Origin of the sequence: Sphingomonas sp. (assembly GCF_041661825.1) — a bacterium.
Taxonomy (GTDB): Bacteria; Pseudomonadota; Alphaproteobacteria; order Sphingomonadales; family Sphingomonadaceae; genus Sphingomonas.
This window is the reverse complement of sequence record NZ_JBAZTU010000004.1, coordinates 341,553-759,703: the sequence shown is the minus strand read 5'-3', so window position 1 is coordinate 759,703 and position 418,151 is coordinate 341,553. Positions and strand designations below refer to the sequence as shown.

At 65.8% G+C, this 418,151-nt stretch carries 425 protein-coding genes, 4 tRNA genes, 1 pseudogene and 1 riboswitch (1 of these 431 only partly in view); of the genes and pseudogenes, 205 read left to right on the top strand and 225 right to left on the bottom strand.

Annotated features, from left to right (window positions below; all coding sequences use genetic code 11):
* Positions 1 to 158 (bottom strand): annotated as a pseudogene (locus WC729_RS22330) (5-aminolevulinate synthase); the annotation flags it as partial.
* 214 nt (positions 159 to 372) lie between these two features.
* On the opposite strand from WC729_RS22330, the gene WC729_RS22325 reads away from it, so the two are divergent.
* Positions 373 to 567 carry a hypothetical protein gene (locus tag WC729_RS22325; protein ID WP_372856624.1) on the top strand — a complete coding sequence of 65 codons (195 nt, stop codon included), beginning with the start codon at positions 373 to 375 and terminating at the stop codon, positions 565 to 567.
* Here WC729_RS22325 and murI read toward each other — a convergent pair.
* Positions 545 to 1,339, bottom strand: coding sequence for a glutamate racemase (gene murI / locus WC729_RS22320; RefSeq protein ID WP_372856623.1), 795 nt, complete (start codon positions 1,337 to 1,339; stop codon positions 545 to 547). The two genes, WC729_RS22325 and murI, sit on opposite strands and share 23 nt — an antisense overlap.
* Positions 1,340 to 1,500: 161 nt before the next feature.
* On the opposite strand from murI, the gene plsY reads away from it, so the two are divergent.
* The 3 genes from plsY (at position 1,501) to topA (ending at position 5,898) form a co-directional block, all read left to right on the top strand.
* On the top strand, positions 1,501 to 2,085 hold the full coding sequence (plsY, locus tag WC729_RS22315; RefSeq protein WP_372856622.1) for a glycerol-3-phosphate 1-O-acyltransferase PlsY: 585 nt from the start codon (positions 1,501 to 1,503) through the stop codon (positions 2,083 to 2,085).
* The gene (gene dprA / locus WC729_RS22310) at positions 2,078 to 3,178 is read left to right on the top strand and encodes a DNA-processing protein DprA (protein ID WP_372856621.1); all 1,101 of its coding nucleotides are present in this window, start codon (positions 2,078 to 2,080) and stop codon (positions 3,176 to 3,178) included. The genes plsY and dprA overlap by 8 nt, the downstream gene beginning before the upstream one ends.
* A 152-nt stretch (positions 3,179 to 3,330) precedes the next feature.
* Positions 3,331 to 5,898, top strand: coding sequence for a type I DNA topoisomerase (gene topA, locus WC729_RS22305; protein WP_372856620.1), 2,568 nt, complete (start codon positions 3,331 to 3,333; stop codon positions 5,896 to 5,898).
* Between the two features lie 108 nt (positions 5,899 to 6,006).
* Here topA and WC729_RS22300 read toward each other — a convergent pair whose 3' ends face one another.
* From WC729_RS22300 to WC729_RS22285, 4 genes are all read right to left on the bottom strand, one after another.
* Positions 6,007 to 6,411: an MAPEG family protein gene (locus WC729_RS22300; protein ID WP_372856619.1), complete on the bottom strand. Its 405-nt coding sequence runs from the start codon at positions 6,409 to 6,411 to the stop codon at positions 6,007 to 6,009.
* 63 nt (positions 6,412 to 6,474) lie between these two features.
* Positions 6,475 to 6,771, bottom strand: a complete 297-nt coding sequence (locus WC729_RS22295; protein WP_372856618.1) for a hypothetical protein — start codon at positions 6,769 to 6,771, stop codon at positions 6,475 to 6,477.
* Between the two features lie 199 nt (positions 6,772 to 6,970).
* Positions 6,971 to 7,339 (bottom strand): VOC family protein, encoded by a 369-nt coding sequence (locus tag WC729_RS22290; protein WP_372856617.1) that lies wholly within the window; start codon positions 7,337 to 7,339, stop codon positions 6,971 to 6,973.
* 90 nt (positions 7,340 to 7,429) lie between these two features.
* Complete coding sequence (locus WC729_RS22285) at positions 7,430 to 7,843, bottom strand: VOC family protein (RefSeq protein ID WP_372856616.1); 414 nt, start codon at positions 7,841 to 7,843, stop codon at positions 7,430 to 7,432.
* 121 nt (positions 7,844 to 7,964) lie between these two features.
* Here WC729_RS22285 and WC729_RS22280 point away from each other — a divergent pair, with 121 nt between their 5' ends.
* Entirely contained in the window at positions 7,965 to 8,432 is a 468-nt protein-coding gene (locus WC729_RS22280; protein ID WP_372856615.1) for a MarR family winged helix-turn-helix transcriptional regulator, read from the top strand.
* A gap of 29 nt (positions 8,433 to 8,461) precedes the next feature.
* On the opposite strand, the gene WC729_RS22275 is transcribed toward WC729_RS22280, so the two are convergent.
* Complete coding sequence (locus WC729_RS22275; protein ID WP_372856614.1) at positions 8,462 to 9,142, bottom strand: YdeI family protein; 681 nt, start codon at positions 9,140 to 9,142, stop codon at positions 8,462 to 8,464.
* Positions 9,111 to 10,316 (bottom strand): FAD-dependent oxidoreductase, encoded by a 1,206-nt coding sequence (locus tag WC729_RS22270; RefSeq protein ID WP_372856613.1) that lies wholly within the window; start codon positions 10,314 to 10,316, stop codon positions 9,111 to 9,113. The genes WC729_RS22275 and WC729_RS22270 overlap by 32 nt, the downstream gene beginning before the upstream one ends.
* Positions 10,317 to 10,362: 46 nt before the next feature.
* Here WC729_RS22270 and WC729_RS22265 point away from each other — a divergent pair, with 46 nt between their 5' ends.
* Positions 10,363 to 10,839: a MarR family winged helix-turn-helix transcriptional regulator gene (locus tag WC729_RS22265; RefSeq protein WP_372856612.1), complete on the top strand. Its 477-nt coding sequence runs from the start codon at positions 10,363 to 10,365 to the stop codon at positions 10,837 to 10,839.
* Between the two features lie 10 nt (positions 10,840 to 10,849).
* Here the strand turns inward: WC729_RS22265 and panC are convergent, their stop codons facing one another.
* Complete coding sequence (panC, locus tag WC729_RS22260) at positions 10,850 to 11,683, bottom strand: pantoate--beta-alanine ligase (RefSeq protein WP_372856611.1); 834 nt, start codon at positions 11,681 to 11,683, stop codon at positions 10,850 to 10,852.
* A 101-nt stretch (positions 11,684 to 11,784) separates the two neighbouring features.
* On the opposite strand from panC, the gene WC729_RS22255 reads away from it, so the two are divergent.
* From WC729_RS22255 to WC729_RS22230, 6 genes are all read left to right on the top strand, one after another.
* The gene (locus WC729_RS22255) at positions 11,785 to 12,579 is read left to right on the top strand and encodes a division plane positioning ATPase MipZ (RefSeq protein ID WP_372856610.1); all 795 of its coding nucleotides are present in this window, start codon (positions 11,785 to 11,787) and stop codon (positions 12,577 to 12,579) included.
* Positions 12,579 to 12,833: a J domain-containing protein gene (locus WC729_RS22250; protein ID WP_372856609.1), complete on the top strand. Its 255-nt coding sequence runs from the start codon at positions 12,579 to 12,581 to the stop codon at positions 12,831 to 12,833. Before WC729_RS22255 ends, WC729_RS22250 begins: the two co-directional genes overlap by 1 nt.
* Before the next feature lie 69 nt (positions 12,834 to 12,902).
* Positions 12,903 to 14,285, top strand: coding sequence for a phosphoglucomutase/phosphomannomutase PgmG (pgmG, locus tag WC729_RS22245; RefSeq protein WP_372856608.1), 1,383 nt, complete (start codon positions 12,903 to 12,905; stop codon positions 14,283 to 14,285).
* A 78-nt stretch (positions 14,286 to 14,363) separates the two neighbouring features.
* Entirely contained in the window at positions 14,364 to 15,125 is a 762-nt protein-coding gene (locus WC729_RS22240; RefSeq protein WP_372856607.1) for an exonuclease domain-containing protein, read from the top strand.
* 98 nt (positions 15,126 to 15,223) lie between these two features.
* Positions 15,224 to 16,732, top strand: a complete 1,509-nt coding sequence (locus tag WC729_RS22235) for an ATP-binding protein (RefSeq protein ID WP_372856606.1) — start codon at positions 15,224 to 15,226, stop codon at positions 16,730 to 16,732.
* A complete protein-coding gene (locus WC729_RS22230; protein ID WP_372856605.1) occupies positions 16,733 to 17,182 on the top strand; it encodes a response regulator in 450 nt (149 codons plus the stop codon). It begins immediately after the preceding gene.
* A 2-nt stretch (positions 17,183 to 17,184) separates the two neighbouring features.
* On the opposite strand, the gene WC729_RS22225 is transcribed toward WC729_RS22230, so the two are convergent.
* The 4 genes from WC729_RS22225 to WC729_RS22210 form a co-directional block, all read right to left on the bottom strand.
* Positions 17,185 to 18,192, bottom strand: coding sequence for a histone deacetylase family protein (locus WC729_RS22225; protein WP_372856604.1), 1,008 nt, complete (start codon positions 18,190 to 18,192; stop codon positions 17,185 to 17,187).
* 285 nt (positions 18,193 to 18,477) lie between these two features.
* Complete coding sequence (gene nhaA / locus WC729_RS22220) at positions 18,478 to 19,704, bottom strand: Na+/H+ antiporter NhaA (protein ID WP_372856603.1); 1,227 nt, start codon at positions 19,702 to 19,704, stop codon at positions 18,478 to 18,480.
* Between the two features lie 157 nt (positions 19,705 to 19,861).
* The gene (locus tag WC729_RS22215) at positions 19,862 to 20,344 is read right to left on the bottom strand and encodes an N-acetyltransferase family protein (protein ID WP_372856602.1); all 483 of its coding nucleotides are present in this window, start codon (positions 20,342 to 20,344) and stop codon (positions 19,862 to 19,864) included.
* A 10-nt stretch (positions 20,345 to 20,354) separates the two neighbouring features.
* Complete coding sequence (locus tag WC729_RS22210; protein ID WP_372856601.1) at positions 20,355 to 21,938, bottom strand: lysine--tRNA ligase; 1,584 nt, start codon at positions 21,936 to 21,938, stop codon at positions 20,355 to 20,357.
* A gap of 51 nt (positions 21,939 to 21,989) precedes the next feature.
* Between WC729_RS22210 and WC729_RS22205 the strand changes: the two genes are divergently transcribed.
* The 3 genes from WC729_RS22205 to WC729_RS22195 are packed head-to-tail and all read left to right on the top strand — an operon-like array spanning position 21,990 to position 25,873.
* The gene (locus WC729_RS22205; RefSeq protein WP_372856600.1) at positions 21,990 to 22,562 is read left to right on the top strand and encodes a Uma2 family endonuclease; all 573 of its coding nucleotides are present in this window, start codon (positions 21,990 to 21,992) and stop codon (positions 22,560 to 22,562) included.
* 48 nt (positions 22,563 to 22,610) lie between these two features.
* Complete coding sequence (locus WC729_RS22200) at positions 22,611 to 25,313, top strand: ATP-dependent DNA helicase (protein ID WP_372856599.1); 2,703 nt, start codon at positions 22,611 to 22,613, stop codon at positions 25,311 to 25,313.
* A 17-nt stretch (positions 25,314 to 25,330) separates the two neighbouring features.
* Complete coding sequence (locus WC729_RS22195) at positions 25,331 to 25,873, top strand: histidine phosphatase family protein (RefSeq protein ID WP_372856598.1); 543 nt, start codon at positions 25,331 to 25,333, stop codon at positions 25,871 to 25,873.
* Positions 25,874 to 26,031: 158 nt separating this feature from the next.
* On the opposite strand, the gene WC729_RS22190 is transcribed toward WC729_RS22195, so the two are convergent.
* Complete coding sequence (locus WC729_RS22190) at positions 26,032 to 26,565, bottom strand: DUF177 domain-containing protein (protein WP_372856597.1); 534 nt, start codon at positions 26,563 to 26,565, stop codon at positions 26,032 to 26,034.
* On the bottom strand, positions 26,562 to 27,068 hold the full coding sequence (locus tag WC729_RS22185; protein WP_372856596.1) for a ubiquinol-cytochrome C chaperone family protein: 507 nt from the start codon (positions 27,066 to 27,068) through the stop codon (positions 26,562 to 26,564). Before WC729_RS22185 ends, WC729_RS22190 begins: the two co-directional genes overlap by 4 nt.
* 114 nt (positions 27,069 to 27,182) lie before the next feature.
* On the opposite strand from WC729_RS22185, the gene WC729_RS22180 reads away from it, so the two are divergent.
* A complete protein-coding gene (locus WC729_RS22180; protein ID WP_372856595.1) occupies positions 27,183 to 27,674 on the top strand; it encodes an outer membrane protein assembly factor BamE in 492 nt (163 codons plus the stop codon).
* Between the two features lie 155 nt (positions 27,675 to 27,829).
* Positions 27,830 to 28,336, top strand: a complete 507-nt coding sequence (locus WC729_RS22175; RefSeq protein WP_372856594.1) for an RcnB family protein — start codon at positions 27,830 to 27,832, stop codon at positions 28,334 to 28,336.
* Positions 28,337 to 28,415: 79 nt separating this feature from the next.
* Here WC729_RS22175 and pbpC read toward each other — a convergent pair whose 3' ends face one another.
* Positions 28,416 to 30,512: a penicillin-binding protein 1C gene (gene pbpC, locus WC729_RS22170; RefSeq protein ID WP_372856655.1), complete on the bottom strand. Its 2,097-nt coding sequence runs from the start codon at positions 30,510 to 30,512 to the stop codon at positions 28,416 to 28,418.
* A gap of 151 nt (positions 30,513 to 30,663) precedes the next feature.
* Complete coding sequence (locus WC729_RS22165; RefSeq protein ID WP_372856593.1) at positions 30,664 to 36,462, bottom strand: alpha-2-macroglobulin; 5,799 nt, start codon at positions 36,460 to 36,462, stop codon at positions 30,664 to 30,666.
* A 189-nt stretch (positions 36,463 to 36,651) separates the two neighbouring features.
* Here WC729_RS22165 and WC729_RS22160 point away from each other — a divergent pair, with 189 nt between their 5' ends.
* The 6 genes from WC729_RS22160 (at position 36,652) to WC729_RS22135 (ending at position 44,454) form a co-directional block, all read left to right on the top strand.
* A complete protein-coding gene (locus WC729_RS22160; RefSeq protein WP_372856592.1) occupies positions 36,652 to 37,566 on the top strand; it encodes a sulfite exporter TauE/SafE family protein in 915 nt (304 codons plus the stop codon).
* Positions 37,567 to 37,601: 35 nt separating this feature from the next.
* Positions 37,602 to 38,339, top strand: coding sequence for a TIGR02186 family protein (locus tag WC729_RS22155; RefSeq protein WP_372856654.1), 738 nt, complete (start codon positions 37,602 to 37,604; stop codon positions 38,337 to 38,339).
* A gap of 193 nt (positions 38,340 to 38,532) precedes the next feature.
* Positions 38,533 to 39,429: a hypothetical protein gene (locus WC729_RS22150; RefSeq protein WP_372856591.1), complete on the top strand. Its 897-nt coding sequence runs from the start codon at positions 38,533 to 38,535 to the stop codon at positions 39,427 to 39,429.
* 129 nt (positions 39,430 to 39,558) lie between these two features.
* Positions 39,559 to 41,565 carry a LodA/GoxA family CTQ-dependent oxidase gene (locus tag WC729_RS22145; protein ID WP_372856590.1) on the top strand — a complete coding sequence of 669 codons (2,007 nt, stop codon included), beginning with the start codon at positions 39,559 to 39,561 and terminating at the stop codon, positions 41,563 to 41,565.
* Positions 41,549 to 42,655: an FAD-dependent monooxygenase gene (locus WC729_RS22140; RefSeq protein WP_372856589.1), complete on the top strand. Its 1,107-nt coding sequence runs from the start codon at positions 41,549 to 41,551 to the stop codon at positions 42,653 to 42,655. The genes WC729_RS22145 and WC729_RS22140 overlap by 17 nt, the downstream gene beginning before the upstream one ends.
* 125 nt (positions 42,656 to 42,780) lie before the next feature.
* Complete coding sequence (locus tag WC729_RS22135) at positions 42,781 to 44,454, top strand: ATP-binding protein (protein WP_372856588.1); 1,674 nt, start codon at positions 42,781 to 42,783, stop codon at positions 44,452 to 44,454.
* Between the two features lie 289 nt (positions 44,455 to 44,743).
* Here the strand turns inward: WC729_RS22135 and WC729_RS22130 are convergent, their stop codons facing one another.
* A complete protein-coding gene (locus tag WC729_RS22130) occupies positions 44,744 to 45,559 on the bottom strand; it encodes a DUF2306 domain-containing protein (RefSeq protein WP_372856587.1) in 816 nt (271 codons plus the stop codon).
* A gap of 82 nt (positions 45,560 to 45,641) precedes the next feature.
* On the opposite strand from WC729_RS22130, the gene WC729_RS22125 reads away from it, so the two are divergent.
* On the top strand, positions 45,642 to 46,655 hold the full coding sequence (locus tag WC729_RS22125) for an AraC family transcriptional regulator (RefSeq protein WP_372856586.1): 1,014 nt from the start codon (positions 45,642 to 45,644) through the stop codon (positions 46,653 to 46,655).
* A 6-nt stretch (positions 46,656 to 46,661) separates the two neighbouring features.
* On the opposite strand, the gene WC729_RS22120 is transcribed toward WC729_RS22125, so the two are convergent.
* Positions 46,662 to 48,131, bottom strand: coding sequence for a M23 family metallopeptidase (locus WC729_RS22120; RefSeq protein WP_372856585.1), 1,470 nt, complete (start codon positions 48,129 to 48,131; stop codon positions 46,662 to 46,664).
* Positions 48,132 to 48,394: 263 nt separating this feature from the next.
* Between WC729_RS22120 and WC729_RS22115 the strand changes: the two genes are divergently transcribed.
* The 6 genes from WC729_RS22115 (at position 48,395) to WC729_RS22090 (ending at position 54,037) form a co-directional block, all read left to right on the top strand.
* Complete coding sequence (locus WC729_RS22115; protein ID WP_372856584.1) at positions 48,395 to 50,896, top strand: helicase-related protein; 2,502 nt, start codon at positions 48,395 to 48,397, stop codon at positions 50,894 to 50,896.
* A complete protein-coding gene (locus WC729_RS22110; RefSeq protein ID WP_372856583.1) occupies positions 50,889 to 51,200 on the top strand; it encodes an RNA-binding S4 domain-containing protein in 312 nt (103 codons plus the stop codon). The genes WC729_RS22115 and WC729_RS22110 overlap by 8 nt, the downstream gene beginning before the upstream one ends.
* A 102-nt stretch (positions 51,201 to 51,302) precedes the next feature.
* Entirely contained in the window at positions 51,303 to 51,644 is a 342-nt protein-coding gene (gene fdxA, locus WC729_RS22105) for a ferredoxin FdxA (protein ID WP_372856582.1), read from the top strand.
* 228 nt (positions 51,645 to 51,872) lie between these two features.
* Entirely contained in the window at positions 51,873 to 52,406 is a 534-nt protein-coding gene (locus WC729_RS22100; RefSeq protein ID WP_372856581.1) for a CarD family transcriptional regulator, read from the top strand.
* Between the two features lie 114 nt (positions 52,407 to 52,520).
* On the top strand, positions 52,521 to 53,273 hold the full coding sequence (locus WC729_RS22095; RefSeq protein ID WP_372856580.1) for a head GIN domain-containing protein: 753 nt from the start codon (positions 52,521 to 52,523) through the stop codon (positions 53,271 to 53,273).
* 53 nt (positions 53,274 to 53,326) lie between these two features.
* Positions 53,327 to 54,037 (top strand): head GIN domain-containing protein, encoded by a 711-nt coding sequence (locus tag WC729_RS22090; RefSeq protein WP_372856579.1) that lies wholly within the window; start codon positions 53,327 to 53,329, stop codon positions 54,035 to 54,037.
* Here the strand turns inward: WC729_RS22090 and WC729_RS22085 are convergent.
* Entirely contained in the window at positions 54,034 to 54,438 is a 405-nt protein-coding gene (locus WC729_RS22085; RefSeq protein ID WP_372856578.1) for a DUF1489 family protein, read from the bottom strand. The genes WC729_RS22090 and WC729_RS22085 overlap by 4 nt on opposite strands.
* Before the next feature lie 24 nt (positions 54,439 to 54,462).
* Entirely contained in the window at positions 54,463 to 55,863 is a 1,401-nt protein-coding gene (mgtE, locus tag WC729_RS22080) for a magnesium transporter (RefSeq protein WP_372856577.1), read from the bottom strand.
* Positions 55,864 to 56,165: 302 nt separating this feature from the next.
* On the opposite strand from mgtE, the gene WC729_RS22075 reads away from it, so the two are divergent.
* Entirely contained in the window at positions 56,166 to 56,621 is a 456-nt protein-coding gene (locus tag WC729_RS22075) for a peptidylprolyl isomerase (protein ID WP_372856576.1), read from the top strand.
* 40 nt (positions 56,622 to 56,661) lie between these two features.
* On the opposite strand, the gene WC729_RS22070 is transcribed toward WC729_RS22075, so the two are convergent.
* On the bottom strand, positions 56,662 to 57,552 hold the full coding sequence (locus WC729_RS22070) for a LysR substrate-binding domain-containing protein (protein WP_372856575.1): 891 nt from the start codon (positions 57,550 to 57,552) through the stop codon (positions 56,662 to 56,664).
* A 334-nt stretch (positions 57,553 to 57,886) separates the two neighbouring features.
* On the opposite strand from WC729_RS22070, the gene WC729_RS22065 reads away from it, so the two are divergent.
* Positions 57,887 to 60,181: a CDC48 family AAA ATPase gene (locus tag WC729_RS22065; RefSeq protein ID WP_372856574.1), complete on the top strand. Its 2,295-nt coding sequence runs from the start codon at positions 57,887 to 57,889 to the stop codon at positions 60,179 to 60,181.
* On the opposite strand, the gene WC729_RS22060 is transcribed toward WC729_RS22065, so the two are convergent.
* The gene (locus tag WC729_RS22060; protein ID WP_372856653.1) at positions 60,110 to 61,417 is read right to left on the bottom strand and encodes an MFS transporter; all 1,308 of its coding nucleotides are present in this window, start codon (positions 61,415 to 61,417) and stop codon (positions 60,110 to 60,112) included. The two genes, WC729_RS22065 and WC729_RS22060, sit on opposite strands and share 72 nt — an antisense overlap.
* Before the next feature lie 44 nt (positions 61,418 to 61,461).
* Positions 61,462 to 61,785, bottom strand: a complete 324-nt coding sequence (locus tag WC729_RS22055) for an antibiotic biosynthesis monooxygenase (protein ID WP_372856573.1) — start codon at positions 61,783 to 61,785, stop codon at positions 61,462 to 61,464.
* Positions 61,786 to 61,922: 137 nt separating this feature from the next.
* Here WC729_RS22055 and WC729_RS22050 point away from each other — a divergent pair, with 137 nt between their 5' ends.
* Positions 61,923 to 62,537 carry a class I SAM-dependent methyltransferase gene (locus WC729_RS22050; RefSeq protein ID WP_372856572.1) on the top strand — a complete coding sequence of 205 codons (615 nt, stop codon included), beginning with the start codon at positions 61,923 to 61,925 and terminating at the stop codon, positions 62,535 to 62,537.
* A gap of 3 nt (positions 62,538 to 62,540) precedes the next feature.
* On the opposite strand, the gene WC729_RS22045 is transcribed toward WC729_RS22050, so the two are convergent.
* Complete coding sequence (locus WC729_RS22045; protein ID WP_372856571.1) at positions 62,541 to 63,719, bottom strand: phosphatidylserine/phosphatidylglycerophosphate/cardiolipin synthase family protein; 1,179 nt, start codon at positions 63,717 to 63,719, stop codon at positions 62,541 to 62,543.
* Positions 63,720 to 63,834: 115 nt separating this feature from the next.
* On the opposite strand from WC729_RS22045, the gene rpoZ reads away from it, so the two are divergent.
* A complete protein-coding gene (gene rpoZ / locus WC729_RS22040; protein WP_272624204.1) occupies positions 63,835 to 64,179 on the top strand; it encodes a DNA-directed RNA polymerase subunit omega in 345 nt (114 codons plus the stop codon).
* A 78-nt stretch (positions 64,180 to 64,257) separates the two neighbouring features.
* Here rpoZ and WC729_RS22035 read toward each other — a convergent pair whose 3' ends face one another.
* Both WC729_RS22035 and WC729_RS22030 read right to left on the bottom strand, forming a co-directional pair.
* Entirely contained in the window at positions 64,258 to 64,941 is a 684-nt protein-coding gene (locus tag WC729_RS22035; RefSeq protein WP_372856570.1) for an RlmE family RNA methyltransferase, read from the bottom strand.
* Positions 64,938 to 65,972, bottom strand: a complete 1,035-nt coding sequence (locus WC729_RS22030) for a Ppx/GppA phosphatase family protein (RefSeq protein ID WP_372856652.1) — start codon at positions 65,970 to 65,972, stop codon at positions 64,938 to 64,940. The genes WC729_RS22035 and WC729_RS22030 overlap by 4 nt, the downstream gene beginning before the upstream one ends.
* 183 nt (positions 65,973 to 66,155) lie before the next feature.
* Here WC729_RS22030 and WC729_RS22025 point away from each other — a divergent pair.
* Positions 66,156 to 66,229, top strand: a tRNA-Gln gene (locus WC729_RS22025).
* Positions 66,230 to 67,183: 954 nt separating this feature from the next.
* Here WC729_RS22025 and WC729_RS22020 read toward each other — a convergent pair.
* The 7 genes from WC729_RS22020 to WC729_RS21990 all read right to left on the bottom strand — a co-directional run bounded on the left by WC729_RS22020 (position 67,184) and on the right by WC729_RS21990 (position 74,365).
* The gene (locus WC729_RS22020; RefSeq protein ID WP_372856569.1) at positions 67,184 to 67,342 is read right to left on the bottom strand and encodes a hypothetical protein; all 159 of its coding nucleotides are present in this window, start codon (positions 67,340 to 67,342) and stop codon (positions 67,184 to 67,186) included.
* A 264-nt stretch (positions 67,343 to 67,606) separates the two neighbouring features.
* The gene (locus WC729_RS22015) at positions 67,607 to 68,368 is read right to left on the bottom strand and encodes a GntR family transcriptional regulator (RefSeq protein ID WP_372856568.1); all 762 of its coding nucleotides are present in this window, start codon (positions 68,366 to 68,368) and stop codon (positions 67,607 to 67,609) included.
* A 216-nt stretch (positions 68,369 to 68,584) separates the two neighbouring features.
* On the bottom strand, positions 68,585 to 69,994 hold the full coding sequence (locus WC729_RS22010) for an alpha/beta hydrolase family protein (protein WP_372856567.1): 1,410 nt from the start codon (positions 69,992 to 69,994) through the stop codon (positions 68,585 to 68,587).
* Between the two features lie 109 nt (positions 69,995 to 70,103).
* Positions 70,104 to 71,120, bottom strand: a complete 1,017-nt coding sequence (locus WC729_RS22005) for an SMP-30/gluconolactonase/LRE family protein (protein WP_372856566.1) — start codon at positions 71,118 to 71,120, stop codon at positions 70,104 to 70,106.
* 52 nt (positions 71,121 to 71,172) lie between these two features.
* Positions 71,173 to 71,481, bottom strand: coding sequence for a hypothetical protein (locus WC729_RS22000; protein ID WP_372856565.1), 309 nt, complete (start codon positions 71,479 to 71,481; stop codon positions 71,173 to 71,175).
* 47 nt (positions 71,482 to 71,528) lie between these two features.
* Positions 71,529 to 73,436 carry a PQQ-binding-like beta-propeller repeat protein gene (locus WC729_RS21995; RefSeq protein WP_372856564.1) on the bottom strand — a complete coding sequence of 636 codons (1,908 nt, stop codon included), beginning with the start codon at positions 73,434 to 73,436 and terminating at the stop codon, positions 71,529 to 71,531.
* The gene (locus WC729_RS21990; protein WP_372856563.1) at positions 73,433 to 74,365 is read right to left on the bottom strand and encodes a cupin domain-containing protein; all 933 of its coding nucleotides are present in this window, start codon (positions 74,363 to 74,365) and stop codon (positions 73,433 to 73,435) included. The genes WC729_RS21995 and WC729_RS21990 overlap by 4 nt, the downstream gene beginning before the upstream one ends.
* 210 nt (positions 74,366 to 74,575) lie before the next feature.
* On the opposite strand from WC729_RS21990, the gene WC729_RS21985 reads away from it, so the two are divergent.
* The 3 genes from WC729_RS21985 to WC729_RS21975 all read left to right on the top strand — a co-directional run bounded on the left by WC729_RS21985 (position 74,576) and on the right by WC729_RS21975 (position 77,870).
* On the top strand, positions 74,576 to 75,835 hold the full coding sequence (locus WC729_RS21985; RefSeq protein ID WP_372856562.1) for an MFS transporter: 1,260 nt from the start codon (positions 74,576 to 74,578) through the stop codon (positions 75,833 to 75,835).
* A 68-nt stretch (positions 75,836 to 75,903) separates the two neighbouring features.
* The gene (locus WC729_RS21980) at positions 75,904 to 77,094 is read left to right on the top strand and encodes a CaiB/BaiF CoA transferase family protein (RefSeq protein ID WP_372856561.1); all 1,191 of its coding nucleotides are present in this window, start codon (positions 75,904 to 75,906) and stop codon (positions 77,092 to 77,094) included.
* A complete protein-coding gene (locus WC729_RS21975; protein WP_372856560.1) occupies positions 77,091 to 77,870 on the top strand; it encodes an enoyl-CoA hydratase in 780 nt (259 codons plus the stop codon). The genes WC729_RS21980 and WC729_RS21975 overlap by 4 nt, the downstream gene beginning before the upstream one ends.
* 201 nt (positions 77,871 to 78,071) lie before the next feature.
* On the opposite strand, the gene WC729_RS21970 is transcribed toward WC729_RS21975, so the two are convergent.
* The 8 genes from WC729_RS21970 to WC729_RS21935 all read right to left on the bottom strand — a co-directional run bounded on the left by WC729_RS21970 (position 78,072) and on the right by WC729_RS21935 (position 88,391).
* A complete protein-coding gene (locus WC729_RS21970) occupies positions 78,072 to 79,559 on the bottom strand; it encodes an NAD-dependent succinate-semialdehyde dehydrogenase (protein WP_372856559.1) in 1,488 nt (495 codons plus the stop codon).
* Complete coding sequence (locus WC729_RS21965) at positions 79,559 to 80,797, bottom strand: iron-containing alcohol dehydrogenase (protein ID WP_372856558.1); 1,239 nt, start codon at positions 80,795 to 80,797, stop codon at positions 79,559 to 79,561. The genes WC729_RS21970 and WC729_RS21965 overlap by 1 nt, the downstream gene beginning before the upstream one ends.
* A 61-nt stretch (positions 80,798 to 80,858) precedes the next feature.
* The gene (locus tag WC729_RS21960; protein ID WP_372856557.1) at positions 80,859 to 81,248 is read right to left on the bottom strand and encodes a cytochrome c family protein; all 390 of its coding nucleotides are present in this window, start codon (positions 81,246 to 81,248) and stop codon (positions 80,859 to 80,861) included.
* A gap of 87 nt (positions 81,249 to 81,335) precedes the next feature.
* A complete protein-coding gene (locus WC729_RS21955) occupies positions 81,336 to 82,628 on the bottom strand; it encodes an MFS transporter (protein WP_372856556.1) in 1,293 nt (430 codons plus the stop codon).
* Entirely contained in the window at positions 82,625 to 84,001 is a 1,377-nt protein-coding gene (locus WC729_RS21950) for an amidohydrolase family protein (RefSeq protein ID WP_372856555.1), read from the bottom strand. The genes WC729_RS21955 and WC729_RS21950 overlap by 4 nt, the downstream gene beginning before the upstream one ends.
* A 59-nt stretch (positions 84,002 to 84,060) precedes the next feature.
* A complete protein-coding gene (locus WC729_RS21945; protein WP_372856554.1) occupies positions 84,061 to 84,264 on the bottom strand; it encodes a hypothetical protein in 204 nt (67 codons plus the stop codon).
* Positions 84,265 to 84,332: 68 nt separating this feature from the next.
* Positions 84,333 to 87,419: a TonB-dependent receptor domain-containing protein gene (locus WC729_RS21940; RefSeq protein WP_372856553.1), complete on the bottom strand. Its 3,087-nt coding sequence runs from the start codon at positions 87,417 to 87,419 to the stop codon at positions 84,333 to 84,335.
* 375 nt (positions 87,420 to 87,794) lie between these two features.
* Positions 87,795 to 88,391 (bottom strand): TlpA family protein disulfide reductase, encoded by a 597-nt coding sequence (locus tag WC729_RS21935; protein ID WP_372856552.1) that lies wholly within the window; start codon positions 88,389 to 88,391, stop codon positions 87,795 to 87,797.
* Positions 88,392 to 88,410: 19 nt separating this feature from the next.
* On the opposite strand from WC729_RS21935, the gene argH reads away from it, so the two are divergent.
* From argH to WC729_RS21910, 5 genes are read left to right on the top strand one after another with little or no spacing between them, the layout of a single operon-like run.
* Positions 88,411 to 89,781, top strand: coding sequence for an argininosuccinate lyase (argH, locus tag WC729_RS21930; RefSeq protein ID WP_372856651.1), 1,371 nt, complete (start codon positions 88,411 to 88,413; stop codon positions 89,779 to 89,781).
* On the top strand, positions 89,778 to 90,023 hold the full coding sequence (locus tag WC729_RS21925; RefSeq protein ID WP_372856551.1) for a hypothetical protein: 246 nt from the start codon (positions 89,778 to 89,780) through the stop codon (positions 90,021 to 90,023). Before argH ends, WC729_RS21925 begins: the two co-directional genes overlap by 4 nt.
* 4 nt (positions 90,024 to 90,027) lie before the next feature.
* Positions 90,028 to 91,290, top strand: a complete 1,263-nt coding sequence (gene lysA / locus WC729_RS21920; RefSeq protein ID WP_372856550.1) for a diaminopimelate decarboxylase — start codon at positions 90,028 to 90,030, stop codon at positions 91,288 to 91,290.
* Positions 91,275 to 92,057, top strand: a complete 783-nt coding sequence (locus WC729_RS21915) for a bifunctional precorrin-2 dehydrogenase/sirohydrochlorin ferrochelatase (RefSeq protein ID WP_372856549.1) — start codon at positions 91,275 to 91,277, stop codon at positions 92,055 to 92,057. The genes lysA and WC729_RS21915 overlap by 16 nt, the downstream gene beginning before the upstream one ends.
* Positions 92,054 to 93,010 (top strand): zinc transporter ZntB, encoded by a 957-nt coding sequence (locus WC729_RS21910; protein ID WP_372856548.1) that lies wholly within the window; start codon positions 92,054 to 92,056, stop codon positions 93,008 to 93,010. The genes WC729_RS21915 and WC729_RS21910 overlap by 4 nt, the downstream gene beginning before the upstream one ends.
* 78 nt (positions 93,011 to 93,088) lie before the next feature.
* Here WC729_RS21910 and WC729_RS21905 read toward each other — a convergent pair whose 3' ends face one another.
* The 19 genes from WC729_RS21905 to WC729_RS21815 form a co-directional block, all read right to left on the bottom strand.
* The gene (locus tag WC729_RS21905; RefSeq protein ID WP_372856547.1) at positions 93,089 to 93,685 is read right to left on the bottom strand and encodes a response regulator; all 597 of its coding nucleotides are present in this window, start codon (positions 93,683 to 93,685) and stop codon (positions 93,089 to 93,091) included.
* A 79-nt stretch (positions 93,686 to 93,764) separates the two neighbouring features.
* The gene (fliS, locus tag WC729_RS21900; protein ID WP_372856546.1) at positions 93,765 to 94,160 is read right to left on the bottom strand and encodes a flagellar export chaperone FliS; all 396 of its coding nucleotides are present in this window, start codon (positions 94,158 to 94,160) and stop codon (positions 93,765 to 93,767) included.
* Positions 94,157 to 95,593: a flagellar filament capping protein FliD gene (fliD, locus tag WC729_RS21895; RefSeq protein WP_372856545.1), complete on the bottom strand. Its 1,437-nt coding sequence runs from the start codon at positions 95,591 to 95,593 to the stop codon at positions 94,157 to 94,159. The genes fliS and fliD overlap by 4 nt, the downstream gene beginning before the upstream one ends.
* Positions 95,594 to 95,664: 71 nt before the next feature.
* Positions 95,665 to 96,792: a flagellar type III secretion system protein FlhB gene (gene flhB, locus WC729_RS21890; RefSeq protein ID WP_372856544.1), complete on the bottom strand. Its 1,128-nt coding sequence runs from the start codon at positions 96,790 to 96,792 to the stop codon at positions 95,665 to 95,667.
* Entirely contained in the window at positions 96,792 to 97,571 is a 780-nt protein-coding gene (gene fliR, locus WC729_RS21885; RefSeq protein ID WP_372856543.1) for a flagellar biosynthetic protein FliR, read from the bottom strand. The genes flhB and fliR overlap by 1 nt, the downstream gene beginning before the upstream one ends.
* On the bottom strand, positions 97,568 to 97,837 hold the full coding sequence (gene fliQ, locus WC729_RS21880; protein ID WP_372856542.1) for a flagellar biosynthesis protein FliQ: 270 nt from the start codon (positions 97,835 to 97,837) through the stop codon (positions 97,568 to 97,570). The genes fliR and fliQ overlap by 4 nt, the downstream gene beginning before the upstream one ends.
* Before the next feature lie 5 nt (positions 97,838 to 97,842).
* Entirely contained in the window at positions 97,843 to 98,709 is an 867-nt protein-coding gene (gene fliP / locus WC729_RS21875; protein WP_372856541.1) for a flagellar type III secretion system pore protein FliP, read from the bottom strand.
* Positions 98,706 to 98,960, bottom strand: a complete 255-nt coding sequence (locus tag WC729_RS21870) for a flagellar biosynthetic protein FliO (protein ID WP_372856540.1) — start codon at positions 98,958 to 98,960, stop codon at positions 98,706 to 98,708. Before WC729_RS21870 ends, fliP begins: the two co-directional genes overlap by 4 nt.
* A 6-nt stretch (positions 98,961 to 98,966) precedes the next feature.
* Entirely contained in the window at positions 98,967 to 99,257 is a 291-nt protein-coding gene (fliN, locus tag WC729_RS21865) for a flagellar motor switch protein FliN (protein WP_372856539.1), read from the bottom strand.
* The gene (locus WC729_RS21860; protein WP_372856538.1) at positions 99,254 to 100,198 is read right to left on the bottom strand and encodes a flagellar motor switch protein FliM; all 945 of its coding nucleotides are present in this window, start codon (positions 100,196 to 100,198) and stop codon (positions 99,254 to 99,256) included. The genes fliN and WC729_RS21860 overlap by 4 nt, the downstream gene beginning before the upstream one ends.
* Positions 100,199 to 100,204: 6 nt before the next feature.
* On the bottom strand, positions 100,205 to 100,813 hold the full coding sequence (fliL, locus tag WC729_RS21855; RefSeq protein ID WP_372856537.1) for a flagellar basal body-associated protein FliL: 609 nt from the start codon (positions 100,811 to 100,813) through the stop codon (positions 100,205 to 100,207).
* Positions 100,814 to 100,830: 17 nt separating this feature from the next.
* Positions 100,831 to 101,919, bottom strand: coding sequence for a flagellar hook-length control protein FliK (locus WC729_RS21850; RefSeq protein ID WP_372856536.1), 1,089 nt, complete (start codon positions 101,917 to 101,919; stop codon positions 100,831 to 100,833).
* A 38-nt stretch (positions 101,920 to 101,957) separates the two neighbouring features.
* On the bottom strand, positions 101,958 to 102,377 hold the full coding sequence (locus tag WC729_RS21845; RefSeq protein ID WP_372856535.1) for a hypothetical protein: 420 nt from the start codon (positions 102,375 to 102,377) through the stop codon (positions 101,958 to 101,960).
* Positions 102,370 to 103,698 (bottom strand): FliI/YscN family ATPase, encoded by a 1,329-nt coding sequence (locus tag WC729_RS21840; protein ID WP_372856534.1) that lies wholly within the window; start codon positions 103,696 to 103,698, stop codon positions 102,370 to 102,372. The genes WC729_RS21845 and WC729_RS21840 overlap by 8 nt, the downstream gene beginning before the upstream one ends.
* Before the next feature lie 8 nt (positions 103,699 to 103,706).
* Positions 103,707 to 104,447 (bottom strand): flagellar biosynthesis protein FliH, encoded by a 741-nt coding sequence (locus tag WC729_RS21835; protein ID WP_372856533.1) that lies wholly within the window; start codon positions 104,445 to 104,447, stop codon positions 103,707 to 103,709.
* Complete coding sequence (gene fliG, locus WC729_RS21830) at positions 104,440 to 105,447, bottom strand: flagellar motor switch protein FliG (protein WP_372856532.1); 1,008 nt, start codon at positions 105,445 to 105,447, stop codon at positions 104,440 to 104,442. The genes WC729_RS21835 and fliG overlap by 8 nt, the downstream gene beginning before the upstream one ends.
* Positions 105,444 to 107,165 carry a flagellar basal-body MS-ring/collar protein FliF gene (gene fliF, locus WC729_RS21825; RefSeq protein WP_372856531.1) on the bottom strand — a complete coding sequence of 574 codons (1,722 nt, stop codon included), beginning with the start codon at positions 107,163 to 107,165 and terminating at the stop codon, positions 105,444 to 105,446. The genes fliG and fliF overlap by 4 nt, the downstream gene beginning before the upstream one ends.
* A gap of 3 nt (positions 107,166 to 107,168) precedes the next feature.
* On the bottom strand, positions 107,169 to 107,528 hold the full coding sequence (fliE, locus tag WC729_RS21820; protein WP_372856530.1) for a flagellar hook-basal body complex protein FliE: 360 nt from the start codon (positions 107,526 to 107,528) through the stop codon (positions 107,169 to 107,171).
* Positions 107,525 to 108,805, bottom strand: a complete 1,281-nt coding sequence (locus WC729_RS21815; RefSeq protein ID WP_372856529.1) for a sigma-54 interaction domain-containing protein — start codon at positions 108,803 to 108,805, stop codon at positions 107,525 to 107,527. The genes fliE and WC729_RS21815 overlap by 4 nt, the downstream gene beginning before the upstream one ends.
* A 441-nt stretch (positions 108,806 to 109,246) precedes the next feature.
* Here WC729_RS21815 and WC729_RS21810 point away from each other — a divergent pair, with 441 nt between their 5' ends.
* Positions 109,247 to 110,056 (top strand): flagellin, encoded by an 810-nt coding sequence (locus tag WC729_RS21810; RefSeq protein ID WP_372856528.1) that lies wholly within the window; start codon positions 109,247 to 109,249, stop codon positions 110,054 to 110,056.
* A gap of 118 nt (positions 110,057 to 110,174) precedes the next feature.
* Here WC729_RS21810 and WC729_RS21805 read toward each other — a convergent pair whose 3' ends face one another.
* On the bottom strand, positions 110,175 to 110,852 hold the full coding sequence (locus WC729_RS21805) for an ArsR/SmtB family transcription factor (protein ID WP_372856527.1): 678 nt from the start codon (positions 110,850 to 110,852) through the stop codon (positions 110,175 to 110,177).
* 71 nt (positions 110,853 to 110,923) lie between these two features.
* Here WC729_RS21805 and WC729_RS21800 point away from each other — a divergent pair, with 71 nt between their 5' ends.
* Positions 110,924 to 111,232 (top strand): NIPSNAP family protein, encoded by a 309-nt coding sequence (locus WC729_RS21800; protein ID WP_372856526.1) that lies wholly within the window; start codon positions 110,924 to 110,926, stop codon positions 111,230 to 111,232.
* On the top strand, positions 111,229 to 111,618 hold the full coding sequence (locus WC729_RS21795) for an antibiotic biosynthesis monooxygenase (RefSeq protein WP_372856525.1): 390 nt from the start codon (positions 111,229 to 111,231) through the stop codon (positions 111,616 to 111,618). Before WC729_RS21800 ends, WC729_RS21795 begins: the two co-directional genes overlap by 4 nt.
* Here the strand turns inward: WC729_RS21795 and WC729_RS21790 are convergent.
* From WC729_RS21790 to WC729_RS21755, 8 genes are all read right to left on the bottom strand, one after another.
* Positions 111,566 to 112,312, bottom strand: coding sequence for a FliA/WhiG family RNA polymerase sigma factor (locus WC729_RS21790; protein WP_372856524.1), 747 nt, complete (start codon positions 112,310 to 112,312; stop codon positions 111,566 to 111,568). The genes WC729_RS21795 and WC729_RS21790 overlap by 53 nt on opposite strands.
* Entirely contained in the window at positions 112,309 to 114,390 is a 2,082-nt protein-coding gene (gene flhA, locus WC729_RS21785) for a flagellar biosynthesis protein FlhA (protein WP_372856523.1), read from the bottom strand. Before flhA ends, WC729_RS21790 begins: the two co-directional genes overlap by 4 nt.
* Before the next feature lie 4 nt (positions 114,391 to 114,394).
* Entirely contained in the window at positions 114,395 to 115,267 is an 873-nt protein-coding gene (locus tag WC729_RS21780) for a lytic transglycosylase domain-containing protein (RefSeq protein WP_372856522.1), read from the bottom strand.
* 259 nt (positions 115,268 to 115,526) lie between these two features.
* On the bottom strand, positions 115,527 to 115,856 hold the full coding sequence (locus WC729_RS21775) for a flagellar protein FlgN (RefSeq protein WP_372856521.1): 330 nt from the start codon (positions 115,854 to 115,856) through the stop codon (positions 115,527 to 115,529).
* Positions 115,843 to 116,139, bottom strand: a complete 297-nt coding sequence (gene flgM, locus WC729_RS21770; RefSeq protein ID WP_372856520.1) for a flagellar biosynthesis anti-sigma factor FlgM — start codon at positions 116,137 to 116,139, stop codon at positions 115,843 to 115,845. Before flgM ends, WC729_RS21775 begins: the two co-directional genes overlap by 14 nt.
* Positions 116,140 to 116,206: 67 nt before the next feature.
* Positions 116,207 to 116,743 (bottom strand): flagella basal body P-ring formation protein FlgA, encoded by a 537-nt coding sequence (locus WC729_RS21765; RefSeq protein WP_372856650.1) that lies wholly within the window; start codon positions 116,741 to 116,743, stop codon positions 116,207 to 116,209.
* Between the two features lie 53 nt (positions 116,744 to 116,796).
* Positions 116,797 to 117,330, bottom strand: a complete 534-nt coding sequence (locus WC729_RS21760) for a flagellar motor protein MotB (RefSeq protein WP_372856519.1) — start codon at positions 117,328 to 117,330, stop codon at positions 116,797 to 116,799.
* On the bottom strand, positions 117,327 to 118,025 hold the full coding sequence (locus tag WC729_RS21755; RefSeq protein WP_372856518.1) for a motility protein A: 699 nt from the start codon (positions 118,023 to 118,025) through the stop codon (positions 117,327 to 117,329). Before WC729_RS21755 ends, WC729_RS21760 begins: the two co-directional genes overlap by 4 nt.
* Positions 118,026 to 118,273: 248 nt before the next feature.
* Here WC729_RS21755 and flgB point away from each other — a divergent pair, with 248 nt between their 5' ends.
* The 15 genes from flgB (at position 118,274) to WC729_RS21680 (ending at position 131,413) form a co-directional block, all read left to right on the top strand.
* Positions 118,274 to 118,630 carry a flagellar basal body rod protein FlgB gene (flgB, locus tag WC729_RS21750; RefSeq protein WP_372856517.1) on the top strand — a complete coding sequence of 119 codons (357 nt, stop codon included), beginning with the start codon at positions 118,274 to 118,276 and terminating at the stop codon, positions 118,628 to 118,630.
* Position 118,631: 1 nt separating this feature from the next.
* Positions 118,632 to 119,042, top strand: a complete 411-nt coding sequence (gene flgC / locus WC729_RS21745) for a flagellar basal body rod protein FlgC (protein WP_372856516.1) — start codon at positions 118,632 to 118,634, stop codon at positions 119,040 to 119,042.
* A gap of 2 nt (positions 119,043 to 119,044) precedes the next feature.
* Complete coding sequence (locus WC729_RS21740) at positions 119,045 to 119,725, top strand: flagellar hook assembly protein FlgD (RefSeq protein WP_372856515.1); 681 nt, start codon at positions 119,045 to 119,047, stop codon at positions 119,723 to 119,725.
* 26 nt (positions 119,726 to 119,751) lie between these two features.
* Complete coding sequence (locus WC729_RS21735) at positions 119,752 to 121,017, top strand: flagellar hook protein FlgE (RefSeq protein WP_372856514.1); 1,266 nt, start codon at positions 119,752 to 119,754, stop codon at positions 121,015 to 121,017.
* A 26-nt stretch (positions 121,018 to 121,043) separates the two neighbouring features.
* Positions 121,044 to 121,787 (top strand): flagellar basal-body rod protein FlgF, encoded by a 744-nt coding sequence (gene flgF / locus WC729_RS21730; RefSeq protein ID WP_372856513.1) that lies wholly within the window; start codon positions 121,044 to 121,046, stop codon positions 121,785 to 121,787.
* Between the two features lie 12 nt (positions 121,788 to 121,799).
* Complete coding sequence (flgG, locus tag WC729_RS21725; RefSeq protein WP_372856512.1) at positions 121,800 to 122,588, top strand: flagellar basal-body rod protein FlgG; 789 nt, start codon at positions 121,800 to 121,802, stop codon at positions 122,586 to 122,588.
* Positions 122,589 to 122,599: 11 nt separating this feature from the next.
* Positions 122,600 to 123,277: a flagellar basal body L-ring protein FlgH gene (locus WC729_RS21720; protein WP_372856511.1), complete on the top strand. Its 678-nt coding sequence runs from the start codon at positions 122,600 to 122,602 to the stop codon at positions 123,275 to 123,277.
* A gap of 14 nt (positions 123,278 to 123,291) precedes the next feature.
* The gene (locus tag WC729_RS21715; RefSeq protein ID WP_372856649.1) at positions 123,292 to 124,386 is read left to right on the top strand and encodes a flagellar basal body P-ring protein FlgI; all 1,095 of its coding nucleotides are present in this window, start codon (positions 123,292 to 123,294) and stop codon (positions 124,384 to 124,386) included.
* Entirely contained in the window at positions 124,383 to 124,730 is a 348-nt protein-coding gene (locus WC729_RS21710; protein ID WP_372856510.1) for a rod-binding protein, read from the top strand. The genes WC729_RS21715 and WC729_RS21710 overlap by 4 nt, the downstream gene beginning before the upstream one ends.
* Complete coding sequence (gene flgK / locus WC729_RS21705; RefSeq protein ID WP_372856509.1) at positions 124,727 to 126,073, top strand: flagellar hook-associated protein FlgK; 1,347 nt, start codon at positions 124,727 to 124,729, stop codon at positions 126,071 to 126,073. The genes WC729_RS21710 and flgK overlap by 4 nt, the downstream gene beginning before the upstream one ends.
* 8 nt (positions 126,074 to 126,081) lie before the next feature.
* Positions 126,082 to 126,993 carry a flagellin gene (locus WC729_RS21700; protein WP_372856508.1) on the top strand — a complete coding sequence of 304 codons (912 nt, stop codon included), beginning with the start codon at positions 126,082 to 126,084 and terminating at the stop codon, positions 126,991 to 126,993.
* A 105-nt stretch (positions 126,994 to 127,098) separates the two neighbouring features.
* Positions 127,099 to 127,962, top strand: coding sequence for a flagellar motor stator protein MotA (motA, locus tag WC729_RS21695; RefSeq protein WP_372856507.1), 864 nt, complete (start codon positions 127,099 to 127,101; stop codon positions 127,960 to 127,962).
* 3 nt (positions 127,963 to 127,965) lie between these two features.
* A complete protein-coding gene (locus WC729_RS21690) occupies positions 127,966 to 128,871 on the top strand; it encodes a flagellar motor protein MotB (RefSeq protein WP_372856506.1) in 906 nt (301 codons plus the stop codon).
* The gene (locus tag WC729_RS21685) at positions 128,868 to 130,268 is read left to right on the top strand and encodes a glycosyltransferase (RefSeq protein WP_372856505.1); all 1,401 of its coding nucleotides are present in this window, start codon (positions 128,868 to 128,870) and stop codon (positions 130,266 to 130,268) included. Before WC729_RS21690 ends, WC729_RS21685 begins: the two co-directional genes overlap by 4 nt.
* Before the next feature lie 5 nt (positions 130,269 to 130,273).
* Positions 130,274 to 131,413, top strand: coding sequence for a GNAT family N-acetyltransferase (locus WC729_RS21680; protein WP_372856504.1), 1,140 nt, complete (start codon positions 130,274 to 130,276; stop codon positions 131,411 to 131,413).
* Here WC729_RS21680 and WC729_RS21675 read toward each other — a convergent pair.
* The 4 genes from WC729_RS21675 to WC729_RS21660 all read right to left on the bottom strand — a co-directional run bounded on the left by WC729_RS21675 (position 131,313) and on the right by WC729_RS21660 (position 137,459).
* Complete coding sequence (locus WC729_RS21675; protein WP_372856503.1) at positions 131,313 to 133,028, bottom strand: hypothetical protein; 1,716 nt, start codon at positions 133,026 to 133,028, stop codon at positions 131,313 to 131,315. The two genes, WC729_RS21680 and WC729_RS21675, sit on opposite strands and share 101 nt — an antisense overlap.
* 9 nt (positions 133,029 to 133,037) lie before the next feature.
* Complete coding sequence (locus WC729_RS21670; protein ID WP_372856502.1) at positions 133,038 to 134,795, bottom strand: hypothetical protein; 1,758 nt, start codon at positions 134,793 to 134,795, stop codon at positions 133,038 to 133,040.
* Between the two features lie 78 nt (positions 134,796 to 134,873).
* Positions 134,874 to 136,094: an argininosuccinate synthase gene (locus WC729_RS21665; RefSeq protein WP_372856501.1), complete on the bottom strand. Its 1,221-nt coding sequence runs from the start codon at positions 136,092 to 136,094 to the stop codon at positions 134,874 to 134,876.
* Positions 136,095 to 136,133: 39 nt separating this feature from the next.
* A complete protein-coding gene (locus tag WC729_RS21660; RefSeq protein WP_372856500.1) occupies positions 136,134 to 137,459 on the bottom strand; it encodes an MATE family efflux transporter in 1,326 nt (441 codons plus the stop codon).
* 71 nt (positions 137,460 to 137,530) lie between these two features.
* Between WC729_RS21660 and WC729_RS21655 the strand changes: the two genes are divergently transcribed.
* Complete coding sequence (locus WC729_RS21655; RefSeq protein WP_372856499.1) at positions 137,531 to 137,944, top strand: DUF1801 domain-containing protein; 414 nt, start codon at positions 137,531 to 137,533, stop codon at positions 137,942 to 137,944.
* On the opposite strand, the gene WC729_RS21650 is transcribed toward WC729_RS21655, so the two are convergent.
* Genes WC729_RS21650 through WC729_RS21640 form a run of 3 tightly spaced genes read right to left on the bottom strand, consistent with a single transcriptional unit; the run spans position 137,935 to position 140,693 of the window.
* Positions 137,935 to 139,176: a class I SAM-dependent methyltransferase gene (locus WC729_RS21650; protein ID WP_372856498.1), complete on the bottom strand. Its 1,242-nt coding sequence runs from the start codon at positions 139,174 to 139,176 to the stop codon at positions 137,935 to 137,937. The genes WC729_RS21655 and WC729_RS21650 overlap by 10 nt on opposite strands.
* An 18-nt stretch (positions 139,177 to 139,194) precedes the next feature.
* Entirely contained in the window at positions 139,195 to 139,956 is a 762-nt protein-coding gene (locus tag WC729_RS21645) for a molybdopterin-dependent oxidoreductase (RefSeq protein ID WP_372856497.1), read from the bottom strand.
* Positions 139,953 to 140,693 (bottom strand): cytochrome b/b6 domain-containing protein, encoded by a 741-nt coding sequence (locus WC729_RS21640; RefSeq protein WP_372856496.1) that lies wholly within the window; start codon positions 140,691 to 140,693, stop codon positions 139,953 to 139,955. Before WC729_RS21640 ends, WC729_RS21645 begins: the two co-directional genes overlap by 4 nt.
* A 559-nt stretch (positions 140,694 to 141,252) precedes the next feature.
* On the opposite strand from WC729_RS21640, the gene WC729_RS21635 reads away from it, so the two are divergent.
* Entirely contained in the window at positions 141,253 to 141,873 is a 621-nt protein-coding gene (locus WC729_RS21635; protein WP_372856495.1) for a DUF6445 family protein, read from the top strand.
* On the opposite strand, the gene WC729_RS21630 is transcribed toward WC729_RS21635, so the two are convergent.
* From WC729_RS21630 to WC729_RS21615, 4 genes are all read right to left on the bottom strand, one after another.
* Positions 141,864 to 142,622, bottom strand: a complete 759-nt coding sequence (locus WC729_RS21630) for a sulfite exporter TauE/SafE family protein (protein ID WP_372856494.1) — start codon at positions 142,620 to 142,622, stop codon at positions 141,864 to 141,866. The two genes, WC729_RS21635 and WC729_RS21630, sit on opposite strands and share 10 nt — an antisense overlap.
* Complete coding sequence (rlmN, locus tag WC729_RS21625) at positions 142,615 to 143,799, bottom strand: 23S rRNA (adenine(2503)-C(2))-methyltransferase RlmN (RefSeq protein ID WP_372856493.1); 1,185 nt, start codon at positions 143,797 to 143,799, stop codon at positions 142,615 to 142,617. Before rlmN ends, WC729_RS21630 begins: the two co-directional genes overlap by 8 nt.
* 72 nt (positions 143,800 to 143,871) lie before the next feature.
* Positions 143,872 to 144,378 (bottom strand): hypothetical protein, encoded by a 507-nt coding sequence (locus tag WC729_RS21620; RefSeq protein ID WP_372856492.1) that lies wholly within the window; start codon positions 144,376 to 144,378, stop codon positions 143,872 to 143,874.
* A gap of 63 nt (positions 144,379 to 144,441) precedes the next feature.
* Positions 144,442 to 145,392 carry an NAD-dependent epimerase/dehydratase family protein gene (locus WC729_RS21615; protein ID WP_372856491.1) on the bottom strand — a complete coding sequence of 317 codons (951 nt, stop codon included), beginning with the start codon at positions 145,390 to 145,392 and terminating at the stop codon, positions 144,442 to 144,444.
* Between the two features lie 90 nt (positions 145,393 to 145,482).
* Here WC729_RS21615 and WC729_RS21610 point away from each other — a divergent pair, with 90 nt between their 5' ends.
* A complete protein-coding gene (locus WC729_RS21610) occupies positions 145,483 to 146,361 on the top strand; it encodes a LysR family transcriptional regulator (protein ID WP_372856490.1) in 879 nt (292 codons plus the stop codon).
* Between the two features lie 51 nt (positions 146,362 to 146,412).
* Here the strand turns inward: WC729_RS21610 and WC729_RS21605 are convergent, their stop codons facing one another.
* Positions 146,413 to 146,892, bottom strand: coding sequence for a hypothetical protein (locus WC729_RS21605; protein WP_372856489.1), 480 nt, complete (start codon positions 146,890 to 146,892; stop codon positions 146,413 to 146,415).
* Positions 146,889 to 147,545 (bottom strand): histidine phosphatase family protein, encoded by a 657-nt coding sequence (locus tag WC729_RS21600; RefSeq protein ID WP_372856488.1) that lies wholly within the window; start codon positions 147,543 to 147,545, stop codon positions 146,889 to 146,891. The genes WC729_RS21605 and WC729_RS21600 overlap by 4 nt, the downstream gene beginning before the upstream one ends.
* Before the next feature lie 137 nt (positions 147,546 to 147,682).
* Between WC729_RS21600 and WC729_RS21595 the strand changes: the two genes are divergently transcribed.
* The 9 genes from WC729_RS21595 (at position 147,683) to WC729_RS21555 (ending at position 157,428) form a co-directional block, all read left to right on the top strand.
* Positions 147,683 to 148,294, top strand: coding sequence for an outer membrane protein (locus WC729_RS21595; RefSeq protein ID WP_372856487.1), 612 nt, complete (start codon positions 147,683 to 147,685; stop codon positions 148,292 to 148,294).
* Positions 148,295 to 148,438: 144 nt separating this feature from the next.
* The gene (dnaN, locus tag WC729_RS21590) at positions 148,439 to 149,551 is read left to right on the top strand and encodes a DNA polymerase III subunit beta (RefSeq protein WP_372856486.1); all 1,113 of its coding nucleotides are present in this window, start codon (positions 148,439 to 148,441) and stop codon (positions 149,549 to 149,551) included.
* Positions 149,548 to 150,450, top strand: a complete 903-nt coding sequence (locus tag WC729_RS21585) for an alpha/beta hydrolase (RefSeq protein WP_372856485.1) — start codon at positions 149,548 to 149,550, stop codon at positions 150,448 to 150,450. Before dnaN ends, WC729_RS21585 begins: the two co-directional genes overlap by 4 nt.
* A gap of 51 nt (positions 150,451 to 150,501) precedes the next feature.
* Complete coding sequence (locus WC729_RS21580) at positions 150,502 to 151,287, top strand: Coq4 family protein (RefSeq protein WP_372856484.1); 786 nt, start codon at positions 150,502 to 150,504, stop codon at positions 151,285 to 151,287.
* Between the two features lie 53 nt (positions 151,288 to 151,340).
* Complete coding sequence (recF, locus tag WC729_RS21575) at positions 151,341 to 152,411, top strand: DNA replication/repair protein RecF (RefSeq protein WP_372856483.1); 1,071 nt, start codon at positions 151,341 to 151,343, stop codon at positions 152,409 to 152,411.
* An 84-nt stretch (positions 152,412 to 152,495) separates the two neighbouring features.
* Entirely contained in the window at positions 152,496 to 153,266 is a 771-nt protein-coding gene (locus tag WC729_RS21570) for an OmpA family protein (protein WP_372856482.1), read from the top strand.
* A gap of 107 nt (positions 153,267 to 153,373) precedes the next feature.
* A complete protein-coding gene (gene gyrB / locus WC729_RS21565; RefSeq protein WP_372856481.1) occupies positions 153,374 to 155,863 on the top strand; it encodes a DNA topoisomerase (ATP-hydrolyzing) subunit B in 2,490 nt (829 codons plus the stop codon).
* Between the two features lie 25 nt (positions 155,864 to 155,888).
* A complete protein-coding gene (locus tag WC729_RS21560; protein WP_372856480.1) occupies positions 155,889 to 156,638 on the top strand; it encodes a class I SAM-dependent methyltransferase in 750 nt (249 codons plus the stop codon).
* A 31-nt stretch (positions 156,639 to 156,669) separates the two neighbouring features.
* Positions 156,670 to 157,428, top strand: coding sequence for a class I SAM-dependent methyltransferase (locus WC729_RS21555; RefSeq protein ID WP_372856479.1), 759 nt, complete (start codon positions 156,670 to 156,672; stop codon positions 157,426 to 157,428).
* 94 nt (positions 157,429 to 157,522) lie between these two features.
* On the opposite strand, the gene WC729_RS21550 is transcribed toward WC729_RS21555, so the two are convergent.
* The 5 genes from WC729_RS21550 to WC729_RS21530 all read right to left on the bottom strand — a co-directional run bounded on the left by WC729_RS21550 (position 157,523) and on the right by WC729_RS21530 (position 161,391).
* Positions 157,523 to 158,068: an AAA family ATPase gene (locus tag WC729_RS21550; RefSeq protein ID WP_372856478.1), complete on the bottom strand. Its 546-nt coding sequence runs from the start codon at positions 158,066 to 158,068 to the stop codon at positions 157,523 to 157,525.
* Between the two features lie 8 nt (positions 158,069 to 158,076).
* Positions 158,077 to 159,006: an electron transfer flavoprotein subunit alpha/FixB family protein gene (locus WC729_RS21545; protein WP_372856477.1), complete on the bottom strand. Its 930-nt coding sequence runs from the start codon at positions 159,004 to 159,006 to the stop codon at positions 158,077 to 158,079.
* A complete protein-coding gene (locus WC729_RS21540; protein WP_372856476.1) occupies positions 159,003 to 159,749 on the bottom strand; it encodes an electron transfer flavoprotein subunit beta/FixA family protein in 747 nt (248 codons plus the stop codon). The genes WC729_RS21545 and WC729_RS21540 overlap by 4 nt, the downstream gene beginning before the upstream one ends.
* Before the next feature lie 47 nt (positions 159,750 to 159,796).
* The gene (gene sucC / locus WC729_RS21535; RefSeq protein WP_372856475.1) at positions 159,797 to 160,996 is read right to left on the bottom strand and encodes an ADP-forming succinate--CoA ligase subunit beta; all 1,200 of its coding nucleotides are present in this window, start codon (positions 160,994 to 160,996) and stop codon (positions 159,797 to 159,799) included.
* 83 nt (positions 160,997 to 161,079) lie between these two features.
* Entirely contained in the window at positions 161,080 to 161,391 is a 312-nt protein-coding gene (locus WC729_RS21530) for a hypothetical protein (protein WP_372856474.1), read from the bottom strand.
* Positions 161,392 to 161,442: 51 nt separating this feature from the next.
* Here WC729_RS21530 and WC729_RS21525 point away from each other — a divergent pair, with 51 nt between their 5' ends.
* The 3 genes from WC729_RS21525 to WC729_RS21515 are packed head-to-tail and all read left to right on the top strand — an operon-like array spanning position 161,443 to position 163,098.
* Positions 161,443 to 161,955: a sterol desaturase family protein gene (locus WC729_RS21525; protein WP_372856473.1), complete on the top strand. Its 513-nt coding sequence runs from the start codon at positions 161,443 to 161,445 to the stop codon at positions 161,953 to 161,955.
* Complete coding sequence (locus tag WC729_RS21520; RefSeq protein WP_372856472.1) at positions 161,956 to 162,348, top strand: hypothetical protein; 393 nt, start codon at positions 161,956 to 161,958, stop codon at positions 162,346 to 162,348.
* A 33-nt stretch (positions 162,349 to 162,381) separates the two neighbouring features.
* On the top strand, positions 162,382 to 163,098 hold the full coding sequence (locus WC729_RS21515) for a sulfite exporter TauE/SafE family protein (protein WP_372856471.1): 717 nt from the start codon (positions 162,382 to 162,384) through the stop codon (positions 163,096 to 163,098).
* Positions 163,099 to 163,463: 365 nt separating this feature from the next.
* Here WC729_RS21515 and WC729_RS21510 read toward each other — a convergent pair whose 3' ends face one another.
* Both WC729_RS21510 and WC729_RS21505 read right to left on the bottom strand, forming a co-directional pair.
* On the bottom strand, positions 163,464 to 164,399 hold the full coding sequence (locus WC729_RS21510) for a ribose-phosphate pyrophosphokinase (RefSeq protein ID WP_372856470.1): 936 nt from the start codon (positions 164,397 to 164,399) through the stop codon (positions 163,464 to 163,466).
* A 100-nt stretch (positions 164,400 to 164,499) separates the two neighbouring features.
* A complete protein-coding gene (locus tag WC729_RS21505; protein WP_372856469.1) occupies positions 164,500 to 164,901 on the bottom strand; it encodes a DUF1761 domain-containing protein in 402 nt (133 codons plus the stop codon).
* An 89-nt stretch (positions 164,902 to 164,990) separates the two neighbouring features.
* On the opposite strand from WC729_RS21505, the gene gltX reads away from it, so the two are divergent.
* From gltX to WC729_RS21460, 9 genes are all read left to right on the top strand, one after another.
* Entirely contained in the window at positions 164,991 to 166,316 is a 1,326-nt protein-coding gene (gene gltX, locus WC729_RS21500; protein ID WP_372856468.1) for a glutamate--tRNA ligase, read from the top strand.
* A gap of 282 nt (positions 166,317 to 166,598) precedes the next feature.
* Positions 166,599 to 167,264, top strand: a complete 666-nt coding sequence (locus WC729_RS21495; RefSeq protein WP_372856467.1) for an energy transducer TonB — start codon at positions 166,599 to 166,601, stop codon at positions 167,262 to 167,264.
* Positions 167,265 to 167,358: 94 nt separating this feature from the next.
* Complete coding sequence (locus WC729_RS21490) at positions 167,359 to 167,706, top strand: hypothetical protein (protein WP_372856466.1); 348 nt, start codon at positions 167,359 to 167,361, stop codon at positions 167,704 to 167,706.
* Positions 167,703 to 168,680, top strand: coding sequence for a bifunctional diaminohydroxyphosphoribosylaminopyrimidine deaminase/5-amino-6-(5-phosphoribosylamino)uracil reductase RibD (gene ribD, locus WC729_RS21485; protein ID WP_372856648.1), 978 nt, complete (start codon positions 167,703 to 167,705; stop codon positions 168,678 to 168,680). Before WC729_RS21490 ends, ribD begins: the two co-directional genes overlap by 4 nt.
* Positions 168,680 to 169,288 carry a riboflavin synthase gene (locus WC729_RS21480; protein WP_372856465.1) on the top strand — a complete coding sequence of 203 codons (609 nt, stop codon included), beginning with the start codon at positions 168,680 to 168,682 and terminating at the stop codon, positions 169,286 to 169,288. The genes ribD and WC729_RS21480 overlap by 1 nt, the downstream gene beginning before the upstream one ends.
* The gene (gene ribB / locus WC729_RS21475; protein WP_372856464.1) at positions 169,275 to 170,438 is read left to right on the top strand and encodes a 3,4-dihydroxy-2-butanone-4-phosphate synthase; all 1,164 of its coding nucleotides are present in this window, start codon (positions 169,275 to 169,277) and stop codon (positions 170,436 to 170,438) included. The genes WC729_RS21480 and ribB overlap by 14 nt, the downstream gene beginning before the upstream one ends.
* On the top strand, positions 170,438 to 170,857 hold the full coding sequence (gene ribH / locus WC729_RS21470; RefSeq protein ID WP_372856463.1) for a 6,7-dimethyl-8-ribityllumazine synthase: 420 nt from the start codon (positions 170,438 to 170,440) through the stop codon (positions 170,855 to 170,857). The genes ribB and ribH overlap by 1 nt, the downstream gene beginning before the upstream one ends.
* Positions 170,858 to 170,864: 7 nt before the next feature.
* Positions 170,865 to 171,371 carry a hypothetical protein gene (locus tag WC729_RS21465; protein WP_372856462.1) on the top strand — a complete coding sequence of 169 codons (507 nt, stop codon included), beginning with the start codon at positions 170,865 to 170,867 and terminating at the stop codon, positions 171,369 to 171,371.
* Between the two features lie 60 nt (positions 171,372 to 171,431).
* Positions 171,432 to 172,811 (top strand): cytochrome P450, encoded by a 1,380-nt coding sequence (locus tag WC729_RS21460; RefSeq protein ID WP_372856461.1) that lies wholly within the window; start codon positions 171,432 to 171,434, stop codon positions 172,809 to 172,811.
* Positions 172,812 to 172,815: 4 nt separating this feature from the next.
* Here WC729_RS21460 and WC729_RS21455 read toward each other — a convergent pair whose 3' ends face one another.
* On the bottom strand, positions 172,816 to 173,904 hold the full coding sequence (locus WC729_RS21455) for an alkene reductase (protein ID WP_372856460.1): 1,089 nt from the start codon (positions 173,902 to 173,904) through the stop codon (positions 172,816 to 172,818).
* Positions 173,905 to 173,961: 57 nt separating this feature from the next.
* Between WC729_RS21455 and WC729_RS21450 the strand changes: the two genes are divergently transcribed.
* The 6 genes from WC729_RS21450 (at position 173,962) to WC729_RS21425 (ending at position 179,887) form a co-directional block, all read left to right on the top strand.
* Complete coding sequence (locus WC729_RS21450; protein ID WP_372856459.1) at positions 173,962 to 174,891, top strand: DMT family transporter; 930 nt, start codon at positions 173,962 to 173,964, stop codon at positions 174,889 to 174,891.
* 15 nt (positions 174,892 to 174,906) lie between these two features.
* Positions 174,907 to 175,572 (top strand): COQ9 family protein, encoded by a 666-nt coding sequence (locus WC729_RS21445; RefSeq protein WP_372856458.1) that lies wholly within the window; start codon positions 174,907 to 174,909, stop codon positions 175,570 to 175,572.
* A 66-nt stretch (positions 175,573 to 175,638) separates the two neighbouring features.
* Complete coding sequence (locus tag WC729_RS21440) at positions 175,639 to 175,893, top strand: ferrous iron transport protein A (RefSeq protein WP_372856457.1); 255 nt, start codon at positions 175,639 to 175,641, stop codon at positions 175,891 to 175,893.
* Between the two features lie 12 nt (positions 175,894 to 175,905).
* Entirely contained in the window at positions 175,906 to 177,765 is a 1,860-nt protein-coding gene (locus WC729_RS21435) for a ferrous iron transporter B (protein ID WP_372856456.1), read from the top strand.
* 11 nt (positions 177,766 to 177,776) lie between these two features.
* Positions 177,777 to 178,316: a single-stranded DNA-binding protein gene (ssb, locus tag WC729_RS21430; protein WP_372856455.1), complete on the top strand. Its 540-nt coding sequence runs from the start codon at positions 177,777 to 177,779 to the stop codon at positions 178,314 to 178,316.
* A gap of 23 nt (positions 178,317 to 178,339) precedes the next feature.
* Positions 178,340 to 179,887 (top strand): PAS domain-containing protein, encoded by a 1,548-nt coding sequence (locus WC729_RS21425; RefSeq protein ID WP_372856454.1) that lies wholly within the window; start codon positions 178,340 to 178,342, stop codon positions 179,885 to 179,887.
* On the opposite strand, the gene WC729_RS21420 is transcribed toward WC729_RS21425, so the two are convergent.
* The 6 genes from WC729_RS21420 to WC729_RS21395 form a co-directional block, all read right to left on the bottom strand.
* A complete protein-coding gene (locus WC729_RS21420) occupies positions 179,874 to 180,284 on the bottom strand; it encodes a response regulator (protein ID WP_372856453.1) in 411 nt (136 codons plus the stop codon). The genes WC729_RS21425 and WC729_RS21420 overlap by 14 nt on opposite strands.
* A 61-nt stretch (positions 180,285 to 180,345) precedes the next feature.
* Entirely contained in the window at positions 180,346 to 180,933 is a 588-nt protein-coding gene (gene metW, locus WC729_RS21415) for a methionine biosynthesis protein MetW (RefSeq protein WP_372856452.1), read from the bottom strand.
* The gene (locus WC729_RS21410; protein WP_372856451.1) at positions 180,930 to 181,151 is read right to left on the bottom strand and encodes a hypothetical protein; all 222 of its coding nucleotides are present in this window, start codon (positions 181,149 to 181,151) and stop codon (positions 180,930 to 180,932) included. Before WC729_RS21410 ends, metW begins: the two co-directional genes overlap by 4 nt.
* Before the next feature lie 116 nt (positions 181,152 to 181,267).
* Entirely contained in the window at positions 181,268 to 181,693 is a 426-nt protein-coding gene (locus WC729_RS21405) for a GNAT family N-acetyltransferase (RefSeq protein ID WP_372856450.1), read from the bottom strand.
* Positions 181,690 to 182,808, bottom strand: coding sequence for a homoserine O-acetyltransferase (locus WC729_RS21400; RefSeq protein ID WP_372856449.1), 1,119 nt, complete (start codon positions 182,806 to 182,808; stop codon positions 181,690 to 181,692). Before WC729_RS21400 ends, WC729_RS21405 begins: the two co-directional genes overlap by 4 nt.
* A gap of 60 nt (positions 182,809 to 182,868) precedes the next feature.
* On the bottom strand, positions 182,869 to 184,422 hold the full coding sequence (locus WC729_RS21395; RefSeq protein WP_372856448.1) for an FAD-dependent oxidoreductase: 1,554 nt from the start codon (positions 184,420 to 184,422) through the stop codon (positions 182,869 to 182,871).
* Between the two features lie 105 nt (positions 184,423 to 184,527).
* Here WC729_RS21395 and WC729_RS21390 point away from each other — a divergent pair, with 105 nt between their 5' ends.
* Complete coding sequence (locus WC729_RS21390) at positions 184,528 to 185,436, top strand: prephenate/arogenate dehydrogenase family protein (RefSeq protein WP_372856447.1); 909 nt, start codon at positions 184,528 to 184,530, stop codon at positions 185,434 to 185,436.
* Between the two features lie 2 nt (positions 185,437 to 185,438).
* On the opposite strand, the gene WC729_RS21385 is transcribed toward WC729_RS21390, so the two are convergent.
* The 4 genes from WC729_RS21385 to ftsE are packed head-to-tail and all read right to left on the bottom strand — an operon-like array spanning position 185,439 to position 188,249.
* The gene (locus WC729_RS21385) at positions 185,439 to 186,125 is read right to left on the bottom strand and encodes a lysophospholipid acyltransferase family protein (protein ID WP_372856446.1); all 687 of its coding nucleotides are present in this window, start codon (positions 186,123 to 186,125) and stop codon (positions 185,439 to 185,441) included.
* Positions 186,122 to 186,658 (bottom strand): YdcF family protein, encoded by a 537-nt coding sequence (locus WC729_RS21380; RefSeq protein ID WP_372856445.1) that lies wholly within the window; start codon positions 186,656 to 186,658, stop codon positions 186,122 to 186,124. Before WC729_RS21380 ends, WC729_RS21385 begins: the two co-directional genes overlap by 4 nt.
* Entirely contained in the window at positions 186,655 to 187,548 is an 894-nt protein-coding gene (locus WC729_RS21375; RefSeq protein WP_372856444.1) for a cell division protein FtsX, read from the bottom strand. The genes WC729_RS21380 and WC729_RS21375 overlap by 4 nt, the downstream gene beginning before the upstream one ends.
* Positions 187,545 to 188,249, bottom strand: a complete 705-nt coding sequence (gene ftsE, locus WC729_RS21370) for a cell division ATP-binding protein FtsE (protein WP_372856443.1) — start codon at positions 188,247 to 188,249, stop codon at positions 187,545 to 187,547. Before ftsE ends, WC729_RS21375 begins: the two co-directional genes overlap by 4 nt.
* Positions 188,250 to 188,426: 177 nt before the next feature.
* Between ftsE and WC729_RS21365 the strand changes: the two genes are divergently transcribed.
* Positions 188,427 to 189,134: an MJ0042-type zinc finger domain-containing protein gene (locus tag WC729_RS21365; protein WP_372856442.1), complete on the top strand. Its 708-nt coding sequence runs from the start codon at positions 188,427 to 188,429 to the stop codon at positions 189,132 to 189,134.
* Here WC729_RS21365 and WC729_RS21360 read toward each other — a convergent pair.
* Positions 189,085 to 190,473 carry an MATE family efflux transporter gene (locus tag WC729_RS21360; protein ID WP_372856441.1) on the bottom strand — a complete coding sequence of 463 codons (1,389 nt, stop codon included), beginning with the start codon at positions 190,471 to 190,473 and terminating at the stop codon, positions 189,085 to 189,087. The genes WC729_RS21365 and WC729_RS21360 overlap by 50 nt on opposite strands.
* 115 nt (positions 190,474 to 190,588) lie before the next feature.
* On the opposite strand from WC729_RS21360, the gene WC729_RS21355 reads away from it, so the two are divergent.
* The 6 genes from WC729_RS21355 to WC729_RS21330 all read left to right on the top strand — a co-directional run bounded on the left by WC729_RS21355 (position 190,589) and on the right by WC729_RS21330 (position 196,414).
* Positions 190,589 to 190,675, top strand: a tRNA-Leu gene (locus WC729_RS21355).
* A 191-nt stretch (positions 190,676 to 190,866) separates the two neighbouring features.
* The gene (locus tag WC729_RS21350; protein ID WP_372856440.1) at positions 190,867 to 191,943 is read left to right on the top strand and encodes a type III polyketide synthase; all 1,077 of its coding nucleotides are present in this window, start codon (positions 190,867 to 190,869) and stop codon (positions 191,941 to 191,943) included.
* Entirely contained in the window at positions 191,940 to 192,626 is a 687-nt protein-coding gene (locus WC729_RS21345; RefSeq protein WP_372856439.1) for a methyltransferase domain-containing protein, read from the top strand. The genes WC729_RS21350 and WC729_RS21345 overlap by 4 nt, the downstream gene beginning before the upstream one ends.
* Complete coding sequence (locus WC729_RS21340; RefSeq protein ID WP_372856438.1) at positions 192,605 to 193,735, top strand: NAD(P)/FAD-dependent oxidoreductase; 1,131 nt, start codon at positions 192,605 to 192,607, stop codon at positions 193,733 to 193,735. Before WC729_RS21345 ends, WC729_RS21340 begins: the two co-directional genes overlap by 22 nt.
* A 4-nt stretch (positions 193,736 to 193,739) precedes the next feature.
* Positions 193,740 to 194,162, top strand: a complete 423-nt coding sequence (msrB, locus tag WC729_RS21335) for a peptide-methionine (R)-S-oxide reductase MsrB (protein ID WP_372856437.1) — start codon at positions 193,740 to 193,742, stop codon at positions 194,160 to 194,162.
* Positions 194,163 to 194,260: 98 nt separating this feature from the next.
* On the top strand, positions 194,261 to 196,414 hold the full coding sequence (locus tag WC729_RS21330; RefSeq protein ID WP_372856436.1) for a PBP1A family penicillin-binding protein: 2,154 nt from the start codon (positions 194,261 to 194,263) through the stop codon (positions 196,412 to 196,414).
* Here WC729_RS21330 and WC729_RS21325 read toward each other — a convergent pair.
* The 3 genes from WC729_RS21325 to WC729_RS21315 are packed head-to-tail and all read right to left on the bottom strand — an operon-like array spanning position 196,390 to position 198,124.
* Positions 196,390 to 197,064: a M48 family metallopeptidase gene (locus WC729_RS21325; protein WP_372856435.1), complete on the bottom strand. Its 675-nt coding sequence runs from the start codon at positions 197,062 to 197,064 to the stop codon at positions 196,390 to 196,392. The two genes, WC729_RS21330 and WC729_RS21325, sit on opposite strands and share 25 nt — an antisense overlap.
* Positions 197,061 to 197,495 carry a YcgN family cysteine cluster protein gene (locus WC729_RS21320; protein WP_372856434.1) on the bottom strand — a complete coding sequence of 145 codons (435 nt, stop codon included), beginning with the start codon at positions 197,493 to 197,495 and terminating at the stop codon, positions 197,061 to 197,063. The genes WC729_RS21325 and WC729_RS21320 overlap by 4 nt, the downstream gene beginning before the upstream one ends.
* Entirely contained in the window at positions 197,492 to 198,124 is a 633-nt protein-coding gene (locus tag WC729_RS21315; protein WP_372856433.1) for an SCO family protein, read from the bottom strand. Before WC729_RS21315 ends, WC729_RS21320 begins: the two co-directional genes overlap by 4 nt.
* 84 nt (positions 198,125 to 198,208) lie before the next feature.
* On the opposite strand from WC729_RS21315, the gene WC729_RS21310 reads away from it, so the two are divergent.
* Positions 198,209 to 198,811 carry an ankyrin repeat domain-containing protein gene (locus tag WC729_RS21310; RefSeq protein WP_372856432.1) on the top strand — a complete coding sequence of 201 codons (603 nt, stop codon included), beginning with the start codon at positions 198,209 to 198,211 and terminating at the stop codon, positions 198,809 to 198,811.
* Here WC729_RS21310 and WC729_RS21305 read toward each other — a convergent pair.
* From WC729_RS21305 to WC729_RS21255, 11 genes are all read right to left on the bottom strand, one after another.
* On the bottom strand, positions 198,808 to 199,302 hold the full coding sequence (locus WC729_RS21305) for an MmcB family DNA repair protein (protein ID WP_372856431.1): 495 nt from the start codon (positions 199,300 to 199,302) through the stop codon (positions 198,808 to 198,810). The two genes, WC729_RS21310 and WC729_RS21305, sit on opposite strands and share 4 nt — an antisense overlap.
* A 72-nt stretch (positions 199,303 to 199,374) precedes the next feature.
* Complete coding sequence (locus tag WC729_RS21300; RefSeq protein WP_372856430.1) at positions 199,375 to 200,001, bottom strand: cell wall hydrolase; 627 nt, start codon at positions 199,999 to 200,001, stop codon at positions 199,375 to 199,377.
* A gap of 195 nt (positions 200,002 to 200,196) precedes the next feature.
* The gene (locus WC729_RS21295) at positions 200,197 to 200,538 is read right to left on the bottom strand and encodes a DUF1491 family protein (protein ID WP_372856429.1); all 342 of its coding nucleotides are present in this window, start codon (positions 200,536 to 200,538) and stop codon (positions 200,197 to 200,199) included.
* Entirely contained in the window at positions 200,535 to 201,005 is a 471-nt protein-coding gene (locus WC729_RS21290; protein ID WP_372856428.1) for a PaaI family thioesterase, read from the bottom strand. Before WC729_RS21290 ends, WC729_RS21295 begins: the two co-directional genes overlap by 4 nt.
* Positions 200,992 to 201,459 carry a PTS sugar transporter subunit IIA gene (locus tag WC729_RS21285; protein ID WP_372856427.1) on the bottom strand — a complete coding sequence of 156 codons (468 nt, stop codon included), beginning with the start codon at positions 201,457 to 201,459 and terminating at the stop codon, positions 200,992 to 200,994. The genes WC729_RS21290 and WC729_RS21285 overlap by 14 nt, the downstream gene beginning before the upstream one ends.
* 71 nt (positions 201,460 to 201,530) lie before the next feature.
* Positions 201,531 to 202,118 (bottom strand): ribosome hibernation-promoting factor, HPF/YfiA family, encoded by a 588-nt coding sequence (gene hpf, locus WC729_RS21280; protein WP_372856426.1) that lies wholly within the window; start codon positions 202,116 to 202,118, stop codon positions 201,531 to 201,533.
* Positions 202,119 to 202,170: 52 nt separating this feature from the next.
* Entirely contained in the window at positions 202,171 to 202,863 is a 693-nt protein-coding gene (gene dnaQ, locus WC729_RS21275) for a DNA polymerase III subunit epsilon (protein ID WP_372856425.1), read from the bottom strand.
* 8 nt (positions 202,864 to 202,871) lie between these two features.
* Positions 202,872 to 203,477 carry a dephospho-CoA kinase gene (gene coaE / locus WC729_RS21270; RefSeq protein WP_372856424.1) on the bottom strand — a complete coding sequence of 202 codons (606 nt, stop codon included), beginning with the start codon at positions 203,475 to 203,477 and terminating at the stop codon, positions 202,872 to 202,874.
* 4 nt (positions 203,478 to 203,481) lie between these two features.
* A complete protein-coding gene (locus tag WC729_RS21265) occupies positions 203,482 to 204,294 on the bottom strand; it encodes a shikimate dehydrogenase (RefSeq protein WP_372856423.1) in 813 nt (270 codons plus the stop codon).
* Positions 204,291 to 204,887: a nucleoside triphosphate pyrophosphatase gene (locus tag WC729_RS21260; RefSeq protein ID WP_372856422.1), complete on the bottom strand. Its 597-nt coding sequence runs from the start codon at positions 204,885 to 204,887 to the stop codon at positions 204,291 to 204,293. Before WC729_RS21260 ends, WC729_RS21265 begins: the two co-directional genes overlap by 4 nt.
* Entirely contained in the window at positions 204,884 to 205,693 is an 810-nt protein-coding gene (locus WC729_RS21255) for a pyruvate, water dikinase regulatory protein (RefSeq protein ID WP_372856421.1), read from the bottom strand. The genes WC729_RS21260 and WC729_RS21255 overlap by 4 nt, the downstream gene beginning before the upstream one ends.
* A 343-nt stretch (positions 205,694 to 206,036) precedes the next feature.
* Here WC729_RS21255 and hemE point away from each other — a divergent pair, with 343 nt between their 5' ends.
* From hemE to WC729_RS21230, 5 genes are all read left to right on the top strand, one after another.
* Complete coding sequence (gene hemE, locus WC729_RS21250) at positions 206,037 to 207,062, top strand: uroporphyrinogen decarboxylase (RefSeq protein ID WP_372856420.1); 1,026 nt, start codon at positions 206,037 to 206,039, stop codon at positions 207,060 to 207,062.
* Positions 207,059 to 207,511, top strand: coding sequence for a CopD family protein (locus WC729_RS21245; protein WP_372856419.1), 453 nt, complete (start codon positions 207,059 to 207,061; stop codon positions 207,509 to 207,511). Before hemE ends, WC729_RS21245 begins: the two co-directional genes overlap by 4 nt.
* A gap of 168 nt (positions 207,512 to 207,679) precedes the next feature.
* Positions 207,680 to 208,936: a transcription termination factor Rho gene (gene rho / locus WC729_RS21240; RefSeq protein ID WP_372856418.1), complete on the top strand. Its 1,257-nt coding sequence runs from the start codon at positions 207,680 to 207,682 to the stop codon at positions 208,934 to 208,936.
* Between the two features lie 110 nt (positions 208,937 to 209,046).
* Positions 209,047 to 209,340, top strand: a complete 294-nt coding sequence (locus WC729_RS21235; protein WP_372856417.1) for an antibiotic biosynthesis monooxygenase — start codon at positions 209,047 to 209,049, stop codon at positions 209,338 to 209,340.
* A complete protein-coding gene (locus tag WC729_RS21230) occupies positions 209,337 to 209,984 on the top strand; it encodes a YjbE family putative metal transport protein (RefSeq protein ID WP_372856416.1) in 648 nt (215 codons plus the stop codon). The genes WC729_RS21235 and WC729_RS21230 overlap by 4 nt, the downstream gene beginning before the upstream one ends.
* Positions 209,985 to 210,053: 69 nt before the next feature.
* Here WC729_RS21230 and WC729_RS21225 read toward each other — a convergent pair whose 3' ends face one another.
* Positions 210,054 to 210,755, bottom strand: coding sequence for a dienelactone hydrolase family protein (locus tag WC729_RS21225; protein ID WP_372856415.1), 702 nt, complete (start codon positions 210,753 to 210,755; stop codon positions 210,054 to 210,056).
* Positions 210,756 to 210,894: 139 nt separating this feature from the next.
* On the opposite strand from WC729_RS21225, the gene WC729_RS21220 reads away from it, so the two are divergent.
* From WC729_RS21220 to WC729_RS21195, 6 genes are read left to right on the top strand one after another with little or no spacing between them, the layout of a single operon-like run.
* Complete coding sequence (locus tag WC729_RS21220; RefSeq protein WP_372856414.1) at positions 210,895 to 211,119, top strand: DUF6489 family protein; 225 nt, start codon at positions 210,895 to 210,897, stop codon at positions 211,117 to 211,119.
* Positions 211,120 to 211,125: 6 nt separating this feature from the next.
* Positions 211,126 to 212,406 carry a tRNA uridine-5-carboxymethylaminomethyl(34) synthesis GTPase MnmE gene (mnmE, locus tag WC729_RS21215; RefSeq protein ID WP_372856647.1) on the top strand — a complete coding sequence of 427 codons (1,281 nt, stop codon included), beginning with the start codon at positions 211,126 to 211,128 and terminating at the stop codon, positions 212,404 to 212,406.
* A 55-nt stretch (positions 212,407 to 212,461) separates the two neighbouring features.
* Positions 212,462 to 214,303: a tRNA uridine-5-carboxymethylaminomethyl(34) synthesis enzyme MnmG gene (mnmG, locus tag WC729_RS21210; RefSeq protein WP_372856413.1), complete on the top strand. Its 1,842-nt coding sequence runs from the start codon at positions 212,462 to 212,464 to the stop codon at positions 214,301 to 214,303.
* On the top strand, positions 214,300 to 214,914 hold the full coding sequence (locus WC729_RS21205) for a 16S rRNA (guanine(527)-N(7))-methyltransferase RsmG (protein WP_372856412.1): 615 nt from the start codon (positions 214,300 to 214,302) through the stop codon (positions 214,912 to 214,914). Before mnmG ends, WC729_RS21205 begins: the two co-directional genes overlap by 4 nt.
* Entirely contained in the window at positions 214,911 to 215,702 is a 792-nt protein-coding gene (locus tag WC729_RS21200; RefSeq protein WP_372856411.1) for a ParA family protein, read from the top strand. The genes WC729_RS21205 and WC729_RS21200 overlap by 4 nt, the downstream gene beginning before the upstream one ends.
* Entirely contained in the window at positions 215,699 to 216,607 is a 909-nt protein-coding gene (locus WC729_RS21195; protein ID WP_372856410.1) for a ParB/RepB/Spo0J family partition protein, read from the top strand. The genes WC729_RS21200 and WC729_RS21195 overlap by 4 nt, the downstream gene beginning before the upstream one ends.
* Positions 216,608 to 216,648: 41 nt before the next feature.
* On the opposite strand, the gene holA is transcribed toward WC729_RS21195, so the two are convergent.
* The 4 genes from holA to WC729_RS21175 are packed head-to-tail and all read right to left on the bottom strand — an operon-like array spanning position 216,649 to position 221,140.
* On the bottom strand, positions 216,649 to 217,662 hold the full coding sequence (holA, locus tag WC729_RS21190; protein WP_372856646.1) for a DNA polymerase III subunit delta: 1,014 nt from the start codon (positions 217,660 to 217,662) through the stop codon (positions 216,649 to 216,651).
* A 7-nt stretch (positions 217,663 to 217,669) separates the two neighbouring features.
* Complete coding sequence (gene lptE / locus WC729_RS21185) at positions 217,670 to 218,167, bottom strand: LPS assembly lipoprotein LptE (RefSeq protein WP_372856409.1); 498 nt, start codon at positions 218,165 to 218,167, stop codon at positions 217,670 to 217,672.
* Positions 218,164 to 220,689 carry a leucine--tRNA ligase gene (gene leuS, locus WC729_RS21180; protein ID WP_372856408.1) on the bottom strand — a complete coding sequence of 842 codons (2,526 nt, stop codon included), beginning with the start codon at positions 220,687 to 220,689 and terminating at the stop codon, positions 218,164 to 218,166. Before leuS ends, lptE begins: the two co-directional genes overlap by 4 nt.
* A gap of 13 nt (positions 220,690 to 220,702) precedes the next feature.
* Positions 220,703 to 221,140: a DUF3576 domain-containing protein gene (locus WC729_RS21175; RefSeq protein ID WP_372856407.1), complete on the bottom strand. Its 438-nt coding sequence runs from the start codon at positions 221,138 to 221,140 to the stop codon at positions 220,703 to 220,705.
* 226 nt (positions 221,141 to 221,366) lie between these two features.
* Between WC729_RS21175 and WC729_RS21170 the strand changes: the two genes are divergently transcribed.
* A complete protein-coding gene (locus WC729_RS21170; RefSeq protein WP_372856406.1) occupies positions 221,367 to 222,077 on the top strand; it encodes a porin in 711 nt (236 codons plus the stop codon).
* Here WC729_RS21170 and WC729_RS21165 read toward each other — a convergent pair.
* A complete protein-coding gene (locus WC729_RS21165; protein WP_372856405.1) occupies positions 222,050 to 222,568 on the bottom strand; it encodes a thiamine phosphate synthase in 519 nt (172 codons plus the stop codon). The two genes, WC729_RS21170 and WC729_RS21165, sit on opposite strands and share 28 nt — an antisense overlap.
* A gap of 70 nt (positions 222,569 to 222,638) precedes the next feature.
* Here WC729_RS21165 and WC729_RS21160 point away from each other — a divergent pair, with 70 nt between their 5' ends.
* Positions 222,639 to 223,304, top strand: coding sequence for a YggS family pyridoxal phosphate-dependent enzyme (locus WC729_RS21160; protein ID WP_372856404.1), 666 nt, complete (start codon positions 222,639 to 222,641; stop codon positions 223,302 to 223,304).
* The gene (locus WC729_RS21155; protein WP_372856403.1) at positions 223,304 to 223,966 is read left to right on the top strand and encodes an HAD family hydrolase; all 663 of its coding nucleotides are present in this window, start codon (positions 223,304 to 223,306) and stop codon (positions 223,964 to 223,966) included. The genes WC729_RS21160 and WC729_RS21155 overlap by 1 nt, the downstream gene beginning before the upstream one ends.
* Here WC729_RS21155 and WC729_RS21150 read toward each other — a convergent pair.
* The 5 genes from WC729_RS21150 to WC729_RS21130 form a co-directional block, all read right to left on the bottom strand.
* Positions 223,963 to 224,397 carry a hypothetical protein gene (locus tag WC729_RS21150; protein WP_372856402.1) on the bottom strand — a complete coding sequence of 145 codons (435 nt, stop codon included), beginning with the start codon at positions 224,395 to 224,397 and terminating at the stop codon, positions 223,963 to 223,965. The two genes, WC729_RS21155 and WC729_RS21150, sit on opposite strands and share 4 nt — an antisense overlap.
* Position 224,398: 1 nt before the next feature.
* Positions 224,399 to 225,460: a GTP cyclohydrolase II gene (ribA, locus tag WC729_RS21145; RefSeq protein WP_372856401.1), complete on the bottom strand. Its 1,062-nt coding sequence runs from the start codon at positions 225,458 to 225,460 to the stop codon at positions 224,399 to 224,401.
* A complete protein-coding gene (locus tag WC729_RS21140) occupies positions 225,457 to 226,245 on the bottom strand; it encodes an exodeoxyribonuclease III (RefSeq protein ID WP_372856400.1) in 789 nt (262 codons plus the stop codon). Before WC729_RS21140 ends, ribA begins: the two co-directional genes overlap by 4 nt.
* 228 nt (positions 226,246 to 226,473) lie before the next feature.
* A complete protein-coding gene (locus tag WC729_RS21135; RefSeq protein ID WP_372856399.1) occupies positions 226,474 to 227,088 on the bottom strand; it encodes an outer membrane lipoprotein carrier protein LolA in 615 nt (204 codons plus the stop codon).
* Positions 227,089 to 227,154: 66 nt separating this feature from the next.
* Positions 227,155 to 229,449, bottom strand: coding sequence for a DNA translocase FtsK (locus tag WC729_RS21130; protein WP_372856398.1), 2,295 nt, complete (start codon positions 229,447 to 229,449; stop codon positions 227,155 to 227,157).
* 125 nt (positions 229,450 to 229,574) lie between these two features.
* On the opposite strand from WC729_RS21130, the gene WC729_RS21125 reads away from it, so the two are divergent.
* Positions 229,575 to 230,792, top strand: a complete 1,218-nt coding sequence (locus WC729_RS21125) for a UbiH/UbiF/VisC/COQ6 family ubiquinone biosynthesis hydroxylase (protein WP_372856397.1) — start codon at positions 229,575 to 229,577, stop codon at positions 230,790 to 230,792.
* A gap of 8 nt (positions 230,793 to 230,800) precedes the next feature.
* A complete protein-coding gene (locus tag WC729_RS21120; RefSeq protein ID WP_372856396.1) occupies positions 230,801 to 231,322 on the top strand; it encodes a hypothetical protein in 522 nt (173 codons plus the stop codon).
* A 16-nt stretch (positions 231,323 to 231,338) separates the two neighbouring features.
* Here the strand turns inward: WC729_RS21120 and WC729_RS21115 are convergent, their stop codons facing one another.
* Both WC729_RS21115 and WC729_RS21110 read right to left on the bottom strand, forming a co-directional pair.
* The gene (locus WC729_RS21115; RefSeq protein WP_372856395.1) at positions 231,339 to 231,977 is read right to left on the bottom strand and encodes an LON peptidase substrate-binding domain-containing protein; all 639 of its coding nucleotides are present in this window, start codon (positions 231,975 to 231,977) and stop codon (positions 231,339 to 231,341) included.
* Complete coding sequence (locus WC729_RS21110; RefSeq protein ID WP_372856645.1) at positions 231,974 to 232,870, bottom strand: tetratricopeptide repeat protein; 897 nt, start codon at positions 232,868 to 232,870, stop codon at positions 231,974 to 231,976. Before WC729_RS21110 ends, WC729_RS21115 begins: the two co-directional genes overlap by 4 nt.
* A 313-nt stretch (positions 232,871 to 233,183) precedes the next feature.
* On the opposite strand from WC729_RS21110, the gene WC729_RS21105 reads away from it, so the two are divergent.
* Positions 233,184 to 233,258: transfer RNA gene (locus WC729_RS21105), tRNA-Gly, on the top strand.
* 49 nt (positions 233,259 to 233,307) lie between these two features.
* On the opposite strand, the gene WC729_RS21100 is transcribed toward WC729_RS21105, so the two are convergent.
* Both WC729_RS21100 and WC729_RS21095 read right to left on the bottom strand, forming a co-directional pair.
* Complete coding sequence (locus WC729_RS21100; protein WP_372856394.1) at positions 233,308 to 233,859, bottom strand: methylated-DNA--[protein]-cysteine S-methyltransferase; 552 nt, start codon at positions 233,857 to 233,859, stop codon at positions 233,308 to 233,310.
* An 81-nt stretch (positions 233,860 to 233,940) separates the two neighbouring features.
* Positions 233,941 to 234,231, bottom strand: a complete 291-nt coding sequence (locus tag WC729_RS21095) for a CsbD family protein (protein WP_372856393.1) — start codon at positions 234,229 to 234,231, stop codon at positions 233,941 to 233,943.
* Positions 234,232 to 234,376: 145 nt separating this feature from the next.
* On the opposite strand from WC729_RS21095, the gene WC729_RS21090 reads away from it, so the two are divergent.
* The gene (locus WC729_RS21090) at positions 234,377 to 234,562 is read left to right on the top strand and encodes a KTSC domain-containing protein (protein ID WP_372856392.1); all 186 of its coding nucleotides are present in this window, start codon (positions 234,377 to 234,379) and stop codon (positions 234,560 to 234,562) included.
* 6 nt (positions 234,563 to 234,568) lie between these two features.
* On the opposite strand, the gene WC729_RS21085 is transcribed toward WC729_RS21090, so the two are convergent.
* Positions 234,569 to 236,224, bottom strand: coding sequence for an FAD-dependent oxidoreductase (locus tag WC729_RS21085; protein ID WP_372856391.1), 1,656 nt, complete (start codon positions 236,222 to 236,224; stop codon positions 234,569 to 234,571).
* Between the two features lie 85 nt (positions 236,225 to 236,309).
* Here WC729_RS21085 and WC729_RS21080 point away from each other — a divergent pair, with 85 nt between their 5' ends.
* On the top strand, positions 236,310 to 237,110 hold the full coding sequence (locus WC729_RS21080; protein WP_372856390.1) for a DUF72 domain-containing protein: 801 nt from the start codon (positions 236,310 to 236,312) through the stop codon (positions 237,108 to 237,110).
* 257 nt (positions 237,111 to 237,367) lie between these two features.
* Here WC729_RS21080 and WC729_RS21075 read toward each other — a convergent pair whose 3' ends face one another.
* The 3 genes from WC729_RS21075 to hemC are packed head-to-tail and all read right to left on the bottom strand — an operon-like array spanning position 237,368 to position 239,839.
* On the bottom strand, positions 237,368 to 238,231 hold the full coding sequence (locus WC729_RS21075; protein ID WP_372856389.1) for a hypothetical protein: 864 nt from the start codon (positions 238,229 to 238,231) through the stop codon (positions 237,368 to 237,370).
* Between the two features lie 22 nt (positions 238,232 to 238,253).
* Positions 238,254 to 238,925: a uroporphyrinogen-III synthase gene (locus tag WC729_RS21070; protein WP_372856388.1), complete on the bottom strand. Its 672-nt coding sequence runs from the start codon at positions 238,923 to 238,925 to the stop codon at positions 238,254 to 238,256.
* On the bottom strand, positions 238,922 to 239,839 hold the full coding sequence (hemC, locus tag WC729_RS21065) for a hydroxymethylbilane synthase (protein WP_372856387.1): 918 nt from the start codon (positions 239,837 to 239,839) through the stop codon (positions 238,922 to 238,924). The genes WC729_RS21070 and hemC overlap by 4 nt, the downstream gene beginning before the upstream one ends.
* Positions 239,840 to 240,062: 223 nt before the next feature.
* On the opposite strand from hemC, the gene tsaD reads away from it, so the two are divergent.
* From tsaD to WC729_RS21045, 4 genes are read left to right on the top strand one after another with little or no spacing between them, the layout of a single operon-like run.
* On the top strand, positions 240,063 to 241,097 hold the full coding sequence (gene tsaD, locus WC729_RS21060; protein ID WP_372856386.1) for a tRNA (adenosine(37)-N6)-threonylcarbamoyltransferase complex transferase subunit TsaD: 1,035 nt from the start codon (positions 240,063 to 240,065) through the stop codon (positions 241,095 to 241,097).
* The gene (locus WC729_RS21055; RefSeq protein ID WP_372856385.1) at positions 241,094 to 242,071 is read left to right on the top strand and encodes an NAD(P)H-dependent glycerol-3-phosphate dehydrogenase; all 978 of its coding nucleotides are present in this window, start codon (positions 241,094 to 241,096) and stop codon (positions 242,069 to 242,071) included. The genes tsaD and WC729_RS21055 overlap by 4 nt, the downstream gene beginning before the upstream one ends.
* Complete coding sequence (locus tag WC729_RS21050) at positions 242,071 to 242,601, top strand: DUF1697 domain-containing protein (protein ID WP_372856384.1); 531 nt, start codon at positions 242,071 to 242,073, stop codon at positions 242,599 to 242,601. The genes WC729_RS21055 and WC729_RS21050 overlap by 1 nt, the downstream gene beginning before the upstream one ends.
* 30 nt (positions 242,602 to 242,631) lie before the next feature.
* The gene (locus WC729_RS21045) at positions 242,632 to 242,925 is read left to right on the top strand and encodes a hypothetical protein (protein WP_372856383.1); all 294 of its coding nucleotides are present in this window, start codon (positions 242,632 to 242,634) and stop codon (positions 242,923 to 242,925) included.
* On the opposite strand, the gene WC729_RS21040 is transcribed toward WC729_RS21045, so the two are convergent.
* Positions 242,922 to 243,089, bottom strand: a complete 168-nt coding sequence (locus WC729_RS21040) for a DUF1674 domain-containing protein (protein WP_372856382.1) — start codon at positions 243,087 to 243,089, stop codon at positions 242,922 to 242,924. The two genes, WC729_RS21045 and WC729_RS21040, sit on opposite strands and share 4 nt — an antisense overlap.
* A gap of 63 nt (positions 243,090 to 243,152) precedes the next feature.
* Here WC729_RS21040 and WC729_RS21035 point away from each other — a divergent pair, with 63 nt between their 5' ends.
* Genes WC729_RS21035 through purH form a run of 4 tightly spaced genes read left to right on the top strand, consistent with a single transcriptional unit; the run spans position 243,153 to position 248,506 of the window.
* A complete protein-coding gene (locus WC729_RS21035; protein ID WP_372856381.1) occupies positions 243,153 to 244,448 on the top strand; it encodes an RsmB/NOP family class I SAM-dependent RNA methyltransferase in 1,296 nt (431 codons plus the stop codon).
* A 41-nt stretch (positions 244,449 to 244,489) separates the two neighbouring features.
* Complete coding sequence (rpe, locus tag WC729_RS21030) at positions 244,490 to 245,152, top strand: ribulose-phosphate 3-epimerase (protein ID WP_372856380.1); 663 nt, start codon at positions 244,490 to 244,492, stop codon at positions 245,150 to 245,152.
* On the top strand, positions 245,149 to 246,882 hold the full coding sequence (locus WC729_RS21025) for a heparinase II/III family protein (RefSeq protein WP_372856379.1): 1,734 nt from the start codon (positions 245,149 to 245,151) through the stop codon (positions 246,880 to 246,882). The genes rpe and WC729_RS21025 overlap by 4 nt, the downstream gene beginning before the upstream one ends.
* Before the next feature lie 40 nt (positions 246,883 to 246,922).
* Positions 246,923 to 248,506: a bifunctional phosphoribosylaminoimidazolecarboxamide formyltransferase/IMP cyclohydrolase gene (gene purH, locus WC729_RS21020; RefSeq protein WP_372856378.1), complete on the top strand. Its 1,584-nt coding sequence runs from the start codon at positions 246,923 to 246,925 to the stop codon at positions 248,504 to 248,506.
* 3 nt (positions 248,507 to 248,509) lie between these two features.
* Here the strand turns inward: purH and WC729_RS21015 are convergent, their stop codons facing one another.
* From WC729_RS21015 to WC729_RS20995, 5 genes are all read right to left on the bottom strand, one after another.
* Positions 248,510 to 250,027 (bottom strand): lipopolysaccharide biosynthesis protein, encoded by a 1,518-nt coding sequence (locus WC729_RS21015; protein WP_372856377.1) that lies wholly within the window; start codon positions 250,025 to 250,027, stop codon positions 248,510 to 248,512.
* Entirely contained in the window at positions 250,024 to 252,777 is a 2,754-nt protein-coding gene (gene polA / locus WC729_RS21010) for a DNA polymerase I (RefSeq protein WP_372856376.1), read from the bottom strand. Before polA ends, WC729_RS21015 begins: the two co-directional genes overlap by 4 nt.
* Positions 252,778 to 252,844: 67 nt before the next feature.
* A complete protein-coding gene (bla, locus tag WC729_RS21005; protein ID WP_372856644.1) occupies positions 252,845 to 253,975 on the bottom strand; it encodes a class A beta-lactamase in 1,131 nt (376 codons plus the stop codon).
* A 250-nt stretch (positions 253,976 to 254,225) separates the two neighbouring features.
* Positions 254,226 to 255,812 (bottom strand): L-aspartate oxidase, encoded by a 1,587-nt coding sequence (nadB, locus tag WC729_RS21000; protein WP_372856375.1) that lies wholly within the window; start codon positions 255,810 to 255,812, stop codon positions 254,226 to 254,228.
* 95 nt (positions 255,813 to 255,907) lie between these two features.
* The gene (locus WC729_RS20995; protein ID WP_372856374.1) at positions 255,908 to 256,831 is read right to left on the bottom strand and encodes an ABC transporter ATP-binding protein; all 924 of its coding nucleotides are present in this window, start codon (positions 256,829 to 256,831) and stop codon (positions 255,908 to 255,910) included.
* A gap of 105 nt (positions 256,832 to 256,936) precedes the next feature.
* Here WC729_RS20995 and WC729_RS20990 point away from each other — a divergent pair, with 105 nt between their 5' ends.
* The 8 genes from WC729_RS20990 (at position 256,937) to WC729_RS20955 (ending at position 262,907) form a co-directional block, all read left to right on the top strand.
* Positions 256,937 to 257,170 (top strand): zinc-finger domain-containing protein, encoded by a 234-nt coding sequence (locus tag WC729_RS20990; protein ID WP_372856373.1) that lies wholly within the window; start codon positions 256,937 to 256,939, stop codon positions 257,168 to 257,170.
* 19 nt (positions 257,171 to 257,189) lie between these two features.
* Positions 257,190 to 258,620: a metalloprotease TldD gene (tldD, locus tag WC729_RS20985; RefSeq protein ID WP_372856372.1), complete on the top strand. Its 1,431-nt coding sequence runs from the start codon at positions 257,190 to 257,192 to the stop codon at positions 258,618 to 258,620.
* A gap of 90 nt (positions 258,621 to 258,710) precedes the next feature.
* The gene (locus WC729_RS20980) at positions 258,711 to 259,241 is read left to right on the top strand and encodes a dihydrofolate reductase family protein (RefSeq protein ID WP_372856371.1); all 531 of its coding nucleotides are present in this window, start codon (positions 258,711 to 258,713) and stop codon (positions 259,239 to 259,241) included.
* A gap of 9 nt (positions 259,242 to 259,250) precedes the next feature.
* Positions 259,251 to 260,192 (top strand): DUF5996 family protein, encoded by a 942-nt coding sequence (locus WC729_RS20975; protein ID WP_372856370.1) that lies wholly within the window; start codon positions 259,251 to 259,253, stop codon positions 260,190 to 260,192.
* A gap of 38 nt (positions 260,193 to 260,230) precedes the next feature.
* On the top strand, positions 260,231 to 260,782 hold the full coding sequence (locus WC729_RS20970) for a pyridoxamine 5'-phosphate oxidase family protein (protein ID WP_372856369.1): 552 nt from the start codon (positions 260,231 to 260,233) through the stop codon (positions 260,780 to 260,782).
* Positions 260,782 to 260,985 carry a DUF2007 domain-containing protein gene (locus tag WC729_RS20965; RefSeq protein ID WP_372856368.1) on the top strand — a complete coding sequence of 68 codons (204 nt, stop codon included), beginning with the start codon at positions 260,782 to 260,784 and terminating at the stop codon, positions 260,983 to 260,985. The genes WC729_RS20970 and WC729_RS20965 overlap by 1 nt, the downstream gene beginning before the upstream one ends.
* A gap of 144 nt (positions 260,986 to 261,129) precedes the next feature.
* The gene (locus WC729_RS20960) at positions 261,130 to 261,468 is read left to right on the top strand and encodes a P-II family nitrogen regulator (protein ID WP_372856643.1); all 339 of its coding nucleotides are present in this window, start codon (positions 261,130 to 261,132) and stop codon (positions 261,466 to 261,468) included.
* A gap of 14 nt (positions 261,469 to 261,482) precedes the next feature.
* Positions 261,483 to 262,907 (top strand): ammonium transporter, encoded by a 1,425-nt coding sequence (locus WC729_RS20955; protein ID WP_372856367.1) that lies wholly within the window; start codon positions 261,483 to 261,485, stop codon positions 262,905 to 262,907.
* Between the two features lie 92 nt (positions 262,908 to 262,999).
* Here the strand turns inward: WC729_RS20955 and WC729_RS20950 are convergent, their stop codons facing one another.
* From WC729_RS20950 to recQ, 7 genes are all read right to left on the bottom strand, one after another.
* On the bottom strand, positions 263,000 to 263,176 hold the full coding sequence (locus tag WC729_RS20950) for a hypothetical protein (RefSeq protein WP_372856366.1): 177 nt from the start codon (positions 263,174 to 263,176) through the stop codon (positions 263,000 to 263,002).
* 49 nt (positions 263,177 to 263,225) lie between these two features.
* Positions 263,226 to 264,815: a GMC family oxidoreductase gene (locus tag WC729_RS20945; RefSeq protein WP_372856365.1), complete on the bottom strand. Its 1,590-nt coding sequence runs from the start codon at positions 264,813 to 264,815 to the stop codon at positions 263,226 to 263,228.
* Between the two features lie 108 nt (positions 264,816 to 264,923).
* A complete protein-coding gene (locus WC729_RS20940; protein WP_372856364.1) occupies positions 264,924 to 265,835 on the bottom strand; it encodes a sterol desaturase family protein in 912 nt (303 codons plus the stop codon).
* 9 nt (positions 265,836 to 265,844) lie between these two features.
* The gene (locus WC729_RS20935) at positions 265,845 to 266,234 is read right to left on the bottom strand and encodes a hypothetical protein (protein WP_372856363.1); all 390 of its coding nucleotides are present in this window, start codon (positions 266,232 to 266,234) and stop codon (positions 265,845 to 265,847) included.
* Entirely contained in the window at positions 266,231 to 266,659 is a 429-nt protein-coding gene (locus WC729_RS20930; protein WP_372856362.1) for a TIGR01244 family sulfur transferase, read from the bottom strand. Before WC729_RS20930 ends, WC729_RS20935 begins: the two co-directional genes overlap by 4 nt.
* Before the next feature lie 31 nt (positions 266,660 to 266,690).
* The gene (locus WC729_RS20925; protein WP_372856361.1) at positions 266,691 to 266,990 is read right to left on the bottom strand and encodes a hypothetical protein; all 300 of its coding nucleotides are present in this window, start codon (positions 266,988 to 266,990) and stop codon (positions 266,691 to 266,693) included.
* Positions 266,987 to 268,753 (bottom strand): DNA helicase RecQ, encoded by a 1,767-nt coding sequence (gene recQ / locus WC729_RS20920; protein WP_372856360.1) that lies wholly within the window; start codon positions 268,751 to 268,753, stop codon positions 266,987 to 266,989. Before recQ ends, WC729_RS20925 begins: the two co-directional genes overlap by 4 nt.
* Positions 268,754 to 268,857: 104 nt before the next feature.
* Here recQ and WC729_RS20915 point away from each other — a divergent pair, with 104 nt between their 5' ends.
* Positions 268,858 to 269,142 carry a GNAT family N-acetyltransferase gene (locus WC729_RS20915; RefSeq protein WP_372856359.1) on the top strand — a complete coding sequence of 95 codons (285 nt, stop codon included), beginning with the start codon at positions 268,858 to 268,860 and terminating at the stop codon, positions 269,140 to 269,142.
* A gap of 3 nt (positions 269,143 to 269,145) precedes the next feature.
* Here the strand turns inward: WC729_RS20915 and WC729_RS20910 are convergent, their stop codons facing one another.
* Positions 269,146 to 270,963 carry an ABC transporter ATP-binding protein/permease gene (locus tag WC729_RS20910; RefSeq protein ID WP_372856358.1) on the bottom strand — a complete coding sequence of 606 codons (1,818 nt, stop codon included), beginning with the start codon at positions 270,961 to 270,963 and terminating at the stop codon, positions 269,146 to 269,148.
* Between the two features lie 95 nt (positions 270,964 to 271,058).
* On the opposite strand from WC729_RS20910, the gene WC729_RS20905 reads away from it, so the two are divergent.
* Entirely contained in the window at positions 271,059 to 271,289 is a 231-nt protein-coding gene (locus WC729_RS20905) for a hypothetical protein (RefSeq protein ID WP_372856357.1), read from the top strand.
* A gap of 60 nt (positions 271,290 to 271,349) precedes the next feature.
* A complete protein-coding gene (locus WC729_RS20900) occupies positions 271,350 to 271,748 on the top strand; it encodes a hypothetical protein (protein WP_372856356.1) in 399 nt (132 codons plus the stop codon).
* Here WC729_RS20900 and WC729_RS20895 read toward each other — a convergent pair.
* Genes WC729_RS20895 through crtY form a run of 6 tightly spaced genes read right to left on the bottom strand, consistent with a single transcriptional unit; the run spans position 271,737 to position 276,633 of the window.
* Positions 271,737 to 271,952 (bottom strand): hypothetical protein, encoded by a 216-nt coding sequence (locus tag WC729_RS20895; protein WP_372856355.1) that lies wholly within the window; start codon positions 271,950 to 271,952, stop codon positions 271,737 to 271,739. The genes WC729_RS20900 and WC729_RS20895 overlap by 12 nt on opposite strands.
* Before the next feature lie 48 nt (positions 271,953 to 272,000).
* Positions 272,001 to 272,948 (bottom strand): phytoene/squalene synthase family protein, encoded by a 948-nt coding sequence (locus tag WC729_RS20890; RefSeq protein WP_372856354.1) that lies wholly within the window; start codon positions 272,946 to 272,948, stop codon positions 272,001 to 272,003.
* Positions 272,945 to 273,526 carry a TIGR00730 family Rossman fold protein gene (locus WC729_RS20885; RefSeq protein WP_372856353.1) on the bottom strand — a complete coding sequence of 194 codons (582 nt, stop codon included), beginning with the start codon at positions 273,524 to 273,526 and terminating at the stop codon, positions 272,945 to 272,947. Before WC729_RS20885 ends, WC729_RS20890 begins: the two co-directional genes overlap by 4 nt.
* A gap of 4 nt (positions 273,527 to 273,530) precedes the next feature.
* On the bottom strand, positions 273,531 to 273,974 hold the full coding sequence (locus WC729_RS20880) for a T6SS immunity protein Tdi1 domain-containing protein (RefSeq protein WP_372856352.1): 444 nt from the start codon (positions 273,972 to 273,974) through the stop codon (positions 273,531 to 273,533).
* Positions 273,971 to 275,452, bottom strand: coding sequence for a phytoene desaturase (locus tag WC729_RS20875; RefSeq protein WP_372856351.1), 1,482 nt, complete (start codon positions 275,450 to 275,452; stop codon positions 273,971 to 273,973). Before WC729_RS20875 ends, WC729_RS20880 begins: the two co-directional genes overlap by 4 nt.
* Positions 275,449 to 276,633: a lycopene beta-cyclase CrtY gene (crtY, locus tag WC729_RS20870; protein WP_372856350.1), complete on the bottom strand. Its 1,185-nt coding sequence runs from the start codon at positions 276,631 to 276,633 to the stop codon at positions 275,449 to 275,451. Before crtY ends, WC729_RS20875 begins: the two co-directional genes overlap by 4 nt.
* 93 nt (positions 276,634 to 276,726) lie before the next feature.
* Here crtY and WC729_RS20865 point away from each other — a divergent pair, with 93 nt between their 5' ends.
* Complete coding sequence (locus WC729_RS20865) at positions 276,727 to 277,509, top strand: hypothetical protein (RefSeq protein WP_372856349.1); 783 nt, start codon at positions 276,727 to 276,729, stop codon at positions 277,507 to 277,509.
* Positions 277,510 to 277,525: 16 nt separating this feature from the next.
* Here the strand turns inward: WC729_RS20865 and WC729_RS20860 are convergent, their stop codons facing one another.
* The gene (locus tag WC729_RS20860) at positions 277,526 to 278,140 is read right to left on the bottom strand and encodes a glutathione binding-like protein (protein WP_372856348.1); all 615 of its coding nucleotides are present in this window, start codon (positions 278,138 to 278,140) and stop codon (positions 277,526 to 277,528) included.
* Positions 278,141 to 278,228: 88 nt separating this feature from the next.
* Here WC729_RS20860 and WC729_RS20855 point away from each other — a divergent pair, with 88 nt between their 5' ends.
* The 8 genes from WC729_RS20855 (at position 278,229) to WC729_RS20820 (ending at position 286,251) form a co-directional block, all read left to right on the top strand.
* The gene (locus WC729_RS20855; protein WP_372856347.1) at positions 278,229 to 278,807 is read left to right on the top strand and encodes a TetR/AcrR family transcriptional regulator; all 579 of its coding nucleotides are present in this window, start codon (positions 278,229 to 278,231) and stop codon (positions 278,805 to 278,807) included.
* A 30-nt stretch (positions 278,808 to 278,837) separates the two neighbouring features.
* Positions 278,838 to 279,659, top strand: a complete 822-nt coding sequence (locus tag WC729_RS20850; protein WP_372856346.1) for a sterol desaturase family protein — start codon at positions 278,838 to 278,840, stop codon at positions 279,657 to 279,659.
* Positions 279,595 to 280,020, top strand: a complete 426-nt coding sequence (locus WC729_RS20845) for a DUF2141 domain-containing protein (RefSeq protein ID WP_372856345.1) — start codon at positions 279,595 to 279,597, stop codon at positions 280,018 to 280,020. Before WC729_RS20850 ends, WC729_RS20845 begins: the two co-directional genes overlap by 65 nt.
* A gap of 68 nt (positions 280,021 to 280,088) precedes the next feature.
* Positions 280,089 to 280,946 carry a MipA/OmpV family protein gene (locus WC729_RS20840; RefSeq protein WP_372856344.1) on the top strand — a complete coding sequence of 286 codons (858 nt, stop codon included), beginning with the start codon at positions 280,089 to 280,091 and terminating at the stop codon, positions 280,944 to 280,946.
* A 188-nt stretch (positions 280,947 to 281,134) separates the two neighbouring features.
* Positions 281,135 to 282,112 carry a ferritin-like domain-containing protein gene (locus tag WC729_RS20835; protein ID WP_372856343.1) on the top strand — a complete coding sequence of 326 codons (978 nt, stop codon included), beginning with the start codon at positions 281,135 to 281,137 and terminating at the stop codon, positions 282,110 to 282,112.
* A 35-nt stretch (positions 282,113 to 282,147) separates the two neighbouring features.
* Complete coding sequence (locus WC729_RS20830; protein WP_372856342.1) at positions 282,148 to 283,191, top strand: ferritin-like domain-containing protein; 1,044 nt, start codon at positions 282,148 to 282,150, stop codon at positions 283,189 to 283,191.
* An 80-nt stretch (positions 283,192 to 283,271) separates the two neighbouring features.
* A riboswitch (TPP riboswitch) is annotated at positions 283,272 to 283,380 on the top strand.
* Positions 283,381 to 283,420: 40 nt separating this feature from the next.
* A complete protein-coding gene (gene thiC / locus WC729_RS20825; protein WP_372856341.1) occupies positions 283,421 to 285,316 on the top strand; it encodes a phosphomethylpyrimidine synthase ThiC in 1,896 nt (631 codons plus the stop codon).
* 365 nt (positions 285,317 to 285,681) lie between these two features.
* Positions 285,682 to 286,251: a DUF2199 domain-containing protein gene (locus tag WC729_RS20820; protein ID WP_372856340.1), complete on the top strand. Its 570-nt coding sequence runs from the start codon at positions 285,682 to 285,684 to the stop codon at positions 286,249 to 286,251.
* Positions 286,252 to 286,346: 95 nt separating this feature from the next.
* Here WC729_RS20820 and WC729_RS20815 read toward each other — a convergent pair whose 3' ends face one another.
* The 4 genes from WC729_RS20815 to WC729_RS20800 all read right to left on the bottom strand — a co-directional run bounded on the left by WC729_RS20815 (position 286,347) and on the right by WC729_RS20800 (position 288,743).
* Positions 286,347 to 287,045 carry a hypothetical protein gene (locus WC729_RS20815; RefSeq protein WP_372856339.1) on the bottom strand — a complete coding sequence of 233 codons (699 nt, stop codon included), beginning with the start codon at positions 287,043 to 287,045 and terminating at the stop codon, positions 286,347 to 286,349.
* Positions 287,032 to 287,685, bottom strand: coding sequence for a Panacea domain-containing protein (locus tag WC729_RS20810; RefSeq protein WP_372856338.1), 654 nt, complete (start codon positions 287,683 to 287,685; stop codon positions 287,032 to 287,034). Before WC729_RS20810 ends, WC729_RS20815 begins: the two co-directional genes overlap by 14 nt.
* Entirely contained in the window at positions 287,678 to 287,971 is a 294-nt protein-coding gene (locus tag WC729_RS20805) for a BrnT family toxin (RefSeq protein WP_372856337.1), read from the bottom strand. Before WC729_RS20805 ends, WC729_RS20810 begins: the two co-directional genes overlap by 8 nt.
* A gap of 118 nt (positions 287,972 to 288,089) precedes the next feature.
* Positions 288,090 to 288,743 (bottom strand): hypothetical protein, encoded by a 654-nt coding sequence (locus WC729_RS20800; RefSeq protein ID WP_372856336.1) that lies wholly within the window; start codon positions 288,741 to 288,743, stop codon positions 288,090 to 288,092.
* A gap of 193 nt (positions 288,744 to 288,936) precedes the next feature.
* Between WC729_RS20800 and WC729_RS20795 the strand changes: the two genes are divergently transcribed.
* Complete coding sequence (locus tag WC729_RS20795; RefSeq protein ID WP_372856335.1) at positions 288,937 to 289,677, top strand: hypothetical protein; 741 nt, start codon at positions 288,937 to 288,939, stop codon at positions 289,675 to 289,677.
* An 11-nt stretch (positions 289,678 to 289,688) separates the two neighbouring features.
* Positions 289,689 to 289,817 (top strand): hypothetical protein, encoded by a 129-nt coding sequence (locus WC729_RS20790; protein ID WP_372856334.1) that lies wholly within the window; start codon positions 289,689 to 289,691, stop codon positions 289,815 to 289,817.
* A 62-nt stretch (positions 289,818 to 289,879) separates the two neighbouring features.
* Here WC729_RS20790 and WC729_RS20785 read toward each other — a convergent pair whose 3' ends face one another.
* The 5 genes from WC729_RS20785 to WC729_RS20765 form a co-directional block, all read right to left on the bottom strand.
* Complete coding sequence (locus tag WC729_RS20785; RefSeq protein WP_372856333.1) at positions 289,880 to 290,146, bottom strand: Txe/YoeB family addiction module toxin; 267 nt, start codon at positions 290,144 to 290,146, stop codon at positions 289,880 to 289,882.
* Entirely contained in the window at positions 290,143 to 290,391 is a 249-nt protein-coding gene (locus WC729_RS20780) for a type II toxin-antitoxin system Phd/YefM family antitoxin (RefSeq protein ID WP_372856332.1), read from the bottom strand. The genes WC729_RS20785 and WC729_RS20780 overlap by 4 nt, the downstream gene beginning before the upstream one ends.
* 225 nt (positions 290,392 to 290,616) lie before the next feature.
* A complete protein-coding gene (locus WC729_RS20775) occupies positions 290,617 to 291,003 on the bottom strand; it encodes a hypothetical protein (protein ID WP_372856331.1) in 387 nt (128 codons plus the stop codon).
* A gap of 410 nt (positions 291,004 to 291,413) precedes the next feature.
* The gene (locus WC729_RS20770) at positions 291,414 to 291,830 is read right to left on the bottom strand and encodes a hypothetical protein (RefSeq protein WP_372856330.1); all 417 of its coding nucleotides are present in this window, start codon (positions 291,828 to 291,830) and stop codon (positions 291,414 to 291,416) included.
* Positions 291,831 to 292,181: 351 nt separating this feature from the next.
* Entirely contained in the window at positions 292,182 to 293,690 is a 1,509-nt protein-coding gene (locus WC729_RS20765) for an alpha/beta hydrolase (protein WP_372856329.1), read from the bottom strand.
* A gap of 100 nt (positions 293,691 to 293,790) precedes the next feature.
* Between WC729_RS20765 and WC729_RS20760 the strand changes: the two genes are divergently transcribed.
* From WC729_RS20760 to WC729_RS20750, 3 genes are all read left to right on the top strand, one after another.
* The gene (locus tag WC729_RS20760; protein WP_372856328.1) at positions 293,791 to 294,306 is read left to right on the top strand and encodes a MarR family winged helix-turn-helix transcriptional regulator; all 516 of its coding nucleotides are present in this window, start codon (positions 293,791 to 293,793) and stop codon (positions 294,304 to 294,306) included.
* A 146-nt stretch (positions 294,307 to 294,452) separates the two neighbouring features.
* Complete coding sequence (locus WC729_RS20755) at positions 294,453 to 294,908, top strand: D-Ala-D-Ala carboxypeptidase family metallohydrolase (protein ID WP_372856327.1); 456 nt, start codon at positions 294,453 to 294,455, stop codon at positions 294,906 to 294,908.
* Positions 294,909 to 295,054: 146 nt separating this feature from the next.
* Positions 295,055 to 296,554, top strand: a complete 1,500-nt coding sequence (locus WC729_RS20750) for a tyrosinase family protein (protein WP_372856326.1) — start codon at positions 295,055 to 295,057, stop codon at positions 296,552 to 296,554.
* 108 nt (positions 296,555 to 296,662) lie between these two features.
* On the opposite strand, the gene WC729_RS20745 is transcribed toward WC729_RS20750, so the two are convergent.
* On the bottom strand, positions 296,663 to 297,247 hold the full coding sequence (locus WC729_RS20745) for an outer membrane protein (RefSeq protein ID WP_372856325.1): 585 nt from the start codon (positions 297,245 to 297,247) through the stop codon (positions 296,663 to 296,665).
* Between the two features lie 176 nt (positions 297,248 to 297,423).
* Here WC729_RS20745 and WC729_RS20740 point away from each other — a divergent pair, with 176 nt between their 5' ends.
* Complete coding sequence (locus WC729_RS20740; protein ID WP_372856324.1) at positions 297,424 to 297,831, top strand: VOC family protein; 408 nt, start codon at positions 297,424 to 297,426, stop codon at positions 297,829 to 297,831.
* 86 nt (positions 297,832 to 297,917) lie between these two features.
* Complete coding sequence (locus WC729_RS20735; RefSeq protein ID WP_372856323.1) at positions 297,918 to 298,340, top strand: nuclear transport factor 2 family protein; 423 nt, start codon at positions 297,918 to 297,920, stop codon at positions 298,338 to 298,340.
* Positions 298,341 to 298,346: 6 nt separating this feature from the next.
* Here WC729_RS20735 and WC729_RS20730 read toward each other — a convergent pair whose 3' ends face one another.
* On the bottom strand, positions 298,347 to 298,775 hold the full coding sequence (locus tag WC729_RS20730; protein WP_372856322.1) for a VOC family protein: 429 nt from the start codon (positions 298,773 to 298,775) through the stop codon (positions 298,347 to 298,349).
* 87 nt (positions 298,776 to 298,862) lie between these two features.
* Here WC729_RS20730 and WC729_RS20725 point away from each other — a divergent pair, with 87 nt between their 5' ends.
* Entirely contained in the window at positions 298,863 to 299,315 is a 453-nt protein-coding gene (locus WC729_RS20725; protein ID WP_372856321.1) for a hypothetical protein, read from the top strand.
* On the opposite strand, the gene WC729_RS20720 is transcribed toward WC729_RS20725, so the two are convergent.
* A complete protein-coding gene (locus WC729_RS20720) occupies positions 299,312 to 300,004 on the bottom strand; it encodes a peptidoglycan-binding protein (RefSeq protein ID WP_372856320.1) in 693 nt (230 codons plus the stop codon). The two genes, WC729_RS20725 and WC729_RS20720, sit on opposite strands and share 4 nt — an antisense overlap.
* Between WC729_RS20720 and WC729_RS20715 the strand changes: the two genes are divergently transcribed.
* On the top strand, positions 299,984 to 300,772 hold the full coding sequence (locus WC729_RS20715; protein WP_372856319.1) for a 2'-5' RNA ligase family protein: 789 nt from the start codon (positions 299,984 to 299,986) through the stop codon (positions 300,770 to 300,772). The two genes, WC729_RS20720 and WC729_RS20715, sit on opposite strands and share 21 nt — an antisense overlap.
* On the opposite strand, the gene ung is transcribed toward WC729_RS20715, so the two are convergent.
* From ung to WC729_RS20685, 6 genes are all read right to left on the bottom strand, one after another.
* Positions 300,662 to 301,363, bottom strand: coding sequence for a uracil-DNA glycosylase (gene ung / locus WC729_RS20710; RefSeq protein ID WP_372856318.1), 702 nt, complete (start codon positions 301,361 to 301,363; stop codon positions 300,662 to 300,664). The two genes, WC729_RS20715 and ung, sit on opposite strands and share 111 nt — an antisense overlap.
* Before the next feature lie 32 nt (positions 301,364 to 301,395).
* Positions 301,396 to 302,079, bottom strand: a complete 684-nt coding sequence (gene nth / locus WC729_RS20705; protein ID WP_372856317.1) for an endonuclease III — start codon at positions 302,077 to 302,079, stop codon at positions 301,396 to 301,398.
* Positions 302,080 to 302,131: 52 nt separating this feature from the next.
* A complete protein-coding gene (locus WC729_RS20700; protein WP_372856316.1) occupies positions 302,132 to 302,440 on the bottom strand; it encodes an alkylphosphonate utilization protein in 309 nt (102 codons plus the stop codon).
* Between the two features lie 3 nt (positions 302,441 to 302,443).
* The gene (locus tag WC729_RS20695; protein WP_372856315.1) at positions 302,444 to 302,572 is read right to left on the bottom strand and encodes a hypothetical protein; all 129 of its coding nucleotides are present in this window, start codon (positions 302,570 to 302,572) and stop codon (positions 302,444 to 302,446) included.
* Positions 302,573 to 303,078: 506 nt separating this feature from the next.
* Complete coding sequence (locus WC729_RS20690) at positions 303,079 to 304,119, bottom strand: GGDEF domain-containing protein (RefSeq protein WP_372856314.1); 1,041 nt, start codon at positions 304,117 to 304,119, stop codon at positions 303,079 to 303,081.
* Between the two features lie 128 nt (positions 304,120 to 304,247).
* The gene (locus tag WC729_RS20685) at positions 304,248 to 305,333 is read right to left on the bottom strand and encodes a phospholipase A (protein ID WP_372856313.1); all 1,086 of its coding nucleotides are present in this window, start codon (positions 305,331 to 305,333) and stop codon (positions 304,248 to 304,250) included.
* A gap of 88 nt (positions 305,334 to 305,421) precedes the next feature.
* Between WC729_RS20685 and hisN the strand changes: the two genes are divergently transcribed.
* Positions 305,422 to 306,204: a histidinol-phosphatase gene (gene hisN, locus WC729_RS20680; protein WP_372856312.1), complete on the top strand. Its 783-nt coding sequence runs from the start codon at positions 305,422 to 305,424 to the stop codon at positions 306,202 to 306,204.
* Between the two features lie 9 nt (positions 306,205 to 306,213).
* Here the strand turns inward: hisN and WC729_RS20675 are convergent, their stop codons facing one another.
* Positions 306,214 to 308,391 (bottom strand): AsmA family protein, encoded by a 2,178-nt coding sequence (locus WC729_RS20675; protein WP_372856311.1) that lies wholly within the window; start codon positions 308,389 to 308,391, stop codon positions 306,214 to 306,216.
* Positions 308,392 to 308,548: 157 nt separating this feature from the next.
* Between WC729_RS20675 and rpmI the strand changes: the two genes are divergently transcribed.
* The 7 genes from rpmI to WC729_RS20640 all read left to right on the top strand — a co-directional run bounded on the left by rpmI (position 308,549) and on the right by WC729_RS20640 (position 315,745).
* Positions 308,549 to 308,752 (top strand): 50S ribosomal protein L35, encoded by a 204-nt coding sequence (rpmI, locus tag WC729_RS20670; protein ID WP_272623764.1) that lies wholly within the window; start codon positions 308,549 to 308,551, stop codon positions 308,750 to 308,752.
* Between the two features lie 17 nt (positions 308,753 to 308,769).
* Positions 308,770 to 309,135, top strand: coding sequence for a 50S ribosomal protein L20 (gene rplT, locus WC729_RS20665; protein WP_272623763.1), 366 nt, complete (start codon positions 308,770 to 308,772; stop codon positions 309,133 to 309,135).
* A gap of 72 nt (positions 309,136 to 309,207) precedes the next feature.
* On the top strand, positions 309,208 to 309,699 hold the full coding sequence (locus WC729_RS20660; protein WP_372856310.1) for a GNAT family N-acetyltransferase: 492 nt from the start codon (positions 309,208 to 309,210) through the stop codon (positions 309,697 to 309,699).
* Positions 309,696 to 310,778 carry a phenylalanine--tRNA ligase subunit alpha gene (gene pheS, locus WC729_RS20655; RefSeq protein WP_372856309.1) on the top strand — a complete coding sequence of 361 codons (1,083 nt, stop codon included), beginning with the start codon at positions 309,696 to 309,698 and terminating at the stop codon, positions 310,776 to 310,778. The genes WC729_RS20660 and pheS overlap by 4 nt, the downstream gene beginning before the upstream one ends.
* The gene (pheT, locus tag WC729_RS20650) at positions 310,775 to 313,138 is read left to right on the top strand and encodes a phenylalanine--tRNA ligase subunit beta (protein WP_372856308.1); all 2,364 of its coding nucleotides are present in this window, start codon (positions 310,775 to 310,777) and stop codon (positions 313,136 to 313,138) included. The genes pheS and pheT overlap by 4 nt, the downstream gene beginning before the upstream one ends.
* Before the next feature lie 142 nt (positions 313,139 to 313,280).
* Positions 313,281 to 314,156 (top strand): aldose 1-epimerase family protein, encoded by an 876-nt coding sequence (locus tag WC729_RS20645; RefSeq protein WP_372856306.1) that lies wholly within the window; start codon positions 313,281 to 313,283, stop codon positions 314,154 to 314,156.
* Between the two features lie 17 nt (positions 314,157 to 314,173).
* Positions 314,174 to 315,745, top strand: a complete 1,572-nt coding sequence (locus tag WC729_RS20640; RefSeq protein ID WP_372856304.1) for a peptide chain release factor 3 — start codon at positions 314,174 to 314,176, stop codon at positions 315,743 to 315,745.
* A gap of 153 nt (positions 315,746 to 315,898) precedes the next feature.
* Here WC729_RS20640 and WC729_RS20635 read toward each other — a convergent pair whose 3' ends face one another.
* Complete coding sequence (locus tag WC729_RS20635) at positions 315,899 to 317,143, bottom strand: spinster family MFS transporter (protein WP_372856302.1); 1,245 nt, start codon at positions 317,141 to 317,143, stop codon at positions 315,899 to 315,901.
* Positions 317,144 to 317,343: 200 nt separating this feature from the next.
* The gene (locus WC729_RS20630) at positions 317,344 to 319,716 is read right to left on the bottom strand and encodes a TonB-dependent receptor (RefSeq protein ID WP_372856300.1); all 2,373 of its coding nucleotides are present in this window, start codon (positions 319,714 to 319,716) and stop codon (positions 317,344 to 317,346) included.
* Positions 319,717 to 319,840: 124 nt separating this feature from the next.
* On the opposite strand from WC729_RS20630, the gene WC729_RS20625 reads away from it, so the two are divergent.
* Positions 319,841 to 320,500 (top strand): TetR/AcrR family transcriptional regulator, encoded by a 660-nt coding sequence (locus WC729_RS20625; RefSeq protein WP_372856298.1) that lies wholly within the window; start codon positions 319,841 to 319,843, stop codon positions 320,498 to 320,500.
* A gap of 327 nt (positions 320,501 to 320,827) precedes the next feature.
* On the opposite strand, the gene WC729_RS20620 is transcribed toward WC729_RS20625, so the two are convergent.
* The 5 genes from WC729_RS20620 to rpmF form a co-directional block, all read right to left on the bottom strand.
* Complete coding sequence (locus WC729_RS20620; protein WP_372856296.1) at positions 320,828 to 321,199, bottom strand: MerR family transcriptional regulator; 372 nt, start codon at positions 321,197 to 321,199, stop codon at positions 320,828 to 320,830.
* A 7-nt stretch (positions 321,200 to 321,206) separates the two neighbouring features.
* Positions 321,207 to 321,506 (bottom strand): integration host factor subunit alpha, encoded by a 300-nt coding sequence (locus WC729_RS20615; RefSeq protein WP_372856294.1) that lies wholly within the window; start codon positions 321,504 to 321,506, stop codon positions 321,207 to 321,209.
* A gap of 112 nt (positions 321,507 to 321,618) precedes the next feature.
* Positions 321,619 to 322,581, bottom strand: coding sequence for a beta-ketoacyl-ACP synthase III (locus tag WC729_RS20610; RefSeq protein ID WP_372856292.1), 963 nt, complete (start codon positions 322,579 to 322,581; stop codon positions 321,619 to 321,621).
* Complete coding sequence (gene plsX / locus WC729_RS20605; protein WP_372856290.1) at positions 322,578 to 323,609, bottom strand: phosphate acyltransferase PlsX; 1,032 nt, start codon at positions 323,607 to 323,609, stop codon at positions 322,578 to 322,580. The genes WC729_RS20610 and plsX overlap by 4 nt, the downstream gene beginning before the upstream one ends.
* A gap of 29 nt (positions 323,610 to 323,638) precedes the next feature.
* Positions 323,639 to 323,818 (bottom strand): 50S ribosomal protein L32, encoded by a 180-nt coding sequence (gene rpmF / locus WC729_RS20600; protein WP_372856288.1) that lies wholly within the window; start codon positions 323,816 to 323,818, stop codon positions 323,639 to 323,641.
* Between the two features lie 201 nt (positions 323,819 to 324,019).
* Here rpmF and WC729_RS20595 point away from each other — a divergent pair, with 201 nt between their 5' ends.
* Complete coding sequence (locus tag WC729_RS20595) at positions 324,020 to 324,460, top strand: MAPEG family protein (RefSeq protein ID WP_372856286.1); 441 nt, start codon at positions 324,020 to 324,022, stop codon at positions 324,458 to 324,460.
* Between the two features lie 47 nt (positions 324,461 to 324,507).
* On the opposite strand, the gene WC729_RS20590 is transcribed toward WC729_RS20595, so the two are convergent.
* Entirely contained in the window at positions 324,508 to 325,167 is a 660-nt protein-coding gene (locus WC729_RS20590) for an MBL fold metallo-hydrolase (RefSeq protein ID WP_372856284.1), read from the bottom strand.
* An 83-nt stretch (positions 325,168 to 325,250) separates the two neighbouring features.
* Between WC729_RS20590 and pabB the strand changes: the two genes are divergently transcribed.
* The 4 genes from pabB to msrA all read left to right on the top strand — a co-directional run bounded on the left by pabB (position 325,251) and on the right by msrA (position 329,251).
* The gene (gene pabB / locus WC729_RS20585; protein WP_372856282.1) at positions 325,251 to 327,044 is read left to right on the top strand and encodes an aminodeoxychorismate synthase component I; all 1,794 of its coding nucleotides are present in this window, start codon (positions 325,251 to 325,253) and stop codon (positions 327,042 to 327,044) included.
* Positions 327,045 to 327,076: 32 nt separating this feature from the next.
* Positions 327,077 to 328,276, top strand: a complete 1,200-nt coding sequence (locus tag WC729_RS20580) for a pyridoxal phosphate-dependent aminotransferase (RefSeq protein ID WP_372856280.1) — start codon at positions 327,077 to 327,079, stop codon at positions 328,274 to 328,276.
* Positions 328,277 to 328,371: 95 nt separating this feature from the next.
* On the top strand, positions 328,372 to 328,521 hold the full coding sequence (locus WC729_RS20575; RefSeq protein ID WP_372856278.1) for a hypothetical protein: 150 nt from the start codon (positions 328,372 to 328,374) through the stop codon (positions 328,519 to 328,521).
* 64 nt (positions 328,522 to 328,585) lie between these two features.
* Positions 328,586 to 329,251 (top strand): peptide-methionine (S)-S-oxide reductase MsrA, encoded by a 666-nt coding sequence (msrA, locus tag WC729_RS20570; RefSeq protein ID WP_372856276.1) that lies wholly within the window; start codon positions 328,586 to 328,588, stop codon positions 329,249 to 329,251.
* Here the strand turns inward: msrA and pdeM are convergent.
* On the bottom strand, positions 329,248 to 329,907 hold the full coding sequence (gene pdeM / locus WC729_RS20565) for a ligase-associated DNA damage response endonuclease PdeM (RefSeq protein WP_372856274.1): 660 nt from the start codon (positions 329,905 to 329,907) through the stop codon (positions 329,248 to 329,250). The genes msrA and pdeM overlap by 4 nt on opposite strands.
* 171 nt (positions 329,908 to 330,078) lie before the next feature.
* On the opposite strand from pdeM, the gene WC729_RS20560 reads away from it, so the two are divergent.
* Complete coding sequence (locus WC729_RS20560) at positions 330,079 to 331,962, top strand: potassium transporter Kup (RefSeq protein WP_372856272.1); 1,884 nt, start codon at positions 330,079 to 330,081, stop codon at positions 331,960 to 331,962.
* Between the two features lie 60 nt (positions 331,963 to 332,022).
* Positions 332,023 to 332,397: a hypothetical protein gene (locus WC729_RS20555; RefSeq protein ID WP_372856271.1), complete on the top strand. Its 375-nt coding sequence runs from the start codon at positions 332,023 to 332,025 to the stop codon at positions 332,395 to 332,397.
* Between the two features lie 7 nt (positions 332,398 to 332,404).
* Here WC729_RS20555 and WC729_RS20550 read toward each other — a convergent pair whose 3' ends face one another.
* The 5 genes from WC729_RS20550 to WC729_RS20530 all read right to left on the bottom strand — a co-directional run bounded on the left by WC729_RS20550 (position 332,405) and on the right by WC729_RS20530 (position 338,913).
* The gene (locus tag WC729_RS20550; RefSeq protein WP_372856269.1) at positions 332,405 to 333,817 is read right to left on the bottom strand and encodes a M20/M25/M40 family metallo-hydrolase; all 1,413 of its coding nucleotides are present in this window, start codon (positions 333,815 to 333,817) and stop codon (positions 332,405 to 332,407) included.
* A gap of 26 nt (positions 333,818 to 333,843) precedes the next feature.
* A complete protein-coding gene (locus WC729_RS20545; RefSeq protein ID WP_372856267.1) occupies positions 333,844 to 334,800 on the bottom strand; it encodes an aspartyl protease family protein in 957 nt (318 codons plus the stop codon).
* Between the two features lie 31 nt (positions 334,801 to 334,831).
* Positions 334,832 to 335,755, bottom strand: coding sequence for a retroviral-like aspartic protease family protein (locus WC729_RS20540; RefSeq protein WP_372856265.1), 924 nt, complete (start codon positions 335,753 to 335,755; stop codon positions 334,832 to 334,834).
* Between the two features lie 78 nt (positions 335,756 to 335,833).
* Positions 335,834 to 338,221 carry a ligase-associated DNA damage response DEXH box helicase gene (locus tag WC729_RS20535; RefSeq protein WP_372856642.1) on the bottom strand — a complete coding sequence of 796 codons (2,388 nt, stop codon included), beginning with the start codon at positions 338,219 to 338,221 and terminating at the stop codon, positions 335,834 to 335,836.
* A gap of 20 nt (positions 338,222 to 338,241) precedes the next feature.
* On the bottom strand, positions 338,242 to 338,913 hold the full coding sequence (locus tag WC729_RS20530; RefSeq protein ID WP_372856263.1) for a hypothetical protein: 672 nt from the start codon (positions 338,911 to 338,913) through the stop codon (positions 338,242 to 338,244).
* 54 nt (positions 338,914 to 338,967) lie between these two features.
* Here WC729_RS20530 and WC729_RS20525 point away from each other — a divergent pair, with 54 nt between their 5' ends.
* The gene (locus WC729_RS20525; protein WP_372856261.1) at positions 338,968 to 339,966 is read left to right on the top strand and encodes a ligase-associated DNA damage response exonuclease; all 999 of its coding nucleotides are present in this window, start codon (positions 338,968 to 338,970) and stop codon (positions 339,964 to 339,966) included.
* A gap of 10 nt (positions 339,967 to 339,976) precedes the next feature.
* Here the strand turns inward: WC729_RS20525 and WC729_RS20520 are convergent, their stop codons facing one another.
* The 9 genes from WC729_RS20520 to WC729_RS20480 all read right to left on the bottom strand — a co-directional run bounded on the left by WC729_RS20520 (position 339,977) and on the right by WC729_RS20480 (position 346,245).
* Positions 339,977 to 340,258 (bottom strand): hypothetical protein, encoded by a 282-nt coding sequence (locus WC729_RS20520; protein WP_372856259.1) that lies wholly within the window; start codon positions 340,256 to 340,258, stop codon positions 339,977 to 339,979.
* Between the two features lie 166 nt (positions 340,259 to 340,424).
* Positions 340,425 to 340,718 (bottom strand): putative quinol monooxygenase, encoded by a 294-nt coding sequence (locus WC729_RS20515; protein ID WP_372856257.1) that lies wholly within the window; start codon positions 340,716 to 340,718, stop codon positions 340,425 to 340,427.
* 19 nt (positions 340,719 to 340,737) lie between these two features.
* Entirely contained in the window at positions 340,738 to 341,145 is a 408-nt protein-coding gene (locus tag WC729_RS20510) for a hypothetical protein (RefSeq protein WP_372856255.1), read from the bottom strand.
* The gene (gene rpoN, locus WC729_RS20505) at positions 341,142 to 342,641 is read right to left on the bottom strand and encodes an RNA polymerase factor sigma-54 (RefSeq protein ID WP_372856253.1); all 1,500 of its coding nucleotides are present in this window, start codon (positions 342,639 to 342,641) and stop codon (positions 341,142 to 341,144) included. The genes WC729_RS20510 and rpoN overlap by 4 nt, the downstream gene beginning before the upstream one ends.
* 5 nt (positions 342,642 to 342,646) lie before the next feature.
* The gene (lptB, locus tag WC729_RS20500) at positions 342,647 to 343,423 is read right to left on the bottom strand and encodes an LPS export ABC transporter ATP-binding protein (RefSeq protein WP_372856251.1); all 777 of its coding nucleotides are present in this window, start codon (positions 343,421 to 343,423) and stop codon (positions 342,647 to 342,649) included.
* A 158-nt stretch (positions 343,424 to 343,581) separates the two neighbouring features.
* On the bottom strand, positions 343,582 to 344,112 hold the full coding sequence (locus WC729_RS20495) for an LptA/OstA family protein (protein WP_372856249.1): 531 nt from the start codon (positions 344,110 to 344,112) through the stop codon (positions 343,582 to 343,584).
* 6 nt (positions 344,113 to 344,118) lie between these two features.
* Positions 344,119 to 344,757, bottom strand: a complete 639-nt coding sequence (lptC, locus tag WC729_RS20490; RefSeq protein WP_372856247.1) for an LPS export ABC transporter periplasmic protein LptC — start codon at positions 344,755 to 344,757, stop codon at positions 344,119 to 344,121.
* A 41-nt stretch (positions 344,758 to 344,798) separates the two neighbouring features.
* Positions 344,799 to 345,419, bottom strand: a complete 621-nt coding sequence (locus WC729_RS20485) for a ribonuclease D (protein WP_372856245.1) — start codon at positions 345,417 to 345,419, stop codon at positions 344,799 to 344,801.
* A gap of 31 nt (positions 345,420 to 345,450) precedes the next feature.
* Complete coding sequence (locus WC729_RS20480; protein WP_372856243.1) at positions 345,451 to 346,245, bottom strand: TerC family protein; 795 nt, start codon at positions 346,243 to 346,245, stop codon at positions 345,451 to 345,453.
* Between the two features lie 198 nt (positions 346,246 to 346,443).
* Between WC729_RS20480 and WC729_RS20475 the strand changes: the two genes are divergently transcribed.
* Together WC729_RS20475 and WC729_RS20470 are read left to right on the top strand one after the other, a co-directional pair.
* Positions 346,444 to 347,259 carry a cold-shock protein gene (locus WC729_RS20475; protein ID WP_372856241.1) on the top strand — a complete coding sequence of 272 codons (816 nt, stop codon included), beginning with the start codon at positions 346,444 to 346,446 and terminating at the stop codon, positions 347,257 to 347,259.
* Positions 347,260 to 347,402: 143 nt separating this feature from the next.
* Positions 347,403 to 347,909, top strand: a complete 507-nt coding sequence (locus tag WC729_RS20470) for a thioredoxin family protein (protein WP_372856239.1) — start codon at positions 347,403 to 347,405, stop codon at positions 347,907 to 347,909.
* A gap of 156 nt (positions 347,910 to 348,065) precedes the next feature.
* On the opposite strand, the gene WC729_RS20465 is transcribed toward WC729_RS20470, so the two are convergent.
* Entirely contained in the window at positions 348,066 to 348,899 is an 834-nt protein-coding gene (locus WC729_RS20465; protein ID WP_372856237.1) for an EamA family transporter, read from the bottom strand.
* A gap of 377 nt (positions 348,900 to 349,276) precedes the next feature.
* The gene (locus tag WC729_RS20460; protein ID WP_372856641.1) at positions 349,277 to 350,872 is read right to left on the bottom strand and encodes a cisplatin damage response ATP-dependent DNA ligase; all 1,596 of its coding nucleotides are present in this window, start codon (positions 350,870 to 350,872) and stop codon (positions 349,277 to 349,279) included.
* A gap of 84 nt (positions 350,873 to 350,956) precedes the next feature.
* On the opposite strand from WC729_RS20460, the gene WC729_RS20455 reads away from it, so the two are divergent.
* Positions 350,957 to 351,784, top strand: a complete 828-nt coding sequence (locus WC729_RS20455; protein WP_372856235.1) for a metallophosphoesterase — start codon at positions 350,957 to 350,959, stop codon at positions 351,782 to 351,784.
* Position 351,785: 1 nt separating this feature from the next.
* Here WC729_RS20455 and WC729_RS20450 read toward each other — a convergent pair whose 3' ends face one another.
* The 4 genes from WC729_RS20450 to WC729_RS20435 form a co-directional block, all read right to left on the bottom strand.
* Positions 351,786 to 351,971: a DUF1328 domain-containing protein gene (locus WC729_RS20450; protein ID WP_372856233.1), complete on the bottom strand. Its 186-nt coding sequence runs from the start codon at positions 351,969 to 351,971 to the stop codon at positions 351,786 to 351,788.
* Between the two features lie 56 nt (positions 351,972 to 352,027).
* On the bottom strand, positions 352,028 to 352,525 hold the full coding sequence (locus WC729_RS20445; RefSeq protein ID WP_372856231.1) for a Dps family protein: 498 nt from the start codon (positions 352,523 to 352,525) through the stop codon (positions 352,028 to 352,030).
* Positions 352,526 to 352,624: 99 nt separating this feature from the next.
* Positions 352,625 to 353,191, bottom strand: coding sequence for a TMEM165/GDT1 family protein (locus WC729_RS20440; RefSeq protein WP_372856229.1), 567 nt, complete (start codon positions 353,189 to 353,191; stop codon positions 352,625 to 352,627).
* 9 nt (positions 353,192 to 353,200) lie between these two features.
* On the bottom strand, positions 353,201 to 353,518 hold the full coding sequence (locus WC729_RS20435; RefSeq protein WP_372856227.1) for a hypothetical protein: 318 nt from the start codon (positions 353,516 to 353,518) through the stop codon (positions 353,201 to 353,203).
* 166 nt (positions 353,519 to 353,684) lie between these two features.
* On the opposite strand from WC729_RS20435, the gene rpmG reads away from it, so the two are divergent.
* Positions 353,685 to 353,852 carry a 50S ribosomal protein L33 gene (rpmG, locus tag WC729_RS20430; protein ID WP_034157855.1) on the top strand — a complete coding sequence of 56 codons (168 nt, stop codon included), beginning with the start codon at positions 353,685 to 353,687 and terminating at the stop codon, positions 353,850 to 353,852.
* Between the two features lie 93 nt (positions 353,853 to 353,945).
* Here the strand turns inward: rpmG and WC729_RS20425 are convergent, their stop codons facing one another.
* On the bottom strand, positions 353,946 to 354,308 hold the full coding sequence (locus WC729_RS20425) for a response regulator (RefSeq protein WP_372856225.1): 363 nt from the start codon (positions 354,306 to 354,308) through the stop codon (positions 353,946 to 353,948).
* Positions 354,309 to 354,348: 40 nt separating this feature from the next.
* On the opposite strand from WC729_RS20425, the gene WC729_RS20420 reads away from it, so the two are divergent.
* The 12 genes from WC729_RS20420 (at position 354,349) to WC729_RS20365 (ending at position 367,539) form a co-directional block, all read left to right on the top strand.
* Positions 354,349 to 354,621 carry a DUF3572 family protein gene (locus tag WC729_RS20420; protein WP_372856223.1) on the top strand — a complete coding sequence of 91 codons (273 nt, stop codon included), beginning with the start codon at positions 354,349 to 354,351 and terminating at the stop codon, positions 354,619 to 354,621.
* Positions 354,618 to 355,241, top strand: coding sequence for an HAD family hydrolase (locus tag WC729_RS20415; RefSeq protein ID WP_372856221.1), 624 nt, complete (start codon positions 354,618 to 354,620; stop codon positions 355,239 to 355,241). The genes WC729_RS20420 and WC729_RS20415 overlap by 4 nt, the downstream gene beginning before the upstream one ends.
* 82 nt (positions 355,242 to 355,323) lie before the next feature.
* Positions 355,324 to 355,791, top strand: a complete 468-nt coding sequence (locus WC729_RS20410) for a RidA family protein (protein WP_372856219.1) — start codon at positions 355,324 to 355,326, stop codon at positions 355,789 to 355,791.
* Positions 355,792 to 355,853: 62 nt separating this feature from the next.
* On the top strand, positions 355,854 to 357,425 hold the full coding sequence (locus WC729_RS20405; RefSeq protein ID WP_372856217.1) for a TnsA endonuclease N-terminal domain-containing protein: 1,572 nt from the start codon (positions 355,854 to 355,856) through the stop codon (positions 357,423 to 357,425).
* 1,029 nt (positions 357,426 to 358,454) lie between these two features.
* Positions 358,455 to 359,282 (top strand): hypothetical protein, encoded by an 828-nt coding sequence (locus WC729_RS20400; RefSeq protein ID WP_372856215.1) that lies wholly within the window; start codon positions 358,455 to 358,457, stop codon positions 359,280 to 359,282.
* A complete protein-coding gene (locus WC729_RS20395; protein ID WP_372856213.1) occupies positions 359,279 to 359,863 on the top strand; it encodes a phosphoribosyltransferase family protein in 585 nt (194 codons plus the stop codon). Before WC729_RS20400 ends, WC729_RS20395 begins: the two co-directional genes overlap by 4 nt.
* A gap of 11 nt (positions 359,864 to 359,874) precedes the next feature.
* A complete protein-coding gene (locus WC729_RS20390) occupies positions 359,875 to 360,513 on the top strand; it encodes an MBL fold metallo-hydrolase (protein ID WP_372856211.1) in 639 nt (212 codons plus the stop codon).
* Positions 360,514 to 361,149: an HAD family hydrolase gene (locus WC729_RS20385; RefSeq protein ID WP_372856209.1), complete on the top strand. Its 636-nt coding sequence runs from the start codon at positions 360,514 to 360,516 to the stop codon at positions 361,147 to 361,149.
* A gap of 39 nt (positions 361,150 to 361,188) precedes the next feature.
* On the top strand, positions 361,189 to 362,502 hold the full coding sequence (locus tag WC729_RS20380) for a hypothetical protein (RefSeq protein WP_372856207.1): 1,314 nt from the start codon (positions 361,189 to 361,191) through the stop codon (positions 362,500 to 362,502).
* A 156-nt stretch (positions 362,503 to 362,658) separates the two neighbouring features.
* Entirely contained in the window at positions 362,659 to 363,744 is a 1,086-nt protein-coding gene (locus WC729_RS20375) for a hypothetical protein (protein WP_372856205.1), read from the top strand.
* 50 nt (positions 363,745 to 363,794) lie between these two features.
* On the top strand, positions 363,795 to 364,397 hold the full coding sequence (locus WC729_RS20370; protein ID WP_372856203.1) for a hypothetical protein: 603 nt from the start codon (positions 363,795 to 363,797) through the stop codon (positions 364,395 to 364,397).
* The gene (locus WC729_RS20365) at positions 364,363 to 367,539 is read left to right on the top strand and encodes a hypothetical protein (protein ID WP_372856201.1); all 3,177 of its coding nucleotides are present in this window, start codon (positions 364,363 to 364,365) and stop codon (positions 367,537 to 367,539) included. Before WC729_RS20370 ends, WC729_RS20365 begins: the two co-directional genes overlap by 35 nt.
* A gap of 150 nt (positions 367,540 to 367,689) precedes the next feature.
* Here WC729_RS20365 and WC729_RS20360 read toward each other — a convergent pair whose 3' ends face one another.
* The 4 genes from WC729_RS20360 to WC729_RS20345 all read right to left on the bottom strand — a co-directional run bounded on the left by WC729_RS20360 (position 367,690) and on the right by WC729_RS20345 (position 373,313).
* On the bottom strand, positions 367,690 to 368,595 hold the full coding sequence (locus WC729_RS20360) for a hypothetical protein (protein ID WP_372856199.1): 906 nt from the start codon (positions 368,593 to 368,595) through the stop codon (positions 367,690 to 367,692).
* Positions 368,596 to 368,633: 38 nt separating this feature from the next.
* Entirely contained in the window at positions 368,634 to 372,020 is a 3,387-nt protein-coding gene (locus WC729_RS20355; protein WP_372856197.1) for a DEAD/DEAH box helicase, read from the bottom strand.
* On the bottom strand, positions 372,013 to 372,813 hold the full coding sequence (locus WC729_RS20350; RefSeq protein WP_372856195.1) for a hypothetical protein: 801 nt from the start codon (positions 372,811 to 372,813) through the stop codon (positions 372,013 to 372,015). Before WC729_RS20350 ends, WC729_RS20355 begins: the two co-directional genes overlap by 8 nt.
* Positions 372,814 to 373,124: 311 nt before the next feature.
* Positions 373,125 to 373,313 carry a hypothetical protein gene (locus WC729_RS20345; protein ID WP_372856193.1) on the bottom strand — a complete coding sequence of 63 codons (189 nt, stop codon included), beginning with the start codon at positions 373,311 to 373,313 and terminating at the stop codon, positions 373,125 to 373,127.
* A 373-nt stretch (positions 373,314 to 373,686) separates the two neighbouring features.
* On the opposite strand from WC729_RS20345, the gene WC729_RS20340 reads away from it, so the two are divergent.
* Together WC729_RS20340 and WC729_RS20335 are read left to right on the top strand one after the other, a co-directional pair.
* Entirely contained in the window at positions 373,687 to 375,813 is a 2,127-nt protein-coding gene (locus tag WC729_RS20340) for a hypothetical protein (RefSeq protein ID WP_372856191.1), read from the top strand.
* Positions 375,814 to 376,205: 392 nt separating this feature from the next.
* A complete protein-coding gene (locus tag WC729_RS20335) occupies positions 376,206 to 378,014 on the top strand; it encodes a hypothetical protein (RefSeq protein WP_372856189.1) in 1,809 nt (602 codons plus the stop codon).
* A 331-nt stretch (positions 378,015 to 378,345) separates the two neighbouring features.
* Here the strand turns inward: WC729_RS20335 and traA are convergent, their stop codons facing one another.
* Positions 378,346 to 381,300 (bottom strand): Ti-type conjugative transfer relaxase TraA, encoded by a 2,955-nt coding sequence (traA, locus tag WC729_RS20330; RefSeq protein ID WP_372856187.1) that lies wholly within the window; start codon positions 381,298 to 381,300, stop codon positions 378,346 to 378,348.
* A gap of 170 nt (positions 381,301 to 381,470) precedes the next feature.
* Here traA and WC729_RS20325 point away from each other — a divergent pair, with 170 nt between their 5' ends.
* Positions 381,471 to 381,797 carry a conjugal transfer protein TraD gene (locus tag WC729_RS20325; RefSeq protein ID WP_372856185.1) on the top strand — a complete coding sequence of 109 codons (327 nt, stop codon included), beginning with the start codon at positions 381,471 to 381,473 and terminating at the stop codon, positions 381,795 to 381,797.
* A 16-nt stretch (positions 381,798 to 381,813) separates the two neighbouring features.
* Positions 381,814 to 382,047: a conjugal transfer protein TraD gene (locus WC729_RS20320; protein ID WP_372856183.1), complete on the top strand. Its 234-nt coding sequence runs from the start codon at positions 381,814 to 381,816 to the stop codon at positions 382,045 to 382,047.
* An 8-nt stretch (positions 382,048 to 382,055) separates the two neighbouring features.
* Here the strand turns inward: WC729_RS20320 and WC729_RS20315 are convergent, their stop codons facing one another.
* The 4 genes from WC729_RS20315 to WC729_RS20300 form a co-directional block, all read right to left on the bottom strand.
* A complete protein-coding gene (locus WC729_RS20315) occupies positions 382,056 to 382,502 on the bottom strand; it encodes a hypothetical protein (RefSeq protein WP_372856181.1) in 447 nt (148 codons plus the stop codon).
* Positions 382,503 to 382,529: 27 nt separating this feature from the next.
* On the bottom strand, positions 382,530 to 383,456 hold the full coding sequence (locus WC729_RS20310) for a HEPN domain-containing protein (protein WP_372856179.1): 927 nt from the start codon (positions 383,454 to 383,456) through the stop codon (positions 382,530 to 382,532).
* A gap of 92 nt (positions 383,457 to 383,548) precedes the next feature.
* Entirely contained in the window at positions 383,549 to 383,815 is a 267-nt protein-coding gene (locus tag WC729_RS20305) for a sigma factor-like helix-turn-helix DNA-binding protein (protein WP_372856177.1), read from the bottom strand.
* A complete protein-coding gene (locus tag WC729_RS20300; RefSeq protein WP_372856175.1) occupies positions 383,812 to 384,735 on the bottom strand; it encodes an ArdC family protein in 924 nt (307 codons plus the stop codon). Before WC729_RS20300 ends, WC729_RS20305 begins: the two co-directional genes overlap by 4 nt.
* A gap of 257 nt (positions 384,736 to 384,992) precedes the next feature.
* Here WC729_RS20300 and WC729_RS20295 point away from each other — a divergent pair, with 257 nt between their 5' ends.
* Both WC729_RS20295 and WC729_RS20290 read left to right on the top strand, forming a co-directional pair.
* Entirely contained in the window at positions 384,993 to 386,108 is a 1,116-nt protein-coding gene (locus WC729_RS20295; RefSeq protein WP_372856173.1) for an IS110 family transposase, read from the top strand.
* Between the two features lie 644 nt (positions 386,109 to 386,752).
* A complete protein-coding gene (locus WC729_RS20290; RefSeq protein WP_372856171.1) occupies positions 386,753 to 386,956 on the top strand; it encodes a helix-turn-helix transcriptional regulator in 204 nt (67 codons plus the stop codon).
* A gap of 55 nt (positions 386,957 to 387,011) precedes the next feature.
* On the opposite strand, the gene WC729_RS20285 is transcribed toward WC729_RS20290, so the two are convergent.
* From WC729_RS20285 to WC729_RS20260, 6 genes are all read right to left on the bottom strand, one after another.
* A complete protein-coding gene (locus WC729_RS20285; RefSeq protein WP_372856169.1) occupies positions 387,012 to 392,765 on the bottom strand; it encodes a DUF4011 domain-containing protein in 5,754 nt (1,917 codons plus the stop codon).
* A 58-nt stretch (positions 392,766 to 392,823) separates the two neighbouring features.
* Positions 392,824 to 396,306, bottom strand: a complete 3,483-nt coding sequence (locus tag WC729_RS20280; protein WP_372856167.1) for a class I SAM-dependent DNA methyltransferase — start codon at positions 396,304 to 396,306, stop codon at positions 392,824 to 392,826.
* 187 nt (positions 396,307 to 396,493) lie between these two features.
* Positions 396,494 to 396,781, bottom strand: coding sequence for a helix-turn-helix domain-containing protein (locus WC729_RS20275; protein ID WP_372856165.1), 288 nt, complete (start codon positions 396,779 to 396,781; stop codon positions 396,494 to 396,496).
* 32 nt (positions 396,782 to 396,813) lie between these two features.
* Positions 396,814 to 397,206: a type II toxin-antitoxin system RelE/ParE family toxin gene (locus tag WC729_RS20270; protein WP_372856163.1), complete on the bottom strand. Its 393-nt coding sequence runs from the start codon at positions 397,204 to 397,206 to the stop codon at positions 396,814 to 396,816.
* A 153-nt stretch (positions 397,207 to 397,359) separates the two neighbouring features.
* Positions 397,360 to 398,583 (bottom strand): tyrosine-type recombinase/integrase, encoded by a 1,224-nt coding sequence (locus WC729_RS20265; protein WP_372856161.1) that lies wholly within the window; start codon positions 398,581 to 398,583, stop codon positions 397,360 to 397,362.
* 227 nt (positions 398,584 to 398,810) lie between these two features.
* A tRNA-Leu gene (locus WC729_RS20260) sits at positions 398,811 to 398,897 on the bottom strand.
* 98 nt (positions 398,898 to 398,995) lie between these two features.
* Here WC729_RS20260 and WC729_RS20255 point away from each other — a divergent pair.
* From WC729_RS20255 to gltB, 5 genes are all read left to right on the top strand, one after another.
* Positions 398,996 to 399,925, top strand: coding sequence for a complex I NDUFA9 subunit family protein (locus WC729_RS20255; RefSeq protein ID WP_372856159.1), 930 nt, complete (start codon positions 398,996 to 398,998; stop codon positions 399,923 to 399,925).
* A gap of 56 nt (positions 399,926 to 399,981) precedes the next feature.
* On the top strand, positions 399,982 to 400,785 hold the full coding sequence (locus WC729_RS20250; protein ID WP_372856157.1) for an undecaprenyl-diphosphate phosphatase: 804 nt from the start codon (positions 399,982 to 399,984) through the stop codon (positions 400,783 to 400,785).
* 162 nt (positions 400,786 to 400,947) lie between these two features.
* Positions 400,948 to 402,390 carry an NAD(P)-dependent oxidoreductase gene (locus WC729_RS20245; protein ID WP_372856155.1) on the top strand — a complete coding sequence of 481 codons (1,443 nt, stop codon included), beginning with the start codon at positions 400,948 to 400,950 and terminating at the stop codon, positions 402,388 to 402,390.
* A complete protein-coding gene (locus WC729_RS20240) occupies positions 402,387 to 403,211 on the top strand; it encodes a DUF2059 domain-containing protein (RefSeq protein WP_372856153.1) in 825 nt (274 codons plus the stop codon). The genes WC729_RS20245 and WC729_RS20240 overlap by 4 nt, the downstream gene beginning before the upstream one ends.
* Entirely contained in the window at positions 403,211 to 407,743 is a 4,533-nt protein-coding gene (gltB, locus tag WC729_RS20235; protein ID WP_372856151.1) for a glutamate synthase large subunit, read from the top strand. The genes WC729_RS20240 and gltB overlap by 1 nt, the downstream gene beginning before the upstream one ends.
* A 133-nt stretch (positions 407,744 to 407,876) precedes the next feature.
* Here the strand turns inward: gltB and WC729_RS20230 are convergent, their stop codons facing one another.
* Entirely contained in the window at positions 407,877 to 408,236 is a 360-nt protein-coding gene (locus WC729_RS20230) for a hypothetical protein (RefSeq protein ID WP_372856149.1), read from the bottom strand.
* Between the two features lie 41 nt (positions 408,237 to 408,277).
* Between WC729_RS20230 and WC729_RS20225 the strand changes: the two genes are divergently transcribed.
* Both WC729_RS20225 and WC729_RS20220 read left to right on the top strand, forming a co-directional pair.
* Entirely contained in the window at positions 408,278 to 408,955 is a 678-nt protein-coding gene (locus tag WC729_RS20225; protein WP_372856147.1) for a glutathione S-transferase family protein, read from the top strand.
* 99 nt (positions 408,956 to 409,054) lie between these two features.
* Positions 409,055 to 409,753, top strand: a complete 699-nt coding sequence (locus WC729_RS20220) for a DUF72 domain-containing protein (RefSeq protein ID WP_372856145.1) — start codon at positions 409,055 to 409,057, stop codon at positions 409,751 to 409,753.
* Here the strand turns inward: WC729_RS20220 and pepN are convergent.
* Positions 409,750 to 412,347, bottom strand: a complete 2,598-nt coding sequence (gene pepN, locus WC729_RS20215; protein ID WP_372856143.1) for an aminopeptidase N — start codon at positions 412,345 to 412,347, stop codon at positions 409,750 to 409,752. The two genes, WC729_RS20220 and pepN, sit on opposite strands and share 4 nt — an antisense overlap.
* Before the next feature lie 124 nt (positions 412,348 to 412,471).
* Here pepN and WC729_RS20210 point away from each other — a divergent pair, with 124 nt between their 5' ends.
* Positions 412,472 to 414,133, top strand: coding sequence for a M28 family metallopeptidase (locus WC729_RS20210; protein ID WP_372856141.1), 1,662 nt, complete (start codon positions 412,472 to 412,474; stop codon positions 414,131 to 414,133).
* Positions 414,130 to 414,969, top strand: a complete 840-nt coding sequence (locus WC729_RS20205; RefSeq protein ID WP_372856640.1) for an NAD(P)-dependent oxidoreductase — start codon at positions 414,130 to 414,132, stop codon at positions 414,967 to 414,969. Before WC729_RS20210 ends, WC729_RS20205 begins: the two co-directional genes overlap by 4 nt.
* Here the strand turns inward: WC729_RS20205 and WC729_RS20200 are convergent.
* Both WC729_RS20200 and WC729_RS20195 read right to left on the bottom strand, forming a co-directional pair.
* Positions 414,879 to 415,796 carry a DMT family transporter gene (locus tag WC729_RS20200; RefSeq protein WP_372856139.1) on the bottom strand — a complete coding sequence of 306 codons (918 nt, stop codon included), beginning with the start codon at positions 415,794 to 415,796 and terminating at the stop codon, positions 414,879 to 414,881. The two genes, WC729_RS20205 and WC729_RS20200, sit on opposite strands and share 91 nt — an antisense overlap.
* A gap of 71 nt (positions 415,797 to 415,867) precedes the next feature.
* Positions 415,868 to 416,869, bottom strand: coding sequence for a low specificity L-threonine aldolase (locus WC729_RS20195; protein WP_372856137.1), 1,002 nt, complete (start codon positions 416,867 to 416,869; stop codon positions 415,868 to 415,870).
* Between the two features lie 299 nt (positions 416,870 to 417,168).
* On the opposite strand from WC729_RS20195, the gene WC729_RS20190 reads away from it, so the two are divergent.
* Positions 417,169 to 417,621 carry a DUF1003 domain-containing protein gene (locus tag WC729_RS20190; protein ID WP_372856135.1) on the top strand — a complete coding sequence of 151 codons (453 nt, stop codon included), beginning with the start codon at positions 417,169 to 417,171 and terminating at the stop codon, positions 417,619 to 417,621.
* 4 nt (positions 417,622 to 417,625) lie between these two features.
* On the opposite strand, the gene WC729_RS20185 is transcribed toward WC729_RS20190, so the two are convergent.
* Positions 417,626 to 418,151, bottom strand: partial view of a transglycosylase domain-containing protein gene (locus tag WC729_RS20185; protein ID WP_372856133.1) — the final stretch only. It continues 1,574 nt past the right edge of the window; 526 of the gene's 2,100 nt are visible here — the last part of the coding sequence; its start codon lies beyond the right edge, outside the window; it ends in the stop codon at positions 417,626 to 417,628.

Genomic DNA, 418,151 nt, shown 5'->3' with positions numbered 1-418,151 from the left:
TTATGCCCGGCAAAGCAGCGCGCGTTGGGGAACGCACCCTTGTTGCGCAGGATATCGATGAAGACGCGATATCGGCCTTCGACATGCAGGCGGTCAATCGCCTGGGTGAAGATGCGCGAGTAGTCCACTCCCCGCAGCGCCGTTCCGTCCGCTTCCATGCCGGCCGCACTAGCGCGCGGCGCCAGGGATTTCCAGCGTTTTACGTACCCAAGATGTGCCCGAACCGGTGGGAAAAGCGATGGGCCGCTTAGCTTCGCTCAAGCGCGCCGCGCCGTTTCATGCTATGATGCGCCATCGCCGGGCCGATTGCCGCGAGCCTGCCCGCGACCGAGAGACGCAATGCGCTCCCGCTTGATGCATGGAGCTTTGATCATGACCAACCACGTTCCAAGTGACGGAAAACAGGACTATTTTGCACGCCGGGCAGCGCAGGAGCGCGAGCTTGCCGGGCGGAGCGCCGACCGTTCGGCGCGCCACGTCCATCACGAGCTGGCGAGTCGTTATGCCGTGCTGGCCGAGTCGGTCGAGGTGACGGTCGAGCAGCCTAGAGCGTCTCAACCCGCATAAGGCCGTAGCGCGCGAGCGCCGGGACGAGCGCGCCATGATCGGCATGGCCGGTGAACACCGCGACTCCGTCACCCGGGCTGTCCGGCCATGACTGGCCCTGGGTGAGATACGCGACTCGGCGCGCAATCCCTTCCGACCCGTCGACGAAACGCACCGCATGCGGCGCGGCGGCGGCCAGTTCCTCGACCACCAGCGGGAAATGGGTGCAGGCGTTGACGATCACGTCGATCCGATCGCCGCCGGGCTGATCGAACAGGCCGGCGAGGATCGCACGGTAGCGATCGGCCGATCCATCCTCCCCGCGCAGCTTCGCCTCGGCGAGCTGGACCAGTTCGGCCGAACCGTGGCGCACCACCAGGCAGTCGGCGGCAAACCGCGCCGCAAGGTCGTCGACATAGGGCTGGCGCACCGTCGCATCGGTGCCGAGCACGCCGATTGCGCGGGTCTTGCTCAACGCCGCGGCCGGCTTGATCGCGGGGACGGTGCCGACGATCGGCAGGTCGAGCGCGGCCCGCACCGCGGCCAGCGCAATGGTCGAGGCAGTGTTGCAGGCAATGACGATCAGCCGCGGATGGTAGCGTTCGGCCAGCCGGCCGAGCAGCGCGGGCACGCGCGCCGCGATCTCCGCCTCGGTCTTGGTGCCATAGGGAAAGCCGGCCGAATCGGCGACATAGACAAAGGGGGCGCCGGGCAGCAGCGCGCGGGTCGGCCCAAGCACGGAAAGGCCGCCCACCCCGGAATCGAAGAACAGGATGGGCCGCGTATCCGTCACAAGCGCGATGTAGCGCGGGCGCCGGGTTTGACAATGCTCCGGTACTTGAACCCGGGCGGGGCCTGCCCGACCTAGAGAGAGGTTGTTGGCGGCCCACCCGGATCGGGCTATGCTGACGGGCGATGGGGGGCTGATCTATCTTGCCGACCGAATATGTCTGGATGGCGCCGGCTGGCGCGCTGCTGCTCGGCTATCTGCTGGGCTCGATTCCGTTCGGGCTGATCCTGACCCGCGCGTTCGGCGCCGGCGACCTGCGCCAGATCGGATCGGGCAATATCGGCGCGACCAATGTGCTGCGCACCGGGCGCAAGGGCCTCGCGGCGGCGACCTTGCTGCTCGACGCAGCCAAGGGCTTCGCCGCGGTGACGATCGTCGAGGCGCTATGGCCGGGCAGCGGCGTGCTCGCCGCGGCGGCGGCATTCCTCGGCCATGTCTATCCGGTCTGGCTCAAATTCCGCGGCGGCAAAGGCGTGGCGACGATGATGGGCATCGTGCTCGCGCTCTACTGGCCCTGCGCTATCGTCTATGCCGTGGTCTGGCTCGGCCTGCTCGCCCTGCTGCGCTTCTCTTCGCTGGCGGGCATTACGGCTGCGTTCAGCGCGCCGCTGAGCGCCACCTTCTTTTCCGAGTTCGACATCGTCCTGCCGCTGCTCGCGCTGGCGCTGCTGGTGCTGTGGAAGCACCGCGAGAATATCGAGCGGCTGCTGAACGGCACGGAGCCGAAGGTCGGCGCGAAAAGTGCGTGACGATCCGCCGCGCACCGTCGCGGCCGCGGTCGCGCGCCTCCGGCTGATCCGCACCCCGCAGATCGGCCCCGTCACCTATCGCCAGCTGATCGAGCGCTTCGGCGACGCCGCGACCGCGATCGACGCGCTTCCCGAACTCGCGGCGCGCGGCGGCGGCAAGGCGCCCGTCGTCGCGCCACCCGCGATCGCCGAACGCGAGCTGGCGACCGCGGCGAAACTCGGCGCACGTCATGTCTTCATCGACGACGCCGATTACCCGGCGCTGCTGGCCGAGCTGGACGACGCGCCGCCCGCCATGATGGTGCGCGGCGATATCGGCCTGGCACAGCGCCCGACGATCGCGATGGTCGGCGCACGCAATGCGTCCGCAGCGGCATGCCGGTTCGCGCGGCAATTGGCGGTCGAGCTGGGCCGCGAGGGCGTGACCGTGGTGTCGGGCCTGGCGCGCGGCGTCGACACCGCTGCCCATGTCGGATCGATCGACAGCGGGACGATCGGCGTGATCGCGGGCGGCATCGACATTGCCTATCCGCCCGAGAACGCCGCCTTGCAGGAAGCCGTCGCCACGCGCGGCCTGCTGATCGCCGAGCAGCCGCCCGGCACCGAACCGCGGGCGCGTCACTTCCCGTATCGCAACCGGATCATCGCCGGCCTGGCGCAGGGGACGGTGGTGGTCGAGGCAGCCCCGAAATCCGGATCGCTGATCACCGCACGGCTGGCCGGCGAGATGGGACGCGAGGTGATGGCGGTCCCCGGATCCCCGCTCGACCCAAGGGCGCAGGGCTGCAACGGCCTGATCCGCGAGGGCGCGACGCTGATCCAGTCGGCCGCCGATATCCTCGAACTGGTCCGTCCGATCGACCCGCGCATGGTGCGCGCGCCCGGATCGCGCTTCGGCGGGCCGCCGCCCGAGGATGTCACTGACACGCAACGGCTGGAAGTGAGCGGGCTGCTCGGCCCGGTGCCGGTCGCGATCGACGAGCTGATCCGGCAATCCGGGCTCGCCTCGATGATCGTCCAGACGGTATTGCTCGAGCTTGAACTGGCCGGACGCCTGGAGCGCCATGCCGGCGGGAGAGTGAGCTTGATTTGACGCCAACGCCCAACCAGATTCCATCGGATCGATTCAAACGGCTGGAAGTTTCGCTATCCCGAGCCCAACCCCGAGATCGCCCGCCGACCGCTTGACGCCGCCCCGCACACCTCTCCATCCTCGCGCGTACACGTAAGGACGCCTTAAAACCCATGCAGCTTGTCATCGTCGAATCGCCCGCCAAGGCGAAGACCATCGAGAAATATCTGGGATCCGACTATCGCGTTCTCGCGAGCTACGGCCATGTCCGCGACCTGCCGGCCAAGGACGGATCGGTCGATCCCGACGACGGCTTTTCCATGGAATGGGAGAATTACGCCGACAAGTCGAAGCAGCTGAAAGCGATCACCGACGAGGCGAAGAAGGCCGACCGACTGATCCTCGCGACTGACCCCGATCGCGAGGGCGAGGCGATCAGCTGGCATGTCCAGGAAGTGCTGCGCAACCGCAAGGCGCTGCCCAAGGAAGTCGAGCGCGTCACCTTCAATGCCATCACCAAGGCGACGGTGACCGAGGCAATGAAGCATCCGCGCGAGCTGGATACCGACCTGATCGACGCGTACCGGGCGCGCCGCGCGCTCGACTATCTGGTCGGCTTCACGCTGTCCCCGGTGCTGTGGCGCAAGCTGCCCGGCGCCAAGTCGGCCGGGCGCGTGCAATCGGTGGCGCTGCGTATCATCGTCGACCGTGAGCGCGAGATCGAAGCGTTCCGGGCGCAGGAATATTGGTCGGTGACGGCCGATATGGAGCAGGACGGCACGCCCTTCACGGCGCGTCTCGTCACCTTCGAGGGCAAGAAGCTCGATCGCCTGTCGATCGGCGAAGAAGGCACGGCGCTCCGCGCCAAGGCCGCGGTCGAGGAAGGGCGCTTCAGCGTCCAGACCGTCGAGGTCAAGCCGGCCACGCGCAACCCGCCGCCGCCCTTCACCACCTCGACCCTGCAGCAGGAGGCGTCGCGCAAGCTCGGCTTCTCGGCCGATCATACAATGCGCATCGCCCAGGGCCTCTACGAGGACGGCGCGATCACCTATATGCGCACCGACGGCGTACAGATGGACTCGTCCGCCATTTCCGCCGCGCGGAAAGCCATCGCGGATCGCTATGACGCGGGGTATGTGCCCGATAAGCCGCGGCTCTATCAGACCAAGGCCAAGAACGCCCAGGAAGCCCATGAAGCGATCCGCCCGACCGATTTCGGCAAGGACAAGCTCGGTGGCGGCGACCATGCCCGGCTCTACGACCTGATCTTCAAACGTGCGCTGGCCAGCCAGATGGCGTCCGCGCGCATGGAGCGCACCTCGGTCGAGCTGACCGACGGTTCGGGGCAGACCAGCCTGCGTGCGACCGGCCAGGTCGTGCTCTTCCCCGGCTATCTCGCGCTGTACGAGGAAGGCACCGACGACAGCGCCGACGAGGACAGCCGCCGCCTGCCGCGCATGCGCGAAGGCGATGCGCCGGCCAAGAAGGCGGTCAATGCCGAGCAGCATTTCACGCAACCGCCGCCGCGCTTCTCCGAAGCGTCGCTGGTCAAGCGCCTGGAGGAGCTCGGCATCGGGCGCCCCTCCACCTATGCCTCGATCATCAAGACGCTGAAGGACCGCGCCTATGTGCGGGTCGAGAAGAACCGCTTCTTCGCCGAGGAGAGCGGGCGGCTGGTGACGGCATTCCTCGAGCGCTTCTTCGAGAAATATGTGGGGTATGATTTCACCGCCGGGCTCGAGGACGAGCTCGACGAGGTCTCGGGCGGCCGCGCCCAGTGGCAGGCAGTGCTCGAATCCTTCTGGAAGGATTTCAAGCCGCGCACCACCGAAGTGATGGAGCAGAAGCCGTCCGAAGTGACCGCCGCGCTCGACAAGTTCCTCGAACCCTATCTTTTCCCGGCCAAGGCGGACGGCGGCGACCCGCGGCTCTGCCCGAATTGCGGCCAGGGCCATCTGGCGCTGCGCGGCGGCAAGTTCGGCGCGTTCGTCGCCTGCTCCAATTATCCGGACTGCAAATTTACCCGCCGCTTTGGCCAGCCCGGCAGCGAGGGGGACACCGGCGATACCGGCCCCGAGGTGATGGGTCAGGACCCGGAGACGGGTGCAGAGGTGACCAAGCGCAGCGGACGGTTCGGACCCTATGTCCAGCTCGGCGATGGCAAGGAGGCGAAGCGCGCCTCGATCCCAAAGGATGTGCCGGGCGAGGATTTCGGGCTTGATTGGGCGCTGAAGCTGCTCAGCCTGCCGCGCACCGTCGGCACGCATCCGGAAAGCGGCAATCCGATCACCGCGTCGATCGGCCGCTATGGTCCCTATCTGGCGCATGACGGCAAATATGCCCGCCTTACCTCGACCGCCGAGGTGTTCGAGACCGGCATGAACGCCGCCGTGGTCAAGCTGGCCGAAGCCGCCGCCGGCGGTGGACGTCCGCAGCGCGGCAGCCGCGAGCCGCTCAAGGTGCTGGGCAAACACCCCCGCACCGAGGCCGAGATCAAGCTGATGGAAGGGCGGTTCGGCCCCTATGTCACGGACGGCGAGACCAATGCGACCCTGCCCAAGTCAGTCCAGCAGGACCAACTGACGTTGGAGGAAGCGGCCCAGTTGATCGATGCGCGCGCCGCCGCGGCGCCGGCGAAGAAGGGCAAGAAGAAGCCGGCGGCGAAAAAGGCCCCGGCCAAGAAGGCGGCGCCCAAGGCAGCAGCGAAGAAGGCGCCCGCCAAGAAGGCTGCCGCTAAATAACCGTCATGCTGGACTCGTTCCGGCATCCATCGTCCCGCACGACCTTCGGCCGATGGAGGTGCGGAACGATGAATCCCGGAACAAGTCCGGGGTGACGAAGTGTGTGGATCAGCCCATGTCGGGCATCAACACCCTGACCGCGAGCCAGACCGCCAGACCGAGCAAGGTCAGCAGCGTGACGACGATACCGATCGAGCGTGCGGGCTTGGGCGGTCCCGGCGGGTTGAACAGGCCGATGGCGTTGAGCAGGCGCGCGCCGACAAAAGCGGCGGCGGCGATCGATAGGGCGGTGGGATTGGCCCCGCCGCTTTCGAGCAGGGCGATCAGGATGATCCCGACCGGCGCATATTCGGTGAGATTGCCGTGCGCGCGGATCGCGCAATTCAAATCGTGCTGGCCGGCATCGCCGTACGCCGCACTGTGCTTCATGCGCATCCGGATCGTCGTGATCGACAGAAAGACCAGCAGCAGCGCGAGCGCGGCCGCGGTGAGCGCGGTGATCGTGAGTTGCATTGCCCCCCTCCTTATCGTTGCGGAGGCGGTTCTATTCCTTTTGTCAAGAAGCGTCGATCCGGATCAGGCCGCGCGACGCGACGTCAGATGGAGCCAGGCACGCGCCGCCTTCTGCGCCTCGGCAATCTCGCGCGCGGTCATGTCCTCGGCGATTTCGCTGCGGCAGGCCTGGGCTGCCTCGCTGCCCGCGACCGCGGCCAGGTTGAACCATTTATGCGCCTCGATCAGATCGACATCGATGCCAGCGGCGCCGCTCGAATAGACCATGCCGAGATCGTAGAACGCGTCCATGTCGCCAAGCGCCGCATCGGCCAGTCGGCTGTCGATGAGGAACTGCGCATTCTTCAGGCTGCTGCCCATGATCTTAACCCCTGTTAACCATCCCTGTCGGACGACCTTGGGGCGAAGACTTCAACAAATGGTTAACATCGGTTAGGCATGAATACGACCCCAGAAAGGGAGCAGGCGCCGGTGAGAACCGCCGCCGTCGCCCATCTTGCTTCATTCGCTACCTTTTTCATGACGCTGACCCCGCTCAGGCGGTTGGCGTGGCGTTGTCTTAGGCCTGGGTCAAAAGCTCGAGCAGGTGGCCATCAGGATCATTGAAATAGAAACCGCGACCGCCGTGGCGCTCGTAGATTTCCCCGGACCTCCCCCGCCCAGGATCAGCCCAGTAAGGCTGACCAGCCTTCCTGATCTGGTCGAGCCCGAAATCAAAATCGTCATCGCTGACCAGAAATGCATAATGCTGCGGCGCGACATCGCCGTCCTTGGCCATGAAGTCCAAGGCGACGCCGTTTCCGAGTTGCACGACCATGAAGTGGAGCACGGATTCGGCGGGTGGTAGCCTGAGGATATTCGTCAGGAAGGCGGACGATGCGCGATTGTCGCGGCACCAGACGATCGTGTGATTGAGTTGAGCGGTCATGAGATCGATCCTCGCATAACGCACCGGAAGGAGAAGGCACCATGGGACCTGGCCTTCTCCACCAGTGGCCGATGAAAGTCGCCGTTGGCGTCAGCCGGTCGCACCGTCCGCGGCAGCCATGTCCATCCACATTGCTTCCCAGACATGTCCGTCGAGGTCCGCAAAGCTGCGATTATACAGGAAGCCGAGATCCTGCACGGGGTTGATGTCGACCGTGCCCCCATGCGTGGCGGCCGCCTGGTTCATCGCATCCACGGCGTCACGGCTGTCGCAGGAAACGGCGAGCATGACTTCGCTGGATGTAGCGGGCGCGATCGGACGGCTCGTGAACATGTGCCATTTGGCGTGCGTCAGGAGTGCGACGATGATGGTGTCCGAGAGAATCATGGACGCGGACGTCTCGTCGCTGAACTGCTGGTTCTTGGTAAGCCCGATCGCTTCATAGAATGCCGTCGCTTTTGCCAGATCGGCCACCGGCAGGTTCACGAAAATCATTCTGGACATCACTTTCTCCTTCATTTGGCTGCTGCGCTACGCTACTGTCTTGCTGCAATGTTAGTAGACGCAATGTATCTTAATGTCAAGAGACATTGCGTCGAGAGGAATACAGATGGATCGTGCTGAGATGGCGGTTGAACAATGGGGACACGAACGCCCCGATCTCCCGGCGCTGCCGATGGCGATTTTCGGTCGCCTCTCGGATGCGTCGGAACGCGTCCTGCGCGATCATATGAACCCCCTTTTCGCAGACGCCGGGCTTCAGCCCGGGGAGTTCGACGTGCTCGCAACGCTGCGGCGTTCGGGTGAGCCCCATATGCTCTCACCGACCACGCTCTATGAGGCCTTGATGATTTCCTCCGGGGGCATGACCAACCGGCTCGATCGGCTCGAGCGGGCAGGCCTTGTCGAGCGTCGCCCCGATCCCAACGATCGTCGCGGCAAGCTGATCGCGCTTACCGACACCGGCAAGCGCGTGATCGACGAAACTATCGGCCGCCACGTCGCCAACGAAGAACGGCTGCTCTCGGTGCTGACGCCGCTCGAACAGGAAACGCTCAATGCTCTTCTCAAGAAGCTCATCACGGGGCTCTAGCCAGGCATGTCGGGCGTAGAGCGCCGCTATCATCCGGGCTTGCTGTATTTCCAGAAGCGACCCTTGCCGTCGGCTATCCACGCCAGCGCTTCCTCGATGCGCTTGTCCCGGGTTGCGTCGGTCTTCGCTTCGCCGATCCAGACATTATATTCCTTCTGAAACGACGGTGACCTGCTTTCGAAAATGGCTTTGACCTGTGGATTTTCCGCGAGCCTTTCGGAAAAGGCTTCGGGAATGCCCACCGCCTTCGGGCCCTCGGACTTTCGCTGCGGCAGCTTTATGCCCTGCTCGTTGAGCGCCATCGCCTCTTTGATCCAGGCAGTGAGGTCGCCGTCCGAAGGCAGGTCGGCCACATTGGTCAGCTTGCCCATGAAGCGCTTGGCCATTGGCAGATCGGCGTTGGCCTTGAGCCGCGCGTCGCTCATCAGGGCGTCTTTCCAGAAACTGAAGGAACAGTGTCTTTTGTGGGCCGCGAAGATGCACATCATCTCGCCGCGATAGTCGAAATGGGGAATGCCCCATTTCAGCTCCTCGATGATCTCCGGGCAGGTCGCATGAAGCAGAGCGCGGAGATGGGCGAGAATTGACATCGCGAAGGGCTCCGCATTTTCGAGATAGGCATCGATCTTGGGAGAGTGGTTGGGCTTGGACATGAGCTGAGTTCCTTCCAGTCCTTGATCAGAATGAGGCTTTGGCCAGAGGGTTGGCATCGACACGGAAGCTGAACAGTTTGCGCCCGCTGCGAATCCCGATCCGGACGAAAACCGGCAGGATTAGGTCTCGAACCCGTTGGCCGAACCACGATGCCGGCCCCTTTTGCGACCTGTTCCGCGCGGTGATCCGGACCACGCGCTCGACGCGGCCGCGCCGGAGGTCTTCGAAACGATGGAAGGCCTGGCCGAGCTCCGCTTCATCATGCAGGCATGCGGCCAGCACGATTGCATCTTCGATTGCCATTGAGGCGCCCTGGCCGGCGTGCGGGCCGACCGCATGGGCGGCGTCGCCAATCAGAACGACGCGGCCTTTCGACCAGCGCGGCAGATTGGGCATATCAAATACGGGATAGGATCGTTCGAGCCTGCCGACGTGCCTTAGGATTCTGGCGTTTGGATCGGGATCGCCGGCGTGAAGGCTACGAATGAAAGCGGCGAATTTTTCGGGATCGGCTTGCCTGCCGCTGCCTGGATGATCGGCGAAGTAGGAATTGAACCAGTAGACCGGGCCCGAACCTTCCTTGATGTAACCGAAAAAGGCGCTGTTGCCGAAGGTCATCCGCATCAGACCGCCGGTCGACGGCACATCAGCGTCCACCACACCTCCAGTTCCAACCACCCCGGTAAACCGGGGCGCGGGATACTCCGGAAAGACATGTTGGCGTACCGTCGATCTCAGGCCATCAGCGGCCACGACGCACATCGCGTCAAAAGCACCAGCATGCTCCAGTTGGACCGTCGCTCCGTCCGGCCGGCTTTCGACCCCGTTCACACGGTCGCCAAATCGGACCTGGATTCCGCATGCGGCGGCCCTCTTCAGCAGAATCGCCGCCAACGCCCCGCGCCGCAACGTGATGCTCGGCGCACCGAATATGTCGGCGTGATCGCGTTGATCGGCGATCGCGAGCGACTTGCCGCGTCCGTTGAGCAACTCCAGCCCCGTGGTATCGATCCCGGCCGCGATGACATCGTCGCAACAGTCGATCGCCCGCAGGCCATTCATCCCATTTGGCGCCAGTGTCAGGAATTCGCCCTCGCACCGTATCGCGTCCGACGTTCTCTCCTCGAAAACAGTCGGCCGAAAGCCCAGCTTTTTGAGTCGGATCGCCAGGACGAGTCCGGCAACGCCGGCGCCGCAAACCGCTACTTCCAATCCCTCTGCCGCACTCATTGACGGAATCTCGATTTTTTGATATAACGATTATCAGATTATACGAATGTCGAACTATATGTCAACAAAGCCTACCGAAGAGCTGATAATCGCGCTCGGATTTGCCATTTCGCGCTGGCAGGATTCAGTCGAAGACTTCGACGGCGCCGTAGGCGAGATCTATGGATTGAGCGCGGCCGAGCGACGCTGCCTGAGCTCGGTCAGTCATGGACCTCAACCGGCAAATGCCATCGCGAAGGACGTCAACCTGACGCCGGCGGCCGTCACGACGCTGATCGATCGGCTCGAGAAGCGCGGTTTCGTTCGACGTCAATCCGACCCGCACGACAGGCGCCGGGTCATGGTGGCAGCGGCGGAGAAAACCGAAGAACTGACCCGACAAACCTACCAACCCGTCTTCGAAGCGGGCGCAGCGCTACTCGAGAACTACTCGATGGAGGAGATGGCGCTGATCCGGAAATTTATCGAGGAAGTGACCGCGATGCAGATATCTCAAACCAATGCCTTGCGGCACAGAAAGTAGAAATCTCCGATCAGACCGCGATATTGTCGATCAGGCGGGTCGTGCCCATCTTCGCCGCGGCCAGCAGGCGGCGTGGGCGATCCGCATCCGGGCCTTCCCGCAGCGTTTCGGCATCGACCAGGGTAACATAATCGATCTCGAAGCCGGCGGCGGTCAGCGACTCCCGCGCAGTGGCCAGCACCGTCTCGATATCGTCGCCCTTTCCGATGCCCTTCGCCGCAACGCCGAGCGCCCGCGGCAGTGCGACCGCCCGGCTGCGCTGATCGTCGTCGAGATAGACGTTGCGTGACGAGAGCGCGAGGCCGTCATCCTCGCGCTGGGTGGGCAGGCCCATGATCTCGATCCCGAAATCGAGATCGGCAACCATGCGGCGGATCACCGCCAGCTGCTGATAATCCTTTTCGCCGAACCAGGCGATGTCGGGCCGCACCTGGTTGAACAGCTTCGACACGACGGTCGCGACTCCGTCGAAATGGCCTGGCCGGGCGGCACCGTCGAGCCCTTCACTGACGCCGGCGACCGAGACGTTGGTCGCGAAGCCATCCGGATACATCACGTCGACCGGCGGCATCCACAGCAGGTCGCACCCCGCCTCTTTCAGCATGCGCGTGTCGGCGGTCTCCTTGCGGGGATAGCGCGACAGGTCCTCGTTCGGGCCGAACTGCTTCGGGTTGACGAAGATCGACGCCACGACGCGTACGCCGGGGCGCTTGGCCGCCTCGATCAGCGCCATATGGCCGGCGTGAAGCGCGCCCATGGTCGGAACCAGCGCGATCGCTGCTCCTCCCTCACGGAATTCTGCAATCCCGGCACGGAGCAGATCGAGGTGACGGATGGTTTGCACGCGTGATGGGCCTTCGATAAGGACGGGTAAGGACGGGGCGGGCCTTCTATGGGGGGCAGCGCGACCGATCAATACGGCCAATCATCAGGGACACGAGCGACTTGTCGACGGTTGCACAGAAGCCACATATCATCGTGTTCGCCAACGAGAAGGGCGGGACCGGCAAGTCGACGACTGCCGTCCATGTCGCGATCGCGCTGCAGGCACGGGGTGCGAAGGTCTCCGCGTTCGATCTCGACCACCGCCAGCGGACGACAGGCCGCTATCTCGACAATCGCCAGGCGACCGCCAAGCGGACCGGCCGCGAGCTGAACACTCCCCGCCACGCGACGCATGACGGCGAGAGCCTGGCACGCTTCACCGAGACGCTCGATGCCCTTTCCGAAGGCGCCGATTTCCTGGTGATCGACACGCCGGGCCGCGACGACCGCTTCGCGCGGATGGCAGCGCAAAAGGCCGATACCCTGGTCACGCCGATGAACGACAGCTTCGTCGATTTCGACCTGATCGGCCAGGTCGACCCGGTGACCTACAAGGTGACTCGCCCGAGTTTCTATGCCGAGCTGATCTGGGACGCGCGCAAGGCCCGCGCCAAGGCCGACGGATCGACGATCGACTGGGTCGTGCTGCGCAACCGCGTCCAGCATATCGAGGCGCGCAACATGCGCCGCGTGTCCGAGGCGCTCGATCAGCTCGCCAAGCGGGTCGGCTTCCGCATCATTCCGGGGCTCGGCGAGCGCGTGATCTACCGCGAGCTGTTCCCGAAAGGCCTGACCATGCTCGACGCCCGCGAGTTCGGCGAGATGGGCCTGGCCCATGTCGCGGCACGCCAGGAGCTGCGCGAGATGATGGCGGCGCTTGGCCTGCCCGAGCCCGCGATGCCGCTGTTCGCCTGATGGCGAAGATCCTCTTCATCGGGCTGGTGCTGTTCGGCGTCTGGCTGCTGCTGCGCAAGACCGCACCGACGCCGCCGATCGACGAGAAGGAGGCACGCGCCATCCTGGGGGTCGACCGTACCGCCGATGCCGAGGCGATCCGTGCCGCGCATCGTCGCCTGGTCGCGGCCGTCCACCCGGACCGCGGCGGATCGACCGAACTGGCGCGGCGGATCAACGCCGCGCGCGACGTGCTGCTCAAAAAGCGCGACTGACCTTTCCTTACAATGAACTTTCCGGGCGCTCGCCTATTGGGCGCTCGAACAGCTTGAACCGGAGGACCGATGACGCACCGCTTCGACCCCACTTCCCTGCGCGAATATGACATCCGCGGCATCGTAGGGAAGACGCTCGGCCCGGCCGATGCGACTGCGATCGGCCGCGGCTTCGCCACGCGCGTGCGCCGTGCCGGCGGGACGCGGGTGGCGGTCGGCTATGACGGCCGCGTCTCCTCGCCCGAGCTGGAGGCAGCGCTGATCGCCGGCCTGACCGCGAGCGGCGTCGATGTCGTGCGGGTCGGCATGGGGCCGACGCCGATGCTCTATTATGCCGAGGCGATCCTCGAAGTCGACGGCGGCATCCAGATCACCGGCAGCCATAATCCGGGCGATTACAATGGCTTCAAGATGGTGCTGCAGCATCTGCCGTTCTTCGGCGCTGATATCCAGGACCTGGGCAAGCTGGCCGAGGAAGGCGACTGGGAAGAGGGCGAAGGCGCCGTCTCCGACTTCTACATCGAAGACGATTATGTCGGCCGGCTGATGGCGGGCTATGCCGGCGGCGCCTATCGGATCGGCTGGGACGCGGGCAACGGCGCGGCCGGGCCAGTGATCGAGAAGCTGACCAAGCTGCTGCCGGGCGAACATCATTTGCTGTTCACCGAGGTCGACGGCACCTTCCCCAACCATCATCCCGATCCGACCGAGGAAAAGAACCTCGCCGACCTGAAGCGCCTCGTCGCCGAGAAGCAGCTCGATTTCGGGCTCGCCTTCGACGGCGACGGCGACCGGATCGGCGCGATCGACGGCCAGGGCCGAGTGATCTGGGGCGACCAGCTCCTGTCCATCCTCGCCGAGCCGGTGCTGAAGGAGCTGCCCGGATCGACGATCATCGCTGACGTGAAGGCCAGCCAGGCGCTGTACGACCGGATCGCCGAACTGGGCGGCGAGCCGCTGATGTGGAAGACCGGGCACAGCCTGATCAAGATGAAGATGAAGGAGACGCAGTCGCCGCTCGCCGGCGAGATGAGCGGACACATCTTCTTCGCGCATGACTATTACGGGTTCGACGACGCGCAATATGCCGCGGTGCGGCTGATCCGCGCCGTGCACATGATCGGCAAGTCGATGACCGAGATCCGCGGCGCCATGCCGGCGATGGTCAACACGCCCGAGATGCGCTTCCAGGTAGACGAGAGCCGCAAGTTCGCGGTGGTCGACGAAGTGCTCGACCGGCTCGAGGCCGAGGGCGCCGAGGTCAACCGCACTGACGGCGCGCGAGTCAATACGGTGGACGGCTGGTGGCTGTTGCGAGCGTCCAACACCCAGGACGTGCTGGTCGCGCGCGCCGAGGCGAAGGATCAGGCCGGGCTCGACCGGCTCATGGCAATGATCGATGCGCAGCTTGCCGCCAGCGGGATCGTGCGCGGGGAACAGGCGGGGCACTAACTGTTTTCTCCCCTCCCCTGAAGGGGAGGGGCGTTCAAGAGACTCGCATTCCGCCTCTCAAACCGCCACTTAAGCGCGATGCCTCCCCCTCAACCCCAGCTTATCCGTGTCGTCGATCTCGAAACCACCGGGCCGGCGCCGCCGGCGCACGGCGTGTGCGAGATCGGATGGCAGGATGTCGTGCTCGGTGCCGATGGGCGCTGGGAACTCCATGGCGAGGGCGGCAGCCGGCTGGTCAATCCGGGCCGGCAGATCCCGCCGATCACGCAGGCGATCCACCATATCCTCGACGAGCAGGTCGCCGACGCGCCTTATTGGCACGATGTCGCGCGCGCGGTGCTCGATCCCTGGCCGCGCCGGCTGGCGCTCGCCGCGCATCGCGCCGATTTCGAGCAGCAATATTGCACCCCCGCGCTCACCCGCAACGCCGACTGGGTATGCACCTGGAAATGCGCGATGCGGCTGTGGCCGGATAGCCCGAGCTTCTCCAACCAGGTGCTGCGCTACTGGCGCAAGCCCGAGGGGATCGAGCATGAGCGCGGCCTGCCGGCACACCGCGCCTTTCCCGATTCCTATGTCACGGCCTTTCACCTGCGCGACATGCTCAACCAGGTCGGGCTGCCGCAGCTGATCGAATGGTCCAATCTGCCGGGCCTGTTGCCGCGCGTCCGCCAGGGGCCCGATCGCGGCAAGGACTGGCGCGAGATCGAGGACGAATCGCTCGCGCGTTTCCTGGGCGACCGCGATATCGATGTGCGCTTCACCGCCGAGACCGAGCTGGCGCGGCGCCGCGGCGGCGGCGCGGTCGGACGGACGACCTTGCAGGGCGCCTTGTTCTAGCATCATTCCCCGATCGCAACGACCTTGATAAATGTGGCACGACTGGTGCTGGCGTTCCCGGATTTGCGAATCTAGAAACACGCATGGTCGAAAAGCCGATGTTCGAAGGGATCGCCCGGCGGTTCGGGTGGGCCGACCAGTCGATGGGCCGATTCCTCATCGGGTGCATGGTGATCGGCTTCGCCAGCCTGATGGCCGCCGGCATCGCGGCGATCTGGTCGACCGGGCACAACCAGGAGCATATTCGCGCGGTCAACCACACCTATGAGGTGCAGCTGGCCATCGCCCGCGCCAACATCCTGGTCGAACAGGCCGAATCGGTGCGGCGCGGCTATGTCATCGCGCGGCAGCCGGAATATCTGACCAGCTACAAGACCATCGCCGCGCAGATTCCCGATGCCCTGCGGCAGATCGACCTGCTGACCGCCGACAATCCGCGGGAAAAGGCCAATCTCGCCCGGTTGCGCCGGCTGGTCGCGGCGATCGAGCAGCGCCGCGACATCACCAACGCGCTGGTCGAGGCCGGGCGGGTCGACGAGGCGATCAGCGCCTTCACTGACGAGACCACCGCGCGCCGGATGCGCGGCATCCGCGACCTCGGCAAGGCGATGGAAGGCGAGGAGCAACGGCTGCTCGCGATCCGCGATGCCGAGCAGCAGGCGAGCGTGCGGACCTTCTATACGACGATCGGCGTTGCCGGGGCGCTGCTGCTGTTCGTCGCCATGGCATCGCTGCTGACCATCCTGCGCTACACCCGCGACCTCGCCGCCTCGCGCGACGCACTGCGCGACTTCGCCGAATCGCTCGAGGAGCTGATCGCCGAGCGCACCGCCGACCTGACCCGCGCGAACGAGGAGATCCAGCGCTTCGCCTATATCGTCAGCCATGATTTGCGCGCGCCGCTGGTCAACGTCATGGGCTTTACTGCCGAGCTGGACGCCGCCGCTGCCGCGATCACCACGATGATCGACCACGCCGAGACCGAGGCGCCGGCCGTCGTCAGCGAGCAGGCCCGCACCGCCGCGCGACAGGAGCTGCCCGAGGCGATCCGCTTCATCCGCACCTCGAGCGAGAAGATGGAGCGGCTGATCAACGCGATCCTGAAGCTGTCGCGCGAGGGCCGCCGCATCATCGTGCCCGAACGGATCGAGATGAACGCCCTGATCGGATCGGTCGGCGCGAGCCTGCAGCATCTGATCGACGACCGCGACGCCCGCCTCGTGATCGAGGGCACGCTGCCCGACATCGTCAGCGACCGGCTGGCGCTCGAGCAGATTTTCTCCAACCTGATCGAGAATGCGGTGAAATATCTCCGTCCGGGCCGGCCGGGGCTGATCGAGGTACGCGGCGAGCGGCATGGCGGACGCGTGACCCTGGAGGTCAGCGACAATGGCCGCGGCATCGCCCCTGCCGACCATCGCAGGGTGTTCGACCTGTTCCGCCGATCCGGGAATCAGGACCAACCGGGCGAAGGCATCGGTCTGGCGCATGTCCGTGCCTTGGCGTACCGGCTCGGCGGCGTTATCGACGTCCGGTCGGACATCGGAAAAGGCGCGACATTTCGTCTGTCGCTCCCGGCTACACTTTCCGAGGGACAGGGGAATTAGATGAACGATCACCACTCAGTCGGCATCGTGATGATCGAGGATGACGAAGGTCATGCGCGGCTGATCGAGAAGAACATCCGTCGTGCCGGCATCCTCAACGAGATCGTCCATTTCACGGACGGCACGCGGGCGATCGATTACCTGTTCAACCATGAGAAGGGCCCGGCGCTGGGCGGCCCGGCGCTCGTCCTGCTCGATCTCAACCTGCCGGACATGAGCGGCGCCGACATTCTGACGAAGATCAAGGGCGCGCCGGCGCTGCGGCGCACCCCCGTGGTCGTGCTGACCACCACTGACGACAAGGTCGAGATCGAGCGCTGCTACGATCTCGGCGCCAACGTCTACATCACCAAGCCAGTCAATTACGAAAGCTTCGCCCAGGCGATCCGGCAGCTCGGCCTGTTCCTGTCCGTGATCAAGGTCCCCGACGCGGAAACCCAGCAGGCCTGAGGTCAGGCCGAAAAGCCGGAGAGCAGGCTGGCGACATTGCCGCCGAGCGCGTCGACGGCATATCCACCCTCCATCGCGATCACCGTCGGCCAGCCCCGTACGGCGATATCCCGGCCGAGCACCGCATAGTCGGCGGTCGCGAGCCGGAAAAAGGAGATCGGATCGCCATCCCAGGTGTCCGCGCCGAAGCTGACGATCAGCAGGTCCGGCGCAAATCGGGCGATCGCATCGAGCGCGGCGGTTTGTGCGGCCCGGAACGCATCGATCCCCGCCCCTTGCGGCAATGGCAGGTTGAGCGTGGTGCTTTCCCCCGCCCCTTCCCCGGTCTCGTCGGCATGGCCCCAGAAAAAGGGATAGTCAGTCGCCGGGTCGGCATGGATCGACGCGTAGAAGACGTCGCCGCGCGTCCAGAAAATGTCCTGCGTGCCGTTGCCGTGATGATAGTCGATATCGAGGATCGCCACCCGATCGGCCCCGGCATCGCGCGCGGCCTGGGCGGCGATGGCAGCAGTGTTGAGGTAGCAATAGCCGCCAAGATAATCGGCGCCCGCATGATGGCCGGGCGGACGGCACAGGGCGAAAGCGGCGCGATCCCCGCCGTGCACCGCATCGAGCGCGGAGAGGACCGATTGCGCGCTCCAATAAGCGGCATCCCAGGTCTCGGCGGTCAGCGGGGTCGAAGCGTCGAGGCTGTAGCGGCCAGCCAGCGCGTCGATCCGGTCGAGCTTCAGCGCGCGCCTTGCGACGATCGGCCAGATATAGCCGATCACGTCGCCCGGCCGCCCCGCCGCAGCCCAGCGCGCCGGCCCATGCTTGAGGAAATCGAGATAGCCCGCGTCATGCACGGCGCGGATCGCAGCGTCGCCGTGATCGACAGGCGCCTCGACGCCGAGCGTTTCGGCGATCGCCTCGGCCCTTACCGGCCGTTCCGCATAGTCGGTGAAGCCGCCATTGTGCAGCTCCTTCAGCGGCGCATGGGCGAGCTGGCGGGGATCGAAGAAACGACGCATCCGGCCTTGTCGCGCGACACCGGGATCGGCGCAACCGGATCCAAACAGCGACTCGGCTTTTCCGCTATTTAGCCGCCACATTTTTCTTCCGCTGTTATGTTGGATTTTCGTGCCGGATTCCTCGCCTGTTCACAACGGGTTAGGCGGCGTTTTCCCTGTTACGCATAACAGCGGAAAAAGTGGCCACAAACACCGCGTTTTTTCCGCTGTAACACCCGGAAAACACCGTTCGATTTCAATCGACCATGAGAAGGAGCAGGCCGGAGAGCCGGCGGTTCGATGCTGTCATGATCCTTGCCGCGGTTGAATCAAGACGGCGGTACGGGAGCCGGCAAGATACAGCACGACAAACCCGACCACCGCCGACAGGATCGATCCGGCCAGCACGCCGATCTTCACCTCGTCCATGATCGCGGCGTTGCCGGGGAAGGCGAGACCGCCGATGAACAGGCTCATGGTGAAGCCGATCCCGGCGAGCAGCGCGACGCCGTAGACCTGCGCCCAGCTCGCTCCGCCGAGCGGCCCGGCCAGCCCCATGCGAACCGCGAGCCAGATACTGCCGAAAATGCCGATCTGCTTGCCGAAGAACAGCGCGAGCGCGATGCCCAGCACCAGCGGCTCGACCAGGATCGACGGGCCAAGGCCAGCCAGCGACACCCCGGCATTGGCGAAACCGAACAGCGGCACCACCGCATAGGCGATCCAGGGATTGAGCGCGTGTTCGAGCCGGTGAAGCGGCGAATCGTGATGATCGGGCGCGCCGGGGGAACGGCGGATCGGGATCGTCATCGCCGCAACCACGCCGGCAATGGTCGCGTGCACACCCGACATCAGCACCAGCAGCCAGAGCAGGGCGAAAGCGACCAGATAGGGCCAGAGCCGTACCACACCGAAGCGGTTCATCGCGGCCATGGCGCCCGCGACGATCGCTGCGCCGGCGAGCGCCAGCAGCGACAGGCCATGGCTGTAGAAGACGGCGATGATCGCGACCGCTCCCATATCGTCGACGATCGCGACGGTGGTCAGGAACAGCTTGAGCGACGCGGGCACGCGCGGACCGAGCAGCGCCAGCACGCCGATGGCAAAGGCGATGTCGGTCGCGGCGGGGATCGCCCAGCCGGCGCGCAGATCGGCCGCGCCGCCGGTGATGGCGAGATAGAGGATCGCCGGGCAGATCATGCCGGCTGCCGCGGCGATGATCGGCAGGCGCCGTCGCTCCGCGCTGGCGAGCTGGCCGTCGACCAGCTCGCGCTTGATCTCGAGCCCGACGAGCAGGAAGAACAGCGCCATCAGCGCATCGTTGATCCAGAGATGGACCGTCATCGGCCCGATCGCCGGGGCGAGCACTGGCCCGGTCTCGACGTGCAGCAGATGGAAATACTCATGGGCGAGCGGCGAGTTCGCGGCGATCATCGCCAGCGCGGCCGCCGCGATCAGCAGGATTCCGCCGGCTGCCTCATTGGCGAGGAAATCGCGCAGGACTGAGGCGGGGGATCCTCTTTTTCCGGCCATCTGCGCGTTCCTTTCGGGAAAGGGTATGGCGGTTTCGACGGTCAGCTAGCAAGCGGAAGCGGCAACAAATCTCCCTCTCCCGTTGTGGGAGAGGGAAGGAGGAGCGAAGCGACGGGAGGGTGAGGGGGAGTGAGGCTCGAGACACGGAGAGGGAATTTTAGAGCGAGCGGAACATCACGAACGCATCGACGAACCCGTGTGTCGGATGCTCGAAGGCAAGTGGCAGTGTGCCGACGATGTCGAAGCCGAGCGACTGCCAGAGCCGCACCGCCCGTGTGTTGCTGCTCACCACGAAGTTGAACTGCATCGCCCGAAAGCCACGTAGCCGCGCATGATCGAGGGAATGTTCGGCCATGGATCGCGCCAGGCCGCGCCCCTGCGCGTCGGCATGAGTCATATAGCCGCAATTGGCGACATGCCCGCCGCCCCCGGCCTGGTTCGCCCGGAGATAATAGGTGCCGAGCACCCGGCCGTCCTCCTCGGCGACGAACACCTGCTTGTCGGCGCCGAGCCAATAAGCGAGCGCATCGCCCCCCGGCATGGCGCGGTCCAGCGCATAGGTTTCGCCGGCACGGATGACCGGGCCGATGATCGACCAGATCGCCGCAGCGTCCTCGGCTTGGGCCGGCCGGATCAGCATGAGTCCTCCGTTACCGCGCCAGCGCCTCGGCGATCAGCTTGCGGCTGTTCTCGATGCCGTAGAGCGCGATGAAGCTGCCCATGCGCGGGCCCTGGCTCGAGCCGAGCAAGGTCTCATACAGCGCCTTGAACCAGTCGCGCAGATTCTCGAACCCGCCGGTCTTGCCGATCTCATAGACCAGATTCTGGATCTCCTCGGCGCTCGCTTCGGGCGGCAGCGCGGCGAGATCGGCATCGAGCTGCTGCAGCGCTGCCACTTCCACGCCTTCGGGCGCGCGGCGCTGAAGCGTCGGGGCGACGAAGTCGCGGCCATAAGCCAGGGCGTGCCCGATCAGCCGGTCGAGCTCGGGATAGGCCTCGGGCGTGGCATCGGGCACGTAATTGGAGAGATAGCTCCACACCTGTTCCTTGGTCGCGTCACCCATCACCCCGACCAGATTGAGCAGCAGCCCGAAGGTCACCGGCAGCTCGCCCGTCGGCATCTTGCCGTCATGGATGTGATGGACCGGGTTGCCGAGCTTCTCCTTCAGCTCCTGCGCGGCATAATTGCCGCGGAACTGCCAATAGTCGTCCACCGCGCGCGGGATGACGCCCATGTGCAGCGACTTGGCCTTTCGCGGCTCGCGGTAGATGTAGAAGGCGAGGCTCTCCTCCGGACCATAGGTCAGCCAGTCGTCGAGGCTGAGGCCGTTGCCCTTGGACTTGGAGATCTTTTCGCCCTTTTCGTCGAGGAACATCTCATAGGTGAGGCCTTCGGGCGGACGGGCGCCGAGCACGCGCGTTATCTTCGACGCCTGAGTGACGCTGTCGATCAGGTCCTTGCCCGACATCTCGTAATCGACCTGAAGCGCGGTCCATCGCATCGCCCAATCGACCTTCCATTGCAGCTTGGCCATGCCACCGAGCGCCGATTGCTCGATCCGGTCGCCCTCGTCCATGAAGGCGATGATCCCGGCCTCGGCGTCGACCACTTCGACCGGCACCTGGAGCACGATCCCCGATTTCGGGCTGATCGGCAGGATCGGCGAATAGGTCGCGGCGCGTTCGGCACGAAGCGTGGGGAGCATCACGTCCATGATCGCCTGATAGCGCTGCAGGATCAGCTTCAAGGTCGGATCAAAGCGGCCCGAGGCATATTCGGTGGTCGAGGACAGGAACTCGTAATCGAAGCCATAGCGATCGAGGAAATCGCGTAGCATCGCATTATTGTGGTGCGCGAAGCTTTCGAACTTCTCGAACGGATCGGGCACCCTGGTCAGCGGCTTGCCGAGATATTCGGCCAGCATCGCCTTGTTCGGGACATTGTCCGGCACTTTCCGCAAGCCGTCCATGTCGTCCGAAAAGGCGACGAGGCGAGTCGGGGTGTCGCTGAGCGCGTGGAAGGCGTTGCGTACCATCGTCGTGCGCAGCACTTCGTTGAAGGTGCCGATATGCGGCAAGCCCGAGGGGCCGTACCCGGTCTCGAACAGCACCGGCGCACCCTGCTTGCCGTCCGGATAGCGTTTCAGCAGCTTGCGCGCCTCTTCGTACGGCCAGGCTTTGGACTCGAGGGCGGCGGACTTGAGGTCGGCGGGGCGGAGTTCGGGTGCAGTCATGCGGGCTCTTTGCCGATTTGGCAGCCGCGCCGCAAATGCTATACTCGCCTCGTGACGCTGATCGCTCCCCTCAATGTACCGCAGCCGGTCAAACTCCGGATCGAGGACTATGAGTTGCTGCTGCGCGCCGGCACCTTTTCCCATCTTGCGAAGACCGAGCTGATCGAGGGGGTGATCGTCGAGATGAACTCGCAGTACCGGCGCCATTCCTTCGCAAAAAACGAACTGACCTATCGACTGCGCCGCGCGCTCGAGGCGCTGGGCTCCGCCTATTCGGCGCAGAGCGAAACGACGGTCGCACTCCCGCCTTATGGCGCACCCGAACCCGACGTCGTCCTTACCAGCGCCCCACAGGGCGACGGTTATGTCCCGCTTGAGTCGGTCGCGCTGCTGATCGAAGTGTCGGACAGCACGATCAGCTACGATCTCGGCACCAAAGCGGCGATGTATGCGATGCACGGCATCCCGGAATATTGGGTGGTCGACCTGCCGGCGGCGCAGATTCATCAGCTCTGGCAGCCGATGGAAGGCAGCTATCAAAATAGCCGCTCCGTCGCCGTGGGTGAGCCGTTGCAGAGCGTGACGCTGGCTGACCTGACGATCGAGACGAACGGAATCCTCTAAACGGCCTCGTGCCGTTGCCATTTCGTTCCATTCGCGCGATGGGATGGTGTGGCCCCGCTCCCCCACCCCGCGCTGCATGCCAGCCATAGCGGCATCTGGATCGCCGACGCTGACGGCACCCGGCCGATCGGGCGCGGCGAAGCGATCCGGATCGCAGCGGATACACCGGTGATCGTGCTCAACGCGCCGCTGATCGCCCAGCGGCTGGGCTATGCCGACCTGTCGGGGCTCGACGTGCTCGAGCTGTTCGCCTTTCTCCGCCCGGCGCGATTCATGGTGCCGACGCCGCGTGGGCTGGCGCGCGAAACCGGGCTGGAGGCGCCCGCGACCGACGCCGAGGTCGCCGCCTTCCTGCGCAGCGCCGCCGAAAAGCTGCTCGACCTGACCTCGGCCGACTGGCCCGAGCGCGAAGGGGCCTGGACCACTGCGCAATCGCTGTTTCGGCTGCGCTGGACCTGGGCACCGGTGGTGGCGGATCGGCTGGCGAAACCTGCAACCGCGGAGCGCTGGCTGTTTTCGAAGCTGCCCGAATGGTCCGAAGTAGCGCCGCGCCCGGCGCCGCGCACCATTACGCTCGACCCGGAGGAAACCCAGGCACGGCTGGCGCACCTGACCGGCAATGGCGCGGAGCAGCGTCCGGGCCAGCGCGCCTTTGCCCAGGCAGCGATGGAAGCGTTCGGCCCGCGCATGGTGCGCGACGCCCCGAACATGGTGCTGGCCGAGGCGGGCACCGGTATCGGCAAGACGCTGGGCTATCTCGCCCCCGCCTCGCTCTGGTCCGAAAAGGCCGGCGGCGCAGTGTGGGTGTCGACCTTCACCAAGGCGCTGCAGCGGCAATTGGGACATGAAAGCGCGCGGCTGTTTCCCGATCCGGAAGTCCGCAAGGCCAAGGTGGTGACGCGCAAGGGACGGGAGAATTATCTCTGCCTGCTCAATCTGGAGGACGCGCTGCAGGGCGGATTCGCCGGGCGCGCCGCGATCCTGGCGCAGCTCGTCGCGCGCTGGGCAGCGTATAGCGCCGACGGCGACATGGTCGGCGGCGATCTGCCCGGCTGGCTGCCCACTTTGTTCCGCCGCAACGGATCGACCGCGCTGACCGACCGGCGCGGCGAATGCGTCTATGCCGGCTGTCCGCATTACCGGAAGTGCTTCATCGAGCGCGCCGCCCGGGCGAGCGCCGAGGCCGATATCGTCATCGCCAACCATGCTTTGGTGATGGTCAATGCCGCGCGCGGCCGCGAGCTGGCGACGCGGCCGACCCGTTATGTGTTCGACGAGGGACACCATATCTTCGACGCGGCGGATTCGATGTTCTCGACCGCACTGACCGGGCAGGAGACGATCGAGCTGCGGCGCTGGATCCTCGGCCCCGAATCGGGCGGGCGCGGGCGACGACGCGGGCTTGCCGCGCGATTGTCCGATGTGGCGAGCTATGATGAGGGCGGCGGGATCGCCATTGCCGAGGCGATCAAGGCAGCGGGCGCGCTCGCCGCGGACGGCTGGCTGCAGCGGCTGAGCGAAGGCGCGCCGTTCGGGCCGATCGAGACCCTGCTCGCGGCGGTGCGTGGCCTCGCTTATGCCCGCGCCGAAGCGCAGGGCGATGCCGGCTACGGTCTGGAGACCGAGCTTGCCGAGCCCGACGCCGCGCTGATCGAGGCGGCAGCACCCGCCGCGCATGCGCTGGACGCGCTGGTGCGGCCGCTCGTCACCCTTGGCCGGCGGCTCGAGGCAGTGCTGGCCGAAGCGCCCGACTGGATGGACGGGCCGGCGCGCGCGCGAATCGAAGGGGCGATCGCCTCGATCGGCTGGCGGGCGGAGACGGTCGCGGCCTGGCTGTCGCTGCTCGCGCGGATCGGCGGACCGGCGACGCCCGATTATGTCGACTGGCTGGCGGTCGACCGGATCGAGGGCCGCGAGTACGATATCGGCCTGCACCGCCACTGGCTCGACCCGAGCAAGCCCTTTGCCGAGACGGTGCTGAAACAGGCGCATGGTGCGCTGGTCACTTCGGCGACGTTGCGCGGGGGCGGCGACTGGGACGTGGCCGAGGCGCGGACGGGCGCCCAGCATCTGATCCGCGGGGCGAGCCGGTTCGAGGCGATCAGCCCCTTCGACTATGCGTCGCAGGCCGAAGTGTTGATCGTGACGGACGTGAAGCGCGGCGACATGGGGGCGCTGGCCAATGCCTATGCGCGGCTGGGTGTCGCGTCCGGCGGCGGCATGCTGGGGCTGTTCACCGCGATCCGGCGGCTGCGCGGGGTACATGCGCGGATCGCGGACCGGCTCGCGCGCGATGGGCTGCCGCTCTATGCCCAGCATGTCGATCCGATCGATACGGGGACTTTGGTCGATATCTTCCGCGACGATGCCTCCGCCTCCCTGCTCGGCACCGATGCGCTGCGCGACGGCGTCGACGTGCCGGGCCGGTCGCTGCGGCTGGTCGTGATGGAAGGCGTGCCCTGGCCCAAGCCGACCGTGCTGCACGCCGCGCGGCGGCTGGCGGGCGGCGGCAGCGCCTATGACGACCGCATCGTGCGGGCGCGGCTGGCGCAGGCGTTCGGTCGGCTGATCCGGCGCGCCGACGATCACGGCATCTTCGTCCTGCTCTCCGCGGCGATGCCGTCGCGGCTGCTGACCGCCTTTCCGCCGGGCGTGACGGTGTCTCGCGTGACCCTGGACGAAGCGGTGGTGCGCGCGGGCCGTCTTCCTTCTGTCAGCCATGTGGGGCATGAGGCCCGCGAGGAAGCCTGACGGAGACGCTTGCCGGGATGAAGACGCTGACGCTCCTTCGCCATGCCAAATCGGGCTGGGACGATCCGGTGCTGCGCGATTTCGATCGGCCGCTCAACGGCAAGGGCAAGCGTGCCGCCCAGCTGGTCGGGCGCAACTGGCGAACCATGGGCCTGCGCTTCGACCAGGTCGTCGCCTCGCCCGCGGTGCGCGTGATGGAGACGATCGAGCAGGTCGCGACCGGATATGGCGCGGCGCTGGCGCCGGCCTGGGACCGGCGCATCTATCTCGCCTCGGCGACAACCCTGCTCGACGTGATCCATGAGCTGCCCGAGGGCGCCGATACGGCGCTGCTGATCGGGCATAATCCCGGGCTGGAGGATCTGGTGCTGCTGCTGGTGCCCGATTCGGACGAGCAGCCGCTGCGCGACGATGTCGAGGTGAAGTTCCCGACCGCGAGCACGGCGCAATTATGTTTCGAGGTCGAATCGTGGCGGGACGTGACGGCGGGCGGTGCGTCGCTGGCGCTGTTCGTGCGGCCGCGTGATCTCGATCCAAGCCTGGGGCCGGATCAGGGTTGAGCTGACGAATACCCTATTGTCGTCATGCCGGACTCGTTCCGGCATCCACCGTTCCGCACGACCTACCGCTGCTGAGAGCATGCGGGTCGGTGGACCCCGGAACAAGTCCGGGGTGACGGCGTGTTTGGTGAAGCGGCATTGCTGAATGGCAGGCGCCGCTACTGCTTCTCCATCTTCTCCTTCAGACTAGCCAGGCCGGCCAATGCGCCGAGCGGCTTCGCCTCTTCCTCGCTGATCACACCCGCCTCCTTCAGCACCGCCGCCGCATTGGGGCCGCGCGGGAAGGGATCGAGCGCGAGCGCCATGGTCTCCGCCGCCGCCTCGCCGAGATCGATCGCGGCGCCATCGAAGCTCATCGTGTCGAGCGCGTCCTCGCTGAGCTCGATCTCGTCGCCTTCAGGCTTGTCGCCGGCGACGAAGCGCAGCGCGACGGGTTCGTCGACCGAAACGGGCAGCGGATCGTCCGTGACGACGCAGGCCTGAACCAGTTTCGCCACCACTTTCCCGCGCGCAACGACGCCGGCGGCATCGCGGCGCAGGCGGAAGGTCCCGACCAGCCGGTCGATCGACTTCAGCCCGAAGCGCGACGCGAGGGCCGCCCGCTCCTCGGCAGTGGCGGAGATGGTGATCTCGCGTTCGCCCTCGCCGATCGTATCGATTCGCTCGAGCCGGGAGAATTCGGGTGCCGTCACGGCAGCTGACCGGCGAGCAGGGCGCCGGTCGGCGTCGCTGCCAGCGACTCGCGCAAGGCAAGCAGCGAATCGCGCGCATGAGCGAGCGCCGCCGCATCGGGCGCCGCGCCGCGATAGAGGTTGCGGACCAGCGCTGCGTCCAGCTCTGCCGGAGTCGTCGCATCGCGAAAGGCGCCGAGCCGGCCGCCGAGCATGCTCATCATCTTGCCGATATGCTTGCCGACGACGATGTCGCCGATGCCGATCTCGCGGAGCTGCCCGTCCATGTCGTCGACGAAACGCTCGGTCAGCTTCGCGCTGGGGCCGGCGGCGACGGGATCGCCCTCCAGCCGCAGCAGGACGAAGGAAAGGACCGTGGCGACCATGTCGAACCGGCCGTCGATCGTGTCGGGAACCCCGCCCGCTTCGTACCAATGGGGCTGGCGGGCGCGCACGATGACCTCGTTATAGAGCGGCAGCGCCTCCTCATCCCGGCTACCGAACAGCTTCGCGATCCATTGCACGTCTCAAGGTCTCCCGCGCGTGCCCTTGTTTGGCCGCGTTCATCCGCATATTGAGGCTGGCGGCGCATGATGCAATGCACTCGCGTTGCCGCGTCGGCGTGCCTGGAGAGTATGATGAGTGTGATTTCCGCCCGCTTGATGATGGGCGCCGCCCTGGGCCTCGCGACGATCGCCGCCGGTGGCTGCACGCCGCTGCGCATGCACCAGGGCTATGTCGTCGATGTCGACCTGGTCAATTCGGTCCAGCCGGGTGTCGACAACCGCCAATCCGTGCTCCAGGTGCTGGGCAAGCCGAGCTTCGCCAGCCAGTTCAACCAGGGCGAATGGTATTATATCGCCCGCGACACACGCAATTTCGCTTACAACAACCCCAAGGTGACGAGCCAGACGACATTGCGCGTCAGCTTCGACGCCAAGGGCAATGTCACCGCCGTGAACCGCACCGGCGCCGAGCAGATCGCGAAGATCAGCCCGTCGGGCGAGAAGACCCCGACGCTCGGCCGCAAGCGCAGCCTCTTCGATGAGCTGTTCGGCAATATCGGCACGGTCGGCGCTGCCGGCATGGGCCCTCCGGGTGGCGACAGCGGCGGTCGCGATACGCCGTAATCCGGCGTTTTTCGCGGTCTCGGGCGGAACCTGCCGCCTTCCCATTCTTTCTATCGCCTGACTGGGTGGTTCGCACCCCGTTCAGCGCGACTCGGCGAAAAGAGTCGCGCGGCAACACCCCCTTCGGGTGTTTCCGGGAGAGAATGGAGAATATCATGCGTAAATTGATCATCCTGACGCTGATGGCCGCGACGGTGCTGCCGACGACGGCGATGGCGCAGTCGAACCGCGAAGTGCGCCAGGACCGGCGTGAGCTTCGCCAGGAACAGCGCGAGTTGAACGATGCCCATCGCCGTGGCGACCGCGGCGATATCCGCGACGAGCGCCGCGACGTCCGCGGGGCCCGTCAGGAGCTGCGCGAGGACGTTCGCGACCGCAACCGCCGTTGGGGCCGCAACGACTGGAACGGCTATCGCAACCAGAATCGCGCGCTCTATTCGCGCGGCAACTGGCGCGCCCCGTTCCGCTACAATGCGTTCCGTCCGGGCGTGCGTATCGGCGCGAGCTATTACGGCCCGCGCTATTTCATCAACGATCCGTGGCGCTATCGCCTCGCGCCGGTCGGCTACAACCAGCGCTGGGTACGTCACTATAACGATGTGCTGCTGGTCGACACCCGCCGCGGCGTCGTGATCGACGTGATCCGCAACTTCTACTGGTAAGAAGATCGTCACGGCCCGGGCGGCGATGTCGCCCGGGCACGGCCGCGTCCGCCTACGGGTGGGCGCGGCCGTTGTCGTTTCAGCGGATGGTGAAGAGCACCTGATCCACCACGCGGCCGCTGATATCGATCAGGCGCAGCCGGTGCTGGCCGGGCGCGGCGAGGATCTGGGGCTGCGAATCGGCTGCGCCCAGATCGCGCTTGTCGAGCAGCAGGCGGTGCGCGGTGACCTCGCCCGAGACCCCGACCGCGAGGCGTTGGCGATCGGGCGGGATATCCGGGTCGATCGCATAGACGCTGCCCGCGACCGGATTGGTGATGCGCGGCCGGCGCGCGGCCTGGGGCGCGGCGGCGACTTCCGTTTGCGCGGTGCCGGTGAGGAAATATTCGAGGCGCGGCTGCTCGACATGGTTGGCGAAGCGGATCGCGCGCTGCTCGATGCCCGCCGGACGCGGCGGCGCCACCACCTTGCGGTCGCTGTTCAGCGCCAGCATCAGATCGCGCCAGACCGGCGCCGCACCGCTGGTGCCCGAGACGGCGCGCATCGGATCGCCCTCCAGATTCCCGACCCAGACCGCCACCGTGTAACGATCCGAAAAGCCGATGCACCAATTGTCGCGCATCGCCTTTGACGTGCCGGTCTTCACTGCCGCCCAGAAAGGGAGGCGCAGTGCCGAATCGAGGCCGAAGGTCGCGGCGCGGGCATTGGGATCGGCCATCATGTCGGCGACCAGCCAGGCGGCCTGGGGCGTGGTGACCTTGCGCGGTGCTTCGTGCGGCGCGTCGGCGGTGAGGCGGAGCGGCGACCAGCGGCCGCCATTGGCGAGGCTGCGATAGGCATCGGCCTGTTCAAGCAACGTGACTTCCGCCGAGCCGAGCGCGAGCGAGAAGCCGTAATATTGGCCGTCCTCGGTCATACCGCGATAGCCGCTGTCCCAGAGCCGGTCGCGGAACGGATCGACCCCGACCAGCAGCAAGGTGCGCACTGCGGGCACATTGAGCGACCCGGCCAGCGCCGAGCGCGCCGAGACCTGGCCCTTGAAGCCGCGATCGTAATTCTGGGGCACGTAGAGGCCGGAGGCGGTGTCGAGCTGGACCGGCGAATCCTCGAGGATCGAGGCGGGGGTGAGATAGCCCTTCTCGATCGCCTGGGCATAGAGAAAGGGCTTCAGGGTCGAGCCCGCCTGGCGATAGGCATTGGCGCCGTCGACCGACCGCGCGGTCGAGGCGCCGCCGATGCCGCCGACATAAGCGAGAACGTCGCCGCTCTGATTGTCGAGCACCACCACTGCGCCATCGCGGGCACGGGCGCCGCCCAGGCCCTGGAGCTGGCGCTTCAGCGCGGTGATGGCGAATTGCTGGATGCGCCGGTCGAGCGTCGTCCTGATGCGCAGGCCCGGTTTCCGGAGCAGGCGATCGGCAAGATGCGGGGCGAGGCCGGGGTCGAGCGCGAGGCTGCGCGTTGGGCCGAGCATCGAGGCGGCCTCGCCGGCGAAGCGGGTGCAGTCCTTTTCGTGCGACAGCGCGCAGGCGCGGCGCGCGACCCTGGTCGAATCGGCCTGGGGATCGGGCAGCAGCGCGGCGAGCAGCAGCGAATCGTCGCGGGCGAGCGCATCGGGCGTCTTGCCGAACAGGCCGAGCGCGGCGGCCCCGATGCCCTGCGCCTCGCCGCGGAAACCGGCGAGGTTGAGATACCCCTCGAGGATCTGGTCCTTGGTCCAGGCGCCCTCGAGCGCCCAGGCCGCGCGCATCTGGCGGATCTTGTCCCACCAGCGCCGCGAGCCCGGCGCGGCGAGATCGGGCGCGAGATAACCTGCAAGCTGCATGGTGATGGTGCTGGCGCCGCGAGCCCGCTCCCCTTGCGCCTTATCGCGCGCCACGCCGACCAGCGCGAGCAGGTCGACGCCGCCATGGCCGAAGAAGCGGCGGTCCTCGGCGGCGACCAGCGTTTCGCGGGTGACGGCGGAGACCTTATCGAGCGGCGTCCAGCCGAGCCGGCGCGCGGCGAAATCGACGCGAGCGCTGTCGATGAGATTGCCGTCGCGGTCGTAGAGCCACGCTTCAGACGGGTGCCAGGCAGTGCGGACCTGGACATAACCGGGGAGTGGTGGCGGCAGGGTGACGTAGTCCAGGCTGGCATAGATCAGGGCGACCAGGCCGATGCCGGCGAAGGTCATGCCGGTCCTTGTGCGCAGTGCCGCCCACCACCGTTCGGGCTGAATTTCCCGCACCCTCGCCTTCGCCTTCCCGACCCGGTCGAGAAGGTAGGAGCCGCCCTTCGACAGGCTCAGGGCGAACGGCGATGGTTGGTCGGGCTCTCCCATCCGGTCACCGCTGCGCCACCGTCATCGGCGCATTGGGCAGCTGGGCGCGGATCGCGGGTGAATACATCGCCTCGACCCGCGACGGCGGCAGGTTGAACCGGCCCGCGCCGTTGAGGCGGACCAGATAGCTGACCGTCAGCTTGCCCTTGGGCAGCCAGGAGAAGAAAGCGCGCCACGAATCATTGCCGCGCTCGATATAAGCGAGCTGGGCGCCGACCTCGACGTTCCAGAGCTTGCCCTCGCCATCCTGCGCGACGAAATCGAAGCCGCCGCCATCGCTGCCTTGATCGGCGAGGATCTTCGACTGGCCGCCGAGATCGCCGATGATGGTGCCGCCGGCCGGGACCGGATCGTCGATCACCACCCAGTTGCGCTCCGCCGTCGCCTCGACCGTGATCGTCACCTTCACGACATCGCCCCGCGTCAGCACGCCCTTGGTGCGCGCCTGCACCACATCGAGTTTGCGCGACATGCGATAGCCCGCGTTGAGCGGCTTGGTCAGCGGCACCGCGGCCGAGACCGAGACGCTCGCCCAGGGGCCCGCGCCGCCCGATTGCGACAGGCGCAGCGGGGTCTGGGCGGCGGGGAGCGGGAAGCTTGCCTGGCGCAGGTCGACGGTGAGCGGCCACGCCTTGGAGATGGTGCGGCTGCCCAGCACGAGCGAGGTCGTGCCGGCGATCGCCTCGGCCGGGTAGAGCGTCGCGAACTTGCGCGCGGCGACGGTACCCCAGGCATTGGCGGTGGTCGTGTCCCAATGGCCGCGGACCTGGCGCAGCGAGACGCCGACCATCATCTTCGGCGCATCGTCCTGCCAGCCGGGCCGGCCGAGCGTGGCGAGCAGCGCCTTGATCGAGGCCTCGTCGCTCGACGACATCAGCCACCAGGCCGAGCTCGACGCATCGGTCAGGTCGAGCCGCGTGCCCTCATAGGCAATGCGCGACCGGATCACCGCTTCGGCCGCTGCTTTCAGCGCCGTGCCGTTGGCGAGGCCGGGGACCTTGTCGAGCGCCATCAGATAATCCGCGACGCTCGCCGTCGGCATCTCCTTGGGGGTGATGCTGATCTGGCCGAGCATCGCCGGCGTCGCCGCGCCGGCCCGGGCCAGCGCAGTGAAGGCAGCGACCTTCTCCAGGCGAACATCGCCATAGGTCTCGTGCCGCAAGCGGCCGTCAAGCACTGCCTTCAGCCCCTCGATCATGCGCGTGCGCGACGCCTCGGGGATCGGCAGGCCGGCGTCCGCGGTCAGCGACAGGACGTAGGCGGTGAGGATCTCCGAGCCCTCGAGCGTGTCCGACGGCCAGAAACGCAGCAACCCGTCCGACGCCTGATAGGTCGGGATCGCCCCGGCCAGCGCCGTCCAGCCCGCCGAATCGCCCAAGGCGACGATCCGCGACAGGCGCTGTTCGAAACAATCATAGGGATAGGCCGACATGAAGGCGCGCACCCCGGCGAGCGGCGGGGCGAGCGTGTCGTCGAGCTTGATATCCACCGTGCCGCGACCCGGCAGCGCGCCTGCGGGTGGGGCAATGGGGATCATCGTGTCGGTACCGACCCGGGTCAGCGTCGCCGCCCAGACCTCGACGGGCACCGCCGGGATGACGTCCTGGTTGACCGTCAATTTGTCCACTGCCTTGCCGTCTTCAGTCCTGGCACTGACCTGCCAGCGGAGGTTGGTGACATTGCCGGGGGCCGTGAGATTCCAGGCGACCGGCGTCGCGCCGCCCGCCGGGATGATCACGGTCAGCGGCTTGCCCTGCGCGACACGCGGGGTGACGTCGACCGTGGCGGTGACCTTCATCGGCTTGTCCGAGCCGTTTCGGAGCGTGAAGCCCGCCGCGAAATAATCGCCGGTGCGCACCAGAGGCGGGATACCGGCGAAGATCGACAGGTCCTGCGCGGTCCTGACGCTCGCCATGCCGGTGCCGAACAATTGCGCGCCGTCAGTGGCGATGGCGACCAGCTTGAACGAGGACAGGGCGTCGCTGAGTAGGACGGGCACACGGGCATGGCCCTGCGCATCGAGCGCGACCCGGCCCTTCCATAGCAGCACCGGCTGGAAATTCTCGCGGTTGAGGCCCGACATGTCGTTGCCGCCGCCGCCGCCGGCTTCGACTGCCTTGCGACCGTAATGGCGCTTGCCGACGACCTGCATCTGCGCGGTCGAGGTGAGCACCGAGAGCGAGCGTTCGCCCATCATCGCGGTCAGCACGTCCCAGCTTTCATTGGGCGCGAGCTGGAGGATCGCCTCGTCGACCGCGACGAAAGCGACATCGGCGGTGGCCGCCGGCTTGCCGTCGGGACTCTTCACCTGGACATCGACCTGCGCGGTGTCGCGTGCGGCATATTTCTCCTTGTCGGCCTTGACCGCGACCTGGAGCTGATGCGCCTCCCAGCCGACCTTCACCTTGGTCATGCCGAGGCGGTACGCGGGCTTGGCGAGGTCGACCAGCGCGGTCGGCTCGGGCGCCGCGGGGGGCCCGCTGGCAAGGCCGAGGCTCTGGGCGATGCCGTGGATCCAGCTCCAGAAGCCGCCTTCGACGCGCCCGCGCACCGCCATGACCGACACGAACACATCGGGCGCGTAGCTACCCGGCATCTTGACCTCGACCACCGGATCGGTGCCCGACAGGGTCGTGACATAAGAGGAAAGCACGCCCTCGCGCTCGACGGTGACCAGCGCCGTCGCCTCGCGGAACGGCATGCGGACCTGGAAGCGCGCGGTTTCGCCGGCCTTATAGGCAGTCTTTTCGGGCACGACGTCCATGCGGTCGCCATTGTCGCCGCCGAACCACCAGTCGTCGTCACCGGCGAGCCAGACCGAACGGGTGGCGCGCGCGACATTGCCATTGGCGTCCGTCGTCGTCGCGACGGCATAGACCTCGCCCGAGACGCCGGGATCGGCCTTGCACTGGGCAAGCCCCTGCGCGTCGGTCGTCGCGGTGCAGGTCCCCGCAAGCTTCTCCGTCTTCATCTGGTTGTCATAGGCGTAGAAACCGCCGATCAGCCGGCGCCGCGCGGTCAGGATCTTGCGGCTGTACAGCGCGACCGAGATCTTCTGGTTGGCGATCGGCTTGCCCGAGGTGTCGAGCGCGACGAAACGCAGGCGCAGATCGTCCTGCTTCATCAGCCAGCCATCGGTCTTGACCCCGACCTGAACCGCCGAGGGGAAGATCGGGATGCGGCGCGATGCGGTCAGCACCTCGCCATTCGCATCCTGATAATCCATCTCGACCAGCATGTCGGTCGCGCCGTCGAGCGCCTGGGGCACCTCGATCACCGATTTGGCGGTGCCGTCGCCGCCAAGCGTGGCGGGCAGAGTCTGGGTCGGCGGCAGCGGGGTCTGTTCCTCCTCGCCGTCGCCGTCGAGCGGCTTGGTGCCTTCCTGCACCGCGTTGCCGCCGAAGCTGTAGCCGTCATAACCCTCGGGCGTGGTGCTTCGCCCGAAATAGCCGACACGCAGGTCGACCGGCAGGTTGGAGGCGCCGCCGCCCGAAAGATAGCCGACGAACAGGTCGAGCGGCAGCGTCTTGGGCCTGACCGCGGCTTCCTTCGGCCCAGTCACCGTCGCGCGCATGGTCGGCAATTTGTGGACGTCGACCTTGAACGATTGCGACGTGTAGATCGTCTTGTCGCCGACGATCACCTGCAAATCGTAATCGCCCATCGGCGCGCCCTGCGGGGCGGTCCAGCTCGATTCGCCGATGCCATTGGCATCGATCTTGAGCGGCATGTCGAACTGGGTGTCCGACCCGCGATGCGACAGGCGAAGCGTTCCTTCCAGCGCCGGCGCCATGCCGAAGCCCGCACCGATCGACGTGCGCAGGATATGCTTCATGTTGATCGTCTCGCCCTGGCGGAGCAGTGCGCGATCGAACACGGTGTGGAGGATGTCGCCCTTGGCCTCATAGCCATAGGGCAGGTCGAAATCATACGGCCGGATGCCGTCGCCCCATGCGGTAAGGGTGAAGCTGAAATCCTCACCCTCGCGCGCCGAGACCATCAAAGGATGCGAGCTGCCGCTTTCGCAGCTGCCATAGGTTTCCGGCTCGGGCAGGCCCTGCGGCACGAACACGCCGCCGCTGGCATCGGTGGTGCCGCGCGCGAACTGCTCGCCGGTGCAGCTGTCGGTGATGCGCACCGTGGCGCCGGCGACGGGCTTGCCGGTGTCGAGCCGGGTCACCCAGGCAAGGCTCCGCTCCCGGCCCCATTTGAAATGCACCGCCATGTTGGTGACGAGCGCCGCCGAGGCGACGTAGCGCGGTGCCTTGCGCCCGAGCAACGCCTGGCCGAGCACCGGGCTGGCCAGCTCCACCACATAGAATCCGGGCTTGCCGAGCGGGATGCCGACGACCTCGAAATCCTTGCCCTTGCCAGGCAGGCCGACCTGGAGCGGCGCACCGCCGGCATCAGCGAGGATCGACTTCGAGCCGGTGTCGTTGATCGTGACCGATTCCTTGCCCTGTTTCTCCTCATGGCTCGCATAATCATCGGCATCATCGACCGTACGCAGCCATTCGGCGACCTTGCCGTCCGATCCGTCGACGCGCAGCGACTTGCCTGCGATCGCCGTGCTGAGCCCCTGGAGCGAGGGCTCCACATTGCGGACGGTGACGGGCAGCACGCCCTGTTCCTTCGCCTCGAGGATGCCGAAGGGGGCGGCGAACTTCACCAGCGGCGGCGCCTCGTCGAAACGCACGTCGAGCGGGAAGCGCTCGGCATTGGCCAGCACGCGCCCACTCTCGTCCTTGACGTCGGCGGGCAGGGTCAGCTTGGCGGCGGTCGCCGGCGGCAAGGGCGCGGAGAAAGTGATGTCGCTGATCGTCGCTTTCTTCTTCTCGTCCTTGTCGAACACCGGCGCGATCGCCTTGCCGTCAGCGGTGGTGATGCGGATCTGCTCCGCCAGGCTCATCGCGATCGGCGCGGTGAAGCGGACATGCGCTGCCTCGACCGGGCTGCACCCCGCCTGCGCATTGACGCGCGAGCATTCGAAGCGCGCGGTGAAGGGTTTGCGCACGGTGTAATCGAAGCGCTGATCGGTGCCGGCGAGCTTGCCGCCTGCGCCGGCGATGTTCGCGCCCCAGACGAGCGCCATATCGCGGCCCGGGGGCAGCGGGCGGCGGCATTTCAGCGCGGTGACCGTGGCAAAGGCTTTCTGCTTGTCGGCCGCGTCGGTCGGCACCGTCGCGGGCAGGCCGGCACTTTCCAGGAAGCTGCGGACGTTCCAATTGTCAGTCCCCATCTCGCCCAGCAGCTTGCCGGGGAGGTCGGCCGCAAGCACGTCGACCGGGATCTTCTCGCCGATGCCGTCGACGGCGCAATAGGCATTGGCGCCGATCGAGGCAGCGGTGGCGGGCATGTTGGCGGCGACGAGGAAGACCTGGTCCTCCTCGATCTCCCCGCCATATTGTCCAGGCATCACGGCGCGCGCGACCGGGCCGCCGGCATCGACCTTGAATTCCTGCTGGCCGGTGACGGCGTAGCCCGACACGCTCTTCAACCCGCTCTTCACCGCAAAACTACACGTCGTGCCGCCGGGCAGCCCGCTGCCGAATTCATAGACATAGGTCTGCGGATCGACCCAGCGCCCCTCGCCCTCGACCGCGCAGGTGACGCCGAATGGCGACGGTGCGCGCGGGTCGCCGAGCGGCACCATCGGCTGGCTGAAGCGCGCAGTGAAGGACCGGATCGAGCCGCCATCCCCGACGCCGGGGGTCGCCATCACGACCTGGGGGCTGTTGTCGCCGAGCGCGGCGACGGGGGCGACCGCCAGAGCGAGGAGTGCCAGACGCAGTGCGAGCTTCATCGAACTCTCTCCCGGAAGTCGACCACAGGCTAAGGCGCGATACGGGTTCAAGTCCAGCCGGAAGTAACGGCCTCATGACGCCAAATACCGGACATCCCTGCCGCCATTTGCCGCGAACCGCCGGCAACGAGCCATATTCTCGGCCTTTCGCTTTCCGCGGCGCGCCGAACAGGATATCCGCCTTGGGCAATGGACATCTATCTGCCCATCGCCAATCTCTCGGTGAACGCGCTCGTCATCGTCCTGCTCGGCGGGGGTGTCGGGCTGCTGTCCGGCATGTTCGGGGTCGGCGGCGGATTCCTGACCACACCGCTGCTGATCGTCTACGGCATCCCGCCGACCGTCGCCGCGGCCTCCGCCGCGAGCCAGGTGACCGGCGCGAGCGTGTCGGGCGTGTTCGCGCATATCCGGCGCGGCGGGGTCGATACCAAGATGGGCGGCGTGCTCGTCGCGGGCGGCCTGGTCGGGTCGCTCTTCGGTGGCTGGCTGTTCAAACTGCTCCAGGCAAGCGGCCAGATCGATACGGTGATCGCCATCGTCTATGTGCTGATGCTCGGTTCGATCGGCGGGCTGATGGCGCAGGAAAGCTGGACGGCGATCCATGCCAGCCGTACCGGCGCGCCGCCGCGCCCGCGCAAGCGCCGGCACCATCCGCTGGTCGCGGCGCTGCCGCTACGGACACGCTTCTACCGTTCGGGCCTGTACATCTCGCCGCTCGCACCGCTGCTGCTCGGCTTCTTCGTCGGCATCCTGACCATGCTGCTCGGTATCGGCGGCGGCTTCATCCTGGTGCCGGCGATGCTCTATCTCCTCGGCATGACCACGCAGGTCGTGGTCGGCACCTCGCTGTTCCAGACCCTGTTCGTCACCGCGATGGCGACGATGGTCCATGCCACCACGACAAAAGCCGTCGATATCGTGCTGGCCGCCTTGCTGCTGCTCGGATCGGTCGCGGGCGCGCAGGTCGGCGCGCGGTTCGCGACCAAGGTGAAGCCGGAATATCTGCGCCTCGCGCTCGCGGTCATCGTGCTGCTCGTCGCCTTCCGCATCGCACTCGGCCTGGGCTGGCGCCCGGACGAAATCTATTCAGTTGAGCTGTCGTGAAAAGATTGCTCCTTCTACTGCTGGTCCCGCTGCTGATGGGCCAGACTAAACCGGCGACCCAGCCCAAGCCCGTGCTAGTCCCCGACGTCTCCCAGCGCGATATCGAAATCGCTTACAGCTTCACCGGCGCCGAGTTGCTGCTGTTCGGGGCGATCCTCTATCCCGGCGGGCGGCTGCCCGATGACGACAAGCCGACCGATATCGTCGTGGTGGTGAAGGGGCCGGTCCAGTCGATCCTGGTGCGCGAGAAGGAGAAGGTGGCGGGCATCTGGGTCAATGCCGCCCGGCTACGCTATCGTTCCGCCCCGAGCTTCTACGCGATCGCCTCGTCGCGGCCGATCGCCAGTCTTGTCGATGAGCGGACTCAGGCGATCTACGAGTTGGGCCTGAACAGCCTGCAGCTCTCCCCGGCAAGCAGCGCGCCCACCGAGGAACAGGACCGATTCGCGCGCGGGCTGGTCGACCTCAAGCGCCGCTCCGGCCTGTATTTCGAAGCGCCCGGCGCCGTGGAGATCACGGACGGCGTGCTGTACCGTGCCCGCGTGACCATTCCGGCGCGCGTACCGGTCGGGCGCTTCACGGCGGAAACCTTCCTGATCCGCGACGGTCGCGTGCTGGCGGCGGCAACGCGCGATATCGACATCCGCAAATCGGGCTTCGAGCGTTTCGTCGCGCGCTCGGCCGACCGCTGGTCCTTCACCTACGGGCTGACCGCCGTCGCGCTGTCGATCCTGTTCGGGTGGACCGCGGGATGGGTGGCGCGGCGTTTCTAGAACGGAATTCGGGTCAGGCCAGCCCAGGTCGTCACCCGGGATTTGGTCCGAGATCGCCGAATCGACCTGAACGGCCGCGTTGGGCGCATTTGCGCCTCGCTGTTGCGGCTATGCGGCGAGCAGATAATTGTGTGGTAATTTCCAGACGAGGGTTACGCTGCTTGCTTATCGCCGAATCGGGGGAGAGTCGAAAATGCGCCTTTCGGTGGAAGAAATGGACGCGATTCTGCTCGCAAATATCGACCTCCTGAAAAACGATGCCGATGCGGTAGCACTTGAATTCGATGTCGCAGAAGATGGAGATGTTCAAGGATTAGTACTCGTCCATCGTGACCCCGCCAAGAAATCATCTTCATTCCTAAGTTTGGCAAAAACGATTTCCGGGTTCGCTTCCCTGCCGCTTCGCATCGAGCAGGGGGAGGTACCGAATGAGGAAATCACCACCATCGATGTCGAGCCCTTGCACCGGGAGGCCCTACTTGCAGCTAGAGCGGGCCTGGCTGGCACGAGAGTTTGCGAAGGCGGTGGCTGCGGCACGCTTTGCTTGTCGGGCGGGAGCATTTCTCTTTTGCATGAAGGGAGGAGCTGCGGGACCGACAAGCGATTCCTTCTTTCGAACTCGCATGTCTTTCACCGATCCGGGGGCACCGTGAACGCCGCGGGCGAAGCGATCGGCATCGTGTCGTGCGTGTTCGACCTGGAGGCCGAAACAACCTTCGACGCTGGCGTTGCCGAGGCCAATGAAAGAGTACCACCAGAAAACGCATTCAAGGTGTTCAACCCAGAAGGCGCACCCTTGGAGATCAGCGGACTGAGAACGGCTCAGTTGGGCATGCCCATTGCAAAGATGGGGATGGTTTCCGGATGGACGGAAGGCAGGATCGGCTCGCCCACGATCACGCGCGTTGAAGGTCACAATGCGCTGTATCCGAGCTGGAAAGCGACTTACCGCTCGCGGGCCGGTGATTCGGGGTCGCCGATCCTGTTCGAGGACGTCGACGGGAAATGGTACCTTGTCGGCATTCACTTCTCATCGGGTCCGAGGTTCCAGTCTTGGAACAATGTCGAGATTTCGGTGTCTCGCGATTGAAACCCCGCCGCGGAACTACTGAATCAAATACCTGACGCAGCCCGGCCCGACTGCCCTCAAAATGGTCGCTTATGCGATGTCACCCCTGCCCCGGCGCGGTTATGCTGAAACCGTGGCGGGGGAATGGCGATGGCGAAACTGAAATCGAGCAGCGATCGTAGGGCGGGTGCGGTCGACCGGACCGTGGTGCGCGCGGCGATTCATCCGGCGATCGGGATCGCGCGGATCGGCGACAGCAAGACCGAGTATTTCATCGGGCCGGAAACCATCGCGCCGCCGGGTCCGGACACCCCGCCCGAGACCTGGCGCGACAAGAAGGGCGCGATCAAGCGGCAGGCAGCCCGCTTCCGTCTCTATGGCTATAACGCCGCGGGCGAGGTGGTTCGCGAGCTGACCCCCGACACTGCAGAGATCGTTTGGACCGCGCACCTCGCGAACCGCAAGGCGCAGTGGTATCAGTTCCAGTACGCGCTCGACATTCCCGAGGCGGTCAATGCCTCCGACAACCAGTTCTCGCTGCGCAACCGCAAGGTGAAGGACCGCAGCGGGCTGGCGATCGATCCGGGGCCGCGCAGCATCTCTGGCTGCGACATTTCGGGCGGGCCCGACCATGCGTTCGACACGGGCACTTTCAAGGCAGCGGCCAAGCAGCCGGTGGTCGTGCCGCTCGGCGAGATCCGCACCGACGCCGCCGGCCGGCTGATCATACTGGGCGGGACCGGCGAATCGGCCTCGCCGACTCATGCCCCGGTGTTCGATCCGGCCAATCCGCCGAGCTTCAACAATGCCGATGACTGGTATGACGACACGTCGGACGGACCGGTGACCGCCACTGTCTCGATCGACGGCAAGCCGATTCCGGTCGAATCGGCATGGGTGGTGGTGGCACCGCCCAATTACGCGCCCGGCGTGATGAGCTGGCGCACCATGTACGACCTGATGTGCGACGTGTCGGTCGAGGCGGGCCTGATGACCATGCCCGACACGCCCTCCTTCGCCCGTGACATCCTGCCCATCCTCAACCGGCTGACCGGGCTGCAATGGGTCAACAAGGGATTCGCCGCCTATTTCGGCAAGGGCGCGCCGATGGATTTCACCAACCACGATCTCATCGCCAAGCTGTCGCACAAGCCGGCCGGCACGCGCGACGATCCCTATGGCGAGTTGCGCCTCGCCATTCTGCACAGTTTCCGCCCGAACAAGCCGCTCGTTGCCGAACCAGTGAGCTGGCCGCATATCTGGCCGTGGATTTATGGCGATGCGTTCGGCAGCTTCCCTGCGAACAGCACGGGCAACATGCTGCCGATGACGGGGCTGCAGGAAGGGCTGCTGCGCCGCTGGGCGGCGGGGCATTTCATCGCCGACTGGCCCGAACAGGCGCCGCCGGCGGTGTTCGAGACGATCCCGCTGGCCGAGCAGCCGGGGACGCTCGACCGCGCGGCGCTCGATTATTGCCTGGCCGACACGTTCCATCCGGGCTGCGAGATGACCTGGCCGATGCGCCATGCCAGCCTTTATTCGGCCCCGTTCCGCATCCGCGCGCGGCCGGCGGGCGAGTCCGAGCCGAATTACGGCGCGACCTTGAATCCGGTCAACGTCGCTTTGGTCAACGGCCCGCTCTACGCGCAACCGCCCGGCGGCCTGACGCGCTGGATGGCGGTTCCCTGGCAGGGCGACACGGCCTTTTGCCGATCGGGGTACGACCCCGATTTCGACCCGTATCTGCCGACCTTCTGGGCGGCGCGCGTGCCCAACCAAGTGCTGACCGCCGAGGATTACGACGTGGTGATGGACAGCTCGCTCCCCCGCGAACAGCGGCTCGCGGCCTATCAGCGCCGTGCCAACTGGCTCCGGGCGATCGACCAGGCCAGCACGCCCGATGTGATGCTGAAGATGATCGCCCAGTTCGGCGAGCTGGGGATCGTCGAGGCGCGACCGGGCATTGCGGATGACCCCGATTTCCCGGAAATCATCCATGTCGAGACGCTGGCCGCGGGGAAGCTGAGGAAGGGCGCGCTCAAGGCCACCGCCCTGCTGGCCGAGCTCGACCGGCCGCTCACCCGACTCGAGAAAGCGGGCTGGGCAAGCCACGAGCAGTTCGAGGCGTTCCGGTCGGTGCGTGTCCATCGCGAGTGACGGCAGCGGCCCGCGTCGCGTCGATATATTGGTGGCGGGGGCAGGGCCGGCCGGATCGGTCGCCGCGCTCGAACTGGCGCGGGCGGGGCTTTCCGTGCTGGTCGCCGACCGGCTAGGGCCGGCGCCATCGAAGATCGGCGAGACGCTGCCGGGCGCAGCGATCCGGCTGCTGCATCGGCTCGAGCTGGGGTCGATCGCCCAGACAAATGACGTCACGGGTCATTGCCATGTCGGCGGCACGCTGACCGCGTGGGATTCCGCGACGATGATCGCGAGCGATGCCATGGCCGACCCCTATGGCGCCGGCATCCGGCTCGATCGCGCGCGATTCGACGCAGCGTTGCGCCAGGCGAGCCTGGATGGCGGGGCGGCATCCCATTCGGCCAACATCTCGACGCTTGAGCGCGCGAGGGAGGGCTGGACCGTCGGGCTCGACGATGGTCGGCAGATAACAGCGTCCTGGCTGGTCGATGCCACCGGCCGGCGCGGCAAGCTCGCACGGCTGATCGGCACGCGGCGGCGGCGCCACCGCGCACTGGTCGCCGTCTATCGCTACGGCCGCCCGACGTTCAACGCGGCGCTCGACCGCACCATCATCGAGGCGCGACCGAACGGCTGGTTCTATGCCGGGCAGCTGGGGGACGGGCGCTGGGCCTTCGGTTTCCACACCTCGCCCGAAGAGGCTGCTTTGCTGCGACGCGACCCGGCGCGGTGGGACGCGATCCTGCGCGAGGCGCCAGGCCTGACCGCGTTGCTCGGCGAACCCCGGTTCGATCCCGGCCTGGTCTTTCGCGATGCGCGCGACGGCGGTCTCGCCTCGCCGGTCGGGGAAGGCTGGGTGGCGTGCGGGGATTCGGCGTTGAGCTTCGACCCGATCGCCGGGCAGGGGCTGTTCAATGCGCTGCGATCCGGCATGGCCGCCGCGCGGTACGTCGTCGCCGCGATCGCAGGGGAATCCGGGTCCGGTTACGCCGCCGAACTCGCCCAGGTCGCTTCGGTTTACACCGAGCGGCGCCGGGCCCTGTACGACGCGCAGCGGCGCTGGCCCGATGCACCGTTCTGGCGTTTCCAGCGCGACGAGCCCTTGTAGCCACGGATTTCCAACCGAATCGGATATAGTCTTTCGGGAATCCGGCGCCTCGAAAAGGCCGGCACACCCAATATTTACCTGTCGTCGGCATAGCTCGGATGAATGACACCGGGGGAAACCGAGGAATGACCGAGATGCTGGGCAGCCAGGCTTTCGAAAGAGCAGCGCCCGCGAGTGCCGGCGTCGCCCTGCCTGACGCGGCGGGCGAAGCCATCGGGTTCGTGTTCGAGATCGCCGGATCGAGCAGCCAGGTGATGCTCGACGCGCGCGCGCTGGAGACCGCGTCGCGGCACAGCGACCCGGTCGCGGCCAGCGCCGGGCAGGTCGGCACCCAGATCAAGATGCGCGTCGGCAATGCCTGGTTGATCGCCAATATCCGGTCGCTGAGGCTGGCCGACGGATCGAACGACCGCATCGCCGCGCAGGTCGATTTCCTGGGCGAGGGCGACGAGGAAAGGCTGACCGGCAAGCTGTACAAATTCCGCCGCGGCGTGACGCGGTATCCCACCCCCGGCTGCCGCATCTACCCGGTGACCACCGCCGACCTGAAGCAGATCTATGCCGCGGACGACCGCGCCAATATCGAGATCGGCACCGTTTATCCGACCAAGGACATCCGCGCCGCGCTTTATATCGATGCGATGCTCGGCAAGCATTTCGCGCTGCTCGGATCGACCGGTACCGGCAAGTCGACCAGCGCCGCGCTGATCCTTCACCGCATCTGCGAGCTCGCGCCGCAGGGTCATATCGTGATGGTCGATCCGCACGGCGAATATGGCGCCGCGTTCAAGGACAACGGCGCGATCTTCGACGTGTCCAACCTGCAGATGCCGTACTGGCTGATGAATTTCGAGGAGCATTGCGAGGTGTTCGTCACCTCCGGCGGTTCGGAGCACCAGATCGACGCCGATATCCTAGCCAAATGCCTGTTGATGGCGCGCGCCAAGGGCCGGCTCGGCCAGGAGATTTCCAAGCTGACGGTCGACGCGCCGATCCCGTATCTGCTGAGCGACCTGACCAATTTGATCCAGCTCGAAATGGGCAAGATGGACCGGGCCGGCGACACCGCGCCCTATCTGCGGCTCAAGACCAAGATCGAGGAGATCAAGGCCGATCCGCGCTATGGCTTCATGTTCTCCGGCATGCTCGTCGCGGACACGATGGCGGGTTTCATCCAGCGCATCTTCCGCCTGCCCGGCGACGGCAAGCCGATCTCGATCATCGACGTGTCGGGCGTGCCGTCCGAAATCACCTCGGTGGTGGTCGCGGTGCTGAGCCGGATGGTGTTCGACTATGCGATCTGGTCGCGCGGCGAAGCGCAGCGCCCGATCCTGCTCGTCTGCGAGGAAGCGCACCGCTACATCCCCAATGAGCGCAACGCCGACAATTCGTCGGTCGGCAAAATCCTCAGCCGGATCGCCAAGGAAGGCCGCAAATATGGCGTGTCGCTTGGCCTGATCACGCAGCGACCGTCGGATCTGGCGGAAGGCGTGCTGTCGCAGCTCGGCACGATCATCTCGATGCGCCTGAACAACGACCGCGACCAGGCGTTCGTCCGCGCGGCGATGCCCGAAGGCGCGCGCGGCTTCCTCGATTCGATCCCGGCGCTGCGCAACCGCGAATGCATCATCTGCGGCGAAGGCGTCGCCATCCCGATCCGCGTCTCGTTCGACGGGCTGGAAGAGAATAAGCGCCCGGCCTCGGAAGATCCGCTCTTCTCCGAATTGTGGCGCGAAGTCGGCAACGAGGACCAGATCATCAGCCGCACCCTGAAGCGCTGGCGTTCGCAGGGGCGGTAGGGGTCCGTACTCACTACCCGCAATGGCCGTGATCGCCCGGAGAGAGGCGCTGGCAAGGAAGGTTGCGCCGTCGCGGGCTGGTAGCCCGCGCAAGCAGCCTGACGCCGCCAGCACCTCTCTCCGGGCGACCCCTTCGGGGCGGGCGGCTTTTGGCGTGATGCGGCGTCGCGCGCCAAGAGTCCTTTGGGGTCACGATGGAAAGCCATCGTTCCCTCCTTGCTCCTTGCCTCACGCCAAAATCCGCTCCGTCACGGCCGTTGCGGGTAGTGAGTACGGACCCTCGGCAGCCTCAGGTCAGGCGCGGCAGCCACATCCCCATCGCCGCGCCGAAAATCCCGATCGCCGTACCGAGCGTCAGCAGGGCCAGCACGGTCGCCATGGCGTAGCGGCCTGGCGCCGAGCCGCTATCCTGCGCGCGTAGATAGAGTTCGAGCAGGGCGAGCGGCACGAGATAGCAGCCGAATGCCCAGAAGCGCACGAACGGGCCGTCGAACCCTTTGCCGCCGATACCGACCGGCCCCTGGTTGAGCAGGATCCAGCACATCATCCCGACGCGGAAGAACCACACGCCGCTGACCAGGATGAAACTGCGCAGCGCCCAGCGACGATGCGCGGCGATGCGGCGGGCGCGCGCCAAACGCCACGCCGAGACAGCGGCGATCAGGATGAGCACGCCGTTGATGCTGATGCCGACCCGCATCGCCGCACCGCCCGCGGTACCGCGAGTCCAGACCATGTAGATGCCGGTCAGGCTGATCACGATCGCGGTGAGGATGTAGAGCCGCCCGTTCCAGCGATGAAGGGGCAGGAACCGGGTACGAATCCAGGGAAGAAGCTGAAGCGGGCCGCCGATGGTGATGACTGCCGCCAGCAGCAGATGCGCGGCGAGTGCGACATTGCCGATGGCGCCGCCCGCGACATAGCCGCCGACCAGCACGTCGTTCCATCTGGCGAAATCGCCCTGCGCGGCGGCCCCGCCATAGAAACCGGCGATATAGAGGACGAACAGCCATTGGCCGAGCATTGCCGTCAGGAACCAGGCGGTGCCCGAGGCCCGCAACGCTTTGGCGGCGGTTGCAGCCTGAGTCTTGTTCGGTTCTTCCATCCACCGGGCTTTAGTCCGCCCCGGATTCCGGGCACATGACGCCGGAGATCAGAAACATGGCTTTGCGTTGCAGGGAGGGGAGATGGCCGAACCCACCGTATCGGCGGGCTATGCCGGCAATCTGATGCAGTTCGCGGTGGCGAAGGGCGCCGACGCGGCGCTGCTCGGCGAGCGATCGGGCATCACGCCGGACGATTTGGCCGATCCCGACAATCGCGTGCCGATGGCCCGCTATGTCGCGTTGATGAAGGCGGCCAGGGAGCTGTGCGACGCCCCCGCCCTGGCGCTGGACCTGGGCGCGGAAAAGGATTTCAAGGAAATCTCCGTCGTGGGACTGATCTGCTACGCCGCGCCGACCATGGGCGCGGCGCTGATCGAGCTGAACCGCTTCAGCCGCCTGACGGCCGAGGTCGACATTCCGGTGGACGGCGGGCGATTCCAGCTCACCCCGATCGACGCGGAATTATGGCTGGTCGACATGCGCAGCGACCCGAACGCCTTTCCCGAGATGACTGAGGCGACCTGGTCACGCTTCATTTCTGAGACCAGCCGGCATTTCCCCGACGCCCCCTTTGCCAAGGCAGTCCACGTCACGCACGACGCGCCGGGCCACGCCCCGGATTACGAACGCGTGCTGAAGGTGCCGGTGACCTTTGGCAGCGACAAGAACGCGATCATGATCGATCCGTCCTGGCTGTCGATCGAGCTGCACCAGCCGAACCGTTATGTTTTCGGCGTGCTGAGCGAGCATGCCGACCGCCTGCTGAAGGGCCTGGAAAAGGCGACGACGATCCGCGGACAGGTGGAAAGCCTCGCGATTCCGCTGCTCCACACCGGCGACCTGGCCATGGACGATATCGCGCGGCGGATGGGGATGAGCCGTCCGTCGCTCTATCGGCGGCTGAGGGAGGAGGGTGTCAGCTTCGAAGCGCTGATCGATGATCTGCGTCATCGCATGGCGCTGCATTATCTGGGCGGCCGGAAAGCATCCGTGAACGAAACCGCCTATCTGGTCGGCTTTTCTGACCCGAGCTCCTTTTCGAGAGCGTTCAAGCGCTGGACCGGATCGAGCCCGCGTAACCGGAAATCCGGCTGACCGGGATCAGTGCGCGCCGGGCTTTACCGCCATCAGATTGGCATAGCGTGCCTTGAACGCGCGGAGCGCATCGCCGGAGAGTTGCGCCAGGCTGGAGAAGGACATGGACCGCGGATTGACCGCGATGCCGTTCTTCCACACTTCCCAATGGAGATGCGGACCGGTCGAGAGGCCGGTCGAGCCGATATAGCCGATGACCTGGCCGGCCGCGACGCGCGTGCCGGGGCGCACCGCGATGCGACTCATATGGCCATAGCCGGTGCCGATGCCGCCACCATGCGCCAGCTTCACGAAATTGCCGTACCCCGCGTTGCGCCCGGCAAAGGCGACGACGCCCGCCATCGCGGCATGGATCGGTGCGCCATAAGGAGCGCCGATATCGAGCCCCTTGTGCATGCGGGTGAAGCCGAGCAGCGGATGGCGGCGCAGGCCGAAGGTCGAGGTGATATGCCCGGCAACGGGCATGCCCATGGTGCCGCGCCGCTCATACTGGCCCGACGCCTCATACCATTGGCCGTCATTCCATTTGATCAGCTGAGTCTTCTTGCGGCCCTGATCGAGCCCGGCGAACATCAGGCTGCCGATCTGGACTTCGCCGGTCGCGGCGCGGGCCTGTTCGACGATGATGTCGAAGGTGTCGCCGGCGCCGACATCGCGGCCGACCGAGAGCCGCGTCGCCATCGCCTTGATATAGGATTCGACGATCTTGGCGGGGACACCGGCAGCGCGGGCCGAGCGATAAAGGCTGCGGCCGGCCAGGCCCTGGAAACGGGCCGGCGTGTGATCGATCACGATCGGGTGGCGGGTCAGGACGAGGGCGCCATTCACGCGCGACACGCTGAGATTGAGGTCGAAGCGCGCGCGGAACGACAGGAGATCGAGCGGCCGCGCGACATCGCGAGTCGGGCGGCGCCCGAGCGTCATGTCGATCGGCGTGCCCGGCTTGATGTCGCCAAGGCCGACCGCGCCCGAGACGAGGTTGGCCGCAGAGGACGCATCGCCTTCGGACACGCCGGCGCGCTGGAGCACGCGGGCGAAGCTGTCGCCATTGCCGAACAGGGTGGTGAGATCGATGATCGGGCGTTCGGGCGTTTCGGTGAGCGGCGCGACCAGATCGTTCGCCGCCATGTGCCGCCCGGTATCGGCACCCCAGGCGAGCGGGGCGATCGATTGCGCGCGCGCCTCGTCCCAGTCGGTGCCTTCGAGCGCGGGTGGCGCGACACCCGGAATCGTCGTGTCGAAGCTCGGTGCGAGCATCCAGGTGGCAGTGCAGAGCGCGGCGCAGGTCGCAGCGCCACGCCACCAGTCGACCGAGCCAATCTGCGATCCGAGATCCGGCGCCCAGTCGATCCGCGCGATCGCGTCGCGCAGACGATCGATCGTGCGCGGTTCGGCCAGCGGCACGATCGCCCGGCCGAACGACAGGGTTGCGGTGCCACCCGCCTGATCCGATCCATGGTCACTGCGCAAAAACAAAGGCTGTTCGCCCCCAAGGTCGCGGCGCCGTCTGAAAAAAGAACCCCCCGGCGCGAGGTCAAATGACTGTGGCGATATTCTCCTAAAGTCAAATTAAGGAATGTTCCGGGGTGGGACTCGCACGGCGAAACGTGGCCGCGCTGCGACAACCCGCCACAGGCATTGAGGATTCACCAAATCCGTCAAGCATTCGATATGGTTAGCGCAGATTCCGATCGTGGCAGGTTGCGCCCGCGCGATCGGCACGCGATGTTGGTCGCACGATGAGGCGTGACAGCGAACGTCCGGTCACTGCGGTGCTGGGGCCGACCAATACCGGCAAGACCCATTTGGCGGTCGAGCGGCTGTGCGGCCATTCGAGCGGCATGATCGGCTTTCCGCTGCGGCTGCTCGCCCGCGAGGTCTATGACCGGGTGGTGAAGATCAAGGGCGCGAACCAGGTCGCGCTGATCACCGGCGAAGAGAAGATCGTCCCGAAGGACGCCCGCTGGTTCCTGTGCACCGTCGAAAGCATGCCGGTCGACCGCGACCTCGCCTTTGTCGGGATCGACGAAGCGCAATTGGGTGCCGATCCGGAGCGCGGGCATGTCTTCACGGATCGCATCCTCCGCGCGCGAGGGCGCGAGGAGACGATGATCCTTGGTTCCGAGGCGCTTCGGCCGATGCTCAAGGCGCTGGTGCCGGGGATCGACATCCTCAACCGGCCGCGTTTCTCGACGCTCAGCTATGCCGGTGCGCGGAAGATTTCGCGGTTGCCCAAAAGGTCAGCGATCGTCGCCTTTTCGGCCGAGGAGGTCTACGCGGTCGCCGAGATGCTGCGGCGGCTGCGCGGGGGCGCGGCGGTGGTGATGGGCGCGCTATCGCCGCGCACGCGCAATGCGCAGGTCGCGATGTTCCAGGCGGGCGAGGTCGACTATCTCGTCGCGACCGATGCGATCGGCATGGGGCTCAACATGGACGTGGCGCATGTCGCCTTTGCCAGTCTCGACAAGTTCGACGGGCATCGCCAGCGCCGGCTGACCGTGGCGGAGATGGCGCAGATCGCCGGACGCGCGGGCCGGCACCAGCGCGATGGGACCTTCGGTGCGCTGGTCGAGGAAGGCCCGGGCGCCTTCACCCCGGAGGAAGTGCTGGCGATCGAGGAGCATCGCTTCCCACGGCTCGACTTTCTCTATTGGCGCGACGGCGACCCCGACATGGCGAGCGTGGATGTGCTGATCGCCAGCCTGGAGACGCGGCCGACCGAGCGCGTGCTGCGCGCCGCGCCGCAATCGACCGATCTCGCCATTTTGAAACGCCTCGTCGAAGAGGGTTGGGTGCGCGACCGGGTGCGCTCGCCCGCCATGGTCAAACGGCTCTGGGCGGCGGCAGGGTTGCCCGATTTCCGCAAGCTCGGCGTCGATCCGCATGCGCGTTTCGCCGGGCGGGTGTTCGGGCATCTTAGCGAAGGTACCGGCCATATCCCGCACACCTGGTTCGCCGAGGAAATCGCCCGGCTCGACAACGTCGCAGGCGATGTCGAGACCCTGGCCGGGCGGATCGCGGCGGCGCGAAGCTGGGCCTATATCGCCAACCGGCCGGACTGGCTGGCCGACCCGACGCATTGGGCGGCGCGGGCGGCGGCGGTGGAGGAACGGCTGTCGGACGCGCTGCATCTCAGCCTGACTCAGCGCTTCGTCGACAAGCGCACCACGATGCTGCTGCGCCAGATCGGCGCCGACAAGGCTGCCCTGCCCGTGACGATCGGGCCCGAGGGCGAAGTGATGGTCGAGGAGCACGCGATCGGGCGGCTTGACGGCTTCCGCTTCAGCGTCGCGGCCGATGCGCGGCACGGCGACAAGCGGCTGTTGCTCGCCGCCGCCGAGCGCCGGCTCGGCGACGAGCGGGCGCGGCGGGGCGAGACACTTGCGAGGGCCGAGGATGCGGCGCTGGCGATCGACGACAGCGCGCGGCCGGCGATCCTGTGGGAGGGGCTGAAGGTTGCCGACCTCGCGCCCGGCCCGTCGCTGGCGCGGCCGCGCGTGAAGCTCGATCGGTCGCTCGATTGCCTCGAACGCGGGCTGCAGGCCCGGGCGCGATCAAGGCTGGAAGAATGGCTGGCCGGCCAGATCGCCCGGCGCCTGCCGGGGCTGGTCGCACTCGACGCGGCGCAGCGCGATCCGGCAGCTACGCCGCCGCTCCGGGCGGTCGCGGCGGCGCTGGTGGGCGCGGGCGGAATCGTTGCGCGTGGTGGGATCGATGCCGCGGTGGATGCACTCGACGCGGGCGCCCGCAAGCGGCTGAGGGTCATCGGGGTGACGATCGGCGCGCTCGACCTGTTCGATCAGCGGCTGCTCAAGCCTGGCCCCGCGCGCTGGCGGCGGATGCTGATCGCGGCACAGGCCGAGAGCGCGCCGGGTGCCGCACCGCCCGACGGCGCAAGCGTGCTGGCACGCGGTGCGCAGGGCGCGACGCTCGCGGATGGCTATCGCCCGCTCGGCAACCAGGCGGTGCGGGTCGACCTGGCGGAACGCATCGCCCGTGCTGCACATGATGCGCGCGCCGGACGCAAGCCGTTCGCGCCCGATCCGGCGCTCGCCACGTCGATCGGCGTGACGCCCGAGACGCTGGCACGGCTGATGGCAGCGCTCGGTTTCCGCACCGCGCCGGCGCAGGAAGGCGCGCCGCGCTGGGTGTGGCGCGGGCTGACCCGCGCCAGGGTGGCCCCGCCGCCGCGCGACAATGCCTTTGCCGCCCTTGCTGGCCTTCGGTCCACGCATGGCTAGCGGCGCGGCTGACGGCGCGACGATGCGGCTCGACCGGTTCCTCTGGTTCATCCGCCTCGCCAAAACCCGCAGCGCGGCCCAGAAGATCGCCGGCGAAGGCCGGTTGCGGCTCGATGGCCGGGCGGTCGACCGGGCCCATGCCAATGTGCGCGTCGGCAGCGTGATCGCCTTCATGCAGGGCATGCGGGTACGCGCGATCCGGGTCGAGGCATTGCCGGCGCGGCGTGGGCCAGCACCCGAAGCACAGGCCTGTTACACCGACCTTGTCATTGAGAACGTCTCGCATCAGGCTTCGAGCGATTGACGACGGCCACGGCCGGGCATAGCAGACGGGTCGTTTCGTCGGACCTGATCGGTCCGGGGGCGTTTCGTCGGACCCTTGGCGTTCCGAACTGGGGAGTATGCAATGACCTACGTCGTCACCGATGCCTGCATCAAGTGCAAGTACATGGACTGCGTCGAGGTCTGTCCGGTCGATTGCTTCTACGAAGGCGAGAACATGCTGGTGATCAATCCCAGCGAGTGCATCGATTGCGGCGTGTGCGAGCCCGAATGCCCGGCAGAGGCGATCCTGCCCGATACCGAGAATGGTCTCGAGAAATGGCTCGAGCTGAACAACACCTTCTCGTCGCAATGGCCCAACGTCACGCGTAAGAACGACCAGACCCCGACGGACGCCGACGAGCACAAGGGCGAAGACGGCAAGTATGACAAATACTTCTCGCCGGAGCCTGGTTCGGGCGACTGATCGCCGCCTTTTTAGTCGTTTCCGTACTATTTTTTGCGGGGGCGACCCGCAATGGGCGTACTGCGTCTGGTAATTTTATTACGACTCTGCTACATGATGTAGGACGGAGGCGCGGATTCGCGTCATCCGGCTGGAGACGTTTAAATCAACATCCCCTTATCGCGCGCACGCAGCCCCGCTGCCGCCGCGCACCCTCAGGGGAACCAGTCCACGGAAAGGCTCAACGGAATGGCTGCCAAGGCGCTGTCCTTCGACGTCGGCGATTATGTCGTTTACCCCAAGCACGGCGTTGGCCGTGTCATCGAACTGCAGCGGCAGGAAATCGCCGGCATGCAACTCGAACTCTATGTTCTCCGTTTCGAAAAGGAGCGCATGACGCTCCGCGTGCCGACCAACAAGGCCGAGAGCGTCGGCATGCGCAAGCTGTCGTCGGACAAGACGCTGCGCGAGGCGCTCGACACGCTGACCGGCAAGCCGCGCGTGAAGCGTACCATGTGGTCGCGTCGCGCCCAGGAATATGAAGCGAAGATCAATTCGGGCGACCTGGTGTCGATCGCCGAAGTGGTCCGAGATCTGTTCCGCGCCGACGACCAGCCCGAGCAGAGCTATTCGGAGCGTCAGATCTTCGAAGCGGCGACCAGCCGTCTCGCACGCGAACTCGCGGCGATGGAGCAGGTCGACGAGCCGACCGCTCAGGAAAAGATCCTGGAGATCCTCCGCAAGGCGGCGGCGATCCACAACAAGGACAAGGCCCCCGCCTGATCGCGGGAGCATACTCCAGACGGGAGGGGCGGCCGGCGACGGTCGCCCCTTTTCGTTTGGGTTGCGTATCCCGCCTTGGTGTGTTATTAAACCAATACACACAAGGAGACTATCATGCGCTTCGTTGCCCTGATCCTGGCCCTGCCGCTGACGGCGGTTCCGCTCGCGGCTTGCTCGTTCACGTCGAGCGGTGAAGATTCGAAACCCGGTATCGCCGGGTCGGGCAGCGGTACCACCCGCAGCTACTCGGTGGCCGATTTCACCGGCGTCGAGCTGCGCGGCTCGGACGATGTCGATGTGCGCGTGGGCACCGGCTTTTCGGTGCGCGCCGAGGGGCCGTCGGAACAGCTCGACAAGCTCAAGATCGAAAGGGTCGGCGATACGCTGCGGGTCGGCCGGATCAACGGCAACAGCTTCAGCTGGGGCAGCGGCGACCATAAGGGCGTGAAGATCTTCGTGACGATGCCGCGCATCGCCGAGGCAAGCATCGCCGGATCGGGCGACATGGCGGTCGACCGGGTCGAGGGCCAGAGCTTCAACGGCTCGAGCGCTGGTTCGGGCAATCTCGAGGTCGCGGCGATCAATGTCGAAACGGGCAAATTCTCGATCGCGGGATCGGGCGACATCGGCCTGAAAGGCAGCGCCAAGAAGCTGACCATCGATATCGCCGGGTCGGGCGGCGTCGACGCGCCGGGCCTGACCGCCCAGGGCGCAGAAGTGTCGATTGCCGGATCGGGTAGCGTGCGCGCCACGGTAAAGGGCGGTGCCGCTGTGTCGATGATGGGATCGGGCGATGTCGATCTTGGCCCGGACGCCAAATGCGCGACCTCCAAGATGGGGTCAGGCGATGTGCGCTGCGGTAGCTGAGCTACGTATACGCCGCTCTTGCCTGAACGCGTGATTGGGGCGATGCCGGGCGGATGATCCGCCTCCTGCCCGCGCTCTTCCTGTTGCTCCTGCCCGTGTCGGCCGGCGCGGCCGATCGGACCTATTCGATCGGCAGCTTCGACCGGGTCCGCGTCGAGGGCCCGTTCCAGGTGCAGCTCCTGACCGGCAAGTCGCCCGGCGCGCGCGCCTCGGGCGAGACGCGGGTGATCGAGAGCCTCGACATCAGGGTCGAGGGGACGACGCTGATCATCCGTGCCGGCATCAACGGCTGGGGCGAGCAGCCCGTCGCAGGCAACAAGGGCGCGCCGGTGATCACCGTGTCGAGCCTGGCGATCCGCAGCGCGATCGTGATCGGCGGCGGGCGACTGAGCGTCACCGGCCCCGTTCGCGGCCAGCGCATCGACCTGTCGGTGAGCGGCAGCGGTGCGATCGACGCCGGTGCGATCCAGGCCGACCAGTTCAACGCGACGATGCTCGGATCGGGCAGCATGAAGCTGGGCGGCCGCGCCGCCAAGGTTCAGCTGACTGCCAATGGGACGGGCGGGATCGATGCGGCAGCGCTGACCGCCAGCGACCTGATCCTGCTGCTCGACGGCCCGGGCGAGATGCGCGCGACCGCCCGCTTCACGGCGAAGGTCACCACCACCGGCCTGGGCGCCGTCACCGTCTATGGCAGTCCGGCCTGCACCGTGAAGGCAGTGGCGGGCGGCCCAGTGAGCTGTGGCAAGCTGCCAGCGCCTTAAATCAGGCCCAGTCCGGCGAGCTTGCCCATCAGCGCGGCGGGCATCTGATCGCCCACCACCATATCGCCGTCGAGATCGGCGGGCGCATCGGCATCCTCGAGATAGCGCCAACCCTGGTGCGCGCGCTTGGGCCGGGCCTGGGTGAGGATCAGCTTCGGATCGATATGAATCGCGACGCGTCCGCCTTCCGCGTCGCCGAAATGAAGGATCGGGGAGCGGGCGATAAGCTGATGCTTGATGATCCAGAACAGCGAGCCTTGCCCCGCAATCTCCTCGTGCCTTTTGGGCAGATAGCGCGTGGTCAGGAACACGGGGCCAGCCTCCGCACGCAGCAGCAGCCGCTCGGCGAGATGGTCGACTCCCGTGGCGGCAAACGCGACTTTCGTCATATGCAGCGGCATTTCAGGTATTTGGGAGGCCGGGGCTCAACCGCCAAGGCCCCATAGGGTGGCAAGGCCGAGGAACGAGAAGAATCCCATCACATCCGTCATCATCGTGACGAACACCGCCGAGGACACCGCCGGATCGACCCCGGCGCGTTCGAGCCCGACCGGGACCAGCACGCCGGACAGGCCGGCGATCAGATTGTTGATCACCATCGCCATGGCGATGACGATGGCGAGATCGGCATTGCCGAAGATGAGATAGGTGCCGAGCCCGATCAGCACGCCGAGCATCGAGCCATTGGCCGCGGCGATGGTAAATTCGCGCATGATCATGCGCTGCGTGTTGGAACTGGTCAGCTGATTCGTGGCAAGGGCGCGCACCACCACCGCGAGCGTCTGCGTACCGGCATTGCCGCCCATACCCGAGACGATCGGCATCAGCACCGCGAGCAAGGCGAATCGCCCGATCTCGCCCTGGAACAGCCCGACCACCGAGGCGGCGAGCATCGCCGTGCCGAGATTGACGGTCAGCCAAGTGATTCGCGTGCGCACGGTCAGCCGGATCGGCTCGTTGATGTCGCCCTCGCCCGCGCCGGACAGGCGCAGGATATCCTCACCGGCCTCTTCGGAGATGATGTGGACGATGTCGTCGACGGTGATCATGCCGACCAGCCGCCCGCCCGAATCGACCACCGCGGCCGAGATCAGCGCATATTTCTGGAAGCGCAGCGCGACCTCCTCCTGGTCCATATCGACCGGAATCAGGGTCTGCTCGCGCTTCATCACATCAGCGATCGAGACGGTGCGCGGGGTGCGCAGGATCCAGGAGAGCTGGCAGGTGCCGACCGGCTTGTGCGCGGGATCGACGACGAAGATCTCCCAGAAATCGGTGGTCAGCTCCTCATGGCCGCGCAGATAGTCGATCGCGTCGCCGACGCTCCAATGCTCGGGCACCGCGATCAGCTCGCGCTGCATCAGGCGGCCGGCGGATTCCTCGGGATAGGAGAGCGCTTCCTCGATCGCGGCGCGATCGTCGGGGTCGAGCGCGCGGAGCACGGCGCGCTGGTCGTCCTCCTCCATGTCCTCGATGATCGCGACCGCGTCGTCGGTATCGAGCTCCGAGGCAATGTCCGCGACTTCGTGCGGCTCGAGCGCGTCGATCAGGTCCTCGCGGACATAATCGTTCATCTCGGCGAACACATCGGCGTCGAGCAGGTCAGTGATCGCCTTGGCGAGATCGGCGCGCTCTTCGTGCGGCGTCAGCTCGAACAGATCGGCGATGTCGGCAGGGTGGAGCGGCTCGACCAGGGCGCGCGCTGCCTCGGTATCGCCCTGCTCGACCGCGTCGAGCACGGCGCGGACGAACTCTGGCTTCAGCCGGTCATCCTCGTCGAGCTGCTGTCCCTCGGTGTCCTGCTGGCTCAGTTCGGTCTCGCTCATCCTGACCTCCCAAAGCCCGTGCGACGGCCCGGCTCTACCCTCGCGCGGCGCCAAAGCCAAATCAACATGACAGCATTTGTAACGGGACCGAAATCCAGGTTTCGCTTACCCGGTCCATGGCTCACAGCCGGACGGAAGGGGTTCGAAATGCGACCCCGGGCCTCTTCCGTCTCCGGGCCTGCGCTCAGATAGACACGCCCCCGTGTGAGCGCGGGCCCGCCCCATTCCGGCGCCAGCTGCCATTGCGGTTCTCGAAGACGGCCCCTAGGTGCGGGGACCATTTTCTTCAGGAGCCCTCCCACATGGCCGATTCCCCGGAAACCCTTACCCTGACCCTCGACGGCGGCGACGTGACGATCAAGCTGCGTCCCGATCTGGCGCCGCAGCATGTCGCGCGCATCGTCGAGCTCGCCAATGACGGCTTTTACGACGGCGTCGTCTTCCACCGTGTGATCCCGGGCTTCATGGCTCAGGGCGGCGACCCCACCGGCACCGGCATGTCCGGATCGGACAAGCCCAATCTGGCTGCGGAATTCTCCAAGGAACCGCATGTGCGCGGCGTTTGCTCGATGGCGCGGGCGCAGAGCCCGAACAGCGCGAACAGCCAGTTCTTCATCTGCTTCGACGATGCGCGCTTCCTCGACAACCAGTACACCGTGTGGGGCGAAGTGACGTCCGGCATGGAGCATGTCGACGCACTGCCCAAGGGCGAGCCGCCGCGCGAGCCGGGCAAGATCGTCAAGGCACGCGCTGCCTGATTTTCAAAAGCCCCTCCCCTTCGGCGGAGGGGCTTTTTTTTTATACCGCCGGGTCGCCGATCGTTTCGATCAGCCAGTCGTGGAATAGCCGCACCGGCCGTTGCGCGAGCGCACGGGGGCGGCAGGCGAACCAATAGCTGTACGGGCTCTCCACCTCGATATCGAACAGCTTGACCAGCCGCTCGTCATGCGCGTCCTCGAAATGGCTTTCGTGCATGAAGGCGATGCCGAGACCCTGCGCTGCCGCCTCGAGCATCAACGCGCCCGAATCGAAATGATCGATTGCCAGCGGCTCAAGATCGTCGAGCCCTGCGGCGCGACGCCAGGCCGTGAAGGTGTCGGGCATGTCGCGGTGGACCAAAGCGGTGAGGCCGGCGAGTTGTTTCGGTTTGGTGATGGGATCGGCGCGCTCGACCAGGTCGCGCGCGCCGATGACGTAGACCGAATTGCGATCGAGCCTTTTGCCGTAGAGCGCCGGATCGATCTCCCGCGCCAGGGCGATCACGGCGTCGAGCCCGTCGCCCAGCCGGGCGAGCCCGTGCGCCGCGGTATCGATGTCCAGATGCAGCTCCGGGTGCTTGGCGCGCAACTCCCCGAGCCGCGGGAACAGCCGCTGCGAAGCGAACAGCGGCAGGATGCCGAGCCGAAGCCGCAACACGTCGGTACCGCTGGTCATCACTTCGACTGCGTCGGACAGGCTGTCGAGCGCAGGCGCGATCTGGGCGATCAGGCGTTCCCCATCGGCATTCAGTACAACGGCCTGGTGGCGGCGATCGAACAATGGCTTGCCGATGAAGCGTTCGAGCGCCTGGATTCGACGGCTTAGCGCAGGCGGGGATAGCGCCAGTTCCTGCGAGGCGGCCTTGATCGAGCCGAGGCGCGCAACCTGCACGAATGCCTCGATTGCGGTCAGCGGCGGCAATCTGCGCATGATCGAAGCGCTCCCTTCACGCCAGCATTGTGCGCCGCGTCATATACCCTGTGTTCCAAATCTACCATCGTCCCTCGTGCGATTGCCAGCATTGATTGCAGTAAACGCAATTGCACCGACTCTTTTCGCACTTGCAGCATAAACCGCAGCGCAGCATATAGAGCAGGCCTTTCAGGCATCCTCTCCTAAAACTTTCAAGGCCGGCCCCACGGGGTCGGCCCTTTTTTTGTCTGCTTCCAGTGGCTTACCCGAAGCAGACAACCCACCCCCTCGTATCTGCGGAACCACGATCCTATCTCGCGCGCTCAACGTCGAGTTCTCGAGGGGATCATACATGGCCGATGGCGAAGCGCCCGTTCGGAAATTGCAGGTGGCGAATGCCAGGCCGGAAGACAGCGGCCGGGGCCTGGCGCATATGCCGCGCGCGCTGATGGCGGCGCTGGGCATCGGCGAAGGCGACGTGATCGAGATCGTCGGCAAGTCGACCACCCCCGCGCGCGCCGTTGCGCCTTATGCCGAGGACGAGGGCCTGGAGATCATCCGCATCGACGGTCTGCAGCGCGCCAATGCCGGTGCCGGCTCGGGCGATTTCGTCGAGGTACGCAAGGTCGAATCCAAGCCGGCGACGCGCGTGGTGTTCGCCCCCGCGCAGCAGAATCTGCGCCTCGAAGGATCGTCCAACGCGCTGAAGCGCACTTTCTTCGGCCGGCCGCTGACTCAGGGCGATGTCGTCGCTACCGCCGGGCAGCAGCGCGTCGACAATATGCCGCCGGGTGTTCAGCAGTTCTTGCGCGCGCCCGCCTATGCGCTGCAGGAGATTCGCCTCGCGGTGATCGGCACGACGCCCAAGGGCGTCGTGCATGTCGACGAGAATACCGAGATCGAGCTGCGGCCCGAATATGAGGAGCCCAAGGAGGCCCGCCGCGCCGATGTGACCTATGACGATATCGGCGGCATGGGCCCGACGATCGACCAGCTGCGCGAGATGGTCGAGCTCCCCTTGCGCTATCCCGAACTGTTCCAGCGCCTGGGCGTCGATCCGCCCAAGGGCGTGTTGCTGCACGGGCCGCCCGGCACCGGCAAGACGCGTCTCGCGCGTGCTGTCGCCAATGAGAGCGCAGCCGAATTCTATCTGATCAACGGCCCCGAGATCATGGGCTCGGCCTATGGCGAATCCGAAGGCAAGCTCCGCCAGGTGTTCGAGGAAGCGGCCAAGAATGCGCCCTCGATCGTGTTCATCGACGAGATCGATTCGATCGCGCCGAAACGCGGGCAGGTGTCGGGCGAAGCGGAGAAGCGCCTCGTCGCGCAGTTGCTGACCTTGATGGACGGGCTGGAAGCGCGCGCCAATGTCGTGGTCATCGCCGCGACCAATCGCCCCGAGGCGATCGACGAGGCGTTGAGAAGGCCGGGCCGGTTCGACCGCGAGATCGTCGTCGGCGTGCCGGACGAGCGTGGCCGCCGCGAGATCCTGGGTATCCACACCCGCGGCATGCCGCTGGGCGACAAGGTCGACCTCAACGAACTGGCGCGGACCACGTACGGCTTCGTCGGCGCCGATCTCGCCGCGCTGGCGCGCGAGGCGGCGATCGAGGCAGTGCGCAAGATCATGCCGCGCCTGAACCTGGCCGAGGGCACCATCCCGCCCGAAGTACTCGATACGCTTGCCGTGACGCGTGAGGATTTCCTCGATGCGCTGAAACGCGTCCAGCCGAGCGCGATGCGCGAGGTGATGGTGGAGGCGCCGCGCGTCCGCTGGGAGGATGTCGGCGGGCTCGACAAGGCGCAGGCGCGCCTGAAGGAAGGCGTCGAGCTGCCGCTGAAGGACCCCGACGCGTTCCGCCGTCTCGGCATCCGCCCGGCCAAGGGCTTCCTGCTCTATGGCCCGCCCGGCACCGGCAAGACGCTGCTGGCCAAGGCAGTCGCACGCGAGGCGGAGGCGAATTTCATCGCCACCAAATCCAGCGACCTGCTGAGCAAATGGTACGGTGAATCGGAGCAACAGATTGCCCGGCTGTTCGCCCGGGCACGGCAGGTGGCACCCTGCGTGATCTTCATCGACGAGCTCGATTCGCTGGTCCCGGCGCGCGGCGGGGGGCTCGGCGAGCCCCAGGTCACCGAACGGGTCGTCAACACGATCCTGTCCGAGATGGACGGGCTCGAGGAGTTGCAGTCAGTCGTCGTGATCGGTGCGACCAACCGGCCGAACCTGATCGACCCGGCATTGCTGCGGCCGGGCCGCTTCGATGAGCTGGTCTATGTCGGCGTGCCGGACAAGGCAGGCCGGCGGCGCATCCTGGCAATCCAGACCGGCAAGATGCCGCTCGCGGCCGATGTCGATCTCGACGAAATGGCGAGTCGCACCGAGCGCTTCACCGGCGCCGACCTGGAGGATCTGGTCCGTCGGGCCGGTCTCGTCGCGCTGCGCCAGTCGCTATCCGCCGCCGAAGTCACGATGGCGCATTTCGAGGAAGCGCTGGCGGATTCGCGCGCCTCGGTGACCCCGGACATGGAACGCGAATATGAGCAGATGGCAGCGCGGCTGAAGCAGGAAGCCTCAGCCATCCAGCCGATCGGCTTCATCAACCCCGGGCAGCTTCGCCCCCATGGGCCGAAGGGCAGCGACTAAGGGGTCCCGCAGGGCGAACCAGCAATAGCCCAGCAGAAGGATGAGCGCGGCACCCGCTGTCAGATAGGGCAGCGCGTGCTGCGCCTCATAGAGCCCGACCCCGATCGACGGCCCGAGCACGAAGGAGGCGCCGTTGATCGAGGTGACCTTGCCGGCGACCGATCCCTGCGCGGCATGCCCGACCGCCAGCGATGAGCCGGCGGTGAAGCCGGGCCGGGTGAACCCGAAGCCGATCGACGCCAGCGCATAAGCGGTCGCGATGCCGTAGAGCGAGGTCGCGAGACCAGTCAGCGCGCATCCCATCGCGCCGATGACCAGGCCGACCAGCATCAATTGCCGCGGCTTCATGTCGAGCAGCGGGATGATGCCCCATTGCACCAGCAGGGCCGCGCCCGCGCCCATCATCAGAACGATGCCGGTCGGCTGGAGCGCGTCGACCGGGGCCAGGTGCAGCCGGTCGATGACGAGGAAGCCGACTGCCTGGCTGGTCATCGCCTGCGCATGGCCCATCACCAGCCCGGCGATCATCCAGGCGCGGACGCGCGGATCGAAATAGCCGACGCGCTCGCTATGCGGCTCGATCGCGGCCGTGATGCTGGCGCCGGTGCTCTGCCCGCCGATCGAGGGATAGGCATTGGCCGCGCCGCCATGCGTGCCGGGCTGCGGCGTCCGGTCATTGGGCAGCCGCTTGAGCACGGCGATGTAGATGCCGACCGCGAACAGGGCGAAGATGAAGGCGGGGCCGGCCAGCCCAATTTCGACTGCGCCGATGCTGCCGAGGATCAGGAACGGGGCGATCGCCGGACCCAGGATCGTACCGAGCCCGAAGGCCGAGCCGAGCAGGGTGAGCGCGCGCGTGCGCTCCTCGCGGCTGGTGCGGCCGGCGACCAGCGCCTGGACCGCCGGGGGCGCAGCGGAGCCGAAGGTGCCGTAGATCAGCCGCCCGCCGATGAAGCAGATGAAGGCGGCCGTACCGCTGATCCAGCCATTGATCCCGGCGGCGAGGAACAGGCCGCACAGCAGCAGCGAGACGCAGAAGCCACCGACCCCGAGCAGGATCATCGCCCGCCGCCCATGTTTGTCCGAACGATTGGCCCAATAGGGCGCGGCGACCACCCACAGCAGCGCCGACACCGAAAAGGCAGCGGCGACCGCGCTGTCGGGCACTTTCAGCGAGCGCCCAAGCGCGGGCAGGACGGATTGCAGCGCGGTGTTGCCCGCGGCGATCGTCAGCATCACCAGGAACAGGAGCGCGAAATCGCGATTGACCTCGGGCGCCCTCACCCCTTTGCCCACGCGTAGGAACGCTCGGCCGCACAGACGATCACTTCATAGCTCTCATACCAGCGCGCCCGTCCGGTATCGCGGATCGTCTTGTGCTCGGGATGGTCGCGCCACGCGAGCGCGCTGCCCTCGTCCGCCCAGAAACTGAGCGTGATGCCGAGCCCGTCGGGCCCGCGCGTGCTCTCGATTCCGCGATAGCCGGGCTGGGATTTCGCGAGCGAATCCATCGCCTCGGCGGCGGCGGCATAGCCCGCATCGTCCACGGCGGTGCGCCGGGAGAGGAAGATCACCACGATCTGGCCGGTCCGGTCGTCGCGCATGCGCCTCGCTTAGGCGCTTCCCGGCGGTGTGCAACCCTGAACGGGACGCTCATCGCGTCGCGGGAGGACCCTAAGACTTGAATGTTCGTTACAGGATTGCGACAGATGCTCGTGACTCATCAAAACAAGGATCGCCAGTGACCGTTTCCACCACTGCCGCGCGACGCCAGCGCCGGGCCGCCGCCGGAGTGTCTTCACCCTGGGCCATGTTCCTGAAAGGGTTCATGAAACATCCGGTGATGGTCGGATCGATCGTTCCTTCCTCGGGCAAGCTGATCCGCAAGATGCTTGGCCCGGTGGACTGGCAGAATACGAAGCTGTTCGTCGAATATGGCCCGGGCGTCGGCACCTTCTGCCCGCATATCCTGGAGCGGCTCGCTCCCGATGCGACCTATATCGCGATCGACACCAACCCCGATTTCATCCGCTATCTGCGCCACGAGATCACCGACCCGCGTTTTCTCGCGGTGAGCGGATCGGCGGCCGATGTACGCCAGATCGTCCAGGACCATGGTTTCGACCATGCCGATTACGTCCTGTCGGGCCTGCCCTTCTCGACTCTGCCCGCCGGCGTGGGCGACGCGATCGGCCAGGCGACCGCCGACGTGCTGCGTCCGGGCGGCGCCTTCCTGGTCTATCAATTTTCGCCCAAGTGCCGCGACTTCATCGAGCCCTATCTTCCGAAGATCGACCACGACATGGAGTGGTGGAACGTACCGCCGGCCCAGCTCTATTGGGCGTGGAAGGAATAGCGCTCAGGGCTTTTTCGTCAGCCGCTTGCGCGGGCCGAAATTGAGCCTCTTCGTCACATTATAGTCGAGCACGGTCATCACGAAAAAGGCCGCCGCCTGCTTCGTGCGGACCCACCAGTTGGTGCGCGCCTTGTACAGCGCGGAGGTGATTCGTTCGGATTGGTCGACCTCGCCGTCGACATAGGCGCGTACATGCACGGCAAAGGCCTTGTCGTCGATCCGGAGCATCATCTCCAGGTTCAGGAACAGGCTGCGGATGTCGTAATTGGCCGAGCCGATATAGACGACATCGTCGATCACGAAGAGCTTGGTGTGGAGCTTGGTCGGCTGATATTCGTAGATCTCGACGCGCTTGCGCAGCAGCCCCGCATAGGTGAAGCGCGACGCCCAGATCGCCGCGCCATGATCGTTCTTCGACGGCAGGACGATGCGTACCTTGCCGCGCATACCGGCCCGGTCGAGCCGCTTCAGCATGCCGGAGCTTGGCGCGAAATAGCCGGCGATGATGTCGATCCTCTGCGCAATTTGCAGATCCCGCTTCACCGCGCGCGCCCAGGGTGACAGGCGCCGCGTCGGGCCGCCGAACAGCCAGCGCGTCTTGCCTTCGGGCTCGCTCCAGGTGCCGAGAGCGCGGCGCAGCGAGCGGAGTGGTGCCTTGGGCTGTTTCGACCAGCGCGACAGCGCGTCGAAATAGCCGGCGATGTGCGCGGCGGCGGGCCCCTCAACCAGCAGCCCCAGATCGCGCCACGCCTGTTCGGCCGGGGTGCCGAAATAGCTGTCCTGTACGTTGAAGCCGCCGATGATCGCCCGCGCTTCATCCGCCAGTGCCAGCTTCTGATGGTTGCGCAGCAGGTAGCGCCGGCCCCAGCGCGGCACGAAGCGGCAGACATCGACGCCCGCATCGCGCAGCGGCTCGAAGAAATGATGCTGCTCGGCATGCTCGCTGCCCAGGCCATCGATCACCAGCGACACCGCCACGCCGCGCGCCGCTGCGTCGAGCATCGCCTGGCGGACCCGCGCGCCCGCGGCGTCGTCGACATAGATGTAGTAGATGATGCGCAACGTGCGCTCGGCGCCCGCGATGAGCGCGATCAGCGCCTCGAGCCGGCGTGGTCCGGTATCGAGCATGGTCAGTGTGTTGCCGTCGACAGTGAAGCTCGGCTGGACGGCGGGTTCGGTCATCGTCCAGATGTGGTCGCGTGGCGAGGCGGGGGCAAGCCGGATTCCTTGACTCTTGGCAGGCGGCACCCTAGATCGCCGGTCTTCATTCTATCGTTGTTTGCGAAGGAAGCCGTTCATGGCGCGCGTCACTGTCGAGGATTGCGTCGACAAGATTCCCAACCGGTTCGATCTGGTGTTGTTCGCAGCGCAGCGTGCGCGGCAGATTTCCGGCGGTGCCGACCTGACGATCGACCGCGATCGCGACAAGAACCCGGTGGTCGCGCTGCGCGAGATCGCCGAGGAGACGGTGCGCCCGAATCACCTGGAAGAGGCAGTCGTTTCCGGTCTGCAGCGCGTCCAGGTCGACGACGAGGACACGCCCGACGAGATCGGCAGCCTGGCTGCATCGGCGGAGGCACTCCGCCTCACCGCCGCCGCGCCGCCGCGCAACCAGAATCTGGGCGGCGACTACGAGGGCTGAGCCCTTCGGTCATCGGACGAACAAAAAGCCCGCGGAGCGATCCGCGGGCTTTTTTGTGCCCGTGATGGCTGCCGTCGCTTATTCCTCGGCCGCTGCCTCCCGCCGGCCCTTGAAACCCTGCGCCACCACATACCATTCCGACGAGCCCTTCCGGCTGGCGGGCGGCTTGGCGTGTTTCACCGTCTTGAAGTTGCGCTTCAGCTCGGCGACCAGCGACGCGTCGGCGCCGCCGGCGAACACCTTGCCGACAAACACCCCGCCCGGCTCGAGCACATCGACGGCGAAGGCGAGCGCCGCCTCGACCAGCGCCATGGTCCTGAGCGCATCGGTCTGCGGATGGCCGACCGTGTTCGCCGCCATGTCGGACAGCACCAGATCGGGCGCGCCGCCCAGCGCCTCGGTCAGCTTCGCCGGCGCGGCATCATCCATGAAGTCCATCTGGAAGATCGTCACATCGTCGATCGGATCGACCGGCAGCAGATCGATACCGACGATCGCCGTCTTGGGCGAGCGCCGCCGCACCACCTGGCTCCAGCCGCCTGGCGCGATGCCGAGATCGACCACGCGCCTTATGCCGCGCAGGAAACCGAAGCGTTCGTCCAGCTCGATCAGCTTGTAGGCGGCGCGGCTGCGATACCCTTCCGCCTTGGCACGCTTCACATAAGGATCATTGAGCTGGCGATCGAGCCAGCGCGTCGATTGCGGAGTCCGCCGCCGCGCGGTCTTGACCCGGACCCGAAGGCCGCCACCATCCTTGCTCATAAAGCTTTCCCGCCGATCAACCGGCGCAATATGCCTTCGCGAATGCCGCGATCGGCGACGCCGAGCCGTTCGGCCGGCCAGAGATCCATGATCGTCTCGAGGATCGCGCAACCGGCGACGACCAGATCGGCCCGCTCATTGCCGATACAGGGTAGCGTTGCGCGTTCGGCAAGGCTCATCCGCGACAGGTCGCTGCTGATTTTCCGCATCGAGGTGGCCGGCACGATCAGCCCGTCGACTGCCGATCGATCATAGTGCGACAGGCCGAGATGGACGCTGGCGAGCGTCGTGACGGTGCCGCTGGTGCCGAGCAGCCGCGGCCGCTCCATCCCGGTCGGCAGGCGGCTGGCGAAGCCGGCAAAGCTTTCCGCGACGAGGCTGCGCATCCGCGCATAGGCGACCGCCAGGCCGTCGGCGCCCGTGCCGCCGCCGGCGCTCTCGGTGAGCGAGACGACGCCCCAGGGCGCGCTGTGCCAGTCGAGCACGACCGGAATCCTGGGCCGCGTATCGACCAGCACCAGCTCGGTCGAGCCGCCGCCGATGTCGAACACCAGAGCGGGATCGTCGCCGGGCTCGATCAGTGCCTGGCAGCCGAGCACCGCGAGCCGCGCCTCTTCCTCGGCGGAGATGATGTCGAGATGGATGCCGGTCTCTTCATAGGCCCGCGCGATGAAGTCGGGGCCGTTGCTCGCCCGCCGGCACGCCTCGGTCGCGACCGAGCGCGACAGGGCGACATTGCGGCGCTTGAGTTTGTCGGCACAGACCTTCAGCGCGGCAAGGGTACGGTCGATCGCCGCGTCGCTGAGACGGCCGGTGGCGGCGAGCCCTTCGCCCAGCCGGACGATTCGCGAAAAGGCATCGACCACGGCAAAGCCATTGCCCTGCGGCCGTGCGATCAGCAGGCGGCAATTATTGGTGCCGAGGTCGAGCGCGGCGAAGTGGCGCGCCTCCGGCCAACGTGCGCGTCCCGCCCCAGGGGTCTTTCCGGGGGTCGGCGCCGAACGGGCAGGTCTGTCCTGCCGGTACGGCATCTTGGGCGAATGATCCCCCATGCCGTGTGTACTCGCTTTTATGTTCTGCCGTCGCGGCAAGCCTTTATGGCCTGACGTTCGGTGCTTGGCATAAGGGGTAGCGCAGGCCGCCGCGCTCGGCAAGCAGTGGGCCCTACAGTTGGTTGACAGCCCTGGCGGAGCCCCCTAGATCGCCCCCCACGTTGCCCCGTCGTCTAATGGTAAGACTACGGACTCTGACTCCGTCTATTGAGGTTCGAATCCTCACGGGGCATCCAGCTTTTTTGTTAGCAAAGTCAATACCCTGCGATCTCGTGGGCGCCTCGGCGCGCGTGCAACATGAGTGCGACATGGTGCCGTTAGAAACCTCGGATTTCCGTCGATTTCTCTCGAGTCCCGGCCAGTCCCTGCAACATGGCTGCAACACGCGACATGCGGCGGGACCGTCCAGTACCGCGACACGCAAGCGTATCGCGTTTCCAGGGCGGGCTACGGGCAGCCGCACTCCACCGAGTGCGATATTTGCGCCGGATGGGGGGATCGTTCCGACCGAGGAAGGTCGGCTGATTTTCGACCTGCTCATGGCAATGCGAGAATCGCCCAAGTGGCGCTAGCTATTAGGTAGTAGATGACCGGCGCAATCGAGGGGCGGTGGTGGCTCGACTTCACCCGACAGCTGCCGCAAACCCGCGATCGATATATACGCTAATGCATTACTGAGTCTCGGTTGCAGAAAGAGCAAGTGTAGTCGTCGCCCCTCCTGAACATATGTTCGACTTTAGCGAGCCTTTCGCATTCGCCGCACTCGACTTCATACCCTTCGCAGGAGCTGCATCCAAATATGTAACTTTGCTTCTTAGATTTGCTCTTAAAAAACATTGCAGCCATATTTATCATGTTGCCAATACCGACTTCATGCGGCTGATGTCCCCACGTCAGCCTACCGCCACATCGTTGGCAATCACTGTCTGGCATTGGTGTCTACCCCCCGGGGATTATTGGCGAACGTGCGCGTTGCTCACAGTGAATGAGTTGGATTTGCTTTTCAAGCGAGGATGGTTTCAGAATCGTCGCATATTCGGCGCACTGCAGCTTCAACGGTCTGCGTCGTTGATCCTCAGTAAGGAATCAGGCGCGAAGGCGAAACGCCCCCACTCCTGATTTCTCACATGCCTTCGTCGATCTCGCCCTCGTCATCAGCGCCTTTATCTGAATCGGCGATCACGCCTGGGTCATTTGCTGCGATCGGAACGGACGATTCCGGTCAGGTCGGCGCGCGTCCTGCGGCGCTCGCGTCGTTCCCGATTGCTTCTGTAACGCAGGAAGGCGATCGCCGCGATGGGCGCCGCCGCGACGATGATGACAGTAAAATAGCCGAGAAGCTGTTGCATGGTGCCGACGAACTCCCCAATTCGCTGGCGCCGAGGCTAGGTTTTATCGGGTTGTTTCTGCAAGGGGTGAATCAGCGATTCACTTGATCGACATCAATACTTGCCCCGTCCTGGGCCAACATGACATGTTTTTTAATCAATTGGGTGCCGATTGCGAATCGATCGCATCCCAAATGGGCGTGCGGCCATGTTCACTGTGGCGCGAGGCCTCGCCACCACTATCGGAACAATGGGCGATGCTGCCGGCGTCAGCCGACAAGCCCATCACAATTCGCGGCGGGGACCGCCAGCGGTACGCGGCTCGGCTGGAACGCGGGCCGCGATGCGGACCGACGCCTCCTCCATGCGGATACGCGAGCGCTCCAGATGGACACGCATCGCCGTCTCTGCCGCCGCCGGATCGCGTGCGAGCAGCGCATGGATGATCTCGGCATGCTCCTGCGCGGCTTCCTGCGGCGCATTGGTGTTGAACAGGAAACGGAAGATGTGGAGGTGCATGTGCAGCCGCTCGATCGTCTCCGCGATCAGATGATTGCCGCTGCCGGTCGCGACCAGGCTGTGCAGCATCGCATCGGCCTCGGCGAAGCGGGCATAGGCGACCCCGGTCTCCGCCTGGATCCGGTCCATCTCCTCTTCCATCGCCGAGAGCTGGCGCAGCGTCTCGTCGTTCATCGATTCCGCGGCGCGGGCGGCGGCATAGGGTTCGATCAGCTGGCGCAGCACATAAAGGTCGCTGACCTCTGACGGCGTCATCTGCGCGCTCGCGTGATAACCGACATTGGGGACCTTGATGACGAGCTTCTCGGCCTCGAGCCGGCTCAGCGCCTCGCGGATCGGGGTCTGCGAGATGCCGAGCTTGCGCGCGACGGCATCGATGCCGATCCGCGTGCCGGGCGCGATCTCCATCGACACCAGCATCGACAGAAGATGCTCATGCGCCCAGGCGACCAGGGTCGGCACCGGGGCGGGCCGCGGCGAGCGATAGCCGGCGGGCGGGAAGGCAATGGGGGAGTCGGAATTGTCCATCTAGGTCTCGAAATGCAACGGCGCCGTGGCGTCTATGCAACACCTATAGGATATCGGATCACTGCGGGAAAGGACGGATCGCAGGCGATGGGTTAACAATGGACCTATCGCGCCCGCAAGAGCACCGTCGCACGCGGCATGCCCTCGCGGCGACCGATATATGCAGCCATTCTCGGTTCCCTGGTCTGGCGGTGCCGATCAACGCCTACTTCAACGCTATTTCCAGTATTTGCCGGCGAACTGGATGAAATAGGGCCAGTTGGGATTGGGCGTATGCCCTTCGGTATGCTGGCGGTATCCGATATCGCCCTCGCCGAGATAGGTGAGGATCGGCGGGAAGCTGGTCGTCTGCAGCCCCTTCTTGCCGAGCAGAGTCCAGACCGGGCTCGCCGCGGCCGACGCCATGAACATGCCGCGTGCATCGACCCAGCCGTCCCCGGGCACGGCGGAGAGCGGCGTCATGATCAGCGCGCCGCCGCCGACGAACAACGGGCGCGGCGCGACCATGGCGATCAGCTCATGGCTGTCGACCGACATCTCGCTGGCATGATGGCCGGCGCCCGCGAATTTCAGGAAGTTGCCCGCGAACCAGTGGAATTCGTTAACCGCCGCCAGGTTGGGAATGCCCTCGCCGAAATTGCGGCGATAGAGCGCGGCACCGCCCGCGCCCGAAGAGGAAATGAACCCGGTGGCGAAACGCTGGTCATAGGCGAGCGCGACAAGCGCTGCCTTACCGCCGCGCGAATGGCCGAAGATCGCGACCTTCTTCGCATCCACCTGCTTGTCGGTGGCGAGATAGTCGAGCCCCCGGCTCGCGCCCCAGGCCCAGGCGCGCAGCACGCCCCAATCCTCGAGGCTACGCGGCTGGCCCTTGTTGACCAGGCCGATGATGCCCTGAGTGAGGCCTGCGGCATTGTCGGCCTGCACGCTGTTGGTATCGAGCGTCGCGAAACCCCAATTCTTCGCCAGCAATTGCTCGCGATAGTCGGGCCCCGGCGGCAGCGCCGGCGCGCCCGGCGGACGGGGACGCGGATTGACCGAGCCGAACGACATCACGACCGGGACGTGCTTGCCCTTGGCGGATGCCGGCGTCGACACGTTCATCAGGATATCGACGGTGATCCCGGGTGCCGCCGCATTGTCGACATGGCCGACGAGCTTTCGGGTGACGACGGCAGTCGAGCCGATCGTCTCCTCGACCGTCTCGGCGACACGCCAGGTTACGATCGGCACAATCGCCGGTACCCGGCCATAGACCTCACGGTCGAACAGCTCGGCAATCTCGGCACGGCGGGCGGGCCATTGCGCTGCCCTGGTCAGCTTGACCCCGGCATTGCTGGTCAGCGGATCGGGGAGATTGGGAAAGGGATTGGCCCGGGTCTCGTCGAAATTGGCGAAATCGGGCTTGCTCGGATCGCGCGCCGAGACGGTCGGGGTCAGCGTGGTGATCCCGAGAAGCCGCATCTCGCGGGCGCGTTCCGCCGCGGATTCAGCCGTGATGCGATCGCGCTCGGGATCGGGCGGCGGGGCGACCGGGGCCAGCGGCGTCTGAGCGGCGCGGATCGCAGGGACCGCCAGCGCGGTAGAGACCAGCAGGAGCGCTGCAACGGAAAGTCTTCCCTTCACGATCTTCTCCCGGGCCGGTGATAAAAAGGCGGGGCGGCGCCGAAGCGACGCCCCGCCAGGTGTCCCGCGCTCGGGAGCGACGGGAGGGGTAGGGTAAGCGCCGGGTGGCTCAGCGCTTGTACAACGGCGGCGAGCCGGCAACCTTGGTCCGCAGACGGTAGATGCTGGTCGAACCGGTGAAATAGAGATCCTTGCCGTCGGCCCCGCCCCAGGCGAGGTTGGCGGCGACTTCGGGCAGCTTGATCTGGCCGAGCAGCTTGCCCTGCGGCGAGATGACGCGAATGCCGCCCGGGCCGGTGCTCCAGACATTGCCGGCGACATCCGTCTTCAGCCCGTCCGGACCGCCCCGGCCCATGCTGCGGTCATAGGTGAACAGCACGCGCCGGTTGGACAGTGCGCCGTCCTTGCCCACGTCATAAGCGCGGGTGAACATCTCCGGCCCATAGCTGTTGACGTAGAAGGTCTTGCCGTCGTTCGAGAAAGCGAGACCATTGGGCAGCTTCAGGTCGGTGACCATCGGGGTCAGCTTGCCCCCGGCATAGCGATAGACCGCAGCGAAAGGCTGCTCGAGCGGGGGCGACGGCTCCATGTTCATCGGGCCGAAGGGCGGATCGGTGAACCAGAGCGCCCCGTCCTTGGCGAAGACAAGGTCGTTCGGGCTGTTGATTTTCTTGCCGTCATAGGTGCTGAGGAACGGCTTGATCGCGAGCTTGGCGTCGAGCCGCGAGAGGTTGCGGCCGCCCTGCTGGGCATAGACGATCGTACCGTCCTTGTCGGTGGCCATCGCGTTCGGCCCGAGCGTCTTGCCCGGCTTGGGGTTGGGATAACCGCCGGCATGATCGACCAGCAACTCGACCTTGCCGTCGGGCGTGACCGCGCGGATCTCCTCGCCGCCGACATCGGAGAACCACAGCCGGCCTGCACGCCACATCGGGCCTTCGACGAACTTAAAGCCGGTCGCGACCTTCTCGATCTGCGCATCGGGCGCGATCAGGGCGTCGAGCGCGGGGTCGACGCGAACGACCTCGGACACCGCCGGTGCGGCCGGCGGCGTCTGCGCGACCGAGGCGCTGATCGCCGCGATCCCGGCACTCATGACAAGCGCGTATTTCAGTACGGACTTCATCGTTTCCCCTCCAGGGTTGTTCTCGTTCAGCCGGGAAAACCCGGCGCAGATCTCACTTCGCGGCGGGCTTGGCCGGTTCGGGGCCGAAATTCGTCGCGAGGTAACCGATCACCATGGTCATATCGTCGGGCGTCAGGTCGGCGCCGCGATCGACCATCAGCTGCACCGTCGCCGCCCAGTCATCGGCGCTGCGGCGCTGGTTGAACACGCTCGCGGTCGAGTGGCAGGTGCTGCAGCGTTCGTTGATCACGACGAGCGCCGGGCCGGGCGGCGGCGTCGGGGCGGCGGGCGCCGGAGGCGCGCTCTGCGCCTCCAGCCCGCGCGTCGCCACGACCGCAAAGGCCAGGCCCATCACACTCAATGCTATTTTCCGTGCAGACATTTCCACCCGATACTCCCGTTACACAGTCACTTCTTCGGTAGCGCAAACGCCAGCACTGCGTCGCTCGACACCGGCGAGCCGTTGAACCCGCCGGTATCGACCGCCGCGACAAACTGGCGGCCGCTCTTGCCGGCGTAGCTGATCGCCGAGCCGTAGATCGCCGCCGGCAGCGTCGCCGTCCACAGGACCTTGCCAGTGCGGGTATCGAAGGCGCGCATCTTGTTCTCATCCGTGCCGCCGAAGAAGGCGAGGCCGGTCGCGGTGACGATCGGCGCGCCCGAGCTCAGCCGGCCGGTGTCGCGCATGCCCTCGGGCAACGTGTCGGTCGTGCCGAGCGGCACGCGCCACGCGATCTTGCCATTGTTGACGTTGACCGCGACCATTTCGCCCCAGGGCGGCGGACCGCAGGGGATGCGCGTTTCGCGATCCCAGAAATAGACATAGCCGCGCGCCAGCCCCCAGGACCCGTCCGCCTGCTTGGCGAGCTGCTGCGGACTCGCCAGAGAGTTGACGTTGGTGATGTAGAGGCCCTGCTTCGGATCGAAGGCGCCCCCTCCATAATCGATGCCGCCAAGGCTGCCCGGGAAGAAAGCGACCGCCGAATCCGCCCGGAGCGGCTGGAACATCTTGCTCCCGACGATCTTGTAGTCGTCGACCACTTTCTGGCAGCGCTGCTTCACGTCGGGCGTCATCGCCGCCATTTCCGACATGTCGAACGACAGACGGGTGAGCGGCGGCGGCGTCGACGGCATCGGCTGAGTCGCCGACGGGACTTCGCCCGGAATGTCGGTGTCGGTCGGGACCGGCACTTCCTTCACGTCATAGATGGGCTTGCCGGTGACGCGATCCAGGATGAACATGATCGCCATCTTGCTCATCACGGCGATCGCCGGAATATTGCGGCCGCCCTTCTTCACGTCCATCAAGGTCGCGGCGGGCAGATCCACATCCCAGATGTCGTGATGCACGACCTGGAAATGCCAGAGATATTTGCCGTTGTTGGCGTCGACCGCGACGATCGAGTTGCCGTAGAGATTATTGCCCTTGCGGTCCCCGCCCCAGCGATCGAAGCTGGGCGCCGCGATCGGCAGATAGGCGATACCGCGCTTTTCATCGACGACGATCTGCGTCCAGACATTGTTGCCCGAGCGGTTCTTCCAGCTATCGCCTTCCCAGGTCTCGTGACCCGGCTCGCCCGGGCGGGGCACCGTGTTGAAGGTCCAGACCAGCTTGCCGTTGCGCGCATCCCAGGCGCGGACATCGCCGCGGGCGCCGAGCGACGGCGTTTCCTGCACGCGCGATCCAGTGATGATCAGGTCGCCGTAAATGGCGGGCGGCCCGGTCATGCCATATTGGCCGTTCGGGTTGCCGTTCATGATCTCCGGCGTCTTCAGATTGACCACGCCGTTGTCGCCGAAGCCGGGCACTGGCACGCCAGTGGCGGCATCGAGCGCGATCAGCCGGCCCGAGCGCGTGCCGAACACGATCTCGGGCTTGGCCCTGCCCGAGCCGGGCCAATATTGCACGCCGCGGGTCGAAGCCTGGTCGCGCTCGGGCATCTGATAGGCCCAGATCTCCTTGCCGGTATCGGCATCGAGCGCGACGACCTTGCCGTAGGGCGAGGGGAAATACATCACGCCGTTCATCACGATCGGCGTCGCCTGCGACGACGAGAAGCGCGGGCGTGGCGGCGGCGGCATATTGGCCGGCGCCTCGGGATTAACCGGGAAGGTGGGCACGACGAAATTGGCCGGCTTCATATTGTAGGTCCAGGCGACCTGGAGCTTGTCGACATTCTGCGGCGTGATCTGGGTGAGCGGCGAATAGCGCGACGCTCCCTGATCGTTGCCGTAGCTGGGCCAGTCCTTTCCGGGAGCGGCATGAGCCGAGGCGGCGATCGTCGCGACGCCCGCGAGCAGCAGCGCGATCCTCAACGGGCAGCCCTCGGACGAGCGGCTTGTGCCGCCATGTACGACGCCTTGGATGCCAGGTCCTTCGCAACACCGATAATCATCATATCGAGGGGAGCCGCTCCTGTTGATCGAATCGACCGGGATTGCCCCAGATCGACGGGGACGACATCCCCGGTGTGAAGGGGCGCCGTTTCGGAACCGATCGTCACCTCGCCGTCGCCCGAAAGGACGAGATAGACTTCACTCATCTCCGCCATGGTCCGTGCGCCGACTGAAGCACCCTGCGGGATGCGCAGATGATCGACATAGGACCAGGGAGTCGAAAAGACGCTCGGCTCGAACGCGCGGCGATATTGTACTGTACCGGTGCCCCCATCCATGCCCGCGACAGGGCGCAACTGGGCCGGATCGAAGCGGGCGGAAATGAACTGCGGGATCGGATCGAGCGTCACATCGGTGCGCGGATCGTTCAGGTTGAACGCGTCATAGGTCTTGGTCAGCCCAACATTGATATTGACCCATTGCACAGGCTTGTCAGTGGGGTTGTAGATGCCGTGCGCCTGACCCATCCGGTCGGGGACCGCGGCCGGGCCCTTGATGAGCGAGGTATGGCCGTTGATCGTGAACTGCGCCTCACCGTCCAGGATGACGAACATCTCTTCGCAGTTGTTGTGGAAATGCTCGCCGATGCCGCTTTTCGGCGCGATCACCCCGCGGTGGACGAAGATCAGATTGGTGCTGAGCGCGTCGGCGCCGAAGATCGCGCCGAACTCCATGGATCCGGCGCCGGCATGAACACCCTCGCTGTGACGGAACTTGCTTGGATCGGTGTGGCCGATGCGCTGCGCCAGGGTCTTGGCGGGTTGAGCCGGAACAGCAGACTGCCCATGAGCGACAGCCGCATAGAGCAACGGCGCGACGAGCGCACACGCCAGATAGTGCTTCCTCAACCCAGATCTCCCCTCGGCATCGCGGCCGGCTCCTTGCGGCCCCGGCTCAGACGTTGTTCTTTGTTTCGACGGATGCTAGCAGGGTGCAATATCATATACAATATGATCCTGAGCCAATCGGCAACAGGACGGAGACTAGCGAGGGGATAGACCATGATGACGGAAGCGAGGCGCTCGCGAGTGCGGGTCTTATTGATTTTCCTGCTTTTTATGCTGAGCGCAGTCGCGTTCCTCGACCGGACCAACATCTCGGTCGCGGGCGTGCAGATGCGTCAGGAGTACGGGATCGACCAGATTCATCTGGGCTGGGTCTTCAGCGCGTTCCTGATCGGCTATGCCGCCTTCCAGGTTCCGGCGGGCTGGCTCGCCGTCAGGATCGGGCCGCGCAAAGCCCTCACCTATGGCGTCATCTGGTGGGGTCTCTTCTCCGCCGCGACCGCTTTGGTCTCTCCCGCGTTCGGCAGCACCGTGTTGCAGCTGATCATCGTCCGTTTCCTGCTCGGTGCGGGTGAGGCCGTGATCTATCCGGCGGGCAACCAGCTCCTGTCGCGCTGGATTCCCATCCAGGAGCGCGGCAAGGCCAACGGTCTGATCTTTGCCGGCGTCGGCGCGGGTTCCGGCCTGACCCCGCCGCTGATCACCGCGCTCATCGTGTTCGGCGGCTGGCGCTTGTCTTTCTATGCGTGCGCGCTGATCGGCATCGTGGTCGGTGCCATCTGGTATGTGCTCGCGCGCGACAAGCCGGAAGATCATCCGGCCGTTTCCGCATCCGAACTTGCCCATATCCGGGCTGGCCTGCCCGCCGTGTCGACCGCTCCGACCCCCGCCACGCCCTGGGGCGCGATCCTGACCGATCGTAACGTCTGGGGCTTGTTCATCAGCTATTTCTGCTTCGGCTATGTCGCCTGGCTCTTCTTCAGCTGGTTCTTCATCTACCTGGCCGAGGTGCGCCATGTCGATCTGAAGACGAGCGCATTGTACAGCTCGATGCCGTTCATCGCGATGACCATCTGCTGCCTGAGCGGCGGCGTCGCGAACGACCGGATCGCCAAGAAATACGGCCTGTTCTGGGGCCGCAGCGGCCTCGCAGTGGTGGCGTTCATCCTGACCGCCTGCTTTCTTGCCGCGGGATCTCAGGTGACCAGCACCGGGCTGGCCGTGGTGATCCTGGCCGGCGGCGCTGGCGCGCTCTATCTCTCGCAAAGTTCGTTCTGGTCGGTCACCGCCGACATCGCCGGGCCCTATACCGGCGTCGTATCGGGCTTCATGAACATGGGCTGCCAGATCGGCGGGGCGATCACGGCATCGCTGACGCCGTGGATCGCGGCGGAATATGGCTGGATCGCAGCGTTCGGCACGGCTGCCACCCTGGCGGTCGTCGGGGCGGTCGCCTGGTGTTTCGTTCGGCCTGACCGGCTGATCGTTGCCGCGCGACCAGCCACGCCCCATCTCGAGGCGGTTGCCGCCTGATTTCGCCGACGGGCAATCATCGACTGTAAATGCCGTCGGCGGGCGGCGCGTATGAAGGAAGACATTGAATGACGACGCTGCCGCTTTCCGGCATCCGGGTGCTCGATATCACCCAGGTCATGGCAGGCCCGTTCTGCTGCATGCTGCTGGGCGATATGGGCGCCGACGTGATCAAGATCGAGCCGCCGAAAACGGGCGATTCGACGCGTCATTCGATGGGTTTCCGTCTGAAGGGCGAGGACAGCCCCGGCTTCCTCGCACTCAACCGCAACAAGCGCAGCATCACGCTCGACCTGAAGAACGACGCCGATCGCGAGGTGCTTTACGCCCTGGTCAAGACTGCCGATGTGGTGGTCGAGAATGCCCGGCCGGGTGTCGCCGCCCGGCTCGGCATGGGCTATGACACGCTCAGCGCGATCAACCCGCGGCTGATCTATGCCAGCATCTCGGGCTTCGGCCAGACCGGGCCCTGGGCGCAGCGCCCCGGATTCGACCTGATCGCCCAGGCCATGTCGGGCGTGCTCAGCTCGAACGGCTTTCCCGGCATGGAGCCGGCCAAGAACTCGATCGCCGTCGCCGATCTCGGCGCGGGGCTATTCTCGGTCTATGCGATCCTAAGCGCAGTCATCGGCCGCGAGAAATCGGGCGTCGGCCAATATATCGATGCCTCGCTGCTTGAAGCAGCGATGGGCCTGTCGATCTGGGAGACGACCGAACTGTGGGGCACCGGCAAGTCGCCGACCCCGATCGGCTCGGCCAACCGCATGTCGGGGCCGTATCAGGCAGTGCTCGCCAAGGACGGCTGGTTCGTCATCGGTGCTGCCAATCAGGGCCTGTGGCTGACCTTCCTCAAGATCCTCGGCCGCGAGGAATTGCAGGACGTTCCCGACTATTCGACCAATGCAGCGCGCGTCGCCAACCGGATCGAGCTGATCGCGGAGCTAGCCCCGACCTTCCTCACCCGCACCAGCCAGGAATGGATCGACGCGCTGCTCGGCGCCGGCGTGCCCGCCGCACCGATCCTCGATTACGAGCAGGCCATGGCGAGCGAACAGGCGATAGCGCGCAACATGGTGATGGACGTGCCGCACCCGATCGAAGGCAGCTTCAAGTCGCTCGGCTTCCCGGTCAAGATGATGGGCACGCCGCAGGAAGTCCGCCTGCCGCCGCCGCTGATCAACGAGCATGGCGATGAGATCCGCCGCGAGCTGCGCGAACGCGGCCTGCTGCCGGACGCCCCGGCGGAGGCGGCCGAATGACCGGCCAGACTATCCTTGAGCGCGACGACGCGATCGCGCGCGTCCGGTTCGACAACGTCCCGGCGCACAATGCGCTGACTCACCAGATGTGGGTCGACCTGCATGATATCTGCGTGCAGCTGGCCAATGACCCCACCGTTCGCGTCGTCGTCTTCCGCGGCACCGGGGGCAAGGCGTTCATCTCGGGCACCGACATTTCGAGCTTCGCCGATTTCTCGAGCGGGCAGGACGGGCTCGATTACGAGAATGAGATCGATGTCTTCATGGGGTCGATCGACAAGATCCCGGCAATCACCATCGCGGTGGTCGAAGGCTGGGCGGTCGGCGGCGGGATCAACATCTCCTCGGCCTGCGATTTCCGCATCGCGACACCGAATTCGAAGTTCGGCTCGCCGATCGGCCGCACCATCGGCAATTGCCTGTCGTCCAGCAGCGTGGCGCGGGTCGGCGGCGCAGTGGGCGTTCAGATCGCCAAGCGCATGGTGCTGCTCGGCGAGTTCATCACGGCGCAGGAGATGCTCGACAGCGGCTTCCTCTACAAGATGGTCGAAGCCGAAGAGCTGGACGCGGCGGTCGAGGCGTTGGTGCAACGCGCGTCGGAAAATGCGCCGCTCACCACGAAGACGACCAAGGAAACCATCCGGCGAATGACCTTCGACGGGCTGCCCGACATCCAGCAGCTGATTTCCGACGTATACGGCAGCAACGACTTCCGCCGCGGCGTGCACGACTTCCTGGCCAAGACCAAGAAGACCCCGATCTGGACGGGCGACTGAGCGGCGTAGGCCAACCGCACTCTGCTTCCTCCGTCACCCCGGACTTGTTCCGGGGTCTACGGTGCCGCAAATCCGAAAGCTGGGAGTCTGCGGAACGGTGGATGCCGGAACAAGTCCGGCAGGACGGTTGGAGTGATCACCCACAAACCAAATGGCCGCCCCCTTTCGGGAGCGGCCGTTTTTGCGATCCGCTGAAAGCCGTTACCAGCTGACGGCGATATACTTCGCTTCGGTATATTCGTGCAGGCCGTGGTGCGAGCCTTCGCGACCCAGACCGCTCTGCTTGACGCCGCCGAACGGCGCCGCCGCATCCGACACCAGGCCGCGATTGAGCGCGACCATGCCGGCCTCGATCCGCTCCGAGATGGCGAGGCCCTTTTTCAGGTCGCCGGTGAAGACATAGGCGGCCAGGCCGAACTCGGTGGCGTTGGCGAGGCGGATGGCGTCCTCGACATCGTCGAACAGGGTGATCGGCGCGACCGGGCCGAACACTTCGGTCGTCAGGATCTCCGAATCCGGATGGATGTCGGCGATGACCGTCGGCGGGTAGAAGAAGCCGTCGCCATGCGGGGTCTTGCCGCCGAGCAGGACGCGCGCGCCCTTCGCCACGGCGTCCTCGACCAGCATCTCGATCTTGTCGATCGCTTCCTGGTTGATCATCGCGCCGCATTCGGTCGCCGATTCATAACCCGGCCCGACCTTCAGCGCGCCCATCTTCTCGACCAGCTTCTGCGTGAACGCCTCATAGATGCCGCGCTGGACATAGAAGCGGTTCGCCGCGGTGCAGGCCTCGCCGGCGTTGCGCATCTTGGCGACCATCGCGCCTTCGATCGCCGCATCGAGATCGGCATCGTCGAGCACCAGGAACGGCGCGTTGCCGCCCAGCTCCATCGAGGCGCTGAGCACCTGGTCGGCGCATTCGCGCAGCAGGATGCGGCCGACTTCGGTCGACCCGGTGAAGCTGAGCTTCCGCACGCGCGGATCGTGCAGCATCGCGCGGCACACGCCGGGCGCATCGCTGGTGTTGATGACATTGACGACGCCTGCCGGAACGCCCGCCTCGAGCATGATCTGCGCGACGGCGAGCGCAGTCAGCGGCGTTTCCGCCGCGGGCTTCAGGATGACGGTGCAGCCCGCCGCCAGCGCCGGCGCGATCTTGCGCGTCGCCATCGCCGCCGGGAAATTCCACGGCGTGATCAACAGCGAGATGCCGATCGGCTGATACTGGACCAGGATACGGTTGTTGCCCGCGGGCGAGATCGACAACTCGCCGTTGATGCGCACGGCTTCCTCGGCATACCAGCGGAAGAATTCGGCGGCATAGCCGACTTCGCCGCGCGCGTCGGGCAGCGACTTGCCATTTTCCAGGCTGATCAGCTGGGCGAGCCATTCGGCATTCGCCATCATCTTTTCCCAGCACGCCATCAGGATCGTGGCGCGCGCGCGGGGCGCGGTCGCGGCCCAGGCGGCGGCGGCGGCTTCGGCCGCGTCGACACAGGCGATACCGTCCTCGACCGTGCCGTCGGCGATGGCGGTCAGCACGCCGCCGGTCGAGGGATTGACGATTTCGATGCGGCCGCGGGCAGAGCCCTCGACCCAGGCATTGCCGATCAGCAGATCGGTCGGGACATCGAACGGCGCTTCATGGTCACCGGCGGCGGGGGCTGCGTAACTATTCAGAGAGTCCATCATTCTGCCTTTTGGAGGTTCTGATTCACGCGATCGAGCAACAGCGAGCGGTCGCCGACATAAGCGGCGCCGGTGATGCTGCGCATCGCGTCGAGATCGAGGGGACGGGGGTTGTTCTTGATCAGACGCTGCGCCTTCAGGCCGTTCTCCGCGACATATTCCTGCATGTCTTCGGCCAGGCCGAGCTGCTTGAGCGAGGTGGGAATATCGACCGACGCGAACAAGTCCGCGATGCCGTCGATGAAGAGCTGGGACAGCATGTCCTCGCTGTCGTCGGGCGACCCCAGGCCGACGACACGGGCAAGCTCGGCGAACGCGGGAACTGCGGCCGGACGGTTGAACTGCATGACATAAGGCAGCAGCGCCGCAACCCCGTCGCCATGCGCCGTGTGAGTCAGATTGCCGACGGGATATTGCAGCGCATGCGCCGCCGCCGTGCCCGCCACGCCGAACGCGCAGCCGGCGGCGAGCGCACCGAGCATCAGCTGCTCGCGCGCGGCCACGTCGCTGCCATCGTCATAAGCGGTCTTGAGGCTGTCCCACACGCACTTCACCGCGAGCTTGGCGAAATGGTCCGACAACGCGTTCTTGCCGACAAAGACATGGTCCTGGGTCAGCATCGCATCGATCGGACGAGCGAGCGCGGTGAATGCCTCGACCGCATGAGTCATTGCGTCGGAACCCGAACAGGCAGTGAGGCCCTTGGGGCAGGTGATCGTCAGCTCCGGATCGCAGATCGCCGCCATCGGGATGAGATGGGGGCTGGCGATGCCAACCTTGGCACCCAGCGCATTGTCGGAGACCACGGCGACGGGCGTGACCTCGGAACCGGTACCCGATGTCGTCGGCACGGCGACCAGCGGCAGGACCGGGCCGGGCACTTTGAACTCGCCATAATAGTCACTGATGTTGCCGCCGTGCGCGAGCAGCACCGCGACGACCTTCGACAGGTCCATGCAGCTGCCGCCGCCGATGCCGAGCACCACATCGGCGGTGAAGCCGCGGACCTGCTCGACGCATTCCAGGATCGATTCGACCGGCAGGTCGGGCTGGGTCTGGTCATAGACATGAGTCTCGACCCCGGCCTCTTCGAGATCGGCGAGCATCGTCCTGAACGCCGGATCGGCGGCCAGACGCGCATCGGTGCAGATCAACGCGCGCTTGCCGAGCGAGGCGGTCACCTTGCCGATGGCTCGGCGCTGACCGACGCCGAACAGGACCGAGCGGGGGAGACGCATGGCGCCGAAAATGTTCATTATATGCCTGCCGAACGAGAGAGTGGGGGGATACGCATCAGGGTTACTTCTTCGCGCTGTTCTGCTTGAGGTAGGCGATCACATCCGCCTGATCCTGCGGCTTGGGGAGGCCGATGAAGATCATCTTGGTGCCCGGGACCGCCTGGCGGGGGCCGGCGAGGAAACGGGCGAGAGTCTGGTCGTTCCAGACCAGGCCCGACGCCTTCATCGCAGGCGAATAAGTGAAGCCCGCGACCATCGCCGCTTTGCGCCCGGCCACGCCGCGCAGATTGGGGCCGAGGCCGTTCTTCCCCGACGGATCGACGCTGTGGCACGAAGCGCACTTCTTGAAGATCACGGCACCGTTCACGGCATTCCCCGGCGGTGCGGCCGAAATCGCGGCCGCCGCGCCCCCCATCATGACAAACGTTGTCAGACCTACAAGATACTTCATTTCGACCCTCCTGGGGACAGGATTACAACCCCTGTCCCGAGCCAATTGTCATTGCCGTCGACGCGCCCCCGCATGCCCCCGCTCCGCTCATTCATGCGCAGGTTCTGGGATGAGCGGACGCGACGCGTCGATCGTGAACATCAGCAGCGCGGCGGCCACGCACAGGCCCGCCAGCACGCCGAACGCAGCGCCCCAGCCGCTCGCCGAGACGATATAGCCAGTCAGCGTCGCCGCGACGAAGGCGCCGAGGTTGCCGATGGTGTTCATCACTGCCGAGACCGATCCGGCGAACTCGCCACCGATATCGAGCGTCACCGCCCAGGACACGCCGACCGTCAGCTCGAGGCCGAACAGCGCGAGGCAGAAGCAGGCAATGCTGACGATGTGGCTGTCCGACGCCGTCGCGAGCGGGATCATGATCGCGGCGATCGCGAAACCGACCACCGACACCCAGCGCCGCGCGAACAACAGGCCGCGCCCGCGCTTCACCAGATGGTCGGAGAACCAGCCCCCGGCAAGGTCGCCGACCACGCCCGCCATCAGCGGCAGGCTGGCGAACAGGCCCATCAGCGCGATGTCGTAACCGCGCGCGTCATGGAGATATTTGGGGAACCACGTCAGGAAGATGTTGATGCAATAGGCGTAGCAGAAATACATCGCCGACAGCAGCCAGAGCTGGGGCCGGGCGAGCAGCTTCGCCCATGGCACGCTCGCCTTGGTGCGGCCTTCGCCGAGCGCTTCCTCGATCATCACGCGTTCCGCCTCGTTGACCGAGGCGTGCTCGCGCGGGCTGTCGCGGTAGAACCAGAACCAGAACAAGGCCCAGGCGACGCCGACCACCGCGAAGGCGATAAACGGCACGCGCCAGCCGAAATCGACGATCAGCAGCGCAACGAACACCGGTGTCACTGCGCCACCGAGCCGGGCACCGGCATGAGTCAGACCCTGCGCCCAGCCACGCTCGGCCGGAAGCATCCAGCGCGAGAGTGAGCGGGTCGCGATCGGGAAGGCGCCCGCCTCACCCATGCCGAACAGAAAGCGGGTGACGATCATCGACCCGGCCGACCAGGTCAGCGCCGTCGCGGCGGTGAAGGTCGACCACCAGAGCACCACGCCCGTCAGCGCGCGGCGCGGCCCGAATTTGTCGCCGAGCCAGCCACCGGGTATCTGGAACAGCGCATAGGAGATGGAGAAGGCGCCGAAGATCCAGCCCATCGTCACGTCGTGGAAGCCATATTCCTTCTGGATCGACGGAGCCGCCGTCGAGATGACGACCCGGTCCATATAGGTGATCAGATAAGCGAGCACCGTCAGCCACAGCACCTTGTGCCGGACGAGGGTTGGGCGCGGTGCCCGCACGCCTGATTGGGCGTCGATCACTTCGGACCGCCGGTGCAGGCGTCGGCGGCGCGCCCGGTGCAGGTCTGCCAGATCGTCGGCACCTGTTCGCCGGCGAGATAGACGCTATCGATCGCGCGGGTGTTGCGGATGTCGGCGGTCGGATCCTTGTCGAGCACGAGCAGGTCGGCAGCCTTGGCCGGTGCAATCGTGCCGACATTGGTCGCGCCCATGAACTTCGCGTTGCTGCCGGTCGCGGCGGTCAGCGCCTGGAGCGGCGTGATGCCCGACTTGACCATCAGCTCAAGCTCCCAATGCGCGAAATAGCCCGGGAAGCGCGCCGAAGGGCCGCTGTCGGTGCCCATGCCGTAGGGAATGCCGGCCTTTGCCTCGCGCCCGAAATTCTCCATCGCGTATTTCAGGACCGCCGGATATTTCGGGAAGGTCGGCGAGGAGGACAGGCGGGTGCGCCGCTCGGGATTCCTGAGGTCGGCGATCACCTGCGGCGTCACGCCGCGCGAGAAGAAGGGATCATCGACGAACGGCAGCAGATCATAGGTGAAGCTTGCCTCGCGGCTGAGCGTCGCCGCGATCTGCCACACGCCCTTCGCCTTCATCGCCGACAGCAACGGCGCGTCGACTGCGCGGTCGCGCACTGAATGCGCAAAGCCGTTGACGCCCTCACGGGTCAGTTCCTTGGCATTGTCGTAATAGAAGACATGGGCGACGGCCTTTTTGCCGTCCTTGTGCGCCTCAGCGATCACTGCCGTGCTGATATCGGCCGGCATTCGCTCGGCGATCGTGCCGAATTCGTCATCGACCCACAGCTTGATGAAATCGGCGCCCTTGGCTGCCTCGCGGTCGACCATCGCGGTCGCCTCGGCGGGCGTCGCGACCTGGGCCGGAAGCCCGACGACACCGCCATAGCTGCCCTTGAACACCACGCCGCGGCCGGCCGTCCACACACGCGCCCGGCCCGCCGGATCGGCGCGGATATCGCGAACGATGTCATGAATCTCATCCTTGTCGGTGCCGAGCACCTGGACCGAGGTGACGCCGTAGGCCGCATAGAGCTTCAGCTGCCGCTCGACGCTTTCGCGGGTATAATATTTCAGATCCTGGGTGATGCCGTCGACCAGCCCGAGATGGACATGGCTGTCGATGATGCCGGGCATGACGAATTTGCCGGTCAGGTCCCTGACCTGGACGCCCGCCGGCGCTTTGAGCTTCGCGGCCGGACCGACCCAGCTGATCTTGCCGTCGGTGATGATCATGGCGGAATTCTTCACCGGCGCGCGGCCGGTGCCATCGATCAGCGTGAAGTGCGAAAGCGCCACGGTCTTCGCCATGGCCGGCGCCGCGGTCAGCGCCCCCGCCATCAGCGCCGCGACACTCATCCAGCTACAAGTACGCATACGACCCGCTCCTTCATTGTCCCGGACGTTTGCCGTCCGTTTTCTTGTCCCCATCGGCATCACCTGGCCGAAGCCAGCGACAGGCCGCGATCGGGCATGATGGGAAAGGCCGCCGTGCAGCCGTCGCCAAGCCCCGCCCCGTTCAGGGCGAGCGCAGGCGAGAAATTCGAGATGGAATCCGGTCGAGCGGGAGGTCGTGCGGCCGCGAGGCCGGCGCCGGGGAGTGTCCCCTTGCGCATCCGTTCCCGCTTGCTGATCGTCATGACCGTCTTGTTCCGCTTGGTAGAGAAAAGGCCCGCCCGCCCCCGAAGGGACGGGCGGGAGAGGAGGATCAGAACTTCGTACGCAGCCCCACCGCGATCTGGCGCCCGAGCGGGTTCGACACGAAGCCGTTGTAACCCCAGGCGCCGCCGATGATGCCTGCAGTGTTGCCGTTGTAGAAAGGCGGATCCGTGTCGAAGAGGTTCTTCACATCGACATAGGCCTGCCAGCCGTTGAACATGCCTTCGCTCTTGACCGTGTACTGGAGGTGCAGGTCGAAGGTGTTGTCGGCCTTGACCTTGTCGCCCCCCCCAGTGGGGTTGCCGACCGAGTTCGTCGTGATCGGGATCACCGAGGTGCTGATCCAGTTCCGGTACGAACCCGTGTGGTTCCAGAACAGGTCGGCCGAGATGCCGCCCAATTCCCAACCAAGCTGGGCACGATGCTTGTATTGAACCGACGGGAAGGTCGTGTTGTAGCCCGAGGTGTTCAGGATGCTGAACTCGGTACCGCCACCGAAGTTCTGACGGAACTTCGTGAAGTAGGTGCCGCTCATGCCGACGGTGAAGTTACCGAAATCACCGATCGCGGTACGATAGGACGCCTGGAAGTCGATGCCTTCCACGGTCAGGTTGAGCGCATTGCGCGAGCTTTGGTCGAGGGTGAAATACACCGTGCCTGGAACCGCGCCGGAGATCGTCGCTCCGTTCGCGAGATTCGCGAACGCGTCAATCTGTGCTTGCGTCGCCCCAGTCGGATAGATCTGGAGCAGGTTGCGCAGACCGGCCGAATTCACGATCGCCGTCGGGCTTGGCGAGCTCACGCCACCGATGAACTGGTTGTGGAACCAGGTCACTGCCGCCGTGAAGCCGGGGATGAAGCGCGGCGCCAGATCGAGACCGAACGAGTAGCTCGTACCCTTCTGCGGCACCATGTTCGAGAAACCGCCGCCAAGCTGACGACGCAGACCGAAATTATTGCTGGCGCCGATCGAGCAGGTGGTGGATCCCGGATTCGTCGCACTCACCGTGGAGCACGGCGTCGTGGTCCCGGTGATGACGGCGTTGGGAACGTCCCTGACATTCACGTAATTGGCGACGGGGACGACGATCGCGCCGTTCTGCTGTCCGACGCTGCCCGAGGCATAGAGATAGCCCTGGCTTGGATCGCCGATCACCGCGAGCGGCGGCGCCACGAAAGCGGTCGCATAGTTACCGCGAAGCTTGACGCCCTCGAACACTTCCCAGTTCGCCGCGAACTTCGGGTTCGTGGTGTCCCCGACGTCGCTATAGCTGTCATACCGGCCCGAGATATCCAGATCGACCTTGCGGAAGAACGGGATTTCCATGTCGGGTGAGATCACCGGGATGACGATTTCCGCATAGGCCGAGTTGACCGTGCGGGCGTACATATACTGGCGGAAGGTCGCACCCGTCACCGACGGGCCCGTGCCGTTCGAACCATTGATCTTCTGGGTTTCGTCAGCCCAGTAATGCTCGCCGCCGAACGCGATCTTCACTTCGCCGCCCGGCAGGTTGAACACGCCGCCCTGGAAATCGAGTTTCATCTGGTTGAACGTGTTGAAGTTCGTGTTCTGCGAGTCCGACCCGTAGAGCGACCGGAGAACCGCCTGCGAGGTGCGATTGGCCGAACCCGTATTCCAGACGTCGAGCGCATTGGCTGCGGTGAGCGGCAGGTTCAGCGCGATCACATTCTGACCGGCGACGTCGCTCGTCGTGGTGCTGCCGGTGGTCTGGGCAGTCCCGTTCAGCGCGAGAAGAGCGCACGAGGTGCAGAAACCGTCGATCGTGTTCAGCGCGGAACGGTTCCGGCCGAACGCGTCGCTGAACTTCACGGTCCAGCTATCGCTCAGATCATATTCGGCGACGAAGGTGGCGTAGATCGAGTCCGACTCGGACTCGCCGTAACCATAGTTGCCGTCGTCCCGCAGCGCGAGATAGCTGATCGATTCCTGATACGCGTTCGCGGCGCCCGCGGGCGCGACGAAGAACGGGTTGGCCTGCGGATAGGTGCAGCGACCCAGCGCGTCGAGCGGACCGCAAATGCCCCGTCCGATGACTGAGTTCGCGTTGCCAAGACCATCGTCGGTCTTACGGAAAACCGTGGCGTTGGTGAGCGTGCCCGGGCTGTTCGGCGAATTCGTCTTCTGGATATTGTAGTTCAGCATCGCCGTGATGCGGAACTTGTCGCCGAACTCGTTGTACACTTTCATCATGGTGTTGGCGCGCCACTGGCCCGACACCAGGACACCATAGAGCGAGTTGTTGCACGGTGCATTGACCGACTGGTTGGCCACCGTGCTCGTCGCGCTGGGCGACAGGAAAACACCCGACGGCGCAGCCGGCAGGCCATTGACGCCCGTCACCTGGATCGTCGCCGGGCTGCAGGCGAAGCTGTTGGTGTTGGTGCCGCCGACCGGGCGGAAATCGCCCAGGCTCGCGAACGGCCGGTCCTTGTTGAAGAGCGTGCTGCCCTTGCTGTACGACCCGGCGATATAGACGCCGCCGGTATCCCATTTGGTGCCCCAGATGCCGTTGATGTCGAAATTGTGATAGGCATCGGCAAAGCCGTAGCGGCCATTCACCTCGAGACCGTCATAGGTCCGGCGGGTGATGAAGTTGACCACACCCGCGACCGCATCCGAACCGTACACCGAGGACGCGCCGTCGGCGAGAACCTCGACGCGCTCGACGGCGCCGATCGGGATGATGTTGGGATCGGTCTGGGCGAACTGCGTACCACCACCCGGCAGGCGCAGGCCGTCCATGATCACCAGGGTGGTGTTCGATGACGAGCCGGCGAGGCTGTGGATCTGCGGCGAATAATAGGAATAGGCATTCTCGCCCTGGGCCAATGAGCCAGAGGTGGTGATCGCCGGAACCGTGTTGACGAGCTGCGACACGTTGATCGGCGCGGTCTTCTCGATCGTCGCCTGACCGACGGAAACGAGGTTCGACCCGATCGGCGCGACACCCTTGATGCTGGTGCCAGTGACGACGATGTCCTTGCCGAGATCGGCCGCGGAGCCGTCCGTCAGGGTTTCCTGCGGCAGCGTGGTGTCTTCGGCCGGAGCCGGCGTGGTTTGAGTGGTCGACGGCGTGCTCTGCGCGAAGGCGATACCCGGCGCGAAAACCATCGCCGCCGACAACGCAATCACGGAACCGCTTACTTTGATTTTGGACGAGAATCGCATCCCCGTTCCCCCTTTCAGACTGGTTATCCTCTCAACCCCCGATCCGATCTTATTTATGATTTGATATGATATAGGATCGGGAATTGCGGCATTCCTACGGGCGGTTCGGACGGTCGTCAAGCGAGTCGATGGGGTGCGTAGCCCGGGGCGGGTCAGTGCTTCCGGTGCTGGTGCAAAAATAGCACGGATTCGGCCCTATCCGGCGGAAGGGCCAAACGGCGGCGCTACAGGAGGCTCCTCTCCACGCGCGAGCGCACGTGGAGCAACGAAATCACCAGTGTTTTTTGCGATCAATGAGCAGACGACTGCCCCTCTGGTTCAGTGCGCTTCGGCGAGCAACTCACGGGCGCTTCCGGTCGTCCAGTCCATGCCGCCGGTCATCCGCCACACCTCATGACCGGTCGAATCATAGAGAATGCTGGTCGGCAACTCGGCATTCAGCGCAACGCTGAGCCCCACTTTGGGATCGAGATAGGGCTGGAGTTGCTTGAGGCCCGTCTTGGCAAAAAAGGGTGCGACCTTTTCCGCGCCGCCTAGATCCTGGCTAACGGCAACCACCTTCATGTCCTTCGCCAGGGCATCCAGCGTCGGCATCTCGGCAACGCAGGGCGCGCACCAGGTCGCCCAGAGGTTGAGCAGCACCGGCTTGCCGGCAAAGACGGCCATCGTCACTGGCTTGCCCGCGGGATCCTGGAAGACCACCGCCGGCGCGGCTTCGCCCTTGTGGCTGCGGTCGAGCGCGCCGATCGTGTCGACCACGACCTTCTCGCCTTCCTTCGGGCCGGTCGGCGCCGCGGCGGTTGCCGGTACGGCGGGCGAGGGCTTTGCTTGCTCCGGCGCGGAGACTTGCCTATCGCAGCCGCCGATCAGCAGCCCCGTGGCCAGGAGAGAGACGATCGTCGAGCGGAAGGACATGTCGGACCGATCCAATGCCATGTGGGGCGGCCGCTTCGCCGAGGGGCCGGCAGCGGTGATGCGCGAGATAAATGCCTCGATCCCGTTCGACAAGCGCCTGTGGAAACAGGATGTCGCCGGATCGAAGGCTCATGCCGCAATGCTCGGCGCGCAGGGCATCGTTTCGGCCGAAGATATCGCCGCGATCGTCGCCGGGCTCGACCGGGTTGCGGCCGATTACGAGACGAACGGCGTCGCCGAGGATCTGGTCCTCGAAGACATCCATATGCAGACCGAGGCGCGGCTGGCCGAGGCGATCGGCCCGGCCGCCGGCCGGCTCCACACCGCGCGGTCGCGCAACGATCAGGTCGCGACCGATTTCCGGCTCTGGGTGCGCGACGCGATCGACGCGGTCGATGCCGGCCTTGCGCATTTCCAGCAGGCCCTGCTGACTCGCGCGGACGAGCATGCGGCGAGCGTGATGCCCGGCTTCACCCATTTGCAGAGCGCGCAGCCAGTGACATTGGGCCATCATCTGATGGCCTATCACGAGATGATCGCGCGCGACCGCGGCCGCTTCGCCGATGCGCGCACGCGGATGAACCGCTCGCCGCTCGGTTCCGCGGCGCTTGCCGGCACCGGCTTTCCGATCGACCGGGAGATGACGGCGGCGGCGCTCGGCTTCGACGGGCCGATGCGCAATTCGCTCGACGGCGTGTCCGACCGCGACTTCGCGATCGAATATCTGACCGCAGCGGCGCAGTGCGCGCTGCATCTCTCGCGGCTTGCCGAGGAGTTCATCCTCTGGGCGTCGCAGCCGTTCGGCTTCGTCTCGCTGTCGGACCAATGGTCGACCGGATCGTCGATCATGCCGCAAAAGCGCAATCCCGACGCCGCTGAGTTGGTACGTGGCCATTCGGGGCGGATCATCGGCTGCCTGACCGCGCTGATGATCACGATGAAGGGCCTGCCGCTGGCCTATTCAAAGGACATGCAGGACGACAAGCCGCCGGTGTTCGAGGCGCACGACCTGCTCGGCCTGTCCATCGCCGCAATGACCGGCATGGTCGAGAGCGCGACCTTCCGCACCGAGCGGATGCGCGGTCTGGCCGAGGCCGGTTTCTCGACCGCTACCGATCTGGCCGACTGGCTGGTGCGCGAAGCGGGCGTGCCGTTCCGCGAGGCCCACCACATCACCGGCCGCGCCGTGAAGCTCGCGGAAGAGCGGGGCATCGCGCTCGATACGATTCCGTTGGCCGACCTGCAGGCAATCGATGCGCGGATCGATCAACGCGTCTATGACGTGCTCAGCGTCGACGCATCGGTCGCCAGCCGGACCAGTTTCGGCGGCACCGCGCCGGTGCGGGTACGGGCCGCGATCGCGGCCGCGAGGAAGGAAGGCGGATCATGAAACGTGCCATGTTCCTGGGGGCGGCCCTGGCCGCCATGGCCCTGTCGGGCTGCGGCGCGCGGCAGGACCTGAAACCGCAAAAGGGCGAGGCCTTGCCGATCGCGCCCTATGGCGCCGAGAAACCGCCGACTGCCCAGGAACTGCTCAAACCGAGCAACCAGGCGCGCCCCGCCCGCAGCGACGAGCTCCTCCGCAGTTCCGAGGAACGCCGCAGCGACGATTACGACCTCCCACCGAATTGAGCTCATGGACCATTTCAGTCTTGTTGACGGCGCGATGTACGCCGAAGGCGTTCCCTTGGAACGCATCGCCGATGCCGTCGGTACGCCCGTCTATGTCTATTCCCGTGCCACGCTGACTCGCCATGCGCGCGTGTTCCGCGAGGGGCTCGCCGGCGTCGAACGTGCCCATTTTGCCTATGCGATCAAGGCCAATCCCAATCTCGCAGTGCTCAAGGTGCTGGCCGACGAAGGCTATGGCGCCGACGTCGTGTCGGGCGGCGAGCTCGCCCGCGCGCTGGCCTCGGGCATGAAAGCCGAGGACGTGGTATTCTCCGGGGTCGGCAAGACCCGGGTCGAATTGCTCCGCGCGCTCGACGCCGGGCTCGGGCAGTTCAACCTCGAACTCGAGGAGGAGGGCGAAGCGCTTTCCGGACTCGCCGCCGGGATGGGCATCCGCGCCAATGCGACGCTTCGGGTCAATCCCGATGTCGATGCCGGCACGCATGCCAAGATCTCGACCGGCAAGAGCGAGAACAAATTCGGCGTACCGATCGACCAAGCACCGGCGATCTTCGGGCGGCTCGCCGCTCTGCCCGGCCTCGCGATGCGCGGCATCGCGATCCATATCGGCAGCCAGCTGTTCGATCTCGCCCCGCTCGAGGCAGCCTATACCCGTGTCGGCGAGCTGGTCGCGCAGCTCCGTGCAGCCGGCCATCCGATCGAGCGGGTCGATCTCGGCGGCGGTCTCGGCGTACCGTACAAGGCGGGCGACAACCCGCCGAGCCCCGCCGAATATGGCGCGATGGTCGCACGCGTGACCAGGGGCTGGAACGTCATGCTGATGTTCGAGCCCGGCCGCGTGATCGCGGGCAATGCCGGCATCCTGCTGACCCGGGTGATCTGGGTGAAGCCCGGCGTGACCCGCCCGTATGTGATCGTCGACGCCGCGATGAACGACCTTGCCCGCCCCGCTTTGTACGACGCCTGGCATGACTTCGCGGCCGTGCGCCCGACTGGCGAGCGGATGATCGCCAATATTGCGGGGCCCGTCTGCGAGAGCGGCGACACTTTCGCCATGGCGCGCGATATCGACGCCGTGAAGTCCGGCGACCTTGCGATCTTCCGCACGGCGGGCGCGTATGGTGCGACCATGGCCAGCACCTATAACAGCCGTGCGCTGGTGCCCGAGGTGATGGTCGATGGCGACAGGTTCGCGGTGGTTGCGGACCGGATCGAGCCCGAGACGATCATCGCCGCCGAGCGGTTGCCGGAGTGGCTGACCGCGTGACCCTGCACAGCCTGCCGCTGTTCGTGCGGCTGGCAGGCCGGCAGGTCATCCTGCTGGGCGAAGGAGAAGCGGCCGACGCCAAGCGCCGCCTGCTCGAACGCGCCGGCGCGACGATCGGCGACGAAGGCGCCGACGCGGCGCTGGCGATCGTCGCGATCGCTGACGAGACCCTCGCGGAAGAGGCGGTTGCGCGGCTGAAGGCGCGCGGCATCCTGGTCAACGCGGTCGACCGGCCCGACTGGTGCGATTTCACCCTGCCGGCGATTGTCGACCGTGATCCGGTGCTGGTCGCGATCGGCACCGGCGGCGCCTCGGCCGGACTTGCGGCCGCTCTGCGCCAGCGGATCGAGACCATCCTGCCCGCGAGCCTCGGCGGCCTAGCGGCCGCACTCCACCGGGCGCGGGCCGCGCTCCGGCAGAAGCTGCCGACGATCGACGATCGCAGGCGCGCGCTCGGCGCGGCGCTTGCGCCGGGCGGCGCCCTCGATCCACTGACCGCCACTGCCGACACAGTCGCCACGTGGTTGAGCGGAATCGGCGCGGCGACCGGCGATCGGCTGGTGATCATTCGCCTTCGCTCCACCGATCCCGACGATCTCACCCTAGGCGAGGCGCGGCTGCTCGGCTTGGCCGACCATGTCTATCACCGCGCCGAGGTACCGGCGGCAATCCTCGACCGCGCCCGGGCCGATGCGGTGCGGACCCTTTGCACTATATCGCCGGTTGAGCCCGGTCCGGGACTCGCAATCTATATGGAGCTTGCATGAGCGGTTTCGCCTATCGGATCTGCAACGGAAAGGCCGAGCGGATCGAGATCAAGCAGGCGCTGGAAAGCGATGCGGACCTGATCTGGGTCCATCTTCTCACCAACAACGAACATGCCCAGTCATGGCTGACCGATGAGGCCAAGGCGCCCGACTATATCGTCGACGCGCTGACCGCGACCGAGACGAGACCCCGTTGCGACGCGCTGGGCGATGGGGCCTTCCTCAATTTGCGCGGCCGATCGAGCGAGGATACGCCCACGTCCGAGCCCCTTGCTTCGGTGCGGATCTGGGCGACGCGGGGGCGGGTGATCTCGGTCACGCGGCGCGCACTGGTCGCGGTAGACGATGTGATCGAGTCGATCGAGGGCGGGCAGATTCGCGATCCCGGCGACCTGATCGCCGAATTCGCCACGGCGATCACCCGCAACCTCGACCCCGAAGTCGCCGACCTTGGCGACACGCTGGACGATTGCGAGGCCGATCTCGACGCCGACAAGGTGTTCGAGCTGCGCCGCCACGTCACCAAGGTGCGGGTCGCGGCGATCGGCTATCGCCGCTTCCTGGCGCCGCAGCGCGCCGCGATCGAGAAGCTGGCGGCACTGCCATGCGACTGGCTGCAGGACGACGACCGGCTGCACCTCAACGCCGCCGCCGATCGCGCCGCGCGCATGGCGGAAGAGCTTGAGAGCATCCGGGAACGATCGGCGCTGATGCACGAGGCGCTGACCGACCTTCGCGCCGAGCAGATCGACAGCCGCTCGCTGATCATCTCGATCGCGGCGATGATCTTCCTGCCGCTGACCTTCATCACCGGGCTTTATGGGATGAACGTCAAGGGGCTCCCCTATGCCGAGGAGCCATGGGCATTCGACGCGATCACGGCCGGGTGCACGATCATCTCGGTCGTGATCATCATCTATTTCGTGCGCAAGCACTGGTTCGGGCGCGGCTGACGAAGGAGATATGGGACACCGGTGTGTCCCGAATCTCCCAGGCTAACGAATCTAAGATTTATTATTTATTTCAATTATTTAAGTGGCCATCGAGCTGAGACGATCGACCTCGTCGTTAAGCGCCTGGATCGACGCGATCAGCCGCTGGCGATCGGCACGGGTGGCGGCAAGCGCGTTCTTCGCTTCGCCCAGTTCCATCGCGCGGGCGGCGATGCGGGCATCGAGCGTGGCATTGGAGCGTTTCAGCTCGGCGATGCGCCGGGCGCGGGCGAGCACCCGCTCGATCCGCGCCGCCAGCACTTCGAAGGCGAAGGGCTTGGCAACATGGTCGTCCGCCCCTGCCGCCAGCGCCTCGACCGCCGCGGAAGGATCGCTTCGTCCGGTCAGCATGATGACGGGCAGGTCGGCGGTGTCACGGCTGCCGCGGATCTCGGTCAGGACATGGACGCCGGACATGCGCGGCATCACCATGTCGAGCAGCACGAGATCGAAGCCTCGCGCAGCGATCAGGTCGAGCGCCTCGGCGCCATTGTCGCTGAGCACGGTGAGATAGCCGAGATGCCCGAGCCTGCGCCCCAGCACGGCGAGGTTGGTCCGGCTGTCGTCGACCGCAAGGACGGTGCGTACCGGCCCGCGCCGTTGCGCCACCGATTCGAGCTTGCCGAAAAGATCCATCTGGCGAGGTTCCACTTTATTGGTGGACCGATCCTATCCCGCGCCGGTCACGATTTGGTTAACCGGCCGGCAACCACGATCAGGCGGAGCGCGCGCTGCGCCAGGCCTGACCGATCTCTTCGAGCGTCGACGCGACATCGCGGAATGGTGCCGGATCATGGCCGATGCTGGCGTCGATGATCATCCGCCGCGCCCCGGCATAAAGCCGCGCCAGGGTCTGGGCGACCTCGCCGCCGGCCTCGTGATCGAGATTCGCCTCGAGCGCGAACAGGATCGCGGTGGCGCGCGTCACCTTGTCGCTCTTGGTTTTGGGCTGCTCATTCTCCGCGGCCCAGGCGGCCGCGCGGAGAGCATGGACCGCCTCCTCGTACAGCAGCTGGACCAGCGCCGGCCCGTCCGCTTCGGCGGTGCGGCCGACAAGGTCGATCTGGCGATAGGTGGCGTCGGGATCGCGCAGCGCGCTGGCGTATTTCATCCCTTCGACGCATTCCAGGCGTCGACCTGCTGCTTCATATAATCCTGGGTGGCCTTGTAGGCAGCGATGCGCGCGTCAGTCTGAGCGAACTGAGTCGACAGCCGGGTGCGCAGCTTGTCCTCCTGCTCGGTGATCTTTTCCTGCTGCTCGGCAATCTTGTCCTGCGCCTTGGAATAATTGTCGGCGCTGACGCCGAGACCATATTTGGGGTTGGTCGCGTTGGCGGAGATCGCGGAGAGCGCGCCGGCCAGACCATTGCCGCTGGCGCCGGTGCCGTCGGCGAACAGCGCTTCGACGGCGGCCGGATCCTTTGCAAGAACCGCCGACAGCTTGGTCGCGTTGACCGACAGGGTTCCGTCGCGATTGGTCGCGATGCCGATATCGGCAAGCGTGGTCGGTCCGTCAGTCGAGGTGCCGGGCACCAGCCGCGTGATCGTCAGCTGGGCGAGCTGCCGGGTCAGCGCCTTGGCCGCCGGATCGGCCGACAGCGTGCCGGTCTTCGAATCGGTCTCCTGCTTGATGACCGTCAGCAGCTGATTATAGGTATCGACGAAATCGGTGACCGATTGCGTGATGTTGGCGGCAGGCGAGCTGTTGCCGAGCGTTACCGTCGTGCCGACCGAAGCGCCGACCAGGTCGAGCTGCACGCCGTCGATCAGGTCCTTGATCGAATTGGTCGAACGCTTCACCGCGACCCCGTCGACCGCGACGATGGCATCCTTGGCCACGCTGCCGATCGTCGTGCCGGTCGCGCCGACGCCGACGTTGAGCGCCGACAGGCCCTCGAAGCCGACATTCTCGGTGGCGTTGAGCGTGAAGGCCTGGGCAGCGCCGGTGCTGCCCTTGAGCACCAGCCGCGAACCGTCCGCGTCGCTGACGATCGAAGCGGTGACCCCGGCATTGCGCGCGTTGATCGCAGCGGCGATGCCGGTGAGGCTGTTGTTGGTCGCAGTGATCGCGATGTTGATCGGGCTGCCGCTGCCCGCCGTAAAGTCAGTCATCGCCCCATCGGCGACGGTCGCGGTGCCGAGCGTCAGGGTCAGCATGCCGGTGCCGATCGGCGCGGTCTTGCTGGGGAGAGCGCCCGTCGCCGCCGACTGGGCAGCGGCGAGCTGACGTACTTCGACTGAAGCGGAAAAGCCGTTCAGCTTGGCACCCGGCAGCGCACTGGTCTTGAGCAAAGCCGTGTTCGAGCTGGTCGGCTGCGTGGCAAGCGAGCCGCCTTTCACCAAGGTGGTCAGGCTATTCGAAAAGGCAGTGATGCCGCTCTTGAGCTGGCTGATGCCGGTGATCTGCGCGGTGAGCTTCGTGTTGCTGTTGGTGAGGTTCTTGAGCTTGGTCGCGAACTGCGCGTCGACCAGCTGGCTGGCGAGCGCCTGGAAATCCACGCCGGACCCGGCGCCGAGCGTACTCGAGATGGACGTGCTCGCCATGATTCTACCCTTGAAGCTTCACCACATTGAACGACCGTCGGGGGTGATTCTTTAGGCCTGCCCGACCCTTTTTAGCCCTGCTTCACGCCGTTTTCGTCGAACCGGGCGCTTTCCGGCACCGGCACGGGCGGCGGGCTGCCACCGGCCTGGGCGTTGAGGCCGAACACGAAGGCGAGGATCGTCGCGATCGCCTGATACAAGTCGTCGCGGATCTCTTGCCCCTCGCGGCTGGTGTAATAGAGCGCGCGGGCGATCGCCGGATATTCGAGGATCGGCACGGCCGATTCGCCCGCCAGATCGCGAATGGCGAGGGCCATCACGCCGCGCCCCTTGGCGACCACGACCGGCACCTGATCGGCCCCGCGATCGTAGCGCAGCGCGACCGCGAAATGGGTCGGGTTGGTCAGCACGACATGCGCCTCGGCCACGGCCTGGCGCATGCCGCGCTTCATCACTTCGCGCTGGCGCTGGCGGATCGCGCCCTTGGCCTCGGGCGAGCCTTCGCTTTCCTTGTTCTCGTCGCGGATCGCCTGCTTGGTCATGCGCAGCTTGCCGAGCAGCCGGATGATCTGGATCGGCAGATCGATGCCGGCGATGATCACCAGCCCGCCGGCCATGACGAACAGGATCGTCAGCAGCGTGCCGCCGAGTGCGCCGAGCGCGCCGTTGATGTCGGAGGAGACCAGGCCGATCGAGGTCTTCGACGCCTTGATCAGCATATAATAGCCGATCGAGCCGAGCAGCACGACCTTGAGCAGCGACTTGCCCAGCTCCATCCAGCCCTGCGGCCCCAGGATGCGCTTCAGCCCCGACGCGGGATTGATGCGCGATGCCTTGGGCGCGAGCAGCGTGCCGTTGAAGCTGAGCGAGCCGAGGCCGGCCTGGCTGAGGATCGCGGCGACGATCGTGACCGCGAACAGCGAGATGATCGACGGCGCCAGCTTCCAGCCCGAATCGAGCAGGGGACGAAAGGGGGAGAAATCCTCGATATCGGCGCGGCCGAACTGGAAGCTCGCTTCCATCACGGCCTTGCACGCGGCGATCAGCGAGGGCCCGGCCAGCGCCAGCCAGCCGCAGCCCGCCAGGATGACCAGCGCGGTCGCGAATTCCTTGGAGCGGAGGACGTCACCCTGTTCCGCCGCATCCTTCTTGCGCTTCGGTGTTGGGGCTTCTGTCTTTTCGCCGAATTCCTCTGCCATCAGCCGAGCACCAGGCTCTGGGTGGCAGCGAGGCCCTGAATGACGATGACCATCATGTAATCACCCATCGCCGGGAAGGCCAAAGCCAGCGCGACGACGCCGACCGCCAGGCTGGTCGGCAGGCCGATCGCAAAGAGGTTGAGCGCCGGGGCCGAGCGCGACAGCATGCCGACGATCAGATTGAGGCACAGCAGCAGGAAGCCGACCGGCAGCGCCAGCAGCAGGCCGGCGAGGAAAGTGTAGCCGCCGAAAAAGGCGATGTCCTTGAGCTGCGCGGCGGTCAGCCAGGCCGCACCGACCGGCAGCGCATCATAGCTTTTCACGATCATCTCGACGAGCACGAGATGGCCGTTCATCGACAGGAACAGCAAGGTCAGCATCATCGAGAAGAACTGGCCGAGCGCCGGGGTCGAACGGCCGTTCTGCGGATCGATCGAGGACGCGAAACCGATGCCCATCGAGGTGCCGATGATTTCGCTCGCGATCATCGGCGCGGCAAAGGCAATCTGCAGGATGAAGCCGAGCGCGAAGCCGACCAGCGCTTCCGCGGCAATGGCGAGGAAGGTCGCGAAGGCGAAGATCTCGGCGGGCGGGACGACCTTGTGCGTCGCGAGCACGAGCACCCCGATCGCCCCCGACAAAGTGACGCGCACCGTGACGGGAATCGACACCGCGCTGAACACCGGCGCGGCGATGAAGGCCGCACCGACACGCACCATCACGAAGATGAGTGCCCAGAGCTGCGGCTCGATCGAGAGGCCGAAGCCGAGCGGGCTCATCGGACGAGGTCGGGGATCCGCTCGAAGATGCCGATCGTGAAGTCGCTGAGCAGGCCGAGGATCAGCCCGCCGAAGATCATGATCGAGAACGCGACGACGATCAGCTTGGGCACGAACGACAGGGTCTGCTCGTTGATCGAGGTGGCGGCCTGGATCATGCCGGTGATGAGCCCCGCGAACAGCGCCGGAATCAGGATCGGCGCGGCGGCGAGCGCCAGCACCCACATCGTCTGGTTGGCGACGGTGAGGAAATAATCTGCGTCCATCGTCGCTAACTCACAAAACTATTGGCTAGGCTGCCCATGGTCAGCGCCCATCCGTCCACCAGGACGAACAGCAGCAGCTTGAACGGCATCGAGATCATCGTCGGGGACATCATCATCATGCCCAGCGACATCAGCACGGTCGCGACAACCAGATCGATGACGATGAAGGGCAGGAAGACGAGGAAACCGATCTGGAAGGCGGTCTTGAGCTCGCTGGTCACGAACGCCGGGAGCAGGACCGAGAAGGGCACATCGGATGCCTTGGCATAAGGCCCCGACTTGGCGATGCCGGCAAACATGGTGATGTCCTTCACCCGGGTCTGCTTGGTCATGAAGGCGTGCAGCGGCACCGACGCGTTCTTGATCATGTCGGTCGCGCCGATCCTGCTCTCGGCATAGGGCTGGATCGCGACCGTGTTGATCTGGTTGACCACCGGCGCCATCACGAAAAAGGACAGGAACAGCGACAGGCCGATCAGCACCTGGTTGGGCGGGGTCTGCTGAAGCCCCAGCGCCTGGCGCAGGATCGCGAGCACGATGATGATCCGCGTGAAGCTGGTCATCATCAGCAGGATGCCCGGCAGGATCGTCAGCAGGCCCATGATGATGAGGACCTGCAGCGACAGCGCCAGCGGCGCGTTGCCGCCGCCGAGATCGCCAAGCGCACGATCGACTGCGTCGCCGGCGCCCGGCGCCGCGGGCGGCGGTACCGCGGGCGCGGCAGCCTGAGCGAAGGCGGGATGCGCGACCATCACGGCGACGACGATGCCGAGCAGCAGCAGCGCGAGCTTGCCCCAGGAGAAGCCCTTGCGCGGCGTCGCGGTTCTGATCAGCGCCGGGCCGGTGCCCTTGCGCGTAACGGTGACGGTCATTTGTCGCCCTTGTCGATCAGGGTCACGCCGCTGCGGCTGACCGAGACGAGCAGCTTGCGCCCCTCGAACTCGACCACCGCAAGGCGCAGGCCGGGCGAGATCATCATGGTTTCCTTGACCGCCATCATGCGGTTGGCCGGCTGGCCGGGCAGGCGCGATTCAAGCCGGCGCCAGAGATAGAGGCAGCCGATCATCAGGCCGCAGACGAGCGGCAGCAGCACGACCAGCTTGAGGACATAGGACCACATCATCGCGGATCAGGCCCGCTTCTCGGGCGTGACCAGCTCGGTCATGCGTACGCCGAAACGGTCGCCGACCATCACCACTTCGCCGCGGCCGATCAGGGTGCCGTTGACCAGCACGTCGAGCAGCTCGTTCGCTTGGCGATCGAGCTCGATCACGCTCGATTCGCCCAGCGCCAGAAGCTCGCGCAAGGTGAGCGAGGTCGATCCGATCTCCACGGTCAGCTTGACGTCGACGTCCTGCAGCAGCCGGAAATTGGCCGCGAGCGCCCCGTCGACGGGGAATCCGCCGGTCATGTCGTTCATTGGAGTTCCTCTAGTTTTTCGCGCGAGATCGAATTGAGACGAATGGCGGCATGGCCGTTCGAGGTGCCGACGGTACCGGCGCCGAGCCGGTCGCCGCCGACCATCACGGGCACATCGGCGCCGAGGGTGATGGGAATGACGTCGCCGGGTTTCAGGTCCATGAGCACGCTCAGCGGGACCATCGGCTCGGCCAGCACTGACCGGATCGGGAAGCGGACGCCCATCACGGCACGCGTCAGGCTGTTGCGCCAGGCCGGATCGGGCTCGGCGGTCTTCGCATGGACCTTGCCGGTCAGCGATGGGGCGTGCGGCTTCAGCGCCGCGACGGGATAGACGATATCGACGAACACGGGCTTGGCGGTGCCGGCGGCGATGCCGAACCGGGTGATGACCATCGCGTCGTCGCCGTCGAGGCCGGACAGCATGGCCGGGTTCGATTCGACATGGCCGGGCTTGAACTCGATCCGGGCAAGCGGCTCCCAGGCGGCCTTGAGCGGGGCTGTGAGCATCATGCCCAGCCGTCCGATCATCGCCTCTGCCGCCGGCGTGAATTCAGCCGGCATGTCGTGCGGAACGGCCCCGGTACCGCCGAAGAACAGGTCGAGCAGCTCCATCACGAAACGGCCGTCGAGCACGATCATCGCATTGCCGGTCGGCGGCGTCATTGCCATCGGCAGCCAGGCAGTCAGGCCGTCCGGGCGTTCGGCGCGGTAATCGGCAAAGCGCTGGACGACCAGCGGCTCGGCAAAGGTACGGATTTCCTTGCGCAGCAACGGCTCGAACACGCTGCGCATGCCCCGCGCGAGACGCGCCGAGAGATGCTGCAGCGTGTGCAGATCGCCGAACGGGTTGAGGTTGGCGACGCCCAGCGTGGCGTGTTCCGCCGCCTGCCGGGGTCGTTCCCGCCGTTCGCTCGATTGTGGTGAAGAGCCGTTAACCATGCCCGGTCACTGAACAACAAAATTGGTAAAGTAGACGTTACCAACCCCGCCGAATCCTTCCTTTTCCTTCAGCGTGTCGTTGATCGATTTGGCGAGGCGGCGCTCCAGCAGCTTCTTGCCATCGCTGGTGAACACCTGCTCCTCGGTCGTGTCGCCAAGCGTCATCAGGATCGCGGAGCGGACCGCGATCTCGTTGGTCTTGATGTTCTCGATCACCGAATCGTCATACGGCGTGGAGATCGCCAGCCCGACCTGAATGAAATGGACGCTGTCCTGGAGGTTGGAGGTGAACTCCTTCTCCATCGCATAATAGTTGGACGCGTATTTCTCGCCGCCCGTGCCGCTCGGCGGCTTGGAGCCTGTGCTGCCGCCCTCTTCGCCGTGCCCGCCGCCCTCGCCGGACGCGCTGACGCGCTTCTGCTCGCTCTTCGGGACCAGCTTGGGGCCATTGGCTTCGGCGGCATGCGCGCCGCCGCCCAGCATGCCGGTGCTCCAGGCGAAATAGCCGCCGCCGGCGCCGCCGCCGAGCACGAGCAGGCCCAGGGTCATGATCAGGAGTTTTCCCTTGCCCTTCTTCTTTTTCTTGGGGGCCTGGGTGTCGTCGGTGTCACTCATCGTTGCGCTCCTTCAGTTCAGGCGAGTCGTTGATCGGTGGAAAAATCGTCCGCGGCGGAAGCCGGCGCGGGTGCGCGCTGGGCTGCCGTGCGCGGCTGGTGATGGGTGTGATTCGCGTTGCCGCCGGTGCCTGCATCGACGCTGGTCTGGCCCAGCTTCACGCCGCGCGCGTCGGCCAGCTCGGCGAGGCGCGGCTGCGCGTCGTTCAGCAAGGTCCGGGTCGCCTGGGTGTCGGCAGTGAAATGGACATGCAGGGTATCGCCGTCCTTGCGCAGCGAAACATCGACGCCGCCCAGCGCATCGGGGACGAGGCGGATGCGGGTGTCGTTGGCATTGGCCTCGTCGCGGAGCATCTCGATCCGGTCGATCATGCCGTGCAGCCCGCGATCGTCGCGCAGGTCGAGCGCTGGATGCTTCGCATCGGCTATGGCCTGGACGATCGGCCGGGCGGCGGCTTCGGCCTGAGCGGTCGCGGCCAGTGCGCCGACACCGCGCGAATCGCCGCGATCGTCGTCACGCGCGGGGCGGTCGTGATTGGCGAGAACCGCCGCGATCGCGGCGGCGAAGGTCTGGCCGGCGGGCTGCGCCGTGGAAATAGCGGGCGTCGGCGCAGCGCCGACCGTCTTCGACAGCGGGTCCGCTGCGGCGGCATCCTTCTTCGCGGCAAGATCGGTGCCTGGAATCGACATTTCCTTCACCGGACCATCGGTCTTCGGATCGGCAGCGCCATCGCCCATCACGAAGGCGCCGGTGATGGCAAGCGTCGCCGGATCGGCTACGGAAGCCGCCAGGGGCGCCCCCGCGGGCGGCAACATGATCGGCGCGACGGGTGCGGGGATCGGCAGCGCGATCGGCAGCCAGATCAGCGCTGGATCGATCGGTTTGCCGTCATCGGCAGGCGCGGCGGGCACGGTCTTGCCGTCACCGGCAAGGCTCTGCCGGTCGCCCGGCAATCCGGCATCGGCCAGCGCATCGGGCGCGGCGGCAGCACCCGCGTCCAGAAAGGCCGCGAGAAGCTGCACGAATCCGCCAGCCGCGCCCCCCGGCGCGGCTGGACCGGAAACCGGTATGGTCGTCTGTGGTATCTGGGTCGAAAGCTCGATCATCCATCTATCCCGTTCGGCACAATCCGCCGTTCAAGCTATCAGCAAGGATCGTGCCGAATCTTTCGGGTAGGCGGCGCGGCCTCGAGCTCGCGGATCGCCTTGAGCGCGGCATCGGCGTCGGCGCGGGCGATCAGCTTCTCGATCGCATTCTGATCGCGCCTGGCTTCGCGCGTCGCCTCGGCGGCGCGCTCGACCACGCGCTCGGCGGCGCGGAGCCGCCCTTCGGCAGCTTCGGCGGATTGCTGGAGCCGATCGCGGAAATGCGCGGCGGCGATGAAGGAGAAACCCTGGGTCGCGTCCGAACTGGGCGCGACGGCCTCGGCCAGTTGCGCGATGCGCCCTTTGAGCGTCGATTCGCTGGCGAAGCGTTCCTGCGCCCGCACTTCCTCCGCGCGGACGAGGCCGAGTTGCAGCGTACGAACGCGGAGCAGGCGGTCGAGCTTGGCTGGCTTAGGCATCGCCGAACACGCCGGTCAGCTCCATCACCGCATCGGCCAGCGACACGACCTCGTCCGGATCCTGCTTGATATATTCCATCACCGCCGGATGGCAGGCGATGGCGGCGTCGATCGCGGGATCGGTGCCAGCGCGGTAAGCGCCCATCAGCACCAGATCGCGATTCTCCTCATAGGTGGCGAGATGGCGGCGCAGCACGCGCGCGGCCTTTTGATGCGGCTTGCCGACGATGTCGGTCATCACGCGGCTGACCGAGGGACCGATGTCGATCGCCGGGTAGACGCCGTGTTCGGCGAGTGCCCGCGACAGCACGATATGCCCGTCGAGGATCGAGCGGGCACTGTCCACGACCGGGTCATTCCCGTCGTCGCCGTCGGCGAGCACGGTGTAGATCGCGGTGATCGACCCGCCCGAGGCGACGTCCGTGCCGGCGCGTTCGATCAGGTTGGGCAGCATGGCGATGGCCGAGGGCGGATAGCCGCGCGCGCTGGCGGGTTCGCCCAGCGCCAGGCCGATCTCGCGCCCGGCATGCGCAACGCGCGTAAGGCTGTCCATGATCAACAGCACCTTCTTGCCCTGGGCGCGGAACGCCTCGGCAATGGCGTGCGTGCGCAGTGCACCGCGGATACGGAGCACCGGCGAATGATTGGCGGGAACCGCGACCACGACGGCGCGCTGGCGCGCCGCGCCCGCGACCTTGGTCTCCAGGAAGTCGGCGACTTCGCGGCTGCGCTCGCCGATCAGGCCGATCACGATGACATCGGCTTCGGCGGCGCGCACGATCATGCCGAGGAGCACCGACTTGCCGACGCCCGAGCCGGCCATGATGCCGATGCGCTGGCCCTGGCCGACGGTGAGCAGACCGTTGATCGCGCGCACGCCGACATCGAGCGGCTGGAGCACGCGGCCGCGGTCGAGCGGGCTCTGCAGCTTGCCCGAGAGCGGCCAATGATCGGCACCGCGGATCGGGCCAAGCCCGTCGATCGGCTTGCCGGCGCCGTCGACGACCCGGCCGAGCAGTGCAGCGCCCACTTCAGCCTCGCCCGGAGGGCCAAGCGGTCGGACGGGCATTTGCGGCAGCAGCGGCGCGGGGCCGCCGAGATTCATCAGGAGCGTCCGGCCATTGCGGAAACCGATCACTTCGGCCTCGACACCCGCACCGCGCGTGCCGACCTGGCAGACCGTGCCGACCGGCAGGGTCAGGCCGACCGCCTCCATCAGCAGCCCGTCGAACGACGCCAGGCGGCCGGAGATTTTCGGGCTCGGGGTAAAATCGGGAATGCCAAGCGATTCGAGATAGTCGGTCGTGAAACGGTTCAGCATCGGACCCCTCACACAGTCGGCACGGCGACGCGGTCGATCGCCTGGGCAAGCTGCTCGAGCCACAATTCGGGGCCGTCCTCGACGATGGTCGAGACGGATTCGAGCACGAAGCTGCCGCGCGCGACATGGACGTCGCCGACCGCGAATACCGTTTTGGGCAGCTTGCCGTCGAGCAAGGCGACATCGTCCGGATGGACGCGCAGCAAGGCGGATTCGGCGCTGTCGGCGAGCATCTCGGCGGCCGAATCGATCCGGCGGGCAAGGATATCCGGCGCGATGCCGACTTCCCCGATCAGCCGGGAAACGAGGAACATCACGGTCTGGCGCAACTGGCGCGCCATCACGTCGCGGTCGAGCCGGCCATCGTTGCGCAAGGCCGTACCGAGTTCCGCGAGCAAGGCGCGGTCGCGCGCGCCGGTTTCGCCGATCTCGGCGATCGCGGCGGCCATGCCCTCGGCAAAACCCGCCGCATGCGCGGTCGCGACCGGATCGACGAAGACGGGCTCCGGTGCGGCCTCCGCCGCAGCGAAGGGATCCCACCCCTCGGTCGGGTTGGTTCCCGGATCGGCCGGGTGGAAGTGCCTTGGCCCATCGCCCTGCGGCGAGAAGGACCTTGGGCTGGCGCGATGTGCGGCCCAGGTCTTGAGATCCGACGCCGCAAAACCCTCGGGCGGCACCTCGAAGGCCTGATGCAGCGCCTGCGCCACCGCTTCGTGCCGCGCGACGAAACCGGCGGTGAAATCAGACATAATCGTCCTCGCCCCCGCCCATCTGGATCGTGCCGTCCTTGGCAAGGTTGCGCGCGATCTGGATGATCACCTTCTGCGCCTCGAGCACTTCGGACAGTTTCATCGGCCCGCGTGCTTCCATCTCGTCGCGGATGCCGTCCGCCGCACGGCTGGACATGCAGCCCAGGAAGCGCGCGCGCATCGCTTCGTCCACGCCCTTGAGCGCGCGCGTGAGGATATCGCCGTCGATGTTGCGGATGAGCGTGCCGAGATTCTTGTCGTCGAGCTCGAGCAGATTGTCGAAGACGAACATCGCCTCCTCGATCGCCTTGGCGACTTCGCGGTCGATCTTGAACAACTTGGGCATGACCCTGAGCTCGGTCGCCTTGCGGCCACTCGACAGGATCTTCGCCGCGTCCTTGGTGCCGCCGAGCGTGACGCCCGCCGGCTGCTGAGTCGAGCCGACCCGGCCGGCGAGGACGGTCTTCAGCGTCTCGACGGCCTCGGGCGTGATCGGCCCGAGCCGGGCGAGGCGATGAAGGATGTCGGGTTGCGCCGCGTCGGGCAGCAATTCGAGCACCTGCGCCGCGACCACCGGATCGAGGTTCGCGATCAGCACGGCGGCGATCTGGGGATGCTCCTTCTCGATCAGCCCCGCGATCTCGGTCGCGTCGAGCCAATCGAGCAGGTCGATCTGGCAGGCGTCCTCGGCCGGGATGATACGCGACAGCACGCTGTCCGCCTTTTCCTGGCCGAGCGCGCGCGTCATCATCGTCTCGATCTGCGGGCGCGGATCGAACGAGATGCCGGTGCGCTCACGCGCCTTGCCGACAAAATCGTCGAGCACGAATTCGACTTCGCTCTCGCTGACATCGGCGACGGCGAACATCGCCTTGCCGAGCTGGCGGACTTCCTCGGGATCGAGCTTCTGCAGGATCGCAGCCGCTTCCTCCTCGCCGACCAGCATCATCAGCACGGCGGCGCGTTCGACGCCGGTATAGTTGCGGAAGGGCGCGGTCATTGCTTTGCGTCCGCCTTGATCATGTCACGCACCGCGAGCGCGGCGCGCGCGGGATTGTCCCGGGTGAAGCCCCGGACCATGCCGATCCGGTCGTCATAGTTGCGGGCGCTTTCGAGCGCGTCGATGCTGACCGGGCCGCTTGCGAAGCCGGCGCCACCACCATCACTCGCGCCGCCTGCGCTGCCATAGTCACGGCCGAGCGCCAGGCGCGGTGCCGTGTCGTCGCGCTTCTTCAGCACTGCCTTGGCAAGCGGGCGGACACCGAGGAACAGCACGAGCAGGGCGATGACGATCGCGGTGACGTTGCGCGCCACCACTGGTAGCCAGCCGGCCTCATACCAGGGCTGCTTGTCGTCGAGCGCCGTAGCGCCGGCGAACTTGCGGCTGATCACCGTGACCTGGTCGTTACGGCCCTGATTGAAGCCGACGGCAGTCTGGACGAGCTGCGTGATCTGCTGGATCTCGAGCTGGCTGCGTGGCTTGCCGGTTTCCGGATCGCGCAGCAGCACTGCGACCGACAGCCGCTTGATCGCACCGGGAGCGGCCCGGGTGACCGAGACTTCCTTACCGAGGTCATAGGCGCGGCTATATTGATCGCTCTGCTTCATCGCATCGGCCACGGCGCCGACCACGGCACCGGCCGCAGAGGGTGCGCCGGGAGCGCCGGGCGTCGCCGCGGGAGTCGGCGCCGGGGCAGGCTGCGGCGCCGTCAGCGTCGCGGCCGGCGGTGGCGTATTGGACAGCGCACCGGGGATGCCGCCGGGCTGAGCGCCGGCGCCGTCCTTCTGGTTGCCGACCCAATTGCCCTGCTCGGCGCGCAGCGCGCCCTGCTTGTCATAGCTTTCGCGCGTGGCCTGGGTCTCGTCGAGATCGACATCGGCCTGCACCTCGACGGTGAAGTTGCCGGCACCGATCAAGGGCGTCAGCAGCTGCACGACCTGGGCGCGGTTCTTTTCCTCGATGCGGCGCTGGAAGGCGATGCGTTCGTCGCTGGCGATGCCGAGCGCGCTCTGGGCCGATCCCTTGGTGAGCAGCCCCCCCATCTGGTCGACGATCGTCACCGATTCCGGCTTCATGCCCGGCACCGACGAGGCGACGAGATTGATGATCGAGCTGACCTGCGCATCGCCCAGCGAGCGACCGGCCTGGAGCTTGACGATCACCGACGCCGAGGGTGCTGCATTGTCGCGGACGAACACCGATGCCTCGGGCGTGGCGAGATGGACACGTGCCTCGGCCACCGCGTCGATCTCCTGGATCGAGCGGGCGAGTTCGGTCTCGCGCGCCTGGCGAAGGCGTTCGCCCTCGACCGCGCGGCTGACGCCCATCGGCAGATTGTCGAGAATCTGGTAGCCGCCGGGCGCGCCCTTGGGCAGGCCCTGGCCGGCGAGCAGGATGCGCGCGCGGGAATAGTCATCCTCGTTGACGGTCAGGGCGCCGGTGCCCTCGTCGATGCGCGCGGTGATCTTGGCCTGTTCGAGCGCCTGGGTGACCGAGCCCTTGTCGACGTCGCTGAGCCCCGAGAACAAAGTCTTCTGCGTCGGCGTGGACAGCATGACCCAGGCAAGCGCGGCGGCGGCGATGAGGCCGACCATCAGCACCATCGGCAAGCTGCGGCGCACCGCTGGCTGTGCGAGCACATCCTGGATCTGCCGTAGCGGGTTGGCGAAGCGTTCCGGCAGGGCGGAGGCGGCGGATGGGGTGAGGGCGTTGCTCATGGGTTAGACCGGCATGCTCATGATGTCCTTGTAAGCGGACAGGAGTTTGTTGCGGACTTGCAGCGTCGCCTCGAAGCCGACCGAGGCCTGCTGGCGGGCGAGCATCACCTTGGCGATGTCGATATTCTCGCCGCGCTCGTACGCGGCGGAAAGCGCGCCGGCCTTGTTCTGGCCTTCGTTGACGCTCTTCAGCGCCTCTTCCATCGTCGCGGTGAAGCTGGTCGGCTGAGTCGATGCAGGGGCCGATGTGGCGCCCGTGGCGTTGGCGCGCGACAGCGCTTCGTTGCGTTCCAGGATCTGCGCGCGAAGCTGCATCACCCGGTCGACGCTCATCGCGCCGCCGATTCCCCCGACGCCGCTCATGCCGAGACCGCCCGGGTGATGTCGTCACCCTGTTCGCGGGCCTTGGCAAGACGATAGCGCAAGGTGCGCTCCGAGATGCCGAGGCGGCGCGCCGTCTCGATCCGGCTGCCGCCGCACGCAGCAAGCGTCTCGCGGATCGCGGCGAATTCGCTCATCTGGACGATGTTGCCCAGAGTCGCAGGCTGCGTGGCGGGCTGGTCGTTGGCGGCCTGCGCCGCGAACACCGGCATCGGTGCCGACGGACGGTCGAACACGATATGCTCGGCATGGATCGTGTCGCCCGCCGCGAACAGCAACGCGCGCTGGATCACATTCTCGAGCTCGCGGACATTGCCCGGCCAGTCGTGACCCATCAGCGCGTCGATCGCCGAGGCGTCGGGCCAGGGAACGGTCGTGCGGTTGCCGGCATGGCGCAGGATCAGGGTCGCGGCGAGCGCGGGAATATCCTGGCGGCGCTCGGCAAGCGGCTTGGTGGTCAGCGGGAAAACCGAGAGGCGGTAATAAAGATCGGCGCGGAACCGGCCCGCGGCGACTTCGGCCTGCAGGTCGCGGTTGGCGCAGGCGATGATGCGGACGTCGACCGAGACCGGCGTCGAGGCGCCGATCGGCACGACCTCGCGCTCCTGCAGCACGCGCAGCAGCTTCGACTGGAGCTGGATCGGCATCTCGGCGATCTCGTCGAGCAACAGCGTGCCGCCATGCGCCGCGCGGAAGAACCCTTCGCCGCCCGACGAGGCACCGGTGAAGGCGCCCTTCTGGTGGCCGAACAGCAAAGCCTCGAGCATCGTCTCGGGCAATGCAGCACAGTTGATCGCGATGAACGGGCCGTCGCGGCGGCTCGAGCCGAGATGGATCGCGCGGGCCAGCACTTCCTTGCCGGTGCCCGTCGGGCCATTGATCAGGACGGTGATGTCGGCGGCGGCGACGCGCTCGGCGAGAGCGTAGAGCGCGAGGCTCTCCGGATCGGCGGCGGTCGGCGCCTCGGGCTCGGCGACCAGCGCGCGGACGAAACCGTTGCCGACCTGCGCGTCCTCGGGGCCGAAGGCGATGCGCGCCGGGCTGCCGTCGCGGGCCGGGACGATATGGCGCCCCTCAGCGCCGATCACCACGGTACGGGCAGGTGCGGGCGGCGTCTCGCCATCGGCGACGAGATAGATGTCGCCCGGCTGCGGCCGGCCATCCTCGAACGAGCGAACCGCGAACCCCTGGGCGCGGAGCGACGACACGAGCGTGTATTTCTGCCGCAATACAGCGGCCGATGGAACGATGGAGCGCATGTACTTCCCCCTTGAGACAGCCAAATGCCCTGAATTTGGTAAACCAACCGTTAAGCATGTTGCCGCCCGGCAATTTATTTCCGCTGTGCTGCCGCTATCTGCCGCCAGCGAACCCTCACTGGGAGTTGGGAGATCCCCGGACGTGTGCCCAATGCTACAGCATCACATAAAGTCGTGATAATTCAATTATATAATGGATGCTTCCAGCCAGGCAGGCCACCGAAACTGCACGAGAATTAACCATGCCGCCGCGCGGCAAGTGATTCCCTGCGCGCGATCGCCCGTACGTGCTCGCGCGCGCGAAGGCCGGAGGCGGTGCGACGCGGCCGGCAAACAAAAGAGACTTAAACCCGGCGCGATCCTGCCGTTACCTCCTGTGACGGCTCGGCCCTCCGCTTTGGGGGCGGCGGGGATCGTCGGATCAGAGTGGAGATCGGACAAATGACTGTTATCGGAACCAACGTTGCCGCGCTGCGCGCGACCAACGCGTCGAACGCGGCGTCGAAGGCGCTGCAGACCAGCATCGAGCGCCTGTCGACCGGCAAGCGCATCAACAGCGCGAAGGACGACGCGGCGGGCTCCGCCATCGCTTCCTCGCTTACCTCGCAGATCAAGGGCCAGAGCCAGGCGATCCGCAACGCGAACGACGGCATCTCGCTCGCCCAGACCGCCGACGGCGCCCTGGGTGAAGTCACCAACATCCTGCAGCGCATCCGCGAACTGTCGGTCCAGTCGGCTTCGGGCACCTATTCCGATGACGACCGTACCAACCTGCAGGTGGAAGTCACCGAGCTGGCCTCGCAGCTGTCGGACATCACGTCGAAGAGCAACTTCAACGGCGTGACCCTGTTCGGCGCCAGCGATGTCGCGGTCAACATCCAGACCGGTTCGGCCTCGGACGACCAGGTCACGCTGACCATCACCGCGCTCGACCTGGACGATGTCGGCGATATCGACATCTCCGACGCTGACGGCGCCACCGACGCGCTCGACACGCTCGACACCGCCCTGCTCGCCGTGAACACGACCCGTTCGTCGATCGGTGCAGGCCAGAGCCGCCTCGAGTCGGTGGTCAACAGCCTGACCAGCAACGTCGCCAACCTGACGGACGCCCGCAGCCGGATCGAAGACGTCGACTTCTCGACCGAAACGACCAACCTCGCCAAGGCCCAGATCCTGAGCCAGGCGTCGACGGCGCTGCTCGCTCAGGCGAACCAGACGCAGCAGGGCGTGCTCTCGCTGCTCCGCTAATACCGAGAACGGCCCCGGCACCGCCCCCCAATGAGGGTGTCGGGGCCGACCGGGCTCTTCCCGCAAGGGCGGAGCAACCAGGAGCCCCGGCGGTCGCAAGACTGCCGGGGTTTTTGAGTCAGAAGTTCAGCAGCGCCGCATCGAACGCCCCCGCGCCGGCCGGGCTGAAGCGGATCGCCCGCCCCTCGCCGCGGCGCGCCCAGCCGGCGGCGATGACATGATCGAGGATCGCCGCGCCCAGCGAACCGCCGAGATGGCTCCGCCGCTCGCTCCAGTCGAGACAGGCGCGGCACAAGGGCCGCCGCGAGCTGCCGAGCTGCGCCACATCGATGCCGATCCCGGCAAGAAAACCGATACCGGCCGGCGTCACCGCCGGCGCATCCCCGCCCGTTATCACCCCGCGCCGCTCGAACGCCTGCATCAGCGCCACCGCGCGCTCGCCGGCAAGATGATCGTAACAGATCCGCGCCTCACGCAGCGCGGCGTCGTTCGGCCCGGTCCGCACCCGCATCGCACCGGTCCGCGCCGCCAGGCTCATCAGGCTCTCCAGCGCTTCGCCGACATCGGCCCCGGATAACTGGAAATACCGATGCCGCCCCTGCTTGCGCGCGACGAGCAGTCCGGCCGCGTCGAGCTTCGCCAGATGACCGCTCGCGGTCGGCAATCCGACGCCCGCCGCCTCGGCGAGCTCGCTGACGGTCAGCGCGCGCCCGTCCATCAGCGCGGTCAGCATGTTCGCGCGCGCAGGGTCGCCGATCAGCGCGGCGATTGCGGCAATGCTGGGCCCGTCCTTCATGGTTCGGTCATAACCGAACCATCGACGACAGATCAAGCGCTAGGAAGACGCCGCAACCACGGAGCCCGACCATGATTACCTGCTTCATCCGCTACGAGATCGATCCGTTCAACGTCCCGGCGTTCGAGCGCTATGCGCGGACCTGGGGCGAGGCGATCCCGCGCTGCGGCGCCGAGCTGATCGGCTATTTCGCCCCGCATGAAGGATCGGCGACCACCGCATATGGCGTCTATTCGATCGCCGATCTGGCCGCGTACGAAGCGTATCGCGCCAGGCTGAAGGCCGATCCGCTGGGACAGGAGAATTACGCGTTCGCGCACGCCGAACGCTTCATCCGCCGCGAGGACCGGCTGTTCCTGCGCCGGGTCGATGCGCAATGATCGCGGTGATCTTCGAGGTCCGCCCCGCCGATGGCCAGAAGGCACGCTATCTCGACCTCGCCGCGGCATTGCGGCCCGAGCTGGAGGCAATCGACGGCTTCGTCTCGATCGAACGATTCGAAAGCCTGGCCGAGCCGGGCAAGCTGCTCTCGCTCTCCTTCTTCCGCGACGAGGCGGCGGTCGCGGCGTGGCGCAACCGGCCGGCGCACCGCGCAACCCAGAAGCTTGGCCGCGACTCCGTGTTCGAGGATTATCGCCTGCGCATCGCGGCGGTGGTGCGGGACTACGGCATGAGCGAGCGCGACGAAGCGCCCGACGACAGCCGGGCAGCGTTCAGCCCCGCCGCATCAGCGCCTTTTTCAACCGGTCATGCGCCGATTTCTTGATCTGGCAGATCCGCGCCGAGCCGACGCCGAGGACCAGCCCGATCTCCTCGAGGTTGAGCTCCTCGACATAATATAGCTGGATCACCTGCGCCTCGCGTTCGGGCAAAGCGGAGATCGCCCCGATCAGCGCCTCGCGCAGGTCGGCCTCGGCAAGCTGCTCGAACGCATCGGGCTCGTCGCTCGCGAACCAGGGCTTGTCGTCGGCATAGACTTCGTCGATCGCCTCGAAGCGCACCGGCTCCGCCGTCGCATATTCCATGCGAAGCTTCTCCACGGTGACGCACAGCTTCCCGGCGATGGCGGCCTCGGTCGGCGCATGGCCCAGTTCGGTGGTGAGCACTGCGATCGCATTGTTATAGGCCCGGCGCCGGCGCATCGCGCCGCGCGTCAAGGTCGCCTGGCGGCGCAGCGCATCGATCATCGATCCGCGCACTCGGGTGACGAGATATTGCTCGAAGCTCACCAGCGCGCGATCCTCGAAAGTCGAAGCGGCCTCGACCAGGGCGACCAGCCCGATCTGGATCAGGTCCTCGACCTCGATCGCACTGCTCATGCCGCCATGGATATGCCAGGCGAGCCGGCGGACCAGCGGCATATGCTTCTTGGCGAGCAATGCCAGGTCGGGCGCAGCGGTGCGGCCATAAACGAGCGGCGTCGCCTCGGCGAATGCGGCGGGGTGCGGCTGCGCGCTCATGCCGGCAGCGCCCCGGGCGCGCCGATCACGGCGACGACTTCGACGGATTTGTCCTCGGGTACTTCGAAGAAGCTCATGACTGGGGTATCCGGCAAGATGGTACGGACGAGTTTGCGAATGGCGACGCGGATCGCCGGCTGGACGACGAGCGCGAAGGGCTTGGCCTCATCGACCAAAGGCTGGGCGGCACGCTGAAGCGCATCGACGATGCGGCGGCCGAGATCGGGTTCGATCGTGTGGCGGCGCGACGGATCGGAACGGACGGCCTGGCCGAGCAGCCCTTCGAGCTGCCCCTCCAGCGTCATCACGCGCAGCGGCTCGCGCACGCCGCACAGTTTCTGAATGATCAGCCCGCCAAGCTCGGGGCGGATCAGCTCGATGATCTCGTCGGCGTCGAGCGTGCGCTGCGCCGCTACCGCGATGGCGGCGGCAATGCGGCGGAATTCCTTCAGCGGCACATTCTCCGCGAGCAGCCCGCGCAGCACCTGGGTGAGCGTGGTCAGCGGCAGCGGGCTGGGCGAGAGCGAGGCGACGAGGTTGGCCGCCCGATCCTTCAGCCCGTCGAGCAGGCTCTGCACTTCGTCGGGGCCGAGCAGCTCGCTGGCATGGACGCCGAGCTGGTGATTGAGATGAGTCGCGACGACGGTACCCGGGTCGACCACCAGATAGCCGGCGCCGGTCGCGGCATCGGCATCGCCGGCCGAGATCCAGACGGCGTCGAGCCCGAAGGTCGGATCCTTGGCCTTCTTGCCCTGGAGATGGCCGTACGCCTGGCCGGTATCGAGCGCGAGCATCTCGTCGGGCGAGACACTGTCCTCGCCGACGGTGACGCCGCCGACGACGATGCGATAGGTGAAGGGCGCAAGGTTGATGTCGTCGCGCACCCGCACCTGCGGCACGACGAAGCCGAGTTCCTTCGACAGCTGGCGCCGCACCCCGGTGATCCGCGCCATCAGCGGGCTGCCGCGGCGCTCGTCGACCAAAGGCACCAGGCCGTAGCCGATATCGAGATTGACCTGCATGCCGTCAGTGACTTCCTCCCAGCCGATCTTCGACTGATCGACCGGCTCGACCGTGACGGCCTCGACCGGGGCCGGGCGATTGGCGATCTGGCGCAGCTTCCAGGCAGCGAATCCGGCGGCGGCGGCGGCAGGCAGGATCACCAGATGCGGCATGCCGGGCATCACGCCGAGCAAGGCGAGGATGATCGCGACCGGCGTCCAGGTGCGGGCCGAGCCGAACTGGCTGCCGATCTGGCCGGCAAGGTCCATGCTCGAGGTGACGCGGGTGACGATGGCGGCGGCAGCGATCGACAGCATCAGCGACGGGATCTGCGCGACCAGCGCGTCGCCGACTGCGAGCAGCACATAATTGTGCGCGGCATCGCCGATCGTCATGCCGTGGCTGACCGGACCCAGGATCAGGCCGCCGATGATGTTGGCGGCAAGGATCAGCAGGCCGGCGACCGCGTCGCCCTTCACGAACTTGGACGAACCGTCCATCGATCCGTAGAAATCGGCTTCGGTCGCCACTTCGATGCGGCGCGCCTTGGCTTCTTCCGGCGTGATCAGGCCGGCATTGAGATCGGCGTCGATCGCCATCTGCTTGCCGGGCAGGGCGTCCAGGGTGAAGCGCGCCGACACTTCGGACACGCGGCCCGCGCCCTTGGTCACCACGATCATGTTGATGATGACCAGGATGGCGAAGACGAACAGGCCGACGACATAATCGCCGCCGATCAGGAAGGTGCCGAACGCCTCGATGACATGGCCGGCGGCGCTTTCGCCCTCATGGCCGTGCACCAGCACGACGCGCGTGGACGCGACGTTCAGGCTGAGGCGGAACAGCGTGGCGAACAGCAACACGGTCGGGAAGGCGGAGAAGTCGAGCGGCTTCTGCGCGTTGAGCGAGACCATCAGCACGGCGAGGCTGATCGTGATGTTCATGATGAAGAACAGGTCGAGCAAGGCCGGCGGGATCGGCACGACCATCAGCACGACCAGCAACAGGATCGCGACCGGCAAAGCGGAGGAGCGGACCAGCGGCCCGACGCCGCCACGCTTGAGAGCAACGGCCATGGTCTCAGGCCCCCAGGGTCGCGAGCATCATATACGCCAGCCGCGCCGTATCGGGCGTCGGCCGCATCAGGCTGGCTGTCTGCACGCGGGCTGATCCTCCGTTGATCTGGTCGAGCGTGGCCTGCGCCCAGACGGCGGCCTCGCTGGTGCTGGTCTCGCCATTGCCGGGGATGACGGTCGCGCCGGAATCGCCGAGCGTGGTCGATGCGAGCTGGACGGCGCCGGCCCTGGCGGAGCCGCCTGCGGCCCCGGCATCCAGCTTGGCGGCGAAGCGCTCATAGATTTGCGACAGGGTGCGCGGCTGGCCGTTCGAGGCGTAGAAGACGTTGCGATTGGCGCGCGCGGCGGCGGGGAACATCGTCGCCCCGGTGCGGTTCGGATTGTCCTGCATCGCGCCGAGGAACGATCGGGCGCCGCCCAGGCCGAGGAAATGCGCCATATAAAGGTCGGTGCCGGTGGCATCGCGGCCGAGCGAGCTTTCGATCGCGTCCTTGTTGTCGGAGGCGTGCTCGGCGGCCATGATCGACGCGGTCTGCGGGTCGTTGCGCAGCGCCAGGATCGCACGGCGCATATTGGGGTCGCTCACCGCCATGCGGCCCGAGCTGGTGGTGGAGATGCTGTCCGCGGCCCAGCCGAGACCATGTTCGGTTCCGTGCTGCTTCATCACGCGAAGCCAGCTCTGCTCGATGAACTGGTACAGGCCCGAGGCGCTCGAGGTGCCCGCGCGCGCATCGGCCCGCATCCCGCTCTCGAGCTGCGCCTGACCCATCAGGTAATGGAAGTCGATACCGGTCTTCTGGCTCGCCAGCGCAATCGCCGACTGCACCGAGCCGGTCGCTTTGGTACCCGTAAGAGTGGTAATCGGATTGAAGGTCATCGTTCCCTGGCTGCGTTGCCCTTATTCAGGGTCACAGCAGCAAGGAGCGTGCCAGTTAGGGAGGGTCGCTTTATCCTCTCCAGTGGGAGAGGATACGGAGACTTGAGAGCGCAGCGATCTAGTCGAAGTTGGTGAGGGGCTCCGGGAGCTATCGAGAGCTCCCGGAGCCCCTCACCAAGCTACGCTAAGCAGCAAGCTGCCAAGCTTCGCTATCCTCTCCCACTGGAGAGGAAGCCCAGGCAACAAACCCCAAAAACCCTCAGGCGTAAGCCTTGAGTCCCATGCCGCGGCTATAGCCCATGCCGGCATCACCGGTCAGACTTTGCAGGCGGCGGCGAACATTTGCCGCCATCAGGTTCACATAGATGCGGCAGGCCTCGTTGAGGCGGTTGGCCTCTTCGGCCAGATCGCGGAGGTCGGAGCCGGTCGGGCCGGTACCCAGCACCGCAATGGCCTCGATCCCGGCAAGCTTGGCCTGGGTCGCCCGCTCCAGCGCTTCGACGTCATTCGCCTTCAGCGCGGTAATCTCGGCGTGAAGCGATTCGATCACCCCGATCAGCGCGTCGCGTTTGGCGTTATTTGCCGTCATGCGGATTCCATTCGAGCTTGAGCGCGATCAGCCGGTCGGCGATCTTCGCAGGATAGATCGGGAAGGTGCCGTTGCGGATCGCGGCGCGAATGCGGGACACCCGCTCATGATCGACCGGCGCCTGCTCGGTAAAGCCGAACGCCATGGCCGAGAGCTTCAGCTGCTCCGCAACAACGCCTTCGCGGCCCGTCGCCTTGGCCGCAGGCGCTGCCTGCGCGGTGCGCGCGACCGGAGCGACCTGAAGATCGCGTCCGGCAACTGGCTTTGAGTTGATCGAATCCACCACGCCTGCACCTTTGAGGTTACGCTGACAGGAGGAGTAACGACCGTTTCGCCGACACCTTAAGGAATTATTCCGTCCATCCCGGCAGCGTCGCGCGACCGGATTCGATCGCCACAGCCTGGACCGGCGCCTTGGCGCCGTCGACCTTCACCAGGAAGCGCGCGCCGGGCGCCGCATCGGCCATCGCGACCCCGTCGCGGGTGATCGAGAAGCCGGGCGAGCCGGCCGCGATCATCACCGGATCGCCGCGTTTGATCACTGCCGCCAGCTTGACCGGCGCGATCGTGACGGGCGCTGCGGCCCGAGGCGCGACAGCCGGGGTCGCCATGGCACGAACGGGCACGAAGATCCGCCATTCCGGGCCGGTACAGGTCACCACGACGGCGTCCTGGCCGGCGGTGCGCCACGACATCGAGACCATCGGACAGGCGGCAAGTTTCAGCCGCGCATCGACGACGCTGCGGGCGCCGCCGAGGTCGCCGATGCCCTTGCCGGTGAAGGCGGCAACGGCCCGGTCTATCGAGGCGGTATCCTGAAAGGGTCCGGCAGCGACGGCCGGGCTGGCCATCAGCGCCAGCGGCACGAAGAAGCCAGCAGCGAACATGCGAGACATTTTATTCTCCCTGGAACGGCAAATCCGGGTTGCCGGGCGGCAGATCATTGCCGCTCCCCGGCAAAGCCGATGGTGATCACGACGGTGCGGTGGGTGCGCCCCGGAATTTCGGGCGCGTTGACGATGGTCATGCGGCCGGCGGGCACGACATGCGCCTCGGCCAGGGTGGCGGCGACGGCGCGGGCGCGGTCGGCGGCAAGGACTGCGCCGCTGCCGGTCAGGGCATCGACGTCGCGGGCCGAGCCATCGACGCTGCCGCTGATCTTCAAGGTGACGCGCGGATCGCGCACGGCCTCGCGCGCCCAGGCGATCAGGCCGGCAGGCGTCGACGGCAGCGCTGCCGAACCGGGGGCGAAATTCATCATCGCCGCCGCGGCGACGGGAATGGGATCGGGCGTCGCGGCCGGGCTGCTGGACACGCCGAAACCCTCGCGGATGCCCTGGGCCAGCGCCTTGCGGTCGAGATTCTGGCCTGCCTGGATCAGCACGAAAAAGCCGACCAGCAGCAACGCCAGATCGGCGAGCGTCATCAGCCAGATCGGCCGCGCGGGCATTGTTTCGGGAAACTCGTCGGTCATGCCACGTCGGCCATCGGCACCGGAATGCCCAACGAGGGCGCGGCGGACCGCGGCTGCTCGCGGGCAGCGAGCGCAACCAGTGGCGCTTCGAGCCGCAGCCGCTCGACCGCTTCCTCGCGGGCGTGGCGGCGCAAGCGCGCGGCCACCGGTGCGGCAACGAGATTGGCGAGCAACGCGCCATAGAGCGTCGCGAGCAGCGCGATCGCCATCGATCCCCCGATCGCGGCGGGATCGTCCATCTTCACGAACATGCCGACCAGGCCGATCAGGGTGCCGACCATGCCCATCGCCGGTGCGACCTCGGCCATGCCGGACCAGACATCGGCGGCGGCGACATGGCGGTCGATCCGCGCGCGGCGATGATGCTGGACCAGCGCCTCGACGTCGGCGGCCGGCCGGCCATCGACGATCGCGGCGATCGCGGCGGCGACATCGGCATCGGCGATCACCGAGCGATCGAGCGCCATCACGCCGTGCCGCCGGGCGATCCGGCCCAGCGCGGCGACCTGGTCGAGCAGCGGCCCGGCATCGAAGCGCCGCCGGCCGATCGTGCCCAGCGCCGCTAGCGCCCGCGACAGATCGCGCATCGGCGTGCGCAGCACGACCGCAAGCAGGGTGCCGCCGCCGACGATCGAGATCGCAAGCGGGTCGAGGAACGGGCCCATTATCTGGGCGATATCGGGTGCTGTCGTCATCGCCCCCGTACGTTGCAAGGGGTGGGCCAAGTGCCGGCCGGCGGCGATCCCCCCACATCGCCCCGGCATCGCCGCGCTCCCCGACCCGGCAAGGCGGCAGGGCGACCGGCAAGATTGCCGCCGCACCGGCAAGGCCTTGCCGTTTCCTCTGCCGCAACGGGCGCAGGAAACCGCGCCTGACCCGGCAAAGCGCATTTGGCACGGCCTTTGCTGAGTTCCCTCGCGCAATCTTGCGCAGGAGAAGGCCCATGGCCAGCGACATGCTTTTCGGAGTCCACGGTGCGGCGCTACAGGTGCGTTCGCAGCGGATGGGCCTGCTCGCATCGAACATCGCCAATGCGTCGACCCCCGGCTTCAAGGCCAAGGACATCGACTTCCGCACCGCGCTCTCCGCGATGGAACAGTCGGACAGCACCGGCGGCAGCAGCAGCATCGAGAACTCGGTGCGCTACCGCGTGCCGAGCCAGGCCTCGCTCGACGGCAACACGGTCGAGCTGTCGACCGAGCAGACCGCCTTTGCCGAGAACGCGGTCCAGTACCAGACGACCCTGTCATTCCTGAACGGGCGGATCGGCCAGATCACCCGCGCGCTGAAGGGCGAATAACATGGCTGACAACGGCCTCAACATCTTCCAGGTCGCCGGGCGCGCCATGTCGGCGCAGCTCATCCGGATGAACACGACCGCGTCGAACCTGGCCAATGCCGGGGCGATCACGGGCAGCGCCGACACCGCCTACCGCACGATCAAGCCGGTGTTCCGCACTGAATATGACAAGATGACGGGCCTCGCGACCGTCAATGTCGAGAAGATCGTGACCGCCGGCGGCGACCCGACCAAGCTGTACGATCCATCGCACCCGATGGCGGACAAGGACGGCAACGTCTTCGTCAGCGCGGTCGACGAGACCCGCGAGCTGGTCGACATGATGGAGACCGCCCGCAGCTATCAGAACAATGTGGAGGTGATGCAGACCGCGAAGTCGCTGATCCTCGATACCCTCAAGCTGGGACGCTGATCATGAGCTCCGCCTTCGACACCACGCTCAACAATCTGGGCATCAACCGCACGACCAACAGCGCGCCGGTCGCCTCGTCGGGCTCGACCTCGCTCGGCCAGGCGGACTTCCTCAAGCTGATGACGGCGCAGCTGAAGAACCAGGACCCGTTCTCGCCCGTCGACAACACCCAGATGGTCGCCCAGATGGCGCAATTCTCGTCGCTCGCCGGCATCACCGACATGAACACGACCTTGAAGGCGATCTCGGACAAGCTGTCCGGGACCAGCGCCAGCGACGCGCTCGCTTATGTCGGCCGCACCGTGCTGACCGAAGGCAATATCGCTTATGGCCGCACCTCGGGCGGGATCGCCGGCGCCGTCGAGATCGATGGCGACGCGACCGACGTCAACGTCACGATCGAGGACGCCAATGGCCAGGTGCTGACCACGCAGCATCTCGGGCCCCAGCCCAAGGGCACGATCAACTACGACTGGGACGGCAAGACCGACGGCGGCGCTGACGCTGGCCCCGGTCCGTTCAAGGTCACCGTCTCGGCTGCCAATGGCGGCGCCACCGTCGCCAGCCGCGGCCTTGTCTGGTCGCCAGTCGCCGCGGTCTCGATGCCCGCCTCGGGCTCGCCGATCCTTACGCTTCCCGGCCTCGGCCAGGTTCCCATTTCCGCCGTTCGCCAGATCGGCTGACCCAGACCCCCTTGGAGTAGCTCAGCATGTCCTTCTACACGTCACTCAGCGGCCTGCAGGCGGCCCAGACCGAGATGTCGACCATCTCGCACAACCTCGCCAACGTCGCGACCAACGGCTTCAAGAAGAGCCGCACCGATTTCGCTGACGTGATCGCGTCCAGCGTCACCTCCGATCCCACCAAGGTGGTCGGCTCCGGTACGGTCGTGAAGGGCAACCGCCAGCTGTTCACCGAGGGCAATCTGAAGGCGACCGGCTCCTCGCTCGACATCGCCATTTCGGGCGACGGCTTTTTCACGGTCAAGACCAACGGCATCAACGCCTCGACCGCCTATACCCGCAACGGCAGCTTCTCGGTCGATCCGGCCAGCCATTATGTGGTCGATGCCCAGGGCAGCGCGCTGCAGGTCTATCCGGTCGACGCCGAGGGCAATGTCACTGCGACCGGCCAGGACGGCCTGATCAACCTGACCCTGCCGGAAACCAGCGGCACGCCGACCGCCACCGCAAAGGTCGCGCTCGACGTCAACCTGTCGGCCAACGCGACCGCACCAGGCACCGCCTTCGATCGCACCAATGCCGCATCGTACAACAATTCGACCGCGACGACGATCTACGACGCCAGCGGCAACGCGATGACCCTGACCAATTATTATGTCCGCAACGATGCCGCCAGCCCGGCCGGCGCGAACAGCTGGTCGGTCTATTCCTATGTCGGCAACCAGCAGCTGGCCGTCGGCGGATCGACCAATCCGGTGACCGTGACCTTCAATGCTGCGGGCACGATGACCGCGCCGACGGCACCGATCAGCTATGACGCCTTCACCTCGTCGTCGGGCACCTCGGCCCAGAGCCTGACCTTCGACCTGACCGGCACGACTCAGGCACCAAGCGCCTTCTCGGTCCAGGCGCGCAGCCAGGACGGCAAGTCGGTCGGCCAGCTCGCCGGCGTGACCGTCGACGAATCGGGGATCGTCAGCGCCAATTTCTCGAACGGCGACACCAAGCCGCTGGGCAAGGTGGCACTCGCCAACTTCGCCAATCCGTCGGGCCTTCGCCAGATGGGCAACAGCTATTGGTCGGCCAGCGGCATCTCGGGCGAAGCGACGCTCGGCAGCGCCAACGACAATGGCTTCGGCTCGCTGATGTCGGGCACCGTCGAGGGGTCGAACGTCGATATCACCGAGGAACTGGTGGCCCTGATCGCGGCACAGCGGAACTTCCAGGCGAACGCCAAGGCGCTCGATACCGCCGGCCAGATCTCCGAAACCATCTTCAACATCCGCAGCTGATCTCAAGGGCGGACGGGAAAACCTGAATGGACAAGCTGGTCTATACCGCGGCAACCGGGCTCAAGGCGCATATGGCGTCGCAGGCCGCGATCGCGAACAACATGGCGAACGCCTCGACGATCGGCTTTCGCGCCGACCGGGTGGTGTTCAGCCGGCTGAACGTGTCGGGCTCGGAGTTCGACACGCGCTCGCCGGCGTCGGAAGAGGTGGTCGATGCCGATCGCCGCGCCGGCGCGATCATGTCGACCGGCCGGCCGCTCGACGTCGCCGTCACCGGCGACGCCTGGCTGACCGTCCAGGCACCCGACGGGACTGAAGCCTATACCCGGCGTGGCGATCTCCAGATCGCCCCGACGGGCGTGCTGGAAACCGGCGACGGTTTCCCGGTGATGGGATCGGGGGGTCCCATCACCGTGCCGCCCGCCGAATCGGTCAAGATCGCGGCCGACGGCTCCATCTCGATCGTCCCCGTGGGCGGCGACGCCAGCAACCCGCAGGTCCTCGACAAGCTCAAGCTGGTCAGCACCAAGGGCACGGACACGGTCAAGGGCCTCGACAACCTCCTCCATGTTCGCGGCGGCGGCGTGCTGCCCGAGGACATGGAAGCGACGGTCCAATCGGGCGCGCTCGAGGGATCGAACGTCAACATGACCCAGGCGCTGGTCGACATGATCGAGAACCAGCGCAGCTACGAGGTCCAGGCCAATCTGATGAAGTCGGCCAAGGACATGGACGAAAGCGCCGCATCGCTGATGCGGATGCCCTCTTAAGGAACCGAGGATATGACCAGCGCAGCAATGCACATCGCGCGGACCGGGCTCGACGCCCAGGACATGCGCATGCGGGTGATCTCGAACAACCTCGCGAACGTGAACACCACCGGGTACAAGCGTGACCGGGCGGCGTTCGAGACGCTTGCTTATCAGACGGTGACCGCGCCCGGCGCGCCGAGCACGTCCGAGACCAAATATGCGGTCGGCCTGAACCTCGGCACTGGCGTGCGCATCCAGGGCACTGCCCGGATCGACACCCAGGGCGCGATGCAGACCACCGGCAACGCGCTCGATCTCGCGCTCGACGGCGACGGCTATTTCCAGGTCCAGATGCCGGGGGGCACCTTGGGCTATACGCGCGCGGGCAATTTCACCCGCTCGCCGGAAGGCCTGCTGGTTACCTCCGAAGGCTATCAGGTGATGCCCGGCATTACCGTGCCCGAGGGCGCGACCGCGATCACCGTCGGCACTGACGGCACCGTCTCGGCGACCGTACCCGGCCAGAGCGAATCGAGCGAGCTCGGCCAGATCCAGATCGCCAGCTTCGCGAACTCGGCCGGCCTGCTCGGCAAGGGCGACAATTATCTGGTCGAGACCTCGGCCTCGGGCGCGGCGAATCTCGGCGTGGCCGGCATCGAGGGACGCGGCAATATCCGCCAGGGCATGCTCGAAGCGTCGAACGTCAATGTCGTCGAAGAGCTCGTCGACATGATCGAAACGCAGCGTGCGTACGAGGTAAATTCAAAAATGATCTCGGCGACCGACGACATGCTGAAATATGTTAACCAAAATATCTGATGGTTAATTTCATGAAACCGTCAGCCACCCTGATCGCCCTGTCCTTCACCGTCGCGCTCGTGCCGATGCAGGCCGATGCGCGCCTGTTGGGCAAGAAGAAGCCGCCGGTCGATTTCTCGGCCGTGCTGCCGCAGCCGATCGTCGCGGCACCCGCCAACGGGTCGATCTTCCAGGCCAGCGACGGCTATGCCGCGCTGCACGAGGGATCGCGCGCGCGTCGGGTCGGCGATCCGCTGACGATCCTGCTGGTCGAGCGCACCGTCGCCTCCAAGTCCGCGAGCTCCAAGCTCGACAGCGGCGGCGGGCTGAGCCTGACGCCGCCATCGACTGGCCCGCTCTCGCTGTTCAAGCAGACCGACGCCAGCATGAGCAACACGCGCAACTTCACTGGCAGCGGCGCGACCGACCAGTCCAACACCCTGTCGGGCGAAGTCAGCGTGACCGTCTCCGCGGTCTATCCCAACGGCACCATGCTGGTGCAGGGGCAGAAGCGCGTGACGCTCAACCGCGGCGACGAGTTCGTCCAGATCCGCGGCCTGATCCGCGCCGCCGATATCGACGCCAACAACCGTGTGCCCTCCACCCGCGTGGCGGATGCGCAGATCGCCTATACCGGCAAGGGCGACGTCGCCCGCGCCAGCCGCCAGGGCTGGCTCGGCCGCTTCTTCTCCGTCGTGAGCCCCTTCTGATGAAAGCGCCCGCCATGTTCCGTTTCGTCGCTGCCATGCTCGCCGGCCTGCTGATCGCAAGCCCGGCCTGCGCCGACCGGGTCAAGGACCTTGGCGGCTTTCAGGGCATCCGCTCGAACCAGCTGACGGGTTACGGCGTCGTGGTCGGCCTGCCCGGCACCGGCGACGACAATCTCGAATATACCATCCAGTCGATGAAGGCGGTCGCCTCGCGCTTCGGCCTGCAGCTGCCGCCCAGCGCCAATCCGGGCATGAAGAACGCCGCGGTGGTGATGATCACCGCCGATCTGCCCGCCTTCGCCAAGCCGGGCCAGAAGCTCGACATCACCGTCGCCTCGATGGGCAAGGCCAAGAGCTTGCGCGGCGGTGCGCTGATCCTGACGCCTTTGCTCGGTGCCGATGGCCAGATCTACGCCATGGCGCAGGGCAACCTCGCCGTCGGCGGGCTTGGCGCCGAGGGCAAGGACGGGTCGCAGATCGTCGTCAACATCCCCTCGGCCGGCCGTATCCCCGAGGGTGCCACGGTCGAGCGCGCAGTCCAGACCGGCTTCGAGACGTCGCCGGTGCTGACCTACAATCTCACCCGCGCCGATTTCACCACCGCGCAGAACGTTGCCGCCGCGATCAACACGCGGCTCGGCGCCGGCTCAGCCCAGGCGATCGACGCCGTCTCGGTCTCCGTCCGTGCGCCGATGGGCGGCGACGTCCGCGCGACCCTGATGAGCGAGATCGAGAATCTCGAAGTCGTCTCGGCCGAGCCTTCGGCCAAGGTGATCGTCAATGCCCGCACCGGGACCGTCGTGATCAATTCGGCGGTCCGCGTCGGCCCCGCCGCGGTCAGCCACGGCAAGCTCACCGTGCGCATCGACGAGCAGCAGCATGTCAGCCAGCCCCAGCCGTTCAGCCAGGGCCAGACCGCCGTCGAGCAGAAGAGCGGCGTGGCGGTCGAGGAAGAGCATCGCCCGATGTTCCTGCTCGAGCCCGGCCCCAAGCTCGCCGACGTGGTCAAGGCCGTGAACGCGATCGGCGCCTCGCCGGCCGATCTGGTCGCGATCCTCGAGGCGCTGAAGGAAGCCGGCGCACTCAAAGCGGAGCTGATCGTCCTGTGAGCGACATTCCCGCCCTCCCCGCCGCGACCCCGACATCGGGCATCAGCGTCGACACCAGCCGTCTCGCTTCGCGCGCCAACCTCGACAAGGCGGGCAAGCAGTTCGAGGCAGTGTTCGCCGGCATGATGCTCAAGTCGATGCGTCAGGCGCACCTGGCCGAGGAGCTGTTCTCGTCCAAGGGGCTCGACACGTTCCGCGACATGCAGGACCAGCAGGTCGCCCAGTCGATGGCCGATCACGCACCGCTCGGCATCGGCAAGGCGATGACGGATTTCCTCGCCAAGTCGCAGGCCAATCTTCAACCGGAAAGCACCGCCAAGACTCAGGAGGATAAGACGCCGTGAGCGACCTTCTCGCGACCGGCGCCAGCGGGGTCCGCGCCTATCAGAGCGCGCTGACCACCGTCTCCGAAAACATCGCCAATGCCGGCACCGCCGGCTATGCGCGCCGCAGCGTCTCCCTCAAGGAGGTCAATGCCGGCGCCGGCATCAGTTCGACCAACCGGGTCGCATCCGGCATGGGCGTCGTCGTCGACGGCGTGGTCCGCTCGGCCGACGCCTTCCGCACCGCCGACGTCCGCGCCTCCAGCGCCGATCTCGCCCGCAGCGAGACGGGCGTCGCCTGGCTCGACCGGATCCAGACCGCGCTGACCGGCAATAAGCTGGGCGACCGGCTGACCAGCTTCTTCACCTCGGCCCAGGCCATGGCCGCCGATCCGACCGCCAGCGCACCGCGCTCGGTGTTCCTCGAAGCCGGCACCTCGGCCGCGAACGCCTTTGCCGCAACCGGCAAGGCACTCGACCAGATCGCCGCCGATCTCGACGGCACCGCCGAGAATGCCGTGACCACGCTGAGCGGCCTTGGCGCCGCGCTCGCCAAGGTCAATGACGGTCTCGGCCGTGTCACGCCCGGTAGCACCAGCGCCGCGCAACTGCTCGACCAGCGCGACCAGTTGCTCGAACAGATGAGTGCGATCAGCGACGTCTCGGTCTCGATCGACGTCGCCGGTCGAGCCGCCGTCCGCCTCGGCGGCGCGACCGGCCCGATGCTCGTCTCCGGCAGCGACGCCGGCACCGTCACCTATGTCCGCAACGATGCGGGCAACGTGTCGTTCGCCGTCCACCGCGCCGGCGAAATCTCCACACTGGTCCCGTCGGGCGGGGCGCTGGCCGGTGTCGTCGATGGCGCCCAGCGCATCGCCGCGGCGCGCGAGCAGCTCAATGGCATCGCGACCAGCTTCGTCGACGGCGTCAACGCGGTGCAGGCGCAGGGCCGCGACCTCGACGGCAACCCCGGTGCGCCGATGTTCGCGACGGGCGATTCGCCGGGCGATATCCAGCTGACCCTTACCGATCCGCGCGGCATCGCCGCCGCAGCGGTCGGCGGCGGTCCGCGCGACAACAGCAATCTCCAGGCACTCTCGGCGCTGCGCAGCTCGGCCGGGTTCGAAGCCAAGACCACCGGCCTCGTCGCCGACAACGCCGCCGCGCTCTCCTCGCGCCAGCAGGTCGCCGAGGCGCAAAGCGCGATCCGCGACGGCGCGGTCGCCGCGCGCGATGCGGTGTCGGGCGTCAACCTGGACAGCGAAGCCGTCGATCTGATGCGCTTCCAGCAAGCCTATCAGGCGTCGAGCCGCGTGATCCAGGTCGCGCGCGAAACGCTCCAGTCCATCCTCGATATTCGTTGAGCAGCCCCATGCAGATCAGCACCGCCCAGCTTTACGACCGCTCGGCCACCCTCATGCAGAAGCTCAGCCAGAAGGCCGACAAGCTGCAGATCCAGGTCTCGTCCGAGACGCGCCTGCTGGCACCGTCCGACGATGTCGTCGCTTATCAGCGGCTCGCCACACTCAAGCAGGGCAAGGCCGACGACCTCGCCACCAAAGGCAATGTCGGGCTAGCCCAGTCGCTGCTCCAGCAATCCGATTCGGCGCTGACCTCGGTCGAAAACAGCCTGCAACAGGCGGCCGAACTGGCACTCCAGGCCGGCAACGGCACGCTGACCGACTCGGCACGCGCGACCATCTCCACTCAACTCAAGGGCGTGCTCGCTGACCTGGTCAAACTGGCGAACACCAGGGATGCCCGCGGCCAACCGCTGTTCGGCGCGGCGACCGGCGACACCGCCGTCACCGTCGGCACCGACGGCGCGGTCAGCTTCACCGGTACCGGCACGCCGCCCGCCATCCCGCTCGGCGACGACCAGTCGATCGTCGCGACCGACACCGCCGCGCGCGTGTTCGGCGGGGTGCAGACCGCGAGCGGTACGACCGACGCCTTTGCCATCATTTCCAAACTTGCTGCCGCGATCGACGCCGGCGGTAACGTCTCCAGCGCAGCCAGCGAGGCGACCGACGGCATCAATGCGGCGCTGACTCAGGTCGGTACCGTGCGCGGCTCGGTCGGTGCACGCGCCGCCCGGCTCGACCTGGTCTCCGACCAGCTGACCGACACGGCCGCGAATCGCGAAATCGACCGCTCTGCGCTCGAGGATACCGACATCACGGCAACGATCACCGAGCTGCAAAAGACCATGACGATCCTGTCGGCGACCCAGGCGAGCTTCACGAAGCTCAGCCAGCTGTCGCTCTTCGATTATCTGCGTTGATCCGGAGCCGGTTAGTAACCGGTTAGCTACGAAATCCGGTTAACCGGGAATGATCGTTGCCGTTCCTAGGGATGGCAGCGCGCAACAAGGGGGAATGCGAAGTCCATGTTTCCGGTGATCGGCCTCGTCGTCCTGCTCGTCATGATCTTTGGCGGCTTCGCGATCACTGGCGGCGCGCTCGGCCCGGTGATGGAAGCGATTCCGCACGAAATGCTGATCATCGGCGGCGCCGCAGCCGGCGCGCTGATCATCGGCAATTCGGGCAAGGAGTTGAAGGCGCTGGGCGGCAGCTTCTCCAAGATTTTCAAGGGTCCGAAATACAAGAAGCAGGATTATCTCGACACGATCTTCCTCGTGTCGAAGCTGATGAAGATGCTGCGCACCGAGGGGCCGATCGCGCTCGAGCCGCATGTCGAGGATCCGAAATCCTCCGCCTTGTTCGCGGAATATCCGCGCCTGCTCGCCGATCATACGCTGATCAACCTGATCGCCGATACGCTGCGTCTCGTCGTCGTCTCCTCGGGCACACTCGATGTGCACGCAGTCGAGGACGTCATGGACAACATGATCAAGACTCACCACCACGAGGTCGAGGGACCGCACACCACCCTGTCGAGCCTGGCCGACGCGCTGCCCGCGCTCGGCATCGTCGCCGCGGTGCTCGGCGTGGTGAAGACCATGGGTTCGATCGACAAGCCGCCCGCCATCCTGGGCGCAATGATCGGCTCTGCACTGGTCGGCACCTTCATGGGCGTGCTGCTCGCCTATGGCATCGTCAGCCCGCTCGCCAGCCGGCTGAAGCAGGTCATCGACGCCGACGCCGCCATCTATCATGTGGTGAAGCAGATCATCATCGCCTCGCTCCACGGCCATCCGCAGCCGCTGGTGATCGAGGCTGCCCGCTCCGGCATCGCGCATTCGAACCAGCCCGGTTTCGCCGAAGTCTTTGACGGCCTGAGGGGCCGTTAAACGATGGCAGCGCGTGCGCCGCACGGCAGCAACCAGCCGCCGAAGATCATCTACAAGAAGATCTATGTCGAAGGTCATGGCGGCCATCATGGCGGCGCCTGGAAAGTCGCCTATGCCGATTTCGTGACGGCGATGATGGCGTTTTTCCTGCTGATGTGGCTGCTCGGCGCGACCAACGAGAAGCAGCGCAAGGCGCTGGCCGATTATTTCGCGCCGACCCTCGTCCAGATGAAGCAGAACAGCGCCGGCTCGAACGGCATGTTCGGCGGCTCGTCGATCACCGACAAGGATAATTATCCGCACAAGGCGTCGCAGACCGGTACGCGGTCGATGACCATTCCGGTCGAATCGCTTGGCGGCGATCAGGTCGGCACCGGCCAGAAGGGTACTTTGAAGAACAAGGCCGTTCTCGCCGCCGAGGACCGGCAGAATTTCGAGAAGATGCGCCGCCAGGTCTCCTTCGCCATGTCGAAAAGCGCGAAACTGTCCAAGCTGGCGTCGCATGTCCGCTTCGTGCGCACCCAGAACGGCCTGCGCGTCGACCTGATCGACGATGCCGATTATTCGATGTTCGGCCTGGGCACGACTCAGCTCGACCCCGAGGCGTCGAAGCTGATCGGGCTGATCGCCGAATCGATCAAGGACATGACCAATCCGATCATGATCCGCGGTCATACCGACAGCCTGGGCTATGGCGATCCGCTGGCGATGAACAACTGGATGCTCTCCAGCGGTCGCGCAGAGGCGACGCGGCGGCGGCTGGCGAATGGCGGCATCCCGGAAGCGCGCTTCAACCGAATCGAAGGCGTCGCGGACCGTGAGCCGATGATCCAGGACAATGCCAGCGACCCGCGCAACAGGCGCGTCGCGATCACCCTGCTCTACCGCGCCACCGCGTTCGGCGAATGACCGCCGCCGCGCCCAGACCGGTGCGGTGGGCAATCCAGGCGACCCTTGCCATCCTGTGCCTCTACGGCCTGTGGTCCGCGCCGGGCGTGCTTGGGCGCTGGGGTTATTCCTTCACCGGTATCTGCGCCCTGCTGCTATGGGTGGCCATCGCCGGCCTGGGCCTGCCGCTGCTGCGCGCACGACCGACGCGCCGATGGCTCGCGCTTCTCGCTATGGTGGCGATCACATTGCGCCTCTGCTTTGCCCTGCTCTCGGTCCATCGCGGATCGGGCGGCGATCCCAATGCCTATCTGCTGCTCGCCAAGGGCCTGCTGATCCGCGACGAATATGGCATCTACGACCAATATTTCGGCGGCTATTGGCGCGCCTTGTTCCCGCCCTTCTATTCCTTCCTGCTCGCGGGATGGGGCTCGATCGCCGGCTTCTCCACGGCATCCGTGCTGTTCCTCGGCACCGTCATCGATCTCGGCGCCGCTTCGCTGATCGTCCAGCTCGGCCGCCGCCTCGGCAATGAAGGCGCCGGGCGCGGGGCAGCCTGGCTCTATCTCGTCTGGCCTTCGGTACTGTTCTCAGCCCCGCTCGCGCAGAAGGAAGGGCTGTGCGCCTTCCTGATCCTCGCGCTCGCGCTCGCCTGGCTGAACCGTGACCACCGAATCTGGCGCAATGCGGTCAAGATCGGCGTACCGGCGGCCCTGCTCGCGTTGACTCAGCCAGGCCAGGCACCGCTCGCCGCTTTGTTCGGGCTGTGCCTGATCGGCCAGGCGGGCTTCCTCCCGATCCTGCTCGCCGGCCTGCGCGCCGCCTGTATCGCGCTGCTGGTGATGCTGCCCTGGTGGATCCGCAACTGGCTGATCTTCGGCGTGTTCATGCCGCTGACCAGCGCGGGCGGCGCCAGCCTGTGGATCGGCAACAATCCCGACGCGACGGGCAATTGGCTGCCCCCGCCCGAGCATCTCCGTGGCCTGCCGGAAATCGTCTACAACAAACGCATCGGCGCGATCGCGGTCGAATGGATCAGGGCCAATCCCGGCGCTTTCGTCAGGCTGACGATCACCAAGTTCCTTCGCGCCTGCGGCGTCGGCGCATTCGGCATCGGCCGGCTCGTCGCGATGCAGCCGCCTCTGCCCGCGGCGATCGCCGCGGCGCTGGTGCCTTTTTCGCATCTCGCTCATGTCGCCCTGCTCGGCGGCAGCGCTGTGGCGGCCAGGCTGCGCCGCATGCCCGGTACCGGCACCCTGTTGTTGCTGATCGCTGCCTGCCTGATCCAGTTGATGTTCTTCGGCGTGTGGTTCGAATTCAGCGAACGCCACCGCGAGTTCCTCACCCCGTTCCTGCTGTTGCTGGTGTGCGGAATGATCGCGCCGCAGTTGGAAAGCGCGGAACCCACGCCTAGTTAGGGCGGGTGAACAAGCCCGCCGTTACCGCCCGAATCGCCAATGGCGTCTCCTCGATCCGGGCTGGGGACTGGAATGCGTGCTCCGGCACGACCAATCCCTTCGTCACGCACGACTTCCTCTCGATCCTCGAGGAATCGGACAGCGCGGTCGCGGAGACCGGCTGGCAGCCTATCCCGATCGTGATCGACGGCGCCGACTGCCGGCCTGCCGCGATCGCTCCGGCCTATGGCAAGAGCCACAGCCAGGGCGAATATGTCTTCGACCATGGCTGGGCCGATGCCTGGGAGCGGGCAGGCGGACGCTATTACCCGAAACTGCAGGTCGCCGTGCCCTTCACCCCGGCGCCGGGCCCGCGTCTGCTGTTGCGCGACGAGAGCCTCGCGCCCGCGCTGATCGCCTCGATCGAAGCGGTGACTGACCAGCACAGCCTCTCCTCCGCTCATGTCACTTTCATCGCGCCCGACCAGCTTCCATTGTTCGAGGCTGCCGGCTGGCTGATCCGCGCCGGCACGCAGTTCCACTGGCACAATCAGGGCTTTGCCGGTTTCGACGATTTCCTCGGCGAGCTCGCCAGCCGCAAGCGCAAGGCGATCCGCAAGGAACGCAGCCATGCGGTCGAAGGCCTGATCATCCGCCACGTGACCGGTGCCGATATCACCGAGGCCGACTGGGACGCCTTCTGGATTTTCTATCAGGACACCGGCTCGCGCAAATGGGGCCGGCCCTATCTCACCCGCGCCTTCTTCTCATTGCTCGGCGAGCGCATGGCCGACAAGGCGCTGCTCATCCTCGCCGAACGAAACGGCCGCCCGATCGCCGGCGCGCTCAACCTGATCGGTGGCGACACGCTTTATGGCCGCTATTGGGGCTGCACCGAGGAAGTGCCCTTCCTTCATTTCGAGCTTTGCTACTACCAGGCGATCGACGCCGCGATCGCGCTCGGGCTGAAAACGGTCGAGGCCGGCGCGCAGGGCGAGCACAAGCTCGCGCGTGGTTACGTTCCCGAGCCGACCTGGTCGGCCCATTACATCCCCGATCCCGGCTTCAGGAAGGCGGTCGGGCATTTCCTGGAGCAGGAGCGGCAGGCAGTGGCGTCGGACCGGGCGTGGCTGGGAGAGGCGACGCCGTTCCGCCGAGGGCCCTGAGCCGTTCAAGGGCTTGCCGCCGCGCACGGATCTCCAGCGCCCTGATCTCTTCCGGGAACAACGGCACCGGCGGCGGGGTGACCTTATGGTCGACGCGGAACAGCACGCTCGTGCCGTCGCGCCAGACCTCCACCAGTCCGGCATTGTATTTCGGATCATAGGGCGGCGGCTGGATCAGCCAGACATAGTCAAACGCGTCGCGCGGGAAACGCGCCAGCGACAACGAGATCGTCCGCCACCATTCGCCCCGGCAATATTTCTCGGTGACGATCTGCGACGCGTCATGCGCGAAGTTGCGCGCCGGCGCATATCGCGTGGTCAGCAGCTGGGCGCCCGCCATCGACCATTGATCGTTGGTATAGGCGAGCTTCCGCACCAACGCGATCGCCGGCAAATGCTCGAGCCGGGTCATGAACCAGGACGGCCGGCACTCGGTGCCGACGAAGCTGACCATCTTGGCGCCGACAGGGATGTGATCCAGCGCCTTCAGTTCGCGCTCATAGGTCCGGTCGAACATCCAGAAGCTCACCGTCGTCGCGCCCATCCGGACGAGGAAGAAGCTGAGGCCGAGCAAAGCGAGGGTCGCAGCATGCCGGATCGGCACGCCCCGGCGCGGGCGCAGCGCGATCAGCGCGATGCCGATCATGAACGGCGCCAGCCGCATATCGGCATAGGCCGACCCGAACACGATCCGCGGAAGCAGAATGAACACCGCGAGCAGGAACAGCGCCGACAGGCCGAGATTGCGCGAATATTCGATCGTCGGGTCGCGGAAGCCCTTGAACAGGATCAGATAGAGGATCGCGCCCGATGCGATGTCGAACAGCTGCCAGCGGTCCTTCAGGACCATGGTCAGCCACATGATCTTGGCGCGCCAGTTGAACCAGTCGCCGGTCTCGCCGCCGACATGATGCCCGCTGCGCCACATCACCATCAGCACCATCGGCAGCGCGAGCGGCAGACAGCCGAGCCCGGCGCGGACCCAGGCGTTGAGCCAGCGATGGCCCTTGTCGTGCTGGCGCACCATTTCCGCCGAGAAGGCGAGCACGCCGAGCACGCCCCAGCCAAAGGTGTGGCAAATCCACAGCGCACAGGAGAGCGGAATGAAAATGGCCGCGCGCAGCCGGAACCGGCCAAGCCGCGCCAGCCGCAGCCACAGCGCGAACATGTTGAGCGCAAGCGCCATCGCCAACGCGAAATTCACGAAGCCGAAATGGAAGGGGTAACTGTAGGCGATCGGCAGCGCGAACAGGGCGGTCGCCGGGATGCGGCCATGCACCTCGCGCGCGATCCACAGGAAACCCGTCACCGTCAGCGCCGGAATGGTGATGACGATCAGCTTCACCGCCATTTCGAGCCCGACCAGCTTGGCCAGCGGGATGATCAATATGTCGATCCCGAGATTGCCGATCAGCTGCCAGCTGAAATTATACCATTCGCCCAGCCAGGGCACCTGGTGCATGTCGAGCTGAACGCGGTAGCGGCCGAGATGCCCAGGCAGGTCCACCAGCGGCGGGATTTCGGGCTTGAGCAGCGGAATGATCGCGACGAACGCCGCCAGCGCAACGAACCAGCGTGTCTGCCACCAATGAAGTCTGTCGTTATCCCCCGGCATGGGAGGGCCTTACCGCGTTGCGGGCTGCGTAAACAAGCCGGGTTCGACGCGGTACAACGCAAGCCCCGCAGGGGCGACCGCGACGCGGTGGAGCCAGGCAGGTGGCCGGCCGGCCCGAAGCTGGTTGACCAGCTGGAGTCCGCCGGCCGCCTCGTCGCCCAGTTCAGTGAAGCTGTCGGGGCAGAGCGCAACATAGCCGACCTGCCATTGCCGGGCGATCGCCGCCGCATCCTCCGGCGTGCGCAGGAAGAAACGATAGACCGCGAGATTGCCCGCATTGTTGCGGTGATAGGGCGCCCCGACCACGTCGAGCCGGGTCGCGGCCAGCGCATAGGCACCGAGATCGAGCGGGGCGAGCAACCTGCCCGGCGGCAATGTGGCGAGTGTCGCCAGCGCTTCGGGCGAGGTGCAGCTCCCTGCGGGCGGCTCGCTGCTGCGCACCGTCTGGCGCGGCGTCAGCGCATCCGCGGCGAGCGGATAGAGCATGCCCGCCGAGGCAAGCCAGGCGCCAGCGAGCCAAGCGGTGCCGCGGCTCCGGGCGGCGGCAATCACCGCGGCCAGCGCCGGCGCGGCGAGGATCGCGCCGGCATAAGCGCCGCGCAACTGGAAACAGGTCAGGCCGAAGGCTGCGAGCTGGACGATCAGCAGGGCGATCCAGCGCGTGTCGCGCGTCGCATGGAGCCGCCAGACGGTTGCGGCGATACCGGCCACCATCACCCCGGCATAACCGATCGCCACGCCGATCGGGGCGGTGAACAGCGGTTGCGCCTCGCCGACCTTGCCAAGCCACAGCCGCGCGAGCATCGGATCGACCATGGCATAGGGCTGCAGACATTGCGGGGCGACCGCGATCACGCCGCCGCCGATGACGCCGGCAACCAACAGCGCAAGCAGGGCGCGCACCGCGGGCTTGGTGAAATCGCGCGCGGCGAGCGCCATCATCATCGGGCCGAACGCAGCGATGACCGCGCCGCGCCAGGCAGTCGCGGTGAAGCCATCGCAGCCGGGATAGCCCCATTGACTGGTCTTGAAGATGATCGACGCACCGAGCAGCCCGGCACCCAGCGCGATGCCGAAGCCCATCATTCGGTCATCGGCGGCATGCTTGGCGAACAGCCACTCGCCGGCCATGGCGAGGCCGGCCGCGGCGAGCAGCGGCGCCGTTTCCATGCCGATCACCAGGCTGGCCGCCGCGGCAAGCCCCGCGGTGAGGCCGTGGCCCAGCGTCGGCGGGCTGATCAGGGTACGAACGACCAGCAGCAGCAGCACGATCTGCAGGCCGTGATGGTCGATTCGCCCGGGCAGGAAGATCGTCGTCACGGGATAGGCGATCGCGGCGACCACGATCGCGGTGCGCGCGACCCCGGGGCCGCCGATCGCCCGCGCGATGCGCGCGACAAGGAACAGAGCCGCGGCGAACAACGCGGTCGGCCAGGTGACGACCGCGACGATCTCGGCCTGATGCGCGCCGAGCCAGGGCGTCAACAGGGCGATGATCGCGCCGGGCACGAGATCGGGCAGGCGCGACCAGTGCATCGCCAGACCCGGCGCCTCACCGAGCCGGTGCTGCGCAAGATCGTTGAAGCGCTGTCCCGCCAGCCAGTCTCGAATCTGCTGAAGGCGCATGACATCGTCGGTGTCGGGCAGGCGAAGCGCGGAGAGCTGGTGCCAGTCGCGGAACGTCCAGGCGACCGCAAGCAGGCAGGCGAGCAGGATCGCCACGAGCGCGTCGCCATAGACCAGCCGTCGTTCGGTGCCTGTCCCCATAACGAGGGACTAGCGAAGTCAGGTTAAGGCGGGGTTAGGGGCAGCAATAGGTCCGCAATGGCCGTTACCCGGACTGGGTCAATCCCGGTCGCGCCGCCCCAAAAGGCGCAGGCGCAAGGCGTTGAGCTTGATGAAGCCTGCCGCGTCGCGCTGGTCATAGGCGCCCTGATCGTCCTCGAAGGTCACGACCTTCTCCGAATAGAGCGAATTGGGCGACTTGCGGCCGACCACATAAACCCCGCCCTTGTAGAGCTTGAGCCGGACGGTGCCCGCCACCTTCTCCTGGCTGTGATCGATCGCTGCCTGGAGCATCTCGCGCTCGGGCGAGAACCAGAAACCATTGTAGACCAGTTCGGCATAGCGCGGCGCCAGCTCGTCCTTGAGATGCGCGGCGCCGCGATCGAGCGTGAGCTGCTCGATGCCGCGATGCGCGAGATAATAGATGGTGCCGCCCGGCGTCTCGTACATGCCGCGCGACTTCATGCCGACGAAGCGGTTCTCGACCAGGTCGAGCCGGCCGATGCCGTGCTTGCGGCCGAGATCGTTAAGCTTGGCGAGCAGGGTCGCCGGGCTCATCGCCTCGCCATTCACCGCGACCCCGTCGCCGCGCTCGAAATCGATCGTGATGAATTCAGGGCTATCGGGCGCGTCCTCGGGATTGACCGTGCGCGAATAGACGTAGTCGGGCACTTCCTCCCACGGATCCTCGAGCACCTTGCCCTCGGACGAGGTGTGCAGGATGTTCGCGTCGGTCGAGAAGGGCGCTTCGCCGCGCTTGTCCTTCGACACCTGGATCTGGTGCTGTTCGGCGAATTCGATCAGCCGGGTGCGGCTGGTCAGGTCCCATTCGCGCCACGGCGCGATCACCTTGATGTCGGGCGCCAGCGCATAATAGCCGAGCTCGAAGCGGACCTGGTCGTTGCCCTTGCCGGTGGCGCCATGGCTGACCGCATCGGCATTCACCAGCCTGGCGATCTCGATCTGGCGCTTGGCGATCAGCGGCCGCGCGATCGAGGTGCCGAGCAGGTACAGCCCCTCGTACATCGCGTTGGCGCGCATCATCGGGAAGACATAGTTGCCGACGAATTCCTCGCGCAGATCGTCGATGAAGATATGCTCGGGCCTCACGCCGGCGGCCTCGGCCTTTCGCCGTGCCGGCTCGAGCTCCTCGCCCTGGCCGAGGTCGGCAGTGAAGGTCACTACTTCGCATTGATAGGTTTGCTGGAGCCATTTCAGGATCACGCTGGTGTCCAGCCCGCCCGAATAGGCGAGGACGACGCGGTTGATCTTGTCGGTCATGAAAGCGGCTCCGAACATGCTTGGAAATCGGCCCGCGCTCTAGGGTCCGTTGACCGGTTCCGCAACCTCGATGGTCCGGATCAGCCCCGGCAGATAGGCCCCGAGCGACGCCGCGCGGTAGAAATAGCTCGCCATGAACGCCCACCAGATACCGCTCTCGCCGAACGGCCGGAATAGCAGGTCGGTCGCGATATAGAGCGCCGTCGCCAGAATCGCGGCGTTGCGCAACGCCTTGCCGCGTGTCGCGCCGATGAAGATGCCGTCGAGCAGCCAAGCCGGCACGCCGATCGCAGGAACGACCGCCGCGAACGGCAGCAAGGCTGCCGCCTGTGCCCGCACCTCTGGATTGGTCGCGAAAAAGGCGATCAGCGCCGGGCCTGCGGCGAAGAACATCAGCGCGAAGCCGATGCCCGCCACCAGCGAGAATTCGCCGGTCAGCCTGATCGCCCGGACCATCGCCGGCCGCGACCGCGCGCCGATCGCCTGGCCGACGCGCGATTCGGCGGTGAAGGCGAAGCCGTCGAGCACGAAGGCGGAGACGCTGATGAACTGCAGCAGCACATAGTTCGCGGCGAGTGCAGTCTCGCCGAGCCGCGCGCCGGCATTGGTGAACCAGAGGAACAGCAAAAGGAGCGCGATGGTGCGGATCATGATATCGGCATTGACCGCGAACAGCCGCTTGAGCGCGCCGCCGCCGAACAGGGCAGGCGAGAGCAGGCGGCGCCGATCGATGCCGCCCCCCGCAATGCCCAGCCCGACGGCGAGTGATATCCATTCGGCACAGGCCGTGCCCAGACCAACGCCGCGCGCGCCCAGATGGAAATGCCAGACAAACAGCAGGTCGAGCGCGATATTGACCAGGTTCATCACGATCTGCAGCGCCAGTGCCGACCGCGTCCGCCCCAGGCCGAGCAGCCAGCCGTTGATCGCGAACACGGCAAGGCTCGCCGGCGCCCCGAGGAAGCGCGCGCTGACATAGCCGTGCGCGGCCGCGTCGAGCGCGCCACCGCCCGCCATCGTCTCGAGCGCCAGCGGGATCAGCACGATCTGGAGCGCGAACAGCGCGGCGCCGAGCAGGAACCCCGCCACGACGCCGCGCAGCAGCATCGCCTCGACCTCGGACGCATCGCCCGCGCCTTCGGCCTGTGCGGTCATCCCGGTCATGCCCATGCGCAGGAAGCCGAAGGTCCAGAAGATCATGTTGATCACGACCGTGCCGAGCGCGACCCCGGCAAGTGCGGCGGCATCCCCGGTCCGCCCGATCACCGCGGTATCGACCAGCCCGACCAAGGGCACGGTCGTCTGGCCGAGCATGATCGGCCAGGCCTGGGCGAAGATCGCGCGACGGGTCAGCGGCGTGGTCATGCGCGCCCGGATAGGCACCGGCGGACCATCGCGCTAGCCTTGCATCCTCACGACTCGGATGGGATGCCGCTATGCCCGAGAACAAGACCAAGCCGACCAATGTGAGCGTCGACGCTTTCCTGGCGAAGGTCGAACCCGAACAGCGCCGGGCCGACGGACGCGTCCTGCTCGACATGATGACCCGCCTCACCGGCGAGCCGCCGGTGCTCTGGGGTCCGTCGATCATCGGCTTCGGCAGCGTACATTACCGCTATGAAAGCGGACGCGAGGGCGACATGTGCCGGATCGGCTTCTCGCCGCGAAAGGCGCAGCTGGTGCTCTATCTCGCCGCCAGTCTGCCCGGCCGCGACGCGCTGCTGGCGAAGCTCGGCAAGCACTCGCTCGGCAAGGGCTGCCTCTACATCACGAAACTCGCCGCTGTGGACCTGGCCGTGCTGGAGGATCTGATCGCCCAATCCTGGGCATACAAGTCAGCTCAGGCCTGAGGCGTCCGCATCGCCTGCTCGGCCTCGAGCATATAGTCGCGGGTGATCGGCAACGCGTGGCGATTCTTGGCATATTGCAGCTGGTAATTGACCATGCCGCCATAGCGGAACGCGCAGGACGCGCCGGCCAGGTAGAATTGCCACATGCGATAGAACGACTCGTCATACAGCGCCACGATCGCCTCGCGCGCGGCGACGGTACGCTCGTACCAGTGATCGAGCGTGTAGGAATAATGTAGCCGCAGCACCTCGACATCAGTGAGGAAGAAGCGGAGCCCCTCTTGCGCCCGCGTGATCTCCGACAGAGCCGGGTTGTAGCCGCCCGGGAAGATGTATTTTGCGGTCCAGTCGTCGGTCACGCCCGGCGCGCCGGCGCGGCCGATCGTGTGGAGCAGCATCACGCCGTCATCAGTCAACAGACTGCGGCACTGCTTGAAGAAGGTGCGGTAGTGCGCCGGGCCGACATGCTCGAACATGCCGACCGAGACGATCCGATCGAACTTGCCCGTCACATGGCGATAGTCGATCAGCTCGAACTTCACCTTGTCGGCGACCCCGGCTTCCTCGGCGCGGCGGCGGGCGACCTTCAGCTGCTCCTCCGACAGGGTGACGCCGAGCACTTCGGCCCCCGTCTTCTCGTGGAGATAGAGCGCCATGCCGCCCCAGCCGCAACCGATATCGAGCACGGTCATGCCCGGCTTTAGCGCCAGCTTGGCGGCGATATGCGCTTTCTTGTCGGCCTGGGCCTGTTCCAGGCTGTTCGTCGGATCGGTGAAATAGGCGCAGCTATATTGGCGGTCGGCGTCGAGGAAGAGGTCGTAGAGCCGGTCGCTCAGATCATAATGGTGCGCGACATTCTTCTTCGACCGGCGCGCCATGTTGATCCGGCTGAGACGGTGCGTGACCGCCGCGACCGCGCGGCGGGCGCGGCTGGGATGGAGCCCGCCAAGACCGTGCTCCCACAGGTCGTTGGCGGTCATCAGCTGGACGAGTCCCATGATGTCCTCGCCGTCGACCGCCAGCCGGCCCTGCATATAGGCCTCGCCCGCGCCGAGGCTGGGGTTGCGGACGATGAAATTGGCCGCGCCGTTATCGGTGAAGCGAATCGTCACGTTCGGGAAATCCGGATCGGGATCGGGCTTGCCGAACACCCGGACGGTGCCGTTGGCATGATGGACGGTAAGCTGTCCGCGCTTGACGCGGGCGGCGAGGAATCGATCGATCAGAGCCATATTCGGCCCCCGTACCAATCAGATGCCCGCATACCAATCGTAATCTACAGCATCTTCCCAATAGCCGCCTTTTCCCTTGCCGATTCCGGCCAGCGAGGCGACCGCGTCGATGCGCATGACATATTTGGCGTGCTTGTAACCAAGCTGGCGTTCGACCCGGAGGCGGAGCGGCGCGCCGTGCCCGACGTCCAGCACCGCATCGTTCATCGCCCAGGCCAGGATCGTCTGGGGATGAAAGGCATCGATCACGTCGATCGATTCGTAATAATTCCTGCCCCGGAACAGGTCGGCGCAGGTGAACACGATATAGCGCGCGTCGGACCGGAGCCCCGCCGCCTTGAGGATCGTACCCAGCATCGGCCCATGCCATTTGCCGATCGCGCTCCACCCCTCGACGCAGTCGTGGCGGGTGATCTGAGTCCGCGCCGGGATCGCCCGAATCTGCGCCAGCGAGAGGCTGAGCGGCCTTGTGACCAGCCCGCCGACCTGGAGCCGCCAATGGGCGAAGCGCGCCGCCAGCATCGCGGTGTAGTCGGGCGTGTTGGGGTTGCGCGTGCCGTTGGTGCGGAAGCGCGGCGACATCTGGTCGGGCCGGAACTCGGGCGCGAGCGCATGCCGGTTCGACAGCGCCCGCTGCAGCCCCAGGTTCATCTTCTCGCCCGAGAACAGGATTTTCCGGAAATTCGGGTCGTTCGCGACCTTGTCGCACCCGGCGAGCAGGCCCGCGCCGCCGACGGCCGCGCTGGTGATCAGCGCGCGGCGGGTGATAATCCGGCTCATGCCTCATCCTCCGGCACGGTCCAGCGCCCGGTGATCATCGATCGCACCTCGTTCCACGCGCCCGCGATGATCACCAAAGCGAGATGCACGATGATGAAACCGGTCAGCGCCGCCGCGACAATGAAATGGATCGAGCGTGCCGATTGCCGCCCGCCGAACAGGTCGAGCAACCAGGGCCAGGCCGCGTTCATCGCCGGGGACATGGTGAGGCCGGTCAGGATCATCAGCGGGATCAGCCCGAAGATCACCAGCACATAGGACAGCTTCTGAAAGATGTTGAACGCGCGCGGATCCTTCGGGTCGTGGAAGCGCAATGCGATATGCTCGAGCAGGTCGTGGCGCAGGTTCTGCGGTTTCAGGTCGGCCAAACGGACGCGCAGGTCGCGCTGGAAATGCCGGTTGATCAGGCTCGCCGCCATGAAGAACAGCAGACCAAAACCGAACACCAGCGCGAACAGCAGATGCCAGCGCCGGGCGATTGCGAGATTATAGCTCGCCGGAATGGTCAGCCAGCCCGGCCATTGCGGCAGGGTAAGCCACGCATGATCGTAATTGGCGCCGTAGAGGCCCCAATAGAGATGCGGATGCGCGTTGAAGATCATCAGCCCGCTGCCGAGCAGGATGAAGATCGTGACCGCGTTGACCCAGTGCCACAGCCGCGTAGCGAGCTTGTGCCGGTAGATGACCCGTGCCGGCGGCGCCGCCTCGGCCTCGGGGGATAGGGGCGCTTCATCCATGGCAGATGCATATCCTCTTGGGGGACGTTGTAGAACTGCAATCACGCGCGGGTTGGCGCTGCCGGCCTCGACATAGGCCCCACGCCGCCCATCGTAGGTCCCGCCGACCTGGGGGTAAGTCGCCGTGGGCAGCTTCCAGCGCCTTGGACAGTAACGGCGTACATCTCATGTTGGATTCTGCGACCGCCGACGGATTTCTGACAAATATTCGCTGATTTATGCGACCCACTTGCCTGTGACCCGGAATCGAGCCGTATTTGACGCCTGCAGCGCCATTATTGGGAGTGGCTGGCGTGACACTGCCCCGACACTGGCGAATCGCCGCCGAGGCAGCGAGATGGTATTGAGCAATTATTGTCACTTGTCTTCACCAATTACGCGACCCCTATCATTTTTTCTTCGTGTTCTACTTAAGGCGAGAAAGCTATTCATCGCGAGAGTCCTCCAGACGGCACGCCCCGATCGCGCTCCGGCCGGGATTTCAGCAGGAATGCGGGAGGAAGTGAATCGAGGTGGGGAGGGCGGTTCCCCGGCGGAAGCAAATCTGCCATGCCGGGGCATGCTGCCGTCGCTGATCGTCATCGATGATTTCCTGCGCGATCCCTTGGCCTTCCGCGCCCAGGCGCTGGCGCTCAACTATGATCCGGCCTTCAAGAAGGGCAATTATCCGGGGCTTCTCTCCACCCGGCCGCTGCCGATCGCCGGCCTCGACGATGCTGTTTCGTTGCGGGCGGGCGTTCGGTTACAACCAGCGGCCGGTACGACGCACCAGCATTGCCGCCTGACCCTGAAAGGCGACAAGGGCGCGAGCGGCGTCCATATCGACCCCTGCTTCTATTCGGGCATCCTCTATCTCTCGCTGCCCGAGCATTGCCGCGGCGGCACCGATTTCTTCAGCCACCGCCCGACCGGGCTGGAGCGCGTGCCGCAGACCGAGGCAGGCCTGTTCGCCGCCGGTTATACCGACATCAATCGGCTGATCGAGGAAGTGATCAACCAGGACACGCTGAAGCCGTCGCGCTGGGAAAAGACCATGACGGTGCCGATGCGTTTCAACCGGCTGATCCTGCTCAGCCCCTGGATGTTCCACAATGCGGGCGCGCCCTTCGGCGACCGGCCGGAAAATGGCCGGCTGGTGCACCTGATGTTCTTCGCCGCCGCACCTGCCGCTCAGGCATAGGCGCGCCAGAAGAACACGGCGGTGGTCACTGCGGTGATCAGCAAAGTCCAGATCCTGATCGCGAGCGGCGGCAGGATCTGCCCGAGCCGCGCGCCCAGATAGCCGCCGACGATCGCGCCGATCAGCATCGGGATGCAGTAGATCCAGCGCACCATGCCGGCGACGATGAAGATCAAGGCCGCCGCCGCATTGGCGGTCGCTACCATCAGGGTGCGGGCGCCGGCCATCTTGTGCGGCTCCTGATGCGCGAGCAGGCCGAACGCCGCGGTCATCATCAGCCCGACGCCGCCGCCGAAATAGCCGCCATAGATGCCGAGCAGGATCTGGGCGACGACCAGCGTCTTCGGGCCGATCGTGACGCGCCGGTGCAGCGCCACCGCAGCGCGCTGGCCGAAGGCAAGCACGATCGTGGCGAGCAGCAGCAACCAGGGCACGACCACATCGAACAGCCGCGCCGGCGTCGCGACGAGCAACAGGCTGCCTGCGAGGCCGCCGGCAAAGGTGATTGCGGCAAGCACCGGCATGGAGAAGCCGGCAAGCGGCCCCAAGCCTTTGCGGTACGCCCAGGCGCTGGCGCCGAGTCCTGGCTGAAGCGCGACATTGCTCGTCGCGTTGGCGACGGGGGAGGGCAGGCCGAGCGCGATCAAGGTCGGCATGGTGGCGAAGGTGCCGCCGCCCGCGAGCGCATTCATCGCGCCGCCGAGCAGCCCGGCGCCCGCCGCGAACCCCAGCCCGGAAAGGTCAGCCAAGCGCGGCCAGCTTTTCCTCCGCCTGGCGATCCAGCTCGGCGCGGCTCTTCTTCTCGGATGCGGTCTTGAGCTGGCCGCAGGCGGCATCGATGTCGCGGCCGCGCGGGGTGCGCACCGGGGCCGAGATGCCGGCTTCGAAGATGATGCTCGAGAAGCTGCGGATCCGCTCCGGCGTCGAACATTCGTACGGCGCGCCGGGCCAGGGATTGAACGGAATGAGGTTCACCTTGGCGGGCAGGCGGTAATGGCGGATCAGCCGGACCAGCTCATGCGCGTCGGCATCGCTGTCGTTCTTGTCGCGGAGCATCACATATTCGAAGGTGATGCGCCGCGCATTGTTGGCGCCGGGATAATCGGCGCACGCCTGGAGCAGTTCCTCGATGCCGTATTTGCGGTTGATCGGCACGATCTCGTCACGGACTGCCTTGGTCACGGCGTGGAGCGACACGGCGAGGTTCACCCCGATCTCCGCCCCTGCGCGCGCCATCATCGGCACTACGCCCGAGGTGGAGAGGGTGATCCGGCGCTTCGACAGGGCAAGCCCGTCGCCGTCCATCACCAGCTTCAGCGCATCGCGCACCGCATCGAAATTATAGAGCGGCTCGCCCATGCCCATCATCACGATGTTGGTGAGCATGCGCCCCTCGGGCTGGCTCGGCCATTCGCCCAGGCCGTCGCGCGCGAGCATCACCTGGCCGACGATCTCGCCCGCGGTAAGGTTGCGTACCAGGCGCATCGTGCCGGTGTGGCAGAAGCGGCAGTTGAGCGTGCAGCCGACCTGGCTCGACACGCACAAGGTTCCGCGATCGGCGTCGGGGATGAACACCATTTCGTAATCCTGCCCGTCGGGCGAGCGCAGCAGCCATTTGCGCGTGCCGTCAGTCGAGACCTGCGCCTCGACCACTTCGGGCCGGCCGATCACGAAGCGCTCGGCGAACCAGGGATGCTGAGTCTTGGAGATGTCAGTCATCGCGGTGAACTCGGTCGCACCGCGATTGTACATCCAGTGCCAGAGCTGCTTGGCGCGCAGCTTGGCCTGTTTCGGCTCCATGCCCGCCTCTTCCAGCGCAGCGCGGATCGCCTCCCGGGGCAGGCCGATCAGATCGACCTTGCCGTCCTCGCGCAGGGTGGGTGCGCGGGGGACGGGCACGGGATCGATGTGCCCGGGGATGGGCATGGAATAATTCGGGGTATCAAGCATGGCGGCGCACATAAGCCAATTGCGCGCATTTTTCCAGCGCGCCGCGATTCAGGCTTTTCGGCGATAGGTGAAGTCGTAACCCGGCGACGCCCAGGTCCTGCCGCCGTCGAGCGACACCATGCCGGTCTGGCGCACGCTGCCGTCGGGCTGGGGCGCGATGGTCATGCGGTTCGTCGCGACGCCGTTGGTGGCGGTCAGCACCATCGCGCCGTCGACGATTCCGCCGGTATAGGCTGCCGCGGCACCGCTGCTGTCGACATAGAATTGCCGCCAGCCGGCCCGCACGTTGAACGCGGTATAGCTGGTGCCGCGATAGTCGGTTGCCGTGCCGTCCGGGCCGATATTCTGGTCGTAGCTCTCCTTGATCGCACAGCCGCCAAGGATCCTCTCGATCCGGCTGGTGGCGACGATCTTGCCCGACTGCCGGTCGGTCACCTCCCAGTCACCCACGAAGAAATCGAAGGCACGGTGCGCGGCATCGCTGCAGTCGATCGGCACCGGCGGCGGAGGTGGTGTCGTTGCCTGTGCCGCCAGCAGGGCGAGAAATGTGAGCATGATCCTGTCCCTCTGCTGCTGCAGACAGGGTCGGCCCCGATCCGGCGGATGACCAGCGCCGCGCTATGAACGGCACCCCAGCGCGGTGAGCGTCACGCTCATCGCTTCGACCAGCGGCGTATGCGGCTCCTCGCCGAGCAGGGCGACCAGCGCCTTGTTGTCGAGCGCGACCGGGTTTTGCCAATAGGGGCGCATCTCGATCATCTCGCGCATCGTGGCCTTGAACGGCGCGATCAGCGGCAGCAGCGCCCAGGGGAAGCCGCCCTGCCTGATGCCGGGATTGCCTGTGGCGGCGCGGATCGCCTCGACGATGACGGTGCCGTCGCCATCCCAGACGCCCCGGAAATGATAGCGGGCAAAGGCCGGCAGATCGGCACCGCGATCGAGCAAACGGGCGAAGGTCTCCGCGACATCGGGCAGATAGGCCCAGGCATGGCCGACGCCGCGCGACCCGGGATACATCACGCGCTTGACCGGCTTGCCCGGCGTGACCAGCCCCTGCGACAGCCAGCTATTGCCCGGCCGGGGCCCGAAGAAATCGCCGGCGCGCAGGATCACCGCGCGCATGCCGTGATCGCATGCTGCCTCGATCGCGCGCTCCATCTCGACCCGCCATGCGCCCTTTTTTGTGTTCGGCCGCTGCGGCGAATCCTCCCGTGCGACAGGCACCGAGCGCGGATCGTAATTATAGATCGTGCCCGGCAGCGCCAAGCGCGCGCCCGCGCTTTCAGCCGCCGCGATGCTATTGTGGAGCATCGGCATCACCAGCTTTTCCCAGTCGCGATAGCCCGGCGGGTTCACCGCATGGACGATCGCCGAGACGCCCTGGGCCGCCCGCACCACCGCGTCGCGATCGAGCGCATCGCCGGTAATCCACTTGATGCCGCCATCGCTCGTGCGCGGCGTGCGGGTCAGGCCGCGCACTGTCCAGCCATGCGCGATCAGTGCTCGTGCCGTCTCGCCGCCGATGCCGCCCGTTGCGCCAAGCACCAGTGCCGTCTTTCCGTTCATCATTCTCGCCTCCATGCGTTGACGGCGACGATATGCGACGACGTGAGCTCATTGAAAATTGTCAGGGATGTATAGTCAGCCTATACATTTTTGATGAGCATCGACTGGGAACGCCAACGCGCCTTTCTCGCCGTGCTGCGTGAGGGCAGCCTTTCCGCGGCGGCGCGCGCGCTGTTGGTCGCGCAGCCGACCGTGCGGCGGCGGATCGAGGAACTCGAGGCGACGCTCGGTGTGCCGCTGTTCACGCGATCGGCCGGTGGGTTGTCGCCGACCGAGGCGGCATTGGCGCTGCGCGATCATGCAGAAGCGATGGCGATGGCGGCCGACGCCTTTGTCCGTGCCGGGTCGGCAGGCGCGCAGGAGATTGCCGGCACGGTGCGCATCTCGGCCAGCGAAGTGATCGCGGTCGAGGTGCTGCCGCCGATTCTCGCGTCCCTCCGCCGCGCGCATCCGGGGCTGGTGCTCGAACTGTCCCCCAGCAACCGCAACGAGGACATGCTTCGGCGCGAAGCCGATATCGCGATCCGCATGGTCCGCCCGACCCAGAACGCGCTGGTCGCCCGGCGGATCGGCGCGGTGCCCTTGGGACTGCACGCGCGCGCCGACTATCTCGCGGCGCACGGTACACCCCGGACATTGGCCGAACTCCGGGCGATCGGCATCATCGGCGTCGAGCACAACAATGCGGTCCTGCGCAGCCTTCGGGAACGCTACGCGATCGGCCATGAGGATTTCATCTTCCGCAGCGACAGCGATCTTGCCCAGCTTGCCGCGATTCGCGCCGGGATCGGCATCGGCATCTGCCAGATCCCGCTCGCCGCGCGCGACCCGGCGCTGGTCCGCGTGATGCCCGACGCGTTCGACCTCGATCTCGATACCTGGGTCGTGATGCACGAGGACATGCGCGGCGTGGCCCGGATCAGGGCGACCTTCGACCATCTGGCCGAGGGGCTGATCGATTACCTCTCGTGATGCGGGTATAGTGCGAGCCAGGCAGTTCTTCCTCTCCAGTGGGAGTCGACCCTATTTCCGGGCGCAGCCCAGTGTCGCCGCGTCGATCGCGGTCGCCGCGCCGCGCAGCGGATAGACATCGGCAAAGGGCTGGCCGCCCTTGCCCAGGGTCTCGACGCTCATGCTCCGGCCCGACCGGATCGCCGCGACCACCGCGGCGTCAGTGCGCGCATCGGGCGCCCAGGCATCGGCATTGCCCGCGACCAGCTCGAAGCGGCGCTCGCCGACCGACAGGGTCACCCGGGCACGCGGATCGCGCTCGCGGCTGAGGCGGATATGGAGCTGGTTGCGCGCCGCCTGGCCCGGCCAGGTGGCGATGCTGGCAAAGGGCCGCCAGCCCGCGGCGCGGCGGCGCGCAACCGGTTCGGCGATGGCGAAGCAGCGCCGGGGCGATGCATCGGAAAAGGCGCCCCAATTGTCGAAGATGCCGAGCGAATCGCGCGCGGCGGCGGGGGCAGCAGCCAGCAGGAGCAGGAGCAGCGCCCGTTTCATGCCGGGGAATAACCGGTGCCGGTATGGACGACCGTCTCGACGCCCCCTTCGATCATTACCACCGATCCTTGCGGCAGGCCCGGCGCGGCGGGAGCACCAAGGGCGGGAATGTCGGGCGCGCCGGTCATCACCCCGCGCATCACCCGGCTGGAAATGCCGTGCATGATCACGAGACGGTCGCCGGGATCGCCGTCCGTATCGGCCAGCCAGCCGGAGACGCGCTCGACGATCTGATGATAGACTTCGCCGTCGGGTGCCGGCGCCAGCATCTGGTGCACCGGATCGAACACCGGCCCGACCTCCGCCACGACATCGGTGTAATAGCGTCCGCCCCAGCTTCCCATGCCGATCTCGACCAGGCGCGGGTCGGTCTTCGCCTGGTGCCAGTCGAGCTCGAGATGCTCGCAGATCACGGCAAGGGTCTGCAACGCCCGGCCGGTCGATGACGCCCAGAGGGTGAGCGTCGGTTTCGCGCCGAGTTCGGCGCGCAACGCCCGGCCCATTTCGTCGGCCTGGGCGAATCCGACGCGCGTCAGGGGGGTATGAAGATGATTGCCCTGCAATCTTCCGGCGATGTTGAACACGGTCTCGCCGTGCCGCGCGATAAAGTCCCTGCCCTGTCGTCTCGGGCTGCCCGCTGCCTTGGAATCCATGAGCCGCATTTCAACCCCGTGTGGCGCAAAAGCAACGGATTTCCTTGTTTATCTGAGGTTCATGCAACCTCTGGCGCGGACGCCTATTTCCCCCTTCCCGGCTCAACACCGCCGGGCTGTCCAATGGAGTCATCGTTATGCGTAAGCTTGTTCTCACCGCCGCCACCGCCGCTCTCGGTCTTGGCCTGGCAGCCCCCGCCTTCGCCCAGGATTCGGAAAAGGCCCCCTTCACCGGCGTGCGTGTCGAAGCCCTTGGCGGTTACGACAATCTCAGCAGCGGCGATGACAATTCGACCGGCAAGGACGGCTTCGTCTATGGCGGCGCGCTTGGCTATGACGCCCAGGTCGGCGGTGTCGTGCTCGGTGTCGAGGGCGAGATCACCGGATCGACCACCAAGGTCCGTGCCAGTGACGTCCTGACCGCCGGCGACCGCATCCGCGTCGGCGCCGGTCGCGATCTGTACGCCGGCGGCCGCATCGGCTTCGTCGCGTCGCCCCGCGCGCTGATCTACGCCAAGGCCGGTTACACCAACGCCCGGGTCAACACCGACTACACCGTCGGCACGGCACGGATCGAGGACCACACCAATCTCGATGGCTACCGCCTCGGTGCCGGTGTCGAATACAACGTCACGCCGCGGGCCTATGTGAAGGCGGAATACCGCTACTCGCATTATGGCCAGGCCGACGATTACGACATCGATGCCAACCGCAATCAGGTGCTGGCCGGCGTCGGCTATCGTTTCTGACACAATCCGTCTGTTTACAGGCGTAAAACAAGGGGTCGGGGCGCTTGCCCCGGCCCCTTTTATCGTTAAGGAAAGGAGACGGCGAATTGCCCCCGGTGCGCATGCTCGGAGGGAAAGAAATGGGCGGCGGCCCGGGGGAATGAGATGAAGGCGACGATCGAACGCGCGACATTGTTGAAGGGCCTCAGCCACGTCCAGTCGGTGGTCGAGCGCCGGAACACGATCCCGATCCTGTCCAACGTGCTGATCGAGGCGACGGCGGACGGGGGCCTCAAGCTGATGGCCACGGACCTCGACCTGCAGATCAACGAGACCGTCGCCGCGGCAGTCGACCAGCCCGGCGCGACCACCGTTTCCGCCCACACCCTGTTCGACATCGCACGCAAACTGCCCGAGGGCAGCCAGGTCAGCCTTGCCGCCGCCGACGGCAAGATGACGATCATGGCCGGCCGCGCCAAGTTCCAGCTCGGCACCCTGCCGCGCGACGATTTCCCGGTGATCGCGGAAGGGGAACTGCCCGTCTCGTTCGAGCTGCCTGCCGAAACGCTCAAGCAGATCATCGACAAGACCCGCTTCGCCATCTCGACCGAAGAGACGCGTTATTATCTCAACGGCATCTTCTGGCACGTCTCGGACGATCCCCAGCCCGTGCTGAAGGCAGCCGCGACCGACGGCCACCGCCTCGCCCGCGTGACCATGCCGCGCCCGGACGGCGCCGAGGGCATGCCCGACGTGATCATCCCGCGGAAATGCGTGGCGGAGCTGCGCAAGCTGCTCGACGAGATCGACGGCTCGGTCGGCGTGTCGCTGTCGCCGACCAAGATCCGGTTCGACCTGGGCCAGGCGCTGCTGACGTCGAAGCTGATCGACGGCACGTTCCCGGACTACAGCCGCGTGATCCCGACCGGCAACGACAAGATCCTGAAGATCGACCCGCGCAGCTTCGAGGAAGGCGTCGACCGCGTCTCGACCATCGCGACCGAGAAGACGCGCGCGGTGAAGATGGCGCTCGATCGCGACAAGATCACCCTGTCGGTGACCAGCCCCGAAAACGGCACCGCCGCCGAGGAAGTGCCGGGCGATTATGCCGCGATGCCGTTCGAGATCGGTTTCAACAGCCGCTATCTGCTCGACATTCTCGGCCAGCTCGACGGCGACACGATCGAGGTCCACCTCGCCGATGCCGCCGCGCCGACCCTGATCCGCGAGAACGACAAGTCGTCCGCGCTCTACGTATTGATGCCGATGCGGGTGTGACCGCGAGGAGTATCGGCACGCGGCGCCTGAGGCGCTGGTCGATCCTCCTGGCCGTTCTGATCATTGCCGGACTTGCCGTCAGCTGGGCGCTCGGCTCGCTGATGGTGCGACCCACGCCGTCGCCTGTCCCGCCCGCCGTCGCGCCGGCACGCGACGTCCAGCTTCGCACGAGCGATGGCGTGGTTCTCGCCGCCACCTACCGCCCCGGCGCACGTCCGAATGGTCCGGCGATATTGCTGCTGCACGGCAATGGTGCCTCGCGCGCGGCGATGGAACCGACGGCGACCTGGCTCGCGGCACAGGGTTTTGCCGTTCTGGCGATCGACTTCCGTGGTCACGGCCAATCGACCATGCGTTCGCACAGTTTCGGCTATGCCGAATCGACTGACGCGCACACAGCCTTTGACTGGCTGAAGCATCGGCAGCAGGGCGGCAAAGTCGCCGTCATCGGCATCTCGCTTGGCGGGGCTGCCGCGCTGATCGGGTCGGTCGGTCCGGTCCCGGCCGATGCCATGGTCCTGCAGGCGGCCTATCCCGATATCCGCCGCGCGATCCGCAACCGGATTGGCGCGGTCGCGGGGCACTGGGCCGGTGTAGTGCTGGAACCGCTGCTGAGCTTTCAGGCTCGTCCGCGTTTCGGCGTCGGCCCCGGGGGCTTGTCACCGATCAGGGCCCTGCGCGCCTATCGCGGACCAGTGCTGGTCGTCGGCGGAACCGCTGATCGCTATACTCCGCCGGCCGAAACGCGCGCGCTGTTCGACGCGGCGCCGGGCCCGAAACAGCTATGGTGGGCCACCGGGCTCGACCATGCCGCAGTCTCCGGCGTGGCGACGCCGGCCTATCGCGCGATTCTGCTGTCCTTCCTCACCCGAACGATCGGCGCGCCGCATCCGGCTTGACCGCAGTCGAGTATCGAGTTATTGACACTCTTGTCAGTAAGGATCGAGTCGATGGCAAAGCTTCCTCCCTTCCCCGGTACCACCGGACGTCGCGACTGGCGGACCGCGTTCGACGCGATCCGCAAGCTGCTCGCCAATGGCGACGACACGACTCAGGTGTTCCGCATCATGCGCGCGCTCAATGTCGGCAGCACGGCAGCAAATTACGGTCGGCTCATCGCCACCGAAGAGGGCGGACGCATGGCCTATGACCGGGTCGAGCTGGCCGAGCGCTTCGTCGACAAGGACTATGTCGCGTCGTTCGCACCGGGCACGGTCGGTGCCGCCTATCGCCATTTCCTCGAGTCGACCGGCTATTCCGCCGATGGTCTTGCCGACATCAGCAAGATCAACCGCGAGGAGGATATGCTCCATCCCTATGCCTGGTTCGGGCGGCGGACCCGCGACACCCACGACATCTGGCACGTGCTGACCGGCTACAAGGCCGATGAGAGCATGGGCGAGGCGGCGCTGGTCGCGTTCAGCTATGCCCAGGTCGGCGGGCTCGGCTGGGCGTTCATCGGCGGCGCGGCGGCGCTGAAGAGCCTGCGTGTCACCGGCAACACGCTGTTCGCCCGGGCCGTGATCGAAGGCTATCGCAATGGCCGCAAGGCGAAATGGATTTCGGGCGAGGATTATCTGACGCTGATGCACGAACCGCTCGACGCGGCGCGCGCCCGGCTCGGCATCCCGACCCCGACCGCCTATCTGCACGCGCAACGCGAGCTGGGCGCGGAACTCGCTTCCTATCTCAGCGCGCCGAAGGAAAAGGCCGCGGCGGAGCAGCTCGCCGCCTGACCTGCCGCGCCGGCACTCGCTAGCCGGACACGAACTGGGCTAAGGCGCTGGCAATGTTCTCGCGCCTGGTCCTCACCGATTTCCGCAATCACGCCGATGCCGCGATCGAGCCCGGGCCAGGGTTCGTCGTGCTGACCGGCGAGAATGGCGCGGGCAAGACCAATATCCTGGAGGCGGTGTCGCTACTCGCGCCGGGGCGTGGGCTCAGGCGCGCGCCGCTGGGCGAGATGGCGCGGCAAGGCGGCAGCGGCGGGTTCGGGGTGGCGGCAACCGTCGCGGGTGATGTGGAGATTGCCACCGGCACCCAACCTTCCGCGCCCGAGCGCCGCATCGTGCGCATCCAGGGCGCACCGGTCGCTGCCACGGCGCTTGCGGAATGGCTGACCATCCTCTGGCTGACCCCCGCGATGGACCGGCTGTTCGTCGAGCCGGCGAGCGAACGTCGGCGCTTCCTCGACCGGTTGACCCTGGCGCTGAACCCGGGCCATGCGGTTCATTCCAACCGTTACGAAGCCGCGATGCGCGCGCGCAACCGACTGCTGGCCGAAGCGGACGAAGGTGTCCGCCCCGCCGACCCGGAATGGCTGAACGCGCTCGAAGCGCAGATGGCCGAACATGGCGTGGCGATCGATTCGGCGCGGCGCGATGCGGTCGCCGCGCTGGCGGAAAGGCTGGCGGATCAGCCCGAGGGCCCGTTCGCCCGCGCCGGATTGGCACTCGAAGGCTGGACCGGCGCCGGCGACACGCTGGCCGGTGACCTCGCCCAGGGCCGCCGCCGCGACACCGCGGCCGGGCGCACCTTGGTCGGTCCGCACCGCACCGATCTGGCGGTCATGCATCTCGGCAAAGGCCAGGCAGCAGCCCTGTGTTCGACCGGCGAACAAAAGGCGCTGTTGCTCGGCGTGGTGCTTGCCCATGCCGATCTGGTGGCGGAGCGCACCGGCCAGGCCCCGATCCTGCTGCTCGACGAAGTCGCCGCGCATCTCGATCCGTTCCGCCGCGCAGCGCTGTTCGAGCGGCTCGCCGGCAAGGGCCAGGTGTGGATGACGGGCACTGAATCCGCCTTGTTCGACGAGGTCGGCAACGACGCCTTTCGCCTGACGATCGGGCACGGCACACGCTGAACCTCGCCTGTCGAGTCGGCTCACATCGCGTTCAAGCGCCGGGCGGCAAAGCCACTCCATGGCGGGGGCCATGGGAGAAGAACGATGAAGAACCCAATGATAGCCATTGCGATCGCCGCGACCGCGCTGACCGCGGGTGCCAGCCCAGCGCTTGCCCAGGACCGCTGGGACTGGGGCGGCGGACGCCCGGGCGACCGCGACTACGGCCTGGTCGGCGCCGGCGTGCCGATCCTCTACCGCGAATTGCGCGCGACCAATCGCGGCCGCGCCTTCGTCATGCGCAATTTCGATTTCAACCATGACGGCCGGGTGAGCCCGCGCGAGGCGAATGCGGCCAACCGCGCCTTCGCCCAGGTCGCCGGCCAGCGCCGCGACCGGTTCGACTGGAGTTCGCGCGACCGGACGGTCGTGGTCGAGGAGCGCGGCGGCGGATGGGATCGCGGCGCGATGCGCGGCTATGGCTTCCGCCAGACCTCGCGTGGCGCCACCTTGCGGCTGCAGGAAGACGTGCTGTTCAAGACCGACAGTGCGGTGCTGCGCCCCGGCGCGATCGAGAAGCTGCGGCCACTTGCCTCCTATCTGCGCGCCGAACCGGGCGTCCGCGTGGCGATCGACGGCTATACCGACAGTCGCGGCACCGATGCGCACAACCAGGATTTGTCCGAACGCCGCGCGGCCAGCGTGCGCACCGCGTTCGACGAACTTGGTGTCGTCCGCGCCCGCTTTGCGGTGGTCGGGCACGGCGAGGCGGACCCTGTCGCGACCAATGCAACGGCCGCCGGCATGCGCCAGAATCGCCGGGTCGAAGTGACCCTGCTCGGCCAGCGCGCAGACCGCTTCGCGCGCGCCGATTAAGCACCTGAAATCCGGGTGTTTCGGGACGGTCGTCCGCTGCGTGCGGGCGGCCGTCCCAACACGGCATTTTGCTTCCGTTTCCGTGCCTCAATCCCTATATGCTTGGCATGGCAGAAGATCCCAACACGAATGATTACGGCGCCGATTCAATCAAGGTGCTGAAGGGCCTCGACGCGGTCCGCAAACGTCCCGGCATGTATATCGGCGATACCGACGATGGTTCGGGCCTCCACCATATGGTGTTCGAGGTTTCCGACAATGCGATCGACGAGGCTTTGGCCGGTCATTGCGACCGGATCGACATCACGCTCAACCCCGACGGGTCGGTCTCGGTGACTGACAATGGCCGTGGCATCCCGACCGGTATCCACTCCGAGGAAGGCGTGTCGGCGGCCGAGGTCATCATGACCCAGCTCCATGCGGGCGGTAAGTTCGAGAACACCTCCGACGACAATGCCTATAAGGTTTCCGGCGGCCTGCACGGCGTGGGCGTGTCCGTCGTGAACGCGCTTTCCGAATGGCTCGACCTGACGATCTGGCGCGACAATGAAGAACATTATATGCGCTTCGCGTTCGGCGATGCGGTCGCGCCGCTGAAGATCGTCGGCCCCGCCGAGGGCAAGAAGGGCACGCGCGTGACCTTTTTCCCGTCGCCGGCCACCTTCAAGATCACCGAATTCGATTTCGACAAGCTCGAGCATCGCTACCGCGAGCTGGCCTTCCTCAATTCCGGCGTGCGCCTGTTCCTGAGCGATGCGCGCCATGAAGAGACCAGGACGGTCGAGCTTTATTACGAAGGCGGCATTGCCGCGTTCGTGAAATATCTCGACCGCAACAAGGTCCCGCTGATGCCCGATCCGGTGGCGATCTCGGGAACGCGCGACGATGTGACGATCGACGTCGCGCTGGAGTGGAACGACAGCTATTACGAGAATGTCCTCTGCTTCACCAACAACATCCCGCAGCGTGACGGCGGCACGCATCTGGCGGCATTCCGCGCTGCGCTGACGCGCACGCTCAACAATTATGCCGAGAAGTCGGGCCTCCTGAAGAAGGAGAAGGTGACCTTGACCGGCGACGATATGCGCGAAGGGCTCACCGCGATCGTCTCGGTCAAACTGCCGGATCCGAAGTTCAGCTCGCAGACCAAGGACAAGCTCGTCTCGTCCGAAGTGCGTCAGCCGCTCGAAAGCCTGATGGCGGACAAGCTGGTCGAATGGCTTGAGGAGAATCCAGCGCATGGCCGGGCGATCGTGGCCAAGGTGATCGACGCCGCCGCCGCCCGCGAAGCCGCGAAGAAGGCGCGCGAGCTGACCCGGCGCAAGGGCGTGATGGATATCGCGTCGCTGCCCGGCAAGCTCGCCGATTGCCAGGAGCGCGATCCGGCCAAGTCCGAGCTGTTCCTGGTCGAGGGTGACTCCGCCGGCGGCTCCGCGAAACAGGGCCGCGACCGGCATTTCCAGGCGATCCTGCCGTTGCGCGGCAAGATCCTGAACGTCGAACGTGCGCGCTTCGACCGGATGCTCTCCAGCCGCGAGATCGGAACGCTTATCCAGGCGATGGGCACCGGCATCGGCCGTGACGACTTCAATGTCGAGAAGCTGCGCTACCACAAGATCGTCATCATGACCGACGCAGACGTGGACGGCGCGCATATCCGCACCTTGCTGCTGACCTTCTTCTACCGGCAGATGCCGGAGATCATCACCAACGGGCATCTCTTCATCGCCCAGCCGCCGCTGTACAAGGCGACGCGGGGCCGGTCCGAAGTCTATCTGAAGGACGACAACGCGCTCGACGAATATCTGGTCGAGAATGGCGTCGCGACCTCAGTGCTCGAAGGTGCGGGCGGCGCGCGCTCGGGTGCGGATCTGCGCAGCCTGGTCGATCATGCACGACGCATGCGGACGCTGATGCGCTATGTGCCGCGGCGCTACGACCCGACCATGGTCGAAGCGCTGGCGATGGGCGGCGTGCTCGATCCCACGCTCTCCAACGAAGCGCGCGGAACTCTCGTCGCGACGGTGGTGCGCGGGCTCGATGCGGCCGATGCCGATGCGCGCTGGTCGGCGACGATCACGCCCGAGGGCAGCATCCACTTCAAGCGCATCTGGCGCGGCGTGACCGACCACCACATCATCGAGGCAGCGTTCCTCGGTTCGGCCGAGGCACGCAAGCTCCACACCCTGGCCGTCGAGCAGGGCGATGCCTTTGCCCAGACCGCCAAGCTGGTCTCGACCAAGGCCGCCGCGGCGGCTCAGGCCGAAGCCGATGCGGCCGAGGAAGAGGATGACGCACCAGTCGCGCTCGGCAAGGGCGAGACGATGGTCGCCCGTCCGAGCCAGTTGCTCGACGCGATCCTGCTCGCCGGCCGCAAGGGCCTGGCGATCTCGCGCTACAAGGGTCTGGGCGAGATGAACGCCGAGCAGCTGTGGGAAACCACGCTCGATCCGCAGAACCGCTCGATGCTCCGGGTCGAGGTCGAACAGGCCGATGTGGCTGACGAAATCTTCACCCGATTGATGGGCGATGTCGTTGAGCCCCGCCGCGAGTTCATTCAAGACAATGCGCTGAGCGTGGTGAATCTGGACGTGTAGACTATCCAAATCGAGGGAGACGGGCATGAGGGTTGCACTGACAGGCGTCGCGATCGTGGCACTGATGGCGACGGCAGCGGTCGCGAAGGACCATCCGGCCGCCGAGACCAAGAAGGCCGTCTCCGCCGCCCTCGCCGATCCGGCGCGGGCCGACCAGGCGGTGGACGATGCGCGGCGCAAGGCAGCCGAGACGCTGATCTTCGCCGGCGTCGGCCCGGGCGACACGGTGATCGATTACCTGCCCGGCAAGGGATATTGGACGCGCATCTTCACTGGCGTGGTCGGTGCTAAGGGCCATGTCTATCCGATGTGGCCCGCCGTCTCCGCCGCTCGCGCCACCGCGACCGTGGAGGATCTGAAAGGCCGCAACCTGGCCAATGTCACACCGGTGGTAGGGCCGGGCGACATTCCGACCAGCGACAAGCCGGTCGATATCTTCTGGACGGTCGAGAATTATCACGACGTCGCCAACAATGGCGGCGAAGCCGCGCTTGCGGCGGTCAACAAGGGCGTGTTCAACCTGTTGAAGCCGGGCGGCACCTATATCGTCGTCGACCATGCCAGCGCTCCGGGCACGGGCATCACCACCACGAAGACGCTGCACCGCATCGACGGGGCTGCGGTGAAGGCCCAGGTGATCGCCGCCGGATTCAAGTTCGTCGGCGAGAGCAAGGCGCTGAACAACCCGGCCGACGACCACAGCCTGCCGGTGTTCGACGAAAAGATCCGCGGGCACACCGACCAGTTCATCTACAAGTTCCGCAAACCGGGCTGATCCCGACGCGGCATAATCGGGGGAGGATGGGATGATCGCTCGATCGACGATCGCATTGCTGCTGACTGGATGCATGCTTGCCGGCTGCGGATCGCCCACTCCCGCCAAGCCCGCCGATGTGACCAGGGCGGCATCCGACCCCGCCCGCGCCACAGACGCCGCGAACGATGCGCGGCGGCACGGACCGGAGATCGTCAGTTTTTCGGGCGTGCCCGAGGGCGGCAAGGTGATCGATCTGATCCCGGGCGGCGGATACTGGACGCGCCTGTTTGCCAAGGCGGTCGGGCCAGCCGGCCACGTCTACGGTATCTGGCCCAAGCCCTATGCGATGGAGGCGGGCGGCGACGTCCGCAACTATATGAAACTGGGCAGTTCAGCCGATTTCCCCAATGTCTCGGGATCGATCCAGGAAGCGACCGAGCTCAAGGCGCCGGTCAAGGTCGATCTGATCTTCACGTCGCAGAACTATCATGACTATCCCGACAAGTTCATGGGCTCGCTCGATCCGGCGGTCTTCAACAAGGCGGCGTTCGACGCGCTGAAGCCGGGCGGCGTGCTGCTGATCATCGATCATGCGGCGGAAGCGGGATCGGGCATGCGCGACACCGACACGCTCCACCGTATCGACCCGGCGATCGTGAAGGCGCAGGTGACCAAGGCGGGCTTCGACTATGTCGGCGAGAGCAAACTGCTCGCCAATCCTGCGGACGACCACAGCCTTGCGGTGTTCGACAAGGCAGTGCGCGGGAAGACGGACCAATTCATCTACAAGTTTCGCAAGCCGGCCTAGGGTTCGCCCCCTTCGTCATGCCTGACTTGTTCCGGCATCCATGCTTCCGCAGGCGCCGGGACCGATGGACCCCGGAACAAGTCCGGGGTGACGGCTAGGTGAGGCTGATCCGCTCTCTTACGAACGCTACTCGTTCGGCGACGCTGGCCCGGGGTAGCTCGACCAACGCGTAACCGTAGCTTTGGTAGGTCTCGACCATGATCGCGAAGGTCGCCTCGGCCACTTCCGGCGATTGTTTGCGCTCGGCGTCGCCGGTGAATATCTCCGGCCAGAACGGCGCGATGAACACGCGCTGGTTGTAGCGGCAGGTTCGCGCCGCTTCGTCGATGTGCGATGGAACGGGCAGGCCCGAAACACGCAGGAAACCGGCGACATCCGGCACGCCGCGATCGAGCACAGTGATCGCCCCACTCGCCAGCGCTACCTCACGGGCAGCGATGTCCCGCACAACCATCAGCTCTGCAAAGGCCTGTTGATCGGCCCAAGGTAGCGCATCGCCTCCGGTCGCGAGCTGTTCGCGGATCACCGCGCGGCCGACCTCGGGACTAGTCGCGACGCCCGCCGCAGCGAGCGCCTCGATCAGCGTCGTCTTTCCCGAACCCGGACCGCCTGTGAGAACGAACAGGCGGTCCGTGTCCATCGATAGCGTCAGAGCTTTTCGGTCAACTCAGGCACGATCTTGAACAGATCGCCCACCAGGCCGATGTCCGCGACCTGGAAGATCGGGGCGTCCTCATCCTTGTTGATCGCGATGATCGTCTTGGAGTCCTTCATGCCCGCCAGATGCTGGATCGCGCCGGAGATGCCGATCGCGATATAGACCTCGGGCGCGACGATCTTGCCGGTCTGGCCGACCTGATAGTCGTTCGGCACATAGCCCGCATCCACCGCAGCGCGCGAAGCGCCGACGCCGGCGCCGAGCTTGTCAGCAAGCGGCTCGATGATCGAGTGGAAGTTCTCCGAATTCTGCAGCGCGCGGCCGCCCGACACGATGATCTTCGCACTGGTCAGTTCGGGGCGCTCGGACTTGGCGATCTCGGCACCGGCAAAGGTCGACAGACCCTTGTCGCCGGTCGAGGCTACGGCTTCGATCGTACCCGAACCGCCCTCGGTCGCGGCCTTTTCGAACGCCGTGCCGCGCACGGTGATCACCAGCTTGGCGTCCTTGGTCTGCACGGTGGCGATCGCATTGCCGGCATAGATCGGGCGGGTGAAGGTGTCCGCACTTTCGACCGACAGGATGTCGCTGATCTGCATCACGTCGAGCAGGGCTGCGACGCGCGGCGCGATGTTCTTGCCGTTCGAGGTGGCGGGGAACAGCACCGCGTCGTGATGCCCCATCAGCTCGACGACAAGCGGCGCGACATTCTCGGCGAGCGCATGCGCATAAGCCGCATCGTCAGCGACATGGACCTTGCCCACGCCGGCGATCTTCGCGGCCTCGGCGGCGACGCCGTCGACGCCCTGGCCGGCGACGAGCAGATGGACTTCGCCGAGCTTCGATGCGGCGGTGACCACGGCGAGCGTTGCGTCCTTGACGGTCTTGCCGTCATGTTCGACCCAGACGAGCGTCTTCATTTCGTCACCCCCATCGCCTTGAGCTTGGCCACCAGTTCGTCGACATCGGCGACCTTGACGCCGGCGACGCGCTTGGCGGGCTCGACCACCTTGAGCGTGGTCAGGCGGGGCGACACATCGACGCCGTAATCGGCCGGGGTCTTCTGCGCGAGCGGCTTGGACTTGGCTTTCATGATGTTGGGCAGCGATGCGTAACGCGGCTCATTGAGGCGCAGATCGGTGGTGATGACCGCCGGGAGCTTCAGCGTCTCGGTTTCCGAGCCGCCATCGACTTCGCGCGTCACGGTGACCGAGTCGCTGGTCAGATCGACCTTCGACGCGAAGGTCGCCTGGCCGACGCCGAGCAGGCCGGCGAGCATCTGGCCGGTCTGGTTGTTGTCGTCGTCGATCGCCTGCTTGCCGAGGATGACGAGGTCGGGCTTTTCCTCCTCGACGATCTTGGCGAGCAGCTTGGCGACGCCGAGCGGCTCGACCTTGTCGTCCGAGACGACCAGGATCGCGCGGTCGGCACCCATGGCGAGCGCGGTGCGCAGCGTTTCCTGGGCCTTTTGCTCGCCGATCGAGACGACGACGATTTCCGTCACGCCCTTGTCCTTGAGACGAATCGCCTCTTCGACTGCGATCTCGTCGAACGGGTTCATGCTCATCTTGACGTTGGCGAGGTCGACCCCCGTCCCGTCGGCCTTCACCCGGGGCTTTACGTTATAGTCAAGCACACGCTTGACCGGGACCAGCACCTTCATTGCAATCCACTCCTGTGACCGAACGCTTCCCGGGGAGGGAAAAGAGTTCAGGCGGCCGCTTTCACCTCTGCCACGATCTTGCGGGCGGCATCGCCCAGATCATTGGCGGGGACGATCGCGAGACCGGACGTCGAAAGGATCTTCTTGCCCTCCTCGACATTGGTGCCTTCGAGCCGAACGACCAGCGGCACCGAGAGGTTCACTTCCTTCGCCGCGGCGACGATGCCCTCGGCGATGATGTCGCACTTCATGATGCCGCCGAAGATGTTGACCAGGATGCCCTTCACCGCCGGATCGGCGAGGATGATCTTGAACGCCGCGGTCACCTTCTCCTTGTTGGCGCCGCCGCCGACATCGAGGAAGTTGGCCGGGAACATGCCGTTGAGCTTGATGATGTCCATCGTCGCCATGGCGAGGCCGGCACCGTTGACCATGCAGCCGATATCGCCATCGAGCTTGATGTAAGCCAGGTCGTACTTGGACGCTTCGAGCTCGGACGGGTCCTCCTCGGTCTCGTCGCGCAGCGCGAGCAGGTCCTTGTGGCGGAACAGGGCGTTGGTGTCGAAGCCGACCTTGGCATCGAGCACGAGCAGCTTGCCGTCGTCGGTGACGGCAAGCGGGTTGATCTCGATCTGCGAGGCGTCGGTGCCGAGGAACGCGTCGTACAACTTCGACGCGACATTGGCGGCCTGCTTGGCGAGATCGCCCTTCAGGCCAAGCGCGTTCGCTACGGCGCGGCCGTGATGCGGCATGAAGCCGGTCGCCGGATCGATGTCGAAGGTCTGGATCTTTTCCGGCGTGTCGTGCGCGACGGTCTCGATATCCATGCCGCCCTCGGTCGAGACGACCATGGCGACTCGGCCGGTGACCCGGTCGACGAGCAGCGCGAGGTAGAATTCCTTGGCGATGTCGACGCCGTCGGTGACGTACAGGCGATTGACCTGCTTGCCATGCTCGCCGGTCTGGATCGTGACGAGCGTGTTGCCGAGCATGTCGGTCGCCGCCGCGCGGACTTCGTCAGCGGTGCGGGCGAGGCGGACGCCGCCCTTGGCATCGGGGCCGAGCTCCTTGAACTTGCCCTTGCCGCGGCCCCCTGCATGGATCTGCGCCTTCACCACATAAAGCGGCCCGGGCAGCTTGCCCGCCGCAGCCACTGCCTCATCCACGCTGAGCGCCGCAAAGCCTGCCGGGACGGGCACGCCGAATTTCGCGAGAAGCTCCTTGGCCTGGTATTCGTGGATGTTCATGGGGCTCACATGCCTTTCGAAGATCGGGGGATGCGGTGCCTTAAGCACAGGGTGGACGGCGAATCCACCCCCACGGTGGAGGGCTAGCGCACAAGCCCCGTCGCGCAGAGCGCTGCGGAGCTCGCCGTCACGCCCACGATCTCCGGATCGCGGAGCGAGCGCACGCGGTACAGGAACTGGTCGAGATCGCGCGAGCGCTCCGCCTTGCCGAGTCCCGCGAGGCGGCGGAGCTGCAGGATCGACAGGCGATCGACCATGCGTGAGGCCATGCAGGCGGCGACCGGGTTGGAGATGCCGGCATTGACCAGCCCGTCACGCGTCATCGTCTCGGGCGTCGAGCATCCCGCCAGCATCAGCAGCGGCAGCATCAAAGCGCCGATCGGCAAAACCCGCATTCCATCCATCCTGTCGTGCAACTCCGGTTCGTCGCCGCTATATCGCACAGGATGCATTGGACAATCGGCCTGATCCTGTTCCTCGCCACCCTATTGGGGATGGAGGTCTTTGCCTATGTCGCGCACCGCTGGATCATGCACGGGCCGGGCTGGTTCCTGCATAAGAGCCATCATCGACCGCGTACCGGCAACTGGGAGCTGAACGATCTCTACGCGGTGATCTTCGCGGTGCCGTCGATCGTGCTGCTGCTCGGCGGGGTCCAGCTCGGCTGGTGGCCGGGCTTCGCCTGGATCGGTGCCGGGATCGCGGCCTATGGCGCGATCTATTTCGGCTTCCATGACGTCATCGTGCACAAGCGGCTGAACCACCGCTATCTGCCGAAATCGGCCTATATGAAGCGGATCATCCAGGCGCACCGGCTGCACCATATCGTCGAGACCAAGGCGGGCACGGTCAGCTTCGGCTTCCTCTGGGCGCCGAAGCCCGAAGCGTTGAAGGCCGAGCTCAAGCGCCGCGGCCATGCCGGCGTTCGCGCGCCGGCCGGCGAAGTAGCGGAGCGCTAGATGTTCGACTGGATCGGCCGCACGCTGTTGCTGGTCCTGAGCGGGCTTGCCACCTTTGCGATCCTTGCCTCGCTTGAATCAGCGTCGCGCGGCAACGGCACCTTGCGCAACGGGATGCCGCCGATGGAAAGCGCGCCCGATCCGCGCGCGCCGCCACCCGACGCCGTGCGGGAAGCGCTGGGATCAAGTGACGCCAGGCCCGGAACCCCAACGCCCGCCGGCCAGCCGGTCCAGCGAGTCGCCGTGCCCGGCACTTCGGCGCAGGATGCCGGCGCGCAACTGCTCGAGGCGCTGACCTATGCCGTGCTTGCGTTGGCCGGGTTCGCCGCCGCGATCCTGATCGTGCTGCTGCGGATCACCGGATACCTCGCCCGCATCGCCGAGCGGAGCTGAGCCATTCCCGACTGGTATTTCTACGCGCTCGCGGTGCCCGCAGTGACGCTGATCGGCCTGTCCAAGGGCGGGTTCGTCGGCATGGGCGCGCTGTCGCTCCCGATCATGGCACTGGCCATCTCGCCGGTGCGCGCGGCGGCGATCCTGTTGCCGATCCTGATCGTGCAGGACGTGGTCGGCGTCTGGGCGTTCCGCAAGCAATGGGACGGACATGTGCTGGGCTGGATGCTGCCGGGATCGCTGATCGGCATCGCGCTCGGCTGGTTCTTCGCGGCGCGGGTGTCGGAGAGCGCGGTGCTGGGCGTGGTCGGCGCGATCTCGATCCTGTTCGGCCTGTACCGGCTGTGGCTGGACCGGCGCGGGGTGATCGCGGCGCCGGCCCAGTCACCGGGCTGGGTCGGGACCTTGTGCGGTATCGCCTCTGGCTTCACCAGCCAGATCGCCCATGCCGGGCAGCCGCCGTTCCAGATCTGGGTATTGCCCAAAAAGCTGGAGCGCGACGTGCTGGTCGGCACCACCGCGATCTTCTTTGCCGTCACCAACTGGCTGAAGGTGCCGGCCTATTGGGCGCTCGGCCAGTTCAGCCGGGAGAATCTGCTGGCGGCAGCGAGCTTGCTGCCGGTGGCGATCGCCTCGACCCTGGCGGGCGTGTGGCTGGTGCGCCGGGTGTCGCCGGCGCGATTCTACACCGCGATCTATCTGTTGATGGTGCTGGTCGGCATAAAGCTCGTCTGGGATGGTCTGACCTGACCGGCGCTCGCTGGTGGAACGCGCCTCGACCGGCCCGGCGATTTCCAGACTTTCTCCAACAGCGCCGCTGTTACGACGAGGCCCATTTTTCTACCGCTGTTATGTTGGATTTTCGGTAGAAAACTCCGTATCTAATTCAATGGCTTGAGTGTCGTTTTCCCTGTTACGGCATAACAGCGGAAAAATGACGCGAAAACCGCGCAAAAGCGCCGCTGTTTTCCGCTGAGCAACGACGGGGTTTATCCAACACCGGGATGGAGGCCGAATCGGTCCAGCCGGAGGCCCCGCGAACGGGGTTCGCTCGCCCTGTTTGCCCTCGGGATGCGCTAATCGCCCCGAACCCGTCGGTGCGGCTTCCTCTTTACCTAGTCAAAGAGCGACGAGACCGAGGTCTCGTCAGCGATCCGCTTGATCGCCTCGGCCAGCAGCGGCGCGATGGTGAGGTGGCGGATGCGCTTTGCATTCTCCACCACATCATGGCTGCCGATTGAATCAGTGATGACCAGTTCCTCGAGCGCCGACCCTTCGACGCGCGCGACGGCGCCGCCCGAGAGCACGCCGTGCGTGACGTAAGCGACCACGCCCTCGGCACCCGCTTCCTTGAGCGCGGCGGCGGCGTTGCAGAGCGTACCGGCCGAATCGACGATGTCGTCGATCAGGATGCAGAAGCGGCCCTCGACCTCGCCGATGATGTTCATCACCTCGGATTCACCCGCGCGCTCGCGACGCTTGTCGACGATGGCGAGGGGCGCGTTGTCGAGCCGCTTGGCCAGCGCGCGGGCGCGGACCACGCCGCCGACGTCGGGCGAGACGACCATCAGGTTGCGGTCGCCGAAACGAGTCAGGATATCGGCCGACATCACCGGCGCGCCGTAGAGATTGTCGGTCGGGATATCGAAGAAACCCTGGATCTGCCCGGCATGGAGATCGACCGAGAGCACGCGGTCGGCACCGGCGACGGTAATCAAATTGGCGACGAGCTTGGCCGAGATCGGGGTACGCGGCCCGGGTTTGCGATCCTGACGGGCATAGCCGAAATAGGGGATGACGGCAGTGATGCGCTTGGCCGAGGCGCGGCGGAGCGCGTCGATGCAGATCAGCAGCTCCATGAGGTTGTCGTTGGCGGGATAGCCGGTCGACTGGAGCACAAACACGTCCTCGCCGCGGACATTCTCCTGGATCTCGACGAACACTTCCTCGTCGGCGAAGCGGCGAACGCTCGCATTGGTGAGCGGGATTTCGAGATAATCCGAGATCGCGCGTGCCAGCGGCAGGTTCGAGTTGCCCGTCATCAATTTCATGCGCGTATCCCCACCGGCCGACGTGGCCGTTGACGGGCGCTCTTAGCCAGCACTTCGCGAGGGGGAAAGGCCCGTCGCGACCCGATTCGTCCCCCGGCCGTCAGGGCCACAGCCCGATGACCAGCCCGAACACCGCGAATTGCACGAAATGATAGCCGGCATTGATCGCCCAGAAGGCCAGGCTGCGACCCTCGAAGACGTACTGGATCGAGAAGGCAGCGCCGATCAGTCCGCCACAGGCGAGCCCAAGGAGCAACGCATGACAAAGGCCCGGTGCGGGTCCGGCGATCAGCGCGAAGACGATCGCCGCCACGATCGACGTGACGACGCCGATCGCGATCTTCGGGCCATGGGCTTTCCTGCCACCTGGAGGATTGTCGATGTCGATGCCCATCTCTTGCGCCCAGCGGCGCAGGAACAGGATTTTGGAATACCAGAGCGCCCCCGGGAAATAACCGATGATGCCGGCGACGATCGCGGCGACGATGTTGATCTGATTCATCTCGTCCTCCCCTGTTGCACCGCCTGTACCATGATCGAGGCCAAGCGTCCCGGTTGTTGCCGCGAGGCGCCGCGTCTACAGCCGCTGCCATGACCGTCCTTACCCGTTTCGCGCCGAGCCCGACCGGCCGGCTGCATGTCGGCAATATCCGCACTGCGCTCCACAACTGGCTATGGGCCCAAAAGCGCGGCGGGCGCTTCATGCTGCGTATCGACGATACCGATGCCGAGCGCAGCCAGGAGCATTATGTCGACTCGATCCGTGCCGATCTCGCCTGGCTCGGGCTGGACCCGGTGGGCGAAGAGCGGCAGTCGGCGCGCTTTTCGCTCTACGAAGCGCGGTTCGCGGCATTGCGCGACGCCGGGCATGTCTATCCCGCGTACGAGACGGCGCAGGAACTCGACCTGAAGCGCAAGATCGCGGCCGGACGCGGGTTGCCGCCGGTCTATGACCGCGCCGCGCTGGCCCTGGGCGATGACGAGCGTGCTGCACTCGAAGCGCAGGGGATCGCGCCGCACTGGCGGTTCAAGCTGGATCATGGCGCCGCGATCGAGTGGGACGACCTGATCCGCGGGCACCAGCGTTTCGACCCGGCGACGATGAGCGATCCGGTGATCCGCCGCGCCGACGGATCCTGGCTCTATATGCTGCCTTCCGCGATCGACGATGCCGAGATGGGGGTGACTCATGTCGTGCGCGGCGAGGACCATGTCTCCAACACCGCGCTGCAACTGCAGATGTTCGCCGCGCTGGGCAGTGCGCCGCCCGCCTTTGCGCATGAGGCGCTGCTGGTCGGGAGCGAGGGCAAGCTGTCGAAGCGCCTCGGATCGGTCGGGGTCGACCAGTTCCGCGAGGCCGGGATCGAACCCGAGGCCGTTCGCGCGCTGCTCGCGCGGATCGGGACGAGCGATCCGGTCGAGCCGCTGGTCGATACGGGCCGGCTGATCGAGACCTTCGATTTCGGGCGCTTCGGGCGCGCACCGGCACGGTTCGACGAGGCGGAGCTGAGCGCGGTCAATACGCGGATCGTGCATCAGCTCGATTTCGACTCGGTCGCAGGGCGGCTGCCCGGCGGCATGGGCCGGGTGGAATGGGAGGCGGTACGGCCCAATCTGACCATCGTCGCCGAGGCGGCGGATTGGTGGCGCGTGATCGAGGGGCCGATCGAGGCCGTCGCCGATCCGGCGGATGCCGATTTCCTGGGCGAGGCGGCGCGGGTGGCGGGGACGATCGACTGGTCTGCCGACCCCTGGCATGCGCTGACCGGGGCGTTGAAGGAATCGAGCGGACGGAGCGGCAAGGCCTTGTTCCTGCCGTTGCGGCGGGCGCTGACCGGGCTGGATCATGGGCCGGACATGAAGGCGTTGCTGCCGTTGATCGGGCGTGAGCGGGCGGTGGAGCGGCTGACGGGCTGAGTTTCGCGGCGGCGCGCTGGAGCGCCCCTTCCTTCCTGCTTCCTCCCTTTCCTTTCTGCTTCCCCGGCGAAGGCCGGGGTCCAGTCGGAAAGGTTGTTGTAACGGCGCGCAGCACCTCGCCACGATCGTCCCCCAACTGGGCCCCGGCCTTCGCCGGGGAAGAGCTAATTGTACCGATTTCGGGCGTGAAATGATATCTTGTATCTTGATAGTAATGTTGTATCATCGCCATTGAGATCGAGCGACAGACTCGACCGCCCACCAAGGAGATGGAGGCAGGCGATGTACGCAGACCGTTACGCAAAACAGAAGAAACTGGACCCCACCAGCCTTGGCCTGTCGGCGCTGCTGGTCGGCGGGATCATGACCGGGATGATCTTCTCGGCGCCCGACTTCGTGAAGACGATGATCCCAAAGCCCATCGAGATCTATGACGTCAAAGAAAAGCCGCTGCCGCCTCCCAACCCGGAGCCGCTGCCGAAGAAGCAGGATATCCTGAAGCCGAAGGCGGATACGCGCATCATTCCCCCGGAACAGCATGTCACGATCGACATGCCGAAGGGCTTCACGATCACCCCCGGCCCGGACAAGGTCGAGATCACCGAAGGAACAAGCACCGGCCTCGGCAGCGGCGAGATTCTGACCAAGCCAGCGCCCGTCCTGACCGATGCCATGGTCGATCCGCGCTATGCCAGCTATTACCAGCCAGAATATCCCAACGACGAACGACGCATGGGTCGCCAGGGCCGGGTCGTCATCAAGGTGCTGATCAGCACTGATGGTCGGGTGAAGCAGGTCGAGCTGGTCAGCTCGCCGAGCAGCAGCTTCTTCGACGCGACCAAGCGCCGCGCGCTGGACAAATGGCGGTTCAAGCCCGGCACCCGCGACGGAGTTCCCATGGAGACGTGGAAGACCATGGCGGTGCGGTTTGTGCTGAACGACGATTGACGCCCTTCCGATCGCGCCGGGCATTCCTTGGACTCCGGCGCGATCGGGAGACCCGGGGCTGGCATCGCGCCGCCCATGCGCCTATCTTGCGAGCATGAGTTTCCTGCGCACCATCTCCCCTTTTCGCGCCTATCGCGACCTGCGGCGCTATCTGGCGAGCCGTAAGACCTATGAGGTCGTCTTTCTGGTACTGGCGATCATCGTGACCTGGACGATCATGTTCGCGATCGCCAACAACTCGACGGTCGAGAAGGTCTATCGCCCGAACATCGTCTATGCGGAGCAATGGCCCGCCAACCGCACCGATGAGCAGATCATCGCGCAGCAGAAGATCGACGGCCCCAAGGAAAAGGCCGCCATCGAAGAGGTCAGAAAACAGCAAGCCGAGACTCAGGCCGCCTATAAGCGGCTCGACGACAAGCTGAAGAAGTACGGATTCTGACGACAGCCGATGCGCGCTGGATGGGGGCGGCGCTCGCGTTGAGCGAGCGCGGCAAGGGACTCACCGCGCCCAACCCCAATGTCGGCTGCGTGATCGTGCGCGACGGCCGCGTCGTCGGGCGCGGCTGGACTCAGCCCGGCGGGCGCCCGCATGCCGAAGCGATGGCGCTGGCCGAGGCGGGCGAAAAGTCGCGCGGCGCGACTTGCTACGTCACGCTCGAACCCTGTGCGCATGAATCGCCGCGCGGCCCGGCCTGTTCGGACCTGCTGATCGCGGCCGGCGTGGCGCGTGTCATCATCGCGATGGGCGACCCCGACCCGCGGACCGATGGCGACGGCATCGCGCGGTTGCGTGGCGCGGGAATCGAGGTGGCGACGGATGTTCGCGATGGCGATGCCCGCCGCGCGATGGCGGGATTCCTCACCCGGCAGGCGCTGGGACGGCCGCAGGTGACCTTGAAGCTGGCCATGTCGCTGGACGGCGCGGTGGCGATGGGTGACGGCACCAGCAAATGGATCACCGGCGCCGAAGCGCGGGCACATGCGCATGTCGAGCGCGCCCGGCACGAAGCGATCCTGGTCGGACGCGCAACCCTGGAGGCGGATGCGCCGGCGCTCGACGTCCGGCTGGCCGGGCTGGAAGGGCGGAGTCCGCGACGCTTCCTGCTGTCGCATGGCGACGCGCCCGACGGCTGGGAGCTCCTGCGCGATCCCACGGATATTGTCGGGCTGAAAGGCGTGGACCATCTGCTCGTCGAAGGCGGCATGGCGACGGCTGCGGCATTCCTGTCCGCCGATCTGGTCGACCGGCTTTCATTGTACCGCGCGCCGATCCTGATCGGGGCGGGCCGTACCCTGCCGGACATCGGCCTGGCCGATCTTCCCGACGCCCATGGCCGCTGGATATTGCACGACGCGCGGCGACTTGGCAGCGACCGAGTCGAGGTCTACGAGCGCGCCAAAGGACTGGTTTGATGTTCACTGGAATCGTCACCGACATCGGCACCATCGAGCGCGTCGAGGCGCTGGCCGACACGCGCGTCGTGATCGGCACCAGCTACGATACCGCGACGATCGACCTTGGCGCTTCGATCTCCTGTTCGGGCGTCTGCCTGACCGTGATCGACAAGGGTCCGAACTGGTTCGCTGTTGACGTGTCGGGCGAAACCATCAGCCGCACTGCGCAGGGTCAATGGACCGGAGGCCGCAAGCTGAACCTCGAACGCGCGCTGCGGCTGGGCGAGGAACTGGGCGGCCATATCGTCACCGGCCATGTCGATGGCATCGGCGAAGTCATCTCCGTCACCGAGGAAGGCGGATCGCACCGCGTGCGGATCAAGGCCGGGCCCGAGATCGCCCCGTTCGTCGCGCCCAAGGGATCGGTCACGCTCGACGGCGTCTCGCTGACCGTGAACGAAGTGGAAGATTCGCTCGCCGGCGTCACCTTCGGCGTCAACATCATCCCGCATACCGCGGCCGTTACCACTTTCGGCAGCCTCGCGGCCGGCGATCCGATCAATATCGAGATCGACGTGCTCGCCCGCTACCTGCAACGCATGGAGCATTATCGTGCAAAAGCCTGAGGCCCATAAGGGTGATTTGGCGCGGCTGCGCCACGGCTTCCTCTCCAGCCCGGAAGAGATCATCGACGAAGCCCGCAACGGCCGGATGTTCATCCTGGTCGATGACGAGGACCGCGAGAATGAAGGCGATCTGGTCATCCCCGCCCAGATGGCGACGCCCGAGAAGATCAACTTCATGGCGAAGCATGGCCGCGGGCTGATCTGCCTGGCCTTGAGCAAGAAGCGCGTCGACGAGCTCGGGCTCGACTTGATGAGCCGTCACAACGGCACGCGGCACGAGACCGCCTTCACCGTCTCGATCGAAGCGCGCGACGGCGTGACCACCGGCATCTCCGCCGCCGACCGCGCGCGCACCGTCGCGGTGGCGATCGATTCGTCGAAGAGCCGCGAAGAGATCGTGACGCCGGGCCATGTCTTCCCGCTGGTCGCGCGCGACGGCGGCGTGCTGGTGCGCGCGGGCCATACCGAGGCAGCGGTCGACGTGTCGCGGCTCGCGGGCCTCAACCCGTCGGGCGTGATCTGCGAGATCATGAACGAGGACGGGACGATGTCGCGCCTCGACGACCTGGTCGCCTTCGCACAGCTGCACAATCTCAAGATCGGCACGATCCGCGACCTGATCGCCTATCGCCGCCGTCACGATCATCTCGTCGAGAAACGCGCCGAGATGGTGTTCCACAGCAAATGGGGCGGAGACTGGAAAGCGATGACCTTCTTCAACAAGGCGACCGGCGACGAGCAGGTGGCACTGGTGAAGGGCAGGATCGACCCCGACAAGCCGACCCTGGTCCGCATGCACAGCCTGTCGATGTTCGCCGATGCGTTCGGCGAGGAATCCGAGCGGTCGGGCCTGCTCGCCCGGTCGATGGAGACCATCGCCGAGGAAGGCGCCGGCGTGATCGTCGTGATCAATCGGCCGATGAAGGATTCGATCACCCGGGTGATCAAGCTGCGCGCCGAGGGCAAGACGATCGGTACGCCCGAAGCCGCCGAGCTGCGCGATTACGGTGTCGGCGCGCAGATCCTCGCCGAGCTGGGCGTGCAGGACATGGTGCTGCTGACCAACACCCACCACACCCTGGTCGGGCTCGACGGGTACGGCCTGTCGATCGTCGGCGAGCGGCCGATTCCCGGCACCGGAGGCGAATGATGGCGAAAGTCCTGATCGTGGAAGCGCGCTTCTACGACCATTTGAACGACCTGCTGCTCGAGGGCGCGCGTGCCGCGATCGAGGAAGCGGGGCATAGCCATGAGACGATCACCGTCCCGGGCGCGCTCGAGATTCCCGGCGCCGTCGCGCTGGCGGCGGAGAGCGACGGCTATGACGCGTTCGTCGCGCTGGGCGTGGTGATCCGCGGCGAGACCTATCATTTCGAGATCGTCGCGGGCGAGAGCGCGCGCGGGCTGATGGCGCTGTCGATGGACGGCGTGGCGATCGGCAACGGCATATTGACCGTCGAGAACGAAGCCCAGGCGCTGGCGCGGGCGCGCCGCACCGAGAAGGACAAGGGTGGCGAAGCGGCCAAGGCGGCGCTGGCGATGCTGGCGCTGAAAGACCGGTTCGGCTGATCCGCCGATGAGCCAGGTACCGCCCCCGCGCTATAGCATCGTGGAGCGGGACCGGCGGCTGATCGTCACCGACAATTGGGCGCGCGACAAGACGCCGCCTTCTTCTCCGACCCTCCCGTCATCCTCCGGGCGCGACCTGCTGCCCGCAAAGTCGGGCGACTCGGCCAACCGGATCGTGCGCGCGGGCGAGGACGGCGGCACCTTGCTCCGCCGGCTCGCGCTGGCGGCCTGTGCCGGCGCCGAGGATGCGGAAGGACGGCCGATCTTCACCAGCGCCTCCTGGTTCGACACCAAGGCCAAGCGTCAATTCAGCCTGGGCCGATCGGGCGTCGAGCGGCTGGGCGGGACGGTGCTGGCCTTTTTGATGGTCGTTGGTTTCTTCTTCGTGCTCGCCTTCGTCATCGGGTTCGAAGCGTTGTTCATCGCCTTCCTTCTGCTGGTGGTGGTCGGCAAGAACATAGCGTCGATCGGCACGCGCTGGGTCGACCGGCTGCAGAAGCTGCCGATCGATTGACCCGCCCGATTGACCCGCCTTCACCCTTACTTATACTGATGTAAGTAAGGAGACTCCCCGATGGCGCTGGCGCACACGTTCAAGGCGAATCCGCACTGGCTGCCGCGGCAGAAGCCCCAGGCGATCGCCGCGATTCCGGGCGAGAACGGCCTGCCCTTTATCGGCAACACGCTGAGGCTGCTGCGCGATCCGGTGGGATTCGGCCATCACATGGTCGCGCGGTACGGCACCGTCTATCGCAACCATGCCTTTGGCGGCCCTTCCGTCACCTTGATGGGCGCCGAGGCGAACGAGCTGGTGCTGTTCGACCGCGACAAGGTCTTCTCGTCGGAACAGGGCTGGGGCCCGATGCTCAACCTGCTGTTCCCGCGCGGGCTGATGTTGATGGATTTCGAGAAGCACCGGGCCGACCGCAAGGTGATGTCGGTCGCGTTCAAGCCCGAGCCGATGCGCCATTATGCCGAAGCGCTGAATGCCGGCATTGCGCGCACCGTCAGCGGCTGGGCGGATCGGCCGATGCGCTTCTACGATACGATCAAGACGCTGACGCTCGATCTCGCCGCCGACAGCTTTCTCGGCATGCCGCTCGGCCCCGAAGCCGACCGGATCAATCAGGCGTTCGTCGATGAGGTCCAGGCATCGGTCGCGCCGATCCGCGTGCCGCTGCCGGGCTCGATGATGAACAAGGGCGTGAAGGCGCGCGCTTATCTGATCGACCTGTTCCAGCGCGAGATCCCCAAGCGGCGGGCCAGTGCCGATGAGGGCCATGATTTCTTTTCGCAATTCTGCCGCGCGACCGACGACGCGGGCCAGCGGCTGTCCGACGACGCGATCGCCGATCACATGAACTTCCTGATGATGGCGGCGCACGACACGATCACCTCGTCAGCGACCAGCCTGGTCATGCTGCTCGGCCGTCACCCCGAATGGCAGGACCGGTTGCGCGAGGAGATTGCGGGACTGGGGCTGAATGACGCGGAAGGACTGCCTTATGGCCAGCTCGATCGGCTGGTGCTGACCGACTATGCGTTCAAGGAAGCGCTGCGGCTGGTACCGCCGGTGCCCTCGATCCCCCGGCGGGCGGTGCGGGCGTTCGATTTCGGCGGCTATCATATCCCGGCCGGGACGATGGTCGGCATCAGCCCGGCCTTCACGCACAAGATGGCCGAGCATTGGCCCGATCCACAGAGCTTCGATCCAATGCGGTTCTCGCCCGAGGTGAGCAAGGGCCGGCACAAATATGCCTGGGTGCCGTTCGGCGGCGGCGCGCATATGTGCATCGGCCTGCATTTCGCGACGATGCAGATCCGCATCCTGATGGCGCAACTGCTCAGCCGTTACCGGATCGAGCTCGACGAAGGGGCCGGTGCCGAGTGGCAGGCCTGGCCCATCCCCCGGCCGAAGGATGGGCTGCCGGTACGGTTCGTGCCGCTGGGATGAGGCTTTATTCGGCCGCGACGTCCTCGAGCGCCGGATAGTCGGTATATCCCTCGGGCCCCTGGCTGTACCAGGTCGCCATATTGTCCGGGTTGAGCGGCGCGCCCTTTTGCAGGCGGACCGGCAGGTCGGGATTGGCGAGGAAGGTGCGGCCGAAGGTGATCGCGTCCGCCACACCCGAATCGAGCGCGCCCTGCGCATCGTCGGCGAGATAGTCCGAATTGAGCACCAGCGGGCCCGGGAAGACCTGACGGATTTCGGGCGACAGCTTGGGCTGGTCCGACCGGCCGAACGTGCCGTTGGGGCCGGGCTCGCGCAATTCGAGAAAGGCGATGCCGATCTCCGACAGCATCTCCGCGGCCGGCACGAACACTGCCTCGGGGTTGCTGTCCTTCGCGCCCTGGGAATTGCCGTTGGGCGAGAGGCGCACCCCTGTACGATCGGCGCCAGCGATGCTCGCGACGCGCTCGGTCACCTCGCGCAGCAGGCGCACGCGATTCTCGGGATGGCCGCCATAATGGTCGTCGCGGAAGTTGGAATTGTCACGCAGGAACTGGTCGATCAGATAGCCGTTCGCCGCGTGGATCTGCACGCCGTCGAAACCCGCCGCGATCGCGTTGCGCGTCGCGCGCGCATAATCGTCGAGCAGGCCGGGGAATTCCTCGAGCCGGAGCGGCCGCGCTTCCTCATAGTCCTGCTTGCCGTCATAGGTATGCGCCTGGCCCGGCGCGGTCGTCGCCGAGGAGGACACCGGCTGCGCCCCGCCCAGGCTCGAATGGACGATCCGGCCCATATGCCAGAGCTGCGCGACGATCCGCCCGCCGGCCGCATGCACCTGAGCGACCACCGGCTTCCACGCTTCGGTCTGCTCGTCGGTCCACAGGCCCGGGGCGAAGGGCCAGCCAAGGCCCTGGCGCGAGATGCCGGTCGCCTCAGTGATGATCAGCCCGGCGCCGGCGCGTTGCGCATAATAATCGCCCATCAAGGGTTGCGGCACATGCTCGCGGGTCGAGCGGCCACGGGTGAGCGGCGCCATCAGCACGCGGTTGGGCGCATGGATCGCGCCGAGCTGAACGGGCTCGAAGAGGCTGGGCATGAAACTGAGTTTCCTTTTGCTACCTGACGCGCCAGACATAGAACGCTAAGGGGCCGCATGCACCAGCCCGCATCTCCAAGAAAAACTGTCCTGTCGCAAAGCCTCGGCTCTCCGCGAATCGCCTTTATCGCGCTGATCGCGGCGAACGTCATGCTCGCTTTCGGCTCCTGGTTCGTGCGGATGGCGGATACCGGGCCGGTCGCGTCCGCCTTCTGGCGAATCGCGCTGGCGACGCCGATCCTGCTCGCCGCGGCGATGGTCGGGGGCTGGCGGCCGACGCGGCTCGGGCGGGGCATGTGGATCTTGTTCGGCCTGGCGGGGGTCTGCTTCGCCGCCGATCTCGGCGCCTGGCATATCGGCATCCTGCAGACGACGCTGGCCAATGCGACCTTGTTCGGCAATTCGGCGACGTTGTTCTTCCCGGTCTATGGCTTCCTTGCCGCGCGGGCGCTGCCGACCAGGCTGCAGGGTATCGCGCTTGCGCTGGCGACGATCGGCGCGGCGCTGCTGATGGGCCGGTCCTATCAGCTCGATCCGAAAAATCTGGTCGGCGACCTGCTCTGCCTGATCGCGGGGCTGCTCTACACTTTCTATTTCATCTTCATGCTGCGTATCCGCGAGCGGATGGATTCGCTGCCGGCGCTTGGCCTGGCGACCGGCGCCAGCATCCTGCCGCTGCTGCTGCTCGCGATCCTGATGGGCGAGCGCATCTGGCCGCACAATTGGGCGCCGCTGATCGCGCTGGCGCTGGTCAGCCAGGTGATCGGGCAGGGCCTGTTGATCTATGCGCTCGGCAAGCTGTCGCCGCTGGTGGTCGGAATCGCGCTGCTCGTGCAGCCGGTGGTCGCCGCCTCGGTCGGGCTGATCGTGTATAATGAGCGGCTCGGCCTGCCCGACCTGGTGGGGGCAGTGCTCGTCGCGGTCGCGCTGGTGCTGGTGCGCGACAGGCCCGCGCCGCTTGCACCGGCAGAGACCGGGTCTAGATAGGAGGCGAGGAGACGCATGATGGCTGCCCTGCCCGAGGACCCGACGCTCGACGAGGTGCGCGCGGCGCTGGCACCGCTGATCGCGGCCAATGCCGCGTTCGACGGCTGGAACGATAGGGCGCGCGATGCCGCGGCCGAGTCGGCCGGGGTTGACCGCGATATCGCCAAGGTCGCCTTTCCCGGCGGCGCGGTCGACATGATCGATGCCTGGTTCGCCGCGATCGACACGGCGATGGCCGCCGCGCTGCCGCCCGAACGCCTCGCCACGATGAAGATTCGCGCGAAGATCACCGCGCTGGTCGAGGCGCGCCTTGCCGAGGCCGCGCCGAATCGCGAAGCGTTGCGCCGCGCATTGGCGATCCTTGCCATGCCGCAGAATCTCGTGCGCGGCGCGACACTCGGCTGGCGCGCGGCCGACCTGATGTGGCGCGCGGCGGGCGACACGGCGACCGACTATAATCATTACACCAAGCGCACGATCCTGGCGGGCGTCTATGCCGCGACGATCACCGTGTTCCTCGACGACGAGAGCGAGAATTGGGCCGATACCCGCGCCTTTCTCGCCCGGCGGATCGAGGGGATCATGCGATTCGAAAAGGCCAAATCGGGCTTCCTGGCGCGCACCGAGCATATGCCGAGTCTGTCGCGCTTCATCGGACGGCTACGCTATCCGGTGGTGTGACATCGGTATGCGCTAATTCGCGCGACGGTTATTGATAATCAATCGCAACGGCCTTATTGCGAACTGGTGCAAACGCCTCTCAGCCTCGAATCGCTACCCCATCGCCAGCGCGCGACGGTCGCCGGAATCGCCTGGACCGAGTTGAGCGTGCCGGAAGCGCGACGCCTGCGCGAGCTTGGCTTCGACGAGGGCGTCGGGGTCGAAGTGTTGCACCGCGCAACTTTGGGCAAGGGCCCGATCGCCTGCCGCATCGGCCGCATGACCGTTGCGCTCCGCCGTGCCGTGGCGGGCGCGATCCATGTTTCCCCCATCGCCGGCTAGATTGGGCACCAAGTGAACGCCGCGCCGCTGGTGGCGCTGGTCGGCAATCCGAATGCCGGCAAGAGCGCGCTGTTCAACGCGCTGACCGGCGCGCGCCAGAAGGTCGGCAATTACCCCGGCGTGACGGTGGAGCGGCATTCGGGGCGTCTGGCGCTGCCCGATGGCCGCCCGGTCGAGCTGGTCGATCTGCCCGGCGCCTATAGTCTCGAACCCTCGAGCCCCGACGAACGGGTCACGCGCGACGTGGTGACCGGCACCCAGGAGGGCGAGCGGCTGCCCGACGCGCTGGTCGTGGTGGTCGATGCCGCCAATCTCGACAATCATCTGCGCTTCACGCTGCAGCTCATCGCGCTGGGGCTGCCGGTGGTGGTCGCGCTCAACATGTTCGACCTGGCCGAGCGCGACGGGCTGATCCTCGATCCCGAGCGGCTGTCGCGCGAGCTTGGCGTGCCGGTGGTGCCGACCGTCGCGGTCCGGCGGCGTGGGCTGGAGGACCTCAAGGCGCGGCTGGGCGATATCCTCGTCCATGGCGCCGCCAAGCAGCTGCGTGCCAGCGACGGCAGCGTGCAGGAGGATATCGTCACCCTGCAGCGCCGCGCCCGCACGATCGCGGTGGCGTCGACCATTTCCGAGACGCCGACGCGGCGCTGGGGCCATGCGCTCGATGCGATCGCGCTGCATCCGGTCGTGGGGCCGATCCTGCTGCTCGGCCTGTTGTTCGTGATGTTCCAGTCGGTGTTCGCCTGGTCCGAGGCACCGATCGGCTGGATCGAATCGGGCATGGCCTGGCTCTCCACCCTCGCGAGCAGCGAATTACCGGCTGGATTTCTGCGTTCGCTGATCGTCGACGGGCTGATCGCGGGCGTCGGCGCGGTAGTGGTGTTCCTGCCGCAGATCCTGATCCTGTTCACCTTCATCCTGGTGCTCGAGGCATCGGGCTATATGGTCCGCGCGGCCTTCCTGATGGACCGGCTGATGGCGCATGTCGGCCTGTCGGGCCGCGCCTTCATTCCGCTGCTGTCGAGCTTCGCCTGCGCGGTGCCCGGCATCATGGCGACGCGCACGATCGACGACGAGAAGGACCGGCTGACCACGATCCTGATCGCGCCGCTGATGACCTGCTCGGCGCGGTTGCCGGTCTATACGCTGGTGATCGGCGCGCTGATCCCCAATACAAGGGTGCTGCCGCTGGTCGGGCTGCAGGGGCTGGTGATGTTCGGCCTGTATGTGCTCGGCATCGTCGGGGCGTTCGTCGCTGCGCTCGTCCTGCGGCGGACGGTGACCAAGGGCGCCTCCTCAGGCTTCATGATGGAGATGCCGAAATATCAATGGCCGCGGCTGGGCGACGTGCTGATCGGCCTGTGGAGCCGTGCGCTCATCTTCCTCAAGCGCGCCGGCACGACGATCGCGCTGACGGTCGTGCTGCTCTGGGCGCTGGCGAGCTATCCGGTGGCGCCGGCAGGACAGAAACAGAGTGAATATTCGATCGCCGGGCGAATCGCCTCGGGCATCGAAGTGGTGGTCAAGCCGATCGGCTTCAATCACGACATCGCGCTCGCCCTGCTGCCGGCGATGGCCGCGCGCGAGGCAGCGGTCGGCGCGATCGCGACGGTCTATTCGATCGACAATCCCGAGGATGTGGCGGGCGAGACCAAGCTGGCGGATCGCCTGCGCGGCCGCTGGAGCCTGCCGACGGCACTCGCGTTCCTGATGTGGTTCGTCTTCGCGCCGCAGTGCATTTCGACCATCGCGGTCACGCGGCGCGAGACCAATGGGTGGAAATGGCCCCTGTTCATGGTCGGATACCTGTTCGCGCTGGCATACGTCGCCGCGGGCGCTACATACTGGGCCGCTATCGGACTCGGTTTGTAGGAAGAATCAATATGGCGGGCAGCGTCAACAAGGTCATCATCGTCGGCAATCTGGGGCGCGACCCCGAGAGCCGATCCTTCCAGAATGGCGGCAAGGTGGTGAACCTGCGTATCGCCACGTCGGACACCTGGAAGGACAAGAACACCGGCGAACGCAAGGAAAAGACCGAATGGCATTCGGTCGCGATCTTCAACGAAGGTCTCGCGAACGTCGCCGAGCGCTATCTGCGCAAGGGCAGCAAGGTCTATATCGAAGGCGCGCTGCAGACCCGCAAATGGCAGGACGCGCAGGGTCAGGACAAATATTCGACCGAGATCGTGCTGCAGGGCTTCAACTCGGTGCTGACGATGCTCGACGGCCCCGGCGGCGGCTCGGGCGGCGGTAGCGGGGGTGGCGGCGGTGCCCAGCGCGACGATTTCGGCGGCAATGACGATTTCGGCGGCGGATCCTCCGGCGGCTTTGGCGGCGGCGCGAGCCGTGGCGGCGGCGCTCCGGCCAATCGCGGCAGCAGCAGCTTTGCGGACGATCTCGACGACGACGTGCCCTTCTGACCGTTTCGCGCGTTCATCCCTTCATGAACGAGACTTCCCCGGCGAGATCGGCCGCCCCGTCCGGCTGGCTGATCGACGAGGCGGCGCGTGCCGAGGCTTTGGCCGCGCACGATATCGAATCGCTGCGCGACCATGACGGGCTGAGCCAGATCACCGCCTTCGTCGCGGCTTTGTGCGATGCGCCGATTGCGCTGGTCAGCCTGGTCGAGGAACGCCGCCAGACCTTCCTCGCCCGTACCGGGCTCGAGACGACCGAAACACCGCGCGAGACGAGCTTCTGTGCGTTCGCGATGCGCGGAACCGAGATCATGGTCGTGCCCGACGCGACCCGGGACCTGCGCTTCGCCGACAATGCGCTGGTCACCGGCGACCCCAATATCCGATTCTACGCCGGCGCTCCGCTCGTCTCGGACGACGGCGTGCCGCTCGGCTCGCTGTGCGTGATCGACACCGTGCCGCGCGACGGATTGACGCCATTGCAGCACCAGGGACTCACCGCCCTGGCCGAAGCGGTGATGGCCCGGCTCCGCGACAGCCGCGATGCCGCCGCATGGCGTGCGACCGAAAACGCCACCCACCGCGCGCTCAACGAAAGCCATAACCGCTTCCGCGTGCTCGCCGATGCGATGCCGCAGATGGTGTGGTCGACCCTGCCCGACGGCTATCACGATTATTACAATGCGCGCTGGTACGAGTTCACCGGCGTGCCGGAAGGATCGACCGACGGCGAGGAGTGGAACGGCATGTTCCACCCCGAGGACCAGCCGCGCGCCTGGGAAACCTGGCGTCGCTCGCTCGCGACGGGCGATCCCTATCAGATCGAATATCGCCTGCGCCGGGCCGACGGCGATTATCGCTGGACCCTGGGCCGCGCGCTGCCGCTGCGCGATGAAGCCGGCGCGATCGTTCGCTGGTTCGGCACCTGCACCGATATCCATGAGCAGAAAGAGGCGAGCGAGGAGCGCGAAGTCATCGCGCAGGAGCTGAGCCACCGCATCAAGAATATCTTCGCGGTGATCGCCGGGCTGGTCGGATTCGCCGCGCGCAGCAAGCCCGAGCTGGCCGGCATCGCCGAGGATCTGCGCGAGCGGATCACCGCGCTTGGCCGCGCGCATGATTTCGTTCGCCCGCACAGCGCGAACTCCCGCCCGGCGGTATCGCAGAACAGCCTGCACGGCCTGCTGGGCGAGCTTTTCCGTCCCTATCAGTCAACGGGCCTGGAGCGAATCGCGATCACGGGCAACGATGTGGAGATAGATGACCGGTCGGCGACCCCGCTCGCCCTGCTGTTCCATGAGCTTGCCACCAACGCGACCAAATATGGCGCACTGGTCAATGACGCCGGCCGGATCACGCTCGATATCGCCGCCATGGATAGTGGCATCACGCTGCGCTGGACGGAAACCGGCGGACCGCCGGTGACGTCACCCGAGGCGATGAAGGGCTTCGGATCGCAGTTGATGGAGATGAGCGCGGTGCGGCAGCTCGGCGGCAGCATAACCCGCGACTGGCTGCCGGAAGGGCTGGTCGTGACGATCGACGTGCCGGAGCGCGCGTTCAGCCGCCGCTGATCTCGCGATCCAGCAATACCAGATCGTCATTGGCAGCAGCGCCATGCGGGGTGCCAGCGCTGGCCATCGCCGCCGCCGCCAGGATGGCGGCTTCGGAAAAAGGCTTGCGGATATAGCCGAGCGCGCCTTTGGCGGCGCCGATCTGCGCGGGGTTCGCCGTGACGAAGATCACCTTCACGCCATAATCGCGGGCGAGCGTCGCAGCGAGATCCGGCCCGGTCGGGCCGTCGCGCAGATTCACATCGACCAGCGCGAAATGGCAATCATCGGCAGCCTCGATCGCGCCGAGACGATCCGCCGCGATCGCCTTCACATGATAGCCGGCGTCGGTCAGGATCCGCTCGAGATCGAGCGCCACGAAAATCTCGTCTTCGACAATGAGAGCGGTAGTCGCCATGGATTCCTCTGAAGGTTCCTGCCGCAAACACGCGAAGGGACCGAAGAGTTCCTGATCGACATCAATTCCTCAGCAGGAACACCGCATGTTCGGCAAAGAAATTGGCCGCAGCCGAGGTCGTGCGCTTGTCGCCGGACAGGAACCACGCACCCTCGACCGTGATGCCGCGTTCTTTCACAAAGCCGCGGAAATCGTCGATCGTCACGTGGTGGATGTTGGGCGTATCGTACCATTGCTCGGGCAAAAGGCGGGTCACCGGCATCCGGCCGCCCCACATCAGCGATGTGCGTCCGCGCCAATGCGCAAAGTTGGGGAAGGACACGAAAGCACGCTGGCCGATCCGCAGCAGATGATCGAGCACGACATCCGGCCGCCGCGTCGTCTGCAGCGTCTGGCTGAGGATGGCATAGTCGAAGCTGGCTTCGGGATAGTCCGCCAGATCCGAATCCGCATCACCCTGGATCACCGACAAGCCGCGCGAGACCGCAGCGGCGACATTGCCCGCATCGAGCTCGAGACCGCGCGCGTCGACGCCCCTGGCATCGCGCAGCGCCGCCATCAGCGCACCGTCGCCGCAGCCGACATCGAGGATTCGGCTGCCCGGCGCGACATTGTCGGCAATGACGGCAAGATCGGGGCGCAGGCTCATGTGGCCGAGATAGCCCAAATCGCTGCAAACTCCGCTTCAGTAGCAGGCAGAACGACTATCTTTTCTGAAACATCTGCATTCGGCCAATGCCAGTCGAGCGCATAGAAACTGTCACCGATAAGTGTCCCGAAGCCAAATTCGGTAGTGCCGTCGGGATAGTTGGCCAGAGCGTCAGCCTTCATCACCCCATTGTCTAAAATCTCGATCGAGCGCGTCACGGCACCATCCGGAGTGACTTCGTACCAGATGATCGACGGATCCGACTCCCTGCTACCGAGCCAACTCAGTCGCCAGAAGGCGATTGTCTCAGGCGCTGGTGGCCATAGTCGCCCACTCATGTGGCGGCCCCATACACATCGGGGAAATAGCGCTGCATGAACAGCGTCGTATCGGTCACCCGCTCCCAGCCCAGCGCTTCGTACACGCCGTGCGCATCGCGCGTGCCGAGAATCCAGCGCCGCAACCCCTGGAGCTCGGGCAGCGCCTGCAACGCCGCCACCATCGCGCGGGCAATGCCCTGGCCGCGATGCGATTCGAGCACATAGACATCGGCGAGATAGGCAAAGGTAGCGCTGTCGGTAACGACACGCGCAAAACCGATCTGCACATCGCGGTCAAACGCGCCGATACAGGTGGAGCCCCGGATCGCCCGCTCCACAACCTCGCGCGGGATGCCGGCCGACCAATAGCTCCGTACGAGATAGGCATGGATCACGTCGGCCTGCATCTCGGCGCGATCGGTCGTCAGGCGGAAGGTCATGCGCCCGCCCTCAGGAAACCATCGATCACGCGGTTCATGCCGGGCGAATCGAGCAGGAAAGCGTCGTGCCCAAACGGGCTGTTGAGCTCGACGAAGCTGACCGCCGCGCCCGCCGCGTTGAGCGCATGGACGATCGCGCGCGATTCCGATGTCGGGTAGAGCCAGTCAGTGTCGAAGCTGATCAGACAGAAGCGTGCCTTGCTCGCGCGGAAAGCGTTGGCGAGCTGCCCGCCATGTTCCTCCGCCAGGTCGAAATAGTCGGTGGCGCGCGTGATATAGAGATAGGAGTTGGCGTCGAACCGATCGACGAAGCTGATCCCCTGGTGGCGCAGATAGCTTTCCACCTGGAAATCCGCGTCGAAGCCGAAGCTCTTGGCGCTGCGCGTCTGCAGGCGGCGGCCGAACTTCTCGGTGAGCCCCGCTTCCGATAGATAGGTGATGTGCGCCGCCATGCGCGCGACGGCGAGGCCCGCCGCGGGGGGATCGCCCGTTTCGTAATAGTCGCCGCCCCGCCAGTTCGGATCGGCCATCACTGCCTGGCGACCGACCTCGTGAAAGGCGATGTTCTGCGCCGTGTGCCGCGCCGCCGACGCGATGACGAGCGCTGCCCTGACCCGGTCCGGAAAAGTCGCAGACCAGCTCAGCGCCTGCATGCCGCCCATCGACCCGCCGATCACCGCCGCAAGCCGTTCGACGCCGAGATGATCGAGCAGCATCGACTGCGCCCGCACCATGTCGCGGATGGTGATGACGGGAAAGCTCATGCCCCAGGGCTTGCCGGTTGCCGGATTGACCGTCGCCGGACCCGAGGAGCCGGTGCAGCCGCCGATCACATTGCTGCAGATGATGAAATGACGATCGGGATCGACCGGCTTGCCGGGCCCGACGAGCCGGGTCCACCAGCCGGGCTTGCCGGTGATCGGATGGTTGCTCGCCACATTCTGGTCGCCGGTCAGCGCGTGGCAGATCAGGATCGCGTTGCCGCCGTCCGGCGCGAGTGTGCCATAGGTTTCATAGGCGATATCGACCGGCGACAGGAGCGCGCCGCCATCGAGCCGAAGCGGCCCGGGCAGGGTGACATGGCGATCCAGCCCAAAACGCGCATCGTCCGACATTGACGCGGCGTTAGGCCGCGACGCGCGCCCGTTCAAGCTTTGGCATTCAAGCGCTGGCGTTCAAGCGTGGCGCGCGGCCATGATCGCCTCGGCCGCCATCCTGCCAGTCTGCGCGCCACCGTTCATATAACCCGGATAGGCATCCGACAGATGCTCGCCGGCGAACTGGAGCCGCCCGGCAAGTGCGCGGTGCTTCGGCCCGCTTTCGCCCTCGACCCAGATCAGCTCACCAAAACGGGTGAGCTGGCCCGGCCGGAAATTGACATAGGCGCCGAGCGTCAGCGGATCGCGGTGCCAGCCGGTGCGCCGCACGACACCACTCATCGCCGCGCCGAAGCCCGGCACGCCGCCCTCCGCCATGGCCGCGAAGCGGCGCGCGAGCTGGTTCGCGTCCATTGTATCGGCCGCGGTGACCTCATCGCCGCCGAGGAACCATGTCCAGACGCTGCCGGCGTCGGTCGCCGGACGAATACCACCGTCCCAGCCCAGCGCAGCCCCGGCCGAGGCGTCGGTCTGCCACAATTCGCCGCCACGCCCCATCGGCCCCTCCCAGGGGCGCGACGTCATGACGGCTTGAACCTTCTCGTTATAGCCGAGGTCGACCTCCGCAATGAAGCGGCGCCACAAGGGCGGCAGCGGCACCCGGAAATCGATCTGGCGCATCAGCGGTGCCGGTACTGCGACGATCACCGCCCCCGCCGTCACTGACGTGCCGTCGAGAAAGGTCAGGCGCGCGCCAGCGCCGTACGCGTCGAGCCGCAACAGCCGCTTGCCGGTTTCGATCCGGTCACCGAGCTTCGCCTGCATGGCCGCGATTAGCGCGCCGCTGCCGCCGTCGATCAGATAGCGCTCGTCGCTATGGCTGAGCACATCGACTCGCTCACCATCGACCGTGGGCAGGTTGAATACCAGTTCGATCGCCGAGGCCTGGCCGGGCTCCACGCCATATTCGGTGCGGCTGGTCGCCTCCATCAACTGACGTACCCAGGGCTGGGGCAGCTTGTCGGCATGCTTGTCGAGATAAGCGCTGATCGACAGCCGATCGAGTTCCCGCGCCGTTCGTTCATAGGCCTTGTCGAGACGATCCGAATCCAGCGCGATCTGCGCCGCGATCGGGCGCAGCGCCTCGGCCAGCGCGGCGGTCGACAATATGGCGCCATTGGCGAGCACGACCGTACGGTGCGCTTCGCCCTTACGGTCGACCAGACCGATATCGAATGCCTTCGCCAGCTTGTGCATGTCATCATGGTCAGTGTTGACCAGCTGGCCGCCGATCTCCATCGGCACGCCATCCGCCGGCCGGTGTGTGAACATGCGCCCACCGAGTCGCGGCCGCGCCTCATAAATGCGCGCGTCGATCCCGGCCTGGGTGAGGTGCCACAAAGCGGTCAGCCCGGCGATGCCACCGCCGATGATCGCGACGGGGCCGTGAATCGGCGCGGCGCGGAGCGGACGCGGCACGGCGGCCACGAGGCCGGCCGCGCCGATCGCCTTGAGCAGCGCACGACGGCTCAGCCCCGGCGATCCTTCGACCGGCGGCTTTTCTCCCGCCGCCGCCAGGTTCATCCGGCGCGCCGATTCCAGCGCTCCCCAGAAAGTCGAACTGCCCCGCATCCAGCTTTCCCCTGCTTTCGCATTTCCTAGCAGGAGTATTGCAGAGCGCCAGCCTGCCTTAACCCCACCTTGCCTTAACTGGGTCCATGAGCCATGCGGACGGCCATGCTTCCCTTTGCCCGCGTCACCATCATCGGCATCGGCCTGATCGGCTCCTCGATCGCGCGGGCCGTCCGCGCCCAGATGCCGACGGTGCGGCTGACCGGCTATGATGCCGATGCCGAGGTACGCGCGATCGCCGACCAGCTCCAGCTGTTCGATGACGTCACCGATACCGCCGGCGCATCGGCGATCGACGCCGATCTCGTCATCCTGTGCGTGCCGGTGGGCGCGATGGGCGCGGTCGGGGCGCAGATCGCCGCCGATCTGCCGGCCGATGCGGTCGTCAGCGATGTCGGGTCATGCAAGGAGGACGTGGTGCGCGCGCTGGCCGAAGCGCTGCCCGGCGCGACGGTGATCCCGGCGCATCCCGTCGCCGGCACCGAACATAGTGGCCCCGAAGCGGGTTTCGCCACCCTGTTCCACAAGCGCTGGTGCATCGTGACGCCACCCGAAGGCGCCGATCCAGTCGCAATCGAACGCGTCAGCGAGTTCTGGCGCCGGTTGGGTGCAGAGGTAGAGACGATGGAGCCCGGCCATCACGACCGCGTGCTCGCCATCACCAGCCATCTGCCGCACCTGATCGCCTACACCATCGTCGGTACTGCCTCCGACATGGAGGAGGTCACGCGCAGCGAGGTGATCAAATATTCGGCCGGCGGTTTCCGCGACTTCACCCGCATCGCCGCGTCCGACCCGACCATGTGGCGCGATGTGTTCCTCGCCAATCGCGAGGCAGTACTCGACATGCTCCAGCGCTTCTCGGAAGATCTGTCAGCGCTGCAGCGCGCGATCCGCTGGGGCAAGGGCGACGAATTGTTCGACCTGTTCACCAGGACCCGGGCGATCCGCCGCAACATCATCGAACAGGGTCAGGACGATCCGGCCCCGGACTTCGGCCGCACCCACGACTGATCCTATCTGTCGAGCGCGTTGATCGCCTCGTGTACCCGGCGCTCGGCCTCGGCGCGGGGCAGGCCGGGCGGAATCGGCTCACCAAAGCGGAAGGTCACGACACCGGGAAGCTTGGGGCCGTGCTTCGGCCACACCTTGCCGCTGTCGATCGCAACCGGGATCACCGGGATCTTGAGCATCTGGTAGAGGCCGGCAAAACCCGCGCGCAGCGGCGGCTGCTCGCCCGGCGGCACCCGGGTACCCTCCGGAAAGATCAGGATCGAGCGCCCGAGCGCCAGCTCCGCCTGCCCCTCGCGCACCATTCGCCGCAGCGCGCCGGCCGAAGCCTCGCGATCGACGACGATGACGCCATAGCGTCGTGCCGCCCAGCCCCAGACCGGAATCGAGGCAAGTTCCTGCTTCATCACGATCGCCGGGGTACGCAGCAGCCGGCCGAGCTCCAGCGTCTCGTACATCGCCTGATGCTTGGCGGCGTAGATCACCGGGCCGGGGGCGAACAGATTGCCTTCCACCCGGCGATGGATACCCAGGATATGCTCGGTCGCCCAGCCGTGGAACTTCGTCCAGAAATGAGTGTGAACGATCAGCGCCTTGCGGCCGAACAGCGCCGTGACCGGTGTGAGCAGCACGATCGGGACCGAAATGCCGTAAAAGACGATCATGAACAGGATCGTCCGAGCCCAGATCATGCGCCGATCCCCAGCCAGAGTGCCACGCGGCGCAGCAACAGCTTGTTATATTCGGCAACCAGCAGGCCGAAGCGCGGCTTGCTCGGCACGCCATCGCCCAGCACTTCGACATCGCCGTCGAGCGCGTTGGTCAGTTCCAGCCGTGCGCGGGCGAGATGCCAGTCCGAGGTGACCAATCGCACCGACTTATACTGATGCCGCTTCACCCAGTCGGCCGTCTCCTCCGCGTTGGAGCGCGTATCGACCGCCTCGCGGCCCAGATCGATGCAGCAGGCGAACAGCGAAGGCGCCTCGCGATATTCGTGCGCCAGTTCGACCGGCCGCACCTCGGGCGCGACGCCGGTCACCAGCATGCGCTTCGCGGCATGCGCCTTGAGCAGCAGGATGCCGCGGTCGATCCGTCCCGCGCCGCCGGTCGGCACCACGATCGCGTCGGTTGTCGCATTCTCCAGCGGCTTGGGCATGGCGAGCAGGAACAGCGCGAAGCCAGCCGCCCAAAGCAGCGCCAGCACGCCAAGGGTCCGCACGATCACAGGATTCGCCTCAGCGCGCCCAGCACCGCGAGCCGCGCCGCATAGGTTGCGAGCAGGGCGAAGGCGAGCGGGAGCATGGAAAGCAGGATCCAGTCGCGCGTCGACAGCTGCAATCCGCCGAGCAAGTCCGACCCCAGGGTCGCGAGCTGCAGCCCGACCAGGACCACCATCCCGGCCGCGACCAGCGTGCCCAACGCTCCGCCGAACAAGGTATCAAGCGCGATGCGCCGCTGAAACAGCCGCGCGACCTGGATGTCGGTCGAGCCGAGCATGTGGAGCACCTCGATCGTGTCGCGGTGAGTCTCGAGCCCGGCGCGCGCCGCCAGGATGACGACGGCCCCGGTGGCGGCCGCCATCAGCGCGACCAGCCCGGCGGCGAGCCAGGTGACCATGTTCATGAAATTGCTGACCGGCGACATCCAGCTTTCATGCCGGTCGACCCGTGCCGCCGGCGCGACCGCCCGTACGGCGCTCGTCACCCGGGCGACTGCCGCGTCGTTGGCGATACCGAGATCGACATCGATCATCGCCGGCACCGGCAGATCGGGATCGGCGCCGTCGGGCCCGAGCCAGGGACCGAGCAACTTGGCGAGCTCGACACGGTTCACCTCCTCGGCGCGCGACACCTCCGGCAAGCCGCGCAGCGCGGCCAGCGCCCTGGCCGTCTGGTCTTCGCGGGCGCGATCGGCCGGTTCGACGATCTGCACCGTCAGCCGCCCCGCCAATTGCCGGTCGAGCAAAGTCGCAGCGCTCAGCGTGCCGAGCCCCAGCGCGGCCGCCAACACCGTCAGGAACAGCATGATCGCCATGATCCACATCATCGCGCGCGTGCCCCGGCTCTCGTCGAGCAGGCGGCGATCGGCCGCGGAGGTGATCAGCCGGATGCTCATTCGGACTCCGGCGGCGGGAAACGCAGCGATCCCGTAGGGTCGAGCAGCCGCCCTTTGTCGAGCCGCATCATATGCGCATTGGGGATGCGCCCGAGCAGATGGAAATCATGCGTCGCGACGACGACCGTGGTGCCCAGCCGGTTGAGCGAGTCGAACAGATGGAGCAATCGTTCCGCCATGTCGGGATCGACATTGCCGGTCGGCTCGTCAGCGACGAGGATTTCGGGCCGGCCGATCACGGCGCGGGCGATCGCCACGCGCTGCTGTTCGCCGCCCGAAAGCGTCGGCGGCTTGGCCTGGACCCGGTCCGACAGGCCGACCCAGGCGAGCATCTCGCGCACCGGCGCCTCGACGTCGCTTTCCGGCACGCCGGAGACGCGCAGGGGCAGCGCGATATTGTCATAGGCGGAAAGATGCGGGACGAGCCGGAAGTCCTGAAACACCACCCCGATCCGTCGCCGGAACCCCGGGAGCCGCTTGCGCGGCAGGGTCACCGCATCCTCGCCGAACAGCCGGATCATCCCGCGGGTCGGCCGCTGCGAAAGATAGAGCAGCTTCAGCAAGGACGTCTTGCCCGCGCCGCTCGCTCCGGTGAGAAAATAGAAGGAGCCAGTCGACAGCGTGAAGCTGACGTCGGACAACGTCTCCTGGCCCGTGCCGTAGCGCAGCCCCACATTCTCGAACTGGACGATATTCGCCATTACCGGCGCAACGCTCGCTTCATTACTGATGCCCCATCCCCGCCATCGCACGTTCAGGGCGCGCGCCACAAGCGCGGGCATTAGGGCCTTGTCCCGAAAGACTTGCCACAAGCCGCCGGTGCGTGCTTAGATTCGGGACAGGCGCAGCGTGGTCCGCGGCGCCGGAAGCGGCCCAAGATGATCCTCGAATGCACTCAATGCCGGACCCGCTACCTCGTGCCCGATTCGGCGATCGGGGCCGATGGACGGACCGTGCGGTGCGCCAGCTGCAAGCACAGCTGGTTCCAGCCGGGTCAGGTGCTCGATCTGGTCGCCCGGGCGGAAGCCGGCGGCACGGCATCGCCGCGCCCCGCCCCGACCCCGGCGCCTCCTTCACCGCCCGATGTCGAGATCGCACCACCCGGCACGGCGCCCGACTATGATGCCTTCGCGCACCAGCCGCCCTTCCGACCCCGCCGCAACCCGGCAAGGCGCTGGACCATGGCGGCCTTTGCAGCCGGTTTCGCCATGCTGGTTGGCGCTGCCGCCATCCTTTATTCCGGCGCGCCAGGCCTCGCCAAGCAGTTCGGCCTGCCGATCGGGGCGGCGGCGACACCGCTCAAGATCCTCAACAACCCGATCGACCGGCGCGACCTGGCCAATGGCAGCGAGATGTTCGCGATCAGCGGCAAGGTGGTAAACCCGACCGACCAGCGCCAGCCTGTCCCCGATATCCGTGTCGAGCTGAAGGATGCGCAGAACCGGCTGGTCTATAGCTGGACGATCCGCCCGGAGAAGATGTCGCTGGCGCCGCACGGCAGCGTCGAGTTCAACAGCGCGAAGCTCGACGTGCCGGTCAATTCGAAACAGCTGGTGCTGAGCTTTTCCGGCGAATCCGCCAACTGACCAGGGCGAAGCGGCTGCCATGGAGCAAGGCGGCCGCGACCATGCCGATGCCCGAGGCGTAGACCAGCCCGGTCAGCCCCCACCCGATATGGATCAGCCACCAGCCCGCCCCGCCCGTCACCAGGAAGAAGGCGATGATGCTGTTGCCGCCGGCCACCACCTGGTCGCCGAGCGAGCGCAGGGCATAGACGAACACCACCTGCACACCGTCGAACAGGATGAAGGGTGCCCATAACGGCACCATCGCCAGCGCGAGCAGATGCACCTCGCCCGTCGCCGGGAACAGCGCGACGACTCCGGCCGCGCCTATCACCAACAACAGGGCGAGCAGCCCGGTGAGCGACGCCGCGATCGACGCGGCGATCAGCGTGCGGGGAAAGGCCTGTTGCGGCACGCCTTCCCCGACCGCGTTGCCGACACGCACACCCGCCGCCGATCCCAGCCCGAGCGCTACCGAGAAAGTGACGTTGTGGATCGCGAAAACGATCTGGAAGGCATGCGCCGCCGCGTCGCCGAGGCGGGTGGAGAGCGCGATCAGGATCGAGAAGCCGGCCAGTTCAAGTCCCGAGGCGATCGCCGGCACGACGCCGAATGCCGCCAGCCGCGCCGCGCCGGCGGGCACGCTTCGCCATGCCGCAAGCGACAGGTCGTGCACACCGCGAAGCGTTGCCCGCGGCAGCGTCCAGGCCGCGCCGATCATCCCGAAGGCACCGATCGCCGAAGCGATCGCTGTCGCCGCCGCCGCGCCCACGGCGCCAAGCGCCGGCAACCCGAGATGGCCACCCGACAGCGCCCAGGCGAGCACTGCGTTGAGCGGCAGGATCGCGAGATTGACCGTCGTCACCCGGCGCGGGCGGCTGACGCCTTCCAGGAAGAAGCTGGCCGCCACGATGATCAGCTGGAACGGAAAGCACAGCGCCATCACCTGCACGACGCGCGCCGACCGTGGGACGAGTGCCTCCGCCACGCCCATGCCGGCGAGCATCGGCCCCGCGAAGAGCAGCAGCGCCAGTCCCGCTGCGCTGCCCAGCAACAGGGCGAGCAACAGGCCTTCGCGCAGCACAGCCCCGGTACGCTTGAGATCGCCCGCGCCGTCAGCCCGCGAAGCATGAACCAGCACGCCCGACAGGGCGGCGAGACCGGCCACGATCGCGACGAACGTCAGCGAGCGGCTTGCGCCCAACGCAGCGACCTCCTCGGTACCGACCAGCCCTACCACCACCACATCAGTGACGTGCAGGATGGTCCAGTTGAGGCTGGTCAGCATCACCGGCCAGGCGAGTCCCAGGATTCGCCGCGTTTCGTCTCCGATCGGATAGGAAGGAGCGATACCGCGCATCGCGCCCTGCTAGCGATGGATCAGCGACGCGGATAGAGCAGTTGCCAATGCCGCAATGCCTTGCTAGGGGCGCTCCCCTACCAGCTGCCGGGGCTTGTCCGGCGGTGTTTCACGTGCGGCCGTGGCGGAACTGGTAGACGCGCAACGTTGAGGTCGTTGTGGGCGAAAGCCCGTGGAAGTTCGAGTCTTCTCGGCCGCACCACTTTCTTTTTCAGGGATATGCTTCCCTGATCGCCGGGACCGGACGGGCAGCGCCCGTCCCCTCGTGCGCACGGCCTGATTCGCCCGCCGGTAGAACCTTCACGCAAAGCTTTGGTACCAACGGATCGTCCACGCTACAGTGGCGTTCTGCAACTGAACGCGCGATTCCGTCGCGCCCGCCGAAAGCCCGCTTTGCCCGAAGTCGCCGCCTATCTGAATGCGATCGGCACCGCCGTTCCCGATCACGACATCCATCACGCCTTCATCGCCTGGGCGCAGGCCCGTATCGAGGACGAGCGCGCCGCAAAGCTGTTCGCGCGCATGGCGGGCCGATCGGGCATCGAACATCGCTGGTCGGTATTGAGGCGCACCAATGACGGCGGATCCCCGGTGTCGGCCGAGGGCTTCTACGCCAAGCCGCACCTGCCCGGTACCGCCGCGCGTATGCGGCTCTACGCCAAGGAAGCGCCGAAACTCGGCATCGCCGCGATCAAGGCGCTCGCGGCGCAGGTGCCGATCACTGGCGTCACCCATTTCGTCGTGGCGAGCTGTACCGGCTTCGTCGCGCCGGGCGTCGATCAGATCATCGCGCGGCAGATCGGCCTGCATCCCTCGATCGAGCGGCTGCTGATCGGGTTCATGGGCTGTTATGCGGCGGTGGCAGCGCTCCGGACCGCGCGTCATATCGTCCGCTCCGAGCCTGAGGCGCGGGTGCTCGTGCTGTGCGTCGAGCTATCGACGCTCCACCTTCAGGCGGAAAGCGAGGTCGAGCCGCTGCTGGCGATGCTGCAATTCGGCGACGGCGCCGCCGCGGCGATGGTCACCGCTGAACCGAAAGGCTTCGCCATCGGCCAGCCCTTTGCCACGACCCTGCCCGATTCGCAGGAGCTGATCCGCTGGGACGTGACCGACAGCGGGTTCGCGATGCACTTGTCGGGCGAAGTGCCGGGCCGAATCGCCGCAGGCCTGGCCGACCCCACTTTCGCCTCGGCCGCGACCGGCGGACGCGCGCCGGGCGAGATCGACGGCTGGGCGGTGCATGCCGGCGGGCGCTCGATCCTCGATGCGGTCGAGCACAGCCTTGGCCTGGCGCCGGAAGCGCTGGCGGCCTCGCGCAGCGTGTTGGCCGCCAATGGCAATATGTCCTCGGCAACGCTGATGTTCGTGCTCGCGCGGCTGCTCGCCGGGCCGCCGGTGAGAGACGGTGTCGCGCTCGCCTTCGGCCCCGGCCTCGCCGCTGAAGGCTTCGGCTTCAGGAGTGTGGGATGAACCTCAGGATCCGCGCCATCGCCGAGGAGTTGATGGACGCCGACGATCTCGACGCGGCGACCTATGCCGAGGTGGTCGGTGACCTCGCCACCGTCAATGTCGTGACGATGGCGGGGCGCCCGACGCTCGATTTCCTCGAGCGGGCGACCAAGGGCATGACGTCTTTCCGCCTGCTCGATGTCGGATTCGGCGACGGCGACATGCTGCGCCGGATCGCGCGCTGGGCGAAGAAGCGTGGGCTCGCCGCCGAACTGGTCGGGGTCGACCTCAACCCGCGCAGCGAGCTTGCCGCAACCGCGCATACGCCCGCCGATCTGGGCATCCGCTATATCACTGGCGACTATGCCGAGTTCGCGCGCGGCGATTGGGACTTCGTCGTCTCGAGCTTGGTCGCGCATCACATGACTCACGCCCAGCTGGTCGCCTTTTTACGCTTCATGGATACCGAGTCGCGGCGCGGCTGGCTGGTCAACGATCTCCACCGCCACGGCTTTGCCCATTGGGGCTTCCCGATCCTCGCGCGGATCGCGGGCTGGCACCGCATCGTGCGGCTCGATGGCACGCTGTCGATCGCGCGATCCTACCGGCCGGCGGAATGGCCGCCGATCCTCGCCGAGGCCGGGGTCGAGGGCCGCATCTACCGCGCCTTCCCCTTCAGGCTGTGCGTCGAACGCCTGCGCTGATCGTCGGCGGCGGGCCGGCGGGCGCGAGCGCGGCGATCCTGCTTGCCCGCGCCGGGGCCCCGCATCTGCTGGTCGAACGCAGCCGCGAGACCGGCGACGCGCTGTGCGGCGGCTTCCTCAGCTGGCGTACGCTCGAAGCGCTGCGCAGTCTGGGCGTCGAGCCCGAGGCGCTCGGTCCGGCGCAGGTCACTCATGTCCGGCTGTTCGCCGGCACCCGCATGGCAGAGGCGCCCTTGCCCCGTCCGGCGATCGGCGTGTCGCGGCGTCATCTCGATTCGCTGCTGCTCGACCGGGCCGTGCGCGCCGGCGCGGCGATCGAGCGCGGCGTGACGGTCAAGGCAATCGACGACACCACTGCCCGCCTGCAGGATGGCGGCGCGATCGAGACCGACGCCCTGTTCCTGGCGAGCGGCAAGCACGATGTCCGCGGCCTTGCCCGCCCGGCAGAGGCGCGGGGCGACGACCCCACCCTCGGTCTTCGCCTCCGTCTTGCTCCAGCACCGGCACTCGACCGGTTGGTCGGCACGCGAATCGAGCTCCACCTGTTCGATCGCGGCTATATGGGCGTGGTCCTGCAGGAAGACGGCAGCGCCAATTGCTGCATGGCGGTCCACCGTTCACGCCTCGCCGAATCGGGCGATCCCGAACGCCTGCTCGATTCGCTTGCGGCGGAATCGCCCCGGCTGGGCGAGCGACTCATGTGGCGCCGAGCCGGCCAAACGATCGATGCCGTCGCCAATGTTCCGTATGGCTGGCGTGTCCGGGAAGGGGCGGCCGGCCTGTTCCGGCTCGGCGACCAGGCCGGCGTGATTCCGTCGCTCGCCGGCGAAGGCATGGGCATCGCCATCGCCAGCGGCATCCGCGCCGCGCGGGCCTATGGTGCAGGCGGAGTCATGGCCGCGATTCCCTTCCAGCAATGGCTCGCCCACGATCTTGCGAGGCCAATCGGGGTCGCGAGCCTGATTCGCCGGCTTGCCGAACGGCGGGGCATTGCCGCCGCACTGGTGCCAGTTGCGCGGAACCTGCCGTTGCTGATCGATGTTGTCGCGCGGCTGACCCGGATCAACCATTCGCACCTTGACCATGAAGCCACCGCGCAGGAAAGCTGACCCCATGGACCAGTTCACTCTTTCCGAAGGCGAGTGGCGCAAGCGGCTCAGCCCCGAACAATATCATGTATTGCGCGAAGCCGGCACCGAACCCGCTTTTTCCGGCCGCTACGACAACAACAAGGCCGACGGCCTCTATCGCTGCGCCGGCTGCGCCAATCCGCTGTTCGACAGCGCCGACAAATATGATTCGGGCTCGGGCTGGCCCAGCTTCACCCAGCCGATCGCGCCCGAGCACATCACTGAGCACAGCGATGTCAGCCACGGCATGGCCCGCACCGAGGCGCGGTGCGCGCGGTGCGACGGGCATCTCGGCCATGTCTTTCCCGATGGTCCGCCGCCGACCGGCCTGCGGTATTGCATGAACTCGCTCAGCCTGGATTTCCGCGCACGCGCACCGGAAAGTGTCGGCGAGGCCGCCGCCTGATCCGATCGGTTCACCGGCGCTTCATCGCGTCTGCACCACATGCTCACAGGCAGGCCGCTTGTTTGCTTAACCAATAGAGCCTATCCCCACCGAGCCCCATGGCCAGCCGTTCCCGATCATTCCTGCCCCCGATCTGGCGTCGCCGGCTGATGCTGGCACTGCGCATCTCGGGCGTGCTCATTGTCCTGGGGCTGATCGCCCTGGTCGTGGCCGTCTATGTCCAGCGCGCGCAGTTGCCGACCTTCGAGGAGATGAAATCCTCGCCCAACGGCCAGATGATCCGCGTGCATGCCGCCGACGGCACGGTGATCGTGTCGATGGGGCCGAGCTATGGTGAATGGCTGCCCTACGACAAGATCCCACCCGTCATGCGCGACGCGATGGTCGCGGTGGAGGATCGCCGCTTTCGCTCGCATCTCGGCATCGATCCGATCGGCGTGATGCGCGCGGTGAAGCTCGCCTTCGTCAATCGCGGTACCGACCGGCGTTTCCAGGGTGCCTCCACCATCACGCAACAGGTGGCGCGGACGATCTTCCTGTCGAACAAGTATGATGTCGGCCGCAAGTCGCGCGAAGCGCTGCTCGCGCTGGCGATGGAGCGCAAGTTCAGCAAGGACCAGATCCTCGAACTCTATCTCAACAAGGTCTATTTTGGCGGCGGCGCCTACGGCATCGACGCGGCCGCACGGAAATTCTTCGGGCACGGTGCCGACAAGCTGACTCTGTCCGAGGCAGCGGTGATCGCCGGCCTGGTCAAGGCGCCGTCGCGCTATTCGCCGACCGCCGATGCCGAGGCCGCCGTCGGCCGGGCCGGCGTTGTGATCGAGTTGATGCAGGAGACGGGCAAGATCACGGCGGCCGAAGCCGCGACCGCCGATCCCAAGAGCGTCGCGCTGGCGCCCGAGCCCAAGCAGAACAGCGTGCGCTATTTCACGGATTGGGCGCTGCCCCAGCTCGAGCTGCTGATCGATGAGACCAGCCGACCGCTCGAGGTATGGACCACGCTTGACCTCAACATGCAGCGCGATGCCGACGGCGCCATCCGCGCCAACGCGCCGAAGAACGCGCAGGGCGCGCTGGTCGCGATCGACCGGGACGGCGCGGTGCGCGCGATGGTCGGCGGCAAGGATTATGTCTCGTCGATCTACAATCGCGCGACCCAGGCGGTCCGCCAACCAGGGTCGGCGTTCAAGCTGTTCGTCTATCTCGCGGCGCTCGAGGCGGGACACAAGCCCGAGGACTCGCTGGTCGATGAGCCAATCTCGATCAACGGCTGGAGCCCGCGCAACAGCTCGGGCGCGAATCGCGGCGCAATGACGCTGCGCACTGCTTTCGCTTATTCAGTCAACACCATCGCAGCCAAGCTGGGCCAGGAAGTCGGCTTCGGCACGATCGCCGACATGGCCCGCCGCTTCGGCATCACCACCAAGGTCGATACCCATCCGGCAATGGTGCTCGGCACCTCCGACGTGCGGCTGCTCGACATGACCCGCGCCTTTGCCAGCGTCGCCAACAAGGGTGTCGCAGTGACCCCATACGGCATCACCAAGGTGACGGCGAATGGCGAGACGATCTACGCCCAGCAGGTCGATCGCAGCCATGTGCTCGTCGCACCCTATGTCGCGGCGCAGATGACCGACCTGCTCCAGACCGCGGTCAACACCGGCACCGGCAAGGCAGCGCAAATCGGTCGCCCGGTCGCCGGCAAGACCGGCACGACCACCTCGAACAAGGATGGCTGGTTCCTCGGCTTCTCCAGCGGCCTGACCACCGGCGTGTGGATGGGCCGCGACGATGCGAAGGCAGTGCCCGGGCTGCAGGGCGGCACCGCCCCGGCGCGCGCCTTTGCCGCCTTCATGAAACCCGCCGTCGCCAATCGCCCGGTGGAGGCGTTCGAGACTCAGGTGACCCTCCCCGAATGGCAACTCGAGCCTGATCAGGAATCCTATTTCGGCGAGCCCGACAATGGCCTGTTCGTCGACGAGGACGGCAATCCGGTCGAGCCCGGCGCAGCGCCGCCGTCCGATCCGGGTGCACCCTTGGTCGATCCCGACGGCAACCCGCTGCCGCCGGATCAGCAGGAGCGCGCTATCCGGAGCCAGCCCCCCGAGCGGCTGGACCAGGAATGGATGGATCAAGTGCTCGGCCGCACACCGCCACCGAACCGACCGGTGCCGCAGCGCGAACGCGCGCCTGTACCGCCGTCAGACCGACCGGCCGAGCGACCTCAGGATTCGCGCCCGACCCAGTGAAGCGCCGCGCCATTGGCGCGCAGCCATGCCCGCGATTTTGCCGGGTCGCTCTCGTCCAGCTGTTCGACCAGCGCCTGGAAATCGGGTCCGTGATTCATATGAACCCGGTGCGCGACCTCATGCGCGACGGTCGCCCGCCGCACAAAGTCCGGCGCGAGGATCAGCCGCCAACTATAGCGGATCGCGCCGCTCGACGCGCAGCTCCCCCAGCGCCCGCGCGGATCGCCGATCGCGACCCTGGTGACACCGACGCCCGCGAGAGCTGCAAATTCGGCAGTCTCGGCGCTGAGTACACGCAGGGCCTCGCGCTTCAGCCAGGTCTCGATTCGCCGCGGCAGACCGTCGCGTGGCCCGCCGCAGCGCAGGACGGCACCGTCGCGCTCGATCCGTCTCGGCGCACCCTCGCGCCATTCGATCGTCAGAAGGTCATCGCCGAACGGCACGACACCGCCCGGCACCAGCGGACGCGGCCGGGGCAGACGGGCGCGTTGTGCGTCGATCCAGGCCCGCTGCCCCTCGGCCCAAAGCAGGGCGGGCTTGACCGGTGCGCGCAGCGGCAGGGTGAGCCGGACTCGCCCGCTCGCCGGATCGACCGACAGCTTCGCGCGGCGGGAACGGGCGTTGCGGACGACCTCTACCGGCTCGCTCACAGCCGGCGATCGACCAGATGAAATTCGAGATCGCCGGCATCATCTTCGGAAATCGTCCAGCCGCGCACCGATTCCCCGGCGCGGTGGACGGCGTCACGGTCCCCGCAGACCAGATAATGCCAGCGCGGCAGCGGTTCGTCGGCGGCGCGCAGGCGATAAGCGCAGGTCGAGGGCAGCCAGTCGATCTCGCGGACATTGTCGCGGCTCAGGCGAACGCATTCGCTGACATAGGCGTGGCGGTGCCGGTAATCGGAGCATTGCGCCGTCTTGCGATCGAGCAGGCGGCACGAGACGTTGGTCGCCATCAGCTCGCCGGTGTCTTCATCCTCGAGCTTGTGGACGCAACATTTGCCGCAGCCGTCGCACAGCGCCTCCCACTGGCCGCGATCCAGCGCGTCGATCGGGGTGGTCTCCCAGAAGCGGTCGCTCATTTCACCCAGCGTTTGATCTCGGTCGCAATCGCCTCGGGCGACTGATCCTGCGGCAACAGGGCCATCGGCTTGCCCTGCGGATCCATCAGATAGGCGACCCGGCTGTGATCCACCATATAGCCGCCACCGGGGCTCATCTCGCCCTTCTTGTAATAGATAGCATATTCCTTTGCCGTCGCATCGATCGCAGCCGCGCTGCCGGTCAACCCGACCATGCGCGGGTGGAAATTCGCGACGAAGCTCTTGAGCACCTCAGGCGTATCGCGCGCCGGATCGACCGTGATGAAAAGCGGCACGATCTTCGCACCTACCGCCGGATCGCTCGCCTCCACCGCGCGCAGGCCAAGGCCGATATTGCGCGCATCGACCGGACAGACGTCCGGGCAGAAAGTGTAGCCGAAATAGACGATGCGGTATTTGCCCGCGAACGCGCGGTCGGTGATCTGCTTGCCGTCCTGATCGGTCAGGGTGAAGGGGCCACCGATCCGCGCGCCCTCGAGCGGCGGCTTTGCGGGAGCGCCCGGACCGGAACAGGCGGCAAGGGGAGCGATCACCAGCAGGGCGGCAAGGGCTCGGCGGATGATGATTGTGGGCAGACGCGCTATCTCGTTCATGGCGCGGCCAGCCATGATCTGTTAAGGGCCTCGGCGCAAGTTCGACCCGAAGCCGGCCATCGCAACCGCGCTTCGGCATTACAGGGGCCTGGCCACCAGATGATCGCACGTACATTCGGCATCGCGCTCACCGCCGCGTTGCTCGGCACCGCCATTCCCGCCCAGGCGCAGAACCAGTCCGAGGGTTATAAATTCCTCCAGGCGGTGAAGGACTCCAAGGGTTCCGACGTCGAGAAGATGCTGCGGGTGCCAGGCACGACCGTGCTCAACACGCGCGAAATCTCGACCGGCGAAGGTGCCCTGCATATCGTCGTGAAGCGCAGCGACGCGACCTATCTGAGGTATCTGCTGGCCCAGGGCGCTGACCCCAATCTCCGCGACGGAAAGGGCAATACGCCGATGATGGTCGCGGCGGGCCTCGGCGAGATCGACCTGCTTCAGGCGCTGCTCGACAAAAAGGCCAATGTGAATCTCGCCAATTCGAGCGGCGAAACGCCGCTGATTCGCGCCGTCCAGCGCCGTGACCTGGGCATGGCCCGCACGCTGCTGGCCGCCGGGGCGGATCCCGACCAGGCCGATGTCATCGCCGGCAAATCGGCGCGCGACTATGCGACGGAAGACACGCGATCGACGGCAATGGCCAAGCTGATGGCCGAGACCCCCAAAAAGGCTCGCCGCGCCGTATCGGGACCCCGGCTTTAAAGTAGCGCGCCGGCCTCAGGGTCGATCAGCCCGATCAACCGCCTGCCCGCCCGCCGTGCGAAGGCAAGCGTATTGCGTTTGCGCGTCGCGCTGGACAAAGGGTCGGTATGCGCCTCGCGGATGATCGCCGCGTCATAGCGATCGGCGACGATCACTCCGGTACGAGCGGGCAGGAACGCTTCGCCATCGAGCGGCGACGCGTCGAAGCCGGCGGGGATCGCCCAGTAGAAGCGATCGCAGCACGCCAGATAATCGGTCCATTTGCCGTCACCGAGCAGATCGGCGCGCGACACCTTGATCTCGACGATGATGATGTTGCCGCGCGAATCGAGCGCCATCAGGTCGGCGCGCCGGCCGCCGTCGAGCGGCACCTCGGCCATGGCGACCAGATCGTGGCGGAGCAGCATGCGCACCGTGCCGCGCGCCACATCCGCCGCGCAGAGCGGGGATCCGGGGGCGTCTACACATGATTCGGGGGGACGCTGCAGCATCCCCCCGATCTAGAACATTTCACGAACGCGGGTCAAATCCGCGCATCGTTGAAGAGCGTGAAGTCTATCGCGTCAGCGATAAAACACGTGATTCCCGATCGCGGCGATCTTCGTCATGCGCCAGCCCGGCGAAACCCGGCGAGCGTGGAAATACATCGCATTCGGTGCCGGGCTGTCCCAGGCATCAGCCATCGCGACGCGGGCAACGGCCACGGCCGTGCGATAGGCAGGGCTGTTGGCGATGGCCGGCACGCGGCCGCCGCGAACGAAGGAGAACTGACCCGGCTGAGTCACGACCGAGCAGATCGACTTGGGAAAGCGACCTGACTTGGTGCGGTTGAGGATGACTTCGCCGACCGCGAGCTGGCCCGATAGGGGCTCGCCCTTGGCTTCGAAATAGATCGCGCCCGCCATGCAGGTCAGGTCGCGATCGTGCGCATCGGTATCCTGCGCAGCGACGGCCTGGGCGAGGCTGTCATAGTCTTCGTCTGCCTGGGCAGCAGGAAGGGCGGGAAGATCGGTGTCGCTCTTGGCGACGGTGTCGGCAGCTTCCGCATCTGGCGCCGGCGTCGCGGCTGCTTCAGGCGTGGGGCTGGCAACGGGAACAGGAACGGCGATCGGGAGTTTAAGAGACTTGTCGAGCTCGAAAGCAAAACCCGGGGTGCTGGCGCCGATCAGGCCTGTGATGGTCAGAGACATCGCCGCGATAGCTGCGGCGCGAGTGAAAAACGTCATTAAAACTTCGAAAAATGCGGTGGTGTGCGGAAGCTGATCGGATCAAGAAAAAGCGATCGCCCGGACGTCCCCCCGACTGCGTAACCTAGCCGGATCGCACCCGGCACGGCACAACGCGCGTGATTAGAGCACGCGCTTTCGTTGTGCAGCGCACCCAAGTCAACCCGACAGCATCGTTTCTGCGGCGAATCGTTCTGCCGATACGATATCCAGCTCGATTACCCACAAATCGGGGTCGCGGCTGCGTCTCCGGCGCCAATAGTCGGTGATTTCGGCTGCATTATCAATGGTTTTTGGGCCAACGCGGACGAGCTGAACCGAGCCGTCGGCCCCGATTCCGCGTTCGAAGACGCCAGAATTAACTCCTTTTTCCAGCGCGATGACCAGGATCGCGCCAGCCTGAACGTCGCCTTTGGCGAGCACCGTGCCGATCCCGCCGGCATCGTTCACCCGCCTGAGCATCGCGCCGACCAGCAACCCGCTCGGCAGACGTTCACTCATGAAACCGCCCGATATCCGGGCAGGCCGGCAAGCGCGATGCGGCTGCGCATGAAGGTGCCCGTGCCGCGCGCAGCCTCCTCGCCTTCGCTGTCGATCAGCCGGGCCTCCGCGACGAACACACGGCGCTGGCCGCTGACCCAGCGCCCCTCCGCCACCACCGGCCCTGCCTTGAGCGGCTTGGTGAAGAGCAGGTTGAACGCGGTGGTCAGCAGGAAGCGATCGGTGACCAGGCTGTTGGCCGCATAGAAGGCGGCATCGTCGAGCATCTTGAAATAGCTCGTACCGTGTGCCGCGCCGCCGGCATGATAATGACGCTCGTCGATGATGAAATGAATCCGCGCGACGCCGGCAGTCGGAATTTCCAGCCTCGATTCGAACAGCCGGTTGATCGGGGCCGCAGCGTAAAGCGATTCGAGCGCGCGGAAATGCGCTTCTTCGCCCTGCGCCGGAGAATCAGGCGGCGTCACGTGCCTCGTCAGCGGTCAGCAACGCGTAGATCGCATCACGCGACCCGGCGCCGCGCAGCTTGTCGACGAACCCACGCTCGCGCAGCCGGCGCGACACCCTGGCCAGCGCCTTCAGGTGCAGCGCACCGGCATCGACCGGCGATAACAGCATGAAGACGATGTCGACCGGCAGATCATCCACCGCCTGGAAATCGATCGGCTGGGCAAGGCGCGCAAATACGCCGACGACATGATTGAGGCCGGCAATCCGCGCATGCGGCGTCGCGACGCCGCTGCCGAACCCGGTCGAGCCGAGCTTCTCGCGCTTGACCAGACCCTCCGCAACGGCTGCGGCGTCGAGTCCGTAAGCGGCGGCCGCGGCAGTCGCGAGCTGCTGGAACAAGCTTTTCTTGTTGGCTGCCGCGAGCCGTTCGAGCACGGTCTCGGGCAACAACAGGTCACTCAGGTCGGTCATCATCATCCTTGGGCACCCCTACCCCGGGGGGCGCCCATAGCGCCGTTTGGCGCCGTGCGATAGCACATGCGTCAGGCCGCGCGGTGCGGCTCGACCCAGCCGATCGTCCCGTCACCGCGGCGATAGACCATATTGTACGCCCCCGACCCGGCATTGCGGAACAGGAGCGCCGTGGTGTTGCGCAGATCGAGCATCATCACTGCATCGGAGACGGTCGCGTCGGGCACATCGACCCGGGTTTCCGCCACGATCAGCGGAAAGTCTTCCGCCACCTCGTCATCGGCCTCGCGGAACACGGTATAGCCCGCATTGTCGTCGACCGAGTCGGCGCCGTTGGCGACGCCATTTGCCTGGCCTGAGTTACGGTCCTTCAGGCGGCGCATGTAACGGCGCAGCTGCTTCTCGATCTTGTCGGCCACGCCGTCGAACGCGCCGTGCGCGTCCATTCCGTCATTGCTGCCCTTGAGCACCAGGCCCTGCATCACATGCGCCACGATATCGCAGGTGAAGCCATTGTCGTGCGGCCCCTTGCCGAACGTCACATGGGCAGAAATCGCCCGGGAGAAATATTTGGCGGCGATACCCTGGAGCCGAGTCTCGACATGGCTTTTCAGCGCGTCGCCGGTAGCCACCTGATGGCCCGAAATCCGGATGTCCATGAGCATTCTCCTTCAACAGAACCAGGCAGCTAGGCCCGGCTCCGTACCTGCGTCAACCGGACGCCTCGACCCCCCAAAGCGGATTCTTTATCTTCTCCATAAACGCGGCATGGCGTGCGCGTTCCGCAGCGCTTGCCTCAAAAAGCCGGGCAGGCCGAACGACGGCCGGCGCCGCGACTGGCTGAAAGCTCGCCTGCACCTCGATCGTCTCGGTGACCAGCGTCAGCCCGATCTGGCGTCCGCCGGTCAGCTCGACATAGACCTGTGACAGGAGCTGCGCGTCGAGCAACGCGCCGTGCACGACTCGGTGGCTGCGATCGATGCCATAGCGGTTGCACAACGCATCAAGGCTGTGCTTGGCGCCGGGATGGCGGGTGCGCGCGAGCACGATCGTGTCGACCATCCGGTCGAGATGGATCGCTTTGCGCCCGCAACGCGCGAGCTCGCCGTTGAGGAAGCCGAAGTCGAAGCTGGCATTGTGCGCGACCAACGGCGCATCGCCGAGAAATTCGAGCAGGCCGTCCACGCCATGACCGAACAACGGCTTGTCCGACAGGAACGCATCGCTCAGCCCATGCACGCGCTGCGCCTCGGCGGGCATGGTCCGCTCGGGGTGGAAATAAGCGTGAAAGGTGCGCCCGGTCTCGACCCGGTTGATCAGTTCGACGCAGCCGATCTCCACCATTCGGTCGCCATCGGCGAAGCTGAAGCCGGTAGTCTCGGTGTCGAAGACGATCTCGCGCATTACATATGTTATCGGGATTGCGAGGCCCTGAGGCAAGAGACCAATGACTCGACCGCAGCGCGCGTTTCGTCGAGGCTGCCCCCCGTCGGGATGACGAAATCGGCTCGGGCGCGCTTCTCCGTGTCGGGCATCTGCCGCGCGAGGATCGCATCCAGCTTCACCTCGGTCATACCCGGCCGCGCTAATACCCGGCCCCGCTGGACATCGACCGGCGCGGAGACGACCACCACCTTGTCGACCCGCTTCTCGCCGCCGGTTTCGAACAGCAGCGGGACGTCGAACACGACGATCGGCGCATCGGTATGCGCAGCGAGGAATGCCGTTCGTTCCTCGCCCACTGCGGGATGGATCAGCGCCTCGAGGCGCTTCAGCGCGCGCGGATCGGCCAGGACGGCCTCGCCGAGCAGAGTCCGGTCGACACCCTTGGGCCCGGTCGTGTCCGGGAACATCGCCTCGATTGCGGCGACAAGTCGCCCGCCTTCACCCTGGAGCCGGTGGACCGCCGCATCCGAGTCGAATACCGGCACACCGAGATCCTCGAACATCGCGGCCACGGTCGACTTGCCCATGCCGATCGAGCCGGTGAGTCCCAGGGTCAGGCGGGAGGTCAACATGACGTCATGACATCAACAGCTCGCGCAGCTCCTCGTCGCGATCGCGCGGCGGCTCCGCACCGAACAGAAGCTCGAAGGCCAAAGCACCCTGGCCAATCAGCATGTCGAGACCGTCGACCGTCTCCAGCTCCCGCTCCCGTGCCGCCTTCAGCAGCCCGGTTTCGAGCGGTGCATAGACGATCTCATAGACCACGGCATCCTCAGGCAACGGAGAAAGGTCGAGGTCGAGCGGGGGCTGGCCAGCCATGCCGAGCGAGCTGGTGTTGACCAGCAATGACGCCGGCGGCAGCGGGGCGCTCAACGGCAGCGCCTTGCCTTTCAGCCCGAAAGTGGAAAGCAGGGCAGCCGCCTTCAGCACGTTGCGGTTGAGGATCGTCACCTCGCCGACCCCGATCCGCGACAACGCGAACAGGATCGCCCGTGCCGCGCCGCCTGCCCCGATCACCGCCACTGGCGCCCCGGCCAGCGGCACCTCCGCGATCGGCGCATAGAAGCCGCCGGCATCGGTATTGGTGCCGATCAGCACCCCGTCCTCGGCGCGCATCGCCAGGTTGATCGCGCCGATCGTCGCACGCACGCCGCCGCGATCCTCGACCAGGTCGAGTGCCGCCTCCTTGTGCGGTAGGGTGATATTGCACCCCCGCCAGGCCGGATCCGCGCGGCGTTCCTCGAAATAGCCGGCGAGGCGATCGGGCGTGACATGGTGCGCTCGATAGTCCGCATCCAGGCCCAGTGCATCGATCCAGAAGCGATGGATCAGCGGCGACTTGCTGTGCTTGATCGGATCGCCGATCACCTCGGCATAGATGGCCGTCATGACGTCAAAACACCCCTAACCCGTAGATAATCGAGTACCGGCAACAGTGGCAGACCCAACACGGTGAACTGGCTCCCCTCGATCCGGCTGAACAATTGGGCTCCCGGCCCCTCGATCCGGTAACAGCCGACGCATCCAGAAATCTCCGGCCATTCCACATCGAGATAGCTATCGATGAAACTGTCGGAGAGGGTGCGGACAAACATCTTCGCGCGGTCGACCACCCGCCAGACCGGGCGTCCGTCGACTGCCATCACCGCGGCGCTGATCAGCTCATGCCGCTTGCCCGATATGCGACGAAGATGCTCGGCTGCCTCGGCGCGATCGGCTGGCTTGTCGAGCATCGATCCGTCGTCGAGGGCGACGACGGAGTCGCTCCCCAGCACCAGCGCCTCGGGGTCGCGGTGCGACACGCGCAGCGCCTTCAGCTCGGCCAGCCGGTCGGCCAGGTCACGCGGTGCCACGCCCTCGGCACGCATCGCCGCCTTGGCCGACTCCTCGTCGACATTGGCCGCCACTGCCTCGAACGGCACGCCGGCGGCCGTCAGCATTGCGCGACGCGACGCGCTTTTGGACGCCAGTACCAGTCTCATGCCGAATCCCGCTCGTTGACCAATTGCACGATCGCTGCCGCAGTCTCCTCGATCGACCGGCGGGTGACGTCAATCACCGGCCAGCCATTGTCGGCAAACATCCGCCGCGCATAGGCGACCTCGCGCGTCACCGCTTCCTGATCGACATAGGATGTCTCCGGCGCCTGGTTGAGTGAGAGCAGCCGGTTGCGCCGCACCTGGATCAGCCGGTCGGCACTGGTGGTCAGCCCGACGACCAGCGGATGCCGGAGCGAGAACAGCGAGGTCGGTGGGGGGCTTTCCACCACGATCGGGATATTGGCGGTCTTGAAGCCGCGATTGGCAAGATAGATCGAGGTCGGCGTCTTGGACGAACGCGACACGCCGGCCAGCACGATGTCAGCCTCTTCCCAATCCTCCCAGTTGATGCCGTCGTCATGCGCCATGGTGAACTGGATCGCATCGACCCGAGCGAAATAGGCGGCGTCGAGCACATGCTGGCGCCCCGGCCGCGCCTTGGCCTGCTGGCCGAGCAGGCTTGAAAGGGCGTCAGTCACCGGATCGAGCGGCGCGACTGCCGGCAGGCCAAGCGCCCGACACCGCGTTTCCAAGGTCCGGCGTGTCGCGCTGTTGACCAGGGTGAACAGCACCAGCCCGGGATTCTGCGCGATTTCCTGCAGGATGCGTTCGAGATGCGCCTCGGTGCGGACCATTGGCCAGAAATGGCGGATCGTCTCGACATCGTCATATTGGGCGAGTGCCGCCTTTGCGATATTCTCGAGCGTCTCGCCGGTCGAATCCGACAAAAGGTGGAGATGCAGCCGCATTACGGCCGCGTATCGCGGGCCAAAAGGCCGGTTGGGGATGGAACTGTGGAGAACATCCGGAAAATCGCTAGCGCAACTTCTCCGTCGCGCAAAGCGATCGCCGAGCGTGGAAAAGTCCGGAGTTTCCCACAATCGCGCCCACACCCCCATGGTTCCACGCACAGCCTGTGGATAATGGGGATCGCCCGACCGACTCTGCGGGAGTCAGCGGGCCCGCCCGCGTCAAGCTGTTGGCATTTTCGGGACGAACGCATAAGCCCCGCCATCCACGCGCCAACGACCACTACATCCTTTCTAGATTCTCTTCTTATTAGATAGAAGGACGCTCGCGATCCCGACTCCCGTGACCGAAAAGCGCTTGCTCGCGACCCTGAAGGGCGTTCGGCAGGAGGTGCCTCCGATATGGCTAATGCGCCAGGCCGGACGCTACCTCCCCGAATATCGTGCGCTTCGGGCGGAGAAGGGTGGATTCCTCGCGCTGGCGACCGACCCCGATGCTGCGGCCGAAGTGACGATCCAGCCGATCCGCCGTTTCGGCTTCGATGGCGCGATCCTCTTCTCCGACATATTGATGGTCCCCTGGGCGTTGGGACAGGCGCTGAGCTTCGGCGCGGGTGAGGGGCCTGCGCTGGCCCCACCCTTGATCGATCATGCGCTGGCGGGGCTCCAGAAGGTGCCTGAACGGCTCGACCCAGTCTATGCGACAGTCGAGAAGGTCGCTGCGATGCTGCCGGTGGGAACGACCTTTCTCGGCTTTGCGGGAAGCCCTTGGACGGTCGCCACCTATATGGTCGCCGGTCATGGCAGCCGCGATCAGGGCGAGACGCGCCGTTTCGCCTATACCGACCCCAAGGCCTTTGCCGAGATCATCGATGCGATCGCGGATATGACGATTGCCTATCTGTCCCGGCAGATCCAGGCAGGCGTCGAGGCGGTCCAGTTGTTCGACAGCTGGTCGGGCAGCCTGTCGCCCGCCCAGTTCGAGCGCTGGGTGATCGCGCCGAGCGCGAAGATCGTCTCGGCGTTACACGATCTGCATCCCGACACGCCGGTCATTGGCTTCCCCAAGGGCGCCGGTGGCAAGCTGCCGGCCTATGCGCGGGAGACTGGCGCTGACGCGATCGGCCTCGACGAGACGGTCGATCCGGTCTGGGCGCACAAGAGCCTGCCCGAAGGCTTGCCGGTTCAGGGTAATCTCGATCCGCTCGCCCTGATCGCCGGCGGCGAAGAGCTCGACGCTTCGGCGACACGAATCCTTGAGGCGCTGGCCGATCGGCCGCATATCTTCAACCTGGGTCACGGCATCCTGCAGGATACGCCGATCGCCCATGTCGAGCGCCTGCTGGCGCAGGTGCGGAGAGTGCGATGAATTTCCTTGGGAACGCTTATCTCTGGGTGAAGGCGGCGCATGTCGTCTTCGTGATCTTCTGGATGGCGGGCATGTTCGCGCTGCCGCGCTACCTTGTGTATCATCAGGAAGCGCTACCGGGATCGGCCGAGGCACAGAAATGGGTCGAGCGGGAAACCAAGCTCCGCAACATGATCCTGACGCCATCGATGACCCTGGTCTGGATCCTTGGCGTGATGTTGGCCGTCAATGCAGGGCTGTTCGCTGGCGCAAGCGGGCTCGGCTGGCTCCATGCCAAGCTGGCGCTGGTCGTGATCCTCAGCGGCTATCATGGATGGGCAGTCGGCTATGCGAAGAAGCTCGCGGCGGGCAAGCCGACGCTGAGCGGAAAGCAACTTCGCCTGATCAACGAGGTCCCAGCGATCCTGATCGCGCTGATTGTCGTCCTGGTGATCGTCCGCCCCTTCTGATTCGGCGTTCGCGACTTGACTTGAGAGAGGCTGACACCTAGGTCCCGAGGTGTCGAAGCGCGCGGAGCCATGTGTTCCGGGCCGCGGCACCTTCCTCCAGCATCGTCGCGTTTCCCCTTCGCCGACAGACGCTAACCCCCAGCACCATTCCACGTCCGGACGCCACCCATGCATCTCAAAGACCTCAAGAAAAAAAGCCCGGCCGAACTGGTCGCGATGGCCGAGGAACTCGGCGTCGAGAGCGCGTCGACCTTGCGCAAGCAGGATCTGCTGTTCGCGATCCTCAAGGTCCAGGCCGAAAATGGCGAGCAGATCATGGGGCTGGGCACAATCGAGGTGCTGCCTGACGGTTTCGGCTTCCTGCGCAGCCCGGAGGCGAACTATCTCGCCGGCCCGGACGATATCTACATGTCGCCCAACCAGGTCCGGAAGTTCGGTCTGCGCACTGGCGACACCGTAGAGGGCGAGATTCGTGGGCCGAAGGACGGCGAACGCTATTTCGCACTGACCCGGTTGACGTCAGTGAATTTCGACGATCCGGATGCAGTCCGCCACCGCGTCAATTTCGACAACCTCACCCCGCTCTATCCCGAAGAGAAGCTGACGCTCGATCCGCAGGATCCGACGATCAAGGACAAATCGGCGCGGGTGATCGACATCATCAGCCCCCAGGGCAAGGGCCAGCGCGCCCTGATCGTCGCCCCGCCGCGCGTCGGCAAGACGGTACTGCTGCAGAATATCGCGCGCGCCATTACCGACAACCATCCCGAAGTGTTCCTGATCGTGCTGCTGATCGACGAGCGGCCGGAGGAAGTGACCGACATGCAGCGCTCGGTGAAGGGCGAGGTAGTCTCCTCGACCTTCGACGAACCTGCCACGCGCCACGTGCAGGTCGCCGAAATGGTGATCGAAAAGGCCAAGCGTCTGGTCGAGCACAAGAAGGACGTGGTGATCCTGCTCGACTCGATCACGCGTCTCGGCCGCGCCTACAACACCGTCGTGCCCAGCTCGGGCAAGGTGCTGACCGGCGGTGTCGATGCGAACGCCCTGCAGCGTCCGAAGCGCTTCTTCGGTGCTGCGCGCAACATCGAGGAAGGCGGCTCGCTTTCGATCATCGCCACCGCGCTGATCGACACCGGCAGCCGTATGGACGAGGTGATCTTCGAAGAGTTCAAGGGCACCGGCAACTCGGAAATCGTGCTCGACCGCAAGGTCGCCGACAAGCGCATCTTCCCCGCGCTTGACGTCGGGAAGTCCGGTACCCGCAAGGAAGAACTGCTGGTCGACAAGAGCAAGCTCTCCAAGATGTGGGTGCTGCGCAGGATTCTCATGCAGATGGGCACCATCGACGCGATGGAGTTCCTGCTCGACAAGATGAAGGATTCGAAGACCAACGAAGACTTCTTCGATTCGATGAATCAGTAGCGACGTGCGGCCTGCAGCATCCTGCTGCAGGACTCGCGCAAGCTCGGCGGCGGGCCACAGCCCCGACCGACGCCGCGGGCTTTGCCCGCGGCGCTTGCTCAAAGGAGGGCATGGTGATCCTCGAACACGCCCTCCTCACCATAAAACCCGGCCAATCCGCTAGCTTCGAAGCCGTCATGGCCCGGGCCCGCCCGCTGATCGTCGTCTCACCCGGCTTTCGGTCGATCGCGGTGCGAAAGGCTTGTGAAAGCCCGGACCAGTACCTGCTGCTCGTGGAGTGGGAGGATATCGCCAGTCATCGCGACGGTTTTCGTATGTCAGCGCGTTATGCGAAGTGGCGCGCACTGCTCCATCCCTTTTATGAGCCGATGCCGACCGTGACCTATTTCGGAGACCCTGTGTGATCAATTTCGCGGACGTGTTCACTGCCGCCGGTCTCGCGACGCTCGGCCAGGTGATCATGATCGACCTGATGCTGGCGGGCGACAATGTCATGGTGCTCGGCGCGCTCGCAGCCGGACTGCCACCGAAGCAGCGTAAGCAGGTGCTCGGCTTCGGCGTAGTCATCGCGATGATCTGCCTGATCGGCTTCGCGCTGATCGCGACCAAATTGCTCCATGTCGTCGGCTTGCTGCTCGGTGGCGGTGTATTGCTGCTCTGGGTCGCGTGGAAGCTGTTCCGCGAGCTTCACCCGGCGCCCGCCGCAGTGGCGGTCGATGATCCGGAGACCGCCGCGGTCGAAGGCGTCAAGCCGACCAAGACCTTCCTGCGCGCAGCGATCCAGGTCGCCATCGCCGATCTGTCGATGAGCCTCGACAATGTCCTCGCCGTGGCCGGCGCAGCGCGCGAGCATCCCACCGTATTGCTGTTCGGCCTGATCCTGTCGGTGACCCTGATGGCGGTCGCCGCGAACTTCATCGCGCGACTGATCGAACGCTATCACTGGATTGCCTATATCGGCCTGGCGGTGATACTTTATGTTTCCGGATCAATGATTTACCACGGTATCGTGGATAACGACGTGGGTATCCTCCACCTGCTGATCTGAGGATTCGTCACCGCGCCAAAATCGTCATGCCCAAACAAATCCGGCATGACGATTAGGGTAATGCTGAGATCAGCCCAGATTCTCCGCGAAGAACGCCGCCGTCCGCTCGTCCGCCAGCGTCGCCGACGCATCCGACCGACGCAGCCCGAATTCGGTCGCGAAGCCATGATCTTCGCCGGGATAATCGAAGATCGTCACCTTGGGGTGATCGTCGAGGCCGTCGTGCATCCGCTGCTGCGCTGCCTTGTCGACGAAATGATCCTCCTGCGGCACATGCAGCAGCACCGGGTGCGCAATCGCATGCTTCTCGCCGAGCAGGCCGTCGATACCGACGCCGTAATAGCAGGCGCTGGCGTTCACGTCGGTGCGCGCGGCGGTCATGAACGCGAGCCGGCCGCCAAGGCAATAACCGACCGCACCGACCTTGCCCTCAGCACCTAGCATTTTCCGCGCGGTGCGGATCGTCGCCTCGATATCCTGGATGCCGACATTCTGGTCGAACTGCCCCATCATCGCCAGCGCCTGCTGGAATTCTTCGGGGATGTCGGGGTCGAGCTGCGTATCCGGCTCGAGCCGCCAGAACAAATCGGGCGCGATGGCGAGATAGCCGTCCTCGGCCAGCCGGTCGCATTTGCGGCGGATGCCGGCATTGATGCCGAAGATCTCTTGGACCACGACGATCGCCGCGCGCGGCGGACCCGCGGGCTCGGCGCAATAGGCAGTGAAATCACCCGTGCCGTCGAGCGTGTCGATCGTGATCGTTGCGGTCATCATGGTCCTCGGCTGTAAGGGCGGCGAACGCCCGAAATCCGCATGCCGTCGATGGGCGTTGCGATCAGGCCCAAGTCGCGCGCATACATGCCCGAAGCTTATGCAGCGCGGCCGTCGCCCGCTCAAGCGGAGATGGCCCATGAAGATCAATGTCGAAGTCGATTGCACCCCGGAAGAAGCACGCCGATTCATGGGGCTGCCCGATTTCACGCCAGTCCATGAAAAATATATCCAGAGCGTGATGGGTGCGATGGATGGCGCTGTCCCGCCTGAGATGATCGACACGCTGATGAAGAGCTGGTCGCCGATGGGCGAAGCCGGCATGGGCTTTTGGCGGAAGATGTTCGAGACGTCGTCCAAGTAACGCGTGATGGAGACGATCTTCGCCGTGTCGAGCGGTGCCCCGCCCGCGGCGATCGCGATCATCCGGTTGAGCGGGGAAGGGGCATTCGCCGCAGCACGTGCTCTGGCGGGCACTTTGCCGCAATCACGCCACGCGGCATTGCGTGCGCTGCGTGGCAGTGGCGGCCTGTTGCTCGACCGCGCGCTCGTGCTTGCCTTTCCGGGCCCCGATAGCGCGACTGGCGAAGATCTCGTCGAACTGCATGTCCATGGCGGACGTGCCGTGGTTCAGGCAGTCGAGGCCGCGCTGGCGGCCCTGCCGAGAATGCGTCGTGCCGAGCCGGGCGAGTTCACCCGGCGCGCCCTGGCCAATGGCCGGATCGACCTGACCGAAGCCGAGGGGCTCGGCGACCTGCTTGCCGCGGAGACCGAAGGCCAACGCCGTGCGGCGTTGGCTGTGGCCGAGGGGGCGATCCGCAGACGCGCGGAGGGCTGGACCGACCGACTGCTGGCGCTGGCTGCGCAGGTCGAGGCGCAACTCGATTTCGCCGAGGAGGATGAGGTCGATCAGGCCGCGCCGCCTGCCTTTGCCATGGAGGCGCTGGCGCTTGCCGACGAGATCGCGACCCTGCTCGCCGTGCCGCCCGTCGAACGCTTGCGCGATGGATTACGGGTGGTGATCGCCGGCCCGCCCAATAGCGGCAAGTCGACCCTGCTTAACGTGCTCGCTGAACGCGATGCCGCGATCGTCTCGCCGATCTCGGGCACGACGCGTGACCGGATCGAAGCACCGGTGGTTCGCGATGGCATCGCCTATGTCCTGACGGACACCGCCGGGCTGCTTGAGGAAACGCCTGATCCGATCGAACGGATCGGCATCGCACGCGCTGAAGAGGCGATGCGGTCAGCTGACCTGATCCTGTGGCTGGGCGACGACGAGGCGCCGCAGCCGGGCGCGATCCGCATTCATGCGCGCGCCGATATTGCTGCGCGCGCCGTCGTCCCGTCGGGCGCTGATCTCGCCGTTTCAGCTGCCACAGGCGAAGGCGTTCCCGCTCTTTGGTCGCTGCTGCGCGACCATGCCGCCATGCTGCTGCCGCGCGAAGATGCGGTTGCGGTCAATCGCCGGCAACGCGATTTGCTGGTCCTGTGCACCGACAGCTTGCGAGCGGCGAGCGGGCAGCGCGACCCGATCGTCTTTGCCGAGGAACTGCGACTTGCGATGAAAGCGCTCGATCGATTGGTCGGCCGCAGCGATGTCGAAGCGATGCTCGACGCCCTGTTCACTCGATTCTGCCTTGGCAAATAGACGTTCCACGTGGAACAATTTTGACAGCGGGCTGGCGTCGACCTAGCGGAGCGTCATGGATTTCGATGTAATCGTCGTTGGCGGAGGCCATGCCGGCACGGAGGCCGCGGCCGCGGCCGCGCGCCGTGGCGCGCGCACGGCATTGGTCAGCTTCGATCCAACAAAGATCGGCGCGATGTCGTGCAACCCGGCGATCGGTGGGCTCGGCAAGGGCCATCTGGTTCGCGAGGTCGATGCGTTCGACGGCCTGATCGCGCGCGCTGCCGACGCTGCCGGTATTCACTATCGCATGCTCAACCGCAGCAAGGGTTCGGCGGTGCAGGGGCCGCGCGTCCAGGCCGACCGGACTCGCTACGCAGTGGCGATCCAACAGATGCTGGCAGACCAGGAACGCCTGTGCATCGTATCGGGCGAGGTTGCGGCGCTCACTCTCTCGGCGTCAGGCGCAGTGGCAGGCGTTACCTTGGCCGACGGCTCCTTGCTCAAGGCGCGCGCCGTCGTCCTCGCCACGGGCACCTTCCTGGGCGGCCGCATCTTTTGCGGCGAAGAGCGGCTGATCGGTGGGCGGATCGGCGAGGCTGCAGCCTCGCTGCTGGCGGTGCAGCTGCGCGACGCCCGTTTGCCGATGGCGCGGCTCAAGACGGGGACGCCGCCGCGGCTCGATGGTCGGACGATCGAGTGGAGCCGCCTCGCCGAGCAACGCAGTGACGACGACCCCTGGACCATGTCGCCCGTCACGCCGGGTCGGTCTCTTCCGCAACTCTTCTGTGCCGTCACCCGCACCAGCGAAGAAACGCACACGATCATCCGCGCCTCGCTCGATCGTTCGCCCCTGTTCGGCGGGGCGATCGCGGGGCCGGGCCCGCGCTATTGCCCCTCGATCGAGGACAAGATCCACCGTTTCGGCGACCGTGACGGACATCAGATCTTCCTTGAGCCCGAGGGGCTGGACGACGCGACCATCTATCCCAACGGTATCTCGACCTCCCTCCCGGCGGATGTCCAGGCCGCGATGATCGCTTCGATCCCGGGGCTCGAGACGACGCGGATCATCACCCCGGGTTATGCGGTCGAATACGACCATATCGACCCACGGGCGCTCGATCCGACGCTCGAGGTGCGGGCGATACGGGGGCTGTTCTGCTGCGGCCAGATCAATGGCACGACCGGCTATGAGGAAGCAGCGGGGCAGGGGCTGATTGCCGGCCTCAACGCTGCGGCGGTGGCGCTCGGCGCCGATTCAATCGTGCTCGACCGCGCGACGAGTTATCTCGGCGTAATGGTCGACGATCTGGTGCTGCAGGGCATCACCGAGCCCTATCGCATGCTCACCGCCCGCGCCGAATACCGGCTTAGGCTGCGCGCCGACAATGCCGAGACACGGCTTGGCCCGATCGCGGAAGCCATTGGATGTCTCGGACCGCCGCGCCTGGCGCGTCTGGCCGAGCGCTCTTCTCAGCGCGGCGAGATCGAGGCCATACTCGGTCAGACCTTGTCGGCCGCCAGGGTGCTGGCCAATGGCGCTGCCGGTCCACTCGATAGTCAGAAGCGATCAGCGACTGAGTGGTTGCGCTTCGCCGGCGTGACGGTCGATCATGTCGCGCCCGGCCTGATGGCAGCATATGATCCTGCGCTCGTCGCCGAGATTGCTGAAGATGCCCGTTACGCACCTTATCTGCGACGGCAGGACGAGGAAGTCGCGCAACTCCGCGCCAATGACTCGATCAGCCTGCGCGACGGCCTCGATTTTGCCGCGATCCCCGGCCTTTCGACGGAGATGGTCGAAAAGCTCTGCCAGGTCCGCCCGGCCACGCTGGGTGCTGCCAGCCGTATCCGCGGCATCACGCCCGCCGCGCTGACCGCGATCCTGCTCCACGCCCGGCGTCGCGCCGCATGACCGAGGAGGATGCAAAAGCCTGGATCCGCGATCGCTTTGGCGCAGTGGGTGAGGGGCGGATGGCCGAACTCGCACGGATCGTGGTCGACGAAGCCAGCCGGCAGAACTTGATTGCGCCTTCGACCCTCGACGCCATCTGGGCCCGCCATATTGTCGACTCCGCCCAGTTGATCGGCTTGGCCGACGACGTGGAGGGCGATTGGCTCGATATCGGCACAGGTGCCGGTTTTCCCGGCTTGGTCGTCGCGGCTCTCACTGCACGCCGTACCATTCTGGTCGAACCACGCAAGCGCCGGGTCGAATTCCTCCAGTCAGCGGCAGGGGCGCTGGGTATCGCCGACCGCGTCGAGGTCGTTTGCGGCAAGGTGGAAACGGTCAATATACCGGTAGCGGTGATCTCCGCTCGGGCTGTGGCGCAACTCTCGTCGCTATTTGCCTCCGCGGTGCAATGCAGCCGGCGCAGGACACTCTGGATTCTCCCAAAGGGACGAACTGCGCGCGAAGAGGTGGCGGTCGCCGAGCAGACATGGCATGGTGTGTTTCACGTGGAACACAGCATCACCGATCCCGAATCCCTCATCGTCCTCGCCAAAGGGGTGTCACGCCGATGAATGTCATTGCCGTCGCGAACCAGAAGGGTGGGGTGGGCAAGACCACCACTGCTATCAACCTGGGAACCGCGCTTGCAGCGACAGGCTCGCGGGTGCTGATCATTGATCTGGACCCCCAGGGCAATGCGTCGACCGGACTTGGCATCAATCGCGCCGAGCGCGAGAAATCCAGCTACGATATCCTGCTCGGCGAGATGCCGATTGCCGAGGCAGCGATTCCCACCTGTGTGCCCAAACTCGAGATCGTACCCGCAACGGTCGACTTGTCGGGCGCGGAGATCGAACTGGTCGACTATGAGGAACGGACTCACCGGCTGAATCGGGCCTTGGCGCGGTGCGACCAGCGCTGGGATGTGGTGCTGATCGATTGCCCGCCCTCGCTGGGCCTGTTGACGCTCAATGCGATGGTGGCTGCCAATTCTTTGCTTGTGCCGCTGCAATGTGAATTCTTCGCGCTCGAAGGGTTGAGCCAGCTGCTCAACACGGTCGAGCGTATCCGCGAACGGTTCAACCCGGGCCTGTCGATTCTCGGGGTGGCGCTGACCATGTACGATCGCCGCAACCGGCTGACTGACCAGGTCTCGGCCGATGTCCGCGCCGTGCTCGGCCGCGTGGTGTTCGATACGGTTATCCCGCGGAACGTCCGGTTGTCCGAAGCGCCAAGCCATGGGTTGCCGGCGCTGATCTATGATTATCGCTGCGCCGGCTCGGAGGCCTATATCGCGCTCGCCCGCGAATTGATCGCACGCCTGCCAACCAAACCGCAGCAACCCGCCAGAGCCGCATGACCGACGACGCCGCTGATCAGACGCCGCACCCGCGGCCCAAGCCCCGCGCCGGACTCGGTCGCGGCCTCAATGCCCTGATGGGCGATATCGCGCGCGAGGAACCGGTTCGCGGCGGCGAATCCTTGTCGAGCGGTGTACGCACCTTGCCCGTCGGCTCGCTGACGCCGCACCCGGGCCAGCCCCGTCGGCACTTCAGTGAAGCGGCGCTGGAAGAACTGGCCGAGTCGATCGCCGCGCGCGGGGTCATTCAGCCGATCGTCGTCCGCCCGCACGGCAAGGGCTATCAGATCGTCGCCGGCGAGCGCCGCTGGCGCGCAGCCCAGCGGGCGCGTCTCCATGAAGTGCCGGTCATCGTTCGCGAATTCGACGATGCCGAAACACTCGAAATCGCGCTGGTCGAGAATATCCAGCGTCAGGATCTCAATGCGATCGAAGAGGCGGAGGCCTATCATCGCCTGATCGACGATTATGGCCACACCCAGGAAGCGCTGGGCAAGCTCGTCCACAAGTCGCGTAGCCATATCGCCAATTTGTTGCGGCTGCTCGATCTGCCGAAGATGGTGCAGGACAAGGTGATCGAAGGCGAACTCAGCATGGGTCACGCCCGCGCGCTGATCGGCGCACCCGATATCGAGCAGCTCGCTTATCAGGTCATCGCCAAGGGGTTGTCCGTGCGCGACACCGAGCGCCTGGCGCGCGCCGCCAAGCCGGCCGAAGCGCGGATCCGCAGCGGCGACAATGCCCGCGATGCCGATCTCGCAGCGCTCGAGCATCATCTCGCTGATCTGTTGGGTCTCGCGGTGCGTATCGCGCACGGCCCGAAAGGCGGCTCGCTCACGCTGTCCTATTCGACGCTCGACCAGCTCGACATGGTCTGCCAGCGTCTGACCGGCGAGCGGATTTAACCAGTAACTATTTGATATAGATAGTGAACTTTTCCAATTTTCTAACGCTGTCGCGCGGCCATCCGGGCCACTGCCACGATTGCCGACTGGGCCAGCACCGTCCCTGCATTGGCTGAACTCATGATTGCCCGCTCCGCCAGCCGAGCGCGCTGAATCGCTTCGCTGATCTTCGGTGCTGACCAGGTCCGCAGCGCCCGACCGGTCGAGGCGCGTTCACGGAAGAACACGCGCTCAATCACTGTCCCCGGGCTCGCGCCGGCCTCGATCTCCGCCTGCAGCTCAGCCAGAGTCATCAACCGCCGAACCAATTGCCGCAGCACCGGAATCGGCGACACGCCGGCTTCCTCGAGCCGAGCGAGCTCGCTGCCCAGGGCGTCGGGGCGTCCATCGATCGCTGCGTCGATGGCGCGGCTCATCTCCGAATCGCCCAGATCCGCCCCGACATCGTCCAGTGCCGCGTCGTCCAGCTCACGCGGCCGCTCGGGCGAGGCGTCGAGATAGAGCGCGAGCTTCTCCAGCTCCCGGGTCATCACCGCCCGGTCGCCGCCGGTGGCATTGGCGAGCCGCGCCGCGGTGTCGCCAGTGGTGCGCAGGCCCTGCTCGCGTGCGATCGCGGTGGCGAGCTTCTCCGCGTCACCGCCCTCGGGCAGGTAACAGGCGAAGCTCATCGCGCGCGCGGCTCCCAGCGCCAGCTTGACCGCCTTCGACGTCGCCTTGAGCGACGGCGCGATGGCGACGACCGGATTCCCGGCCCGTTCGGAGTCGAGCAGCAGGGTGAAGGCCTCCAGGCACTCATCGCCGGCGCCGCTGATCCGGATGTGGCGCGCGCTGCCGAACAGCGACATGGAGGCCGCCTCGTCCGCCAGGCGCCCGGGATTCGATTTGAGCGTCGAGGGTTCGAAATCGACCCGCTCCGCATCGGGACCCATCGTTCGCGCCAGCCGGGCTGCGATCTCCTGCGCGCCCGATTCGTCGGGCCCGTGGAGCAGATAGAGGCGGATATCGGGGCTTGCCGCATCGATCGCGGCGCGGATCTGGTTGGCGTTTGCCTTCACGGCCGGCTCATGGCGCCGGCGCTGCGGTCCGCTGCGCATAGAGCGCGACGCGCGCGACGATCTGGTCAGCGACGATGTCGGACAGCCGCTCAAGCGCCGTGTTCTCCGCTGCGATCGTCGCATATTCGGAATTGACCACGTCGATGCCTGCGTCCGATCCCGCGGTCGCATCGAGCAATACCGTACCCTTGGACAGATCGACCAGCTGGTAGCGCGCGCGCAGCGACCGCCGCTCGCGCGAGACGCTGTCGTCGCGGCGCACGCCGAGGCCGATGATCTTGTCGTCGAGCTTGATTTCGAGCCGGTAGAGCGGGGTGCCGCTGGTCTGGAGTCGGTCGTTCAGCGCGTTGGTCATCAGCCAGCCCGCTTTGCCCTCGATCGGCCCTACCTCGACCCGCGTCAGGGTCGTCGCAACCGCGCCCGACGCGCCGCCCGAATAGAGCGGATGCAGCCCGCAACCCGACAGCATCAACGCCAGGGCAGCGAGAAGCGGCTGGTGCTTCATGCGACGATGTTCACGAGACGGTCGGGCACGACGATCACCTTTTTGGGGACGGCGCCGTCCAGGATACGCTGCACATTGGCGTTGGCCAAGGCGATCGTCTCCATCGCTTCGCGCGGCGTGCCTTTGGCGACCTTCACCGTGTCGCGCAGCTTGCCGTTGACCTGGAGCGCGATGGTCGCCTCGTCCTCGACCAGCAGGGCAGGGTCGACTTCGGGCCAGGGCGCGTCGGCGATCAGGCCTTCGCCGCCATTGGCCGCCCAGGCTTCCTCGGCAAGGTGTGGCGCCATCGGTGATACCAGCCGCATCAGCGCGCGGATCGCCTCGATGCGCGAGGCGGAAGGGCCGGCGCGCTCGATCGCATTGACCAGCTCATACAGCTTGGCGACGGCCTTGTTGAACGACAGCGCCTCGATATCGGCGGCGATGCCGGCGATCGTCTGGTGCGTCTTGCGGTCGAGCGCCGTATCGCGGGCATCGCTCGCCTCGGCCTCGGCCAGACCGTCGAACAGCCGCCACAGCCGCTGAATAAAGCGCCAGCATCCCTCGATGCCTGCCTCGCTCCACGGCAGGTCGCGCTCGGGCGGGCTGTCGGAGAGCATGAACCAGCGGACTGCGTCGGCGCCGTACTGGTCGACGATGCCGGTCGGGTCGACGGTGTTCTTCTTCGACTTCGACATCTTCTCGACGCGGCCGATCGCCACCGGCGCACCATCGGCCTTCAGGACTGCCTTGCCGCCGCCGACCGTGACGTCATCGGGACCATACCAGATTCGTTCGCCGCCTTCGCCGCGCGAATAGGTCTCGTGCGTGACCATGCCTTGCGTGAACAGCCCGGCAAAGGGCTCGGCCACGTCGAGCATGCCGATATGGCGCAGCGCTCGGGTCCAGAAGCGCGCATAGAGCAGGTGCAGGATCGCATGCTCCACCCCGCCGATATATTGCGCGACCGGCAGCCACTTCTCGGCCACCGCGCGATCGAACGGCGCATTGCCTGGCTGGCTGGCGAAGCGAATGAAATACCAGGAAGAATCGACAAAGGTGTCGAGCGTATCGGTCTCGCGCCGCGCCGCGCCGCCACAGCTCGGGCAGTCGACATTTTTCCAGGTCGGATGGCGATCCAGCGGGTTGCCGGGAATGTCGAAACTGACGTCCTCGGGCAGTATGACCGGCAATTGCCCGCGCGGCACCGGCACGGCGCCGCAGGCGTCGCAGTGGATGATCGGGATCGGGGTGCCCCAGTAACGCTGGCGCGACACACCCCAGTCGCGCAGGCGGAACACGGTCGAGCCAGTGCCCCAGCCTTCTTCCTCGGCGCGGCGGATTACGGTGCGCTTGCCATCCTCGACATCCATGCCGTCGAGGAAGTGCGAGTTCACCAGCGTGCCGGGACCGGTATAGGCCTCGTCGCCCGTGAAGACGGGATCGGTCACATCGCCCTCGGAGACGACGCGGCGCACCGGCAGGTCGTATTTCCGCGCGAAATCCAGGTCGCGCTGGTCGTGCGCCGGCACGCCGAACACCGCGCCGGTGCCATAGTCCATCAGCACGAAATTGGCGATGTAGACTGGAAGTTTCCACGTCTGATCAAAGGGATGCGTCGCACGCAGCCCGGTGTCGAAGCCCAGCTTCTCCTGAGTCTCGATCTCGGCCGCGGTCGTGCCGCCACGCTTGCACAGCTCGATGAACGCGGCCGCCGCCGGATCGCGCTCGGCCAGCGCCCGCGCGATCGGATGGTCCGCCGCGACCGCGACGAAGCTCGATCCGAAGATCGTGTCGGGTCGGGTGGTGAACACCTCGACTTCTTCGCCGTCGGACAGCGTGAAGCGGAAGGTCAGGCCCTGGCTCTTGCCGATCCAGTTCTCCTGCATCAGCTTCACCTTGTCGGGCCAATGCTCCAACCCATCCAGGCCTTCCAGCAGCTCGTCGGCGAAATCGGTGATCTTCAGGAACCACTGGCTCAGCTTGCGCCGCTCGACCAGGGCGCCCGATCGCCAGCCGCGGCCGTCGATTACCTGCTCGTTGGCGAGCACGGTCATGTCGACGGGATCCCAGTTGACCGAGGATTCCTTGCGATAGACCAGGCCCGACGCGAACAGGTCGAGGAACAGCGCCTGCTCATGCCCGTAATAATCGGGTTCGCAGGTCGCCAGTTCGCGCGTCCAGTCGAGCGCGAAGCCAAGGCGTTTCAGCTGCGCCTTCATCGTGGCGATATTGGCGCGGGTCCAGCCGCCGGGATGCACGCCCTTTTCCATCGCGGCATTCTCGGCGGGCATGCCGAACGCGTCCCAACCCATCGGATGGAGCACTTCATGGCCGGTCATCCGGCGATACCGGGCAAGCACGTCGCCCATCGTATAGTTGCGGACATGGCCGATATGGATCCGTCCCGATGGGTACGGAAACATCTCGAGCACATAGGTGCGCGGCTTGGTCGAATCGTCGCGCGCAGCGAAGGTGTGGCGGTCGTCCCACACCTTCTGCCAAGCCGCGTCCGCCTTCAGCGCGTTGAAGCGTGACGCCATAGGGAGAACGCCTTTAGTTGGCGATGGCGGCGCGGCGCAGATCGCGCGCCCGTGTCAGAATGATATCCTCGAGCTTCTGCACGGTCGCCGCGGCGACGGGCGACGCGACCCATTGCCCGCCCTGGTTGACTTCGCGCAGCGCCGCGACGCGCAGGCCGTCGGCGCGCAGGTCCTGGTCGAGGATCGTCACGGTCACCTTCATCCGCTCGGTCGGGGCAGCCGGGTTCACATACCAGTCGGTCACGATCACGCCGCCATTCGAATCGGTCTGGAGCAGCGGCATGAAGCTCAGCGTGTCGAGGCTGGCCCGCCACAGATAGGAGTTCACGCCGATCGTGGTCACCTTGGCGGCGGCCAGATCGGGGGCAGCGCGATCCTTGCCGCGATGGCCGCAGGCCATGAGCGGGAGGGCAAGCGAAACCACAATCGCGGTACGCAAAAGGCGGTTCATCGGCGGTTTCCTGGACGGTTTCATGAGAATCTCGGGCATCTATAGATGGTCTCGCGCCTGCCGCAAGCATGGCGCGCGCGGGCGGCCTGTGTGCCGCGCGCAACACTTCGGGGGAAAATGCGTCAAGACAGTGGCAGGGCTGGATCGAATCGTGATAGGCGCCATTTAGAGTGAAGGTGCCGAATCCGGGCATCGCAAGGGGTCGCACGTGTTTTCAAGGCGTTGGATGTCTGGAATCGGAGTGGGGGCGCTCGTCGCCGCCGGCTTCGCCATGGCACCGGCGATCGGCGCACCGGGCGATTCGCGCTTGCCGATCAAGCGCATCGCGCCGTTGAACGTCGGCGACATCAACTCCTTCACTCCGGCCGCGGCCGACCCCAAGCTCGCGGCGGTGTTCGCGCGGAGCGGGCTCGACACCAGCAGCTTCCGCTTCACCCCGACCGAATCGCGCCGCAACGGCAACCGTGCCGTCACCGTCGCTGTTCGCGCACGCTCGACTCGTACGGCGCTGGCCGCTGAGCGCGCCGGGTCGATCATCGATACGCCGTCCTCGGTCAGCATCGCGCCGATCGCCTATAATCTGGGCGTCGCGGTCGGCTGGCGTCGGTTTGCGCTGTCGGGCGATGTCGCCAAGGTCGACCTCGCCGGCATGCCGGGCAGCCGCGAGGCAGTCGATGTCGGTGTCAGCTATTCCGGCAACCGCTTCACCGGCCGGGTGAAGGCGGGCGCCGATCGGCCGCTGCCGAACGGACCCAAGCTGGTCGAGGAAGCACCGGCCTATTCGCTCGATGTCGGCGGTTCCTATCGCCTGACCCGGAACCTCGATGTGACGGCGGGCGTCCGCTACAAGGCGGAGCGCGATTATCGCCTCCAGCCCGCGCCGGACGATCGCCGCGACAGCCAGGCAGTCTATATCGGGACGGCGTTCCGCTTCTGATCGGGTAGCCAGGCGTCAATCGCCGCCCAGCCGTGAAATCCCGCTTTCCGCAATTTCCTGAATCGCGCCGCGTCCATCCCGCCTAGCGCGATGACGGGAATGCCGAGCCCGCGCGCGATGGCGGCGGCGCGGGCCGGCCCAAGCGCCCCGGCACCGGGGTGCGATCGAGTCGGATAGAGCGGCGACACGAACAGCAGGTCCGCACCAGCGCGCTTGCCGGCGATCGCCTCTGCCCGGGAATGCGCCGCCCAGGTACGGACGCCGCCTGGCCGGAGCGAGCCGTGCCCATGAACCCCGGCTTCAGGCCCGAACGGTGTCGATCCGGCCCGTATCAGCATTAGCCGCTTGGGCCGCGCCACGCGGGCCACCCGCGCAAACAGCGCGCGCCGTTCGGCAAGGCCGGTCGCGTGATGGCGGAATACGATCCCCGCGCCGCGCGGCAAGGCTTGGATTGCCGCCCATAGCTCGTCGCCCATGCGCTCGTCGGTCATCAGCCACAGCGTCGGAATCGGCGGGTGCTTGGGGTGGCGGTGCGGCACGCCCCTGCCTATAGCGCTGCCGATGCAGCCCGACGACCCCGAGACCCGCCTCAATATCGTGCGCGAGGCCATCGCCCGCGCCGCACGGCTTGCCGATCGCAAGGCTGATACCGTCACCCTGATCGCCGTGTCCAAGACCAAGGCCGCGGAGGAGATCGAACCCCTGCTTGCGGCCGGCCAGCGAATCTTTGGCGAGAATCGTGTGCAGGAGGCCCAGGCCAAATGGCCGGCGCTGCGGGGTGCGTGGCCGGATGTGCAGCTCCACCTCGTCGGCCAACTCCAGTCGAACAAGGCGGAAGAAGCCGTGGAGCTCTTCGATGCGATCCATTCGGTCGACCGATCCTCGCTGATCCTGGCGCTCGCCCGGGCGATGGAGCGGCAGGGCAGGCGGCCCGATTGTTTCATCCAGGTCAATATCGGCGATGAGGAGCAAAAGGGTGGCTGCGCGATCGATGCGCTGCCCGATCTGCTTGCTGAAGCACGCACAGCGGGCCTGCCGGTTGTCGGGTTGATGGCAGTACCCCCGGCCGATGTGGAGCCGGCGCCCTATTTCGCGCTGCTGGCCAAGCTGGCGCGCGACAATGATCTTGCCGAGCTGAGCATGGGCATGTCGGGCGACTACGAGACCGCGGTGACGCTTGGCGCCACTCATGTCCGTGTCGGCACCGCGCTGTTCGGCGCACGTTGATGAAGGCGGATGCGCTGATCTTCGATTTCGACGGCGTGCTGCTTGAAAGCGAATATGCCGGCAACAAGCAGATCGCCGATTATCTCACTGGTGCGGGCCACCCCACCACGGCCGAGGAATCCATGGCTAATTTCATGGGGCTGGCGGGTAGCGATTTCCTCGCGGCGATCGAACGCTGGATCGGTCGGGTGCTGCCCGACGATTTCCATGTGGCGCGCAAGGCCGAGGATGACCGGGCGATGCGCGAAGGGCTCGATGCAGTCGCTGGCGCAGTGGCCTTTGTGCGGAGCCTGCCGGCTGACTTCCCCCGCGCCATCGCCTCGTCGAGCAAGACTCGCTGGATCGAGCGCCATCTCGAGCATCTCGGCATCCGCGATGCGTTCGGCGACAAGATCTTCTCGGGGCGCGAGCATGTCGCGCGCGGCAAGCCGGCGCCCGATCTCTATCTTCATGCCGCGGCCGCGCTCGGCGTCGACATCGGGCGCTGCGCGATCCTGGAGGATTCGCCGGTCGGCGCGACGGGCGCAGTCGCCTCGGGCGCCTATGTCATCGGCTTTTGCGGCGGCACGCATTGCGGGCCGGACCATGCCGCCAGGCTGAGGGCGCTTGGGGTGCGCGACATCGCGACGGACTTCGACGAGGTGGCCCGGCTGCTCGCCTAACGTTCGCGCGCGAGCGTGAAGGTCCGGAGCGCGAGCGCATCGTGATAGGCATTGTGCGGCACGGCGCTCATTGCGGCTGAATCGAATCCGATCGAATCGAGCATCTCGAAACGGATCCGGTCGAGCGCCATGCGTCGCCCTGGCGCGATCACCATCAGCATCGCCGCATGCGCGATATCCTCCGGCCAGTCGGCGATCAGCAGGGGATCGGGGTCATCGCCGAGATATGTCTCGAAACGCCGCGCCATCGTCGCACGATCCACCGGCGCGATATCCAACACCGGCAGGACATGGTCGGCGACCCACGGTGTTGGCTGCTCGCATCGTACTGCTTCATAAAAGGGCGGCATGTCTTCGGCCTCGGGCACCAAGGCGAGCGCGATCAGCTCCCCGCCGAACCCGTTGAACTCGACGTCGAGAAAATAGCGCACCCTAGAACTGGTGCCCGGTGCGGTCGCGCTTGGTCGCGAGATAGCGCTCGTTATGCGGGTTGGCCGGCAGGACATGCGGCACCCGCTCGACCACCTTGATTCCTGCGCCTTCGAGTTGCGCAACCTTCTCCGGATTGTTGGTCAGCAGCCGCACCGATCGCTGGCCGAGCAATTCGAGCATCCGCGCCGCCACGGCGAAATTGCGTGAGTCGACCGCGAAGCCCAGCCGCGTGTTCGCATCGACCGTGTCGAACCCCTGGTCCTGCAGCGCATAGGCGCGCAGCTTGTTGATCAGCCCGATCCCGCGCCCTTCCTGCCGCAGATAGAGCAAAATGCCCCAGCCGCTGTCCGAGATCGCCCGGATCGCCGCGTCGAGCTGCGGCCCGCAATCGCACTTCAGGCTGCCGAGCACGTCGCCGGTCAGGCATTCGCTGTGCAGGCGGACGAGCGGCGGCTGGCCGTTCGGTGCGCCGATCAGCAGCGCGACGTGCTCCCCGGGCATTTCAGGCGTGCGGAAGGCGACGATCTCGGTATTTTCGGCACCTGACACCGGCAGGCGCGCGCGCGTCGCAATGGTCAGCCGGGCGGCGTCCTCATGCGCGTCGATATCCGCCGGCGTCAGCGTCACCTGGGCCGTCGCACCCGGAATGGCGAAGAAAGCGGGCAATACCCCGCCGATCCGTGCCAGCCGCAGCGCGGCAGCCGCGGCCTCGGGCGCTTCGACCGCAATCGCACGGAACGGGCCTTTCAGCGGTGTCCGGAGGTCGAATTGCGGATCGGCCAGCGCGGTTGCCGCCGCAAAATCCAGCCAGGGCGCTCGCTCGACGAGCACCGGGCAATCCGGCGCCGCCGCCTCGCGTTGGTTGGCAAGCTTCAGCGTCGCCGCTCGGCCCGAGGTGAGCAGAACGGACGCCCGGCCAGCCGGATCGAACGTCGTCAGCCGCGTCGGATCGGTCGTCTCGATCGGCAACAATGCCAGCGCACCATCGGCCCCCACGATCGCGATCGGCCACCCGCGCCGCAAGGCGTCGATTGCTTCTGCCGTCCTTCGTGCGTCGGTCACACTGCGAACCCGGTCATGATGGGGATATGATCGGATGGCTTCAGCCAGCTTCGGCAATCCTCGAACACCGTATGGCTCACCGCCGTCTTCGCGACATCGGCGGTCGCCCACATATGGTCGAGTCGCCGCCCGCGGTCCGAGGCGAGCCAGTCCTTCGCGCGGTAGCTCCACCAGGTGAACAGCCGGTCGGGGGCCGGCACAAAATGGCGCCCGAGATCGACCCAGTCGTTCGACGCCTTTAGCCCGTCCAGCGCCGCGACCTCGATCGGGGTGTGGCTGACCACGTCGAGCAGTTGCTTGTGGCTCCACACGTCGGCTTCGAGCGGGGCGATGTTGAAATCGCCGACCAGGATCGTCGGCACGGTCAGCCCTTCCGACCAGCGCGTCATCCGCTCGACGAAATCGAGCTTCTGCCCGAATTTCGGGTTCACCTCGCGGTCGGGCACGTCGCCGCCCGCGGGCACATAGACATTTTCCAGCCGCACGCCGTTGTTCAGCCGCACGCCGACATGCCGCGCTTCGCGATTGGCCTGCCAGTCGAACCGGTCATCCTCGACCAGCGGCACGCGGCTGATGATCGCCACGCCGTGGTGCATGCGCTGTCCATGCAGGATGATATGGTTGTAGCCGAGCGCGCGGAACGGCGCGGTCGGGAAATCCCCGTCGATCACCTTGGTTTCCTGAAGGCACAAAATGTCGGGAGACACTTCGCGAAGAAAACGTTCGACAATCTCGATACGGAACCGAACCGAGTTGATGTTCCAGGAAACGATCTTGAGCGCCATCAAGGCGATGTAGCGGCGGGAATGGGTGCCGACAAGGAATGGGGCAGCAAGGGAAAGAGCCGGAAATGGAAAGGCCCTCGCTCCGGGGGCATGGAGCGAGGGCCGACCTAGCGTTCGTCACGCAGGCGGGAAGCAGGTCGTCCGAGCAACAGGGGGAAAATCTCGGGCCGCCCCACATCCGCAATGTCTTTCTAGGGGCCCGAACCTGTCGCCACTATGAACGAAGGGTCAGTTTCGGCCCAAACTCCGCCGCGGGTCGTTCCAATTGAACGTCCTGTCGCTCACCGGCGCGTTGAACTGCTGATTCGACAGGCGGATCGTCGTGCGGTTGTTTTGCGAATCGAGCGCGACCCAGCCCTGCAGCATCAGCCCGCCCGGCGCGCTTGCGTCGCGGATGAAGACCAGGGTGATGCGGCCATATTCGGGATGCTTGGGGTCGTTCGCCTCGACTGAAATGATCCGCGGGTCGAATCCCGGAATGACCTTGGCGAAGCGCGTCATGTCCTTGCTGGGATCGAGCAATACGCTGAGCGGCGAATTGCCGATCGGCCAGCGCTGCACCTGCTTCACCGAATAATCGATGAAGGTCAGTGCCTTACCGTCGCCGACGATCAGGATCGGAACGCCCTTCTGATACTGGAAGCGGATCTTGCCCGGCTTCTTCAAGGTTAGGGTGCCGGTCAGCACCTTGCCGGCACGGTCGGTCTGGCTGAACGCGGCAGTCAGGCTCTGCACTGACTGGAGATGGCTCTGGACAAGCGCCAGATCGCCGGTGGCCGGGGCCGCTGCGACCAGTGCCGGGACGGCGAGCGCTCCCAACACGGACAGATTGCGAAGGATCACGATATTCTCCCGAGACAGGTCCCGGCGCTAGGTGCGTCGGGTTGAACCCCTTCTGAACCGCAAGCCTTACAGCGGGTTCCCGTCCCGGTCGCGTAACACGTCGCGCCGCCCGACATGGTCGGGGCGGCTGACGATGCCGTCCTTCTCCATCCGCTCGATCAGCCGCGCAGCGCTGTTGTAGCCGATCCGAAGCTGCCGCTGCAGCCAGGAGGTCGAGGCCTTCTGGCTTTCCACGACGAGCTGGATGGCGGAGCGATATTGCTGGTCTTCGGCCGAATCCTCGCCGTCTGGCGCACCGTCCAGTGCGAAGCCGTCCTCAGGCTCCTCGGTGACGGACTGGATATAATCGGGTCGGCCCTGCGCCCGCCAGTGATCCGCCACGGCGCGCACTTCGTCGTCGCTGACGAACGGGCCGTGCACGCGCACGATGCCCTTGCCGCCCGGCATATAGAGCATGTCGCCCTTGCCTAGCAGCTGCTCGGCACCCTGCTCGCCCAGGATGGTGCGCGAATCGATCTTGGAGGTGACGTGGAAGCTGATTCGGGTCGGCAGGTTCGCCTTGATCACGCCAGTGATGACGTCGACCGATGGTCGCTGCGTCGCCATGATCAGATGGATGCCCGCCGCGCGTGCCTTTTGCGCGAGGCGCTGGATCAGGAATTCGACTTCCTTGCCCGCCGTCATCATCAGATCGGCAAGTTCGTCGACGATCACAACGATCTGCGGCAGCGGTTGGAAGTCGAGCGTCTCTTCCTCATAGACCGGCTGGCCGGTCTCGGAATCATAACCCGTCTGCACGCGCCGGCCGAGCGGCTGGCCCTTGGTCCGCGCAGCGCGCACCTTCTCGTTGAAGCTGGCGAGGCTGCGCACCCCGACGGAGGACATCATGCGGTAGCGTTCCTCCATCTGCTCGACCGCCCATTTTAGTGCGCGCACGGCCTTGGCGGGGTCGGTGACGACGGGGGACAGCAGATGCGGGATGTCCTCGTACATGCTCAGCTCGAGCATCTTCGGGTCGATCATGATCATGCGGCACTGGTCCGGCCGAAGCCGGTAGAGCAGCGACAGGATCATGCAGTTGAGCCCGACCGACTTGCCCGACCCGGTCGTGCCGGCGACGAGCAGATGTGGCATCGGCGCGAGATCGGCGATGACGGGGTCGCCGGCGATGTTCTTGCCGAGCACCAGGGGCAACGAGGCGGACTGGTCGTCGAAGGATTGCGATCCGATCAGCTCGTGCAGCCCCACCGTTTCCCGCCGGACATTGGGCAGCTCGATGCCGATCACCGTGCGCCCGGGAATGGTCGCAACGCGTGCCGAAATCGCCGACATGTTGCGCGCGATATCGTCGGCAAGCTGGATCACCCGGCTGGCTTTGATGCCCGATGCAGGCTCCAGCTCGTACATCGTCACGACCGGGCCGGGCCGGATATTGATGATCGATCCCTTCACGTGGAAATCATCGAGCACCGATTCGAGCAGCCGTGCATTGCGTTCGAGCGCTGCCTTGTCGACTGGGCCGCCCGGCGCTGGCGGCGCGGGCTTCAGCAGGTCGAGCGGAGGAAGCTGTGAATTGTCGCCCAGATCGAACGAGGCTTGTTTGGCCTTCGGCTTGGCCACTGACGGTGCGAGCGTGCGCTCGGCGATGATGGGTCCAGGCCGCGAATCGGGCGTCGCGACGGCGCGGGGCGTCGGCTTGCGCGCCGGCTCGGGGGCGAACACCTCCTGTTCGGGCGTGCGACGCTCCGCCTTGACGGGTTTGGGCTTGGGCAAGCGGCGCGGGCGGTCGCCGATGTCGATGATGAAGCTCAGCGCCCAGACGCCGGCGCCCGCCAGTCCAGTGAGAATGGCGATGGCGAGACCTGTCCACCAGCGAATCGCCGTATCGCCGATGAAGCCGGTCGCCAGACGCACCAGGTCCGCCAGCGCCATGCCGATCACGCCGCCCGGTCCCGCCGGAAGCCAACGCACCGCCGACTCCCGGATCAAGGCCCCGGTGGTGCTCATCAACGCGATGCCGCCCAGCGCAGCCAGCAGCATCAGCTTCCAGCGCCCGACCGGCACATCGGCCCAAAGCCGCGCCGCAATGATCAGCGCGACCGGCAGGAATAGGAAGACGGGGAAGCCGAACAGGGCATAACCGATATCGGCGACCCAGGCGCCCGGCGTGCCCAGCCAGTTCTCGGCCGGCCCGCCCGACGCGGTGTTCAACGACGGGTCGCCCGAATGATAGGTGACGAGCGAGACGAACACGAGCAGCGTCGCGAGGGCGATCGCCATCGCGCCGATCAGCGCGCCGCTTCGCGCGGCGCCTGCCTTCACCGTCTCGCGCCACAAGGGCGGCTGCGCCCGGCTAGCCATGATCTGGTCCTTGATTGTTCGCTGTCTGTACGCGTGGAATCATCGCTCCTGGCGAGTCCGACGTCAAGGTTAACCCATTGGGCGGACGCATTGGCACCGTGCCTGCCGCGCGCTAGAGCGAGCCCATGGACAGAGCGGACGTCATCATCCTGGGCGGTGGCCTGGTCGGCAGCGCACTCGCCGTGGCGCTCGACGCGCACGGCCTCACCGCCATCGTCATCGACATTGCCGATCCGCAGGTGATCCTCGCCGCCGGTTTCGACGGCCGCGCCTCGGCGATCGCCAGCGCGCCCTATCGCATGCTCGACACGATCGGCGTGGTCGATCGGCTGACCGGCCATGGCTGCCCGATCCAGGGCATCAGGGTCAGCGACGGGCTCGAGCCGGGCGCGCTCGATTTCGAGCCCGATACGGAGAGCGGCGCGCTTGGCCATATGTTCGAGAACCGGCGCCTGCGCGGCGCGCTGCTCGAGGCGGCCGAGGCGGCACCGGGCGTCGATGTGCGCATGAAAACCCGCGCCGTCGCGGTCGATCGCGGCGCTCACGGCGTCACCGTCACGCTCGATTCGGGCGCGGTCGTCACCGCCCCGCTGCTGATCGCCGCCGAGGGCCGCAACTCGCCGACGCGCGAATCGGCCGGGCTGAAGGTCGCGCGCTGGACCTATGATCATGCCGCGCTGGTGACGTCGCTCCATCACGAGATCAGCCACGAAAATATCGCCTATGAGATCTTCTACCCGAAGGGTCCCTTCGCGATCCTGCCGCTGAACGACGACGATCGGGGCCATCGCTCGGCGATCGTCTGGTCGGTGCGCCGCGACGAGGCGCCGGGCATGCTCAAATTGTCCGATCGCGGCTTCCTGGCTGAGGCAGAGAAGAAAATGGGCGGTTTCCTGGGCAAGCTCGGCCCGCTCGGCGCGCGGTCGAGCTATCCGCTCGGCTTCCACCATGCCGCGACGATCACGGCCGATCGGCTCGCGCTGGTCGGCGACGCCGCGCACGGCATCCACCCGATCGCGGGCCAGGGCGTCAATGTCGGCTTCCGCGACGTGGCGACCCTCGTCGAAGTGCTGGTCGAGGGCAAACGCCTTGGCCTCGATCTCGGCGATCCGCAGCTTCTCGCCCGGTACGAACGCTGGCGCAGCCTCGACACCTTCATGGTCGCCGCCGCCACCGACGGCCTGACGCGCCTGTTCGGCATTCCCGGCCGCACTGCCTCCGCCGTGCGCCGCTTCGGCCTGTCGGCGGTGCAGAAGCTGCCCCCGCTCAAGGACCGCTTTATGGCCGAGGCGCGCGGCGAATCGGGCGAGGTGCCGAAGCTGCTCCAGGGGCTTACGGTTTAGGAGGACTCATGGGTATTGCGCTAGCGGTTGCACTGCTCACCGGCCAGGTCGCGGATACTGGCCCACTCGAGGCGGCGTGGAAGGGGCAACTGCAATGCTATGAGCCTGACACCGTCAAGAAAACGTGCCGCTCGTTGGCTGAATATCGCCGCGCTCCGGACGGTTCGATCACGAACATCGCCCATATTCTCCTCGTTATGAGCCCGACCACCGTGTGGAATATCGAATCGCCGGTTCGCATCGAAGCGGGCGCGATATGTGGCGCCATCCGTCAGCAAGACATTGATGCCTCTGACATGACGACGGTTATGGATGGCACCGACATGGAAGATCCCAAATTCCACAAGAGAGTCGACGAGGCTGTCGAAGCGATCGCCAAACCGATCCTCGGACGGGATATCTGCACGCGTTACGCTGCGGAGGGTAAATACTTGATCGCGAAGATATCGATCGACGGGGTGGCCCAGCCAGCGATGGATCAGAAAGTGATCTGGGTGGCGCCCGATGCCGGATTCAGGGTCCGGCCTTGACCCCGAAAGCCGTTTCTCACTGCAAGGTCACCGAATCCTCGCCGTCGTGGCGGCCGAAGAATTGCATCAGCTGGATGATCAGCTCGGCGCGATCCTCGATTCCCGGCGCTTCGAGCAGTGCTTGCTTCGCCGCCACGTCGAACGGAGCGATCTGGGCGATGCCGTTGACCAATGCCTCGTCGTCGAGCCGGTTCACGGCCTCCCAATCGACCGCATAGCCCTGCGCATCGGCGAAGCGGCGCGATTCCATCTCCAGCGAGGATCGCCGCGACAGGGATAATATCTCGGCTTCGGCCGCTACCGGCAGCAACAGTGCCTCAACCTGGCGGAAGGCGGTCGTCACCTCGAGCTCGCGGATGATGCGGAACAGCGCCAGGCCTTCCAGCACCAGATTGTAACGCCCGTCCTCGCTCGCCTCGAACTCGGCGATACGGCCGACACAGCCGATCTCGAACAGGGCCGGCGCCTCGCCCGGCGCCAGCGGGCCGGGGCGCGGCTGGATCATGCCGATCCGCCGATCGCGCGCCATCGAATCGGATACCATCGCGCGGTATCGCGGCTCGAAGATGTGGAGCGGCAGATGCATGCCGGGAAACAGCAGCGCGCCGGGCAACGGGAAGATCGAGAGCCGAGTCGAGACCGGCGCGTCGGTCATCCGAACAGGATCGCCGATAACCGTCGCCGCTGTGCCGAAACCCAGGGATCCTCGAGACCGACCACCTCGAACAGCTTGAGCAGCTGCTGGCGGGCCGCACCCTCGTTCCAATCCTTGTCCGTGGCGATGATGCCCAGCAGCGAATCGGCCGCCGCATCGCGGTCGCCCGCCGCCATCTGGCCGCCGGCCAGCTCGAACCTCTTGTCGAGATTATCGGGGTTGGCCGCGACTTCGGCCGCCAGGCCCGCCAGGTCGTCGACCGGCTTGGCGTCCTTCGCCAGCGCCAGCGCCGATTTCGCGCGCTCGATCTCGGGCAGCTTGGCCAGTTCCTCGGGCAGTGCCGCGATCGCCGCTTCGGCCTCGTCGATCCGATTCGCCGCGACCAGCGCCCGCACCCGGCCCGACAGCACGGCGGGATGATCCGGCACCATCTCGCCGATCTGCTCGAACACGGACAGCGCCCGATCGGTGTCGCCATCCGCCAGCAATTGCTCGCCCATCGCGATCAGCGGCTCGATCTCGGCCTCGGCGCTCGCTGCTTCGCTCTCCACCGGCAGCTGGCGAAGGATCTGGTCGAGCATCACCTTCAGCTGCGATTCGGTGCGCGCGCTGGTCAGGTCGGCGACGAGCTGCCCCTGGAACATCGCATAGACGGTGGGGATCGTCTTGATCTGGAATTGCGCGGAGATGAACTGGTTCTTGTCGGTATCGACCTTGGCCAGCACCACGCCCTTGTCGGCATATTCCGCCGCGACCTTCTCCAGCACCGGGGTCAGCGCCTTGCACGGCCCGCACCATTCGGCCCAGAAATCGATGATGACGAGCTTCGTCATCGACGGCTCGACGACGTCGCGCCGGAACTCTTCGACTGCCTCGCGCTCCGCGGCGGTCATTCCCAAACTGGCCAAGTCTCACTCCCGTGCTTCACTTCGCGCCTTATGTGGGTGCGCGGCCCCTCAAGCCAACCCTTTTCGTCCCACCCCTTGGGCAGCCTTATCCGGGCGCTGTGGAGCGTCGGACCGCTCAAACGGGGGGCGAACCCCGTTTTTCGCGCTCCTCCTTCCACAGCATCCCGGATAAGGCTGTCTCGATCTCATTGGGAATGGGTTTGAACCCTGTTGTACGACTGGGGGTTGCCGGACCCAAAAGCCGATGCTAGAGGCCGCCCCCTTACCCGCCCGGTCCAACGATCGGTCAGGCGCCAGAGCGGGCGTAGCTCAGGGGTAGAGCACAACCTTGCCAAGGTTGGGGTCGAGGGTTCGAATCCCTTCGCCCGCTCCAGTTTCTCGTACGGGAACAGGCCGCGCAAGCGGCCTTTTTCATGTCCCGCCTAGAAAAAGAATCCCTGCTGCGCCGGTTCGGGCGGGCTCAGATCGATGCCTTCGATCGCCAGCATCTTCACCTTCGAATCGGATCCGCCCGGCGCTGAAAAGCCGCCCACCTTGCCGCCCGCCGCCAGCACGCGGTGGCAGGGAACGATCAACGGCACCGGGTTGGAGGCCATCGCCTGGCCCACGGCGCGCGCGGATTCCGGGCCGGCGCCGAGCTCCTTCGCCACTGCGCCATAAGTCGTGGTCTGGCCCCAGCCGAGCCGCCGCACCGAATCGTAGATCTGTGCGAAGAAGGGCGCCTGCTCGCCCAGATCGACCTTCACGCCGGAGAAGTCGATCTCTTCGCCCTCGAAATAGCGCTGCGCCGCGGCGATGGCCGCGGCTATCTCAGGCGGCGGCGCGCGGCGCACCGCGCCGGGAAAGCGGCGGAGCAGCGACCGCTCGGTCCTCTCCGCTGACTCCGCCGGCAGGCGAAAGCCCACCACACCGGCGTCGGTCCAGGCGATCGCGGCGACGCCGTTCGCGGTATCGAAAAGCTGATAGTCGGCCACGGCCTCACCCTGCTTGACTGTTTCCCTATCAAGATAGGGAAGCGGGCTGCGCCGAACCAGCCCGCAGGGTGAGTATGAGTCCTAGGCCTTCTTGCCGCGCAGCGTGTTGATCACCGCCAGCGCGAGCGTGCCGACCAGTGCGGCCGTCGCCCAGGGCCGTTCCTTGGCGAAGGCCTTGGCCTTGTCCGCCAATGGGCCGATACCCTGAGTCACCGCATCCTTCGCCGCGCCATAGCTTTGCTGGAGGTTGCCGCTGATCTGGTCGGCGACGCCCTGATTCTGCGTGGCCTGGTCGCCCGTGGCCTTGCCGACGGCTTCCTTGACCTGGCCTGCGAGATTGCGGCCCTCGCCCTCGAGCGTGTCCTCGTTCATGTAGATTCCCTTCGCTCGGCACCTCGTGGGTGAAGTGCCCAACCCCGTAACGATCGACGGGCCCGACGTGTCCATATCACCCCGCATTTCCCGCGAACGGCAACCGGCGTGCGACGTTCCGCGTTGACGCCGCATGCCCTCCAGCGTGATCCGCTCCTATGACTATGACCCGGCCGAGCAACGGCTCGACATCGAGTTCGTCAGCGGCCGGCGCTACTCCTATCTCGACGTGCCCGAATCGCTGTTCGACGCGATGCGCCGCGTGACGTCGAAGGGCGGCTTCTTCAATCGCCGTATCCGCGACCATTACCCCTTCGTCGAGCACGCCTGACCGGCATCACTCCATCGGATGCAGGAAGCGGTGGACCGAGGACACGACGACCGATCCCTCACCCACGCCCGAAGCGACGCGCTTGACCGATCCCGCGCGCACGTCGCCGATCGCGAAGATGCCCGGCTTGCTCGTGGCATAAGGCGAGGTCGACCCGTCCGCATCGGCGCCGGTCCTCACGAATCCTTTGTCGTCCAGCGCCAGGCAGCCGTCGAGCCAGTCGGTATTGGGCTCGGCCCCGATCATCACGAACATGTTGCTGATGTCGTGGCGCTGCGCGTCGCCGGTCTTCATATTGGTCCAGGTCACGTGGCGCAGATAGCCGTCCCCCTCCAACCCGGTGACCTGGCAATGCGTGTGCAAGGTGATCTGGCTCGAGGAGAGGATGCGCTGGACGAGATAGTCCGACATCGTCTCCGCCAACCCGCGCGATCGCACCAGGATATGGAGGTGGCGCACGGTGCGCGACAGGAACACCGCTGCCTGCCCGGCCGAGTTGCCGCCGCCGACCACCAGCACTTCCTCGCCGGCGCAGAGGTTGGATTCCATCGCGGTGGCGGCATAATGGATGCCCTGGCCCTCGAACCGGTCATAATCGGGCACGTCGAGCCGGCGATAGCGTGCCCCGCTGGCGACGACGACCGCCCGGCCGGACACGCGCTGCCCGTCTTCCATCGTCACGACATAAGGGTCCTTGCTGCAATCGAGCGCCGTCGCCGGCCGGGCGATGGCCAGCCGCGCCCCGAATTTCTGCGCCTGCACCTGCGCCCGCCCGGCCAGCGCCCGGCCGGAAATGCCCGTCGGGAAGCCGAGATAATTCTCGATCTTGGAACTGGTGCCGGCCTGCCCGCCCGGTGCGAGCCCTTCGAGCACGATCGTGTCGAGCCCTTCCGACGCGGCATAGACCGCCGCCGCCAGCCCCGCCGGCCCCGCGCCGACCACGATGACGTCATGGACGCGCGTCGGGTCGAGCGTCTCGGTCAGCCCCAGCGCATCCGCCAGCTCGCCCGTCGGCGGGTTGCGCAGCAGCGATTCGCCCGGCGCAATCACCACCGGCAGTTGGTCCGGCGTGATCGAGAAGCATTCGAGGAAGCCGTCCGCGTCCGGGTCGCTGTCGGTGTCGAGCAGGCGGTGCGGATAGCCGTTGCGCTCGAGGAATCGCTGCAGTCTTTGGGTATCGCCCGAATGCCCCGATCCGATCAAGGTGGCGCCGCCATGCGCATGTTTGATCAGCCCGACGCGCCGCAGGATGAACGCCCGCATGATGATCTCGCCGATATCCGCTTCGGTCGAGACCATGCGGCGGAAATCGACCCGGCTGATCCGCAGCACCCGGCTGTCCTCGCCGGTGCGCCCGGTGACCAGGATCGCGCGATTGTTGAACAGATCGAGCTCGCCGGTGAACTGGCGGGCATGATGCGTGGTGAAGATGCTGGCGACCCCGCACTCGTCGGTGTCAAGCACCTGGATCGACCCGTCCAGCACCACGAAGAAATCGACGCCCCGCTCGCCCCGCGTGTAGAGCGCAATGCCCTTCTCGACCGCTTCGGCGCTGCCATAGGCCATCATGCGCTCGACCATTTCCTCGGGCAGGATCGGAAAGGTCTGTGCGGTCCGTTCATAGGGATCAGTCGGATCGATCTCGGTCCGGTCGGTCGCCATCGTCTTCCCCACTTCATGTCCGTTCTGGACTCTAGCAGCGTGTCGCATCTTCGCGAAAGCGCCTTCCCGGCCTAGAACCCTCTCCATGAGCAACGGCATGATTCGCACCGGCATCGGCGGCTGGACCTATGAACCCTGGCGCGGGGTGTTCTTCCCCGAGGGCCTGGCGCAGAAGCGCGAGCTTGAATATGCCTCGCGCGCGGTGACGGCGATCGAGGTCAACGGCACCTATTACGGCTCGCAGAAACCGGCGACCTTCGCCTCCTGGGCCAAGACCGCGCCCGACGGCTTCGTCTTCGCGCTCAAGGCCTCGCGCTTCTGCACCAACCGCAAGGTCCTCGCCGAATCGGGCGATTCGATCGCGAAGTTCATCGGCCAGGGTATCGTCGAGCTGGGCGATAAGCTCGGCCCGATCCTCTGGCAGTTCATGGCGACCAAGAAATTCGACGCCGATGATTTCGCGGCCTTCCTGAAGCTGCTGCCCGCGTCGCACAAGGGCGTTGCGCTGCGCCACGCGATCCAGGTCCGGCATGACAGTTTCCATGTGCCCGAATTCGTCGCCATGGCGCGCGCCGCGGGCGTCTCCCTCGTCTTCGCCGATTCGGCCGAATACCCCGCCATCGCCGACGTTACCGGCGACTTCGTCTATGCCCGGCTGGAAAAGGCGGTCGAGACCGTGCCGACCGGCTACACCCCCGCCGAACTCGATCGCTGGCTCGAGGTCGCGCAGGCCTGGGCGGCGGGCTGCCAGCCCGTCGGGCTGCCCTATGCTTCGCCCGAACAGCCGGCAAAGAAACCGCGCGATACCTTCGTGTTCTTCATCAACGGTGCGAAGGTGCGCGCACCCGCCGGCGCGATGGCGCTGCTGGAGCGACTCAACGCTTAAAACTGATTTTGGCTACGCGAGAACGCGGAGAGCCAGCGTTCGCCTTCCCTGTCTTCTTCCCCTCTCCTTTCAGGAGAGGGGCAAGCTGCGCAGCAGCGCGGGGTGAGGCTGAGCGGGAAACGCTCATGCTGGTCACCCTCACCCTTCCGCCGCTTCGCGGCTCCCTCCCTCTCCCGATGCGAGAGGGATAAGCAAAGTGTAAATGCCATAGGGCTTTGGCCAGGGAAGAGTCCCGCACCCGATCTCCAGGTTGCGCCCTACCGAGGCCCAGCCGCACCCTGGCCCATGATCGCTGCCGTCTCGATCGTGTCGAGCGCCTGGCGTGCGCCGATGTAGCGTCGCGCCGCGGTCGTCCAGCGTTCGGCGCTGGCGGCCCCAGGCATCCGCGCCACTTCGGCCAGTGCCGCCTCGACATGCCCGGCCTCCAGCGTACGCCGCGCCCGGGTGAGCCGGTCGGCCGGCAATGGAGAGGGTGTGTCGGCCCGGTGCAGCACGATCAGATTGCCCAGCTCGCGCCGCAGGCTGGCGAGCCAGCCATCGCGCGCGGCACCGGTCTTCAGCTCGGGCGAGATCGCGTCGAGCCCGACGCGCAGATCCTCGATCGTCACCGGCTGCTGTGCCGCCTGGATGATCGTGCCCGTCGCCTGGGGCTGGATCGGGCCGAAGCGCTCGCGCAACTGCTCTTCGATATAACCCAGCGGCAGGCCGCGATCGATCTGGCGGCGCGCGGCAAAGGCGATCATCAATCCTTCGGCGCGCGTGGCATAGCCGGAAGCGGCACGGGCCTGCCCACCGACGTTCGCCGTGCGCGTCTCCAGGTCGGTGAGGCGCGCGGCCAGCTCGGTCTCGCGGGTCGAGAGCGCATCGAGGTCGATCGCCGGCGGTGCCGCCGTGCCGCTGCCGGGCACGATCACGACGGGCGTGCGCTTACCGTCGGCGGTGGAGGCGATCGGCAGGGTCACGGTCGCGACCGGCTTCTGGCCGAACCATTGGGGAAAGGCGTAGAGCCCCAGCGCCATCGCGCCGAGACCGGCGACGAAGGCGATTGCCCCCAGGATCGCCGCGGTGCGCCAGCCGAGCTTGCGGAGGGGAGCCGTCGGGGTCGGCAGGTCGTCGCTCATGCCGCCTTATCCCCGCGCATGCTCACCCGGTCAATCGCGCGCGCGCCGCGTCGAGCAGCGCGGCGTCATTCGGGGTGGCGGCGGTGGCGACCCATGCCCAACCCGCCCCCGCCGCCGCGGCGACGGCTGGGCTGAAGGCCGCGAGGGCGACCGAGGACCGTGGGAGGCCCTGTTCGTCGGCCAGGTCGCCGAGCCGGGTGGCGGCACGCGCTGAATGGAGCAGCGCGATCGATCCCTCCAGGGTAGCGAGCGCCTCCGCCGTCACCGGCAGCGTCTCGCTGGCATAGACCGCGATCGCCCGGGCGATCAGGCCGCCCGCCTCGATCGATCGTTCGCGCCCGCCGAGATGCAAGATGCGCGTAAAGCCATGGTCGCGGGCGAGCAGCGACGCAGCGTCGGACTTGCCCGCCGCCATGACGTCGAGTCCCGCCGCACGGCTGATGTCCGCGGTTCGTGCACCCACCGTCAATACCGGCAGGTGTCGCAACGCTTCCAGCCCCGGCCCGGCAAAGCGCACGGCATTGGCGCTGGTCAGCAGCAGCGCATCGAACGCGGCGGGGTTGGGCGCGGTCCAGCCAAGCGCGCGGATCTCGAACAGCGGCAAGCGGATCGCGCACAGGCCCAGCGCCTCGATCCGCCCGACGGTCGCGGCGTTGCCCGGTTCCGGGCGCAGCACCGCGAAGGGTGGCGTCATGCCGCGAACAGCCGCCGCACGGCAGGCGGCGCCCGGTCGAGCAGGTCGTGCGCCAGTTGATCGGCACTGGTCTCGCCGATCGGGCCCGTGGTCTCACCCGCAACATGGGCGCTGCCGTCCTCCGCCAGCAACTCGGCGCGGATCGTCATCCGGTCGCCATCGATCGTTACCAGCGCTGCGACCGGCGAATGGCAATCCGCCTTGAGCGCGGCGAGCAGCGCACGCTCCACCAGCACACAGCGATGCGTGTCGACATGGTCGATGCCCGCCAGCCAGCCGAGCACCCGCGCGTCATCGGCGCGCGCCTCGATCCCAACCGCTCCCTGGGCAGGCGCTGGCAGCATGACGTCATTCGGGATGGCCACGCCGATCTCCGGACGTCCCAGCCGGTCGAGCCCAGCCGCGGCGAGCAAGGTGGCGTCGACCTCGCCCGCGGCCAGCTTGGCGAGGCGCGTGTCGACATTGCCGCGGAACAACACTGTCTCGAGGTCGGGCCGAATCCGCTTGAGCTGCGCGCTCCGCCGCGGCGAGCTCGTCCCGACCACGGCGCCCTGCCGCAACGCGGCAATGCTGCCGGCGCCGATCAGCCGGTCGCGGACATCGGCGCGTGCCAGCATCGCCGCGATGCGGATCGCCGCCGGCCGGATCGTCTCGACATCCTTCATCGAATGCACCGCGCAATCGATTTCGCCGTCGATCAACGCCCGGTCGAGCTCCTTGGTCCACAGCGCCTTGCCGCCGATCTCGGCCAGTGCCCGGTCCTGCACCCTGTCGCCGGTGGTCTTGATCGGCACGATTTCGACAGCGTCATCCATCCAGCCCTGGAAGGCACAGATCGCATCGCGCACCATGCCGGCCTGCACGAGCGCAAGGGGCGATCCGCGGGTACCGAGGCGAAGGCGGGGATTGGACACAAAACACTCCGTTTGGACTGGGTGTGCCGGGCACCCAGCATAAACCACCTCGTCACCCCGGGCTTGTCCCGGGGTCCACTGTTTCCGCGTATCATGCGCCGGCGATCTTTCGGCGCGGTGGATGCCGGAACAAGTCCGGCATGACGATCTATATGATCGCGAGCGTCTCTAGAGGAAGGCACAGCCCTTCGACAAGCTCGGGGCGAACCGTTAGGGAGGCGCGATGGCACTCATCCTCGGCCTCGAATCGAGCTGCGACGAAACCGCCGCCGCTCTGGTGACCAGCGACCGCCGCGTCCTCGCCCACCGCCTGCTCGGGCAGGAAGCGGAACATCGCCCCTATGGCGGTGTCGTGCCGGAGATTGCCGCGCGCGCGCATGTCGAGGCACTGATCCCGCTGGTCGAAGCTGCCCTGGCCGATGCCGGGGTGACCCTGGCGGATGTCGACGCGATCGCCGCGACCGCCGGGCCCGGGCTGATCGGTGGCGTCATGGTGGGCCTCGTCACCGGCAAGGCGCTGGCGCACGCGGTCGGCAAGCCGCTGATCGCGGTCAACCATCTGGAAGGACATGCGCTGTCCCCGCGTCTGTCCGATCCCGATCTCGCTTTCCCCTATCTGCTGCTGCTCGTCTCGGGCGGGCATTGCCAGTTGCTGCTGGTCGAGGGCGTCGCGACCTATCGCCGCCTCGCCACCACGATCGATGACGCCGCCGGCGAAGCCTTCGACAAAACCGCCAAGCTGCTCGGCCTCGGGTTTCCCGGTGGCCCCGCGGTGGAGCGCGCAGCCGAGCTTGGCGATCCGACTGCCGTACCGCTGCCGCGCCCGCTGAAAGGCTCGGCCGAGCCGCATTTCTCCTTCGCCGGGCTGAAGAGTGCCGTCGCCCGCGCGCGCGACGCCGGGACCTGGAGCGCCGAGGATATCGCTGCTTCCTTCCAGGCCGCCGTGGTCGATTGCCTGATCGACCGCACCGCCCAGGCGCTGCGCCGGGCTGACGGCGTGACGTCACTGGTCGTGGCGGGCGGCGTCGCGGCGAACCGGTCGGTCCGCACGGCGTTGCAGGGCTTGGCCACGGCAAACGGCCTGCGCTTCGTCGCGCCGCCTCTGTGGCTCTGTACCGACAATGCCGCGATGATCGCCTGGGCCGGGGCGGAGCGCTTCGCCGCCGGCCTCACCGATCCGCTCGACGTCGCGGCGCGCCCACGCTGGCCGCTCGATCCGGGCGCGGAGGCAGTGCGCGGTGCTGGAGTGAAGGCATGAGGATCGGAGTCGTCGGCGGCGGTGCCTGGGGCACGGCGCTTGCCAGCGTCGCGGCGCGCGAGGGCGATCCCGTCCTGCTCTGGGCGCGCGAGCCCGAAGTGGTCGAGGCCGTCAACGCCACGCATCGCAATCCGCTGTTCCTGCCGGACATCCCCTTGCCCGCCTCGATCGAGGCGACGGGGTCGCTCGATGCGGTTTCGGCTTGCGATGCGCTGCTGATCGTCGTTCCGGCCCAGCATATCCGCAGCATCCTGAGCGCGATGCCGATCGGCACCACGCCGCTGGTGCTCTGCGCCAAGGGCATCGAGGCCGGATCGCGCCTGCTCGTCGGCGAAGTCGCCCGCGCGGTGCACCCCGACGCGCCGATCGCGGTGATCTCGGGCCCGACCTTCGCTTTCGAGGTCGCGCAGGGCAAGCCGACCGCCGTCACGCTTGCCTGCGACAGCGAGGATCTCGGCGCGCGCCTGGCCGATCGGCTCGCCGGCCCGACCTTCCGCCCCTATTTCTCGTCTGACGTCATCGGCGCGGAGATCGGCGGCGCGGTCAAGAATGTGCTCGCCATCGCCTGCGGCGTGGTCGAGGGCGCCGGGCTCGGCCAGAACGCCCGCGCTGCGCTGATCGCGCGCGGTTTCGCCGAGATGACGCGTTTCGGCCTGGCGCGCGGCGCCCGGGCGGAGACCCTGGCCGGGCTTTCGGGGCTGGGCGATCTCGTGCTCACCTGTTCGTCGACCAGCTCGCGCAACTTCTCGCTCGGCATGGGGCTCGGCCAGGGCAAGTCGGCAAGCGACCTGATGGCGGATCGCCGCACCGTCGCGGAAGGCGCCTTCACCGCGCCCGTCCTGCGCGAAGCGGCCGCCGATGTCGGCGCGGACATGCCCGTCACCGAGGCCGTCTGTGCCCTGCTTGAGGGCGCCGATGTGCGCGAGGTCGTCGGCGCGCTGCTGGCGCGGCCGCTCACCCGGGAGGATCAGTGATGCGCTGGGCAGCCCTGCTCAAGGGGATCAACATCGGGGGCAAGAAGATCCCGATGACCGAGTTGAAGGCCCTGATCGAGAAGATGGGCCATAGTGACGTCAAGACGCTGCTTGCCTCGGGCAATGTCGTCTTCACTGCCACGGAGACGGACGGCGCGACGCTGGAATCGGCGCTGGAGGAGGCGCTGGCCGCCTGGGGCCTCAAGACCGAAGTCGTGGTGCGCAACCACAAGGAACTGGAGGCAGTGATCGCCGCCAACCCTTTCCCCGACGCGGCGAAGGATCATCCCAACCATCTGCTGGTGTCCTTCCACCGCGATCCCGTGCCGGACGGCCTGATCGAGAAGATTCCCACCATCTATGACGGGCCGGAGCGGCTGAAGGCGATCGATCGGGAACTCTATATCGATTATCCCGAAGATGTCGGCCATTCGAAGCTCGGGCCTGCCATGGCGAAGCTCAAATTCCCCAAGCTCGCGACGATGCGCAACTGGAATACGGTGGGCAAGCTGCGGGATCTGCTGGCCTGATCTCCGTCCGATCCGCGGCGGTCGATTCAAATGCCGGCAAGCGACGATAGCGTCACGACCGGACCCGCTTCGGCGCGGTCTGCGCTCTTTCGCATCGTCGGTATTTATGGGGCGTATTTCGCCCCTGTTACGGCGAAAACCGCCACTGTTAACGGCGCATTTTTCCGCTGTTATTCCATAACAGGGAAAAGCGTCTTCAAGCCGCTGTTCGCGCAGGAGAAATCCGGGCGCAAAATCCAACTTAACAGCGGAAAAAAGCGCCGAAAAAAAGAAACGGAGCTTAACAGCGGAAAAGTTGGAAGCGCCTGCCGACTCGGCGCCTAGAAATCGACCGCGATTCCCTTGAGCGTCCAGTCGCCATAGCGCGTCGGGTCGAGCCCGAGCGGATCGTTTTCCGCCTCGGGCGCGGGTTTGGGATCGGGTTTCGGCACCGGCGGGCTCTTGGAAAGATAGGCTGGCGGCTTCACATGTGGCGGGCGGCGGCCCATGGCGGTTCATCCCGGATGCTGCTTGCCACCCCATCCACCCGTCACGACACGAGTTCAAGCGATTTGACCCGACCTCCACGCCAATCCGCCGACCGCCCCGCCGATCCGCCCGGCGTACCCGCCCGCCGCGCCGCGCTGAAGCTGCTCGACGCGGTGCTCCGCCAGGGCCTGCCGCTCGAGGCCGCCCTCGACCGCGCGACTCAGGGGATCGACCGCAGCGACGATCGCGCGCTCGCGCATGCCATCGCCGCGGAAACGCTCCGCCGCTTGCCCGATCTCGACCTGCTGATCGATTCGGCGACGCGCAGCCGCCTGCCCGATGACGCCAAGGCGCGATTCGCCCTGCGTATCGCATTGGTCCAGGCGCTGGCGCTCGGTACGCCGCCGCATGCCGCGATCTCGACCGTGCTGCCGCTGGTCGATGGCGGCCCGCGCAAGCTGGTCCACGGCGTGTTCGGCACCCTGATGCGCGGCGCTGCCACGCTCCCTGAATTTCCCACCCTGCCCGAGGATGTCGAAGCACGCTGGCAGAATGCCTGGGGCGAAGATCAGGTCGGTGCCGCGGAACGGGCGATCGCGGCACCCCCGCCGCTCGATCTGACCTTGGCTGATCCGGCAGGGACGAAGGCTTTGGCCGAGGAAGTGGAGGGCATCTCGCTGCTCCCCGGCCATATCCGCCTCGCCAGCACGAACGTTCGGGAGCTTCCGGGTTTCGAGGAAGGCGGCTGGTGGGTGCAGGATATCGCTGCCTCGCTTCCCGCGCGACTGATCGGCAGGGGCCAGGGTGTCGCGCTCGATCTCTGCTCGGCGCCCGGCGGCAAGACGATGCAGCTCGCCAGCGCCGGCTGGAGCGTGACGTCGATCGATTCCTCGGAAAGTCGTCTGGCGCGACTTCGTGAGAATCTGGAGCGTACGCATCTCGACGCGACGGTCATCGCCGCCGACCTCCTCAAATGGTCCCCGGATGCGCCCGCCGACGCCGTGCTGCTCGACGCGCCGTGCAGCGCGACCGGCATCTTCCGGCGCCACCCGGATGTACTTCACCGTGTGAATCCCCGAGTGATCGCCGAAATGGCGCGCGTGCAGGCGCAACTTCTTGCCCGCGCCGCCAAATGGGTGAAGCCGGGCGGGACTTTGCTCTATGCCACCTGCTCGCTCGAACGCGCCGAAGGCGAGGAGCAGCTTATGGCCTTTCTCGCGGCGCAGCCCGAGTTCGCGATCGATCCGGTGCGCGACGAGGAATTGCCCAAGGGTGTCCCACCGCATCAGCGTGGCTGGGTCCGTACCTTGCCGGGCATGCTCGGCGACGAAGGCGGCTGCGACGGTTTCTTCATCGCCAGATTGCGCCGTGCGGCCTGACTTTCCTTGCCGCGCGAATCACGCGTGCTAAGGAATCGGTCATGCAACAGCCCGTCCGTATCGCCCCGTCGATCCTCTCCGCCGATTTCGCGCGTCTTGGCGAGGAGGTGCGCGCGATCGACGCGGCCGGCGCCGACTGGATCCATGTCGATGTGATGGACGGCCATTTCGTGCCCAACATCACGATCGGCCCGGCAGTGGTGAAGGCGCTTCGCCCGCACACCACCAAGCCGCTCGACGTCCATTTGATGATCGCGCCGGTTGATCCGTTCCTCGATCAATTCGCTGAAGCCGGCGCCGACATCATCAGCATCCATGTCGAGGCCGGGCCGCACACGCATCGCAGCCTCCAGCACATCCGCAAGCTCGGCAAGCGGGCCGGCGTGGTGCTGACGCCGCAGACCCCGGCCAAGGCGCTCGACTATCTGATCGAGGAAGTCGATCTGGTGCTGGTGATGAGCGTCAATCCCGGGTTCGGCGGCCAGGGCTTCATCCCCAGCGCGCTGCGCAAGATCGAAAGCGTGCGCAAGATGATCGACAAGGCCGGGCTGAGCGTGGATCTCGAGGTCGATGGCGGCATCGACGCGGTGACGGCGCGCGAGGCGATCGCCGCCGGTGCCGATGCGCTGGTGGCGGGCACGGCGACCTTCCGCGGCGGCCCCTCGGCTTATGCATCCAACATCCTTGCTCTGAGAGGCGGGTGACCGACGGCGGTCGCGATTCCGGCGCCGACGGCATCGAAGAAGGCAAGCGGTTGATTCGGTTGGGCGGCGACAAAGGGCTATCGCTGGCTGACCGGCTCACCGAATATTTCCACCGACTGACCTGGAGGACGCCGATTCACGGCATGCGGTTGAAGGGGCGCCATCCGTTGAAGCTGATCGCCGTTCCCGACGATCCCTTTCTCGGCGATCCGCGTCGTGGCCATGCCCTGCTCGACGGCAAGCTGACCCTGCGCGGCGAAACCCGCGTCATCGCCGATCTCAATCTCGCCAAGCCCGATTTCTCGCGCGCGTTCGGCGATTATTTCCACAGCTTCCTCTGGCTTCGCGATCTCTCGACCGTGGCAACGCGCGGCCAGGCGACCCCGATCGCCGAGGATCTGATGCGCCGCTGGCTCGCCGCCCATGCCGATACGGTCAGCGAACCGGCCTGGCGTGCGGATCTCTGGGGCCGCCGGATCCTGCTCTGGACGGCGCACGCCCCGTTGATCCTGTCGAGCACTGACCTGGTCTATCGCAGCCTCGTGCTCAACACGCTCGCCCGCGGGGCGCGGCATATCGATCGCGGTGCCGACAAATTGCCGCCCGGCGCCCCGCGCGTCGCGGCGCTATGCGGTGTGGTCGCGGCCGGACTGCTGATCCCGGGCGGGGACGCGCGGCGGGGCTCGACCGAATCCGCTCTGGCCAAGGCCCTGTCGGTCTCGGTGTTCGAGGATGGCGGCAGCGTCGCGCGCTCGCCTCTGGCCCAGCTCGATATCATCATGCTGCTGACCAGCCTGAAGGAAGTGTACGCCGCCCGCCGGCTGGTGGAGCAGCCCGCGATCGCTGCGGTGCTTGCGCGCATGGTGCCGGCGCTGCTCGGCGTATGTCACGGAGATCGCGGGCTTTCCAGTTGGCAAGGTGGCGGGCCCGTATCCGGCGAAACGCTCGACCCGATCATCGCCGCGACCGGCATACGAACCCGCCCACTCCGCCAGGCCCGCGACTGGGGCTATCAGCGGCTCGCCGCCGGCGCCGCGGTGCTGATCATGGATGCGGCACCCCCGCCGATCGCCCGGCTGGTCGAGGGCGGTTGTGCTTCGACCCTCGCCTTCGAATTCTCCGACGGGCCGCACCGCCTGGTCGTCAATTGCGGCGGCGCCCGCGCTTCCGTTGCGCAGCTGCCGACGGCGCTCGCCGATGGCCTGCGCACTACGGCGGCGCATTCGACCCTGATCGTCGGCGACAGCAACTCGACCGCGATCCACGCCGATGGCACGCTCGGCCGCGGCGTCGCCGAGGTCGAGTTGGCGCGACAGGAAAGCGAGGCGTCGAGCCGGATCGAAGCAAGCCATGACGGCTATGCCAAGCGCTACGGCTTCCTCCACCGCCGCCAGCTCGTCCTGTCGGGCGACGGGCGCGAGCTGCGCGGCGAGGACATGCTCCTGCCCGCAAGCAAGAAGCGCAAGCTCGCCGCGACCGCCTTCGCGATCCGCTTCCATCTCGGCCAAGGTGTGTCGGTCTCGCCCACCGCTGACGGCATGGCCGCCCTTTTGCGCCTGCCCGGCGGCGTGCTCTGGCAGTTCCGCTGCCGCGGCGGCACGCTGGCGGTCGAGGACAGCCTGTGGGTCGACAGTGAAGGCCGTCCGCAGCCGACTCACCAGCTCGTCGTCTCGGGAGAATCGCCCGCTGGCGGCGCCAGCGTCAGCTGGGCCTTGAAGCGCGCGACCTGAGGCGGCAGAGGGGCGCGCAATCCCTCACCCCGGAGTGCCCATGACCGCCATCACCATCCGCCGCGCCCTGTTGTCGGTGTCCGACAAGACCGGCATCGTCGATCTCGGCCGGGCGCTCGCCCGGCACGGCGTGGAACTGGTCTCGACCGGCGGCACCGCCGCCGCGCTGCGCGATGCCGGGCTCGAGGTGCGCGACATCGCCGACCTGACCGGTTTCCCGGAGATGATGGACGGCCGGGTGAAGACGCTTCATCCCAAGGTCCATGGCGGCCTGCTCGCGGTGCGCGACGATGCGGCGCATGTCGCCTCGATGGAGGAGCACGGCATCGGCGCGATCGATCTGGTGGTGGTGAACCTCTATCCCTTCCTCCAGACGGTGATGAAAGGCGCCGACCGGCCGGAGATCATCGAGAATATCGATATCGGCGGCCCGTCGATGGTGCGTTCGGCAGCGAAGAACCACGCCTTTGTCGCGATCGTCACCGATCCAGCGGACTATGACGCGCTCATCGCCGAGATGGACGCAGGCGATGGTGCGACCACGCTTGACCTGCGCAAGCGCCTTGCGGCCCGCGCCTTTGCGGCGACCGCCAGCTATGACGGCATGATCGCAAGCTGGTTCGGTTTTGCCGACCAGGGCGAAGCCTTCCCGGAAACCCTGCCGATCACGCTGAAGCGCGGCGCGACGCTGCGTTACGGCGAGAACCCGCATCAGTCCGCCGCCTTCTACACCGCCACCGGTCCTGCCGCGCGCGGCGTAGGTCAGGCGCGGCAGGTGCAGGGCAAGGAGCTCAGCTACAACAACTACAACGACGCCGATGCTGCGCTCGAGTTGGTCAGCGAATTCCGCGATGCGGAGCCGACCGTCGTGATCGTCAAGCACGCCAACCCTTGCGGCGTCGCGACGGCCTCGACGATCGAGCAGGCTTATGCCGAAGCGTTCGCCTGCGACACCGTGTCGGCGTTCGGCGGCATCATCGCCCTGAACCGCGCGCTCGACGAAGCGACCGCGCGCGCGATCTCGGGCATCTTCACTGAAGTGGTGATCGCGCCGGACGCGGACGAAGCCGCGCTCGCGATCTTCGCGGCGAAGAAGAATCTTCGCCTGCTGCTTACCGGCGACCTGCCCGATGCGGCGCGGAACGGCATCATGGCCAAGTCGATCACCGGTGGCTGGCTGGTCCAGACCCGCGACAATGGCGCGGCGCCTGATCTCAAGGTGGTGACGAAGCGTCAGCCGACCGAGGCCGAGCTCGCCGATTGTCGCTTCGCCTGGACGGTCGCCAAGCACGTCAAGTCGAATGCGATCGTCTACGCCAAGGGCGGCGCGACGGTTGGGATCGGTGCGGGGCAGATGAACCGCCTCGAATCCGCACGCATCGCCGCGTGGAAGGCAAAGGACGCTGCCGACAAGGCCGGCTGGGCGACGCCGCGCACGATCGGCTCGGCCGTCGCGTCGGACGCCTTTTTCCCCTTCGCCGACGGCCTGCTCGCAGCAGTCGAGGCGGGGGCGACGGCGGTGATCCAGCCGGGCGGCTCGATCCGCGATGACGAGGTGATCGCGGCAGCGGACGACGCTGGCCTGGCAATGGTGTTCACCGGGATGCGCCACTTCCGCCACTGATCGTCAGGTTGGAACGGCTTCTTCTGCTGCGGGGATCTTGCCGAACAGCGCGCGATCCTCGACGCCGAACGCCCAGCGGTGCAGCACGAAGGCATAGCTCGCAAAGATCGCCGGCAAGCCGATGATCAGCTCGGCCCATTCATAGCGCTTGGGCAGCGAGGTGAAGACCGTGCCGACCGCAATCGCCGCCACCGCTGCCCAGATCAAGGGTCGGCGGAGGCCCGAGACGCGCGCCTTGAGCAGGTAGGACAGGAAGTTCGCCTTGATGATCGAACTGATCCCCAGCGAGATCAGCAAGGCGACCGCTGGTCCCGCCGCCTGGAAATTGACCGGCCAGCCCACCGCGCGCATCGCGAAGATCAGGGCGAAGCTCAGCGCGATCTGGAATCCCAGCATGAACAGCGAGATCGCGAGGTTTCGCATCCGCGCGATATAGACGAGCGCGGATTCGCACACCGCACCGGTCGAGGCGGCCACCTCGGCGGTTAGCAAGAACGCGAGCGCGGCGGTGCCGGCGACGAATTGCGGACCGACCACGCCCATCACGGCCTCGCCCGGAATCGATCCCATCAGCGCCAGGCCCGCCTGCGCCGCCATGATCCAGAAACCGACCTGCCGCACCTGTGCCGCCACTGCCTCGCGGTCGTTCCTCGCCAGGCTGGCGGTGATCACCGGCCCCAGGATCGGGTCGAAGCTGGTCTTCAGCTTGGCGGGCAGCGAGGCGACCTGCTGCGCCATATAGTAGATGCCGACGATCTTCGGCTCGAACATCACGCCCAGGATGAAGCGGTCGACGTTGCGCGTGCTCCATTCGATCGCATCGGCGCCGGCCAGCGGTACGTTGCGGCTCGCCATGGCGAACAGGCGCACCACCCGCGGTCGCCAGCCATAAGGCAGGCCGTAGCTGCGCACGAACGGGATCAGCGAAGCGATCAGCGCCGCCGCCATCGACAGGATATAGGAATAGAACAGCCCGTCGCGCAGCGAGATGAAGGAGAAGGCATAGGCGGCGATGCTGATCGTCCAGGGTTCGACGACCGCGCGCGCGGTCACCGTCGCCTTGACGTTGCGGCGATAGGCGAGCGCCGCCAGGCTGACGTCGGACCAGGCGATCGCGAAGACGATGCAGGGCAGCCACCGGTCCATCCCCTGGATCGGGCTGTTGGGGAACATCACCTCGGGAATCGCGATCAGTACGCTGCTCGCGATCAGCGAGGCACAGAACGCCACGGCCATCGCATCCCAGGCGACGTGGACGTGCGGCCGTTCGGACGAGGACAGCGCCTGGGCAAGCCCGCGCTTCAGCCCCAGGGTCGCAAGCAGCGCGGCCAACTCGACCACCACCACGGCGAGCGCGAACCGGCCGACGATATCCGGACCATAGACTCGGCCGGCAATGAACAGGAAAGGCAGCCGCGCCAGAAGCCGCAACGCAAAGCCGAGGATGTTGGTCCGCCCGCCCTTGGCGAGCGCCTTCAGATCCTCGGAGCCCCCGTCATCGGCGGCGACCGGAATGGTCAATGCGCCGCTCCCCAGCTGGCGCCCACGCCGATCTCGATGCCGAGCGGCACGCTGAGCACCACGGCAGGCTCGGCCGCGGTCGCCATGACGCGCTCGATGACGGGCTTTGCCGCCTCGACGTCACCCTCGGGCAGCTCGAACACCAGTTCGTCATGTACCTGCAGCAGCATGCGCACGTTCGGCAGCCCGGCTTCGAGCAACGCCGGCCCCATCCGCACCATCGCACGCTTGATGATGTCGGCGCTGGTGCCCTGGATCGGCGCGTTGATCGCGGCGCGCTCGGCGCCCTGGCGCTCGTGCTGGATCTTCGATTTCAGCCGCGGAAAATGCGTCTTCCGGCCGAACAGCGTCTCGGTATAGCCCTTTTCGCGCGCCTTCTCGGTCGTCTCGACGATATAATGGTTGATGCCGGGGAAGCGTTCGAAATAGCGGTCGATCATGCCCTGCGCTTCGTCCGCCGTCACGTCGAGCCTTCCGGCCAGACCCCAGCGCGAGATGCCGTAGAGGATCGCGAAGTTGATCGTCTTGGCGCGTCCGCGCGTGTCGCGATTGACCTCGCCGAACAGTTCCTGCGCGGTCAGGCTGTGGATGTCGTCGCGATTGGCGAACGCGGCCTTCAGCGCCGGCACGTCCGCCATATGCGCGGCAAGCCGCAGCTCGATCTGCGAATAGTCGGCGGCAAGTAGCACATTGCCCGACTCGGCGACGAAGGCGTCGCGGATTTGCCGGCCAATCTCGGTGCGGATCGGGATGTTCTGCAGGTTCGGGTCAGTCGAGGAGAGTCGCCCGGTCTGCGCGCCGGTCAGCGAATAGCTGGTGTGGACCCGGCCCGTCTCCGGGTTGATCTGCGCCTGAAGCGCATCGGTATAGGTCGATTTCAGCTTAGACAACTGGCGCCAGTCTAGCACCCGTTCCGCGATCACCTTGCCTGGTGAGTCCTTGTCGGCTGCGATCCGCTCCAACTCGTTGACGTCAGTCGAATAGACGCCCGACTTGCCCTTCCGTCCGCCCTTGATCCCCATCCGCTCGAACAGCACGTCGCCAAGCTGCTTGGGGCTGCCAATGGTGAAGGGCCCGCCGGCAAGGCCGTGGATCTCGGTTTCCAGCGCGGCGATCGAATGGGCGAACTCGGTCGAAAGCTGCGACAGCTTCTCCCGGTCGACCCTGATGCCGTGCCGCTCCATCTGCGCGATCACCGGGGCGAGCGGCCGGTCGACCATCTCATAGACTCGCGTCGCACCCTCGGCCGGTAGCCGTGGCTTGAACCGACGCCATAGCCGCAGGGTGACGTCGGCATCCTCGGCGGCGTAGCGCGTGGCGGCGACAAGATCGATCTCGTTGAACTGCAACTGGCTCTTGCCGGTACCGACCACATCCTTGAACGCGATGCAGCTGTGCGACAGATGCGTCGCGGCCAGCTCGTCCATGCCGTGGCCATGCAGGCCGGCATCGAGATCGAAGCTCATCAGGATCGTGTCGTCATGCGGCGCAACATCGATGCCGAGCCGCCCGAGCACGATCATGTCGTATTTGAGATTGTGCCCGATCTTGAGCACGCCCGGATCTTCGAACAGCGCCTTGAGTTTCTCCAGCGCCGCTGCCGGCGCGATCTGTTCCGGCTTTTCGGCGAACAACCCGGTGCCGCCATGGGCGAGCGGGATGTAGCACGCCTTGTTCGGCTGAAGCGCCATGCTGACCCCGACCAGCTCGGCGCGCGTCGCATCGACCCCCGTCGTCTCGGTGTCGATCGCGATCCAGCCCTGGTAGCGCGCCTTGGCGATCCAGTCGTCCAGCGCCGCTTCGTCGATTACCGTCTCGTAACCGTCGTGATTGCAGGGCGGGTCCTCCTCCTGCGGCACGCTCTTGGGCGCCTCGACCGGCGCGTCCGCCACGGCGGAGAGCTTGGCGAGCAGCGACTTGAAGCCATGATGCTCGAGGAAGGCGCGCAGCGGCGCCTCGGGAATCCCCTGCAGCTCAAGCGATTCGAGGGGGTCGGCCAGCGGCGCATCGTCCTTCAGGGTCACCAGCACACGCGAGAGCCGGGCATTGTCAGCATGCTCGATCAGATTGTCGCGCAGCTTGCCCGGCTTCATCGACGGGGCGGCGGCGAGCACGCCTTCGATATCGCCATGTTCCTGGATCAGTTTGGCCGCGGTCTTCGGGCCCACGCCGGGCACGCCCGGCACGTTGTCGACGCTGTCGCCCATCAGGCCCAGCACGTCGCCCAGCCGGTCCGGCATCACGCCGAACTTCTCCATGACATGCTCGGGGCCAAGCCGCCGGTTGTTCATCGTGTCGTACAGGTCGAGCCCTGGTTCGATCAGCTGCATCAGATCCTTGTCGGAGCTGACGATGGTGACCGACCAGCCCTCGCGCAGCGCCGCCTTGGCATAGCTCGCGATGATATCGTCCGCCTCGAGCCCCTCCTCCTCGATGCATGGCAGCGAGAAGGCGCGCGTCGCGTCGCGAATCATCGGGAACTGCGGGATCAGGTCTTCGGGCGGTGGCGGACGCTGCGCCTTGTACTTGTCGTAAAGCTCGTTGCGGAACGTATGGCTCGATTTGTCGAGGATGACGGCCATATGCGTCGGCCCGTCGGCCTTGTGCAGCTCGTCGGCGAGCTTCCACAGCATCGTCGTATAGCCATAGACCGCGCCGACGGGTTCGCCGTGCACATTGGTCAGCGGGGGGAGCCGGTGATAGGCGCGGAAGATATAACCCGAGCCGTCGACAAGGTAGAGATGAGGCATGGCCGGGGGGATAGCAGCGTGGAGCGTTCACCCCAAGCCCGACTTGCCTCTCAACCGGTTGTTCGACCTAGTTGTTCGACATCGCCGTGGCGTCGGAGGGGCGGGTGCCGCCTGCGACCGAATAGCCCGGTCCGCGATGACTCGCCACCACGGCGGTCACGACTGCCTGCATCAGCGCCTGGCGCTCGGGAATCGCGCGCGGCGTATCGCCGATCATCACCGCGACGGCATAGCTGCGCCCGTCCGGCGCCATCAACAGGCCGACATCGTTATAGCCGGCCGTGCGTCCGCGCAGATCCTGACCGGTGCCGGTCTTGTGACCGAAATTCCAGCCGCCCGGTACCGCGCCATGCATGCGCTGCCGCCCGGTCTTCGACGATTCCATCGTGCCGATCAGATAATCAGTGGATTGCTTCGACAGCAATTGGCCCGTCTTGAGCTTGGCCAGTGCCCCAGCGATCGCGGCCGGCGCCGCGCCATCCGGCGGATCGGCGACATAGCGCTCGAACGCCTCGATCCGCGCGGTCGGGGACAGGCGGGCGCGGGCGCGGGTGAAAGCGTCGCCAAAGGCAAACTCCGGCTTCCACTCAAGACCAGCCGTCGCGCTCTGCAACAGCTTCTCGCCCGGGCCGAAGCGGATATCGCCCAGCCCCTTGCGCCGGATGAAATCGCGCACCGCTGCAGGACCGCCGACATAGCGCAGCAGCCGGTCGTTGCAGGTATTGTCGCTCATCGTCAGCGCGCGCCGCAGCAGCTCGCCGATCGTGGTGTGATAGCCATCGCCTTTCACCAGTGCCGCGACCGGTTGGTGGAACAGCGTGAAATCGTCCCTGGTCAGCGTGACCGGATCGTCGAGCGTCAGGCGTCCGCTGTCGCGATAGTCAAGCACGGTCATCGCCACCCACAGCTTGCTCACGCTTTGCTGCGGCAGGCGGGTGTCCCCGTTGCTGGAGACCGTCCAACCCTGATCGATGCTGCGCACCGCGATGCCGACCCGTCCGTTGAAATTGCGGCCCAGCGACGAGATGTTGGCGACCAGCTCCTCCGGCGCCTTTGGCGGCAGCGGCACCGGTCTGGATGTCGGCGCCGGAACCGGGATGACGACCCGATAGGGTGGTGGAACCGGTGCCGGCGGCACCACGGCGAGGTGTCTGCTGGTGTCGTGGCCGCATGCGCACAGTGCTGCTGCGAGAAGGATGACCGCAACCGGCCTTGGAAAATCAAATGGTAGAATCTGTATCACCGGTAAAGTCCCGCCCCGCTCGCGACCTTAATCACGGAATCTCCTTGAGGAATCCCTGACATGCAAGCCTTGCGACGAACCGCGGCTGACACAAGGTGAAACGGTTGTGGCAGCATCGCAGGCCAGCCGTTTGAATCCATTCAGGAGTTTTACGGGCACCGAAAATGGCGAGTGCGTGAGATTTCCTTGAGATGCAGAACCGCCCTCACGGGATCAGCACCGTGTCGATCGCGTCGGGCAGTATGGCGGGATAGTCGAGCGTGTAATGCAGCCCACGCGATTCATGGCGGTGCAGCGCGGATCGGACGATCAGTTCGGCGGTCTGGAGCAGGTTGCGCAGCTCGATCAGGTCGGGCGTCACGCGGAAATGCCCATAATAATCGTTCACCTCATCGGTGAGCATGCGGATGCGGTGCTGCGCCCGTTCGAGCCGCTTGGTCGTCCGCACGATGCCGACATAATTCCACATGAAGCGCCGGATTTCGGTCCAGTTCTGCTTGATGACGACTTCTTCGTCCGAATCCTCGACCCGGCTCTCGTCCCAGGGGCGGATCGGGGGCGGGGTGGGCAGCTCGTCCCAATGCTCCAGGATGTGATCCGCCGCTGCCTCGCCGAACACGAAGCATTCCAGCAGGCTGTTGGAGGCAAGCCGGTTCGCGCCGTGCAGGCCGGATTCGCTGCATTCGCCCGCTGCATAAAGGCCAGGCAGGTCGGTCTTACCGTGCAGGTCGATCACGATCCCGCCGCAGGTGTAATGCTGGGCGGGCACCACCGGGATTGGGTCCTTGGTCATGTCGATGCCCAGCCCCATCAGCTTTTCATAGATGTTGGGGAAATGCTCCTTCACGAACGCCGGCCCGCGATGGCTGATGTCGAGATGGACGTAATCGAGGCCGAGCCGCTTGATCTCATGGTCGATCGCACGCGCCACGATGTCGCGCGGTGCCAGCTCCGCGCGCTCGTCGAAATCGGGCATGAAGCGATAGCTGGTCTCGGGGATCAGCAGATGCCCGCCCTCGCCGCGCACGGCCTCGGTGATCAGGAAATTCTTGACCTCGAGATTGTACAGGCAGGTCGGGTGGAACTGCATGAACTCCATGTTCGACACGCGGCATCCCGCACGCCACGCCATGGCGATGCCGTCGCCGGTCGCGCCGCGCGGCGCGGTCGAAAAGAGATAGGTCCGCCCCGCGCCGCCCGTCGCCAGGATCGTGGCGCGCGCGGTGTAGAGCTCGACCCGCCCGGTCGCGCGATTGACCGCATAGACGCCCCAGACATGGCCCGATCCCGAATAGCGCTCCTCATGCCGCCCGGTTGCCAGGTCGATCGCGACCATGTCGGGCACCAGGGTGATGTTGGGGTGCGCCTCGGCCGCGCGCTGCAGCGCTTCCTGCACCGCCCAGCCGGTGGCATCGGCGACATGCACGATGCGCCGGTGGCTGTGCCCGCCCTCGCGCGTCAGGTGCAACGTGTCGCCGTCAGTGGCGAAGGGCACGCCAAGCTCCTCCAGTCGCGCGATCGCGGCGGGCGCGCGCTCGACCACGAACTCCACGGTCTCGCGGTCGTTCAGTCCCGCGCCGGCGATCATCGTGTCTTCGATATGGCTTTCGAAGGTGTCGCCCGGTTCGAGCACTGCGGCGATCCCGCCCTGCGCCCAGGCAGTAGATCCCTCGTTGAGCCCGCCTTTGGCGAGCACGGTCACCTTGACCCGGTCGGCCAGATTGAGCGCTGCGGTGAGGCCGGCCGCGCCGGAACCGATGATCAGAACGTCGCTTGAATGAGAGTCCGGCACGCCTACTCCGTTCGTATCGAGCGAAGTCGAGACCAGACGTTCGATCCGCGTTTCCCTGCGACTACGCCCGAAACGGACGGGAAAACAAGCGCAGCCTATCCGTTCGATGCGCGGGTGAGGTTCAGGAACACATCCTCGAGATCGGCTTCGCGGGTCGAAACATCGACGATACCGTATCCGTCGGCCTGCACTGCGGCGAGCACCTCACCCGCATTCACCCGGTCCTTGGCATAGGTGATGGCGAGGGTGCGCGTGCCCTTGAGCTCGATCTTCTGGAAGCAGACTGACTGCGGTGGCGTCACGACGTCACGATCGACCGTGACCTCAACCAGCTTCTCGGTCGCCTTGCCGACCAGCTCGCGGGTCGGCTCGTTGGCGATCACCTTGCCATGGTTGATGATGGCGATGCGGTCGCAGAGCTGCTCGGCCTCTTCGAGATAGTGGGTGGTCAGCACCACCGTTACGCCTTGCTGGTTGAGGCCGCGGACATAGGCCCAGAGCTGCTGGCGCAATTCGATGTCGACACCCGCGGTCGGCTCGTCGAGCACCAGCACTGGCGGCGTATGGACCATCGCCTTGGCCACCATCAGCCGCCGCTTCATCCCGCCCGACAAAGTGCGGGCATAGGCATTGGCCTTGTCCTCCAGATGCACCGCGCGCAACAATTCCATCGACCGCCGTTTGGCCTTGGGCACGCCGTAGAGGCCGGCCTGAATTTCCAGCGTTTCGAACGGCGTGAAGAAGGGGTCGAACAGGATCTCCTGATTGACGATCCCGATCGATGCCTTGGCGTTGCGCGGATGCTGGTCGATGTCGAAGCCCCAGATCGAGGCCTTGCCCCCGGTCTTGTTGACCAGCCCCGCCAGGATATTGATCAGGGTAGACTTGCCCGCACCGTTCGGCCCGAGCAGCCCGAAGATCTGCCCGCGGGGTACCTCGAAGGACACATCGTCCAGGGCACGCTTGCCGCCCTTGTAGGTCTTGCACAGGGAGTCGATGACGATCGCGGCTTCGGTCATGCTTGGCCCCTTAAGCTTGCGGCAAGCGCGCGCCAACCCCTCTCCCTGCGGGAGAGGGAAAGGAAGAATTGCCCCTCGCCCCCGCGCTTGCTATCGCGCCACCTCATGATCGCCCCGCCCGAAACCCTCCGCGTCTCCCATCGCCGCAACGCCTGTGACGGCGCGACCGATATTCCCGGCGGTGCCGCGCTCGGTCACCCGCGCGTGTTCCTGGAGATCGACGAGCATGGCTATGTCGATTGCGGCTATTGCGACCGGCGCTTCGTGCTGATCGGCGGACCCGCCGACGGCGTCGACCAGTCGACCCTTCCCGATCATCCGGCTGGCGCGAGCGTCTAACCTTCTTATATTGCGGGGCATGACCAGCCTCTCAGATCCCCGCTCGTTCCTTTATCACGATGGCCAGCTCGACCCCGCCGAGGCGCAACGCCTCACCGCGTCGGCGCTGGCCAAGGCCGATGACGGGGAACTCTATCTCCAATACCGCAAGTCCGAAGCGTTCGGCTTCGACGACGGCCGGCTGAAGACCGCCAGCTACGACACCCATTCCGGCTTCGGTCTGCGCGCCGTCTCGGGCGAGACCACTGCCTTTGCCCATGCCAATGAGCTGAGCGCCGCGGCGATCGGCCGCGCCGCCGGGACCATGGCGCTGATCGATCCGTCCGCCGCGGCCAAGGCCCCGCCGCCGCGTGCGACCAATCGTCACCTCTACACGGATGCGGATCCGCTCGATCTCATCCCCTTCGCCGACAAGGTGAATCTCTGCCAGACGATCGACGCCGCCGCCCGCGCCCGCGATCCCCGCGTCGCCCAGGTCTCGGTCTCGCTGTCGGGCACCTGGAGCGTGGTCGAGATCGTTCGCGCCGACGGCTTCGTCGCAACGGACATCCGCCCGCTGGTGCGATTGAACGTGCAGATCGTGGTCGAGCAGAATGGCCGACGTGAAACCGGTACCTTCGGTCTCGGCGGCCGCTATCTCTACGACACGCTGATGCAGCCCGAGACGTGGAATCGCGCGATCGACGAGGCGCTGGCCCAGGCCGTGGTCAATCTCGATTCGGTGGCGGCGCCCGCCGGCGACATGACCGTGCTGCTCGGCCCGGGCTGGCCCGGTATCCTGCTGCACGAAGCGATCGGGCACGGGCTCGAAGGCGATTTCAACCGCAAGGGCACCAGCGCTTTCTCCGGCCGCATCGGCGAACGTGTCGCGGCACCGGGCGTGACGGTGATCGACGACGGCTCGATCGCCGACCGGCGCGGCTCATTGTCGATCGACGACGAGGGTACGCCGACCCAGGAGAATATCCTGATCGAGGACGGTATCCTGCGCGGCTATATCCAGGACCGGCTCAATGCCCGGCTGATGGGCGTCGCACCCACCGGCAATGGCCGCCGCGAAAGCTTCGCTCATGCCCCCATGCCCCGCATGACCAACACGTTCATGCGCGGCGGCAACGACGATCCCGCCGAGCTCCTGTCGCGGGTCAAGAACGGCATCTTCGCCAAGAGCTTCGGCGGCGGTCAGGTCGATATCGTCTCGGGCAAGTTCGTCTTCTCCTGCACTGAGGCGTACAAGATCGAGAACGGCAAGCTCGGCGCCCCGATCAAGGGCGCGACCCTGATCGGCGACGGCCCCAGCGTGCTGACCAAGGTCACTGGCATCGGCAACGACTTCGCGCTCGATGAAGGCGTCGGCATGTGCGGCAAGGGTGGGCAGAGCGTCCCCGCCGGCGTCGGCCAGCCGACCCTGCTGGTCAGCGGCCTGACGGTGGGCGGCACGGCGGTGTGATCCCTGTCGGGCGCCGCATCGCGCGAGCGCTCAGAAGCTGTTGTCCGGCGGCCCGTTCGGGTAAACCGCCGGGCGAAGAGGATTCCCGCGATGACGGCATCGGTCTTTATCGGCACCAGCGTCGACGGATTCATCGCCCGGCCTGATGGCGGGCTCGACTGGCTGCCCGCGGGCGGCGGCGAGCCGCACGGCTATGACGACTTCATGGCGAGCATCGATGCGCTGGTGATCGGCCGCAACACGTTCGAGATCGTCCTGGCGTTCGATCCCTGGCCCTATGGTGACAAGCGCGTCGTCGTCCTGAGCAGCAAGGCGCTCGATCTGAGCGTGGTAAAGGGTGGCAATGTCGAGCAGATGGGTGGCTCTCCCGAGGAGATCGTTGCGCTCCTCACGGCCAGCGGCGCCCAACATCTCTATATCGACGGCGGAATCACCATTCAGCGTTTCCTGCGCGCCGGCCTGATCGACCGCCTGATCGTCACGCGCGTGCCCGTGCTGATCGGTGAGGGCGTGCCGCTGTTCGGCAGCCTGGCCGCGGATGTCCGGCTCGACCATGTCGCAACACGTGCCTATCCGAGCGGCCTGGTGCAGAGCGAATACCGGATCCTGCACGACGCATAGGAGTATCACATGGCCGCGACCGAATCCTGGCCCGAACTCGATTGGTCCTCCTGGCGCGAGACTGCGATCGGCCTTCAGCTCCGCACCCAGATCATCGGCAAGGTCCGCCTCGCGCTGACGCCCTGGCTCAACCATAGCTGGCACGTCCCGCTCTACCTCACCGCACGCGGCTGGAGCACGTCCACCATTCCCTGCGGCGATCAGGTCCTGCAGATCGATTTCGACCTGATCGCCGAATGGATCGTCTTCGCCACCAGCGATGGCGGCGTGAAGACCATCCCGCTGGCCGCGGGCAGCATCGCTGATTTCCACGCCGCCGTGGTGGAGGCGCTGCGGGACCTTGGCGTCACGACGTCGTTCGATGGCATGCCCAGCGAGATGCCGGGCGCCGTGCCCTTCGCCGAAGATCGCGAACAGCGCCCCTATGATGCGGAGGCCGTCCGCCGTTTCTGGCGGGCACTGATCCAGGCGCAACGCGTGTTCGGCCGGTTCCGCACCGGTTTCCTCGGCAAGACCAGTCCGATCCACTTCTTCTGGGGCAGCTTCGATCTCGCCTCGACCCGTTTTTCCGGCCGGTCTGCGCCGCGTCATCCGGGCGGCTTACCGGGCCTGCCGGACGCAGTGACGTGCGAGGCGTACAGCCATGAGGAAGCGAGCGTCGGCTTCTGGCCCGGCAGCGACGCCTATCCGCACGCCGCCTTCTACGCTTATGCCTATCCCGCACCCGCCGGCTATGCCGAGGCGAGGGTCGAGCCGGCCGAGGCTTTCTATAATGCCGAGATGGGCGAGTTCCTCCTGCCCTATGACGCCGTCCGTACCGCCGTCGACCCTGACGCGGCGCTGCTCGCTTTCTGTCAGTCGACCTATGACGCCGCTGCCGATCTCGGCGCCTGGGACCGCGACGCGCTCGAATGCCCGCTCGGCCGGCCCAGGGTGCCGCGCGAGGTCTGACCCCTCCCTAGAGACGGAACCCTGTGATAGGGGGACGCATGGCCGAGTTCTTCGATGCCCTCACTGACGCCCACCGCGCCTTTATCGCGCGTCAGCCTTTATTCTTCGTCGCCACCGCTGCGCCCGGCGCGCGGGTCAACCTCAGCCCCAAGGGCATGGACTGCTTCCGGGTACTGGACGAAAAACGCGTCGCCTATCTCGACGTCGCGGGCTCGGGCAACGAGACCAACGCGCACCTCCTCGCCGACGGCCGCATCACCATCATGTTCTGCGCCTTCGAAAGCCCGGCGCTGATCTTCCGAATCTATGGCCGCGGCACGCCGGTCCTGCCGCAGGACGATCGCTGGGCGGAGTTGGCGGCCTCCTTCACCCTGCTCCCCGGCACCCGCCAGATCTTCGAGATCGCGATCGATCAGGTCCAGACCAGCTGCGGTTGGGGCGTGCCGCATATGAGCTTCGAACGCGAGCGCGACACGCTCAGTAAATATCATGTGACATCGAGCGACGAGGAGCGGTTCGGCAAATATGCCAGGCGCACCCACAGCATCGACGGCCTGCCGGTCCGCAACCCGACCCGGGCGGCGCAATAGTGGCGCTGGTGGAACTGGGCCGCTTCAACCGCAACGAAGCCCATATCGTGATCGGCCGGCTCGATTCCGAAGGGATTGATGCCGTCGCGCTCGATGGCAATGCCAGCATCGCCGATGGCAGCTACCTCTTCATCCCCGTCCGCGTGATGGTCGATGATGAGGACCTGGCGGCTGCCCGAAAGATCCTGTCGGATACTGCCTGATTCTTGGGCAGCCGTTCGCAGCTGCACAAAAATTTACCTGTCGGTAATATTTCGTTGCGGAAAACCGCGCGGAAACGCGTGTTTTCGACTCTGGCACGACCATTGCTGATCAACCCCCGGGACAAATCTCACAAGGGGGCGCCGGTGAAACTCATCATTGCCATCATCAAGCCATTCAAGCTCGACGAGGTCCGCGAGGCCCTCACCGAGATCGGCGTCGCGGGCATGACCGTGACGGAAGTGAAGGGCTTTGGCCGACAGAAGGGCCAGACCGAGATCTATCGGGGGGCCGAGTACAGCACCAACATGGTGCCCAAGATCAAGATCGAGATCGTGTGCGCGGCGGACCTCGCCGGCAAGGTCGTCGAAGCGATCCAGGCCTCGGCCAACACCGGCGCCATCGGCGACGGCAAGATCTTCGTTCTCGATGTCGGCCAGGCGGTGCGCATTCGCACCGGCGAAACCGATGAAACCGCGCTGTGAGTAAGGGGGCAGTGATGAAGCATGCATTGAAATACGCCGGCATTGCCGGACTTGGGGCCGGTCTCGGGGCCGCACTCTTCGCCGCTCTTCCTGCCTGGGCGCAGGACGCTGCCGCGGCCGCGGCGCCACCGGCACCCAACAAGGGCGACACCGCCTGGATGCTCACCTCGTCGGTGCTGGTGCTGATGATGTCGGTGCCCGGCCTCGCGCTTTTCTATGGCGGCCTGGTCCGCACCAAGAACATGCTGTCGGTGCTGATGCAGGTGCTGATGATCGTCTGCGTCGCGTCGCTGGTCTGGGTCTGCTGGGGCTATTCGATGGCCTTCACCGCCGGCTCGGGCGCGACCGCGCCGTTCGTCGGCGGCTTCTCCAAGCTCTTCCTGAAGGGCGTCGACGCCACCACCCTGGCGGCGACCTTCTCGAACGGGGTCTATATCCCGGAATATGCCTATATCTGCTTCCAGATGACCTTCGCCTGCATCACGCCGGCGCTGATCGTCGGTGCGTTTGCGGAACGCGTGAAGTTCACGCCCTTGATCATCTTCGTGGTCGCGTGGCTGACGATCGTCTATTTCCCGATCGCGCACATGGTCTGGTACTGGGCCGGCCCGGACTTCCTGCCCAAGCAGCCGGGTGACTTCGGTTATCTCTACGGTATCGGCGCGCTCGACTTCGCTGGCGGCACCGTGGTGCACATCAACGCTGGCATCGCCGGCCTGATGGGCTGCCTCGTGATCGGCAAGCGTCTCGGCTACAAGAAAGAGCCGATGCCGCCGCACTCGCTGACCATGACCATGATCGGCGCCTCGCTGCTGTGGGTCGGCTGGTTCGGCTTCAACGCGGGCTCCAACCTTGAAGCCAATGGCGTCACTGGCGTCGCCTTCATCAACACCTTCGTCGCCACTGCCGCTGCGGCCGTTTCCTGGGCCGTGATCGAGCAGATCGTCCACAAGAAGCCGTCGCTCCTCGGTGCGGCAACGGGTGCCGTCGCCGGCCTCGTCGCGATCACCCCGGCTTCGGGCTTCGGCGCACCGATGACGTCGATCATCCTCGGTCTCGTCGTCTCGCCGATCTGCTTCCTGTTCGTGACGACCGTGAAGAACGCGCTCAAGTACGACGACTCGCTCGACGTGTTCGGCGTGCATTGCATCGGCGGCATCGTCGGCGCGCTGGCCACCGGCATCATGGCCGATCCGGCGCTCGGCGGTCAGGGCTGGTTCGACTACACCGTCATGCCTGCGGTTGCCGGCAAGTACGACATGGGCGCGCAGATGATCACGCAGCTCAAGGCGGTCCTGATCACGCTGGTATGGTCCGGGGGGGTCTCCTTCGCCCTGTTCACCCTGCTCAAATACACGATCGGCCTTCGCCCGAGCGCAGATGTCGAGGCCGAAGGCCTGGATATCTCCGAGCATGGCGAGCGCGCCTACAACTACTGACAAGTTCGGGGCTGGCCACAAGGCCGGCCCCCCCATTCGTTCCTCCTGCGGACGACCTCAGGCCGGTGCGGCAACGCACCGGCCCTTTTTTGTCAGGAGGCGGTAGGGGTTTCGCCCCCGGCGTCGTCGGTCGGTTCGACAGCCACATCGCCTTCATTCTGCTGCTTGCGATAACGCCGCGCGGCCAGGGTTGCGCCCAGAATGAAGCCGCCCGGCACGAGCAGGATCGCGGCCGCCAGGCCGACGCGGTTCAGGGTCTTTCTGTCCATCGCGCGGCGCTACACGCGAAAAGCTGAACGCGCGCCATATGAATCCCGGTCAGCCGGCGAGATCGGCCTTCACGAAATCCGCGCAGCGCTCGCCGATCATGATCGACGGCGCGTTGGTGTTGCCGGAGATCAGCTTGGGCATGATCGAGGCGTCGGCGACATAAAGCCCCTCCACCCCGCGCACGCGCAGCTTCGGGTCGCACACCGCCAGATCGTCCGATCCCATCCGCGCCGTGCCGACCGGGTGATAGATGGTGTCGGCCCGGGCGCGGATCAGCCGTTCCAGCGCGTCATCATCATTCAGATCGATCGGATAACGGTCGCGGCCCTTGTGGTCGGCGATCGGCGGAGTCTCGAGGACGCGGTACATCGCCCGCACGCCTTTCTTCATCAGCTCCATATCGCGCCGGTCGCTGAGGAACGCCGGGTCGATCAGCGGCGCCGCGCGCGCATCGATCGACTGGAGCCGCACCGTGCCCTGGCTCTCCGGCCGCAGCACGCAGACGTGGCAGGAAAAGCCATGGGCCTTCACCTTGGTCCGTCCATGATCCTCGAGCACCACCGGTACGAAATGAAGCTGTACGTCAGGCGCCGGCGACGATGGATCGACCGTCAGGAAGCCGCCCGATTCGGCATAGGGCGTCGTCATCGCGCCGCGCCGGTGCCGCATCCATTGCAGGATCGCCGCAGCCGATTTGAGCGTGCCCTTCAGCGACTGGCCGATGAAGTAGCTCCCCTTCACCTCGAACCCGGCGACATAATCGACATGATCCTGCAGGTTCGCGCCGACCATCGGCCGGTCGATCCGCACCGCCACGCCCTGTTCGCGCAGATGGCCGCCCGGGCCGATGCCCGACAGCATCAGCAATTGCGGCGTGCCGAACACCCCGCCCGCGAGCACCACGGCATGGCGGGCGCGGATCACCTTGGCCTGGCCATCCTGCAGATAGGCGACCCCCCAGGCGCGTCCTTCGTCGAACAGCACCCGCTCGGCGGTGACGTCAGTCAGCACTTCCAGATTGGCGCGCTTGACCGCGCTTTCGACATAGGCGCGCGACGAGCTCCAGCGCTCGCCACCCTTCTGCGTCACCTGATAGACGCCGACGCCATCCTGCCGCGCGCCGTTGAAATCCGCGTTGAGCGGGATCTGCAGCTGTCGCGCCGCCTCGACGAACTCGATCGATCCCGGATGCGGATCGCACTGGTTGCTGACATGCAGCGGCCCATCATCGCCGTGCCAGGCATCGGCGCCACGCTCGTTGCTCTCGCTGCGCTTGAAGACCGGCAGCACCTCGTCGTACGACCAGCCAGGACACCCCATCGCCGCCCAATTGTCGTAATCCCATTGGTTGCCGCGCAGATAGAGCATCGCGTTGATCGCGCTCGATCCGCCGAGCCCGCGCCCGCGCGGCTGATATCCGCGCCGTCCGTTGAGCCCGGCCTGGGGCACGGTCTCGAACTGCCAGTTGGTCTTGGGCGTCTGGAAGGCGATGAACCCCGGAATCCGCGTGCGGAACCCGGTGTTGCGGCCCCCGGCCTCGAGCAACGCGACCGTATAGCGGCCGTCCTCGCTCAGCCGGCCGGCCGCGGCCGCGCCGCCCGATCCGCCCCCAACGACGACGATGTCGGCTTCTTCCACTGCGACCCCTCCCCGGGTGTTTATCGAATCAAGCTAGCCTATTGGCGACTGGCGGCAATGCCGAACGCGCAGGGCCCTGTCCCACGGCCGAACGCGACGATGATTCCCTCACTGCGGCGCGGTGCCCTGTTCCTTCGCGCGCTCGCGTTCGAGCCAGCGCTCCTTGATCGTCTCGGACGTGTCCCGGCTACCATCGTGGCTCCACCCCGGCGGCTTCGCGATATAGCCCAGCTTGGCGCGCAGCCCCGGCGCCGCCCACACATCCCTGGCGATCCCCACCCATTCGTGGAACGCCGCCCAGACCAGGTTGAAGCTGCCCAGATTCTTGACGATGCCATAACGGGGCCGGTCGTCGTCGCGCTCCGGTTCGAAGGTGCCGAGCCATTTGTCCCACACGATGAACACGCCGGCATAATTCTTGTCGAGATAGCGCGGGTTGGTCGCGTGATGGACGCGGTGGTGCGACGGCGTGTTCATCACGGCCTCGAACCAGCGCGGCATGCGGTGGATCATTTCGGTGTGGATCCAGAACTGGTAGATCAGGTTGATCCCGCCCACGAAGAATACCATCGCCGGCGGAAATCCGATCAGGAACAGCGGCAGCCGGAAGATGAAGCCGATCGAGATGAAGCCGGTCCAGGTCTGCCGAAGCGCGGTCGACAGATTATAATGCTGGCTCGAATGATGGATGACATGGCTCGCCCAGAACCACCGCACCCGGTGCGCCGATCGGTGGAAAACATAATAAGCGAAGTCGTCGATCACGAAGCACAGGACGAACCAATACCAGGCATAGCCGATGTCGAAGAGCCGGTACTGCGACAGCCACACCGCCAGCGTATAGACGAACCCGCCGGTCAGCACCCCCGCGACCGTGCTGCCCGTGCCGAGCGCGAGCGAGGTCAGCGTGTCCTTCGGCTCGTAGCGTTTGCGGTCCTTCGCCCAGGCGGCCAGCATCTCGGCCAGCACCAGCAGGACGAAAGCCGGCACGGCGTAATCGACTGGATTCGGCAGGCTCATGCCGCCTGCTTACACCCTTGTCAGCGACGCTTCCAGCCCGCGCACATCGGACTCGAGCACGCCGAGCAAGGTCACGTCGCCGAACAGCCGCTCGCCCGTTCGAACGGTCACGCCCTCGATCGCCGGCCCGATCGACAGCGGCGGGAGCAGCCGCCGCGCGGCCACCCGCGCGCCATGCCGCTTCAGCACCGCGATCGCGCCATTGCCCGCGACGATCGCCGCCCCGCCATCCTGGCTGACCAGGGCAGCATGGGCATAAAAGCCGGCGAGCATGTCCTCGGCGATCTCGCGTGCCTCGGCCGCGCTGCCGATCCTGCTCTCGCCAAGCTTCAGCCAGCGCGCGATCCCGGCCAATGCCAGGATCGCCGCGATCGACCCGCCAAGCTGGGCCCAGTTCACCTGCCGCCCGCGAGCGCGTCGAGCATGGGGCGGATGCCGGTCAGGTCGTATCCCGTCGCCGCGGCCTTGGCCATCAGCCGGTCGGGATGCTCGCCCATCTTGGCCTGCGCCAGCGCCCAGAGACTGCAGGAGCGGGTGCCCGACCGGCAATAGGCCAGTACCGGCCCGCCCGCCGCTTCAAGCGCGGCGACCATCGCATCGACCTGATTGCCCGAGAATCCGGCATGGGTGATCGGGATCGCGGTATAGCTCAGCCCCGCCGCTTCGGCCGCGGCGCGGATCGCATCGCCCTCGGGCTGGCCGCCTTCCTCGTCGTCGGGCCGGTTATTGACGATGGCGGTGAAGCCGGCGCGCGCGATTTCGGCCACGTCTTCGGGCGTGATCTGCGGGGCGACCGAGATGCTGTCGTCGATCCGGCGGATCATGAGCGGGCGGTCCTAGTCGGCATGGGTCTCATCATGGTCTCCTCAAAGGCGCGTCGGCGAAGGAAGCGTCGAACGTCCGGCTGATACGTCGCACGACGCTGGTCTGGTCGGTGATGCCCGCAGCCTGTCGAAAGCGTTCGACATCGGCCTCGCTGGGGAAAACGACCACGCTGAAGATGGTGTCGTCGGCGATATAGGAGGTGATCCAGTGCGCACCGCCGCCGATCGTCGCCAGCGCGTCGGCCGCGATCCTCGCGTGGCGCGCGAGCTGCTCGTCATCATCGGTGTCGAAGCCCGGCGGCACGCGACGCTGCATCAGGACCTTGATCATGCCGCCTCCCGGATCACGTTGAGGAAGGCGTCACCATAGGCGTCCAGCTTGCGTGCTCCAATGCCTGAGATGCGCCCAAGCGCGGCCAGGTTCGCCGGCTTGGCCGTGGCCATCTCGCGCAGCACCGAATCATGGAAGATGACATAGGGCGGCACCTGCGCCTCCTGCGCCAGCTCGCGACGCTTGGCACGCAGCGCCTCGAACAGCGGATCACCGACCGGATTGGCCACACTCGTGCCGCCACGCCGCCGCCGCTCGCGCTTGGGCGGCAGGATCAGCGCTACTTCGGACTCGCCCTTCAATATCGCCCGCGCCTCGGGCCCGAACTCAAGCCCGCCGAAATCATTGGCGCGGAGCGCATCGCGCAACAGCAGCGCGCGCGCGACCGGCTTGATCAGCACTGCCTCCTCAGGGTCGGAGGCGACGCCGAACACGCCCAGCGCCTCATGCCCGTTCATCAGGCTGCGCTCGCTCGACTGGCCGGTCAGGATACTCTCGATATAACCGACGCCGAAGCTCTGCCCGGTGCGGAACACCGCCGACAGGAATTTGCGCGCCACTTCGGTCGCGTCGACCGCGCTCGGCGGATTGAGGCAATTGTCGCAATTGCCGCAGATTTCAGGTGAATCGTCGCCGAAATGCTTGAGCAGGATGCGCCTTCGGCACCCCGCCGTCTCGACCAGCGCGCCCAATGCGGTGAGCCGGGTGCGCTCGCCCGACTGGCGGTGCGGTTCCACTTCGGCGATCCGCTGGCGCGCCTTGGCGAAATCCTCCGCCCCCCAGAAGAGATGCGCGGTGGCCGGGTCGCCGTCGCGCCCGGCGCGGCCGGTCTCCTGATAATAGGCCTCGATCGATTTCGGCAGTCCGGCATGCGCGACGAAGCGTACGTCGGGCTTGTCGATGCCCATGCCGAACGCGACCGTGGCGACCATCACCATATCCTCGGACGCGACGAAATCGGCCTGGTTGCGTGCGCGGACATGCGGTTCGAGGCCCGCATGATAGGGCCGGGTCGACCTGCCCGTCGCCGCGAGCTTCTCGGCGAGCTGCTCGACTGCCTTGCGCGTCTGGGCATAGACGATGCCGGGCCCAGGCTGCTCCGCGATCAGGTCGGCGATCTGGCGGGTCGTATTGTCCTTGGGCGAGATCGCATAGCGGATGTTGGGCCGGTCGAACCCCGCGACGATCTTGCCGTCACGCGGGATGCCGAGCTGGTCGAGGATGTCGGCGCGGGTATGCGCATCGGCCGTCGCGGTCAGCGCAAGCCGAGGCACGTCGGGGAAATGGTCGAACAATGGCCGCAGTAACCGGTAATCGGGCCGGAAATCATGCCCCCATTCGGAGACGCAATGCGCCTCGTCGATCGCGAACAGCGCGAGCGGCGCCTGGCCGAGCAAATTGCGGAAGCTTTCGCCCGAGGCGCGCTCGGGTGCGACGTAAAGCAGATCGAGCTCGCCAGCGCGGAACCGGCCGATCGTCTCCATCTGGTTGGTGTCGACCGAGGTCAAGGTCGCGGCGCGGATGCCGATCGCCTCGGCCGCGCGCAGCTGATCATGCATCAGCGCGATCAGCGGCGAGACGATGACGCAGGTGCCGTCGAGCATCACGGCCGGCAATTGATAGCAGAGCGACTTGCCCGCACCGGTCGGCATCACCGCCAGCGTATTCTGGCCGGCGAGCACGCGATCGACCACCTGGCGCTGGACGCCGCGGAACTCGGGAAAGCCGAAAGTGGATTGCAGGACGGGAAGCGGATCGATCACACTGCCTCACATAATCCCGCCGCATCAAAAAGCCATGCGGCGCCTTGGGGTATATGGTGAGTCATGGCTGGCCACGGACCGCGCCTTCCTGTTAGCGACGGCCCATGACCGAAGTCCGCGACAACGCAACCGCCCATCGCTTCGAGCTGGTGGTCGATCGCCATCTCTCCTTCAGCGAGTACACGCTCGACGGCGATGTGATCACGTTCACCCACACCATCGTCCCGCCGGCGCTCGAGGGCCATGGCGTGGCCAGCCGGCTGATCTCGGGTGCACTGGCCCAGGTCCGCGACCGCGGGTTGAAGGTGCGGCCGGTGTGCAAGTTCGTGAGGGCCTATATCGAACGGCATCCGGAGTGGCAGGACTTGTTGGCCGAACCGCTGGCCTGAGCCTCATTCCGCTGCCAGTGCGCCCTCTTCGCGCTCCTGCGCCTGGCGGTTCCACATCTCGGCATAGAGCCCGTCCTTGCGCAGCAGCGCCGAATGGCTGCCGCGCTCGACCACCCGGCCCGACTCGAGCACGACGATCTCGTCGGCATGGACCACGGTCGACAGCCGATGCGCGATCACGATGGTGGATCGGCCGCGGCCGATATCCTCCAGCGTCGCCTGAATCTCCGCTTCGGTGCGGCTGTCGAGCGCGCTGGTCGCTTCATCGAGGATCAGGATCGGCGGGTTCTTGAGCAGAGTCCGGGCGATCGCCACACGCTGCTTTTCGCCGCCCGACAGCTTGAGCCCGCGCTCGCCGACCCGGGTCTCGTACCCCAAGGGCTGGCGCTCGATGAACTCGGCGATCGCGGCACCTCGCGCCGCGCGCTCGATATCCTCCTGATCCGCGCCTTCGCGGCCATAGGCGATGTTGTAGCCGATCGTGTCGTTGAACAGTACCGTGTCCTGCGGGACGATACCGATCGCCGCGCGCAGCGAATCCTGCGTGACCGCCGCGATATCCTGCCCGTCGATGGTGATGCGGCCGCCCGTGAGGTCGTAGAACCGGTACATCAGCCGCGCGAGCGTGGATTTGCCCGCACCTGACGGCCCGACCACTGCCAGCGTGTGGCCGGCGGGAATATCGAGATCGATGCCCTTCAGGATCGGCTGGCCGGCATCATAGCCGAAGCGCACGTCCTCGAACCGCACATGCCCGGCACCGACCACCAGCGGCTTCGCGCCCGGCATATCGACCACTTCGGACGGCGTGTCGATCAGGTCGAACATCGCGCCCATGTCGATCACGCCCTGGCGGATCGTGCGATAGACCATACCGAGCAGGTCGAGCGGCCGGAACAGCTGGGCAAGCAGGGTGCTGACCAGCACGACATTGCCGGCGGTGTAACGTCCCTCGCTCCAGCCCCACACGACCAGCGCCATGCCGCCCGCCATCATCAGGTTGGTGATCAGCGCCTGACCGATATTCAGCCAGGCGAGCGAATTCTCGCTGATCACTGCGGCACTGGCATAGGCGGCGATGCCTTCGTCGTACCGCTTCGCTTCGCGCTCCTCGGCGCCGAAATATTTAACCGTCTCGAAATTCAGCAGCGAATCCACCGCATGCGCCACCGCCCCGGTGTCGAGATCGTTCATCCGTGAACGCAGCGCCGCGCGCCAGTCAGTCACGATGCGGGTGAAGACGATATAGGCCGCGACCATCACCAGGGTGCCGACGACCAGACCGGGCCCGAACTTGCTCCAGAAGATGCCGAGCACCAGGCTCAGCTCGAGCACGGTCGGCGCGATGTTGAACAGCAGGAAATAGAGCATCGTGTCGATGCTCTTGGTGCCGCGCTCGACCACCTTGGTCACCGCGCCGGTGCGCCGTTCGAGGTGGAAGCGCAGCGACAATCGGTGGAGATGCCGGAACACCGCCGCTGCCAGCCGCCGCGTCGCTTCCTGCCCGACCCGCTCGAACACCGCGTTGCGCAGATTGTCGAACACCACCGATCCGAACCGCGCGGCGGCATAGCCGATCACCAGCAACAGGATCAGCGTCGTCGCGCTGCGATCGCCCGCGCCCATGCCGTCGATCGCGCCCTGCAGCGCGAAGGGCGCGCCATATACCTGGACCAGCTTGGAGCCGAGCACGAGCAGCAGCGCGACGACGATGCGCAGCCGCAGCATCGGCGCATCGGCCGGCCACAGATAGGGCAGGAAGCGCCGGAGCGTCGGAATCAGCGGGCGCTCGATGCGGGTCGGTTCAGTCATGGGGGGCATTGCGGACCAATATAGGCAGCCCGACCTCAATCGAAAGCATTTCACGGAACAAGAGTCTCGCTTCGTCGATTGATGCCTTGACTGGGAGCCGAAGCATGGAACCGTTTTACTTCGTCATGGCGATCATGGGCTGCGGGGATGGTTCGACGCAGTGCGCCGAGGCGCGTGTCGTGCCCGTGCGCTACGCGACGGTCGCGCAATGCCAGGCGGCGATGCCTGCCATGCTCCAGCGCAACAGCGATATCGACTATCCGGTGATCAGTGCAGCCTGCCGGTCGAACCGGCCGCAGCTCGTCCAGCTCGATCGCCAGCGCCGCGGCGGCTGATAGCGCCTTCCGCTTTTACGCACCCCTGCTAGGTTGGCCGTTCATGGCGACGGGCGGGCAATGCGCAAGATTCTGAGCATCATTCTGGGCGTACTGGTGGCGCTGCTGATCCTTTGGATCGCCGGCTACCTCTACCCCGTGCCCGAGCTTGAGAGCGACGACCCCGTTGCATTGACCGCTATCGTCGGCAGCATGTCGATGACGGCGAAGCTTCTCGTTGCGCTGGGCTGGCTCGTCGGTCCGCTGGCGGGTGCCTGGCTGGCGCTTCGTGTCAGCGATTGGCGTACCGCGGGCTGGATCGTCGCGCTGGTCGTGCTCGTCGACAGTATCGCCAATATGCTGACGCTGCCGCACCCGTTGTGGATGCAGGCCTGTGCCGTGGTGCTGCCGTTATTGGGTGGCGCGCTCGGTATTTGGGCGCACCGCAAACCCTATCCCGGTGAGCCTCTACTCGGCTGAGATTTTCTCGTCATCGCGCACGATTGGCAGCGACCAGCGGATCTGGTCGCGCAGCAGCGATTCCAATTCGTCCGCGCCCTGGTTGTGCGCGACCGCGCGTTTCCTCAGCAGGATCGCGAGCAGCGACGCGCGGCTCGGCGCTTCCGCCGGCTTGGCGCGTCCCTGCGCGAGCGCGCGGGAGAAGCGATGGGAAAGCATGGTCATGTATCCACGGCTAGGGCCGGAAGGTATCGCGACGGTCACCGGAAAAGGTTAGCGCGGCCTTGTCCACAAGTTCGGGTCGCGCGGCAGGGGCGGATAGAGCGTCCGGCGCTCGATCGCCTCTCGCGCCGCGCGCGCGATCATGACGATCTTGGCAGCCATGGAGGTGGTGACGCGGTGGTCCCAGGCATGCTCGCCGCGCTCGGCGACCGTGCGCCCGATCGCGCCATAGATGCCCGCCGCCGCCAGCACCGCCCAGGCCGATCGCAGCGGAAGGGTTGGCGTGCCCGCTCGCGCGCTGGCTTCGAATTCGGCGGCGCGTGCCGCCAGCCGCTTCGCCAACACTGCCAGCCGCTGGCGAAAGGGCGGCTTCATGTGCTGGCCAGGCGGAATGTCCATCTCGACCAGCCATTCCTCGGGCAGATAGCAGCGCCCGACCCGGTCATCCTCCTCCACATCGCGCGCGATATTGGCGAGCTGGAAGGCGATGCCGAGATCGCAGGCCCGGTCGAGCGTCGCCTCGTCCTCGGGGGAGACGCCCATCGCCACCGCCATCATACAGCCGACCGCGCCCGCGACATGATAGCAATATTTGTAGAGGTCAGCCTCGCTGCGCGGCCGCCAGTCCTCGGCGTCGAGCGCGAACCCCGCGATCAGGTCGCGCGCGAACCGCGGCGGCATTTGCGTCTCGGCCGCGACGATGCGCAGCGCGTCGAACGCCGGATCGCCCACCCAGTCGCCGGCGAGCGCGGCTTCGGTCATCGCCGAGATCCGCACGAGCCGCGCGGGGGCATCCTCGACGATCGTCATGCCATGACCATGGTCCTGACCGTCGGCGATATCGTCGCATTTGCGGCACCAGGCATAGAGCAGCCACGCCCGCTCCCGTGTCTTGCGGTCGAACAGCCGGCTCGCCGCTGCAAAGCTCTTCGATCCGCGCGCGATCGATTCCGCCGCCGTCGCGACGATCGCGTCGCGGCTCGGCAGGTCGCCGCTCACAGGTCCTTGGCGCGCATCTTGGTGATCGTCTCGATCGGCGTGTGATCCGCCATCTTGGCCAGCAGTCCGTCGAGCTGGTCGTCGATCAGCAGGATGCCCTGATGCTGCGGCCGCAGGAAACCGACCTCGCCCATCTTTTCGTAAAAGGCGATCAGATGGTCGTAATAGCTGGCGACATTGAGCAGCCCGACCGGCTTGGCATGATAGCCGATCTGCGCCCAACTCAGCGCTTCCCACAATTCGTCCATCGTGCCGGTGCCGCCGGGCAGGTTGACAAAGCCGTCGGACAGGTCGGTGAAGGCCTGTTTGCGCTGGTGCATCGTGTCGACGACGTGCAATTCGGTCAGCCCGCGATGCGCCACCTCGGCATTCACCAGCGCGGTCGGGATGATCCCGATCACTTCACCACCCGCTTCGAGCGCGCTGTCGGCGATCGCTCCCATCAGCCCAAGCCGCCCGCCGCCATAGACGACGCCGATCCCGCGCTCGGCCAGGGTGCGGCCGACCTCGCGGGCGGACTCGATATAGACGGGGTCGCTCGGGCTCGCGGAGCCACAATAAACGGCAAGGCGTTTCACAGGATCAATCTACCATTTTGATGACGACCTTGTGGCCGTCGGGAAGGTCGCGGGTCTGCAGGCCGAGACTCCCGGTGAAGGAGATGAGTTCGGCGATCGGAATGGTACAGAGATTCTCGGGCACATACTCGCCCCCCAACAGCGCCGGTACCTTCAGCGCGTAACAGCGGCCCTCGCCGGGGTCGCCAAACTGGTCGTGCGCTGCCTCGACCAGCGCCAGCGATTCCCAGACCTCGCGAGTCTCAGCCTGGTTCATATGGGCGAACAGGCCGGTTTCGTCGATCGCTACCTGTTCGAGCGTCACCATTTCGGGGTCGAGATACCAGAAGGCGCCAGCCTCATCCCGTACGATGAGATGACCCATCGGGCTGACGGCTGTCACCGCCGCGGCGGATATGCCGGCCCAACTCCAGTCCTGATTGACGATCTCCGTGAGGGCGTCGCTCACCGAGGCCCCTCCAGCATCAATGCCGCCGTTGCCTTGGCGCTGCCGACGACCCCAGGAATGCCGGCGCCCGGATGCGTGCCTGCGCCGACGAAATACAGGTTCGGAATCTCGTCGTCGCGATTGTGCACGCGGAACCAGGCGCTCTGCGTCAGGATCGGCTCGAGACTGAAGGCGCTGCCGAGGTGCGCGTTCAGGTCCGCCGCGAAATCGCTCGGCGCATAATGGAACTTGGTCACGATCCGCTCATGGATATCGGGGATCAGGCGCCGCCCGACCTCGTCGAGGATGCGCTTCTCCAGGATCGGCCCGATCTCGGCCCAGTCGACCGGGAATTTGCCGAGATGCGGCACCGGCGCCAGCGCGTAGAAGGTCGAATGCCCCTCTGGCGCCAGGCTCGGATCGGTCACGGTCGGGTGGTGGAGATAGAGCGAGAAGTCCTCTGGCAGCACGCCCGTATCGTACAGGTCGCTCAGCAACCCTTTGTAGCGCGGGCCGAACAGGATCATGTGATGCGGGATGCCGGGCCAGGTCCCCTTGATCCCGAAATGCACCACGAACAGCGAGGGCGAGAAGCGCTTGCGTTCCAGCTTCGGCGCCTTGCGCTGCGCGCTGCGCGAGGTCTTCAACAGGTCGCGATAGGTGTGGACCACATCGCCGTTGCAGGCCACCATGTCCGCCTTGCCCTCCCAGCCCGAGGCAGTGACCACGCCGGTCGCCTTGTCGCCCAGCGTCTCGATGCTCGTCACCGGATCGTTCAGGCGAAGCACCCCGCCCAGCCGCTCGAAATGCGTCACCATGCCCGCGATCAGCTTGTTGGTACCGCCCTTGGCAAACCACACGCCGCCGTCACGCTCCAGCTTGTGGATCAGCGCATAGATCGCGCTGGTGGTCATTGGGTTGCCGCCGACGAGCAAGGTGTGGAAGCTCAGCGCCTGGCGCAGATGCTCGTCCTTCACGAAGCTCGACACGATCGAATAGACGGATCGCCATGCCTGATATTTCATCAGCGACGGCGCTGCCTTGATCATTGACGCAAAGTCGAGGAACGCGACATGGCCGAGCTTCACATAGCCTTCCTGATATACCCCGGCGGCATAATCGAGGAACTTGCGATACCCGGCGACATCCTCGGGATTGAGCTTGGCGATCTCCGCCATCAGCACGCTGTCGTCGTTGGTGTAGTCGAAGCTGGTCCCGTCGGGCCAGTTGAGCCGATAGAAGGGCAGCACCGGCTCGAGCGTCACGTCGTCGGCCATATTGCGCCCGGTCAACGCCCATAATTCCTGCAGACAGGGCGGATCGGTGATGACGGTCGGCCCGGCATCGAAGGTGAAGCCGTCCTTCTCCCAGACATAGGCACGCCCGCCTGGCTTGTCGCGCGCCTCGACGATGGTCGTTTCGACCCCCGCGGATTGCAGGCGGATGCCGAGCGCGAGCCCGCCGAACCCGGCGCCGATGACGATGGCAGTGCGGCTCATGTCGGGTTCCGGTGCAGGGTCGGGCGCGCGCCGGCAATAGCTTCCAGGGCGCGGCCCACGGGTACGGGGGGCTTGCCCATCAAGACGCGGGCCTTGTCGGCGATGGTCGATCTTCCAGCATAGAAACGGCCTATAAGACGGGGATCGAGCCGATAGAAGCGTTCCAGGATACGATAGCGTTCCGCGGGCTCGGCCGCCTTGAACAGCATCTTGTCGAGCATCCGGTAGAAACCGCGTTTGCGCCAGGTCGACCGCGCCAGGCCATAGGTCAGGTCGTGCAGCGCCTTGCCCGACAGGTCGGTCGTCCGCGCGATCAGCGATGCGGTGCGCACCGCATCGGGCAGGGAATAGCCGGTGGTCGGGTGGAACAGCCCGGCGCGCATGCCCGCCTTGGCAACCTTGTTGCCGCCGCTGCGCCAATATTCCTCGAAATCGCCGCCCATCGCGACCGGCAGAACCCCGGCTTCCTCGCGCGCGACATGATCGACCTGCCAGCCGCGCGCGCCGACATAATCGTCGATCCGCTGGGACAGCACTGCCCGGTCGAACCCGGGCGTGTCGCTGTAATAGGTGTCCTCGACGAACATCCGGGTCGCCGCGAAGGGTAGGCAATAGACGAAACGATATCCGTCGATCTGCTCCACGGTCGCGTCCATCACCATCGGATTCGGTGCGGCGTGATCCTCCGCCAGACGGAATTCTCGCCCCAGGAATTTCTGCCAGCCCAGCTCGAGCAGCCCGAGATCGCCCGGCCCGCGCGCGTCGATCACGCCTCTGGCCTGGATGCGGTCGCCATCGGCCAGCACCACCGCGGTCGGGCTGGCGCCCAGCACCTTGCGCCGGGTCATCAGCGCGCCTTCGGGCAGGGCGGCGCGCACCACGGCGTCGAGCCGTTCGGATTCGATCGAATAATAGGCCGCATTCAGGGTGCGGCGGTGCGCCGGGAAGGCGATATCATAGCTTTTCCAGCCATAGCTGATCAGCGGGGCGACGATCCACCGGTCGGCGTCGGCCACGTCGCTGGCGAAGAAGGACCAGAGATGGTTGCCGCCGACTCCGCCGGATCCCTCGATCAGCCTGATATCGAGATCGGGATGCTTCTTCTTCAACGCCAGCGTCACCAGCCCGCCGGCCAGCCCGGCGCCGACGATCGCGATATCGCAGGAGAGGAGGGCGGGCATGGTGCTGGCGTAGCCGAATCGCTTCGTCGTGCAAATCGCGCGCTTGCCCCTTTTCGGGCCCCGGCTAGGATCGATGTCGAGGGGAAGCCATTCATGCGTATCCTGACCGCCATTGCCGCCGTTGCCTTAACGCTGTCGCCAGCCGTGGCACAGGAGCGGATCAAGACCGCCGACCTGGAGACGGTCAGTCGTCGCGGCGCCCAACTCTACGCCTTCGATCAGGCCGCCTGGCACACCACCGATACGATGCTGGCCAAGGGCCTGCCCCGCGAGAAGATGGCGGCGATCCGCGGGTGGGTCGTCGAGCCGCATGGTGAGACGCTGACCGTCACTTATTACGGGTTCGAGGGGGCAAAGCCCTATGCGATCTATGCCGCCGACTATGCCGGCGGCAAGGTCGTCGCTGAACGGGTTCCTTCCACCACAGAGGCCCTGTCGGCGCAGGGCGAGCGTATGGCCTTGGCCCGCGCGGCCGCGTCGGAAACGCCACCCAAGAGATGCGTCGAGCGGTCCTATAACACGGTGGTCCTGCCGCCGTTGGCCGACGGCACTATCCCCGTTTACCTCCTGACGCCGATGGTCGCCAAGGACGCCTATCCGTTCGGTGGCCATCACGAAGTGGACATCGGCCCCGACGGCCGGGTCGCCGCCACGCGGGATTTCACCAATAGCTGTCTGACCATCGCACAGCCCGCCGATTCAGTTATGGGCTTCGTCACGCATCTGCTCGACCCGCATCCGACCGAGATCCATGTCTACCTGTCGCTATGGATGGGCAAGCCCATCGCGGTCGGGACCGGAAAGGATGTCGCCTGGATGGTGGAAGGGGCGAAGGTCTCGCCCCTCAGCCTCAAGGACGGCGCCAAAAAGCGCTGACGCCGTCCCGTCCCGCTCAGGCGGCCTGGAGCAGCGGCATCTCTGCTCCCATCGCGCGCGCGATCGAAGGGCGTTTGCGCATCCGCGTCCGCCAGCCGAGCAGCACTGGCCAGTCGGCGATCGGTACGCCGGCATGTTCGCACCAGTTGAGGATGCTCAGCAGATAGGCATCTGCTACGCTGAAGCTTCCCACCAGATAGTCGGCGCCGTCGAGGTGGACCGACAGCAGGTCGAGCCGCTTTGCCGCCAGCTCGCGTGCCCAGGCCTTGGCACCCTCTGGCGCTGCCTTGCTCATCAGCGGCGCGAAGGCGGATTTGTGCAGCTCGGTCGAGATGAAGTTGAGCCAGCGCATCATCTGATAGCGCTCCTCGGTATAGGGCGCCGGTGCGAGCACGCCCTCGGCGGCGAGATCGGCGATATAGGTCAGCACCGCCGGCCCTTCGGTCAGCGCCAGCCCGCCGACCGTCTCCATTGCCGGCACATAACCCATCGGGCTGATCGCGGTGAACAGTCGCCCGTCGGGCAGGCGCCCGCCCGGCAGGACCTGGACGAACTCGGCATCGAGCTCGGCCTCTTCGATCGCGATCCGTGTCGCGAGCGAGCAGGCGAAGGGAATGAAATAGAGCTTCATGGGGACCTCCCGGGTGCCTTGGTTGATTTTCATACTGTTTCGCATAATATACGCCCAAGTCAACGATTCTTTGCGAAACGGTACAGATTTGACACAACGCCCCCGCGGTCGCCCGCGCAGCTTCGATGCCAATGTCGCGCTCAAGGCGGCGTCGGAACGCTTCCGCACGCACGGCTTTGCCGGCACCTCGCTCGACGAACTGGCCGATGCGACCGGCCTTGCCCGGCCCAGCCTCTACGCGGCGTTCGGCGACAAGCGCGCGCTGTACCTCGCTGCGCTCGCCCGGCTGACCGATCGGGCCGAGCGCAGCTTCGCCACGCTGGGCAGTTTTGCCCTGCCGCTGCGCGAAATGGTCGAGCGCATGCTGGTCGGCGCGATCGACGGCTATATGTCGGGCGAAAAGGGGCCTTCCGGCTGTCTGCTGATCGGCACTGCCACCGCTGAAGCCGCCGCCGACCCGGAGGTCCGCGCCGCGCTCGGTACGTTCCTCGCGATGGAGGATCGCTGCATCGAGGAGCTGCTCGTTGCCGCCGGCAGCACGCGCCCGGGGCCTTCGACGGCGATCGTCGCCTCGGTGCTTCACTCGCTCAGCGTCCGTGCCCGTGCCGGCGAATCGCGCGAGTCGATGGAGCGAATCGCCCGCGACTGCGCCGATATGGTGGTCTAGTCCGCCCCTGGACGTGTAAGGCGGTTGCCGATGACTGCCCCGCTCGCCGCCCTGCTTTCCGCCATCGCGATGACGCTGATCGTCGGCGTGCGCTATCTGATCGTCAGCGGTGCCTTCGCCGTGGCGACCCGCGCCAAGCATCCCGGCCTCTATGCCGGGCTCGATCCGCAGATCCGCCGCGAGATCTGGTGGAGCCTCGCCTCCGCCGCGATCTACGGCGTGCCCGCGGGTATCATCGCCTGGGGCTGGCAGAATCGCGGCTGGACCTTGATCTACAGCGACGTCCACGCCTTCCCGCTCTGGTACCTGCCCGTCTCGGTGCTGCTCTATCTGATCGCGCACGACAGCTGGTTTTACTGGACGCACCGCTGGATGCATTTGCCCCGGCCGTTCCGCATCGCGCATGCGGTCCATCATGCCAGCCGCCCGCCCACTGCCTGGGCCGCGATGGCGTTCCACCCGATCGAGGCGATCACCGGCGCTGTGGCAATTCCGCTACTGGTGTTCGTGATTCCGATCCATCCGTACGCGCTCGGAGTGGTGCTCACCGTCATGACCGTTATGGGTGTGACCAACCATATGGGGTGGGAGGTTTTTCCTGCGTTCATGTGGCGTGGGCGAATGGGGGCCTGGCTCATCACCGCGAGCCATCATCAGCGGCACCATGAGCATTATGGGGGGAATTATGGGCTCTATTTCCGATTCTGGGATCGCCTCTGCGGTACCGATCGCGGCATCGGGGATTTTGCCCGAGATCATGAACGCGCGCGCCGTAAAGCATCCGGGGGTGAAGCGGCTGGGCCTGGCGCTCGCCGCGATGGCGCTGCTGCCGGGGGCGATGCCGGTCTCTGACCTGTCGCTCGACGTGGCGAAGCTGCGCTCGACGCGCGGCCTGATCCGCGTCTGCCTCACCGCGGACCCCTCCAACTTCCCCAAATGCACCGACGACAAGCGCGCGGTGACCCGGTCGGTGCCGGCGACCCGCCACGACATCAGCTTCGACGGCCTGCCGCGCGGCGATTATGCGATTGCGGTGATCCATGACGAGAACGGCAACGGCAAGCTCGATACCTTTGCCGGCATCCCGAAGGAGGGCTTCGGCTTCTCGCGCAACCCGATCATCACCTTCGGCCCGCCCAGCTTCAAGGCGGCGCGTTTCACCGTTTCGGGTGATACCGATGCGCAACAGGTGAAAATGCTTTATCTGCTCTAGGTTGCAGTTATGGACACAAAGCGCTGATGGACGCGTTTCGATGCGAAACCCGTTCCTGGAGTATCCATGTGATCACGGAAAACCGTACCGCTCTTCTCGCCGCAACCTTGATGTGCTTCACCGGCGCCACCGCTGCCTTTGCCCAGGAAGCGCCCCCGCCGGACGCGCCTGACCCGAACCGCAACAGCCTGACCATTGGTGGCGGCGCCGCCTATATGCCCAGCTATGAAGGCTCCAACGACTATATCCTCGCCCCAGCGGTGGCGGCGCGCGGCAAGATCGGCGGTTTTGCCTTCTCGACCCGCAACACCCAGCTCTATGTCGATCTGATCCCGAATCCGTCGGGTCCGTCCTTCGATATCCAGCTCGGTCCGATCGTCGGGCTCAACTTCAACCGGGTCGCCCGCATCAAGGACCCGCAGGTCCAGGCGCTCGGCACCCGCAAGATCGCGCTCGAGGCGGGCGGCTTTGTCGGCATCGGCAAGACCGGCCTGATCACCAGCGACTATGACAATCTCACGATCAAGCTCGCCTACGTGCACGATGTCAGCAAGATCTACCGTAGCTACGTCATCACGCCGTCGATCGAATATACCACGCCGCTCAGCCGCACGGCGTTCGTCGGCCTCTCGGTCTCGGCCGATTATGCCGGCGCCGGCTATTCCCGCGCCTATTTCGATGTCGACGCCGCCGGCTCGGCGCGCAGCGGCCTGCCGGTGTTCACCGGGGGCAAGGGGTGGAAGGATCTGACCTTCGGCACGGTGGTCGGCCATTCCTTGACCGGGGATCTGCTCCATGGCCTGGGCATCTTCGCGATGGGTTCCTACACCAGGATGCAGGACAGTTACGCCGACAGTCCGGTGGTGAGCATCGCCGGCAGCCGCAACCAATGGTTGGGCGCATTGGGGTTGGGCTATACTTTCTGATCTCTTTTTTGAGATGGACCGAGGGATGTGCGATGGATCGGGGACGAACGCCTGTTGCTGTCGCCCCCGCACATCGGCTACCCGGATACGGAAACCGGTCGGAATCGACATTCCCGGCATGCAAATGACGGGAAACGGTGGCTGAATCCGTCCTGTCGCATGGGACACCATCTCAAGGAGAGGTCGCTTTGACCGAACACCAGCAGCTGATCGAGGGTAGCGAATCGGCCCTCCAGCCGGAAACCACGCTGCGTAACGAGCGTCGGGAATTCTTCAGGGCAGCGCTCGGCGCTGCTGCGGCGACCGCCGCCGGCGCAGGCGCCCTGTCGATCGCGACCTCGGCTTCGGCCGCGACGATCGCCGATAACGATATGGGCAATTTCCTGCTCCAGCTCGATTATCTCGCCGCGCAATATTACAGCTTCGCCGTCACCGGCGCCGGTCTTCCCGCCGCGCTGCTGACCGGGGTCGGTACCGCCGGCGCTGCCACCGGCGCGCGCCAGGTGACCTTCACCGATCCGCTCGTCGCGCAATTCGCCAGCGAGATTCGGCAGGACCTGGCGGCGCAGGTCGCCTTCCTGCGCGCCACGCTCGGCACGGACGGTGCGACCGCTCAGCCGGCGATCGATCTGGGCTTCGCGGCGGGCAGCGGCTTCAGCAAGGCAGCCGTTGCCGCCGGCATCGCCGCGGCAGGGGCATTCGACCCTTATGCCAGCGACGAGAATTTCCTGCTCGGCGCCTATATCTTCGAAGATGTCATCGTCACCGCCTTTGCCGGCGCCGCCGCCTCGATCTCGGACAAGGCTTTCCTCGGCAAGGTCCTCGGCCTGATCTCGGCTCATTCGCATCACACCGCGGTGATCCGCTCGCTGCTCTATGCGAAGGGCGTCGCGACGCCGGCGCTTCGGACGAACGCCGACAAGATCTCGGACAATCTCCGCGACGCGCTCGACGGCGGGACGGATCTCGATCAGGGCATCTCGCCCACCGGGACCGGCGCCACGATCCAGTCGAACGTCGTGCCCGCCGGTGCGGATGGCCTCATCGCCGGCCGCTCGACCGGCCAGGTACTGAACATCCTCTATCTGAACAGCGCGGCCGTCACGTCGGGCGGCTTCTACACCGCCGGTCTCAACGGCGCGGTAAAGACCAGCTCCGCGAACTGATCGCCCCCCAGGCTCCCCAAAGGGAAGATTTCACGATGATCGATACCGATACCCCGATCCAGGCGCCCGATATGGCCGGTTCCGCGGACGACCGCAGCTTCGGGCCGCGCCGGCGCTTCCTGCTGCTCGCCGGCAGCGCCACCGTGGCGATGGGCCTCGCGGCCTGCGGCGGCAGCAACGACAGCACGCCGACGCCCACGCCTACTTCGACCGTCACGCCCACGCCGTCGCCCACCGCGACGTCGACGGTCGCGCTCGACGTCGACTACCTGAACTTCGCGCTGCAGCTGCAATATCTGGTCGCGCAATATTTCGTCTTCGCCACTACGGGAACGGGTGTCGAGGCGATCCCCGCCTCCAGTACCCTGCCTGGCGGCGGTGCGGCGCTGCTCACGGGTACCGGCACTAAGGGCAACGTGACGGGCGGCGCTCAGGTGACCTTCACGGATGTCGTGCTCGGCCAATATGCGCGCGAGATCGCGGCGGGCGAAGTCGCGCTGCTCGCCTTCCTGCGCTCGGCGATCGGCTCGGCTGCCGTCTCGGCCCAGCCGAACATCGACATCTCCGACGGCATCACCGGCGGTTTCACCCGGCTGGCGCGCGCGGGCGGCTATATCGGCCCGGCCGACCAGTTCAATCCCTATGCGAGCGAGCTCAACTTCCTGCTCGGCGCGTTCATGCTGCAGGACGTGATGGTCAGCGCCTATATCGGCGCGACGCCCTCGATCGCGAACCTGCTCTACGTCAACGCGGCGGCCGATGCCCTGGCGACCAAGTCGTTCCACGCCGCCATGGTCCGCGCGCAGCTCTACGCCCGCGGCACCGCGGCGCGCACCGCGACCGATCAGCTCAGCAACGCGCGGGATTCGTTCGACGGCGCCAGCGACAATGATCAGGGCGTCACCGGCAACGCCAGCACCGCCAATGTCACGCCGACCAATATCGACGGCATCGTCTTCGGCCGTACGCCGGGGCAGGTGCTCAACGTGCTCTACACCACCTCTTCGGCGGTGACGGGCGGGGGCTTCTACCCCAACGGCCTGATCAGCACCTATTTCAAGACCAGCGCTGCCAACTAAGCCCTGGCCAGAGTCATGAGAAAGGCCGCGCGACCCGGGTCGCGCGGCCTTTTCTTTATGCGCCGACACGCCTAGACCCGTCTCTTCCCCGGGGGGGCGCTGATGCGCGCCTGAGAGGGGGGCTGCAGCCCCCGACCCGCCGAACCTGATCCGGTTGAGACCGGCGGAGGGAGGGAGCGGCTTTCACCCGAAATCCGTCCTCGCTCCGTTTACGTTGGAGCGAACACCCATGGCCGACATCCCCGCCCGCACCGAAATCGGCGTCACCACTGGCCCGATCCGCGGCTCCAGGAAAATCCATGTCGGCGAATGGCGGGTGGCGATGCGCGAGATCATGCTCGAGCCGTCGAGCGGCGAAGCGCCCTTGCGGGTCTACGACACCTCGGGCCCTTACACCGATCCCAAGGCGGTCATCGACATCAACGCCGGCCTGCCCTCGCTCCGCCGCGACTGGATCATCGGTCGCGGCGACGTCGAGAGCTATGACGCCCGCGAGATCAGGCCCGAGGACAATGGCCTGTCCGGCCCGGATCGCTCCGCCGGCGTGCCGCAATTCCCCAATGTCGTGAAGCGCCCGCTGCGCGCCAAGGCTGGCCACAATGTCAGCCAGATGCACTATGCCCGTCGCGGCATCATCACGCCCGAAATGGAATATGTCGCGATCCGCGAGAATATGGGTCGCGCCGCCGCCAAGGAGAAGCTGATCCGCGACGGCCAGGATTGGGGCGCCTCGATCCCCGATCACGTCACGCCCGAATTCGTCCGCGACGAGGTCGCGCGCGGCCGCGCGATCATCCCCAACAACATCAACCACCCCGAATCCGAGCCGATGGCGATCGGCCGCAACTTCCTCGTCAAGATCAACGCCAATATCGGCAACAGCGCCGTCGCCTCGAACGTCGCGGCGGAAGTCGACAAGATGGTCTGGTCGATCCGCTGGGGCGCGGACACGGTGATGGACCTGTCCACCGGCCGCAACATCCACGACACCCGCGAATGGATCCTGCGCAACTCGCCCGTGCCGATCGGCACCGTGCCGATCTACCAGGCGCTGGAAAAGGTCGGCGGCGTCGCCGAGGACCTCACCTGGGATATCTTCCGCGATACGCTGATCGAGCAGGCCGAACAGGGCGTGGATTATTTCACCATCCATGCCGGCGTGCGCCTGGCGTACGTCCCGATGACCGCGAAGCGCGTCACCGGCATCGTCAGCCGCGGCGGCTCGATCATGGCGAAATGGTGCCTCGCGCACCACAAGGAGAGCTTCCTCTACGAACGCTTCGACGAGATCACCGAGATCATGAAGGCGTATGACATCGCCTATTCGCTCGGCGACGGCCTCCGCCCCGGCAGCATTGCGGACGCTAATGACGAAGCGCAGTTCAGCGAGCTCTATACGCTCGGCGAACTCACCCACCGCGCCTGGAAGGAAGACGTCCAGGTCATGATCGAAGGCCCCGGCCATGTGCCGATGCACAAGATCAAGGAGAATATGGACAAGCAGCTCGAGGTTTGCGGGGAGGCGCCCTTCTACACGCTCGGGCCGCTCACCACCGACATCGCGCCGGGTTACGATCACATCACCAGCGGCATCGGCGCTGCGATGATCGGCTGGTACGGCACGGCGATGCTTTGCTACGTCACCCCCAAGGAGCATCTCGGCTTGCCTGATCGCGACGACGTGAAGGTAGGCGTGGTCACCTACAAGCTCGCCGCCCATGCGGCCGATCTCGCCAAGGGCCACCCGGCCGCGAAGCTGCGCGACGACGCCCTGTCACGCGCGCGCTTCGAATTCCGCTGGCGCGACCAGTTCAACCTGTCGCTCGATCCCGACACGGCGGAACAGTACCACGACCAGACCCTGCCGGCCGAAGGCGCCAAGACCGCGCATTTCTGCTCGATGTGCGGCCCCAAATTCTGCTCGATGAAGATCACCCAGGAAGTCCGCGACTTCGCCGCGAAGCAGAATAGCGGCGTGGACAGCTTCCTTGCCGCGACGCCGGCGCAGGAAGGCGACGCGGCAAGGGCGCGGTTTGCGAATGCCGATGCCGAAAAGGGCATGGATGAGATGAGCGAGAAATTCCGCCAGACTGGCAGCGAGATTTACCTGCCGGCCGCCGAGTGAGGGCTACGCGAGCGTGAGGCCGCCCCCTATTCCTCCCTCGGCTTCGCCCTATGGCATTCACCATCGCTAGGCGGCTCTTTCTCCCTCTCCCCTTGTGGGAGAGGGAAGGGGCCCATCGCTCTTGCGATGGGAAGGGTGAGGGGGACACGCGGCGTGATGGTTCCGAGCCTCACTCCCCCTCATCCGGCGCTTCGCGCCACCTTCTCCCACAGGGGGAGAAGGATTTCTGCACCGTGCAACGCAATGTGTGAAGCCAGTAGTGGCTTCGCCGGGGGAGGGGGACCATTCGCTCTTCGCGAATGGTGGAGGCGGCGGCCCAAGCGAGACAGCGGAAAAGGCCACGGAAGAAATGACCGAGAATCTCCATGAAGTTCTTCGGCCGTAAAAAACCAATGTCCGCGCTCGATAGCCTGCGCGGCGCAGGCTGGAAGTGCGCCTCCTGCGACCTGACCCATAAGGGCATGTTCCACCTGGCATCCTTCGCCCCGGACTTCTGGGAAGGGCCGGAAGAATATGAGCCCAACGGCGCCATCCGCTTCGACGGCGATTTCCTCTCGGAGGACTTCTGCGTCGTCGGCGGCGAGCATTTCTTCGTACGCTGCGTGTTCGACATCCCAGTCCACGGCCTCGCCGAGAAATTCGGCTTCGGTGTCTGGTCGACGCTCTCGCGCGCCAATTTCCAAATCTATCTCGATGGCTTCGACGAGGGGACCTATGCGAACCTCGGGCCCTGGACCGGCTGGTTCTCCAACCGCCTCGCGCCGTTCGGGGACACGCTGAACCAGCCCTGCTGGGTCCACCCCCAACTTGCCCGCCAGCGGCCGGTCATCACCTTGGGGAACGAGGAGCACGATCTTGCTAGCGCGCAGGCGAGAGGCATCACGCCAGAACGGGTGCTGGAGTTGTATGCGGCTTACGGGCATGTTGTGAGCTGAGTCCTCCCGGATGCTAGAGATTAAGCGCACCAGCGTTGCCATTTACGCGGGATCGCCTGCGTGGCGCGGAAATCCACTTGCTAGCGGGTGCCCACTTATTCTCCCCTCAGTTCATTGATCACTATCCGGAGAGCCCGGCTGTACCGCTCAAATTGCTCTACCAATTCCTCTTGCGTCAGGAGGTTATACTGCCTTGCTCGCCACCCGCGCCGATCGCGACTCTTTGTGTGTCTAATTCTAGGAAATGCAACGATCTCAGCATCCGAATTCAAAAAATCTTGTTGGGTTAGAATGGCGTCGCAAATGATCGTCGAAAGAAGGTATTTCTGGAATCCGTCCAAGTTAAATTCCGCCCAAGCGACGACAAACACCGGAATTAGTTTGTCGTTTTTCACTCCAACGAAAGTAGGCCTGACTGGTACGAGAAGAGGGTCGCCATTTGGCTTCTTGCCAATAATGTACATGGCTTGAAAGCCATCTAATTCCGGGACTCCTTCAATGCCGGTATTTTGTAAATACCGGCAAAAAGCGGGGATTACCTCTCTCCCCGCGGCCCTTGCCGCAGGCCTAATGATTTCCTCAGCCTTTTCTAGGGCGGCCTCTTCGTCCAACCGGCCATAGGCCAAGCCCGCGCAAATTTTTTGTACTGGTTGCAAGGAGTGCCGAGGCGGATTGGCGGCGAACTCCCGCAACTGAAATATTGTATCATCGAGGCGCCTTCTATTGTGGCGCACCCAATTTATGAGGCTGGGGAGCCTCAGTAGTGACTGGATACGTTTTTCAGTATCGTCCATCTAAGTCACGCTGCTCAGGCGCTGAAGCGAGGATTAGTTCAATTGATATAACCATTCCTGGATTTACTGGCGCCGCAGCTTTCCAAACTCTATCCCAAGGGCCGTTTTCACGATGCGATATGCCTCGAAGCTCGGACGCCGTGAAGCGTCTGTAATCGTCAATTACAGATTTAAAGAACTCAATATCGTCGTTTGAAAACTGGTCCCTAGCTTCAACGAGTTCTCGATCTCGCGCACTATAGCGAGTAATCCTTTTCGCTATCGGCTTATCGTCGTCGCCCTTCACGGCGTGATAAATCTCCCTGAAAACCGGGCCGTGGTCCCATGCTTCAACCCTTGCTGGAGAGAATAATACCTTCATCTCCACAAGGCCCCGTTCAAATATAAAATAAGCTAATTTATTCAACGACATGTTGGATACTGGTATATTCAGTTCGGAGAAATAATCTAGGATCCAATTAGCAATAGCACGAATGTCATAATCACGCGCTTGCAGGGGCGTTGTCGAAAACCTGCTCCGAATTGCTCGGGACCAGTCGGTTACTTCTGCTATATCAGAAGTATCGATCTGATCGTCGGGTAGTAGAGCTAGCCGGGAAAGCTCGGCCGCAATGCGGGGATCGAGAGGTTCTTTAGCCATTGTGATATCCGCGCCTCTCGGCGGGCGTTGCCTTTCGAGCGCTTATGATTCTCCCCTCCTGCGTTTCAGCAGGCCCGGCCGCGAGGGGCTCAGTGTGCACGACCATTAATAATACGCCCATGACCATACCTAGTGTGCGCCACCGTGCCTCTACCTCGCAAGGATCGGGATCAGAGATGAGGCAGGGATCATCAAAAACGTGGACGGCCGCCTCGAAAGAAAGGCCGTGCTTAGATCGATTGATCTCCGCCTTTTGGGGGTCCCAATTCCATATGACTTCTGCCACGCTTGCATCTCGTAGCTTATGCTACATCAAATGATAGTCATAAACCGTTCGTACGGACAACAGCCAAGGAGGTAGAGAGAGACAAACTAGTGCCAAACTCCCGGACGCGGGCGCCGCCCTACCGCCGCCGCTTCCAATCCAGCGACACCGCAATCCGTTGCCCCCAGCTCCCATCCCACTCCGTCCGAAGTCCATGCGCCTCAAGGTGCGTGACGACATCCTTCGCCACCGCCAGCGCAGCCTCCTCGCCCTCCTCGCAGGCGCCATAGTTCAAATAGAGCCCGCCCCCCTCGGCGGCGCGTTCCGTGTCCTGCACATGATAAAAGGCGTAACCGCGCGTCGGCCGGCCGGCTTTGTGCACTGCGTCGATCTCGTCCCAGATCTCGCTCGAACCGCAGGTGCCGCAACAGGTGAAATGCTGGCGCGAGATCACGCCCTTGGCTTCCAGCGCGGCAAAGGCATCGTCCAGCCGGTCGCAATCCGTCCGCGCCGGCCAGGTGCGTTGCGCCGCCTTATGCTCGGCCAGTGCTTCGCGCAGCAGGCGCTGCGCTTCGCGGCGCAGCTCGGCCGGCTCGAACTCCTCCTCATAGGAATCGACCGCATGCGTCAGGATGGCATCCTCGTCATAGAAGCCGATCGCGACATCGCAGCGGATCGACTCGCGCAGCCAGTCGATCTTCTCGTGCGCATCGGTTCCGGACGCCGCCGGGGTCGGGCTGGGCGTCGTCTCGGTCTTGCGGGACCCGAACAGGCGATCGAACAGCGATTTCATAGGGTCCTTCCCGACGGTTCAACGCGCTGGCGATTCCAGCAGCCGCGCCGGCTGGCAATAGCGCAAAAACCGGCGCGCCATCAAATTTGACTCCGCCGTTCCGCGCTCGTCATATCGCGCGACGGACGGTCCGACGGGATGGCAGGGGCGCCATTCGCCAGCGGCGGAACGAAACGACGAACGGGGGGATGGAATGAGGTTCGCAGTTCGAGGCCGATGGCTGGCCGCTGCCGCATCTTGCGCATGCGTCATCGCAACACCCGCGATCGCGCAGCAGGCGCTGCCTCCGGGCGAGACCGAGCTGCCGTCGCCTCTGCCCGATCGCACCATGGTGCTTGCGCCCGATGCGCCGCCGCCGGGCGCGGAGGCTTGCCAGATCCATGTCTGGTCGACCGGCAAGATCAAATCCTATGTCACCGGCTTTGCCGAGGCGATGGGCGGCGGTGTGCTCGGGCCGGCGCTCGACGGCAATCGCGCCAATCCGGAAACCGTCGAGGGCATGCTGCGGCGGAGCATGGAGGGGAGGCGCCAGGCAGGGCTTCTTGCCCGGCTCGATCTGGCGACCCTGTTCGCCATGCCGGGCGTGGTGATCGTGCCCAATGCGCAGCCGACCGAGACGAGTCAGTGGAAATCGGCCAAGGGCCGGATGACCGCCGCGACCGGCGCCTGTTACGGCGAGATCATCGTGCGGGACATGTACTTCCTGAAGACCGCGCTGTTTCCGCCGACGCTCCGCGTGAACTTCACCTTCCGCGATTTCCGCGGCGGCCGGGCGGCGCCGCTTCTCGTGCAGGGGCGCGGCGGGGTTAAGCTCACCTTCTATCCGACCGTGTCGACCACGGACATCACCGTGATCACGCGCGGGTTCGAGGATGCCTATGTCGGTGCCTTCGAGGAGTTCGTGACGGAGCAGAAAAGCAAGGGATTGAAGTAGGGACAGGCGGCGTGGATCGCGACATCAACAACGGCAAGGCGGCATCCGCTGACTATTATGCGCCCGACCGGCTGGTGATCCCGATCGCCGACCTGAAGAAACTGCATGACGAAGGCACGGTGCACGACATCCGGCGCTGATCGCCGCGCGGACATCCGTCAGGCGGCGCGACCGTTATTTACAGCCGTCGCGCTGTCCAGGCTCAAGGATGATACCGGCACTGCGCGATCTGCAGCACCGCTGCCGTGCCCCTTCCCGCCACCCGGTATACCAGCCGATGCTCCCGCCCGATCCGCCGCGACCACCAGCCGCTCAGCACGCCGCGAAGCGCTTCGGGCTTTCCGGCCCCCTGGAAGGGATCGTCCATGACGTCGGCGATCAGCGCCTGGAGCCGCGCCGCCATCGCCGGATCCTCGGTCTCCCAGGCGCGATAGTCGGCGGCGGCGTGCCTGGAAAAGGCGATGGTCACTGCTGCTGTCCGTCGGAGGCGCTGCCCGAATCGAGTTCCGCGATACTCTCCGTCAGCCGCGCCGCGTTGCCCGGCGCCCTCAGCAGGTGAAGCGTCTCCTCGATCGCCTCCCATTCGCTCGCCGACACCATCACCACGCCTTCGGCGGTCTGGCGTATGATCGCCACCGGCGCGCGATCCTCCACCACCCGGTCCATCACTGCCTTCAGATTGGCGCGGGCGGCGGAAAAGCTTATCGTGCGCATCGGCTCTCTCCGACAAAACGTTGTACGGCTTCCTGTACAATGTTTGCGCAGAATGTCAGCTACCCTACTGACATTTCCAACAGCGCGACCCCGCCAGCGCCCGTCGATTCAATCGCGGCAAAGGATGGCGTACTGCGTCGCGGGTGAGTGAACTGCATCATCATGGCAGCCGACGGGCATCGCGATGTCAGGAAAGCCGGGGAAGATATGTGTCCCCGGCCACGATCACCCCGGCACGCCCTCGCTCATCCCGAACGACCGCGCCTGCCGCACGCCGCGCAGGCCATAGCCCGCCGGACGCGTCGCCGGTCCGGCATCGTTGGCAGCGGGCGCCATGAACACGCTCTCCAGCGCCGCGCGGTTGATTCCGTCGGGTGCCGAGCTGCACGGGAATTTCGTGCGCAGGCCCTGCACCGTCGCCGCCTGCGCCAGCGCCCGGTCCCGCAGCCGCTGCGCGACCGATTTCCGCACCGGCAACCCCGCGACGATCTTGATCCAGCTGTTCCAGCTGATCCCCAGCCGCTGCATCACTTCGGCCTGCGATCCGACCAGGGGCTCCAGATCCTCCACCAGCTCGCGGTTGACGATGCACATTTCCGGTCGTCGCTGCATGATCTGCTTCCTCGAAGAGCATTGTCGGCCCGGCGCAGGGCGAACTCCATCGCCGTCCAGCATGCGGCCGCGCTGCCGCATCGCTGGAAGACACGATGCCTTTGTCGAGGAGCACGAGTCTCCTCTGGCAAACCTCTCCGAACATACCGCAATGACCGCGGCTTATCTACAAACTATCGCTGGAGCTGTTCCGAAGACATTCGAGACAAGTCCGCCACATCGGGACGAACTGATCGGAATATACTATAGGATGTAGCTATTCTTGGGCGACGCGTTGTTGTAATTTTATGTATCTTGTTTGTTCGATTCCCGACCTGCCACGGGAGCATGTCGAGACCCATGGTTGATATCAGATCGCCGGCGGCGTTTCTCATCAAAGGAGCGCGGCTTTAGCGTCAGACGCTTCGAATTCATGCATAAACGCCGAAATCGCGCAGGATTCCGGCGCTGTGCGGCGCTGCTTTGGGGGAAAGCGATTCCGCAGGGTCGCGATCGATTCGTCCGCCTCGATTCAATCTTGCGCTGGGTTCGCTCATGCCGTCGGCATGGCCCGTCCCTCGCACTACAAGCCCGGCCTTGCGCGTCGGGCACGCCTCGCCTGCGGTCTCGGCATGGACAATGCCGCCCTCGCCGATTTCCTCACGGTCAGCCCCGCGACGCTCTATCGCTGGCTCCATCGCTATCCGGATTTCGCCGCGGCGGTCGCCGCCGGGCGCGCAAAGGCGGCAGCGCCGGTGCAGACATCCTCCTATCGCCGCGCGACCGGCTATGACTATCGCGCCGAGCGTGTCTTCAAGCTGCGCGGCCGCGAGCCGGTCGTTGCCCATTATACCCGCCGCGTGCTCGCCGATCCCAAGGTTGCGTTCCGCTGGCTGGGCAGCCGCCGTCCCGATGAATGGCGTATTCCCGCAGCACCTTCAGCAAGGCAGTTCGAGGCCACAAGAAAAAGCGAAGAGAAACCGATCGATTCTCATAACCCATCGCCGATTTCAAAGATCAGCGATGCCAGAACCATTATCGAACGACACGGGCTCGATGCGTTTCTCGAGGCCCTGTTCGCCGTCGCCGCTCGCGAGATCGTTCTCCCCGAAAGTGGCGATGCAAAAAATCCGGGGGGCGTGGGGTGGCAAAAAGCAGTCTCGACTGTCGCCGCTGTCCTGGAATTACTTGGTTTTACTTCAGCCGCCACGCCGCCTGGCCGGTGCGGGGAAATCGGGCCTGGCGAAAACGACCGGGTCGAGCGCGACATCGGTCGGCAGCCCCTCCGTCCGCCCGCTGCGCAGGAAGTCGTAGACCCTTGCCGCGACCTCGGGCCGGCTGCGCAGCAGCGCGAAGGTCCCGTTATGCTGCGCCCGGTGGAGCAGGATCGCCCGGGCGTTGGGGAAATAGGGCAGCATCGCCAGCATATTGTCGATCGGGGTCGAGGTGTCCCAGTCGCCCTGCACGAACAGGATCGGCGTCGGGTCGGGCATTGGCGCGCGGAAGGCATCGCCGGCATCGGGCGTCGCCCATTCTCCCTGGGTCGCCAGATAGGAGGCGAAGTTCCAGCTGCCGAGCAGCGGCAGCGCCGGGTCGCTCCACAACAGGCTCTGCCGCGCCGCCGACATGCCCAGCCCGATATTGATCAGCGGGTTGATCACCGCGCGCTTCTCGGGTTTGCGCCAGTCGATCTCGTCGCGCGCCCAGTCGTCATAATGGCCATGCCAGGCCGACAGGATGAAGCGCGGAAAGGTCGCGGCATCGGCCGAATAGGTGATGAGCGCGAGCTGATAATCCTCGAGCCCCATCACGACCCGCCGCGTCGTGCCGGCGGCATCCTTGACGGTGACGGTCACCGGTCCCCTGGCGAAACGATCGCGCGTCGCCCGGATCGCGGCGATCAGCCCGCCCTTGGGCAGCCAGGGCGTCAGCCCCGGGTCGCGGTCGGCCTCGACCGCGATGCGCTGGATCGCCGCGAACACCGTCGACGGCATGTCATAACCATAGTCGAGCGGCTCGATCGAGGACATCACGGCGCGGGCGACGAGGCCGGGATGCGCCTTCATCACGGCGAAGGCCCATTGCGATCCGAAGCTCGCCGCGACCAGGCTGATCCGGTCATACCCAAGCGCCTTGCGCAGGTCGTCCACATCGTGCGCCGCCTGGACGATGGTGTAGCCCGACAGGTCCTTGCCCGGATTGGCCGCGGCCGCGCGCCGCGCGAGGTCGCGCACGATCGCCACATCGTCGGCGATCGTCATCGGCCGGTCGAGCGGCAGCGGCTTCGTCTCCAGCTCCATCCGGTCGCCGCGCAACGTGAAGCCGCGCTGCTCGATCACCACCAGATCGGCGACCTCGGCATAGGCTTGCCACACCTTCACGCGACGCTTCGCCGTCTCGTCATGGTCGAGGATGATGTCGAGCATGGTCACGCCCGGCCCCCCGGCAAGGAGCACGACTGGCGGCGCGCCGGTGGGATGTGCCGCCTTCACGCGCGCAAAGCCGACGCCGATCAGCCGGCTCCCCGGCTTGTCGCGATTCTCGGGCACGAACAGGGTACCGATCTCGTACGCCATGGTCGATCCGTCGGTCGCTATGGCCGTCCCGTTCTCGACCTGGATCTCGCCCGCGTGGCGCATCGGCTCGGCCGAGGAAGCGGCGGCAGCGAAGGCAAGCATCAGGCCGAAACAATAGCGCGCGATCTTCATGGCTCAGGCGTCTCCCGGATTCGGCATAAATCGTCCCTAGGGTTCAATCATTATATCTTTATGTCAAGATACTTGATATCGACATATCCTGGAGGCGTGCATGGCGGGATCGACGAGCGAAGGCACGGTGCAGGCCGGCGATGTGGTGGATCAGCTGCTGCGGGACTGGCGGCGCGAGCGACCCGATCTCGACGCTGCGCCCATGGCGGTGGTCGGGCGCATCCTGCATCTCGCCAGCCGGCTCGAGGCAAGGGCGAACGAGGCGCTGAAAGCGGCCGGGCTCAGCTATACCGACCTGGACGTGCTGGCGACCTTGCGGCGCTCCGGGTCGCCCTGGCGCCTCACGCCGACGGTGCTGCGCCGCTCGGTCCTGCTCACCTCGGGCGCGATGACTGCCTGTCTCGATCGCCTCGAGGCACGCGGCCTGCTCACCCGCGCGCCGGAGGTGGGGGACCGGCGCGCGCTGGCGGCAATGCTCACCGATCGCGGCCGCGACCTTGCTGACAGGGCGATCGGCCTGCGCTTCGCCGAGGCGGGGGAGGCGGTGGCCGCCCTCAGCCCGCGGGAACGCGACCAGCTCGCCGGTCTGCTCCGCAAGCTCGGCCTCGGCCTCTAGGCTGCGCGTCGATTCAACTAGCGCCATATCCGCTGCATCAAGCGGATTGGATGGCGCGGGAACGGTGTAAAAGCGCGTGCGCGAATATCGCGAAACTCGAGGCTATCCGCACAGACGATCCCATCGCGGATCAGGAGGAAAGCAAGATGGCACGCACCAGACTGACCGATCATTTCTTCCTCGACGAATTTCTCGTGTCGGACACCGCCGAGAAGTTCGGCATCGCCAACACGCCGACCAAGGAGCATCTCGCCAATATCGAGAAACTCCTCGCGCCGGGCCTCGAAAAGGCGCGCGAACTCCTCGATGGCCGGGCCATCGTCATCACTTCGGCCTATCGCAATCCGAAGATCAACAAGATCGTCGGCGGTACGCCCACCTCGGCGCATCCCAAGGGCTTTGCCGCCGATATCCGTGTGGCCGGCCTCACCCATTTCCAGGTGGCGCGCACCCTGGCGGCGAGCAAGCTGAAATTCGATCAGCTCATCCTCGAGATCAGCCGCAACATCGTCCACCTCTCCTTCGATCCGCGGCTGCGCGGCCAGGTGAAGACTCAGGCCGGGGGGCCGGGCACCCAGATCGTCGACGGCCTGCCCGGATAGGCTTGGAAGGCGCCAGATCGGCGGCGGTTCCGCTATCGGGCCGGGCAAATTCTGCAGCAAGACGTCGCGGCAGCAAGCCCGGGATGGCGCATCGAGTCGGTTCCGCAGGCTTGCACGAAAAAGACCAGTGTCGAGGGGGCAGGATCATGGACAACAGCAGCGCGAACGGGCCGGTGCAGAACCCGACCTATATGGCCGATATCCGCCAGTTCTTCACGGATATCGACATCGCTCATATGGGGCCGAAGGGCATCGACCTTTCCACCTATGACGGGGTGAAGGCCAACGCGCCGACCATCTATATCCACACCCGCCAGCCCGATGGCGACATGCCGCCCGATCCCCTGCCGAAATGGACGGCGGACATGTCGCAGACCTTCCTCAACTGGATCATGAACGGTTATCCAATGGGCTCGGCCGTCGCCGCCGAGGCGCTGATGCTGAAGGCCGCGGCGCCCGCGGTCGGCCGGCTGCGCAAGAATGTCAGCACCTTGAGCCCGGACGAGGTCACCGCGCTCACCAACGCCTTCAAGGGCCTGCTGGCGAAGGACCCGGCCGATCCGGGCGGCTATTGCGCGCTTGCCAGCATCCACGGCCTGCCCGCCCCGACCTATTGCCTGCACCATGAACCGCGCTTCAACCCGTGGCACCGCGAATATCTGCGCGTGTTCGAGGATGCGCTGCGCTCGGTCCCCGGCTGCGCCGACGTCACCTTGCCCTATTGGGACATGTCGATGCCGGTACCGGCGCTGTTCAAGCAGCCGCCGTTCGATTCCTATGTGGTGCCGGTCAATCTCGGCGCGCGCTACGGCACCAACTACCAGACCTCGCGCTATGACGATGCGAAGATCGCGACCTTGCTGAAGCGCTATGATTTCGCCGGCAACACCGCGACATCGTTGCAGCAATCGACGTTCGGCCATTACGGCGTGGACGGCTATCAGGACACGTCGATCGCCGCGCATGACGGCGGGCATCTCGCGATCGGCCCGACCATGGCGGACCAGAACATCGCCTCGTTCGATCCGATCTTCTGGTTCTTCCACTGCAATCTCGATCGCATGTGGTGGAAATGGCAGACCCTGGTGAGCGGAACGACCCTGGCCGGGTTCAAGTCGACGATGAGCACGTCGGACCAATATTGGCTGTCGGCCCCGTTCAGCGCGCTGCCCCCGTCGCCGCCGCTGACCGCGACTGCCGACCAGACGATCGCGCAAACCGATATCGGCTATGACACGCTGGATGTTGCGGGCGCGGCCGGTCCGGCGCTCATGTTCGAGAACAAGGTCGGCAGCCTCGATGCGCTGCGCAGCTTCACGATCAAGAGCTCGGCGCCGGTGTCGGTGCGGGTCAAGGACATCAACCGGCTCAACATCCCGGGCTCGTTCCAGGTCGATCTGCTTGCCGATGGCGAGCCGATCGCGACGCGCGCCTTTTTCCAGCCGGCGACGCCGAACGACTGCGCCAATTGTCGCGATCACGGCCTGATCAACGTCAATTTCCGCGTCGACCAGGCCGAGATCCTCGATCGCAAGCTCACCGTCGAGATCCATGTTCCCTCGCAGGAGGAGGCGGGCACCTCCTTCCCGCTGTCGCAGGCCGGCAATCCGACGATCAACGCGCGGCTCCTGCTCCAGGACGAATAGGGGCTTGATTCAATCGCCGCGCCCACTCGGCTAGGGAGAGGGCGCGGCGCATGAAAAAGGGGCGCCCGTTGCCGGACGCCCCTTCCTTTTTCACGATGCGCCTGAGGATCAGAAGCGCAGGCCGACACCCGCGGCGACGTGGCGACGCTGCAGGTTGAAGCCGAAATACTCGCCGTAATCGCCGTAATTGCCCTCGACGAAGCCGTAGAAATGCTTGCCGAAGTTCACGTCCACGCCGATCGCGCCCTGGACACCGCCCTTGCTGTCCGATCCGGTGCCGATGCTGGAATCGACGCTGAACTTGATGTTCGCATAGCCGGCCTTGGCATAGATCAGGACGGTCGGCGACACGATGACGCCGATACGGCCGCCAACGCCGAGATTGCCGTCTTCCTTGAGGCAATCCGCGCCGTCGCACAGCTTGACGCTCGAGAATTCATAGGTCGCGTACGGGCCGACCACGACCTTGTTGCCGACCTTGAGGTCGAAGCCGATTTCGCCGCCATAGGAGACCGCGCTGCCGAGCTTGTAGATATCGCCGTCGCCGCTCACGGTCGGCGTCTCGTAACCGAGGCGCGCCTCGACGCGGACGCCATCGAAACCCTGCTCGGTCGCCGGCTCGGCGTCCTGCGCGGCGGCCATGCCGGGCACGCATGCGAGAAGAGCGGCGCAAAGCGCCAGAGTGATTTTCATGAATTTCCCCCAATAGTTATGGGCGACAGCCGCCCAGGAATTCCCCGGTCCCATCCCTTCCACGGGATCGGGGTGCGTCGCGGTAGGAAGCCGGTGACTCCGGGTCCAGCGAAATATTTTTGCTCCGGATTGGAGGCACTCTCGGTACCGCGCGCTGTCCGCGCTAAGCGACGGGCATGCGCCAGTCCCTCGCCCATATCGCCCTTGTCGTCCGCGATTATGACGAGGCGCTTGCTTTCTATGTCGGCACGCTCGGCTTCACCCTGGTCGAGGACAGCTACCAACCGGCACAGGACAAGCGCTGGGTCGTCATCGCCCCACCCGGCTCGGACCCCGGCGCTACCTCGATCCTCCTCGCCCGCGCCGCGACGGCGGAACAAGCCGCCTTTGTCGGCGACCAGGCGGGCGGGCGCGTCTTCCTGTTCCTCGCCACCGACGATTTCGCCCGCGATCACGCCGCCATGGTCGACAAGGGCGTGGTGTTCGTGCGCGAGCCCAAGGTCGAACCCTATGGCACCGTCGCGGTGTTCCGGGATCTCTACGGCAATCTGTGGGATCTCATCGAGTTCGCCGCCCGGTCCTGATCCGCGGAAAATCCCACCAAATCCGTTCCAATTCCGCAACATGGCAGCGACGATCCTGTCTAGTCCCGCGCGGACGGGGAATAATGATGAGCGACGCGCCCACCACTGCCGACCGCCTGCTCTATGCCTATGAGCAGTGGCATGAGACCAAAGGTCAAAGCGCCCATCTCTTCCTCGAGCTGCTCGCCGACGATGTGCGGTTGCGCTCGGTCCTCAACCCGCCCGAACTCCATCCGCTGGCCGATGCCCGTATCGGCATCGAACGGGCGCGCGACTATCTGACCTCGCTGACCATTGCGATGGAGCTGATCGACCATCCGACGCACCAGCTGATCGTCGATGGCGACACGATCGTCTGGGTCGGCAGCTGCCGCTGGCGCGATCGCAAGACAGGGCGCGAGATCGCAACGCCCAAGGTCGACATCTGGCACTTCAAGGGCGGGAAATGCGTCAGCCTGATGGAGATGTACGACACGCTCGGCTTCGCCCGCCTCAACGGGCTGGTCTGACCGGGCTCAGATCCACCCCGGCGCGTGGACCAGCTCCAGCTTCATCCCGTCGGGATCCTCGAAGAACACGGCATAGTAGTCGCCCCAATATTCGGGATAATGCGCCGGCGGATCGAGTATCTTGATCCCACGCTCCACCAGCAGATCATGCAACCGGTCGACATCCTCGCGACTCTCCGCCCGCCAGGCGAGATGGTGCAGCCCCGGCGCGTAGCGCTCGTGCGTGTAGGAAGCGAGCGAGGAGTCGCATGCCCGTAGTCCCAATGAGGCGCCGCGCCCGTCCGGGGCCATGTCCCATTCGCAGCCCAGGGGCTCGTCCTTGACGCAGCGATAGCCCAGATATTCCAGCACCGGGCCGTACACGGCCCTGGATGCGGCAAGGTCACGCACGTTCAGGTCGATATGGTGGAATCCGCCGCGATGACTCTCTGTCATGTCTCTCTCCTTGACGATCATGGGCATGAACCATCGACGCGCATCGGCGTTCAATCGCCGTGCGGGCGGGCTAGTTGGAGAAGATCGATGCGCCTCGCGCCAACCCTGGCCGCCGCCCTGCTGCCCGCCGCCGCTTTCGCCCAGACCGTGGCGCCACCGTCGGGTGTCGGCGTCGATCGCGTCACCCTGCATCCCGGCGAGACCAGGGCCTTCACCCTCGCGCCGGGGCAGGCGCATCAGCTGCTGGTCGCGACAGACCCGGCGCATCCCGCAGCCAGGGCGATCACCGTGCATTATGAAGTCACCGGCGGCACCTCGCGCATCACGGCCATCAGCCGCACCGGCACGACCCTCGGCTTCACCGTCCTCGCCGATCCGGATGGCGATGGCGGCTTCAAGCCGGCGGGCGACATCGCGAACCTGCCTGGCAACGGTACCCCGGTCTCGCGCGACTGGCCGGGCGATCTCGGCACGATCAATATCGGCGATTTCGTCGGCGGTCCGCACGGCGACCGTCCGCACCAGCCCTCGGGCGACTAGAGCAGAACCTTCTTGGCCCGGGCGAGGTGGATCTTCGCGTCGTCCAGCCCGTTGCTCCCGCCATTGACCAGCTTGCGCACCTTCACCAGATCGTCCGCGTCGGCTGCGGGGTTGATCTTGCGCGAGGTCCAGTAGAGGCAGGCAAGGCGCGCCGACATGCCGGGATCGGCGGCCAGTTCCGGCATGGTCAGCAGCGGCACGCCGGTTTCGCCTTCACGCGCCGTATAATTGTTCCGTCCGGTCAGCTGGATCAGCCCGCGCCCGCGGAAATCCCATCCGTCGCCGCTCGCCGGCGGGCCATTGCCCATGCGGTTGCTGTACACCTTCAGCGCCAGCGCCTCGGGATTGTTGACATAGCCCTTGGTCGATTTCTCGGTTGGAAAGGTCGTCGGCCAGACCGCCATGAGTCCGACGGCAGTATAGCTCAGATTCTCGACGAGATATTTGTAGCCCTGTGTTTCCGTCGCGGTCTGCGCGAGGAAATGCGCCAACCGCAGCTCGGTGACGATGCCGGCATCCTTCAGACTGGTGGTGCACCCCGTGCCGATCGCCAGCCCGGTATCGCCCAACTCGCGCCGCGCCATATAGTTGAACAACGCGGCATAGGTGTTCTTGCCCAGCCCGCCGTCGACCGGCTTGTGGTAATATCCGGCATCGGCCAGCCGCTGTTGCAGTCGCTTGACGTCCATCCCCACCCCCATGGTTTCGGCATCGTCGCCGATTGGCCGGCGAAGTCAATTCACCGCGAGTCGCTGACTCGACTTGCTGGACGCAATATGGAACAAAAAAGGAACATTGTTGAATCGATTCGGACTCCCGCCATGCTGCGCAGATATTGCGATCGCCTCCTGTTCCTGCTGCGCCCGCCTACGCCGGTGGCGCAGCATATCGATGCCGAATGCCGCATCCTCGATCTCGGGAAACGGGTTCGGACCGACTATCTCCACATCACGCTCTGCAAGCTGGATTTTCTCCCACGTCTGCCATTTTGGGCGGTGCCACTGATGCAGGAAATCGGCGCGTCGGTCGCTGCTCCGCCCTTTCGGATCGCGGTGGATCGCATGACGGGTGGCCCCGACTCGGTGATGTTGCGTCCGAGCGAAAGAATCGCGGCCTTGTTCGATCTACAGGCGCGTCTTGCCGCGGCCATTGGCCGGGTCGATCGGTTGCGCGGGCACCCCTACCGATTCAATCCGCACATCACCCTCTTCCATCGAAAAGGGGAGCCGTTCGAATGGCAGGTCGATCCGATAAGCTGGCAGGTGGAGGATCTGCTGCTGGTGCACAGCAGGGTCGGCCTGACGGAACATATCATCCTCGATCGCTGGCCGCTGGTCGGCGGCCTGTCAGGTCAGGGCCGGCAGCGCCCAGTCGATCGGCTTCTGCCCTTGGCTCTCCAGGAACGCGTTGGCCTTGGAGAAATGCCGGCAACCGAAAAAGCCGTTATGCGCCGATAGCGGGGAAGGATGGGCGGCCTTCAGCACCAGGTGCCGGCCGCCGCGATCCACGCTGTCGACGAACGCTGCCTTTTTCTGGGCGTAGCTGCCCCACAGCATGAACACGACCGGCTCGGGCTTCGCATTGACCAGGCGGATGACCGCGTCGGTGAATTTCTCCCATCCCCGGTCGCGGTGCGACGCGGCCATGCCCATCTGCACGGTCAGCACGGAATTCAGCAGCAGCACGCCCTGCTTCGCCCAATGCTCCAGGAAACCATGGCGCGCGGGCTGGATGCCGAGGTCGCTCGCCATTTCCTTGTACATGTTGACCAGGCTCGGCGGCGGCCGGACGCCGGGCTGCACCGAGAAGCACAGGCCATGCGCCTGTCCCTCGCCATGATAGGGGTCTTGCCCAAGGATCACGACGCGAACATCCTCCAGCGCGGTCAGGTCGAGCGCGCGGAACCATTCATTGCCCTTGGGGAAGATGCGTTTGCCCGCTGCCTTTTCCGCCACGAGATAGGCCTTGAGCGCTGCCATATAGGGGCTGTCGAACTCGGGCCGGAGCGGTTCGAGCCAGCTCGGATGGAGTTTGACGGCGTCGCTCATGGGCCCGGCATGTCCGAAGCTGGCCGCACCTGTCAATCGCCTGCTGAGGGGCAGTCGGCTGCGAGCGGGCAGGCGCCGCAATCTGGCGTATCGAACCGGCAGATCCTCTGCCCCAGCCGCTTCATGCCGAAATGCAGCATCAGGAAATCATCGCCGCGCCAGCCCGGCATGGCCGAGGTGACGGCTTCGCTCGCCGCGCGCGCATCAGCGCTTGCCGGCACGAACCCCAGGCGGTGGAGCACGCGCAACACATGGCTGTCGACGATCAGAACCGGCCGTCCGAGTGTGCTGGCGTTGAGCGTCGACGCGGCGACCTTGCGCCCGACGCCGGGCAATTGCTCGAGCCAGGCGAGCGCGGTGTCGAGCGACAATGTCGCGAGAAAATCCAGGCAGAAGTCCGGCCGCCCGTGCCGGATCTGGCGCAAGGCCGCGACCAGCCATTCTGCCTTGGCCCGGGCGAAGGTTACGTCGGCGATCACCGCTTCGATCGCCCATGGCTCAGCCGCGGCGATTCCGCTGGCCGATCCGAAACGCATGCCCAGTCGGTGATAGGCGGCAAGCGATACGGCGTCGCGCGTCCGGCCGCTGATCAGCGATTTCACGAGCTGCCCGATCGGCTTGCGCCGCGTGGTCAGGTCGATACCGCACAGCAAGGGCACGAGTTCGGCGCGCCATCGCGCAATGTCACCAGCCACGAAATCGAAGCTCCGTTGCATGGCGGGCAGCGTAGAACAAATTGAGAACAAAGAAAAGGTCGCGGGCCAGGCCCTAGCGTTTGCGCACGAACTCCGCGCGCAGGACCAGGCCCTTGATGCCCTCATAGCGACAGTCGATTTCCTGCGGATCGCCGGTCAGCCGGATCGACTTGATCAGCGTGCCGCGCTTCAGCGTCTGGCCAGCACCCTTGACGGTCAGGTCCTTGATCAAGGTCACCTGATCGCCGTCGGCAAGCAGGTTGCCCACCGAATCGCGCACCTCGACCGCGTCGGCGCTGGTTGCGTTGGCCTGAGCCTCGGCCGCGCTGATCCATTCGCCGCTGGCTTCGTCATAGACGAAGTCGTCGTCGTCACCGGCCATGGGTCAGCTCTTGATCGTGGTCATTTCGACGGCCTTGCCCTTGCTCGAAGGGTTCGAGGCGTTCGCCTTGGGGGCTTTTTCCGCCTTGGGCTTGCGGACTTCCTTGTTCGATTTTTTCTGGCTCTTGGCCATGGCGGCGGTTCCTTCGCGGGCGGATGCCCTGTGGGGACGCTACACGCTTCGCACCCGCTACGCCCGCATTATCGCTGCGGGCGGCGGGGCGGGGACTTCAGCCGATCGCGCCGACGGCGGCGTACTGGCCGAGGATGATGAGGGCGGTCGTCGCGAAGGACGCGAAACCGATAACGAAGGAGCGAGTCATTTTAGGGTCTTTCTCTGGGTCTGCGTCCCGGTTCAGACGACCGGGACGACGGGGACGGCAGCGCTGACCATCAGCGCGGTGAACAGCAGCGCACCGAAGAAGGAGAGCGCGAGGTTCTGGACATTGTGAAAACGGACCGACATTGTTTCATTCCCTGATCTTGGCGATCCGGACCATCCGGCCGCCGATGCCAGGGTGATTGCAGAGAGCGTGCCAAACTCGCAACACATTGAAATTGCTTGATCTGTGAGATCAGGCATCGAGCGAATGGCAAAAATGACAGGGAAGACTTGGGATTTTACGCCATTATTTGGCGTCAGCTATGGGCCGTCTGCACCTGGTTTCGGCCGGCATGCTTTGCGGCATAGAGCAGCCGGTCGGCGCGGGCGAAAGCAGTGCCCAGTATTTCCTCGCACGACGCTTCGGTCAGGCCTGCGGAGAAAGTGACGGCGCCTAGCGGTTCGTCCGATTCGCGCAGCCGGTATCTCTTGGCCGCGACCGTGCCGCGGGCTTCCTCGAGCGTCGCCCGCGCCACCTGAAGCCCGACGCCGGAGAACAGCACCGCGAATTCCTCGCCGCCATAGCGCGCAACCAGATGGCCATCGCACGCCTTGATCAGCGCTTCGCCGATCGCCTTCAGCACCCGGTCGCCGACCGCATGGCCGAACCGGTCGTTGACCATCTTGAAGTGATCGACATCGCACACCGCGACACATAGCCGCGCGCCGGTCGCTGCCTGTTCGGCATAGGCTTCCTCGAAAGCGCGTCGGTTGGGCAGGTCGGTCAATGGGTCGCGCCGCGCATTGTCGCGTGCTTCCTCCAGCTTGGCGCGCAATTCGGTCGCCTCGTGAGTCGCTTCTTCCAGCTTGGTCTCGGCGCTGCGCACGCGGCCGAGCATCACGCCGGTCAGGCGCACGACCTCGTCGATGCCGACCGTGTCGCGCGATTCGCGAATCGCATCGGCGCTCGCGGCAAGATCGCGTCCGAAATCCTGGGTCTCGGCGCGGATCGCGTGCATCATGTCGGTAAAACCATCGACCTGCATCTGGGTCTGCGCGACCAGGCCATCGGCTTTCTTCGCTGCATTCTCGGGCGATGCGGCGACGGCCAGGGTCCCGATCTCCCCGCCAAGCGCTTCGATATCGCGGCTCGACAGACGGATGCCGCCATCGGTCAGCGAGGCGACCGCCTGGGCCAGCGGGCCCGTTTCGTCGCTGCACACGCGATAGGCAAAGGCATAATGGCGCGGATCGGGGCTCAACCGGTGCTCGGCAAGGAAATGGCCGATACGGTTGAACAGCTGGGCGCTATTGTCCTCCACCATCGCCAACCGTGCCGCGCCTGTTCCCGCCCTCACCTTGTGTCCGCCTCCCCGAGTCGACGCACAAGCGCATCGAGCTCAATCACGGCGGCGAGGGTTAGACCGGAACTGCTAATATCCGGTGACCGCAGCATTCAGATAGGCCAGCAATGCTGTAGTTTTACTTAGCGGGTGAAGGCGATGCCGATCCGCGCATGCGTATCGCGGCGGTTATAGTCGCTCAGCGCCTCGCCATATCCGGTAAAAGCCTGACCGAAGAGGTAGATATGCGGCAAATCGTCCGAAATGGAGGCAAGCGGATACGAAAGATATGCTTCGGCTGCACCTTTGCCCGTGCCCGGATTGCCGCGCCCCGTCACTGAGAGCTTGATGCCGTCTTTCTGCCCGATAGATGCGGTGAGCGCGCTATAGCCCCAATAACGGTCGAGATCGGGCGCGGCGCCCTGATGCCCGACATAGAACCATGCCTGGGGTACCACCTGCAGCGTCCAGCCGTCGCCCAGTCGGAAATCCTTGGCGGCGCGCACGAAGAGGCGATTGACGTCGATCGAGCCGCCCACGCCCAGCCCGTTCGAATCGTGCCGATAGCCGGCACCCAGCGTCGTCGTCGGGTCGATCGGCACGTCGACATAGACTTCCGGACTGTAATTGGTCGCGCGGAACGGGCCGGAAGGCTGGCCGAGCGCCCAGAACATCGTGTGGGTATAGGCGAAGTTGAGATGGGGTCCGTCCTCCCGGCCCAGCGCGCGGAAAGCGAAGCTGAATTGCAGCTTGGCGCCCGCGTCGCCCGTTCCCGCCACGCCGTAAATGGGTTCGTGCGGGCGGAAGCGATCCAGGAAGCCGCTCGACGATCCCGATGAATCCGTGACGACCTGTTCGGCCGCCGCGACCTGGACCGGGGGCGAAGCGGGTGCGGCCGTTTCCGCGCCCTGGGCGGTCTCGACGGGACGGGCCGGCGCTGCCGCGGCAAGCCGGTAATGCAGCTTGGCGAAGGTGCCGGGCTGCACGGTCAGCACCGCATCGGGCGTGATGATCAGCCGCAACCGGGATCCGTCCCTGGCGACGGTCTCGATCTCGGCCGGGCCTTCGGCGGGCACTGCTGCCGTGCCCTCGTTGAGCAGGAACACCTCGACGCCCTGCCGGGCGGCCTCGGCCGAGGCGACCGGCTCGACCAGCGGGCGGAGCTGAGCGGCGGCGGGGGCGGCGAGGAGCAAAGTCGTCGCGGCGGCGGGGATCGTCAGGATGCGCATCGGCAAAGTGTTGCCAGCGGTTTGTTACGGACGCGAGTCCGAACTGATCGGGCTGGCGCGGCGCGGGTCGCCCGGCTAGGCGGTACCCATGCGCGTTACCGATGCAGAGATCGCCTTTGCCGAAACCTTGGCCGGCCTCGCCGGGGAGGCGATCCGGCCCTATTTCCGCAACAGCCATGGGCTCGAGGCGAAGGAAGACGCCTCGCCCGTCACCCTCGCCGATCGCGCCGCCGAGGCAGCGATGCGCGCGGCGATCGAGGCGCGTTTCCCCGACGATGCGATCATCGGCGAGGAATATGGCGTGCGCGAGGGGACCAGCGGCCGCGCCTGGGTGCTCGATCCGATCGACGGCACCCGCGCCTTCATCTCAGGCCGCCCGATCTTCGGCACCCTGATCGCGCTGGTCGCCGAGGGTTGGCCGGTGCTCGGCGTGATCGACCAGCCGATCCTGCGCGAGCGCTGGCTCGGGGTGATCGGCCGCCCGACCCTGTTCAACGGCAAGCCCGCCGCCACGCGCAGCTGCCCCGAACTGTCGAAGGCGCTGCTTGCGACAACCTCGCCCGCCCTGTTCGGCGACGACCAGCTTCATGCCTTTGAGCATCTCGATGCCGCGGTGATGAGCACGGTGCTGGGCGGCGACTGCTATAATTATGCCTGCCTCGCCTCGGGCTGGCTCGATATCGTCGTCGAGGACGGATTGAAGCTGCACGATTTCGCCGCGCTGGTCCCCGTCGTGGAAGGCGCGGGCGGGCGGATGTGCGATTGGGCGGGCGATCCGCTCACGGCCGACAGCATCGGCGAAGTGGTCGCTGCGGGCGATCCCGCCCGGATCGAGGATATCCTGGAAGCGCTCGCCTGCCGGGGGCACTGAGCGACCGGGTCAGAAGACTCCCAGGAATTTCTTGCGCTGCTCCTTGCGCTCGCCCGACGTCTTCTTGCCGTCCTCCGCCTTCGCCGTCGTGCCGTGTCCGACATCGTCACGCGGCTCCCCCATTGTGGTGCGTTGCGCCCGGGCGGTCGCGCCCGACAGCACCGGCCCGCACGCCGCGCTCTTGGCATCGCCGACATCGACAAAGGCGAGGATGCCCGCGATCGGGCTCGCCACCAGCGTCAGGCCAAGCCCGGCACCCGCCCTGGTGAGCAATTGCGGGCTGATCACATCGATGCCGGGCTTGGCGAAATAGCCGTTCAGCCCAACCGGCGACTGGCCCGAGATCAGGCTGAACTTCTTGCCGTCTGCGCGCAGGGCCAGGTCGAGCGATTCGTTGCGGAAGCTGAAGCCGCCACGCCCCAGGATCACATTCTTCTTCGTGTCGATCAGGATCGGGTCGGCCGCCGCGATGCCGCGCCGCACGGTGAAGGCGATCAGCCCGCAATTGATCTGCACCGGCTCCTTCAATTTCCCCTCGAACATCTTCTGCACGAAGGTGCCGATATCGAGCTCGGACAACTGCACGTTGCGCGTCCAGAAGCTGCCGGCCGGAATGATGATCGCGATCCGCCCGTTGGAGGTCGACAGCGATTCATGCACGGTATCGCCGTCGCCGGTCAGCTGGATCCGCGCCTTCACCGTACCGCTCGTGCCGGCTTCGTCCACGCCGTAGCCCGCGAGCAGCACGCCCATCGGCGTCGGCGACAGGCGGATGTCGTAATCGGTATGCACCACCCGCTGGCGCGCATTGATCTTGATGTCGGACGACACATGCCCGCGCGCCATGTCGAAAGTCAGCGGCGACAGAGTAATCAGGCTGTTGTCGAGCCCGAGCGTCAGGTCGATGTTCGACACCGGTACGCTTTTCGCCCGCAGCGATCGTACCTTGTACTGAACGGCGGCATCGAAATTGCGCAGCGACTCGACGCGCAGGGTCGCATTGGGCAGCAGCCGCGGCGCACCGCCGACCTGCTTGATCACGCCCGCCTTGCCCCGCGCCGCGACCTCGTCCGGATTATAGCCGATGAACGGCGCGACATCGACGATGTCCAGCGTTCGGGTCGCCAGAGTCGCCGTGATCTTCAGCCGGGGCTCGAGCATCGCCACGGTCAGCGTGCCGCCGATATCGCTGTCGCCGAAATGGCCCTTCAGCCCCGTGAAGCGATACTCGTCGCCGACCTTGGTCAGCGCCGAATCGAGCCGATAGGACCGTGTCTCTGGCACCGCCACGCCGATGATGCTGAACAGATCGGCGATGTTCGTGCCCCGCGCGGTGACCTTCAGGTTCGCGCCCTCGATGCGTGTCGGCGCGTCGAGCGTGCCCGAAACATCGATCGCCGTCCGCGCCGCCTTGATGTGCATTTCGAGCTGGTTCTTGCCGTTGGTCACCGTCGCGTTGGGCGTCAGCATTGCGCCATAGAGCGTGAAGGGCGTCGTCCGCTCCATGCCCTTCCCGGTGAACTGGATCGTATTCTCGAACCGCGTGTCGCTCGCCTTGATCGTCTGGAAGGCGAGATCGACCGACAATTGCAGTCTGGGATCGACATAGCGCAAGGTCGTCCCCGAGACGGTCGCCCGGCGGATCAGCGGCATCTCGAACGGTTTCCCCTTGCCCTCGCTGAAGGTCCAGGTGTTGCTTTTGCGGTCCTTGCTCCATTCCAGGTCGATCGCGCCATCGAGCATGTCGAGCCACCGGATCCGGCGATTGCCGAAGATCAGCGGGAAGGTGGCGATTCTTGTATCGATTCGTTTCGCCTCGAACAGATTGGGCTTGGATGCCCATGCCGGGTTGGAGATCGTCATCCCCTCGGCGACGAAGTGGATATTGATCGGATCGAAATAGAGCTGGAAGTCGCCCGGCACCTTCACCGCACGATGAGTCATGGCAGCGACGGTCCGCTCGAACGGATGCTTCAGGAAACGGCCCTTGGTGATGTACAGGATCAGCCAGGCAAGGAAGATCGTGCCGATAATGCCCAGCACGACGTTCCGCGCGATTCGCCATGGTTTCGACAGCCGGCGCCCGGTACTTGGCGTCTCCGTCGCCGATTCGGCGCCGACGGGCTGCTCTTCTGCCGGATCGGCGGCCTTTTCTTGCGGAGGAACGGTTTTAGGCGGAAAATCCATCCCACCCCAACCGTTCGCACACACGGCAAGTTCCAAATGGTTGCATTCCGCGGGGCTTGCCGCTATGCGCCCGCCTTTCCGCGAGTAAGAGGAACTGCCCGGCCGGTATGGGCTGCCGTGGCCGTTCATAGATCGTCGCGAATATGAGGAGACGAAAATGCCCAAACTCAAGACGAAGAGCGGCGTGAAGAAGCGCTTCACGCTCACTGCCACCGGAAAGCTGAAGCACGGCGTCGCCGGCAAGCGCCACCGCCTGATCAGCCACAACGGCAAGTATATCCGCCAGAACCGCGGCACCTCGGTCCTGTCCAAGGCTGACACCGCAACCGTGAAGGCCTGGGCGCCTTACGGTCTGAGCTGAACTGGAGGATATAGAGAATGGCACGCGTAAAACGGGGTGTAACCACCCGCGCAAAGCATAACCGGATCCTCGATCAGGCGAAGGGCTATTACGGCCGTCGCAAGAACACGATCCGCATCGCCCGTCAGGCCGTCGAAAAGGCAGGCCAGTACGCCTATCGTGACCGCAAGGTGAAGAAGCGCTCGTTCCGGGCGCTCTGGATCCAGCGCATCAACGCGGCTGTCCGCGTCGAGGGTCTCACCTATGGCACGTTCATGCATGGCCTGAAGCTCGCCGGCGTCGAACTCGACCGGAAGGTCCTGGCCGACATCGCGATGCACGAAGGCGCGGCATTTAGCGCCATCATCGCGCAGGCGAAGGCGGCTCTGCCCCAGGCCGCCTGAGCGACCTGTAGCGACCGAAATTTGGGGCGCGGGTGGTTTTCCACCCGCGCCCTTTTCGTTGGAATCGAGGCTATGATCACGCTGCATCCGATGAGTGACCGCGACTATGCCTGGCTACTCGGCGAGCAATCGCGCGCCGACGGCCTGGTCCAGTGCGAAGGCGGCATCGCCCCGCCCGAGGTCAGCGCCATGCTCCGCGGCGTTACGGCGCAGGTCGCGACGACCACCGACAAGCCGACTGCCTGGCTCATCGCCGAGGGCGATATGGTGGTCGGCATGACCAGCTTCACGAAGCGCGACGAGAACGGCCGCTACGAGATCGGTTACGGCGTCGCGCCGGCGCATGAAGGCCGCGGCGTGATGACGCGGGCGCTTGCCGCCTTGCTGCCGATCCTGCGCGAACACGGACATGCCGGCTTGACCGCCGGGACCAGCGTGGACAATCCGGGCTCGCAGCGCGTGCTCGAAAAGAACGGTTTCGTCCGGACGGGCACGCGCGACGATCCGGAGGACGGCGCGCTCATTCTCTGGGCGATCGACCTTGATACGAAGAGGGCTGCATGACCGATCTCGACCAGTTGCGTGACCATTTGCTCGCTGCCGTGGAAGCGTCGGGCGGGCTCGACGCGCTCGACACGGTGCGCGTTGGCGCGCTGGGCAAGCAGGGCACGATCACCGGCCTGCTCAAGACTTTGGGCGGCATGTCGCCCGAGCAGCGCCTCGTCGAAGGCCCGCGCATCCAGGGACTGCGCGAAGCCGTGACGGCGGCGATCGCCGATAAGAAGGCAGCGCTCGACCGCGCCGATCTCGACGCGCGCCTCGCCCGCGAGACGCTCGACATGACGCTCCCCGCCGACGGCGTCGGTGCGGGCAGCGTCCACCCGGTCAGCCAGGTGATGGACGAGCTGGCGGAGATCTTCGCCGATCTCGGCTTCGCGGTGGCGACCGGCCCCGAGATCGAGGACGACTGGTATAATTTCACCGCGCTCAACATCCCGGAAACTCACCCGGCCCGCGCGATGCACGACACCTTCTACTTCCCGGAAGGCGAGGGCGAGCGGAAGATGTTGCTCCGCACCCACACCTCCCCGGTACAGATCCGCGCGATGCAGGCGGCGGGCGGCAACAAGCCGATCCGCATCATCGCGCCCGGCCGCACCTATCGCTCGGACAGCGACGCCACCCACACCCCGATGTTCCATCAGGTGGAGGGGCTGGTGATCGACAAGGGCATCACCCTCGGCCATCTCAAATGGACGCTCGAGACCTTCCTCAAGGCGTTCTTCGAGCGCGACGATATCGTCCTGCGCCTGCGCCCGAGCTATTTCCCCTTCACCGAGCCCTCGGCCGAGGTCGATGTCGGCTTCAGCCTGGTCAACGGCAAGCGCGTGATCGGCGGCAGTGACGGCTGGATGGAAGTGCTCGGCAGCGGCATGGTCCACCGCACGGTGATCGAGGCCGGCGGCTATGATCCCGACGAGTGGCAGGGCTTCGCCTTCGGCTGCGGCATCGATCGGCTGGCGATGCTCAAATACGGCATGGACGATCTGCGCGCCTTCTTCGACGGCGATATCCGCTGGCTGAAACATTATGGATTCGCGGCACTTGACGTGCCCACGCTGTCGGGGGGAGTCGGCGCATGAAGTTCACCCTGAGCTGGCTCCACGAGCATCTGGAAACCACCGCCGATCTCGACACGATCGTCGAGGCGCTGACTCGCGTCGGCCTAGAGGTCGAGGGCGTGGAGAATCCGGGCGAGAAGCTCGCCGCCTTCAAGGTGGCGAAGGTGCTGACGGCCGCCCCGCATCCCCAGGCCGACAAGCTCCAGGTGCTGACGGTCGATGCCGGCGACGGTCCGCTTCAGGTCGTGTGCGGCGCGCCCAATGCCCGCGCCGGTCTGGTCGGCGTGTTCGGCCTGCCCGGCGCGGTCGTGCCCTCCAACGGCATGGTGCTGAAGGTCGCTGCGATCCGCGGCGTCGAATCGAACGGCATGATGTGCTCGACCCGCGAGCTCGAGCTGGGCGAGGATCATGACGGCATCATCGAGCTGCCGGCCGATGCGCCGATCGGCACGGCCTTCCCGGACTATGCCGGCCTCAATGATCCGGTGATCGACGTCGCCATCACGCCCAACCGCCAGGATTGCATGGGCGTGCGCGGTATCGCGCGCGATCTTGCGGCGGCGGGCCTCGGCACGCTCAAGCCGCTGAAGGTCGATCCCGTGGCGGGCGAAGGCCCTGGCCCGGACGTGCGCACCGACGATACCGACGGTTGCCCCGCCTTTTTCGGCCAGTCGGTTGCCGGCGTCACCAATGGCGAATCGCCCGACTGGATGCGCCGCCGCCTCACCGCGATCGGGCAGAAGTCGATCTCGGCCCTGGTCGACATCACCAACTATGTGTCGGTCGATCTCGGTCGTCCGCTGCACGTCTATGACCAGGCGAAACTCTCGGGCGGCCTCGTCGCCCGACGCGCCAAAGCTGGTGAAACCGTGCTCGCCCTGAACGGCAAGACCTACACGCTCGAAGAGAGCATGACGGTCATCGCCGACGACGCCCATGTCCACGACATTGGCGGCATCATGGGCGGCGAGGAATCGGGCGTATCGGCGGAAACGACCGACGTGCTGATCGAATGCGCGTTCTTCGATCCGGATCATATCGCCCGCACCGGCCAGAAGCTTGGCCTCACCAGCGATGCCCGCGCCCGGTTCGAACGCGGCGTCGATCCGGCGTTCCTGGAAGATGGCCTCGCCATTGCCACCCGGCTGGTGACCGACATTTGCGGCGGCAAGGCCAGCGGCGTCACGCGCGCCGGCACGCCCCCGGTCGCACCGCGCGCAATTGCCTATGACACGAACCGCGCCGAGACGCTGGGCGGCCTCGCCATCGCGGCCGACCGGCAAAAGGCGATCCTCGAAAGCCTCGGCTTCACGGTCGACGGGTCGTGGAACGTCACCGTACCCAGCTGGCGCCGCGACGTGGACGGCTCGGCCGATCTGGTCGAGGAAGTCATCCGCATCGAGGGCATCGACAAGGTGCCGCCGGTCCCGCTCGATCGCGTCCCCGGCGTCGCCACGCCAACGGCCACGCCCGAGCAGAAGCTCGAACGCCGCGCCCGCCGCGCGGCCGCCGCGCGCGGCCTCAACGAGGCAGTGACGTGGAGCTTCCTGTCCGAAGCCGAAGCCGCGCCCTTCGGCGGTGGCGCCTGGAGCCTCGCCAACCCGATCAGCGAAGACCTCAAGGTCATGCGTCCGTCGCTCCTCCCCGGCCTGCTCGCCGCGGCCGAGCGCAATTTGAAGCGCGGCGCGCAGACCGTGCGCCTGTTCGAGATCGGCCGCCGCTATCTCGCAGACAAGGAACGCCCGACGCTCGGTGTCGTCCTCGCCGGCGAGGGCCGCGCGCGCGGCTGGCAGCAGGGCAAGGCCGCCCCGTTCGACGCCTTCGATGCCAAGGCGGAGGCGCTTGCGCTGCTTGCCGCGGCCGGCGCCCCGGTGGAAAATCTCCAGGTGATGGGGGAGGCGGGGGATGCCTGGCATCCCGGCCAGTCCGGCACCCTGCGTCTCGGCCCGAAGACGGTGCTTGCCGTCTTCGGCATGGTCCACCCGCTCACGGCGCGTGCCTTCGATCTCGACGGCCCGGTCGCCGCGGTGGAACTCTATCTCGATGCGATTCCGGGCAAGCGCTCGGCCGGCTTCATGCGCCCGGCCTATGCGCCCCCGGCGCTGCAGGTCGTGCGCCGCGACTTCGCTTTCCTCGTGCCCGCCGAGCTCGGCGCCGATACGCTGCTCCGCGCGGTGAAGGGCGCCGACAAGACGGCAATCACTGGCGTTCGGCTGTTCGACGTCTTCACCGGCGCCGGCGTCGATGAGGGCCAGAAGAGCCTGGCGCTCGAAGTCACGCTCCAGCCCGGCGAGAAGAGCTTCACGGACGAGGAACTGAAGGCCGTCGCCGACAAGGTCGTGGCGGCGGCGGCGAAGCTGGGGGCGAGCCTGCGGGGCTGACCGAGATCCTGTCTAAAACCCAGCCGTCACCCCGGGCTTGTCCCGGGGTCCACCGGGCCGCACAACAAACGCCGATGGTCATGCGGATCGGTGGATGCCGGAACAAGTCCGGCATGACGGCGGTGTGAATCGGGAGATGTACGTGACCGACCTGATCGAAATCGCCTCCTCGGGTCTCTCCGCCGCGATCAACCCGTTCGGCGCCGAACTTACCCATCTCCGCGACGCCGACGGTCGCGAGCTGATGACCGATGCCGATCCGGCCTTCTGGACTGGCCATGCCCCGATCCTCTTCCCGATCGTCGGCCGCCTGAACAACGATATCCTCCGCATCGACAGCACCGACTATCCGATGAAGCAACACGGCTTCGCCCGACGCATGCCCTTCACGGTGACTGTGCAGGAACCGGACCGCGCCGTCTTCCGCCTCACCGACAGCGAAGAAACCTGCGCCGCCTATCCCTTCGCTTTCGCGCTCGATCTCGCCTTCCACATCCATGGAACGACGCTCGACATCGAGGCGCGGATCGAAAATCGCGGCGCCACCGCCATGCCCGCCAGCTTCGGCTGGCACCCGGCCTTTGCCTGGCCCTTGCCCTATGGCGCGGTGCGCGAAGACCATCGCATCCTGTTCGAGACCGACGAGCCGGATCCGCTCAAACAGATCGTCCCCGGCGGTCTGATCGGCGCCACGCCGCGCCCGTCGCCGCTCGTCGGCCGCACCCTGCATCTGCGCGACGATCTCTTCACGAACGATGCGCTGATCTGGGACCCTGTCCGTTCCCGCCACGTTATCTATGGCGCGCCGACGGGTCCGCAACTCGACATCGCCTTCCCGGATACATCGAAGCTCGGCATCTGGACCAGGCCCGGCGCCCACTTCATCTGCATTGAGCCGTGGCACGGTATCGCCGACCCCGCAGGCTATACCGGCGCGTTCCGCGACAAACCCGGCGTGTTCGAGATTGCCCCTGGTGGCACCTGGAAATGCGCACTGGACGTGACGTTGCGCCCCTGAACCGCTAGGGGCGCCCCATGACTGGAATTTCCGACCGCCGCACCTTCGCGATCATCTCGCATCCCGACGCGGGCAAGACGACGCTTACCGAAAAGCTGCTCTATTTCGGCGGCGCGATCCATCTCGCCGGCGAAGTGAAGGCGCGAGGGGCAAACCGGCGCGCGCGGTCGGACTGGATGAAGATCGAGCAACAGCGCGGCATCTCGGTCACCTCCTCGGTGATGACCTTCGAAAAGGACGGGCTGACCTTCAACCTGCTCGACACGCCGGGCCATGAGGACTTTTCGGAAGACACCTATCGCACGCTGACCGCGGTCGATTCGGCGGTGATGGTGATCGACGCGGCGCGCGGCATCGAGGCGCAGACCCGGAAATTGTTCGAGGTCTGCCGCCTGCGCTCCGTGCCGATCATCACCTTCGTCAACAAGGTCGACCGCGAAGGCCGCGATCCGTTCGAGCTGCTCGACGAGGTCGCCGACATCCTGCAGCTCGACGTGTGCCCGATGAGCTGGCCGGTCGGCATGGGCAGCGATTTCGAGGGCGTGTACGATCTCTACGCCAACACGCTGAGCCAGCCCGAAGGCCCTTCGCGCGAATATATGGGCAAGCCGCTGCGCTTCACCGGTCTCGACGATCCGGCCCTGGCCAAGGTCCTGTCCGAGGATGGTCTGAAGAAACTGCGCGAGGAGGCGGAACTGGCGCAGGGCGGCTATTCCACCTTCGATCCGGCGGCTTATCGGCACGGGGATCTGACGCCGATCTATTTCGGCTCGGCGCTGAAGGATTTCGGCGTGGCGGAACTGATCGGTGCGCTCGGCCAGCACGCGCCGGGCCCGCGCCCGCAGCCGGCCGAACCCGAAGCAATTGCCCCGGACTATGCGGAAGTCACTGGCTTCGTGTTCAAGGTCCAGGCCAATATGGACCCGAACCATCGCGACCGCATCGCCTTCATGCGGCTCTGCTCGGGCATTTTCAAACGCGGCATGAAGCTCACCCCGACCGGCCACGGCAAGCCGATCGCGATCCATTCGCCGATCCTGTTCTTCGCGCAGAACCGCGAGCTCGCCGATGAGGCGTTCCCGGGCGACATCATCGGCATTCCCAATCACGGCACGTTGCGGGTCGGGGATACGCTCAGCGAAAAGGCGACGATCCGCTTCACCGGCCTGCCGAACTTCGCCCCCGAAATCCTCCGCCGCGTCGCGCTGAAGGATCCGACCAAGACCAAACAGCTGCGCAAGGCGCTCGACGACATGGCGGAAGAGGGCGTGACTCAGGTCTTCTATCCGGAGATCGGCTCCAACTGGATCATCGGCGTGGTCGGCCAGCTCCAGCTCGAAGTGCTGCTGTCGCGGCTCGATGCCGAGTACAAGGTCGATGCCGGGCTGGAGATGGCCCCCTTCGATACCGCCCGCTGGGTCTCGGCCGAAAATCCCGCGGACCTCAAGGCGTTCATGGACCTCAACCGCTCCTCCATGGCCAAAGACCGCGACGGCAACCCGGTCTATATGGCGAAGACGGCCTGGGACGTCGGCTATGTCGCGGACCGCTACCCCAAGGTGAAATTCGCCGCGACAAGGGAGCGTTGATCTCCCCTCCCTGAAAGGGAGGGGCAGGGGGTGGGGGCGCGCGTCTGCGCGCCCTCAAAAGAATCGTCTCACCAGGACCCGAAGCGTTGGTCGAGGCATCGAGCCTCGCCCAACGCTGACCCACCCCTGGCCCCTCCCTTTCAGGGAGGGGAATCAGTCCACCCAATCCTTCCGCAGCGGCTTGGCCGCCAGCCACATCAACACCGCCGCCACCAGATACAGCACCAGCCCGATCAGCATCGAATAGCGCAACGCCTCGTCGCCAAGCCGCTTCGTCAGCCCGTCGGACAAAGCCCCCAGCGCAAAGCTCCCCGCGCCAAGCCCGATCAGATTGTTGATGAACAGGAAACTCGCCGAAGCCGTCGCCCGCATATGCGGCGGCACGAGATGCTGGACGGCCGTGATCACCGGCGCCAGCCAGACATAGGCCAGCGCTTGCGGCACCAGGAAGAACAGGAAGGCTGCCGTCACCGAGGACGACAGGATGCCCGCCGCGAACAGCGGCACCGCGATGACGAAGGCGATGGCCGGCGCCCGCGCATAGGCCGCCCGGTCCTTCGTCCCGAACCGATCCCCGATAAAGCCGCCCAACAGCACGCCCGGCACCCCGCCGAGCAACAGGATCGCGCCGTAGAAATAGGACACGTCCTGCAGCTCGAGATGAAAGCTCCGCTTGAGCAGCGAGGGCAGCCAGAAGGCGAGGCCATAACCGAGCATCGAGCTGGCCGAGGCCCCAAAGGCCAGCAGCCAGAAGCTTGGCTTGCGCGCCAGGATCGCAAAGACGCGCCGCACCGGCTCGGTCGCGGCAAGGGTGCGGTCGCGCACCGGCTCGCGCACGATCAGGCGGAACAGCGGCGCGATCGCCACGCCCGCCAGGCCGACCACGATGAATGCCGCGCGCCAGTCGACCGTGGTCGCAATATAGCCGCCCAGCAGCACCCCCGCCGCCGATCCCAGCGGAATGCCCAGCGAATAGACCGCCAGCGCCCGCGCCCGGCTTTCGGGCGGGAAGGTATCGGCGATCACCGCATAGGAAGGCGCGACGCCGCCCGCCTCGCCCACGCCGACGCCCAGCCGCGCCCCAAACAATTGCGCGAAATTCCCCGCCCAGCCGCACAGCGCAGTGAAGCCGCTCCATACAGCCAGGCTGATCGTGATGGTCCAGGTGCGGCTGGTCCGGTCGGCGATCCACGCCAGCGGGATCGCCAGGGTCGAATAGAGCAGGGCAAAGGCCAGCCCGCCCAGCACGCCGAGCTGGGTGTCGGTAAGGCTGAGCTCAGCCTTGATCGCCGGCACAAGGATACTGAAGATCTGCCGGTCGACGAAGTTGAAGGTGTAGACGAGCAGCAGCATCGCCAGCGCCAGCGTGCGATATCCCCGGGAATCGGTCTCGGTCATATGCGCCCTTCATCAATCTAGTCGTCGTCACCCCGGATGTGTTCCGGGGGCCACTGAGCCGCGAGACCAGCTGCCGATGCTCCTGCGGAACGGTGGATGCCGGAACAAGTCCGGCATGACGGATATTTCCCCACCGTCTCGTCAAACAAGAAACCGGGCACTCCTCGTCGGCGCGCCCGGTCTCATCTTTTCCATTTCGTTCAGAACTTTACGGCCAGAGTCCCGAAGACCTGCCGCGGATTCCCGTAGAACGCCGTGGCGATACCTTCCTTGCCCAGGGTCGGCACATAGGGGCCGTTCGGCACCGCCACGTTGAGCAGGTTGATCGGGTTGCCCGCAATGTCGGTGCGGATATATTGGTACCCTGCCGTCTTGTAGTGCTTGTTGGTCAGATTCTTGCCGTGGATGCCAATCGAATAGCGCCCGTCGCCGAAGCTGTAGGTCAGATGCGCATCCCACAAGGTATAGGCCGGCTGGTCGAGGAATGGGCTGGCCGTCTCGAACTGGTGCGTCAGGCTGCGATAGGAGACCACGGTCGAGGCGTTGACCGTGCCCGAGCCGACCGGAACATTGGTGCCGAGCGTACCTGACAGCGTCCAGTCCGGCGTGTTCTGGAACACGCGCTGCTTGGCGACGTCGGAGCCGGTCGGGCCAATGAAAGTCTTGTACTTGGCGTCCATATAGCCGAGCGTGCCGGCGAAATAGATCGACGATCCAGACCCGGCAAAGTCGCGCGCCAGGGTCGCATTGGTCTCCAGCTCGATACCCTTGATCGTCGCCTTGGCCGCATTGGTGGTGATGCCGCAGAAGGACTGGACGCCGCTGATCAAGCAGCCGACCGAGCCTGGCACCTGCACGTTGCTGTAGTCGGAATAGAAGCCGTCGAGCGCCCAGGTCAGGCGCCGGTCGAACGCTGCGCCCTTCCAGCCGATCTCATAGGTTTTCACGACCTCGGGGTCGAACGAGAGGTAGTTATAGATATCTTGATATGTGCGCGTGGCGCCCGGGGCCGGGTTGCTGATCGGCGCCGAGGTACCGGAGCCGCGCGGATCGAAGCCGCCGCCCTTGAAGCCCTCCGAATAGGACGCATAGAGCATATGGCCCTCGACCGGCTTGAAGCTGAGCGAGGCGCGCGGCGTGAAACGCTTGAAGTTCGCGACGCCGCGGAAATCGGTCGAGGGGGGTGTACCGAGGAACGGCACAGGGCTGCCGCCGAATTCAGATGACAGGCCGATATAATTCGCCTTGAAAATATAGGAACTGCGTTGATCCCAAGTGTAGCGCCCGCCCAGCGATAGACTGATCTGCGGCGTGAAATCATAGGTGAAATCACCATAAATCGAGCTGGTCTCCGTCCGCACGTCCCCTGCGGTGTAGCTGTTGAGACCGGGCACCGTCGTCGAAAGCAACACGTCGAAGCCGGTCGAAGCCTTGGCGCCGAGATAATAATAGCCGATCAGGCCGTTCAGCTTCTCGCTCTTGTAATGGAGCTGGAATTCCTGGCTGGTCTGCTCGTTGCGATACACCGCCGGCACATCGACATCGACCGCGGGCAGCGCATCGAAATCGATCGGCGTGAACGACCGGTCCTTGCGCCAGGCGCTGATGCTGCGCAGCGTCAGATGGTCGGTCAGGTCGGCGGTCACCGACATGGAAAGGCCGCCGGCCTCGATGTCGTTCTTCGGATTGTTCAGCCCGGCGCGCGTATCATAGACGTTCGCTTGCACCGGTGCGCCGGAGGCGATGCCCGGGATCAGGCGATAACCGTTGCGCGCATTCGACTTGTCGTGCGTGTAATCGCCGGTGATCCGGACGAACAGGCGCGAATCCGGCGAGTTGAACTCAACCGTGCCGCGCCCGGCCCAGATATCCTTGTTGTAATTGTCGATGTTCAGATTGGTGTTCTGCCCGAAGCCGCCGCGCGACAACCGCGCGCCCGACACGCCGACTTTCACCATGTCGCCGATCGGGCTGGAGACGCTGACGATCCCGTCGGCCTGGTCATAGGAGCCATAGGTGGCCTTCAGGCTCGCCTCGAAATGATCGGGCAGCTTCTTGGTCACATATTTCACTGCGCCGCCGATCGTGTTGCGGCCGTACAACGTGCCCTGCGGCCCGCGCAGGATTTCGATCCGGTCGACATCATAGATGTCGAGCACCGCTGCCTGGGGCCGGTTGAGATACACATCGTCGAGATAGATGCCGATGCCTGCCTCGAAGCCCGGGACCGGATCCTGCTGGCCCACGCCGCGGATGAAGGCGGCGAGCGTCGAATTGGTGCCGCGCGCGTCCTTCAGGGTCGTGTTGGGGGTGATGTTCTGCAGATCGGTCAGGTCGAGCGCGCCGTTACGCTCGAGCTTCGCTGCCGAGAACGCGGTCACCGCAACCGGCACGTTGAGCAGGGTTTCCTCGCGGCGGCGGGCAGTGACGACGATGTCGCCATCGTCGGCGGGCGCTTCGGCTGCCTGGCTCTGGTCGGCCGGCGCGTCCTGCGCCATCACGGGCGCGGCCGTCAGCGCGGCGATCGCGGCGCCGGCGTTGAGCAGCGTGCGCATGGAATAAAGGCGTGTCATGAAGATCTCCCCTCCTGCGGCGCCGCTTGCATGCGCCCGGTCTCATACCGGGTTGTGCGCCAGTCGAAGGCGCTATACTGAAACATGAACCAGGTTTCAACTTGGGAATGGGAGGGAGCCGCAAATGGCGGGTGAGCGTGTCCAACCGGCAACGGTTACCGGGCTTTCAAGAGGCGATACGGCGCTGGCCGCGAGCGAGGGCAAGGCGCCGCGCACCGAGCGCGGGCGCAAGACCTTGCGCTCGATCCTCGACGCCGCCGCGACCGAGTTCGGCGAGAAGGGGTTCCACGAGGCATCGGTCAGCGGCATCACGCGCCGCGCGGGCGTCGCACTGGGCAGCTTCTACACCTATTTCGATTCGAAGGATGCGGTGTTCCGTGCGCTGGTCCGCGACATGTCGGATCAGGTGCGCGACCATGTCGCCCCGGCGATCCGTGCCGCGCCCGATCAGATCGCCGCCGAGCGCGCGGGCCTGCGCGAGTTCATTGCCTTTGTGCGCGGCCACAAGGAGATTTACCGGATCATCGACGAATCCGAATTCGTCGATCCGGAAAGCTTCCGCCTCCATTATGCCGTCACCGCGGACCGAATCGCTGCCCGGCTCAAGGCGGGTGCGGCCCGTGGCGAGATCCGCGCCGACGTCTCGGAAGTCCATGCCTGGGCGATCATGGGCATGAACGTGTTCCTCGGCCTGCGCTACGGCGTGTGGGAGGACGATGCCTCGCCCGATCAGGTCGCCGACACGATCGCAGAGATGCTCGCCCGGGGCATCGGCACGCGCTGACCGGAACGGAGCGCCGTTGCCTGGGGCGCCTCTCGATTCAATCTCGTGGCGCATCATGGCAGCGAGCAGCGGTCGGGATTCCAGCCGGAAGCCCGATCCGCTTTTTCTCATTGTCGGATTTGTTGGACGGTTTTCGGCGCAATGCGCGCGAAATAACCGGTCTTTTTCCGCTGTTTTGGCCCGTTTTTTCCGCTGTTATCCGATAACAGGGAAAACGGGCTCAACTCCTTGAGAAACCACACCGAATTCGGGCCGAAAATCCAACATAACAGCGGAAAGAAAAAATACCGCCATTATTGCGAGTCGTGTTGGACCGAACGGACCAGGTCAGGCGCGGCTCGAATCGTCCGCCAGCGCCTCGGCAAGCGAATCGCGTACCTTGCGAATTGCGCCGATGTCGGCCCTACCGGCGGCCCGGGGCGCCGCCTGATTCATCGGCACGCGCTTGCGTTCGTCCGACAGCAGCTTCTGCACGCCGCGGATGGTATAGCCCTCATGGTTGAGCAGGCTGTTGATCCGCGCCACCAGCGCGACGTCCTCGGGCCGGTAATAGCGCCGCTTGCCGGCACGCTGCAGCGGCCGGAGCTGGGGAAAGCGCGTTTCCCAGTATCGCAGGATATGTTGGGGCAGCCCGGTTTCGCGGGAAAGCTCGCCGATCGTCCGGAATGCGCCAGCCGCCTTGTCGGGCACGCCGGCCATGATGGGGTCAGCCCGCGCTGACGATGCGGTCGCGCATCATTTGACTGGCGCGGAATGTCAGCACACGGCGCGGCGCGATCGGCACCTCGACGCCTGTCTTCGGATTGCGCCCGACGCGCTCGCCCTTGTCGCGCAGCACGAAGGTCCCGAAGCCGGAGATCTTGACGTTCTCGCCCTTGGACAGTGCCTCGCACATATGGTCCAGAATCTGCTCGACCAGCTTCGACGAATCCGCGCGCGACAGCCCCACCTGATGGTGCAGTGCCTCGGCCAGATCAGCCCTTGTCAACGTCCCCACAGGTGCCATCCGCTACCCTCCCCCGAGTGGTAAGAACTGAACCTAACACAATGATGGAGCGGACTGAAAGACATTTGTTACACTGTGAGAACGGCGCAAGAACGTTGCCCGATCCTATAGGCTATAGCCGGACGACGGCTGCACCCCAGGTGAAGCCGCCGCCCATCGCTTCGAGCACGATCAGCTGGCCCGGCTTGATCCGCCCGTCCCGCACCGCAGTGTCGAGCGCGAGCGGCACTGACGCCGCCGATGTGTTGGCGTGCTGGTCGACGGTGACGACAACCTGTGCCGGGTCGAGCCCGAGCTTGCGCGCGGTCGCATCGAGGATCCGGGCATTGGCCTGGTGCGGCACGACCCAGTCGACATCGTCCGAATCGAGCCCGGCCGCGGCCAGCGTCTCGGTCATCACCGCGGCCAGATTGACCACCGCATGACGGAACACCTCGCGCCCCTTCATCCGCACCTTGCCGACGGTGCCGGTGGTGGAAGGGCCGCCATCGACATAGAGCAGCTCGTTATGGCGCCCATCGGCATGCAGCCGCGTCGCCAGGATACCGCGCTCGCCATTGCCCTCTTCGCCTTCGAGCACGATCGCGCCCGCGCCGTCGCCGAACAGCACGCAGGTGGTGCGATCCTCCCAGTCGAGGATCCGGCTGAACGTCTCGGCGCCGATCACCAGCGCGCGGTGGTGTGCGCCGGCGCGGATCATGCTGTCGGCGACCTGCACCGCATAGAGGAAGCCGGAACAGACCGCGGCGACGTCGAACGCCACGCAGTCGTTGATGCCCAGCATCGCCTGGACCTTGGTCGCGGTCGCCGGGAAGGTCTGGTCGGGCGTCGCCGTCGCCAGCACGATCAGGTCGATTTCCTGCGCGGTGCGGCCCGCGGCGGCCAGCGCCGCCTTGCAGGCATCGGCGGCCAGCGTGCCGGTCGTCTCGTCCGGGCCGGCGATATGGCGGAAGCGGATGCCGGTACGCTCGACGATCCACTCGTCCGACGTATCCACGGTCTCGGCCAGTTCGGCGTTCGATACGCGGTGGACCGGCAGCGCGGAGCCGGTGCCGGTGATGATCGATCGAATCACGCTGCCTTTGCCTCGAAATTCCCCAGGTCTTCGCTGATGCGCCGGGTCAGGTCGTCGCGCACCATCTTGGCGGCCGCGGCGATCGCGGTCGCGACGCCCACTTCATTGGCGCCGCCATGGCTCTTCACGACGATGCCGTTCAGGCCCAGGAAGACAGCGCCATTGTGATTGTTCGGGTCGAGATGGTGGCGCAGCAGATCGGTCGCCGGCCTGGAGATCAGGAAACCGACCTTCGACCGGATCGAGCTGCGAAAGGCGCGCTTGAGCAGGTCGGCGACGAAGCGGGCAGTGCCCTCCGCCGTCTTCAGCGCGATGTTACCGGAAAAGCCGTCGCAGACGATCACGTCGACGTCGCCGCGCGACAGCCGGTCGCCTTCGATGAAGCCGGTGAAGGTCATCGGCAGGTGAGTCGCGGCGCGGAGCGCCTGGGCGGCGTCGCGGATCTCTTCGGTGCCCTTCTGGTCCTCGCTGCCGATATTGAGCAGCGCGACGCGGGGCGATTCGAGATCGAGATTGGTGCGCGCATAAGCGGCGCCCATCACGGCGAACTGGACGAGATTGCGCGCATCGCATTCGGTGTTGGCGCCAAGGTCGAGCACGACGACGTCGTTCTCGCCGAGCGTCGGCAGCATCGCGGCGAGCGCGGGGCGGTCGATGCCGGGCAGCATGCGCAGCGACAGCTTGGCCATCGCCATCAGCGCGCCCGTATTGCCGGAAGAGACAGCGGCGGCGGCACGGCCCTGCTTCACCATGTCGATGGCGATGCCCATCGACGTTGTCTTGGCACGGCGCATCGCCTGGCTCGGCTTGTCGCTCGATCCGACGACCTCGGGGGCGTGGACGATCTCGCTATGCGCGGTCAGGTTGGGATGGGTCTTCAGACCCTCGCGAATCTGCGCTTCGTCCCCGACCAGGATGAAGCGCATCTCCTCGAAGCGGCGGCGCGCACGCGCGACGCCGGCCAGCATCACGGCCAATCCTTCGTCGCCGCCCATCGCATCGACGGCGATCCGGGAGCTATTCGACACGCGGCTGGCCCCCCGTTGGACTGTGTGGCTCAGCCTTCGGCCGAGACGATCTCGCGGCCATTATAATGGCCGCACGATCCGCACAGGTTATGCGGGCGCTTGAGTTCGCCGCAGTTCGGGCACTCCTGATAGGAGTCGATGCTCAGCGAGTCGTGGCTGCGGCGCATGCCGCGCTTGGACGGCGAAGTCTTTCTCTTGGGGACGGCCATTTCGGCGAAACCTTGTCTTATCTGGGTCAATAGCGCGGTACGCCCGGACGGACGCCAGCGCAACCGACGCTTCCGTCAGCCGCGGTAGGCACCTGCGGCCGGACGCATCGCGAAGCGTGCGCCTATAGCGATTCGAGCGAACGTTGCAAGCATGGCGAAGGACTGGCACGCTCGCGCGCACTATAAAGGGGGAGAGACACGATGAATCCGATCATGCTGCCGATCACACTCACGACCGCGGGGGCCACCGCGCTGATCGCCCTGTGGCTCGCACTTCGCACCGGCGGCGTTCGGCAAAAGGCCAAGGTCAGCATCGGCGACGGCGGTGATGCAGCGCTGATCTGTCGCATGCGCGCCCAGGCGAACTTCACGGAATACGCCCCCTTCATCCTGATCCTGATCGCGCTGATCGAATTCACCGCCGGCACCTCGACCTGGCTCTGGGTGGCAAGCGTCGCTTTCCTCGTCGCGCGTATCCTGCATCCGCTCGGCATGGACGGCATGAAGCTCGGCCGCTCGATCGGGACCGGGGTCACCTTCCTCCTGCTGATCGGCCTTGGCCTCTATGCGATCAGCCTGCCGCTGATCGCCAAGCATGATGCGAAACCGACGGTGATCGAGACGGTCCCGGCCGCGGGATGAGTCCGCCTTCTCAAACCCCTCTCCTGAAGGGGAGGAGCAGGGTGCAGCTAAGCGGCCATCGCCCGATCGCTCACGAACATATTATGCTGCCGCTCATGCGCGAAGTTGCTGGGTGGGCCGTGCCCGGGGATGAAGGCCGTGTCGCTGCCGAGCGGCCATAATTTCTCGACGATCGACCGCAACAGGTCCTGATGGTTGCCGAGCGGGAAGTCGGTGCGCCCGACCGATCCCTGGAACAGCACGTCGCCGACCAGCGCCAGCTTCGAGGGCGCGTGATGGAAGATCACATGGCCCGGCGTGTGGCCGGGCGTGTGATAGACGTCCAGCGTCAGGTCGCCGACCGTGACGGTGTCGCCCTCGACCAGCCAGCGGTCGGGTTCGAACACCACGCCGCGGATGCCGTAATTCTTCCCGTCCTCGTCGAGTCGCGCGATCCAGAAGCGGTCGGCCTCGTGCGGCCCCTCGATCGGCACGCCATACTCCTCGGCCAGCGGCTTGGCCTCGCCGCAATGGTCGATATGGCCGTGCGTCAGGATGATCTTCTCGATCGTCACATTGTGCTGAGTCGCGGCGGCGCGCAGCTTGTGCAGGTCCCCGCCCGGATCGACGAACGCGCCGCGCATCGTCGCGGTACACCAGATCAGCGAGCAGTTCTGCTGGAGCGGCGTTACGGGCACGATCGCCGCGCGAAGGGGAGGGAGAGCCATGGCGATGAGGTAAGCGCCACCACGCTCGCGGGCAAGCGTGGGCTTGCCGAGCGCCGCGCGCGGTTGCATTTGGCGCCAACTTGATGCTCGCCCGTGAAACCGCCCCCTTCGTTCTGCTGGACGATGCCCGAGAGGAAGCCGCCCCCGCGCGCCTCTATCGCCGGCCGGTGCGCGTGGTGGAGGCGCGGACCATTGCCGAAGTCCTGCCCGCGCTCGACTCGCTCCGCGCCGCGCGCGATGCCGGGCTCCATGCCGCCGGCTTCCTGTCGTACGACGCCGGCGCCGCGTTCGAGCCGGTGCTGGGCGATTCGCGCACGAACGATGCGCCGCTGCTCTGGTTCGGCCTGTTCCAGGACTATGAGGAGATCGCGCCGAGCGACGTCCCCGCGCTCCTGCCCGATCCCGCCGGGGCCTGGATCGCCCCGCCCGAGCCGGGGATCGACCAGACGGCCTATGACGACCAGTTCGCCCGCGTGCTCGATCTGATCGCGGCGGGCGATGTCTATCAGATCAATCTCAGCTACCGCGCGACCGTCCGCCATGCCGGCGTTCCGCTTGCGCTCTACGCGCAGCTCCGTGCCCGTGCGCGCGCCGGGTTCGGCGCGCTGATCGACACCGGCCAGGATATGTTGCTGTCGCTGTCGCCCGAACTCTTCTTCGCGCTGGACGATCGCCGGCTTACCTGCCGCCCGATGAAAGGCACGGTGCGCCGCGGTGCGACCCCGGCCGAGGACCGCGCGCTTGCGGCATCGCTCAGCGCCGATCCCAAGCAGCGCGCGGAAAACCTGATGATCGTCGATCTGATGCGCAACGATCTCTCGCGCATCGCCCGGCCGGGCAGCGTCGCGGTGCCGGCCCTGTTCACGGTCGAGACCTATCCGACCGTCCACACCATGGTCTCGACCGTCACTGCCGACCTCGCCGAGGACCGCGATGCGATCGACGTGCTGGCCGCGCTCTTCCCCTGCGGCTCGGTCACGGGCGCCCCGAAGATCCGCGCGATGCAGGCGATCGCCGAGGTCGAACGCGCCAGTCCGCCGCGCGGCGCCTATACCGGTGCGATCGGGCGGCTGGACGCGGGCGGCGATGCGATGTTCAACGTTGCCATCCGGACTCTGGCGATCCGGCGCGGCGACGCGCATGGTCTGTCCCAAGGGTTGTTCGGGGTAGGTGGCGGCATCGTCGCCGATTCGACAGCGCATGAGGAATGGGACGAATGCCTTGCCAAGGGTGATTTCCTGACCAGCAGCAGCACATTCGACTTGATCGAGACCATGGCGTTCGATCCCGAAACGGGCATGTCCCTGCTCGAACGGCATCTCGCGCGGATGAAGGCGAGCGCTGGGCTGTTCGGTTTCCCGTTCGATCGCCATGCGGTGCGCAACGAACTCCAGGCAGCGACCTTCCGCCTGCGCAAGCCGCGCCGCATCCGGCTGGTGCTGGCGAAGAGCGGCGCGATCGCGATCGAGGTCTCGCCCATGCCGCGCGCGCCGGCCGAGCCGGTCACGGTCGCTGTGGTGCCGCTGCCGGTCGATCCCGCCGATTTTCGCCTGCGTCACAAGACCAGCGACCGCGCCTTTTACGGCAAGCCGCCGGCCGGTTGCTTCGACATGCTCTTCCTCGATCCCGACGGCTATTTGACCGAAGGCAGCTTCACCTCGCTCTTCGTCGAGCGCGCCGGCCTGCTCGTCACGCCGTCGCTCGACCGCGGGCTCTTGCCCGGCATATTGCGCGCCGAGCTGATCGCCAGCGGCCGCGCGATCGAGGGCGATCTGACCATCGCTGACCTCGCCGGTCGCTTTTTTGTCGGAAATGCGCTCCGGGGGCTGATTCCCGCCATTGTTGCGGTTGCGAACGGAACCGACCCGGGTCTATAGCCGCGCCGCTCCCAGACAAAGGCGCCTATTTCATGCAACCATCCGCCGCGCTCGCTCGAATCAAGCCATCCCCCACGCTCGCGATCACCTCGCGCGTGCAGGAATTGCAGCGGGCCGGTGTCGACGTGATCGGCCTGGGTGCCGGCGAGCCCGACTTCGACACGCCCGACTTCATCAAGGAAGCCGGCATCCAGGCGATCCGCGACGGCAAGACCAAATACACCAATGTCGACGGCACGCCCGAGCTGAAGGCGGCGGTGATCACCAAGTTCCAGCGCGACAACGGCCTGACCTATACGCCCGACCAGATCACTATCAACGCGGGGGGCAAGCACACCCTGTTCAATGCGATGGTCGCGACGGTCGATGCCGGCGACGAAGTGATCGTGCCAGCGCCCTATTGGGTGAGCTATCCGGACGTCGTGCTGTTCGCCGGCGGCACCCCGGTGTTCGTCGCAGCGGGCCCGGCACAGGGCTACAAGCTGCTGCCGGAGCAGCTCGAAGCGGCGATCACGCCGAAGACCAAATGGGTCATCCTCAACTCGCCGTCCAACCCGACCGGCGCTGCCTATTCGGCCGCCGAGCTCAAGGCGCTGGGCGACGTGCTCGAGCGGCACCCGCATGTCTGGATCTTCGCTGACGATATGTACGAGCATATCATCTATGACGGGTTCGAGTTCACGACGATCGCGCAGGTCTGCCCGTCGCTCTACGAGCGCACCTTGACCGCGAACGGCTGCTCCAAGGCCTATGCGATGACCGGCTGGCGGATCGGCTTCGCCGGCGGCGCGCCGTGGCTGATCAAGGCGATGGCCAAGCTCCAGTCGCAATCGACCTCCAACCCCTGCTCGATCGCCCAGGCCGCCTCGGTCGCAGCGCTGACCGGCGATCAGTCGTTCCTCAAGGATCATGCCGCACTGTTCCAGTCGCGCCGCGATCTGGTCGTGTCGATGCTCAACCAGGCGAACGGCATCACCTGCCCGCGGCCCGAGGGCGCCTTCTATGTGTATCCGGAATTCTCAGGCCTGATCGGCAAGTCGACCCCCAAGGGCGTGGTCATCGACACCGACGAGGTGATGGTCGCCTATCTGCTTGACGAGGCGAAGGTCGCGGCGGTGCAGGGCGCGGCGTTCGGCCTCTCCCCGGCGATGCGGATCAGCTACGCGACCTCGGAAGAGCTGCTTCGCGAGGCCTGCGAGCGCATCCAGACGGCCTGCGCGGCCGTACGATAGGAACAGCCAGCTTTCGTTCATCCGGGCGAAGCAAAAAGCTGGCTCCGTAACGAATCGACCCGGGCCGTTCAGACGCCCGGACATAACGAAGGTAGATGGCGATGCTCGCTATTCTGAAGGACGGTTTCTTCCTGCGCTTCGCCGGCGGCTTCGTCATCGGCGCGATCGGCCTGCTCCTCCTCCAGCCCGCCGAGGCGAAGGGGCTGGTGAGCAATCTGGCGACGGCGATCCACGCCCTTTCCTGACCGTCCACTTCCGGTTCAGCCGGGAGTTCCTACATCGTCGTCGAGGCCCATCGAAAGACGATCCATGATCAAGTCCCTGTTAGCCGCCACCGCCGCCGCCGGTGTGGCCTTTGCCGCCCTGTCGGGCGGCGTCGCCAATGCCGAGCGCGCGGTGCCGATCCCTGTCGCCGCGCAGGACGTGCCGAAGACGCCCGGGCTCCAGACCGCCGTGCTGGCCGGCGGCTGCTTTTGGGGCATGGAGGCGGTGTTCGAACGGGTGAAAGGCGTGCGCAACGTGACCTCGGGCTATGCCGGCGGGGCGGCGACCAGCGCGACCTATGATCAGGTCAGCACCGAGACGACGCGCCATGCCGAAGCCGTGAAGATCGTGTTCGATCCGGCGCAGGTGAGCTACGCGACGCTGCTCCGCGTCTATTTCTCGATCGCGCACGATCCGACCCAGCTCAATCGCCAGGGGCCGGACAGCGGCCCCAGCTATCGCTCGGCGATCTTCCCGCAGACGCCGCAACAGCGTGCCGTCGCCGCCGCCTATATCGCGCAGCTCGGCAAGGCCCGTGCGTTCCCGGCACCGATCGTGACCAGGCTGGAAAACGGCGGCTTCTATCCGGCCGAGGCCTATCACCAGAATTTCTACGACCGGAACCCGCGCCACCCGTACATCGTGCAGTGGGACAAGCCGAAGGTCGCAGCGTTCAAGGCCGGCTTCCCGGCGCTGGCCAAGGCGATCTAGGCCGCGAGCGGGAACCGCAACAGCCGGTCCTCCACCGGCACCAGCGCTTCTGCCCCCGCACCCACCGCGCGGACGATCTCCGGGTGATCCGCATCGAGTCCACCGGTCAGCGCGCCGAACGCCGGCAGGATCAGCTTGGTCGGCGTGGCGACGAAACAGCGGCGCGAGACCTGCCGTCCGCGTACCCGCACCCGCAGCTTGGGATGGAAATGTCCCGACAGCTCGGGCCGGGTCTCGCGCGGGTCAGCCTCGTGGCGCAGCATCAGCCCGTCGACCAGCGCCTCGTCCATCACCTCGCCGCCGCAGCGGTCGATCGTCCGGTCGTGATTGCCGGTGATCCAGATCCAGCGCCGGCCCGTCGTCAGCGCACGCAGTATCTCCTGCGCGTCGGCCGGCAGGCGCTCGCACCCGGCCGAGTCGTGGAAACTGTCGCCGAGGCACCATATCTCGGCCGCCCCGGTGCGCTCCGCCAGCGCGGCCAGCCCGGTCAGGGTCGCGATCGTGTCATAAGGGGGCAGCATCTGGCCGCGAATCGCGAACCAGCTCGCCTTCTCGAAATGCAGGTCGGCGACCAGCAGCGCGCGCCGCGCAGGCCAGAAAAGCGCCCCTTGCGGCAGCGCGAGCAGATCGTGACCGGCGAACGAAAAGGGAACCATGGTCTTGCTATGCAGCGATCGGCTCCCCAGATCAACGGCTTGCGGCAGTGCAACAAAAGCGCTTGCGCTGCCCCGCAACAGGCGTAAAGCGCGCCGTCCTTCTTGGCAGGCCAACGTCACATGTCATCAGCCCCTGAAACATCGGGGAATCTGCATCGTCCCCATCCGGCGATGCTGGCACTCACCATCGGCGCGATCGGCGTCGTGTTCGGCGATATCGGCACCAGCCCGCTTTACGCGTTTCGCGAGGCGCTGGCCCAATCCGCGCAGGACGGCATCGACGCGAGCGAGATCCTCGGCGTGCTCAGTCTCGCGCTCTGGACCCTGACGATCGTCGTCACCTTCAAATATGTCCTGTTCCTGATGCGCGCCGACAACCAGGGTGAGGGCGGCGTGCTCGCCCTGACCGCGCTCGCCAGGCGCGCGCTCGGGCGGCGATCGATGATCGCTTTGGTGCTCGGCGCGGCCGGTGCGGCCTTGTTCTATGGCGATGCGATCATCACGCCGGCCCTGTCGGTGCTGTCGGCGGTCGAGGGTCTGCGCACGATTCCCGGCGCGGGGACGCTGGTCGGCGAACACACCATCCTGTTCCTGACCATCGGCATCCTGATCGCCCTGTTCATGATCCAGGCTCGCGGCACCGCCCATGTCTCCAGGCTGTTCGGGCCGGTGTGCATCCTGTGGTTCCTGACGATCGGCGGCATGGGACTGTGGCACATCTGGGACGAGCCCTCGATCCTGCGCGTGGCGTCGCCCTGGTACGGCATCGAATTCCTGATGACGCACGGCGTGACCGGCCTGTTCGTGCTCGGCGCAGTATTCCTGACGGTGACCGGTGCCGAAGCGCTGACCGCCGATATGGGCCATTTCGGCGCCGCGCCGATCCGCCTCGGCTGGTTCGTACTGGTCTTCCCCGCCCTGATGCTCAACTATCTCGGCCAGGGCGCGTTCGCGCTCAACGCGCTGGAAACGGCATCGTCGCATCACGTCGCGTTCGCCAACCAGGACTGGTTCTTCCTGATGGCGCCCGATGCCTTCCGTCCCTGGCTGGTCCTGCTCGCCACCCTGGCGACGATCATCGCCAGCCAGGCAGTGATCACCGGCGCCTATTCGCTCACCCAGCAGGCGATCCAGCTCGGCTTGTTGCCGCGCCTGCGCATCCGCCAGACCTCGGCGCGCCATTCGGGGCAGATCTATCTGCCGTCGATCAACTGGCTGCTGCTGATCGGGGTGCTGGTGCTGGTCATCCAGTTCCGCACGTCATCCTCGATGGCCGCGGCCTATGGTATCGCGGTGACCGGCACGATGGTCGTCACCACCTGCCTTGCCTATATCGTCGCACGGCACCGCTGGAACTGGTCGCGGCCGCTGGCGCTCGCGGTGATCCTGCCCTTCTTCGCGCTCGACACCATCTTCTTCGGGGCGAACATCCTGCGCGTGATCGAGGGCGGCTGGGTGTCGCTGGTCGTCGGCGCGATGATCGCGCTGCTGATCTACACCTGGGTGCGCGGCCGCGGCATCGTGCGTGCCTTCGAGCAGCGCCAGAGCGTGCCGCTCGCCGATCTCGCCGCCGCGCTGAGCCGCCGCCCGCCGGAGCGGGTAGAGGGTACCGCCGTGTTCCTCACCGCCAATCCGGAAAGCGCGCCGGGCGCGCTGCTGCACAATCTCAAGCACAACAAGGTGCTGCACGAGCGCAACCTGATCGTCAGCATCCGCACTGCCGACCGGCCGACCGTGCCGCCCGAGGAACGCGCGCGGACGACGCGGATCGACGACAATTTCTGCGCCGTCGTGCTGACCTATGGCTTCATGGAATCGCCCGACGTGCCGCGCGATCTCGGCCTTGAGCAGTCAGGCGCGAAGAAGCTGCTCAATCCGGCCAAGACCAGCTATTTCATTGGCCGCAACACGCTGAAGCCGGTCGCCAACCAGGGCATGCCGCTGTGGCAGGATCGCATCTTCATGTTCCTGCAGCGCAACGCCAGCGACCCGACGGACTTCCTGCGCATTCCGCCCGGCAAGGTGCTCGAGCTGGGTGAGCAGGTGACGGTCTGAGGGGGCTGGACAGACGTGTCGCCATCGGGTTCGCTGTCCGGAACCTGAAAGGAACACCCCATGTCGTTTCGCGCCGCCGCTGCTCTCTGCATGATCGCCGCAGTGGCCGCTGGCCCCGCCCATGCCGTTCAATCGGCGGCGCAGGCAGTTCCTTCTACCGAAGCCAGCGACGCGCGTTGCCTCGCGGTTCTTTCCCTGATCGTGGCGAGCGGCGACAAGGAGACGTTGCAGGCGGCACAGACGGGCTCCTTCATCTTCGTCGGGAAGCTGCTCGGCCGAAACCCCTCGATCGATCTGGAAGCGGCAATGCGCACCGCGTCCGCTGCGATGGGTGAGAATACGCGCCCCGATCTGGTGCGCTGCGGTGCCGAGATAACGGCGATCGGCCAGACCATGTCACGCGTGGGCGAGGCTCTTCAGAAACCGCGCGGGTGACCGAAGTCTAGCCGGCGTACGCCTTGACCAGATCGTAGAGATAGTCCCGCCCCTCATAGAGCGACCTGGTCCTGATCCGTTCGTTCAGGCCGTGAATGCCGTTCAGGTCGGCATCGACGAAGATGCCCGGCGCGCCGTAAACCGGGATCCCGATCGCCTGGAAGAAGATGCCGTCGGTCGCGCCGGTCGACATCAGCGGCAGCATCGGCAGGCCCGGGAAATATTTCGCAGCGATTGCCTTGGCCGGGCCGACGATCTTCGGGTCGAGCGACGGCGGGATCGCAGTCGGGCGGATCGGCTGGTTGATCGTCACCTTCACCTTCGGGCCCGCCAGCTCCTTCAGCTTGGCGAAGGTCGCTTCGACCGTCTCGCCGGGGAAGATGCGGCAATTGACGTTGGCGGTGGCGCGCTGCGGCAAGGCGTTCTCGGCATGGCCGGCATTGACCAGCGTCGCGACACAGGTGGTGCGCAAGGTCGAATGCATCGCCTTGTCGCGGCTGATCAGCGCATCGGCGGCCTTGTCTTCCGGATTGGCGAGCAGGCGGTTGATCGCATCGCCCACCGGCCCCGGCATCGCCGCCGCCGTTGCGCCGAAAAAGGCGCGGGTGGTGTCAGTGAACTTGATCGGGAATTCGTAGGTCCGGACCGCCTGAAGCGCATCGGCCAGCTCGTAGATCGCGTTGTCGGGCGTCGGTTGCGAGCTGTGGCCGCCGGGATTGACCGTCTCGAAGGTGTAGTTCTGCGCCGCCTTCTCCCCGACCTGGATGGCGAGCAACTGCGGCTTGCCGCTCGGATCGTAACGACCGCCGCCGCCCTCATTCAGCGCGAACTCCGCGGCGATCAGGTCGGGCTTGTTCGCCGCCAGCCACTGCGCGCCGTTGAAAGCGAAGGTCGTCTCCTCGCCACAGGTGAGGGCGAGCTTGATCGTGCGCTTCGGCTTGTAGCCGCTGGTCTTGAAGCGGATCAGGCTGTCCGCCCACACCGCCGCCATCGCCTTGTCGTCGACGGTGCCGCGCGCGTAATAATAGCCGTCTTCCTCGACCAGTTTGAACGGGTCGCGTACCCAATCCTCGCGCTTGGCTTCGACCACGTCGAGATGCCCGAGCAGCAGCATCGGCTTGGCCTTCTTGTCCGATCCGGCGAGCACCGCGACGATGCCCCCGTCCTTCGGATGATCCGGCACGGAGAAAGTGGTGATGTCGCTGTCGGCGAACCCCGCCGCCTTCAGCCGCGCGCCGATCTGCGCGGCCGCCTGGGTGCAGCTGCCTGACGACAGGGTCGTGTTGGTCTCGATCAGTTCCTTGTAGAGCCCGAAGAACGCCTGCTGGTCGGGGCGAAGCGCCTGGGCCGAGGCCCCGACGGGGATCATCGCAGCCGACACGGCAAAGGAAAGCGCTATCGTCCGATGGATTATCCGCATGCCCGCCCCCGTTGTTCGGGGGAAGGCTACTGGCGGACGGGGTAGGAGCGCAACGGCGAATATCCCGCGCCGGCCACCCAATCATGCGAGACGGCCAGGCGAACCTCCCGATTGGGGAAATCGATCGAGACCCGCTCGAACAGGCGCAAGGCATCCATGCCGAGCAGCAGGGCCGGCTGATCCGTCAGGCCGAACCGGCGGAAGGGCTCCGCATCGGAAAAGGCGACGGGCAGGTGAGAGAAGGTGATGCCGGCGAAATCGACCTTGTCGATCTGGGTATAGTCGGCCGTCATCAATGCGCCGGTAACGCCCCACAAGGATATCGGCCGGACCTTCTTGGCGCCGCCTCCGACCCGGCGCTTGAGCGCCATATTGCCCATGGTGATACCCGAACCGGTATCCAGGATCACGCGTACCTTGCGACCGCGATAGGCGGCATCGGTCACCACCAGCTGACCGAACAGGTCCTTTGCCCGGACGACCACCTCGCCGGGTGCCGCGCTGATGCTCTTCCTGCGCTTGACCGACGGCCGCACGGTCATGACCTGCTTGCCGAAATCGATCAGCAGGGCATGGCCCTGAAGCGCATCGAGCCCGATCATGCCGGGCGCACCCAGGTTGCGTGATTCGAGCGACGGCGCCTCGATGCTCGTCCCGCCGAGGGTGCTGACGCTGATCTCCGGGATCATCACGGTCGCGACATCGGCGGTGCCGGTCATGGCGGTCAGCCGGACATTCTTGCCCGGCGTCAGGCCAAGCGTGCCGGCCAGCTCGCGCGAGATCACGGTGCGCTGCGCGCCGGTGTCGACGACGAAATGGAAGGGGCCGCTCTTCCCGATCGACACGGGGACGGTCATGCGATCCTGTGCGTTGCTGAAATCGAGCAGGGACGGTGGGGGTGGCGGCAGATCGGGATCCTGCGCCACGGACGCGCCCGGCGCGATCGCGGCCATCGCAAGCGACAGGGCGACCAGCCGGCGCATTGCCGGTCTCGGAGGCGCGACGGGCAAGCGCTCAGAAGCCATTGGAACGATATCCCTTGGGCAGCGCGAACCGCACCTCACGATTCGCGAAATCGACATCCACCTTCCTGAACAGGCGCAGCGCATCCATGCCGAGCAGCAGCGCTGGTTCGGTGGTCAGGCGGAAGCGGCGGAACGGCGCGACATCGGCAAAGGCGATGGGCAAGTGATTGAAGGTGACCCCGCCGATATCGAGGCGCGTGACCTGGGTATAGTCGGCGATCAGCGTATCGCCCGTCACGCTGGTCAGGGTGATCGGCAACGGCGTCTTCAACTCGCTGCGCATCCGCGCGCGCAACGCCGAATTGCCCATACTGACCGAGGATCCGGTGTCGATGATCACGCTGACCCGCCGGCCCTTGTAATAGGCCTGGGTGACGATCAGCTGCCCGTAAAGGCTCTTGGCGCGGACGACGATGTCGCCGTTGCTGATCGTCGGGCGGTTGCGCTTGGTCGACTGCCGCACGGTCATGCGGTTGGTCTCGAAATCGATCGACAGGGCATGACCGCTCAGCGTGTCGATGCCGAGCATGCCCGGCGCGCCGAGATGCGCGGAGTAGAGCGCGGGTGCCTCGATCGGCTGGCTGGCGATGCTGCTGACGTTGAGCGACGGGATCACCACCGTGCCGACATTGCTCGTGCCGGTCATCGCCGTCATCCGCACATCGGGGCCGCGCGACAGGCCTAGCGTCGCGGCGAGCTCGCGCGAGATCACCGTCCGTTCGGCGCCGGTATCGATGATGAAGGCGAACGGGCCGGTCGTGCCGATCGTGACCGGCACCGTCATCCGCTGCGCTGAATCGTCGAAGGCGATGGTGGTGTCGGTGGCGGCTGGCGGTAGCTCGCCCTGACGCGCAGGCAACGCCCCGGGGGCGGCGGCCGTGATCGCGATCACAAGGGCGGTTATTCCGCGCATGAGACAAGGTTACGCCCGTTGCGGACCTTCAACAAGGGGCTATTCGACAGCAGAAAACCGACGTTCGACCGATATGGGTCAGTCCAGCCGCATCGCCTCTGCCGCCAGCGATTCAGCCTCGATCAGCAGCGCGTCGTCGGCCAGCCCCATCGCGATCCGCTCCCGCCCGATCAGGGTCAGCACCGGCACCGCGAGCGGGGAGACCCGGTCGAGGTCGACGTGCAGCATCGTCTCGGCCGCGCGGTCGAGCAGGTCGGCCAGGCGCCCGACATCCGTCATCTTGGCGCGCGCATCGGCCCAGGCGGCCTGGAGCAGCAAATGGCTCGGCTCGTATTTGCGCAGCACGTCGTAGATCAGGTCCGTCGAGAAAGTGACCTGCTTGCCGGTCTTGCGCTTGCCCGGATGCTGGCGCTCGACCAGCCCGCCGATCACCGCGACTTCGCGAAAGGCGCGCTTGAGCAGCGCCGAGCTTTGCACCCAGTCGACGAACTCGTCCTCCAATATGTCGGGCGAAAGCAAGGCCGCGGGGTCAGTGACGGGGTCGAGCGAATAACACGCGATCGAATAGTCGGAGGCGACGAAGCCGAGCGGCTTGTACCCTTGCGTCTCCATCCGCCGGGTCAGCAGCATGCCGAGCGACTGGTGCGCGTTCCAGCCTTCGAAGCTGTAGACGACCATGTAGTGCCGCCCCTCGCGCGGGAAGGTCTCGACCAGCAGCTGCCCCGGCGTCGGCAGCTTCGATCGGTAGGACTGCACCTCGAGCCATTCGCGCACATCCGCCGGAAAGCGCGGCCACTCCTCGGGATCGGCCAGGAAGCCGCGCACCCGGTCGGCCAGGTTGGTCGAGATCGGCATGCGCGCCCCGCCATAGGTCGGGATGCGCGCGGGCCGGGAGGTCGCGCGGACGATCAGATCTTCGGTATCGATCTTTTCCACCTCAAGGCTCATCCCGGCGAAGAAGAAGGTGTCGCCGTGGCGCATTGAGGCAGCGAAGGCCTCCTCCACCTTCCCCAAGGTGCGGCCGTTGCGGAAGCGCACGGTCAGCATCGTCGCCTCGACGATGATGCCCGCGTTCAGCCGGTGCTGCGCGACGAAGCTTGGATGGCTGACGCGCCAGGTCCCGTCCTTGTCCTGAGTCAGGCGCTTGAACTTCTCGTACGCCTTCAGCGCATAGCCGCCGTCGCGGATGAAGCCGAGCACGCGCTCGAACGTCTCGGTATCGAGCGCCGAATAGGGCAGGGCCGAGCGGATCTCGTCGAGCATCTCCTCCTGCCGGAACGGCGCGGCGCAGGCGCAGGCCATGATGTGCTGCGCCAGCACGTCGAGCGCGCCGGCGCGGAAGATGTCAGGATCGAGCTCGCCCGCCACTACCGCGTCGAGCGCCGCTCGCGCCTCGAGATATTCGAAGCGGTTGCCCGGCACGATCACGGCCTCCGACGCCTCGTCGAGCCGGTGATTGGACCGGCCGATCCGCTGCAGCAGCCGCGACGATCCCTTGGGCGCCCCCATCTGGATCACGCAATCGACATCGCCCCAGTCGACCCCGAGATCGAGGCTGGCGGTCGCGACCAGCGCGCGCAGCTTGCCCGCGGCCATCGCGCCTTCGACCTTGCGCCGCGCCTCGAGCGAGAGGCTGCCGTGATGGATGCCGATCGGCAGCTGCATCTCGTTGACCTTCCACAGGTCCTGGAAGATCAGCTCGGCGAGGCTTCGCGTGTTGCAGAACACGATCGAGGTCTTGTGCGTCTCGATCTCGGCCATCACCTGCTCGGCGGCATAGCGCCCCGAATGCCCCGCCCAGGGCACCCGGCCCTCGGGCAGCAGGATGGCGATGTCGGGCTCGGCGCCGGGCTCACCCTGCACCAAGGTGACCTGGTCGATATCGCCATCGGGCGCGAGCCAGGCGCGATAGCCGTCGGCATCGGCGACCGTGGCCGATAGCGCCACCCGCCGCAGCCCCGGCGCGAGCCGCTGCAGCCGTGCCATGCACAGCGAGAGCAGGTCACCGCGCTTGCCCGTGGCGAAGGCATGGACTTCGTCGACCACAATCGTCTTCAGCCCTTCGAACATCAGGAAGCTGTCGGGATAGGACAGGAGCAGGCTGAGCGATTCGGGTGTGGTCAGCAGGATTTGCGGCGGGCGCACCCGCTGCCGCGCCTTGCGGTCGCTCGACGTGTCGCCGGTCCGCGTCTCGATGCGGATGTCGAGCCCCATCTCCTCGACCGGAGTCAGCAGGTTGCGCTGCACGTCGACCGCCAGCGCCTTGAGTGGGGAGACGTAAAGGGTGTGGAGGCCTTCGGTCGGGGATTCGATCAGCTCGGCCAGGGTCGGCAGGAAGCCGGCCAGCGTCTTGCCCGCGCCGGTGGTGGCGACGAGCAGCCCGTGCCGCCCGGCGCGACCGACCTCGAGCATGTCGAGCTGATGGCTCCGCGGCGCCCAGCCACGCGTCGCGAACCAGTTGGCCAGAGGTGGAGGAAGCGACGCGTTCAAGGTGCGGGAGGTGCTCCGGCAGGGTGGCTGACCAGCCTGGGCGCCGCGGCCCCGAGACTCGACAGGCGCGCCCGCTCGCCCTGCGCGCGATCCTGCAGCGACAGCCAGGCCTCGTCGCCCTTGGTGCCGATCCGCCAGCCTTCCTCATATTTGCCGAGTGGATTGGCGTAGTTCACCGTGAAGCCGGCAAAACCGCTCTGCTCGTTCACAATCATCGACACGGCATCGCCGCCCGGGCGGTCGAGCGCGATCACCCCGCGGCCATTGTCGAGATAATTGACCGCGCCCCGTTCGGATCCGTTCTTGTCGCTGATGACCAGGCCGTACGACGCGGCCACGCGCGGGTAGGATTTGCCGTCCAGCCTCGGATTCGGCGCTTCGCCCAGCACCACCCGGTCCTGACCGTCCGGTCCCAGCACGACGACCGACGCGGTCTGCCCGTCCTTGCGCACGCGCCCGTCGCTCGGCGCCGGCGCGCCGATCAGGATGCGCGGCGTGCCGGCCGCATCGACGATCCGGATCGCCTTCGTCTCGATCAGATCGGCCGGTCCCGCGGCAAAACCCGTCAGCAGCGCCGCGGCGCCGGCGATGCCGCCCGCGATCAGCATCAGGCGCTGCCGGCGCACCTGCCGCTCCAGCTGCTCCAGTCTCTCCATAACGTCGATCATCACGCTTCCTCTTGCCCAATGGAACTCAAGGCTCCCGTTGCTCATATAGGGAGCATGGCGAAACTCGGCGACTGGATCGATCCGCAACCCCACGGCATCTATGTGAAGCCCGCCCATGCGTGGATCGACCCCTCGCGCCCCTCGCCTAAAGCGCTCGTCACCCACGGCCACGCCGATCATGCGCGCGGCGGCCATGAGGCGGTCTGGGCGACCCCCGAGACCTTGGCGATCATGGAGACGCGCTACGGTCCCCAGGCCGGCCATCCCGTCGCTTATGGCGAAACGATGCGCATGGGCGAGGTCGATATCCGCTTCGTGCCCGCCGGCCATGTGCTCGGCTCGGCGCAGATCGTACTCGTGCATCGCGGCGAGACCATCGTCGTCTCGGGCGACTACAAGCGCCGGCCCGACCCGACCTGCGCGCCGTTCGAACCGGTGAAGTGCGACGTGTTCGTCACCGAGGCGACCTTCGGCCTGCCGGTGTTCCGCCACCCCGACACCGGCAACGAGATCGACAAGCTCACCGCGGCGCTCCACGCCAATCCCGATCGCTGCGTGCTGGTCGGCGCCTATGCCCTGGGCAAGGCGCAACGGGTGATCGCCGAGTTGCGGGCGCGGGGGTTCGACGATCCGATCTATCTCCACGGCGCGCTTCAGCGGCTCTGCGACCTGTACATCGCGCACGGCGTCAATCTCGGTGAGCTGCGCCCGGCGACCGGCGTGCCCAAGGCTGAGCTCAAGGGGCGGATCGTGATGGCCCCGCCGGGCGCGCTCAACGATCGCTGGTCGCGTCGCCTGCCCGATCCCATCACGGCCATGGCCTCAGGCTGGATGCGCGTCCGCCAGCGCGCCGTGCAGCGCAATGTCGAGCTGCCGCTGATCCTCTCCGACCATGCCGACTGGGACGAGCTGACCGACACCCTGACCGAGATCGCGCCCCGCGAAGTCTGGGTGACGCATGGCCGGGAAGAGGCACTGGTCCATTGGTGCATGACCCGCCAGATCAAGGCGCGGGCGCTGGCATTGCTGGGCTATGAGGATGAGGACGATTAGCGCCGACAGGTTAGCCGGCGGCCGCCCATCCGGACAGTGGCGGGTCGTCGGCGGAGAACAGCCAGATCTCGGCCAGGAAGTGATCGTTGAAGCAGCGGGCGTTGCGGTTCACCAGCGCGCGCATCAGCTGCGATCGGGCAAGCGTCGGCCCGGTGACGAACGCCAGCCGGCGCGATCGATATTCCGGCGCCGAAAGCATGTCGCGGAAGGCCGCGACGATATCCTGCGACTGGATCTTCATCGCGGTGATGTCATTGATCGTGAGATGTTGGTTCGGGCCGCAACGCAGCATTGCATGTGCAACCCGGCGTGCTTCGAGAAAGCCTGCAATGTCTTCCTGCGAAAAGAATCCGGACAGTCTAATCCGAACAAGATCGCGGTCGGGATCGGCTTCAACATGGAAATTCGCGCTCATTTCCACCAACTATCGGGGAATGTTTAGAAAAGGCTGAACGCCATCACCCCGTGGGACGTGCCTCATACATCGAGATGCTTGCGCTCGACGCCGCGAGGCTGCGGATTGCGCCGATGAACTGGACCGATCCCGGCTGGACGAAATGCGTCTTGAGTGCGTCCATGTCGCTCCAGCGCTCGAAGAAGAACAGTCGCATCGGGTCCTCGCAATCGACCTGAACCGAATGGCTGATGCAGCCCGGCTCGGTGCGCGATCGACGGACATGATCGAGGCTCGCCCGGCGCAGTTCCTCGAAACTGTTGGGCCGTGCGGTGACGCTTCCCGTGACGATGATCATGTTTCTCTCCTTGTGCCCGTCAAAGGCAGGCATAACCGTACAGCCCGTCAATGCCTGTGATCCGGCCCCGGTCATCGGCAGTCCAGCGAACTTGGGCGCCGGTCGCACAAGGGAGCCCTTCACGTTTCCACTCTGCCTGATGGAGAGTGCCTGTGGCGCCGCCCCAGTCGATCTGAACAAACCCCTCCCGCCGCAAGCCGTCGGCCAGATCCGCTTCGGCCGACCCGATCGGAAAGCGTTGCCGCAATCGGTGCTGATAGCTGACATTCTGCTCGGAAGACCCACGACCAGCCAAGTCGCTCAGAATCGGAGGGTCGGGTTTGGCCATATCTCGCGTCCAAGCCCAAAACAGGGTGCCTAGAACAGAAATTCCTGCCACCATGAGAAGTAATGCGACGAACGCGAACCGCCGCACCGTGGTGTTCAACCCACGCCTTCCAGCGCCTTTTGCCGCCGCCGCTGCACCGAACTGCCGATGCCCAGCGCCTCGCGATATTTCGCGACCGTGCGCCGCGCGATGTCGAAGCCCTTGGCGTTGAGCAGCTCGACCAACGTGTCGTCGCTCAGGATCGCCTTCGGCTCCTCCGCCGCGATCAGTGCGCGGATCGCGCTCTTCACTGCCTGGGCCGAGACCGCGTCGCCGCCGTCCGAGGACTGGATCGCGCTCGTGAAGAAATATTTCAGCTCATAGAGGCCGCGCGCGCAGCTCAGATATTTGTTGCTGGTCACCCGGCTGACGGTCGATTCGTGCATCTCGATCGCGTCGGCGACCTGGCGAAGCGTCATCGGCTTCAGCTGCGACACGCCGTGGACGAAAAAGGCTTCCTGCTGCTTCACGATCTCGGTCGCGACCTTGACGATGGTGCGCTGGCGCTGGTCGAGCGCCTTGACCAGCCAGTTGGCGCTCGCAAGGCATTCGGACAGCCAGGCCTTCGACGCCTTGTCCTGCTGCCCGCCCGACAGCTCGACATAATAGCCGCGATTGACCAGCAGGCGCGGCAGGGTCGCGGCGTTGATCTCGATCGCCCAGCCGGTCTTGCGTTTGGCCACGAAGATGTCGGGCACCACTGCCTGCATCGCTTCCCCGCCATAGCGGCAGCCGGGCTTGGGATCATAGTTTCGCAGCTCGCGGATCATGTCCGCCAGATCCTCGTCGTCGACGTCGCAGATCCGCTTCAGCCGCGCCATGTCGCCGCGCGCGACCAGCTCCAGATTGTCGATCAGCCGCGCCATGCACGGATCGTAGCGGTCCGCCTCCTTCGCCTGGAGCGCGAGGCATTCGGACAGCGATCGCGCGCCGACGCCGGTCGGATCGAAGGTCTGGATGATCCCGAGAACCTCTTCCACCCGGGCGAGCGCGACGCCGAGCCGATTGGCGACCTCAAGCAACGGCACGGTCAGATATCCGGTCTCGTCGATCTGGTCGATCAGGTGCGCCGCGATGAACTTGTCGGCGCCGTCCACCACCGGGCCCGCCTGGGCAAGCAGGTGATCGGCGAGGCTGAGCCCGGTATCGGCAAAGCCGTCGAGATCGGGCCCGTCCTCCCCCATGCCGCCGCCGCTGGCCCCGTTCAGCCCGAGCGACCCGTCCATGCCGCCGCCATCGGCCGGGCTGTCATGGTGGAAGCTCTCGGCATTGAAATCGACGTCGAGCGAGGCCTCGCCCGTGCTGTCGCCGCCCATCAGCAATTCATCGGCGCTGGCCGGCTCGTCGCGCGGCTCGGGGACGGGCTCGCGCTCGACGGTCGGGCCGTCGTCCTCGGCCGCGCCCGATTCGAGCAGGGGATTCTTCTCGATCTCCTCCGCGATGAACCCCTCGACCTCGAGATTCGACAGCGCGAGCAGGCGGATCGCCTGCTGCAACTGCGGCGTCATGACCAGCGATTGCGACTGGCGCAGATCGAGGCGCGGGGCGAGGCTCATCGGGTTTAGAGCGAGAAGCCTTCGCCCAGGTACAGCCGGCGGACATTGGCGTCGGCGACCAGCTCGGCGGGCGAGCCGGTGAACAGCACGCGGCCGTCATAGATGATGTAGGCGCGGTCGACGATCTCGAGCGTCTCGCGGACATTGTGATCGGTGATCAGCACGCCGATGCCGCGCTTCTGCAGCTCGCAGATCAGGTCGCGGATATCGGCGATGGACAGCGGGTCGATGCCGGCAAAGGGCTCGTCGAGCAGCATGATCGACGGGTCGGCGGCCAGCGCGCGGGCGATCTCGGCGCGGCGCCGCTCGCCGCCCGACAGCGCCATGGCCGGCGCGTCGCGCAGCCGGGTCAGGCCGAACTCGTCGAGCAGCGTGTCGAGCTTCTTCTGGCGCGCCGCGGGGTCGGGCTCGGACAGCTCGAGCACGGTCAGGATGTTCTTCTCGACCGTCAGCCCGCGAAAGATCGAGGTTTCCTGCGGCAGATAGCCCAGCCCCAGGATCGCGCGGCGATACATGGGCAGGCCGGTGATATCGTCGCCGTCGAGCATGATGCGGCCCGAATCGGGCTTCACGAGCCCCATCACCGAATAGAAGCAGGTCGTCTTGCCCGCACCGTTCGGCCCGAGCAGGCCGATCACTTCGCCCGGCCCGACCGAGACCGAGACGTCGGACAGCACGACGCGCTTGTCGTACGACTTGGCGATCGAAACGACCGACAGCCCCTTCATCACTGGTGCTTCGGTGATCGGTTCGACGGCGTCGAGTGTGGTCACATCGGTCATTCTGCGTCCCGTGCTCGCATCATATGGTTAGCAAAAGCTTACCCGAAACTCGCTTGGCAGGCTTTGTGCATGCCTGCACGCAAAACCCTGCACCAGACGCCGCGACAAGGGAAGGGCCGAGCGGTGAGGTCTACGAAAAACCGGCCGATTTTCGGCGTCTAGTTGCGTTTCGGCACTGAGAAGGTGCCCGTCACCCGGCCGCCGCGACTCGTCGTCGTGCCCGGCGCTGCGCCGGCACCGCCAACCGCGGATCCGTCGATCACGGCGCGTCCGGTGTCGAGATTGATCGTCAGCCGCCCGCCATTGACGGTGTTGCCGCCCTGGAGGAGCGATACCGTGCCGAGCATGGTGATTACCCGCCGGTTGAGATCATAAACCGCATACTGACTGCGCGCGGTCTGTTGGGGCCTGGTCACGGTGACGCCACCCGCCGCGTCGAGGCGGGAGACCTGGGGCGATCCGTCGACCACCTGGCCGGTATAGGCGACGGTCATCCGTGCCGCGTTGAGGGTCATCTCAGCCTGGCGAACCGAGACGTTTCCCGTCAGGATCGCGCGGTTCGCCTTGTCCTGCAGCTCGATATGATCGGCGCCGAAGTCGATCGGCGCCCCCGAATTGTGGCTCTGCGCACTCGCGCCCGAGGCGAGGAACAGGGCGCCGAGCGCAAGGAGGCGGGTCAGATGAGCCATGGCCGCCTATCTCGCCCTTCGCGGCACGATCCGCAAGCGGGCGTTGCCGTCAAGTTTGACGATATGCTGCTCGAGATCGGCGGTCAGGCGCGATGCGCTGAACGTGCCCTGCGGCACCTTGCCGGTCACCGCGCCGCCGCTCTGCAGCTTGCGCGTCTTCAGATCGACCGTCGCGTCATGCGTGTCGAGCTGATAGCCGTCGGTCGTGTTGAAGCGGACCGGGCCGTCGACCATGACCTGCTGGCTGTCCATGTTGTAGCGGCCGCGATCGGCGACGAGCCGCGCCGGCCCGTCGGTCAGCCCGATCTCGGCGGAGAGCTGGCTGAGCTGAACGATCGGTTCGGCCGAAGTCTTCTGCACGGCGGAGCCGGCATTGATCGCAAAGGCCTGGCCCTTGCCGTCCTCGCCGCGATAGGTCGCCGACTGGATGCGCAGCCGCTCCTTGGCGACCTCGACCTTGTTCTTGTCGAGCAGGAAGCTGACATCGCCGCTGCCGGCGAGCGGCATCATCACGAGGAAAGCGGAGAGAACGCCGATCAGCAGCGGCAGCACGATGCGCAGCGTGCCGACGACCCGGTCGTGGCTGCTCCCGGGCGACGCCCAGATCTGGCGCGCCGAGCGGACGCTGACCGCGGCCTCAGACATGGGACTCCCCGCCGGGGGAGATGCCCTGAGGGAAAAGGGCGTCAGATATGCGCAAAAATATCCACCTCGGGCCAGCCGGCGAGATCGAGATCCGCGCGCGAGGGCAGGAAGTCGAAACAGGCCTGGGCGAGCGCGGTCCGGCCCTCGCGGGCGAGGCGCCGGTCGAGTTCCTCGCGGAGCTTGTGGAGATACCGCACGTCGGACGCAGCATAGTCCTTTTGCGCATCGGACAGAACCGGGCCGCCCCAGTCGGACGATTGCTGCGCCTTGGAGATGTCCTGTGCGAGCAGCTCGCGGACCAGCTCCTTCAGGCCGTGCCGGTCGGTATAGGTGCGCACCAGCCGCGACGCGGTCTTGGTGCAATAGGCGGGCGCCGCATCGACCTTGAGATAATGCTTGATCGCGGCGAGATCGAAGCGCGCGAAATGATAGAGCTTCACGCGATTCCGGTCGGCCAGCAGCGCGCGCAAATTGGGCGCGGCATAGTCGCTGCCGGGGGAGAAGCGCACGAGATGCTCGTCCGGCCCGCCATCGGAAAGCTGGACGACGCACAGCCGGTCGCGCGGCGTGATCAGCCCCATGGTCTCGGTATCGACGGCGATGTCGACGCCCGGTTCGAACAGGCCGGCGGGAATGTCTTCTTCGTGCAGATAAACGGTCATGACGCCCGCCTAGACGCGAACGGGCTCATGCTCAATGCCCGCCGCCCGCCGCCTTCTTCCGCTCGCGCGCCTTGCGGGACCAGATGTTGAGCGATTCGACCCCGGCCGAGAAGGCCATCGCGCTGTAGATATAGCCCTTGGGCACATGCACGCCGAAACCGTCGGCGATCAGCACGACACCGATCATCAGCAGGAAGCCGAGTGCGAGCATCACCACCGTCGGATTGCGCGCGATGAAATCGGCGAGCGGGTTGGCGGCGAACATCATCACCCCGACCGCGATGACGACGGCGATGATCATCACCGGCAGATCGTCGGTCATGCCGATCGCGGTCAGGATCGAATCGATCGAAAAGACCATGTCGAGCAGCAGGATCTGGATGATCGCGGACCAGAAACTCATCACCGCCCGGCCCTTCTTGTCGAGCGTCGCGCCCGATTCGTCGGGGTCCATGCTGTGATGGATTTCCTTGGTCGCCTTCCACAGCAGGAACAGGCCGCCGGCGATCAGGATCAGGTCGCGGATCGAGAAGGCGGTCTCGAAGCTCGGCTCGCCATGCGAATCGAGTCCGCCGGTCAGCCCCAGGTCGAACACCGGCACGGTCATGCTGGCGATCCAGGCGATGGTCGACAGCAGCCCGAGGCGGAGGATCAGCGCCAGGCTGATCCCGACGCGGCGAACCTTGACCCGCTGGTCCTCGGGCAGCTTGTTCGACAGGATCGAGATGAAGATGAGATTGTCGATGCCGAGCACCACCTCCATCACGATCAGGGTGGCCAGCGCCGCCCAGGTGGCGGGGTCGGAGAAGAGCGTGATGAAGGACATGGTGTGGCTCTGCCGCCTCACCTGAGGCGAAGCAAGCGAGCTGTGCCGCATTTCGGACGAATTTATTCGCAGGCTAAGGGGAATTACGCTACACCGACTCGGTGGCGCGATAGGTTTGGCGTCCGAACAACCGCGTTTTTCGTCCAGCGCGGGCGTGTTGATATGGCGATTTGGGCGAGCCGGGAAGACGAACAGGGCATGAGTTTCGATAAAGGACGCCGCGGGGATCGCGGTGGGCGTGGGCGCGACAAGCGCGACGGTTTCGGCGGTGACGATTTCGGCGGCGGCAGCAGCTTTGGCGGTGGTGACCGCTTTGGCGGCGGCGGCGACCGTTTCGGTGGCGGTGGTGATCGCTTCGGCGGTGGCGGCGATCGCTTCGGCGGCGGCGGTGGCGGCGGCGGTTTCCGCAGCGGCGGCGGTGGCGGCTTCGGCGGCGGTGGTGCTGGCGGCGGTGGCCGCGGCATGCCCCCGCAGGTCGTCGGCGAAGGCACCGGCGTGGTCAAATTCTTCAATGGCCAGAAAGGTTTCGGCTTCGTCGTTCGCGATGACGGCGGCGAGGATGTGTTCGTGCACATCTCCGCGGTCGAGCAGGCCGGCCTGACCGGTCTGGCCGAGGGTCAGCCGCTCGGCTTCACCCTGGTCGATCGTGGCGGCCGCATCTCGGCGACCGACCTCAAGATCGAGGGCGAGCCCCTCCCCGTCACTGACCGCGGCCCGCCGCGCGACCGTGATGCGGGTCCGGGCGGTCCGCGCGGTGGTGCAGGTGCCGGCGGTGCCGGTCCGGCGCGTCAGCTGACTGGCGAGAAGGCGACGGGCACCGTCAAGTTCTTCAACGCGATGAAGGGCTTCGGCTTCATTCAGCGCGACGATGGCCAGCCCGATGCGTTCGTGCACATCTCCGCGGTCGAACGCGGCGGCATGACCAGCCTCAACGAGGGCGACCGGCTCGAATTCGAGCTCGAGGTCGATCGTCGCGGCAAATATGCAGCGGTGAACCTCACCTCGATCGCATAAGGTCCCAGGGCAAAACCCTGTTTCCCGAGGCGAGAAGATCAAGACCCGGCATGCTTTGGGGCGTGCCGGGTTTTTCTTTGTTGTTTTCCAGGGCGAGTCGTCTTTAATTCATAGTGAATCGCTATGAATTAGAGGACCGGCTCATGCGTACCCTGTTCGTTGCCCTGCTTTCCCTTGCGCTGGCCGCGCCCGTCGGCGCCGCCAGCCCGCCGCGCGTCTCGATCGCCAGCTTCGAGCAACTCGCCAAGCCCTTGCCGCTTCCCTATGACGGGCAGGCCAATGCGCAGGCTGTCGTCGCGGCCGCCAAGGCGCGGGCCAGGGCCCGGCACAAATTGCTGCTGATCGACCTGGGCGGCAATTGGTGCCTCGATTGCCGGCTGCTCGCGGGCACGATGGATCTTCCTCAGCTCCGGAAATTCATCGCCGCCAATTACGAGGTGGCGATCGTCGATGTCGGCCGGTTCGACAAGAATCTCGATATCCCGGCGCATTACGGCATCAAGGACCGTCTGGAAGGCGTGCCGAGCGTGCTGATCGTCGATCCGCGCACTGACCGGCTGATCAATCAGGGCCGCACCGCCGCTTTGGCCGATGCGCGCAGCATGACGCCCCAGGCGCTGGCCGACTGGCTCGCCGGCTGGGCGAAGTAACCCGTCGCTCCTTTCTACGCTCCCCGGCGGAGGCCGGGGACCAGTCGGGGGACGATCATGGCGAGGTGCTGCGCACCGTGATAACCACCTTTCCAACTGGGCCCCGGCCTCCGCCCGGGAGCCAAACACCAAGTGTGAAGCAGCCCCATCCGGGTCTCACCCGGTAAGGATCAGCGCCGCACCGGCCAGGATGCCGAACACCCCGATCACGCGTCCGGTGGTCGCGCGCTCCTTCAAAAAGAAGATCGAGATCAGCAGGGCCGTCACCATGCCGGTCTCGCGCAGCGCCGCAAGCGGCGCGGTCGGGCCGAGCGAGAAGGCAGTGAGCGCGAGGCCATAGGTCAGGATCGACAGCGCCCCGGCGATCGCCCCCGGCCGCCACTGCGCCCGCGCCGCGGCGAACATCGCGCCGCGCGACAGGATACCGAACATCGCGACCACCACCGCGCCCATCTGGACGAACACCCAGACGATATAGCTGGCGGGGCTCGGTGCCGCGCGTACGCCGATCGCATCGACCACGGTATAGCCGGCGATGCACAGGCCGGTCAGCAGCGACCAGCCGAGCGCCGCCCGGCCGAGATGCCGCCCGGCGATCATCAGGAACATCGCGGCGCCGATCAGCGCGATCCCGGCGATCTGGCCGGTCGTGGCATGCTGGCCGAGCAGGCCGATCGTCACGCCGGCGGTGACCAGCGGCGCCGTGCCGCGCAGCACCGGATAGACCGCGGAAAGATCGCCGACCCTGTACGCCCGGACGAGGAAATAGAGGTAGAAGCCGTGGATCACCGCGCTCGCTGCGAGATACTCCCAGGCGCCGTGCGGCAGCGGCACGAACAGGGTGGCGGGCAGCAGGATCAGCGCGCTCGTCCCGTCGGTGACGGCGCGGCCCGCGGCCTTGTCGCGCCCGCCCTTCACGATCGCGTTGACCGCTGCGTGGATCGACCCGGAAGCAATCATCAGCAGGGCGGCAAGCGTGTAGGGCGGCATCAGCGACGCATGGAGTCAGGCGCCCCCGCTGACAAGCTTGCCGCGCCCGATTCAACGGCGCGCTGCGTCGGATATCATGCTGCCCCCGTCACGCGGATCGGCGACGGCATGACGATTCGGACTTTTCTTCCTGCAACTACAGGTGAAGGTGAATGGAGCATTGCATAAGCGACTCTCACATTGCGCAAGAAATTCTGTAATACCGTGACGCAATGTGTTCACGCGTGTTTCTCGGAGGGCGCGCCATTCGTCGGCAGCTCTTGCCTGTCGGCGGCCGACCGCGAAAGTATCTCAATCCGAGAAAATACGTTAACCGACTCTCGCATTCGATCGAATATTACTCGAATTTCCGGATTTCCGCGCGAACGACTTGCGCCTCAGGTGATCAGCCGACGGAGCGCCGCGACCGTGTCGGCTTCCGCGGCCGGCTTGTCGGTGCGGATACGGGCGATGCGGGGGAAGCGCATGGCGACGCCGGATTTGTGGCGTTTCGAGTCGTGGATCGAATCGAACGCGATCTCCAGCACCAGGGTCTTCTCCACCTCGCGCACCGGCCCGAAACGGTTGAGCGTGTGCCCGCGCACGAAGCCGTCGAGCATCTTCAGCTCCTCGTCGGTGATGCCCGAATAGGCCTTGCCGACGGGCAGCAGCTCGCCCTCCTCGGTCCAGCAGCCGAAAGTGTAATCGGAATAGAAGGAGGATCGCCGGCCATTGCCGCGCTGCGCATACATCATCACGCAATCGGCGGTCAGCGGATCGCGTTTCCATTTGTACCACAGGCCGACGCGCCGCCCGGTGACATAGGGCGAATCGCGGCGCTTGAGCATCACGCCTTCGATCGAGGCGTCGCGCGCGCCGGCGCGGATGCCCTCCAGCTCGGTGAAGTCGGCCGCGTCGATCACCTGGCTGACATCGAAGCGCTCCGGGTCGAGTCGCCTTGCAAAGGTCTCCAGCCTCGGCCGCCGGGCGGACCAGGGCAGCTCGCGCAAGTCCTCGGCGCCGTCGAACAGGATGTCGTAGAGCCGCACGAAGGCGGGATAGTCGGCCAGCATCTTCGCCGAGACGATCTTGCGCCCGAGCCGCTGCTGCAGCGCGTTGAAGCTGGCGGCACCCCCGCCTTCCTCCAGCGCGCCGCCCTGGAAACTGCCCTTCACCATCAGCTCGCCGTCGAGCACGCCGGGCGTGGTGAAGTCGCGCGCCACCTCCGGGAAGCTGCCGGTGATGTCGTCGCCGGCGCGGCTGTAGAGCCGGGTCTCGCCCCCGACATGGACGATCTGCACCCGGATGCCGTCCCATTTCCACTCGGCCGCATAGTCGTCGAGGCTGACGCGCAGGTCCTCGAGCGGATGGGCGAGCATGAACGGGCGGAACACCGGCACATCCGCGGCGGTCGGCTGCGCCCCGCGGCCCTCGGCCCAGGCGAACAGCGCGGCATAAGGCGGGGTAATGCCATGCCATACTTCTTCCACCGCTTCGACATCGAGCCCGAACGCCTGGGCGAGCGCGGTCTTGGCGAGCCGCGCCGACACGCCGATGCGCAGCGCCCCGGTCGCCATCTTGAGCAGCGCGAAGCGCTCGTCGGCATCGAGCCGGTCGAGCATGCCGGCCAGCGCAGCCGGCGCGTCGGAGCGGGAGAGCGCGCCGAGCCGGTCGACCACCTGCGCGACGGTCAGCGGTTCGCCGTCGGTCGGCGGCGTGGTCGGGGTGGGCCAGAGCAAAGCGACCGTCTCCGCGCTGTCGCCGACATAGTCGCGGCTCATGCGGAACAACACCGGGTCGACCCGCTCCTCGATCAGCGCGCGGATCATCGCCGGCTTGATTGCGGGCAGGTCGAGATCGCCGGTCAGCGCCGCCATCGCCCAGCCGCGATCGGGGTCGGGCGCCGACACCAGATAATCGGCGATCAGCTTCAGCTTCGCGTTGCGGGACCGGGTGTAGATCAGCCGGTCGAGAAGGTCGGCAAAGGCACGCATGATCTGCGGAACATGGCGGCGGCGCCAGGGTTCCGCCAGCATCATCGCGCTGGCGTCGGGCGCTGGCCCGTTTATGCTCGGGCGGTGCGCCGTTTCCTGCTCGTCCTTGCCTCGCTCGCTGCCCTTGCGCTCCTGCTGTTCGGCTGGGGCTTTCTCAACGCGCGGGCCGATCCCCTCGTCCGCCGGGAGAGCCTGGCGCTGCCGGACTGGCCGGTCGGCGCGCCGCCGGTGCGTGTGGTGCTGTTCAGCGACGTCCACATCGCCAGCGCGACGATGGATTCGGCCCGGCTGGCGCGCATCGTCGGGCAGGTGAACGCGCTCCGACCCGATCTCGTGCTGATCGCCGGGGATTTCGCCTCGGGCCATGATTCGGCGCGCGCGGCAGAGATGGCGCGGGGCCTGTCGCCGCTTGCCGGCCTGCGTACGCGCCTGGGCGTGATCGCGACCTTCGGCAATCATGACCACTGGACCGATCCCGCCCTGATCCGCCGCGCGCTCGAAGCGGCCAAGGTGACGGTGCTGGACAATCAGGCGGTGCAGCGCGGGCCCCTCGCGATCGGCGGTGCCGGGGATGCCTATACGCATCATCAGGACATGCCGGCGCTGATCGAGGCGATGCGCCCTCTCACTGGCGCGCGGATCGTGTTGACTCATTCGCCCGATCTGGCGCCGCAACTGCCGGCCGACATGGCCCTGTTGCTGGCCGGCCATACGCATTGCGGACAGATAGTGCTGCCGCTGTATGGGCCGGTCACTCATGTCGCGGCACCGCGCTATCGCTGCGGCATCATCCACGAAAAAGGCCGCACGGTCGTGGTGACCGGCGGCCTTGGCACCAGCACGGTGCCGCTTCGGTTCGGCGCGCCGCCGGACCTGTGGGTTCTCACCCTCGGTCCGGCGCCGCGGCGCTGATCTAGTCGATCGCGTTCTTCACGCCCTTGCCGGCCATCAGGCCGAGCACGAGCAGGATGACGAACACCGCAATCGCGACGAAGAACAGCAGCTTGGCGATGCCGATAAAGGTGCCGCCCAGCCCGCCAAAGCCGAGCAGCGCGAGGACGACCCCGATGACGAGGAAGATGATGGCCCAGCGAATCATGTCACTCTCCTGAAATATGGAAGCGAAACGATGCGCCGGGCCGGCTTGTTCCGTAATCAGCCCTTCCGGCTTGCCTCGAACAGGAACCAGGCGCGCTCCTCGGCCTCGTCGGTCCAGGTGTCGAGGATGCCGCTGGTGGCATTGTCCTTGGCCGTGTCGACGATATCCTTCGCTTCGCGCAGGCTCTCGACCAGCTTGAGATTGTCGTCGCGTAGCTCGGCCAGCATGTCGTCGGCCGAGACGAAGGGCGCGTCATTGTCCTTGATCGTCTGGTGGCGCGAGACGTCGCCGATCGACCGCAAGGTGGTGTTGCCGGTCTTGCGCACGCGCTCGGCAATGGCGTCGGTCGTCGCGAAGATCTGCGCCGCCTGGGCGTCGAGCATCAGGTGATAGTCGTGGAAGTGCGGCCCAGACACGTGCCAGTGGAAATTCTTGGTCTTGAAATAGATCGCGAACGAATCGGCCAGGATGCCGTTGAGTGCCTCGGCCACGGTCTTGGCGGCATTGGTCTTGATGTCGGTGGGGGTCTTCAGCGGGGCGGCTGGATCGGCCATGGTGGGGTTCCTCGGTTCGGGTTCGTTGCGAGAACGGTCCGGTAGCGCAAACGCTCCGCGTTCGCTGCCGGATTTGTCCCGATCACCGCAATCGAGACTCTAGATAAGACGCAGCGCCGAGAATCCGAGGATCGCGCCGACGACCAGGAAGAGGATGCTGATCGCGATGCGGATCGCGGCGAGCGGCAGCTTCCTGCGGGCATCCTCGCCGGCAAGGATCGCGGGCACGTTGACGACGAGCGCGCCGATCGTCGCGCCGACCGCGGCAAGCGCCGGTGCCGGGCTGCGCGCCGCCAGCGCCGCGGTGATGAACTGGGTGCGGTCGCCGAACGCCAGGATCGCAACGCCGAGGAAGCTGGTCAGGAAGGCGCCGATGCGCCAGCCGGAAAGGCAGTCGGGCGGCTTGATCGGGAACAGGGCGGAGCCGCCGGCAAGGACAAGCGCCATCGCAAGCAGCAGCGTCTGCGCGTTGGGTGCCATGCGCGGGCCGATGATCGCGCCGCCGATCGCGCCGATCGCGTTGATCAGCGCGAGCGCGATGGCAGTGCCGGCTATCACCGCGCCGGGCCGGGCGAATCGGGTCGAGAGGATGGCGGTCAGCCAGGGAGTCCGGTCGCTCGCCTGCGCGAGGATCGCCGCGACGAAGGCGGCCATCAGCGCATCCATGATCCTGCCCTAGCTGGAAAGGCGGACGGAGCAGGCGGCGGCGAAGGTCTCGCACGCCGCGCGGTCGTGCCGGTCGCAGCCGACCGCATCGCCGAGGATCGAGAGCCAGCCCTGGATCAGCGCCCCGCGCTCGCCGCGCGCCAGCGCCGATTCGAGCGCCTGGGTGACAGCGACGGCCGGGAACAGGCCGTGGCGATGGGCGATGCGGCGGATCGCGTCGATCTCCGACGCGATGTCGCCGATACGCTGGCCCGCCGCACGCGCGCCGATCATGCCGATTCGCGCTGCCAGTTCGGACTGTACCTGGTCGATCGAGACTTGTGTCATTGCCCTCACTCCCGCCTTTGGGAGGAAAGCTGCGCTCTCTATGGTAAACGGAGGGTTAACCGGGCTCTCAGGGTTGACATATCGGCGACTCTCCGCCATCGGGCAGCGCTTGAGAGCGGCGGCTTGTTCGCCGCTTTTGCTTTTTCAGCATACAGGATTTCAGGTCATGGCAAAGCCGACCACCGTCAAGATCAAGCTGCTCAGCTCGGCAGACACCGGCTTCTTCTACGTCACGAAGAAGAACCCGCGCACCAAGACCGAGAAGCTCAGCTTCAAGAAATATGATCCCGTCGTGCGCAAGCATGTCGAGTTCAAGGAAACCAAGATCAAGTGATCTTGCCGGCGGCGTAAGCCGCCGATCGGTCATCCCGGCGCAGGCCGGGATCCGGAGCCGCGAGGGGATGCCCTTCGCGGCTTTTTTGCGTATCTACAGCAAAGCCGCCACGGCATCGACGAAGCGGACCAGCGAGATCGGCTTCGACACATAGGCATCCGCCCCCGCGGCGCGGATACGCTCCTCGTCTTCTCGACCGGCATAGGCGGTCACCGCCATGATCGGGATCGCCTGCAGCGCGGGATCGGCCTTCAACTGGCCGATCAGCTCGAACCCGCTGACATGCGGCAGCTGGATGTCCATCACGATCAGGTCGGGCATGAACTCGCGGGCGCGCTCCACGGCCTCACGGCCGTCGCGCACTGGTTCGGCGGCATAGTCGTGCGCGCGGAGCAGGTCGCAGAAAAGCTTCAGGTTGAGTTCGTTGTCCTCGACAACGAGCACCTTCTTTGCCACGTCCGCGCATTCCCCGATTGTTCCGGATCGCTGATAGGCAATGCGCGCGCCAGAGACAAATCACGATGCCGCGGCGCTTGCCCTGCAAGCGCTGGTGTGGACGCTGGGCGAGCCCGCCCGGGCGGAACGGCTGCTCGATACGACCGGGCTCGATCCGGCCGAGTTGCGCGCGCGGGCGACCGATCCGGCCGTGCTCGCCGCGACGCTGAATTTTCTCGAAGCCTATGAACCCGACCTTGTCGCCTGCGCCGCGGACCTCCAGGTGAAGCCCGAAGCGATCGTCGCCGCCCGCCGCGCCCTGGAGTCCGAATGAAACCCCTGTTGATCTGCGATTGCGACGAAGTGCTGCTCCACATGGTCCGCCATTTCGGCGTGTGGCTGGGCGAGACGCACGATATCGACTTCTCCCCCAATGGCGCCGACTTCTCGACGAGCATGAAACGCCGCGACGGCACCCCCGCGCCAAGCCGCGAGGAGATGTGGGGCATGCTCGACCAGTTCTTTCCGGCCGAGATGGATCGTCAGACCCTGGTGCCGCATGCCCGCGAGGCGCTGGCCAGGCTGTCCGAGACCGCCGATATCGTCATCCTGACCAATCTGGGCGAGCTGTGCCGTCAGCCGCGCATCGAGCAGCTGGCGAAGTTCGGCATCGCGCACCGGGTCGAATGCAACCAGGGCGGCAAGGGTGGGCCGGTGGCGCGACTGGTCGCCGAGCATGGCGATCCGGTCACCGTGTTCGTCGACGATCTGGGCGTGCATCACGAATCGGTCGCGAAGCATGCGCCGCAAGTCCACCGGCTGCACATGATCTCCGAGCCGGCACTGGCGCCGAACGTGCCCATGGCACCCGCCGCGCATGCGCGGATCGACGACTGGCGCGAAGCCGAGACCTGGATCGCGGCACGGTTCGCCGCGGGGCTGCCCGCCGATTGATCGCCGCGGCTCCCGGCTTGTCGCAAGGGCGCCTTTCCTGCATCCGCAGGATCGACACTTCAGCATCAAAGAGGCGCTGCACATGACCGATCGAATCGACCGCAAGCTGGCGGAACTTGGCCTCACCCTTCCCGCGCCCGCCGCGCCGGTCGCATCCTATGTCCCGGCGGTCGAATCGGATGGCGTGCTCTATGTGTCCGGGCAGTTGCCGTTCAAGGACGGCGTGCTGATGACCGGGCGGCTCGGCGACGATGTCGATCTGGCGTTCGGGCAGGAGGCGGCACAGCGCTGCGCCCTGATGATCGTCGCGCAAATGAAGGCGGCTTTGGGCGGCCTGCACCGGGTCGAGCGGATCCTCAAGCTCGGCGTGTTCGTCAATTCGTCGGCCGGTTTCACGGACCAGGCCAAGGTAGCGAACGGCGCATCGGACCTGCTGTTCGCGCTGTTCGGCGAACCCGGCCGCCATGCCCGCAGCGCGGTGGGCGTGCCCGTGCTCCCACTCGGAGTCGCGGTGGAGATCGATGCGATCGTCCAGATCGCCTCGGCGTAAGAGGCGCTTTCGGATATGCTGCCGGCTTCGGTGATCGCCATGGCAAATGGACGGATCGGGACATGAAGCAGCGTCATGGACAGCCTTGGGAGCCGGCGGAAGACCGGAATCTCGAGACGGCGTTCAGGAACGGCGCTTCCACCGAGGATCTGGCCGCACGTCATGAGCGGGGTGCCGGTGCCATCAAAGCGCGGCTGGAACGGCTGGGGCTTGTTCGAACAATATCCCCGCCACCCATGTCCGAGCCGGTCCTCATGGAGCAGCAACAGCCGGAAACGCAGCTTTCGATAGGCATAGACCGGCTTGTCGCGGCCCTGGTCGATCTCAAGCAGCAGGTGGAGCGGGGACCGCTCGACCGGCATAGCGTTGCTGCGGTGGCACGGGAGTATGACCGTGTCGATGCGCTCTTGATGGCGACGATTGAGGTGCCCAAAGCGCCGGACGATGCGGAACAGGCCGGAGATCCCCTACCTGACCGTCTGCGCGAGGCATTGGCCGGGCTGGTAAGAGCCTGCGTTTCCAATCTCACGGACAGATTAGTCGCCATCCGGCTGCTCGGGTTGGACGGTGATGGCGAGCGCGTGACGCTCGCTCAGGTTGGCGGCGAGCTGGATCGAACGCCCGAGCGGATGCGGCAGCGGCGCAACCGGGCCTTCAGGAGCATCAATGCAGCGCTGCCGCGCAGGGTCGCCAGCGCAACCCGGCTTCGCGCCGTCCTGGCCGACCTGTCGGCTGACACGGACTGGACCGATCCGGCCGAGGCCGCCCGCGCTGTCGCCCGGTTGATCAATAGCAACTTTATGGCGGCCAGGCAGCTGACCCTGATGCTGATGCTGGCATCGGGCGCGGCTGGCCAGCTCAGATCGCTGCGTCGTGCTGCCGAACAGGCGGCGATGGACGCGTGCCGGGACCCCGAACTGCTCGGGCGTTGGCGGCTCGATCGTTGGCCGGATGCAGCGTCGAAAGCGATTCTGCGCGGTCAGTTCGCCTGCTTCGACGCGCTTCCCGAAGATCTGAACGGATTGAAACGCGCGCCTGCAGTGGGAAGCAGCGGAGAGGCCATTCCTCTGCGCAGCGACAAGCTGAACCGGATCGTGGCATGCGAATCGGCTATGGAGTTGAGGGTCTTCACCTGGCTCGAGCGGTCGAAGGAAGTCCGTTGGTATCAGGAGCAACCGCTCGCGATTCCGTATGCGGCCGAAGGACGGGACAGGCTCTATTATCCGGATGCCGTGGTGTGGGACCGGGAGGGCAGGCTCGTGGTGGTCGAGGTGAAACCGGTTTTCAACATGTTCCGCCAACGGACGCTCGAGAAGGGGCTGGCGGCGATCGGGCATCTGCAGCCGCGCGGCATCGGCTATCTCCTCGTCGATTCCTCGGGCTACACGCTCGCTGATCTCGCCGGTCATCCCTATGATCAGGCAAGTGCCGAAAAAGTGGAGGCCTTGTTCGCGAAAGGGCGCGCGCCCTTCAGTGTCGTCCGGGACATTCTTTCCGGCCGGCATGGCCGGTTCGATTTTGCCGCCTTCGTCTCGATGGTGGTGAATCGGGACTGGGCGGTCACCGACGTGCCGGTCACGATCTCTCGCTTGCCTGGCGGCCAGTCGTTCCGCCCATTGCTAGGGCTCGACTGACGCGGGTGGTTCCCGGTGCAATGCACGAGGAAGCGCAGTCTCGACTTCCGCGACGGTTCGCGGAAGAAATGGTGCCAGAAGAGAACTCACACTTTTAAAGCAAGATTTTGATATTAAATTCAATATCTTGAACCATAATTTCGGTGGCCCGAATTATGGCCCGACACTTCGACCGTAGCGGTGGTTCGAGTGTCGCTGTGCCCATCCGTTCCCGGCACCGAATCATACCAATTCGTCGCGAATGGCTCAAGACGTATGGAGAGATCTCATGCTGGCGCCGCTCGCCCTGACTCTGCCTGCATGGCGGCGGAGGCACCAGTATCGAGAGCAGGTCGCGCACGATCAGCTTAAGTCATTTCGCGCCCGAGGCCCGAGCGGCCGCCTGGGCCAGAACCAGCCATTCGCCCAACGCAGACCGGCCAGGCGGCTCCGCGCCCTCGTCGGTCGCTCGGCCGCGCACACCCGGTTCCTGAGAGCGCCGTCATTCAAATCCTTGCGGAGGCGCTGATGGTGGTAAGCGGCCAGTCCGCTTTCCGATGGCCGGCCTAACCGGACGCTCATTTATGTGACGAGGTTGGGGGTCTTCCGTAATCCAGCAAATGAGAGTGGAGAGGCTAGACCTCGCCTCCGCGGGCCTTGCGCGGATCGACGCGATCGTCGCCGAGGCCTTTCAGCTGCAGCCTAACATCACTGCGGCGCAGTTCCTTCAGTCGTCGACCAGCGCACACAAGCGATCCAGCAGATCGCTGCCTTCCTCGCGGCCAACCTGGACTTCGACGGTCCATCGGAAGAGCAGCGGATACGGCCCGTAACGGATCGCTGCCGCGCCCCACTGACTTGTTCGCGGCCGATGGGTTGTCTGAAGCTGGGGCCGGCACGATCCAGCGGTGAAGTGGCCACGGGGTGACCAAGGCTGCCCGCCGTTGCTGATCGGGGATCGAAACGCTGTTCCTCGCAGATTATTTTCTCGTGATCGGCCGCAGTCACCCAAATGGACCGGTCTGGATCGGCTCCATCTCGGAGGCCATCATGACATATCCCCAGATCGAGTTTCAGACTTTCATGCACGGGCGGCCGCGTACTTGCGGTGTGGTGCTCGACATCCGCGACACGGTCCGCGCGCCGGAGCGGGCGGAGATAGGCGCGTTGTGCGCACGCTCGATGCACAATCCGGCGGCGACCGCATCGGGCAAAATCGCGCTGCTAGCCGCAGACGGCATTCATGTCTTTCAGGCCGATGCACGCCAGAGCGTCCGTCGCGTGTGGTGCGGAAACGCCGTTGCGGCCGCGCTCGCCGTCGAGGCGTCGGCTGCGGCGCGCCTTGAGGTTCACGGCCCCGCAGGACGGCGCTGCACGGTCGAGAGCCGGTGCTCCGGCCCTTCAATCCAGCAGACGTGGACCTTCGAAGGCTCACCCAGGATAATCGATCGCGAGTGGCGTGGTCTTCGCGTCGCCATCGTCGGTTTCCTCAATCGGTATGCGATCGTCGAAGGACCGCTTCCTGACGGCGTCACACCAAGCGAAGCGCGCCTCGAACTCGTCGGCGCGTCACTCGACGCCAAACTGGCCGTCGTGGATCCTGGTCGGACTGATGTTGTTTCCTTCCACAACGCGGCCGGCGAGCATGGTGCTGCGCCGCTGACGGGCCTTGCGACACTGGGGCTGGCGCGGTTGCGTTGCTCGTGGCTCGCAATGCTCCTTGCGCGCGGTTCGATTCGTCACCTCGAAGGCGGGCGGCGGCACACCCAGGCACTGCCGCGGATTCTCACCAGCCCTCAGGGATGTCTCCGCATCGTCATGCCGGGGTTGGAAGTGGCCCTGAACGTGCCGGGCGCGGAATGGGAGATGGCAGCATGAACATCGTCCACGAGCTCGTTCAGCGCGGGCTGCTGCGCTTCCCGCCGTCAGGCACGTCATTTCCCGGCCGCGAGGGGCGCCCCAAGCGCTACGTCATCGATACGCGCGGTGCCGGTGCGGATCCCGAATTGCGGGGCCTGATCGTCGATCGCCTAGCCGAGATCGCCACCATGGGCGAAGCCTTCGATGTGATCGCCGGGGTCGCCAAGTCGGGCACCTGCTGGGCGGCATGGCTTGCATGGAAAAACCGTGTGCCGTTTGCCAACATTCTGCTCGACGGCGCGCGGGGCACGGGATTGCAGCGCGACGTTGAGGGCGAGGTCGCGGGCATGCGCGTCCTGCTCATCGATAACTGGGCGCGTAGCGGCAGCTCGCTGATCAGGGCGGCGGAGATCGCCGCGCGGGCGGGCGCCGTCACCGTTGGTGCGCTGACGATCACCCGTAACGAGGTCATCGCGCTGGGCTTCCCTCATCGGGTCGCCTGGGAACTCGGCGAATTGCTCGAGGCCGCAGCCGATGCGGGGCTCCACCTCCCCCTAAGCGACTCCGCGCCCGTCACGCCCAACCCACACGCTATTTGAGAGGAAAGATCATGCATCTGCATTTGCTCCATCAATCCGCCTTCGTCCTGCGCGCAGCCCATGGCGGCGCAATCGCCGTCGACCTCGGCTATGAAGTTCCCGCCGAGACGGTTGCCGGCCTGTCCGTCGAAGCGGTTCTCACATCGCACCTGCATCCGGACCATTTCCACCGTCCCCATCTCGACGCACTCGAGGTGCCGTTGTTCTGCCCCGAAGATGTCGCGGAAGCGATCGGCTCCCCCCCGTTTCGCGTGACGAAGATCACCGCCGGTGTCGAGTTCGACGTCGCCGGCTTCTCCGTCACGCCGTTCGCGTCGGACCATGGGCCCCATCTCAGCGCAGCGATCGACAACCTCGGTTTTGCCTTCTCGTCGGGCGACAAGAATTTGCTGTTTCTCGGCGACATGGCTGCCGCGTCGTCGATACCGCCGGGAAATTGGGACGCCATATTGATCCCGGTCGGTGGCTCGAAGGTGTTCAGCGCGGAGGAAGCAGCGGCCTATATCGCCGCGCTCGGTCACCGCGGCCGCGTCGTCCCCATCCATTTCCACGGCCGTAGCGACCGGGCGTGCGGCGAGCGGTTCGCCCTCCTGGCCGCGGATCTTTGCGATGTCCGTCTGCTCGGCGTCGGCGAGACGATGGAGGTATAGATGTCTTACGTAACCCGCCTCGGCTGGGATGCTGACGGGGTCGTGCTCGATTCGCGTGCGACTGCCTGGAGCGTCACCGAAGGCATTGTCGCCTTGTTCGGCCCCCGCCCGATCATTGGTTCGCAAGAACGCAATAAAGAAGCTTTCGGCAAGGCTGCCCAGGTGCGGATGGCAGGCACCGATGGCGCAACAACGCTCCGCGCGATGCACCGCGTGCTGATGCGCGCGCGGAGCGACGAGGTTGGCCGGTTCGACGCGGTGCTCGATGTCGTCGAGCAGTCCGCTATCCCGCCGCTACTGATCACGGCCGCCTATGCGCAGGGCGTTTACCAGGCGCTCGGCGATCGCGCGCGCCTGTTCGGCGCGATCCTCGGGCGGGAGGACGGCGCGAAGGATGCGCTGATCGCCCGCGCCGCGAGCGACGGCATGCGCTGGTATGTCACTGACACCGTGCGCGACCTCGCTCGTTGTCGCGCGGCCGGGGTCGGCGTGATCGCGGTGAGCTGGGGATATGATCCCCACCCCCGGCTCGCCGAGGCACGGCCCGACGCCCTCGCTACCACGCCCAAGGAGCTCGCCGACTGTCTGATGCAGCTCGGCTTGATGAACATCTGCAACATGACGAACGGGAGTTGAGAAATGCACAATACTGATTTCGGCACCATCGCCGCAGAATTGGGGCTTCGCGTCGCGGGGCACCTGTTTCCGTCGCTGTCGCAGATCGGGTCGACGGGCGGAATGCCACCGGCTCCGACCCGGGATTTCCGCCTGCGCTACCACGCGCCCGACATCACAAAGCCGAGCTTTTTCCTGATCGACGTCACCGTAACCGACAAGGGAGTGATCCACCTGATCGAGGTCAACGGCTCGAACGCTGCGTTGTCCAGCAGCGTGCGCGGTGAAGACCATGATCGCGCACGCCACATGGCATTTTGCTTCAACCTCAAGCCGCGCCCGGCTACGCCGGTGGTAGCACTGCTTGGGCACCAGCCTGGGTTCATTCACATCGCCGAATTCTATCGTCGTGCGGGTACCTTCGCGCGGGTCCTCAGCAATGACCATGCGGTCGCGTTGCGCGGTGCCGACGAAATACTCGGCGGGGAAGATGTCAGCATCGTCTGCGGACCGATCGCCGAGCTCGCGCCGCTCATCACCTGCGAGGCGGGATTCCTTCTGTTTCGCGGACGGCCAGTGACGTTCGCGTCAAATCCCAATGTGCTGCCGGAGCTGGTGCGGCTCGGCGTGATTGACCGTGACGGGATGACGTACGGGGTGCGAGACGATATTTTCCATGAAGGGGATTGCACCCCACTGGTTCATGACAAGGGCATCCAGCAGGCTCTGGCCGAGGGTACCGCGATCGCCCCCCTGGCATGGCGCGAGGCGCACGATGTCGAGACGTGGATGGACGCGACACGCTGGTTTCGCGAACAGGGACTGGTCTGCGTTGCGAAGATGAATTCTGGCAGCGGAGGTGCCGGGATTCAGGTGATCGCGCCAACGATGGGCGACCTTGAGTGCAAGGCGGCACTCGATCAGATACTGGCCGGCGCACGGGACAAACACGGCCCGGACGCGGATGCCACGGTATTCCCGGTGCGCCTGTTCCAGTTCGCGATGGCGAGCCCTTACATGCTCCACGGCAAGCCCCACCTCTGGGATCTGCGCCTGCAATGCCTGGTGTCGCCCGGCCGCGTCGACGTGCGACCCTGCGTCGTGCGCCTTTGCCCGGCGCCGTTCGATGGCAGCTATAGCTGGGACTCATGCGTGTCCAACCTCACCGGGCGCGACGCGACACGGGCAATGGCATTTCTGCGCGCGCCGGGCGGCGACCGGCGCAGCGTCCCGACCAGCGTGTTGGCCGGAATGGGCATGGACGAGCGCGCCATGGAAACCGTGATGCAAGGCTGCGCCGAATGGAGCGTCGCGGCGGCGCGCTGGGCGGCCCACCGGCAGGAGGCTACCCGACACAATCCTGCCCGGGGTTGATCGGCGGCAGCGACTGGAGGAAGCTGCGATAACCGGCTTCTTAGTACCTGCGAAAATAATTTCGCCGGCCATGCTCAAAAGCCGGAATCTGGGTCGCTCACATACAGGGGCTGCGCCGACCGGCGCACCACACGCTCCGAACGAACGGAAGGACCTATGGGTGATTTGATCCAAATTCTCGGCGGATGCCCGATGTGCGGCAAGGTGCCGGGCGCCGTCAGGCGCCGCACCGAGCGCGCGGATGGTCTCGAGCGAGATCTGTGCCATGCGTGCCGCAAGGCATTGATGCTGGGTGTTTTCACCTCCATGCCTCCAGGGCACCGGGACCTGTTCGCGGCGCGCGTGCGGCAGGAATGCCGGGTGGTTGCGGCAAGGCGCGTTGAACGCCGTGGCTTTGCGACCGCCGAGGTTCAACGGCAAGCGATCGACTCGGAAGCCGGGGCGATCATCAGCGTGATATCCGAGTCGCTGCTGTCCGCCGCCACCGCAGACACGGCGGATCGGCAGGATCGTCTGTTTCGCGAGCTCACGATCGACGAGGAGCGTCCGGACGCTGACGGGCGCATCGACTGGCTGGTAAAGCAGTGCACCGATCGCGGTCATATCCGTGGCATCGAGCAGGACGCCTGGAAGAAGGGCAAACCCCTGATCAAGCTCGCCACCAGCCGTCGCGACGACACCGGCGGCGCCGCAACGGCATTTGTCAGCCAGGTCGTCCGCGTCAGCGCCTTTGTGTCATCCAATTCGCAGAGCCGCCAGGGCGACGCCAGCGACGATGGCATCGACACCTTGGAGCGGATCGCGGCCGGCGACGTGCCGGTACTCTATCCCGTCCATGTCGCGACGCCGCGCCCCGACGATGTCCTTACGGCGCAGGAATTCGTCGCCCGCTTCAACACGGTGCTGGCCCTGCTCGAATCCAGGTTTGGCCCGAGAGACGATACTTGCGTCTTTTTCGCCGCACTCGGCGACGGCGGTGTGGTTGCCGACAAAATCGGGCACGTACCGGGTCGTGGCGGTGGTCAGAACTGGCCGAACCAGGACATCGCGGACGGCTTGAACGAGAGTGCGGGTGACCGACCCTGGGACAATCGATCGTGGACGGCAGCCCGTGTCATCAACGCGCGTGACCGGCTTGTTCGATTGATCCAGGCGATGATGCGCGAGCACGGCATCTCGAATTTCGAGGAGTTCCTGAACTGCCTCGCGCGGATCGGGAAAGATTCAGGCGGCCCGCGCTGAGGCGCGGCGCCGGAGATTGGGGCGCCCTTGGCGCCAAGAGGAGTTGACGCATGCAAAAGTCCGAATTCGATCGGCTGATGGCAGCGCTGGTTGCCGGTTCCGCCGAAGACATCCAACCAGCCCTTTCCGAGGCGCGCCCGGCGCTGCCGATAGAGGAGCGCGCCGAATGGCTGTTGCGCATGACGCAGGGAAGAGAGGGGCCGTTCACGCCTGACGAACTGCGCGACGCAAAAGATCGCATTCTTGATGGCATCGCGAAAGAGCTGTTCGCGCAGAGCGACGAGCGGCGAGGTGATCCAGCGCATACCGGTTCGCCCCTGCGCCCGGACAATGAGCAGGAGCGCGTAATATTCAGGGCGGCCGCCGGTTCGAAATCGGCGGGGCACGATGCGCCTGCCGATGTCGAGCCAGCCGAGCGGTTCACGATCGGAGCGCATGATTATGGCCTCTATCTGTCGGGCACCGACGCTAACCTGGTCTTGAGAGGGCGGGTTCCGGCGGAAGCGCGTTTCCTGCTGGTGGGTGCACGTCGTTTCGCACTGCGCGCTCGCGATGGCGACGAACCGGCTTTCGACGTCGTCGGCCTCAATCTGGGGCTCGCCGATGAATTGTTCGTCGATGACACGGTCTGCGGATTCGATCGCGATGGATGAACCTGCTCCCCCAATCGATCGCTGGATCGCAGGGCTGCGCGTGGGTCTGATCGCGCACGTGTTGCTGGAGACGTCCGGCCCTGCGGGCAAGCCCTTGCGGAATCGCCTGCAATCGGCGCTTGCCGAACAGCTCGCGTGCCTGGGTGCCGTGGAGGGACCTCACGTTGACAGCGCACTCAAGCGGTTGCCGACATCCACGCTCTCGGCGCTGACCGATCCGCAGCTGGAAACGCGGTTGGGCGAAGCTCATGGGTTGCGCGGCGAGTTTGCCCGCTGGGCGACCGCACTGGAGGACATCTCGCTCTCCCGGAAGGGCGGCAGGCCCGCGCTCGTCAATGCCAGCCGGCTGCTTGCCCAGCTGCTGTTGCAGGGCCTGAGCAGTCCTTCCGCTTTCGTACAGTGCGGACAGTCAGTACTGGCGCAAAACTGGCAGTTCGCCAGAAGAGAGGATGCGTGGAAGGAAAGCGCAAGGGCACCTTTGGCGATGCTCCGGGGGCCGGCAATCTCGACAACACGCCTGATCGACACGCAGGCTCGCATCGACGCACTCGCCGAGTTCCGCGCCTTGATTCCGGCTTCGCTGCCCTATTGGAACCTGGTCGAAAACGCCGTGTTCCACCTGCTTCATGCATGGCCACTCGTCGTACCGAAGCAGGATACCGGGAGTTTGGCAGCATTCAGCATTCCGGTCGCGGTCGATATTCACTTCGACGGCCGAAACGACGTCGAGCTTGCAGGGGGCAGCGTCAATCTTGACATCGAGCCATGGCGCGCGGAACTTGAACACGCCGCCTCGGCTGCGAAGGACTTGTGGCGGTCAAAGCATGGCGGCGCATCGCAGGTTTTTCGCGAAACGGTAGCAACCGCATCCGTCACCTTCGACTTCGCTGTCGCCAACAAGATGTTGGACGACGTCCCCTTTAGCCTCGCGGTGAGCGAGGGCAGCATGAGTGCCTATATGGCCCAGATCGTGCTGAGCCGTCTGCTGGGGCGCAGCGTCGGATTCTCCAGCGCTGTCACCGGAGAGATCGGCGACCGGCGCATCATGCCGGATGGCCGCCCCGGCCTCGATTTCAGGTTCGGCGAGGTCCGCGGTACGGCTGCGAAGCTGCGCTATGCCTTCCGCAGCCGGGGATTTACGAAAATCGTGCTGCCCGATACATCCGATGAACGGGCGGGCGCCGAATATCTGCTGGCAAAAACAGGTAGTCCGATCGTCGAGGTGAATTATTGTCGGTACCTGTCGAATGTCGCCGACTGCTGTCAGTCGAACGGATGGCGTCAATTTAGCTACATCCGGGCGCCAGATGTCGCGCGGGAAGCACGCGAGCATGTCGTCGCGCCCGGTTCGCAGGCGTTCACGCGGGTGCGGGACCTCCTGGCAGAAAATGCGGATGCGGTCGTCACGATGCCCGAGAGCGTTAACGCTGCTGACCTTGTCCTGTATCTCAAGCATGTAAACGACGTCGAGCGATTCACGGGCGACCGAGGCGGCACGCCGCCGTCGTTGTCCTGGCTGTTCATCCGCGCCGTCCCCGAGGAGAATGATCGTCGGCTGTGGCACACGATCTGGCACGCGATGGGGGCGACAAGGGAGGATTTTGCCCGCTTCAAGCACGCCGGGAGCCCCCGCGACGCAGCAACGCTGCTTGCCGCGGCGCTCAACACGCACTCGCCGTCCGAAGGTCGCCCGGGGTTTCGCGCGCCCGACCTTCTGGTCGTTCTGGGAAGCGAACATCTCGATCCCGACGACTGGAAAGCCCAGGCACTGGGATACCGAACCCATATCTTCCCGGCAATTGTCGGCGCGCTCCGGAACGACGATCTTCACGGCATTCCGCAGCTTCCCCTTCGACGACATGTCGGCAAGACGCGCCTGATCATCGTCCCGCATGACTCCTCTGTCCCCGCAATTCCAGTGCAGGGCGCGTCGCATCTGGGCGACCAGGACGTGGTCATCCTCGATCGGCTGCGCACCTTTCGTTTCGGCTTTACGCAGGCACAGGGAAGCGTGCTGCTGAAGGCGTTGGGATATCAGGGCGTGGACGTCCGCTCGACGCTCCAGCGCCTGACGGAGAAAGGTCATCTCGGCGAGTGCGCCGGAGAATATTGGGTCGTGGGAAGCCTGGGCGCGGAGGTCGGGACAGACGTCAGAGGCGCATTCTCCGCGTCGCGGGCGCACTGGGCCGCAGCGCTTGCTTTTGCTCCCTATCTTTCGGTAGCGGCGCTTCCCGGGCTGGACATTGGCCAGGCACTTCTTCCGCAGAATGTGCACGAAGCCGGGTTCCACCTCGAGGTCGCAGGTCAATGTGCGATCGAAGCAAGCGCTCTGCCCAAGGTCGACCAGACAGCACTGCGCGAGCATCGAGAGATCATTCGTGTGGCGCATGCGCGACTGCTGCGGTTCATTGAGCTTCCAACGATGAGCGTGACGAACAGCCTTATGCGGAACCGGTACGGCCTCTCGGCCAAAGCCGCAGCGGAGATGGCGAGGGAGCTCATCGACGAAAAGCGAGGGCTGGGCCTCGATCCGTTGCCGTTCGAGTTAGCCAATCAGGCGCGTGCGTACGCCAAATGGCTCGCAAGCCCGCAGGAGGCTGGGACGAACAGCGAGCGCGAAGCGGTCATCGTCGAAGCCAAGGAGCTCTTCATGCAGGCTCTCAAGGCTATGGCCGATGATCCTGCCGCCGGTGCGGAACGACTGGGCGTTCTGACGCAATATGCCGTTTTCCTGTTTTCCGAAGATCCACGGCACCACGATCTCGACAGGACGAGGTCCGAAATCGCCGAGCTCGCCCCGTCGCTGACCCAGGCGCCGACGGTTGACGCACAATGGTTCGAGATCGAGGGCGATCTCTGCAAGAGTCCGGACGACGCCGTGCATCATTATGGATTGTCGGTTGCGTTCTCACCCAGATATTTCACCTGCTGGGTGAAATTTCTCGGCTGCCGTCATGAGATCGCCCGAGCTGGCCGATCGACGGAGCAGACAAGAGCGCTGCCGGAGAGCCTTGCGGCCGAACTCCATTCCTGGGCAGTGCGGCAGCGCCTGCCCCTGACATCGGGTCTGGCCAGATCCTGGATACTGCCCAGATGGAAGGCTGGCATCGAAGAAATAGCCAGCATCCTTGAGCCCGCCTGATAAGGACGCAGGCAACGAGGCTCCGGACCAGGTCGGCAGCCCTTCTCGCATGCCGCACATACTTTAGCGTCCCTACTATCCGCGCGGTCGGGCCGGCGCGATCGTTCGCGCATTCACCGCCCATCGGACCCAGAAGCCGGGCAGCAGGGGTCAGGAATCCCAGCCCGGATTTCGGTAGATCTCGTCGAATTCCAGGGCGGGCACGCAACGGATGCCGAGCGCTTCCAGGAAGAAATGCTTGCCGGCTTCACGGTCGTTCGCCGGATCATGGTGATAGACATACCAAGCGCGGTGCGCGCGCTCGGGAAAGGCCCGGAAGTATTTTGCCCGCTCGATCAGCAGCCAACGCAGGAACACCTCATTTTCCTCGAGCGCGAGACCGAAGATCAGCAAAGGCTTGTTGAACATGACGTGCATCCAGGTGTGCGCGCCGGCCCAGTTTCGGCGATCCTTGGCACGAAAGAGTTGCGCGTCGCCGCTGCGGTGAAGCCAGGTCCGCGCGCGCTGGACCGACCCCATATAATGACTGAGGCCGAGCCGGATGCTGCGCCTGTAGCGCGCCATGCCGTTGATGTGCCAGATCCCGAAACCGGCACACGGGTCCGACAGGAGCGCAGGCGCAAAGCGGCCCTCCCAGGGATAGAAGTCGGTGAACCTGTCGTTGCGCGACAGCTGGAACGAGCAGCCGGCGGCGTCGCTCAGGACCTCGTCGAAATTGGTCGTGAGGACCGGCACGCCGTGCCGGTCTGCCCAGCCCATGATGCGACGGTGATGATCGAGCGGGCGCCAGCCCGACATCAGGCGACAGAATTCCGCGGCGAGATCGCCGGACCGCCCGGCGGAGTTGAGCTCGAGGACATCGTAGAATTCCGTGAGAGCCGTGCCGCGGGGCACCGCCGGCACATCGATCGCGCAGTCCCGGGCGATGCGCACCAGCAACTGGTCCCAGCTGTTGAACCCCGCCCCGCGGTAACGATTGATCCCGTTACCGATGACCAGCGCGACATTGCCTGCGTGGCGGTCCAGCAGGCGAGCAAGGCGAGGTGGGCGGGCCATCGGTCAGACCAACCTGCGCCGCAGTTGCAGCGGCAAGCTCAACGTGCACCAAACATCGCGAGGAGACGCGCCGTCCGTACTCGTTCCAGCGTCGTTTCGAACGGCTCTGCCGGGTCGCCTGGGGGAATGTGCGGACTGATCTTTGCAAATCCCAGTCTTGCGGCGACACGCGACACGTCGCGGCCGAGATCGACGGCGTTGGCAAGCGTCTCGGGGCTGTCGCAGCCGCGACGCACGGCACCGGCGAGTGTCGCAAGGACGGTCGGCATCACGACCGCATCGTCCGCAGCCTTACGGGCAGCGACGATACGGGCGGGAAGCCCCGCGACGAATGCCATGTCGGAAGCGACACGAACGGCGAAATGCCTGGCGACTTCGCAGGTGCCAAGCTTGTCGGCCGGCGTGCCCGTGGCAAGCTCGAGCTGATTGAGCGGCGCACCCGCCATCCATTTCCCGAACAGGGTCTTGATGACCGGCAGCGCGTGACGTGCCTGCGCGGTGCTTGAGGGCAGCTCCTTGTACTTCTTGCCGAACAAGCCCTCGACATCATTCGGCCTGAGCAGCTGGAGCACATAGTCGGGATTCTTCTCCAGCCACCGGAACAACGCTTCCACACAGGCCAGGGTATCGCCATCGAACTTGCCCTTGTCGATCCGCCTGGCGAGGCTGACCACGATATCGACCGGCAGGCCGGCCGACGACGCGACCTGCGCCAGCGCGGGGATGTCCTCGTCCGGCGCCATATCATCGCGTCGGGCAAGCGCTGCGTCGATCCTGCTCTCAATCCATTTCGCCTTGCCGTCGACGCGTTTGCGGTAGGCGGCGAACGACCGCCCCAGCATGACCCGGGCCGGTAGATCCTTGTCCTCGTCAGGGCCGGTCGGCAACCGCGCTAGGAGATAGTCCTCATTGTCGCCGATGTTGACCTCGTTGTGGATATGATCGAGCAATTCGGTGAGCGGATCGTCGATCACGAGGCACTGGTCGGACTGGGCGAAGATCCCCTGGAGCGACATCCAGTGGCGATCGATCTTGTTTGCGCCGTCGTCGAGATCGATGACCTTGCTCGGCACGATGAGGACGAAGCCCTGACCGCTCTCCCCTGCCCGGCCCGCGCGGCCCGCGGCGTTGAGCAGCTCGTGTGCATCGAGCTGCTGCATCTTGTCCTTGGTCTCGTCCCAGCGGCTGTCACCGGCGATCAGCACGATGTCGCTGGGAAGGTTCATGCCTTGGGCGACCGTCGATGTGGCGAACAGCGCATCGAGGCCGTCGCGCCGCTCGAACAGGGATTTGTGCAGGTCGCGTTCGTCCTTGAGCAGCTGGGCATGATGGCTGGTCGCACCGCCGATCACGGTGCCCGTCGCGTCGACCTTCAGGTAACAATGCTCTGCGCCACCCATTTCCTCGACCACGCGCTTCCAGAGGTCGGCTTCAGCTTCGGTGAGCTCAACCCGCCGCTCCGGCAGCAAGGTTCGAAACACCTTTACCGCACCTTCAGCCGCGACCGTGCTCTGGACGAAGATAAGGGTCTTCAGTCGATCGCCGGCGGCGGCGGCGGCGATCTCGGCTGCGACCCGGTTGCCATTGGGCGTGAGATACCAGTCGCCGCTCTTATAGATGCCGGTGTTGAACGGAACCTCGGTGTCTAGCAGCGGCATCAGCGCATAATCGTTGCGGTCGATCGTCGCCCAAGTCTGGCGCAGGCAGAAAAAAGCGAAGGGCCGGGCGGAGAGCTGATCCTTGACCGCCTTGGGAGCGCCCTTCGTGGTGGCCGCGGCATGGGCCTCCGCAAGGAGCCCGTCGAGCGCCTGGATCCGGCTTGCTGGGTATGTCACGCAGCCGCGCGCCTGGCGCGTGGGCTTCCAGGCGAGATCGAGCGCAAGCGCGGTCCGGCCGGTCAGCTCGCCGAGCCAGCCGGCCATCTCGACCGCGTTCTTCATCATCGCCGAGATCATCAGCAGATCGGCATCCGGGGCGCTCCGGGTGAGGTTGAGGATGCACAGCATCGCATCGACGCCGCGGCGGCTGCGATCGGCGTCGCGCGGATGAATCAGATGGCACTCGTCGAACACGATCAGGCCGACATCGGCAAAGGCGTCGGCCTGGAGCGCTTGCAGCATCAGGCACCGCTCGGGCGTCGTCACGATGATTTCGGGGAGAATGACGATGTCGGAGAAGCTGTTCTCGTCGTCTAGATCGCCGACGACCTCATAGTCCTTGAACGCGTTGCCGAGCGCGAAGGCCGTCTGGTCGACCAGCGCCAGGGTCGGCGCGAGCACCACGACTTTTTTGTCGCTGAGCAGCGCTGCCGCGATCTTCAACTCGGCAAGGGTGGATTTGCCGCCGCCGGTCGGGAAGCTCACCGCAGCGGACACGCCGGGCGTGAGATACCCCTCGGCGATCGCCTGACGGTGATTGCGCCACAGATAAGGGCGCTTGTACGCGGCCTGGCGCAGGATTTTCCACCAGGCACCCTCGGCGACACCTTCCGGCGTGGCGACCCGGCACAGGCCCGACTCCACCAGATCGCCGGCCACCGACAGCAGCAGATTGGCAAGGTGCAAGGGACCGGGAAAGATGCTGACCGCGATCGGGCCGCCGGCATCGAACACATCGTCGAGCCGCGCCAGGGCGAGGCCCTTTACTTCAAGAATGATCTCGCGTGCCGCCGATGGCTTGGCAACCTTGGTGGGTCGCGCGAGCAGTTCCCGCGCGAGCGCACGGACGCCGGCGTGGAGACGGCGCAGCAAGGCATCGACTGCCAGGTCGGCCGGGGCGGCCTCCTCGGGAAGATCATAGTCCGGCACCTCTGCCGGATTGATCGCGCCGAGCCTGCCCAATGCCAGGTTGGCGATGGCCGCGATGAGCTGCGCTTCGCCGCTCGCGCCCGTCGGTGGCTGAATCCGCTTCGCCATCTCGGCTGCATCGGGCTGCGCGTCAGCAATCAGGAAGAGCAATGTCGCGCAGAGTTCCGGCGCGACGCGTATGGCATCGACATAGGTCGCACGACGGGGTTCGGCCTCATCATCGCCGACGTCCTGATCTTGCTCGGCGATCTCCCCAGCCGCCTCTTCGTCCTCCTCCCCTTCGTCGTCGGCGGTATGCGCGTCAGTCCCGCCGACGATCTCAGCCATGAGGCAAAGTTGATGCGCCGCGCCGGCAACGAACGCCGCTGCCGCCCGCGCCTCGCGCGCCGGATTGGTCGCGACAAGGGCTTCCTGAGCCGCAGCCAGCCGGCGCATCTCATCGATCAGGACGTCGAGCGCCTCGGTCCGACCTTCCGTCGTGACCATGCCGCGCATCCGGACACGTGCCGCGACGATTTCGGCATAGGCGTTGGTGAACTTGCGCGGCAGCTCTTCGAGATCGAGCGTATCGAGTGGGGGCGCGCGACCGATCAGGTCGACGGTGACCGGATCAAACATCGTCCCTCCACGCCTTGATCTGGGCGATCACGCTCAGCGCGAAGGCATCCATCCAGTCGCGCAGCTCGGGAAGATGCATCGTGTCGGCGCGGCGGCGCCCAGCTTCGCCCGGTGCGACATCGTCGAAGCCCTTGAACAGCTTGCGACGCGAAGCGTCCCCTGCATGCTTGTCCGACGTGGTGACGCTGACCCGGTAGCTGCGCACCTCGTCCCACAAGATGGTCTCGATCGCATCGTCTATGTCGAGGTCCGGAAAATGGACCTGATGTGCCTCGAGGATCGTCGCGGTTTCCTGAATGAGCTCGGGCATCCGTTCACCCGCTTCGAGCGCGCGAATGCCGTCCCAAACATCTTCGCGGACGGTCTTGCGCGGGCTGTCAGTCGCCTTGTCCTCGAAGATCACGACGGCGGTGACCGCCTTGCCCTTCTTGTCGAGGCGCAGCTGCATGCCGTCGAAACCCTTGTGGGCGGGAATGGCATGGGGGGCGCGGGCGACGATGCCCTTTTCGCTGCGGTGCGCCGCGATCCAGGAGATGGTCTGGAAGATCCAGCCATCGCGGTGCCAGGGATCGCCATTGGCCGAGACCTTGAAGCGTTCAATCGCCGCTTTCGCGGTATCCTTGCGCGTGGCCAGGGGCTTTTTGTCGATGCCGGCCAGGATCTGGGCAACATGGCGATATTGACCGAGCGCGACCATCGCCACCTTGCGCGCGAGGTCGGCTTCATCGTGGACTTCCCAACGCCAGCCATGGCAGAGGTCGTCATGATCGATGGGCGTCAGAGTAAGCGGCATGATGATCGTTGTGGTCTCAGTTCGTATCGCCCGTCAGATAGCACATGTCCGGCAAACCGCCCTGCCCTTTTGGCGACGCCAAGACAGACTGAAGATCATAGCACCATCAGAACGACCAGCACCGCAGAAAAAAACGTGTAGGAGCTCGCGGGGAATTTACATCCGTTCTGGATGCTATTGCTGATCTGTCTTCGACGCGCCCTTGATCGCAGCGCCCGACAACCTTCTATTTCCACTTCGCGGGCCGGATCTGCTAGGTTAAATCCCAGTTCCTATTGTCGGATTGGTTTCATAAGCCTCGGCCATGTCATTTACGATTCTAAGACCTTGATCACCGGCGGCGCTGCCCTTCTCGCGGGGTGGTTCGCCGGCGGCCCGTCTATCGCCAGCTCGACCTGATGCGCATCCAGTCCGACGCCCTGCTCCACGAGATGCTGCTCGGGCGGCAGCCCGCCACGTTCGGAGACGGCGTTCGGCGCGAGCTTGAGCGAAAGCGGCACGATCCAGATGCTCCATCATGGCTCAAGCTCGGGCGCGCCAAGCGGTCTGGATGCCGCCAGCGCGCTCGCGACAGCGTTCACAAAGACAGACGCGCAACGCGCTAACGACCTCAAGAGCGAAGCGACGTGATTGCCCAGAAGCGACACCTAGTCGGCTGCGAGCTGTCGCCCACGACGTGCAAATAGCGCGGATCGGCAAGGCGGCCACCTTCTCGGTATAACGAGCTGCCTATGCGCACGCCAAACGGCCCTGCGATCGGTCATCAGGAGATTTATCGTGTGTAACGGTCGCTCGGAAGTTCCTTGACTTCAGGGTGGTGCGCCTCTCAGGAATTTGCCCTTAGGGCCCAAGCCTTTTCCGACGGATCAAAAGATGACGCTCGACATTCGCGGAAGCCTGAAAAACACGAAGATCAGCTCGAACCGCTACGTCGTTCTTGAGGAGCTCATCTCGAACTCGATCGACTCGTTCCTGATCCGGCAGCATCAGGATCCCGCTGAACGCAGTCTCGATGTGACAGTATCGGTCAACATCCTCGCATCGGGCTTGTTCAGCGACGCAACGGACATCTCGATCTCCTGCCGCGACAATGGCTGCGGTTTGGGAGACGAGCAGACTGACGCCTTCGTCACCAAGGACACGTCGTACAAGGACGATCTCTCGATCGCCGGTATCGGCAAGTGCAAGGGGGCCGGGCGGATTCAGTTTTTCCATCACTTCGAGAGGGTGGGCATCCGCAGTACGTTCCGCAGCAATGGCAAGATCCTCACGCGCACCCTGCCCCTCGTCGCTGCGAGAAAGAAGATCGAGCACGGGGATTTCGCGCTCAGCGATGGCGTGGAGCAGGACATCGGCACCACGATTACCCTTGATGGGCTGAAGCCAGGTCCGCGCGAGCGAGTCTACAAGTCGGAGGCGCTGGGAGAGATATTCTCGGCAACCAACATGCGGCGCTACATGCTGATCGCCTTTTTGCAGAGGCTGGTCAGCCTGAAGTCGCAGCTGGGCGCTTTCGTGATTTCGTTCGAGACGAGATATCCGGATGGCCGGGTCGACGAGAACAGCCTTGGTGCGGCAGATCTACCCCCTGTAACGGAGGTCAGGACGGCGGAGGTCGAGGAAAGGGACCCGCGATCGGGCCAACCGCTCGGCAAGCGCGAGACGTTCACCCTCTCGCACTATCAACTCGATGCCAAAACGTTCGATCTGCCCAGGAACGCGATCTCGTTCTGCGCCAAGTCGTCACCGGCTTTCGACATCACCCGTCGCTATCTGCGCACCGTCGCCGAACAGAACAGACCATTGGACGGTTTCCATCACATCGTGCTGATCGAGGGAAATCTTCTCGACCGTCAGGTGAACGAACAGCGGGACGGTTTCGACGGCATTCCCGACGAGATCCCGGCAGGCGATCTCTTTTCCGACGGCACGGTGTCCTATGCCGCTATCTATGATCAGATTGACCCGATCATCGACGAGATGGTCTCGCCGTCCGGCTGGAGCAAGGACGACGTCATCAGGGACGTGACCCAGAAGTTCGGCGTCATTCCGACAATGCTGGCCGACACCGACACCAGGGTTGTCTACGGCGACAGCGCGAAGTCGGTCGCAGAACGCGTTCTTCGCAAATATCAGGACCGCATCATCGCCGACACCGCGGAGATCTTCGACCTTCGGGAGGAAATCGAGAAGCTGGAGCCGCACAGCCCTGACTTTCGGCTCAAGATCAACGACCTCTCATGGAAATATACGTCGTCGATCAAGACCATCGATATGGCGAACCTGTCGCAGCTCGTGGTGCGAAGGGCAGCGATCGTCGAGATTCTCAAACTGGCCTGCCGGCGTGGGCTCGCGGTCCAGGCCATCAAGGAGGGCGACCGTCGCCAGGATGAACGCATCATCCACAGCATCTTCTTCCCGATGAAAAAAGACAGCCGCGAGGCAGCCGATCACGACATCTGGCTGCTGAGCGAAGAATACCAATATTATGACTACATCGCCTCCGACAAGCCGCTGGCGCAGATCGAGTGGTCAGAAGGCGTGAAGCTGTTCGACGACGACATCGACGCGGAGATGGAAGAAACACTGCGTCGCCGCGCCCACGACAATCGCGCGATGCGGCCCGACGTCGCGATCTTCGACAAGGAGGGCTCGGCGATCATCATCGAGTTCAAGGCACCCGGGGTCAGCATGGACGATCACGTCGGAGATCTTTCCGAGTACGCGCATCTGCTCGCCGCCAAATCGAACGGACGACTGAGAAAGTTCTACGGCTATCTCATCGGCGACACCATCAATCCGCTGCGAATGGCCGGCTGGACGCGGTTTGCCGCGGGCAAAGGGTTCTTCCGTTCGACCCCGCTCAACGACCCCGAGAACAGCAGGGTCTTGGGCGAGCTCTACGCGGAGACGCTGTTCTTCGATGACATCGTAGACCGCGCAACCAAGCGGATCGGCGTCTACCGCGAGAAGCTCCAGATCGACCTTTCGAAGAAATGAGCCTCGCCTCGGATGGGCTCCACTTCCGAACATTGCACTTTCTGAAACCGGCCATTCGATTGGCATGAACGAGTGACCGGAGTTGAAAAACCGAAGTCGCGTCGCGAACGTCCGCAACTGGGTCGTCACCGCACGACCCGCAACGGCCGCTTCCAGCTACGGTCACGGCCAGGTTCCGGATGTGACCTCTGTCGAGCGCGAGAGTGGCCCGTCGGGCGTCACCACCGTTGGTCGCACGGTCCGAGGTGCGCATGATCGCACCTAAGCACACGTGATCGCCGAAGGCGCGCGCCCTCTGGCTTCCTGATCCGCCATCGCGTCGATATTGGTGCATGATGCCGCGACCTACCCCTCCAGTTCCCAACGCGAACGACGCCACCCGCCTCGACGAGTTGGCGGACGCGATGCTCGCGGAGGCGACGTTCGATATCTCTGATCGCGTCTTCTCCGCGACGGGCTTCGCCTCGGAGAACATCTCCATCGTCCATCAACAGACGCGCACCGCCAACCTGGCATGGGCACTCAAGCGTCGCGGGAAGGTAGGGGCGGGCGACGTCGTTGCCGTCATCGGCGGTTCGTTCTCGGGCATAATGGTGGCGGCGGCGCTCGCGCTCACCACGGACGCTATCGTCTACATCTTCGAGAAGGGTCCGCACCTGCTGCCCCGCTTCCGCGACAAAGGCCACCGTCACCTGTCGCCGGTGCTGAACTCCCGCGGCCTGGGCGAGCACTTCGACCCCAGCTACTCCGGCCCGACGTTCCGGTCGCCGATCTTCGCCTGGGACAAGGGGCCAGCGAGCGAAGTTGCCGCGCAATGGCTGCGGGAGTTCGCCGATTACTATTGCGTGCTGCCGATCTTCAGCATTTGTAACACGTCGATCGGATCGGCGAACCTTCGGCCGCACGCCACCGGCGTAGAGATCGCGTGGGACCGCGCAGTGTCGACTCGCGTGCCAATCGCAGTCGACCTTGTCATCGATGCCACCGGCTTCGGCGAAGAGGCGAACCCCCACCGCCTGATCGACTTCAGCTACTGGGAATCCGGCCACCGGCTGACCTACGACCATGTCGTGCCGCCGGCGGACGTGCTCATCTCGGGATGCGGCGACAGTGGTGTCATCGAGGCGCTTCACTACGCGCTCAATTCGTTCCGGCACGAGGAGGTGGAGGCCTTCTGGCCGCCGTATCAGAGTTTTGGTCTGGTGCTGGACCAATTGGTAGATGACGCACGCCTGCCCGACGTGCTGGGTGCCGAGCCGAACATCGACTTCGAGAACCCACTCGTCTCGGAGGTCTGCTGGTGGCTCGACATCAGCTACCACCTCAGAAAAAATCCCGACCCGATCTGGCCGCTGGACAGCAATCCGCACACCAGGCCCATCTTCGCGGCGATCAGTGGGGCGCTGGCCGGAGATCTCGACGCGGCCTTTCCCGGCCGCCCGCTCGCAAAAGTCTCCTACGAAAAGCTCGAGGAGTTCGCGAAAAATCTGCCCCGTGACCGGCAGTTCGCCGTGCGCGACACCGCGCGGCCGGTGATCGAGGACTGGATCAGCCGGCGGCTGGAGACGGCGGTCGCCAACATCGAGTTGCCGCCCAACCTGCGCGAAATTCACAATCTCGCGCGCAAGGGCGTCACCCTGACGCTCAACGGGCGGACGCCGACGCCATACACGCGCCAACTGTCGCCCTACAACGTGTGGGTCATGCGCATCCTGATGAGCTTCCCGAACGTGCGCTACCTCCAAGGCGCGATCGAATCGGTCACGTCGCGGTCCGACCGGCGGCTCGTGGCCAAGTTCGCCGACAGCAGCCGACGAGACTACGATCGCCTGCTGACCCGATACGGCGCGGGCGGCGGCGTCGCCGTTGCTACGGCGGCGCGGCGCGACGGTCTCGCTGGCGACGCCCTGTTGGCAAACCCGCACTATTCGGCGGCCGATCCGCGGGACGGAAGAGACAAGTTCTGGCTTCCGGTGCGTGAAGATCTGCTGTGCTGCCTCGATACCCTCGTGCCCGTGCCGACGTCGTCCCTCGACATGTCGAAGAACCATTATGTCCGCAGCCTTGTCTACGGACCGGATGCCGTCTCCGCGGCCGCGGGCCTGCCGGCCGACCCCCAGGCGGCGCTCAAGGACGATCTGCGCAACGGCAGGCGACCGACCTACGGGAAGGACGCGCTGACGGCGCGCGCATTGCGCTGAACTCGCCAGGTTCGCCCATGTCGGCGCGATCAAAGTGATAACGGGTCTCGTCACGTTGGGATCACACCGTTCACGCCGGGCAACGGTAGCACGCCATGAGCGACCAGCTGCCGATGCTTCGTCAATGGTTTGGCTGACTTTCGTATAGCGGGCGAGACGCGAGCAAGCATGTTTGGCGCCGATGAACCAATGACCGAAGTTGGGAAGGCCAAGAGCAGACGCGAGCGTCCGTTTTTGGGTCTTCAGGTCAGACAGCCAGCTGAACGATGTCCGCTCCCACTCCCGCATGCCTGAAGGCAGCGAGACGGCAAACAGCCATTAGCGGACGGAACTACATCCCAATTCCCAGCCCTCGCCCGAGATCTATGCCGTGGTTGAACGCCAGTTCAGCGCCGAGGCTGCGACCGGTGCTGATCTCGATCCCGATCTCAAGCTTCCGGTTGGCCAAGATCGACTCCATCTGCGGGTCGCGTTCAAGTGACTTTGCCATATTCGCCATCTCGCCTCGTATAGACTTCTGACCTGACGTGTCGCCGTCCTGATAGGCTCGATCAGCGCCCCTGCTGAGCTGATTCCAGCGCTCGACGAACCGATCCGCCCGCTTCGCCGGATCGGTGCGCATCTCGGTTTCAAGCTGCATCGCCTGCACCGCGCCGCGGGGATTTCCGGAGGCCGCATCGCGCGCGAGCGAGGGGTCTTTCTTGTAAGCCGTCTCCATGTCGAGCGCACCGTCCGCCCGGCGACCGTTGAGCTCCGCGCGCGCGCCTTTCAATTCCTCAAGCATAGCGGGTCCGGCGGCCTGGCCCTCGCGCTGTGCCGAGAAGATCGCATCGACCGCGCGGGCGTGGCGCTCGACAGCGGCCCTGTTCAAGCTCGCTTCGCTCCGAACCGGAACAGCCGGCTCGACGGCCGCGCGATCAGCACGCAACCGATCTTGATCTTTCGATGGCACCTCCTCGGGTCTCGGGACGGAGAGGCGCAGGCCTTCGAACATGGATCGGACCTTTTCGGGCACGACCGCCTTTACCGCTTCGACCACGCGCTCGCGGAAAGTGATGCCGCGCCGCTCTGCGAATGCTCGGTCGCCGGCTTGCGCGTCGGCATAGTCGCTCGCCATGTCCTTGCCCCGCTCCCGCGATAGCGTGCGCACCAGCCTACCCTGATCGGCGAAGTCATCCTGGCCATAGGATAGGTCGACACTGTCGCGATGGCGCGACAGCGCGACATAGGCGGTGTGGCTGTCCATACCGGGCGTCGCCAGCACATAGGCGCGGTCGATCGTCATGCCCTGCGCTTTGTGGATCGTCGCGGCATAACCGTGATCGACATGGGCATAGTCCTTCACATCGAACGCGACCGATCGTCCGTCGTCGAGCTGCACCGCCATGCGGACCCGGCTCACGGACTCGATGGTGCCGAGCGTGCCATTCTTCACGCCAAGCTCGCGTTCGTTCTTGAGGAACATCACCCGGTCACCGTCCGCAAATTGTCGCGGCCCGCGCTCGGTCTCGATCCCCACATCCTCGCCGAGCAGCCCCGCCTCGTGGACCCGCTCGCGCGCCGCATTATTGAGCGCCTCCACCTCTTTCCGGGTATGCGTGAGGATGATGCGCGACCCCGACGGGTCGCGGGTCCGGTCACGATCCCAGCGATCGATGAGATCGGCGCGCGCCTCTTCGCGGGTCGCGGACGAATGGACCATGTCATGCTCATCATAGGCACGGATCGCGTCGCCGGTTCGTCCGGTCGCCAGCTCGCGGGTGGCCTCCCGCTGCCAGTCCTCATGTTGCCGGCGGATCTCGGTAATCTCAACCGCGCCGTGGCGCTCGGCGACCGAACGGAACGCCGCGCCGGCCTCGATCGCCTGAAGCTGTTCCGGATCACCGATCAGCACGACCTTGGCGCCGCGCTTCTCCGCTTCGCCGACCACGCGCTCCAATTGACGCGAGCCGATCATGCCGGCCTCGTCGATCACGAGGATCGACTGCCGGTCGACCAACTCGCGCCCCTGCGTCCATTGATGCTCCATGCTCGCGATCGTGCGCGACGCGATCCCGGATCCGCTTTCCAGATTCTCCGCGGCAATGCCTGACAGCGCGAGGCCATGAACGCTATAGCCGGCGCTCTCCCAAGCCTCGCGCGCGACGCCCAGCATCGCCGACTTCCCCGAGCCGGCATAGCCGACCACGGACCGTAGATCGCCGGCGTCGGTGACATGATCGAACGCGGTGCGTTGCTCGCCTGACAACACGAGGCCACCACGTTCGGCGCGGATGATCGCGCTCTTTCGATCAAGATCACCAATGGCGTGACCGTCGCGCGCAGCCAGCGTGCTCGTCGTCCGCTCCAGCCGCTGCTCGACCTCGATCATATCACGGCTGGTGAACCGCTCCTCGCCGCGGCCGTCCTTTCCAAGCGCGACCAGCTCCGGCGAGCCTCGCACCGCGCCGATCACCTGGTCGAACTGCTCCTTCCCGTCGCTGTGGCGGTGGGCAAACATGGCGAGGTCGCGGCGCGTGAATGTCGCCTGATTCTTCGTGATCGCATCGAGCGCGATCGCCGGATTGGCGACGATCTTCTCGCCATTGGCGCGCGCGATCTCAAGATGCTCGGCGAGCCGCTCGGACTCCAGCCCCTGCGCGGCCATGCGCGATGCGGCCGGGCCGATCTTGTGCTGCGGCTCGAGGTCTATTCCTTGCGCTTCCAGCGAGCGGTGATCGACGCGCGCATCGATATCCAGTTCGGCCAGCCGTTGGTTGACGTGCTCTCCCCAGCGTTCGCGCCATTTCTCCAGCAGGTCGGTGCGGTTCCAGTCGCGGTTCTTCTTGCCGAACCCGTCTTCGCCGACCTCGCGCATCGTCAGCATCACATGCGCGTGCGGCTTAGCCAGACCGTCCGCGCCGACATCCCAATGCACGTTGAGATCGGCGATCATACCGCGGTCGACGAACTCGGTTTGCACGAAGTCACGGGCCAGCTCGATCCCCTGCTCCTTTGTCATCTCGCGGGGAATGGCGAACTCGATCTCGCGGGCCAGCTGCGCGTCAATCCGCTTCTCGGTCGCCTCGACCTCATTCCACAGCTTTTCGCGGTCGCCGAGGTCGTCGGGTGCGCCGTCCGGCAGCATCACTTCCGAGTGAACGACGCCAGACTTGTTCGAGAAGTCGTGGTTCCGGTCGAGCCGCTCATCGTGCAGCCGGGAGGCTGAGCGATAGGCCGCCGACGCCACCGAACTCGATCCGGCAGCGCGGGAGATGACCTTGGCCGAGAAATGGTAGATCGCCATGACGGCAATCCATCTACACTTCTAAAGCGACGTCGGCACGACGTATAAGCGCGCCCTCGAAAGATTTCATCAATCTCGGGACGGCAGAATCCCAAGTCATCCCAACGCATTGCGACTGATCGAGCAAGCCGATAACTGGATGATCCTCAACACGCAATGAGGGTCGACCAATGCGCAAGCTGCGAGACTACGACGCCGAACTACAGGCACTCAACGACAAGGCGAAGCACCTCAAGGAGCGCAAAATCCACCAACTCGGCGAACTCGTAGTCGCGACCGGCGCCGATGTGTTGTCAATCGAAGAGCTGGCCGGCCTCCTGCTCGCCAGCGTTGAACGCCCAGATGCCGGAAGGAAGGAGAGCTGGCGTAAACGCGGCGCTGAGTTCTTTCAGCGCGGGACGGCAGAAGCTGCGGACAACACTCGCCGCGACAATGCTGGCACTGCGGCGAGCGACAGCGGCACGCTTCCGCTTGCAAGCCAGCCGCGCTCGAACTGACACGCGCACCTGGGTCGTGAAGCGGAGAGAACGTACACGCCAGTTGATCGAGCTCGGTGGGCTGGTTGCAAAGGCTGGCCTGATCGAACTCACCGAAGACGATCGTGCCATCATCTTCGGGTTGTTGATCGAAGCGGCGGCCAAGCTAAGCGGCGGCGATCGCGACCAGGCCAAGCTGCTCTGGCGCCGCCGAGGGCAGCGCGCATTCGGTGCTAGTCATGACCCGGATGACGTTCCCGGCCCCTCCTGATCTCTGTGTCAGCGCGCGATGCGCTTCTCATAGGCCAGCACCTCGGCGCGCAGCGCTAGCGCATCGTGATAGGCATTGTGCGGCACGTCGCTCGGTTTACCGGGGCCGATAATGTCGGGATCGACCAGTTCGAACCGGATGCTGCGCACTGGCTTCATTCGCCCCGGTCCGCTGACCAGCAGTAACGCGGCATGGGCTATGTCCTCGGGCCAGTCGGCCACCAGCAACGGGTCGGGATCGTCGAGCAGGTAATAGGCGAAGCGATCGGTAACTTCGGCCCGGCCAAGCGGTCGGGCGTCGAGAACTGGCAGAATGTTTTCAATCACCCAGGTGGTCGGGTCGGTGCATTCGATCGCTTCATAGAATGGCGCGACGGTCTCTTCCTCGGGCACGAGAGCGATCGAGATCAGCGCGCCGCCAAAGCCATTGAATTCCGCATCGAGAAAATAGCGCATGGCGGCCTCGATCTGTCGGTTGCGATGTCAGGCGGCGCGCGCGGTTCGTTCCAGCGCCTCGATCCGCTCGATGCAGATAACTTCGACTACCTTGCCGAGCGCCTCGACCCGCTCGCCGAGCCAAGCCAGTTCGGCTTCCGTGATGCGATAATGTTTCGAGTAGCGCGCCTTCACATAAGCTTCCTTGAGCTTCTCGAACCGCGCGCGGTCGGCCTTGGTCTCGCGCGGCCACACGTCGATCAGCCGCTGGTCGATCCGCTCGGCCTGGGTACGCAGGAATCCGAGGTTGTGGACGTGAGGCGTATAGAAACTGCAGACCAGAAGGACGCAGTGGAAATAGCGTTCGGCGGCTTGGTGCAGAAGGAACGCTGCTTCCTTCGGTCGGCCGCGCTGCGCCAGATCGCGCGAGGTATCTAGAAACACGGTCGCGCTCGGCAACCACTCGTCGAAATACTCGCGCGCCATCGCCAGCGCCTGCGCTGGCGTCTTGGGCTGCGGCTCGGGCAGATCGGTCGCGTCGCTCTGGTAGAGCGCGATCCCGTCGCGGGCGATATCGATGAAGAAATAGCGCCCTTCCGACAGGCCAGCATTCACCTCCTGAAGCGTATGGACGATGAAATTGACCGGCGTGCGCACGGCTTTCGTGATCGCCAGTTCGCGGTTCAACCGGTCTTCGGCCGTCGCCCAGAATTCGACACGGTCGGTCAGCTTCTGGTGATTGACGATGACGAGCAGATCGAAATCGGACTGGTAACCCTTCGCAGTGTGCGGTTCGTCGACCCATCCGCCCCGCGCATACGAACCATACAAAATGACCTTGAGAATGCGCGCCTGCTTCTTCCAGTCCGATGTAGCAATCGCGATCGCGTCGCCGAATTCCTCGAACAGAATCTGGACGACGCGTTCGAGCTCGCGCTGCTTGGCAGGGGGCAGATGATCAAGCTCAGTGCGCATCGTTGATCATCCTAGAGTCTGGCGACAATTTTGCCAGTGGCCGGTGTCCGGGGCTGGCCCCCGGACACCGGCCGAAATTTTGCGCGGCGCGGTCATATCCAGCGCTCCCACCAGCGCAGGCGCTCACCCTCCATCTGACGGTGAACCTTGTAGATCGCGCGTGCGAATTGATGCTCGACCTGGCGCGACGTGAGCCCCAAACGCCCGCCGATCTCGTCATAGCCAATATCATCGAGGCGGATGGCGAGAAGTATGAGGCGCTGGCGGCGCGGCAGGCGCGCCACCGCGCGCTCCAACCGACGCAACATCTCTGGGTCGGCGCTATCCTCGCGCGCGCTCGCGCCCGGCGGCGGGGTCACTGTCCCGCCTCCATCTCGCTGCTTTCTACGGTCGGCCGAAACGCCAGCAGATAATCGGCCGCCTTGCTGGCCGCACTCGCCGCTCGGAAGATCGCGCGGCTGTCTTCGCGCAGCACCGAGAGCCAGCAGGCCAGATAGTCTGCATGCCGGACGGTCGGCTGAATGCCGAGTTCGGCACAGACAAACGCGCTGCACATCTCCGCGACCAATTCCTCGCGCGCATAATCCTCGCCCTGCGGATCGCCGCCGCCAAGTCTGTCGAGCCGCGACGCGTGTCCGGTCCAATGCCCAAGCTCATGCAGCGCCGTGCGATAGAAATTCACCTGGTCGTAGAACGCCTGTTGCGGCGGCAGCTGGATGCGATCGACGGCCGGCATGTAATAAGCCTCACCGCCGCCGGTGCTGATCCGCGCCCCGCTCGCCACCATCAGCGCCTCGGCCGCCGGCACGATCTCGCGCTCGCCAAGCGGCGTCGCGACGCCCGCGACATTCGCCGGCAAACCCTCACACTGATCGACATTGAACACCGTGAACCGCTTCAGAAACGCGATCTGCCGTGCCTCGCCATCGCCGGCACGCTCGCCATCCTCACCCTTCGGCGTGAAGCGATCCGCGTAGCAGACGGTCGTCCCGGTCTCGCCTTTGCGGACATTGCCGCCCAGCGCCTGCGCCTGCCGGTAGGTCAACCAACCCTGCGACGCGAACCCGCGCTCGAACAGCCGTGCCCACAGGATCAAAACATTGATCCCGGAATAGTGCCGCCCCGTCCCGGCGTTGCGCGGCGTCCCCACGCCGACCTGCGCCCCATCCCAAGGCTGGACCCACGGCACACGCCCCGCTTCCAGCTCCGTGATGATCCGGTCGGTGACCTCGCCATAAAGCGTGCCGGTCTGACGCTGCGATGACTTGCCCTTCTCCACTTCCTCACTCCCTTCAACACCGCAACCGGCGCCGGAATGGCGGGGTGAGCGGCAGGAGCGGACCGGCAGTCCCGCAAGAGCGGCGGGTTGCACCCAAAGGGGCCAACACCGTGGCGCACCCGAGGCTTGCCTCGGGTTGCTGCCCGCCGCTGCGGGACTAGACCGTATGATCACTGCTCACCCCTTCCCCTTCCGGCGCACTCGCGCGCGAGGGAGAGAGGGTGAAGAATGCAGGGCTCAACGTGAGGAGAGCGAGCATGGGACAGCAAGGATCTGAAGCGTTCGTTGGTCTGGACGTGGCGAAGCTGCACAATGCGGTGGCGATCGCCGACGCCGGCCGAACCGGCGAAATCCGATACCTTGGTGAGATCCCCAACACGCCCGAGGCGACCCGCAAGCTCGTGGCAAAGTTGGCCGCAAAGTACGACGGACTGCACTTTTGCTATGAGGCTGGGCCGACGGGGTACGGTCTCCACCGGTGCCTGAAGGACCTGGGTCAGGACTGCATCGTCATCGCGCCGACCTCGATGCCGCGTCGTCCTGGCGACCGGGTCAAAACCAACCGCCGCGATGCCATGGATCTGGCGAGGCTGCTGCGGGCGGGCGAACTGACGCCCATATGGGTGCCCGACGCGCCGCACGAAGCGATGCGCGATCTCGTCCGGGCGCGGGAAGCCGCCGTGCGCGACTCCCGCATGAAGCGCCAGCAGGTCAGCGCGATGATGCTTCGTCACGGGCACATCTACCCAGGCAAGAAGAGCTGGAGCGCTAAACATCGTCGCTGGCTCGCCGACCAGAATCTCGGCCATCGCGCATCCGACATCGCGCTGGGCGAAGCGCTCCAGGCTGTGGCAGATGCCGAGACGCGGCAAAAGCGAACCGAGACAGCGATCGAGGCCATGCTCGAGGACTGGTCGCTCGCCCCTGTCGTCGCAGCGCTGCAGGCGTTGCGCGGGATCGGCCTGATCTCCGCGGTGACGCTGATGGCGGAACTCGGCGACCTGTCCCGGTTCGAGAACCCGCGCCAGCTCATGGGCTATGTCGGACTGGTCCCTTCGGAGCGCTCGACTGGCGACCGGGTCAAACGGGGCGGCATCACCAGACGCGGCAACGCCATCGTGCGGCGCACGCTCGTCGAGGCGTCATGGGGCTATCGGCATGCGCCTCGCATCCGCCGCGAGAAGATCCACGTCATTGAGGACCTACCCAAACCGGTCACTGACATCGCGTGGAAGGCACAAAGCCGCCTGTGCGAGCGATATCGCAAGCTCAGCGCCAGCGGCAAGCGCAGCACCATCGCGGTGGTCGCCGTCGCGCGCGAGCTTGCAGCCTTTATATGGGCCATCGGTCGGGAGGTGCCGATCGCGGCCTGACGCTCGCTTCCTGGCCGGCAAGGCCGAAGGCGGGGCCACGTGGGGAATGTCCGATACCCTGTATGTGGCCGGCATCGCCGACGCCCGACTCTAGACTGGAGCAGCCCCGGACGAAAAACGGAAATGCGGTACCCAACCCGCGCATCAGAGCGTGTTCACCGACGTCTGCGGCCCCGTCTTCGACCTTGCCCGCCTACATCCACGCAGGCCGCTTCGCGCTGCGGCCCGAATGCGTGCGTCGAAACCACTCGAAACGATCATCAGACAGGGCAGCGACGCTCACCCCGCCAGACCGCGTGCCGGAGGCAAATGCCAGCGCGCGAAAGCGCGATGACCGCATGCCGTGCGCAGCACGGCCACCTGCGTCATGTGGTCGTCACGGCCTTACGCCGACGAGACGCCGCAGGCGGCTCGGTGACGCGCAGCGGCATAGGGCACGACGGCGCCAAAGCGCCGGGACGCCACCCCTCACCCTTCTCACGAAATTTATTTTTCGCGGTCCGGGCGGTCTTTGGCGCTCCCCGGCTAAAGCCGGCTGTTTCTGACGCAACAGCACCCATCTGGCACTCTTGCGCCAGCAGAATCCCTGTCTCACATCTCCCCGTAGGGAGCCAATGCAACGCACTTGCTGACAGGAACTGCCCATGACAACCGATGCCCCCGACCGCATCCTCCGCCTCGACGCCGTGCTCGACCGCACCGGTCTCAGCCGTTCCACCCTCTATCGAAAGATGGAACACGGCACCTTCCCTGGGCAGATCAAGATCGCCGAACGCTGCGCAGGCTGGCGCGAGTCAGCGGTCAACGCGTGGCTGCAGAATCCGATGTCTTATTCAGTCGGAGAATAGCAGCCTTCGCCAATGGCAGACGAATTCTCGCGTGCGGCTCGCCCAGCCGAGACGATCACGCGATATCCGAGGCCCGCGACGCGACCTCACGCATCGCTGCATAAAGGTCAAACGAACGAAAGCAGTCCCCGTTATGTTCGACGCGGCCCTCGTATTCAGATTGCGCAGCAACCGCGCGATCGCCGTATAGCCGCGGGGCGGCTGTGGCGCGCTTGATGACCTCTACCTCGCCGACAAACCGGTCGGATTTCCATATCTCATAGAGCCGTCCGCGAATGGCCTCAAAGGTGTTGAAGTCCCCAAGCGACCTGAGTTCTCGGCCCCGAGGCTCGCGCGGGACTTCGATGGCTGGCGCATCATTTACGCCGGTCGGCAAATCCGCTTCGGGAACGGGAGCTGAGGCGACCTCAGCAGCAGCCTCCTCAATTCGCACGACGGGCGGCGAGCTCTTGCGGGGCTTGGTCACTACCGCCTCGCTCGCCGGGCGATTTGCCAATTCACGCATAATTCGATCGCGAAGCAGGTCGACCCAGGCGACGAGCTTTGCTGTCTCTCTCGCGGGATCTGCAAACCAATCGGTCGACCAAACCCGGTAAATATTCCAGCCAAGATTCTCGAGAACCGTCTGCCGTATGTGGTCGCGATCACGCACGCTCAGACCGGAATGATAGGGTGCCCCGTCACACTCGATCCCAGCGATGAACCCCACCGGACAATCTTCATGACGGACGCCGAGGTCTATTCGGAAATTCTCGACGCCGACTTGATAGACGACTTCGTACCCGGCACCTCGAAGCGCATCCGCGACGAAAATCTCAAAATCGCTGTCGGTCTCGCCGCCGGACGCGTCGTCATAATGGGCGCCCCGATGAGCGTAGGTAAGGTAGCTCTTGAACGCGATAACGCCACGGGAGGAGTTCTCCGTTACCTTAATGTCGTCAGGGCGAAGTGACGTAACCAGCCGGCATGACATCTTGGCCCGCGTCACCAGCACGTTCAAGCGCCGCCAGCCAACTTCGCGGGTCATCAGACCGAAATTTTGTCGGACGTTCCCGTCCTTGCCCGGCCCGTAGACGGTCGAGATCAGGATGATGTCCCGCTCATCACCTTGGACGTTTTCGAGGTTCTTGATGAAGAACTCGTCGATGGTGCCGACGAACGACTCAACGTATTTCCCAACGCGCTCTTCTTCGACGATCAAGCGGTCGAACTCATTCTGGATGAGCTCGGTCTGCTTAGAATTCATCGCCACGATGCCGATCGACCGCTCAGGGTGCGTTTGCATGAGACCGAATGCCTGTTCGATGACGAACTCGGCCTCGCGCTGGTTGATCGACGATTCGTATACGGTGTCAGGGTAGAACGAGGGCACATAGAAGCATTTGACGCCGAGCAGATCGTCGTCATTCGCCATCGGGCTTGGGAATACGACGAGGTCGCGATCATAGAATTCGCGGTTCGAAAACTGGATCAGGCTCTCGTGCTGCGACCGGTAATGCCACTTCAATCGTGGTTTACGCCGAAAACGCTGGTTTGCCAGATCGAGAATGGACTCGGTGCTCTCATCGACGCCGACCCCATCATCGTCTCCGTCGTCGACGGTACCCGCGACCTGGAAATGGTCGCTTGGCGGAAGCTGGTTTGCGTCGCCAACGACGATGAACTGCTCGGCCCGCAAAATGCAGCTGATCGAGAATTCCGGACGCATCTGCGATGCTTCATCGACGATCAGTAGGTCGAAGGTGAGCGACCCTGGCCGTATGAACTGCGCAATCGACGTCGGCGACATCATCCAGACCGGCTTCAGCGCCTGCAACGCCGCACCCGCACGATGCACCACATCGCGCAACGGCGTGCGCGGCCGCGTCAGTTCCACCTCGTTTTCGAGGAGCCGAAGTTCAGAATAGTCAGATTTACGGCCGTATCCGACACCAACGGGCGCCTTGTCGCCAAGGCGCTTGGAAACGATTGCGGCGGCCTCAAGCTTGTGGAGCTCTTTGTCGACGCGTTTGAACGACTGGCGCGCCGCATCAAGCGACAAGCTACCAAGCCGCCCCAGCTCCGCTCCATCGTTGCCGAGATACTGTTTGAGAAGGGCTGAAATCGACAGCAGTTCGTAAACGTCGTCGAGCTGCTGAGGCTCAATTTCCTTGGCATTCGCGGCTTCTGCGAACCCAGATAATCCACGCACCGTCAGCGCGGCACGATATTTCAGGAGATCGGCTGCCAGGCCGGCACCGCGTCCATCGGCACTCATTGCCATCAATGTCGCGGCGGTCGAATCCCAATCCAGCCCAGCGCACAGGTCGCCTGTGTCGATCCCACAGATGTCCCTGAGACCGTCTGAAGCGTCGCTCCACGCTCGGGTCGCGTCTGTCAGCTGCGGGGAGGCCTCGACAATCGAGCGAACGAGCGCCACAGGCGCGTCGCTTTTTATCAAAAGGGCGCCCATCTCGATCGGGCCGCTGAGCCTGCCGACCTGGTCCAGCTCGTTCAGGCTCGTCTGCAGCAGATCGAGGGGCTCCGCGACGGTGCCGACCCAGTCGAACGCGCCGAAAGATCGAACCTGATCGAAAGACCGCTTCGCCTGATTGAGGTGTAACAACGCGTCCGCAATGCTGCCGTCCGCCCGGCGAAGTTCGGCAGTCGATCGTACCCCCGCACCGACGATAGCGGCTTCGAGATTCCGCAAGACGTCGGCTCGCGACGCGCATCTGGCCGGCAGATCGCCTAGTTGGACATCGAATAAGCTGACGCCATCAGCGAGGTTGAGGGCAGCGACCAATCGCTCACAGGTCGCGCAGAAGCGTTGCCGGTCGGTCGTGTCTGCAGTGAGCCACCACCGCAGAAGCTCAAATTCGTCCTGCGCCGTCAATTGTGATGCGGCGTCTGTCGCGACAGCATGTGCTGTCTGCATCGCCGCGAAGTCGCTGTCGATACCGTCCCACAGCATCGTCGGGAAAATCGACCGCGCCTTATTCTCTTCCCGAAATACACGGCGCGCGCGCGTCAGAGCTCCGACGCGACGAAGGATATCTGCCGATTGCCCGCGGTCGGACGCGTCAATCAGATAGCGCGCCGATCTCCGCTTTGCTGCCTTGTATTGCCCGCCAAGCATGCGTCCGAAGACGCCGGTCGTCTCCAGCGTTTCCGCAAGCGCGTCGAGCTCCGCAGGCTCGATATTCGACACCTCCGATTGGGTCAGCCCCGACAGGTGCGCCCTGTCCGCCACCAAGGCCGCGGCATCTCGCGCGGCTCCATCGACGACGGTACCGACTGCTGAATCCAGTATGCTCATCGTGAGCATCGCCCCGGCCGAAGGCGACACCCTGCCAAGATCAGCCATTTTGAGCGCCACGCTCACCGTGGTCTGAGTGGACGTTTGCAATCCGTTGCTGAGCTTTTCACCGATCCGCTCAATATCGCGGGATACGGCGGCAAGTTCTTTGGAGAGGCGTTCACAGGCAGCGCGCTCGCTTGCGACCGCGTCCGCCGTTTCAGGACAACGATCGATTGTGAGAGCATCGCGGAGGGCTTCGGCAGTCTCGGTACTGACTGTGTCGGGATGATCGACGATCCCGACCAAGCTGTCCCGCTGTTCCTGCCACGCGCGCTGCAATGCGATGAGATCGGTTGCGGCGTGGCGATTGTGAAGCGCGGCCCCGACAACTGACTCTTCGGTGCTGGAAAACGGGGTCACTCCAGCTAGCTGGGCATCGGCCGCTCGAACCTTTCCCGCTGGCCCTGGTAGTTCGATGCCGAGGTCGGCGAAACGCGCGGCCACTAGCGCGACGGCACCGGCTGCTTGGCCTGCTCCGGCGGCGGCATCGAGCGCTGCGCTTTGATCGAACGGATCAAGCTGCGTCGCGCTGGACCACCGCGTACGCGTTCCATTTCCGTGCGCTGTATCCAGCGCCGCAAGCGCTTGGCCAAACTGAGCCAGCAACTCGCGATTTTCGATCAGCGTAGGACGATCCAGCTCAAGGGGATTCCGCAGGGACCAGCGCTTCTCCAGTGCCTTCACCTGTTCGCGCGTGAACAGCGCGCGAAGTCGGATCTCGCGCCACGCCAGACTGTGCGCCGTCTGCGCAAGTTTGCCGAGCGGCGTCCGGACGAGCGAGAGGTAGCGACGCAACAGAGCACGGTGACGCCGAAGTTCGACGCGCTTCTCCTCCAGCGCGCGCGCATCATGGCGATTTCGAGCTTCAAGTCGCTCTCTTACGCCTTCGTAAACCGATGTCCGGCTCGCCTTGTCACCATGAAGCTCGAGAAGGAGCGGGCCGAAGCCGGCTACGCTCAGGCGATCGGCCACAACGCGCAGCGCGGCTTGCTTTTCGGCGACGAATAGCACGCGCTTACCCTGAGCGAGCGCGGTCGCGATCATGTTGGTGATCGTCTGGGATTTACCGGTTCCCGGGGGACCCTCGATCGCCATATCGTGGCCGGCGGCCATATCCATGATCGCCCGATGCTGAGAGGCATCCGCGTCGGTGATGAGAGCAGGTACGCGCGCAGCATGCGCCGGGTCATCTATATCTATGACCATGTCGTCCTGCGCGGAACCGCCCAGTTCGGTCGCCCCGATCATGCCCGGCAACAAGCGATGGTTCGCAAAGGCGTCGGTCGGCCAATTTTCGGGATTTAGATCGCGCCACAGGACCATCGGCGGCAACACCGACAACGTCACGAAATTCCTCAGCGTCAGCCGTCGTCCCTGATCCAGGACCGCTTTTGCTCGAATGAAATATGATTCCGGGCTTTCTTCTTCCCGAAGCGGGGGCAGCTTCAGCCCCCAATGTTCGCGAGCCTTCTCGATCAGCGCTACGTTGACCTCAAGCCCGCCTTCCCAAACGCCGAGCCGATATTCCTTGCGCGCGCGCTTCTCGTCCTTCTCCAGCGCTACGGGCAGCAACAATAACGGCGCGTGCGATACGATGTCTGACGTATCATCCTCGTACCATTGCACGAACCCGAAGACGAGGTGGAGCGTGTGGTGTCCCGTCTCGCGGAGATGGCTCGTCGCCCGGTCGGCGACTGATTTCAGCCTTCGCTCCAGTTCTTTCTGCGTGAGCAGCACCCGGATGCGATCGTCCTCATGATGCGCCGCAAGCCCGTCGTCATCACTGGTTTTCAGGTCGAATGACGGATCAAATCCATGCGCGCGGGCGATCGCCGCAACATCGATGCCCTTGCCATAATTCAGTTTGGGCAAGCCAAGCTGTTCGCGGACTCTTCCGCGCAAAGCCCGCTCGGCATCCTGCCAGGCTCGTGCGTCGCCCTCGTTGTCGCCCAATTTGTTGGTGGCGGCCAAAAACTCTTCGTCGATCAGGCGTGCGCGTTCGTACGCGATACCGAACTGTGGCGTCCGTTCGTCAGGTGGCGTCTGTTCTTCACCAGGAAGGGGCTCGAAGCCCATCGTACCCGAGGTCAATCGCGTAAACAGCAAATCGGGCCGTTCATCGACGAAGCGCAGTTGGCTCGCGCTGCGGGACGTGTGCTTGAATGAGATCAATGGTGACTTGCGCGATAGATCGATCAGCTTCGCACGCAGTTTTGCGACGGCTTCATAGGTCCAATTGCGCACCTGCTCGCTAATGCTAGTTTCCGCCGCTGCCTTGGCTCCGGCGGGCTGGTCGGTCTTGCAATCGGCGATCCAGGTTTCGACAGTCTCACGCAGTTTCAAAGCCGCAGCGGTCGATCGGTGCATCAGCTCCGAGCGGATCAATTCAAGCTCCGCGGAATTCCGCCAATTACGCTCGGACATTGCCGTCAGATCAGCAATGGTCAGGCTGCTTAGCGGCCGGCTCATGTCCCTGCTCGCTGTTGGCGGAGGCCGAAGAGATCAAATAACACGTCGCGACTCCACATCATGCCGCGTAACGCCCATCTTCAAGGCGCCGCGCCATTCCAATGCCGGCGAGCGCGTCGAGCACGGGGCGGACAGTGGCCGCACGCTTGCCCTTGAAGGCGCGCGCGATGTCTTGAGGTGCCATCGGTGCCGGTGAGGTGGAAAGGACGGATTGCACGGCGCTGACCTGTTCGGGCAGAGTAAGTGGCCAGGGGATGACGTTGTCCGGTAGGACCGCCGCGGCCTCGCCGAGATCGAGCGTGTCGGCGACGGGTGCCGCGTAAGTGGGCGCCTGATAGTTTGGGCGGAGCCAGCGGATCAGGCCTTTTGCCTCCTCCCCTGCTCGCACCTTGTTGAGCGCCACTAGGCGAACGAGAATTTCCTCGTCGGCGATATCGGTGGGCCAGCCGTAGGCGTCGGCAACCGCAGCGTCGATCGCATCATGATGTTGGCGGATCAGCGTGACCAAGCCGCGACCATGAATGTCGCGTTCGACGTCGGTCAGCGCACGACCAGCACGCAGCGCCTCCAGCACGTTATAGAGCTTGGTCAGCGTCAGGTCGTCGTGGGCCGTCAGGACACCCTTGCGCAGGTCATCGAGTGCCGCCGCCTCGGCGCGGATGGAGTTTTTGAGCGGCTCGGGCGCGTCAGCGGGGAACGGGAAAGGATCAAAGCAGCGCGACTTAACATAAACCGGGTCGTCCCCCACGCCAAGCCGCCCGCCGGCGGCAAGCGCCCACACCACATGGCAACGGCTCGACAGTATCCCCAGGTGAAATCCATCATCAAAAGCGATGGTGATCAGCTTGTTGTCGGGCACGATCGAAACAGGCAGAAACTGAAAGATCCGATGCTTGGCGGTCTCGATCGTGGCGATGTAGCGGGTTATGCCGCGCAGCGCCTTGCGCAGCTCAGATCGTGTTTCGCCATAGAGCCACCAGTTGCCCCGATAGCTCGCGCGATTGTTTTGGTCGCGGTGCGGCTTAACGCTGGCGAGAAGGTGCTGATACACCGCCGGATGACGATCTCGCACCTCCCCCTCGGTCAGACCAAACAGGTCAATCACCTTTAAGTAGCGTGGGCGGGCCGCGAGGTCGCGACCATTGCGATAGTCAAAGATCACCGCCGGCTCGATGCCGAGGCCGGAGCGGATCCGGTCATCCGGGCCGGCCATGCCTCCCAAACCCAAAGCCTGTTCGGCCGTGACGATGAAGCCGTCACCGTGCAGCTTCACCCCTGGCGAGCAAAGTTGGTCGTTCGCCTTCAGCGCGACCGCCGCCGTCACATCCGCGCCGACGCGCAGATCGCTGCTGATCGCGCCAACGGCAGTGGCGAAGTCGATCCGTTCGGGCGCGGCGCTTTCGTCGGTGACGGTCAGCAACTGCCCCTCTGCTTTGCCCTTCGCCGCAACCGTCATGGCGATGCGCACCGCCGCGCCATCCTTTTCATCCACCCAAGGATGATTGGGGATGGCGAACAACAGGCTGACGCGGTCCTTCGCTTCCAGATGTGCGGCGATGACCCGCCTGCTGAATAGCTGCGTGATCGAATTGGTGGTGACGAAGCCGAAACGGCGTGTGCCGGATTTTCGCACGGCGGTCGCCGCCTTGTCCCACCAGTGCATCACGAAATCGGCGCTTTCGGGCATGTCGGTCGTCTTGAACAATGCCTCGAAATAGCCATCGCCCAACCGATCGCGCACGTCCTTGCCGCCAATGAACGGCGGGTTGCCGACGATGAAGTCCGCCTTGGGCCATTTCGCGGCGCGCGGTTTCACATAGCGATACACCTCGACCCGCGCTGTCTCATCGGGCACCTTGCGCCCCGTCACGGGGTGGTCCTTCAGTGTCTCGCCGTCCCAGCGGGTGACGGGCTGGCCATGCTCGTCGCGCTCCAGTTCGCGCGCATCATAGTCGATCAGCGCGTCGCGATTCTCGATCGTGCGGATGTCTTTCAGGATCGGCTCGGGCGGGGATTGCGTCGCGCCGTTCACCCGGAAATGCCATTGCAGATAGCCGATCCACAAAACGAGCTGCGCGATAGCGGCGGCGCGCGGGTTGATCTCGATCCCGAGGAAGTTTTCGGGCGTGATGGTGTGGCCGGTGATCTGCGCGACATATTGGTCGTCGCCGAGCTCGATGAGCAGATCGAGCACCTCGCCCTCCAGCTCCTTCATCCGCGCCATCGCGACATAGAGGAAATTGCCGGTGCCGCAGGCGGGATCAAGCACCTTCGTTTGCGCCAGCTTGCCGTGAAACGCCTCGACCAGCGCCTTCGCCTCGACTGCCTTGTTCTCGCCGATCAGCGTGGCGGCGGCGCCGCGCACGCCGTCCCAGTCGTTGCGCATCGGCTCGATAATGGTCGGCGAGATCAGCCGCTCGACATAGGCGCGCGGGGTGTAATGCGCGCCGAGCTTGGCGCGTTCCCTGGGGTTGAGCGCACGCTCGAGCAGCGTGCCGAAGATCGCCGGCTCGACGTCGCGCCAGTTCTTCTCCGCCGCCTCGATCAGCACGGCGAGTTCGTCGCCATCGAGTTCGAGCGCAGTATTTTCCTTGAACAGATAGCCGTTGAAGCGCTTGACGTGCTGGCGCAGCGCGGGGGCGAATTCTCCCTTGTCCATCGCGCGCCACAGCGCGGCGAGCGAATGGTGGAGGTGCTGGGGGTTGCCGATGTGCTCGCGCAGCAGGTTCTTGAAGCTGTCCTTGGGGAGCAGCACCTCGGTGTCTTCGGCGAACATCGTAAACAGCACGCGCATCAGGAAGCCGCTGACGCTCTCCGCATTATAGCCGCGCGCCTCCAGCCGGCGCGAGACGGTGGCGAGCAGGACGGCAATCTCGCCGGTGACTTTCGCCGACTGAATTGCGGGGTCGAGCGCCTTGGGCGCGGTCCAGATCGCAGCGAGGCGTTCGCGGACCGCTTCGTCGCGCAGATCCTCCAGCATGATGCGGTAGCGCGAACGGTCCGGGAACTGGGCATAGGCCTTTCCGGTGCCGGTGAAATCGGCATAGACCTCAATGCAATAACCGATGTCGGCGACGAGCAGGATCGGCGGCCAGCCATGTTCGGTCGGCAGCGCCTTGGCGTAACGCTCGGCCTGGCCCTTGGCCTGCACCATCGCCTTGGCCCAGCTCGGCGTGCCCCGGCGCGCGGTGCCGCGCTTGATGCGGGTCGATGCGGTCTGGCCGAACAGGTCGAGGTCGGCGTCGCCGCGCGCCGCCGCCTCGCGATCGGCCTCGCTGCCCTGCTTGGCCTCGAGGATAAAGCAATCGCGCTTATAGGCATCGATGCGGCCGAAGCTGGTGCTGCCGTCGCCATTGTCCTGAAACACGCGGCGCTCGAACACATAGTCGTTATGCGCGTCGTCGGTGCGGCTGCCGTGCGGTGGGGCGACGTCGATCAGCGCGCACAGGCCGTTTATGAAGCTCTGTGTATTCGCAAGCTCGGACCCGCCGGTGTCGCGCCACTGCGCGATGAACGTTTCAATGTCACTTGGCCCCCGCATTTTGCGTGTTTGAGGCACAAACCATGATGATTCAATGGCAACTTAGTCCGACGGCGGGCGGTCGTACCCTCAGAATAGAGTCGCGAGTATAGAAGGCTAAGCAGCCGCTAGATCCGCGCACATTTGAGCTGCTTCGAGTTTGCCAGAGAGCTGTCCAGGCAGGCTCCGGCCAATGGTCAGCTTGGCCTCACACTGTCTCAAGCACCCGACGAGCGCCTACACCTTCATGTCGAGGGCTGATATTGATCGTAACATCATGGCCGAGCGCAACCAGACACTCTTCGAGTTTGGCCTGGCTCAGCCCATCGAATTTGCCTCGCGTCAACCGGGAAAGCTTTGGTTGCGTAATGCCCATTTTGAGCGCGGCATCGCGCTGGCTGAGCCCAAGCTCGTCGACCGTCTTGGCAATACGGATAGCAAGCTTGGACTTGACGATGAACCCAGGGTCGAGGCCCAGATCGTCGAGAACGCTCATGCCGGCCGGCGTGGTGTGACCGATAGTCATATCTAGGAGCCTCTGCTTTCTCCCTGCCGTTTCGCGGCTTCGATCGCTCTCACCTCTTTGAGGCGCGCCTCGATGGTCTCTTTGTCGCGTTTCGGCAGATTACTGTCGTTGGTGGATTTCTTCTTGAAGCAATGGAGGACGTAAATCGTGTCCTCGTACTTCGCGGTGTAGACTGCGCGATACGTGTCGGTATCATGATCCTCCAGGATCTCGATCGACACCGGCTTGAACTGTGTCAGCGTCTTCGCATCGGGATAGGACAATCCGTTTTGCGCCAAACCAAGCGCGTGACCGAACGTGTTCACCACCGCCTCGGGCATCCCCAGCAAATCTCTCTTGCTGCTGCCCATCCATTCTATCGTCTTTTCATCCATGGCACCTTGTTCCGTTGCCAATGCCTGCTTGATACCAAAAAAGGTATAAATGGCAAGTTATTTCGAGTGACCCGAGCAAATCGCCGAACGGCTGCTCTTACTCGGATCGGCGTGTGCTGCGTCCAGGGCGACACGCGCAGGATTGCGGGCATGCACGCATCCAAGTTCGGGCGGTCAAGGTGCGTGTAGCTTCTTCCCAAACGAACCAACGCTGACAGTCGCTCGGAGCTGATCGAGATAATCACTCCACCATTGATGCATGGCGACCCGTTCCTCCCAGTAGAACCCGCGATTGTAGGTACCCCGAACAGAATCCTTGTCGGCGTGAGCGAGCGAGCGCTCGATCGCGTCCGGACTCCACTTTCCGCTTTCGTTCAGGAGGGTCGACGCCGTGGTCCGCAGGCCATGGGCGGTGACCTCTCCCACCGCGTAACCCATGCGGCGGAACGCCTGATTGACAGTGTTTTCGCTGAGCGGCCTGCGCGACGTGTGAAACGCCGGAAGCACGAAACCATCCGGCCCCGTCAACGCGTACAGTTCGACAAGGTGTGACAGTACCTGTCTGGATAGGGGAACGGCGTGAGGCCGCCGCATCTTCATACGCTCAGCCGGTATTTTCCAGACCCCGTTTTCCAGATCGAACTCGGGCCATAGCGCCTGTCGAAGCTCGCCGGGGCGGGCCATGACGTGGGGCATGATCTGCATGGCGATGCGTGTGATCAGATGGCCCGAATATGCGTCGATCGATCGCAACAACTCCCCGAACGCCTCCGGGTCGAGGATCGCGCTGTGGTGCTGGACCTTCGGCGTGATCAAAGCTCCGCGCAGGACGGAGGTCGGATCGGTTTCCGCGCGCCCGGTCGCGACGCCATATCGAAACACCCGGCCAGCGAATGACCGGCAACGCCGCGCGGTTTCGTGCTTGCCCTTGGCCTCGATGCGCTTGAGCGCCGCCAAGACGTCGATGGGTTTCAGATCGGCGAGCGCCCGCGTCGCGAGCGGCGCCAGTTGCTCAAGCAGCCAGTTCGCCTTTGTCGTGGTGGTGTCCGCACGACCCTCGGCGACCATCTTGTCGATATATTCCTTGGCGACATCCCCGAAGGTGTTGGCCGCATTGTAGATGGCGACGAGCTTTTCGCGCTTGCGCTCGGCAAGGGGATCGATGCCGTCGCGCAACTTCGCTCTCGCTTCATCCCGCTTTCGCCGAGCATCCGCCAGGCCGACTTCCGGGTAGCGACCCAGCGCTAGGCGCTTGTCCTTGCCCAGGTGAGTGTATTTCACCCGCCAGAGTTTCGAGCCGCTGGGGTGCACCTCGATGTACAGCCCGCGCTCATCGGTACGCTTGTAAACCCGATCTTGCGCTTTTAGGGCGCGAATCTCTAAATCTTTCAAAGGCATGACCATCAATCCCGAATCGAACGGTCTTGATCGAAAGCTACCCCCTATTTCGTCGAAATGGCCCGCCGGGCCACCGTCAAAACCGGGCCACGGATGGCCCGGGCCATGGCCCACTTTTTGACGGGATCGACTGAAATCTGATCGGACACCTTCGGACAGAACCAAGGAAAAAATGGCAGATTTCTGCCGTTTTGTCGATGGTTCTGGGGCGTCAAGAGACGGGTAAATGGTGCCCAGAAGAGGACTCGAACCTCCACGGCCTTGCGACCGCCAGCACCTGAAGCTGGTGCGTCTACCAATTCCGCCATCTGGGCACGGGGTAGGGCGCGGGCCTTAGGGGACGCTTGTGCGGCTTGTCAACACGGGTGTCGCGCGGCATGGGGGCGGCACACGCATGGCAAGGCATTGAGGCATGAAGAACAGGCTGGTTACGCTGATCGGTGGCGGAGGTTTTCTCGGCCGCTATGTCGCGCAGGAATTGCTCGCGGCCGGCGCGCGCCTGCGCATCGCCCAGCGCGATCCGCGCGAGGCGCTGTTCCTGAAGCCGCTGGGCGGCCTCGGCCAGACCCAGTTCGTCGCGGTCGACGTGCGCAAGCCCGACAGCATCGCGCGGGCGGTGCAGGGCGCCGATGCAGTGGTGAACCTGGCCGGCGTGCTCAAGGGCAATTTCCGGGCAGTGCACGTCGATGGTGCGCGCGCCGTTGCCGAGGCTGCTGCGGGGGCAGGCGCGACGGCGCTGGTGCATATCTCCGCGATCGGTGCCGATCCCGATGGCTCTTCCGCTTATGGCCGTTCCAAGGGCGAAGGCGAGGCGGCGGTGCGTACCGGTTTCCCGGGGGCGGCGATCCTGCGGCCATCGCTGATGTTCGGCCGCGAAGACCAGTTCGTGAATCGCTTCGCCGGCATGGTCGCGTGGCCGGTGGTGCCGGTGCTGCGGGCAGGTGTGAAGCTCCAGCCGGTCTATGTCGCCGATGTCGCGCAGGCCGTGGTCAAGGCGCTCGGCGACGAAACGGCCCATGGCAAGACCTTCGAGCTGGGCGGACCCGACATACTGTCGATGGGCGCGCTGATTCGCTGGATCGCCGGCGCGGTCGGGCGCGAGCCGTCGATCGCCGCGATTCCGGATGTCGTCGGCGGATTGATCGCGATGGGCGGTTTCCTGCCCGGCGCGCCGATCACGCGCGACCAGTGGCAGATGCTGCAACAGGACAATGTCGTTTCGGCCGGTGCCGAAGGGCTGGCCGCGCTCGGTGTGGCGCCGACGCCCATGGATGCCGTCGCGCCGGGCTGGCTCGTGCAATATCGCCGGCATGGGCGCTTCGGAACGCGCGCCGCCGCGTGACCTGAATATGGCCGGGTAATCAGTCGCGGCAGGCCGCCGCAAAAGGGGGAATGCGCGTGGACCTGATCATCATCATCCTGCTCGGCATCGTCGAGGGGGTGACCGAATTCCTCCCCGTCTCCTCGACCGGGCACCTCATCCTCGCCGGGCGGCTGTTCGGCCTGCCCCAGGCGGATGCGACCTTCGACATCGTCATCCAGCTCGGCGCGATCCTGGCGGTCGTGGTGCTGTTCTGGGGCCGCTTCATGGGGGTGCTGCGCGGCCTGCTGAAGCGCGATCCCGCTGCGATTCACTTCACCCGCAACGTGCTGCTCGGCTTCCTGCCGTCGGCCGTGGTCGGCGCCATCGCCTATGGTGCGATCAAGGCAGTGCTCGAGGCGCCGGTGATCGCACCGATCGTGGTGTGCATCGCGCTGATCGTCGGCGGCGTGCTGATCCTGATCATCGAGCGGCTGTCGAAGCGCGTCACCGCCGAATCGGTCGAGGCAATGACGTGGCGGACCGCGCTCGGCATCGGCGTCATCCAGTGCGTGTCGATGATCCCCGGGGTAAGCCGCTCGGGCGCGACGATCATGGGCGCGCTGCTGCTCGGCGTCGATCGCGAGACGGCCGCTGAATACAGCTTCTTCCTGGCGATCCCGACCATGCTCGGGGCGACCACGCTCGCGCTCTACAAGGGCCGCCACGAGCTGGGCGACGCGCATCTGACCGCGATCGCGATCGGCTTTGTCGTGTCGTTCATCGTCGCGTTGCTGGTGATCCGGTGGTTCGTTGCCTTTGTCGGCAAGCACGGCTTCGCCCCCTTCGCCTGGTACCGAATCATCGTCGGCGGTGCCGCACTGGCGTGGCTGCTAATATAGGCCCGAACCGGAACCAATATTGCTCAAGGCATTTAAGATCGGGGCAGACCCAGCAATAAATGCGACTAAATAGGGCAGCATAGCTTACCTATTTAGCGGATTCAGCGTGACATTCACCCCGAGAATCGCTAGCGCCACCTCGATTTCACGAGGCGCGCGACCATGGCTGACGGCAACACATTGAAGTTCGTGGACCGGGCACAAGCCTATCCGGGCAAGCGCCCGGCCAAGCCACGTGCGGAGGATTTCCGCGAGATCGCCGATCGCTATGCGCCGATCGCCGCCGAGGAACAGGCCGGCCGCTGCTCGCAATGCGGTGTGCCCTATTGCTCGGTGCATTGCCCGCTGCACAACCATATCCCAGACTGGCTGCGCCTGACCGCCGAAGGCCGGCTGCGCGAAGCCTATGAACTGAGCAACGCCACCTCGACCATGCCCGAGATCTGCGGCCGCATCTGCCCGCAGGACCGGCTGTGCGAGGGCAATTGCGTGATCGAATTCTCCGGGCACGGCGCGGTGACGATCGGGTCAGTCGAGAAGTTCATCACTGACACCGCCTGGGAAGAAGGCTGGGTCGAGCCGCTGGTGCCGGGCGCGCCGCGCGGCCAGTCGGTCGGCGTGATCGGGGCCGGGCCGGCCGGGCTCTCCGCCGCCGAATATTGCCGGGTGATGGGCTATGATGTCCATGTCTACGACCGGCACGACCGCGCCGGCGGGCTGCTCACCTATGGCATCCCGGGCTTCAAGCTGGAGAAGCATGTCGTCACCCGCCGGGTCGACCGGCTGAAGGCAGGCGGTATCGTCTTCCACGAAAGCTTCGAGGTTGGCCGCGATGCGACGCTTGATCAGCTGCGCCAGCGCCACGACGCGATCCTGATCGCGACGGGCGTGTACAAGCCCCGCGCGATCAAGGCGCCGGGCGTCGGCAGCGCGGGCGTGGTCGAGGCGCTGGAGTATCTCACGGCGTCCAACCGCAAAGGCTTCGGCGATGCGGTGCCGGACTTCGACAATGGCAAGCTCGATGCGGCTGGCAAGAATGTCGTGGTGATCGGCGGCGGCGATACCGCGATGGACTGCGTCCGCACTGCGGTCCGCCAGGGTGCGACCTCAGTGAGGTGCCTCTATCGCCGCGACCGCGCCAATATGCCGGGCTCGCAGCGCGAAGTCGCCAATGCCGAGGAGGAAGGTGTCGAATTCGTCTGGCTCTCCGCGCCCCAGGCGTTCGACGCGGGCGAAACGGTGACGGGGGTGCATGCGACCAAGATGCGGCTCGGCGCCCCCGATGGTAGCGGACGCCGCGCGCCGGAGGCGGAGCCCGATAGCGGCTTCGCCCTTCCGGCGGATCTGGTGATCAAGGCGCTCGGCTTCGATGCCGAGGAGCTGCCGGCGCTGTTCGGTGCGCCGGAGCTCGGCGTGACGCGCTGGGGCACGTTGCTGGTCGACAACAAGACGCTGATGACCTCGCTCGACGGCGTGTTCGCGGCGGGCGACATCGTGCGGGGCGCGAGCCTGGTTGTCTGGGCGATCCGCGACGGCCGCGATGTCGCGACGACGATGCATGGCTGGCTGAAGGCAAAGGCCAAGACGGGGAAGAAGGCGGCATGATGGGTCCGGTTCTGTTGTTGGCTGCCTTGGGCGGCCAGAGCGCGCAGCCTGCCCGGACTCCGCCGCCGATATTCGTACCCGCCCCACCCACGCCGACGGCAATCTCGCCCGCGGCGAAAGCGCTCGGCGTGGAAATGGCGTCAGTCCTCAACAGCGAGGAGCTTACGCTCAAGCAGAGCCGCAAGCTGTTCGACGAAACGATGCCGAAAGTACTCGCGGCGAATGCGGAATATAAGCAGATCGAAGTGAGCTATCCCGGCTTCACCGCCCATATCATCGCAGCGATACGGCCGGAGGCGGAGCGCTCGACGATTCAGCGACTGCCCGATCTATGGGATCGGCTGGGGGCACTTTATGCGCGGAACCTGACCGAGGCAGACATGCGACAGGCGCTTGCCTTCTATCGCAGTCCATCGGGATCGTGGCTGATCAGGGTGGTTGGAGAAGGCGCCGATTTCAGCAAGCTGGTGCAGCAATCGATCGACAAGCCGGATAGCAATATCCAGTCGGGGGATCTGCGCGAGGCCATCATCGTGCCCGGCGCCAAGGCCTTGACCTCCTCCGCGACGCCGGCGCAGCGCAAGGACATCATTCGCTTCGTATTCTCGCCCGCCGGGGTGAAGATCCGTCGGCTTGGCCCGGCGGTGATGCAGACGGTCACCGCCTGGTCGAACGAACCCCAGCCCGATGCGGAAAAGGTCATCGAGGCCGCCGTTACCAAGGCGGCAAGCGAATTCATCGAGAATGCCGACAAGGCCGCAGGTGAAGCGCCTCAACCGGCAGGCGGCCGGCGCGCCGCCGTGAGCAAGGATCAGATCTGATGTCGCACGATCAGCTCGCGCTGGAGAACCAGCGTGCCCGCCTTGCGGCGGAGGGCATGTACCGCCCCGAATTCGAATCCGATGCCTGTGGTGTCGGCCTCGTCGCCGCGACCGACGGTACGCCGTCGCGCCGTGTCGTCCAGTCGGCGATCGATGCACTGAAGGCCGTGTGGCACCGGGGCGCGGTCGATGCCGATGGCAAGACCGGCGATGGCGCCGGGCTGCATGTCGACCTGCCGGTCAAGTTCTTCGACGACGCGATCAGCGCCTCGGGCCACAAGACCATGCCGAACCGGCTCGCGGTCGGCATGATCTTCCTGCCCCGCACCGATCTCGGCGCGCAGGAGGATTGCCGGACGATCGTCGAAAGCGCGATCATCGAAGAGGGTTACACCATCTATGGCTGGCGCCAGGTGCCGGTCGACGTCTCGGTGATCGGGCAAAAGGCGCAGGCGACGCGCCCCGAGATCGAGCAGATCATGATCGCCGGGCCGTTGCCCGAGGAGCAGAGCGCTGCCGAGTTCGAGAAGAATCTCTATCTCGTCCGCCGCCGGATCGAGAAGCGCGTGATCGCGGCGCAGATCCAGGGCTTCTACATCTGCTCGCTGTCGTGCCGCTCGATCATCTACAAGGGGCTGTTCCTCGCGGAGAGCCTGTCGGTCTTCTATCCCGACCTGACCGACCAGCGCTTCGAGAGCCGGGTCGCGATCTTCCACCAGCGTTATTCGACCAACACCTTCCCGCAATGGTGGCTGGCCCAGCCGTTCCGCTGCCTCGCGCATAATGGCGAGATCAACACGATCCGCGGCAACAAGAACTGGATGCTCAGCCACGAGATCAAGATGGCGAGCCTCGCGTTCGGCGAATATTCGGAGGACATCAAGCCGGTGATCCCGGCCGGCGCGTCGGACACCGCCGCGCTCGACGCCACCTTCGAGGCGATCTGCCGTTCGGGCCGTGACGCGCCGACGGCGAAGCTCATGCTGGTGCCGGAAGCCTGGGGGCCGAAGGGCGAGATGCCCAGGGCGCATCTCGACATGTACAAATATCTCGCCAGCGTGATGGAGCCGTGGGACGGCCCGGCGGCACTGGCGATGACTGACGGCCGCTGGGCGGTTGCCGGCATGGACCGCAACGCGCTCCGTCCGCTGCGTTATACGCGCACCTCGGACGGGCTGCTGATCGTGGGTTCAGAAAGCGGCATGGTCGTGGTCCCGGAATCGACCATTATCGAAAAGGGCCGGCTCGGGCCGGGCCAGATGATCGCGGTCGACCTGGACAAGGGCGTTCTGTTCAAGGACCGCGAGATCAAGGATCAGATCGCGGGCGAGGCCGATTACGCGACGATGATCGGCAATTTCCTGAGCGTGAACGATCTGCCGCCCGCGCCGGCCGACGCGACCGTTCGGTTCGAGCGCGCCGAGCTGACGCGCCGCCAGGTTGCGGCGGGGCAGACGCTCGAGGACATGGAGCTGATCCTGTCGCCGATGGTCGAGGGCGCGAAGGAAGCGATCGGCTCGATGGGCGACGATACGCCGCTCGCGGTCATCTCGGACAAGCCCCGGCTGATCAGCCAGTTCTTCCGGCAGAATTTCAGCCAGGTCACCAACCCGCCGATCGATTCGCTGCGCGAGCGGCATGTGATGTCGCTGAAGACGCGCTTCGGCAATCTTGCCAACATCCTCGATACCGAGGACCGGCGCGACGGTGTGCTGGTGCTCGAATCCCCGGTGCTGACCGGCGCCGACTGGGCGCGGCTCAAGGCGTTCTTCGGGTCGAAGGTTGCTGATATCGACTGCACCTTCGAAAGCGGCGGCGGGCCGGAGACGCTACGCGGCGCGATCGCACGCATCCGCGCCGAGGCCGAACAGGCTGTGCGCGAAGGGAAGAGCGAAATCTTCCTCAGCGACATGAACATCGGTCCGGACCGGGTCGGTATCGCCGGCGTGCTCGCGGCGGCGGCGGTGCATACGCATCTCGTCCGGCGCGGCCTGCGTTCCTATGCCAGCATCAACATCCAGACCGCCGAATGCCTCGACACGCATTATTATGCGGTGCTGATCGGCGTCGGCGCGACGACCGTGCACGCCTATCTATCCGAGGCGTCGATCGTCGACCGGCACCAGCGCGGGCTGTTCGGTGACCTGACCCTGGAAAAGTGCCTCGCCAACCATCGCCATGCGGTCGACGAGGGACTGCTCAAGATCATGTCGAAGATGGGGATCGCGGTGATCTCCAGTTATCGCGGCGGCTATAATTTCGAGGCGGTCGGGCTGTCGCGCAGCCTGGTCAACGATCTCTTCCCGGGCATGCCCGCGAAGATCTCGGGCGAAGGCTATGCCTCGCTGCACCTCAACGCGGCGCTGCGCCACGAATATGCCTATGACGAGGTCGTGGTGAACCTGCCGATCGGCGGCTTTTATCGCCAGCGTCACACCGGCGAGACTCATGCCTATTCGGCGCAGCTGATGCACCTGCTGCAGACCGCGGTCGCGACCGACAGTTATTCGACCTATCTGCAATTCTCGCGCGGGGTGGAGGCGCTGCCGCCGGTCTATCTGCGCGACCTGTTCCAGTTCAATTTCCCCAACGAGGGCGTGGCGGTCGATCAGGTCGAGGCGATCACCGAGATCCGCAAGCGCTTCGTGACGCCGGGCATGTCGCTCGGCGCGCTGAGTCCCGAGGCGCATGAGACCCTGGCGATCGCGATGAACCGCATCGGCGCCAAGGCGGTGTCGGGCGAGGGCGGCGAAGACAAGGCGCGCTACGCCCCCTATCCCAATGGCGACAACGCCAATTCGGGCGTGAAGCAGATCGCGTCGGGCCGATTCGGCGTGACGGCGGAATATCTCAACGCCTGCGACGAGATCGAGATCAAGGTCGCGCAGGGCGCCAAGCCGGGCGAGGGTGGACAGCTGCCCGGTTTCAAGGTGACCGAGTTCATCGCCAAGCTGCGCCATGCGACGCCAGGCGTGATGCTCATCTCCCCGCCGCCGCATCACGATATCTATTCGATCGAGGATCTGGCGCAGCTCATCTATGATCTGAAGCAGATCAACCCGGTCGCGCGTGTCTGCGTGAAGCTGGTCTCGTCGGCCGGCATCGGCACGGTCGCGGCGGGTGTCGCGAAAGCCCATGCGGACGTGATCCTGGTGTCCGGCCATGTCGGCGGCACCGGCGCCTCGCCCCAGACCAGCATCAAATATGCCGGAACGCCCTGGGAAATGGGCCTGAGCGAGGTCAACCAGACCTTGACGCTCAACGGCCTACGTGGCCGGATCAAGCTGCGCACCGATGGCGGACTCAAGACCGGGCGCGACATCGTCATCGCCGCGATCCTCGGCGCCGAGGAATTCGGCATCGGCACGTTGAGCCTGGTGGCGATGGGCTGCATCATGGTGCGGCAATGCCATTCCAACACCTGCCCGGTCGGCGTCTGCGTGCAGGACGAGCGGTTGCGCGCCAAGTTCACCGGCACGCCCGAGAAGGTCATCAACCTGATGACCTTCATCGCGGAGGAAGTGCGCGACATCCTGGCCCGGCTCGGCTTCCGCAGCCTGGACGAGGTGATCGGCCGCACCGAATTGCTCCGCCAGGTCAGCCGCGGTGCCGAGCATCTCGATGACCTCGACCTCAACCCGATCCTCGCCAAGGTCGATGCGGATGACGACCAGCGGCGCTTCAGCCTGTCGGCGTGGCGCAACGAAGTGCCCGACAGCCTCGATGCGCAGATGATCAAGGATGCGGCGGCGGTCTTCTCGCGCGGCGAGAAGATGCAGCTGACCTACTCAGTGCGCAACACGCACCGCGCCGTCGGCACCCGGCTGTCGAGCGAGATCACGCGCACCTTCGGCATGTCGAAGCTGGCGGACGGGCATGTCCATGTCCGGCTGCGCGGCTCGGCCGGCCAGTCGCTTGGCGCCTTCCTGTGCAAGGGCATCACGCTCGAAGTGTTCGGCGATGCCAACGACTATGTCGGCAAGGGCCTGTCGGGCGGCATCATCGCGGTGCGCCCGGTGGTGAGCTCGCCGCTCGCCAGTCAGGACAATACGATCATCGGCAATACCGTGCTGTACGGTGCGACCTCGGGCAGCCTGTTCGCGGCGGGCCAGGCGGGCGAGCGTTTCGCCGTGCGCAACTCGGGCGCGACCGTGGTGGTCGAAGGCTGCGGCGCGAACGGCTGCGAATATATGACCGGCGGTACCGCGGTGGTGCTGGGGCCGGTCGGCGCGAATTTCGGCGCCGGCATGACCGGGGGCATGGGTTTCGTCTACGATTCGGACGGCAGCTTCGAACGGCGCGCCAATCCCGAGAATATCGTGTGGCAGCGCCTGTCGTCGATGCATTGGGAGGCCGTGTTGCTCAACCTCGTCCGCGCGCATCATGCGGCGACTGACAGCAAATGGTCGGCGGCGTTGCTCGACGATTGGGGCCGGGTGATCGACCGTTTCTGGCAGGTCGTGCCGAAGGAGATGCTGACCCGCCTGGCGCACCCGCTCGACGACCGGTCGGAGATGGTGGCGGCGGAATAGGGCTGGCCAACCAACTACCCGTCATGCCGGACTTGTTCTCGCATCCATGCTTCCGCAAGCCCCGCAGACGTTGCGTGTGCGGGGCGATGGACCCCGGAACAAGTCCGGGGTGACGCTGGGGTAGGGCACCGGGTTAGCCTCTAGTGCCCAGAAAGAACGTCGATCCGGTCCGGGTCGGCGGAACCGTGCCGGTCAGGAAGCAGAACAGCACCACGATCAGCCCGTTCATCACCGCATTGTCGACCAGCCGCGGCCGCACCGCCTGCGGCCGCTCCGCCACCTCGGCCAGCAGCGTCCGTGCCTCGGCCGCCGCCCAGGCCGGCACGCGGATCAGCACGCCGCCCAGCGCGACCATCAAGTTCGGCGCGATCTGGCTGTGGCCCAGCCCGACCGGCATCGCGGGGATGCCGTAAAAGGCGAACATCGACAGCATCACGGCCGTCTCGGGATGGTTGTAGACGATCGCCACCGTCTCGAACGAATCGTCCGTCATCATGCCTTCCCCCGATGGCTCGCTCAGCCTAACAGAGCCTTATGTGGCAGCTTTATCAATTTCCCCTGTGCCCCTTCTCGCGCAAAGTCCGGCTCCTGCTCGGCGAAAAGGGCGTCGGTTACGACCTCGTCCTCGAGAATCCCTGGGATCGGCGCGACGAGTTCCTCGACATGAATCCGGCCGGCCAGGTGCCGGTCATGGTCGATCCCAAGCGCAACATCCTGCTCATGGATTCGATGGCGATCTGCGAATATCTCGAAGAGACGGTCGACAAGGCAGCGATGATCAACGGCACTGCGGTCAACCGCGCCGAGATTCGCCGGCTGGTCGCCTGGTTCGATTCGCAATTCTTTCAGGACGTGACCGCGCCGCTGCTCGGCGAGCGGATGATGAAGCGGATCGTGACCAAGGAATCGCCCGACGCCAAGGTGCTGCGCGAGGCGATGAAGGCCGCGGAGCGCCATCTCGATTATACCGACTACCTGCTCGATCATCACAACTGGATGGCCGGCGCAACGATGAGCCTCGCCGATCTCGCCGCTGCTGCGCAGATCTCGGTCGCCGACTATCTCGGCGGGGTGGATTGGAAAGGACATGAGCAGACCGCACGCTGGTATCGCGGCTTCAAGAGCCGGCCCAGCTTTCGGCCGCTGCTTTCCGAACGAATGACGGGGATCAGTCCACCCAAGGAATATGACGATGTGGATTTCGATTTCTGAGCCTGAGCCATACTGATCAGGGAGCGGGGCGTTCTGATCGGCCAAGCGTTACCGTCCCTAATGGCGGCAGGCTCTTCCAGGCAGCGGATTCGCATCGGGATGGCGGGCTGGTCGCTGTACAAGCCGCCGGCCGGGCGCTTTCCGGACGAGGGCAGTCATCTCGAACGCTATGCCGCGACGTTCGACGCGGTCGAGATCAACTCCAGCTTCTACCGTCCGCACAAGCCGGAAACCTATGCCCGCTGGGCGGCGAGCGTGCCGGCGGATTTCCGCTTCGCGGTGAAGTTGCCCAAGGCGATCTCGCATGAGCGGCGGCTGGTCGACTGCAGCGACCTGGTCGAGCGCTTCGCCGGAGAGGTCGCAGGCCTTGGGGAAAAACGTGGGCCCATCCTGATCCAGCTCCCGCCCAAGCTCGGCTTGGACAGGGATGTCGCTGCGCGGTTCTTTGACCTCGCCCGCGACAGGCTGGGTGGCTTGATGGCATGCGAGCCGCGTCATGCCGGATGGTTCACGCTGGAAGCTGATGCGTTGCTGGTGAAGCATCGGGTGGCGCGCGTTGCGGCCGACCCCGCTCCGGTGCCCGGCGCAGGCGAGCCGGGTGGATGGGCTGACTTCCGCTACACGCGCCTGCACGGCTCGCCGCGCATCTATTGGTCATCATATGATGCGGCGGCGATCAAGCGGCAGGCTGCAGCCGCCCGCTCGGCGAACACGGAGACCTGGACGATCTACGACAACACCGCGTCGGGCGCTGCGCTCGGTAACGCGCTGGCGATGCTCGATCTCGTGACGGGTTAGCCGTCGAGGCTGCGCGTCGCCTGTTCGAACATGTCCTTCGACAGGCCCGGCGTTGCCACGATCCGCTCCAGCTCGGCGCGCATCAGGGCGCCGCGTGACTCGTCGAAGCGGCGCCAGCGGCCGAGCGGCGGGATCAGCTTCGCCGCGGTCTGCGGGTTGAGCTTGTCGAGAGCGATCAGCTGGTCGGCGACGAAGCGATAGCCCTCGCCCGAGGCCGCGTTGAACGCGCGCTGGTTGACGCTGAACGCGCCGACCAGCGATCGAGCGCGGTTCGGGTTGGCGAGGGTGAAGTCGCGGTGCCGCGCCAGTTCCCTGACGCTCGCCAGCGTGTCGTCGCGCGACGACAAAGCCTGGGTCGAGAACCATTTGTCCAGGACCAGGCCATTGTCCGAATAGCGGTTGAAGAAGATGTCGAGCGCGGCGATCCGCCGGTCCGAATTACCGTTGACGAGCGTGGTGAGCGCGCCCTGGCGGTCGGTCATGTTATCGGCCGCCTCGAACTGGGCGAAGGCCAAAGCCGCCGCCTCGTCGCCGCCATTGGCAGCGATATAGCCGAGCGCGACGGTGCGCAGCCGGCGCATGCCTTTGGCGAGCGGCGAATATTCGAACTTCCTGGCCCGCGCGCCTTCATATTCGGCACGCCATTTCGCCTCGAGCGTGCGGCCGATGTCTCGGCGCAGTGCTTCGCGCGCGGTATAGATCGCCTCGGGATCGACCAGCTTCATCTGGTCGCCGATGAAGCTTTCCGACGGCAGCAGCACCGCCTCCGCGACGAAGGCGCGGTCGAGGTTGGGGTCGTCGAGCGTGTTGGCGATGGCGGCGATCACCGGCGCATGGTCGGCACGCCCCTGGCTGACCGAGCTGACCAGCGTGTCGAGCATCAGCTGCTGCATCGCTTCGTAGCGGGCGAAGGGATCGTCGTCATGCGCCGACAGGAAAGCGAGATCGGCGGCCGTGCGGTCGGTCTCGATGATGACCGGCGCGGTGAAGCCGCGATTGATCGACAGGACCGGGCGTTCGGTGACGGTCTCGAAGGTGATCCGCTCCTCCGCATCGGTCAGCTGGATCAGCTGCTCGGGGCCGATCGGGCGGGCGCTGTCGGCACCGAACAGCTTCAGCCTGATCGGCAGCACCATCGGCAGCTTGTCGGGCTGGCCCGGGGTCGGGAGGGTGCGCTGCGACAGGGTCAGGGTAGCGCGGCCGCTGCCGGCCGCATGCGCCAGCGACGCGGTGACGCGCGGCGTGCCGGCCTGGCTGTACCAGCGCCGGAACTGGGTCAGGTCGATCTGACCCCCTTCCTCCATGCAAGCGACGAAGTCCTCGCAGGTCGCGGCCGTGCCGTCGAAGCGATCGAAATAGAGGTCGGTGGCGGTGCGGAAGCGCTGTGGCCCCAGCAAAGTCGCCATCATGCGGATGACCTCGGCGCCCTTGTTGTAGATCGTCGCGGTGTAGAAGTTCGAGATTTCGAGATATTCGTCCGGCCGGATCGGATGGGCGAGCGGGCCGGCATCCTCGGGGAATTGCGCCGCGCGCAGGCCGCGCACGTCCTCGATGCGCTTGACCGCGGCGGATCCCTGGTCGGCGGAAAAGCTCTGGTCGCGAAAGACGGTGAAGCCCTCTTTCAGCGAGAGCTGGAACCAGTCGCGGCAGGTGACGCGGTTGCCCGACCAATTGTGGAAATATTCGTGTGCCACCACAGCCGCGATCGCGTCGAAATCATAGTCGGTCGCGGTGTCGGGGTCGGCCAGGATATAGCGCGAATTGAAGATGTTGAGGCCCTTGTTCTCCATCGCGCCGAAGTTGAAATCGTCGACCGCGACGATGTTGAACACGTCGAGGTCGTACTCGCGACCATAGACGCGCTCGTCCCAGGCCATGGCGGTCTTGAGCGCCTCGAGCGCATGGCCGGTCTTGGCGACATCGGCGGCGCGGACCCAGATGCCGAGCGCGACCTCGCGGCCCGATCCGGTGACGAAAGTGCCCCGATTGGCGACGAGGTCGCCCGCGACCATCGCGAAGAGATAGCAGGGTTTGGGGAAGGGATCGTGCCACTCGGCCCAGTGGCGGCCGTCGCCCAGATCGCCCTCACCGATCGGATCGCCATTGGCGAGCAGCACCGGGAAGCGCGCCTTGTCAGCGGCCATGCGCACCTTGTAGCGGCTGAGCACATCGGGCCGGTCAGGGAAAAAGGTGATGCGACGAAAGCCTTCGGCCTCGCACTGGGTGCAGAGGTTGCCGCCCGAGGCGTAGAGCCCCATCAACTGGGTATTGCGGTCGGGCGCGATCTCGACCTCGGTCTCGATCGTGTGCGCCGAACCGGAAAGTGGGATGACGAGCGTGTCGTTCTCGAGCGTCCAGTCGTTGATCGTCTTGCCGTCGACCTTGACCGAGAGCGGAGTCTGGCCACCGCCGTCGAGCCGCAGCGGTGCGTCATGCGCGCCGTTGCGGATGATGTGCAGCACGGCCTGGACGCGCGTCGCCTCGGGCGAGAGGTCGAAATCGAGCGCGATCTCCGGGACCAGCCAGCCGGGCGCCTCATAATCGTCGCGGCGCGTGACATGGGGCAGGGCGGTGGCGGTCTGGACGTCGAGCATGTCGCTGGATGTAGGGACGAGATTCCGCTCGTGCCACCGAAATCGCCGCCCGGACTGTCGCACTTGCGCGCGTGAATGGCGGTGCTAGGCCGTCTCCATGATCTCGATTGCACAAGGAAAAAGCATGTTTCGTTCGGTTGGCGCGATCGCGCTGATGAGTTTCGCGGGTGCAGCGCTGGCCCAAACGACCCCGGCCCCTGCCCCCACCGCCCCGGCGAAGGACGCGAAGGCCATCAACGATATCGTCAACGCGGTGCTGCCCGACAACCAGGCGGCGATGAAGGCGCATGTCATGTTCCTTGCCTCGGACGCGATGCGCGGGCGCGAGGCGGGCAGCCCGGAATTCGACATCGCGGCCGAATATGTCGCGGCGCAATTCTACGCGGCGGGTCTGCGCCCGGCGGGCGACAATGGCGGCTATCTGCAAAAGGTGCCACTCGTCACCTATCGCGCCGCCGACAAGGGCGATCTGGTGCTGACCAGCAAGGATGCCGAACCGCAGCGTCTGGTGTTCGGAGACGATTATGTCCCCAGCGCCTATGCCGGCGCCGCCTCCACGGTGATCGACGCGCCGGTGGTGTTCGTCGGCTTCGGCATCGTCGCGCCGCAATACAAGCGCGACGACTATGCGGGCGTCGATGTGAAGGGCAAGATCGTCGCCTATCTCGGCGGCGCACCGTCCAGCTTCCAGAGCGAGGAGCGCGCGCATTTCTCGGGCGGCACGACCAAGGCGATCTATGCCCAGTCGCGCGGTGCGATCGGCACCATCCTGATCCAGCCGCGGCCGCTCGGTGCAGCGGCGCAGAATCTGGACCGCCCGCGGGTGACCTGGGGCAAGCCCGACGGTACCGGCGATGCGCCGGGCGCGCCACAGCTGGCGACGATCAGCGACATGGGCGCGGCCAAGCTCTTCGCGGGCGCGAAGACGCCATGGGAAACGATCGTGAAGCGCGCCACCAATGCCGAGACGAAGTTCAAGGCGGAGCAGCTGCCCGGCAGCCTGGCGATCGCGGTGAAGACGGCGTTTCAGCAGGGCATGAGCAGCAATATCGCGGGCATGCTCCCCGGCAGCGACCCGAAACTCGGATCGGAAGTGGTCGTGCTCTCCGCTCATCTCGACCATCTCGGCGTGCGCCCGGACATGAAGGGCGACAACATCTTCAACGGCGCGGAGGACAATGCCGTCGGCATCGCCTCGCTGATCGAGGAAGCCAAGCGCTTCAAGGCGAGCGGCAAGCCGCCGCGCCGCAGCATCATGTTCCTGGCCGTCACCGGCGAGGAGAAGGGGCTGGTCGGCTCCGACTATTTCTCGAAGCATCCGACGGTGCCGATGAACCGCATCGTCGCCGACGTGAATCTCGACATGCCGATCCTGACTTATCGGTTCGAGGACATGACGGTGTTCGGCGCGGATCGCTCGACGCTCGGGCCGATCGTCAGCAAGGCCGTCGCGTCGGTCGGCGTGACCATGTCGCCCGATCCCGATCCGGCGCAGGGCATCTTCGTCCGCTCCGACCATTACCGTTTCGTGCAGCAGGGTGTGCCCTCGGTGTTCCTGTGGCCGGGCCAGGCCGGGCCGGGCAAGGCGGCAACGGCCGAATTCTTCGCCAAGCGCTATCACCAGCCGACCGACGAGATTTCGCAGCCGATCGACTGGAGCCAGGGCATCCGCTTCGTCGATGCGAACTATGCGATCGCGCGCGAGATCGCCGATGGCGACCAGCGGCCGCGCTGGAACAAGGGTGATTTCTTCGGCCTGCTCTATAACGGGTATGGCGCGAAATAACCGCGCTGCTGATCTTCGGCCTGGGCTATTCGGCCCGGGCGCTGGCGGTCCGGTTGGCGGCCAAAGGCTGGCAGGTGAGCGGCACCAGCCGCGACGGCCGGTCCGGGACGATCGCGTTCGGAGACCGGGCGGCGGTGACGGCGGCGATCGCCGGGGCGGATTATATCCTGTCCTCGGTGCCGCCCGAGGGTGACGAGGATCCGGTGCTGGCTGCCTATGGGCCGCCGCTTGCCGAGGCGGATGCCTGGCTCGGCTATCTCTCCTCGACCGGTGTCTATGGCGATGCCGGCGGGGCCTGGGTGGACGAGGGTTCGCCAATCGGCGGCGGGCGGCGTGGCGCGCGCGCCGCGGCGGATTCGGCATGGCTGGCGATGGGCGCGCGCGTGTTTCGCTTGCCCGGCATCTATGGCCCGGGCCGCTCGCCGCTCGACCGGATCGCCGAAGGGCGCGCGCACCGTATCGACCTGCCGGGACAAGTGTTCAGCCGCATCCATGTCGACGATCTCGTCTCAGGCGTGATCGCGGGGTTAGGTGCGCCGGCCGGAGCGTATAACCTCGCCGACGATCTGCCAGCGAACCAGAACACAGTGATGGAGCGCGCGGCGCGGCTGCTTGGGCGCGATCCACCTCCCTTCGCGGCACTGGAGACTTTGTCAGCGCCAGCACGCGCTTTTTACGACGAGAACCGCCGGGTCGCGAACGGCAAGGCGAAGCGAGTGCTCGGCTGGCGCCCGCTTTATCCGGATTACTGCGCCGGCCTGCGCGCCTTGAGCGCGATGACCAGCCCGACGCCTGCCAGCGCCGCGCCGGCCCCGGCGAGCAGCGACCAGCGATAACCCTCGAAGATCGTCGAGAGCAGCATTGCGATCACCGGGATGATCACGCTCGAATAGGCCGCCTTGGCCGGGCCGATGATGCGCAGCACCCCGAAATAGAGGGTGAAGGCGAGCGCCGAGGCGAACACCCCCAGATAAAGCACGCCCAACAGATAGCCAAGGCGCCACTCGATCACCGGCGGACCAGCGATGGTCCAGGCGATCACCGCATCCATCGCCGCGCCGAGCAGCATGGCGATGCCGAGCGTCGGCGCCATGGGATAGCGCCGCGCGGTCTCGGTACCCTGCAGGACATTGGCGCTGGAGGCAGAGAGGACGGCGAGCAGGGCGACGCCGATTCCGGCCAGCGCTGCTTCCGGTCCGTGTGGGGCGGAGCGGGCCTCATGGACGAACAACAGCGAGACCCCGGCCATCGCGATGACCGACCCGATGATCAGCTGCCTGCCCAGTCTCTGGCCGAGGAAGATGCGCCCGAACACGGCATTGGGCACGAGCAGCAGCGCGAACACCACGGCGACCAGGCCGGAGGTGATATAGGTCTCCGCCCGGTAGACGAAGTTGAAGTTGAGGCAGAATTGCGTGAAGGCCAGCGCGACGACGAACAGCCAGCCGCGCCGATCGAGCCTGACCGTCTCGCGCTTCCATGCGGCATAGGCCAGCATGGTCAGCCCGCCGACGGTGAAGCGGTAGGTGACCGACCAGTTGAGCGGCACCACGCCGAGCTGATCGGTGATCACGATCCAGGTCGATCCCCAGATCAAGGTGACGATGCCGAACGGGATCAGCACCGCGAGGCGCGTCGATTGCGGGGCAGGCTGATCGGACATGGGCCTGCCCTAGCGCCCGCCGGGCGCCGGCGGCACGGGCGATTTCCTTGTCAGGTGATAAGCGGACCCTATCAAAGCGCCGCGATCGCGTCGGCGAGGGGCTGGATATCCTCCGCGCGCTGGCTCCACGAAATGACCAGCCGTGCCTCGCCGGGGCCCCAGTCGTAGAAGTCGAAGCCGAGCGCGCGCAGGCTCGCCGCTTCTTCGGCGGAGACGCGCAGGAACACTTCGTTCGCCTCGACCTGGTTGATCAGCCGGTCGCCGGCGGCGCGGGCGAGCAGCGTCGCACCGGCATTCGAGGTGCGGGCATTCTCCAGCCACAGATCGCCATCGAGCAGCGCGAGGATCTGTGCGGCGAGGTAGCGGCCCTTGGACAGCAGCAGCCCGGCACGCTTGCGGCGATACAGGGTGGCGGCGGCGAGATCGGGCTTGAAGAAGATCAGTGCCTCAGCGCTCATCCCGCCATTCTTGACGAAGCCGAAGCTCAGCGCATCGACCCCGGCGCGCCACGTCACATCGGCAGGCGAGCAGCCCAGATGCGCGACCGCATTGGCGAAACGCGCACCATCCATATGCAGGCCGAGACCCTTTGCCTTTGCCAGATCGCCGATCGCGGCGACGTCGTCGGGTGCGTAGACCAGGCCATATTCGGTGGCGTTGGTGATCGAGATGGCATGGGGCTGGACCTGGTGCACGTCGTTGCGCGTGGCGTCGAGCACCGCCTGGATCGCGGCGGCATCAAGCTTCGCGCCGGGCCCCTCGGCGAGCAGCAGCTTGGCACCATGCGTGTAGAATTCCGGCGCGCCGCACTCGTCATTCTGGATATGCGCGTCCCGGTGGCAGACGATCGCACCGTGCGGCGGGCAGAGTGCTGCGAGTGCCAGGCAATTGGCCGAGGTGCCCGACGGCACCCAGAGCGCGCGGACGTCGGTCTCGAACAGGTCGGAGAACAGCCCGTCGAGCTGCTTGCTCCAGGCGTCGCCGTCATAGGCGGTGTCGAGGACATTCGCCTCGGCCAGCGCAGCGAGCACGGCCGGGTGAACGGGGGCGGCATTGTCGGAAAAGAAGCGCATGTGGTGCGCCTTGCGATGCCGCGCGGGTGGCGTCAACGCTGCCGTTGAACGGCAGGGCGTTCGATCGCGGGGCCTCTGCGAAAATGACCATTTCTTCATTTGAAATCATGCGCCGGACGCGCCACGTCCCAGCCGCGCGCCAGTGCGGCCGCTTTCGATCAACCCGGGTTGGGACGACCATGTCCAGCAACGACGACAGTAGACCGACCGGACCGTTCGAGGCCGTCGCGCTGACCTGATCGCTCGATCGGCTCGCTCGCGACCGGCCCTGGCGGCCCGGTCGGAGAATGAGGTGAGCCATGAATACAGCGATCCGTTTTCTCGCGTCCTTTCGCCGCACCTCGACGGTGCGCGATTCGAACCAGCTGTTCGACGCGCATCTGACCTTTGGCGAGCGGCTTTCGGATCGGGTCGCCGCCATTGGCGGCTCATGGCGCTTCATCATCGCCTTCAGCCTGTTCCTGGTCGCATGGGCGGCGTTCAACACGCTCGTGCTCGCGACGCGGGCGTTCGATCCCTTTCCCTACATCTTCCTAAACCTGATGCTGTCGATGCTGGCCGCGCTGCAGGCGCCGGTCATCATGATGAGCCAGAATCGCCAGGCCGCGAAGGACCGGCTGGATGCGCGGCTCGACTATGAAACCAATCTGCGCTCCGAAAGCGAGATTGCGAGCCTGCACGAGAAGGTCGACGCGTTGCTCGCTCAGCTAGCGCGGCTGGATCCGGTGGACGCGGGGGAAACTACCCCCTGAACGCCTATTGCTCTTCATCCTCCGGGTCGCGCGGCGGGGCGCGGTCGTCGCGGCGGGGGCGGGGATCGCTGTCGTCGCGGTTCGATCGGTTGATCTCGATGCTGCCGTCGCGGCCGATATGGAGATTGAGGCCGAGGCCCTGGAGCTCGCCCTCGAGCGGCAGCGAGACCGCGTCGGGATCGATCGCGTTCTCGGCGTCCGGGTCGATCTCCTCAGCGGCCGGCTCGGCCGCATGGGCGGGGCCGACGCCGAGCGCTTGCTGCATGAAGTCGCGCCACACCCGGGCCGGAATGCCGCCACCCGACAGGCCGGGATTGGGCGTGTTGTCGTCATTGCCGACCCACACCCCGGTGACGAGCCCGCCGGCGAAGCCGAGGAACAGCGCGTCGCGATTGTCCTGGGTGGTGCCGGTCTTGCCATAGGTGTCGACCGACAAAGCCGCCTGGCGCCCGGTACCCGATTCAGCCGAGGCTGAGAGCAGGTCGAGCATGTCGTCGCGGATGCGGCCGGTCAGCGGGCGCGACCGGGTG

Excerpts from the sequence above, each read along its gene's own strand:
- WC729_RS22325 (WP_372856624.1), top strand. The coding sequence starts at position 373 with ATGACCAACCACGTTCCAAGTGACGGAAAACAGGACTATTTTGCACGC.
- plsY (WP_372856622.1), top strand. The coding sequence starts at position 1,501 with ATGGCGCCGGCTGGCGCGCTGCTGCTCGGCTATCTGCTGGGCTCGATT.
- topA (WP_372856620.1), top strand. The coding sequence starts at position 3,331 with ATGCAGCTTGTCATCGTCGAATCGCCCGCCAAGGCGAAGACCATCGAG.
- WC729_RS22300 (WP_372856619.1), bottom strand. The coding sequence starts at position 6,411 with ATGCAACTCACGATCACCGCGCTCACCGCGGCCGCGCTCGCGCTGCTG.
- WC729_RS22295 (WP_372856618.1), bottom strand. The coding sequence starts at position 6,771 with ATGGGCAGCAGCCTGAAGAATGCGCAGTTCCTCATCGACAGCCGACTG.
- WC729_RS22290 (WP_372856617.1), bottom strand. The coding sequence starts at position 7,339 with ATGACCGCTCAACTCAATCACACGATCGTCTGGTGCCGCGACAATCGC.
- WC729_RS22285 (WP_372856616.1), bottom strand. The coding sequence starts at position 7,843 with ATGTCCAGAATGATTTTCGTGAACCTGCCGGTGGCCGATCTGGCAAAA.
- WC729_RS22280 (WP_372856615.1), top strand. The coding sequence starts at position 7,965 with ATGGCGGTTGAACAATGGGGACACGAACGCCCCGATCTCCCGGCGCTG.
- WC729_RS22275 (WP_372856614.1), bottom strand. The coding sequence starts at position 9,142 with ATGCCAACCCTCTGGCCAAAGCCTCATTCTGATCAAGGACTGGAAGGA.
- WC729_RS22270 (WP_372856613.1), bottom strand. The coding sequence starts at position 10,316 with ATGAGTGCGGCAGAGGGATTGGAAGTAGCGGTTTGCGGCGCCGGCGTT.
- WC729_RS22265 (WP_372856612.1), top strand. The coding sequence starts at position 10,363 with ATGTCGAACTATATGTCAACAAAGCCTACCGAAGAGCTGATAATCGCG.
- WC729_RS22250 (WP_372856609.1), top strand. The coding sequence starts at position 12,579 with ATGGCGAAGATCCTCTTCATCGGGCTGGTGCTGTTCGGCGTCTGGCTG.
- pgmG (WP_372856608.1), top strand. The coding sequence starts at position 12,903 with ATGACGCACCGCTTCGACCCCACTTCCCTGCGCGAATATGACATCCGC.
- WC729_RS22240 (WP_372856607.1), top strand. The coding sequence starts at position 14,364 with ATGCCTCCCCCTCAACCCCAGCTTATCCGTGTCGTCGATCTCGAAACC.
- WC729_RS22235 (WP_372856606.1), top strand. The coding sequence starts at position 15,224 with ATGTTCGAAGGGATCGCCCGGCGGTTCGGGTGGGCCGACCAGTCGATG.
- WC729_RS22230 (WP_372856605.1), top strand. The coding sequence starts at position 16,733 with ATGAACGATCACCACTCAGTCGGCATCGTGATGATCGAGGATGACGAA.
- WC729_RS22225 (WP_372856604.1), bottom strand. The coding sequence starts at position 18,192 with ATGCGTCGTTTCTTCGATCCCCGCCAGCTCGCCCATGCGCCGCTGAAG.
- nhaA (WP_372856603.1), bottom strand. The coding sequence starts at position 19,704 with ATGGCCGGAAAAAGAGGATCCCCCGCCTCAGTCCTGCGCGATTTCCTC.
- WC729_RS22215 (WP_372856602.1), bottom strand. The coding sequence starts at position 20,344 with ATGCTGATCCGGCCGGCCCAAGCCGAGGACGCTGCGGCGATCTGGTCG.
- WC729_RS22210 (WP_372856601.1), bottom strand. The coding sequence starts at position 21,938 with ATGACTGCACCCGAACTCCGCCCCGCCGACCTCAAGTCCGCCGCCCTC.
- WC729_RS22195 (WP_372856598.1), top strand. The coding sequence starts at position 25,331 with ATGAAGACGCTGACGCTCCTTCGCCATGCCAAATCGGGCTGGGACGAT.
- WC729_RS22180 (WP_372856595.1), top strand. The coding sequence starts at position 27,183 with ATGAGTGTGATTTCCGCCCGCTTGATGATGGGCGCCGCCCTGGGCCTC.
- WC729_RS22175 (WP_372856594.1), top strand. The coding sequence starts at position 27,830 with ATGCGTAAATTGATCATCCTGACGCTGATGGCCGCGACGGTGCTGCCG.
- pbpC (WP_372856655.1), bottom strand. The coding sequence starts at position 30,512 with ATGACCTTCGCCGGCATCGGCCTGGTCGCCCTGATCTATGCCAGCCTG.
- WC729_RS22165 (WP_372856593.1), bottom strand. The coding sequence starts at position 36,462 with ATGAAGCTCGCACTGCGTCTGGCACTCCTCGCTCTGGCGGTCGCCCCC.
- WC729_RS22160 (WP_372856592.1), top strand. The coding sequence starts at position 36,652 with ATGGACATCTATCTGCCCATCGCCAATCTCTCGGTGAACGCGCTCGTC.
- WC729_RS22155 (WP_372856654.1), top strand. The coding sequence starts at position 37,602 with ATGGGCCAGACTAAACCGGCGACCCAGCCCAAGCCCGTGCTAGTCCCC.
- WC729_RS22150 (WP_372856591.1), top strand. The coding sequence starts at position 38,533 with ATGCGCCTTTCGGTGGAAGAAATGGACGCGATTCTGCTCGCAAATATC.
- WC729_RS22145 (WP_372856590.1), top strand. The coding sequence starts at position 39,559 with ATGGCGAAACTGAAATCGAGCAGCGATCGTAGGGCGGGTGCGGTCGAC.
- WC729_RS22135 (WP_372856588.1), top strand. The coding sequence starts at position 42,781 with ATGACCGAGATGCTGGGCAGCCAGGCTTTCGAAAGAGCAGCGCCCGCG.
- WC729_RS22130 (WP_372856587.1), bottom strand. The coding sequence starts at position 45,559 with ATGGAAGAACCGAACAAGACTCAGGCTGCAACCGCCGCCAAAGCGTTG.
- WC729_RS22125 (WP_372856586.1), top strand. The coding sequence starts at position 45,642 with ATGGCCGAACCCACCGTATCGGCGGGCTATGCCGGCAATCTGATGCAG.
- WC729_RS22115 (WP_372856584.1), top strand. The coding sequence starts at position 48,395 with ATGAGGCGTGACAGCGAACGTCCGGTCACTGCGGTGCTGGGGCCGACC.
- WC729_RS22110 (WP_372856583.1), top strand. The coding sequence starts at position 50,889 with ATGGCTAGCGGCGCGGCTGACGGCGCGACGATGCGGCTCGACCGGTTC.
- fdxA (WP_372856582.1), top strand. The coding sequence starts at position 51,303 with ATGACCTACGTCGTCACCGATGCCTGCATCAAGTGCAAGTACATGGAC.
- WC729_RS22100 (WP_372856581.1), top strand. The coding sequence starts at position 51,873 with ATGGCTGCCAAGGCGCTGTCCTTCGACGTCGGCGATTATGTCGTTTAC.
- WC729_RS22095 (WP_372856580.1), top strand. The coding sequence starts at position 52,521 with ATGCGCTTCGTTGCCCTGATCCTGGCCCTGCCGCTGACGGCGGTTCCG.
- WC729_RS22090 (WP_372856579.1), top strand. The coding sequence starts at position 53,327 with ATGATCCGCCTCCTGCCCGCGCTCTTCCTGTTGCTCCTGCCCGTGTCG.
- WC729_RS22085 (WP_372856578.1), bottom strand. The coding sequence starts at position 54,438 with ATGCCGCTGCATATGACGAAAGTCGCGTTTGCCGCCACGGGAGTCGAC.
- mgtE (WP_372856577.1), bottom strand. The coding sequence starts at position 55,863 with ATGAGCGAGACCGAACTGAGCCAGCAGGACACCGAGGGACAGCAGCTC.
- WC729_RS22075 (WP_372856576.1), top strand. The coding sequence starts at position 56,166 with ATGGCCGATTCCCCGGAAACCCTTACCCTGACCCTCGACGGCGGCGAC.
- WC729_RS22070 (WP_372856575.1), bottom strand. The coding sequence starts at position 57,552 with ATGCGCAGATTGCCGCCGCTGACCGCAATCGAGGCATTCGTGCAGGTT.
- WC729_RS22065 (WP_372856574.1), top strand. The coding sequence starts at position 57,887 with ATGGCCGATGGCGAAGCGCCCGTTCGGAAATTGCAGGTGGCGAATGCC.
- WC729_RS22060 (WP_372856653.1), bottom strand. The coding sequence starts at position 61,417 with ATGCTGACGATCGCCGCGGGCAACACCGCGCTGCAATCCGTCCTGCCC.
- WC729_RS22055 (WP_372856573.1), bottom strand. The coding sequence starts at position 61,785 with ATGCGCGACGACCGGACCGGCCAGATCGTGGTGATCTTCCTCTCCCGG.
- WC729_RS22045 (WP_372856571.1), bottom strand. The coding sequence starts at position 63,719 with ATGACCGAACCCGCCGTCCAGCCGAGCTTCACTGTCGACGGCAACACA.
- rpoZ (WP_272624204.1), top strand. The coding sequence starts at position 63,835 with ATGGCGCGCGTCACTGTCGAGGATTGCGTCGACAAGATTCCCAACCGG.
- WC729_RS22035 (WP_372856570.1), bottom strand. The coding sequence starts at position 64,941 with ATGAGCAAGGATGGTGGCGGCCTTCGGGTCCGGGTCAAGACCGCGCGG.
- WC729_RS22030 (WP_372856652.1), bottom strand. The coding sequence starts at position 65,972 with ATGCCGTACCGGCAGGACAGACCTGCCCGTTCGGCGCCGACCCCCGGA.
- WC729_RS22020 (WP_372856569.1), bottom strand. The coding sequence starts at position 67,342 with ATGCAACAGCTTCTCGGCTATTTTACTGTCATCATCGTCGCGGCGGCG.
- WC729_RS22015 (WP_372856568.1), bottom strand. The coding sequence starts at position 68,368 with ATGGACAATTCCGACTCCCCCATTGCCTTCCCGCCCGCCGGCTATCGC.
- WC729_RS22005 (WP_372856566.1), bottom strand. The coding sequence starts at position 71,120 with ATGAAGTCCGTACTGAAATACGCGCTTGTCATGAGTGCCGGGATCGCG.
- WC729_RS21985 (WP_372856562.1), top strand. The coding sequence starts at position 74,576 with ATGCTGAGCGCAGTCGCGTTCCTCGACCGGACCAACATCTCGGTCGCG.
- WC729_RS21980 (WP_372856561.1), top strand. The coding sequence starts at position 75,904 with ATGACGACGCTGCCGCTTTCCGGCATCCGGGTGCTCGATATCACCCAG.
- WC729_RS21975 (WP_372856560.1), top strand. The coding sequence starts at position 77,091 with ATGACCGGCCAGACTATCCTTGAGCGCGACGACGCGATCGCGCGCGTC.
- WC729_RS21970 (WP_372856559.1), bottom strand. The coding sequence starts at position 79,559 with ATGGACTCTCTGAATAGTTACGCAGCCCCCGCCGCCGGTGACCATGAA.
- WC729_RS21965 (WP_372856558.1), bottom strand. The coding sequence starts at position 80,797 with ATGCGTCTCCCCCGCTCGGTCCTGTTCGGCGTCGGTCAGCGCCGAGCC.
- WC729_RS21960 (WP_372856557.1), bottom strand. The coding sequence starts at position 81,248 with ATGAAGTATCTTGTAGGTCTGACAACGTTTGTCATGATGGGGGGCGCG.
- WC729_RS21950 (WP_372856555.1), bottom strand. The coding sequence starts at position 84,001 with ATGCGTACTTGTAGCTGGATGAGTGTCGCGGCGCTGATGGCGGGGGCG.
- WC729_RS21945 (WP_372856554.1), bottom strand. The coding sequence starts at position 84,264 with ATGACGATCAGCAAGCGGGAACGGATGCGCAAGGGGACACTCCCCGGC.
- WC729_RS21940 (WP_372856553.1), bottom strand. The coding sequence starts at position 87,419 with ATGGTTTTCGCGCCGGGTATCGCCTTCGCGCAGAGCACGCCGTCGACC.
- WC729_RS21935 (WP_372856552.1), bottom strand. The coding sequence starts at position 88,391 with ATGTCCTTCCGCTCGACGATCGTCTCTCTCCTGGCCACGGGGCTGCTG.
- argH (WP_372856651.1), top strand. The coding sequence starts at position 88,411 with ATGTGGGGCGGCCGCTTCGCCGAGGGGCCGGCAGCGGTGATGCGCGAG.
- WC729_RS21925 (WP_372856551.1), top strand. The coding sequence starts at position 89,778 with ATGAAACGTGCCATGTTCCTGGGGGCGGCCCTGGCCGCCATGGCCCTG.
- lysA (WP_372856550.1), top strand. The coding sequence starts at position 90,028 with ATGGACCATTTCAGTCTTGTTGACGGCGCGATGTACGCCGAAGGCGTT.
- WC729_RS21910 (WP_372856548.1), top strand. The coding sequence starts at position 92,054 with ATGAGCGGTTTCGCCTATCGGATCTGCAACGGAAAGGCCGAGCGGATC.
- WC729_RS21905 (WP_372856547.1), bottom strand. The coding sequence starts at position 93,685 with ATGGATCTTTTCGGCAAGCTCGAATCGGTGGCGCAACGGCGCGGGCCG.
- fliS (WP_372856546.1), bottom strand. The coding sequence starts at position 94,160 with ATGAAATACGCCAGCGCGCTGCGCGATCCCGACGCCACCTATCGCCAG.
- fliD (WP_372856545.1), bottom strand. The coding sequence starts at position 95,593 with ATGGCGAGCACGTCCATCTCGAGTACGCTCGGCGCCGGGTCCGGCGTG.
- flhB (WP_372856544.1), bottom strand. The coding sequence starts at position 96,792 with ATGGCAGAGGAATTCGGCGAAAAGACAGAAGCCCCAACACCGAAGCGC.
- fliR (WP_372856543.1), bottom strand. The coding sequence starts at position 97,571 with ATGAGCCCGCTCGGCTTCGGCCTCTCGATCGAGCCGCAGCTCTGGGCA.
- fliQ (WP_372856542.1), bottom strand. The coding sequence starts at position 97,837 with ATGGACGCAGATTATTTCCTCACCGTCGCCAACCAGACGATGTGGGTG.
- fliP (WP_372856541.1), bottom strand. The coding sequence starts at position 98,709 with ATGACCGTCACCGTTACGCGCAAGGGCACCGGCCCGGCGCTGATCAGA.
- WC729_RS21870 (WP_372856540.1), bottom strand. The coding sequence starts at position 98,960 with ATGATGTGGTCCTATGTCCTCAAGCTGGTCGTGCTGCTGCCGCTCGTC.
- fliN (WP_372856539.1), bottom strand. The coding sequence starts at position 99,257 with ATGAACGACATGACCGGCGGATTCCCCGTCGACGGGGCGCTCGCGGCC.
- WC729_RS21860 (WP_372856538.1), bottom strand. The coding sequence starts at position 100,198 with ATGGTTAACGGCTCTTCACCACAATCGAGCGAACGGCGGGAACGACCC.
- fliL (WP_372856537.1), bottom strand. The coding sequence starts at position 100,813 with ATGAGTGACACCGACGACACCCAGGCCCCCAAGAAAAAGAAGAAGGGC.
- WC729_RS21850 (WP_372856536.1), bottom strand. The coding sequence starts at position 101,919 with ATGATCGAGCTTTCGACCCAGATACCACAGACGACCATACCGGTTTCC.
- WC729_RS21845 (WP_372856535.1), bottom strand. The coding sequence starts at position 102,377 with ATGCCTAAGCCAGCCAAGCTCGACCGCCTGCTCCGCGTTCGTACGCTG.
- WC729_RS21840 (WP_372856534.1), bottom strand. The coding sequence starts at position 103,698 with ATGCTGAACCGTTTCACGACCGACTATCTCGAATCGCTTGGCATTCCC.
- WC729_RS21835 (WP_372856533.1), bottom strand. The coding sequence starts at position 104,447 with ATGTCTGATTTCACCGCCGGTTTCGTCGCGCGGCACGAAGCGGTGGCG.
- fliG (WP_372856532.1), bottom strand. The coding sequence starts at position 105,447 with ATGACCGCGCCCTTCCGCAACTATACCGGCGTCGAACGCGCCGCCGTG.
- fliF (WP_372856531.1), bottom strand. The coding sequence starts at position 107,165 with ATGAGCAACGCCCTCACCCCATCCGCCGCCTCCGCCCTGCCGGAACGC.
- fliE (WP_372856530.1), bottom strand. The coding sequence starts at position 107,528 with ATGAGCGGCGTCGGGGGAATCGGCGGCGCGATGAGCGTCGACCGGGTG.
- WC729_RS21815 (WP_372856529.1), bottom strand. The coding sequence starts at position 108,805 with ATGCGCTCCATCGTTCCATCGGCCGCTGTATTGCGGCAGAAATACACG.
- WC729_RS21810 (WP_372856528.1), top strand. The coding sequence starts at position 109,247 with ATGACTGTTATCGGAACCAACGTTGCCGCGCTGCGCGCGACCAACGCG.
- WC729_RS21805 (WP_372856527.1), bottom strand. The coding sequence starts at position 110,852 with ATGAAGGACGGGCCCAGCATTGCCGCAATCGCCGCGCTGATCGGCGAC.
- WC729_RS21800 (WP_372856526.1), top strand. The coding sequence starts at position 110,924 with ATGATTACCTGCTTCATCCGCTACGAGATCGATCCGTTCAACGTCCCG.
- WC729_RS21795 (WP_372856525.1), top strand. The coding sequence starts at position 111,229 with ATGATCGCGGTGATCTTCGAGGTCCGCCCCGCCGATGGCCAGAAGGCA.
- WC729_RS21790 (WP_372856524.1), bottom strand. The coding sequence starts at position 112,312 with ATGAGCGCGCAGCCGCACCCCGCCGCATTCGCCGAGGCGACGCCGCTC.
- flhA (WP_372856523.1), bottom strand. The coding sequence starts at position 114,390 with ATGGCCGTTGCTCTCAAGCGTGGCGGCGTCGGGCCGCTGGTCCGCTCC.
- WC729_RS21780 (WP_372856522.1), bottom strand. The coding sequence starts at position 115,267 with ATGACCTTCAATCCGATTACCACTCTTACGGGTACCAAAGCGACCGGC.
- WC729_RS21775 (WP_372856521.1), bottom strand. The coding sequence starts at position 115,856 with ATGACGGCAAATAACGCCAAACGCGACGCGCTGATCGGGGTGATCGAA.
- WC729_RS21765 (WP_372856650.1), bottom strand. The coding sequence starts at position 116,743 with ATGTTCGCTGCTGGCTTCTTCGTGCCGCTGGCGCTGATGGCCAGCCCG.
- WC729_RS21760 (WP_372856519.1), bottom strand. The coding sequence starts at position 117,330 with ATGACCGACGAGTTTCCCGAAACAATGCCCGCGCGGCCGATCTGGCTG.
- WC729_RS21755 (WP_372856518.1), bottom strand. The coding sequence starts at position 118,025 with ATGACGACAGCACCCGATATCGCCCAGATAATGGGCCCGTTCCTCGAC.
- flgB (WP_372856517.1), top strand. The coding sequence starts at position 118,274 with ATGGCCAGCGACATGCTTTTCGGAGTCCACGGTGCGGCGCTACAGGTG.
- flgC (WP_372856516.1), top strand. The coding sequence starts at position 118,632 with ATGGCTGACAACGGCCTCAACATCTTCCAGGTCGCCGGGCGCGCCATG.
- WC729_RS21740 (WP_372856515.1), top strand. The coding sequence starts at position 119,045 with ATGAGCTCCGCCTTCGACACCACGCTCAACAATCTGGGCATCAACCGC.
- WC729_RS21735 (WP_372856514.1), top strand. The coding sequence starts at position 119,752 with ATGTCCTTCTACACGTCACTCAGCGGCCTGCAGGCGGCCCAGACCGAG.
- flgF (WP_372856513.1), top strand. The coding sequence starts at position 121,044 with ATGGACAAGCTGGTCTATACCGCGGCAACCGGGCTCAAGGCGCATATG.
- flgG (WP_372856512.1), top strand. The coding sequence starts at position 121,800 with ATGACCAGCGCAGCAATGCACATCGCGCGGACCGGGCTCGACGCCCAG.
- WC729_RS21720 (WP_372856511.1), top strand. The coding sequence starts at position 122,600 with ATGAAACCGTCAGCCACCCTGATCGCCCTGTCCTTCACCGTCGCGCTC.
- WC729_RS21715 (WP_372856649.1), top strand. The coding sequence starts at position 123,292 with ATGTTCCGTTTCGTCGCTGCCATGCTCGCCGGCCTGCTGATCGCAAGC.
- WC729_RS21700 (WP_372856508.1), top strand. The coding sequence starts at position 126,082 with ATGCAGATCAGCACCGCCCAGCTTTACGACCGCTCGGCCACCCTCATG.
- motA (WP_372856507.1), top strand. The coding sequence starts at position 127,099 with ATGTTTCCGGTGATCGGCCTCGTCGTCCTGCTCGTCATGATCTTTGGC.
- WC729_RS21690 (WP_372856506.1), top strand. The coding sequence starts at position 127,966 with ATGGCAGCGCGTGCGCCGCACGGCAGCAACCAGCCGCCGAAGATCATC.
- WC729_RS21685 (WP_372856505.1), top strand. The coding sequence starts at position 128,868 with ATGACCGCCGCCGCGCCCAGACCGGTGCGGTGGGCAATCCAGGCGACC.
- WC729_RS21675 (WP_372856503.1), bottom strand. The coding sequence starts at position 133,028 with ATGCCGGGGGATAACGACAGACTTCATTGGTGGCAGACACGCTGGTTC.
- WC729_RS21670 (WP_372856502.1), bottom strand. The coding sequence starts at position 134,795 with ATGGGGACAGGCACCGAACGACGGCTGGTCTATGGCGACGCGCTCGTG.
- WC729_RS21665 (WP_372856501.1), bottom strand. The coding sequence starts at position 136,094 with ATGACCGACAAGATCAACCGCGTCGTCCTCGCCTATTCGGGCGGGCTG.
- WC729_RS21660 (WP_372856500.1), bottom strand. The coding sequence starts at position 137,459 with ATGACCACGCCGCTGACCCGTCGCGCGATCTTCGCCCAGGCCTGGCCG.
- WC729_RS21655 (WP_372856499.1), top strand. The coding sequence starts at position 137,531 with ATGCCCGAGAACAAGACCAAGCCGACCAATGTGAGCGTCGACGCTTTC.
- WC729_RS21650 (WP_372856498.1), bottom strand. The coding sequence starts at position 139,176 with ATGGCTCTGATCGATCGATTCCTCGCCGCCCGCGTCAAGCGCGGACAG.
- WC729_RS21645 (WP_372856497.1), bottom strand. The coding sequence starts at position 139,956 with ATGAGCCGGATTATCACCCGCCGCGCGCTGATCACCAGCGCGGCCGTC.
- WC729_RS21640 (WP_372856496.1), bottom strand. The coding sequence starts at position 140,693 with ATGGATGAAGCGCCCCTATCCCCCGAGGCCGAGGCGGCGCCGCCGGCA.
- WC729_RS21635 (WP_372856495.1), top strand. The coding sequence starts at position 141,253 with ATGCTGCCGTCGCTGATCGTCATCGATGATTTCCTGCGCGATCCCTTG.
- rlmN (WP_372856493.1), bottom strand. The coding sequence starts at position 143,799 with ATGCCCATCCCCGGGCACATCGATCCCGTGCCCGTCCCCCGCGCACCC.
- WC729_RS21620 (WP_372856492.1), bottom strand. The coding sequence starts at position 144,378 with ATGCTCACATTTCTCGCCCTGCTGGCGGCACAGGCAACGACACCACCT.
- WC729_RS21615 (WP_372856491.1), bottom strand. The coding sequence starts at position 145,392 with ATGATGAACGGAAAGACGGCACTGGTGCTTGGCGCAACGGGCGGCATC.
- WC729_RS21610 (WP_372856490.1), top strand. The coding sequence starts at position 145,483 with ATGAGCATCGACTGGGAACGCCAACGCGCCTTTCTCGCCGTGCTGCGT.
- WC729_RS21605 (WP_372856489.1), bottom strand. The coding sequence starts at position 146,892 with ATGAAACGGGCGCTGCTCCTGCTCCTGCTGGCTGCTGCCCCCGCCGCC.
- WC729_RS21600 (WP_372856488.1), bottom strand. The coding sequence starts at position 147,545 with ATGGATTCCAAGGCAGCGGGCAGCCCGAGACGACAGGGCAGGGACTTT.
- WC729_RS21595 (WP_372856487.1), top strand. The coding sequence starts at position 147,683 with ATGCGTAAGCTTGTTCTCACCGCCGCCACCGCCGCTCTCGGTCTTGGC.
- dnaN (WP_372856486.1), top strand. The coding sequence starts at position 148,439 with ATGAAGGCGACGATCGAACGCGCGACATTGTTGAAGGGCCTCAGCCAC.
- WC729_RS21580 (WP_372856484.1), top strand. The coding sequence starts at position 150,502 with ATGGCAAAGCTTCCTCCCTTCCCCGGTACCACCGGACGTCGCGACTGG.
- recF (WP_372856483.1), top strand. The coding sequence starts at position 151,341 with ATGTTCTCGCGCCTGGTCCTCACCGATTTCCGCAATCACGCCGATGCC.
- WC729_RS21570 (WP_372856482.1), top strand. The coding sequence starts at position 152,496 with ATGAAGAACCCAATGATAGCCATTGCGATCGCCGCGACCGCGCTGACC.
- gyrB (WP_372856481.1), top strand. The coding sequence starts at position 153,374 with ATGGCAGAAGATCCCAACACGAATGATTACGGCGCCGATTCAATCAAG.
- WC729_RS21560 (WP_372856480.1), top strand. The coding sequence starts at position 155,889 with ATGAGGGTTGCACTGACAGGCGTCGCGATCGTGGCACTGATGGCGACG.
- WC729_RS21555 (WP_372856479.1), top strand. The coding sequence starts at position 156,670 with ATGATCGCTCGATCGACGATCGCATTGCTGCTGACTGGATGCATGCTT.
- WC729_RS21550 (WP_372856478.1), bottom strand. The coding sequence starts at position 158,068 with ATGGACACGGACCGCCTGTTCGTTCTCACAGGCGGTCCGGGTTCGGGA.
- WC729_RS21545 (WP_372856477.1), bottom strand. The coding sequence starts at position 159,006 with ATGAAGACGCTCGTCTGGGTCGAACATGACGGCAAGACCGTCAAGGAC.
- WC729_RS21540 (WP_372856476.1), bottom strand. The coding sequence starts at position 159,749 with ATGAAGGTGCTGGTCCCGGTCAAGCGTGTGCTTGACTATAACGTAAAG.
- sucC (WP_372856475.1), bottom strand. The coding sequence starts at position 160,996 with ATGAACATCCACGAATACCAGGCCAAGGAGCTTCTCGCGAAATTCGGC.
- WC729_RS21530 (WP_372856474.1), bottom strand. The coding sequence starts at position 161,391 with ATGCGGGTTTTGCCGATCGGCGCTTTGATGCTGCCGCTGCTGATGCTG.
- WC729_RS21525 (WP_372856473.1), top strand. The coding sequence starts at position 161,443 with ATGCATTGGACAATCGGCCTGATCCTGTTCCTCGCCACCCTATTGGGG.
- WC729_RS21520 (WP_372856472.1), top strand. The coding sequence starts at position 161,956 with ATGTTCGACTGGATCGGCCGCACGCTGTTGCTGGTCCTGAGCGGGCTT.
- WC729_RS21510 (WP_372856470.1), bottom strand. The coding sequence starts at position 164,399 with ATGAAATTGATGACGGGCAACTCGAACCTGCCGCTGGCACGCGCGATC.
- WC729_RS21505 (WP_372856469.1), bottom strand. The coding sequence starts at position 164,901 with ATGAATCAGATCAACATCGTCGCCGCGATCGTCGCCGGCATCATCGGT.
- gltX (WP_372856468.1), top strand. The coding sequence starts at position 164,991 with ATGACCGTCCTTACCCGTTTCGCGCCGAGCCCGACCGGCCGGCTGCAT.
- WC729_RS21495 (WP_372856467.1), top strand. The coding sequence starts at position 166,599 with ATGTACGCAGACCGTTACGCAAAACAGAAGAAACTGGACCCCACCAGC.
- WC729_RS21490 (WP_372856466.1), top strand. The coding sequence starts at position 167,359 with ATGAGTTTCCTGCGCACCATCTCCCCTTTTCGCGCCTATCGCGACCTG.
- WC729_RS21480 (WP_372856465.1), top strand. The coding sequence starts at position 168,680 with ATGTTCACTGGAATCGTCACCGACATCGGCACCATCGAGCGCGTCGAG.
- ribH (WP_372856463.1), top strand. The coding sequence starts at position 170,438 with ATGGCGAAAGTCCTGATCGTGGAAGCGCGCTTCTACGACCATTTGAAC.
- WC729_RS21465 (WP_372856462.1), top strand. The coding sequence starts at position 170,865 with ATGAGCCAGGTACCGCCCCCGCGCTATAGCATCGTGGAGCGGGACCGG.
- WC729_RS21460 (WP_372856461.1), top strand. The coding sequence starts at position 171,432 with ATGGCGCTGGCGCACACGTTCAAGGCGAATCCGCACTGGCTGCCGCGG.
- WC729_RS21455 (WP_372856460.1), bottom strand. The coding sequence starts at position 173,904 with ATGCCCAGCCTCTTCGAGCCCGTTCAGCTCGGCGCGATCCATGCGCCC.
- WC729_RS21450 (WP_372856459.1), top strand. The coding sequence starts at position 173,962 with ATGCACCAGCCCGCATCTCCAAGAAAAACTGTCCTGTCGCAAAGCCTC.
- WC729_RS21445 (WP_372856458.1), top strand. The coding sequence starts at position 174,907 with ATGATGGCTGCCCTGCCCGAGGACCCGACGCTCGACGAGGTGCGCGCG.
- ssb (WP_372856455.1), top strand. The coding sequence starts at position 177,777 with ATGGCGGGCAGCGTCAACAAGGTCATCATCGTCGGCAATCTGGGGCGC.
- WC729_RS21425 (WP_372856454.1), top strand. The coding sequence starts at position 178,340 with ATGAACGAGACTTCCCCGGCGAGATCGGCCGCCCCGTCCGGCTGGCTG.
- WC729_RS21420 (WP_372856453.1), bottom strand. The coding sequence starts at position 180,284 with ATGGCGACTACCGCTCTCATTGTCGAAGACGAGATTTTCGTGGCGCTC.
- metW (WP_372856452.1), bottom strand. The coding sequence starts at position 180,933 with ATGAGCCTGCGCCCCGATCTTGCCGTCATTGCCGACAATGTCGCGCCG.
- WC729_RS21405 (WP_372856450.1), bottom strand. The coding sequence starts at position 181,693 with ATGACCTTCCGCCTGACGACCGATCGCGCCGAGATGCAGGCCGACGTG.
- WC729_RS21400 (WP_372856449.1), bottom strand. The coding sequence starts at position 182,808 with ATGTCGGACGATGCGCGTTTTGGGCTGGATCGCCATGTCACCCTGCCC.
- WC729_RS21395 (WP_372856448.1), bottom strand. The coding sequence starts at position 184,422 with ATGCGGGGCAGTTCGACTTTCTGGGGAGCGCTGGAATCGGCGCGCCGG.
- WC729_RS21390 (WP_372856447.1), top strand. The coding sequence starts at position 184,528 with ATGCTTCCCTTTGCCCGCGTCACCATCATCGGCATCGGCCTGATCGGC.
- WC729_RS21385 (WP_372856446.1), bottom strand. The coding sequence starts at position 186,125 with ATGATCTGGGCTCGGACGATCCTGTTCATGATCGTCTTTTACGGCATT.
- WC729_RS21375 (WP_372856444.1), bottom strand. The coding sequence starts at position 187,548 with ATGAGCATCCGGCTGATCACCTCCGCGGCCGATCGCCGCCTGCTCGAC.
- ftsE (WP_372856443.1), bottom strand. The coding sequence starts at position 188,249 with ATGGCGAATATCGTCCAGTTCGAGAATGTGGGGCTGCGCTACGGCACG.
- WC729_RS21365 (WP_372856442.1), top strand. The coding sequence starts at position 188,427 with ATGATCCTCGAATGCACTCAATGCCGGACCCGCTACCTCGTGCCCGAT.
- WC729_RS21360 (WP_372856441.1), bottom strand. The coding sequence starts at position 190,473 with ATGCGCGGTATCGCTCCTTCCTATCCGATCGGAGACGAAACGCGGCGA.
- WC729_RS21345 (WP_372856439.1), top strand. The coding sequence starts at position 191,940 with ATGAACCTCAGGATCCGCGCCATCGCCGAGGAGTTGATGGACGCCGAC.
- msrB (WP_372856437.1), top strand. The coding sequence starts at position 193,740 with ATGGACCAGTTCACTCTTTCCGAAGGCGAGTGGCGCAAGCGGCTCAGC.
- WC729_RS21330 (WP_372856436.1), top strand. The coding sequence starts at position 194,261 with ATGGCCAGCCGTTCCCGATCATTCCTGCCCCCGATCTGGCGTCGCCGG.
- WC729_RS21320 (WP_372856434.1), bottom strand. The coding sequence starts at position 197,495 with ATGAGCGACCGCTTCTGGGAGACCACCCCGATCGACGCGCTGGATCGC.
- WC729_RS21315 (WP_372856433.1), bottom strand. The coding sequence starts at position 198,124 with ATGGCTGGCCGCGCCATGAACGAGATAGCGCGTCTGCCCACAATCATC.
- WC729_RS21310 (WP_372856432.1), top strand. The coding sequence starts at position 198,209 with ATGATCGCACGTACATTCGGCATCGCGCTCACCGCCGCGTTGCTCGGC.
- WC729_RS21305 (WP_372856431.1), bottom strand. The coding sequence starts at position 199,302 with ATGCTGCAGCGTCCCCCCGAATCATGTGTAGACGCCCCCGGATCCCCG.
- WC729_RS21300 (WP_372856430.1), bottom strand. The coding sequence starts at position 200,001 with ATGTCTCTGACCATCACAGGCCTGATCGGCGCCAGCACCCCGGGTTTT.
- WC729_RS21295 (WP_372856429.1), bottom strand. The coding sequence starts at position 200,538 with ATGAGTGAACGTCTGCCGAGCGGGTTGCTGGTCGGCGCGATGCTCAGG.
- WC729_RS21285 (WP_372856427.1), bottom strand. The coding sequence starts at position 201,459 with ATGACCGACCTGAGTGACCTGTTGTTGCCCGAGACCGTGCTCGAACGG.
- hpf (WP_372856426.1), bottom strand. The coding sequence starts at position 202,118 with ATGGACATCCGGATTTCGGGCCATCAGGTGGCTACCGGCGACGCGCTG.
- dnaQ (WP_372856425.1), bottom strand. The coding sequence starts at position 202,863 with ATGCGCGAGATCGTCTTCGACACCGAGACTACCGGCTTCAGCTTCGCC.
- coaE (WP_372856424.1), bottom strand. The coding sequence starts at position 203,477 with ATGTTGACCTCCCGCCTGACCCTGGGACTCACCGGCTCGATCGGCATG.
- WC729_RS21265 (WP_372856423.1), bottom strand. The coding sequence starts at position 204,294 with ATGACGGCCATCTATGCCGAGGTGATCGGCGATCCGATCAAGCACAGC.
- WC729_RS21260 (WP_372856422.1), bottom strand. The coding sequence starts at position 204,887 with ATGAGACTGGTACTGGCGTCCAAAAGCGCGTCGCGTCGCGCAATGCTG.
- WC729_RS21255 (WP_372856421.1), bottom strand. The coding sequence starts at position 205,693 with ATGCGGCTGCATCTCCACCTTTTGTCGGATTCGACCGGCGAGACGCTC.
- WC729_RS21245 (WP_372856419.1), top strand. The coding sequence starts at position 207,059 with ATGAATTTCCTTGGGAACGCTTATCTCTGGGTGAAGGCGGCGCATGTC.
- rho (WP_372856418.1), top strand. The coding sequence starts at position 207,680 with ATGCATCTCAAAGACCTCAAGAAAAAAAGCCCGGCCGAACTGGTCGCG.
- WC729_RS21235 (WP_372856417.1), top strand. The coding sequence starts at position 209,047 with ATGGTGATCCTCGAACACGCCCTCCTCACCATAAAACCCGGCCAATCC.
- WC729_RS21225 (WP_372856415.1), bottom strand. The coding sequence starts at position 210,755 with ATGACCGCAACGATCACGATCGACACGCTCGACGGCACGGGTGATTTC.
- WC729_RS21220 (WP_372856414.1), top strand. The coding sequence starts at position 210,895 with ATGAAGATCAATGTCGAAGTCGATTGCACCCCGGAAGAAGCACGCCGA.
- mnmE (WP_372856647.1), top strand. The coding sequence starts at position 211,126 with ATGGAGACGATCTTCGCCGTGTCGAGCGGTGCCCCGCCCGCGGCGATC.
- mnmG (WP_372856413.1), top strand. The coding sequence starts at position 212,462 with ATGGATTTCGATGTAATCGTCGTTGGCGGAGGCCATGCCGGCACGGAG.
- WC729_RS21205 (WP_372856412.1), top strand. The coding sequence starts at position 214,300 with ATGACCGAGGAGGATGCAAAAGCCTGGATCCGCGATCGCTTTGGCGCA.
- WC729_RS21200 (WP_372856411.1), top strand. The coding sequence starts at position 214,911 with ATGAATGTCATTGCCGTCGCGAACCAGAAGGGTGGGGTGGGCAAGACC.
- WC729_RS21195 (WP_372856410.1), top strand. The coding sequence starts at position 215,699 with ATGACCGACGACGCCGCTGATCAGACGCCGCACCCGCGGCCCAAGCCC.
- lptE (WP_372856409.1), bottom strand. The coding sequence starts at position 218,167 with ATGAAGCACCAGCCGCTTCTCGCTGCCCTGGCGTTGATGCTGTCGGGT.
- leuS (WP_372856408.1), bottom strand. The coding sequence starts at position 220,689 with ATGGCGTCACGCTTCAACGCGCTGAAGGCGGACGCGGCTTGGCAGAAG.
- WC729_RS21175 (WP_372856407.1), bottom strand. The coding sequence starts at position 221,140 with ATGAACCGCCTTTTGCGTACCGCGATTGTGGTTTCGCTTGCCCTCCCG.
- WC729_RS21170 (WP_372856406.1), top strand. The coding sequence starts at position 221,367 with ATGTCTGGAATCGGAGTGGGGGCGCTCGTCGCCGCCGGCTTCGCCATG.
- WC729_RS21165 (WP_372856405.1), bottom strand. The coding sequence starts at position 222,568 with ATGACCGACGAGCGCATGGGCGACGAGCTATGGGCGGCAATCCAAGCC.
- WC729_RS21160 (WP_372856404.1), top strand. The coding sequence starts at position 222,639 with ATGCAGCCCGACGACCCCGAGACCCGCCTCAATATCGTGCGCGAGGCC.
- WC729_RS21155 (WP_372856403.1), top strand. The coding sequence starts at position 223,304 with ATGAAGGCGGATGCGCTGATCTTCGATTTCGACGGCGTGCTGCTTGAA.
- WC729_RS21140 (WP_372856400.1), bottom strand. The coding sequence starts at position 226,245 with ATGGCGCTCAAGATCGTTTCCTGGAACATCAACTCGGTTCGGTTCCGT.
- WC729_RS21130 (WP_372856398.1), bottom strand. The coding sequence starts at position 229,449 with ATGGCTAGCCGGGCGCAGCCGCCCTTGTGGCGCGAGACGGTGAAGGCA.
- WC729_RS21125 (WP_372856397.1), top strand. The coding sequence starts at position 229,575 with ATGGACAGAGCGGACGTCATCATCCTGGGCGGTGGCCTGGTCGGCAGC.
- WC729_RS21120 (WP_372856396.1), top strand. The coding sequence starts at position 230,801 with ATGGGTATTGCGCTAGCGGTTGCACTGCTCACCGGCCAGGTCGCGGAT.
- WC729_RS21115 (WP_372856395.1), bottom strand. The coding sequence starts at position 231,977 with ATGACCGACGCGCCGGTCTCGACTCGGCTCTCGATCTTCCCGTTGCCC.
- WC729_RS21110 (WP_372856645.1), bottom strand. The coding sequence starts at position 232,870 with ATGACCGCCGCGGAGCGCGAGGCAGTCGAAGAGTTCCGGCGCGACGTC.
- WC729_RS21095 (WP_372856393.1), bottom strand. The coding sequence starts at position 234,231 with ATGAACGAGGACACGCTCGAGGGCGAGGGCCGCAATCTCGCAGGCCAG.
- WC729_RS21085 (WP_372856391.1), bottom strand. The coding sequence starts at position 236,224 with ATGGCGACCGACCGGACCGAGATCGATCCGACTGATCCCTATGAACGG.
- WC729_RS21080 (WP_372856390.1), top strand. The coding sequence starts at position 236,310 with ATGAGCAACGGCATGATTCGCACCGGCATCGGCGGCTGGACCTATGAA.
- WC729_RS21075 (WP_372856389.1), bottom strand. The coding sequence starts at position 238,231 with ATGAGCGACGACCTGCCGACCCCGACGGCTCCCCTCCGCAAGCTCGGC.
- WC729_RS21070 (WP_372856388.1), bottom strand. The coding sequence starts at position 238,925 with ATGACGCCACCCTTCGCGGTGCTGCGCCCGGAACCGGGCAACGCCGCG.
- tsaD (WP_372856386.1), top strand. The coding sequence starts at position 240,063 with ATGGCACTCATCCTCGGCCTCGAATCGAGCTGCGACGAAACCGCCGCC.
- WC729_RS21055 (WP_372856385.1), top strand. The coding sequence starts at position 241,094 with ATGAGGATCGGAGTCGTCGGCGGCGGTGCCTGGGGCACGGCGCTTGCC.
- WC729_RS21050 (WP_372856384.1), top strand. The coding sequence starts at position 242,071 with ATGCGCTGGGCAGCCCTGCTCAAGGGGATCAACATCGGGGGCAAGAAG.
- WC729_RS21045 (WP_372856383.1), top strand. The coding sequence starts at position 242,632 with ATGCCGGCAAGCGACGATAGCGTCACGACCGGACCCGCTTCGGCGCGG.
- WC729_RS21040 (WP_372856382.1), bottom strand. The coding sequence starts at position 243,089 with ATGGGCCGCCGCCCGCCACATGTGAAGCCGCCAGCCTATCTTTCCAAG.
- rpe (WP_372856380.1), top strand. The coding sequence starts at position 244,490 with ATGCAACAGCCCGTCCGTATCGCCCCGTCGATCCTCTCCGCCGATTTC.
- purH (WP_372856378.1), top strand. The coding sequence starts at position 246,923 with ATGACCGCCATCACCATCCGCCGCGCCCTGTTGTCGGTGTCCGACAAG.
- polA (WP_372856376.1), bottom strand. The coding sequence starts at position 252,777 with ATGCCTCATCTCTACCTTGTCGACGGCTCGGGTTATATCTTCCGCGCC.
- WC729_RS20995 (WP_372856374.1), bottom strand. The coding sequence starts at position 256,831 with ATGACCGAAGCCGCGATCGTCATCGACTCCCTGTGCAAGACCTACAAG.
- WC729_RS20990 (WP_372856373.1), top strand. The coding sequence starts at position 256,937 with ATGATCGCCCCGCCCGAAACCCTCCGCGTCTCCCATCGCCGCAACGCC.
- tldD (WP_372856372.1), top strand. The coding sequence starts at position 257,190 with ATGACCAGCCTCTCAGATCCCCGCTCGTTCCTTTATCACGATGGCCAG.
- WC729_RS20980 (WP_372856371.1), top strand. The coding sequence starts at position 258,711 with ATGACGGCATCGGTCTTTATCGGCACCAGCGTCGACGGATTCATCGCC.
- WC729_RS20975 (WP_372856370.1), top strand. The coding sequence starts at position 259,251 with ATGGCCGCGACCGAATCCTGGCCCGAACTCGATTGGTCCTCCTGGCGC.
- WC729_RS20970 (WP_372856369.1), top strand. The coding sequence starts at position 260,231 with ATGGCCGAGTTCTTCGATGCCCTCACTGACGCCCACCGCGCCTTTATC.
- WC729_RS20955 (WP_372856367.1), top strand. The coding sequence starts at position 261,483 with ATGAAGCATGCATTGAAATACGCCGGCATTGCCGGACTTGGGGCCGGT.
- WC729_RS20950 (WP_372856366.1), bottom strand. The coding sequence starts at position 263,176 with ATGGACAGAAAGACCCTGAACCGCGTCGGCCTGGCGGCCGCGATCCTG.
- WC729_RS20940 (WP_372856364.1), bottom strand. The coding sequence starts at position 265,835 with ATGAGCCTGCCGAATCCAGTCGATTACGCCGTGCCGGCTTTCGTCCTG.
- WC729_RS20930 (WP_372856362.1), bottom strand. The coding sequence starts at position 266,659 with ATGATCCGCCGGATCGACGACAGCATCTCGGTCGCCCCGCAGATCACG.
- WC729_RS20925 (WP_372856361.1), bottom strand. The coding sequence starts at position 266,990 with ATGATCAAGGTCCTGATGCAGCGTCGCGTGCCGCCGGGCTTCGACACC.
- WC729_RS20915 (WP_372856359.1), top strand. The coding sequence starts at position 268,858 with ATGACCGAAGTCCGCGACAACGCAACCGCCCATCGCTTCGAGCTGGTG.
- WC729_RS20910 (WP_372856358.1), bottom strand. The coding sequence starts at position 270,963 with ATGCCCCCCATGACTGAACCGACCCGCATCGAGCGCCCGCTGATTCCG.
- WC729_RS20905 (WP_372856357.1), top strand. The coding sequence starts at position 271,059 with ATGGAACCGTTTTACTTCGTCATGGCGATCATGGGCTGCGGGGATGGT.
- WC729_RS20900 (WP_372856356.1), top strand. The coding sequence starts at position 271,350 with ATGCGCAAGATTCTGAGCATCATTCTGGGCGTACTGGTGGCGCTGCTG.
- WC729_RS20895 (WP_372856355.1), bottom strand. The coding sequence starts at position 271,952 with ATGACCATGCTTTCCCATCGCTTCTCCCGCGCGCTCGCGCAGGGACGC.
- WC729_RS20875 (WP_372856351.1), bottom strand. The coding sequence starts at position 275,452 with ATGAGCCGCACTGCCATCGTCATCGGCGCCGGGTTCGGCGGGCTCGCG.
- crtY (WP_372856350.1), bottom strand. The coding sequence starts at position 276,633 with ATGCCCGCCCTCCTCTCCTGCGATATCGCGATCGTCGGCGCCGGGCTG.
- WC729_RS20865 (WP_372856349.1), top strand. The coding sequence starts at position 276,727 with ATGCGTATCCTGACCGCCATTGCCGCCGTTGCCTTAACGCTGTCGCCA.
- WC729_RS20860 (WP_372856348.1), bottom strand. The coding sequence starts at position 278,140 with ATGAAGCTCTATTTCATTCCCTTCGCCTGCTCGCTCGCGACACGGATC.
- WC729_RS20850 (WP_372856346.1), top strand. The coding sequence starts at position 278,838 with ATGACTGCCCCGCTCGCCGCCCTGCTTTCCGCCATCGCGATGACGCTG.
- WC729_RS20830 (WP_372856342.1), top strand. The coding sequence starts at position 282,148 with ATGATCGATACCGATACCCCGATCCAGGCGCCCGATATGGCCGGTTCC.
- thiC (WP_372856341.1), top strand. The coding sequence starts at position 283,421 with ATGGCCGACATCCCCGCCCGCACCGAAATCGGCGTCACCACTGGCCCG.
- WC729_RS20820 (WP_372856340.1), top strand. The coding sequence starts at position 285,682 with ATGAAGTTCTTCGGCCGTAAAAAACCAATGTCCGCGCTCGATAGCCTG.
- WC729_RS20815 (WP_372856339.1), bottom strand. The coding sequence starts at position 287,045 with ATGGACGATACTGAAAAACGTATCCAGTCACTACTGAGGCTCCCCAGC.
- WC729_RS20810 (WP_372856338.1), bottom strand. The coding sequence starts at position 287,685 with ATGGCTAAAGAACCTCTCGATCCCCGCATTGCGGCCGAGCTTTCCCGG.
- WC729_RS20800 (WP_372856336.1), bottom strand. The coding sequence starts at position 288,743 with ATGAAATCGCTGTTCGATCGCCTGTTCGGGTCCCGCAAGACCGAGACG.
- WC729_RS20795 (WP_372856335.1), top strand. The coding sequence starts at position 288,937 with ATGAGGTTCGCAGTTCGAGGCCGATGGCTGGCCGCTGCCGCATCTTGC.
- WC729_RS20780 (WP_372856332.1), bottom strand. The coding sequence starts at position 290,391 with ATGCGCACGATAAGCTTTTCCGCCGCCCGCGCCAATCTGAAGGCAGTG.
- WC729_RS20775 (WP_372856331.1), bottom strand. The coding sequence starts at position 291,003 with ATGCAGCGACGACCGGAAATGTGCATCGTCAACCGCGAGCTGGTGGAG.
- WC729_RS20770 (WP_372856330.1), bottom strand. The coding sequence starts at position 291,830 with ATGGGCAACGACCGGCTCGCGGCCGCGCAGCTTGAAGACACGCTCGGC.
- WC729_RS20765 (WP_372856329.1), bottom strand. The coding sequence starts at position 293,690 with ATGAAGATCGCGCGCTATTGTTTCGGCCTGATGCTTGCCTTCGCTGCC.
- WC729_RS20760 (WP_372856328.1), top strand. The coding sequence starts at position 293,791 with ATGGCGGGATCGACGAGCGAAGGCACGGTGCAGGCCGGCGATGTGGTG.
- WC729_RS20755 (WP_372856327.1), top strand. The coding sequence starts at position 294,453 with ATGGCACGCACCAGACTGACCGATCATTTCTTCCTCGACGAATTTCTC.
- WC729_RS20750 (WP_372856326.1), top strand. The coding sequence starts at position 295,055 with ATGGACAACAGCAGCGCGAACGGGCCGGTGCAGAACCCGACCTATATG.
- WC729_RS20745 (WP_372856325.1), bottom strand. The coding sequence starts at position 297,247 with ATGAAAATCACTCTGGCGCTTTGCGCCGCTCTTCTCGCATGCGTGCCC.
- WC729_RS20740 (WP_372856324.1), top strand. The coding sequence starts at position 297,424 with ATGCGCCAGTCCCTCGCCCATATCGCCCTTGTCGTCCGCGATTATGAC.
- WC729_RS20735 (WP_372856323.1), top strand. The coding sequence starts at position 297,918 with ATGAGCGACGCGCCCACCACTGCCGACCGCCTGCTCTATGCCTATGAG.
- WC729_RS20730 (WP_372856322.1), bottom strand. The coding sequence starts at position 298,775 with ATGACAGAGAGTCATCGCGGCGGATTCCACCATATCGACCTGAACGTG.
- WC729_RS20725 (WP_372856321.1), top strand. The coding sequence starts at position 298,863 with ATGCGCCTCGCGCCAACCCTGGCCGCCGCCCTGCTGCCCGCCGCCGCT.
- WC729_RS20720 (WP_372856320.1), bottom strand. The coding sequence starts at position 300,004 with ATGGACGTCAAGCGACTGCAACAGCGGCTGGCCGATGCCGGATATTAC.
- ung (WP_372856318.1), bottom strand. The coding sequence starts at position 301,363 with ATGAGCGACGCCGTCAAACTCCATCCGAGCTGGCTCGAACCGCTCCGG.
- nth (WP_372856317.1), bottom strand. The coding sequence starts at position 302,079 with ATGCAACGGAGCTTCGATTTCGTGGCTGGTGACATTGCGCGATGGCGC.
- WC729_RS20700 (WP_372856316.1), bottom strand. The coding sequence starts at position 302,440 with ATGGCCGGTGACGACGACGACTTCGTCTATGACGAAGCCAGCGGCGAA.
- WC729_RS20695 (WP_372856315.1), bottom strand. The coding sequence starts at position 302,572 with ATGGCCAAGAGCCAGAAAAAATCGAACAAGGAAGTCCGCAAGCCCAAG.
- WC729_RS20685 (WP_372856313.1), bottom strand. The coding sequence starts at position 305,333 with ATGCGCATCCTGACGATCCCCGCCGCCGCGACGACTTTGCTCCTCGCC.
- hisN (WP_372856312.1), top strand. The coding sequence starts at position 305,422 with ATGCGCGTTACCGATGCAGAGATCGCCTTTGCCGAAACCTTGGCCGGC.
- WC729_RS20675 (WP_372856311.1), bottom strand. The coding sequence starts at position 308,391 with ATGGATTTTCCGCCTAAAACCGTTCCTCCGCAAGAAAAGGCCGCCGAT.
- rpmI (WP_272623764.1), top strand. The coding sequence starts at position 308,549 with ATGCCCAAACTCAAGACGAAGAGCGGCGTGAAGAAGCGCTTCACGCTC.
- rplT (WP_272623763.1), top strand. The coding sequence starts at position 308,770 with ATGGCACGCGTAAAACGGGGTGTAACCACCCGCGCAAAGCATAACCGG.
- WC729_RS20660 (WP_372856310.1), top strand. The coding sequence starts at position 309,208 with ATGATCACGCTGCATCCGATGAGTGACCGCGACTATGCCTGGCTACTC.
- pheS (WP_372856309.1), top strand. The coding sequence starts at position 309,696 with ATGACCGATCTCGACCAGTTGCGTGACCATTTGCTCGCTGCCGTGGAA.
- pheT (WP_372856308.1), top strand. The coding sequence starts at position 310,775 with ATGAAGTTCACCCTGAGCTGGCTCCACGAGCATCTGGAAACCACCGCC.
- WC729_RS20640 (WP_372856304.1), top strand. The coding sequence starts at position 314,174 with ATGACTGGAATTTCCGACCGCCGCACCTTCGCGATCATCTCGCATCCC.
- WC729_RS20635 (WP_372856302.1), bottom strand. The coding sequence starts at position 317,143 with ATGACCGAGACCGATTCCCGGGGATATCGCACGCTGGCGCTGGCGATG.
- WC729_RS20630 (WP_372856300.1), bottom strand. The coding sequence starts at position 319,716 with ATGACACGCCTTTATTCCATGCGCACGCTGCTCAACGCCGGCGCCGCG.
- WC729_RS20625 (WP_372856298.1), top strand. The coding sequence starts at position 319,841 with ATGGCGGGTGAGCGTGTCCAACCGGCAACGGTTACCGGGCTTTCAAGA.
- WC729_RS20620 (WP_372856296.1), bottom strand. The coding sequence starts at position 321,199 with ATGGCCGGCGTGCCCGACAAGGCGGCTGGCGCATTCCGGACGATCGGC.
- WC729_RS20615 (WP_372856294.1), bottom strand. The coding sequence starts at position 321,506 with ATGGCACCTGTGGGGACGTTGACAAGGGCTGATCTGGCCGAGGCACTG.
- rpmF (WP_372856288.1), bottom strand. The coding sequence starts at position 323,818 with ATGGCCGTCCCCAAGAGAAAGACTTCGCCGTCCAAGCGCGGCATGCGC.
- WC729_RS20595 (WP_372856286.1), top strand. The coding sequence starts at position 324,020 with ATGAATCCGATCATGCTGCCGATCACACTCACGACCGCGGGGGCCACC.
- WC729_RS20590 (WP_372856284.1), bottom strand. The coding sequence starts at position 325,167 with ATGGCTCTCCCTCCCCTTCGCGCGGCGATCGTGCCCGTAACGCCGCTC.
- pabB (WP_372856282.1), top strand. The coding sequence starts at position 325,251 with ATGCTCGCCCGTGAAACCGCCCCCTTCGTTCTGCTGGACGATGCCCGA.
- WC729_RS20580 (WP_372856280.1), top strand. The coding sequence starts at position 327,077 with ATGCAACCATCCGCCGCGCTCGCTCGAATCAAGCCATCCCCCACGCTC.
- WC729_RS20575 (WP_372856278.1), top strand. The coding sequence starts at position 328,372 with ATGGCGATGCTCGCTATTCTGAAGGACGGTTTCTTCCTGCGCTTCGCC.
- msrA (WP_372856276.1), top strand. The coding sequence starts at position 328,586 with ATGATCAAGTCCCTGTTAGCCGCCACCGCCGCCGCCGGTGTGGCCTTT.
- pdeM (WP_372856274.1), bottom strand. The coding sequence starts at position 329,907 with ATGGTTCCCTTTTCGTTCGCCGGTCACGATCTGCTCGCGCTGCCGCAA.
- WC729_RS20560 (WP_372856272.1), top strand. The coding sequence starts at position 330,079 with ATGCTGGCACTCACCATCGGCGCGATCGGCGTCGTGTTCGGCGATATC.
- WC729_RS20555 (WP_372856271.1), top strand. The coding sequence starts at position 332,023 with ATGTCGTTTCGCGCCGCCGCTGCTCTCTGCATGATCGCCGCAGTGGCC.
- WC729_RS20550 (WP_372856269.1), bottom strand. The coding sequence starts at position 333,817 with ATGCGGATAATCCATCGGACGATAGCGCTTTCCTTTGCCGTGTCGGCT.
- WC729_RS20545 (WP_372856267.1), bottom strand. The coding sequence starts at position 334,800 with ATGCGCCGGCTGGTCGCCCTGTCGCTTGCGATGGCCGCGATCGCGCCG.
- WC729_RS20540 (WP_372856265.1), bottom strand. The coding sequence starts at position 335,755 with ATGCGCGGAATAACCGCCCTTGTGATCGCGATCACGGCCGCCGCCCCC.
- WC729_RS20530 (WP_372856263.1), bottom strand. The coding sequence starts at position 338,913 with ATGATCGACGTTATGGAGAGACTGGAGCAGCTGGAGCGGCAGGTGCGC.
- WC729_RS20525 (WP_372856261.1), top strand. The coding sequence starts at position 338,968 with ATGGCGAAACTCGGCGACTGGATCGATCCGCAACCCCACGGCATCTAT.
- WC729_RS20520 (WP_372856259.1), bottom strand. The coding sequence starts at position 340,258 with ATGCTGCGTTGCGGCCCGAACCAACATCTCACGATCAATGACATCACC.
- WC729_RS20515 (WP_372856257.1), bottom strand. The coding sequence starts at position 340,718 with ATGATCATCGTCACGGGAAGCGTCACCGCACGGCCCAACAGTTTCGAG.
- rpoN (WP_372856253.1), bottom strand. The coding sequence starts at position 342,641 with ATGAGCCTCGCCCCGCGCCTCGATCTGCGCCAGTCGCAATCGCTGGTC.
- lptB (WP_372856251.1), bottom strand. The coding sequence starts at position 343,423 with ATGACCGATGTGACCACACTCGACGCCGTCGAACCGATCACCGAAGCA.
- WC729_RS20495 (WP_372856249.1), bottom strand. The coding sequence starts at position 344,112 with ATGGCTCATCTGACCCGCCTCCTTGCGCTCGGCGCCCTGTTCCTCGCC.
- lptC (WP_372856247.1), bottom strand. The coding sequence starts at position 344,757 with ATGTCTGAGGCCGCGGTCAGCGTCCGCTCGGCGCGCCAGATCTGGGCG.
- WC729_RS20485 (WP_372856245.1), bottom strand. The coding sequence starts at position 345,419 with ATGACCGTTTATCTGCACGAAGAAGACATTCCCGCCGGCCTGTTCGAA.
- WC729_RS20480 (WP_372856243.1), bottom strand. The coding sequence starts at position 346,245 with ATGTCCTTCATCACGCTCTTCTCCGACCCCGCCACCTGGGCGGCGCTG.
- WC729_RS20475 (WP_372856241.1), top strand. The coding sequence starts at position 346,444 with ATGAGTTTCGATAAAGGACGCCGCGGGGATCGCGGTGGGCGTGGGCGC.
- WC729_RS20470 (WP_372856239.1), top strand. The coding sequence starts at position 347,403 with ATGCGTACCCTGTTCGTTGCCCTGCTTTCCCTTGCGCTGGCCGCGCCC.
- WC729_RS20465 (WP_372856237.1), bottom strand. The coding sequence starts at position 348,899 with ATGCCGCCCTACACGCTTGCCGCCCTGCTGATGATTGCTTCCGGGTCG.
- WC729_RS20460 (WP_372856641.1), bottom strand. The coding sequence starts at position 350,872 with ATGCGTGCCTTTGCCGACCTTCTCGACCGGCTGATCTACACCCGGTCC.
- WC729_RS20450 (WP_372856233.1), bottom strand. The coding sequence starts at position 351,971 with ATGATTCGCTGGGCCATCATCTTCCTCGTCATCGGGGTCGTCCTCGCG.
- WC729_RS20445 (WP_372856231.1), bottom strand. The coding sequence starts at position 352,525 with ATGGCCGATCCAGCCGCCCCGCTGAAGACCCCCACCGACATCAAGACC.
- WC729_RS20440 (WP_372856229.1), bottom strand. The coding sequence starts at position 353,191 with ATGGATGCGCTGATGGCCGCCTTCGTCGCGGCGATCCTCGCGCAGGCG.
- WC729_RS20435 (WP_372856227.1), bottom strand. The coding sequence starts at position 353,518 with ATGACACAAGTCTCGATCGACCAGGTACAGTCCGAACTGGCAGCGCGA.
- rpmG (WP_034157855.1), top strand. The coding sequence starts at position 353,685 with ATGGCAAAGCCGACCACCGTCAAGATCAAGCTGCTCAGCTCGGCAGAC.
- WC729_RS20420 (WP_372856223.1), top strand. The coding sequence starts at position 354,349 with ATGCGCGCGCCAGAGACAAATCACGATGCCGCGGCGCTTGCCCTGCAA.
- WC729_RS20415 (WP_372856221.1), top strand. The coding sequence starts at position 354,618 with ATGAAACCCCTGTTGATCTGCGATTGCGACGAAGTGCTGCTCCACATG.
- WC729_RS20410 (WP_372856219.1), top strand. The coding sequence starts at position 355,324 with ATGACCGATCGAATCGACCGCAAGCTGGCGGAACTTGGCCTCACCCTT.
- WC729_RS20405 (WP_372856217.1), top strand. The coding sequence starts at position 355,854 with ATGAAGCAGCGTCATGGACAGCCTTGGGAGCCGGCGGAAGACCGGAAT.
- WC729_RS20400 (WP_372856215.1), top strand. The coding sequence starts at position 358,455 with ATGACATATCCCCAGATCGAGTTTCAGACTTTCATGCACGGGCGGCCG.
- WC729_RS20395 (WP_372856213.1), top strand. The coding sequence starts at position 359,279 with ATGAACATCGTCCACGAGCTCGTTCAGCGCGGGCTGCTGCGCTTCCCG.
- WC729_RS20390 (WP_372856211.1), top strand. The coding sequence starts at position 359,875 with ATGCATCTGCATTTGCTCCATCAATCCGCCTTCGTCCTGCGCGCAGCC.
- WC729_RS20385 (WP_372856209.1), top strand. The coding sequence starts at position 360,514 with ATGTCTTACGTAACCCGCCTCGGCTGGGATGCTGACGGGGTCGTGCTC.
- WC729_RS20375 (WP_372856205.1), top strand. The coding sequence starts at position 362,659 with ATGGGTGATTTGATCCAAATTCTCGGCGGATGCCCGATGTGCGGCAAG.
- WC729_RS20370 (WP_372856203.1), top strand. The coding sequence starts at position 363,795 with ATGCAAAAGTCCGAATTCGATCGGCTGATGGCAGCGCTGGTTGCCGGT.
- WC729_RS20365 (WP_372856201.1), top strand. The coding sequence starts at position 364,363 with ATGACACGGTCTGCGGATTCGATCGCGATGGATGAACCTGCTCCCCCA.
- WC729_RS20360 (WP_372856199.1), bottom strand. The coding sequence starts at position 368,595 with ATGGCCCGCCCACCTCGCCTTGCTCGCCTGCTGGACCGCCACGCAGGC.
- WC729_RS20355 (WP_372856197.1), bottom strand. The coding sequence starts at position 372,020 with ATGTTTGATCCGGTCACCGTCGACCTGATCGGTCGCGCGCCCCCACTC.
- WC729_RS20350 (WP_372856195.1), bottom strand. The coding sequence starts at position 372,813 with ATGCCGCTTACTCTGACGCCCATCGATCATGACGACCTCTGCCATGGC.
- WC729_RS20340 (WP_372856191.1), top strand. The coding sequence starts at position 373,687 with ATGACGCTCGACATTCGCGGAAGCCTGAAAAACACGAAGATCAGCTCG.
- traA (WP_372856187.1), bottom strand. The coding sequence starts at position 381,300 with ATGGCGATCTACCATTTCTCGGCCAAGGTCATCTCCCGCGCTGCCGGA.
- WC729_RS20325 (WP_372856185.1), top strand. The coding sequence starts at position 381,471 with ATGCGCAAGCTGCGAGACTACGACGCCGAACTACAGGCACTCAACGAC.
- WC729_RS20315 (WP_372856181.1), bottom strand. The coding sequence starts at position 382,502 with ATGCGCTATTTTCTCGATGCGGAATTCAATGGCTTTGGCGGCGCGCTG.
- WC729_RS20310 (WP_372856179.1), bottom strand. The coding sequence starts at position 383,456 with ATGCGCACTGAGCTTGATCATCTGCCCCCTGCCAAGCAGCGCGAGCTC.
- WC729_RS20295 (WP_372856173.1), top strand. The coding sequence starts at position 384,993 with ATGGGACAGCAAGGATCTGAAGCGTTCGTTGGTCTGGACGTGGCGAAG.
- WC729_RS20290 (WP_372856171.1), top strand. The coding sequence starts at position 386,753 with ATGACAACCGATGCCCCCGACCGCATCCTCCGCCTCGACGCCGTGCTC.
- WC729_RS20285 (WP_372856169.1), bottom strand. The coding sequence starts at position 392,765 with ATGAGCCGGCCGCTAAGCAGCCTGACCATTGCTGATCTGACGGCAATG.
- WC729_RS20280 (WP_372856167.1), bottom strand. The coding sequence starts at position 396,306 with ATGCGGGGGCCAAGTGACATTGAAACGTTCATCGCGCAGTGGCGCGAC.
- WC729_RS20275 (WP_372856165.1), bottom strand. The coding sequence starts at position 396,781 with ATGAGCGTTCTCGACGATCTGGGCCTCGACCCTGGGTTCATCGTCAAG.
- WC729_RS20265 (WP_372856161.1), bottom strand. The coding sequence starts at position 398,583 with ATGCCTTTGAAAGATTTAGAGATTCGCGCCCTAAAAGCGCAAGATCGG.
- WC729_RS20255 (WP_372856159.1), top strand. The coding sequence starts at position 398,996 with ATGAAGAACAGGCTGGTTACGCTGATCGGTGGCGGAGGTTTTCTCGGC.
- WC729_RS20245 (WP_372856155.1), top strand. The coding sequence starts at position 400,948 with ATGGCTGACGGCAACACATTGAAGTTCGTGGACCGGGCACAAGCCTAT.
- WC729_RS20240 (WP_372856153.1), top strand. The coding sequence starts at position 402,387 with ATGATGGGTCCGGTTCTGTTGTTGGCTGCCTTGGGCGGCCAGAGCGCG.
- gltB (WP_372856151.1), top strand. The coding sequence starts at position 403,211 with ATGTCGCACGATCAGCTCGCGCTGGAGAACCAGCGTGCCCGCCTTGCG.
- WC729_RS20230 (WP_372856149.1), bottom strand. The coding sequence starts at position 408,236 with ATGACGGACGATTCGTTCGAGACGGTGGCGATCGTCTACAACCATCCC.
- WC729_RS20225 (WP_372856147.1), top strand. The coding sequence starts at position 408,278 with ATGTGGCAGCTTTATCAATTTCCCCTGTGCCCCTTCTCGCGCAAAGTC.
- WC729_RS20220 (WP_372856145.1), top strand. The coding sequence starts at position 409,055 with ATGGCGGGCTGGTCGCTGTACAAGCCGCCGGCCGGGCGCTTTCCGGAC.
- pepN (WP_372856143.1), bottom strand. The coding sequence starts at position 412,347 with ATGCTCGACGTCCAGACCGCCACCGCCCTGCCCCATGTCACGCGCCGC.
- WC729_RS20210 (WP_372856141.1), top strand. The coding sequence starts at position 412,472 with ATGTTTCGTTCGGTTGGCGCGATCGCGCTGATGAGTTTCGCGGGTGCA.
- WC729_RS20200 (WP_372856139.1), bottom strand. The coding sequence starts at position 415,796 with ATGTCCGATCAGCCTGCCCCGCAATCGACGCGCCTCGCGGTGCTGATC.
- WC729_RS20195 (WP_372856137.1), bottom strand. The coding sequence starts at position 416,869 with ATGCGCTTCTTTTCCGACAATGCCGCCCCCGTTCACCCGGCCGTGCTC.
- WC729_RS20190 (WP_372856135.1), top strand. The coding sequence starts at position 417,169 with ATGAATACAGCGATCCGTTTTCTCGCGTCCTTTCGCCGCACCTCGACG.